The 461,373-nt window shown below is 64.1% G+C and carries 412 protein-coding genes, 9 tRNA genes, 3 rRNA genes and 1 pseudogene (1 of these 425 only partly in view); 158 read left to right on the forward strand and 267 right to left on the reverse strand.

The features are described 5' to 3' along the window. The 17 genes from CVS48_RS24785 to CVS48_RS24860 all read right to left on the reverse strand — a co-directional run. Positions 1-78: the beginning of a hypothetical protein gene (locus tag CVS48_RS24785; RefSeq protein WP_100856761.1), read on the reverse strand. It extends 1,374 nt beyond the left edge of the window; 78 of the gene's 1,452 nt are visible here — the first part of the coding sequence; it begins with the start codon at positions 76-78; its stop codon lies off the left edge, out of view. 33 nt (positions 79-111) lie between these two features. Continuing rightward, positions 112-516: a contractile injection system sheath initiator gene (locus CVS48_RS24790; RefSeq protein ID WP_100856762.1), complete on the reverse strand. Its 405-nt coding sequence runs from the start codon at positions 514-516 to the stop codon at positions 112-114. Then, on the reverse strand, positions 516-1,211 hold the full coding sequence (locus CVS48_RS24795; protein WP_100856763.1) for a Gp138 family membrane-puncturing spike protein: 696 nt from the start codon (positions 1,209-1,211) through the stop codon (positions 516-518). Before CVS48_RS24795 ends, CVS48_RS24790 begins: the two co-directional genes overlap by 1 nt. After that, positions 1,208-2,161 carry a phage protein gene (locus tag CVS48_RS24800; RefSeq protein WP_100856764.1) on the reverse strand — a complete coding sequence of 318 codons (954 nt, stop codon included), beginning with the start codon at positions 2,159-2,161 and terminating at the stop codon, positions 1,208-1,210. Before CVS48_RS24800 ends, CVS48_RS24795 begins: the two co-directional genes overlap by 4 nt. Next, positions 2,148-2,480, reverse strand: a complete 333-nt coding sequence (locus tag CVS48_RS24805; RefSeq protein ID WP_100856765.1) for a phage baseplate plug family protein — start codon at positions 2,478-2,480, stop codon at positions 2,148-2,150. Before CVS48_RS24805 ends, CVS48_RS24800 begins: the two co-directional genes overlap by 14 nt. Then, complete coding sequence (locus CVS48_RS24810; protein ID WP_100856766.1) at positions 2,477-3,064, reverse strand: phage baseplate protein; 588 nt, start codon at positions 3,062-3,064, stop codon at positions 2,477-2,479. Before CVS48_RS24810 ends, CVS48_RS24805 begins: the two co-directional genes overlap by 4 nt. Positions 3,065-3,072: 8 nt before the next feature. Further along, the gene (locus CVS48_RS24815; RefSeq protein WP_100856767.1) at positions 3,073-5,082 is read right to left on the reverse strand and encodes a tape measure protein; all 2,010 of its coding nucleotides are present in this window, start codon (positions 5,080-5,082) and stop codon (positions 3,073-3,075) included. Positions 5,083-5,084: 2 nt separating this feature from the next. Further along, the gene (locus CVS48_RS29440; RefSeq protein ID WP_164741192.1) at positions 5,085-5,234 is read right to left on the reverse strand and encodes a hypothetical protein; all 150 of its coding nucleotides are present in this window, start codon (positions 5,232-5,234) and stop codon (positions 5,085-5,087) included. Continuing rightward, the gene (locus CVS48_RS24820) at positions 5,231-5,716 is read right to left on the reverse strand and encodes a phage tail assembly chaperone (protein WP_100856768.1); all 486 of its coding nucleotides are present in this window, start codon (positions 5,714-5,716) and stop codon (positions 5,231-5,233) included. The genes CVS48_RS29440 and CVS48_RS24820 overlap by 4 nt, the downstream gene beginning before the upstream one ends. After that, the gene (locus tag CVS48_RS24825; RefSeq protein ID WP_100856769.1) at positions 5,716-6,144 is read right to left on the reverse strand and encodes a phage structural protein; all 429 of its coding nucleotides are present in this window, start codon (positions 6,142-6,144) and stop codon (positions 5,716-5,718) included. Before CVS48_RS24825 ends, CVS48_RS24820 begins: the two co-directional genes overlap by 1 nt. Positions 6,145-6,157: 13 nt before the next feature. Beyond that, positions 6,158-7,516, reverse strand: a complete 1,359-nt coding sequence (locus CVS48_RS24830; RefSeq protein WP_100856770.1) for a DUF3383 family protein — start codon at positions 7,514-7,516, stop codon at positions 6,158-6,160. Positions 7,517-7,578: 62 nt separating this feature from the next. Then, positions 7,579-8,103, reverse strand: coding sequence for a phage neck terminator protein (locus CVS48_RS24835; RefSeq protein WP_100856771.1), 525 nt, complete (start codon positions 8,101-8,103; stop codon positions 7,579-7,581). Between the two features lie 89 nt (positions 8,104-8,192). After that, the gene (locus tag CVS48_RS24840) at positions 8,193-8,474 is read right to left on the reverse strand and encodes a hypothetical protein (RefSeq protein ID WP_100856772.1); all 282 of its coding nucleotides are present in this window, start codon (positions 8,472-8,474) and stop codon (positions 8,193-8,195) included. Then, positions 8,471-8,863 (reverse strand): hypothetical protein, encoded by a 393-nt coding sequence (locus CVS48_RS24845; RefSeq protein WP_100856773.1) that lies wholly within the window; start codon positions 8,861-8,863, stop codon positions 8,471-8,473. The genes CVS48_RS24840 and CVS48_RS24845 overlap by 4 nt, the downstream gene beginning before the upstream one ends. Positions 8,864-8,985: 122 nt before the next feature. Next, a complete protein-coding gene (locus CVS48_RS24850; RefSeq protein WP_100856774.1) occupies positions 8,986-9,669 on the reverse strand; it encodes a hypothetical protein in 684 nt (227 codons plus the stop codon). Then, on the reverse strand, positions 9,656-10,504 hold the full coding sequence (locus CVS48_RS24855; RefSeq protein WP_100856775.1) for a YdaU family protein: 849 nt from the start codon (positions 10,502-10,504) through the stop codon (positions 9,656-9,658). The genes CVS48_RS24850 and CVS48_RS24855 overlap by 14 nt, the downstream gene beginning before the upstream one ends. After that, complete coding sequence (locus CVS48_RS24860) at positions 10,501-10,740, reverse strand: transcriptional regulator (protein WP_100856776.1); 240 nt, start codon at positions 10,738-10,740, stop codon at positions 10,501-10,503. The genes CVS48_RS24855 and CVS48_RS24860 overlap by 4 nt, the downstream gene beginning before the upstream one ends. 71 nt (positions 10,741-10,811) lie before the next feature. Between CVS48_RS24860 and CVS48_RS24865 the strand changes: the two genes are divergently transcribed. Continuing rightward, positions 10,812-11,885, forward strand: a complete 1,074-nt coding sequence (locus CVS48_RS24865) for a S24 family peptidase (RefSeq protein ID WP_100856777.1) — start codon at positions 10,812-10,814, stop codon at positions 11,883-11,885. 114 nt (positions 11,886-11,999) lie between these two features. Here CVS48_RS24865 and CVS48_RS24870 read toward each other — a convergent pair whose 3' ends face one another. Both CVS48_RS24870 and CVS48_RS29510 read right to left on the reverse strand, forming a co-directional pair. Beyond that, positions 12,000-12,449, reverse strand: coding sequence for a PA2169 family four-helix-bundle protein (locus CVS48_RS24870; RefSeq protein WP_100856778.1), 450 nt, complete (start codon positions 12,447-12,449; stop codon positions 12,000-12,002). A 249-nt stretch (positions 12,450-12,698) separates the two neighbouring features. Beyond that, entirely contained in the window at positions 12,699-13,244 is a 546-nt protein-coding gene (locus CVS48_RS29510; RefSeq protein ID WP_175121081.1) for a lysozyme family protein, read from the reverse strand. Positions 13,245-13,443: 199 nt separating this feature from the next. On the opposite strand from CVS48_RS29510, the gene CVS48_RS24880 reads away from it, so the two are divergent. Then, the gene (locus CVS48_RS24880) at positions 13,444-15,180 is read left to right on the forward strand and encodes a class I SAM-dependent methyltransferase (RefSeq protein WP_100856779.1); all 1,737 of its coding nucleotides are present in this window, start codon (positions 13,444-13,446) and stop codon (positions 15,178-15,180) included. Positions 15,181-15,662: 482 nt separating this feature from the next. Here the strand turns inward: CVS48_RS24880 and CVS48_RS24890 are convergent. Next, positions 15,663-15,738: transfer RNA gene (locus tag CVS48_RS24890), tRNA-His, on the reverse strand. A 223-nt stretch (positions 15,739-15,961) separates the two neighbouring features. Between CVS48_RS24890 and cls the strand changes: the two genes are divergently transcribed. Both cls and CVS48_RS24900 read left to right on the forward strand, forming a co-directional pair. Further along, the gene (gene cls, locus CVS48_RS24895; protein ID WP_100856781.1) at positions 15,962-17,419 is read left to right on the forward strand and encodes a cardiolipin synthase; all 1,458 of its coding nucleotides are present in this window, start codon (positions 15,962-15,964) and stop codon (positions 17,417-17,419) included. A gap of 32 nt (positions 17,420-17,451) precedes the next feature. After that, positions 17,452-18,366: a LysR family transcriptional regulator gene (locus tag CVS48_RS24900; protein WP_100856782.1), complete on the forward strand. Its 915-nt coding sequence runs from the start codon at positions 17,452-17,454 to the stop codon at positions 18,364-18,366. Positions 18,367-18,474: 108 nt separating this feature from the next. Here CVS48_RS24900 and CVS48_RS24905 read toward each other — a convergent pair whose 3' ends face one another. The 4 genes from CVS48_RS24905 to CVS48_RS24920 form a co-directional block, all read right to left on the reverse strand. Continuing rightward, positions 18,475-19,266, reverse strand: coding sequence for an enoyl-CoA hydratase (locus tag CVS48_RS24905; RefSeq protein WP_100856783.1), 792 nt, complete (start codon positions 19,264-19,266; stop codon positions 18,475-18,477). Between the two features lie 11 nt (positions 19,267-19,277). After that, on the reverse strand, positions 19,278-20,252 hold the full coding sequence (locus tag CVS48_RS24910; protein ID WP_100856784.1) for a Bug family tripartite tricarboxylate transporter substrate binding protein: 975 nt from the start codon (positions 20,250-20,252) through the stop codon (positions 19,278-19,280). A 20-nt stretch (positions 20,253-20,272) separates the two neighbouring features. Further along, positions 20,273-21,454, reverse strand: coding sequence for a CaiB/BaiF CoA transferase family protein (locus CVS48_RS24915; RefSeq protein WP_100856785.1), 1,182 nt, complete (start codon positions 21,452-21,454; stop codon positions 20,273-20,275). A 105-nt stretch (positions 21,455-21,559) separates the two neighbouring features. After that, positions 21,560-21,988, reverse strand: a complete 429-nt coding sequence (locus CVS48_RS24920; RefSeq protein ID WP_100856786.1) for a PaaI family thioesterase — start codon at positions 21,986-21,988, stop codon at positions 21,560-21,562. A 97-nt stretch (positions 21,989-22,085) separates the two neighbouring features. Here CVS48_RS24920 and CVS48_RS24925 point away from each other — a divergent pair, with 97 nt between their 5' ends. After that, on the forward strand, positions 22,086-22,958 hold the full coding sequence (locus CVS48_RS24925; RefSeq protein WP_100856787.1) for an NAD(P)-dependent oxidoreductase: 873 nt from the start codon (positions 22,086-22,088) through the stop codon (positions 22,956-22,958). A 62-nt stretch (positions 22,959-23,020) separates the two neighbouring features. Here the strand turns inward: CVS48_RS24925 and CVS48_RS24930 are convergent, their stop codons facing one another. Together CVS48_RS24930 and CVS48_RS24935 are read right to left on the reverse strand one after the other, a co-directional pair. After that, positions 23,021-24,310, reverse strand: a complete 1,290-nt coding sequence (locus CVS48_RS24930) for an MFS transporter (RefSeq protein ID WP_100857847.1) — start codon at positions 24,308-24,310, stop codon at positions 23,021-23,023. A 270-nt stretch (positions 24,311-24,580) separates the two neighbouring features. Then, entirely contained in the window at positions 24,581-25,237 is a 657-nt protein-coding gene (locus tag CVS48_RS24935) for a GntR family transcriptional regulator (protein WP_100856788.1), read from the reverse strand. Between the two features lie 214 nt (positions 25,238-25,451). Here CVS48_RS24935 and CVS48_RS24940 point away from each other — a divergent pair, with 214 nt between their 5' ends. Continuing rightward, complete coding sequence (locus CVS48_RS24940) at positions 25,452-26,450, forward strand: Bug family tripartite tricarboxylate transporter substrate binding protein (protein WP_100856789.1); 999 nt, start codon at positions 25,452-25,454, stop codon at positions 26,448-26,450. A gap of 24 nt (positions 26,451-26,474) precedes the next feature. Next, a complete protein-coding gene (gene ggt / locus CVS48_RS24945; RefSeq protein ID WP_100856790.1) occupies positions 26,475-28,070 on the forward strand; it encodes a gamma-glutamyltransferase in 1,596 nt (531 codons plus the stop codon). Between the two features lie 90 nt (positions 28,071-28,160). On the opposite strand, the gene CVS48_RS24950 is transcribed toward ggt, so the two are convergent. Continuing rightward, on the reverse strand, positions 28,161-28,862 hold the full coding sequence (locus CVS48_RS24950; protein ID WP_050449782.1) for a response regulator: 702 nt from the start codon (positions 28,860-28,862) through the stop codon (positions 28,161-28,163). Positions 28,863-29,175: 313 nt separating this feature from the next. On the opposite strand from CVS48_RS24950, the gene CVS48_RS24955 reads away from it, so the two are divergent. The 3 genes from CVS48_RS24955 to CVS48_RS24965 all read left to right on the forward strand — a co-directional run bounded on the left by CVS48_RS24955 (position 29,176) and on the right by CVS48_RS24965 (position 34,392). Then, positions 29,176-29,640, forward strand: coding sequence for an Hpt domain-containing protein (locus CVS48_RS24955; protein ID WP_100856791.1), 465 nt, complete (start codon positions 29,176-29,178; stop codon positions 29,638-29,640). 554 nt (positions 29,641-30,194) lie between these two features. Then, a complete protein-coding gene (locus CVS48_RS24960) occupies positions 30,195-31,652 on the forward strand; it encodes a ShlB/FhaC/HecB family hemolysin secretion/activation protein (protein WP_242001170.1) in 1,458 nt (485 codons plus the stop codon). 67 nt (positions 31,653-31,719) lie between these two features. Further along, positions 31,720-34,392, forward strand: coding sequence for a two-partner secretion domain-containing protein (locus tag CVS48_RS24965; protein WP_100857848.1), 2,673 nt, complete (start codon positions 31,720-31,722; stop codon positions 34,390-34,392). Between the two features lie 129 nt (positions 34,393-34,521). On the opposite strand, the gene CVS48_RS24970 is transcribed toward CVS48_RS24965, so the two are convergent. The 15 genes from CVS48_RS24970 to CVS48_RS25040 all read right to left on the reverse strand — a co-directional run bounded on the left by CVS48_RS24970 (position 34,522) and on the right by CVS48_RS25040 (position 51,878). Next, a complete protein-coding gene (locus CVS48_RS24970; RefSeq protein WP_126376275.1) occupies positions 34,522-35,739 on the reverse strand; it encodes a fimbrial protein in 1,218 nt (405 codons plus the stop codon). Positions 35,740-35,771: 32 nt separating this feature from the next. Beyond that, entirely contained in the window at positions 35,772-36,542 is a 771-nt protein-coding gene (locus CVS48_RS24975; protein ID WP_242001169.1) for a fimbria/pilus periplasmic chaperone, read from the reverse strand. A gap of 8 nt (positions 36,543-36,550) precedes the next feature. Beyond that, complete coding sequence (locus CVS48_RS24980; RefSeq protein ID WP_242001168.1) at positions 36,551-39,103, reverse strand: fimbria/pilus outer membrane usher protein; 2,553 nt, start codon at positions 39,101-39,103, stop codon at positions 36,551-36,553. Between the two features lie 161 nt (positions 39,104-39,264). Continuing rightward, positions 39,265-40,026, reverse strand: coding sequence for a fimbrial biogenesis chaperone (locus CVS48_RS24985; RefSeq protein ID WP_100856794.1), 762 nt, complete (start codon positions 40,024-40,026; stop codon positions 39,265-39,267). Between the two features lie 13 nt (positions 40,027-40,039). Beyond that, a complete protein-coding gene (locus tag CVS48_RS24990) occupies positions 40,040-40,627 on the reverse strand; it encodes a fimbrial protein (RefSeq protein WP_100856795.1) in 588 nt (195 codons plus the stop codon). A gap of 331 nt (positions 40,628-40,958) precedes the next feature. Beyond that, positions 40,959-42,260, reverse strand: coding sequence for an MFS transporter (locus tag CVS48_RS24995; RefSeq protein ID WP_100856796.1), 1,302 nt, complete (start codon positions 42,258-42,260; stop codon positions 40,959-40,961). Between the two features lie 74 nt (positions 42,261-42,334). After that, positions 42,335-43,447, reverse strand: a complete 1,113-nt coding sequence (locus CVS48_RS25000) for a porin (protein ID WP_157814479.1) — start codon at positions 43,445-43,447, stop codon at positions 42,335-42,337. A 114-nt stretch (positions 43,448-43,561) separates the two neighbouring features. After that, a complete protein-coding gene (locus tag CVS48_RS25005; protein ID WP_100856798.1) occupies positions 43,562-44,512 on the reverse strand; it encodes a PDR/VanB family oxidoreductase in 951 nt (316 codons plus the stop codon). A 147-nt stretch (positions 44,513-44,659) separates the two neighbouring features. Continuing rightward, positions 44,660-45,628: a VOC family protein gene (locus tag CVS48_RS25010; protein WP_242001167.1), complete on the reverse strand. Its 969-nt coding sequence runs from the start codon at positions 45,626-45,628 to the stop codon at positions 44,660-44,662. Between the two features lie 2 nt (positions 45,629-45,630). Beyond that, a complete protein-coding gene (locus tag CVS48_RS25015) occupies positions 45,631-47,136 on the reverse strand; it encodes an aldehyde dehydrogenase (protein ID WP_100856800.1) in 1,506 nt (501 codons plus the stop codon). A 41-nt stretch (positions 47,137-47,177) separates the two neighbouring features. Beyond that, positions 47,178-48,848 (reverse strand): thiamine pyrophosphate-binding protein, encoded by a 1,671-nt coding sequence (locus CVS48_RS25020; protein ID WP_100856801.1) that lies wholly within the window; start codon positions 48,846-48,848, stop codon positions 47,178-47,180. Continuing rightward, positions 48,841-49,632 (reverse strand): SDR family oxidoreductase, encoded by a 792-nt coding sequence (locus CVS48_RS25025; protein ID WP_100856802.1) that lies wholly within the window; start codon positions 49,630-49,632, stop codon positions 48,841-48,843. The genes CVS48_RS25020 and CVS48_RS25025 overlap by 8 nt, the downstream gene beginning before the upstream one ends. A gap of 24 nt (positions 49,633-49,656) precedes the next feature. Beyond that, positions 49,657-50,439 carry an SDR family oxidoreductase gene (locus CVS48_RS25030; RefSeq protein ID WP_100856803.1) on the reverse strand — a complete coding sequence of 261 codons (783 nt, stop codon included), beginning with the start codon at positions 50,437-50,439 and terminating at the stop codon, positions 49,657-49,659. After that, positions 50,432-51,490, reverse strand: coding sequence for an aromatic ring-hydroxylating dioxygenase subunit alpha (locus CVS48_RS25035; protein ID WP_100856804.1), 1,059 nt, complete (start codon positions 51,488-51,490; stop codon positions 50,432-50,434). Before CVS48_RS25035 ends, CVS48_RS25030 begins: the two co-directional genes overlap by 8 nt. A gap of 61 nt (positions 51,491-51,551) precedes the next feature. Then, on the reverse strand, positions 51,552-51,878 hold the full coding sequence (locus CVS48_RS25040) for a recombinase-like helix-turn-helix domain-containing protein (RefSeq protein ID WP_100856805.1): 327 nt from the start codon (positions 51,876-51,878) through the stop codon (positions 51,552-51,554). Between the two features lie 209 nt (positions 51,879-52,087). On the opposite strand from CVS48_RS25040, the gene CVS48_RS25045 reads away from it, so the two are divergent. Next, the gene (locus CVS48_RS25045) at positions 52,088-52,891 is read left to right on the forward strand and encodes an IclR family transcriptional regulator (RefSeq protein ID WP_242001166.1); all 804 of its coding nucleotides are present in this window, start codon (positions 52,088-52,090) and stop codon (positions 52,889-52,891) included. 71 nt (positions 52,892-52,962) lie between these two features. On the opposite strand, the gene CVS48_RS25050 is transcribed toward CVS48_RS25045, so the two are convergent. Further along, positions 52,963-53,889, reverse strand: coding sequence for a LysR substrate-binding domain-containing protein (locus tag CVS48_RS25050; RefSeq protein ID WP_100856807.1), 927 nt, complete (start codon positions 53,887-53,889; stop codon positions 52,963-52,965). Positions 53,890-54,012: 123 nt separating this feature from the next. On the opposite strand from CVS48_RS25050, the gene CVS48_RS25055 reads away from it, so the two are divergent. The 4 genes from CVS48_RS25055 to CVS48_RS25070 all read left to right on the forward strand — a co-directional run bounded on the left by CVS48_RS25055 (position 54,013) and on the right by CVS48_RS25070 (position 57,950). Continuing rightward, on the forward strand, positions 54,013-54,405 hold the full coding sequence (locus CVS48_RS25055; RefSeq protein WP_100856808.1) for a carboxymuconolactone decarboxylase family protein: 393 nt from the start codon (positions 54,013-54,015) through the stop codon (positions 54,403-54,405). A gap of 32 nt (positions 54,406-54,437) precedes the next feature. After that, a complete protein-coding gene (locus CVS48_RS25060; RefSeq protein ID WP_242001165.1) occupies positions 54,438-55,928 on the forward strand; it encodes an aldehyde dehydrogenase family protein in 1,491 nt (496 codons plus the stop codon). Positions 55,929-55,974: 46 nt separating this feature from the next. Continuing rightward, complete coding sequence (locus CVS48_RS25065; protein WP_100857851.1) at positions 55,975-56,877, forward strand: NAD(P)-dependent oxidoreductase; 903 nt, start codon at positions 55,975-55,977, stop codon at positions 56,875-56,877. A 98-nt stretch (positions 56,878-56,975) separates the two neighbouring features. Beyond that, on the forward strand, positions 56,976-57,950 hold the full coding sequence (locus tag CVS48_RS25070; RefSeq protein WP_242001164.1) for a Bug family tripartite tricarboxylate transporter substrate binding protein: 975 nt from the start codon (positions 56,976-56,978) through the stop codon (positions 57,948-57,950). 33 nt (positions 57,951-57,983) lie between these two features. Here the strand turns inward: CVS48_RS25070 and paoC are convergent, their stop codons facing one another. The 4 genes from paoC to CVS48_RS25090 are packed head-to-tail and all read right to left on the reverse strand — an operon-like array spanning position 57,984 to position 62,836. Continuing rightward, the gene (gene paoC, locus CVS48_RS25075; protein ID WP_100856810.1) at positions 57,984-60,200 is read right to left on the reverse strand and encodes an aldehyde oxidoreductase molybdenum-binding subunit PaoC; all 2,217 of its coding nucleotides are present in this window, start codon (positions 60,198-60,200) and stop codon (positions 57,984-57,986) included. Positions 60,201-60,204: 4 nt separating this feature from the next. Beyond that, positions 60,205-61,155, reverse strand: coding sequence for an FAD binding domain-containing protein (locus CVS48_RS25080; RefSeq protein ID WP_100856811.1), 951 nt, complete (start codon positions 61,153-61,155; stop codon positions 60,205-60,207). Then, positions 61,152-61,793: an aldehyde dehydrogenase iron-sulfur subunit PaoA gene (paoA, locus tag CVS48_RS25085; RefSeq protein WP_100856812.1), complete on the reverse strand. Its 642-nt coding sequence runs from the start codon at positions 61,791-61,793 to the stop codon at positions 61,152-61,154. The genes CVS48_RS25080 and paoA overlap by 4 nt, the downstream gene beginning before the upstream one ends. A 14-nt stretch (positions 61,794-61,807) precedes the next feature. Further along, the gene (locus tag CVS48_RS25090; RefSeq protein WP_167401054.1) at positions 61,808-62,836 is read right to left on the reverse strand and encodes an XdhC family protein; all 1,029 of its coding nucleotides are present in this window, start codon (positions 62,834-62,836) and stop codon (positions 61,808-61,810) included. A gap of 196 nt (positions 62,837-63,032) precedes the next feature. Between CVS48_RS25090 and CVS48_RS25095 the strand changes: the two genes are divergently transcribed. Next, the gene (locus tag CVS48_RS25095) at positions 63,033-63,746 is read left to right on the forward strand and encodes a nucleotidyltransferase family protein (protein WP_100856813.1); all 714 of its coding nucleotides are present in this window, start codon (positions 63,033-63,035) and stop codon (positions 63,744-63,746) included. A gap of 91 nt (positions 63,747-63,837) precedes the next feature. On the opposite strand, the gene CVS48_RS25100 is transcribed toward CVS48_RS25095, so the two are convergent. From CVS48_RS25100 to CVS48_RS25110, 3 genes are all read right to left on the reverse strand, one after another. Then, a complete protein-coding gene (locus CVS48_RS25100) occupies positions 63,838-64,830 on the reverse strand; it encodes a tripartite tricarboxylate transporter substrate binding protein (RefSeq protein WP_100856814.1) in 993 nt (330 codons plus the stop codon). 79 nt (positions 64,831-64,909) lie between these two features. Beyond that, complete coding sequence (locus CVS48_RS25105) at positions 64,910-67,006, reverse strand: acetate--CoA ligase family protein (protein WP_100856815.1); 2,097 nt, start codon at positions 67,004-67,006, stop codon at positions 64,910-64,912. Continuing rightward, positions 67,003-67,854 carry an enoyl-CoA hydratase/isomerase family protein gene (locus CVS48_RS25110; protein ID WP_100856816.1) on the reverse strand — a complete coding sequence of 284 codons (852 nt, stop codon included), beginning with the start codon at positions 67,852-67,854 and terminating at the stop codon, positions 67,003-67,005. Before CVS48_RS25110 ends, CVS48_RS25105 begins: the two co-directional genes overlap by 4 nt. A gap of 130 nt (positions 67,855-67,984) precedes the next feature. Between CVS48_RS25110 and CVS48_RS25115 the strand changes: the two genes are divergently transcribed. Then, on the forward strand, positions 67,985-68,824 hold the full coding sequence (locus tag CVS48_RS25115; RefSeq protein ID WP_419191425.1) for an IclR family transcriptional regulator: 840 nt from the start codon (positions 67,985-67,987) through the stop codon (positions 68,822-68,824). Between the two features lie 484 nt (positions 68,825-69,308). Here the strand turns inward: CVS48_RS25115 and CVS48_RS25120 are convergent, their stop codons facing one another. From CVS48_RS25120 to CVS48_RS25135, 4 genes are all read right to left on the reverse strand, one after another. Next, the gene (locus CVS48_RS25120) at positions 69,309-70,799 is read right to left on the reverse strand and encodes a metal-dependent hydrolase family protein (protein ID WP_197723137.1); all 1,491 of its coding nucleotides are present in this window, start codon (positions 70,797-70,799) and stop codon (positions 69,309-69,311) included. A 140-nt stretch (positions 70,800-70,939) separates the two neighbouring features. Further along, positions 70,940-71,206, reverse strand: coding sequence for a hypothetical protein (locus CVS48_RS25125; RefSeq protein ID WP_242001163.1), 267 nt, complete (start codon positions 71,204-71,206; stop codon positions 70,940-70,942). Positions 71,207-71,293: 87 nt separating this feature from the next. After that, the gene (locus CVS48_RS25130; RefSeq protein WP_100856818.1) at positions 71,294-71,965 is read right to left on the reverse strand and encodes a hypothetical protein; all 672 of its coding nucleotides are present in this window, start codon (positions 71,963-71,965) and stop codon (positions 71,294-71,296) included. A 2-nt stretch (positions 71,966-71,967) separates the two neighbouring features. Then, positions 71,968-72,999 carry a TRAP transporter substrate-binding protein gene (locus CVS48_RS25135; protein ID WP_100856819.1) on the reverse strand — a complete coding sequence of 344 codons (1,032 nt, stop codon included), beginning with the start codon at positions 72,997-72,999 and terminating at the stop codon, positions 71,968-71,970. Between the two features lie 165 nt (positions 73,000-73,164). On the opposite strand from CVS48_RS25135, the gene CVS48_RS25140 reads away from it, so the two are divergent. After that, positions 73,165-74,016 carry an IclR family transcriptional regulator gene (locus CVS48_RS25140; protein ID WP_100856820.1) on the forward strand — a complete coding sequence of 284 codons (852 nt, stop codon included), beginning with the start codon at positions 73,165-73,167 and terminating at the stop codon, positions 74,014-74,016. Between the two features lie 31 nt (positions 74,017-74,047). Here the strand turns inward: CVS48_RS25140 and CVS48_RS25145 are convergent, their stop codons facing one another. Then, positions 74,048-74,869 carry an IclR family transcriptional regulator gene (locus CVS48_RS25145; RefSeq protein WP_100856821.1) on the reverse strand — a complete coding sequence of 274 codons (822 nt, stop codon included), beginning with the start codon at positions 74,867-74,869 and terminating at the stop codon, positions 74,048-74,050. 131 nt (positions 74,870-75,000) lie between these two features. Here CVS48_RS25145 and CVS48_RS25150 point away from each other — a divergent pair, with 131 nt between their 5' ends. The 9 genes and pseudogenes from CVS48_RS25150 (at position 75,001) to CVS48_RS25185 (ending at position 81,844) form a co-directional block, all read left to right on the forward strand. Beyond that, positions 75,001-76,008 (forward strand): TRAP transporter substrate-binding protein, encoded by a 1,008-nt coding sequence (locus CVS48_RS25150; protein ID WP_100856822.1) that lies wholly within the window; start codon positions 75,001-75,003, stop codon positions 76,006-76,008. 19 nt (positions 76,009-76,027) lie between these two features. After that, a complete protein-coding gene (locus CVS48_RS25155; protein ID WP_100856823.1) occupies positions 76,028-76,471 on the forward strand; it encodes a type II 3-dehydroquinate dehydratase in 444 nt (147 codons plus the stop codon). A 40-nt stretch (positions 76,472-76,511) separates the two neighbouring features. Then, on the forward strand, positions 76,512-77,087 hold the full coding sequence (locus CVS48_RS25160) for a TRAP transporter small permease (RefSeq protein WP_100856824.1): 576 nt from the start codon (positions 76,512-76,514) through the stop codon (positions 77,085-77,087). Then, positions 77,084-78,364: a TRAP transporter large permease gene (locus CVS48_RS25165; RefSeq protein WP_100856825.1), complete on the forward strand. Its 1,281-nt coding sequence runs from the start codon at positions 77,084-77,086 to the stop codon at positions 78,362-78,364. The genes CVS48_RS25160 and CVS48_RS25165 overlap by 4 nt, the downstream gene beginning before the upstream one ends. Before the next feature lie 63 nt (positions 78,365-78,427). Beyond that, positions 78,428-79,129: a protocatechuate 3,4-dioxygenase subunit beta gene (gene pcaH / locus CVS48_RS25170; protein ID WP_100856826.1), complete on the forward strand. Its 702-nt coding sequence runs from the start codon at positions 78,428-78,430 to the stop codon at positions 79,127-79,129. Between the two features lie 3 nt (positions 79,130-79,132). Then, on the forward strand, positions 79,133-79,711 hold the full coding sequence (gene pcaG, locus CVS48_RS25175) for a protocatechuate 3,4-dioxygenase subunit alpha (protein WP_100856827.1): 579 nt from the start codon (positions 79,133-79,135) through the stop codon (positions 79,709-79,711). A 21-nt stretch (positions 79,712-79,732) separates the two neighbouring features. Next, a complete protein-coding gene (locus CVS48_RS25180) occupies positions 79,733-81,145 on the forward strand; it encodes a 3-carboxy-cis,cis-muconate cycloisomerase (protein ID WP_100856828.1) in 1,413 nt (470 codons plus the stop codon). Between the two features lie 102 nt (positions 81,146-81,247). Next, a pseudogene (locus CVS48_RS29445) lies at positions 81,248-81,431 on the forward strand (type II toxin-antitoxin system HicA family toxin). Between the two features lie 23 nt (positions 81,432-81,454). Beyond that, entirely contained in the window at positions 81,455-81,844 is a 390-nt protein-coding gene (locus CVS48_RS25185) for a type II toxin-antitoxin system HicB family antitoxin (protein WP_167401055.1), read from the forward strand. Between the two features lie 242 nt (positions 81,845-82,086). Here the strand turns inward: CVS48_RS25185 and CVS48_RS25190 are convergent, their stop codons facing one another. The 4 genes from CVS48_RS25190 to CVS48_RS25210 all read right to left on the reverse strand — a co-directional run bounded on the left by CVS48_RS25190 (position 82,087) and on the right by CVS48_RS25210 (position 84,645). Next, positions 82,087-82,290 (reverse strand): cold-shock protein, encoded by a 204-nt coding sequence (locus CVS48_RS25190; protein WP_172616244.1) that lies wholly within the window; start codon positions 82,288-82,290, stop codon positions 82,087-82,089. Between the two features lie 222 nt (positions 82,291-82,512). Next, positions 82,513-82,851: a DUF6693 family protein gene (locus CVS48_RS25195; protein ID WP_100856830.1), complete on the reverse strand. Its 339-nt coding sequence runs from the start codon at positions 82,849-82,851 to the stop codon at positions 82,513-82,515. 389 nt (positions 82,852-83,240) lie between these two features. Then, positions 83,241-84,068 (reverse strand): hypothetical protein, encoded by an 828-nt coding sequence (locus CVS48_RS25205; protein WP_100857856.1) that lies wholly within the window; start codon positions 84,066-84,068, stop codon positions 83,241-83,243. A gap of 214 nt (positions 84,069-84,282) precedes the next feature. Further along, positions 84,283-84,645 carry a hypothetical protein gene (locus tag CVS48_RS25210; protein ID WP_126376272.1) on the reverse strand — a complete coding sequence of 121 codons (363 nt, stop codon included), beginning with the start codon at positions 84,643-84,645 and terminating at the stop codon, positions 84,283-84,285. A gap of 448 nt (positions 84,646-85,093) precedes the next feature. On the opposite strand from CVS48_RS25210, the gene CVS48_RS25215 reads away from it, so the two are divergent. Then, positions 85,094-86,044 carry an NAD(P)H-dependent flavin oxidoreductase gene (locus CVS48_RS25215; RefSeq protein WP_100856833.1) on the forward strand — a complete coding sequence of 317 codons (951 nt, stop codon included), beginning with the start codon at positions 85,094-85,096 and terminating at the stop codon, positions 86,042-86,044. A gap of 159 nt (positions 86,045-86,203) precedes the next feature. Here CVS48_RS25215 and CVS48_RS25220 read toward each other — a convergent pair whose 3' ends face one another. The 13 genes from CVS48_RS25220 to CVS48_RS25280 form a co-directional block, all read right to left on the reverse strand. Continuing rightward, on the reverse strand, positions 86,204-87,184 hold the full coding sequence (locus tag CVS48_RS25220; RefSeq protein ID WP_100856834.1) for a Bug family tripartite tricarboxylate transporter substrate binding protein: 981 nt from the start codon (positions 87,182-87,184) through the stop codon (positions 86,204-86,206). 42 nt (positions 87,185-87,226) lie between these two features. Beyond that, positions 87,227-88,423 carry a CaiB/BaiF CoA transferase family protein gene (locus CVS48_RS25225; RefSeq protein WP_100856835.1) on the reverse strand — a complete coding sequence of 399 codons (1,197 nt, stop codon included), beginning with the start codon at positions 88,421-88,423 and terminating at the stop codon, positions 87,227-87,229. Beyond that, positions 88,420-89,154, reverse strand: coding sequence for an enoyl-CoA hydratase/isomerase family protein (locus CVS48_RS25230; RefSeq protein WP_100856836.1), 735 nt, complete (start codon positions 89,152-89,154; stop codon positions 88,420-88,422). The genes CVS48_RS25225 and CVS48_RS25230 overlap by 4 nt, the downstream gene beginning before the upstream one ends. A gap of 73 nt (positions 89,155-89,227) precedes the next feature. Then, positions 89,228-89,755, reverse strand: coding sequence for a MarR family winged helix-turn-helix transcriptional regulator (locus CVS48_RS25235; RefSeq protein WP_100856837.1), 528 nt, complete (start codon positions 89,753-89,755; stop codon positions 89,228-89,230). Positions 89,756-89,807: 52 nt separating this feature from the next. Then, positions 89,808-90,743 (reverse strand): hydroxymethylglutaryl-CoA lyase, encoded by a 936-nt coding sequence (locus CVS48_RS25240; protein ID WP_100856838.1) that lies wholly within the window; start codon positions 90,741-90,743, stop codon positions 89,808-89,810. After that, positions 90,740-92,359, reverse strand: a complete 1,620-nt coding sequence (locus CVS48_RS25245) for an AMP-binding protein (RefSeq protein ID WP_100856839.1) — start codon at positions 92,357-92,359, stop codon at positions 90,740-90,742. The genes CVS48_RS25240 and CVS48_RS25245 overlap by 4 nt, the downstream gene beginning before the upstream one ends. Beyond that, positions 92,356-93,117, reverse strand: a complete 762-nt coding sequence (locus tag CVS48_RS25250) for an enoyl-CoA hydratase/isomerase family protein (RefSeq protein WP_100856840.1) — start codon at positions 93,115-93,117, stop codon at positions 92,356-92,358. Before CVS48_RS25250 ends, CVS48_RS25245 begins: the two co-directional genes overlap by 4 nt. Before the next feature lie 345 nt (positions 93,118-93,462). Further along, positions 93,463-94,005, reverse strand: coding sequence for a hypothetical protein (locus tag CVS48_RS25255; RefSeq protein ID WP_100856841.1), 543 nt, complete (start codon positions 94,003-94,005; stop codon positions 93,463-93,465). A gap of 193 nt (positions 94,006-94,198) precedes the next feature. Next, positions 94,199-96,679, reverse strand: a complete 2,481-nt coding sequence (locus CVS48_RS25260; protein WP_100856842.1) for a TonB-dependent siderophore receptor — start codon at positions 96,677-96,679, stop codon at positions 94,199-94,201. Between the two features lie 118 nt (positions 96,680-96,797). Then, positions 96,798-97,802 (reverse strand): DUF4880 domain-containing protein, encoded by a 1,005-nt coding sequence (locus tag CVS48_RS25265; RefSeq protein WP_100856843.1) that lies wholly within the window; start codon positions 97,800-97,802, stop codon positions 96,798-96,800. Then, complete coding sequence (locus CVS48_RS25270) at positions 97,795-98,307, reverse strand: sigma-70 family RNA polymerase sigma factor (protein WP_242001162.1); 513 nt, start codon at positions 98,305-98,307, stop codon at positions 97,795-97,797. Before CVS48_RS25270 ends, CVS48_RS25265 begins: the two co-directional genes overlap by 8 nt. 179 nt (positions 98,308-98,486) lie before the next feature. Next, on the reverse strand, positions 98,487-98,732 hold the full coding sequence (locus CVS48_RS25275; RefSeq protein ID WP_197723136.1) for a hypothetical protein: 246 nt from the start codon (positions 98,730-98,732) through the stop codon (positions 98,487-98,489). A gap of 285 nt (positions 98,733-99,017) precedes the next feature. Beyond that, complete coding sequence (locus tag CVS48_RS25280; protein ID WP_100856846.1) at positions 99,018-99,488, reverse strand: hypothetical protein; 471 nt, start codon at positions 99,486-99,488, stop codon at positions 99,018-99,020. Between the two features lie 390 nt (positions 99,489-99,878). Here CVS48_RS25280 and CVS48_RS29310 point away from each other — a divergent pair, with 390 nt between their 5' ends. After that, positions 99,879-100,694: a hypothetical protein gene (locus tag CVS48_RS29310; RefSeq protein WP_126376269.1), complete on the forward strand. Its 816-nt coding sequence runs from the start codon at positions 99,879-99,881 to the stop codon at positions 100,692-100,694. Positions 100,695-101,914: 1,220 nt separating this feature from the next. Here the strand turns inward: CVS48_RS29310 and CVS48_RS25295 are convergent. The 7 genes from CVS48_RS25295 to CVS48_RS25325 all read right to left on the reverse strand — a co-directional run bounded on the left by CVS48_RS25295 (position 101,915) and on the right by CVS48_RS25325 (position 107,121). After that, positions 101,915-101,991, reverse strand: a tRNA-Arg gene (locus CVS48_RS25295). Between the two features lie 106 nt (positions 101,992-102,097). Continuing rightward, positions 102,098-102,682, reverse strand: a complete 585-nt coding sequence (locus CVS48_RS25300) for a helix-turn-helix domain-containing protein (RefSeq protein WP_050450275.1) — start codon at positions 102,680-102,682, stop codon at positions 102,098-102,100. A 13-nt stretch (positions 102,683-102,695) separates the two neighbouring features. Further along, a complete protein-coding gene (locus CVS48_RS25305; protein ID WP_100856849.1) occupies positions 102,696-103,988 on the reverse strand; it encodes an NAD(P)/FAD-dependent oxidoreductase in 1,293 nt (430 codons plus the stop codon). 17 nt (positions 103,989-104,005) lie between these two features. Further along, positions 104,006-104,695: an amino acid ABC transporter permease gene (locus CVS48_RS25310; protein WP_100856850.1), complete on the reverse strand. Its 690-nt coding sequence runs from the start codon at positions 104,693-104,695 to the stop codon at positions 104,006-104,008. Positions 104,696-104,697: 2 nt separating this feature from the next. Beyond that, entirely contained in the window at positions 104,698-105,390 is a 693-nt protein-coding gene (locus tag CVS48_RS25315) for an amino acid ABC transporter permease (RefSeq protein WP_100856851.1), read from the reverse strand. Between the two features lie 33 nt (positions 105,391-105,423). Beyond that, complete coding sequence (locus CVS48_RS25320) at positions 105,424-106,218, reverse strand: ABC transporter substrate-binding protein (protein ID WP_100856852.1); 795 nt, start codon at positions 106,216-106,218, stop codon at positions 105,424-105,426. A gap of 153 nt (positions 106,219-106,371) precedes the next feature. After that, a complete protein-coding gene (locus CVS48_RS25325) occupies positions 106,372-107,121 on the reverse strand; it encodes an amino acid ABC transporter ATP-binding protein (RefSeq protein ID WP_100856853.1) in 750 nt (249 codons plus the stop codon). 153 nt (positions 107,122-107,274) lie between these two features. Between CVS48_RS25325 and amaB the strand changes: the two genes are divergently transcribed. Together amaB and CVS48_RS25335 are read left to right on the forward strand one after the other, a co-directional pair. Continuing rightward, on the forward strand, positions 107,275-108,777 hold the full coding sequence (gene amaB / locus CVS48_RS25330; RefSeq protein WP_100856854.1) for an L-piperidine-6-carboxylate dehydrogenase: 1,503 nt from the start codon (positions 107,275-107,277) through the stop codon (positions 108,775-108,777). A 207-nt stretch (positions 108,778-108,984) separates the two neighbouring features. Next, entirely contained in the window at positions 108,985-110,277 is a 1,293-nt protein-coding gene (locus CVS48_RS25335; protein ID WP_100856855.1) for a phospholipase A, read from the forward strand. A 128-nt stretch (positions 110,278-110,405) separates the two neighbouring features. On the opposite strand, the gene lhpI is transcribed toward CVS48_RS25335, so the two are convergent. Then, positions 110,406-111,344 carry a bifunctional Delta(1)-pyrroline-2-carboxylate/Delta(1)-piperideine-2-carboxylate reductase gene (lhpI, locus tag CVS48_RS25340; RefSeq protein WP_100856856.1) on the reverse strand — a complete coding sequence of 313 codons (939 nt, stop codon included), beginning with the start codon at positions 111,342-111,344 and terminating at the stop codon, positions 110,406-110,408. Between the two features lie 411 nt (positions 111,345-111,755). On the opposite strand from lhpI, the gene CVS48_RS25345 reads away from it, so the two are divergent. From CVS48_RS25345 to CVS48_RS25365, 5 genes are all read left to right on the forward strand, one after another. After that, a complete protein-coding gene (locus CVS48_RS25345) occupies positions 111,756-112,694 on the forward strand; it encodes an ABC transporter permease (protein ID WP_100856857.1) in 939 nt (312 codons plus the stop codon). Further along, a complete protein-coding gene (locus tag CVS48_RS25350) occupies positions 112,691-113,596 on the forward strand; it encodes an ABC transporter permease (protein WP_242001161.1) in 906 nt (301 codons plus the stop codon). The genes CVS48_RS25345 and CVS48_RS25350 overlap by 4 nt, the downstream gene beginning before the upstream one ends. A gap of 50 nt (positions 113,597-113,646) precedes the next feature. After that, a complete protein-coding gene (locus CVS48_RS25355) occupies positions 113,647-115,224 on the forward strand; it encodes an ABC transporter substrate-binding protein (protein WP_100856859.1) in 1,578 nt (525 codons plus the stop codon). A gap of 83 nt (positions 115,225-115,307) precedes the next feature. Continuing rightward, positions 115,308-116,762 carry an amidohydrolase family protein gene (locus CVS48_RS25360; protein WP_100856860.1) on the forward strand — a complete coding sequence of 485 codons (1,455 nt, stop codon included), beginning with the start codon at positions 115,308-115,310 and terminating at the stop codon, positions 116,760-116,762. A 12-nt stretch (positions 116,763-116,774) separates the two neighbouring features. Beyond that, on the forward strand, positions 116,775-118,535 hold the full coding sequence (locus CVS48_RS25365) for an ABC transporter ATP-binding protein (RefSeq protein ID WP_100856861.1): 1,761 nt from the start codon (positions 116,775-116,777) through the stop codon (positions 118,533-118,535). Between the two features lie 217 nt (positions 118,536-118,752). Here the strand turns inward: CVS48_RS25365 and CVS48_RS25370 are convergent, their stop codons facing one another. After that, positions 118,753-119,406: an aspartate/glutamate racemase family protein gene (locus CVS48_RS25370; protein WP_100856862.1), complete on the reverse strand. Its 654-nt coding sequence runs from the start codon at positions 119,404-119,406 to the stop codon at positions 118,753-118,755. Positions 119,407-119,482: 76 nt separating this feature from the next. On the opposite strand from CVS48_RS25370, the gene CVS48_RS25375 reads away from it, so the two are divergent. Further along, positions 119,483-120,430 (forward strand): LysR family transcriptional regulator, encoded by a 948-nt coding sequence (locus CVS48_RS25375; RefSeq protein ID WP_100856863.1) that lies wholly within the window; start codon positions 119,483-119,485, stop codon positions 120,428-120,430. Here CVS48_RS25375 and CVS48_RS25380 read toward each other — a convergent pair. Both CVS48_RS25380 and hydA read right to left on the reverse strand, forming a co-directional pair. Continuing rightward, positions 120,427-121,359: an N-carbamoyl-D-amino-acid hydrolase gene (locus CVS48_RS25380; protein WP_172616243.1), complete on the reverse strand. Its 933-nt coding sequence runs from the start codon at positions 121,357-121,359 to the stop codon at positions 120,427-120,429. The genes CVS48_RS25375 and CVS48_RS25380 overlap by 4 nt on opposite strands. 95 nt (positions 121,360-121,454) lie before the next feature. After that, positions 121,455-122,924, reverse strand: coding sequence for a dihydropyrimidinase (gene hydA, locus CVS48_RS25385; RefSeq protein WP_100856865.1), 1,470 nt, complete (start codon positions 122,922-122,924; stop codon positions 121,455-121,457). Positions 122,925-123,837: 913 nt separating this feature from the next. Here hydA and CVS48_RS25390 point away from each other — a divergent pair. The 6 genes from CVS48_RS25390 (at position 123,838) to cynS (ending at position 129,234) form a co-directional block, all read left to right on the forward strand. Then, on the forward strand, positions 123,838-124,980 hold the full coding sequence (locus tag CVS48_RS25390) for a sensor histidine kinase (RefSeq protein ID WP_100856866.1): 1,143 nt from the start codon (positions 123,838-123,840) through the stop codon (positions 124,978-124,980). 36 nt (positions 124,981-125,016) lie between these two features. Then, positions 125,017-125,655, forward strand: a complete 639-nt coding sequence (locus CVS48_RS25395; RefSeq protein ID WP_050450344.1) for a response regulator — start codon at positions 125,017-125,019, stop codon at positions 125,653-125,655. 136 nt (positions 125,656-125,791) lie between these two features. Next, positions 125,792-127,138 (forward strand): CmpA/NrtA family ABC transporter substrate-binding protein, encoded by a 1,347-nt coding sequence (locus CVS48_RS25400; RefSeq protein WP_100856867.1) that lies wholly within the window; start codon positions 125,792-125,794, stop codon positions 127,136-127,138. Then, complete coding sequence (gene ntrB / locus CVS48_RS25405; RefSeq protein WP_100856868.1) at positions 127,138-127,980, forward strand: nitrate ABC transporter permease; 843 nt, start codon at positions 127,138-127,140, stop codon at positions 127,978-127,980. Before CVS48_RS25400 ends, ntrB begins: the two co-directional genes overlap by 1 nt. A gap of 4 nt (positions 127,981-127,984) precedes the next feature. Then, the gene (locus tag CVS48_RS25410; RefSeq protein ID WP_100856869.1) at positions 127,985-128,779 is read left to right on the forward strand and encodes an ABC transporter ATP-binding protein; all 795 of its coding nucleotides are present in this window, start codon (positions 127,985-127,987) and stop codon (positions 128,777-128,779) included. Between the two features lie 11 nt (positions 128,780-128,790). Next, a complete protein-coding gene (gene cynS, locus CVS48_RS25415) occupies positions 128,791-129,234 on the forward strand; it encodes a cyanase (protein ID WP_100857857.1) in 444 nt (147 codons plus the stop codon). A 71-nt stretch (positions 129,235-129,305) separates the two neighbouring features. Here the strand turns inward: cynS and pdxK are convergent, their stop codons facing one another. From pdxK to CVS48_RS25490, 15 genes are all read right to left on the reverse strand, one after another. Beyond that, positions 129,306-130,169, reverse strand: a complete 864-nt coding sequence (gene pdxK, locus CVS48_RS25420; RefSeq protein WP_100856870.1) for a pyridoxine/pyridoxal/pyridoxamine kinase — start codon at positions 130,167-130,169, stop codon at positions 129,306-129,308. A 62-nt stretch (positions 130,170-130,231) separates the two neighbouring features. Continuing rightward, on the reverse strand, positions 130,232-130,729 hold the full coding sequence (locus tag CVS48_RS25425) for an RES family NAD+ phosphorylase (RefSeq protein WP_100856871.1): 498 nt from the start codon (positions 130,727-130,729) through the stop codon (positions 130,232-130,234). Continuing rightward, entirely contained in the window at positions 130,726-131,184 is a 459-nt protein-coding gene (locus CVS48_RS25430) for an MbcA/ParS/Xre antitoxin family protein (RefSeq protein ID WP_242001160.1), read from the reverse strand. The genes CVS48_RS25425 and CVS48_RS25430 overlap by 4 nt, the downstream gene beginning before the upstream one ends. After that, positions 131,168-132,277, reverse strand: a complete 1,110-nt coding sequence (locus CVS48_RS25435; RefSeq protein WP_100856873.1) for a peptidylprolyl isomerase — start codon at positions 132,275-132,277, stop codon at positions 131,168-131,170. The genes CVS48_RS25430 and CVS48_RS25435 overlap by 17 nt, the downstream gene beginning before the upstream one ends. 29 nt (positions 132,278-132,306) lie before the next feature. Continuing rightward, positions 132,307-132,837, reverse strand: coding sequence for a YbjN domain-containing protein (locus tag CVS48_RS25440; protein WP_100856874.1), 531 nt, complete (start codon positions 132,835-132,837; stop codon positions 132,307-132,309). Between the two features lie 40 nt (positions 132,838-132,877). Beyond that, on the reverse strand, positions 132,878-133,615 hold the full coding sequence (locus CVS48_RS25445) for a DNA repair protein (protein ID WP_242001159.1): 738 nt from the start codon (positions 133,613-133,615) through the stop codon (positions 132,878-132,880). Positions 133,616-133,625: 10 nt separating this feature from the next. Beyond that, positions 133,626-135,323, reverse strand: a complete 1,698-nt coding sequence (locus CVS48_RS25450) for a putative porin (protein ID WP_100856875.1) — start codon at positions 135,321-135,323, stop codon at positions 133,626-133,628. Between the two features lie 36 nt (positions 135,324-135,359). Then, complete coding sequence (locus tag CVS48_RS25455) at positions 135,360-136,073, reverse strand: TonB C-terminal domain-containing protein (RefSeq protein WP_100856876.1); 714 nt, start codon at positions 136,071-136,073, stop codon at positions 135,360-135,362. A gap of 17 nt (positions 136,074-136,090) precedes the next feature. Continuing rightward, a complete protein-coding gene (locus CVS48_RS25460; protein ID WP_100856877.1) occupies positions 136,091-136,510 on the reverse strand; it encodes an ExbD/TolR family protein in 420 nt (139 codons plus the stop codon). A gap of 9 nt (positions 136,511-136,519) precedes the next feature. Beyond that, entirely contained in the window at positions 136,520-138,436 is a 1,917-nt protein-coding gene (locus tag CVS48_RS25465; protein WP_100856878.1) for a DUF2341 domain-containing protein, read from the reverse strand. Between the two features lie 39 nt (positions 138,437-138,475). After that, on the reverse strand, positions 138,476-140,098 hold the full coding sequence (locus CVS48_RS25470; RefSeq protein WP_100856879.1) for a ShlB/FhaC/HecB family hemolysin secretion/activation protein: 1,623 nt from the start codon (positions 140,096-140,098) through the stop codon (positions 138,476-138,478). Positions 140,099-140,555: 457 nt separating this feature from the next. Further along, a complete protein-coding gene (locus CVS48_RS25475; RefSeq protein WP_100856880.1) occupies positions 140,556-153,263 on the reverse strand; it encodes a filamentous haemagglutinin family protein in 12,708 nt (4,235 codons plus the stop codon). 110 nt (positions 153,264-153,373) lie between these two features. Next, positions 153,374-154,327, reverse strand: coding sequence for a FecR family protein (locus CVS48_RS25480; protein ID WP_242001157.1), 954 nt, complete (start codon positions 154,325-154,327; stop codon positions 153,374-153,376). A gap of 8 nt (positions 154,328-154,335) precedes the next feature. Then, positions 154,336-154,875: an RNA polymerase sigma factor gene (locus CVS48_RS25485; RefSeq protein ID WP_419191465.1), complete on the reverse strand. Its 540-nt coding sequence runs from the start codon at positions 154,873-154,875 to the stop codon at positions 154,336-154,338. 25 nt (positions 154,876-154,900) lie between these two features. Beyond that, positions 154,901-155,572 carry an STN domain-containing protein gene (locus CVS48_RS25490; protein ID WP_100856883.1) on the reverse strand — a complete coding sequence of 224 codons (672 nt, stop codon included), beginning with the start codon at positions 155,570-155,572 and terminating at the stop codon, positions 154,901-154,903. A gap of 228 nt (positions 155,573-155,800) precedes the next feature. Between CVS48_RS25490 and CVS48_RS25495 the strand changes: the two genes are divergently transcribed. Then, complete coding sequence (locus CVS48_RS25495; RefSeq protein WP_100856884.1) at positions 155,801-156,169, forward strand: hypothetical protein; 369 nt, start codon at positions 155,801-155,803, stop codon at positions 156,167-156,169. A 19-nt stretch (positions 156,170-156,188) separates the two neighbouring features. On the opposite strand, the gene CVS48_RS25500 is transcribed toward CVS48_RS25495, so the two are convergent. The 4 genes from CVS48_RS25500 to CVS48_RS25515 form a co-directional block, all read right to left on the reverse strand. Then, positions 156,189-156,554, reverse strand: a complete 366-nt coding sequence (locus tag CVS48_RS25500; protein WP_100856885.1) for a cupin domain-containing protein — start codon at positions 156,552-156,554, stop codon at positions 156,189-156,191. A gap of 14 nt (positions 156,555-156,568) precedes the next feature. Next, positions 156,569-157,123, reverse strand: a complete 555-nt coding sequence (locus CVS48_RS25505) for a helix-turn-helix domain-containing protein (protein WP_100856886.1) — start codon at positions 157,121-157,123, stop codon at positions 156,569-156,571. 146 nt (positions 157,124-157,269) lie between these two features. Further along, positions 157,270-158,052 carry an aldolase gene (locus CVS48_RS25510; RefSeq protein ID WP_100856887.1) on the reverse strand — a complete coding sequence of 261 codons (783 nt, stop codon included), beginning with the start codon at positions 158,050-158,052 and terminating at the stop codon, positions 157,270-157,272. A 102-nt stretch (positions 158,053-158,154) separates the two neighbouring features. Beyond that, positions 158,155-159,117 carry a Bug family tripartite tricarboxylate transporter substrate binding protein gene (locus CVS48_RS25515; RefSeq protein WP_100856888.1) on the reverse strand — a complete coding sequence of 321 codons (963 nt, stop codon included), beginning with the start codon at positions 159,115-159,117 and terminating at the stop codon, positions 158,155-158,157. Between the two features lie 340 nt (positions 159,118-159,457). Here CVS48_RS25515 and CVS48_RS25520 point away from each other — a divergent pair, with 340 nt between their 5' ends. After that, a complete protein-coding gene (locus tag CVS48_RS25520) occupies positions 159,458-159,868 on the forward strand; it encodes a hypothetical protein (protein ID WP_100856889.1) in 411 nt (136 codons plus the stop codon). A 183-nt stretch (positions 159,869-160,051) separates the two neighbouring features. Here CVS48_RS25520 and CVS48_RS25525 read toward each other — a convergent pair whose 3' ends face one another. Beyond that, entirely contained in the window at positions 160,052-161,497 is a 1,446-nt protein-coding gene (locus tag CVS48_RS25525) for an IS1182 family transposase (protein WP_100856890.1), read from the reverse strand. 330 nt (positions 161,498-161,827) lie between these two features. Next, positions 161,828-163,072 (reverse strand): NERD domain-containing protein, encoded by a 1,245-nt coding sequence (locus CVS48_RS25530; RefSeq protein ID WP_157814480.1) that lies wholly within the window; start codon positions 163,070-163,072, stop codon positions 161,828-161,830. Positions 163,073-163,522: 450 nt separating this feature from the next. Between CVS48_RS25530 and CVS48_RS25535 the strand changes: the two genes are divergently transcribed. After that, positions 163,523-164,473: a hypothetical protein gene (locus tag CVS48_RS25535; RefSeq protein WP_100856892.1), complete on the forward strand. Its 951-nt coding sequence runs from the start codon at positions 163,523-163,525 to the stop codon at positions 164,471-164,473. A gap of 188 nt (positions 164,474-164,661) precedes the next feature. Here CVS48_RS25535 and CVS48_RS25540 read toward each other — a convergent pair whose 3' ends face one another. The 3 genes from CVS48_RS25540 to CVS48_RS25550 are packed head-to-tail and all read right to left on the reverse strand — an operon-like array spanning position 164,662 to position 171,523. Continuing rightward, complete coding sequence (locus tag CVS48_RS25540; RefSeq protein WP_100856893.1) at positions 164,662-165,669, reverse strand: Bug family tripartite tricarboxylate transporter substrate binding protein; 1,008 nt, start codon at positions 165,667-165,669, stop codon at positions 164,662-164,664. Positions 165,670-165,724: 55 nt separating this feature from the next. Continuing rightward, complete coding sequence (locus tag CVS48_RS25545) at positions 165,725-168,172, reverse strand: CaiB/BaiF CoA-transferase family protein (protein ID WP_100856894.1); 2,448 nt, start codon at positions 168,170-168,172, stop codon at positions 165,725-165,727. A gap of 33 nt (positions 168,173-168,205) precedes the next feature. After that, positions 168,206-171,523 (reverse strand): acetyl-CoA carboxylase family protein, encoded by a 3,318-nt coding sequence (locus tag CVS48_RS25550; RefSeq protein WP_100856895.1) that lies wholly within the window; start codon positions 171,521-171,523, stop codon positions 168,206-168,208. 272 nt (positions 171,524-171,795) lie between these two features. On the opposite strand from CVS48_RS25550, the gene CVS48_RS25555 reads away from it, so the two are divergent. The 10 genes from CVS48_RS25555 (at position 171,796) to CVS48_RS25595 (ending at position 181,768) form a co-directional block, all read left to right on the forward strand. Beyond that, positions 171,796-172,725 (forward strand): LysR family transcriptional regulator, encoded by a 930-nt coding sequence (locus CVS48_RS25555; protein WP_100856896.1) that lies wholly within the window; start codon positions 171,796-171,798, stop codon positions 172,723-172,725. Positions 172,726-172,963: 238 nt separating this feature from the next. Then, positions 172,964-173,371, forward strand: coding sequence for a Zn-ribbon domain-containing OB-fold protein (locus tag CVS48_RS25560; RefSeq protein WP_242001156.1), 408 nt, complete (start codon positions 172,964-172,966; stop codon positions 173,369-173,371). A 60-nt stretch (positions 173,372-173,431) separates the two neighbouring features. Next, a complete protein-coding gene (locus tag CVS48_RS25565; RefSeq protein ID WP_100857858.1) occupies positions 173,432-174,583 on the forward strand; it encodes an acetyl-CoA acetyltransferase in 1,152 nt (383 codons plus the stop codon). Between the two features lie 23 nt (positions 174,584-174,606). Next, positions 174,607-175,920, forward strand: coding sequence for a 3-hydroxyacyl-CoA dehydrogenase (locus tag CVS48_RS25570; RefSeq protein ID WP_100856898.1), 1,314 nt, complete (start codon positions 174,607-174,609; stop codon positions 175,918-175,920). A gap of 77 nt (positions 175,921-175,997) precedes the next feature. Further along, positions 175,998-177,002 (forward strand): Bug family tripartite tricarboxylate transporter substrate binding protein, encoded by a 1,005-nt coding sequence (locus CVS48_RS25575; protein ID WP_242001155.1) that lies wholly within the window; start codon positions 175,998-176,000, stop codon positions 177,000-177,002. A 368-nt stretch (positions 177,003-177,370) separates the two neighbouring features. Further along, on the forward strand, positions 177,371-178,471 hold the full coding sequence (locus CVS48_RS25580; RefSeq protein ID WP_100856900.1) for an NAD(P)-dependent alcohol dehydrogenase: 1,101 nt from the start codon (positions 177,371-177,373) through the stop codon (positions 178,469-178,471). Next, positions 178,471-179,328, forward strand: coding sequence for a murein L,D-transpeptidase (locus CVS48_RS25585; protein ID WP_175121093.1), 858 nt, complete (start codon positions 178,471-178,473; stop codon positions 179,326-179,328). Before CVS48_RS25580 ends, CVS48_RS25585 begins: the two co-directional genes overlap by 1 nt. Before the next feature lie 198 nt (positions 179,329-179,526). Further along, positions 179,527-179,934, forward strand: a complete 408-nt coding sequence (locus CVS48_RS25590; RefSeq protein ID WP_100856901.1) for a hypothetical protein — start codon at positions 179,527-179,529, stop codon at positions 179,932-179,934. Positions 179,935-179,996: 62 nt separating this feature from the next. Next, complete coding sequence (locus tag CVS48_RS29735) at positions 179,997-180,482, forward strand: poly-beta-hydroxybutyrate polymerase N-terminal domain-containing protein (RefSeq protein ID WP_242001154.1); 486 nt, start codon at positions 179,997-179,999, stop codon at positions 180,480-180,482. Beyond that, positions 180,479-181,768 (forward strand): PHA/PHB synthase family protein, encoded by a 1,290-nt coding sequence (locus tag CVS48_RS25595; RefSeq protein WP_242001432.1) that lies wholly within the window; start codon positions 180,479-180,481, stop codon positions 181,766-181,768. Before CVS48_RS29735 ends, CVS48_RS25595 begins: the two co-directional genes overlap by 4 nt. Before the next feature lie 57 nt (positions 181,769-181,825). Here CVS48_RS25595 and CVS48_RS25600 read toward each other — a convergent pair whose 3' ends face one another. Continuing rightward, positions 181,826-182,251 (reverse strand): Hsp20/alpha crystallin family protein, encoded by a 426-nt coding sequence (locus tag CVS48_RS25600; RefSeq protein ID WP_100856902.1) that lies wholly within the window; start codon positions 182,249-182,251, stop codon positions 181,826-181,828. A gap of 267 nt (positions 182,252-182,518) precedes the next feature. Here CVS48_RS25600 and CVS48_RS25605 point away from each other — a divergent pair, with 267 nt between their 5' ends. Then, positions 182,519-182,878: a VOC family protein gene (locus CVS48_RS25605; protein ID WP_100856903.1), complete on the forward strand. Its 360-nt coding sequence runs from the start codon at positions 182,519-182,521 to the stop codon at positions 182,876-182,878. Positions 182,879-182,932: 54 nt separating this feature from the next. Here CVS48_RS25605 and CVS48_RS25610 read toward each other — a convergent pair whose 3' ends face one another. Next, a complete protein-coding gene (locus CVS48_RS25610; RefSeq protein ID WP_100856904.1) occupies positions 182,933-183,556 on the reverse strand; it encodes a LysE family translocator in 624 nt (207 codons plus the stop codon). Positions 183,557-183,707: 151 nt separating this feature from the next. Between CVS48_RS25610 and CVS48_RS25615 the strand changes: the two genes are divergently transcribed. From CVS48_RS25615 to CVS48_RS25635, 5 genes are all read left to right on the forward strand, one after another. Next, a complete protein-coding gene (locus CVS48_RS25615) occupies positions 183,708-184,208 on the forward strand; it encodes an RNA polymerase sigma factor (protein WP_100856905.1) in 501 nt (166 codons plus the stop codon). Positions 184,209-184,251: 43 nt separating this feature from the next. Then, positions 184,252-185,277: a FecR family protein gene (locus tag CVS48_RS25620; RefSeq protein ID WP_167401056.1), complete on the forward strand. Its 1,026-nt coding sequence runs from the start codon at positions 184,252-184,254 to the stop codon at positions 185,275-185,277. Positions 185,278-185,528: 251 nt separating this feature from the next. Next, positions 185,529-187,856: a TonB-dependent receptor gene (locus tag CVS48_RS25625; protein ID WP_242001153.1), complete on the forward strand. Its 2,328-nt coding sequence runs from the start codon at positions 185,529-185,531 to the stop codon at positions 187,854-187,856. Between the two features lie 161 nt (positions 187,857-188,017). Beyond that, positions 188,018-188,701 (forward strand): LuxR C-terminal-related transcriptional regulator, encoded by a 684-nt coding sequence (locus tag CVS48_RS25630; RefSeq protein ID WP_100856908.1) that lies wholly within the window; start codon positions 188,018-188,020, stop codon positions 188,699-188,701. A 98-nt stretch (positions 188,702-188,799) separates the two neighbouring features. Further along, complete coding sequence (locus CVS48_RS25635; protein ID WP_242001152.1) at positions 188,800-190,626, forward strand: sensor histidine kinase; 1,827 nt, start codon at positions 188,800-188,802, stop codon at positions 190,624-190,626. Here CVS48_RS25635 and CVS48_RS25640 read toward each other — a convergent pair. Then, positions 190,525-190,932: a VOC family protein gene (locus CVS48_RS25640; RefSeq protein ID WP_172616222.1), complete on the reverse strand. Its 408-nt coding sequence runs from the start codon at positions 190,930-190,932 to the stop codon at positions 190,525-190,527. The genes CVS48_RS25635 and CVS48_RS25640 overlap by 102 nt on opposite strands. 92 nt (positions 190,933-191,024) lie before the next feature. On the opposite strand from CVS48_RS25640, the gene CVS48_RS25645 reads away from it, so the two are divergent. Further along, entirely contained in the window at positions 191,025-191,288 is a 264-nt protein-coding gene (locus tag CVS48_RS25645; RefSeq protein ID WP_126376266.1) for a hypothetical protein, read from the forward strand. A gap of 17 nt (positions 191,289-191,305) precedes the next feature. Here CVS48_RS25645 and CVS48_RS25650 read toward each other — a convergent pair whose 3' ends face one another. From CVS48_RS25650 to CVS48_RS25720, 15 genes are all read right to left on the reverse strand, one after another. After that, the gene (locus CVS48_RS25650) at positions 191,306-192,514 is read right to left on the reverse strand and encodes a zinc-dependent alcohol dehydrogenase (protein WP_100856911.1); all 1,209 of its coding nucleotides are present in this window, start codon (positions 192,512-192,514) and stop codon (positions 191,306-191,308) included. Beyond that, a complete protein-coding gene (locus CVS48_RS25655) occupies positions 192,514-192,741 on the reverse strand; it encodes a hypothetical protein (protein WP_100856912.1) in 228 nt (75 codons plus the stop codon). The genes CVS48_RS25650 and CVS48_RS25655 overlap by 1 nt, the downstream gene beginning before the upstream one ends. A 65-nt stretch (positions 192,742-192,806) precedes the next feature. Next, a complete protein-coding gene (locus tag CVS48_RS25660; RefSeq protein WP_100857860.1) occupies positions 192,807-193,826 on the reverse strand; it encodes a UDP-glucuronic acid decarboxylase family protein in 1,020 nt (339 codons plus the stop codon). After that, complete coding sequence (locus CVS48_RS25665; RefSeq protein ID WP_100856913.1) at positions 193,826-194,797, reverse strand: glycosyltransferase; 972 nt, start codon at positions 194,795-194,797, stop codon at positions 193,826-193,828. The genes CVS48_RS25660 and CVS48_RS25665 overlap by 1 nt, the downstream gene beginning before the upstream one ends. Continuing rightward, positions 194,794-195,855 carry a glycosyltransferase family 9 protein gene (locus CVS48_RS25670; RefSeq protein ID WP_100856914.1) on the reverse strand — a complete coding sequence of 354 codons (1,062 nt, stop codon included), beginning with the start codon at positions 195,853-195,855 and terminating at the stop codon, positions 194,794-194,796. Before CVS48_RS25670 ends, CVS48_RS25665 begins: the two co-directional genes overlap by 4 nt. Continuing rightward, positions 195,852-196,838 (reverse strand): glycosyltransferase family 2 protein, encoded by a 987-nt coding sequence (locus CVS48_RS25675; RefSeq protein WP_100856915.1) that lies wholly within the window; start codon positions 196,836-196,838, stop codon positions 195,852-195,854. The genes CVS48_RS25670 and CVS48_RS25675 overlap by 4 nt, the downstream gene beginning before the upstream one ends. Next, positions 196,835-198,574 (reverse strand): carbamoyltransferase family protein, encoded by a 1,740-nt coding sequence (locus CVS48_RS25680; protein WP_100856916.1) that lies wholly within the window; start codon positions 198,572-198,574, stop codon positions 196,835-196,837. Before CVS48_RS25680 ends, CVS48_RS25675 begins: the two co-directional genes overlap by 4 nt. Next, a complete protein-coding gene (locus CVS48_RS25685) occupies positions 198,562-199,680 on the reverse strand; it encodes a glycosyltransferase family 9 protein (protein ID WP_100856917.1) in 1,119 nt (372 codons plus the stop codon). Before CVS48_RS25685 ends, CVS48_RS25680 begins: the two co-directional genes overlap by 13 nt. Before the next feature lie 2 nt (positions 199,681-199,682). Further along, positions 199,683-200,273, reverse strand: a complete 591-nt coding sequence (locus tag CVS48_RS25690) for a D-glycero-alpha-D-manno-heptose-1,7-bisphosphate 7-phosphatase (RefSeq protein WP_100856918.1) — start codon at positions 200,271-200,273, stop codon at positions 199,683-199,685. Then, positions 200,264-201,007: an SDR family oxidoreductase gene (locus CVS48_RS25695; protein ID WP_100856919.1), complete on the reverse strand. Its 744-nt coding sequence runs from the start codon at positions 201,005-201,007 to the stop codon at positions 200,264-200,266. Before CVS48_RS25695 ends, CVS48_RS25690 begins: the two co-directional genes overlap by 10 nt. 23 nt (positions 201,008-201,030) lie before the next feature. Then, positions 201,031-202,302, reverse strand: coding sequence for a glycosyltransferase family 4 protein (locus tag CVS48_RS25700; RefSeq protein ID WP_100856920.1), 1,272 nt, complete (start codon positions 202,300-202,302; stop codon positions 201,031-201,033). 159 nt (positions 202,303-202,461) lie between these two features. Then, positions 202,462-205,182, reverse strand: coding sequence for an ATP-binding cassette domain-containing protein (locus tag CVS48_RS25705; RefSeq protein WP_100856921.1), 2,721 nt, complete (start codon positions 205,180-205,182; stop codon positions 202,462-202,464). Between the two features lie 79 nt (positions 205,183-205,261). Then, positions 205,262-205,732 carry a hypothetical protein gene (locus CVS48_RS25710; protein ID WP_100856922.1) on the reverse strand — a complete coding sequence of 157 codons (471 nt, stop codon included), beginning with the start codon at positions 205,730-205,732 and terminating at the stop codon, positions 205,262-205,264. Then, the gene (locus CVS48_RS25715; protein ID WP_100856923.1) at positions 205,729-206,652 is read right to left on the reverse strand and encodes a glycosyltransferase family 2 protein; all 924 of its coding nucleotides are present in this window, start codon (positions 206,650-206,652) and stop codon (positions 205,729-205,731) included. Before CVS48_RS25715 ends, CVS48_RS25710 begins: the two co-directional genes overlap by 4 nt. After that, positions 206,649-207,515 carry a PIG-L deacetylase family protein gene (locus CVS48_RS25720; protein WP_100856924.1) on the reverse strand — a complete coding sequence of 289 codons (867 nt, stop codon included), beginning with the start codon at positions 207,513-207,515 and terminating at the stop codon, positions 206,649-206,651. The genes CVS48_RS25715 and CVS48_RS25720 overlap by 4 nt, the downstream gene beginning before the upstream one ends. Positions 207,516-207,525: 10 nt before the next feature. Here CVS48_RS25720 and CVS48_RS25725 point away from each other — a divergent pair, with 10 nt between their 5' ends. Then, complete coding sequence (locus CVS48_RS25725; RefSeq protein WP_100856925.1) at positions 207,526-211,653, forward strand: CheR family methyltransferase; 4,128 nt, start codon at positions 207,526-207,528, stop codon at positions 211,651-211,653. 28 nt (positions 211,654-211,681) lie between these two features. Here CVS48_RS25725 and CVS48_RS25730 read toward each other — a convergent pair whose 3' ends face one another. Together CVS48_RS25730 and CVS48_RS29315 are read right to left on the reverse strand one after the other, a co-directional pair. Beyond that, positions 211,682-211,873 (reverse strand): hypothetical protein, encoded by a 192-nt coding sequence (locus tag CVS48_RS25730; protein ID WP_100856926.1) that lies wholly within the window; start codon positions 211,871-211,873, stop codon positions 211,682-211,684. 28 nt (positions 211,874-211,901) lie between these two features. Continuing rightward, the gene (locus CVS48_RS29315; RefSeq protein WP_157814482.1) at positions 211,902-212,072 is read right to left on the reverse strand and encodes a hypothetical protein; all 171 of its coding nucleotides are present in this window, start codon (positions 212,070-212,072) and stop codon (positions 211,902-211,904) included. A 177-nt stretch (positions 212,073-212,249) separates the two neighbouring features. Here CVS48_RS29315 and CVS48_RS25735 point away from each other — a divergent pair, with 177 nt between their 5' ends. After that, complete coding sequence (locus CVS48_RS25735) at positions 212,250-212,483, forward strand: CrpP-related protein (protein ID WP_100856927.1); 234 nt, start codon at positions 212,250-212,252, stop codon at positions 212,481-212,483. Between the two features lie 139 nt (positions 212,484-212,622). After that, entirely contained in the window at positions 212,623-213,483 is an 861-nt protein-coding gene (gene nadE / locus CVS48_RS25740; protein WP_100856928.1) for an ammonia-dependent NAD(+) synthetase, read from the forward strand. Positions 213,484-213,557: 74 nt separating this feature from the next. On the opposite strand, the gene galU is transcribed toward nadE, so the two are convergent. Continuing rightward, positions 213,558-214,391 carry a UTP--glucose-1-phosphate uridylyltransferase GalU gene (gene galU / locus CVS48_RS25745; RefSeq protein WP_100856929.1) on the reverse strand — a complete coding sequence of 278 codons (834 nt, stop codon included), beginning with the start codon at positions 214,389-214,391 and terminating at the stop codon, positions 213,558-213,560. Between the two features lie 101 nt (positions 214,392-214,492). Beyond that, positions 214,493-215,383, reverse strand: coding sequence for a manganese catalase family protein (locus CVS48_RS25750; RefSeq protein ID WP_100856930.1), 891 nt, complete (start codon positions 215,381-215,383; stop codon positions 214,493-214,495). A 168-nt stretch (positions 215,384-215,551) separates the two neighbouring features. Here CVS48_RS25750 and CVS48_RS25755 point away from each other — a divergent pair, with 168 nt between their 5' ends. The 4 genes from CVS48_RS25755 (at position 215,552) to CVS48_RS29320 (ending at position 217,504) form a co-directional block, all read left to right on the forward strand. Next, positions 215,552-215,827, forward strand: a complete 276-nt coding sequence (locus tag CVS48_RS25755; RefSeq protein ID WP_100856931.1) for a hypothetical protein — start codon at positions 215,552-215,554, stop codon at positions 215,825-215,827. Then, positions 215,824-216,309 (forward strand): hypothetical protein, encoded by a 486-nt coding sequence (locus CVS48_RS25760; RefSeq protein WP_100856932.1) that lies wholly within the window; start codon positions 215,824-215,826, stop codon positions 216,307-216,309. Before CVS48_RS25755 ends, CVS48_RS25760 begins: the two co-directional genes overlap by 4 nt. Next, on the forward strand, positions 216,309-217,247 hold the full coding sequence (locus CVS48_RS25765; RefSeq protein ID WP_100856933.1) for a DUF2243 domain-containing protein: 939 nt from the start codon (positions 216,309-216,311) through the stop codon (positions 217,245-217,247). Before CVS48_RS25760 ends, CVS48_RS25765 begins: the two co-directional genes overlap by 1 nt. Before the next feature lie 86 nt (positions 217,248-217,333). Beyond that, positions 217,334-217,504: a hypothetical protein gene (locus CVS48_RS29320; RefSeq protein ID WP_157814483.1), complete on the forward strand. Its 171-nt coding sequence runs from the start codon at positions 217,334-217,336 to the stop codon at positions 217,502-217,504. A 116-nt stretch (positions 217,505-217,620) separates the two neighbouring features. On the opposite strand, the gene CVS48_RS25770 is transcribed toward CVS48_RS29320, so the two are convergent. The 4 genes from CVS48_RS25770 to CVS48_RS25785 form a co-directional block, all read right to left on the reverse strand. Continuing rightward, the gene (locus CVS48_RS25770; protein WP_100856934.1) at positions 217,621-217,953 is read right to left on the reverse strand and encodes a four-helix bundle copper-binding protein; all 333 of its coding nucleotides are present in this window, start codon (positions 217,951-217,953) and stop codon (positions 217,621-217,623) included. Positions 217,954-218,028: 75 nt separating this feature from the next. After that, entirely contained in the window at positions 218,029-219,042 is a 1,014-nt protein-coding gene (locus CVS48_RS25775; RefSeq protein ID WP_100856935.1) for a chemotaxis protein CheB, read from the reverse strand. 81 nt (positions 219,043-219,123) lie between these two features. After that, on the reverse strand, positions 219,124-219,507 hold the full coding sequence (locus tag CVS48_RS25780; protein WP_126376263.1) for a hypothetical protein: 384 nt from the start codon (positions 219,505-219,507) through the stop codon (positions 219,124-219,126). Between the two features lie 59 nt (positions 219,508-219,566). Continuing rightward, the gene (locus CVS48_RS25785; protein WP_100857861.1) at positions 219,567-219,746 is read right to left on the reverse strand and encodes a hypothetical protein; all 180 of its coding nucleotides are present in this window, start codon (positions 219,744-219,746) and stop codon (positions 219,567-219,569) included. Between the two features lie 202 nt (positions 219,747-219,948). Here CVS48_RS25785 and CVS48_RS25790 point away from each other — a divergent pair, with 202 nt between their 5' ends. The 5 genes from CVS48_RS25790 to CVS48_RS25810 all read left to right on the forward strand — a co-directional run bounded on the left by CVS48_RS25790 (position 219,949) and on the right by CVS48_RS25810 (position 226,348). After that, the gene (locus CVS48_RS25790) at positions 219,949-220,641 is read left to right on the forward strand and encodes a chemotaxis protein CheB (RefSeq protein ID WP_100856937.1); all 693 of its coding nucleotides are present in this window, start codon (positions 219,949-219,951) and stop codon (positions 220,639-220,641) included. 63 nt (positions 220,642-220,704) lie between these two features. Next, a complete protein-coding gene (locus tag CVS48_RS25795; protein ID WP_100856890.1) occupies positions 220,705-222,150 on the forward strand; it encodes an IS1182 family transposase in 1,446 nt (481 codons plus the stop codon). 143 nt (positions 222,151-222,293) lie between these two features. Beyond that, complete coding sequence (locus tag CVS48_RS25800; RefSeq protein ID WP_242001151.1) at positions 222,294-224,792, forward strand: CheR family methyltransferase; 2,499 nt, start codon at positions 222,294-222,296, stop codon at positions 224,790-224,792. Beyond that, positions 224,785-225,162, forward strand: a complete 378-nt coding sequence (locus CVS48_RS25805; RefSeq protein ID WP_100856938.1) for a response regulator — start codon at positions 224,785-224,787, stop codon at positions 225,160-225,162. Before CVS48_RS25800 ends, CVS48_RS25805 begins: the two co-directional genes overlap by 8 nt. Positions 225,163-225,250: 88 nt before the next feature. Continuing rightward, on the forward strand, positions 225,251-226,348 hold the full coding sequence (locus CVS48_RS25810) for a mechanosensitive ion channel family protein (protein ID WP_100856939.1): 1,098 nt from the start codon (positions 225,251-225,253) through the stop codon (positions 226,346-226,348). A gap of 80 nt (positions 226,349-226,428) precedes the next feature. Here CVS48_RS25810 and CVS48_RS25815 read toward each other — a convergent pair whose 3' ends face one another. Next, positions 226,429-226,683, reverse strand: coding sequence for a hypothetical protein (locus CVS48_RS25815; protein ID WP_100856940.1), 255 nt, complete (start codon positions 226,681-226,683; stop codon positions 226,429-226,431). Positions 226,684-226,804: 121 nt separating this feature from the next. Here CVS48_RS25815 and CVS48_RS25820 point away from each other — a divergent pair, with 121 nt between their 5' ends. The 3 genes from CVS48_RS25820 to CVS48_RS25830 all read left to right on the forward strand — a co-directional run bounded on the left by CVS48_RS25820 (position 226,805) and on the right by CVS48_RS25830 (position 229,172). Next, positions 226,805-227,317 carry a CinA family protein gene (locus CVS48_RS25820; RefSeq protein WP_100856941.1) on the forward strand — a complete coding sequence of 171 codons (513 nt, stop codon included), beginning with the start codon at positions 226,805-226,807 and terminating at the stop codon, positions 227,315-227,317. A 200-nt stretch (positions 227,318-227,517) separates the two neighbouring features. After that, entirely contained in the window at positions 227,518-228,354 is an 837-nt protein-coding gene (locus tag CVS48_RS25825) for an alpha/beta fold hydrolase (RefSeq protein ID WP_100856942.1), read from the forward strand. Between the two features lie 395 nt (positions 228,355-228,749). Continuing rightward, positions 228,750-229,172, forward strand: coding sequence for a GreA/GreB family elongation factor (locus CVS48_RS25830; protein ID WP_100856943.1), 423 nt, complete (start codon positions 228,750-228,752; stop codon positions 229,170-229,172). A gap of 116 nt (positions 229,173-229,288) precedes the next feature. Here the strand turns inward: CVS48_RS25830 and pcaG (CVS48_RS25835) are convergent, their stop codons facing one another. From pcaG (CVS48_RS25835) to mdlC, 7 genes are read right to left on the reverse strand one after another with little or no spacing between them, the layout of a single operon-like run. After that, the gene (gene pcaG / locus CVS48_RS25835) at positions 229,289-229,894 is read right to left on the reverse strand and encodes a protocatechuate 3,4-dioxygenase subunit alpha (protein ID WP_100856944.1); all 606 of its coding nucleotides are present in this window, start codon (positions 229,892-229,894) and stop codon (positions 229,289-229,291) included. A gap of 13 nt (positions 229,895-229,907) precedes the next feature. Continuing rightward, positions 229,908-230,630 (reverse strand): protocatechuate 3,4-dioxygenase subunit beta, encoded by a 723-nt coding sequence (gene pcaH, locus CVS48_RS25840; RefSeq protein ID WP_100856945.1) that lies wholly within the window; start codon positions 230,628-230,630, stop codon positions 229,908-229,910. Positions 230,631-230,643: 13 nt separating this feature from the next. Continuing rightward, the gene (locus CVS48_RS25845; protein ID WP_100856946.1) at positions 230,644-231,588 is read right to left on the reverse strand and encodes a ketopantoate reductase family protein; all 945 of its coding nucleotides are present in this window, start codon (positions 231,586-231,588) and stop codon (positions 230,644-230,646) included. Beyond that, on the reverse strand, positions 231,585-233,036 hold the full coding sequence (locus CVS48_RS25850; RefSeq protein WP_100856947.1) for an MFS transporter: 1,452 nt from the start codon (positions 233,034-233,036) through the stop codon (positions 231,585-231,587). The genes CVS48_RS25845 and CVS48_RS25850 overlap by 4 nt, the downstream gene beginning before the upstream one ends. A 28-nt stretch (positions 233,037-233,064) precedes the next feature. Continuing rightward, entirely contained in the window at positions 233,065-234,264 is a 1,200-nt protein-coding gene (locus CVS48_RS25855; protein WP_100856948.1) for a 4-hydroxybenzoate 3-monooxygenase, read from the reverse strand. A 40-nt stretch (positions 234,265-234,304) separates the two neighbouring features. Beyond that, complete coding sequence (locus tag CVS48_RS25860; protein ID WP_242001150.1) at positions 234,305-235,768, reverse strand: aldehyde dehydrogenase family protein; 1,464 nt, start codon at positions 235,766-235,768, stop codon at positions 234,305-234,307. A gap of 35 nt (positions 235,769-235,803) precedes the next feature. Then, positions 235,804-237,450, reverse strand: coding sequence for a benzoylformate decarboxylase (gene mdlC / locus CVS48_RS25865; RefSeq protein WP_100856950.1), 1,647 nt, complete (start codon positions 237,448-237,450; stop codon positions 235,804-235,806). Between the two features lie 186 nt (positions 237,451-237,636). On the opposite strand from mdlC, the gene CVS48_RS25870 reads away from it, so the two are divergent. Continuing rightward, positions 237,637-238,548 carry a LysR family transcriptional regulator gene (locus CVS48_RS25870; protein WP_100856951.1) on the forward strand — a complete coding sequence of 304 codons (912 nt, stop codon included), beginning with the start codon at positions 237,637-237,639 and terminating at the stop codon, positions 238,546-238,548. Here the strand turns inward: CVS48_RS25870 and CVS48_RS25875 are convergent. The 5 genes from CVS48_RS25875 to CVS48_RS25895 form a co-directional block, all read right to left on the reverse strand. Beyond that, on the reverse strand, positions 238,545-240,272 hold the full coding sequence (locus CVS48_RS25875; RefSeq protein ID WP_100856952.1) for a long-chain-fatty-acid--CoA ligase: 1,728 nt from the start codon (positions 240,270-240,272) through the stop codon (positions 238,545-238,547). The genes CVS48_RS25870 and CVS48_RS25875 overlap by 4 nt on opposite strands. A 37-nt stretch (positions 240,273-240,309) precedes the next feature. Next, positions 240,310-241,461: an acyl-CoA dehydrogenase family protein gene (locus tag CVS48_RS25880; protein ID WP_242001149.1), complete on the reverse strand. Its 1,152-nt coding sequence runs from the start codon at positions 241,459-241,461 to the stop codon at positions 240,310-240,312. 26 nt (positions 241,462-241,487) lie between these two features. Continuing rightward, positions 241,488-242,312, reverse strand: a complete 825-nt coding sequence (locus CVS48_RS25885) for an SDR family NAD(P)-dependent oxidoreductase (RefSeq protein ID WP_100856953.1) — start codon at positions 242,310-242,312, stop codon at positions 241,488-241,490. A 17-nt stretch (positions 242,313-242,329) separates the two neighbouring features. Continuing rightward, complete coding sequence (locus tag CVS48_RS25890; protein WP_100856954.1) at positions 242,330-243,514, reverse strand: lipid-transfer protein; 1,185 nt, start codon at positions 243,512-243,514, stop codon at positions 242,330-242,332. 123 nt (positions 243,515-243,637) lie between these two features. Then, complete coding sequence (locus tag CVS48_RS25895; protein WP_100856955.1) at positions 243,638-244,672, reverse strand: AraC family transcriptional regulator; 1,035 nt, start codon at positions 244,670-244,672, stop codon at positions 243,638-243,640. A 198-nt stretch (positions 244,673-244,870) separates the two neighbouring features. On the opposite strand from CVS48_RS25895, the gene CVS48_RS25900 reads away from it, so the two are divergent. Both CVS48_RS25900 and CVS48_RS25905 read left to right on the forward strand, forming a co-directional pair. Beyond that, on the forward strand, positions 244,871-246,034 hold the full coding sequence (locus CVS48_RS25900) for a CaiB/BaiF CoA transferase family protein (protein ID WP_100856956.1): 1,164 nt from the start codon (positions 244,871-244,873) through the stop codon (positions 246,032-246,034). Positions 246,035-246,087: 53 nt separating this feature from the next. Further along, entirely contained in the window at positions 246,088-247,095 is a 1,008-nt protein-coding gene (locus CVS48_RS25905) for a tripartite tricarboxylate transporter substrate binding protein (RefSeq protein WP_100856957.1), read from the forward strand. A gap of 107 nt (positions 247,096-247,202) precedes the next feature. On the opposite strand, the gene CVS48_RS25910 is transcribed toward CVS48_RS25905, so the two are convergent. The 5 genes from CVS48_RS25910 to CVS48_RS25930 form a co-directional block, all read right to left on the reverse strand. After that, entirely contained in the window at positions 247,203-247,577 is a 375-nt protein-coding gene (locus CVS48_RS25910) for a tautomerase family protein (protein ID WP_100856958.1), read from the reverse strand. Positions 247,578-247,748: 171 nt separating this feature from the next. Beyond that, on the reverse strand, positions 247,749-248,999 hold the full coding sequence (locus CVS48_RS25915) for a quaternary amine ABC transporter ATP-binding protein (protein ID WP_100856959.1): 1,251 nt from the start codon (positions 248,997-248,999) through the stop codon (positions 247,749-247,751). Next, on the reverse strand, positions 248,996-249,853 hold the full coding sequence (locus tag CVS48_RS25920) for an ABC transporter permease (protein ID WP_100856960.1): 858 nt from the start codon (positions 249,851-249,853) through the stop codon (positions 248,996-248,998). Before CVS48_RS25920 ends, CVS48_RS25915 begins: the two co-directional genes overlap by 4 nt. A 319-nt stretch (positions 249,854-250,172) precedes the next feature. Beyond that, a complete protein-coding gene (locus tag CVS48_RS25925; protein WP_100856961.1) occupies positions 250,173-251,174 on the reverse strand; it encodes an ABC transporter substrate-binding protein in 1,002 nt (333 codons plus the stop codon). A gap of 506 nt (positions 251,175-251,680) precedes the next feature. Beyond that, positions 251,681-252,967 carry a class I SAM-dependent methyltransferase gene (locus tag CVS48_RS25930; protein WP_100856962.1) on the reverse strand — a complete coding sequence of 429 codons (1,287 nt, stop codon included), beginning with the start codon at positions 252,965-252,967 and terminating at the stop codon, positions 251,681-251,683. Between the two features lie 207 nt (positions 252,968-253,174). On the opposite strand from CVS48_RS25930, the gene CVS48_RS25935 reads away from it, so the two are divergent. From CVS48_RS25935 to CVS48_RS25960, 6 genes are all read left to right on the forward strand, one after another. After that, positions 253,175-254,329 carry a Bcr/CflA family multidrug efflux MFS transporter gene (locus CVS48_RS25935; protein WP_100856963.1) on the forward strand — a complete coding sequence of 385 codons (1,155 nt, stop codon included), beginning with the start codon at positions 253,175-253,177 and terminating at the stop codon, positions 254,327-254,329. 327 nt (positions 254,330-254,656) lie between these two features. Beyond that, on the forward strand, positions 254,657-254,893 hold the full coding sequence (rpmB, locus tag CVS48_RS25940) for a 50S ribosomal protein L28 (protein ID WP_050447723.1): 237 nt from the start codon (positions 254,657-254,659) through the stop codon (positions 254,891-254,893). 37 nt (positions 254,894-254,930) lie between these two features. After that, entirely contained in the window at positions 254,931-255,098 is a 168-nt protein-coding gene (gene rpmG / locus CVS48_RS25945; RefSeq protein WP_003810296.1) for a 50S ribosomal protein L33, read from the forward strand. Positions 255,099-255,251: 153 nt separating this feature from the next. Continuing rightward, a complete protein-coding gene (locus CVS48_RS25950) occupies positions 255,252-256,481 on the forward strand; it encodes an ABC transporter substrate-binding protein (RefSeq protein WP_100856964.1) in 1,230 nt (409 codons plus the stop codon). Next, positions 256,481-258,358: an ABC transporter permease gene (locus CVS48_RS25955; protein ID WP_100856965.1), complete on the forward strand. Its 1,878-nt coding sequence runs from the start codon at positions 256,481-256,483 to the stop codon at positions 258,356-258,358. Before CVS48_RS25950 ends, CVS48_RS25955 begins: the two co-directional genes overlap by 1 nt. Beyond that, complete coding sequence (locus CVS48_RS25960; RefSeq protein ID WP_100856966.1) at positions 258,355-259,113, forward strand: ABC transporter ATP-binding protein; 759 nt, start codon at positions 258,355-258,357, stop codon at positions 259,111-259,113. The genes CVS48_RS25955 and CVS48_RS25960 overlap by 4 nt, the downstream gene beginning before the upstream one ends. 21 nt (positions 259,114-259,134) lie before the next feature. Here the strand turns inward: CVS48_RS25960 and CVS48_RS25965 are convergent, their stop codons facing one another. The 3 genes from CVS48_RS25965 to CVS48_RS25975 all read right to left on the reverse strand — a co-directional run bounded on the left by CVS48_RS25965 (position 259,135) and on the right by CVS48_RS25975 (position 262,870). Further along, positions 259,135-260,958, reverse strand: coding sequence for a SulP family inorganic anion transporter (locus CVS48_RS25965; RefSeq protein WP_100856967.1), 1,824 nt, complete (start codon positions 260,956-260,958; stop codon positions 259,135-259,137). Positions 260,959-261,075: 117 nt separating this feature from the next. Continuing rightward, positions 261,076-261,624: a hemerythrin domain-containing protein gene (locus CVS48_RS25970; RefSeq protein WP_100856968.1), complete on the reverse strand. Its 549-nt coding sequence runs from the start codon at positions 261,622-261,624 to the stop codon at positions 261,076-261,078. Between the two features lie 85 nt (positions 261,625-261,709). After that, on the reverse strand, positions 261,710-262,870 hold the full coding sequence (locus tag CVS48_RS25975; protein ID WP_100856969.1) for a D-alanyl-D-alanine carboxypeptidase family protein: 1,161 nt from the start codon (positions 262,868-262,870) through the stop codon (positions 261,710-261,712). Between the two features lie 287 nt (positions 262,871-263,157). Between CVS48_RS25975 and CVS48_RS25980 the strand changes: the two genes are divergently transcribed. The 9 genes from CVS48_RS25980 (at position 263,158) to CVS48_RS26020 (ending at position 272,869) form a co-directional block, all read left to right on the forward strand. Next, positions 263,158-263,616, forward strand: a complete 459-nt coding sequence (locus CVS48_RS25980) for an HU family DNA-binding protein (RefSeq protein WP_100856970.1) — start codon at positions 263,158-263,160, stop codon at positions 263,614-263,616. 145 nt (positions 263,617-263,761) lie between these two features. Further along, entirely contained in the window at positions 263,762-264,280 is a 519-nt protein-coding gene (locus tag CVS48_RS25985; RefSeq protein WP_100856971.1) for a MarR family winged helix-turn-helix transcriptional regulator, read from the forward strand. Positions 264,281-264,283: 3 nt separating this feature from the next. Beyond that, positions 264,284-265,522, forward strand: a complete 1,239-nt coding sequence (locus tag CVS48_RS25990) for an MFS transporter (RefSeq protein WP_100856972.1) — start codon at positions 264,284-264,286, stop codon at positions 265,520-265,522. A 99-nt stretch (positions 265,523-265,621) separates the two neighbouring features. Then, positions 265,622-268,279 (forward strand): leucine--tRNA ligase, encoded by a 2,658-nt coding sequence (gene leuS / locus CVS48_RS25995; protein ID WP_100857863.1) that lies wholly within the window; start codon positions 265,622-265,624, stop codon positions 268,277-268,279. 11 nt (positions 268,280-268,290) lie between these two features. Then, the gene (locus CVS48_RS26000) at positions 268,291-268,953 is read left to right on the forward strand and encodes an LPS-assembly lipoprotein LptE (protein ID WP_100856973.1); all 663 of its coding nucleotides are present in this window, start codon (positions 268,291-268,293) and stop codon (positions 268,951-268,953) included. 3 nt (positions 268,954-268,956) lie between these two features. Beyond that, entirely contained in the window at positions 268,957-270,012 is a 1,056-nt protein-coding gene (holA, locus tag CVS48_RS26005; protein WP_100856974.1) for a DNA polymerase III subunit delta, read from the forward strand. A gap of 200 nt (positions 270,013-270,212) precedes the next feature. Continuing rightward, a complete protein-coding gene (locus CVS48_RS26010; RefSeq protein ID WP_100856975.1) occupies positions 270,213-271,493 on the forward strand; it encodes a glutamate-5-semialdehyde dehydrogenase in 1,281 nt (426 codons plus the stop codon). A 205-nt stretch (positions 271,494-271,698) separates the two neighbouring features. Then, positions 271,699-272,079 (forward strand): hypothetical protein, encoded by a 381-nt coding sequence (locus CVS48_RS26015; RefSeq protein WP_172616221.1) that lies wholly within the window; start codon positions 271,699-271,701, stop codon positions 272,077-272,079. A 4-nt stretch (positions 272,080-272,083) separates the two neighbouring features. Continuing rightward, on the forward strand, positions 272,084-272,869 hold the full coding sequence (locus tag CVS48_RS26020) for a 2-keto-4-pentenoate hydratase (RefSeq protein ID WP_100856977.1): 786 nt from the start codon (positions 272,084-272,086) through the stop codon (positions 272,867-272,869). A gap of 76 nt (positions 272,870-272,945) precedes the next feature. Here the strand turns inward: CVS48_RS26020 and CVS48_RS26025 are convergent, their stop codons facing one another. Together CVS48_RS26025 and CVS48_RS26030 are read right to left on the reverse strand one after the other, a co-directional pair. Beyond that, a complete protein-coding gene (locus CVS48_RS26025; RefSeq protein WP_100856978.1) occupies positions 272,946-274,361 on the reverse strand; it encodes an amidase family protein in 1,416 nt (471 codons plus the stop codon). A gap of 92 nt (positions 274,362-274,453) precedes the next feature. Beyond that, the gene (locus tag CVS48_RS26030; RefSeq protein ID WP_100856979.1) at positions 274,454-275,323 is read right to left on the reverse strand and encodes a LysR family transcriptional regulator; all 870 of its coding nucleotides are present in this window, start codon (positions 275,321-275,323) and stop codon (positions 274,454-274,456) included. Between the two features lie 134 nt (positions 275,324-275,457). Between CVS48_RS26030 and CVS48_RS26035 the strand changes: the two genes are divergently transcribed. From CVS48_RS26035 to CVS48_RS26050, 4 genes are all read left to right on the forward strand, one after another. After that, the gene (locus CVS48_RS26035; RefSeq protein WP_100856980.1) at positions 275,458-276,870 is read left to right on the forward strand and encodes an MFS transporter; all 1,413 of its coding nucleotides are present in this window, start codon (positions 275,458-275,460) and stop codon (positions 276,868-276,870) included. Positions 276,871-276,937: 67 nt separating this feature from the next. Beyond that, on the forward strand, positions 276,938-277,885 hold the full coding sequence (locus tag CVS48_RS26040; RefSeq protein ID WP_100856981.1) for a 3-hydroxyacyl-CoA dehydrogenase NAD-binding domain-containing protein: 948 nt from the start codon (positions 276,938-276,940) through the stop codon (positions 277,883-277,885). A gap of 96 nt (positions 277,886-277,981) precedes the next feature. Beyond that, positions 277,982-278,254 (forward strand): GNAT family N-acetyltransferase, encoded by a 273-nt coding sequence (locus CVS48_RS26045; RefSeq protein WP_100856982.1) that lies wholly within the window; start codon positions 277,982-277,984, stop codon positions 278,252-278,254. A gap of 20 nt (positions 278,255-278,274) precedes the next feature. Then, the gene (locus CVS48_RS26050; RefSeq protein ID WP_100856983.1) at positions 278,275-278,676 is read left to right on the forward strand and encodes a YchJ family protein; all 402 of its coding nucleotides are present in this window, start codon (positions 278,275-278,277) and stop codon (positions 278,674-278,676) included. A gap of 13 nt (positions 278,677-278,689) precedes the next feature. Here the strand turns inward: CVS48_RS26050 and CVS48_RS26055 are convergent, their stop codons facing one another. After that, positions 278,690-279,562 (reverse strand): LysR substrate-binding domain-containing protein, encoded by an 873-nt coding sequence (locus CVS48_RS26055; protein WP_100856984.1) that lies wholly within the window; start codon positions 279,560-279,562, stop codon positions 278,690-278,692. A gap of 124 nt (positions 279,563-279,686) precedes the next feature. Between CVS48_RS26055 and CVS48_RS26060 the strand changes: the two genes are divergently transcribed. After that, positions 279,687-280,400 carry a haloacid dehalogenase type II gene (locus CVS48_RS26060; protein WP_100856985.1) on the forward strand — a complete coding sequence of 238 codons (714 nt, stop codon included), beginning with the start codon at positions 279,687-279,689 and terminating at the stop codon, positions 280,398-280,400. A gap of 71 nt (positions 280,401-280,471) precedes the next feature. After that, a complete protein-coding gene (locus tag CVS48_RS26065) occupies positions 280,472-281,212 on the forward strand; it encodes an aldolase (RefSeq protein WP_100856986.1) in 741 nt (246 codons plus the stop codon). A gap of 205 nt (positions 281,213-281,417) precedes the next feature. Here CVS48_RS26065 and rrf read toward each other — a convergent pair. The 6 genes from rrf to CVS48_RS29325 all read right to left on the reverse strand — a co-directional run bounded on the left by rrf (position 281,418) and on the right by CVS48_RS29325 (position 287,615). Then, positions 281,418-281,530: ribosomal RNA gene (gene rrf / locus CVS48_RS26070) — 5S ribosomal RNA — on the reverse strand. Between the two features lie 203 nt (positions 281,531-281,733). Beyond that, a 23S ribosomal RNA gene (locus CVS48_RS26075) occupies positions 281,734-284,618 on the reverse strand. A 293-nt stretch (positions 284,619-284,911) separates the two neighbouring features. After that, positions 284,912-284,987, reverse strand: a tRNA-Ala gene (locus tag CVS48_RS26080). 22 nt (positions 284,988-285,009) lie between these two features. Then, a tRNA-Ile gene (locus CVS48_RS26085) sits at positions 285,010-285,086 on the reverse strand. A gap of 132 nt (positions 285,087-285,218) precedes the next feature. Continuing rightward, positions 285,219-286,749, reverse strand: a 16S ribosomal RNA gene (locus CVS48_RS26090). The 16S, 23S and 5S rRNA genes sit together here with 2 tRNA genes alongside, the layout of an rRNA operon. A gap of 686 nt (positions 286,750-287,435) precedes the next feature. After that, positions 287,436-287,615 carry a hypothetical protein gene (locus tag CVS48_RS29325; RefSeq protein ID WP_126376175.1) on the reverse strand — a complete coding sequence of 60 codons (180 nt, stop codon included), beginning with the start codon at positions 287,613-287,615 and terminating at the stop codon, positions 287,436-287,438. A 242-nt stretch (positions 287,616-287,857) separates the two neighbouring features. Between CVS48_RS29325 and rng the strand changes: the two genes are divergently transcribed. Continuing rightward, entirely contained in the window at positions 287,858-289,339 is a 1,482-nt protein-coding gene (gene rng, locus CVS48_RS26095; RefSeq protein ID WP_100856987.1) for a ribonuclease G, read from the forward strand. 188 nt (positions 289,340-289,527) lie between these two features. Next, positions 289,528-290,229, forward strand: coding sequence for a DUF3053 domain-containing protein (locus tag CVS48_RS26100; protein ID WP_100856988.1), 702 nt, complete (start codon positions 289,528-289,530; stop codon positions 290,227-290,229). A 12-nt stretch (positions 290,230-290,241) separates the two neighbouring features. Here the strand turns inward: CVS48_RS26100 and CVS48_RS26105 are convergent, their stop codons facing one another. The 4 genes from CVS48_RS26105 to msbA form a co-directional block, all read right to left on the reverse strand. Continuing rightward, complete coding sequence (locus CVS48_RS26105; RefSeq protein WP_100856989.1) at positions 290,242-291,708, reverse strand: sensor domain-containing diguanylate cyclase; 1,467 nt, start codon at positions 291,706-291,708, stop codon at positions 290,242-290,244. A 179-nt stretch (positions 291,709-291,887) separates the two neighbouring features. Continuing rightward, the gene (locus CVS48_RS29810) at positions 291,888-292,016 is read right to left on the reverse strand and encodes a hypothetical protein (RefSeq protein ID WP_272868270.1); all 129 of its coding nucleotides are present in this window, start codon (positions 292,014-292,016) and stop codon (positions 291,888-291,890) included. 223 nt (positions 292,017-292,239) lie between these two features. Beyond that, positions 292,240-294,048, reverse strand: a complete 1,809-nt coding sequence (locus tag CVS48_RS26115) for a monovalent cation:proton antiporter-2 (CPA2) family protein (protein WP_100856990.1) — start codon at positions 294,046-294,048, stop codon at positions 292,240-292,242. 66 nt (positions 294,049-294,114) lie between these two features. Then, the gene (gene msbA / locus CVS48_RS26120) at positions 294,115-295,890 is read right to left on the reverse strand and encodes a lipid A export permease/ATP-binding protein MsbA (protein ID WP_100856991.1); all 1,776 of its coding nucleotides are present in this window, start codon (positions 295,888-295,890) and stop codon (positions 294,115-294,117) included. 107 nt (positions 295,891-295,997) lie between these two features. Here msbA and CVS48_RS26125 point away from each other — a divergent pair, with 107 nt between their 5' ends. Genes CVS48_RS26125 through CVS48_RS26135 form a run of 3 tightly spaced genes read left to right on the forward strand, consistent with a single transcriptional unit; the run spans position 295,998 to position 298,028 of the window. Beyond that, entirely contained in the window at positions 295,998-296,969 is a 972-nt protein-coding gene (locus CVS48_RS26125) for a glycosyltransferase family 9 protein (protein ID WP_100856992.1), read from the forward strand. 16 nt (positions 296,970-296,985) lie between these two features. Further along, positions 296,986-297,750, forward strand: coding sequence for a YdcF family protein (locus tag CVS48_RS26130; RefSeq protein ID WP_100856993.1), 765 nt, complete (start codon positions 296,986-296,988; stop codon positions 297,748-297,750). Next, positions 297,747-298,028 carry a YkgJ family cysteine cluster protein gene (locus tag CVS48_RS26135; RefSeq protein ID WP_419191424.1) on the forward strand — a complete coding sequence of 94 codons (282 nt, stop codon included), beginning with the start codon at positions 297,747-297,749 and terminating at the stop codon, positions 298,026-298,028. Before CVS48_RS26130 ends, CVS48_RS26135 begins: the two co-directional genes overlap by 4 nt. A 45-nt stretch (positions 298,029-298,073) precedes the next feature. On the opposite strand, the gene CVS48_RS26140 is transcribed toward CVS48_RS26135, so the two are convergent. Genes CVS48_RS26140 through dnaE form a run of 7 tightly spaced genes read right to left on the reverse strand, consistent with a single transcriptional unit; the run spans position 298,074 to position 307,244 of the window. Beyond that, entirely contained in the window at positions 298,074-299,228 is a 1,155-nt protein-coding gene (locus CVS48_RS26140; RefSeq protein ID WP_100856995.1) for a glycosyltransferase family 4 protein, read from the reverse strand. Then, positions 299,203-299,928: a polysaccharide deacetylase family protein gene (locus tag CVS48_RS26145; RefSeq protein WP_100856996.1), complete on the reverse strand. Its 726-nt coding sequence runs from the start codon at positions 299,926-299,928 to the stop codon at positions 299,203-299,205. Before CVS48_RS26145 ends, CVS48_RS26140 begins: the two co-directional genes overlap by 26 nt. Positions 299,929-299,937: 9 nt before the next feature. Next, complete coding sequence (locus CVS48_RS26150; protein ID WP_100856997.1) at positions 299,938-301,062, reverse strand: glycosyltransferase; 1,125 nt, start codon at positions 301,060-301,062, stop codon at positions 299,938-299,940. Beyond that, positions 301,059-301,811 carry a glycosyltransferase family 2 protein gene (locus CVS48_RS26155; protein ID WP_100856998.1) on the reverse strand — a complete coding sequence of 251 codons (753 nt, stop codon included), beginning with the start codon at positions 301,809-301,811 and terminating at the stop codon, positions 301,059-301,061. Before CVS48_RS26155 ends, CVS48_RS26150 begins: the two co-directional genes overlap by 4 nt. Further along, positions 301,808-302,656 (reverse strand): polysaccharide deacetylase family protein, encoded by an 849-nt coding sequence (locus CVS48_RS26160; protein WP_100856999.1) that lies wholly within the window; start codon positions 302,654-302,656, stop codon positions 301,808-301,810. The genes CVS48_RS26155 and CVS48_RS26160 overlap by 4 nt, the downstream gene beginning before the upstream one ends. Next, positions 302,653-303,753, reverse strand: coding sequence for a glycosyltransferase family 4 protein (locus CVS48_RS26165; protein WP_100857000.1), 1,101 nt, complete (start codon positions 303,751-303,753; stop codon positions 302,653-302,655). The genes CVS48_RS26160 and CVS48_RS26165 overlap by 4 nt, the downstream gene beginning before the upstream one ends. Beyond that, positions 303,753-307,244 carry a DNA polymerase III subunit alpha gene (dnaE, locus tag CVS48_RS26170; RefSeq protein WP_100857001.1) on the reverse strand — a complete coding sequence of 1,164 codons (3,492 nt, stop codon included), beginning with the start codon at positions 307,242-307,244 and terminating at the stop codon, positions 303,753-303,755. The genes CVS48_RS26165 and dnaE overlap by 1 nt, the downstream gene beginning before the upstream one ends. A 161-nt stretch (positions 307,245-307,405) precedes the next feature. On the opposite strand from dnaE, the gene lpxO reads away from it, so the two are divergent. Further along, complete coding sequence (gene lpxO / locus CVS48_RS26175) at positions 307,406-308,305, forward strand: lipid A hydroxylase LpxO (RefSeq protein WP_100857002.1); 900 nt, start codon at positions 307,406-307,408, stop codon at positions 308,303-308,305. A 57-nt stretch (positions 308,306-308,362) separates the two neighbouring features. Here lpxO and hrpA read toward each other — a convergent pair whose 3' ends face one another. After that, entirely contained in the window at positions 308,363-312,397 is a 4,035-nt protein-coding gene (gene hrpA, locus CVS48_RS26180; RefSeq protein WP_100857003.1) for an ATP-dependent RNA helicase HrpA, read from the reverse strand. 217 nt (positions 312,398-312,614) lie between these two features. Between hrpA and argA the strand changes: the two genes are divergently transcribed. From argA to CVS48_RS26195, 3 genes are all read left to right on the forward strand, one after another. Beyond that, positions 312,615-313,973, forward strand: a complete 1,359-nt coding sequence (gene argA / locus CVS48_RS26185) for an amino-acid N-acetyltransferase (RefSeq protein WP_100857004.1) — start codon at positions 312,615-312,617, stop codon at positions 313,971-313,973. A gap of 163 nt (positions 313,974-314,136) precedes the next feature. Next, positions 314,137-314,409 carry an oxidative damage protection protein gene (locus CVS48_RS26190; RefSeq protein WP_100857005.1) on the forward strand — a complete coding sequence of 91 codons (273 nt, stop codon included), beginning with the start codon at positions 314,137-314,139 and terminating at the stop codon, positions 314,407-314,409. 177 nt (positions 314,410-314,586) lie between these two features. Beyond that, on the forward strand, positions 314,587-316,536 hold the full coding sequence (locus tag CVS48_RS26195; protein ID WP_100857006.1) for a phosphocholine-specific phospholipase C: 1,950 nt from the start codon (positions 314,587-314,589) through the stop codon (positions 316,534-316,536). A 171-nt stretch (positions 316,537-316,707) separates the two neighbouring features. Here CVS48_RS26195 and phoU read toward each other — a convergent pair whose 3' ends face one another. The 5 genes from phoU to CVS48_RS26220 all read right to left on the reverse strand — a co-directional run bounded on the left by phoU (position 316,708) and on the right by CVS48_RS26220 (position 323,275). Then, the gene (gene phoU, locus CVS48_RS26200; protein ID WP_100857007.1) at positions 316,708-317,430 is read right to left on the reverse strand and encodes a phosphate signaling complex protein PhoU; all 723 of its coding nucleotides are present in this window, start codon (positions 317,428-317,430) and stop codon (positions 316,708-316,710) included. A gap of 175 nt (positions 317,431-317,605) precedes the next feature. Continuing rightward, positions 317,606-318,286: a ribose-5-phosphate isomerase RpiA gene (gene rpiA / locus CVS48_RS26205; protein ID WP_100857008.1), complete on the reverse strand. Its 681-nt coding sequence runs from the start codon at positions 318,284-318,286 to the stop codon at positions 317,606-317,608. A gap of 39 nt (positions 318,287-318,325) precedes the next feature. Continuing rightward, positions 318,326-320,014, reverse strand: a complete 1,689-nt coding sequence (locus tag CVS48_RS26210) for an isovaleryl-CoA dehydrogenase (RefSeq protein ID WP_100857009.1) — start codon at positions 320,012-320,014, stop codon at positions 318,326-318,328. A gap of 83 nt (positions 320,015-320,097) precedes the next feature. Continuing rightward, positions 320,098-321,624, reverse strand: coding sequence for an amidase (locus CVS48_RS26215; protein ID WP_100857010.1), 1,527 nt, complete (start codon positions 321,622-321,624; stop codon positions 320,098-320,100). Between the two features lie 211 nt (positions 321,625-321,835). Then, positions 321,836-323,275, reverse strand: coding sequence for a DNA recombination protein RmuC (locus tag CVS48_RS26220; RefSeq protein ID WP_242001147.1), 1,440 nt, complete (start codon positions 323,273-323,275; stop codon positions 321,836-321,838). A 133-nt stretch (positions 323,276-323,408) separates the two neighbouring features. On the opposite strand from CVS48_RS26220, the gene CVS48_RS26225 reads away from it, so the two are divergent. Next, complete coding sequence (locus CVS48_RS26225) at positions 323,409-324,110, forward strand: PhoP regulatory network YrbL family protein (RefSeq protein WP_100857011.1); 702 nt, start codon at positions 323,409-323,411, stop codon at positions 324,108-324,110. A 50-nt stretch (positions 324,111-324,160) separates the two neighbouring features. Here CVS48_RS26225 and CVS48_RS26230 read toward each other — a convergent pair whose 3' ends face one another. From CVS48_RS26230 to CVS48_RS26270, 9 genes are all read right to left on the reverse strand, one after another. Next, positions 324,161-324,904: a DNA-3-methyladenine glycosylase gene (locus CVS48_RS26230; RefSeq protein WP_100857012.1), complete on the reverse strand. Its 744-nt coding sequence runs from the start codon at positions 324,902-324,904 to the stop codon at positions 324,161-324,163. A gap of 15 nt (positions 324,905-324,919) precedes the next feature. Beyond that, a complete protein-coding gene (locus tag CVS48_RS26235; RefSeq protein WP_050450406.1) occupies positions 324,920-325,276 on the reverse strand; it encodes a Spx/MgsR family RNA polymerase-binding regulatory protein in 357 nt (118 codons plus the stop codon). Continuing rightward, the gene (locus CVS48_RS26240) at positions 325,273-326,082 is read right to left on the reverse strand and encodes an ABC transporter permease subunit (RefSeq protein WP_100857013.1); all 810 of its coding nucleotides are present in this window, start codon (positions 326,080-326,082) and stop codon (positions 325,273-325,275) included. The genes CVS48_RS26235 and CVS48_RS26240 overlap by 4 nt, the downstream gene beginning before the upstream one ends. Next, the gene (locus CVS48_RS26245) at positions 326,079-326,999 is read right to left on the reverse strand and encodes an ABC transporter permease subunit (protein WP_100857014.1); all 921 of its coding nucleotides are present in this window, start codon (positions 326,997-326,999) and stop codon (positions 326,079-326,081) included. The genes CVS48_RS26240 and CVS48_RS26245 overlap by 4 nt, the downstream gene beginning before the upstream one ends. Further along, on the reverse strand, positions 326,996-328,123 hold the full coding sequence (locus CVS48_RS26250) for an ABC transporter ATP-binding protein (RefSeq protein ID WP_100857015.1): 1,128 nt from the start codon (positions 328,121-328,123) through the stop codon (positions 326,996-326,998). Before CVS48_RS26250 ends, CVS48_RS26245 begins: the two co-directional genes overlap by 4 nt. Positions 328,124-328,129: 6 nt before the next feature. Then, the gene (locus tag CVS48_RS26255) at positions 328,130-329,233 is read right to left on the reverse strand and encodes a polyamine ABC transporter substrate-binding protein (RefSeq protein ID WP_100857016.1); all 1,104 of its coding nucleotides are present in this window, start codon (positions 329,231-329,233) and stop codon (positions 328,130-328,132) included. Between the two features lie 145 nt (positions 329,234-329,378). Continuing rightward, positions 329,379-330,047 (reverse strand): 3-deoxy-D-manno-octulosonic acid kinase, encoded by a 669-nt coding sequence (locus CVS48_RS26260; RefSeq protein ID WP_242001430.1) that lies wholly within the window; start codon positions 330,045-330,047, stop codon positions 329,379-329,381. A gap of 85 nt (positions 330,048-330,132) precedes the next feature. Then, entirely contained in the window at positions 330,133-330,555 is a 423-nt protein-coding gene (locus tag CVS48_RS26265) for a group II truncated hemoglobin (RefSeq protein WP_167401057.1), read from the reverse strand. Beyond that, on the reverse strand, positions 330,555-333,092 hold the full coding sequence (locus CVS48_RS26270) for an ABC transporter permease (protein WP_100857017.1): 2,538 nt from the start codon (positions 333,090-333,092) through the stop codon (positions 330,555-330,557). The genes CVS48_RS26265 and CVS48_RS26270 overlap by 1 nt, the downstream gene beginning before the upstream one ends. A gap of 101 nt (positions 333,093-333,193) precedes the next feature. Here CVS48_RS26270 and CVS48_RS26275 point away from each other — a divergent pair, with 101 nt between their 5' ends. The 3 genes from CVS48_RS26275 to CVS48_RS26285 all read left to right on the forward strand — a co-directional run bounded on the left by CVS48_RS26275 (position 333,194) and on the right by CVS48_RS26285 (position 336,084). After that, the gene (locus CVS48_RS26275) at positions 333,194-334,168 is read left to right on the forward strand and encodes a TRAP transporter substrate-binding protein (RefSeq protein ID WP_100857018.1); all 975 of its coding nucleotides are present in this window, start codon (positions 333,194-333,196) and stop codon (positions 334,166-334,168) included. 102 nt (positions 334,169-334,270) lie between these two features. After that, positions 334,271-334,771 carry a TRAP transporter small permease gene (locus CVS48_RS26280; RefSeq protein WP_100857867.1) on the forward strand — a complete coding sequence of 167 codons (501 nt, stop codon included), beginning with the start codon at positions 334,271-334,273 and terminating at the stop codon, positions 334,769-334,771. A 35-nt stretch (positions 334,772-334,806) separates the two neighbouring features. Then, positions 334,807-336,084: a TRAP transporter large permease gene (locus CVS48_RS26285; RefSeq protein ID WP_100857019.1), complete on the forward strand. Its 1,278-nt coding sequence runs from the start codon at positions 334,807-334,809 to the stop codon at positions 336,082-336,084. Between the two features lie 42 nt (positions 336,085-336,126). Here the strand turns inward: CVS48_RS26285 and CVS48_RS26290 are convergent, their stop codons facing one another. The 8 genes from CVS48_RS26290 to CVS48_RS26325 form a co-directional block, all read right to left on the reverse strand. Beyond that, complete coding sequence (locus CVS48_RS26290) at positions 336,127-337,110, reverse strand: ABC transporter ATP-binding protein (protein ID WP_100857020.1); 984 nt, start codon at positions 337,108-337,110, stop codon at positions 336,127-336,129. Further along, positions 337,100-338,125 (reverse strand): ABC transporter ATP-binding protein, encoded by a 1,026-nt coding sequence (locus CVS48_RS26295; protein ID WP_100857021.1) that lies wholly within the window; start codon positions 338,123-338,125, stop codon positions 337,100-337,102. The genes CVS48_RS26290 and CVS48_RS26295 overlap by 11 nt, the downstream gene beginning before the upstream one ends. Further along, positions 338,122-339,621 (reverse strand): amidohydrolase family protein, encoded by a 1,500-nt coding sequence (locus CVS48_RS26300; RefSeq protein WP_100857022.1) that lies wholly within the window; start codon positions 339,619-339,621, stop codon positions 338,122-338,124. The genes CVS48_RS26295 and CVS48_RS26300 overlap by 4 nt, the downstream gene beginning before the upstream one ends. Further along, complete coding sequence (locus CVS48_RS26305; RefSeq protein ID WP_100857023.1) at positions 339,621-340,814, reverse strand: amidohydrolase family protein; 1,194 nt, start codon at positions 340,812-340,814, stop codon at positions 339,621-339,623. Before CVS48_RS26305 ends, CVS48_RS26300 begins: the two co-directional genes overlap by 1 nt. Before the next feature lie 26 nt (positions 340,815-340,840). Next, a complete protein-coding gene (locus CVS48_RS26310) occupies positions 340,841-341,782 on the reverse strand; it encodes an ABC transporter permease (protein ID WP_100857024.1) in 942 nt (313 codons plus the stop codon). After that, entirely contained in the window at positions 341,772-342,764 is a 993-nt protein-coding gene (locus tag CVS48_RS26315; RefSeq protein WP_100857025.1) for an ABC transporter permease, read from the reverse strand. Before CVS48_RS26315 ends, CVS48_RS26310 begins: the two co-directional genes overlap by 11 nt. Before the next feature lie 80 nt (positions 342,765-342,844). Continuing rightward, positions 342,845-344,422, reverse strand: a complete 1,578-nt coding sequence (locus tag CVS48_RS26320) for an ABC transporter substrate-binding protein (protein ID WP_100857026.1) — start codon at positions 344,420-344,422, stop codon at positions 342,845-342,847. 112 nt (positions 344,423-344,534) lie between these two features. Beyond that, complete coding sequence (locus tag CVS48_RS26325; RefSeq protein WP_100857027.1) at positions 344,535-345,272, reverse strand: aspartate/glutamate racemase family protein; 738 nt, start codon at positions 345,270-345,272, stop codon at positions 344,535-344,537. A gap of 248 nt (positions 345,273-345,520) precedes the next feature. Here CVS48_RS26325 and CVS48_RS26330 point away from each other — a divergent pair, with 248 nt between their 5' ends. After that, positions 345,521-346,240 (forward strand): GntR family transcriptional regulator, encoded by a 720-nt coding sequence (locus tag CVS48_RS26330; protein ID WP_100857028.1) that lies wholly within the window; start codon positions 345,521-345,523, stop codon positions 346,238-346,240. A gap of 100 nt (positions 346,241-346,340) precedes the next feature. Here the strand turns inward: CVS48_RS26330 and CVS48_RS26335 are convergent, their stop codons facing one another. Continuing rightward, complete coding sequence (locus CVS48_RS26335) at positions 346,341-346,631, reverse strand: DUF3579 domain-containing protein (RefSeq protein ID WP_100857029.1); 291 nt, start codon at positions 346,629-346,631, stop codon at positions 346,341-346,343. A gap of 188 nt (positions 346,632-346,819) precedes the next feature. Between CVS48_RS26335 and CVS48_RS26340 the strand changes: the two genes are divergently transcribed. Then, positions 346,820-348,043 carry an aspartate aminotransferase family protein gene (locus CVS48_RS26340; protein ID WP_100857030.1) on the forward strand — a complete coding sequence of 408 codons (1,224 nt, stop codon included), beginning with the start codon at positions 346,820-346,822 and terminating at the stop codon, positions 348,041-348,043. Positions 348,044-348,057: 14 nt separating this feature from the next. Then, entirely contained in the window at positions 348,058-348,996 is a 939-nt protein-coding gene (argF, locus tag CVS48_RS26345; RefSeq protein WP_100857868.1) for an ornithine carbamoyltransferase, read from the forward strand. Between the two features lie 200 nt (positions 348,997-349,196). Here argF and CVS48_RS26350 read toward each other — a convergent pair whose 3' ends face one another. The 5 genes from CVS48_RS26350 to CVS48_RS26370 all read right to left on the reverse strand — a co-directional run bounded on the left by CVS48_RS26350 (position 349,197) and on the right by CVS48_RS26370 (position 353,139). After that, entirely contained in the window at positions 349,197-350,048 is an 852-nt protein-coding gene (locus tag CVS48_RS26350; protein ID WP_100857031.1) for an alpha/beta fold hydrolase, read from the reverse strand. A 48-nt stretch (positions 350,049-350,096) separates the two neighbouring features. Further along, complete coding sequence (locus CVS48_RS26355) at positions 350,097-350,660, reverse strand: DUF4286 family protein (protein ID WP_100857869.1); 564 nt, start codon at positions 350,658-350,660, stop codon at positions 350,097-350,099. Positions 350,661-350,699: 39 nt separating this feature from the next. Beyond that, the gene (locus CVS48_RS26360; protein ID WP_100857032.1) at positions 350,700-351,230 is read right to left on the reverse strand and encodes a carboxymuconolactone decarboxylase family protein; all 531 of its coding nucleotides are present in this window, start codon (positions 351,228-351,230) and stop codon (positions 350,700-350,702) included. Between the two features lie 2 nt (positions 351,231-351,232). Next, positions 351,233-352,186 carry a Bug family tripartite tricarboxylate transporter substrate binding protein gene (locus tag CVS48_RS26365; protein ID WP_100857033.1) on the reverse strand — a complete coding sequence of 318 codons (954 nt, stop codon included), beginning with the start codon at positions 352,184-352,186 and terminating at the stop codon, positions 351,233-351,235. Positions 352,187-352,272: 86 nt separating this feature from the next. Continuing rightward, positions 352,273-353,139, reverse strand: a complete 867-nt coding sequence (locus CVS48_RS26370) for an amidohydrolase family protein (protein WP_172616220.1) — start codon at positions 353,137-353,139, stop codon at positions 352,273-352,275. 96 nt (positions 353,140-353,235) lie between these two features. Between CVS48_RS26370 and CVS48_RS26375 the strand changes: the two genes are divergently transcribed. After that, positions 353,236-354,144, forward strand: coding sequence for a LysR family transcriptional regulator (locus CVS48_RS26375; RefSeq protein WP_100857034.1), 909 nt, complete (start codon positions 353,236-353,238; stop codon positions 354,142-354,144). A gap of 152 nt (positions 354,145-354,296) precedes the next feature. Beyond that, positions 354,297-355,637 (forward strand): argininosuccinate synthase, encoded by a 1,341-nt coding sequence (gene argG, locus CVS48_RS26380; RefSeq protein WP_100857035.1) that lies wholly within the window; start codon positions 354,297-354,299, stop codon positions 355,635-355,637. Between the two features lie 103 nt (positions 355,638-355,740). On the opposite strand, the gene CVS48_RS26385 is transcribed toward argG, so the two are convergent. From CVS48_RS26385 to rnr, 12 genes are all read right to left on the reverse strand, one after another. Beyond that, a complete protein-coding gene (locus tag CVS48_RS26385) occupies positions 355,741-357,669 on the reverse strand; it encodes a potassium transporter Kup (protein ID WP_100857036.1) in 1,929 nt (642 codons plus the stop codon). Next, on the reverse strand, positions 357,666-358,781 hold the full coding sequence (locus tag CVS48_RS26390; RefSeq protein ID WP_242001146.1) for a sensor histidine kinase: 1,116 nt from the start codon (positions 358,779-358,781) through the stop codon (positions 357,666-357,668). The genes CVS48_RS26385 and CVS48_RS26390 overlap by 4 nt, the downstream gene beginning before the upstream one ends. Positions 358,782-358,847: 66 nt before the next feature. Then, a complete protein-coding gene (locus tag CVS48_RS26395; protein WP_006218435.1) occupies positions 358,848-359,519 on the reverse strand; it encodes a response regulator transcription factor in 672 nt (223 codons plus the stop codon). A gap of 63 nt (positions 359,520-359,582) precedes the next feature. Next, entirely contained in the window at positions 359,583-360,086 is a 504-nt protein-coding gene (locus tag CVS48_RS26400; protein WP_100857038.1) for an ExbD/TolR family protein, read from the reverse strand. After that, a complete protein-coding gene (locus CVS48_RS26405; RefSeq protein ID WP_100857039.1) occupies positions 360,086-361,033 on the reverse strand; it encodes a MotA/TolQ/ExbB proton channel family protein in 948 nt (315 codons plus the stop codon). Before CVS48_RS26405 ends, CVS48_RS26400 begins: the two co-directional genes overlap by 1 nt. Before the next feature lies 1 nt (position 361,034). Then, positions 361,035-361,844: an energy transducer TonB gene (locus CVS48_RS26410; RefSeq protein WP_100857040.1), complete on the reverse strand. Its 810-nt coding sequence runs from the start codon at positions 361,842-361,844 to the stop codon at positions 361,035-361,037. A 329-nt stretch (positions 361,845-362,173) separates the two neighbouring features. Further along, positions 362,174-362,249 (reverse strand) — tRNA-Val (locus CVS48_RS26415). A gap of 169 nt (positions 362,250-362,418) precedes the next feature. Beyond that, entirely contained in the window at positions 362,419-362,691 is a 273-nt protein-coding gene (locus tag CVS48_RS26420) for an HU family DNA-binding protein (RefSeq protein WP_003812968.1), read from the reverse strand. Between the two features lie 357 nt (positions 362,692-363,048). Then, positions 363,049-363,729 carry a Fe2+-dependent dioxygenase gene (locus tag CVS48_RS26425; RefSeq protein WP_100857041.1) on the reverse strand — a complete coding sequence of 227 codons (681 nt, stop codon included), beginning with the start codon at positions 363,727-363,729 and terminating at the stop codon, positions 363,049-363,051. Positions 363,730-363,786: 57 nt separating this feature from the next. After that, the gene (locus CVS48_RS26430) at positions 363,787-365,031 is read right to left on the reverse strand and encodes a cystathionine gamma-synthase family protein (protein WP_100857042.1); all 1,245 of its coding nucleotides are present in this window, start codon (positions 365,029-365,031) and stop codon (positions 363,787-363,789) included. Positions 365,032-365,092: 61 nt separating this feature from the next. Further along, the gene (gene rlmB / locus CVS48_RS26435; RefSeq protein WP_100857043.1) at positions 365,093-365,830 is read right to left on the reverse strand and encodes a 23S rRNA (guanosine(2251)-2'-O)-methyltransferase RlmB; all 738 of its coding nucleotides are present in this window, start codon (positions 365,828-365,830) and stop codon (positions 365,093-365,095) included. 142 nt (positions 365,831-365,972) lie between these two features. Beyond that, positions 365,973-368,438, reverse strand: coding sequence for a ribonuclease R (gene rnr, locus CVS48_RS26440; RefSeq protein WP_100857044.1), 2,466 nt, complete (start codon positions 368,436-368,438; stop codon positions 365,973-365,975). A gap of 279 nt (positions 368,439-368,717) precedes the next feature. Between rnr and CVS48_RS26445 the strand changes: the two genes are divergently transcribed. Both CVS48_RS26445 and CVS48_RS26450 read left to right on the forward strand, forming a co-directional pair. Beyond that, positions 368,718-368,802 (forward strand) — tRNA-Leu (locus CVS48_RS26445). Positions 368,803-368,904: 102 nt separating this feature from the next. Next, positions 368,905-368,989, forward strand: a tRNA-Leu gene (locus CVS48_RS26450). Between the two features lie 264 nt (positions 368,990-369,253). Here the strand turns inward: CVS48_RS26450 and CVS48_RS26455 are convergent. Continuing rightward, positions 369,254-369,865 carry a tRNA-uridine aminocarboxypropyltransferase gene (locus CVS48_RS26455; protein ID WP_100857045.1) on the reverse strand — a complete coding sequence of 204 codons (612 nt, stop codon included), beginning with the start codon at positions 369,863-369,865 and terminating at the stop codon, positions 369,254-369,256. 140 nt (positions 369,866-370,005) lie between these two features. Here CVS48_RS26455 and CVS48_RS26460 point away from each other — a divergent pair. Continuing rightward, positions 370,006-370,090 (forward strand) — tRNA-Leu (locus CVS48_RS26460). Between the two features lie 116 nt (positions 370,091-370,206). Here the strand turns inward: CVS48_RS26460 and CVS48_RS26465 are convergent. Beyond that, positions 370,207-370,656, reverse strand: coding sequence for a GNAT family N-acetyltransferase (locus CVS48_RS26465; RefSeq protein WP_404976432.1), 450 nt, complete (start codon positions 370,654-370,656; stop codon positions 370,207-370,209). A gap of 112 nt (positions 370,657-370,768) precedes the next feature. Here CVS48_RS26465 and CVS48_RS26470 point away from each other — a divergent pair, with 112 nt between their 5' ends. The 5 genes from CVS48_RS26470 (at position 370,769) to CVS48_RS26490 (ending at position 377,089) form a co-directional block, all read left to right on the forward strand. Further along, positions 370,769-371,671 (forward strand): DMT family transporter, encoded by a 903-nt coding sequence (locus tag CVS48_RS26470; RefSeq protein ID WP_100857047.1) that lies wholly within the window; start codon positions 370,769-370,771, stop codon positions 371,669-371,671. A gap of 33 nt (positions 371,672-371,704) precedes the next feature. Continuing rightward, positions 371,705-372,649, forward strand: coding sequence for an AEC family transporter (locus CVS48_RS26475; protein WP_100857048.1), 945 nt, complete (start codon positions 371,705-371,707; stop codon positions 372,647-372,649). Positions 372,650-372,658: 9 nt separating this feature from the next. Next, the gene (locus CVS48_RS26480; RefSeq protein WP_100857049.1) at positions 372,659-373,939 is read left to right on the forward strand and encodes an arsenic transporter; all 1,281 of its coding nucleotides are present in this window, start codon (positions 372,659-372,661) and stop codon (positions 373,937-373,939) included. Positions 373,940-374,107: 168 nt separating this feature from the next. Beyond that, positions 374,108-375,331: a YeeE/YedE family protein gene (locus tag CVS48_RS26485; protein ID WP_100857050.1), complete on the forward strand. Its 1,224-nt coding sequence runs from the start codon at positions 374,108-374,110 to the stop codon at positions 375,329-375,331. Positions 375,332-375,448: 117 nt separating this feature from the next. Continuing rightward, positions 375,449-377,089, forward strand: coding sequence for an FMN-binding glutamate synthase family protein (locus CVS48_RS26490; protein ID WP_100857051.1), 1,641 nt, complete (start codon positions 375,449-375,451; stop codon positions 377,087-377,089). Between the two features lie 36 nt (positions 377,090-377,125). On the opposite strand, the gene CVS48_RS26495 is transcribed toward CVS48_RS26490, so the two are convergent. Together CVS48_RS26495 and CVS48_RS26500 are read right to left on the reverse strand one after the other, a co-directional pair. Then, positions 377,126-378,565 (reverse strand): phospholipase D-like domain-containing protein, encoded by a 1,440-nt coding sequence (locus CVS48_RS26495; protein ID WP_419191464.1) that lies wholly within the window; start codon positions 378,563-378,565, stop codon positions 377,126-377,128. A gap of 71 nt (positions 378,566-378,636) precedes the next feature. Next, positions 378,637-378,969, reverse strand: coding sequence for an ElaB/YgaM/YqjD family protein (locus tag CVS48_RS26500; protein ID WP_050445943.1), 333 nt, complete (start codon positions 378,967-378,969; stop codon positions 378,637-378,639). Positions 378,970-379,303: 334 nt separating this feature from the next. On the opposite strand from CVS48_RS26500, the gene egtD reads away from it, so the two are divergent. From egtD to CVS48_RS26515, 3 genes are all read left to right on the forward strand, one after another. Continuing rightward, positions 379,304-380,281, forward strand: a complete 978-nt coding sequence (gene egtD, locus CVS48_RS26505; RefSeq protein ID WP_100857052.1) for an L-histidine N(alpha)-methyltransferase — start codon at positions 379,304-379,306, stop codon at positions 380,279-380,281. A 36-nt stretch (positions 380,282-380,317) separates the two neighbouring features. Then, entirely contained in the window at positions 380,318-381,634 is a 1,317-nt protein-coding gene (egtB, locus tag CVS48_RS26510; protein WP_100857053.1) for an ergothioneine biosynthesis protein EgtB, read from the forward strand. 127 nt (positions 381,635-381,761) lie between these two features. After that, a tRNA-Met gene (locus tag CVS48_RS26515) sits at positions 381,762-381,838 on the forward strand. 119 nt (positions 381,839-381,957) lie between these two features. Here the strand turns inward: CVS48_RS26515 and CVS48_RS26520 are convergent. The 3 genes from CVS48_RS26520 to CVS48_RS26530 form a co-directional block, all read right to left on the reverse strand. Beyond that, entirely contained in the window at positions 381,958-382,878 is a 921-nt protein-coding gene (locus CVS48_RS26520; protein ID WP_100857054.1) for a hypothetical protein, read from the reverse strand. Between the two features lie 220 nt (positions 382,879-383,098). Then, positions 383,099-383,290, reverse strand: coding sequence for a hypothetical protein (locus CVS48_RS26525; RefSeq protein ID WP_100857055.1), 192 nt, complete (start codon positions 383,288-383,290; stop codon positions 383,099-383,101). 172 nt (positions 383,291-383,462) lie between these two features. Continuing rightward, positions 383,463-383,825 (reverse strand): hypothetical protein, encoded by a 363-nt coding sequence (locus tag CVS48_RS26530; protein ID WP_242001145.1) that lies wholly within the window; start codon positions 383,823-383,825, stop codon positions 383,463-383,465. Between the two features lie 161 nt (positions 383,826-383,986). Between CVS48_RS26530 and CVS48_RS26535 the strand changes: the two genes are divergently transcribed. Then, the gene (locus CVS48_RS26535; protein WP_100857057.1) at positions 383,987-384,178 is read left to right on the forward strand and encodes a hypothetical protein; all 192 of its coding nucleotides are present in this window, start codon (positions 383,987-383,989) and stop codon (positions 384,176-384,178) included. A 32-nt stretch (positions 384,179-384,210) separates the two neighbouring features. Here CVS48_RS26535 and yddG read toward each other — a convergent pair whose 3' ends face one another. Continuing rightward, positions 384,211-385,116, reverse strand: a complete 906-nt coding sequence (gene yddG / locus CVS48_RS26540) for an aromatic amino acid DMT transporter YddG (RefSeq protein WP_100857058.1) — start codon at positions 385,114-385,116, stop codon at positions 384,211-384,213. 174 nt (positions 385,117-385,290) lie between these two features. Here yddG and CVS48_RS26545 point away from each other — a divergent pair, with 174 nt between their 5' ends. Further along, positions 385,291-385,545 carry a 6-phosphofructokinase gene (locus CVS48_RS26545; protein ID WP_100857059.1) on the forward strand — a complete coding sequence of 85 codons (255 nt, stop codon included), beginning with the start codon at positions 385,291-385,293 and terminating at the stop codon, positions 385,543-385,545. A 25-nt stretch (positions 385,546-385,570) separates the two neighbouring features. On the opposite strand, the gene CVS48_RS26550 is transcribed toward CVS48_RS26545, so the two are convergent. Further along, positions 385,571-387,145 carry a sensor domain-containing diguanylate cyclase gene (locus CVS48_RS26550; RefSeq protein WP_100857060.1) on the reverse strand — a complete coding sequence of 525 codons (1,575 nt, stop codon included), beginning with the start codon at positions 387,143-387,145 and terminating at the stop codon, positions 385,571-385,573. 260 nt (positions 387,146-387,405) lie between these two features. On the opposite strand from CVS48_RS26550, the gene CVS48_RS26555 reads away from it, so the two are divergent. Beyond that, the gene (locus CVS48_RS26555; protein ID WP_100857872.1) at positions 387,406-389,256 is read left to right on the forward strand and encodes a DUF4153 domain-containing protein; all 1,851 of its coding nucleotides are present in this window, start codon (positions 387,406-387,408) and stop codon (positions 389,254-389,256) included. Between the two features lie 31 nt (positions 389,257-389,287). On the opposite strand, the gene CVS48_RS26560 is transcribed toward CVS48_RS26555, so the two are convergent. Beyond that, positions 389,288-390,379, reverse strand: coding sequence for an AI-2E family transporter (locus CVS48_RS26560; protein ID WP_100857061.1), 1,092 nt, complete (start codon positions 390,377-390,379; stop codon positions 389,288-389,290). Between the two features lie 67 nt (positions 390,380-390,446). Next, positions 390,447-391,151, reverse strand: coding sequence for a DUF3053 family protein (locus CVS48_RS26565; protein WP_100857062.1), 705 nt, complete (start codon positions 391,149-391,151; stop codon positions 390,447-390,449). A gap of 241 nt (positions 391,152-391,392) precedes the next feature. On the opposite strand from CVS48_RS26565, the gene CVS48_RS26570 reads away from it, so the two are divergent. The 3 genes from CVS48_RS26570 to CVS48_RS26580 all read left to right on the forward strand — a co-directional run bounded on the left by CVS48_RS26570 (position 391,393) and on the right by CVS48_RS26580 (position 393,622). Further along, positions 391,393-391,752, forward strand: a complete 360-nt coding sequence (locus CVS48_RS26570; protein ID WP_100857873.1) for a hypothetical protein — start codon at positions 391,393-391,395, stop codon at positions 391,750-391,752. A gap of 766 nt (positions 391,753-392,518) precedes the next feature. Next, positions 392,519-392,800, forward strand: coding sequence for a hypothetical protein (locus CVS48_RS26575; RefSeq protein ID WP_100857063.1), 282 nt, complete (start codon positions 392,519-392,521; stop codon positions 392,798-392,800). 129 nt (positions 392,801-392,929) lie between these two features. After that, the gene (locus tag CVS48_RS26580) at positions 392,930-393,622 is read left to right on the forward strand and encodes a cytochrome b/b6 domain-containing protein (RefSeq protein ID WP_100857064.1); all 693 of its coding nucleotides are present in this window, start codon (positions 392,930-392,932) and stop codon (positions 393,620-393,622) included. A 102-nt stretch (positions 393,623-393,724) separates the two neighbouring features. Here CVS48_RS26580 and CVS48_RS26585 read toward each other — a convergent pair whose 3' ends face one another. Both CVS48_RS26585 and purB read right to left on the reverse strand, forming a co-directional pair. Next, positions 393,725-394,183 carry a c-type cytochrome gene (locus tag CVS48_RS26585; RefSeq protein WP_100857065.1) on the reverse strand — a complete coding sequence of 153 codons (459 nt, stop codon included), beginning with the start codon at positions 394,181-394,183 and terminating at the stop codon, positions 393,725-393,727. 58 nt (positions 394,184-394,241) lie between these two features. Continuing rightward, positions 394,242-395,618, reverse strand: a complete 1,377-nt coding sequence (gene purB / locus CVS48_RS26590; protein ID WP_100857066.1) for an adenylosuccinate lyase — start codon at positions 395,616-395,618, stop codon at positions 394,242-394,244. Positions 395,619-395,779: 161 nt separating this feature from the next. Between purB and CVS48_RS26595 the strand changes: the two genes are divergently transcribed. Then, complete coding sequence (locus CVS48_RS26595; RefSeq protein WP_100857067.1) at positions 395,780-396,391, forward strand: glutathione S-transferase; 612 nt, start codon at positions 395,780-395,782, stop codon at positions 396,389-396,391. 130 nt (positions 396,392-396,521) lie between these two features. Here the strand turns inward: CVS48_RS26595 and CVS48_RS26600 are convergent, their stop codons facing one another. The 3 genes from CVS48_RS26600 to CVS48_RS26610 all read right to left on the reverse strand — a co-directional run bounded on the left by CVS48_RS26600 (position 396,522) and on the right by CVS48_RS26610 (position 399,500). Continuing rightward, positions 396,522-397,343, reverse strand: a complete 822-nt coding sequence (locus CVS48_RS26600; protein WP_100857068.1) for a sulfite exporter TauE/SafE family protein — start codon at positions 397,341-397,343, stop codon at positions 396,522-396,524. A 104-nt stretch (positions 397,344-397,447) separates the two neighbouring features. Next, complete coding sequence (mnmA, locus tag CVS48_RS26605) at positions 397,448-398,566, reverse strand: tRNA 2-thiouridine(34) synthase MnmA (RefSeq protein ID WP_100857069.1); 1,119 nt, start codon at positions 398,564-398,566, stop codon at positions 397,448-397,450. 7 nt (positions 398,567-398,573) lie between these two features. Beyond that, entirely contained in the window at positions 398,574-399,500 is a 927-nt protein-coding gene (locus CVS48_RS26610) for a LysR substrate-binding domain-containing protein (protein WP_100857070.1), read from the reverse strand. A gap of 258 nt (positions 399,501-399,758) precedes the next feature. Between CVS48_RS26610 and CVS48_RS26615 the strand changes: the two genes are divergently transcribed. From CVS48_RS26615 to CVS48_RS26635, 5 genes are all read left to right on the forward strand, one after another. After that, the gene (locus tag CVS48_RS26615) at positions 399,759-400,748 is read left to right on the forward strand and encodes a Bug family tripartite tricarboxylate transporter substrate binding protein (RefSeq protein WP_100857874.1); all 990 of its coding nucleotides are present in this window, start codon (positions 399,759-399,761) and stop codon (positions 400,746-400,748) included. Positions 400,749-400,818: 70 nt separating this feature from the next. Further along, complete coding sequence (locus CVS48_RS26620; protein ID WP_100857071.1) at positions 400,819-401,694, forward strand: N-formylglutamate amidohydrolase; 876 nt, start codon at positions 400,819-400,821, stop codon at positions 401,692-401,694. A 480-nt stretch (positions 401,695-402,174) separates the two neighbouring features. Continuing rightward, a complete protein-coding gene (locus CVS48_RS26625) occupies positions 402,175-403,293 on the forward strand; it encodes a Re/Si-specific NAD(P)(+) transhydrogenase subunit alpha (protein ID WP_100857072.1) in 1,119 nt (372 codons plus the stop codon). 2 nt (positions 403,294-403,295) lie between these two features. Beyond that, positions 403,296-403,613, forward strand: a complete 318-nt coding sequence (locus tag CVS48_RS26630) for an NAD(P) transhydrogenase subunit alpha part 2 (protein ID WP_006224972.1) — start codon at positions 403,296-403,298, stop codon at positions 403,611-403,613. Next, complete coding sequence (locus CVS48_RS26635; protein WP_100857073.1) at positions 403,610-405,049, forward strand: NAD(P)(+) transhydrogenase (Re/Si-specific) subunit beta; 1,440 nt, start codon at positions 403,610-403,612, stop codon at positions 405,047-405,049. The genes CVS48_RS26630 and CVS48_RS26635 overlap by 4 nt, the downstream gene beginning before the upstream one ends. 77 nt (positions 405,050-405,126) lie before the next feature. On the opposite strand, the gene glcF is transcribed toward CVS48_RS26635, so the two are convergent. From glcF to tldD, 6 genes are all read right to left on the reverse strand, one after another. Next, a complete protein-coding gene (gene glcF, locus CVS48_RS26640) occupies positions 405,127-406,362 on the reverse strand; it encodes a glycolate oxidase subunit GlcF (RefSeq protein ID WP_100857074.1) in 1,236 nt (411 codons plus the stop codon). 6 nt (positions 406,363-406,368) lie between these two features. Further along, the gene (gene glcE, locus CVS48_RS26645; RefSeq protein ID WP_100857075.1) at positions 406,369-407,475 is read right to left on the reverse strand and encodes a glycolate oxidase subunit GlcE; all 1,107 of its coding nucleotides are present in this window, start codon (positions 407,473-407,475) and stop codon (positions 406,369-406,371) included. Positions 407,476-407,486: 11 nt separating this feature from the next. Then, positions 407,487-408,986: an FAD-linked oxidase C-terminal domain-containing protein gene (locus CVS48_RS26650; protein WP_100857076.1), complete on the reverse strand. Its 1,500-nt coding sequence runs from the start codon at positions 408,984-408,986 to the stop codon at positions 407,487-407,489. Positions 408,987-409,148: 162 nt separating this feature from the next. Further along, positions 409,149-410,558, reverse strand: coding sequence for an FAD-binding oxidoreductase (locus CVS48_RS26655; RefSeq protein ID WP_100857875.1), 1,410 nt, complete (start codon positions 410,556-410,558; stop codon positions 409,149-409,151). 139 nt (positions 410,559-410,697) lie between these two features. Next, positions 410,698-411,771, reverse strand: a complete 1,074-nt coding sequence (gene aroG, locus CVS48_RS26660; RefSeq protein ID WP_100857077.1) for a 3-deoxy-7-phosphoheptulonate synthase AroG — start codon at positions 411,769-411,771, stop codon at positions 410,698-410,700. Positions 411,772-412,048: 277 nt separating this feature from the next. After that, a complete protein-coding gene (tldD, locus tag CVS48_RS26665) occupies positions 412,049-413,509 on the reverse strand; it encodes a metalloprotease TldD (RefSeq protein ID WP_050445979.1) in 1,461 nt (486 codons plus the stop codon). 816 nt (positions 413,510-414,325) lie between these two features. Here tldD and CVS48_RS26670 point away from each other — a divergent pair. Next, a complete protein-coding gene (locus CVS48_RS26670; protein WP_100857078.1) occupies positions 414,326-414,709 on the forward strand; it encodes an H-NS histone family protein in 384 nt (127 codons plus the stop codon). Positions 414,710-414,796: 87 nt separating this feature from the next. Here the strand turns inward: CVS48_RS26670 and CVS48_RS26675 are convergent, their stop codons facing one another. Beyond that, positions 414,797-415,444, reverse strand: a complete 648-nt coding sequence (locus CVS48_RS26675; RefSeq protein WP_100857079.1) for a DUF4136 domain-containing protein — start codon at positions 415,442-415,444, stop codon at positions 414,797-414,799. 150 nt (positions 415,445-415,594) lie between these two features. On the opposite strand from CVS48_RS26675, the gene pepN reads away from it, so the two are divergent. Beyond that, positions 415,595-418,300, forward strand: a complete 2,706-nt coding sequence (gene pepN, locus CVS48_RS26680) for an aminopeptidase N (protein ID WP_100857080.1) — start codon at positions 415,595-415,597, stop codon at positions 418,298-418,300. Positions 418,301-418,310: 10 nt separating this feature from the next. Beyond that, positions 418,311-419,330 (forward strand): class 1 fructose-bisphosphatase, encoded by a 1,020-nt coding sequence (locus CVS48_RS26685; RefSeq protein ID WP_100857081.1) that lies wholly within the window; start codon positions 418,311-418,313, stop codon positions 419,328-419,330. A 73-nt stretch (positions 419,331-419,403) separates the two neighbouring features. Here the strand turns inward: CVS48_RS26685 and CVS48_RS26690 are convergent, their stop codons facing one another. The 4 genes from CVS48_RS26690 to alaC form a co-directional block, all read right to left on the reverse strand. Continuing rightward, positions 419,404-419,625, reverse strand: a complete 222-nt coding sequence (locus tag CVS48_RS26690; RefSeq protein ID WP_050445986.1) for a YgdI/YgdR family lipoprotein — start codon at positions 419,623-419,625, stop codon at positions 419,404-419,406. 183 nt (positions 419,626-419,808) lie between these two features. Next, entirely contained in the window at positions 419,809-421,218 is a 1,410-nt protein-coding gene (thrC, locus tag CVS48_RS26695; protein ID WP_100857082.1) for a threonine synthase, read from the reverse strand. After that, positions 421,215-422,519, reverse strand: coding sequence for a homoserine dehydrogenase (locus CVS48_RS26700; RefSeq protein WP_100857876.1), 1,305 nt, complete (start codon positions 422,517-422,519; stop codon positions 421,215-421,217). The genes thrC and CVS48_RS26700 overlap by 4 nt, the downstream gene beginning before the upstream one ends. 47 nt (positions 422,520-422,566) lie before the next feature. Continuing rightward, positions 422,567-423,754 (reverse strand): alanine transaminase, encoded by a 1,188-nt coding sequence (alaC, locus tag CVS48_RS26705; RefSeq protein WP_006218372.1) that lies wholly within the window; start codon positions 423,752-423,754, stop codon positions 422,567-422,569. Positions 423,755-424,082: 328 nt separating this feature from the next. Here alaC and CVS48_RS26710 point away from each other — a divergent pair, with 328 nt between their 5' ends. Genes CVS48_RS26710 through CVS48_RS26720 form a run of 3 tightly spaced genes read left to right on the forward strand, consistent with a single transcriptional unit; the run spans position 424,083 to position 426,763 of the window. After that, the gene (locus CVS48_RS26710; protein WP_050445990.1) at positions 424,083-424,544 is read left to right on the forward strand and encodes an Mth938-like domain-containing protein; all 462 of its coding nucleotides are present in this window, start codon (positions 424,083-424,085) and stop codon (positions 424,542-424,544) included. Then, positions 424,541-425,005 (forward strand): peroxiredoxin, encoded by a 465-nt coding sequence (locus CVS48_RS26715; protein ID WP_100857083.1) that lies wholly within the window; start codon positions 424,541-424,543, stop codon positions 425,003-425,005. The genes CVS48_RS26710 and CVS48_RS26715 overlap by 4 nt, the downstream gene beginning before the upstream one ends. Positions 425,006-425,062: 57 nt before the next feature. Then, a complete protein-coding gene (locus tag CVS48_RS26720) occupies positions 425,063-426,763 on the forward strand; it encodes a PhoH family protein (RefSeq protein ID WP_100857084.1) in 1,701 nt (566 codons plus the stop codon). Positions 426,764-426,848: 85 nt separating this feature from the next. On the opposite strand, the gene CVS48_RS26725 is transcribed toward CVS48_RS26720, so the two are convergent. From CVS48_RS26725 to CVS48_RS26755, 7 genes are all read right to left on the reverse strand, one after another. Further along, complete coding sequence (locus CVS48_RS26725) at positions 426,849-426,980, reverse strand: entericidin A/B family lipoprotein (RefSeq protein WP_006218367.1); 132 nt, start codon at positions 426,978-426,980, stop codon at positions 426,849-426,851. A gap of 39 nt (positions 426,981-427,019) precedes the next feature. Next, positions 427,020-427,715, reverse strand: a complete 696-nt coding sequence (locus CVS48_RS26730) for a fumarylacetoacetate hydrolase family protein (RefSeq protein ID WP_050445993.1) — start codon at positions 427,713-427,715, stop codon at positions 427,020-427,022. Between the two features lie 151 nt (positions 427,716-427,866). Next, positions 427,867-428,169, reverse strand: a complete 303-nt coding sequence (locus CVS48_RS26735) for a Dabb family protein (RefSeq protein WP_100857085.1) — start codon at positions 428,167-428,169, stop codon at positions 427,867-427,869. After that, positions 428,169-430,046: an ABC transporter permease gene (locus tag CVS48_RS26740; RefSeq protein ID WP_100857086.1), complete on the reverse strand. Its 1,878-nt coding sequence runs from the start codon at positions 430,044-430,046 to the stop codon at positions 428,169-428,171. Before CVS48_RS26740 ends, CVS48_RS26735 begins: the two co-directional genes overlap by 1 nt. Positions 430,047-430,059: 13 nt before the next feature. Further along, positions 430,060-430,752, reverse strand: a complete 693-nt coding sequence (locus CVS48_RS26745) for an ABC transporter ATP-binding protein (RefSeq protein WP_100857087.1) — start codon at positions 430,750-430,752, stop codon at positions 430,060-430,062. Position 430,753: 1 nt separating this feature from the next. Further along, on the reverse strand, positions 430,754-431,524 hold the full coding sequence (locus CVS48_RS26750) for an ABC transporter ATP-binding protein (RefSeq protein ID WP_100857088.1): 771 nt from the start codon (positions 431,522-431,524) through the stop codon (positions 430,754-430,756). Positions 431,525-431,534: 10 nt separating this feature from the next. Continuing rightward, entirely contained in the window at positions 431,535-432,314 is a 780-nt protein-coding gene (locus tag CVS48_RS26755; protein WP_100857089.1) for an SDR family NAD(P)-dependent oxidoreductase, read from the reverse strand. A 173-nt stretch (positions 432,315-432,487) separates the two neighbouring features. On the opposite strand from CVS48_RS26755, the gene CVS48_RS26760 reads away from it, so the two are divergent. From CVS48_RS26760 to CVS48_RS26775, 4 genes are all read left to right on the forward strand, one after another. After that, positions 432,488-432,886, forward strand: a complete 399-nt coding sequence (locus CVS48_RS26760) for a cupin domain-containing protein (protein WP_100857090.1) — start codon at positions 432,488-432,490, stop codon at positions 432,884-432,886. Positions 432,887-432,985: 99 nt separating this feature from the next. Continuing rightward, positions 432,986-434,197 carry an ABC transporter substrate-binding protein gene (locus tag CVS48_RS26765; protein ID WP_100857091.1) on the forward strand — a complete coding sequence of 404 codons (1,212 nt, stop codon included), beginning with the start codon at positions 432,986-432,988 and terminating at the stop codon, positions 434,195-434,197. Continuing rightward, positions 434,197-434,958: an SDR family oxidoreductase gene (locus CVS48_RS26770; RefSeq protein WP_100857092.1), complete on the forward strand. Its 762-nt coding sequence runs from the start codon at positions 434,197-434,199 to the stop codon at positions 434,956-434,958. The genes CVS48_RS26765 and CVS48_RS26770 overlap by 1 nt, the downstream gene beginning before the upstream one ends. 15 nt (positions 434,959-434,973) lie before the next feature. Then, complete coding sequence (locus tag CVS48_RS26775) at positions 434,974-435,810, forward strand: IclR family transcriptional regulator (protein WP_100857093.1); 837 nt, start codon at positions 434,974-434,976, stop codon at positions 435,808-435,810. On the opposite strand, the gene ppa is transcribed toward CVS48_RS26775, so the two are convergent. The 11 genes from ppa to metE form a co-directional block, all read right to left on the reverse strand. Beyond that, positions 435,811-436,341 carry an inorganic diphosphatase gene (gene ppa, locus CVS48_RS26780; RefSeq protein ID WP_050446009.1) on the reverse strand — a complete coding sequence of 177 codons (531 nt, stop codon included), beginning with the start codon at positions 436,339-436,341 and terminating at the stop codon, positions 435,811-435,813. A 32-nt stretch (positions 436,342-436,373) separates the two neighbouring features. After that, positions 436,374-438,005 carry a heme biosynthesis HemY N-terminal domain-containing protein gene (locus CVS48_RS26785; RefSeq protein ID WP_100857094.1) on the reverse strand — a complete coding sequence of 544 codons (1,632 nt, stop codon included), beginning with the start codon at positions 438,003-438,005 and terminating at the stop codon, positions 436,374-436,376. 5 nt (positions 438,006-438,010) lie between these two features. Beyond that, on the reverse strand, positions 438,011-439,204 hold the full coding sequence (locus CVS48_RS26790) for a uroporphyrinogen-III C-methyltransferase (RefSeq protein WP_100857877.1): 1,194 nt from the start codon (positions 439,202-439,204) through the stop codon (positions 438,011-438,013). Positions 439,205-439,241: 37 nt separating this feature from the next. Further along, a complete protein-coding gene (locus CVS48_RS26795) occupies positions 439,242-440,042 on the reverse strand; it encodes a uroporphyrinogen-III synthase (protein WP_100857095.1) in 801 nt (266 codons plus the stop codon). After that, positions 440,042-440,989 carry a hydroxymethylbilane synthase gene (gene hemC, locus CVS48_RS26800; RefSeq protein WP_100857096.1) on the reverse strand — a complete coding sequence of 316 codons (948 nt, stop codon included), beginning with the start codon at positions 440,987-440,989 and terminating at the stop codon, positions 440,042-440,044. Before hemC ends, CVS48_RS26795 begins: the two co-directional genes overlap by 1 nt. A 118-nt stretch (positions 440,990-441,107) precedes the next feature. Further along, positions 441,108-441,827, reverse strand: coding sequence for a TerC family protein (locus tag CVS48_RS26805; RefSeq protein ID WP_100857878.1), 720 nt, complete (start codon positions 441,825-441,827; stop codon positions 441,108-441,110). A gap of 117 nt (positions 441,828-441,944) precedes the next feature. Then, positions 441,945-442,643, reverse strand: a complete 699-nt coding sequence (locus CVS48_RS26810; protein ID WP_050446013.1) for a TerC family protein — start codon at positions 442,641-442,643, stop codon at positions 441,945-441,947. Between the two features lie 284 nt (positions 442,644-442,927). Beyond that, positions 442,928-443,809, reverse strand: coding sequence for a succinate--CoA ligase subunit alpha (gene sucD, locus CVS48_RS26815; protein ID WP_006218345.1), 882 nt, complete (start codon positions 443,807-443,809; stop codon positions 442,928-442,930). Between the two features lie 103 nt (positions 443,810-443,912). Next, positions 443,913-445,073, reverse strand: coding sequence for an ADP-forming succinate--CoA ligase subunit beta (gene sucC / locus CVS48_RS26820; protein WP_100857097.1), 1,161 nt, complete (start codon positions 445,071-445,073; stop codon positions 443,913-443,915). Between the two features lie 10 nt (positions 445,074-445,083). Then, entirely contained in the window at positions 445,084-445,686 is a 603-nt protein-coding gene (locus CVS48_RS26825) for a DUF2889 domain-containing protein (RefSeq protein ID WP_100857098.1), read from the reverse strand. Between the two features lie 230 nt (positions 445,687-445,916). Continuing rightward, complete coding sequence (gene metE / locus CVS48_RS26830) at positions 445,917-448,214, reverse strand: 5-methyltetrahydropteroyltriglutamate--homocysteine S-methyltransferase (RefSeq protein ID WP_100857099.1); 2,298 nt, start codon at positions 448,212-448,214, stop codon at positions 445,917-445,919. A gap of 141 nt (positions 448,215-448,355) precedes the next feature. On the opposite strand from metE, the gene CVS48_RS26835 reads away from it, so the two are divergent. After that, a complete protein-coding gene (locus CVS48_RS26835; protein WP_100857100.1) occupies positions 448,356-449,276 on the forward strand; it encodes a LysR family transcriptional regulator in 921 nt (306 codons plus the stop codon). Positions 449,277-449,410: 134 nt separating this feature from the next. On the opposite strand, the gene recX is transcribed toward CVS48_RS26835, so the two are convergent. Together recX and recA are read right to left on the reverse strand one after the other, a co-directional pair. Further along, on the reverse strand, positions 449,411-450,175 hold the full coding sequence (gene recX / locus CVS48_RS26840; RefSeq protein WP_100857101.1) for a recombination regulator RecX: 765 nt from the start codon (positions 450,173-450,175) through the stop codon (positions 449,411-449,413). 179 nt (positions 450,176-450,354) lie between these two features. Then, positions 450,355-451,416, reverse strand: coding sequence for a recombinase RecA (gene recA / locus CVS48_RS26845; protein WP_100857102.1), 1,062 nt, complete (start codon positions 451,414-451,416; stop codon positions 450,355-450,357). 289 nt (positions 451,417-451,705) lie between these two features. Between recA and CVS48_RS26850 the strand changes: the two genes are divergently transcribed. The 3 genes from CVS48_RS26850 to CVS48_RS26860 all read left to right on the forward strand — a co-directional run bounded on the left by CVS48_RS26850 (position 451,706) and on the right by CVS48_RS26860 (position 455,766). Then, on the forward strand, positions 451,706-452,395 hold the full coding sequence (locus CVS48_RS26850; RefSeq protein WP_006218337.1) for a response regulator transcription factor: 690 nt from the start codon (positions 451,706-451,708) through the stop codon (positions 452,393-452,395). Between the two features lie 112 nt (positions 452,396-452,507). Further along, positions 452,508-453,923, forward strand: coding sequence for a sensor histidine kinase (locus tag CVS48_RS26855; RefSeq protein ID WP_242001429.1), 1,416 nt, complete (start codon positions 452,508-452,510; stop codon positions 453,921-453,923). Positions 453,924-454,104: 181 nt separating this feature from the next. Then, positions 454,105-455,766 (forward strand): MFS transporter, encoded by a 1,662-nt coding sequence (locus CVS48_RS26860; RefSeq protein ID WP_167401151.1) that lies wholly within the window; start codon positions 454,105-454,107, stop codon positions 455,764-455,766. Between the two features lie 314 nt (positions 455,767-456,080). Here CVS48_RS26860 and CVS48_RS26865 read toward each other — a convergent pair whose 3' ends face one another. Continuing rightward, entirely contained in the window at positions 456,081-456,290 is a 210-nt protein-coding gene (locus CVS48_RS26865) for a hypothetical protein (protein ID WP_100857105.1), read from the reverse strand. A gap of 151 nt (positions 456,291-456,441) precedes the next feature. Here CVS48_RS26865 and CVS48_RS26870 point away from each other — a divergent pair, with 151 nt between their 5' ends. After that, positions 456,442-457,341, forward strand: a complete 900-nt coding sequence (locus tag CVS48_RS26870; RefSeq protein WP_050446026.1) for a recombination-associated protein RdgC — start codon at positions 456,442-456,444, stop codon at positions 457,339-457,341. Between the two features lie 228 nt (positions 457,342-457,569). Here CVS48_RS26870 and CVS48_RS26875 read toward each other — a convergent pair whose 3' ends face one another. The 4 genes from CVS48_RS26875 to CVS48_RS26890 form a co-directional block, all read right to left on the reverse strand. Next, entirely contained in the window at positions 457,570-458,991 is a 1,422-nt protein-coding gene (locus CVS48_RS26875) for a diguanylate cyclase (protein ID WP_100857106.1), read from the reverse strand. Between the two features lie 126 nt (positions 458,992-459,117). Further along, positions 459,118-460,410 (reverse strand): aspartate carbamoyltransferase, encoded by a 1,293-nt coding sequence (locus CVS48_RS26880; RefSeq protein ID WP_046802818.1) that lies wholly within the window; start codon positions 460,408-460,410, stop codon positions 459,118-459,120. A 116-nt stretch (positions 460,411-460,526) separates the two neighbouring features. After that, positions 460,527-460,937 (reverse strand): hypothetical protein, encoded by a 411-nt coding sequence (locus tag CVS48_RS26885; RefSeq protein WP_100857107.1) that lies wholly within the window; start codon positions 460,935-460,937, stop codon positions 460,527-460,529. A 3-nt stretch (positions 460,938-460,940) separates the two neighbouring features. After that, positions 460,941-461,372 (reverse strand): BPTD_2524 family lipoprotein, encoded by a 432-nt coding sequence (locus tag CVS48_RS26890; RefSeq protein ID WP_100857108.1) that lies wholly within the window; start codon positions 461,370-461,372, stop codon positions 460,941-460,943. Between the last annotated feature and the right edge of the window lies 1 nt (position 461,373).

Consider the following 461,373-nt stretch of genomic DNA (forward strand, 5'->3'; position numbering starts at 1 on the left):
CAGGTCCGCCACGATCTCCTGGCGAATTTCGGGCAGGCGCGGGCGTACGAACCCGTCCGGTGTGACACCGTAGGCCATAGGTACCTCAACAAAAATAAGGAAAAGGTGGGACTAGGACGTGCTGGATGACGTGGGCGAAGATATGTCCGAAGACGCGCCCAACAGCACCACGCGATCCAGCCGCCCAAAGGACGTGTCGGCTTGGTACGTAACCCGCAGCACACGCAGCTGGCGTTCCATCTGCAACTGCATCGCCTGCACCTGGGTCACCCCCGGCACCGCACGGATCCGGGCGCGGAAGATGGCTTCGATGCTGGCGCGGTCGGGCGACTTCACCAGCACGTCCTCGAAGTACGGAACACCAAACGTGGTGTCCAGAAACCACTCGCCCATGAAGGCGAGCAAGGTTGTTTTGATCTGCTGCGCGATACGGTCGGCGCCATCCACGAATGACGCGCGCCCAAGCAGATCCAGGTCCAAATCGTGGTCAGCGGACAAGGCAAGATCCAGGGTCATCAGATTGGCCCCTCGGTCGTGCCGCCCGCGTGGGCGTGGCGATGCGTGTCGCCGATGCTCTTGCCGTTATGGGTGACCACGCCGCCTTCATAGGCCACGCCGCCGCGGATGCGCATCGACGCGCCGCCCTGGCCGCCCTCGCCCGACATGCCTTGCGTATAGGTCAGCGGCCCGTGGATCGTGACCGGTGTGTTGAAGGTGGTTTGTTCCGCTTGCACCGTCCAGGTTTTGACTTGAAAAGTCAGGTCTCCGGCCGGCGACAGTTTCAACGTACCCGGCCCGTACTGGATGCTGACATTCTGCGTATCGGCCGCCATTGTGCCCGGCCGCAGCAGCGGCGAGGCAAATGCATCCGACAAATCAAACTGGCGCGGGTCGTCAGGCGGGCCGTTATCGCCCGCCAGCCAGTTCTCCAGCGCACGGGCGGAGAACGACAGCTTGATCGCGTCGCCCGGCGCCAGCGGCACCGAGATCAGCGCCTGCGCGCCGTGCACATCGCCCACCGGCCAGCACACCGGCACGCGCACCACCTGCGGCGGCGGCAAGACGTCGCCATTGGCCAGCCGCTTGGCCAGCGCGGGGCGGGCCGTGACGAACGTGCCGTCGTAAGCAACGACTTCGCCCGGCAGCGTCGTGTAGACGTCCGCCAGCTCCGTCGCGATAAGACGGCGCATGAGGGTTACCGCGTTGTTCATGACTGCTCCTTTTTTGTGGAGGGCGGGTGGGGATCGACCAGGCTCAATTCCGTTTGCCAATCCCCGCCTTCACTATCGCCCGTATGGCGCACGGTTTCCGCGCGTTGAAACGCCACTACCGAGCGGCTTTCCAGCTTGACGAGATCCCCCGGGCTGATGGTCGGCAACAACAGCGACTTGACCTTCCAGCCGTCGCGCTGCTGCTGGCCGCTGGCGGGCGTGGCGGATTTGGCGGTTTTGGCGGCTACGGCCGGCGCAGCGGTAGCCGCCTGCCCCGGCGCCTTTGCCTTCGCCTTCTCGCTGGCGGCCGCCCGTGTGCGTTCGGGTTGGCCCAACAGGCCGGTGTCCACGGCCAGCACAACGGCTTGGCGCCGCGTGGTGCCCAGCCGCTGCACAACCTGCAACTGCTGATTCTGGATCGACCATTCCAGCCCAGTACCCTGCGTGACCTTGTGCAGCGCCGTGCGTGCCGCGCCGTAAAAAGAAAAGCCCTGCTCCCACCGACGATCGGGCGCATCGTCGGCCATGAGCAGCGGCAGGCCCATTTGCCGCGCGATGTCGCGGATGATGTCGCTGGCGCGCGCGCCAGGCCCCAAGCCGATCGAGACCGCCGTGTCGCGCACTTCGATATAGCCGTCCTTGACGGTCAATTCCGTCACCACGTCCGGCTGGTCATAGCGGGTATACGCATACACGATGCTGCCGGACGCCATCAGCAAGGGGCCGCCCTCTTCGGCATAGCCCGCATACAGCACGCAACGCAGGCCGGGCTCTTCCAACGTGCGGCGGGTGTGCGCGGCCAGGTTGTACACGGTGATCTTGGCGTCGTTGGGCTCTTCGGCGGTGGTCTTTGCGATGTCGAATGTGATGCGGATCGGGGGCACGATTTCCAGTCCCTGCCCGCCGTCCTTGCCGACAAGCAGCCTGTAAACGCGATCAAACCTGGCCATTGGCCACCTCGTCTGCATTGATGTAAAGCAACGCCACTTCGCCGGACGGCAGCGCGGATCGGTTGATGCTGTCTCGGCGGTCCGGGGCCAAGGCCACCAGTTCGCCCTCGGGCACGGCCAGATGCCGATACCCCGCCAACAAAGGCGTATCCGGCACCACCGCAATGCCCGCCACGATCAGTTCGTTGTAGGCGTTCTCGATAGCCAGCACCCATTGCAGCGCCTCGCTGTTCCAGGACAGGCGCAAGAAATAAGTCATGCCGTCCAGCTCCATTTCCGTAAGGCTGTCGTTGGCGTCCGGTACGAGTATCTGGATCATGCGTTCAGAACTCCTGACGAGTTGAAAATGTCGCGTTGCTTCTGGCTGGCGGGTACGCCGTTTTGCTTGCCCGCGTTGGCCTTGGTGGTGCCGGCCTTGCCGGTTGCGCTGCCTGATGTTTTTTCCGGAGGAATATCCGCTTGACGCAACGTCACCTTGCGCAGGCGCTTGAAACTGGCGGATAGTTCGAAGCGGTCGCCGGCGCCGTTGGTACGTCCGATGGAGCAGCTTTCCATCACGAAGTCGGCGTAGACATCAAGCCCGGTTGTGATGGTGATGGGCAGGCGGTCCGCATGGATCTTGCGCAGTGCGTCCTTGGCGCCGATCAGCTTTGACCGGCCGGCGCCCAAGGCCGCACCGCGCAGGCCGCCCAGCAAGCTGATGTCAGCCGCCGTCACCCAGCCATCCAGCGTCAATTGCTCGGAATCCGCCACCACGTGGTCGGTGACCGGCGGGCCGTCTTCCACGGCAAACGACGTCACGCGGCTGGTGAGCGTGGTCTTCTCGTTGACCAGCGCGTCCAAGGGCAAGGTGCCGATGCTGCTGCCGCCATGCCATCCGAAGATCATGGAAACAAAGTTCATTGCGACTCCTATGGGGGGCTCTCGACGCCGGGCGTCACGTCATACGTTTGCGACAGGCTCTGATAACTGCGTTGGTGGCCCTGACTCACGCCATCGGCCACCGCCCCACGCACGACCGCGGGATCTCCGCCCGGAACATTGACGACGATGTCGTTGCGGGTCTGGTACATGAATTGCGAACGCCCGGGCAGCGGCTTGTGGCCGAACACATTGGCCGGCGGCACGAGCGGAAGCGAAACGCCGCTAGCCACGGCCCACCATGCAGCTTGGTCGCTCGGCAACGCGCCCGACTGCAAGCCCTGCTGCCTGCCCTGTTTCCCTTCCGACTTCCAACCGTCCATCACCGACGCCTGCGCGTCCGGTTCGGATTTCCACCGGTCCGGCACCAATCTCATGAACCAGTCCTTGGCCACCTTGAGCTTGTCCAGCACCCAGGTCTGGATGGCACCGCCGATCTCTTTGATCGTAGCCATCATCCGTCCGCCCATGTTCGAGAAGAACGTCCATAAACCACTGAACGCCCCCGCCCAATGCGCGATGGCGCCGTCCCAGTCGCCCTTGAAGGCGGCCACGACGCCGTTGACAAGCTCGGTCCAGAACTGCCAGATAGCCGCGATGTACTCGATGACCGGCCCCAGGAACGAATCGTGGGCCATCGCCATCAGCGCATCCCAGGACGCCGAGATATACGCCTTGATCACATCCCAGTTTTCCCAGACCTGCCACAGCGCGACCGCCAGCATGCCGATCAACGAAATGACCCGGCCGATCGGCGTCATGGCAAACGCGTTCCACAGCATCGGCACGACGACTCTTGCCAGGTTCAGCAAGAACCCGCCGACCGGCGACAGGATCTGCCACAAACCATAGGCCATCACGCCGGCACGCCGTAGCCAGTTGCCCAGCGATACCAGCCCGATGCTGGCGCCCGTCAGTGCCAGCAGTTTGGCGACCGCGTCGATGTTGTCGGCCATGAACAGAATCGACGTCGTCACCCCGTTCAACACACTGCGGCCTGCCGGCAAAGCCTGGCCGACATAGCGCTGCAAGGCGTCGTTGAACACCGTCATCGCTGCCGTGAGGGACGCGGGCGCGGCCTCGGCTTCCGTGCGCATGGCGGGCAACTGCGATTGCAGCGCGGGCAATGCGCGGTCGGCCGAAACCTGGCCGCCTTGCACCTGCTGGCGCAACTGGCCACGGTCCAGGTTCAGACCGGCAGCCAACGCGTCTTGCATGCGCCGGGGCAGCGCGTTGTATTCCTCAAGGCCCAGCCTGCCCTGTTCCACCATCTTCAACAGCGCCGCCACGACACCGCCCCGGTCCTCGGCTGGGGTCTGCGACAAGCGCATGGCCAAGGCGACGGCCTCGGTGATGCCGGCCGCGTCACGCGGTGAGCGCCCGTGGTCTTGCAGCGTCTGCGCGGACCGGGCATAGGTGTCGACGTTGTCGGCATATGCCGTGCGGCTGGCGCGCGACACCCGCGCCAGGTCGCGGTCGGCCTCGGCCGCTAGCGCGCTCGATCCCGCCGCTTGCCGCAGGCGTTCCTGGATCTGCACCCAGGCGTCGATGTCGCTCAGGATGCGCTTGAGCGGCGATGCGCCAAGCGTCAGTTCAACAACGCCGCGCCAGCCGCCCAGCGCGGCGGCGTGCTGGCGCGGCGCCGCGCTGCCGCCTTGCGGCCGGGCTACGGCACTTGTTGCCTGCCTGCTTGTTGCCTGCCTGCTTGTTGCCTGCCTGCTTGTTGCCTGCCTGCCAGTGGCCTGTCCGCTTGTGACCTGCCCGCCTGTTGCCAACCCCATCGTGGCCTGCGCGCTTATCGTCAAACCGCGTATCGCCTGCTGCGTGCTCACCACGCTGGGCAACACGCCCGCAAGCGCGCGGCGCATGGCGGCGCTGGCCTGCACGGTTGCGTCAACCATGGATTGCAGCATGGCTTCAAACGCCTGCTGGTAAGCCTGCAAGCCGCTTGTGTCCACGTGGTGGCGCAGCAGCGTCACCCCCTCTCGTACCACGATCATCGTTACCTCGCCTTGTTATCTGCCGCAGCCTGCGCGGCCTGCTGGGCATCCATCAGCGCATTGAGCTTCAGGATGTCCAGCAGATCGATGTCGCCGCGCTTGGCGGCGTCCAGGCTGACATGGCGGGCCAGGATGGGCCGCCAGATGATCAACTCTCTTTCGAAGCCTGCGTCGAACCGCCCGACAGGCTCGCCAGCTTCGCGCGGGCCGGACCAAAGCGGCCGGCCCAACGCGCCAAAGGGCCGGCGAAGTTGTGCTCAAGAATGTGGAACAACAGCTCCAGGATTTCGGCGTAGTCGACAAACGCCAGGCCGCGATGGGCCGAGGTCAGCTTCTGCGGCTCGCGGCCGGCCAGCTCGAAACTGACCAGCTCCGGGTCGACCAGACGCTCGGCCCAACCGCCCAGGGCGTCGCCGCCCAGCTTGGCGGACAGTTCCCGGAACGCGTTCAGCATCGCGCTTTCATCGCGGCCTTCGCCGGCGCCTTCCAGGTTGAACACCGAGCTCAGCATCGAGCCGGCGGCCGGCAGCACTTCCTTTTGCAGATCGCCCAGCAGCTTCAACTGGCGGAACGGATCAAACCGAGAGATCCGGAAGATGGTCGTGCCGATGGTCACTTCCTTGACGGCGCTCATCAGGTGTTGCCCCCGATCACGTTGATGGCCGGGCCGGTCTCGATCGTCCATTCGCGGCTGCCCACCTTGGCGCCGTAGCCGGCGTCGGGCATCTTGACGATCCACGCCGAATCCGAGGCGTGCAGCGACGTGCCGCGCAGGTCGGTCACCGACACCGGCACGGCGCCGTTGCCGTCGGTGGCGCGGTCGGCCTGGTGCAGCGCGGTCAGCGCGGCGTTGCTGGCGCTGGTCTGCATCAGCGTCAGCGTGATGCGCAAGCGCGAATCGCGCGACATCGAGCGCGCCACCTCGCCGTCGACCCCGACGACAGAGGCGATGCCTTCGCCGATCTCGGTGACGGTGACAAAGGTGTCTTCGGCAAGACCCGAGATGGGCAGCGCGCCCATCACGATCTTCACCTGGTTGGGTGCATAGGTTTTGACAGACATGGATAGGCCCCGATTACAGTTGTTGGTAGGTGAGGTTGCCCTTGATTTCGGCAACATGGATGGCGCCGGCAAGGCGGGCGCTGAAGCTCAGGTCGCGCAGGATGCGGTTGGCTTTGTCGTTCGTCGACACGCTCGCCGCGCGCGGCACGTTGATGACAAAGCCGGGAATCTTGCGGCCCGCGTCATCGATTTCATCGGGCGCGACCAGGCCCCGGCTCTGGCCCAGCAGCAGCGCCTGGCGGATACCGTTGACCAGCACCTGGATGCCGGCGTCGGTGTACGGCACCTTGCCGTTGGCGTTGATCAGTTGCGACGCAACGTTGATCTTCACTTGCTCGGCCAACCAGTCACGGCCACGAATCACATCGATCCACTCGCCCGCCGCGACCTTGCCGTTCTGCGTCACGGCAAAGTTGCGCATCTGCTCGAAGGTGTTGGCGTTCTTGGCGTGCGCGGCCAGTGCCTGGCCTTCGGTCAGGCTGTCATAGCTGACGCCCGAGAGCCGCGTGTTGGCCCACGTCTCGCCACCCGGATAGAAGGTGAAGCGGTTGGCGGCGACGGCGGCGTCCAGCGCTTCGCTGGCGGCCTGGCCGTGGTACCAGACATGGGTGCGGAAGAACTGCTTCTGCTGGCACTGGGATGCGATGTCGTTGGACGTGGCGGCATCGATGATGCCGGCCTGGGCGCTGGACACGCCGAACAGGCGCTCGTTCGATTCCACCCACTCGGCGGCGTCCAGCACGTCGGCTTCGGCACGGCTGGCCAAGGACACGCCGTACCAGTCGCCGTTTTCGCGCAAGCAGGCGTTCAACGCGTCCGACGGGGTTTCCGTGCTGACCGGCGCAGCCAGTTGCAGGTTGCCCTTCACGGCGATGGCTACGGCTTGGCCGGTCTCAGCAGCGGTTACCGTGACATCGGCGCCCGTGGCGGCTGCCGTCACGGGTGCGTCGGTGTCGGCGATGGCGGCGGCCAAGGCGGTGGCAAGGGTCTGAGGCGTGCTGTCGGCCAGGCCCGAAGCCACCGCGTCAACCTTCTGCACCACGCCTTGCGCATCGCGCCACGACAGCGAAACCAGGTAATCCGACACGGCGGCGCGCGTGACGGTCACGCGGGAGACATCCACCTGACGGCGGCCCACGAAAATGCGCGCCACCGTCGGAATCTGCTTGAACGCATCGCGCACGGCGATGTAAAGCGGATCGGTCGGCGCCATGCCCATGTCCAACAGCTCGCCCGGCTCGGTCAACGCCAGAATGCGGTTGACGGCCAGGGCGTGCGCGCCAAGGATCAGGAGGTCAGAGAAGTTCTGCTCCTTGATCGCCGTGGTGTTCAGCGAGATCGCCACATTGACGATCCGGTCGATTTTTGCCATTTGCGGCTCCAAAAAAAAACCGCCCAAAGGCGGCGGGGACTACGTTAAGAAGGCCTGCGGCGCTACTGCGCCGGGTCGGTCTTCGCGGAGAAAGAAGTTTCCAGGGCAGGCGTGGCGCCGCCCGTGGTCGAGATCGTGCCGGTCACCGTTTCAATGACGCCGACAAAATCGGTATAGGTCTGCGCGTAGCGGATGCCCAGTTCAAGCACGCCCAGCCGCTCGCTTGCCGCGCCGGCGCTGTCGGGCGCCACGCGCTGTATGCGGCCAGCCTGAAACAAGGCCAGGCCCAGCGCTTCGGCTTGTTCTTCATAAGCGGGATGGCGCAAGACCAGGCCCATCTTGTCCAACGCGCGATAGGCATCCACGCCCACGCTGCGCAGTTCGACGGTGGCATCGCGATGGTCGTGCACCGGCTGGTTGCCGTCGTCATCGACGCGGCCCGTCTCGGCAGGCCCCGCCTCTACCCAGCGCACAGCCATGGCGATATAGGGCGACGGCGGGAACGCTTCAGCGTCGTCGGAAAGCACCACCGGCACGCCGCCGGCAGCGGCGCTTAGCAGCGTAAGGATTGCGTTGTCGGGCGTCATGTCGGCTATTGAAGGGTTCGGAAAAAACAAAGCCCGCGAACCGTTGAAGGTTGGCGGGCTGCGTTTCGTGTGGGCGCAATGTCCCGCGGCTATTGTCTCAAATCCGGTCCCAAATGCGCAGGGTTTTTATGAAGTGCGTGTCCCAATTCCGACCACGCATAGGTGGCGGATTTTGTATTGCCGCCGCAACGATGCACGTGGCCGGCATCCAGCAAATGGTCCAGCACCCGGCGTGCGCCGCGCCGCATGGCCTCTTGCGAAGCGGGCGTCAACGGCATGCCCCGACTGACGTGCCGCAATATCTCGGCCATTCTGAATTCACGGCCCGGGTACGCCGCCAGCAGATCAATGACCTCGTGTGCGTACTTCATTTGAATTCCCTCCAGACCTGTTGCTTGAAACTGCCCAGCGCCACCTTGTAGTAAGGCAGCGTGACGCCGATGGCGCGGCAGGCTTTTTCCTGGCGCAGATGCGCGGGCAGGTCCCCGTAGTCGGCGCGACGCGTGGTTTCCGCCTGCACCACGCGCCGCTCGACCAGCGGCAACGCTTCATACAGGGCATGCACACGGCGCGCGCGTTCGTGATTCACCGGAATGCGCAGCGGCTCATCGTCATCATCGTGACCCGGCAGCGGCGGAAACGCGCACAGGTCGGGCGCTTCTTGCGCCATGCGGCGCGGGCCCGGCCAGTCGCCTTCCCATTGTGATCTTGCCCAATTGCGGATTTCGTCTTCCACCCAACGCGGTAAGCCTGCTTGCATGCTTGCCCTTGCTTCCATTGTCTTGTTGCCTCGTGCTTGTTTGCAGATGGCGTAACCGCCTGGCTGTCCCGCTTCGTGTCCGGGTAGGTGTCCGGATTGGTGTCTCGGTTCGTGTACCCGTGTCATGCGCCCTCCGGCTTGGTGGTGTGCCTGGCGTGCGTCAGCATCTCGGCGATGGCCTTGGTGGGGTGACCGCCCAGCGCGATGCGCGCCTCCCATCGATCAATCCATTCGCGATGCGACCGGCTGCGCGGCTCCAACAGCTTTCCCGCCCCCATCTTTTTCAGCGCGGCTTCTGCTTGTGCGCGCGTGGCCAGCGTCTGGCCTGGCGCGGGCAGTGCCGCGCGCGGTGGCGGAATGTCGGGCCACGCGCCTCGGCTCAGCTCCTCGGTCAAGGTCCTTTCCCAGCGCGTTTTGATGGCGCCGTAGTTGCTGTTGAGCAAATCCACCGTGCTGACGCCAACTGCTGCCCAGTACACCGCGGGGTGTGACCAATCGCCGGTCTCTCCACGCCGCCGCGCCGACACGCCGCGCACGGCTTCGTGATAGGCCAGCTCGGGAATCAGCCAGGGGCAACACAGCTTCAGAAACTCGGGCAGCGTGGGCGGCCACTCTCGCGTCAGGCACGCCGTCAGCCCCCGCCTGACTTGCGCCTCGGTCAGGCCCGACAACTTTTGATTCCAGGAATCCTTCAACTCGCGCGGCGTCAGGCCTTCCCATTGCTGCGCGAACTTGGCGCCATACAGCAGGTGCATTTCATTGACGACCAGCGCGCCCAGGCTGGCGGATGATTCAGCGACTTGCATCGATCACCCCCATGTCGATCTCGCCACGCCCCCGGCCTTCGGCCAACACGCTGCGCAGTTCAGATGACCAGTCGGCGCGTTGCCGTACGCGGCTGCTTGCGGTGGCGCGCGGTATGTGACGCGGTGGATACAGGCCGAGATAGCCGCTGGCGATGCTGTGGGCGATGACCTCGCACGCGGCAATGCCCTCGGCGCGGTAGCCCGCAAGCTGTTGCAATTGCCGCCGCGCGCCCTCTTCCGTGATCGGCTTCTTGCGGGCCTTGCGATCCGCTACCCAACTGGTCCAATCGGCGCGGTCCAGCCATTCAGGCAATGCAATGGCGGTAGCGTCAAAGCCTGGAGTGCGCTGGCACGACCGGGGTTCCTTTTCTTTCTGGCTTTGGGTTCCTGGTTCTGGTTCTGGTTCATGGTTAGTTGCACGGGTGTTCAACGGCTGTTGGCCCGCCCCGCCTTCCACCGTCGCCTTCACTGCCGCTTTCTCTGCTGCTTCCACTTGCCGGCAAGCCTGCCGCGCCCGTTTCGCCGCGCTGGCCTTGCCGGCCGCGGACTTCGCTTCCTTGTTGCCGTGGTAACGGGCAATCTCGGCATCGCAACGCGCATGCCGCCAGCCTTGCTCGGTGTCCACGAAGAATTCGCCCAGCACCTGCACCACCGCGGCCTGCTCTTCGTCCGACCGCGCAATCAACAGGCGGCAGAGTTTGTCGACGTCCCCGCACAAGGGGGCTTCGGTGTCGTAATAGAGTTCGATCAGATCGCGATAGACGCTGCGTTCGATGCGCGTCAGGTGCCGCGTGGCGCTATTGAAATCGCCAATGTGATGGGGGTAGTAGTTCATTGCGCCTTCAGCCCTTCGGCCAGCTCCGGCCAGATTCGAATGCAATCCGTGGGACGCAAATCGCGCCGGGTGACCCAGCCGCATGTGGCCAGCTCGATCAGAGCGCAGTGCTTGACCGGCACCGGCCGGCGCCCGGTGCGCCACTGGTAGACCAGCGCGGGCGATACCCCCACGCGCCGAGCCAGCGCCGCAGCGCTAATGGCCCCCTCACAATTGAAATAGTCATGTAGGTTCATCACCAAAACTATAGCTACGCTACAGCTTATTAGCAAGCCATGCTATAGTTTAATTTGCATAGCATTGCTATATGAAAATGTGGACTATCGAAGAGGAAGCCGCCGCGCTGCGCGCACGCTTTGAAGGCGTGAACCGCGCGGCCTTTGCTCGTGACCACCACGTGAAGGGCGGCCAGGCGATGATTTATCAGCACATCACCGGCCGCCGTCCCATTGGGATTGAAGCGGCCATGGCTTACGCCGAAGGGTTTGGCTGCACACTGGCTGCGATCAGCCCGCGATTGGCGGCCGAAGCTAAGAAGGCCGCATCGCTATCGGCGGCGGCGCCCCTTGCCGCCCCGGCGACTGACGTGGCATGGCCCTTCGCATCGGTACCACAGTCGCTTATCAAAGGCTTGGCCGACGATCAGCTCAAGCGCCTGGAAGGCGCGCTGCTGTTGGCGCTGGGCCAGATGGGCGTCAAGACCAAAGCGGCGGCCGCGCAATCCAAGTCCCCGCAATCCAAACGCGGCACCCTTTTGAATATCGACGCCATCGCAGACGAATTTCCCATGGCGCCGGTGTCCGCAGCACCCTGGGATCCGGACGGCATCACGACGCATCAAGCCGAACGCATGCAGGCGCTGCGCATCAGCACCGCGGCCAATGTCGGCCACGTCGCCCATGCGGGCTATTCCGCCAACGACCAGGAATTCATGCCCATCCCCGAGCTGGATGTGCGCCTGGCCGCCGGCCGGCTCGGCATCGAGAACTATCACGAGACCGAGATCGGCGAAATCCTGCTGCGCCGTTCCTTTCTGGAATCGTTCAAGCTGCCGATCAACCGCATGAAGATCGTGTATGCGCAAGGCGACAGCATGGAACCCGTGATACGCAACGGCGGGCCCATGCTGTTTTTTGAAGACCCCATCACCGACCCGCGCGAGATCGACCCGCGCACGGTCTACGCCATCAACCATGGCGGCAAGATGATCGTGAAGTGCATCGCGCGCGAACGCGAAGGCGGCTGGCTGGCCAAGTCCTTGAACCCGGCCTATGCGCCTTTTGCGCTTGAGAAAGAAGACGGATGCGAGGTTCGCATCGTCGGGCGGATCTTGTGGTCGCCTTATGACTTGCGCAATGGGGTGGATGAGCGCTTGCTGTAGGAGTACGCTGCGGGGCGCCCTGCTCACCATTCCGCGTTTATCGCCGCGCCAAGCGAGCGGGCTGCGCCGAGGCTACACCGTCAGGGGGCTCGTAGGTGTAGCCTCGGCCATTCCTTACTTCGCGGCCTTGTAGCGATTCCGCAGGTCGCGGATCTGATCGTGATTTCGCACAACGCCGGCATTCTGCCGTTCCACGATCACGCGAATTTCTTCCGGCAGCGGTTCCTTCAGCGCGTCAGCATAGGCCGCCTTCGCCACGTCCTCACCCCGCTCGCACTCTTCCAAAATGGCCAGATCGGTGCGACCGGCCACGGCGGCCTTCAAGTTGGTCCACCCGCGATGCACCGCGCCCGCAACCGTGCCGCTGTCTTCAGGCACGCCGCCCAACTGCGCAATCACGGTTTGCAACTCCGCGGCCCCCGCGGCGCAATCTTGCGCCCGGTTCCTGAATAGCTGCTGCAGCTCAGGGTTTTTCGTGTCATCGGCCGCGGCTTCAAAGCCCTTCTGTCCGTTCTTCGAGGTTTCGATGAGGTGGTTCAGTGTCTTGATGACGTTGTCAGCCATGTCCGGTCTCCTAGGATCTATCAAGCCGCGTGGGCGGCTTGGGAAACATGACGACAGCAAGTTCCGTTCCCGGAATTGACGGGAACGGGGGTTATCAAAAGCGCCGGCTCGACCGAGTAACTTGGAAAGCTCGGGATTTCGGATGTTGTTGGAAACTCCAAAAACAAAAACAAGGCGCTTCGCTTTCGCGTAAGTGCCTTTTTCACAAAATTCTTTGGGGTGGCTGATGGGGCTCGAACCCAATTTCGGTCATGCGCCGCTCAAGTATCTCGCGCGCTTGGCGCTACGACTCTGCGACTCGGGCCGACTCATCGGACTTAGCCTCAGCAATCTCGGCACCGTACCGCCAGCCCTTAGCCTTCCACGCCCCGCCCGATCGGCAATGGCCAAATCGGCGTCGCGCGTTGCATCGCACTCGGCATCCATATAGATCCGCTTGGGGTTGATGTCTGTGCCCGTGTGACCATCGCACACGGTCAGAACGCCCGCCGGGCCGATGTACGGCTTGCCGCGCACCCTGCCCGGCTCGAAGTGCGTGACCAGCACGCTCACAATGGCGACCGATCCAGCGCCAGCCGCCACAAGCAACTTACGCTTGACCGCCGCCATCGCAGCTAGCGGGGCCGCGATCGCCGTAGCGATGTATTCGATCGGGCGCGCAAGCCGGCCCAGCCCCTGCCAGACCATGAACCCGCCGACCAGCGCCGCGAAGCTATCGAAGATATCCCCCGTGTTCTGCCAGAGCGTCTCGATAGAGTCGGTGTTCCGGGCGGTGGCTTCCGCGTTGTTGACCATGTCTTGCTCCATTTGCACGACGCGCGCGTGCAGTGACTTGATAGGCATCGGACAGATGTTCGTCAGCCATGGCCTTTCCTTTGAAGCGACAACATCGCGCGTCCCCTATAGACGCAAAATAAAGATCTATTCAGCACCCTGTAAGGAATCGAGTATCATCCCGCAACGAGATGACCCATATTTCCCATAAGAGGCAAAAGTGGTTCAAGGCGACAAATTCACCCTGCATTTCCGCTCCCCGGTCGACCGCTCAGCGCTGCGCCTCGAGGGCGATGCACTATTCGATCGCGCCGGGAACAGATTTCCCATCTGTAGCGGCGTGCCTGTGCTTATTCCGAACCTTGAACAACTATTTCAAGAGCACTATCGAATCTCCAAAGAAGCCGGCTGTGCGATTGATGGCATCGGCTGCACACCGTTTACGGCATATGTGTTGGGTTTTCGAATCACGATCAAGTCTTTGGGAAGCCCAGTCAAGTCCGATCACGCCATCGGAACTCTGTTCGACATCGACGGAAAGCCAGCAATAGTCCTTGATGAAGGCACCTGGCTGGTAGAGTCGCTGACTCTGCATACCCAGCCCATCGAAACTGACTGGGCGGCCATACAAGCGAAGCTGACGGGCGGCGCGCCATATTTGCTTCTCGACAAGCCCTTTCCCAACCCTGTCTTCCCCACCTACTACGAACTCATCGGGTACGGCGTAGGGGCCATCTTGGGCACGCACGAGGATGGTCCGAAGCTAAGGGGTAAGACAGATGCAGGGGCTGACTATTACGACCACCTCGAATTACAAAATGCGGCGTACTTCTCAGCCGTCAGCCGCGGCTTCAATTTGCCGCTCTCAAAACACCCCGTACTCGATATTGGATGCGATACCGGATTCCTAACGCGCGCCATGGTGCGTGCTGGTGCAACTGAAGCCGTTGGAACAGACCTTCGCATCTCGTCTTTCTCTGACAGCCGATGGCTGTCGGAATCCGTGGCCCCGGGATTGGCCAACATGTTTCAGTGGTGCTATCCAGAAGACCACTTCAGCGTGATCGCCGTTCGCAACAACAGTGCATTTGCATTTGCCACAGAGCTTGACGACACTTTCGCAGCGTTCGTTCAAAACTGTCTGGCATCGTTGAAAACAGACGGCGCGATGTACCTTTCATTCCTGACAAACGGCTCGGGGATCGTGGGAGACGATGGCTTCGCCAATAAGACCGTCGCGGAAATAGCCCGTTGGATAAGCGGACAAGGCGCGACGATCTTGAAAATGATGCGCCTAGGAACCATGCTCGGCTTCTGGTTGGCCAAGGGCGATGCTCGTGTCTCCAACGTGCAGCATCACACCAACAACGAGCGCGTGGGCGCTTTTGTTAGGTACGCCGAAAACGTCGGTGCTCGCCATGATCAAGCCCTAGCCATTGCAGACTTCGCCTCTGAAATCGCTTTGCATTGCTATCTTAAAGGCACCTGCAAAGCCGCCCTTTGGGGGAACGGCATTCTGAGTTACCAAACATGGCGCATGCTAAATATCCTGTACCCCGATATCACAGTGGAATATGTGGTGCGCGGCGATAAGATGGGGCAGTCGGTATTCCAGATTTTCAGTCCAAGCAATGCATCGCCCGATGCCGTTCACGTTCTTGTGGACGATGCCCATTATGAGAACCGGTCCTATGGACTTATAGACCGATGGAAGCAGCGCCGCTTTTTGGCCCAATTCCCAAACGGGCTGCGTTTTTTTTCGCCATCGTCTTGCCCATCACCTGGACCGTTTCCATTTTTGTCAGGCGATCATGACCTCGCAATTGCTCCTAACTTGGCCAGGATCTACTTCCGTGGAGGGCTGCGTCCAACGGCATCCAACACTGAAGAGCAAGAGGAGGAAAATTTCGAGCGGGATATGAGATATCAGTTCCCTGTCGGATTTGCGGGCGTCTAGGGCGCATCGCCTACTAGGCAATTGAGCTTACTTCCTCGACAGTCTTGGCTTGGTGAGTTGAGAATCGCCGCCTCTCGTTCAAAGGCCGAATCCATATACACGAGCCTTTGCGCCTTGACGGCGAGTCGGCCATCCCTGAGTCCATGTTTGTGTTCACGAACCGCAACGGGCAGCCGTGCACTAAACAGTGCTTCAAGGCGTTATGTCGAAGATTATGGTGGATTGGGTCAAGGTCCCTGGCCGAGAGCGGTTTACCTTCCAAGATCTCCGCGCCTATTACGTCACTGTGCTGGTGCGGCGGGAAGAGAACCCGGAAACGCACGCCAACCCGGCGACTACCCGACGCGTTTACAACCGCCTGCGCGTGGGGAAGATCAAGAGCAGTGCCTGACCGATGCCACCAATCGCTGTTCATGCCACCATTACAGAAACGACAGGCAAGAAAAAAGCCGCTATAAGCGGCTGATTTCCAACAAATTCTTTGGGGTGGCTGATGGGGCTCGAACCCACGACAACTGGAATCACAATCCAGGACTCTACCAACTGAGCTACAGCCACCTCTGGGGTACTACTGGTGTATTGCTTTTCAGCACTACTTTTCAGTACTACTTTTTCCCCGCCGCCGCGCTTCAAACTGAAGCTCAGCAACGAAGAGGCCGAACTATAGCATATTTTTTGGGGCCGTCAAAAGCCCCTTATTTTCCTCCCCATTGCCAACGCCACGCACCTTGCTATCCTTCCGCATGGCTCAACCCCGGAGGCTGACTTTTACGTCATCGCTATGGATCGCATACACGCAATTTTGATCGATTACTGGCCCCATCTGGTGTTTGCCGTCAGCATCGTGGCGGGGACGGGCGCGGCGGTGCATGCCGCGATGACCAAGCAGGACGTCCGGGCGGCCATCGGCTGGGTGGGGGTGGCGCTGTTTTCTCCCTTGTTCGGCGCCCTGTTCTATTTCGTGGCGGGCATCAACCGCATTCGCAAGACGCGGGTATCGCAACTGCGGGACGAAACCATGGTGGTGGACGCCGAGCAGGTCGACACCTTGCCCGTGGACGTGGCGGCGGTGTCCGGCCCGCAGTTTGCCTCGCTGAAGATACTGGGCGACCGCGTCAGCCGGTTCCGGCTGTTGGGCGGCAATGCGGTGCAGCCGCTGGCGGGCGGCGATGAAGCGTATCCGGCCATGATGCAAGCCATCCGCGACGCGCAGCACGCCATCGCGATGCAAAGCTACATTTTCGACAACGACGAGATCGGCCGCGAAATGGCGCAGGCACTGATCGAGGCGCAGGCGCGGGGCGTGCAGGTGCGGGTGTTGATCGACGCCATCGGCTCCAAGTATTCGCGTCCGCCCATCGTGCGCATGCTGGCGCGCGGCGGCGTGCCCGTGGCGCGCTTCATGACGAATCCGCTGGGGGTGTTGCGCATGCCCTACGCCAACCTGCGCAGCCACCGCAAGGTGCTGGTGATAGACGGGCGCGTGGGTTTTACCGGCGGCATGAACGTGCGGGCGGCGTTTGTGACCGCGCTGGCGGGCGACGCCGTCAACCACGACACGCACTTCCGGGTGGAAGGGCCGATCGTGACGCAGCTGATGTCGGTGTTTGCGCACGATTGGAATTTCACGACACATGAATCGCTGCCGGCGCGCCCCTGGTTCGATCCGCACGCGCTGCCGCCCACCGGCAACGTGCCGATGCGTTGCGTGCCGTCGGGGCCGGACCGTGCACTGGGCAGTTCGCACAACATTTTGCTGGGTGCGTTGGCCGTGGCGCAGCGCCACGTCCGCATCCAGTCGCCCTACTTTCTGCCTGACCAGACGCTGATCGGCGCGCTGGCCACCGCCGCGCGGCGCGGCATTCAGGTGGATATCGTCATCCCCAACAAGAACAACCTGCGCTTGGTGGACTACGCCATGTCCGCGCAACTGGACCAGGTGGTGCGCACCGGCTGCCGCGTGTGGCGCGCGCTGGGCACGTTTGACCATTCCAAGCTGATGACGGTGGACGACGCCTGGGCCTACGTGGGTTCCTCGAACCTGGACCCGCGCAGCCTGCGCTTGAATTTTGAGCTGGACAGCGAGATCTATGACCCGACCGTGGCGCGCTGGATTGGCAACCGGATCGACGGGCTGATCGCGAATTCCAAAGCGGAAACCCTGGAAACCCTGACCAGCACGCCATTCGCCAAGCGGCTGCGCAACAAGGTCATCTGGCTGGCCACGCCGTATCTCTGACGCAGCAAAAGCGGCCACGGTAATCTTGCAAGATGCGCTACGAACTCACCGACCTCCGCCTGTTCCTTGCCATCGCCGAGGCGCAAAGCTTGTCGGGCGGCGCCAATACGGTCCACCTGACCGCCTCGTCCGCCAGCTACCGGCTGAAGAACCTGGAATTGGCGATGGGCGTGCCGCTGTTCAAGCGCGAGGCGCGCGGCATGGAGCTGACGGCGGAAGGCGCGTTTGTGCTCAAACACGTGCGCTCGCTGCTGGCCGGCGTGGAGCGCATGCACGGTGAAGTCAGCGGCTTTGCCAGCGGGCTGAAAGGCAGCGTCAAGCTGTTCGCCAACAGCAGTTCGTTGAACGGGTTCATCGTGCCCAGCCTGAGCCGCTTTCTGTCGGCCAACCCCAATGTGAACATCCTGCTGGAAGAGCGCTCCAGCAACACGATCGAGGCCGCCATCGCGGGGCAGGAAGCGGATATCGGCATCTTCGCCGGCCATGCCGAATCCGCCGGGGTGCAAGCCGTCCGCTATGCGATCGATGAACTGATCATCGCGGCGCCGCTGAATCATCCTGTGGTGCAGCATTCACCGATTCGCTTCCCGGCGGTGCTGGACCTGGATTTCGTCTGCATGAGCCGCGCAAGCAGCAACTACATCTTCTTGCGCGACATGGCCAAGCTGGCGGGCAAGACGCCCAAGGTGCGCATCCACGTGCACACCTTCGACGCCGTGCTGGCGATGGTTGAGGCAGGAGTGGGCGTGTCGCTGGTGCCACGCAGCATCGCCGCCACCGCGTTGCGCGAACAGCGCATTGCGGCGGTGGCCATCAGCGAACCTTGGGCGCTGCGTGAGTTGACGCTGGTGACGCAAGCCGACGGACCGCTGTCACCGTTCGTAGAGCAGGTGGCCGAGTACCTGCTGGACGACCCGATCGTTGCCGCGACGCGCGGCGCGGATTGATCGCCCCCTCGCGCCTGGATCAACGCATTAATCAATGCCTGATCAATGCCTGATCAATGCCTGATCAATGCCTGGTCAACGCCTGATCATCGCCTGATCACCTTCTGATCAGCCCTTCCCGCCGCGCTTGCTGGCCAGGAATTCGTTCATGAACTTCTGCGGTTCGCCGGTGTTGAAGGCCGCGCCGAATTCCGCGACGCTGTCCTCGATCGCCGCGTCCACCGACATCGTTTCCCAGCGGCGCAGCAACTTCTTCTGCTGACGCAACGCCGCCGGCCCCAACGCGGCAAAGCCTTGCGCCAGCTTGTTCACCTCGTCGTCCAACTGCGCTGCCGGCACGGCGGCATTCACCAGCCCCCAGTCCTGCGCACGGCGCGCGTCGATCAATTCCCCTGTCAGCAGCAGCCAGGCGCTGTTGGCCGCGCCGATCAACCTTGGCATCAGCGCCGCATGGATCACCGACGGGATGCCGACCTTGACCTCGGGCATGCCGAACTTTGCCTCGTCGGTGCTGATGCGCAAGTCGCACGCCAGGGCGAACTCCAACCCTCCGCCCAGGCACCAGCCAGGGATGCGGGCAATCACCGGTACGGGAAAGTGCCGGACGGCGTTGCACAGGTCACGCAAGTTCGAGATGAAGCGCTGGGCGCTGGATTCGTCCAGCGCTGCCATTTCGGCGATGTCCGCGCCGGCCACGAAGGCGCGGTCGCCAGCGCCACGCAGCACCAGCACGCGCACCGATTCGTCGTCGCGCAAGTGCGTGAGCGCTAGACGCAGGCCATCGATAACGGGCGTGCTCAAGATGTTCAGCACCCCGGCTTCCTGCATGGTCAGGGTGGCGATGCCGGCCGCGTCGATCTGGACGCCGGCATGGGGAAAGGACAGATTCTTGGTATTCACAAGCGCTCCTCTTACTGCATTTTTTCGAATTTAATGTCTTCAACCACCGACTGCCAGTGCTTGTTCGACTGCGCGATCAACGCGCCGAAGTCCTCCCGCGACATCGGGCTGGGCACCGCGCCCTGCCGTTCGATGGCGTCCACCGTGGCCGGGTCCGCCAAGGCCTGGCGCACCGCCGCGTTCAGCTTGTCCAGCACCGGCGCGGGCGTGCCGGCCGGCGCGGCCAGGCCGAACCACGACGGGTTGCTCATGGCGGGCAGCCCGGCCTCGGCATAGGTGGGCACGTCCGGCAACACCTTCAGCCGCTGCTTGGCCGCCACCGCCAAGGGGCGGATGCGTTGCGCCTGGATCAAGGGGTAGGACGACGGAATATTGTCGAACACCACCTGCACCTGTCCGGCAACCAGGTCATTCAGCGCGGGGCCCAACCCTTTGTAGGGAACGTGCAGCATGCGCGTGCCGGTGGTCTTCATGAACAGTTCGCCATTCATGTGGCTCAAGCCGCCATTGCCGGAAGAGCCGAAGGCGTATTTGTTGGGATCGGCCTTCAGCAACGCCAGAAACCCCGCCAGGTCCCGCGCGGGCAACGCCGGGTTCACCACCAGCACGTTGGGCACGTCGGCCAGGTTGCTGATGGGAGCAAAGTCGCGAACGGGGTCGTAGGCGCTCTTGGCATAGACGTTGGGGTTGACGGCGTGCGAGCTTTCTACCGCCATCACCAAGGTGTAGCCGTCGGCGGGTTGCTTGGCGGCGTAGGCCGATCCGATGCTGCCGCCCGCGCCCGGCTTGTTTTCAATGATGACCGACTGGCCCAACTGCGCGCCCAGCTTGTTGCCCACGACGCGCGCGATGATGTCGGTGGTGCCGCCCACGGCATACGGCACGACAAGGCGGATGGGCTTGTCGGGGTACTCGGCGGAGGCCAGCGCAGGGATGGTCAGGCAAGCCAGCAGCACCGCAAGCGGCAGTTTTTTAATGGATGTCATTGTTGTCTCCTCGGGGTAGTTCAAATCGTGGCCGGACTGCCCAGCACAGCGTCGGTGTGTTCGCCCAGCAATGGCGGCGCCGCACCCAGCGCATCGGCCGGCGTGCCGGCCAACAGCGGGTTGCGCACCAGCCGCATGTCGCCCAGCACGGGGTGGGTAGCGGTCTGGACCAGTTGCCGATGCAGGACTTGCGGATGCGCATAGACTTCGTCCAGCGTGTGGATCGGCCCCCATGGCACGCCCGCGCCGTCGAAGGCGTCGGTCCAGTGTCGGCGCGGCGCGGCCGCCAAGGCCTGCGCAACCTGCGTGCGCAAGCAGTCCATGTGGGACAGGCGCGCGCTATTGGTTGCGTAGCGCGCATCAAGCGCCCATTCGGGATGCCCGACCACGGTGCAAAAGCGTGCAAACTGGGCGTCGTTGCCAATCGCCAGGATCAAATGGCCATCGGCGCATGCGAACACTTCGTAGGGCGCACAGTTGGGATGCGCGTTGCCGCTGCGCTTGGGCGCCACGCCGGACACCAGGCAGTTGGCGCCCTGGTTGGCGTTAAGGGCCACGGCTACATCCAGCAGGCAGATATCCAATGGCATGCCCTGCCCCGTCTGGTCGCGCTGACGCAGGGCGGCCAAGACCGCGGACGTGGCGTACATGCCCGTCATCAGGTCAACCACGGCAACCCCGGTGCGCAGCGGGCCGGCGCCGGGCGTGCCGTCAGGCTGGCCGGTGTAGCTCATCAGCCCGCCCATGCCTTGGAACACGTAGTCATAGCCGGGCTTGTCGGCCATGGGGCCGGACTGGCCGTAGCCGGTAATGGACAGGTAGATCAGGCGCGGGTTGATGCGTGCAAGCGAGTCATAGTCCAAGCCGTATTTGCGCAGCCCGCCTGCCTTGTAGTTTTCGACCAGGATGTCGGCCTGCGCAACCAATTCACGCACGCGCGCCGCGCCCGCTTCCGAGGCGAAGTCGATGGCAACCGATTGCTTGCCCCGGTTGCACGCCATGAAATAGGCGGACATGGCCGCGGCGCCGTCGTCGGATCGCAGGTCGGGCGGGCCCCACCCGCGCGTATCGTCGCCGCGCGCCGGGTGTTCAATCTTGATGACCTCGGCGCCAAGATCAGCCAGGTTCTGGGTGCACCAGGGGCCGGCAAGAATGCGCGACAAGTCCACGACTTGGATGCCGCGCAAGGCGTTGTGAAGCATAGCGTCTCCGTTTCAACTGCTTTCGGAGAAGTATGTTCGCGGCCTTAAACCCTGAGAAGTTGAATGTTTCGAACGCTGCGTTCGTGGCGTTTCAAAGCTGTGCCATCAACCGTCCGACGCGGGCGTGGGCGCCGGGCGCACGGCGAATACCGCATTGGCTTTGAGCATGACACGCCCTTCTACCTGCAAGAGGCAGTTGGCGTAGATCAAGCGCCGGCCTTGCTTGTCGATGCGCACGTGCGCTTGCAGCCAGTCGCCCGGCTTGACCGCGTTCAGGTATTCCACGGACATCTGCACCGTTACGACGGACACCTGCAATTGCTGGGCAATGGTGTGCCCCAGAGCGCTATCGGCCAGCGTGGCAAGCAGGCCGCCATGGGCCATGCCGTGCATGTTCGTATGCGCCTCGTTCACGCGCAGGGCCAGCACGCTGTCGGCATCGCGCCGGTACAGGGTGCCCAGGTCGGCCAGATGCGTCATGAACCGGCTGCTGGGGCGCCACAGTGCAAAACCCTCGGGGATGGAATCAGTCATGGTGTGGAATCGTAAGCGCTGGAATGAGATGGCTGAAAGTAATCTAAGAGTAAGATTTACGCCACAACACACCTACACATGGCAGGAGCAGTGGAAGATGGCGAAAGTCGGCATGGTTGGAATCGGCCTCATGGGCCACGGCATTGCAAGCAATCTGGTCAAGCATGGTCATACGCTGACCGTACTTGAGCATCCGGGCAATCAGCCCCTGGATGCGCTGAAAGCCGCTGGCGCGACCAGCGTGGAAAGCGGCGCCGCGTTGGCGGCCCAGTCGGATGTGATCATTCTGTGCGTGACCGGCAGCCCGCAGGTGGAAGCCGTGCTGCTGTCCGAAGGCGGCGTGCTGCAAGGTTTGCGCGCGGGCACCGTCATCATTGATTGCTCGACGGCCATTCCGTCGTCCACCGTGAAAGTGGCCCAAGCCGTGACCGATTCCGGCGGCCGCTTCCTGGACGCTCCGATGACGCGCACGCCCAAGGAAGCCGCCGAAGGCCGGTTGAATCTGCTGGTGGGTGGCGACGCGGCGCTGTTCGAAGAGTGCAAGCCCATCCTGGCCTGCTTTGCCGAAAACATCACGCACGCCGGCCCCATTGGCGCCGGGCATCGCATGAAGCTGCTGCACAACTATGTGTCGCTGGGGGTGGTTGCCCTGCTGTCGGAAGCGGCGGCGTGCGCGCTGCGTTCGGACATCGACCCGGCCGTGTTCGCGGAAGTCTTGAGCAAGGGCGGCGGCGGTGGCGTGGCGTTGGAACGCATCAAGCCGTATCTGCTGGAGCAGGACCCGTCGTCGCTGCGCTTTTTCATGTCGAACGCGCAGAAGGACCTGTCCTACTACAACACCATGGCGGCCGAAGCCGGTGCCGTGCGTGAAATCGGCGCAGCCGTGCAGCACACGTTCGACCAGGCCGTCACGCAAGGCGGCGGCGAACGCTATGTGCCTGAGCTGGTGACGCTGCTGAAAGACCGCTAAGCGGAAAAACCGGCGGGTAAAAAACCGCCGGTTTAAAGACCGCAGGGTTAAAGACCACTGCGTCAGCGCCCCACGGTTGCCGGCACGCGCGCCAGGTCGCGTCCCGGCAACCGCAATGAAATCGCCGCCGCCAGCAGCAACAGCACGCCCGCCGATCCGAAGGCGACCCAGTGCGTGTGGAACGTATCGAAGGCCCAGCCGCCCAGCCAGGAACTGATCATGCCGCCAACCTGGTGGCCCAGATAGGTCAGCCCGTACAGCACGCCCACCAGCCGGATTCCGTAGACGTCTGCCAGAATGGCCGACGACAAGGCGATGCTGCCCGCCCACACGATGCCGCCGATCGTGGCCGCGGCGTAGAGCTCCCAGTGCGCGCCCACCATGACCAACGCAAAGAACCCCAAGCCACGCACCAGATAGATGGCGGCCAGGATGTTGCGCCGTTCAACCCGGTCCGACATGCGGCCCAGCACCAGCGTGCTGAAGATGGCGACCAGGCCGATCAGGCCGATGCCCAGCGAACTGGTGGTGGCGTCAAAGCCGTGGTCCATCAACATCGGCATGCCGTGCGTGCCCAGCAGGTTCATGCTGTAGCCACAGGCGAACAGGCCCAGCGCCACCTGCCAGAACGGCAGCGTGCGCAGGGCGTTGCGCACGTTGGGAGCGGGGGCTTTGATAGCGGCGGCGGCGGTGGCGGTGCCTTTGGTCGCATTCGCGGGCGCTTTGTCTTTAACGATCTGATGCGGCAACAGGTCGGTGTGCTCGGGCGCCACATCACGCATCACGAACAGCGCGACCGGCACCGTCAGCAAGGCGAACAGCACGGAAAACGCCAGCAACGTTTCCTGCCAGCCCACGGCCGAGATCGCGAACGTTAGCGTCGGCGTCATCAGGGCGATACCCGCCATGGAACCGGTGGACAGGAAGAACAGCGCCATGCCGCGCTGGCGCGTGAACCAGCGGCTGATGATCGGCGTCAGCGCAACCGGGCTGGTGAAGGCCAGGCCGACCGACAGCGCCACGCCGAAGGACAGCAGGAATTCAATGGGGCCGCGCGCAAACACCGTCCACAGCGACGACGCCACCACAATGGCCGTGCCCGTCAGCAGCACGAAGCGCGTGCCGCGCACGCTGACCAGATACCCCGCCAGCGGCATGGCCAGGCCATAGCAAAGCATGCCTACCGCCACGATGCCCGACAACAGGCTGCGCGAAAATCCCAAGCCGTCCGCCATCGGCAGGAAAAACGGGCCGATGCCCATGCGCAGGCCCACCGTCAACAGGGTAAGCACCGCGGCGGCGCCGACGATGTTCCAGCCGAAATACCAGCCGCCCGACTCTTGCTTGTCCAACATGCCTCTCCTCGATGTCACTTTTTTGGCCGCACGCGCGCGCCAGGGCTTACAGACACCGCAGGGGAGGCGCGGACGAATATCCGCTGTCGACACGGGGGTGGAGAAGGACGGAGCGCGAATGGGCGTGTTCTTGCCGGCGGCCATAGGCCGGCCGGACGCGACATATTACTCCCGGCTATAAGCGGGAATGACGCGCGGCCAGAAAAACGGTTCGGTGAGCGGGCAGCGTCGTGCCCGATGGATGCGAGTTTCGCGCCGACCGCGCGATCACGCCTTCTTTTCCAAAAACGCCTGCAAGGCCGGCACGGTATTCAACACGTGCTGGCGCATCGCCGCCTCGCAACGCGCCGGGTCGCGCGTTTGCAAGGCATCGATCAGTTCTTGATGCGATTCACGCACTCGCAGCACACGCCCCGGTTGCGCCGTCCACAGGCGCATATAGGGTTCCACCACGGAGTGCAACTCCGAGATCTGCCCCAGTAAACGCGGCTGCTGACAGAAGCTGCACAGGTATTCGTGGAATTCCCGGTGGGCGGTGGTCCAGTCCAGATAGTCGCCGGACCCTTGGTCCAGTTGTTCCAGCATATTGGTCAGGCGGCGCACGTGTTCGGCGTTCATGTGCAGCACGGCGTTGCGCATGGCCAGCCCTTCAAGCACCGAGCGCATTTCAAACACTTCCAGCATTTCCTGCTGGTTCAGCCCGCGCACCACCGCGCCGCGATTGGCGCGGATTTCAACCAGGCCTTCAGAGGCCAGCCGCCGCAACGCACCGCGAACCGGCATGCGGCTTGTACCGATTTCAGTGGCGACGACATCAGGCACCAGGCGCTGGCCAGGCGCGTAACGGCCCAGGCGGATCTCGCGCTGCAAATGCAGGTACGCCTCGTCTTCGGCGCTGATCGCTGTCTTCTGAAACTGCAGCATCGTCGTCCCCGGGCTTGGAAAGCCGCCATGATAGATAAACGCAAAAATAACACAAACTGGATCCAGTGATCCATGGATGCAAACACTAATGGTCCATGCGCGCCGGCTCCCGTCTAATTGCCTCCGGACGGCATCGTTACGGGCTGTCCGCGCCGGAACGGGCACAGACCCGCCCGGCGGCATGTCACTTTCAACACGCGATCAAGGGGAATCCATGAAATTTCGTCTCATCCGGACGCTGGCCGGCTTGGCCGCCGCGGCGGTTACCGCCCAAGCCGGTGCACAAGCCGCGGCACCCGCCGCCGCTCCGGCCACTGATTGGCCGCAACACCCCGTGCGCATCGTCGTGCCTTTCCAGGCCGGCTCCGCCACGGACCTGATCACGCGCCAACTGGGCGCCGCGTTGTCCAATGAACTGGGCCAACCCTTCGTCGTGGAAGCCCGCCCGGGCGCCGCGGCGGCCATCGGCAGCGCCTCGGTGGCACGCTCGGCGCCCGACGGCTACACCTTGCTGATGGGCGGCCCGGCCGCCGTCGTCACCAACCGCTTCCTGCAAAAGCGCCTGGCCTATGACCCGGACGCTTTCGAACTGGTGTCCCTGGTGGCCTACACCCCGAACATCCTGCTGGCCAATCCGCAACAGCCGTTCAAGACCCTGCCGGAAATGGTCGCCTATGCGCGCGCCAATCCGGGCAAGCTGACCTATGCGTCGTTTGGCACCGGCACCACCTCGCACCTGGCGGGTGAGATGCTGAAGTCCGTTGCCGGCATCGATATCCTGCACGTGCCCTACAAGGGCGCGGGCGAAGCCATCCCCGCCCTGCTCTCGGGCCAGGTGTCCATGTACTTCGACACCATCATGACGGGCCTGCCCCAAGCCAAGAGCGGCGCACTGCTGGCGCTGGGCATGTCGAATTCGCAGCGTTCAGCGCTGGCGCCGGACATTCCCACCATCGCGGAACAAGGGTATGCCGGCTACGACATCGCCCCCTGGTATGGCCTGGTGGCGCCCGAAGGCACGCCCGCGCCCATCCTCGACAAGCTCAACCGCGCCGTGAACAAGGTGCTGGCCGACCCGGCATTGCGCGGTAAGCTGGCGGAAGCCGGCGCGGAGCCGCGTGGCGGCAGCCGCGAGGAATTCGCGGCCTTCATCAAGGCCGAGATCCCGCGCACCAAGCAGTTGATCGACCAAGCCGGCATCACCGCGCAGTAATCCTTTCCACGAGTCCCAGCATCCATGTCCCCCTCCTTCGATTGGTCTTTTCCGTACGCTTCCCGAAAAATGCCGGTCCTGGCCGCCAACGCGGTCGCGACCAGCCAACCGCTGGCCGCGCAGGCGGGGCTACGCATGCTGCTGGCCGGTGGCAATGCCGTTGACAGCGCCATTGCCACCGCCATTGCCTTGACCGTTGTCGAACCCGTCATGAACGGCATCGGCGGCGACATGTTCGCGCTGGTCTGGCACGACGGGCGCCTGCATGGCTTGAACTCCAGCGGCTGCGCGCCGGCCGCCTGGACGCCCGAGTACTTCAATGGCCGCGACGCCATGCCCGGCACAGGCTGGGGCACGGTGACCGTGCCCGGCCAGGTGGCCGGCTGGAAAGCGCTGTCCGAACGCTTTGGCAAGCTGCCCTTCGCCAAGCTGTTCGAACCCGCCATTGCCTATGCCGAAGAAGGCTTCCCCGTATCGCCCACCATCGCACGGCAATGGGCGACGCAAGCGCCCAAGCTGGCGCACGAGCCCGGCTTTGCCGAGGCATTCCTACCGGAAGGCCGCGCGCCTCAAGCGGGCGAATGGTGGCGTTTTCCCGCTCAGGGCAAGACCCTGCGCGACATTGCCGAAAGCGGCGGCGACAGCTTCTACCTGGGCGAGCTCGCGCGCAAGATCACCGACTTCGCCAGCCAGACGGGCGGCGCGCTCAGCGCTGCCGACCTGGCCGAACACCGCCCCGAATGGGTCGCGCCCATTTCGCAATCGTTCCGCGACGTTGAATTGCACGAGATCCCGCCGAATGGCCAGGGCATTTCGGCACTGATGGCGCTGGGCATGCTGGAACAGTTTGATCTGGAAGGCATGGGCGTGGACAGCGCCGACTACTACCACGTCAGCATCGAAGCGATGAAGCTGGCGTTCGCCGACCTGCATCATCATGTGGCCGACCCGCGCCACATGCGCACGGACGCGAAAGCGCTGCTGGACCGCGCCTATCTGGCAGAGCGCGCGCGCCTGATTTCCATGGACCGCGCCAGCATCCCCACGGCCGGCACGCCCGCCACCGGCGGCACCGTCTATCTGACCACAGCCGATGCCAACGGCACCATGGTGTCGTTCATCCAATCCAACTACCACGGCTTCGGCTCCGGCGTGGTGGTGCCCGGCACGGGTATCAGCCTGCACAACCGCGGCCTGAACTTCGTGCTGACGCCGGGTCACGCCAACCAGGTGGCGCCGCGCAAGAAGCCCATGCATACGATCATTCCCGCGTTCGTCACGCGCGGTGGACAGCCCTTGATGTCGTTCGGAGTGATGGGCGGTTCCATGCAGGCGCAAGGGCATCTGCAGATGGTCACGCGCCTGGCCGCGTTCGGCCAGAATCCGCAGGCCATGAGCGACGCGCCCCGCTTCCGTGTGGAGAAGGGCCCGGTGGTGAATGTGGAATCGCACCTGCCGGAAGACGTGGTGCAAACGCTGCGCGATCGCGGCCACAACGTGGCCGTGGCACCCGCCGACAGCCTGGAATTCGGCTCGGCGCAATTGATATGCCGCCTGCCCCAGGGTGGGTACGTGGCGGCATCGGATTCACGGCGCGACGGTCAGGCCGTGGGGTTTTAAGCCGGGGTGGCGGCAGGCCCGAAGTCCGGGTCTGAAGTCCGGTTCTGAAGTCCGGGTCTGAGATTCAGACCCGGGGTTCAGGTCAACGTTTCAGGCCAAGCTCCAGGCAGTCTTGTCCGGCCGCTGAAGTGCCGGGAAGCCGCCTTCGCCCAATTGGCTTTGCACCGCGTCGGCGCCGTACTTGATCAAGTCGGCGTCGCGTTCAATGCCCAGCTTTCTCATGGCGCTGCGTTTCTGCGAGCTGACCGTCTGGACGCTGCGGTGCGACATCTGGGATATTTCGGTCACTGTGGCGCCTGCACAGAACAAGCGCACGATTTCCGCTTCACGCTTGGTCAGCCGGCCACGCCCCAGCACGAACGCCTGGTTGACGATCATGTCCTTGATGGTGGGCGAGTAGTAAGTCTTGCCCTGGTACATGGCGTGCACGGCGTTGATGATGTGGCTGGTTGAATCCGACTTGCTGAGCACGCACAGGTTTTCGTAAGCCAGCAAGGCGCGGATCAGCGTGGGGTTGTCGATCATGGTCAACACCGCGACGCGCAACGCGGGATACCGCCGCCGCAACAGCGCGATCAGCCCCAGGCCGTCTCCGTACTTACCGCCGGGCATGGTGTAGTCGGACACCACGACGTCGCAGTGCTGGGTTTCCAGCCGCGCGACCAAGTCAGTGGAGTTCTCCGCGCATCCGATCACATCGATGGCGGGGTCCAGCCCTAGTTCATAGCTGACCCCAAGCGCCACGGCGGGGTGGTCGTCCGCGACGATCACGCGGATGTATCGTGATGACATTGTTGCATTTCCCTCTTCCACATCGGGACCCACCGGGCAACACGTTGCCTCGCATGCCGGAGATAGCGCCCGCTGCAAGCAAGTTGTTTTGTTCATCGGATGGGTTGCATGGGCATTTCGCTATTATGAAGCCACTATATCGATAGACCGATATAGTGCTGCGCCAGGGCCAATAAGAGAATAGGAATACTACGAAAGTACCCCATGCGCAACTTTCGCAGGCGCGAGTCAGACGTATCCCTCTCACGCCCAGCCTGCTTTCGCGACTATCGTCAACACACGCGTACCCGCAACAGGCCATGTCAGCAAGCCCATGAAGAAAAAAGCCCCCGAAGAAACCGCCCATGGCGCCCCCCAGCGCAGCGCTTTCCTCCGTGATAACGAAGTCCCCGCACTTGCCGCTCTCAATACCCCCGTCCTGCGACACGAACGCCGCACACGCACCGTTACCGAGTTGACCGGCGCGGACCCCGCACGCATCCGTACCTTGGCCAACGCCTTCATCAAGGCCAATGACGTCGACCTGCAACGCCTGCGCCTGCTTCATGCCCACGACGACCGTGCCGCCCTGCGCCACTTGGCACACCGCATCAAAGGGGCGGCCCAGATGACGGGCGATGCGCAATTGAGCAGACTCTGCTCGGTGTTGAGCGGCGCCTGCATGGACCCGGACAACCACGACTTGTCGTTGGACGCCATCGTGGCGCAGCTAGACCTGGCGCTGCAAGAGTTCGGCGATTCCTGCCGGCAGATGGCTGACGACGTAGGTTCGCCATAGCAGCATCGGCGGCACTGCCGTGCCCAGGTGCCACGACGATGCGCGATTCGTAATCGTCATATAGGACTTTCAGAGTCCTCATAGAGCTTGCCCACTTTGCGCTCCGTATAGTCGTTCGATTATGCCCGTGACCGGCCAGAAGCTAGTGCCTGCGCCAGTCGTGTCGGGCAACAACACACCGGCAACATCGAATGATAAGAATGAATACGCGGCAACCCGATACGCGCGGGTGCTTTGCGGCGCTTGCAATTTCTCGTTTCTTTCTCGCACCCCGAATCGCTCACCGGACTGCTCGCCACTTTTCCGTTTGCGCGCTATTGCTTTGCGCTCAGCCAGCCTGGGCGCAAATCCCTAACGCGAATCGCCATGACGCGGGCCGCCCTGACGCGGGCCGCCCTAACGCGGGGCGCCCTGACGCGGGCCGCTTCTTTCGCGACCTGGAATCGACGATCCCTGCGCCGCCCCCCGCTCCAGAGGCGCCGGCGCTGAACGTTCCGGCCCAACGCGCCCCTGCGGACACCCCGGAAACCGATGCCGCCAGAAACAGCCGGGTCTTGGTCAACGGCTTTCTATTGCACGGCAACCAGGTTTACGACGAGGCCACGCTACAGGCCCTGTTGGCCGATCTGCTTGGGTCGGAGCAAGACCTGAACGGCTTGCGCGCCGCCGCGCAACGACTATCGGAACACTATCGGCATGACGGCTACCTGCTGGCGCGTGCATACCTGCCCGCGCAGGAAATCCAGGGCGGCCTGGTTCGCATCCGCATCGTGGAAGGGGCATACGGCCAGGTCGTGCTGAACAACACATCGCGCGCGCGCGATGGCGTGCTTGCGCCCGTGCTCGAACCCTTGCATCCGGGTGATGCGGTACACGGCCGTAGCCTGGACCAGGCGTTGCTGCTGCTGAACGACTTGCCCGGCGTGGTCGCGACCGGTACGTTACGGGCGGGCGCCGAGGCGGGCACAACCGACCTGGTCGTCAACGCCGAGCCCGGGCCCTGGATTGCCGGCAGCATCGACGCCGACAACTTTGGCGGGGCCTACACGGGCGAATACCGCCTGAGCCTGGCGGCCAGCCTCAACAGCCCCTTGGCCCTGGGCGACCAACTGGACGCGCGCCTGCTGTCCAGCGACCGCGAACAGCGCTATTACCAGTTGGACTACCAGCTTCCCCTTGGCTTATGGTCGACCCGCGTCGGCATGGGTGCGTCCAACATGCGCTATGAATTGGGCCGCGAGTTTGCCGTGCTGCAAGCCCACGGCAGCGCGCAGACCTCGCACCTTTATGTACGGCAAAACCTGCTGCGCAGCCGCGACATCAATGTCCAGGCCTCGTTGCAGTACGAACACAAGCGCCTGCGGGATAGCTACGACTACTTCAACCTGACACGTGCCCAACGTATCGGCCTATGGACCGCCGCGATCAACGCCAGCGCCCGCGACTCGCTGTGGGGCGGGGCCAGCAACAGCGTTTACCTGGGGGTTTCGCGGGGCAATCTGCGCTTTGGCGACGAAACGCAGCGGAGCGACGACAAGTTTGCCAAGCAGGCGGCCGGCGGCTTCGGCGTGGTCAACCTCAGTTTGAGCCGCTTGCAGCGCGTGGCCGGCCCCGTGCAGCTTTACGGACGGGTGCGCTCGCAATGGGCCAACAAGAACCTGGACAGCGCTGAAAAGTTCAGCCTGGGCGGCCCCTATGGCGTGCGCGCCTACGCATCGGGCGCCGCCAGTGGCGACCAAGGCTGGCAAGCCACGGGCGAACTGCGTTACCTGCCGCTGCCCGGCCTGCAATTCTCGGCCTTCGTCGATACGGGGTCCGTGCAGGTGAACAAACGCGCCTGGACATCCGAACGCAACCACCAATCCTTAAGCGCATTCGGCGTGGGCATCGCGCATGGCGGTGCCCAACACGTGGTCAACGTCAGCGCTGCCTGGCCCTTGCGCCAAGGCAAAGAGACCGCGAAGAACGACAGACAACCCCAGTTCTGGGTGCAGGCCACCCGCTACTTCTGAGTCTTACCCACCCGCTGCGCCCGCGCCCGGTAAGCGTGCGGGCGCGGCATTTTCCCAGGAGGAAAGCATGAACAAGACTTTTGCATTGGTTTGGAGCGAAGCACGGGGCGGCTGGGTTGCCGCCAGCGAATGCGCGCGTCGACGCGGAAAATCGTCGGGGGGGCTACGGATGACCGTTGTTGCGCTGGCGTTGATGGGGGGTGTTGGCGCGGCCCATGCACAGGATTTTCCGAAGGAAGGGGTGATCAAGCATGGAACCGGTGATATCGCTATCGACGCGGACCAGAAAACCATGCGGGTCAACCAGAAGACGGACAAGCTGATCATCGACTGGCAACGGTTTGACGTCGGCGCGGGTAAGCAGGTGATCTTCAACCAACCCGGGCGAACCTCCGCGGTGCTTAACAAGGTACTTGGGCAACACTACAGCGACATCCGAGGCGACATCACCGCCAACGGCCGTGTATTCCTGATCAACCCGAACGGCATTTCGTTTGGGACGTCGTCTCGCGTAAGCGTGGGCAGCTTGGTCGCCTCGACCAAGCAGGTCAATCAGGACGGTTTTCTGGACGGGGAGACGATGCGCTTCAGCGGTCCATCGAATGCAGGTATCGTCAATGAAGGAGTGATCAGCGCCGATGGCGGCAGTGTCGCCCTGCTAAGCAAAAATTTAATCAACGCCGGCGTCATCCAGGCGGACAGAGGTAGCGTCGCGATGGCATCCGGCGGGGCGTTCACCCTGACTCTGGACGGCAATACGCTGTTGCACCTGCAGATTGACCGGGCCGAGTTGGAGTCCATTCTGGAAAATGACGGAACGCTGCGCGCCCATGGCGGAACAGTCATGATGAAGGGACGTTCCACGAACGTCATGCCGTCCCTGGTCGTCAACAACCGTGGCATTATCGAGGCCAATTCGCTTGACGGCAAAACGGGCTCCATCATTCTGGACGGCGGCGACTTCGCCAGCATCAACGCCGGCGGAAAGCTGACCGCCACAGGAGGGGCCACGATGGCCGGCGGCACGGTGACCTTAAAGGGCAAAGCCGTGTTCATCCAGCCCGATATCGACATCGACACGCGCGGCGCGGCGGGGCAAACCGGCACGTGGTCGATCACCGCGCATCACATCAAAATTTCCCCAGACGCCATCACGAACGACGTTACGCTGGCCGCGAGCACGCTTGGCAAGAGCCTTGCAACCACCAACGTCTCGCTCGTCAGCACGGTCGGCCACATCGCGGTCAACGCCCCGGTCGAATGGGATGCAAGCACGTCACTGACCTTGCAGGCCGCGCGGCACGTGGACTTCAACGCCCCGATAACCGCCCACGGCAATGGCGCGGCCATCGCGGTGAAGGCGCTGGACGGAGACCTGCGCATCAATGCCCGCATGACCCTGGCGGGCGACAACGCGGCGCTGGCCTTGATCGCAAAGTCCGACTTTGAACTACGCCATGGCGTGTCCATTGAACTGAGCGGCAAGGGCAGCACCTACGAAACCCGCGATGGCCGCTATACGGTCATCAACGACGTCAGCCAGTGGGAAACCATGAACAAGGACCTGAACGGCCGGTATGCGCTGGGCAAGAGCCTTCAGGCGGGCCGGGTCGCCACGATCGGCAATGACAGCGCCATCTTCACCGGCGAATTCGAGGGCCTGGGCAACACCCTGAGCAAGTTCGAGGTCACCGGCGGCAACCATGCGGGTCTGTTTGCCCAGTCATCGGGCAATATCCGCAACCTGAACCTGTCCTCTACCTCGGTCACAACCGCTCAACACGCGCGATCGGCGGACAAAGCCGCCGGCGCGCTGGTAGGCACCAATTCCGGAACCATCACCAACGTCCATGCGACGGACACGCGCATGAACGACCTGGCGGGGGGCATGGGCGCGGTGGGGGGCCTGGTGGGTCGTGGCAACGGGGGGGTGATCGAGCGTTCAAGCGTCACCAACTCCACGCTGCAAGCCCGGGGCGGGCGTGTTGGCGGCCTGATCGGCGACAACAACGGGGGCTTTGTCAGCGACTCGCTATCCGAGGCCACCGTGCAAGTATCCGGCAACGTCCACGCTGGCGGCTTTGCCGGCTATAACCGCGCGGGCGGCACGCTATACAACGTCAAGGCACGAGGCTCGGTCACACACAAAGGTGAATCCGGCAACGGCCATTTCGGCGGCCTGGTCGGCGCAAACGAGGCCATCATCGCGAAGTCCGCCGCCTATGGCCGGGTGCAGGTGAGCAGCGGCTCGGCCTTCTCCGTGGGCGGGGTGGCCGGTTACAACGGCGGGGTGATCGACCAAACCGCCGCTAGCGGCCACGTCAGCGGGGGCCATCACAGCGCGGTCGGTGGGCTGGTGGGTTACAACAACGGCAGGCTTACCAACACCGAGGCCAACGGCAACGTTTCCGGCCGGGATCGGGGCGACGTGGGGGGCCTGGTGGGCGTGAACCGCGGGACGATCCACCAAGCCGTGTCGCGCGGCACTGTTCGCGGTGAATACAAGAGCCGCATCGGCGGTCTGGTCGGCAGAAACCTGGTCACCGCGGAAATCCAGGGCGGCACCGCACAGGGCAACATCAGTGGCGGACTGCACACGACGATGGGCGGGCTGGTGGGCGTGAACGAAGGGCTGATCCATCAGTCGCATGCGCGTAATAGCGTCAATTACTGGTGGGGCCAGTGGCTGCTGCAAACCCGCGGCGCCGTCGTGGGGCGCAACACAGGCACCGTCTGGTAAGGCGCTGTGGCGACATAACGCCCTGACATCAAGACAAAGGTGGCGCAGTCCGTTCGGATTGCGCCACCTTCGCGTGGGCGGCCGATGCGGAGTTGCCGACGCGGCGTCGCCGATGTCGCGTCGCAGCGCCTAGGGAAACTCGAACGTGAACTCCGCGGCGGCATTGGCCACGCCGCCTTCCAGGTCGTCGCGACCCACTGCCGTGCGGATATAACGAGCCGCCAAGGACAATTGCGCGCCGCCGTCCAGCGGGGTCATCGCATAATTGGGCCCATAGGCGCCACCCACGGGTCCGAAGCGCACGCGCTGGTCCTGCTCGTCAACCACGATGACGCCGATTCCCCGGGCCGGGATTTCGCCGTTGGCATTCCGGCCATACAAGGCCAGGACAGTGTCCGTGCCGGCAACCAGGCCACTCTTGGCCCTGAACTTGACCTGCGGCCGCGCAAGCGCGCTGCATTGGTTCAATCGGATGTTGAAGGGCCTGGGTGCTGACATCGCGCCCTCAGCGGGAAAATCCGCGACAAAGGCCGGCAGCATGTGCACCGGAATATTCTGGTGCGCGCCGGCATCGCACTGGTGCTTGATGGTGATACTTTGCGCGCCCGAGTTGGTTCCCATGCTGAAGATCTTGCTACCCTGATAGACAGAAGTCATACCGCAGAGCTTCGCCCCCGGCGGGTCCGTCAGCGGTGGATTCTGCCAGGATGGAATGCCAATGCCAATCTGCCCCGGCGCCGTTAATCCGGCGCGTTCGGTGAAAAACCCAAGCACCATCGCCGTGTTGGGCGGTACCCCCGTCACGTTCAGATTGCGCGGAAGATCTTCGGGCTTTGCCATCAAAACCAACTGCTGCACGTAGGCAAAGTACGCAAACTGCATCAACGCGCCAGGCCGAGGAATAATGTCTTGCGCATCCATGACCAGATTCGACGAAGGCGAGGAAACCTCGGCATCCTGAAACAGGATTTTCAAGCCTATGCCATCGACGTTGGTGTTGACGATGTTGTTCACCATGTTGACGGGATTGCGCCACGCGGCCGTGCCAAATAATTTGTGCTTCTCTTGCGCACCTGGCAGCTTCACCGGCTTGAACCGGATCGTGATCGGCGCCTGCCTTTCGAACAGCACCTGCCCCACTTGAGACTGCGTTGTCAAAGGTTCGACCTCGGACCATCCAGAGCCTGCCAACGCTGGAAACTCCTCACAATCGGCCGCCGCGAAGACATCATCCGCGGCCGACGCCCATTGCGGCGCCGCCAGCATCACCAGCATCACCACGCCAGCCCCCCATCCCTTTGGATGACGCATTCGTCTCTTGCCCATATTGATCTCCTTGGCCGACATGCCACGCGCAGTACTAGTCGTGTTGTCCGCCTTCAGTGCTTGTGATGGAAGCGTAGTGACGCCCGGCCTTCGATGATGTCGCCGTCGTCGTTGGCGGCTTGATACCGCAGTGCATCCTTGCCCCAGCGAGGCGCCGGCCCGCTGGGAAGCTGGAACCGCGTGCGGCCCAGCGGCGCGACGGTCAGCCCGCTTAAGGTGATGAACGAGCCAGTGATGAACTTGCCGGCAGCGCGCTCCCCCTCCAACTCCACCCGAGCCAACGACACAACATACGGCGTCTCGTTATGCGCCTCGATTTCGCCTTCGGCCGCGTGATACGTCCATGTCACCTTCCCAATGGCCTCACTGGCGGAACCCGGCAGGCCTTCGGGCCGATACAGCACTTTCATCCGCAACCGATACGCAAGCTGCAGCAAGTTCTTCTGCGACGGATCGCGCGCCGGCACTTCAAGGAAGTTGATCCAGAACACGGATTCCCGATCTTTCGGCATGGCTTCCCCCGTATGCCGCAGCAGCAGGCTCATGCGCCCTGCCGGGTCCAGCCGAAACACGGGTGGCGTCAGCAGGAATGGCACGGTTTCGCGGCTGGGGTCGGCGGTGAAATCGCCGGAATCCAGCCAGCTTTGCACCAGGATGGGATGCTGCCCGACGTTACCGGTGCGTAGCGTCAGCGACTTTTGCCCCGCCGGATAGATGAAACGCGTGCCGGTCACGACCAAATCCGCCTGCGCGGAGCGAACGGGCGCAATCACGCACCCCGCCGCCATCGCCAGCATCAACACCCCACGCCACCCGGCAAGCACGCCCGCGCTCATCGCAGGGACAGCGGCCCGACGCCGCCTTGCTGTGCCGGGGCTGGCTGGTCTTGAACGCATTCCAGTTCCAGGATGTCGTAGGCGCTGTCGCCGCGCGTGTGGCGAGCGGGCAATTCGTAGTCGATGTGACAGCTTTCGCCCTGGCCAGGCCCCCATTCAATACGCACGCTTCCTTGGTCGCTTTCGGCGCGCATGACGATACGGCTGCCCTGCCCCACCGCGCCCACGGCCATGCTGGTTCGTGGGTCGATGGCTTCGGCGCCGAATGGCAAGGGCGACCCATCGGCCAACTTGCTAAGGATCAACACCTGGCGCGCGCGCAGCGTAGGGTAGACCAGCTTGATGATGGCGCCCGCGCGGGGCGCGATATTCAACGAGCTGGTCTTGAGCTCAATGTCCACGGGCAGGTCGGCCGGGTCCACGTCAACCGAGTTCAAGCGGTAGGGGCTCAGGCTGCCCACCACCGCGTAGCCGCTGCCGTCCACGCGGTTGCCCCCATAGCCCACGCGCATGCCCTCTGCGTCCTTGGCCTGGACCAGCGCCACCGTTTCACCCATGGTCTGCGCCAGCGTTACGCCGCCGCCATGCACGAGCATGGCGCCGTTTGCGCTCAGGGACGCTTGCCGATACCCCCGGCCCTGCCCCACGCTGGCCGACACCGAGCCCTGCGGGAAGTTGTAGCCCACGCCAGCGTCCGCGGAATTGGCGTTGCTGCGGCCATTGTGGGCGGCCGAGACGGAATACGTACCGGCGCCGCGATCGTCCAACGCGCCGCTGACGCTGGACGACAAGCGCGCGCCGTCACGGCTGTCACCGGTGTAGACCGCGCTCAGGCGTGGCGCGCGGGAAGTCATGTCCCGGCGACCCAGCGGGATGGCGACGCTAAGCGTCACCTGCGTGCTTTTCGCGCTGCCCCCTCCGCCCCAATAGCTACCCATGCCAGCGCTATGGACCCGTTGCAGCGCGATGGAATACGACACGTCTCTCCAATCGTTGTTGTAGCCAACCGAGTAGTTGACGTCGCTGCCGGCCCGCGACCAGTAGTTGGCGGTGGACGCCGACGCATACATGCTGCCCAGGCTTGCGCCCAGGTTCTGGCTGACGTTCAGATCGAAACGGCTGCGCATGCGGCCATCGCCCTGGTAGCGGTAGTTGCGCGACACATTGCCCAGCGCCACCGCGTCGCGCAGGCCCAGGTAGCCGCTGGTGGAATAGCGGTAGGCCAGGAGCGAGAAGTTCGTACCGCTGTTGGGCAGGTCTTTGCTGTAGGTAAGCCGGTAGCTGGCGCCGGCGCGCTTGCCTTCAAGCGGCACCTCCGCGCGGGCGGCCGTCACGTCGGCGGCAAAGGCGCCCAGGGTGGTGCTCATCGCCGCGCCCAGCAACACCGAGCCATAGTGGTCGGTGAACGCCAGGCCACCGTAGCCGGTAACGGAATCGCCCATGCCACGTTTGAGCGTGCCTTGCAGCACATACGGCGAGGGGCCGCGCAGGCCCCGGTCAGCAGCCCGGCCGGCCGTCAGGCTGTACTGGGTTACGCCGGGCCGCAGCAGTTGCACGATGGTCGCGAACGGCACGACGAAGCTGCGCGTGCTGCCGTCGGCTTCCGTCACCTGCACGTCCAGGTCGCCGCCATAGCTGGCGGCGCGCACGTCCTCAATGGCGAAAGGGCCGGGGGCAACGGTGGTTTCATAGATGAGAAACCCACGTTGATAGACCGAGACCTTGGCATTGCTGTTGGCCGTGCCCCGGACGATGGGCGCGTAGTAGCGCAGGGTTTCGGGCAGCATGCGGTCGTCGCTGGATAACCGCACACCCCTGAACGACACGGCGTCGAACAGTTCACCGCTGGTGGAGCTTTCGCCCAGCAGCAACTGCGATTGCCAGGTGGGGATGTCGGTCTGCAGGTAATAGGAACTGGCTTGGTACTGCGCGCCGTTGGTTTGCGACCAGAACGCCGAACCGGTATGGCGCAGCCGCAGCGCGCCCAGGTTCACGCCCGCGTTGATGCCCGCATAGCCGCGCGTCATGCGCCGGCCCTGGCTTTCGGTCGTGAAGATGTTCGAGTTGTAGTTCAGCCGCGCGGCGGTGATGCCGCTATCCCATTGCGAGGGGTCCACCCAGCGGTTCGACACCGCCAAGCGTTGCAGGTATTCCGGGTACGTCACGTACAAACCAAGCTGAGCCATGTCGACGCGGATTTTCGCACCAGGTACGTAGCGCGACAGGTCATCACAGGACAGCTCGCGGGGCAAGGGTTCGACGCCGTCGGCGCGCGACACCTTGCCCAGGTCCAGCCCGCCACGTTCGAGCATGGCGGCGTCGTAGCAAGGCACGGCGCTGTCCTGGCCGGGCACGTTGCGAAATTCAATGTCGTCAGCGCCGCGCCATTGCCCGTTGAAGTAGAGGTCCAGCCGGTGCATGCCCGGATCGGCGAAGTTCGCGCGTTGAAAGCGGCGGGTGTCGATGGTGGGGCCACCGACTTCCTGCATCAGCATGTAGGAGTCGAAAATAGCGACCTCGTCTTGCGCCCACGCGTTGGCGGCGGCCATGGCGCAGGCAGCCGCCAGCAGGCAGCTCCCGGCGCGGGCGGTCACCCGGACACGGCGCCGCGTTCGAAAACGCGCGCAAGCGGAATGGCGAACCGAAGTCCGCGCAAGTCTAATGTTCATCAAACCGGAAAAGCTCCACCGACTAGGGCCCAGAGGAAGGCTCAATCAAGCAAGCCCATGTTGAGGGTGCGCCGTCCGCCGAAGTCGTTGATGGCTTCGTACTGGACGGTGGGTTGAGCTGCTTGCAAGCCGGCCGCATCCGAGACCAGCGCGAAGTTCGAGGTTCCAAACGGGGCGACCATGCCGTTGTCCGCCGCGATGCTTCGTTTGCCCGACACCAGTGCGATACGCGCGAACGACACATGAAACGGCGTGGGGTTGGTGACTTCAAGCTGACGCTTTCCGCCGGTCGTGCGCACCAGTTTCCAGGTCAGCTTGTCGGGCGCGGTGGCCGCCTCGTCCGGTATGGATGCGGGCCGGAAGAAAATCTTGATACGTGTGTGAAACGAAAACAGCAGCACATTCACGGCGGACGGATCGCGCGGCGGCGTTTCAACGACGTTCAAATAAAAAAGGCTTTCCCGGTCAGAGGGAAGCGACTCTTTGGTGTAGGTGATGCGAATATTGGAGGCGCTGTTCGGTTCAATCCGCATGATGGGCGGCGTCAGCACGAACGGCACACGGATCTCGGCGGGCTGCGCGCCTTCCTTGCCGTCGTCAATCCAGTTTTGCGCAAGCACGGGCGTGCTGCCGTTGTTGCGGATGATCATGATGGAATCGCGTGCGTCGGACTTGATGACCAGGCGCGTGCCTTGCAGCACCAGTGCAGCCTGGGCGGGAACCACCCAGGCGCACAGGACCAAGGCGAGCGATAGCACGTGCGCGAACGCATGACGGGCAAATGCCCCGGTGATCGTCGTCATGGCAGTGTCGCGCTTAGTTGTAGCGCAGCGTGTAGGTCACGTACGAATTGCCGTCACCGGTGCCCACCGTGGTGGCGGTCGGATCTTCAGGTACGTACTTCGCCGCGTAGTACAGCACCGCCTGGTTGTTCTGGACTACGGCCACTTGCGGGTTGGTATCGGTGATGCCCAGGCGGATGGGATCGGTGTTGGCGGGAGCTTCGGTGCGGTTGTTGCGGATCTGGATCTGCACGCCGGCGGCTGGGTCGCCGCCGCCCACTAGTTTCAGGTTACCCGTGACCTTATCGATGTTCTGATGGTGGGCATCGAACTGCAACCGTACCTTGGTGTCGTTCACGCAATCAGCCGAGCCATGCACCTTGATTTCGAAGTTTCGTTCAGGCGCCGATCCGCTCACGATGTCTTCAGGGTTGACGGTGCCAAACGAAGGCACATCGGGGTTACCGGCGGCGCCGCCCGAGCTGCCAGCAACGTCGCAGGTCACGTCGCTGATTGTGCCGGAGAAGTAGACGGTACCACCCGCGGCGAAACTCGCCCCCGGGGCCAACACTGCCACTAGCAAGCCGGAGGCGGCCAGGGATGTCAGGATACTGCGCTTCATGCGATTTCCTCTTTCAGGGATAAGAATGGCGATGGCACTTCCGTGCCTTGCTAAGCGTGCTCGAATGACCCGAAAAACGACATGCGTTTGGATCATTGCGAGCCCCTGAACGATACGATTTGCGCGCGAAGAATTAACTAGGAGGATGCTTAATTGGCGCTCTTATAAATCTGATATTTCGCGCCAAAGACGAGTCTTCGGCACTAACTGTATTGCTGCATTGCAAACCGCACTTAACACGTGCTGAGCAGCACTTTTCGAGAATATTGCTGCGACGCGCAAGCATCGCAGCACCCTTGTCTAACTGCGACAAGCACATGTCGGATGCAGGCTAGTTAAGGCCCCCCGCCGGCACTGCGCTTACCCCGGCCTGCGGGCGCACACGCAGCCACAACAACAGGCCGCACGCCAGGGTCATCAACTGCGATCCCACCAAGAGATAAAAGCCCGCCGAGTATGCAGCCGACCCCGGCGTGCTTTGGCTGGCCGACATCGATATGGCCGCGCCCATCATCGCCGGCATCATCCCGCCCACGATGCTGCCCACGCCGTTGACCACGCCAAAAGCGCTGCCGATGTGTTCAGGCCGCGCGTAGAACTGCATGGTGCTGGGGATGGCCGGGCTTTGCAGGCCCCAGAAAAACCCCGCCGCGGTCAGGCAGTAGATGGCGTGGTAGCGATCGTCGACGACCAGCGCCAGCGATACCGCCAGCACCACACCCAGGCTGCCGCCCACGAAAATCAGCGGCACCCGTTCGCGGCTGATGCGGTCGATGAGCAGCCCGCCCAGCAGCACCGCCGCAATGGTTGACCATTGCGGCATCGACGCCAGCCAGCCCATGGCGCGCAGGTCAAAGCCGCGCGCTTCTTTCAGGTAGCCGGGCAGCCAGTTGCCCACGCCCCACATATAAGCCAGAAAGCTGGAGGTCAGCACGGTGATCAGGATCACGTGGCGCGTCTGCATCGCGCCGCGCACCATGGCGGGCACGCGTCGCCCCAACACCTCGCGCAGCGACAGCCTGGCGGCGCCGCGCTGCGGCTCGCTGCCCACGGGCATATGGATGCACAGCAACACCACGGGAATGCCGACCAGCAGGTTGACCAGGCCCAGCACATAGAACGACGCCTGCCAGTCCAGATGCAGCACCAGCATCGCCACAAAGGGATAGCCCAGCGCAAAGCCCATGCCCGTGCCGCTGTTGACCAGCGAATTCGGCTTGCCGTTTTCATGGCCCTCGAACCTGGCCTTGATGTAGCAAGACGCCAGGGCAAACAGCGGCCCTTCGGACAAGCCCAGCATCAGGCGCGAGAACAGCAGCAGCCCATAGCTTTGATACAGCGGCGAGGTCATCGTGATGACACCCCACAGACACAAGCCATAGATCAGGCTACGCCGCACGCCCAGCATCGCCACGCAGAACGGCGTCAGAATGATGGACGACAGGCCGTAGCCCACCATGAACACGGTTGCCAACATGCCTTGCGCGCCTTTGTCGACGGCGGTCAGGCCTATCTGCTTCAGAAAGTCTGGTTGCGTGATCAACACGGACAGGTTGATCCGGTCCACATAAGAGATGGTCACGATCAGGAAGATCGCGACAACGCCCAACCATCGATTGGAAGTGGTTTGCATGGTGACCTCGGAGATGTCAGGAATTCAGGCCGAGCGGAGGCAGGCGCGCGACGCCTGGCCCCGCCCTGCCCGCCTTAGAAGGAGTGATGGATGCCGCTGGTCAGCACCGTCTGATTGCGCGTGGAAGACACACCCACGCCATTGATCGCCGCGTGTGCCAGGCCGCTACCGGCGCGCTGGTATACGGCCAGCGCGAACCACTCGGTGCGCTTTGAAAACTGGTGCACGTGGCTCAGGCTGAACAGGTCCCAATGGCCACCCGCGAACGCGCTGCGCGAATAGCCCAGGTTCAGCACCTTGCTGGGCCGATAGGTCCAGGCGGCGCCCAGGTCGGCGCTGCGCATGGCTTCGTCGCGCCCCCGATATTCCAGTTGCACACCGGTGTACGTGGCGTTTACGCGTAATGGCAGGCTGTCGAAGCGATAGCCGGCGCCCGCCCCCCAGATGCGCTGGCGGTCCAGCACGATGGGCAGGCCCGACGTCAATGTCTGCCCGAACAGCTGGGCCACGCCGGTGCGGCGCGGCAGATCTACATGCGCGCGGTCCTTGATCAGGGTGAAGGCCAGCGCGCCCGAGAAGCCGTCTTCCTGATAGCGCGTGAAGGTGCTGAGCGTGGTGGTGCTGCGCCCCCCCCCTGCCTTCGGGGTCATCGACGCAAATCCATATTGCACGCCCACTTGCCAGGGCCGCGCTGCCGGACTCATCAGCTTGATGGCGTTGTTTGCCTGGAACGTGTTGGCCAGGTTGTCGAGGTTGCCAGGATGGAACAGGAAAAAATTGGTCAGTTGAAAGCCATTGCTGTACTTGCCGATGACGTCAAACATGAAGTCCGGCTGATGACCCAGCTGAACGCTGCCCCAGCCGTCGCTCAAGCCGAGCCAGGCATTGCGGTTGAACAGCACGCCCGGCACGATGGACGCACCGGTCTGCGTGGAAAACCCGCTTTCCAGCAGGAAGTTGGCCCGCAGCCCGTCGCCCAGGTCTTCGGAGCCGCGCAGCCCGAAGCGGTCTGGTTGCATGGTTCCCGGGTCGATACGCGCCGAACTGCCGCCCGCAATGTTGCTGACATAGCTCACGCCTTGGGTCAGGCTGCCGTACAGATGGAGGTTGCTTGCCGCGGCGGGGGCCGACGCCGTGGCGCCCAGGCTCAAGCCCAAACCCAAGCACGCGGCCACCCTGGCAGACATCCTCGCCTTCCTGGCTGCCGCGATGCGCCATGACGGCTGACGCCGATTGATCGTTTTCATGTCTCTCCCCTATCCCCGCGTGGCGGGTTGTTATGAACTGATATCGATGAAGCGCTACAAATCCAACACAAGCTCCCCGCTCAGGCACCCCGACACGCACACCATCATGCAGCGGTTGGCGGCCTGTTCGCTTTGGCTCAATACCGAATCGCGATGCTCGGGCGTGCCGCTGAGCACGCGCGTTTCGCAACTGCCGCACACGCCCTCGCGACAGCTATGGGGTACGTCGACGCCCGCCTCCAGCAGGCAGTCCAGCAACGCGGCGCCCGACGCCACCTCAAGCGTCTTGCCCGTCTTGGCCAGCGTCACCTGATACGCCCCGCCCAAGGCCGGCGCGACGTCTTTCGCGCCAAAGCGTTCGACGTGGCAATGCGGCAGGTTCAGTAAGCCAGCAGCCGCTTCAAAGGCGTCGATCATCGGCCTCGGACCGCAGCAATAGAAATGGGCCGACGCGGGCATCGCGGCCAGAAAGCGATGCAGGTCCGGCGCGCCGCCATGGTCTTCGTCGAAATGCAGATGCGTTCGAACCCCTGGCGGCAAGCGCGCAAGAAAGGCCGCTTCGGCGCGTGACCGCGAGGCGTAGAACAATTCGACGTGTTTGCCCTGACGCAGCAGGTCTAGAAGCATGCAGAGGATGGGCGTGATGCCGATACCGCCGGCGATCAGCACGGACTGCTCGGCCGATGGGTCCAGTTCAAAGTGGTTGCGGGGCGGATCGATCAGCAACTGCTGCCCGGGCCGCAATTGCTGATGGATGTAGGCCGAGCCGCCCCGGCTGTTGCGGTCATGCAGCACGCCGACCACATAGCGGTCGCGCTGCTCGGGCGAACTACAGATTGAGTAGCTGCGCTTGATGCCGTTCGCCAGGTGCAGGTCGATATGTGCGCCGGGCGTGAAGGCTGGCAAGGCCTCGTCGTCCAACGGCGCCAGTTCCAGACTCAGGATCTGGCGCGCTTCGACCCGCATGCACAGCACGCGAACGGGGATGGGAACAGAAGGTGACATCGAGCAAGGCTTCCAGGTCAGATCGGTGCCGAAAAAACGGCTGGCGGGCGATGAGTGATGGGTGATGGGCGACGGACAACGGAGGTCGGACGACAGGCGGTCGAAAGCGGGCTGCCAGCCGCTGCGCAGCCGACGTGGCCGCCCGGGTTAATCGGCGGGCCGGTCCGTCAGGAACTTGCCGCCTGCGCTTTCCACGTTTTTCTGGCGCCGGGTGTTGCCGTCCAGCCCGCCGTCTATCGCCCATTCGGCGAACACGGTCGGGCCGGGTTCAAATTCGCGGGGCTGCCAGCGTTCGTCCAGGTGGTCTTCGTCGGCGTAGTACTCGATGAGTCCGCCCGCGGGGTTCTTGAAGTACCAGAAGTACGCGGACGACACGGGATGCCGGCCGGGACCCAGTTGGGTGTCCCAACCACGGCGCGCCATATGCAGGCCGCCACCAAAGACTTCATGGATGTCGCGCACCGTGAAAGCCACATGGTTCAGGCCCGCGCGCGGTTGCGGCGGCTGCAGCAGAAACAGGTCGTGGTGCCCGCCGCTGGCGTCGCAACGCAGGAACATGCCGCGCCGGGGATAACTATCGGACACGACAAAGCCGCAATGCTCGGTGTAGAAACGCGCGGTGGCTTCCACGTCGGTGACGAAGAACACCACATGGCCGATGTCGATCGGGGTGGCCCGCTCGTAGATGGGCGCCGCCTGGTTCACGCGCGGCTTGCTGGCCCAGGTGTTCATCGCCCCGCACTCAAGCTGCACCGGCTGCCGGCGCGTGCGTGCAAAACGGATGGCCATGCCGTTGGGGTCCGTGCATGCCACCCCGTCCGGGGCGCTGCTGTAGCCGGGAGCATGCTTGAGGCGTTCGGCCAGCGTGGCCAGCATCGCGTCCGACCCCACGCCCCACACGACTTCGCGCAGCGTCGGCCCGGGTTCGATCGCGGGTGGCAAGTCCGCCGATGGTGCTTGAACCACGACGCGGCAACCATTCAAGGTGTCGAACGCCAGGCGCGACGGCGAGGCTTCCCGCAGGGCAAGCCCCCAGTCAGTAAAGAATGCACGGCAAGCGTCCAGGTCATCGACGCTATAGGTGATCTGGTCGATTCCGACGATTTTCTGGTCCATGTTCATCTCTGCCCTTCATCAGGCCCGCTTCCGTGATCCGCCCAGGGCAAGGGCTGCGCGTTCATTCCCCAGTAAATGCTCTTCTGCTCCATGTACTGTTGGATGCCCAGCCTGCCCTTCTCGCGGCCCAGGCCGCTGTCGCGCCAACCGCCAAACGGCGTCGATATCGAAAACTGCTTGTAGGTGTTGATCCAGACCGTGCCCGCCTGCACCTGCCGACCGATGCGCCAGGCCTTCTTGTAGTCACGGGTCCAGATGCCCGCGGCCAGCGCATACACGCTGTCGTTGGCCTGCGCAATCAGCGCGTCCTCATCGTCGAACGGCATGGCAACCAGCACCGGGCCGAAGATCTCTTCCTGGCAGGTACGGCTGCTGTTGCCCAGGTTTTCGATAATGGTCGGCGTGTAGAAATAGCCCTGGTCAACGCCGCGGCCCTCGGGGCGCTTGCCGCCGGTGCGGATCGTGCCGCCTTCGCTTAAGGCCAGCGCCACGTAGCGTTCTACCGTTGCGCGGTGCGCCTCGCTGATCAGCGGGCCCATTTGCGTGGCCGGGTCCGCCGGGTCGCCCACGCGCAGGCGTAGTGTGGCGTGCGTCAGCCGGTCCAGGAATTCCGCGTATAGCGGGCGCGCCACGAACAGGCGCGACCCCGCAATGCAGGACTCGCCCGACGAACTGAAAATGCCGTACAGCACCCCGTTGACGGCATGCTCGATGTCGGCATCGGCCAGCACCATCGTGGGTGACTTGCCGCCCAGTTCCATCGACACCGGCATCATCTTGTCGGCAGCCAGGCGGGCGATCTGCTTGCCCGTGGTGGTGCCGCCCGTGAAAGACACGCGCTTGACCAGGGGATGCCGGACCAGGGCGTCGCCCAGCACCGAACCCTTGCCCGGCAACACGCTGACCATGCCGGCCGGCACGCCCGCCTGTTCACAGATGGCCGCCAGCTCCAGCGCCATCAGCGGCGTTATCTCGGCGGGCTTGATGATGACGGCGTTGCCCGCCGCCAGCGCGGGGGCCAGCTTCTGCGCCTCGCTGGCGATGGGGGAATTCCATGGCGTGATCGCGGCGATCACACCCATGGGTTCGTGCACGCTCATCGTCAGGCAGTCGCCGCGCATCGGTGTCAGGCCGTCTTCCAGCGTCTCGCACGCAGCCGCGTAGAACTGGAACGTGGCCGCGGCGCTGGCGACCAGGGCGCGCGTTTCGGTGATGGGCTTGCCGTTATCCAGGCGCTGCGTTTGCGCCAATTCTTCCGCCCGTTCACGAATGATTTGCGCCACGCGGTACAGCACTTGCGCGCGCTCGTGCGGATGTTTTTGTGCCCAGCCGCTGTGGCGGAAAGCATGGTCGGCGGTGTTTACCGCTTCGTCGACATCGTCCAGGTTGGCGGCGCGCAAGTGTGCGATGGCTTGCCCGGTGGCCGGGTACAGGCTGGCGTACGCCTCGCCCCGCCCGGCGCGCCAGACGCCGCCGACGCAGATGTCCAGGATGTTCTTGTCTGTCATGGCTGGGGTCCGAATGGGGGTTCCAGATAAGAGATTGCGCATCACGCCCCCACCGGCGTCTTGACTGGCGGGCCGGCGAAGACGGTCTTGAATGCGCCGATGGACAGCATGTCGACCTCGATCAGGCACGGCCCCGACTCGCGCACGGCGGTCGCCAACGCCGCGTCCATGTCCGCCACGCGCGACACGCGCACGTGCCGCAGCGCCAACGATGCCGCCAGCGCCGCGTAATCCGGCGTATGCAGGTCCACGTAGTGGCGACGGCCGCCGTACTGGCTGTCCTGGATGTTCTTGATCACGCCATAGCCACGGTCGTTCATCAGCACGAACATCACGTCGGCCCGCTCTTGCACGGCGGTGGCCAGTTCACCCAGGTTCAGGATGAAGCCGCCATCGCCCGACAGGCAGAACGTTTTCTTGCCCGAGCCCGTGGCGGCCGCGCCAACTGCCGCGCCGATGCTCATGGCCAGCCCCTGGCCGATGCCGCCGCCCAGCGCGTGCACGCCGGCCAAGGGGTCGAATACACGCAGGTAGCGGTTGCCCCAGGTGCTGTTGGACACGGTGACGTCGCGCACCCAATTGAAATCGCGCCCCACCTGGCGCTGCAGGCTGTCAACCAATTCACCGTAGGCGCCCAGGCCTTCGCGCAGTGCCGCGCTGGCTTGCGAGCGCGCCGTTTGCAGGTCGGACAGAAAGCCGTCTTGCACGCGCATGCGGCCTTCCAGGCGATCGGCCAGGCCTTCCAGCGCCAGCGCGGCGTCGCCCTGCACGAAGCGCGTGTTGGCGTAGCAGCGGCCATCGGCGGCGGGGTCGGCGTCGATGCGGTAAAGGGCGCGCGGCAGGTTCAGCCGGTATTGCAGCGTTTCATTGCCGCGCAGGCGCGAGCCCACCACCAGCATGGCGTCGCAGGTTTGATAGAAGGTTTCGACAGGCGCTTGCAGGTTGAAGGCGCCCAACGAGCCGGCGTCGTCCTCGGGCAGCACACCACGGCCTTGCGTGCTGGTGACGACGCCGAACCCCATGTCGCGCAGGCGCTTCACCGCCGTGGCCGCGCCCCGCGCCCCGCCCCCCAACCACAGCATCGGCCGGCGCGCCTGGGCCAGGTCGTCGGCCAGGCGGTTCAGCGCGTCGACGTCGGGCGTCACAGGCGCGACCGGCAAGGGTTGCAGATCGTGCGGCATGGGGATCAACGCCGACTGGATATCGATAGGAATCTCGACGCTGACGGGCCCGCGCGGTGCGCACATGGCCACCTGTACGGCCTGGCGGATGACGCTTAGCGCCGTGTCGGCGTTGCGCACGCGGAACGCCGCCTTGGATATGGCCTTCAGCATCGACAACTGGTCCGGCGCTTCGTGGATGTAGGACATGCCCCGATCCAGGAATGGCGTTTCAATCTGTCCGGTCAGGTGCAGCAGCGGCGTGCCGGCGGTCCAGGCTTCAACAAGCGCGCCCGCCGCATTGCCGGCCGCGGTGCCGGTGCTGGTCAGGCACACGCCCAGCCCTCCCGTGGTACGCGCATAGGCGTCGGCCATATTGGTGGCCCCCGCTTCGCCGCGTGCCGGCACGAAGCGGATGTTGCCGCGTTCGCCCAGGGCGTCCAGGATGGGCATGTTGTGTATGGAGATGACGCCGAACGCGGCTTTGATTCCGCATTGTTCAAGAAAGGCGGCAATGGCGTGGCCGACGGTGATACGGGGCACTTCAGGCATGACGGGACAATCCTCCAGAAACATCGATGTGGCCGCCGGTGGTGTATGCCGCCAAGGGCGAGGCCAGGAAACAGATTGCGTTGGCGGCCTCAACCGGGTCGCCCAGGCGCGCAAGGGGGATGCCCTTGTCAGCCGCCAGCCGGGCGGTCCATGCCGCCCAGTCCAGGGACTTGTCGTCGCGCGCGTCGAAGCGGCGACGCCATTGGCCTGAATCCACCAGGCCCAACAGCACCGCGTTGACGCGGACGCCAAAAGGCGCGAACTCGGTCGCCAGGGAACGGACCAGGTTGTGCACCCCGGCACGCGCGGCCGACGTGGCCACCATGTGCGGTTCAGGCTGCAGCGCCAGCAAAGAATTCACGCAGACGATGGCGGGCGCGGGCGCTGCCTTCAACTGCGGTAAAAAGGCGCGCGTGGGGTGGATGACCGAGAAGAACTTCAAGCGCAGTTCTTCGTGCCAGGCGCCGTCGTCGGTGGTGGCGAAGGTAGACACCCTGCCCTGGCCGGCGTTATTGACCAGCACGCTGGCGGGGCCCCACCGCGCCTGGACCTCGTTCGCGAAAGTGGCCATCTGGCTGGGGTCCAGCACATCGCATTGCACGGCCAGCAGCCGTGCGTCGGGCCATTGTTCCGTTAGCCGCGCGCGCGCGTCGGCCAGGCGTTGTGCGTCACGCCCGCAGAAGGCGACAGCCGCGCCCGCGTCCAGCAGGCGCCGCACGGTTGCCAGGCCAATGCCCGACGAGCCGCCCGTCACCACCGCCACCTTGTTTTTCAACTGCCACATAAGTCGTTCCGTCTTTTTTTAAGGTCAGTGCATTACCATGCCGCCGTTCACGGCCAGCAACTGCCCGGTCATGAAGCGCGACAGGTCCGACAGGCAAAAGGCCACCGTGCCGCACAAGTCAGCGGGCACCTGCTCGCGTGCAATGGCGCGCTGATTGCGGTAGAGCTCATGGCGCGCGGCCGGCACGTAGTCGGTGGCTTCCACGCGCGTCAGGCCCGGGGCGATCGTGTTGACCGTGATGTTGTCCGCGCCCAGTTCGCGCGCCAGCGAGCGGCTCATGCTGATCAACGCGCCCTTGCTGGCCACGTAGGCCAGCAGCTTGGGCGCGCCCCATAGCGCCGTGTCGGACGCAATGTTGACGATGCTGCCCCGGCCGCTGACGCGCAACGCCGGCAGGCAGGCCGTGGTCATCAACCAGGTGCCGCGCACATTGACTTCCATGACGCTGTCCCACAGCGCCACGTCCAGCTCTTCGGCCAGGCGTCCGCCGGAATGGGTGATGGATGCGTTGTTCACCAGGCCGTCCAAGCCGCCCAAGGCGCGCACCGCGTCGTGGGCGCAGCGCAGGCAGGAGTCGGGGTCGCGCAGATCCGCCAGGAACGCATCCACGCGCAGGCCGGCGCTGCGCAGGCGGGTAGCCTGCTGGTCCAGTTCCCGGCCCAATACGTCAACCATCGCGATCTGCGCGCCGGCTTGCGCCAGATATTCCGTAAACGCCAGGCCCAGCCCGCGAGCCGCGCCCGTCACTAGAATGCGGCGGCCGTCCAACGAGAGCGGGGGCAAGCTGTGAGTGTTGGCCTCAGACATGTGCGGCCTGCGCGTTTGCTTGAGCGTTTGGCAGACCTTCGACCTGCGCTTCGGCCTGCGCTTCCGCCTGCACTTCGGCCTCGGCGCGCCGCTGCAGGATGCGCCGCACGCGCGTGATGCCGACGTCATGCTGATAAAGAGTCTCGTGCTTGCGCGCGTCGGGCGCCATGCTTTCCAGCACGAGGCGGTCTTGCTCCAGCACTTCCCAATGCAGGCCTTCAAGCCGATTGCGGTACAGAAAGCGCCACACGTCGCGCTGCCAACCCTGCACGCGCCGCGTGCGCCAGAAGAAGACCTGGCAGTGGTTCTCGTCCACGGGGGTGGCGTAACCCACGATGCCGAACTCACCGCCCGGGCCAAATCGCTTCTTGTAGGGGATGGACAGGCGCAGCCACATCGAATCGGTTTCGCCGAACTCGACCCAGTCGAAGTTCACGCCCGACTGATTGCTCTTTTCGAAGATCAGGCCCGTGTCGGTTTCGCGGATGGCCATCTGCGCCTGCTTGTCGCCTTCGGCCATCGAATGCGACGCCGCGTGCAGGTAGGCGCCGTGCATCGGGTCCATGACGTTGTCGATGGCATAGCGGTAATTGCAGGCCCATTGCGCGGTACACAAAAAGTGCGCGTGCTCGGGGCAGTCCAGTTCGTCCGGCAGGCTGAGCGCCGGCGCCGGCCCCTGGCCGAACCACAGGAATACCGCCCCCGCCGCCACGCGCACGGGGTAGGACTTCACACAGCTACGGCCTTCCAGCGGGCACTGGCTGACGGCCGGCACGCTTTTGACCTGGCCATCGCCCCCCACTTCCACGCCGTGATACCAGCACGCCACGCGGTCACCCAGGTTCCAGCCCATGGACAGGCGTGCGCCACGGTGCGGGCAGCGGTCTTCCAGCGCGCGGACGTTGCCTTGCGTGTCGCGCCACAGCACGATGTTCTGGCCCAGGCGCGTGATGCCCAGCGGCGCGCCGCCCACGGCCCATTGCGCGGCGACCGGATACCAGTAATTGCGCAGGCCCTGATTCAGGCGGTTTTCTATCCGTTGCGATGTCATGGTCAACAACCCCTTAAATAGGAGGGATGGCGGCGGAGCGAGCCCTGCCCGCGAAGTGAGGTCAAGCGCCAAGCCGGCGCATTTCTTCCAGAAAGCCCGCTTCGGTCCAGGGCTCGCCGTCCGGCGCGCGCAGGGCCAGGGCATTGAGGCTTGCGACGACGTCCGCGGGCGTCTCGGCGCCACCGTCGAAGGCCGCTTCCAGGGCGTCTCCCAGCGCGTTTTCGTAGGCGGTCGGTGCCAGGGCGCGGGTTTGCCATATCTGGTTCGGCGCGGAGCCCGGACGCTCAATCTCGCCCTTGCCGGCGGCATGCTCGATATCCGGCGGCGCCCAGGGCTTGAGGTGCGGATTGAAGGACAGCGGAGCGGCGAGCGGCGGGGGCAATGACATGGCGTTCTCCGATGACAATAAGGTTATTTTGTCTCATATATAAAACAACGTTTTCTATATGGACGAATTATCGCCACCAATGCCCGACCCGGCATCCGGGATATCCCTAGACGCGATGCTTTTCAGACATGTACGAGTCGACCCCGTTTGCGCATGAGCTGCGGTACTCTGTCGTCGCCAATTTTTGGAATACCGCCCTGGAGCACGAATTGACCGACCTCGACACCAGCGAGACCCCGTCCGACCGCTATGCCGTTCCCGCGCTGGAGCGCGGCCTGCTGCTGCTTTGCGAGTTCAGCAGGAACGACAGAACGTTGACGGCGCCCGAACTGGCCCGGCGGCTGTCGATTCCGCGTTCCACCGTGTTTCGCCTGCTGACCACGCTGGAGCGCATGGGTTTCGTGCGCAAGGTGGAATCGGGCACCGCGTACCGGCTGGACATGGGCGTGTTGCGCCTGGGCTTCGAATATCTGGCGTCGCTGGAACTGACCGAGCTGGGCGGTCCGCTGCTGGAGAAGCTGCGCGATGCAACCGGCCTGCCGTCCAACCTGGTGGTGCGCGACGGGCAGTCGGTGGTAGTGGTGGCCAAGTCTTCCGCGCCCACGCCGTTTGTCAGCACGGTGTACGTGGGCACGCGCCTGCCCGCGCATTCCACGTCATTGGGACGCGCGCTGCTCTGTGATCTGACGCTGGACGAACTGCGCGCTCTGTATCCGGAAACACCGCTCCAGGGCTTTACGCCGCGCACCCCGGCCACGGTGGAAGCGCTGCATGACATGCTGCGGCAGGACGCCGCGCGGGGTTATGTGCAAGACACCGGGTTCTTTGAAGCCGCCATCGCGAGCGTGGTCGCACCTGTGCGCGATCAGAGCGGCCGCATTGCCGCCGCCATCGGCGTGACGATTCCCGCCGCGCAGTTGGAAAGCGGCAGCCTGGACCAGGACGCCATCGTGGCCGCCGTGCGGCAAAGCGCGGCGGCCTTGTCGGGCTTGCTGGATCACGCGCCGGGCTGATCGGCGACCCGCAGGTTCACGGATCGGCGACCGGGCGCCTGCTTCATGCCCTGCTCGTGACCCGGCGTGGCTTACACGGCCGGTGCGCGGGCCTTCTCCGACATCCGACCGTACGAAATCAACATCGAGGCCAGTGCCTGCGCGGCCGGCGCCAAGGGCACCGCCGCGCGCTGCACCACGCACAGATCGGAATACGGAATCGGCTCGGCGATGTCCAGGGCCGATAACTTGTATTCGAAGCCGCTTTGCTGCAAGACGAATTCGGGCCCCAGGAACAGGAAGTCCGAACTCGTGATCAGGTTCAGCGTGTCCAGCAAGGACTCCACCGAGATCGCGATGTTTGGCTCGGGCAAGCCGTTCAGCTTGAACCAGTCGCCCAGGCGGTTCGACGGCGTGCCTTCCTCGCCCAAGCGGGCGGTATTCACCCAGTCGCTGCCCACCAGTTCCCGAATCGACGTTGCCGGCCTGAGCGGGTGCCCCTTGCGGCACAGGATGCGCGGCCGGGAGGCGGTGAGCCGATCACTGCGCAAGTCCGTCATGTCGCTGCGCTTGGACACCAAGGTCACGGCGAAGTCCAGCCTGCCTTCGCGTATGCCCGACAGCAAGGTTGTGGACGGCCCGCTGGCCACATGCACGCTGACGGCGGGATGCTGGTCACGCAACTGCGCAATGCACTGGGGCAGGAAGCGCGCGAACGCCTCGGATGACGCGCCGACATTCAGGCGCCCGCTCAACTGTCCTCGCAAGGACTGAAAGTCCTGCTCTGCGCGCTCGCATTCGCCCAGGATGATGCGGGCGCGCGCCAGCAAGGTATTGCCGTGATTGGTCAGCACGATGCCGCTATTGGCGCGCACGAACAGCGACGCGCCCAGGCTTTGCTCCAGCCGGCGAACCTGTTTGGTCAGCCCGCTTTGCGCTACATCCAGCGAACGGGCTCCCGCCCGAATGCTGCCGTGCTCGACGACGGCCAGGAAGGCCTTGAGTTGGTCCAGAGTCATAGCGTTTACGCCGAAAACCTTTGGTTATCGTGATGGCTTTTTTTGCATCTTACGCCATCCCCCTCGGCTTCCTACACTGGCCTCACCGATTCTTGATCACGACCCTAATCTGGTGAGACGACCTTGAGCAAAGACCTATTTTCGCGCGGCGAAGAAATCCGTAACGAAGTCCTGGGCGCAGCCTATGTGAGCAATTCTGCTGCCGCCACCGATGCATTCAGCGAACCGATGCGCGCCTTCGCCATCCGCAACCTGTGGGGCGACATCTGGGACCGCCCGGGCCTTGACCGCCGCGCCCGCAGCCTGGTCAACCTGGGCATGCTGGCCGCGCTGAACCGCCCAAACGAACTGAAGATCCATATCCGAGGCGCGCTGAACAACGGCCTGACCCGTGAGGAAATCGGCGAAGTCTTCCTGCAATCCGCGCTGTACTGCGGCGTGCCCACCGGCAGCGAATGCACACGCATCGCCAAGCAGTTGTTCGCCGAACTCGACGCCGAAGCGGCCAAGCCGTGACCCGCGTGTCCGCTATTCCAAAGGTGGCGACCGTGAAGCCTTATTCAGAAATCGTCCAACAACTGCTGGCGCAGTTGCTCGGCCCGGATCCGAAGATCGGGTCGTATGTCCATGGCGCCCTGCTGGCGGGCGATGGCGAGCCCATCATCATCACCAACCCCGCCGACGAAACCACGCTGTTCCGCTACGCCGACGCCAGCCCGCCGCAGGTGGACGCGGCCTTGCAAAGCAGCCAGTCGGGCTTTCTGGCCTGGGCCGCGCTATCCGCCCAGCGTCGTGGCGAACTGCTGATGGCGCTGTCGCAGGCAGCGAACCAGGTTGCCGACCCGCTGGCGCGTCTGGAAGCCGCCAGCACCGGCAAAGCCATCAAGGGTTGCCGGGCGCAATTGACGGCCGTTGCCGAGACGTTTCGCTATTACGCGGGCTGGACCGACAAGTTCGGCGGCAATGTGGTGCCGGTGCCGGGCGGCCAGTTGAACTACACGCTGCGCGAACCGCTGGGCGTGGTGTTTGCCATCATGCCGTGGAATTCGCCCCTGTACCTGGCTGCATGGAACATTGCGCCGGCCCTGGCAACGGGCAACGCCGTCCTGATCAAGCCCTCGGAGCTGACACCCTTGTCGTCGCTGGTGCTGGCCCATCTGGCGGTGCAGGTCGGCTTTCCGCCCGGGGTGATCAATGTGCTCAACGGGCTGGGGCAAACGATAGGCGAGCCCGTCATTGCGCATGACCACATCAAGAAGATCGTCTTCGTAGGGTCGGCGGGCACGGGCCGCAAGGTCAACACGCAAGCCGCCAAGCGGCCGATTTCCTGCCTGCTGGAGCTGGGCGGTAAATCGGCAAACATCGTGTTCCAGGACGCCGACCGCAAGGCGGCGGTGAACGCCGCCGTGGTGGCGGCTTTTGCGAACACCGGGCAAAACTGCGCGGCCGGCTCGCGCTTGCTGGTGCAACGGCCGATCTACGACGACGTCGTGGCCGAACTCGCGCAGGCCGCCAGGCAATACAAGATTGGCGCGCCCCTGGATGAATCCGCCGACAGCGGCCCGATCAACAACCTGGCGCAACTGAACCGCATTGAATCCCTGATTGCCGTGGGCCTGGCTGAAGGCGCGCAATGCGTGGCGGGCGGCAAGGTGGCGGCGCGCGGCCAAGGCTACTACGTTGAACCCACGGTGTTGAAGGGCGTGGCCAACACCATGCGTATCGCGCGCGAAGAAATATTTGGCCCCGTAGTCGTCGCCATCCCCTTCGACACCGAAGAAGAAGCCATCGCCATCGCCAACGACAGCGAGTTCGGCCTGGCGGGCGCCGTGTGGACCCGCGACATCGCCCGCGCCCATCGCGTCGCGGCGGGCGTCAGGGCTGGCATTTTCTGGATCAACATGTACCGCGACATGCATGTCTCGACGCCCTTCGGCGGCTATGGCAGCAGCGGCTACGGGCGTGGAAGCGGCGTCGAGGCCTTGTACGAATACACCCAGACAAAAAGCGTCTGGATCCCCATCGGCGCGGGCGCTTGAGCAGCCTGGCCGACCCCTTACTCAGAGAACTCGCATCATGTCGGACATCAAAGCAATTGGCGTTATCGGATTAGGAAAAATGGGGCGCGGCATGGCTGCGTCGCTCAAGCGCGCGGGCTTTCAGGTCACGGGGCTGGACGCCAACCCCGAGCAGGCCGCCCACGTGGCCCGCGAAGAAGGCATCAACGCCGCCGGCACGCTGGCGCAACTGCTGGCGGACGTGCAAGCCGTGGTGCTGTCCCTGCCCAACTCGGCCATCGTGCGCAGCCTGGTCGAAGGCGAGCACGGCATCGCCGCCCTGGCGCCCGCCGGCCTGCTGTTGATCGACACCACCACGGCCGACCCCACCGTCACCCAGGCGTTGGCTGTCGCCCTGCGGGCGCGCGGCGTCAGGTTCGTGGACGCGCCGGTCAGTGGCGGCCCGCGTGGGGCGCAAAGCGGCGAGCTGACGATGTTCATCGGCGGCGCGCCCGCGGACATCAGCGCCGCCGAACCGGTGCTGTCCGCGCTCGGAACCAAACGGTATGTGATTGGCCAGGTGGGCGCGGGGCATATCGCCAAGCTCATCAACAACCTGCTGGTCGCGTCGCACCTGCTGACCGCCAGCGAGGCCTTCAAGATTGCCGAAGCCGCCGGGGTGAACACCACGCAATTGATCGAAGCCGTCAACGCGGGCTCGGGCCGTAGCGGCGTCACGCTCTACAACTATCCCAGCCGCATTCTGAACAAGGGCTTTGATTCCGGCTTCACCATGCAACTGATGCGCAAGGATGTGCGACTGGCCATCGACATGATGGCGCAGGCGGGCCTGACCCTGCCCATCAGCAGCGAAGTCGGCGCGGTGTGGGCCGCCAGCGCCGCCAGCATCGACGACGCCGAAGATTTCAACCGCATCGTCGAACTGGACACGAACAACGTGGACACCAAAAACGCCATCGCCTACGGCTGACACCTATCCTGCCGACCGGACCGAAGGTGCAAAGACGCCTCGGTCCGGGCGTCATTGTCATCACCAGCAGCAACCTATCAAGGTATCAAGGGGAAAACATGAAGATCAAAGCATTGGCATTGAGCCTGGGGCTGGCGCTATCCACGGGGCTGTGCCTGAACCCGGCCCAGGCCGCCTATCCGGAAAAGCCCATTCGGCTGGTCGTGCCCTTTCCAGCAGGCGGCACGGTCGACACCGTCGCCCGCATCCTGGTGCAGGGGCTGGGAGAAAGACTGGGTCAGCAGGTCGTTGTGGATTACAAGGCGGGCGCGGCCACCATCATCGGCGCGGAATCCGTGGCCAAGTCCGAGCCGGACGGCTACACACTGCTGCTGGGCACGGCGACCACGTTTTCCGTGAACCCGATCCTGTACAAGAAGCTGCCCTATAACGAGGAAACCAGTTTCACGCCCTTGGGCATCATCGGTTCCACGGGTCTGGTGCTGCTGGCCAATGAAAAGGAAAAGGCCTCGACCCTGCCCCAACTGATCAAGAACATCCAGGCCGCCCCCGGCACGTATTCCTATGGATCGCACGGCAACGGCACCACCGTTCATTTTGCCGGCGAAATGTTGTGGTCCACGGCAGGCGTCAACGTCATGCATGTGCCCTACAAAGGCAGCGCGCCGGCCATCACCGACTTGATGGGCGGCCAGATTCCGCTAAGTTTCGACGCCATTCCCGCCGCTGCGTCCGCCTTGAAAAGCGGCCGCATCAAAGCCATTGCGGTCACCACCGAAAAGCGCTCTCCGATGATGCCTGACGTGCCGACCATCGCGGAAAGTGGCTACCCCGGGTTCAAGATGGACTCCTGGTTCGCCGTGGTCGGCCCCAAGGGGTTGCCCGCCGATGTACAGAAAAAGCTGGAGCAGGCCTTGGCGGATACGTTGGCCGACAAGACGACCTCGGACAAACTGCTGGCCGCCGGTATCCAACCCGGCTTCGAGTCCAGCAGCTACTACGCACAGCGGGTCAAGGCAGACATCGCGAAGCTGCGCCCGATCGCCACCGCCAACAACATCCAGCAAAACTGAACCTGCGCCCGGGCCATCGCAGCACCCTGGCCGTCACGCCAGATCTGGCAACCCGGGCAGCAGCTTGTCCAGCGTGATGGGATAGTCGCGCACGCGCACGCCGGTGGCGTTGTAGACCGCGTTGGCGATGGCTGCGCCCACGCCGCACAGGCCCAGCTCGCCGACCCCCTTGGCCTTCATCGGCGACGAGATCGGGTCGGTTTCGTCCAGGAATATGACTTCCTGACTGGGGATGTCGGCATGCACGGGGACCTCGTAGCTGGCAAGGTCATGGTTCACGAAATAGCCGACGCGATCATCCACCGCCAATTCCTCCATCAGCGCCGCGCCCACGCCCATCGTCATGGCGCCTATCACCTGGCTGCGCGCGGTCTTGGGGTTCAGGATGCGCCCCGCCGCGCACACGGCCAACATACGGCGGATGCGCGTTTCGCCGGTGGCGGCGTCCACCGCCACTTCGACAAAGTGCGCGCCGAAGGTGGACTGCTGGAACTTCTTGTCCAGGTCGCCAAATTCAAGGACGTCTTCGGCCACCAGCTCGCCGCCCGACGCCGCATCGCGCAGCGTGGCGGTGCGGCCGGAGGCCTCGGTCACCGACCCGCCCGCGAACACCGCACCGTCGATGGCAAACCCCAGCCGTTGCAGGATGGCGGCGCGCAGCTTGTCGCAGGCCGCGTACACGCCGGCCGTGGAACTGTTGGCGCCCCACTGGCCGCCCGAGCCCGCCGACACGGGGAACGATGAATCCCCCAGCCGCACGATGACTTTCGCCAGCGGCACGCCCAGCATTTCCGCGGCGGTCTGCGCAATGACGGTGTAGCTGCCGGTGCCGATGTCGGTCATGTCGGTTTCCACGATGACCTGGCCAGCTGCGTCCAGCCGCACGCGCGCGGCCGATTTCATCACCAGGTTATTGCGAAACGCCGCCGCCACGCCCATGCCCACCAGCCAGCGGCCTTCACGCCGCGCGCCCGGCCGCTCGCTTCGGTCGGCCCACCCGAAGTGGTCCGCCCCCACACGCAGGCATTCAATCAGGCGCCGTTGCGAGAACGGGCGTTCGGGCTTGGCGGGGTCCACCTGCGTGTCGTTGCGCACACGAAATTCCACCGGGTCCACGCCCGCGGCCTCGGCCATTTCGTCCACCGCGATCTCCAGCACCATCAGGCCTGGCGCTTCGCCAGGGGCGCGCATCGCGTTGCCTTCGGGCAGGTCCAGCTCCATCAGGTTCAGCGCGGTCAGCCGGTTGGCGCCGGCATAGAGCAGGCGCGTCTGCTGCACGGCTTCTTCGGGACCGCCGCCGGGCAAATCGCCTGACCAGCTTTCATGGCCGATGGCCGTGATCTTGCCGTCTTGGGTGGTGCCGATGCGCACCCGTTGGATCGTTGCCGGGCGGTGCGTGGTGTTGTTGGCGATCAAGGGTCGCTGCAATGCCACCTTCACCGGCCGCCGCGCCGCGCGCGCGCCCAACGCCGCCAGCAAGGCGTCCGCCCGCACGAACAGCTTGCCGCCAAAGCCGCCGCCAATGTAGGGCGAGATCAGCCGCACTTTTTCGCGCGGGATTCCCAGCGTGCGGGCCACGTCGCTGCGCCCCCAGTCGATCATCTGATTCGACGTCCACAAGGTCAGCGAATCGCCCTCCCAAGCCGCCATGGACGCATGCGGTTCCATCATGCAGTGGGATTGATCCGGCGTGGTGTAAAGGTGGTCGATCTTCACCGGGGCTTGTGCAAAGGCGCTTTCAAAATCGCCGACGCGGTCTTCGCGCGGGTTTTTCTTGCCGTCGGTATTGCCGGCCTTGCCGCCCGATTCCTTTTCCGCCGCCAGGTCGAACGCGCCGGGCGCACGTTCATACTGCACCCGAATCAAGCGACTGGCGGCGCGCGCCTGCTCCAGGTTGTCGGCCACGACCAGAGCGATGGCCTGGTGATAGTGCTGGATGTCAGGCCCGCCCAACAACACGGCGGTGTTCATCTTGCCCTTGCCCAGCTTGCCGGCGTTTTGCGCGGTAACCACCGCCAGCACACCGGGCGCGCGACGCGCGGCCTCGATGTCCATGCTGCTGATGCGGCCCTTCGCAATGGCCGCCCCCAGCACGTAGCCCACGGCTGCCTGCGGCGCGGCCTCATGCTGTTCATAGGCGTAGGGCGCCTTGCCCGTGGTCTTCAAGGGGCCGTCGATGCGGTCGACGGCATGGCCCACGACCTTCAATTGATCGATGGGATTTTGGGTGGCGGGAGTATCGAATTTCATCGCGTCAGGCCCTCGCTTGCGCCAACACTGCACTTAGGGTTCTTGCCGCCAGCGTCAGCTTGAACGCGTTCTCGGCGGTGGGCCGGGCGTCGGCCAGCAGGCGGTCGGCCACCGCGCGGGCGCCTTGCGGCATGGCCGCGTCGGCCGCGTTCACGCGCCACGGTTGTGGCGCCACGCCGCCCATCGCCACGCGGCCGCTGCCGTCTTCCTGCACCACCGCAGCGACGGACACCAGCGCGAAGGCGAACGAGGCCCGATCGCGCACCTTGCGGTACACATGGACGCCGCCCACCGGCTTGGGCAGGTTCACCGAAGTGATCAGTTCGCCGGGTTCCAGGTTGTTCTCGATGTGCGGCGTGTTCCCGGGCAGGCGATAAAAATCCGCGATTGGAATCACGCGCGTGGCGCCGTCGGGGCGCACCGTTTCCACCTGCGCGTCCAACAAGCGCATTGCCACCGCCATGTCGCTGGGATGCGTGGCGATACAGGCCTCGCTGGCGCCGATCACGGCCAACTGGCGCGTCACGCCGCCCATGGCCGAACAACCGGTGCCGGGTGCGCGCTTATTACAGGGCATGTTGGTGTCGTAGAAGTACGGGCAGCGCGTGCGTTGCAGCAGATTGCCGGCGGTGGTGGCGCGGTTGCGGATCTGTCCGGAAGCGCCCGCCAGAATGGCGCGCGACAGCACCGCGTAATCGCGCCGCACCCGCTCGTCCGCAGCCAGGTCGGTGTTGCGCACCAGGCTGCCCACGCGCAAGCCGCCGTCCGGCGTTTCTGAAATCTGGTCCAGGCCCAAGCCGTTCACGTCGATCAGATGCGTGGGGGTTTCCACTTCCAGTTTCATCAGGTCCAGCAGGTTCGTGCCGCCCGCAATGAAGCGTGCGCCGCGCACCTGGGCGGCGCTGGCGGCGGCGTCGGCGGGGGTGCGGGCGCGCTCGTAGGTAAAGGGCCTCATGCTTTGCTCCCCGCCACCTCGGTGATGGCATCGACGATGTTCGAATATGCGCCGCAGCGGCAGATATTGCCGCTCATGCGTTCGCGGATTTCCTCAGCGCTCAGGAGCGGGCGCTCGGTCAGGCTGGCGCTGACGTGGCTGGGCACGCCTTGCGATACCTCTTCCAGCATGGCCACCGCCGAACAGATCTGGCCGGGCGTACAGTAACCACACTGGTAGCCGTCATGCTTGACGAAGGCGGCCTGCAGCGGGTGCAGCGCGGTGGGCGTGCCCAGCCCTTCGATGGTGGTGATCTCGGCCCCGTCATGCATGACGGCCAGCGTCAAACAGGAATTGACGCGCCGCCCGTCCAGCATCACCGTACAGGCGCCGCACTGGCCGTGGTCACAGCCCTTCTTGGTGCCGGTCAGGTGCAGGTGTTCGCGCAGCGCGTCCAGCAGCGTCGTGCGCATGTCCAGCGACACCTCGCGCGCCGCGCCATTGACGCGCAAGGTCACGGTAGCGGACATGGCTTGCATGCCGGCCTGCGTGGCCTGCTGGGCGGCGGCCAAAGATGGCGTGGCCATCGCGGTGGCAGAGACGGCGCCTGCCTTGAGCAGGTTGCGCCGGGTGATCTTGATGGCAAGCGAATTTTCCAAGGCAGCCTCTTTGTCTAGTCGGCAACGCGGACCACGCCGCGCTCCAGGTCGTCGGCCAGCAATCCGCATTCCTGTAGCGCATGGGTGCTGGGCGGGGTGGTGTGCCGGATGCGCTCTTGCGTCAATTCGGCCAGGATGGATACCGCGATTTCCGGTGGCGTGCGGCTGCCGATGGGCAGGCCCACCGGCCCGCGCAGGCGCGCCACCTGCGTTTCTGTAAAGCCAAAATGTTCAAGCAGTCGCTGGCGGCGCTGCTCGTTGGTGCGCCGCGAACCCAGCGCGCCCACGAAGAATGCTTGCGACGGCAGCGCTTCCAGCAGCGCCATATCGTCCAGCTTGGGGTCATGCGCCAGCACGATGATCGCCGTGCGTATGTCCGGGGTGATGGCCGTGACGGTATCGTCGGGCATCGTCGTCAACAGCCGCGTGCCTGGCACATTCCACGACGCGGCGTACTCCTCGCGCGGGTCGCACACGATCACTTCAAAACCCAAGGCCATCGCCATGGGCGCGATGTAGCGCGCGATGTCGCCCGCGCCCACCAGCAACAGACGCCATTGCGGTCCGTGCAGCGTGGTCAGCGTTTTGCCGTCCCAGTGGAATTGATCGCCCGGCCGGGCAGGCGCCAAGGCCGCCGCTCCGGCATCCAGGCTGAGGGTTCGCTTGACCAGTTCACCCTTGCCCAACTGTGCGGCCAGGCCTTGCAGCAGCGCAGCCTCGGGGTTCGGTTCGATCAGCAATTCCAGGATGCCGCCACAAGGCAGGCCGAAGTTCAACGCTTCGTCGCGAGTGGCGCCGTAGGTCAGGGCGTAAGGGAGTGGCCGCCAGAGTTCGCCGCGCCGCATCTTGTCGATCAGGTCGTCTTCGATACAGCCGCCCGAGACTGACCCCGCGATGCGACCATCGTCACGCACCGCCAGCCAGGATCCGCGCGGCCGGGGCGAGGCGCCCCAGGTGTTGGCAACGGTGGCCAGGATGAATCGGTGGCCCTGATGACGCCAGCGCTCGATTGCGGCTAAAACCTGCAAATCCAGGCTTTCCATGATCATGCCCTCCAGATATCGAACTCACTGTAGCAGCGCGCCACCCGACAAGAAAAGAGGCAAAATCCGCATACTCTGATGAGTAATACTCACCAACGGATCGGTGCGCCGATGCGCCGGTGCGCCGATGCGCTGGTGCGCTGGTGCGCGATGCTTCAATACACCAACCCGCCAAGGCGCAAACCCAGCAAGTCCCATGCCCAGCCCCGTACCCCACAGCCCCCCTTCACTGCCCCCTTCCCCTGCCTCGCCCCACTGCGTGGGCGTGCTGCTGGCGGCGGGCCACGGGCGGCGCTATGCCGCCGCCGCGCCGGGCCAGGACAAGCTGTTGGTGCTGCTGAGCGATGGCACACCCGTTGCCGTGGCATGCGCCCGTGCCCTGCGGCAAGCCACGGCGCGCACCATTGCGGTGCTACGCGCAGACCAAACGGCGCTGCGGGCCTTGCTGGAATCGGAGGGATGCGAACTTGTGGTGGTGAAGGCAGACGCAAATGGCATGGGCGACAGCCTGGCCACGGCCGCTCGCCACTTGATGCAAGAGGCGCAAGGGGAGCAAGGCGCGCAGGGGGTTCAAGGGGCGCAATCAACGCAAGACATGCAAGCCCAGCACCACCCGGCCGAGTCCGCCTGCCTGATCGCCTTGGCTGACATGCCGTGGTTGCGCGCCGATACCTGTTTGCAGGTGGCTGCCGCAACACGGCGGCACCTCATCGTGGCGCCCACGTGGCAGGGGCGCCGTGGGCATCCCGTTGCGTTCGCCCGCGACCTGTGGCCGGAGCTTGCCGCGCTATCGGGCGATGTGGGCGCGCGCAACGTGCTGATGCGCCATCCGGTTCACGAACTGGCGGTGGACGACCCGGGCGTGCTGGCGGATGTGGACGCGCCAGGGGACTTGGCGTCCAAGCCTTGACGCGCGGCTTGGATTGCGTGTCAGGCACGCCTTACTGCATCCGTCACCGCATCCTCCATCGCTTCCCTGATTGCGTCTGCCATGTCGACCGCTACGGCTTGTCCGCAATCCCCGCGTCACGGATGATTTTCGTCCAGCGCGTTTCTTCCTGCTGCACGTATTCACCCAGCGCCGCTGGCGTGCCCACGTCGGCGACCAGCCCTTCCAGTTCCAGCGCCGCCTGGAAATCTGCTTTGCCCGACACCTTCTTGATCGCCGCGTTGAGCTGGTCGATGACAGCCTGCGGCGTGCCCTGCGGCACGAAGACGCCGTACCAGCTATCCACGAAGTAACCGGCTTCGCCCGCTTCCGCCACGCTGGGCACACCCGGATACGCGGGCGATCGGTCTTTGGTGGTGACCGCAAGCGCGCGCAATTGCCCATTCTTGATCTGGCCGCTGACGCTGGCGGAAGTTGAGAAGATCATGTCGATCTGCCCGCCTATCAGGTCATTGATGGCCGGCCCCGCGCCCTTGTAGGGCACGTGCAGGATGTCGACCTTGCCCAGGCTCTTGAACAATTCCCCCGCCAGGTGCGCCGACGTGCCGTTGCCGTAGGAGCCGAACGTCAGCTTGCCCGGATGGGCGCGCGCGTAGGTCAAGAGGTCCTGCACGCTTTTGAATGGGGACTTGGGCGACACCACCAGCACATTGGGCGACTTGCCGATCATCGCCACCGGCGCGAACGCGGCCTCGGTATCGTAGGGCAGTTTCTTGTGGATGGCCGGGTTGACCGCATGGGCGAACGTCGCCATCAACAGCGAGTAGCCATCGGGCGGGCTCTTGGCCACGTTTTCCGTGCCGATGATGGTGCTGCCGCCCGGCCGGTTTTCCACGATGACGGATTCGCCTAGCTCGTCGGTCAAGCCCTTGGCGAGCTGGCGCGCAACGATGTCGGTGCCGCCGCCCGGGGTGAACGGCACCACGATGCGCAGCGGCCGATCCGGAAACGCCGCGTGCGCCTGCGGTGCGCAAAGGCTAGCCATCGTCAGCGCGGTGGCCGCCAGGGCCTTGGCGGAAAGCCATGCAAATTGCTGGGTCTTCATTCTGGTCTCCTGATATTGTCTTGCGCCGATCTGATGCGGCGCCTCTGCAAAAAATGGGCGGCCGGATGGCCATGCCCGGTCAGTCCTTCAACACCACCACGCCGTCGGCCGCGCAGACGCCCTGCCCCAAGGGCTTGACGAACAAGGGGTTGATCTCGGCTTCGATCAAGTGCGCCTGCAAGGCGGTGGCCATGCGCGCGAACGCCAGCACCGCCTGAATCAACGCGGGCACATCGGCTTTGGGGCGGCCGCGATAGCCGTCCAGCAAGGGCCAGGTCTTCAGGCGTTGCAAGGCGGCAAGCACCGCGTCTTCCGTCAAGGCCGCGCCATCTTCCGGCAGCAGCAGCAAGGTCGTGTCGCGCACCAACTCGGCCACCACCCCGCCCATGCCCAACAGCAACGCTGTACCGACCGTGTCGTGATGCAGGCCGACGATGACCTCGGCGGCGCCCGTCACCATCTCTTGCACCAGGAAGGCCTGGGGCGGTTGCCCGGTGTGCCGCTGCACGTCTTGCGTCATCTGCCGCAGGCGCTCTGCGATGTCTTCGGGCGCCACGTTGACCGCCACGCCGCCCACATCGCTTTTGTGGGTGATGTCGCGCGACAGCAGCTTGAGCACGACGCGCGGCCCCAAGGTGTCGGCGGCGCTGCTTGCCTGGGCGTCGGACGTGACCGTGATTTCGCGCACGCCGGGAATGCCGAAGCGGGCGAACAGCGCCTTGGCCTGGGCCTCGTCCAGCGAACCCCGCTCCGCGCAGGGGATCGATTCAGTCGCCGTGGATGGCACGTGCACCGGCGAGTAACGTTTCTTTCCCTCCTGCACGCGCCACATGGCCGAGAGCGCCGCGCCGATGCTCTCGGGCGCAGGGAACGCGGGGATGCCGTAGTGGCTAAGCACTTCGGCCGCGCGCGGCGCGTGCGGGCTGATGAAGGCCATCAAGGGCTTGCTGCTCAGCGCAAGCGAATCGCGCAGCGCGTTGGCCATCAGTTCAGGCTGCGCCACGCCTGACGAACCCACCACCACCACCAGCGCATCGTATTGATCGCTTTCCAGCACGATGCGGATGGCGTTGCGCAGCAGGTCCGGCTGCAAGCCGGCCAGGGTCACGTCGATGGGGTTGCGGTCCAGCGCGGCGTGGTCGCCGGTTTGCAGCGCCCGCAAAGCGGCGCCGGTGGGCGCGTCGGGCGCGGGCAGTTCAAAGCCCGCCACGCCCAGGCTGTCGGCCACCAGCGTGCCCGCTCCGCCCGTTGACGTCAGCACCGCCACGCGCCGACCACCCAGCTTGCGTTCGCTGGCCAGCGCGGCGGGAATATCCAGCAGGTCTGCAAACGTCTGCGCGCGGATGATGCCCGCGTCGTCGAACAGCGCGTCGTACATGGCGTCCGCGCCCGCCAGCGCACCCGTGTGCGACGCGGCGGCCTGGGCGCCGGATTCCGAGCGGCCGATCTTGAACGCCACGATCGGCTTGCCCGCCGCGGCGGCCTTGCGCGCGGCGGCGCGGAAGGTCTTGGGGTTGCGGATGCTTTCCACATACAGCGCGATGACGCGCGTGGCGGGGTCGTCCACCAGCGCGTCGACAAAATCGGCCAGGTCCAGGTCGACCTCGTTGCTGGTGGAGATCAGCTTGGACAAGCCGATGCCGCGCGCTGCCGCACGCGACAGCAGCGCGCCCAGGATGCCGCCGCTTTGCGACACCAGGCCGACCACGCCGCTGTGCAGATGATCCAGTTCCAACGCGCCGCTGGCCGACAGCGTAATGCGGTCAGTCAGGTTGACCAGGCCTATCGTGTTGGGTCCCAGGATGCGCATGCTGCCCGCCGCTTCACGCAGTTCGCGCTGACGGCGCGCGCCCTCTTCGTCCGTCTCGGCATAGCCGCTGGCCAGCACGATGGCGGCGCCCGTGCCGATATCGGCCAGGTCCCGCACGGCTTGCTGCGTGTGCTGGGCGCTTAGCAGCACGATGGCCACGTCCGGCGCTTCCGGCAAGGCGCGCACATCGGGGTAGCAACGCAGCCCGGCAATCTCGGACGCCTTGGGATTGACGGGATAGATGCGGCCCTGGAAGCCGTGCTTCTGCAAATAGGCCACGGGCCGGCCCGAGGTCTTGGCCGGGTCCGCCGACGCTCCCACCACCGCGACGCTGCGCGGCCGCAGCAGCTTTTGCAGGCCGTTCATTGGCCTTCTCCCGGGGCTTTGTTTGTCTTGGCCTGGGCCGTCTTGGCCCGCGCCGTCTTGGCCTCAGCCATCTTCGCCAGAAACGCCGCCACCGACTCGCGGTGTTCGGTGCTGGTGTAGCAAATGCCCTGCGCCTGGCTGCCCATCGCGAACACTTGGTCCGCCGTCAGCTCGGAACTCTGGTCCAGAATCGACTTGCTGAGCGCCAGCGCCGTGGCCGAGCCTTGCGCCAGTTCGGCCGCCCAAGCCTGCGCCGCGCGCACCTCGTCCCCGGCCGGTGCCAGGCGGTCGGCGATCCCCAAGGCCAAGGCTTCATCGGCCAGCACTTTGCGGCCGGAGTAGATCAGGTCCTTGGCGCGGGCCAGCCCCACGCGGCGCGGCAAAAAGTACATGCCGCCGCCATCCGGAATCAGCCCGCGCGCAATGTAGCTCCAGGTGAATGACGCGGCTTCCGAGGCCACGATGAAGTCGCAGCTTAGGGCCGTGTCAGCGCCCAGCCCGGCGGCCGCGCCGTTGACCGCCGCGATGGTGGGCTTGGGCATGCGATACAGCAGGCTGACCGCATGGTGCACGCGCTGCTGCCGCGACCAGCCATTGAAGGCGACCTCACCCGAGGGCGCGTCCATGCGGCGCTGCATGCCCGAGATGTCGCCGCCCGCGCAGAAGCCCTTGCCTTCGCCGGTCAGCACCAATGCCTTCGTGCCCCGGTCGGCGCTCACCGCCTCCAGCGCGTGGATCAATTCGGCGCGCATGGCGTCGCTGATCGCGTTGCGCTTTTCCGGCCGGTTCAGCGTCAGCGTCGCCACCCCGCCGTCCAATTGCAGTGTGATGAATTCGTAGTCTGCCATCTTGCTTGCTCCGTCCTGGTCGATGGACCAGCCAGTCCCGGTATCGGGTTTTTCTTGGCTGGCGATATCGACACGGTAGGCGCTACAGTTGGCGAAAACACTCACCTATTTCCACCTGGTGGAATTGCTTATGACGACCCGTACATCCAACATTAAGGCCAACATGTCGGCCGACGTTTCAACCGCCGCCCCGCAGCGTTTCGATGGCATCAGCCAGAACCGCTCGCTGGCCCGTGGCCTGGACATCCTGCGCGCGTTCAAGCCCGGCACCGACCTCCTGGGCAATGGCGAGCTAGCCGAACGCACCGGCTTATCGGCGGCAACCGTCAGCCGCTTGACGCAAACCTTGGTGACCAGCGGTTTTCTGGAATACGAACGGGGTGCGCGCGCCTATCGGCTGGCCGCGCCCGTGCTCAGCCTGGGACACGCGATGCGCGCCGCCTCGCCTGTCTTGAAAGCGGCCACGCCGTTCATGCAGGACGTGTCCAACAAGCTCAAGGTCAATATCGGCCTGGCCTGCGCGGACCGCGCGGAAATGGTTTATCTGGAATCCATCCGCTATAACCGCAAGGCCTCGTTGCGCACCATCGTGGCGGGCCAGCGTGTTCCGATTGAACTGACGTCATTGGGCCGCGCTTATCTGGCCACGCTGGATGCCGGGGCGCGCCAGGCGCTGCTTGAAAAAATAATGCAGGGCTATCGCAGCGCGTCGTGGAAACCGATAGGCGCCGAGATCAACAAAGCCATTGAGAAAGTGGCCGCGACGGGGGTTTGCCTGGCGTCCTGGCAACCGGGGGTAGTCGCCATGTCCACGCCCTTGGCCGTGCCGGGGGGGCAAACGCTGGCCTTGAACCTGAGCCTGATTACGGATGACACGGCATCAACGATAGAACGGCAGTATGGCGCGGCGCTGCTGGCCTTGAAAAACAAGATCGTTCATGAGCTGGAATGGCGTGCGCCGGCTGGCTAGCGGATGCTTGATCAAACCCGGCTTGATCAAACCCGGCTTGATCAACTCCGGGTCGATCAACCCCGCACACCGGTCACGGACTTGATGCGGCGGATGCTGGGTAATGGTTCGTCGGTACAGCCGCCTTCAGGGCCACCATGCGGGCCACCCCGACCCGGAATATTCCATTTCAGGAAAACATCTTTTCTGATCAGCACGATTATTCGTGGATGGGCGGGATATTCCACGCAGATTATTTCTTCTCGTATTTTTTGCGATGGCCAGAGCACCAGTAACGAAGCCACATGCACAAGCACTGCCCTATTCAGCATTCCGGATTTACACCTCTACAGGAACGGCGCAGTGTAGAGAGTGATGCGACCCCGGTCTTTAAGAAAGGCAATCAAACCAGACAGAAAGTATCTAACCCATTAAGTATGTCAATTTATTCTGCAATAAACGCGGAAATATAATATGCAAAGATAATGCATCTTAATAAAATCGACTAGCCTGCCGCCGCGCCGAGGGTATTTTTATAGACCTTTCCGTCTTTCATGATCAGCCGCAAATTCTTGGCCGGGTCGCCCAGAAAATCCAGATTGCGTGAGGGGTCCCCATCGGCCACCAGCATATCGGCCAGGGCCCCCGGCGCGATGCGACCCAGCGCGCGCGGATACGGGTTGCGTTCACCGGACAGCCCCAGCAGTTCGCCGTTCACGCCCGTGGCTTGGGCAAGCAGCGTCAGCGGGTCGTAAAAGCGCACCATCTTGGCCAGTTGCCGCCCTTGGCTGGGCGTGTTCTTGGCGTTGAACAAAATGTCCGTGCCCCAGCCTGTCTTGATGCCGTATTTCTGCGCAAGCTCATACGCGTTGACCGTGCCTTCAGAAACACGCTGCTGGCTTGCGCGCCGTTCGGCATCCGGATAGGTGTTGGCGTCTTCGTCTTGCAGAAACGGTTGCAGGCTCCACCACACACCCTCGTCACGCATCATGCGCACGCTGGCGTCGTCGGCCAATTGGCCGTGTTCAATACATTTGACGCCGGACTTGATCGTGCGCTGAATACCCTTGGGTGTGTAGACGTGGGCCATCACATAGGTGTTCCAATCCGCCGCTGCGTCGACCGCGGCGCGCAGTTCAACCTCGGAAAACTGCGTGCTGTCCAAGGGATCGTAAAGCGACGCCACGCCGCCGCCCGCCATGACCTTGATCTGCGAAGCGCCCAACATCAGTTGTTCACGCACCCGGCGCAAGACTTCGTCGGCACCGTCGGCAATCATCGCAACGCCCACGCTTTCCACCAGGCTCAGCGGCGCGTTGGCGGCGCGCGGCACTTCGCTGCGCAAGCGGAAATCACCATGCCCCGCAGTTTGGGAAATCATGGCGCCGCTGGGGTAGATGCGCGGCCCGGGCACCATGCTTTCGTCGATGGCGCGCTTCAAGGCGAATGCGGGGCCACCTGCGTCGCGTATCGTGGTGAAGCCGCGCATCAGCGTGCGTTCGGCTTCTTCGGCGGCCGCGATGTACAGGTAGCCCAAGTCAGCCGTCATCGCCGTGGTTTGCGCAATGGCCGCCAGCATGGAATGCCAATGCACGTCGATCAGCCCGGGCATGACCAGCTTGCCCTGGCAGTCGATGACCCGCGCATCGGCAACGGAGACGCCAGCGGCCGGCAAGTCGGTAATCACATTGCCCTTGATCAACACCTGCACGCCCTCTTGCACCGCCTTGCCCGAGCCATCGAACAGGCGCAGGTTGGTCAGCAGCAAGGGGCGATCCGGCGTGACCGGGTGGCGGTAGATATCCGTCGCGGCACGCGCGCCCATGAACGGCATCGCCATGGCCGCCACGCCGCCCAGGAACTTGCGGCGCGACATGTCCGCCATCACACGCTGGTAGATCAAGCGGCACGCCACGCTGCCGCAATGGCAGGGGCGTCGGCGGTTGAACAAATAAGTCTGGGGGATGTCGCGCTGGACTGCGGTGGAACGGGCCATCGGGTTCTCCTGACATTGAGTGCGCGGCCAAAGGTGGTCCGATGCTACTCAATAAACAGGGGCTTGGCGACAGGATGCAAGCGGCCGATATATGAAGTGAAATAGGAAGGCCTGATGCAATGCCTTCTTGGCCTTGGCGCTTACTGCGCCATCCGGCGCAACCGTTGCAGTTCCGCCTGATTCAAGCGCCGCGCCTCCAGCTCGGCATAGTCGCGTTCGCCGGCATCGTAAGAGCCTTCATGAATGCAGCGGCTGCGCAAGAATTTGCAGTTGTCGCTGACCACCCGTTCGGACGCGGCAGCGGAGGCCGGGGCGGGTTTTGATGACCCGGGAAGTATCGATGAACAACCGGAAACAAGCGTGGCAAGCCCAAGCGCCACGGCAGCCACAGCGGGGCGGCCCAGCATTTGAATCAACATTTTCCTCATCCTTGAATCGCTGCGGTAGCCCCCTTTATAGCAAGCTCGCGCGAGGAAGGTTGTTCCAAATTGCCCCTATGACTCCAAGGTGTGGGACAAACAATAGATAGCCGACCACGCGGCAGCCATGTCCCCCACGCCGCGCAGTTCCTCGGCGTTGAGCACTTCGCCCTCGCAGAGCGTCACGGGGTGGATTTCGTAGCCGTGGACCACATAGATCCAATCCGCGACCCTGTCCATCCCGCCTCGTATCGCTTGCTCGGTGGTCGCGGAAAGGGGCGGCGTCTGCGTCATGAGCAGGTGGGCGCCGGACAACCCGGGGCGCGAGCAGGCCAAGGCCGCATGCGCCGTCAGGTACTCCCTTAACTCGTCTTGCCTGCCTGGGCGCGGCGACAAGCGTATGGTCAGCGCATACCGCGCCAGGCCGCCCCCGGTGCTATCCAGCACCTTGCATTGGCTGCGGATCATGTTGCGGTGCTGCGGCATCAGCTTGGTGGACCAGGGCGTGGGGCGATTGAGCCTGTCCAGGTAGGCGGGAGAACTCAGCGTCTCGTAGGCGTCCAGCTCGTACATGACGAAGAACCCTTCCCCGCCATGCGCGCTGACCCAACGCGACCCGCGCAGGAACCCGGGCACGCGCATGCGCTCCGGGAAGTGCTCGTGCGAGTGCCAGTCCTCGAATTCCGAACGCCAGGCCGGCGCCATGTCCCACCACATCGCGATGGCGGCTTTTCCCAGAAGCGCCATGATCAGCGCTTGGCCCGCAGGGTGGCCAATTCCGTGGTCACTTGCTGCATCACATCGGGGCCTATCTCACCCGCGAATTTTTCCACCACGGGCTTGACCGCTGCGCGCAGTTGGCTGACCTGTTCCGGGGTCAAGCCATTAACCTGCATCCGCTTCTTCAAGTCGTCGATGGCCACGGCTTCCTTGGCCTGCGAGATCTTACGTTCCTGCGCCTTGGCCTCGGCGGCGGCGTCCAGGATGATCTGGCGTTCCGCCTGCGACATGCCGTCCCACGTCTTCTTGCTCATCAGGAAGGGCATGCCGGTATAGATATGGCGCGTCAGCGACAGGTACTTTTGCACCTCGGCGAACTTGGCGGATTGAATGACGCCGACGGGGTTGTCCTGCCCATCGATCGCCTTGGATTCCAGCGCGCCATAGACCTCGCCAAAGGTCATGGGAACCGGATTGGCGCCCAGGGTCTTGAACATGTCGATATACACCGGCGCCGCGATCACCCGGATCTTCAGGCCTTGAAAGTCTTGCACCGTGGCGATCGGGCGCTTGCTGTTGGTCATGTTGCGAAAGCCAAGATCCCAGATGCCCAGCCCGATCAAGCCGTGGTCCGCCAGCCCGCCCAACAGGCGCTGGGCCACGGGGCCATCCGACACCGCATAGGCTTCGCTGGCATCGTTGAACAGGAACGGCAGGTCGAACACCATGAAGCGCTTGTCGATGCCAGCCAGCAGGCCCGTCGCCATCGAGGTGAAGTCCAGCGTGCCGCCCCGCACGGCCGACAGGTTCTGCGGGTCTCCGCCCAGCACGGCGTTCGCGTAGATCGACACCTTCATCTTGCCGCCGCTTTTCTCGGCGACCAGATCCGCGAATTTCTGCGCGCCCTGGCCTAGCGGATGGTCCTGCGCCAGGCTGAATGCGAATTTCAAGGTGCGCGCCTTGATCTCCTGCGCGGCCACGGTGGCGCTCATCGACAGGCACGCCAGCAGCGACGCGGCGGCGGTTACGGCAAAGCGGAACAACGGTTTCCTGGTCTCCATCACAAACCCCTTTATTTGTTGATGTGGGTAACGGGTATTCAGTTGCGGGACATTCGGCTGCGGGGTATTCGGCTGCGAGCATAGGGCATAATTTTGAATGCCGTTCAAAAATTGGCCGAATTCAAATTTTGAATTTGTGGCGCGGCGAACCTCTGGGAGCAAGCGATGAGCGGGGCAATCGAAAAGACACTGGCGTTGCTTGAATACCTGGCGGATCACCCCGACGGCGTGGCCTTGGCCACTGTTGCCGACGACCTGAATCAGTTGCGCAGCGGCTGCCATCGCACCCTGCATGAATTGATCAAGTACGGCTATGTGCGGCAGACGCCGGTGCGGGGGGAATATGCCCTGACGACCAAGCTGGCCTCGATGGGGCTTAGCTTTCTGGGCCGCTCGGGCGTGGTCGATATCGCGCAGCCGGTCATTGACCGCTTGGCCTTGGCCACCGGAGAACTGGTGCGGCTGGCGATCGTGGACGGCAAGCGGCTCACCTTGGTGGCCAAGGCCCAGGGCGCGAAATCCGGGCTGCTCTACGATCCCGACATGGGCATCGACCTGCGCCTGTCTTGCAGCGCCGCAGGCCATGCGTGGCTGATGACGCTGCCGGAAGACCAGGCCATTGCGTATGTCACCGAGCAAGGGCTGGGCAAGCCGCGCGACTTCGGGCCGAATGCGCCGACGTCGATACGTGCCTTGCTGGCCAGCCTGGACGGGCATCGTCGGCGCGGGTACAGCATGCTTCAAGACGTTTATGCGGCAGGGATGAGCGCGATGGCCGCGCCCGTGCGCCGCCCGGGGCATGCCAGCACCGGCATCCTGATTGTGGCCGGCCCGTCGCAGCGGCTGACGCTGAAGGCGATGGAGAAATTCGGGCCTGCCTTGTTGCGCGCCGCCAGCGAGCTGGCGCAGGCCGGAGAGGCGTCGCCGTTGCTTCGCTCGGCCCGCGTGGGCACGTGGGGCAATGGCCCGGTGGGTGACAACGGCAGCGATGACAAGGACGCCGGCCGCGCGCGGTGACTCGTTTCCCCAAGACTGCTTTACCGGTGACTCACTTCCCCGCGTCGTCGCCGGCGTTGCGGCCCTGCATGGGAAAGCGCTTGCGAAACATCGGTGAAGCCAGGCTGGCCAACGCCAGTTCCTCGGTGGCGGCCAACAGGTCGGGGCCCAGTTCCACCATGCGCGCTTCGGTCAGGCGCATGGCGGGGCCGGCAATACTCAGCACGCCGATGGCGTCTTCGCCCTTGCGCTGCACGGGCGCCGCCATGGCGGTCATGCCGGGCGCGAACACTTCATTGATCATCGCGTAGCCGCGCTTGCGCGCCGCGTGCAACATCTTGGTCAGGGCGGCAATCGTGGTGGGCGCATTCGGGCCGTATTCCTCCGGCGACCCGAAACCTTGCCGCGACACCAGATCCAGCGCCCGTTCATCCGACATCGTCAGCATCCAGGCATGCCCCGACGCGCTGCACGACAGCCTGGCGTCCGATCCCATTTCCGGGTCATAGCGCAAGCCATGGCGCGCGCCTTGCGCTTTGGCAACCCAGGTCAGCCGTTCGTTATCAACGATAGCCAGGCGCACCAGTTCGCCTGAGATATCCGCCAAGCGGTCAACCAGCGGCTGGGCGATATCAACAATGCCCGTCGCGGCCAGATAGCTCAGGCCGATCGAGGCCACACGCGCGGTCAGCGCGTAGTCGCCATGATCGCGAATCTGCCGGACGTAGCCGCAGCGGCAAAGGTCGGTCAGCAGGCGATGGGCCGCGCTTTGGGGGATCTCAAGTTGCTGCGCCAGCGAGGCTAGCGGCACGCCTTCGGGTCTGGAGGATAGGTACTCCATGACGGCAAGCGCGCGTTCGAGGACTCCGGCCATGTCATCTCAACAAGTAATGGGGTGATGGATGATAACCCTAGGTGGAAAACTATTCCACTCGGAATTACATTCCACTACCGAGTCCTGCAAGACATCGAGAACATTCCAATAAAACCAGGAAGGAGACAACGATGAAGAACCCCCTATTCCGTTTGGGCCTGATGGCTGTCCTGTGCACGGCCACCATGACGGCTACCGCGCAAGACATCCAGGAACGAACGATCCGCTTCGGCCACCTGAACAATACCGACCACCCCGTCAGCGCCGGCGTGCAGAAGTTTGCAGAACTGCTTGCCGCCAAAAGCGGCGGCAAGATGAAGGTCAAGGAATTCCCGGCCTCGCAGCTTGGCAATGAAATGCAGCAGCAGTCCGGCCTGCAAGGCGGCGTGCAGGAAATGGCGGCCCCCGCGTCGACGTCGCTGGCGGGCATCGTCAAGGAATTCGGCTTGGTTGACCTGCCCTTCTCGGTCACCGACTTCGGCCAGGCCGACGCGCTGCTGGACGGCCCCTTGGGCAGTGCCCTGATCGCCAAACTGCCCGAGAAAGGCCTGGTTGCGCTGGGCTTCTGGGACTTGGGCTTTCGCAACGTCACCAACTCCAAGCACGCCATTACCAAGCCGGAAGACTTGGCGGGGCTGAAGATCCGCGTCATTCCCAACCCGGTGTTCCTGGACACGTTCAAAGCCTTCAACGCCAACCCGGTGCCCATGCCGTTTGCCGAACTGTACGGCGCGCTGGAAGCCCGGGCGGTGGACGGCCAGGAAAATCCGTACTCGGTGATCCTGTCGAACAAGTTCTACGAAGTGCAGAAGTTCGTCAGCGCGACCAACCACGTCTACGCCGCGAATATCGTGCTGGTCAGCAAGAAGTTCTGGGACAAGCTGTCGCCCACCGAGCAGCGCCTCATGCAAGAGGCCGCCAACGAGGCGCGCAGCTATCAGCGCAAGGTCAGCCGCGAAGCCGCGCAAAAGGCCGTGGCGGAATTGCAGGCCAAGGGCATCCAATACAACACGATCGAGCCAGCGCAAAAGGTCCGCATGCAGCAGGTCGTGAAACCGGTTGTGGCGCACTTCACCGGCAGCTATGACCCCGCCATCGTCAAGCTCTACAACGACGAACTCGCCCGCATCCGCAAGTAAACGCACCGGCTTATCCATCATGAAGATTCTTGTTCTGCACGGCCGGAACCTCAACCTGTTCGGGCGCCGCGAGCCGCACATCTATGGCACCACCACCCTGGCGGAAATCAACCAGCGCCTGAGCGTGCTGGCCGGTGAACTGGGCGTTGAACTGGCCACGCTGCAATCCAACCACGAGGGCGCGCTGATTGACTTCCTGCACGAGAACATCGACGCGGCGCAAGGCGCGTTGGTGAACCCGGCCGGCCTGACCCAACACGGCGTACCGCTGCACGACGCCATCAAGGCCATGCCCTTTCCCACGCTGGAAGTGCATATGTCGAACATCGCGGCGCGCGAGGTGTGGCGGGCGCATTCGATCATCTCGCCCGCCGTGCGCGGCACGGTGCAAGGGTTGGGGCCGCATTCCTACCTGACGGCGCTGCGCGGCCTGGTCGATATCGTTCGGGACGCCAAGGCATGACGCGGTGTGACCCAACTCCGATTCGCGCAGGGGCCGGACCATGGCTTTCATAGACCGATTCATCGGCGCCGTCTGCCGCGTGCTGGAACTGGCCATCGCCCTGCTGCTGGCGGCGATGGTGGTGCTGGTCTTCGGCAACGTGGTCGCGCGCTACGGCTTTAATTCCGGCATCACGCTGTCGGAAGAACTCTCGCGCTGGATGTTCATCTGGCTGACCTTCCTGGGCGCCGTCATCGCCCTGAAGGAACGCGGCCACCTGGGCATGGACATGATCGTGGCCAAGCTGCCCACGGCGGGCAAGAAGATCTGCCTGGTGGTCGGGCAGATCATCATGCTTTACATCGTGGGGCTGATGTTCGAAGGCAGCTGGAAGCAAGCGGTGATCAACGCCGACGTCAGCGCGCCCGTCAGCGGTTTGCCGATGGCGATCGTGTATGCGGCGGGCCTGGTGTTCTCGGCCCTGGCCGGCTTGATCATCGCGGTGGATCTCTACCGTGTCTTGACGGGCAAGCTGCGCAACCAGGACCTGATCATGGTCCAGGAATCCGAAGAGGCCGTGCAGCTAAAGCAGATTCTGGACGACGCCAAGCATGGCGCCACCGGGAGAAGCGCATGACCATCGCCATTTTTATCGGCTCGCTATTGGGTGTCATGGCCTTGGGCGTGCCCATCGCGTTTGCGCTGCTGGCCAGCGGCGTTGCGCTGATGTGGCACCTGGATATTTTCGATTCGCAGATCCTGGCGCAAAACGTCATTGGTGGCGCGGATAGCTTTCCGCTGCTGGCCGTGCCGTTCTTCATGCTGGCCGGCGAAATCATGAACGTGGGCGGGCTGTCGCGGCGCATCGTGGATCTGGCGCTGGCGCTGGTCGGGCACGTCAAGGGCGGGCTGGGCTACGTCACCATCATGGCGGGTTGCCTGCTGTCCGCCTTGTCAGGTTCGGCCGTGGCCGACGCCGCAGCGTTGACCGCGTTGCTGCTGCCCATGATGGTCAGCGCCGGCCACAAGAAGCCCACGGCGGGCGGCTTGATCGCGGCCACGGGGGTGATCGGCCCGGTGATACCACCCAGCATCGGCCTGGTCATCTTCGGGGTGGCGGCCAATGTGTCGATTGCCAAGCTGTTCATGGCGGCCATCGTGCCCGGCCTGTTGATCGGCGGCGCCTTGTGGGTGACCTGGGCGTGGCTCGTGCGGCGCGAAAAGCTGGTCCCGCCGCCGCGCAAATCGGCACAGGAAATCGGTACGGCGTTTCGCAAGGCGCTGTGGGCGCTGATGCTGCCCGTCATCATCCTGGTGGGTTTGCGGATGGGGGTATTCACGCCGACCGAAGCCGCCGTGGTCGCCGCCACGTATGCCCTGCTGGTGTCGACCCTGGTCTACCGCGAACTGAAGCTGAACCAGTTGTACGCGGTATTCGTTGGCGCCGCGAAAACCAGCGCCATCGTCATGTTCCTGATTGCGGCCGCGATGGTGAGCGCCTGGCTGATCACCGTGGCCGAGCTGCCCGCCAGCATCGTTGAAATGCTGCAACCGTTCATCGACAACAAGATCCTGCTGATGGCGGCCATCATGGTGCTGGTCATGGTGGTAGGCACCGCCATGGACATGACGCCCACCATCTTGATCCTGACGCCTGTGCTGATGCCCGTGGTGCGCGCGGCCGAGATCGACCCGGTGTATTTCGGCGTGATGTTCATCATCAACTGCTCGATCGGATTGGTGACGCCACCCGTGGGCGCCGTGCTCAACGTGGTGGCGGGGGTCGGCAAGATGAAGCTGGGTGATGTCATGCGCGGCGTGGTGCCGTTCATGATCGCGGAGTTCCTGGTCATGTTCCTGATGATCACCTTCCCCGCCCTGGTCATGGTTCCCGCGCGCTGGTTCGGCGGGTAGCGGATCCAACAGGATTGCGCCGCCGGGCCCGCCCCGGCGGCACTTAATAGGAGAGTTTCTGCAATGTCCAACCTTGCCCAGTACCGGCGCGCCTTCTGGAACACCCAGCCCGCGTACCGCTTCGACCCTTACGGTTCGACCCAACTGCGCTCGCCGAATGAGCCCTTGATCGTCGTTCCGCAGACCTTGTCCGAAGTTACCGGACCCACCTTCGGCGCGGACTTCGTTGGCCAGGGCGACAACGACTTGACACGCATCGCCCTGGCCGACGCCATCGGCGAACGCATCATCGTGTCGGGCCGCGTGCTGGATGAGAACGGTCGGCCGGTTCCCGATGCCTTGATTGAAATCTGGCAGGCCAACGCCGCCGGCCGCTACCTGCATAAACGCGATCAGCACGATGCGCCGCTGGACCCGAACTTCAGCGGCGAAGGCCGCACCGTCACCGACGCGCAGGGCCGTTATCAGTTCAAGACCATCAAGCCGGGCGCCTACCCGTGGGGCAACCATTACAACGGCTGGCGACCGCAGCATATCCACTTTTCCTTGTTCGGCCGCGCCTACGCCACGCGCCTGGTCACGCAGATGTACTTCCCCGGCGATCCGCTGCTGGAATTCGACCCGATCTTCCAATGCATTCCGGACGCCAAGGCCCGCAACCGGCTGGTCGCCACGCTAGACTGGGAAACCACCGTGCCTGAATACGCGCTAGGCTACCGTTTCGATATCGTGCTGCGCGGCCGCAACGCCACCCCGATGGAGTAATGCATGCTCTACCCCACCACTTCGCAAACCGTCGGCCCCTATTTGCATATCGGCCTGTCTGGACTGAACTGCGCGGACCTGACTGCCGGCCTGCCCTCGCTTGACACGCCCCCGGTCATCATTGAAGGGCGTGTCACGGATGGGCAAGGCAACCCCGTGCCTGACGGCATGATCGAAATCTGGCAAGCCGACGCGCAAGGCGTGTACCAGCATCCGGATGATCCGCGCTATTCCGGCACAGACAAAAAGGGCAACGGCTTCACCGGCTTTGGCCGCGTGCCGACCGAGCCGGACGGTTCGTTTCGCATCACCACCATCAAGCCGGGGCGCGTCGCCGGCCCCGACGACACCCTCCAGGCCCCGCACCTGGTGGTGTCGCTGTTCATGCGCGGCCTGCTCAAGCATCTGTCGACGCGGATGTACTTTCCGGACGAAGCCGTCGCCAACGAACAGGACTGGATTCTGCGGCAAGTTCCCGCCGCGCGGCGAGCCACGCTGGTTGCGCAAGCGGGAGACAACGGCATAATGCGCTGGAACGTCAACCTGCAAGGCGCGGGCGAAACCGTTTTCTTTGACATCTGACGTGTTCTCAATCGACGCACCATGACGACTCTTTCCAGCCTGACCGAACAGATCTACTGCGATCGCGACATCATGGCGTGCTTCTCGGGCGCGGCGACGATCAGGCGGATGCTGGCGGTTGAAGCGGCCTTGGCCCGCGCCCAGGCACGCTGCGGCGTCATTCCCGCCAGCGCCGCGCGCGGCATCGATGGGGTCTGCCAAGACCTCCGCCATGCCGACGACATCGGTGCCGTCGTCGACCTGGACGCCATCGCCACGGCGTCGATCCTGGCCGGCAACATCGCCATTCCGTTCGTCAAGCAACTGACCGCCGCCGTGCATCGTGTCGATCCCGAGGCGGCGCGTTATGTGCATTGGGGCGCCACCAGCCAGGACATCCTGGATACCGCGCTGGTACTGCAACTGCGGCAAGCCGTTGCCCAGATCGACCAAGACCTGAGCGCGGCGCAAGCGGCGTGCGCCACATTGACAGAGGCGCATCGCAACACGATCCTGGTCGGCCGGACGTGGATGCAACACGCGCTGCCCACCACCTTTGGTCTCAAGACGGCGGGCTGGCTGCAAGCCCTGGCACGGGCGCAGCATCGCTTACGGCAGGACGCGGAGCACATGGCGCTGCTGCAATTCGGCGGCGCTGCCGGCACGCTGGCCAGCCTGGGCGCGGCGGCACCCGCCGTGGCCCAGGCTTTTGCCGAAGAACTGGGCTTGGCCTTGCCCGACATGCCTTGGCACACGCATCGCGACCGGCTCGCCGATTTAGCCGCAACGCTGGGCGTGCTGACCGGCACGCTAGGCAAGATCGGCCGCGATATCTCGCTGATGGCGCAAACCGAAATCGCGGAACTGGCCGAACCCGCCGGCCCGGCACGCGGCGGCTCCAGCACCATGCCGCACAAGCGCAACCCCGTCGCCAGCGCCGCCATCCTGGCCGCCGCGACCCGCGTACCGCCCCTGGTGTCGACCATGCTGTCCGCGATGGTTCAAGAGCACGAGCGCGCGCTGGGCGGATGGCAGGCCGAATGGGACGTGCTGCCCAAAATCTGCGCCTTGGCAGGCGGCGCGCTGCGCCATCTGGTGGGCATGCTGAACGGCCTGGAAGTCAGCCCCGCGAACATGACGCGCAATCTCGACGCCACCCACGGCTTGATTCTTGCCGAGGCATACGCCTTGGCGCTAGGCGCTCGCATCGGCCGCTTGCAGGCGCACGAACTGATCGAACAGGCATCCAAGGAAGCCGTCCACAGAAACTGTTCGCTGAAAGTCGCGGTGCGGGACACGCTGGCATCGCACGAGGCGACGCGGGATTTGCTGGGTGAGGAAGAACTGGATCGCTTGAGTGATCCGGTGAATTACCTGGGGCAAGCGCCTGCGATGTGCGATGAAGTGCTGGCGGCGTGGAAAGCGCGCGAGCAAAAGGGGATGCGGGGAGGCTGACGGGGAGTCTGCGGTGGGAGGGGCCAAGGGAATTGGTCTGATATCCGAGCCCTTTCGCGGAAAGTGCGTTGTGTATTATTGTGTAGTCCATAACATGGGCTCATGAACAGCGCCGACATCATCAAACGACTTAAAGCGGATGGCTGGTATCTCGTGCACAGCGTCGGATCGCACCACCAGTTCAAACATCCAACCAAGCGCGGCAAGGTGACCGTGCCTCACCCGCGCAAAGATCTTCCAGCGGCCGACAGCGCACAGCATTTTCAAGCAAGCCGGCTTGAGATAGGCGCGAGCCGTCAGGAGAACCTAGTGCTTTACCCCATTTACGTACACAAGGAAAAGGGCAGTGCCTACGGAGCTTGTTTTCCGGATTTTCCTGGCTGCCATGCGGCTGCGGCCACGCTGCAAGAGTTGCCGTCCGCAGCGCAGGAAGCGGTTGAAGCCCATTTTTTCGGTGAAACCCAGCCCATCCCCTCACCCAGTGCGCCGGATGTATGGATGCAAAAGAAGGCTTTTCAGGGCGGCTTCTGGATGCTCGTCGATATTGACCTGTCCAAAGTCAACACCAAGGCGGTCCGGCTCAATATCAGCCTGCCCGAAAACCTTGTGCATAGGATTGACGCAGTGGCCAGAGCGCGGCGGTTGTCGCGCTCTGCCTTCCTCGCCCTGGCAGCGGAACATGAGATGGAAGCGGCGTAGCAGCGCTATCTCGCCATTGCGTCGCAGACTGCCGTTTCCGAACCGCCACACTGTCGTCAAACTCCAGCTACCAAACGGACAGTACCCATGCGTACCTAGTTCGTGAACGGTGCGGATCTGACGATCTAAACGGCGATGGGCGGGACGTAGCGATCAGAAAGCAAAAAGCCGAATCCCATGTTTCAAAGGATTCGGCCCTATCACTGCATCCCGTCTGCCTGCTTGCGCAAGCAGCTCAGGAATTAGATCGCTTTGATCATCGTCGCCTGGGGACCTTTCTGTCCTTGGCCGGCGACAAACGACACGCGTTGGTTCTCTTCAAGAGACTTGTGTCCGTCACCCTGGATTTCAGAGTAGTGCGCGAACAGATCTTTACCGCCCAGTTCCGGGGAAATAAAGCCGTAGCCCTTGTCGTTGTTGAACCACTTCACGATGCCAGTTTCTATCTTCAATGTATGTCCTAGATGTACAGGGAAAAAATATTCCCGCGGCCACTATGGGTGATTACCAGGAACAAAGATATCCCTGTTTCGAAATGACACAATTACGCGAGTGAGCTTTCTGCCCTGCTGCGGCCGAAGCGGCGCCTATAGGGCTGTCCGCGCCAAGTCCCTCTGTCATAAAAAAAGCCCGCCTACAGAGGCGGGCTGATTCGCACGGGTTGATCGTCAGATAGTGACGTCCACCACTTTGGTGTGGTTCATGCAATGAGCATTGATCTTGTACAGGAAGATGAGGTAGCCGATGCCAAGCGTGACGATCGAGATGATCGCCCAAATGACGATATTGCCGATGATGCTGGCCAAATCAATCGTGCATTCCAGCCGCCCCACGCGGCGGCCGGAATCGTCAAGCACCGACGTCCGGCTGATGATGAACCGCTGCATGTAGTACGGGAAGACAAACAGCGCCAGGCCGAGCGTGACGATGCTCAAGAGGATCCAGATAATCCCGTGGCCGATGATATCGCCGACGGTGAGATCCGATTTCAACTTCAATTGCTTCATGGTGTGCCCAGGCCTTTGATGTAAGTTAACGCCGGACGTTTTACCATTTTTTTATAAATGTATCAAAACGCACCAACCGACATCGTGCTGCATGCCTGGGCAACTTTCGGCCTTTCGTTAACCGCCGCTCAGCAATTTCCCTTCTTGGCCTGTCCAGGCGGGCAGAATCCGCCACCGCCACCACCACCGCCATGCGGGTCCACGATCACGGCGCCGTCGGGCGTATAGACAGCGCATCCACCAAGCAGGCATGCAACGACGGCCAGGGCACAGAACATCTTCATCTTGAGATCCAGAGGGTTAAGGTCGGCGAAAGTGTATTTCGTGACCTTGCAACCATGCCCCTACTTTTGTAACGATCCGCCCATGCTCCCTGCTTAAGCGAACCGTTACGCCGCAACGTTCTGATTCTGCTCAAGCATCAAACTCAAGGTATTGAGGAACAGGTCAAGGCCAAGAATGCCCAAGCCGATGGTCGACAGCACGGTATTGCCCGCCGCGTCCTTGATGACGACCTTCTCGGTCCAGGCGTTCAGGTCGACGTTGCGCAGGCTGGATACCGGCACCTTCTGCCCTTGCACTTCCAGCGCGTCGCGGGTGACGACGATGGGCTGGGTGGTGATGCTCAGGAACTTGCCGCTCATGCGCTTGCGCCAGACCTGCCCCGTGCTGATGTAGTTGAAGGTCACCGCCCCGCCCGACGCCAGGGTCTCCAGGACGACAGGCTGGCGCTCGCGCAGGTAGAGCTCGCGGAACAACTGCTGAAAATCCATGAAGCCCGACAGGTGCATGCTGATCCAGTTGAAGGATTCTTGCGCGTTGCGGCGATAGGCCAGGTTGGTGGCCAGGCCGCTCATCGCGGTCTGCCCGGAACTGAACAGGTACAGATCTTCGATCTCGGCAAAAGGCGTGTACGTCTTCTGCGCGCCGACGATACGGGTCACGCCCTTTTCATAGATCTCATAGCTAGGCTGACGCAACTTCTTCTGCCACACGCTGGCCGCAAGGGCGCCAAGACCGCAGAAGGCCAGGAAACCGGCGGTGCCAAAGAAAAGCGGGGGATTCTTCTGCGGCACGATGGTGCTCAGGTAGACGACAAAACCGGCCAGTGCAAGGCACGCGATGCCCAGTATCACCAGGAAATAGACAAAGAACCTGCCATGCCGAAACGTCTTGATCAGTTCGCCTGTCGAGGGCTGAGAGTGCTGCGTTGCCATGTACTGCCACATCCTATTGTTGAGAGAGGTCCGCCATAAGGCGCGGGCGAAATGCCCGCCGAGTACCGGGCCGGATTGTAAAAGAACCGGCTCACGTGCGTGGGATGTGCTCAAAGACTGGAGTGGCGGGCAGCCTGTGCTGGCAGGCGAACCAGAGGATTGCTGCCCAAGATGAAGCGGCTGGCGTATATGCGGCGTGGGAGCGTATACCGCCCTATCTTGGCCGCTTAAAGAAGGCTTGATACCACTTTTGCGTGGTGTAGTCTCCCACGCCGTTGGCGAGGTGACACATCTCGTCTTCGTCCCAATCCGGAGTCAAACGTGTCCCGACCACCGTCCATGACGGCCGCTGCGGATTGACGTATATCTCCATCTTCCAGTCAGCGGACTGCGCCCGTTCGCCGCGTGAGAATTGCTTATGCATCATTTCCAGCGCCACCGTTAAGGTGTAGCTGCAGATGGGATCCTTCTCCAGCCCGTGCTCGTCAAACACAGGCACATGTGGGGGAGCGCCAGAGACTGGCAGCGAGATCGCCGCGGCCACAAGGAGGCCGCCGATTCGGCAATAAGTACTCATAGGACCGCCCGTCTAGGCCGGGCACCGTGCCCATGCGTCCATCTAACCAACGGATCCTGCCTGGTGGCGATGTATTGGGCCGCAACCGGACCAGTCAGCGGGATCCCCATGATGCCGGACCCGGATAGCCATCCCTTCATGACGATTCCCCCGCTTCTATTTCAAACAAATAGAGTAGTCGCTGAAGCGGTCTAAGTAACTCCACCGAAAATGGTAATCCCTGCCGCTTCACAGTCATCGGAAGCGGTCTGGCCAGACATTTTGGATAGACGGACGGCAAGTACCCTCTCGCGTCTCCCAGCCCATCTAACGGGTGCGAGTTTCGGCACGCCCGTTTCGCTAACACGACGTATCGAGCACGAGTGCGCCGCCATAGCAACGCAAGCAATTTAGTTGATTAAATCAACCAATTGCACGAGAATGGTTGCTTTCCGACCGAGATGCCATCATGACTTTGCAGACCCCGCTGACCCGCCTTCTGGGTATCCGCTATCCCATCATTCAAGCCGGCATGAGCTGGGCATCCTCCAACGCGGAACTGGCGGCGGCTGTTTCGGCCGCTGGCGGCCTGGGCGTGGTGGCCTCCGGACCGATGTACCCGGAGGCGCTGCAAGCTGCACTGCGCAAGCTTCGCAGCCTGACCGATGCCCCCTACGCGGTGAACATCCCGCTCTACAACAAGCGCGCGCGCGAACATTTGGACATCGCGATCGCGGAAGGCGCACCCATCATCATCGCCTCGCAAGGCGGGCCGCGAGAGCACCTGGGCCGCGTGCACGATGCCGGGATGAAATGGCTACAGGTCATTGCCAGCCCGGTCCATGCCGAGAAAGCCCAGGCCGCCGGTGTTGATGGCGTGATCGCGGTCGGGTTGGAGGCTGGCGGGCACCCCGGCCCTGAAGAGATCACCACCCAAGTGCTGCTGCGAGCGACGGTGCAGCGCGTGGACCTTCCGGTGGTTGCCGCTGGCGGCATCGCGGATGGCGCCGGAATTGCAGCCGCACTTTGCCTGGGTGCGGCCGGCGCGCAACTGGGAACGCGCTTTTTGCTGACCCCAGAAGCGGGCGTGCACGCGGCCTATAAAGCGGCCGTGATGGGCGCAAACATCAGCGACACCACCCTGGTTGGCCGCGGGCGCTCGCCGGTGCGCATGCTGCGTAACGCCTTTGCTCAGCAGTACCTGAGCGCCGAACGCAGCGGCAGCGATGAACAGCTGAACGCGCTGTTCGCGCAAAGCACCTTGAAGCAAGCGGCGTTGGAAGGCAATGTCGAGCAGGGCAAGGTCGAAGCCGGGCAAAGCGCGGGATTGATTGACGACCTGGTGCCGGCCGGCGAATTAATGCAACGTCTGGTCGACGAAACCTTGGTGGCAATCCGGCGTCTTTCCGCGTTGGGCTGAGCCCCGACCGTGGCAAGGTCCAGCGCAGTTGAACTGGGCAAGCAGCGACGTCATGCGCCACGCCGACTCCCGAAGATTGGCTTTATCCAACCATCGGGAGCCCGTTCATTTCACGTCTGAAGTCGTGAACCACCCGACTTCTTCGCCAAGCCTACTTCTTCAACCACCCTGCTTCTTCAACAAGCCCGCGGCTTCGACCAGCTTGCGCATGGCGACCTGATCCTTCTCCACGAACTGGGTCGCTTCTTGCGGCGTCATGGTCCAGAGCTCGACACCCTGCGCGTCCATCAGCTTGCGATATTCCGCCGACTGGTTCACGGCCTGCACGGCTTTGTTCAATGTCTCCAGCACCTGGGGCGGCGTACCTTTGGGCGCGGCCAAGCTGTACCACGACGCCGATTCCGCCCCGCTTACCCCCGCTTCCGCCAAGGTAGGCACATCGGGAAACAAGGCCGACCGCTTGGGGTTGGCATAGGCCAGCGCCTTGAGTTTTCCGCTACGAATGAACTGCACGCTGGCAGCCAGATTCAACACCGCCATGTCGACCTGCCCGCCCACCAGATCATTGATGGCGGGAGCGGCGCCGCTATACGGAATATGCATGATGTCGACCTTGGCCTGCTGGCGGAACAGCTCGCCTCCCAGGTGCGGCGAACTGCCCGGGCCCGCCGAAGCGTAGTTGATCTTGCCCGGTTCCTTGCGCGCCAGGGCGATCAGCTCCGGCAAGGTCGACACCGGCATGGATGAACGCACCACCAGCATATTGGGCTGGTTGGCCACGATGCCTACGAAGGCAAAGTCCTTGATGCCGTCGTACGCCGTCTGCTGCATCAGGGGCGTCACCACATGCGCGGCCGACGTGCCCAGCAACAAGGTATAGCCATCCGGCTTTGCCCGCGCCACGAAGTTGGCGCCTATGGCAGCCCCACCCCCAGCCTTGTTTTCCACGATAACCGTCTTGCCCAGCTGCTTTTCCAGCTCGCGCGCCAGCGCCCGCCCCAGCACATCGGCGGGGCCGCCCGCCGCATAAGGATTGACCAGCGTGATCGGCTGACTGGGATAGCTGTCCGCCGCCAGGCTTGCACCGCTGCACAACGCGCTGACGGCCAAGCCGCACAGCAATCGCTTCAAGGTATTCATCTTTGTCTCCTGATCCTCATCGGGATGCTTTTTGTTGTATTGCTAGATGGCGCCAAGCTGCCTTAGCGCCGTGATTTCCTCGTGCGACAGCCCCAGCCTGGCGCGCAACACCTCGTCGGTATGCTCGCCCAGCAAAGGAGGCCGTTCGACCTGAGGATCTTCATAACCCTCGAACTTGAAGGGCACCGGCACCGCGCCAAAGCGGCCGATGCGAGGATGCTCATAGCTTGCGACCATGCCACGCGCGAGCACGTGCTCGTTATTGAGAATTTCGCCAACATCAAGAATCGGCCCGGCCGGCACACCGGCCGCATCGCAACGGCGGCAAAGCTCATCGCGGTCCAGCTTGGCCACCGCGCCCTGCAATCCGGCCATGACTTCCTCACGCCGGGCCACGCGCACCGCGTTGCGGGCCAGCTCCTCATCGGCGCTCCATTGAGGGAGGTCGAGCAGGTCGCACAGCGGTTTCCAGTGTTGATCGCTGCCGGTGATCTGCACCCATTTGCCATCGCGGCATTCAAACGCGGCCGACGGCACGCGCCCGGGATGTTCCGTGCCCATGCGCGGCGGTACTTCACCCAAGGCGAAATAGCGCGCGGCGGCCAGCGACAGCAGGCCGACCTGACCGTCCAGCATGGAGAAATCGACATGGCAGCCGCGCCCGCTACGCTCACGGCCGACCAGGGCCGACAAAATGCCTATCGCCGCCCACAGGCCCGAGGTCAGGTCAGCCACCGGCAACCCGGGCTTCACCGGTCCGCGACCGCGCTCGCCGGTCAAACTCATGATGCCGCCCATGGCCTGGAAAACGGTGTCATAGCCCTTACGCGCCGCATACGGCCCGGTCATGCCAAAGCCGGTGCACGAGAAGTAAATCAGCTCGTTGTTCTCGGGCGCGATGTGCGCTTTGTCCAGGCCATAGCGCGCCAGAGTGCCCACCGGAAAATTCTCGACCACCACATCGACGTCCTGCGCCAGCCGGCGTATCAAGTCCTGACCCTCGGGCTTGCGGAAATTGACCGTGATGGATTGCTTGCTGCGATTGAAGGCAAGGTAATAGGCCGACTCATCGCCGCCCTCGCCATGCACCTTCGGTTCAAATCCGCGCGTCTCGTCGCCGCCTTCGGGTTGCTCGACCTTGATCACCGTGGCGCCCAGTTCGGCCAATATCATCGATGCGAAGGGGCAGGCCAGCACCCGCGAAAGGTCCAGGATGGTGACGCCATCAAGCGGCTTCATCGCGCCGCCCCTTGTCGAAAGCCGCGCATGATGACGTTCGCATCGCGTCCCACGCCCAGCGCCTCTTCCAGCGCAAGATCCGCGCAGCGATGGAAGGCGCGCTTGGTGAGACCCATGGCGGCCGGATCCCAGCCGGCGACACGCTCGGCCAGCTCCAGCGCTTGCGGCAAGACGTCGGCGGCCGGCACGGCCCGATTCGCCAAGCCCAAGGCCAGCGCGCGATGGCCGTCGATGGCCTCGGCCATGGCGACCAGCTCGAACGCCTGCTTGCGGCCCAATTGCCTGACCAAATTGGCCATCACCACTGCGGCCACGATGCCGTGACGCAATTCTGGATAGCCAAAGCGCGCATCCTCGGCCATGACCACCATGTCACACGCCAGCGCCAGGCCGGCGCCGCCGCCCAGCGCATTGCCATGCACCGCGCCGATCACAGGCTTGCTCATGCGCGAGAAAACCAGATGCAGGTCGGTAGTCAGGCTGGCGCGTGCCAGCACGGCCTCGGGATGTTCAGGCGTCAGCGCCGAAAATTCTGTCGTATCCGCGCCAGCGCAGAACGACTTGCCATTGCCGGTCAGCACCACGGCGCGCACCGACGGGTCTTGATCAGCCTCGCGCAGACTGGCCAGCAAGCCGGTCGTCAAGGCGGTGTTCAAGGCATTGTGCTTTTCCGGGCGGTTCAGCCGCAGCACGCGCACCGCGCCCTGATTTTCAATCATCAATTCAACCATGTCTTGACCTCTATTTAATTGATTTAATCAACTGTATGAGCAAAAGAAAGCCTGTCACCGACAGGCTGTCGCCTTAGCGCGGCTGCACGCCGCGGCCGCGGCGTGTCGGCACTTCGGCCTTCAAGTCATTAAGCATATCCAGCATGTGCGATGTCATCTTGTCCAAGGCGCGTTCCAGCACCTCGCGCTCGTCTTCGCTCAGCACGGCCAACATCTCCTCGTTACGCTCAACGGCGGCCGGAAATATCTCTTGGTAGAGTTTTTTTCCAGCGCGCGTCAGGTCCAGGCTGACGCCGCGCGCATCCTGGGCGTCGGCGCTGCGCTTGATCAAGCCGCGCTCGATCAGGTCGGACACCGTACGGCTGGCCTGGCTTTTGTCGATATTGGCTTCACGTGCCAGCGCGTTCAAAGACATATCGGGCGCCGCACCCAGCAAGGCCAGGATCCGCCACTCACGCGGGCCCACGCCGTAGCGGCTTTCGTTCAGACCCGCGGCAATGCGGCTGGACACATAGGCCAGCCGGTTCAAGCGGTAGGAGAACAGCTCCTTGAGCGTGGCGGGCGGGGCGCGGCGGGGGGAAAGCTTGCTTCTGGTTGCCATGGAATTCTCTTGGAGCGGTTGCGGTGACGAGGGCATGATATACAAACGCCGCTCAGGCGCCGGCCCTGATCAGCGGATGGAAGCCGCTGTCAGCCACGCGGCTGTGCAGATCGCGCCCCAACACCTCGCGGCAGCGCTGCGATACGGCGGCCAGCCCGTCCAGGTCCAGACCGGTGCGCACGCCCATGGATTCAAACAGACTGACCAGGTCTTCGGTTGCCACATTGCCGGTATGGCCGCCGCCATACTTGACCTTGGCCGGATGGCCGCCCACGCCGCCGACGGCGCAGTCAAACCAGCGCACACCGGCGTCCAAGGCGGCCACATAATTCACCAGGCCGGTTGCGCGGGTGTCATGAAAATGGGCCACCAGCGTGAGCTGCGGCAATTCACGTTGCAACGCGCCATACAGCTCGCGCACCGCCTGCGGCGTGGCCATGCCGGTGGTGTCGCCCAAGGTGACGATGTCCACACCCAGCGCCGCATAGCGCTCGGCGTCGCGCAGCACGCTATCGGCCGATACCGCGCCCTCGAAGGGGCAACCAAACGCCACCGAAATCGTGCCTATCATGCGGAAATGGTCACGGCCCAGGCTGGCCATCTCGGCGATGTTGCCCCATTGATCAGCGCGACTGCGCTTCAGATTGCGCTCGGAGTGCGACTCGCTGGCCGAGACCAGCAGGCTGATCTCATTGGCGCCGTGGCCTTGCTCCAGATCAGCCAGCGCCCGCTGCACGGCGCGCGCATTGGCGCAGGTTGCCTTGTACCAGACGCCGTCCCGACGCGGTAGCGCCGCCAGCATGTCGCTCGCATCGGCAAACTGCGGCACCACCTTGGGATTGGAATACGAGGTGGCCTCCACCCGCTCAAAACCCAGCGCCGCAAACGCGTCGACCAGTTCGATCTTGATGTCGGTCGCAATGAAGTCCGGCTCATGCTGCAAGCCGTCACGCGCAAAACATTCGCACAGCACCACATCGCGCGTCATGCTTTTTCCTCCAGGCCAAACAGGCGGATCGCATGGGCGCGCAACTTGATCTTCTGCACCTTGGAGCTACCCGTCATGCCTATGTTCTCGAAGGTATCGACGATTTCCATATAGCGCGGCACCTTGAAATTGGCGCAACGGCCTTTGCACCAGGCGATCAACTCGGCAGTCTCGGCCTGCTGGTCTTCTCGCAAGAGCACAAAGGCGGCCGGCACTTCGCCCAGACGGGCATCGGGCACCCCCACCACCTGGGCCATGCGCACGGCCGGATGACCATGCAAGACCTCTTCAACCTCGGCCGGCGCCACGTTCTCTCCACCGACCCGGAACATATCCTTCAGGCGGCCCACCATGCGCAAACGGCCCTCGGCATTCATCTCGCCCAGGTCGCCCGTGCTGAGCCAGCCATCCTCGCTCAAGGCGCGCGCAGTGGCCTCGGGCATCTTGTAGTAGCCCTTCATCACGCTCCAGCCACGGGCCTGGATCTCGCCCTGCCCGCCCGGTGCGACCACCGCGCCGGTGGCCGGATCGACCAGGCGGATTTCCATGCCGGGATGGGGCAAGGCCCAACCGTGGGCGCGCAATGAAAACTCATCGTTCCAGGACGACATGACGATATTGGGCGAGGCTTCGGATTGCCCATAGGCATTGCACACCGAGGGCACGCCCATCACATCGCGGATCTTCTGCATCACCTCGGGGCCAGCGGCAGCCCAACCGCCTCGCAAATGAATCCGCTGGCGGTCAAAATCGGGATGGCCCATCAGCATCAAAAAGATCGTGTCGTTGCCCGAGGTCAGCGTGCAGCGCTCTTCATCCAACATGCGCAAGGTCTGGCCCACATCGAAATTCGGCAAGGTCAGCAGGCAGCACCCCGTCACCAGACTGACCAGAATGGACAGCGTGGTGCCCGCCACGTGGAAATAAGGCCGGATACTGAAATAGCGGTCTTCCGGCTGCACGCCCATGCGCTGCGCCACGGCTGCGGCATTGCCCAGCATATTGGCGTGGCTGAGCATGACGCCCTTGGGGAACGAAGTCGTGCCCGAGGTGTATTGGATCAGGAGCACATCATCGCTTGCGACGGCTTGCAGGGCTGCATCAAAGCCTGCCGCGTCGGCACGATCCGCGCCTTCGATAAAGTCTGCCCACGAGGTCGTGCCCGGCAGGCTGCGATCACCCAGCACCACTACTTTTTCCAATACCGGCAGCGCCGCGCCGGGCAGACGCTGAGTCAGGGCCGGCTCTACCCGTTGCAGCAGATCCAGAAAGTCTATGCCCAGAAAGGTGTCGGCCGTCAGCAGCAGCTTGACGTCAGCCTGTTGCAGGCAAAAGGCCAGCTCTTCCGTCTTGAACCGGGTATTGACCGGCACCGTCACCGCGCCGATCAAGGCGCAGGCGTAGAACAACTGCAACCAGTCGCCGCCATTGCCAAGAAAGATGCCGACATGGTCATCACGGCGCACACCGGCCGCATACAGCGCCCGCGCGCGTAGCCGGGCGCCGGCCGCAAGCTCATTCCAGCTCAAACGTTCCCCCGGGGCGACAAAGGCCTCTTCAGGGCCACGTGCCGCCACCGTCTGCGCCAAACCGGCAGCCAGAGTCATCGCCTTCATGCCTGGGGCTCCTTGCCAAAGCCGGCGATGGCGCCTTGCCAATCCGTGCCACGCAGGTTTTCTTCGATGGCCAACAGTTCAATGGCCATCGCGCCTTCGCGCGTGGTGGCCAGGCCTTGATCGATGCTGCGTTTGGTCAGACGCATGGTCAAAGGCTGGGCACGGGCCATCGCGGCCGCCATGGCTTGCGCCTCCTGGCGCAGCGCATCGGGCGCATACACATGGTTGACCAGACCGATCTCGCGCGCCTCGGCGGCGTCGAAGCGGCGGCCGGTAAACAACAGCTCTTTGGCCATGCGAGCGCCAGCAATACGCGGCAAACGCTGCGTTGCGCCGACCGTGCCCCACCCCACTTCGGGATAGCAGAACACGGCCTCGGTGGAGGCCAGCACGAAGTCGCAGGCGCCGGCGATTTCGCAACCAGACCCAAAGGCCGGACCATGCACCACCGCCACCACGGGTTGCGGCAGGCGCTCAATGGCGGCATAGGCGGCAAAGCCCTGAACCCGGCGCGCCGTCAGCTCCTGATGGTTCATGGTTTTGCGTTCCTTGAGATCGGCGCCAGCGCAAAAGGCGGGGCCGTTGCCCATGATCAGCGCCACGTGCACGCCGGGGTCGGCCGCAATCGCCTCCATGACCTGCACCAACTCCGCGCACATCTGCGAACTGAGCGCGTTACGGCTCTCGGGCCGATTCAACGTCACCGTGGCAACACGGTCCTGCACCTCAAACAGAATCGTGTGATAAGTCCGGGTCATGCCTGCTCCTGAATGTTCGGTTCTTGTCACCGCGAGAAGCTGCGGCCGTGGATCGACTATATGCCTTTTAGTTGATTTAATCCACTATTTATTCGAGCGCTGTGACGGCCTCGGATTGAGCGGATGTATCGTTCTTTTTCTGCGGTGTTGGGGCTGGAGAGCCTGGCCCCGAATGCGCCCGTGGCTTCAGGCGGTCAGCGCAACATGTCGTCCAGCCCTCCGCTGGAGTCTTGAACCCCAACGTCTTTCTGAGGCGGGCGTTCAGCTTGGCGATGGCTTCGTCCAGGTTGCGAGGCGCATAGATTGCCAGCCTGGGAATGGCGGAACGTTCGCTGGGTTATCAGCTCATTTCGTCTTCGCGCGCACGGCGTTGCAATCGAGTTCCAGCACCACCTTTCCCGTTCCTTTTTCTGTCACCTTGGACGCCAACTGGAGGTCTTTAGGGTTGCCGCGATCTTTGCAGGCTTCGTAGGCGTAGCCTTCCGCCAACGCGAGATTTGCCCCAGGATCGGAACCGTGCCCGTGCATCCATCTACCGAAGGGATCCTTCCTGGAAACCTCGTAGGTCGTAGCACTGGAAGATGCGACTGCCTGAGGCTGGCCCTTCTTTTTCTTGGCGCGCTCCGCCTCGCAGTCCAGATCCACAATCACCTTTCCCGTCGCCTTTTCCGTCACTTTCGCCGCACGGTTCCAAAGTTTGGGGTTGCCGCGATCCAGGCAAGCGCGTTGCGCGGCTCCTTCAGCAGCGTAAAGCTCCGTACCCGGTTGATTCGCCGCAGGGCCCTTCCACACGCCCGCAGGATCCTGCCAGGTGGCGATGTATTGGGCTGAGACCGGACCCGTCAGCATCATCCCCATGATGCCCGCACCGCATAGCCATCTCTTCATGACGATCCCCTCGGTTCTTTTTCGAACAAATAGGGTAGTCGCGGAAGCGGTCTAAGTAACTCCACCGAAAAGGGTAATCCCTGCCGCTTCGTGGGTATCGGGAGGGGGCAGGCTGAACAATGCGCCATGGCAAGCAGGACTTTGAAAAGCCACACCAAGGGGACTCCCCTTGGATGCGGCGGGTGATAACGGCTTAGAAGCGGCCGCGCAAGGTCAATGCCGCGCTGCGCGGCGTCCCGTAGAAGTTGCCGTAGTCCAGGTACCCGACCGTGCTGTAGTAGGTCTTGTCGAACAGATTGTTCACGTTGACCTGCGCCGACCAGTTGTCGCTGATCTGGTATTGGGCAAATGCATTCCAGATCGCGTAGCCGGGCTGCGTGAACTTGTAAGGCGTGCTTTGCTTGCTGAGGCTGCCGTCGGCATTGCGCAAGTACGCGCTGCCGCTGACATAGGTGCTGCTTTGGATGCTGACGCCGCCGCCCACTTTCCAGCGATGCAGTTCGCCCGGCAACTGGTAGGTCGCAAAGATCTTGGCCATGTGCTTGGGCGTCAGGGGCTGATAGCTGCCTCCCGACGCATTGCGGTCGCGATTCTGGTTGTAGTTGTAGCTGGCTGTCAGTTGCACGCCCGGCGCTACTTCCCCGCTCAGCTCCGCGTCAAAGCCCTTGCTGACGATGTTCCCGTTGGGCAGGAAGCAGCACGTCGCGCCGTTGCCCGCCCTGCTGGACGGATAGGCCGTATCGCGCACGGCGGCATTTTTGCGCTCGATCTGATAAATGGCGAACGCGCTGTGCAGCTTGCCGTCCAGATGCTCGCCCTTCAGGCCGATCTCGTAGTTGCGGCCGGTTACCGGGTCCAGCGGGTTACCGGGCGCCGGGCCTTGCAGGCTGTTGGCTTGCGATTTGAAGGTTTCGGCCACGCTGGCGTAGGTGGTCCAGGTGTCGTTCAGATCAACCGTCGCGGCCAGATAGGGCGTAAAGACATTGTCGTCCTGGTACTGGGTCACCGAGGTTGCAGTGACCTCTCTTGCCGCATTCAAGGTCTGGTTCGTGAATGTGTAGTCGTACCGGCTCAGGCGGCCGCCCACAATGACATGCAGCGGATCCGCCAGATGCATGTTCAGCGACCCGTACACGCCGGCCTGCCGCGTGTCGGTGGTCTGATTCCACATCGGCGTGAAGTCCGTGTCGCGCGGGTAATCGTAAGGGTCGAACTCAAAGATGTCCGGCACCGCCTGGCCGCGATTGGCCGGTTTGGAACCATACGTGCTGGGCCGGAAACGTTCCCAACTGGCGCCCACCACCACCTGGTGGCGGCGGCCCCACAGGCCAAACGAACCATTGGCGGATAAGTCGATGGACGTGTTCTTGAAGTGCTCGTTCTGGTCGCTGGCGGTGTCGAACAACCCGCTGCCCGTCAAGGGGTCGATCGCGCCGGAGAAATAGTGATCGAAGCGGTCCTGGTGCGAGTTTTCATGGTTGATGTCCAGGTTGGCGCTCCAATCGCCTCCAAGCTGCTGCGTCACATGCCCGAAGAGATTGACGATGGTCCGGGTCGCCTGATCGTCGGCGCCGCTAAGGTAGGTATTGCGGGGAAGCTTCAGGTCTTCGCCGGTGGCATAGCGCGGCAAACCGTAGCCCTGATAGGACGAATCCCGCTTTTGATAAGAGGCCCCGACAAAGGCCGTGGTGGTGCTGGTCAGATCCGCTTCAAGAATCCCGTAGCCCAGCGTGCGGCGGCTGTGCGCCACATCGTAGAAGAAGTTCTTGTCTTCATAGGCCAGCACGCCGCGCCCACGCAATTTGCCGTTTTCCGTCAGCGGGCCACTCACGTCCAGATCCGTACGCTTATAGGCCCAACTGCCTACCTCGGCCTGCGCGATAACCTGCAATTCCGGGGTGGGTTTCTTGCGTACCAGGTTGATCGTGCCGCCGGCTTCGTTGGCGCCGCCAAACAGGCCGTCAGCACCGCGCAGCACTTCGACGTGGTCATAGAACGCCATGTCATCGTCCGCACCGAACGAGCGGTACATCGACGCCCCACCATCCACGCGCATATTGCCGATTGCGAATCCGCGCGACAGGTAGTTGCTGCTGAGCATCGCCCCCTGGAACATCGAGATGCCCGGGGTGGCGCTCATCACATCGTTCAGGCTGACCAGACGCCGGTCTTCGATTTCTTGCCGAGTGATCACCGACACGCTTTGCGGCACCTCGCGCAGCGCTTGCGCCGTCTTGCCCCCTACCGTGGCCGAACTGGCGGTGAAAGAACCCGTGTTTTCGGTCACGCCCACGCGGCCCAGCACGGTGACGGGCTCAAGCTGAGTCACACCGGGCGGCGGCACGCGAACCAGGCGATACCCGTCACGCTCGGGCAGCGCCTCCAGACCCGTGCCGCGCAGCAGCGCCACCAGCCCTTCCCTGACGCTCATCACCCCGTCCACGCCCGGACTCTGCAAACCCGACGTGACGGCGGGATCGCTTGCGATCAACACCCCGGCCTGAGCGCCAAATCTCAACAAGGCGGCGTTCAAGCCACCCGCGTCAATGCGATAGGCGCGACGCTGATCGTCGGCTGCCGCCTGCGCCCAGGCAGAAGACGGCAGATGAGGAAGGATTGCGCCAAGCAATACCGACGCAAGAAGGGTGTGGCGGGCGGCTCGGGGAAAGGCCATGACTCAGGGTTCCTAGACTGGGATGGAAAACAGATACGCCGGTGTGTTGGCGCCGTTCTCTATCTCTTTCGCTCGAACGCTGAATTTCCGCCTTTCCTGTAACAACTTCACCGCGCGATCAGTGGGCGGCGCTCAGGGTCACCCAATATCGCGTGCGGTAATGCACGCGCACGGGCAACACCCGGGGCAGCATCGTCAGGATGCTGTCGGTGTCCGTCAACGGATACGTGCCCACCACTTCCAGCCGCGCGATGGCGGGATCACAACGCAGCACGCCCGTCCGGTAGCGGGCCAGTTGCGCCACGAAGTCGCCCAACGGCATCCGGTCGGCCAACAACATGCCATGCGTCCAGGCGTCCGCGCCCGGCGCCAGCGGCAGCACCGGACCGGCGCCCGACGCTTGCAGCGCCGTATGCTGGCCTGCCAGCACCCGTGTCACCCGCCCATCGGCGCGCGCGACGATATCCACCGCCCCTACAAAAACGGCGATCTCATAGCCTCGGTCATCCCCGTTGTCGCGCACGGAATAGCGCGTACCCACCGGCGTCAGCACGCCGTCGCGCGTCATCACCGACAGCGGGCCCAAGTCGTTGGAACTGCCACTGGTGATCAAGATTTCACCCGAACGCAGCACCAGGGAGCGAGGCCGCTGGTGCAGGCGCAGGTCCAGCGCGGTGCCCGGCCCCATGACGATGCGCGTGCCGTCATCCAACGTCAGGCTGCGCAGCTCGCCCGTGCCCGTGCGCTGATCCGCCAGCAGGACGGGCACGCGCTCCCACGGTTCGGCGGCCCATGCCAGCCCGGCCACGGCACCGCCCGTCACCATCCACTTGAGCGCGTCGCGGCGCGCGCGGCGCATCGCGGCCCGCTCGATCAATTCGACCGCGACCGCCGGCGGCGCCACGGCACAGCGCGCTGCAAGATCGCCGCGCATGGCGCACATCCGCTGCCAGATGGTTTCGTTGTCGGGATGCGCCTGACGCCAGCGCAGACAGGCGGCCACCGTCGCGTCGCTGGGCTCGCCTTGCAGCCGGGCCATCCAGTCGGCCGCCTGCGCCAGGCGCTTGCGATCGACCGGCGGGCCGTCCGGTGCACGCTTGCTCAGCATCGCGGCGTCAGCCATAGATCGCCAGATAGCAATGCTGCAAGGCCTTGGACAAGGCTTTCTGTACGGCGTTGGTGGAAATGCCGAGTTCGCGGGCGATGTCGGACTGCGACAGGCCTTGCACCTGCGCCAGCATGAACACCCGGTGCACATGCACCGACAAGCCATCCAACACGGCGCACACCGCCGTCACCGCCTCGACCACCAGCGCCTGCTCTTCCGGCGAAGGGGCCACGTCGACGGGCTGGCGCGCCAGCACCTCGCAATAGGCCGCCTCGACGGCCGCCCGGCGGAAATGGCCGATGGTCAGCGTGCGTGCGATGTTGGTCAGGCAGGCGCGCGGCGCCGCGATGATGGCGCGGATGTCGTCACGCAAGACCCGTTCGAAGGTGTCGTGCGCCAAGTCAGCCGCCTGGTCGACGTTACCCGTCTTGCGCCGCAGTAGTGTCACCAGCCAGCGGTGATGGACGCGATAAAGGTCCTCGACCGCCTGGCCTTTCATAACATCGGATGAGGAAGACACGGCTGCGCCCGCATAAAAATGGAACAATAACGATTCGCATTATAGACACAGCGCGTACCGCCGTCCGGCAGCGGAAATCCAGCTATGCCGGAAACAGGCATTGCTTGGGGTCAGCTTGCTTGGGGTGCTTACGATTGCATCCCGCGTCTTGCAGGACGACAACGCCTGACAGCCCCAGCTCATGCCCCGCGTGCGGCGATGAATTGAAGAGCAACCATCTGATCGTCACTCGATAAGAACGAGTTCACCTGCTTGGCAGCATCGGGCCAAAGATCTGGATACTCTTCGCGCAGAAATTCAATGACCTCTTCGGCGGGCCAAGGCCCCAGGGAGGACATGTAATCAGCAACCTCGTCTTGAATTTTTTGCCACGACTCGTACTCTCGCCTCGACAAGAGCACCAGGTCGCTCCGGGTGTAGATCACATGCAGCCTCACAAGCGTCTCGCAATGGCGTCCGAAGCCGGCATTCTCTCATTCATCCTTACGCGGGGTATCGGCAGGCGCTGTCCTGCCCCCCTTCCCCCCAACCCAACGGAGCCACCACATGGCCGCCATGATCGTCCGTTTCATTGAAGAACTGATCGACGTTCTAAACTTCGGCAGCACCATCGGCAAGTAGCAATACGGCAGTTTCGTTCCGGCAGCGGCTGCCGAGAGTCGCAGCGCCAGAGAGGGTCCGCAAACTGGATCCGGCCAATCTCTGTGCACTTACGCACGCGCCGCAGCCAAAGAACTCACCACGCCAGCAATCCGATCCGTGATTTTCGGCACTTCCTCTTCCAGATAGGGGACGGCCTCTTTAATTTGCTGGGAGACATCGTTGAGTTGCGCCCTCACCTTTTCTAGCTGACGACGTAGGGCCTCATACGGTGAGAGACCAATCGTTAACACATCCTCCACGACTAGTATGTCATCCAAGTCGAGGGGCGAGGCTTCCGCTTTGCGCGTAGAGGCGCAGGCCATCCTAAACAGAAGTTCATCCTGCTCATTTATCAAGGTGTTGTGCAGACTGAGCTTCAGCAAGAGCGCGTTGGCAAAGGAATAGATTTTGAGGATGGACACTCGAAGAGCCTGATCTGGAACTATCGCTATCCGGGGCACCAAAGCCCGATACACGGGAAAGCTACTTTCAGAGGATGAAAATCTCCAGCCGGCGGAAAGTGGGACGTCGTCAGTCATGCGACTCGAAATTTGATCCAGGTTTCATCTCCACGACCAAGCTCTCACCGGGTCGCCTGACCAATTGCTCGATTAACTCTCTGCTGACTTCAGCCATGTTTGCCTTGGACGTCCACGCCTATGCGTATTAGTTGGCACATGCATCTCGCCCCACGAAGAAGTATTTGATATCATATGGAAAACATCAGTAGCTTTTGACATATTTCTGTGACAAAGGGAGGGCACTTGACTGCTCAGTCTGACAATTGGCCGATCGAACGTATTCGAAGCTTGTCTAAGCCTGAAGTACATAACCTTCGCCAAAATGCACTTTGCCTCGGACATGACGTCGTGGTGGAGCGCTGCGACCAAATTCTAAATGCAGGACCCGCATCAAGGTCAGGAAGTAGAGTGAAAAAGAGAATTGCGATGATCATTCCAGATACTGCCGCAGAAGAAATTGCGGAGCTATTTGTAAATTTGCCGCCCGTTACCGTTGTACCTAACGCGCATGCACGTCTTAGACGACTTGCCGACCCCGTAAAGACTTTCTCTGAGCTGTGGCGGCAGTACATCAATTGCGGATTCTCAAGCCTGGAAAAGAGTGACCCCGATACCCCTCTTGGTCGGTTCGCCGAGGGGGAATCGCCACTTATGCATCTGCCGTCCGTTATTGCCAATGGCGAGAATCCGGATTGGATTGCCGCTGAACTTGCCGCAGCAGGTTTGAACCGCATGACGGGGAAGAAAAGGGATCTGGTCCTAGCAGCTCGACGCGCTTTCGTAACCACAAGAGGACTTGACGATCTGCTAGTCAATGGGAGATCTGGGGGCGCACTATCTGTCTTCCTCGATTTAGCACGCGGCCTCACGAACGATCGCGAAATTGCCACTTCGGCGACGTTTAGCAGGAGCCTTGACGCCGACGAACTATATGGAATCAGCCACAAGCAGATTCGCAACATCCTCGTAAATACTGGCCTCGCCCATAATGTCATCCCTCTTGATTCCCGCTGGAAAGGGTACATCGGCCACAGGATGCATTTCGACCCAGCCGATCTCGGTCGCCGTAACGCTTACCTTGAAATCGAAGATGTGATTCGTAAGGCGCTGATGATCGCGCAAATCCATCGAAATGACATTCCAAACCTTGCCGTACTGGACTCAGTCGTTTTCGCTGTCCAATCTTCTAAAGGACATACCGGCGGAGGCTGGACGGGAGCGTGACCGTGGTGATGATCCGCCGGGCACGAGGCTTCAGGCATAACGGGGCACAATTTAGAGACCGTAGCGTGCACTTCCTACTCCGATTAATACTTTGCATGAATATTGCCCGCCAGCCATCCGACTGAATATCCACAAAAGCCAATGAATTTCACGGAATCACCTGGAAATATCGACCCTACCCGAGCGCTTATATATCTATGGGAAATTCTTGATTCCCATGAAAATATTGTCTGTAGATACGTCGGCAAAGCCTCCGGGGGAGCGCACCGACCTCGCACTCAGTACAAACGCAATGTTATTAATTTGTTAACCGGCCAGCCATATCGAAAGAGCAAACCGACAAAGTTCAGGCCAATACATAGACGGATGGCGCAAGCTGTTAAAGCTGGCGAGACGATACGACTATCGTTCATTTGCAATGTATCTCCAGATGAGGACATAAATCAGCTAGAACGCTATTGGCAAAATTTCTTTGGATTAAAAAACCGCTAAGTGCGCTGAGGCATAAAGCCGGTCGAGGAAAATCTCTATAGCTCTGCCCCCCATAGTCCTTAAGAGTCAGTGGCTGTGGCCATGTTATCGAAGCTCGATAGCACATGAAGATGGTGGCTTGACTTTAATATTTCTTATTTCCCGTATATGAATGCGGGATCGAACTTCACTTCTGAGTAGAGAGAAAAATGGGTTTTTGGGACGTAGTAAAAAGCGTTGCGCTTTCTGCCAAGTGTGCGACCGGATGGCATGCAGGAGATTGGCAAAAAACTGTCGGCGGCCCAGAATGCTCAATGGGAAAGACATGCCCCGATTGCCATACTTACGTGACAACAAACAAACACTCTTACACCGAGTGGAAAAAAATTAACTATTCAAATTGCAATTCCGTCCGAGAGTGCAAACATTGCGGAAGCACTGAGGAAAAAATAGTTCACGAATACGAAAACAATGGAAAGGACGACAATTGCAGATTAATTAGCAAATGCCGTGACTGCGGGTCCATTGAAACAGGACGAGAAGATCATGAATGGGTAAAATTTCTTGACCACGAAGTGAAGGTTGGTGGCAAAAAAAAATGCAGACGATGCGGCACTACAGGCTGATTATTATTAATAATAACTATTAACAAAATCCACGCCCGCCCCAATTGAAAAATTGAATGCGCGTTTACAACGGCGGCTTAGAAAAATTGTTTGATACCAAGCCGTTGATTTAACGAATTCCTATGGCGCGGCAGGAGGGGCTCGAACCCCCGACCCCGGGCTTAGAAGGCCCGTGCTCTATCCAGCTGAGCTACTGCCGCGCAGTCTTTTGATGACCCGGAAGATGTCCGGGCGCCGCATTTTACCTTGTTGCGGAAAAACTTGGGACGCGGCTCACCGCAGCGGCCTCTAAGCCCCCAACGCCCCCTACTCGTCCTCGATATCCGCGTGCGTGGACACCCACAGCACCATCGCATCCGCCTCGCTCAGGCTGATCACCCGGTGGCCCATGCGGCTGTCTATATAGAAGCTTTCGCCCGCCTTCAAACGCGCCGGTTCGTAGAACTCGGTGTACAGCATGACCTCCCCTTCCAGCACGTAGACGAATTCTTCGCCGCGGTGGCGGCTCCAGTCTTGGAATTCGTCGAACGAGCGCGCCTTGACGCGGGTGTGAAACGGCATCATGCGCTTGTGCGACAGCGCGGTGCACAGCAGGCGGTGGTCGTAGTACGGGGTTTCGTATTGGCGGCCTTCGCCTTCGCGGCTGAGGCTGCGACGGCCGGTGCCCATGTGGGCGTCGGACGCGGTGAAGAGTTCGGCTACGTCCAGGTCCAGGCCCGCGGCGATCTTGATCAGGTTGTCGTAGGTGGGCGACAGGAGGCTGTTTTCGATTTTCGAGAGCGTGGACGCGGCGACGCCGGTGGCTGCCGCCGCCTGCTTCAGGGTCCAATTGCGCGCTTGGCGCAGGGCCCGCAGCCGTTGCGCCAATGCGCTTTGTTTGTTGCCGTGCATCCTGTGTACCTTGTCATGCCCGCGATAAGCGCTCCCGCCACCAGTCGCGCGCCTGGTAAGACCAATAAGTCAGTTGAACCGCCGCGGTGCCCAGCCCGCCGCCGTTCCACGCCAGCCCAAAGGGTTCGAACAGCTTGTAGCGCTGCGTGTCGCCGGAGATCCCTTCGGCCACGACGCGCCCGCCGATAGACGTGGTGTTCATGCCGTGCCCGCCGAACGCGGTGCAATACCAGACGTCTGGCGCCAACTGGCCGATCTGCGGCATCAAGTGCCGGGCGTAGGCCATGCGACCCGACCAGGCGGTTTCCACGCGCAGCCCCTGCAATTGCGGGTAAACGGACAGCAATTCGCGGCGCAGGGACTCGGCCAGATCGGGTGGGTCGTCGACACGGGTGGTGATTCTACTGCCCCAGCCAATGCGGCCGCCATCCAGCACGCGGTAATAGTTGCCGGCGCGGCGGTCGTCGCCGATGGCGGCGGTGCTGCGAATGGCTTCAAGCACCCGGTCGCCCAGCGGTTCGGTCAGCATGATGTAGGTGGCGATGGGCAACATGGCCCGGCGCAGCGCGGGCACCACGTCGCCGGTATAGCCGCCGGTAGCCAGCACCACGGTGCGCGCGTCGATCTGGCCCTGCGCCGTCTTCAGGTGCTTGATGGCGCCGACCAGCGTGACGCCGGTGACGGGGGAATCTTCATGGATGCGCACGCCCAGGCGCACGCATTCGCGGGCCAGCGCGCGGGCGTAGTTCAAGGGATGAAAGTGAAACGAGGCCGGGTCTTCGACGCCTTGGTGATAGACGTCGGACACCAGGCGTTCACGCACCTGGCTGCGCGTCAGGAAGCGCACGTCGCGGCCGAAGTCGCGGCGCTGGGCGTCGCACCACTGATTAAGCGCGTCGGTGGCTTCGTAGCGCACCACGCGCAGCCGGCCATCGACCTTGTGCGCGTCGGTGATGGCTAGGGTGCGGATGTTGTCGCGGATGATCTCCACGCCTTCCATCGACAGCCGGTAAAGCTGGCGGTAGTGGTCTTCGTCCACATGCCGCTTGATGGCATCGGCGCCGGCCGAAAACGCGGGCGATACCGAGCCGCCGTTGCGCCCCGATGCCCCCCAGGCGATGCGCCGCCCTTCCAGCAAGGTGACGCTGCGCCCGCGTCGGGCCAGTTCCAGCGCGGTCGACAAGCCGGCCAAGCCGCCGCCCACCACGCAGACGTCGGTGCTGGCCACGCCCGCCAACGGCGGGTAGTAGGTATCGCCGTCGGACAGCGTGCGCTTGTAATAGGTGTCGATGTACTCGGAGGCCATGCCGGTGCGGGTCCGTATCAGTGCAGGCTTGCGCCTTGCAGGCCGCCCGTGAGGCGCTTTTCCAGCCAGTTGGCCAGACGCAGCAACGGGTAGCAGTAGATGAAGTAGATGGCGGCGATCATGCCGTAGATGAACAGCGATTTCGCCGGAAAGGTAATGATGAACACCTCGCCCTGGCGCGTCAGTTCGGTAATGCCGACCACCGACAGGATGGCGGTGCTTTTGATCAGCATGACGTAGACGCCGCTCATGGGCTGCACGATCAGGCGCATGGCTTGCGGCAGGACGACCAGCCGCAGGATCTGCAAGGGCCGCAGGCCGAGTGTCATGGCGCCTTCGGTCTGGCCGCGCGGCACGGACTGGATGGCGCCCATGACGATTTCCGCCACATAGCAAGACGTGTACACCGACAGCGACACGAAGGCGGCGGTGGCGGAATCCCAATGCAGCAGTGCGATGCCGGTGCTGGGCAACACAAAGTAGAAGATATAAAGCTGCACCAGGAACGGCGTGCCGCGCAGGATGTGGATGTACAGGCCCAGCAATTGGTGGATACCACGGATGTGGTAGCTGCGTATCACACCTATCACAAAGCCCAGCAGCGACCCGGCGATGATGGCCACGAACGATATCTTCAGCGTCTCCCAGAAGCCCTTCAGCAGGAAGGGCAGCACGACGCCGGCGGTGGAAAGATAGGAATCCAGCATGCTTACCTCGCGTTCCAGGCCGGGCCGGCCAACCAGAGGCTGACGCCTCGCGACAGCATCAGCATGACGCCGTAGATCAGCAGGTATCCCGCGGCGATGGTCAGGAAACTTTCGCTGGGCACGATGCGGTCGCTGTTCATCTGCACGCCGGCCGCGACCAATTCGAAGACCGTAATCAGCGACAGCAGCGAGGTGTCCTTGATCAGCACAGCGGTCTGCCCCAGCAGCGGCGGCAGCGTGTTGACGAAGGCCTGCGGCAGCACCACGTAGCGCAGCCGCTGTTGATAGTTCATGCCGCAAGCCTTGGCGCCTTCGATCTGGCCGCGCGGCACGGATTCAATGCCCACGCGGATGATCTCGCTCATGTAGGCGGCGTGGTGCAGCGTCATGGCCATGATGCCCAGCACCATTTCGCTCCAGCGCCCCGCGCCCGGTATCACCATGGGCACGGCGTAATAAACCAGGTAGATCTGCACCAGCAAGGGGGTGGACCGGATGAACTGCACATAGGCCGCCACCGGGCGCCAGATGGCGCCACGGCGCGACATGTGCAGCAAGGCCAGCGGCACACCCAGCAACACGGACAGCACCAGGCTGGCGCCCGCCGCGATCAGCGTGTTGGTCAGGCCCGTGGCGAATTCGCCCGCGTACTGGCTGACGATGCGCCAGTTGTAGTAGTCGATCAGCCAATCCATGGGCGCTCCGGTCTCCTGGTTGTGTGGCGCGGTTTATTGGTGGTCTTTCTTCCAGTCGGTGGAGTACCAGTACTGCACCTGCTCGGGCAGCGTGTTGTCGGCGGTCTTCAGCGTTTGCCAGTTATCCAGCCAGAACTTCAGGCGGAAGGCGTTGGGGCCGACGGCGAACGCCAGCGGCTCGCGCACCATCACGCCGTCCAGCACGCGCAGGTTGCCGAAGTCCACCAGGAATTGGTTGGCGGTGGACATGGACATGATGCCGGCGTCCAGGCGGCCGCTGGACAGGGCCTGGCCGACCGGGGCGCTGCCGCCGGAGAACTCTTTCATGGTGGCCTTGGGCAGCATCTTCTTGCCCGCTTCGGCGTAGGTGCTGGCGCCCAGCACGCCGACGTTGACGCCGTCCTTGTTCAATTCCTGGTACGACTTGTAGGGCGAGTCTTTCGGCACCACGGCAACCGTTTCGGCATAGAACATGGGCGCCGAGAACAGCACTTGGGCCGCGCGCTGCGGGGTGGGCGTCATGTCGGCGGCCACCATGTCGGCCTTGCCGGACAACAGCGCGGGAAGCAGGCCCTTCCATTCATAGTCTTGCAGGACCAGCTTCACGCCCAGGTCGTCGGCCATGCGCTTGGCCACTTCCACGGCCAGGCCGGTGCGCTTGCCGGATTTGTCCATGAAGCTCATCAAGGGGCCCGAGGTCTGCACGGCCACGCGCAGTTCGCCGCGCTTGATGATGTCGCTTAGTTCGTCGGCTTGCGCGGGCAGCGCCACGGTGGCGCTGGCGACGGCGATGCTGGCCAGGCCCAGCCATTGTTTGATTTTCAGCATGTCGATATTCCCTTGTGGTGGATGACGTCGTTCCGGGCTTGGCATAGGGTGCTGCCGCATGGCCGGCAGCGCCCGGAGTTGCCGGACCGGCCTGTGCTTGGACTGCTTGGACTGCTATCGAACTGTCTTGGGACTGCCTTGGGACTGCCTTGACTACAGAATCTTGTCCAGGAAAGCGCGCGTGCGCGGCTCCTTGGGATGAACGAACACCTCGTCGGGCGTACCGATTTCCACGATGCGTCCGGCGTCCATGAAGAGCGCGCGGTCGCCGACGTCGCGCGCGAATCCCATTTCGTGGGTCACCACCGCCATCGTCATGCCATCGCGCGCCAGTTGCCGCATCAGTTCCAGGATGCCGCCCACGGTTTCGGGGTCGAGCGCGGACGTGGCTTCGTCGAACAGCATCAGCTTCGGGTCCATGGCCAGCGCGCGGGCGATGGCCACGCGCTGCTGCTGGCCGCCCGACAGCTGGCTGGGATAGCGCTCGCCGAAGTCAGCCATGCCCACGCGGCCCAGCAGGTCGCGGGCGTAGCGTTCGGCGTCGGCGCGGCTGCGCCCGCGCACCACGCGCTGGGGTAGCGCCACGTTGTCCAGCGCAGTACGGTGTTGGAACAGGTTGAAGTGCTGGAACACCATGCCGACATTGGTGCGCCAGCGGTTGACGTCGGTGGCGGGGTCCGTCAAGGACACGCCGTCCACGCGGATGGTGCCGCTATCAATGGTTTCCAGGCCGTTCAGCGTGCGCAGCAAGGTGCTTTTTCCGGAGCCCGACGGCCCCACCACCACCATGACTTCACCCTTGTTCAGCTGGCAATCGACGCCGTCCAGCGCCAGATGCGGCGGCTGCCCGTCGCGATGGAACGTTTTGGTGACTGCTTGGACATCCAGTAAAGCGTCTGCCACTGATGCACCTCGAAAACCGCGCTTAAGCGGGTTAAGCAAAAAAGTTTCGCAATTCACGCTGGAGTTTCGTATAGTAAATTTTTTTCCCGAATCGCCACTTAGGCATAACCCTTAAGCGAAGCCATGACTTCGCTGGCAATCCAAGGAACCGGCATGGACACCCCCCAAGACATCCTGCGCGCGCTCGGCCTGAATCCCGACGCGCTCACCGGCGGCACGCTGACCGCGCGCAGCCCGATCGATGGCGCTGAACTGGCGCAGGTGCATGAACACACGGTGGCCCAGGCCCATTCGGCCATCACTCGCGCCCGCCAGGCCAGCCTGGCCTGGCGCGACGTGCCGGCCCCGCGCCGGGGCGAACTGATCCGCCTGCTGGGCGAAACCCTGCGCGAGAACAAGACGGCGCTGGGCCGCCTGGTCAGCCTGGAAGCCGGCAAGATCGTGGCCGAAGGCGAAGGCGAAGTGCAGGAAATGATCGACATCTGCGACTTCGCCGTCGGCCTGTCGCGCCAGTTGTACGGCCTGACCATCGCGTCCGAACGCCCCGGCCACCGCATGATGGAAACCTGGCATCCGCTGGGCGTCATCGGCGTGATCAGCGCGTTCAATTTCCCGGTGGCAGTGTGGTCGTGGAACGCGGCGCTTGCCATCGTCTGCGGCAACGCCGTGGTGTGGAAGCCCTCTGAAAAAACCCCGCTGACCGCCCTGGCCTGCCAAGCGCTCTTCGCGCAAGCCATGCAGCGTTTCGGCGACGCGCCCGCCGGCTTGTCCGAAGTGCTGATCGGCGGCCGTGACGTGGGCGAAGCGCTGGTGGATTCGCATACGGTGGCACTGGTGTCGGCCACCGGCTCCACCCGCATGGGCCGCCAGGTGGGCCCGCGCGTGGCGCAACGCTTTGGCCGCGTGCTGCTGGAACTGGGCGGCAACAACGCCATCATCGTCGGCCCCACCGCCGACCTGGACATGGCCGCGCGCGGCATCGTGTTCGGCGCCATCGGCACGGCCGGCCAACGCTGCACCACCACCCGCCGCCTGATCGTGCACGAAAGCGTGGCCGACGCCCTGGTCCAACGCCTGCACAAGGCCTACGCCAGCGCCCCCATCGGCAATCCGCTGGACAGCGGCAACCTGGTCGGCCCGCTGATCGACCGAGGGTCGTTTGACGCCATGCAAGACGCCTTGCGCGCCGCGCGCGAGCAAGGCGGCAAGGTCACGGGCGGCGAGCGCGTGCTGGCCGATGACTACCCCAACGCCTGGTACGTGCGCCCGGCCATCGCCGAAATGCCCGGCCAGACCGACGTGGTCTGCCACGAAACCTTCGCCCCCATCCTGTACGTGATGCGCTACCAGGAATTCGCCGACGCGCTGGCCTTGCAGAACGGCGTGCCGCAAGGCCTGTCGTCGGCCATCTTCACCAATGACCTGCGCGAAGCCGAGACCTTCCTGTCGGCGTCCGGTTCCGACTGCGGCATCGCCAACGTCAACATCGGCACGTCCGGTGCGGAAATCGGCGGTGCGTTCGGTGGCGAAAAGGAGACGGGCGGCGGCCGCGAGTCGGGTTCCGACGCCTGGCGCAATTACATGCGCCGCGCCACCAACACCATCAACTACTCGCGCAACCTGCCGTTGGCGCAAGGCATCAAGTTCGGCGAGTAGGCCGACTGGAAAGCCTTGAATCGCAAGGCTTGAAACGCAAAGGCCCCGCGCGGTTGAATCCGCGCGGGGCCTTGTTGCCTGGGTCATCGCACGACATCCTGCGTAACACCTGTTTATTACACGGCCTACATCCGATAAGCCTGGCTTACAAACAGTTGCGGCAGGCGATGCTACATTTCTTCGTCACAAGAAAAGCACACCGTCCCCATGCCCCTACGCCGACCTGCCCCCCCCTACTTCGCCCTGCGCACCCTGACCGCCGCCGTCGCCCTGAGCGCCGCCGGCTCGGCCGCGGCAGGCGTGTCGTACCGGATGGACCGCCCGTCCGCCGCCCCCGGCGAGACCGTCACCATCGAAGCCGTGTACTTCAACGAAGGCAGCGCACGCGCCAACTGGCAAGCGCCGCCTGAACTGGTGCTGCAATGGCGCAGCCAGGACGGCCAGATCGTGCGCAGCCTGGCCAAGCTGGCCGGCGACCGCGCCAGCTATAGCGTGCCCGTGAACAACTTTGCCCGCATGGCATGGACCGCCGTCGTGCCCAGCACCGCGCGCGGCCTGCAAGCCGTGTCCATTGAAGGCGAACCGTCCTTGATGGCGCTGGACGCCACCGGCCGCGAAAGCGGCACGCTGGCCAGCACGCCAGCTCAAGGCCCGGTGGTGGATGCACGCAGCGGCGAGCCCGTGCCCGTGGCTGCCGTCACCGCGGCGGGCGCTTCGCCCGATGCCGGCCCCGCGCCCGACGCCACCGTTGCGTCTACGGTACAGCCGCAAACCGCGTTCGACCGCTTCCGCAGCTCGGTATCGGAATACAAGCCCGTCTACTTCGACATCGGCACCCGCGGCCGCACCACGGCGCGCTTTCAGATCAGCGCCAAGTACCGCCTCTTCAGCCCGACGGGCGACCGCCCGGCAACCTGGGGCGAGAACTTCTACCTGGCCTACACCCAGACCTCGCTGTGGGATTTGCAGGGCGATTCCATGCCCTTCATCGACACCACCTTCAACCCCAGCGCCTTCTGGCTGTCGGACAGCATCTGGCAATCCGCCAACCAGAACTGGCGCTTCGGCATGAACACCGGCGTGGAGCACAGTTCCAACGGCAAGGACGGCGACGAATCGCGCTCGGTCAACGACGGCTATATCGAACCGCGCTTCCACTACCGCTTCGACGGCGGCAGCACGCTGACCTTCGCGCCCAAGGTCAAGGCTTACTTCGGCGTGGCGGACGAGAACCGGGACTACGCCGATTACGCCGGGCATGTGGATTGGCAATTGCGCTGGGCGCAGGACAACGGCGCGGTGGTGTCGGCGATGTACCGCCAAGGCGATCAGAAGCGCCGCACGACGCAGCTGGACTTTGCCTGGCCGCTGCAACGCACGTGGCTGAACATGAACGGGTATCTGCACTTGCAGTATTTCAACGGGTATGGGGAGACGTTGCTTGGGTATAACCAGCGCAATGAATCGCAGTTCCGGGTGGGGTTGTCTTTGGTGCCTTGAGGGTGATGGCTGGTGCGTGGGTTAAGGGGATGGGTGTTTGCGTGCGGTGTGGTGATGGGTTGCGCGCGTTGGGGGGCGGGGTTCTTTTGTCGTTTTTCCCGCGCTTCACCCATCCTACGATGCCAGCTTCAGCTCGGGTTCAGGGATTCGTAGACGAGGGTGGCCAGCGTCAGGTCTTCCAGGGCGCTGCCGACGGCCTTGAAGACCGTGATTTCCTGGTCATTTTTCCGACCTGGGCGGGCGCCGGTAGTGAGCTGGTGCAAGTTGCCCTGGATGGCGTCGCGGGTCAGTACGCCGGCGTCGAAGGCTGACAGCAGGTCGCCGGATTTGGTGGGGGCTTCGTCGGTATCCACGTAAACCGTCGTGCCGTCAAAGCAGGCCGGGTCCGTCTCACGCATCTCGGGCGTGAAGCTGCCGATCAGGTCCAGGTGCGTGCCGGGGCGCAACCAGGCGCCCTGGATCAGCGGCACGGTGGACAGGGTGGCGCAACTGATGATGTCGGCCGCACGCGCGGCGCCTTCCAGGTCGGTCGTGGCCTGAGCATCAAAGCCCTGCGCACGCAGGCTTTCCGCCAATGCCTGGGCGCCGGCCTCGCGCACATTCCACACCATCACACGCTGGATAGGACGCACGGTACGCATGGCTTGCGCGACCAGGCCCGCGATGCGGCCCGAGCCCACGATCAGCAGCGTGCTCGCCTCCTTGCGCGCCAGATAATCCGCGCCCAGCGCGGCCGCGCCCGCCGTGCGGTAGACGGTGACGATGTCGCCATCCACCTGCGCGATCGGCACGCCGGTTGTGGCGCTGTACAGGTTGTACGTGGCGTGCAGGCCGGGCAGGCCCTGGTGCGTGTTCTCGGGAAATATGTTGATGATCTTCACGCCGAAGTAACCCCGGTCGCTCCAGGCCGGCATGATCAGCGTGGTGCCGTGGGCCGTGCCCGACTGAATGGCGTGGACGTGCCGCGTGGGCACGGTCGCGCCTTGGCGAAAGGCCTCGCGCAGGGCGGGAATGACGGCGTCGAATGACAGAGCGCCGCGAGTCTGTTCGGTGTCGATAAAGCGCATGGGATCAGTGCCTGAAGAGGGTCAATCAATCAAAGAGCCGCAGGCAGTCTAGCAGCGCGGGCCTTGGGGCGTCCCGCAGGGGTGACGGGCAGGCCATCAAGGGCTATCAATCTTTGCGCAGGCGTCATAACACCCCGTTATCGGGTGCGGCGCACGGCACGCGACGAAATTCAATAAAGCCTAGTCATATCAAGCGCTTGCACCGACGCAAGCAGCTTTCATTGCGATGCCCACATAGTGGATTTCCCTGGGTCCACGCGGCCTGAGCGCACTGGCATTCTTCGACCACCCCAAGCCCACGGGCGCACCAAGAGAGGTCGTTATGCCAAGTTCCGTTCACCCCGCTCCAGCCGCAACCACGACGGGTTGCCGTGCAAGCGGGCCGAAGCCCGCGACCGGAGCCGCCCGCGCATGATTCGGCAACTGCTTAACCGCCTCTATATCTCGCTGCCTGTCCTGCTGGGCGTGATCGTGGTGTGCTTCGTGCTGCTGCAGGTAGCGCCCGCGGATCCCGCCGCGGTCATCGCCGGCCCCACCGCCACCGCCGAGGAACTGGCCGAGGTGCGGCAGGAACTGGGCCTGGACAAGCCGCTGCTGGTGCAACTGACGGGTTATATGTGGCGCCTGGCGCACCTGGATCTGGGCCGGTCCATGATTTCCAACGTGCCGGTGATCGACGAAATCGGCAGCACCATCGGCGCCACGGTCGAGCTGATGCTGGCCAGCGTGATCTGGTCGATTCCGCTGGCGATCTTGCTGGGCACCCTGGCCGCCTACCGCCGCGGCAAATTGATCGACCGCTTTGTCATGACCTTGTCCGTCATCGGTGTGTCGCTGCCGGTGTTCTGGGTAGGGCTGCTGCTGGTGCAGCACGTGGGCGGCGCGGGCATCCTGCCTTACATCGGCCGCAATGGTCCGCTGTGGACCCTGGCCGGGCTGGAATCCATCGCCCTGCCCGCGCTGACGCTGGGTTCGGTATTGATCGGGCCGGTGGCCCGCATCACGCGCACCGCCGTGATTGAAACGCTTAGCGGCGACTACGTGCGCACCGCGCGCGCCAAGGGCGCGGGCGAACGCCGCGTGGTGCTGCGCCATGCGCTGCGCAATGCGCTGCTGCCTATCGTGACGCTGGTGGGCCTGCAAGTGGGCAACCTGCTGGGCGGCGCGGTGGTAACCGAGCAAATCTATTCCTGGCCCGGCGTGGGCCGCATGGCGGTCGGCGCCATCTTTGCCGGCGACTTCCCCTTGGCCCAGGGCGCGATTCTGGTGACAGCGCTGGGCTTCATCATCATCAACCTGATCGTGGACCTGCTGTACGGCTATCTGGATCCGCGAGGACAAAAATCATGAGCGCAGGTTCCACTTCTTCCATGGGCGCCTTGCCGCCCCAGGCCATGGCCACGCCGCTTGCGCGCATTGCCGACCGGCTGCGCCGCGACCCCATTCTGCTGTTGTCGCTGCTGGCGGTGATCGCGATTGTGCTGACCGCGCTGTTCGCGCCGTGGCTGGCGCCGCACGACCCGTATTCCACCAACATGTCGATAGCGCGCAAGACGCCGGGCTGGGTGTCGTCCGACGGCATCACCTATCTGCTGGGCACCGACGTGCAGGGCCGCGATATCCTGTCGCGCATCATCTACGGCATCCGCGCCACCCTGCTGCTGAGCGTGCTGGCGGTGATCGGCGGATCGGGCATCGGCGCCGTGCTGGGAATCCTCGCGGCCTACTACCGGCCTATGGAAGGCGTGATCATGCGCGTCGTGGACGTGCTGCTGTCGTTTCCCGCCATCCTGTTCGGCCTGAGCCTGTCGGCGCTGCTGGGCCCCGGCACCTTGGCGATGGTGCTGGCGCTGGGCGTGTCCGCCATCCCCGGCATGGCGCGCATCGCACGGGGTTCGGCCATGGTGGTGATGAAGCAGGAATACATGGAAGCCGGCCATGCCATGGGCTTTGGCAATTTCTACCTGATCACGCGCTACCTGCTGCCGAACTGCTCGTCCATGCTGATGATCTACGCGACGCTGCAATTGGGCCACACAATCCTGCTGGGCTCGGTGCTGTCGTTCCTGGGCCTGGGCCCGCAGCCGCCCTTCGCCGAGCTGGGCAGCATGGCCGCCGACGGCCGCAAGTTCCTGCAGATCTTCCCGCACATTTCCACCATTCCCACGATGACGATCTTCTTCATCGTGCTGGCCTTCAATCTGCTGGGCGACAGCCTGCGCGACGCGCTGGATCCCAAGCTGCGCTTCTGAATCGCGCCTGACCACACAACACACCACATCACAACGGGGAAACCACCACCATGAAGCTCATCAAAAGCCTGGCCGTCGCGCCCTTGGCGCTGACCTGCCTGCTGGCCGCGCCCACGCACGCCGTCGCACAATCCGACAAGACGGTGCTGATCCTGCGCGAACTCGACACCGACAAGTACGACCCGCACCGCACCACGGCGCGCGGCGCGGCGGAAGTGCTGTTCATGGCCGCCGACACCATGGTGGGCCTGGACTACGACATGAAGACGCCGGTGCCTGCGCTGGCCAAGAGCTGGACGGTATCTCCCGACGGCCTGACCTACACCTTCGCGCTGCGTGACAACGTGACGTTCTGCAGTGGCCGGAAGATGACGGCCAAAGACGTGGTGGCCAGCTACGAACGTTGGCTGAACCCTGAAACCAAGGGCCTGGAGCGCTGGCGCGCCGGCCCGGTGGACAGCATCACGGCGCCCGACGACGTCACCGTGGTCTACAAGCTGAAGAAGCCCTACAACGAGCTGCTGCAGCAGATGGCGCATTACATGCACTCGGTCATCAATATCGACCAAGTCAAGGAACTGGGTCCGGACTACGGGGTCAAGGCCTTCGATGGCACCGGCCCGTACTGCTTCCAAAGCTGGTCGCCGCGCAACGAAGTGGTGCTGACCAAGCACGCCGGCTACAACTGGGGCCCGTCGATCTACAAAGACCCGACGCCCAAGGTCGACAAGATCATCTGGAAGATCGTGCCCGAGGAAAGCACGCGCCTGACCGCCCTGCAAAGCGGCCAGGCAGACTTGTCGCGCTATCTGCCGCAATGGGCCATCAAGGACCTGAAGGCCGACAAGCGTCTGTTCGTGAGCCGCGCCGATCCGTTCTACTGGACGTTCTTCCTGGGCTTCAAGATCGACAAGCCCATGCTGACCGACGTGAACGTGCGCCGCGCCATCAATCTGTCCATCAACCGCAAGGCGCTGACCGAAGCCATTACCTTCGGCGAAGCACAGCCCGCCACCAGCATGCTGGCCACCAACACGCCCGCCGGCAGCAACGACGCCTACCGCTACGACCCCGCCGCCGCCAACAAGCTGCTGGATGAAGCCGGCTGGAAAAAGCAGTCCGACGGTTTCCGCTACAAGGACGGCCAGAAGCTGTCGCTGCTGCACTACGGCATCACCGGCTACTGGAAAGACATCATGGAAGCCGTGCAAGGCGACATGAAAAAGGTTGGCGTGGACCTGCGCGTGCAGTTGTTTGATTCGACGTCCGCCTGGGGCAAGCTGGCCACGCAGGAATTCGATGAATTCAGCATGAGCTTTGGCTACATGAGCACGGGTGAAGCGCTGAACAGCTACTTCCTGTCCACGAGCATCCCCACGCCCAACCGCATGAACTGGAAGGACGCCGACACCGACAAATGGCTGGCCGACGGCAGCGCGGCGCTGGACCCCAAGGAAGGCGACGCCATCCTGTCCAAGGCCTTGACCAAGATCTCGGACGGCGCCGCGTGGATCCCGCTGTACCACGACTCGCTCTACCTGGTGGGCGGCGTGCGCATGAAGCCGATGCGCGCGCACGGCATCTTTGGCGCCGCGGCCTATAAGGGCCTGGACATCGCGTTCAAGTAAGCCTGCCGGCGGCGCGCCAATCAGCGTGCCGCCTTCCCTGCCATTTCCGCTTCATTTCTTTCATGCCGTACAGAGAGCCTGCCGTGAGCGACACCCCTCAAGCCCGTATTACCCATTTCAAGAATCTGTCCACCCTGGTGGCCTGGGACGCGGACCTGGGTTCGCACGTCTATATCGAAAACGCCGATCTGGTGATGCGCGGCAACACCGTCATCCACGCCGGCACCGGCTATACGGGCCCGGCCGACAGCGTCGTGCCGGGTAGCGGCCTGATGGCCATGCCGGGCCTGGTCAACGTCCACACCCATCCGTCATCCGAACCCGGCAACCGCGGCCTGCTGGAAGAGTTGGGCAGCGACAAGCTCGGCCAAAGCTCGCTGTACGAATACATGCCCGTGTTCCGCATGGGTATTGAAACCGCGCAATATTCCAACCAGGTCGCCGTGTCCGAGATGCTGCTGTCGGGCGTGACCACCTTTGTCGATATGTCGCTGCCGCGTCCGGGCTGGGCCGACGTGGTGGCGGGCACCGGCATCCGGGGCGTGCTGGGCCCGATGTTCCGCTCGGCCGCCTGGCGCACCACCGACGGCCACTCGGTGGAATACACCTGGGACGAGGCCGCCGCCGTCAAATCCTTTGAAGCCGCGCTGGACGTGGTGGACAGCGCCGTCAAGCACCCCAGCGGCCGCCTGTCCGCCATGCTGTGCCCGTCGCAGGTGGATACCTGCTCGCCCGAACTCTTGAAAGAGGCGCACGCCGCCGCGCGGCGCCTGGGCATACCCATGCAGATCCACGCCGCGCAAAGCGTGGTGGAATTTTCCGAGATGACGCGCCGCCACGGCCGCACGCCCATCGAATGGCTGGACGACCAGGGCCTGCTTGACCCGGACCTGATCATCGGCCACGGCATTTTCCTGAACGACCATCGCACGCTGTACTGGCCGCATGCCGATGACTTCGGCCTGCTGCAACGCTCGGGCGCGCATGTGGCGCACTGTCCCACCGTGTTCGTGCGCCGTGGCATCGCGCTGACATTCCTGGGCCGTTACCTGCGTGCCGGCATCAACGTGGGCCTGGGCACCGACACCTTCCCGCACAACATGCTGGATGAGATGCGCCTGGCCTGCTATGTGGCTCGCCTGCAAGCCGGCCATTTCCGCGCGGCGTCCACCGAAGAGGTGTTCAACGCCGCCACGGTGAATGGCGCCAAGATGCTGGGCCGCGACGACATCGGTCGCATCGCGGTGGGCGGCAAAGCCGACTTTTCGCTGGTCGACCTGTCGCACCCCTACATGCGCCCCGGCCGCGAGCCGCTGCGCAGCCTGATCTATTCGGCCGGTGACCGCGCCATTCGCGATGTGTATGTGGACGGCGAACAAGTGGTCAAGAACGGCCAACTGCTGACCATCGATATCGAACACTGCATGCAGGAAGTGGAACGCGCCCAGGCGCAGACCATTGCAACAGTGTCGCAGCGCGACTATGCGGGCCGCGACATCGACGCCATGTCGCCGCGCGTGTTCCCCAGCCGCGCCTAACGGAGAGTTTTGATGAGCGAAACACTACTGGCCGTGCAGGGCTTGAGCGTGGAGTTCGGCGCCCGCGCCAAGCCGTACCGCGCCGTGAAGGCCTTGGACTTCACCATAGGCCGCGGTGAAACGGTGGCGCTGGTGGGCGAGTCGGGGTCCGGAAAATCGGTCACGGCGCTGTCCCTGCTGCGCCTGATCGAACGCGCCGGGGGCCGCATCGCGTCGGGCGCGGCGCGTTTCGTGCCGCGTGACGGCCAGGAAGTGGATCTGTTCAAGCTGCCGGAATCGGCGTTGCGGCGCATCCGGGGCAACGAGATATCGATGATCTTCCAGGAGCCCATGACATCGCTGAACCCGGTGATGACGGTGGGTGACCAGTTGGCCGAGGTCTATCTGCTGCACCAGGACATTTCGCGCGAGCAAGCCTGGACCAAGGCAGAGGCGATGCTGGTGGCGGTGAAGATGTCTGAGCCGCAACGCCGCATGACGCAATACCCCGGCGACCTGTCCGGCGGCATGCGCCAGCGCGTGATGATCGCGATGGCGCTGGCCTGCCGGCCGCAACTGTTGATTGCCGATGAACCAACCACCGCGCTGGACGTCACCGTGCAGGCCGAGATCATCGACCTGATCCGTGACCTGCAACGCGATGTGGGCATGGCTGTGCTGTTCATCACGCACGACATGGGTGTGGTGGCCGAGATTGCCGACCGCGTGGTGGTGATGCGCCACGGCGACAAGGTTGAGGAAAACATCACGGAAGCGTTGTTCGACGCGCCGCAGCAACCCTATACGCGGGATCTGCTGGCCGCTGTGCCGAAGCTGGGAGATGGTTCACCCGACGAGGCCGTTCTGCAAGACCGTCCGACCGTGCTGGAAGTCTCGGGGCTGGCCAAGCGCTTTCCCGTGAAGTCGGGCGCATTCGGCAAGGTGGTGGCCAACGTGCATGCGGTGGAAGGCGTGTCGTTCACGCTGCGCGCGGGCGAGACCCTGGCGCTGGTGGGTGAGTCCGGCTCGGGCAAGTCGACCACGGGGCGCTTGCTGATGAAGCTGGTACAGCCGACCGAAGGCGTGATCCGGCTGGTGGGCCAGGACGTCACGCAATTGACGCCCGACAAGATGCGCGACATGCGGCGTCATATCCAGATGATTTTCCAGGACCCCTATGCGTCGCTGAACCCGCGCCTGCACGCCTGGGATCTGGTCAGCGAACCCTTGAAAGTACATGGCGGCTACACACGCGAACAACGCCGCGAACGCGCCGCGCAACTGCTGGAACGGGTCAACCTGCCGCGGGAATTCCTCGACCGGTATGCGCACCAGTTTTCAGGCGGGCAGCGCCAGCGCCTGTGCATTGCGCGCGCGCTATCGGTGAACCCGAAGATCATCGTGGCCGATGAACCGGTATCAGCGCTGGACGTGTCAGTGCAGGCGCGCGTGCTTGATCTGATGAAGGAATTGCAGGCCGAGATGGGCTTGTCGTATCTGTTCATCTCGCACGATATGGCCGTGGTGGAGAAAGTCAGCCACCGCGTGGCCGTGATGGTCATGGGGCAGATTGTCGAGATAGGACCTACGCAGGAAGTGCTGCATCGCCCGCGCCATCCGTACACGCAGAGCCTGTTGTCGGCGGTGCCGATTCCCGATCCGGCGCGCCGTCATCAACGCACGATGCGCGCCGCGCGGGAAATTCCGAGTCCTATCCGCAAGGTCGGCAACAACCCCCACGTTGCGCAATTGGTGCAAGTTGCCCCGGGGCATTTTGTGCAGCAGGCGGCGTGATGGTTGCGCGCGATAGAAGGCGTGGTTCTTGTCATCGCCTTGCCGCGCTACACCCATCCTACAAAGCGTAGGATGGGTGTAGCGCGAGAAACCCTTCAAAAGGACGAGCCCCCCAACGCGCAAACCCATCACCCACCCCCCGTAGGATGGGTGAAGCGCGCACGATTCGGCATCCGTAAACCGCCCGCCAATCGCGCGTAACCCATCACCCCCCCAATCACACCAAAACCCGCCCCGCCGCCATTCCCACCGCCGCCTGCGTCGGCTCCACCACCGGCAACCGGCAAGCGTCTTCCAGCCGGCCACGCAGGTCGGCCATGCCGGCGCAGCCCATGATCAGCACCTCGGCGCCGTGCGCATCGCGCAGCGTCTTGCCCACTGTCACCATGCGCGCAAAGGCCAGCTCGGCGTCGGCCAACTCGCTGACTTTCATATCCAGCGACAACTCCGCGCAAATGCGATCCGCCACCCCCATCGACCTGAAATACCGAAGATGCCTGGGAATCGACGCCCTCGCAATCGCAATAACTCCGATGCGGGTCGCCATGCTCATGGCCGTCAGCACCGAACACTCACCAATACCCAGCACCGGCGCCGGCACCAGATCCCGCAGTCCATGCAGGCCGGGGTCGCTGAAGCACGCGACGATGAATGCGTCGGTGGCAGCCGCCTCTTGCACAAACAACCGCGCCATCGGCGCAATGCAGGCGTCGGCTTCGGCCTGCGTCTGGATGCCGGCCGGGCCGCCCGTGGAAGTCAGGCAGCGAAACGCCAACGGCAGGCGTTGGAACGGTGCGACCGCGCGTTCGATAGCTTCCGTCACACCGGTCAAGGAGTTCGGGTTAACGAGAGTGATGCGAGCGTTGGACATGATTGAGTAGAATCCCTGCAAAGAAGCGGACACGCGCTGTGCGCGCACCGCTCAGGTCAAGAGGAAAGAAAGCAGCATGTCGGAATTACCCCGGAATGTCCGGTCTGGCCCACTAAACCTGCGGCAGATCGAGGTGTTTCACGCCATCATGATCACGGGATCGCTCAGCGCCGCGGGGCGGCTGCTGCATGTGACGCAACCCGCCATCAGCCGAGTACTGGCGTCGATAGAACTGCGTCTGGGATACGCGCTGTTTGAACGGTTCAAAGGCCGTCTGCATCCCACCAAGGAAGCGCGCAAACTTTTCCAGGAAGTGGAATCCATTCAGGCTGGCGTCAACCGCTTGAACGACATGGCCGCCGGTTTGGCGGGCCATGGCGGTGGCCTGGTCAGCGTGGTGTCCAGCCCCAGCTTCGGCGAATGGCTGATTCCAGCGGCCACCGCAAAGTTCTGCGCCCGCAATCCCGGCGTGCGCATCCGCTACCGGCCGCTGGGCATGGACGCGCTGCTGCCCCAACTGCTGCTGGGGCATGCGGACATTGCCATCTCCACGTTCAAGCCCGAACACCCCAACCTGATCACCAGCGAACTCGCGCAAGGCGAAATCGTCTGCGTGCTGCGCGCCGGCCATCGGCTGGCGCGAGAAAGCGTCATCAAGCCGGCAATGCTGGCGGGCGAGATGCTGGTGGGCTACGGCCGCGACACGCCACTGGGCGAAACCCTGCACAACTACCTGGGTCCGCAAATCACCCCGGCCATCGAGGTGCGCTCGTCCCAGACGGCGTGCTCGTTCGTGCGCCAGGGCGTCGGCGTGGCCCTGGTGGATTCTTACGGCCTCACGGATACGCTGATGCACGGCATCGTGGTGCGTCGTATCGAGCCAGCGATTTCGCTCTCGGTGCACGTGTCCCATTCCCGGATTGAACCTCCGCCATCCATTGCCAAGGCCTTCCTGGCGCAGTTTTCCCAGATCGTAAAAAAAGAATTGCCTGCAATGACGCAGGCAATCATCAACCGGGCTTAAACCACTTCCGGCACGGGCAGCGGGTCGCCCGCGCCCGTGCGCTCGGTGATCAGCTTGTAGTGATGCGGGCTGCGATGCTTGGCGAAATTGAAGACGTGTTCGCGGAAGGTCTGGCCCATGCCCAGATCGATCTTCGCGGTAATGACTTCGTCTTCCTCGCCGCTGGAACGTGCCACGATCTCACCGGACGGCGCCACGATCATCGAACTGCCGATCATGTGGTGACCGTCTTCATGGCCGCATTTGGCGGCGGCGCCGACCCACACCGCATTCTGATAGGCGCTGGCCTGCAACACGATCTCGTGCGTGGTGGTGCGCCAGTGCGCGGGTTCGTCCCAGTGGATATTCAGCGACGGCGTGTTGTAGCCCAGCACGATCAGCTCGGCGCTTTGCAGCGACATCACGCGGTACGTCTCGGGCCAGCGGCGGTCATTGCACAAGCACATGCCGATCTTGACGTCGTTGGTCTCCCACACGCCAAAGCCCAGATCCCCCACTTCAAAGAACTTCTTCTCCAGATGCTGGAACGGCGCATCCACCTTGTGGTCCGAATGGCCCGGCAGATGGATCTTGCGGTACTTGCCGATGATCTTCGCGCTGCGGTCCACCAGGATGGCGGTGTTGAACTGACGGCCTTCCGGCGTCACTTCCGCATAGCCCAGGTAGAAGCCGATGCCCAGCTCGCGCGCCGTGTCGAACAGCGGCTGCACATCGGCATTGGGCATGGACTTTTCAAAATAGCGGTCCACGGCTTCGGCGTCTTCCATCCAGTAGCGCGGGAAGAAGGTCGTCAGCGCCAATTCCGGGAACACGACAAATTCCGCCTTGCGACCAGCGGCCTCGCGCATCATCTCGACCAGGCGGCGCACGACCACCGCGCGGGTGTCGGCAAGGTTCACGGCGCCCATCTGGGCGACCGCCAGGCCCATCTTGCGGGCGGGGGATGCGTTACTCACGATGTCAATCTCCAGGAGTTCTTATCGAATGGTGTTCAAGTGCAATGCGCCGGGGATCACAGCTCGATCTACGGCTCAACCATGTTGGGAAAAATCTTGCGCAGCAAGGCGGCGCGCGGCGAGATCTCACGCGCTTTTTGCAGCGGGGCAGGCAAGCCGCGCGCAATGAAACGCCCGCGTCCACGTTCGGCGTGCAGCACGCCGTCGTCCACAATCACTTCGCCCCGGCTGATCACGGTGGTGGGCCAACCGGTCACCGTGCGCCCTTCATACGGCGTATAGCCCACGTTGTCGTGCAGACCATCAGCGGTCAACGCGACAACACGCTCGGGGTCCCAGATGGCGATGTCGGCATCCGCGCCGACGGAAATCGTGCCCTTCTTCGGATACAGACCGTACATGCGGGCGTGGTTGGTAGATGTCAGTTGCACGAATTGCTGCAAGCTCAGCCGGCCGCTGCGCACGCCTTCGGAAAACAGCAACGGCATGCGCACTTCCAACCCCGGCAGGCCGTTGGCGATCTGCTTGAAGGTGGTGGCGTCGCCGGCGGGCAGCTTGCCCGACTCGTCGTAGCGGTACGGCGCATGGTCGGACGACAACAGCGCCAGCGTGCCGCTGTCCAGGCTTTGCCACAGCGCCTGCTGCGACACCGGATCGCGCGGCGGCGGACTGCAGCAGAACTTGGCGCCTTCGACGCCGGGAATATCAATATCTTCCGCCGTCAGCAGCAGGTAGTGCGGGCAAGTCTCGCCGTACACCGGCGCACCCAGCGTCTGCGCGGCATGGATCGCCTGCGCCCCGCCCTGGGTCGACACGTGCACGATCAGCACCGGCACTTCCAGCACGGACGCCAGGCTGATGGCGCGCTGCGTGGCTTCGTTCTCGGCAATAGGGTCGTGACTGACCGCGTGGTACTTCGGCGCCGTGTGGCCCGCGGCCAGCAGATGACGCGCAATCCAGCTGATCACGTCATTGTTCTCGGCGTGCACCATCGGCAAGGCGCCTTCGCGCGCGGCGATGGCGAACACATCCAGCAACTGCTTGTCGTCCAGCTTCAGCTTGTCGTAGGTCATGAAGACCTTGAACGACGTGATGCCGGCGCGGATGAGTTCGGGCAGATCGTGGTTGAGCGTCTGCGGCGTGGGGTCGGAGATGATCAGGTGATAGCTGAAGTCGATGACCGACTTCGCGGCGGCCGAGGCGGCATAGTCATCCGCCACCTGGCGCAGCGACTGGCCCCGGTGCTGGGCAGCGAACGGAACGATAGTGGTGTTGCCACCATGGGCCGCGGACACGGATGCGCTGTACCAGTCATCGGCGCACAGCACGCCCATGCTGGACAGTTGTTCAACGTGGCAGTGGCTATCGATGCCACCGGGCATGACCAGTCGACCGGCGACGTCGATGGCGCGTTTGCCTGGCGGCAGCGTCGTGGAAATCGCGGTGATAACGCCGTCGACAATGCCGATATCACCCATGAAATCGGCTTCCGCCGTGATGATGCGGCCGTTGTGCAGAGTCAGATCGAAGTCGGTCATGTGGGGAAGGGACACAAGGATTGCATGCCGTGACGCGCCGGATGGCGGGCACGGCTTAAGGTAGGAAGCATGCATGCGTCCGGAAAAATCCGATACCGCAAGGAAACGCTGCGCGTTGGGCGCCGGCGGGGGTGGGCGTTGTGGCTAAGGGGTTGATTGGATTGATGTTTCGAGGGTGGGCGGGGATGGCGACAGCGGCCACGCATAACCGTGGATCATGGGCGCTGTGCAAAGTTTTATATCGGGTTTCCCCTCGATATCGGGGCATGTGCCGTTCGACCGGCGCGTCGTAGTGGCGTTGGTGTTGGTGTTGGGGGGATGGTGATGGGTTGCGCGCGTTGCGCAGCCGATTTCGCGTGGCGGGTGTGCCGCGCTTCACCCATCCTACAAAGTACCGTCGGACGCGATGCCAAAAGAGGCCGCCCGCGCGGCCGGCTTTGGCGGCCCTGCACACTCTTCCAATCCAACACCAGCCCCCAGAAGCATGCCAAGCACACCACCCGCCCCAGCGACCGACAAGTTTCCGTGGCGCAGCTCGGGGTGGTGGCGGCCTGGTGGCGCGGGGAGTCGATAAGCCCGAGGGAATCCGAAGGCAGCCGCCGCAGGCGGCAACGAGGATGACAAGGGGGCAGTCCGGAGCGAAGGCTCCGGACCGCAATCGTTGACCCGCGCCGCCAGGACGCCGCCGCCCCGGGCGTCTAAAGAACCACGCCCAGGCATATCAAGAACCACGCCGCGTGCATCTCTAGAATCACACCCCGGGCGTCTCAAGAACCACACCCCCGTGCGCCCCAAGAACCACGTCCCAAGCATTTCAAGCCCCCCGCACACCAAGGGCATTCCCTCACGCCCTCCACACCAAGCCTCCCGTACACTCCCCAAAAATCCGCCCCGCGCCGCAATAAACCCCACCATGTTCGCCGACCTGAACCATCTATCCCATCACGCCGCCTGGCGTCGCCAGTTGGAAATGCTGCTGGAATCCGCTGGCGAAGGCATTTACGGGATTGATCTGCGTGGCCGTTGCATCTTCATCAACGGCGCCGGCGCCACCTTGCTGGGCTACACCCCCGACGAAGTCGTTGGCCGCAACATGCACTACCTCATCCATCACTCCCACGCCAACCGCGCCCTGATGCCCGTGCATGACTGCCGCATCTTCCAGGCCTTTCGCGAAGGCCGCGGCGTGCGCGTGGACGACGAAGTGCTCTGGCGCCGCGACGGTTCCTGCTTTGATGCCCAATACGCCTCCTACCCCATCCGCAACGAACAGGAAGTTGTCGGCGCCGTCGTCACGTTTTCAGACATCACCGACCGCAAGCGCATCGAACGTGAACTGCACAGCACCCAGGCCCTGCTGGAACGCCGCGTCGGCGAACGCACCGCCGAACTCAGCAACGCCCATGATTCCCTGCGGCGCCTGTCCTCCCACCTATCCACCCTGCGCGAAGAAGAACGCACCCACATCGCCCGCAACATCCATGACGACCTGGGCGCCTCCTTCACCGCCCTGCAACTGGACCTGAACTGGCTGCGCCGCCAACTCGGCGCCACGCCCGCCCTGCAAACCCACGTCGACCGCATGCTGGAAGTCACCCAGACCGCCATGGGCGCCACCCGCCGCATCCTCAGCGACCTGCGCCCCGTCGTCCTTGACCATCTGGGCCTGTGGGCCGCCCTGGAAACCCTGCTGCAAGACCTGCAAACCCGCACCGGCCTGCAATGCCGCTACCTGTGCCCGCCCGACACCGAACGCCGCCGCCTTGACCGCAACGCCGAGATCGCCGTCTACCGCATCGTCCAGGAACTGCTGACCAACGTGCAGCGTCACGCCTGCGCCCGCAGCGTCAGCGTCAGCGCCGTCTGGAGCGACGACGGCCTGCTGCTTACCGTGGAAGACGACGGCATCGGCATGCAACTGCCCGAAGCCCGCCACACCTTCGGCATCCTTGGCATGCGCGAACGTGCCCGCGGCATCGGCGGAGACCTTGCCCTGGACAGCGCCCCCGGCGCCGGCATGCGCGCCCGCCTGCGCCTGAATCCTACCCGCGCCTGAATCCCGCCTGCGCCTGAACCCTACTTGTCCCGCCCCATGGCCCTGAACCTGCTCATCGTCGACGACCACCTCATCATCCGCCGTGGCCTGGCCCGCATCCTGGAAGAAGACCCGCGCGTCGCCCTCGTACACGAAGCCGCCGACGCCCCTTCCGCCCTGCGCGCCCTGCGCCAGACCCGTTACGACGCCATGGTGCTGGACGTGGCCCTGGGCGAACGCGACGGGCTCGACGTCCTGAAAACCGTGCGCGCCGACTACCCCGCCCTGGGCGTCGTCATGCTGTCCGTCTACCCCGAAACCCAGTTCGCCGTGCGCGCCCTGCGCACCGGCGCCCACGCCTACCTGAACAAAGGCTGCGACCCCGACGAACTGCTGTCCGCCCTGATCAACGCCGCCGCCGGCAAGCTCTACGTCACCCCCACCGTGGCCGAACTGCTGGCCCACACCGTGCGCCAAGACAGCACCCGCCCCCCGCACGAACAACTGTCCAACCGCGAATTCCAGGTCTTGCAATTGCTGGTGGCCGGCCGTTCGGTATCCGCCATCGGCGAACAGCTGGCCCTGTCGGTCAACACCATCTCCACCTACCGCAGCCGCATCTTCGAAAAGCTCGGCGTGCGCACGCTCGTGGAACTGGTGGCCTACGCCAACACGCACCACCTGGGTGCGCTGTAGCCACCTTGCGCACCAGCACGGCGCAGCGTCGCACCGCGTAGTAGACCCCCTACACGCATATCGTCGAACCGGGGATACCGGCCCCGCGCACCCGGCCCCATGATGGCTCCAATCCCCCTCTGGCCGGAGCCATCCCATGTCCCTATTCAGCAATCCGTTCGACGCCAACAGCCGTCTTGCCTGCGGCTGCGGTCGCCACGCCTCGCAAGCCGAACACGAACGCGCCGTGCAATCCGTCACGGACAACGCCGTCGACCAGGCGGTGATGCGCGCCCTGTTCCCGGAAGACGGCCTGCGCCGCCGCTTCCTGCGCGCGGTGGGCGGCGGCACCGCCATGGCCGCCATTGCGTCGATCTTTCCGCTGGCCGCCGCCCGCGAAGCCTTCGCGCAATCCACCGGCCCGCTGGAAAAACAAAAGCTGAAGGTCGGCTTCATTCCCATCACCTGCGCCACGCCCATCATCATGGCGCACCCCATGGGCTTCTACGCCAAGCAAGGGCTTGACGTGGAAGTGGTCAAGACCGCCGGCTGGGCGCTGGTGCGTGACAAGGCCATGTCCGGCGAATACGACGCCGCCCACATGTTGTCCCCCATGCCGCTGGCCATCTCGCTGGGCGTCGGCGCCAGCCGCGCCGTGCCGTGGACCATGCCCGCCGTGGAAAACATCAACGGCCAGGCCATCACGCTGTCCATGAAACACAAGGACCGCCGCGACCCCAAGGACTGGAAGGGCTTCAAGTTTGCCGTGCCGTTCGACTATTCCATGCACAACTACCTGTTGCGCTACTACCTGGCCGAACACGGCCTGGACCCCGACACCGACGTGCAGATCCGTTCCGTGCCGCCCCCTGAAATGGTGGCCAACCTGCGCGCCGACAACATCGACGGCTTCCTGGCTCCTGACCCGGTCAACCAGCGCGCGGTCTACGACGGCGTGGGCTTCATCCACACCCTGTCCAAGAACATCTGGGACGGTCACCCCTGCTGCGCCTTCGCCGCCAGCCAGGAATTCGTGAAGACCATGCCCAACACCTACCAGGCCTTGTTGAAGTCCATCATCGAAGCCACCGCCTACGCCCGCAACCCAGCGCATCGCAAGGAAATCGCCGCCGCCATCGCCGCGCCCAACTACCTGAACCAGCCCGTCACCGTGGTCGAACAAGTGCTGACCGGCACCTACGCCGACGGCCTGGGCAAAGTGCTGACCGACCCCAACCGCATCGACTTCGATCCCATGCCGTGGCAGTCGTTCGCCGTGTGGATCCTGACGCAGATGAAGCGCTGGGGCCAGGTCAAGGGTGACATCGACTACCAGAAGGTCGCCAGCGAGGTCTTCCTGGCGACCGACGCCGTGCGCCTGATGCGCGAGGCCGGCCTGACCCCGCCCGCCGAAACAGCCAAGACCTTCAGCGTCATGGGCAAGCCGTTTGACCCCGCCCAGCCCGAGGCCTACCTGGCCAGCTTCAAGATCCGGAGAGCCTGATGCGGTCAGTGCAATATTGGCGGGCGACGTTCCTGTCCGTCGCGCTGTTCCTGGCGTTCCTGCTGCTGTGGCACGCCGCCACGCGCCCCGATGCGGGCGACGTGACGGTGGACCCGGCCTACGCCGCGCTGGTCGGCAATGCCGCGGCCAGCGGCTCCAAGACGCCGTTTCCCGGCCCGGCCGACGTTGGCGAAAAACTGTGGCAACACCTGAAAGACCCGTTCTACGACCGTGGCCCCAACGACAAGGGCATCGGCGTGCAACTGGGCTATTCGATAGCGCGCGTGCTGGCCGGCTTCAGCCTGGCCGCGCTGGTGGCGATACCGCTGGGCTTTCTGATCGGCATGTCCAAGACCGTCTACCGCGCCTTTGACCCCTTCATCCAGGTGCTCAAACCAATTTCACCGCTGGCCTGGATGCCGCTGGCGCTCTACACCATCAAGGACGCCGACACGTCCGCCATCTTCGTGATCTTCATCTGCTCGCTGTGGCCGATGCTGGTGAATACCGCCTTCGGCGTAGGCGCCGTGCGGCAAGATTGGCTGAACGTGGCGCGCACGCTGGAAGTGTCACGCCTGCGCACCGCCTTGCAGGTGATCTTGCCCGCCGCCGCGCCCACCATCATGACCGGCATGCGCATATCCGTAGGCATCGCCTGGCTGGTGATCGTGGCCGCCGAAATGCTGATCGGCGGCACGGGCATCGGCTACTTCGTGTGGAATGAATGGAACAACCTGTCGATTGCCAACATCATCTGCGCCATCTTTTTCATCGGCCTGATCGGCATGCTGCTGGACACCGCGCTGGCTCGCGTCGCGCGGCTGGTCAGCTATCGGGAGTAACGCCATGAGCCATGCATTCCTGCAAGTCCAAGGCCTTGGCAAACGCTACCCGGGGCGCAACGGCCAGCCCCAGCCGCCCGTCTTCGAGAACGTTGACTTCGACATCGAGCAAGGCCAGTTCGTCTGCGTGATCGGCCATTCCGGCTGCGGCAAGACCACCATCCTGAACGTGCTGGCCGGCATCGACGACACCAACGAAGGCGTCGTCATCATGGACGGCCGCCAGATCTCGGGCCCGTCGCTCGAACGCGGCGTGGTGTTCCAGGCGCATGCGCTGCTGCCCTGGCTGACCGCGCTGCAAAACGTGGAATTCGGCGTGCGTTCGCGCTGGCCCGCCTATACCCTCGAGCAAGTGCGCGAACACAGCCTGCGCTACCTGGACATGGTGGGCCTGGCGCAGGCGGCGGGCAAGAAGCCCAGCGAACTGTCGGGCGGCATGAAGCAGCGCGTGGGTATTGCACGCGCCTTCGCCATCCAGCCCAAAATGCTGTTGCTGGACGAGCCTTTCGGCGCGCTGGACGCGTTGACGCGCGGCACCATCCAGGACGAGCTGCGCGGCATCGTGCAGCAAACCCGCCAGACCGTATTCATGATCACGCACGACGTGGACGAAGCCATTCTGCTGTCGGACCGCATCCTGCTCATGAGCGCGGGCCCATACGCCCGCATTGCCGAGTCCGTCAGCGTCGATCTGCCGCGCGACCGGACCCGCGCCAGCCTGCATCACGAACCCCGCTATTACGATATCCGCAACCATCTCGTCGACTTCCTGGTCGACAAGGCATCCCACAAGGAGTGACACCCATCATGATGTCCCGCGCTGAAGTGACCGAACTGGTCGTTACCCGCAAACTGGAAAAAAAGCTGTCCTGGAGCGCCATCGCTGAAGCCGTTGGCCAAAGCAAGGAATGGACCACCGCCGCGCTGCTGGGCCAGATGACGCTGACCGAGGAACAAGCCCTGGCCGCCGCCCGCATCCTGGACCTGCCCGACGACGCCGTGGTGCAGTTGCAAGTGGTGCCCTACAAGGGCTCGCTGCCCACCACGGTGCCCACCGACCCGCTGATCTACCGCTTCTATGAGCTGATCAACGTCTACGGCACCACGTTCAAGGCCTTGATCAATGAAGAATTCGGCGACGGCATCATGAGCGCCATCGATTTCAAGATGGACTTGCAGCGCGAAGCCGACCCCAAGGGCGATCGCGTGCAGATCGTGATGAGCGGCAAGTTCCTGCCGTACAAGATGTATTGATGCGTTGAGCTGGCACGCCCCGCGTCAAGACCGGGGCGCGCTTGGGTTGCTGATTTTGGCTGAGAGCTGGCCTAGCCTTCCACCGCCAGCTCTTCCCAGCCCAGCTCGCGCGTGCGCTGCAAGGTGGCCGTGACTTGCGCCGCCGCCTCGCGCGCAGCCTCAAGCAGGTCCTGCCCGGTCAACAGCCTGGCCGTCAGGCTGGCCATGAACACGTCGCCGGTGCCATGCACCGACGGCGGGATGGCGATTTCCGGATGCGTCACAACGTTGAGCGTGTCGCGCGTGACCACCGCCAACTGCAAGGCGCCCGGTTCCGCTGCCATCGGCGCGGCGCTGGTCACCACAATCCATTGCGGCCCCAGCGCGATCAGTTCACGCGCCGCCGCCGCCACCTCGTCCATCGTCGCCAATGGCCGGCCCACCAGCATTTCAAGTTCAAAGTGGTTTGGCGTCATGCCGTCGGCCAGCGGCACCAGCAAGCTGCGGTATTGCGCGACCAGGCCCGCGTCCACATACAAGCCGTCGTTGCGGTCGCCCATCACGGGGTCGATATGCACGCGCACGTCAGGCCGCGCGGCGCGCAAGGCCGGCAGCCAGCTTGCCAGCAGGTCCGCCTGCCCCGGCTGCCCCAGATACCCGCAGACCACGGCGCGCGCCACGCGGGTCACGCCGCGCTCGTCCAACCCCTTCAACAAACCGGCGAACCAGTCCAAGGGCACCGCGCCGCCATGCAGCGTGGGATAGTGCGGCGTGTTGCTCAGCACCACCGTGGGCACGGCGATGGCGCGCAGGCCCGCGCGGCGGAAGATCGGCATGGCGGCGTTGTTGCCGACATAGCCGTAGACGACTTGGGATTGGATGGAAATGACGTCCACCTGCGCGGTGAAGGCGGGCAACGCTGCGCCGGGCGTGGGGGCAGCGGAAATGGCGGTCATACGGCGGGCTCCTGACAGGAACTTAAGGTTGCATGCCGGCAAGCGGCCGGCTGCGCCACATTCTAGTCCGCCGTGGCGCCCTCGCATGCCGCGGCCAGCCAGGCGGCGCCGTCCCGCACCGCGCGGACAACGCCGCCGAGGTGCGGCGCGTAGGGATAGGCCACCGATGACACGACCGTGCATTGCCCCATTTGTGGATGCGTAGTGTTCATCAAGTACTGGACGCCGCCCGTGGCGGTCGGCACGCGCAGCAGCAGGGTGTCACCGCCCGCCAGCCAGGCGTCGCCCACGGCCCGCGTGGCGCGCAGATCGGTCTGCCAATGCAGCGGTGGCTCGGCCACGCCCACCGCGCGGCCGGGCGCCCGTACCTCCAGCAGCCGGTAATCGCGTGGCAAGGCGCCTGGATGCGCCACCTCGGCCAACGCCAGTCGCGCGAGCACCGCGGCGGCCGGGCTTGCGTCCAACACGGTCACCGGGGCGCCCGCCTCGTGCCAACGGCCCGCCGGCCGCGCGCGCGGCTGCAGGTCCTGGGCATTGCTCAAGCGCCACAGCGCAATCATGGGCCGTTTCCTTCGTCAATATCCACTAGCCATTCTTCGATCAGGGCGGCATAGCGCCCGTGCTGGCACACCCGCAACGGTACCCGTCCAAGCAGCCGCCGCTTGGGTGTGCCAAGCCAGCGAACCGCCTGTTCACGGTCGCCGAACACCAGCTCGGCCAACCACACCACGCGGATCGCGCGATGCAACACCCGCAGGTCGGCCAGGTCCAGCCCCCACGCGGGCGGTGACTGCGCGGCCGCGGATTCTGGAATTCCCGGCATTCCCTGTGGCATGCCCGCAGGCATCAACGGAAACCAGCGCGCAAGATCATCCGGGAACGCCTGGCGCAGCGCCTGCAATAACACCGCCGCGCCTCGCAAGCTGGCGGGCGGCTGCGCGTGGCCCAGCACCCGCGTCAGGCGTTCGTCCAGCGCCAGCGTGACGGCGCTTGCCGCGTCACGGGGCGCGGGCAACGGACGGCGCGCTGGCCTGGGTAACCGCGTTTTGTTCAAACGCGGCATTGAGGGCAGCGCCATCGATGCTGACGGTTCCGGCATTCAGCAAACCCTCCATATAGGCCCGCGCGGCCAGTTCCTGACGTTGGTTACGCAGGGCGGCACGCAGCGCCGGCCTGACTTGGTCGAACGGTGTCACGCTGGCCGGCCGCTGCGCCGCCAGCTTCAGGATGTGGAAACCGGCGGCAGACTGCACCGGGGCGGACACGTCGCCCGCTTTCATCTGCTGCACCACCGGACGCATTTCCGGCGTCAACTGCGTCAACGGCACATAGCCGATATCGCCGCCCTGCGCGCGCGTGGTCTCGTCGCGTGAATTGGCCTGCGCCAGCGCCGCGAAGTCGGCCTTGGGCGCCTGCGCCCGCTTGGCCAGGTCCAGCGCCTGCTTACGCGCCGCCGCCACCGCATCGGCATCACCCAACGGCGCGGGCAGGAAAATCTGGCTGACGCGGTACTGCGCCGGCTCGGTCAGTTGCGGTTTGGCGCGTTCGTAAGCCGCTTGCAGCTCCGCGTCGCCGGGATAATCGTCCGGTGCGCGGCTGACGGATTCCAGATAGCTTTGCACCACGATGCGTTCCTGCGCAGCCTGGACTGCCTGTTTGATCTCGGGCTTGTCCTGCCAGCCCTGCGCGCGCGCCTGCTCGATCAGCGCCTTCTCGGCCAGACGCCCGCGCAGCCACTGGTCCAGGCCCGCGCGGTTGTCCTGCAATTGCTGACGCGCCTGCGGCGGCAAGGCCTGCAATTGGCGCATCAGTTCATCGCGTTCGACACGCACGGCGCCCAAGGTGGCGATGGCCGGCACTTGGGGAGCCGGAGCCGCCGCCGCGACCTTGGTCGCCGTGGCGCCGGGCGGTGAAGTAACGGGCGGTGAAGCAACGGGCGGTGAGGCGACGGGCGCGGCGGACGGCACGGCTTTGGCCAGTGCCGGAGCGGGCTCGCTGCTTTGGGCATCGTTGCCGCGCATCAACGCCACCGCGCCCGCCAGCACGGCGATAAGCAGCACGGCAGCCGTCACGCGCAGTTGCTTGTTGGAAGTCAGAGTCTTGGTCATGGATCGCACCCTTTGCCAGGCAAGCCGCGTTACGCCGCCGCCGTTGTCTCGGCTGCGTCGGCCTCGTCGGCTTGCTGCTGGGCTTGCTGTTCGGTGTGCTGTTCGGCCTGCGCCTCAGCTTGCGCCGCCTCGCCGTGCTCGGCCGACGCATTCGCGCGCAAGAACAACAGAAACTCTTGCAGCAAGCGGTCCCACAGTTCGGTCGTGGCGCGCAAGTAAGATTCCGACACGCCGCCGGCCACGATCACGTCCAGTTCCAGCACCAGGAACACACCCTGCACCGACAGGCGGGCAAAGCGCTTTTCCACGTTCCATCGGTCGGCCAGACCGGCCGGCAGGTCCCCTTGCACACGCAACGCGCAGCTCAGCGTGTAGTCCAGATAATGGCCTTCCTGCTGGGCCGGGTTGCCCATGCGGGCGGCAAAGCCCACGCCCTGGCTGGCGCTCAACAGTTGCACCATGCCGTTCTGCTCGGACAGCGTCACGCGGTAGCCAACGGATTGCAGCAGGGCTTGCAGGCGTTCGGCGTTCACATCAAGAATCAGGTTCGATTCGGTCATTTCATATTTCCAGGAATAAGGAGGGGGCAATCGGGGAAGGCTACGGCCTGGACGTTGCAGCGGCTTGACTCTGGGGCGCTTGACTTTGGGGCGCTTGACTTTGGGGCGCTTGACTCTGGGGCGCTTGCGCGTCGTAGAGCTTGTCGCCGTAGGCCTGCGCCTGCTCTTCGAACTGCACGCGCGCCTTGCCCGCGAACGGTTGTTTGAGCGCCAGAATGTCGCCCGTGCTGATGCGTTCATAGGCATTCAGAATGTCTTTGCCGGCCTGGTACATCTCGCGGTTCTTCGCCAGGCACACCTTGACCTCTTCCTCGCGCTGCGCCAGGTTGCGGGCCAGCGCCACGCGCTCCGTTTCCTTGGTGCGCGCCAGGGTCAACAGTTCGTCGTAGGCGCCCTTGAACTTGCCCAGTTGCGCATGGCTGGCGGCCACTTGGGCCTGGGCGCTTTCCGTCAGCGCGTCTTGCTGCGCCGCCAGCTTTTCGGCCTGCCCACGGCTCTTGGCCAACTGCGCGCGCAGCGACTCCAGCTCCTTCTGCGCGGCGTCAAGCTGCGCTTGGGTGGCCGCCTTGGCCGCGTTGATCTGCGCCTGCTCGCTTTGCAGCTGCTGCAACTGCTGCGTGGTGCTGCGCAACTGGGCGCGCAGGCGCTCTTCCATGGTTTCGGCCTGGGCGCCGCCAGACAGGCTGAGGCCTGCCGCGCACAGCGCCACGGCGGCGGCCAGGCGCCGGCCGCGCCCGGCCGTGGGGAAATGGCGGGATGCATCCCATACGATGTGCATGTCCATGGCCTTAGAACCTGGCATTGATTTCGAACTGCATGGTGTCGATGGCCAGGGGTTCACCATAGATCTCCTTGGTGCTCATCCAGCGGAACACGCCATACACGTTCTTCTCGAAGGCATAGCCCGCGCCGATGTAGTAGCCGCGCGCGTTGGTGCCGCCCTGGTGGAACGACGAATCGTTGAAGGCATCGGGCAGCGCATCCGGCTGGATGTACTTGTAGCCAACGAAGGCCAGCCAGTCGCCCTTCTCTTTCAGGTCATACGAACGGCCCAACGTGGCTTGCAGCATCCAGGCGTTGGGGCCGCTTTCGACGTTGCCGTTGTCGTCGAAGTTGTTGACGATATAGCCCTGCGAGCGGCTCGCCATCTTGCCCTTGCTGTAGGCCAGGTTGTGGATGAAGTTGCCGTTCACGCGCAGGCCCAGCCCATCGAACACGCGGGTATCCCAACGCAGGTTCAAGTCCAGCAAGTCAAACTTCGAAGCCAGGCCCACGTATTGCGGCTGCGGCGTGTTGGCCGGGTCGAGCGGGTTGGGGGCAATGTTACGCAAGAGGAACAGCGTGTTGCCCTTTTGCATGAAGGCGGGCCGCGACCAGTCGGTGTCGCAGTTTTCGTCGCCCGCCCACGGCGAGCACGCGCTTGAGCGCTTGCCGGCGATGTTGTCGAAGTGGTAGTACGCCAGCGCGCCGCGCAGGCTGTTCTGGTTATTGACCTTCCAGTCGGCGCCCACCTGCGCGCCCAGCAGCCACTTGTTTTCGCTTGCGCCTTCCGTCATGGAAGACGCATTCCAGCCGTTGTTCGCGTACTCGGTCGCAAACGCGCCCAGCGTGCCGAACAAGGTCACATCGCGGCCTTGCAGAGGCTGCTTGAAAATGGCCGCGATACCGTCGAAATTCAGATCGTTGGAGAACAGCGTATCGGTGGATTCGAACGGGTTGGCGATGCGGCCGCCGGTTACCGTGGCCCACGTGGCGGGACGATAGGTCAGGTAGGCCTGGTCAAGCCAGATTTCCTTCTTGCCCATGCCGCCGCCCAGCGTCTGCGAGGTGGATACCGGGCTGTCGTCGCTGCCGGTGGCCAGCCGAATGCCCGCCGTCCAGGCTTCGGAAATATCGGCGCGCACCCCAAGACGGGCACGGATGCGCAACTGGTTGCGGCGGTCTTCGCGCGTGTTCAGCATGGGCGGATAGCCGCCGTTGGTGTTCTGGTTGACGTCGTACGGCCCGTTGGCGTTGAGCTTGGCGAAATTGACAATCTCGTTGCTGTTGCCGCCGTTGTAGAAGCGCGATTCGTCGCGCACGCGAACGTCGCCTTCCACGGTGATGCGCGACACCCAATCCGGGAAGGTATTGGGCTGCGCCCAGTTCTCTTCCTTGGCCTGCACCATGACTTCAGCCTTGACCTCGTCGCGAATCTGGTCACGCACGGTCTGCGGAATGTAGGGCACGCGCACGTCGCCCGCTTGCGCCACGGCGGCGCCGCGGTCGGCGGGCGGAGCGTTGCGCGCGGCCTGGGCTTCGGCCTCGGCCTGCGCCACCAGCGCGTTGGCCTGTTCGGGCTTGAGCACGCCTTGCTGCACCAGCAGGCGGATCAGGTTGATGGTGGCGTTCTCGGACGGCGCGGGCGCGCTGTGCGCCGGCAGCGAGGCGGCGCCCGCCACGGCCAGCGCCAGCGATGCCGCCAACCGGTTCAATGGGAACTTCATGCTCTTGTCACTCCAGGATCAATTCAATGTGAGACATCAAGACGGGCGGCGGCCAGTCAGCGAGGCACGGATGGGCATGCTGGCCGAGGCCGGCGGGCGTTCGTCCAGGCCCGGCACGGCGCGCAGCGCGGCGATCACGCGGGCGTCGACGTCGGCGTCGCCGCTGCCACGGGTCAATTCAACGCGGGTGACCTGGCCCGACGCCGTGAGCCAGATGTTGGCTTGCAGGCGGAAAGTCAGATTGCGAGTGCGTTCGTCTTCGCGCAGGATCTTCTGCAGCGCATAGGCCAGGTATTGGCTATAGGTGGCGTTGCCCGCGCGGCCCCCTCCCCCGCCCGACATGCCCTTGCCCTGCCCCGCGCCGATGTTGAAGGCGTCGCCGCCGGCTTGGGCGTCGCCGTCGATCTGCATCGGGTTGGCCAGGTCGTCGGCCGGGCGCGGCGGCGCCTCGTCCTGCGGCTTGGGCGGTTCGGGCGTGGGCTGCGGTTCGGGCTCGGGCGTGGCCACGGGCTCTTCCTTGGGCTGCTCGGGTTCCGGCGGCTTCTCGGGCTCGGGTGGCGGCGGCGGAGGCGGCGGCAGCGGGATGATGGCCGTGACCTTGGGCGCATCGCGCCGGACGCCGGACATATCGTTGGCCCAGCGCCAAAGCGCGTAGGCCGCCACGATCGCCGCCACCACCACGGCCGCCAGCTTCAGCCAGCGGCGCGCCGGATGCGGATCGCGCGAAGAATCGGATGCATGTTGCGGCATGACGTCGGTTCCGGCCTCTATTGCGGCTTGCCGGTAACCAGGCCGACCTGTGCAAGTTCCAGGCGGCGCAACAGATCCAGCACTTCCACGACCTTCTGGTACTGCACGGCGGCGTCGCCGCGCACAATGACCGGGAAGTCGGGGTTCAGTGCCTTCTCCGTGCGCAGCCGGTCTTCCAGCTCGGGCAAGGTAACCGGGTAAGCGTCCAGGAAAACCTGGCCGGCGTCGTTGACGGAGATCGCCTTGGTTTTCGGCTGCGACAAGGCCACGGTGGAACTGGCCTTGGGCAGGTTGACCTTGATGCCGGCGATCTGTGCGGTGGCCGTCAGAATGAACATGACCAGCACGACCATCAGCACGTCGACCAGCGGCGTGATGTTGATGCCGTCGACGGGCGCGTCGTCATCATCGTCCTGGGAGGTGGATACGGAAGCCATGGCTGCTCCTTACGCTTCGGCGGACGCGGGTTGCACGTCGCGCACGGCCGGGCGGCTGGCCGCCGGGGCGCGCACTGCCTGCTGATGGGCGGCTTCCTGCGCTTGCGTTTCGCCGTGCACTTCGGCCAGGCGCGTGACGAACTCATCGACGAACACGCGCATGTCGGCGCTGACTTCCTTGTTGCGCGACACCAGACGGTTGTAGCCAAACAGCGCGGGGATCGCGACAAACAGGCCCATCGCGGTGGCCAGCAAGGCGGCCGCCATGCCGGGCGCGATGGCGTTGATGTTGACGTCACCCGCCATGGCCGTGCCCAGGAACACCACCATGATGCCCAGCACCGTGCCCAGCAGGCCGATGTAGGGGCCGCCCGCAATGGCGTTTGACAGCGAACCCAGCTTCGAACCCAGCGCCAGGTTTTCCTTGGTGCGCACGGCATCCATCGACGCGCGTATGGCTTCGATGGTGGCCGTGGAAATCGACGTGGTGTCGGCGCCCTGCGCGCGGCGCGTGCGGATCTCGTTGATGGCGACGCGGTACAGGCGCCACAGCGAGGCCTGCTCAACGCGCGTGGCCAGCGCCTTGTCGTCCGCCAGCAATTCCAGGCGCTGGCCGACCGTGGCGAAGGCCTCGCGGAACGATTCGTTGGCGCGCGCCACGCGAGCCACGTTGCGGCTCTTCTTGAACATGATGATCCAGGACTGCACCATCATCAGCACCAGCACGCCAATGATGATCCAGGCGTCGATCGGCACGGCGTTAAGCAGAAAGCCCAGTCCGCCAAAGCCAAAACCGGATTGCTCTTCATCGGCGCCGTAGGCCACCAGGCGCGACTCGGCGCCTTGCGAGGCCGCGTCGGCGTAGATCAGCGCGGCGGGACGCGCAACCTTGGACAGGCGCACTTCGTCAATCGCACCCACGAACGGCGCGTACGTCGGCTGCGGCGCCGGAGCGGCTTCGACGGGCGTCGTGCCGTCCGCCGCGGGGGGCGCGGGGGTTGCGGCGGACACCGGCGGCGTCGGCACGTCGCCGCCCAGCGCGGCGGTAGTGCCAAGCGGCGGCAGGCTGGCCGCCAAGGATGCGGTAGCGCGGCCATTCACATACAGGTGAACCTGGCTGCCATCGGCCGTTACGGCAAGGTGCTGCCAGGCGGCGGGCGTCAGCGGTTGGCCGGGCTGGCTGCGCTGGCCGTTCACTTCCACAAAGGGCACGCCCTGGTTGATGCCGATCAGCAAGGCGTTGCCGGCGTCGCGACGCGCGTAGATCAGTTGTTCGCCGGCCGGTTGGTCGGCACGCACCCAGGCGCTGAACGTGAAGGCGCCCGCGGCGGGAATGGCCAATGAGGGGCTGGCCGGCAGCATCAGCGGCGCGGCGCCCGTGAACTGCGCGGCGCGGCCGATGACGCCGTCCACCATCGCAGCGGTCGGCGTCTGGCCGTGGTTGCTGTAGGCCGTGGTGTCGCGGGGCGGCGCGCCGGCCGCGCCGTCAAAGTGGTAGACCAGGGTGTAGTTGGGGTCGAAACTCAGTTGGCCGTTGGCCGAGGCGGGCGCCTTCTGGTTGCCGTAGTACATCCAGATGTCCTGACGCTGGCCGTCGGCCACTTCCGGCACATCCACCCACACCAGCGCCATCCCCAGCAAGGGGTCGAACGATTCCAACTGGTGGTTCAGCACGGTCTGGTCGTCGGCCGCCACAAAACGGATGTCGGCGCCCTTCTCGTTGATGCCATCGAAGGTGAAGTTGCCCGTATGCAGGCGCACCAGCAGCGGCGTGCGGCCGGCGGGGCCGCCCAGCGGCATGCCTTGCGCGGTGCTGTCGACGGTGATTTGCTTGCGGTACTGCCAGTCTGGTTGCCACCAGGCGTTGGCGGCGGACGGCAGTACGCCGGCCAGCACGGTTAGCAGGAGCATCAATAGGCGTTGCATGAGTAAGACTCCGGGGGTGAATGGGGTAAGCGCGTGCGCTCAGAAGTTGGCGCGGACGCTGAAGTTCAGACGGGGATCGTGTTTGCGGGTATTGGGGCCGTCCTTGAGCGGGTAGCCCCAGTCCAGCGAGCCGGACAACCAATCCAGCACTTGCAGGCGGGTGCCCAGGCCCAGGCTGGCCAGTGAATAGCTGGCGTCCTGCTCGGGCAGCGGGTCACGCAAGCGCAAAGTGGCGGCGTCGGCAAAGGCGTAGAAGCGCCATTCATTGACGTTCGCGCCCAGCCAGCGAGCCAATGACGGCGTGCGCCATTCGACCGAAGCCAGCACGCCGTCGTCGCCCGTGCGTTCGGCGGCCAGGTAGCCGCGCACACTGGTCGCGCCGCCGGCCGAGAATTGCTCGTTGGACACCAGCGCGCCCGAGGCCAGCTGGAACGAGCCGCGCAGGCCCAATTGCCAGTCGCCGAAAAGGTTCTGCGTGTGCGTGCCGTCGCCGCGCAGCAAGGCAAAGCTGGGGCTGGCCTGATAGCGCTTGTCGTCAAACTCCTGCCAGTCGCTGCCCTGGTTGAAGAAGGAGCCGCTGGCGCCCACCACCGACAAGCCCAGGCTGCTTTGCGATGACTCGGAATAGCGGTAGCCGTTGTAGGCCAGCGTGAACGGCAGGTACTTGATGGGGATCTGGTCTTCGTTGTCGCCGAAGCGGGTCGACTCATCGAACTTCTTGTAGTCCAGGCCGATGGACAACGAATTGCTCCAGTCGCCTTGCGGGTCCATCGTGTAGATGGCGGAAAGCCCGAAAGAATAGCCCTTGCCCAGCACGTTGGTGCCGCCGATGGTGGCGACGTTGCTGTCGCTCTTGTAGCCCGAGAATTGCAGGCCCCAGCGCGGCGTCAGCGGCATGGAGTACGAGCCCGACCACACCTTGGCGTTGTCGGTTTCCTGCGGGGCGGTGAAGAAGGTCAGGCTGACGGAATGGCCCAGTTGCCACAGGTTGTCATAGCCCAGCGATGCCGTGCTGCGCAGGCGCGAGGTGTCGGCGCTGTAATCATTGTTCAGGCCCAGGCTGGCGTGCCAGGGGCTCTTGTCTTCCACCTTCAGGTCCACATCCATCGTGCCGGGGATGCGCCCTTCCTTCACCAGCGGCACCACCTGGCGGCTGGCGCCCTTGTTCAGTTGCGTCAGCTCGGCCTGCGCGCGATTGAAGTTGGGCACCTGCCCTTCCTGCAACGCGGGCACATCGTCGCGGATCGCCAGGGGCGAATAGTGCTGCGCCCCCACCACTCGCACGCGGCCGACCTTGGTTTCCGACACCTGCAGGAAGACGATGCCGTCGGCCACCTGCTGTTCGGGCAAGTCCACGTAGACCGACTGGTAGCCCTTGTCCTGATAGATCGTCTGCAAGGCTTCGCGCGCCGATTCAATGTCGGCCAGGGAGCGGTCCGGTCCCAGATAGGGATAGACGGCGCGCTCGATGTCACGGGCTTCAAGCACGGTGTTGCCGCGCACGATGTACTCATTGATATTCACGCGGCGGCCGGAGGTGGCGTCAGCCCCGGCCGCGCCCTGCGCCCAGGCCGCGTTCATCGCGACGATCAGCACAAGCGCCTGCGGCGCGCGGCGCAAGATGGCGCGCAACGCGCGGCCCCTACTTTCGAAATCATGCATAGCGATGCACTCAGTTCCTTGTGTGAAAACCGGTCTGGTACCGGCCGCTACCGTGCAGCGCGCATCGCGACAATCCCGTTACGGTTTTCGCCCACAACCCCGCGTCTACAACTTCTGCTTGTTACTAGACGTACTGGCAGGCCCAAGACCGCGCGTTGTAAGAAAAACTTCACGAAAAAAAACCGGGCGTCGACCGGGCCGAACGGTCTCGCGGGGATTCTGGCGACGCCACATGACGGCGCCAGCGGCGCAACAAAAAAAAAGCGGCCAGTAGCAACTGGCCGCCCATACGCAGGATGGGTAAAGCGCATGCGTAGGATGGGTGAAGCGCGCAAACCCCACGGCAAGAACCCCGGCGCCGAACGCGCGCAACCCATCAACCGCCGCCTGCACGTCTCCGCCCCGGTTCAAAACCATCGCGTTCCTCACGCCCCGGTTCCGCCCCCGCCCCCCCTCTTCACAGCATCAGCTTGCGCCGCTCCTCCGCCGTCAACGATGCCGTCTCGCCGGCGTCCAACGCCCCCGCCCCCAACACCTGCACCGCGCTGGCCGCGTCATACTTCGGCGCAACCGAAGCCGCACCCGCCGACGGCACAACCGGCGTGGCGCCCGCCACCGGCTCTTCCCCATACCCCAGGATCTGCACGTTGATCACCGAAGGTTGGTTCTGACGCGCCTCGGCCTGCGCGCGCTGGGCGGAATCCTGCGCCGCATTGACTGCCGAGCTTGCCGCCGCGCTGGCCGACGACAGCGCACCGGTGTTGACCCCGGCCGTTACCGGCACGCCCGCGCTATCGCCCTGCGCCTGGATGTTGGCCGCGTTCACCACTTGCAAGGCCGCGATGTTCACGTTGCCCGATACGCGGATGCCGGCCTCGCCCGCGTCAATCGTGCCCAGCGGCGCGTACAGGTCCACATCGCCCGCCGGCACTTCCGGCAGCGGCGCCAGCGTGGCGATGCCCGCGCCGGTGCTGGGCGCGTTGGGCGACAGGGTCACGTTGCCGACGGCGTCGTAGACGCGCTTGGGCGGCGTGTACAGCACGGTCGTCTTCGAGCCCCGGCCCGCGTTGATATCGCCTTGCGCCGACCACGCGGTAATCCCCCCGCCGAAGGTCGTCATCACTCGGCTCTGACCCAGCAGGATGCTGCCCTGTGCGTACAACTGGATGTTGCCCTCGCCCTGCGTGATGATGCCGGCGGTGGCGGGCGGCGCCACGCCTTCCACGCCGAACACCTGCTGCCCGCCCGGCGTCAGCAACTGGATGTCGCCGCCGAAGGTGCTGCGGATGCCCGCCGCGCCGTACAGCGTGATGTCCCCCTCGTAGGCGCCCGGCGCGGTTTCCGGGAACAGCGCGGCGATTGCCTGGCGGCCACGCAGATAGCTGCCGTTGCGCGGGCTGGCCAGGTCGTTGTATTCGCGTCCGCCGGAACGCAGCTCGGCAAAATAAACCTGCCGCGCAAAGATCCGTTGCTGTTCGGCGGGCAAGGCGGCAAAGGCCGCGCGCGCGTCGTCCGTGCTGCCGGCAAAGCCATAGCGTTGCGTCATCCACAACAGCAATTCGGCTTCGTAGGTCTTGAAGGCCAGGCCCTGGTCCACCAACGGGCGGCTGGGGTCGGCCGCCATGGCCGGGTCCAGATAGCGCGCCAGGAACGCCGCGTAGTCCGGCCCCTTGGCGCCCACGCCCGCCAACACGGCGATCGACGCGCCAGGACGTTGGTCGCCCGGCATCACCGCGCCCAGGCTCGTGATGGAAGCCTTGTCCGCCATCAGCACGTGACGGCCGGCCGACACTTCCAGTGCGCCGGGGCCCGCCACCTGGAACGAGCTGTACAGGATGTCGCGACCCGCCGACACCCGCGACACATCCAGCGCGTCGCGATGCAGGAACAGGTTGCCGGTCGAGGTCACCGACGTCCCGCTTGCGCCAAAGTTCATGCCATTGGTTGAGGGTACGTCGGTCGACGTCCCCGTGTTCGTGCCCGAGGCCACGATGTCGCGGCCCGCCAGCATCCAGACGGGGCCCGATGCCTCATACCAGGTTTGGCCCAGGTTCGGGCCCTGCGTGATGGACAGCGCCTCGCCCGTGCGCAGCCCGACGATGTCGCCATTGCGGGCATAAAAGCGCGTCACGTCATTGGAACCCGCCGTGCTGGCGGTCAGCGCGTTGAAGTAGAACAAGGGGAAATGGGTGTACCGGTCGCCGGCCAGGCCATTGGCCCCCTGGTTGCTCAAGGCCACATTCGTATTGGCCTCGGACAAGTAACCAGCAAAGGCCGGCGCCAACACGTTGGCGACGCTGGCCGGGTCGGCTCCCGAGCGGTTGATGGCGTAGCCGCCCGCGTAGATGGAATCCCCCGCCAGCATTTCCAGTTGCCCGCGCGCACCCGGCGCCAGCGTCAGCGAATACGGCAGGCCCGTTGCTTCGTTGTTCAGGTATCCCGCCGACACGCCCGCATAAATACTGCCGTCATAGGCCGTGGCGCGCAGAATCGACGGGTACAGATAGCGCCCGTCGGACGGCGAGGTGTTGCGCCCCGCCTGCACCGCCAGACCCTGCGCGCTATGCGAGGTCTGCCGGCTGGGCGTCAGGTTGCCGCCCGCGCTGGACAGCTCAATGGCCGTATTCTCCGTCCACATCGAGAACCAGCTATAGCCGCCGCCCGTGCGCATAGTGCCGTCCGGCATGCGATAAGGCGTGCTGTTGGGCAAGACGACACGACCCGGATCGCTGGCGCCGCTTACCACGAGGTCTCCGCGCGTATCCAGGCGGATCACCGCGTCGCCCGGAATCAGCACCAGGCCGCCCGTGGCGCTGGCCATCGTGGACACGTAGGGGTCGTAGCCACGGCTTTCCTTCACGTCTTGCTCGCGGGCTTCGTTGCCGTATTGCAGATCCAGCCCGCCCACCGCGCCGCCCGCCAATTGGGCATGGCCGCGCAGGTTGATCAGCGCGCCCTGCAAGTCCAGCGCGGGTTCGCCGTAATAGGGGGTTGGCCCCACGGTCGAGGACACCAGACCGCGCGCGCTTTGCGTCGGGTTCAAGCCGCCTCCGACACGGATGTCGATATCGCCGCCCCCCGTCAACGTCATGCCTCCGTCGCCCGCAATGCGGCCGGTGCTGCCCACGGCCACGATCAGGCCCTGGCTGCGCGGATTGTTGATGGATCCGCGCGACTCGATGTTGCCCGCGTCGCCGTCCACGCGCAGGCTGACGTTGCCGCCGCCCAATGCCCCGAAGCCGGTGAAGCCCACTAACAGCGGCGTGTTGTCCTTGAACGCCGAGGGCGCGCGCGTGTAGCTGCCGAAGTTGATCCACCACGCAGTAGGCGTATCGCCGCCATTGGCGCTGCCGGTACCTTGGCGCCACAACCAGTTGCCGATACCCACGCTGGGATCTATGACGCGCGCCTCGAAATTGCCGCCCGTGGTCTTGCCCCACACATCGCCGCGCAAGGCGCCACCCGTGTACAGGCTCAGGTTGCCGCCTGCTTCCGGGTACCACGCCTGATACCCGGCGCCGGCGGACACGAAGGGTTCATACGTGGTCGAGTGAGCGTCGCCCAGCACCGTGGTCTCGTAACGGCCACGGGGCAATTGGAAGGCGGCATCCACGTTTGCCGCTTGCGTGCCGGCCGTGTAGACGCCATAGGCCGACATCAGGCTGAAGTCGCCGCCCGCCGCCAGATCCAGGTCGCCCGTACCCGTGCGCAACACGCTGAAATTCTGCGTATGCGTCACCACCGACGTCGATGCCTTGTTCTCGATGCACTGATCGGCCGACAGCTCGCATAGTCCGATATCCGCCTCGGCCACCGGCGTGCCGGCGGGATATCCGAACCAGTTGTCCGGCCCCCACGTAAAGCGCGGAGGCGGCATGCACAAGCCTTCGACCGCGTCGCACAGCCACAGCAGATCTTCCGGCACCGGTGTGCCGGGTTCAAAGCCGGACGGGCCGGCGTCAGGCCCCCAGACCAGGCTTGCGCCCTTGACCAGGCTGGCGTTGTAGTGGGTATCGGCCAGCGTCAGCTTGCCCGCGTCCGGTCCGCGTACGACGCGCAGCGGATCCGCCGCGTCCAGGTCCGCGCCCGCCACCAACTGCATCGACCACGACTGACTACCGGCCGGCAGCATCTGGGCCACCGCCCAGTTGCGCCGCTGATCCGCCGCCGTGCCCGGGCGCAGCTCAACATAGTCGACCCCTTCAGGGAACACCAGCTTGGTCTGCGACGGGATCAGCGCGCCCTGCTTGAGCGTGATGGTGCCCGCCATCAACAACACGTTGCGCTCATAGCCTTGCGTCGTGTAGAGATTGGGCAGGGCCACGTTGGCCGGCCACGTGAACGCCTGCAGCGCCGTGCCGGCCGTGAGCATCGTGCCCGCGCCCAAGCGCGTGCCGACGGGCAAGTTCACCGCTTGGTCAAGAATGCTGCCGGCGGCGTACAGCAACTGCCCGGAGGCATCGCGCACGTCGCCCGACAGCACCATGCCGGCGGCCAGCGACAGTTCCTGGTTCAGCGCGGCCTCGACCGGCAGGCGGGTGCCCGCGGCCAGCGTGGTGGCTTGCAAGGGCAAGGCGTAGTTCAGCGTCTTGCCGCCCGGAAATTCCGTGCCCTCGGCCAGTTCCACACCGCCACGCGGCAACACCACATCGCCCCCGAACGCTTGCGCGCCCGGCGTCAGGATCCAGCCATTCTCGTCATCCGGCGTGGCCGAGGGCGGCGCAAAGCCGTCGTTGATACTGCCGTAGACGTCCAGGTTGCCCTTGGCGCGCAGCGTCAGCGCGCCCGCTTCGCCCGAGCCATAGACGGAAGTCATGGCCGAGTGCGGATTCAGGCTGGCGTAGCGATAGCGGGACAGGTCCAGGTCACCTTGCACGACCAGATCGCCATCGCCCGTCTTGCTGACGATTTCCACGCCAGGCCGCAGATGGAAGACATCGCGGTAGGTGGCGTTGTTCAAGCCGGCCAGCTTGGTATTCAAGAGATAGCCGTTGGCCAGCGCGTGGCCGATGAACGTTGCGCTGTCGCCGTGCAGCGTGTCCAGGTACGCCTGGTCAATGATCTGATATTCGCGGCCGCTCGTGCGATCGGCGGCAACGCCATCCCGGGCGTCGTCATAGCGTTGGGTGGCGATCAGCGAGATGGCCTTGGCGCCGGCTATCGTGACCGGGCCGCGCGCCTCGATGGCGATGTCGCCATAAGTGGCGGCGGAACCCACCACCCCGCTGCCGTTGTTGGCCGCATTGCCGGCGGCGTCTATGCGCGGCGCAAACAGGTCCAGGGTGCCGCGCGACACACCGTCGTGCTGCCCCGCGCCCGTTCCACGCGTGGCCGCCGTGCCGTGGCGCAAATCCATGCGCGCGCCACTGGCAAGCGTCAGCACGCCGCGACCCGAATTCAGTTGCACCACCGCGCGATTGGGCGCGTCAATGATCTTGCCGTAGCTATCCACGCGCAGCACGGTTCCATGCGCGTCCAGCACCGCATTCGACGCCAGGGTCAGGCCATCACGCGCGGCCAGGCGGATTCGGCCCACGCGCTCGCCGCTGGCGTCCACCCGGCCGGCCACGGTCAGGCTGCCGCCGTCGATCGACAGGTTGATGTCGTTGGCGCGCAGCGTATCGCCCAGCGTCAGGCTGCCTTGCTTGATCTGGAAACTGCGCGCGCCGGTGACGCCGCCGTCGTTCAGGCGCTGATTCAGCGTGTCGAAATCCGCGTTCAAGGCACCCGGCGCGCCCAGACGCTGCGCGCTGATATCGATGCTGCCCGCGCGGTAGGGCACGGCCGTGCCGCCCGCATCATAGGCGCCCGAACTTGTGCCCAGGATGCGGCCTTGCAGGTCCACCACGCCGGCCGAGGCCGACAGCGCGTCGGCCCGCAGATTGCCCGCATTGTTCTGCTGCGCCGACAGATCGATCAGCGATCCGCCTTCCTGCCGGATGCTGCCCTGGCTGCTTGCCAGAATGACGTCGCCGCCCCAGCTATAGCGCAGCACGTCGTTGAAGGCGATGGCCCGGCCCGACACGTCCAACTGCGAGGCCGACGTCAGCAACACGCTGTCGCGGCCTTCCAATGTCAGCTTGCCGCTGGGCAGCACGATCCGGCCATCGACCCGAACATTCGCCCCGGCCAGGCTGATTTCCGCGCCCAGGTCCTGCACCGCCGCGGCTTGCAACGCCGGCAAACCCGGCGCGCCCGTCACCCGCACATCGCCACCCGCCGTCATGCGGTTGACGGAACCCGCCCCGCCGGTCAGCAACGGCGCGTTCAAGTTGAGGTTGCCGCCCACGTAGGCGTAGCGGCCCGTGGCGCTGTCGAACGCGCCCTGCGATTCGTACACCGACAAGCTGCCCCGGTGGTTGGCGGTGATGCGGTCACTGGCATTCAGATTGACGCTGGAAAAGCCCAGCGCCAGCCTGGCGTTGTCTTCCAGCCCGTTGGGTTGCGCCCCTTGCCCATAACCGAACTCAATCCGTTCGGCATCGATGCGCAGCGTGCCCTGGCCCGTTCCGGCCCCGCCCGCCGCCACCGCGCCAGGCGCTTGGGTTGCCCCATTCCAGACCAGATTCTGCGTGCGGATGCTGGCCTCGTCGCCCGCGTCGCCGTAGCCATAGATGGCCGGCGTGCCCAGCGCCAGCGTGGCCAGACTGTACTTGCCGGTCAGGGGATCGCGCGTGTCCAGCGCCACCGTGCCATAGAAGTTAAGGGCATCGCGCGCGGTCAGCGTCAGGGTTTCCAGCGCCGGTGCGCCCATGCTGGTGTCACCGCGCAGCAGGCGGCCCAGGATGTCCTGGTTCAGCGTCAGGCCGTTGGGCAAGACGCCGCGCGCGGCGGCTTGCGTCAGCGCCTCGGTCGTACCGACATTCACCGCGCCCACTGCCAGGGCCAGGTTGCGGGTGCCGTAGCGCACCTGTTCGCCCAGATCGAATACGCCATTGGTGGCGGCGGCGATGGTGCCCTCGGAATACAGGCGGGTCACGCCCTGGCAGGGCTGCGCCGCGCAGGTGCCGATGCGGATGGCGCCCGCGCCCAGCGCGTCCGGCGCCAGCACATCCAGACGGCCATTGGACACCGCAAGCAAACTGGCGGTGCGTGGCTGGAAGGCATAGCCGTTGCTGGAATCCACCGACGGCGCGCCAGCGCCCAGCGTGGATATGCCCGCGCCGGCTTCAAGTTCGATCGTGCGCGACGAGATCAGCACTTCCGGCCCCGTCAATTGCGCGCCCGCGCGCAGCACAACCTGATTGGCGGACGCCTGGAAGGTATAGAAGCGGCCGCCCGACCCGTACCACACTACCGGCAGCGCGCCGACGACCAAACGGCTGGCGCCCAGCGCGTTCAAGGCATCCGCCTGCACCGACGAGCCCTCGAACCCTGCCGTGGGGGCCTGGCCCGCCGCCAGTATCTCTACCGTCGAGCTGCCGCCATTGAGCGCCACGGCGCCGCCGAAGCCGCCCTTCGCGGCAGTGAAATTCGCCAGCCCTTCAACACTCAGCGCCTGCCCGTCCGTGGAACCCGGATGGATCGCCAGCCGCAAGGTGCGGGCGTCGGCCGGCAGCATCGCACGCGGCACGCCGCGCGTCACGGCGTCCGCGGCGACAAAGCTGGCGTAGCTCATTTCGTTGTACTGCGACAGCGTGCGCAGCACCTTGCCCGGCGTCAGGATCACCGCGCTGGCCAGGCTGTTCACCACGTTCGTGCCCGCGGTCGACAAGGTGCCGCTGGCCGCCCAGGATTGATTGCGCATCTGCATCGGCGCAAGCGCCGCGCCTGCTGAAGCGCCGCCGTTGATCTCGACCCGGAACGCGCCGGGTAGCAAGGCATAGGTGGACGGCATCAAGGTATAGGTGCCGGCCGGCAGGCCCGGCACACCCGCGCCCAGCGTGATCTGCTGGCCAACGCCGGGCGTGGAGGCCCCCGCCTCGCCGCCCACCGGCGCCACCACCGGCTGCGCGCCGGGCACGATGGCGTAGACCGGGTTGTTGGCCAGCCCCGGCAGGGTGAAGCCGCCATCGGGATTCATGCGGACCAACGGCGCATAGCGCGCATCGGTGGAGCCGCCTCGGCCCGACACAAAACCCGCGCCCGTGAGTTCGCCGCCCCCCGATAGATCCAATACGGACCCCGGCTGCGCGTCCACGTCGCGGAACCCCAAGGTGATGCCGGTGCGCAGCATGGCGCCGCCATCCAAGCCTGACGCGCCGCCCACCCCGACCAAGGACACATCCGCGCCGTTGAACTTGTACGACACGCCATCCGTCGTGCCGCCATAAGGCATGACCAGGCCGGCACCGCTGACCGAGGTAACGCTGCCCGGCAACAAGCTCAGGCCCTGCGTGTCCATCCGCTCGCTCAGGTCGCCCAGCGTGATCGCGCCCAGCGGTGCGCGCAACACGCCGCCCTGTTCCACGGTTGCCGCCGCCAAACGCAAGGAGCCGAATGCCGAATAGGGCATAGCGGGCAAGGCGCCCGTCGTGCCTTCATGGCGCGCAATCCGCAAGCTGCGGTCCGGGTCGAACACCTGCGTACCGTCTGGCCGACGCGTAAAGCCCGCCAGCACCTCGGCCTCAACGCCCGTGCCCGGGTAGATCTGCGCGGCGATCAGGTCCAGATCGCCGCGCGTCCACAGGCGTGTGCGCGGTTCGTTGTCGTTGTGGGCCAGAAAGCGCAGATCACCCGCGCTGTCCAGCGTCACCCGGTCAAAGCCGCTACGCGCCACCGACAGCACGCCACCCACGCTGCGGTTGATCGTGCCTTGCGTGCCGAAGGACAGGCTGTTGCCCACTTCCAGCAAGCGGCCCGCGCGCACCGTGAACGTGCCCTCACCCACGTCCTGCGCGTCGCCGAACAGGACGCGCGGCCGGATCATGCCATTGGAGGCTGCGTATTCTCCCGGACCCGACAGCCGTACATAGGACGCTGCCAGGTTGACCTGGGCCGGTGCGTGGGTTTGCATACCGGCCAGCGCATCCCCCTGCGGCGCCAGCGAAAATGCGCCTGCGTACAAGCGCAGGCTTTGTCCCACCGCCACGTTGACGTCACCGTCAAACGACATCAGGCCGTTGGACAACAGCCCCAGGTGATCGAAGCCCCCGCCGGCCAACAGCCGCGACGGATCCAGACGCGCCTGGCCGTAACGCAAGCCGTCGTCGGCTTCGCCCGGCGTCAGGCCTGCGGCAAGCGGCTTTCCCGCGCCCGCCGCCAGCACCATTTCGCGTGGCACCTGCACGGCCTCGCCCGCCAGGCCCTCGCCCCAGGTGCGGTACAGCGGCGTCTCAAGCGCGATATCCAGCGCGCCGCCCGCCGCGCTCGCGCCACCCGCGCGTGCGATGAACGTGCCGTCCAGATGCAGCCCGTTGTAGGAACTGAGCGAGATTCGCCCACCGTCGCGGTCCAGCCGCACCGGGCCTACACCATTCACATCCACGGTCGTGCTTGCCCCGGAGGCGTCCAAGACGGCGCCCGGACGCACGATGACATACAGGTCGGATGAGGTCGCCGTCGCGCGGTCATGGTCGATCTCGCCGCCCAGCACGATGACGCCGCCCGCGTCCGCCACGCCGAAGAGGCGGCCCTGCGCATCCACGCCCGTTTCCGAGCGGCCGGCCACGTTCAGCACGGCCTGCTCGCCGATCCAGATAGAGCGGTCGTGGACCTCGCCTTGCACGACTTCCAGGGACTCGGCCACATCCACGTCACCCACGCGCAGTTGGCGGATATCGATCTTGCCGCCCGCCGCCGTCAAGGCGCCCAGCACGGTAATCTGCCCCGCCCCGCGCATCTGGATCGATTGTCCCGGGTCCACGTTCAGTTGCGCGCCTTGCCCGACGATCAGCGCGGCGTCCACATTCGCGCCGGTCGCGGCAAGGTTGCGGCCGCTTTGCAGCGACAGGCTGGCGCCCTTGCGCTGCGTTACCGTTGCCGCGACCACGTCATGCTGATAGACGGGCGGCAACCACGTTTGCAGCGCCGACGCGGGGTCCGCGCCCGTCGGCAGGCCGGCCGCGCCGTCGACCGGGCGGTACACCGGCATCAGCACATCGATACGCGCGCCGTCGGCCACCGTCACGCCGTTGGCGCCTGTGAGCTCGTAGCGCGAATAGCCTTGCTGAAAGAACGGCGCGTCCAGCGTCAGCACGCGCTCGTCGGCATCGCCGGACGCGCGCCCCAGCACGATCTTGTCTCCCGTCACGGCCAGGGTGCCGCCGCCTTCCACGCCATAGCCGCGCAGCTCGGCGCCCAGGCTCAGTCGGCCCTCTTGCGTGCCGCCGGCCACCAGCTCCACGGTGGTATTGCCGCCCTTGCCGCCCGTCACGCGCCCGTTTTTGCGCAGCACCGCGCCCGAACTCACGTCGATGACGCTGCCGGCGTCCAGCAGTATGTCGCCGCTGCTACGCAGCGCGACCGTGCCGCCGTTCAAGTAAGGCATGGCGCCGATCTGCTCGGGCGACATGGCCAGGTTGCTGAATTGCCCCCTGGCGTCCAGCCGCGCGCTCAGCGCCAGCGTGGGCTGGGCGCCGTCCGCACTGGCTCCGGTGGTGGTGTCGGCCATGCCCGTGGGCGAGGCCTGGTTCAGCACATTGCCCAGGCGGATGCTGCCCGCGCGTGCAGTCAGCGTGGCATCCACGGATACCTTGTTCGCGAACAAGGTGATGTCGCCCCCCGCCGCCACGCCCAGATCGGATTGCACGGCGATGTCGTTGGCGGCGATCTTGATGGCGCCCAGGTTGGACGCATTCAAGCGCGTGGTATCCAGATGCAGGATGCCCGCCCGGTCTTCAGGCAGCGCGGTGTTCAGGTCCAGCCCATCCGCAATGGCGTCCACCCGCTCAGACAGCAGCACCTGCTGAATGGTGTTTTCGGACTTCCCCAGCGCGTACGACATCGAGCCGGTGGCCTTGTTGTAGTAAGGCGTATAGGTGCCCACCACCAACTGCGCACCGCGCGCCGCCGCGCGTTGCGATTGCTGGTAGCCGTCCAGCGCCGGCTGCGGCGCCGCGTTCTGGCGCTCGCCCTGATAGGTCTGCCCGATCAGGTCGCCTTCCAGCACCGCGCTTTTCGTGCCGATAAGCAGCCTGCCCGCGTCACGCCCCACCGTGTAGCCGGTTTCAAAGCGTTCCTTCGGGGCAAGCAGGGGGTTGTAGAAATAGCGGGTCTGGCCCCAGCGTTCGGATTTCGCCTCGTAGCCCCTGTACAAGCCCGTGTACGCCAGATCGCCCGGCGCGCGCGACACCTCGTAGAGCCGTCCGTCCACGCCGCGCAGCCAGCTCTGTCTGACCATGCCGTCCTGCACATCCAGCGTGCCGCCCGATACATTGATCTGTGACCCGGCGCGCGTGACCACTTCACCGCCCGTGAACTCGACGTTGCCGCCCTGCGCCATCCACTCGTTGACGGCGTGGCCCTGGGTGCCCAGATAGCCGCTGACTTCCAGCAGGCCACCTGCCGTGTACCAGCGGTCGGTGGCGTAGCCGTTGGTGCCTGCCGGCACCAGGACCAGTTCGCGCGCATCCACCCAGATGTCGCTGTTATTCAGCTTGCCGCTGTCGCGGTTGACCGCCGCGTCGCGCTGCTCATTGCCCTGTACGTTGATCTTGACGCTGTTGTTCTCCATGGCCACGGGCACGCCCACCGCGCCCGCCACGTCCAGCACCGCGCCGTCACGCAGCAGGCTGCGTTGGGCTGCCTGCACGGCGATCTGCCCGCCGGTCGCCAAGGTGATGGAGCCCGACGCAAAATCCACCGTGCCCGAACTGTTGATCTCCACGCGCGACAACTCGCGCCGGTCGCTACCGCCCGGCGCCCATGTCGACTCCGACGCGGCGATGACCGGCGCCCGCAGGCCGTCGCGCTGACTGTCCAGCGCCAGCGCGCCGCTGCGGTCCAGCAGAATGGCCGTCGTGCTCGCTTCCGCCAGGGTGATCTTGCCGCTCCCGCCCGTGGCGTTCAGATGCACGGTGCCGCGCGTATCGACCGAGGTGCTGGACAGCGCCACGCCGCCCTGCACCACGTCGCCGCCGGTCAACGTCACATCCCCCAGCGACGCCTGGATCAAGCCCGTATTCACCACGCGGCCGGGCGTGCCGGCAACGCTGACTTCATTGCCCTTCGTGGTAGACGTGAGATTGCCCGACGTGCCCATCCCGCGCTTGATCACGAAATTGTCGCCGGCGGCCAGCAGCGCCTGGCCCGAGGGCGTGTCGATAGTGCCCGCGTTGGCGGTTTCCTTGCCCAGCAACAGCACATAGCCGCCGCTGGTGGTGGACGTGCCGGGCGCGGCGGTCCGGATCATTGCGCCCGCTTGCACGTCGACCTTGCCCAGCGCGTCCTGGAACGTCGGCTGCGCGCCGTTGTCGGCGTACAGGCCCTTGTCGCGGAATTGCGCGTCGGTGATTGTGGCGGCGGCGGCCACCAGGTTGCGCGCATTCACCTGACTGGTGCCGGTGAAGATGACCCCGTTCTGGTTCACCACCATCACGGTGCCGTCGGCCTTGATCGCGCCCTGGATCTGGCTGGGCTTGACCGATGCGCCCACCACCCGGTTCAGCACCGCGTCGTCCGCGCCCTGCTTGAACTGCACCGTGGTGTTGCGCCCGACGTTGAAGCTGTCCCAGTTCAGGATCGCCCGCGACTGCGTCTGTTCAATGGTGACGATCTGGCGGCCGTTCTCGACGCTGGGCTTGGCAGCCTTGGCGCCTTCCCATTTGGCCTTCTCGCCCGTCGCGGCCCACAGCCCGCCTTCAACCAGCCCGTCCGGCACGTTGCCACCGTTGGCGGCTGCCGCGGCCGCGCGCGCCGCCGCCTGGGCGGCCTGTTGCGCCGCGACGGCGGCAGCCGTTCGGTTCAGGTTTTCCAGCGACCGCTGCAACTGCTGCCGCGACTGCGCCTGTTGGCGCGCGCTGCTGCCGATGCCGGCCAAGCTGCCGTCGGGCATGCGGCCCGTACGCTGCGCCGTCGATTGCACCGCGTTCTTGTCGGAGAACCAGCCCGGGCTGAACGCCCGTTGCTGCGCCTGCGCCGCCCCGCTGGCGCTGCCTGCGATCAACAGCGCCGTCACGGCCTGGGACAATGGCGTCGGACGCCAATTCGGGCGCACTCGTGCCGGCACGGTCCCCATGTTTCGCTTGCCACCCAACCCCGACATCCGTGCCTGCATGATCGCCATCCCTTGTTCCAATCGCGCGTGTTCGTCACCTAGAACAAGACAGACGGATTGAAAAATGCAGACCAGAACCCTGTCATAAATAATTCATCGAGCGACGGGTCGCCACGTGCTTATGACAACAGGACGACGCCGGCGGGAAGGTGTGTCACACGCGCGCCATACGCATCGCGGATCAGGCGTTCGGCATCGGCCACCTGCGCCAATGAAAAGCGGGCTTGCACCAAACGCTTGCCCAGTTGCTCATTCATCAGCACCAGGCGGCCGCGCCGGTAACGGTTCAATTCTTCGACCACCTGCGCCAGCGGCTGCTGGTTGAACACCAGCCAGCCCTGACGCCACGCCGTCACCACGGCGGGATCGACCTGCACGGGCGGCATCACGCGCGTATCGTCATAGCGCAGCTCACGGTTGGCCACCACGTCGAACACGCCTTGCGCGTGCACCAGACGCAGCGACCCGGACAGGCAGCAAAGCCGCGCCTGCCCGCCGATGTAACGCAGGTTGAAGGTGGCGTCCCGCGCGGTGATGCGACCCTTGCCGGCCACCACCACCGCAGCCGTCGCGCCGCTGCGGATTTCCGCTTCGCCATCGGCCAATTCAATGACCGGGCCACTGGCGTCTTGATCAACGTTGATGCGCGTCAGCGTGTTCATGTCCACGTCCAGCGCATTGCCCAGCGACACCCGGCGTTGCTCGCCCGCCGCCGTGCGGTAGTCCGCCCCCAAGGTATCCACGCCGGGCCACAGGCCCAACGGCGGCTTGAATGCCAGATAGGCCGCCGACGCAGCCAGCGCGCCACCCAGAAATGCACGACGGCCCGTGAAAGCCGCTTTGCGCGCACGGCCGCGCGCACCCTGCGCAGCCACGTCCTGGATGGCCGGCCCCAGGCCTTCCCACAACTGCTTCTGATCAGCGAAGGCCGCTTGGTGCCGGGAGTCGGCGCGTAGCCAATCGCGAAACGCTTGTGCGTCGTGCTCGGTGGCGCGGCCAGAGGTCAGCGCCAACAGCCAGTCCCGCGCCTCGCGGGTGGCGGCGTCATCTTTGTTCTGGTTTCTTCCGGGCATGCTCATCGTCAGCGCCATGGTTCTTCGTCCCGGCACGCGGCACGGGAGGCCGGGGCCGACCCACCCTTTCCACTCCCCGCCACGAGCAGTTCGCGCGCGCAATGTTCCAGCGCGCGCTTGAGTTCTTTGGATACGATGCGTTCCGACACGCCGTAGCGTCGTGCGATCTCGGCATGCGGCAGATCGTGTACGCGCGCGGCCAGCACCATCTGCTGCGTGCGCTCGGGCAATTGGCGCAACGCGCGCTGGAAGGCGTCGATCTGGTCGCGGCCTTGCGCAATGCGCGCCGGGTCCGCGGCCTCGTCCGCCAGGTGGATCAGTTCGCTGATCTCAACCCCGGTCAGCAGCCGGGAGTCGCGCCGCCGCTGATCTTCCGCGATGTTCAACGCCACCCGAAACAGATAGGCCGCGGGCTGCTGAATCGACGAACTGGCTGGCAGGTCATTGACCTTCAAGAACGCTTCCTGCATCGCGTCATGCGCAAGGTCATCCGAACCCAAGCGACGCTTGAGCTGACTGCGAAAGTCGTTGTAGCGCTCCAGAAACAAGGCTCGCAACGAGTTTTCCGGCTTGTTATCCCGCACTGCCGCCCCCCTGCTCTTTGTCGCATTCCGCCGCGCTGCGCGGCTGCAACAACACCGTCAGCGGTTGCGGCGTGCCCGCCGGCATGGGGCCGATCACCACGCCGCGCAACGCCGCTTCCAGGCGACCATCCAGACTGGCCTGGCCGGTGCTTGCCACCCACCCGACGCGGCTGACGCGCCAGGCCTTGTCGAACCACAATTGCACCAGCGCGCGATAACTGCCCGGCTGCGTGCCGGCCGCCTTGCACAAGGCGCGTTTCAACGCGGTTTGCACCACGGCGGCGTAGGGCGTGTCGCGCAAGCGCCTGCCATAGGCGGACGCTGCGTCATCGTCCTTGGAAACCAACGTGAACGACTGCGCGCTGGCATAGCGGATGGACAAGGGGGAACCTGCCAGCAGCTTGCGCAACGCCTCGCTGGGTGTGTAGACGCCCACCACCGCCGGGGCCTGCCTGCCGGCCGTCAACGTGCTGTCCACCAACACCGTCAGGCCGCTGGCCAGGCTGTATTCAACGAGCGCCTGAGCAAGCGGCTGCGCCGCGATCTCGAATCGAATGGATGGGGCGGACGGCGCCGCCTGGCCTGCCTGCGCCAGCGCCAACAGGCCACAGGCCAGACAGGCGCGCAGCACTCCGCCGCGCCCCTTGAAGGCGCCGCTCATAAACGTGACCGCAAAGGGAAGGTGCCTGACATGGCCGCAACAGAGGACACCGGAATGTCCGCCCTGACAAAAGCCGCCATGCTAGAGCCGCTGAATGACGCATTCGTGACACAACATGCGCGCGAGCCGCGCCGTCGCCACGCAACGGTCACCTGAGCGCCTGTTGCCGTCCCTATACTTCCTGGATTGCTCCGGCCGTATCTGGCCGGGCGTCTTCAAGGAGCGCGCATGCGCACGGTACCCCGGGCCCTTGGCCGGCTGCTTTTATTGTTGTTGGCCGCCATGCTGATGCATGCGCCCGTGTCGGCCAACGACACCCAAGTCGCGCCCGCCGCCAAGCCGTCCGCCAAGCCAGCAAGCGCCGCCGACGGTGCCTGCATCGACACCGAGGTCAATGGTTATCGGGCCTTGTCCTACGACTGCCTGAACCAGAAGATGGCGCCGGCCACCACGCCCAGGCCCGCGCCGCAGTTGGAATCCGAGGCCATCACGCAGCGCCCGCCCAATCAGATGGGCCTGCCCACGCCGGCCACCATCGGCAACCGCATGGGCAATACGTTCGGCACGTCAGCGTACCCGCAACGGCCGCCGCGATAGCCGCCATCGCGGCTTACCTTCACGCCGTGCGGCTGATGAAGTAAATCTTCTTCACGAACTGGTCCACTTCCCAGCGGCCCGTATAGCCTTCGGGCATGACAAAAGCCTGGCCCACCGTCAGTTCATGCACCGTGCCGTCGGGGTCCACCAGCCGGGCCGCGCCTTCGATGATGGTGCCGAATTCGATGTAGCCGGTGGTGTTGGCCTGGAACACGCCTGCGGTGCTTTCCCAGACGCCGGCTTCGGCCTTGCCGGCGTTGCCCTCGAAGAAGGTCTCCGACAGAAAGGCCGTGTCGCCCGAGATCGGGCGGCGAGGCTTGCCCGGCACCGGGTTCTTCATCGGGCCGGCATCAATGCGGACTAGCCGCGAGGGGGCGTGTGTCATGGCTTGCCTTGGGTTCAATGCGCCGCCACCACCAGCACTTCAGCCATGGCGCGGCTGACCGTGCGCATGCGGTGCGGCAGTTCGGAATCAAAGTAGAGGGAATCGCCGGTCTCCAGGCGCAACTGGCGTTCGCCCACATGGACCTCGATGGCGCCCTTGAGCACCAGCAGGAATTCTTCGCCCGGGTGCGGAAACACCGCCGTGGCGTCGGGAAACTCGCGCGGCGGATGCACCACGAAGGGCTCCATCGCCTTGACCTTGCGACGTCCGGCCAGCGACTCGTAATGGTATTGAGAGCCCAGCCCCCCGCGTTGCAGGGCCTCGCGATCGGCCACGCGCACCACGCTGACCACTTCGTCCTGCGCGGCATCATCCGCGCCCACCAGTTGCGACACGCCCACGCCATAGGCTTCGGCCAGGCGCAGCACCGTCGAAATCGACGGTTCGCTCAAGCCACGCTCAAGTTTGGACAAATAGCTTTTGGTCAGCCCGGTGCGCTGCGCAAGCTGTTCCAGGGACAAAGCTTGCTGACGGCGCAGGGTGCGTAGGCGGTGGGGCAGATCGATCATGGGCGGGAGGGCAAAAATCCAGCCGGTAAGCATGCCCGAAAGCGGCGCCGCCGTCGAGCGCTCTGGGCCTGCACGGTGCTTGCCTTCCCGCGCTTCACCTGGACGTCCTACGCCTGATCGGCCTTCTCCCCCCCTGCCCCTGTGGCTTACGCCAGCACGTCCGGATGCGAACGCAACGCGCGGCGCGCGTAGTAAGAAAACCCGACCTGCGACCGTTTCGGCGTCAAGATCCAGTCGTGCGCCTCGCGGCCCAGCTCGGGCGGAATGGGTTGGATCTTGCCAGCCGACATAGCCAACAGCTGCATGCGCGCCGCACGTTCAAACTGCAAGGCCAGCACGCAAGCCTCTTCCACCGAGCCCGCCGCAATCAGCATGCCGTGATGCGACAGCAGAATGGCGCGCTTGTCGCCCAACGCGGCCGAGATGATCTCGCCCTCTTCATTGCCCACCGGCACGCCCGGCCAGTCCTTCAAGAACGCCACATCGTCGTACAGCGTGCAGTTGTCCATGTGCGACACCTCCAGCGGCACCTCCAGCATCGACAACGACGCCACGTGCAACGGGTGCGTATGGATGATGCAATTCACATCGGGCCGCGCGCGGTAAATCCACGAATGAAAACGGTTGGCCGGGTTGGGCATGCCGCCGCCCTCTTGCACGCGCAGGTCCTCGTCCACCACCAACAGATTGCTGGCCGTGATCTCGTCAAAGCCCAGGCCCAGGCGTTGCGTGTAATAGCGGCCCGGCTCCTGCGTGCGCGCGGTGATCTGCCCGGCCAGGCCCGAGTCGTGCCCGCCATCGAACAGAATGCGGCACGTCAGCGCCAGCCGTTCACGCAGGCTCCATTGCGGGGTGTCGAACTGGCGCTGCATCTCGGCTTGCGCCCGCGCGATCAGTTCGTCTTTTCCCAGGTGCATCGTATCGTTCATCATGTCTCCGTGATGCCGTGTTCAACCACGGCGTAAGTCCTGAATTTCTTGCTGAATTGCCTACGCAATGGCATCCCGGATTGCAGCCCGGGATGCATGCCATCAATCCATCTTGATATCGGCGCGCTTCACAATGTCGGCCCATTTTGACTTCTCGGCCGTGATGAAGCGTTGGTATTCGTCAGCCGACCCGGTATACAACTGCGTGCCCTGGGACGCCAAACGGTCTTTCAGTTGCGGGGACGCCAGCGTCTTTTGCAAGGCGGCGTTCAAGGCGGCTAATACGTCGGGCGGCGTACCCGCCGGGGCATAAAACGCATTCCAGGAACTGATCTGCAAGGCCGCGTCGCCCACTTCAGCGCTGGAGGGCACAGCCGGCGCCGCCGCTAAACGCTCGCCCGACGCCACCGCCAGGGCATGCAGCTTGCCCGAGGCCACATGCGGCATGATGACCGAACTGGCGTCCATCACCACATCCACCTGCTCGCCCACCGCGGCGTTGACCGCTTCGCTACCGCTCTTGAACGGCACATGCACAATGTCCACGCCGGCTGTCAGCTTCAGCAGCTCCAGGCCCAGATGCGGCGAACTGGCGTTGCCCGCCGACCCGAAGTTCAAGCGTCCGGGATTGGCCTTTGCGTAGGTCACGAAAGCGTCGAACGTGGAGGCGGGCACCCCCGCCCGCACCGCCAGCACAAACGGCGAGCCAGACACCAGGCCCACCGGCGCGAACGCATTCGCGTCGTAGCTGAGCTTGCTGTAGATCAACGGGTTCACCACCTGCGTGCCCACCGTTCCCATGAAGATCGTATAGCCGTCAGGCGCCGCCGTGGCTGCTACCTGAGCAGCGATTACACCACCCGCGCCGGGTCGGTTTTCGATGACAAACGTTTGGCCCAAGGCATCGCCCATGCCCTTGCCCACCTGCCGCGCGACGATATCGGTAATGCCACCCGCGCCAAACGGCACGATCAGCCGGATGGTGCGTTCCGGATACGCGGCCTGCGCGCCGCCCGTCAAACCCAGCGCTATGGTCAGCGCTGCCACCATGCGAAAAACTTTCATGCCATTCCCCTTGATTGCGCCGTGTCGGCTCTAATGACACAAAGTGTCCTATAGGGGATTGAGTTTCCGCAAGGAAAATGTGATTGGGGGATACCCTGAGGGGCGGGAATCAAGTTCGCCTTTTGCGCTGAAGCTCGCCTTTTGGCTTTGGTGGGCAACACCATTCATTGGGGGGGCATCCGCCCCCCCTCGTGTCGCGCGAATAGCGCCCGTCGCTTGCCGGATGCTATCTTGCCCTCTAAACGTAGACGCCATTCAGGCACAGTCAGCGTGCGCGCACATCGCACTCCGGGTCGAATGCGATGGCACTACCATCCGGACAAATTAGGGTTCACCGAACATGCTTACAGATATCCTGGTTGCCTCGACTGAAGACATCCCCGCGATTCTCTCTGGCGAGTCGGCCAACTGGCCAATCTTGAAGTTCAAAGCTTTGGACAACATGGTGCTGGCCGGACTATGGTCCGCGCTCGGCGGAACGACCGCGACAGAATTTGAAGGCGAAAAGCACCCTCGTGCGCACACGCAAGAGCGATGGGTCTTTGAGTTCCCAGAGGACTTTGTGCGCAGGCTTTCAACCGCGCAGTCAGAAGCCATTCCAGGCATATCGGCTGTCTGGGCCCAACACGACGAAATGGTGCACATGGGCGCCGATGGTCCGGCCATCGAGCCGGTTGTTGAAGCTTTGACTAAGTTTGCTCGGGAAGCGACGAGCCAAGGGAAGCGTCTCTTCCTTTCGATGAGCCTCTAATCGAATAACTGCTGAGGGTCGAGGCTGTGTGGAAACTCATCTCGCCCTAACGACCACAGCGAATTCACCTGGACCGCATCAACTTGAGCGGTCTTCACTTCGATTTTTCGACGCGAGACTCCCTGAAGGCCGTTTGAGCGGCGCGGATACGATATGAAGTGCGTCATTGGTCACATGAAGGGCTCAGCCCCCCATCGACAGTATCGCTTTCATCGTTTGCTGGAAGCCTAGGATGCGCATCACCCGCTTGAGGTTATAGGCCAGTACATTCAAGCTCATTTCCGTGCCCACATTGCCCAAGCGACGAGTTAGGAAGTGTGTATAGCCCATCCAATGCTTGAACGTGCCGAACACATGTTCCACTGTGCGCCGCCGCACCTTCATCGCTTCTGGCATTCGGTCGAGACGGCGCTGCGCCGCCTCAAGCACGGCCTCATGTTCCCATCGACTGATGCGCCGATACGCGCTAGGAGTGCATCGCTCCTTCATAGCGCATTGTGGGCAGGCACTACTCCAGTAGCGCCGCAATTGAAGACCATTCTCCTCTCGCGTAAACCGGTGGATGGCGCGCTGGCCCGCAGGGCACTGATACTCGTCGTCCTTCGCGATGTACATGAAGTCCGAACGGTCGAAGCGGCCTTCTGCCTTGGCATTGGAAGTGGTCGGCTTGGGCAAGATCGCATCAATACCTGTCTCTGCACATGCCTTGATCTGAGGCGCGCTGTAGTAGCCGCGATCGGCAATCGCGCGCAGTCGCTTCTTGCCCATCGCCTCCCGCGCGGCTTGTGTCATCGATGCCAATGAGTCCCTGTCGTGTCCTCGGTTCGTCACTTCGTGCGCGACGATCAGATGGTGCTTGGCTTCGACAACCATCTGCACGTTGTAGCCGACCATCCCCGAGCCCCGGCCACTGGTAGCCATCGAGCGGGCATCCGGGTCAGTCACCGACAACTGACCGTCTGGACTATCTTTGAGCCTTTCCTTGACGCCATCCAGCGCGCGCATTTGCTTGCGCAGACGTTCGATCTTGTCGTTGAGCCGATCGGTGCGGGCCTCGATCTCGACAGGTTGCGTTCGGTCCGCAGTGTCGAGCGCCGCCAGATAGCGATGGATGCTCTCCTCAATCTGGTGCTGACGTTTATCAATCTTGGCAGCCGTGAAGTTCTTGTCGCGCGTGTTGACTGCCTTGAACTTGCTTCCATCAACGGCAACCAGGGCTTGGCTGAATAGCTTGAGATCTCGGCATACGGCAAGAAACCGCCGGCAAACGTTGCGAATGCCCGAGCCATTGTCACGGCGAAAATCCGCGATGGTCTTGAAGTCTGGCGCCAGACGGCCGACCAACCACATCAGTTCGACATTGCGTTGGCACTCTCGCTCGAGTCGACGACTGGACTGGACCCGATTTAAGTAGCCGTAGATGTAGATCTTCAGCAGCACGGCCGGGTGGTACGACGGGCGGCCGGTAGCTGCTGGCGCCGACTTCTCAAATCCGAGCACTGCCAGGTTGAGCTCTTCGACGAATGCGTCGATTATGCGCACCGGGTTGTCGTCGGCGATGAAGTCATCCAGGCATTCCGGGATCAACGCTACCTGATGCCGGTCCTGACCTTCGATGAAGCGGGGCATGTCGACTCCCGGGATCGAGATACCAAACTCTATCTACATCACCGTAGCGGCGTCAAAGAGTTTTCACACAGCCTCGGTCGAAAGCGGCCAGTCGTCGACGACCGCTAGCCCCTCGTTCACTCAGCGCCCAGTCCCTAAAACCGGCGGGACAGTGCACGGTGCGCACCGAGCTAATCTGCTGCGCCAAAATTGGGACTCGGAGCGACGCTCCACACTCTAACGACAATGGAATTAACTTAGCCACTCAATCGGCGACGATAAAGTGCGTTCGACTTGTGACCGACTTTATTTCTGGTTTTCAGGGTGGGCTCCGCCTAACCATCAGCATATTCAAGCCAGTCGTGGCTCCAGGATTTCAATCGAAACGAGCTTTCTGTCGTCGAGCAGACGAGTGATGCGTGCAAGAACGCGCTGACCAAGAGCAAGGGTACCCGGCTTAGGCAAGCGGGCACGGGCCGCGCGCGGCCTCCCCGCTGACTCGCGGTAACCGATGTCGATGAAGAGGCCTTTGTCATTGATGGAGGTGACGCGACCAACTACGGTCATACCGACGTGGAAATCCTCGTATCTATATGCAGTCTTCGGCCTGACTTGGTAGCCGAATTGGATCGACTCCATGTTCCGGATTTCATAGTCGGTCGGAGCTTTATCGCCCGCGCGGTGAAATTTTAGTTCTGCAGCAGTGGGGACGTTCCAGGTTTTAATGGAAGCATCTCGCCCTTTACCCGTTGCTGAGGCGAAAGGGGAAGGTGTCTGGAAGATCGACCTAACGATGCTTCGGTCTACGTCGAATTCCACGCTATCCAGTGTCGCGCGATCGAAACTGCTGTCCTCGAGTTGGTCTGGCCGCTTGCCGCTAATGCTCAGAATGTCTCCGCAAAGGGTCAGGCCGCCATGTAATCGGATCACGTCCCAACCACCCAGTTCTGCCAGCGACTGGCGAAATGCGACGATGTCGACCGAGGGAAGAGGGTGCTTTTCTGTCTCAACCTTGAACCCGAAGAAACGCATTAGTGCATGAAGGAGTCGAAGTAGGAATGGCTCAGGCCCGTTGGGCATGACGTTGCGCAATTCATCAAAGCGGAGCACGTCCGCGCGGGCGACGATCTCATCATTGAGGCGGAGATTGCCATATGGGTCGTAAAAAACAACCAGATGCCGCATCCGCACGGGCGCACGCGCTTTACTCAAATGGTGGAGTCGAAGGATCTCCGCGCGCTCTGCGAGGTCTTCAAACAAGCGGCCGTGGTTGACCAGTTCACCCTTGCGGTTAACCTGGATCACACCACCGCTTTCGTCCAACGTGACGTCACCGGTCCAGTTCTTCAGCTCTACGACGATTGCTTCGGTAGGGCTGGTGAGAACGAAGTCTAGCTCCCGGCGGCGGCGCGCGGTCGGGTCTGGTACTCGAACCCCGTTGGTCAACTCCCATCCAGTCCCTATCAACCGAGGTGCCAAAATATTGCACACCTCGTGTTCGGCTTCATGCCCTCGCAGTGATGTGTCGCTCGAATCGTAGGAAAACTCTTCGGCGTTCTTGCTCGCTTCGCTGATGCGTTTGAACAGATCGATCATAGAGGGTGGGTTGATGAGAAGGAGCCCGAATCGTAGCACTGAGTGGATTGCGAAACGGTGTCGCGCTTCTTGGCGCATGTAGGCCGGCGAAGCCTGGCGCCGTCATCGTGCCCGCTTTCGGCTAGCAACTGCCATTCGTCAGCGGCTGGTTTCGGGTCGTCTACCGCCGATGAGCGCTCCCGCTGTCGCTGCGGAACCCCCTACGCTGGTGGAACTTGATGGGTTCCCTCCGTCGCCTATCGAACGGACAAGCCGCATCGGTTATCCCTGCTGCGATGCTGCAAGTATTTTCTACCTGGCATGCGTCTACAGCACCCGGATGAACTGTTATATTCTTCGCGAAAATTCAAAACTGGCAAACCTGAAGATGGCTGGCTTAGCGAACGCGAATTTTCCATCGGGAGTGTCAGGCCCGAAGTCACCTCTGTGCAAAATGCAGTTTGAGGCCCAATGAGTACTTCGAATCTGAAACCCTCGAAATACCAACTCGAGTCGAATCTTGACCAGTACCGAGTAGGCGCCGGCGCGCATCAGAGCGATCTCGAGTTCGAGGTCCTTCAGACGATCTGCAAGGCGGCTGATAAGGCTATGCGCTTGGCTGCACGCACGGCCCTCGTTCACGTTCCCGAGCATTTGAAAGATAATCTGTTCCCTACGCTGACGGCTGGCAACAGCCCGCTACCGATGGCGACTCAGGTAGGCAATGGTGCGGCATATCGAATCTCGATTCCAATCTCCTTCGTCGACAAGCTACTTTCGATCACACCAACTCGAGGTGGGCGGCCGCCGAGAGAAGCTTCTGACTACTTTATCTCGTCGGCCATCGTCGCAGTGCTAGCCGCGTACGGGCATGAGATGAATCACGTCTTTGCTGGACATCTGGGGATGCCATCGTCGAAAGGACAGGAGACGCACTCGGACTACATTGGTGGGGGTCTGCTCTGGGCATGGCTTCACGATGAAGAGATTGCTGCGTTATGCCGAATTCCAAATGGCAAACAAGTCTCAATGTGTGCATATGGGTTCTTGCATCTGATCTCTGTCTTGGGCGATTCGGATCACGACCGGAGTCTGTACCTTCCTCGTTGCCTGCGGCTCAATGTTTTCTTTGGCGGTGCCGGGTTCTGTGCTGAGCAAAGAGGAGGAAGAGCCCAGGGCGATCTGGTTGGAGACGCCTTTCAGGCTATGCCAGCATGCCCAGATAGTGACTTTGAGTCGTCGGCAATCCGAAGCCAACACGTCAGCCTGATGGTACAGATGAAGCAACCTCAGATGATGACCAGGCTGCAGACAGCCCTTCAAGATATGCGCCAAGAAAAGAGCGACTGGTACACCTCGTCAAAACACTTGAGTCCGATTAAGAAGGATCTTCGCCGCGCTCTCAAACGAGACTCATCATGAAGCGGTTCCAAGGGCACATAAGGCAGAGCACAATGAGGCAGATCGCAGACGATGTGAGGCCGATTTCCAACCGACCGCTCATGGCCGAAAGGCGAACTCTATCCCGGCTACTCACACCCTGTGAGATCGCGGAATATACTTCGCCCACGGCAAGACGCCTCCCCGACGTCCGCCGCCCCGGCCTCGCCTCAATCGATGACAATATTCTCCCGCTTCACCACAAGAGAAAGTTGATCGACCTCATGCCCGATGCGCGTGGACAATTCCTTCGGATTGCTCATGACGACGCTACCCTGCGCACTGAGTGAGGTCTTGGCGGCGGGTTGCTCCATCGCGCGCTTGGACTGCTCGTACAAGGTGTCGACGATCTGGGCAGGCGTGCCTGCCGGGGCGAACAGGCCCAGCCAGAAAGTGACATCGATGTTCGGATAGCCTGCCTCGGCCATCGTGGGGATATCCGGCATTTGGGAAATTCGTTGCTTCTGCGTGACGGCCAGGGCTTTCAACTTGCCGGCCGCCACTTGCGGTGCGCTGGCCAGCGTATCGAAAGACGTGTTCACCTCGCCCGCCATGACCGCCATGCTTGCTTGCGAGGCCGACTTGTAGGGGATATGGGTTGCCTTGAACTGGGTGTCATTGCTCAGTTGTGCAAACGCCAGATGGGCCAGGTTGCCTTGGCCTCCCGAGCCATAAGTGAGCTCGCCCGGATTCTTCCTGGCGTACTCAACCAGATCCTTGACCGACTTGATGGCGTGCTTCTTGGCCCATTCGGGGTTGACGTTCAGAATGAACGGCGCGTCCAGAACCAGGGCGATGGGAGCGAAATCCTTGGTCTTGTACTGGGAGTTCTTGTAGATCAAGGGGTTGACCGTGATGCTGCTGCTGTTGGTGGCCAGCAGCGTGTAGCCATCCGGCGCCGAACGGGCCACCTCGGCCGCCCCGATCGACCCATTGGCGCCGCCCTTGTTCTCCACGATGACGGGCTGCTTGAGCGTCTTGGACAACGAATCCGACAGCAGGCGAGCCATCGTGTCCGTGATCGAACCGGCCGGGAACGGCACGATGATCTTGATGGCTTTAGTGGGCCATGCGTTGTCCTGCGCGAACGCGGCAGGTGCCCCCAACCCCAATGCCGAAGCCACGGCAAGGTGCGCGGAAGTGATGAGGAAGTTACGGCGGGAATGGGATGTAGTCATTGTTTGTCTCCACGAAAGTTAGATCTTGTGTATTGCATCGTGCTTGCGCGGCTTGTCAGGCCGCCTTCCTGGTTGCGGTGTTTCCTATGATTCCGTCTCGTTCCAGTGTCTGTTGCTGATCCGCGCTCATGCCCAGCACGCGCGAAAACACTTCGCTGTTGTGCTGCCCGAGCGTAGGCGCCGGACGCACCGCCGCGACCGTCGCGCCCGGCTCCCTGAACCAGGGCGTGGTTGCCAGAAACTCGCCGATATAAGGGCGGGTAGTCGCCTTGAAAAACTCGCGGGCCCTGAGATGCGGGTCATCGAGTACCGTCCAGATCGGCTTGACTTCTCCTGCGCTGATACCGGCCTGCTGCAATTCGGCCATGGCGCTTTGCGCGGAGCGCGCGCGCGCCCATGCGTTGATCCTGCGGTCTATCTCTTCCTGTCGGGCCCGTCGGCCTGCCGCCTTATCCAGAGCAGAGTCCAGGGCAAGATCCGCCGCCTGCATGACCGTCAGCAATGCCTGCCATTGCGCATCGCTCGTGATGCTCACCACCACCCAGGCGTCATCGCCCGCGCACTGGTATATCCCCTGCGGGGCATGGAGAGGATGCGCATTGCCGCTGCGGGGCGTGGTCATGCCGTGCACGGACTGCTCAATCAGGAACGGCGCTGTCATGGGCAGCATGCATTCCACCTGAGACAGGTTGACGTGGCGCCCCTTGCCCGAGCGTTGCTGCACGAACAGCGCCAGCAACGCCGCCGCCCCCCCGTTGAAGCCACCCACCGGATCACCATAAGCGTAGGAGGTCAGCGCGGGAGGGTCCTGCGGGAAACCGGTGTGTTGCGGCAGGCCGCTAGCCTGCTCCAGCGTGCCGCCGTAGGCCCTGATCGTGCTCCACTCATTGCCCGACCCGAATGCCGGCATGGATACCATGACCAAGCGCGGATTGACCTGGGACAGCACGGCATAGTCCAGCCCGAGTTTGGGCAACACCTCGGTCGAGTAGTTCTCGATGACGATATCGGCCTTGGCCACCAGATCGAACAGGACCGCACGCCCTTCCGCACGGGTCAGATCAAGCGTGATGCCCAACTTGTTGCGGTTCATCAGCGCAAAGTTCGAGTTCTTTTCGTATAGCTTTTCCTGATAGAACTCATCGGTGTAATGCGTGCCCCGCCACCAGTCCGGATAGCCCGTGCTTTCCACCTTGATGACTTCCGCGCCAAAGTCCGCCAGCGTCCTTGCCGCCAATGGCCCGGCCCACCCCATCGTCAGATCCACCACCCGAATTTTTTGCAAGGGCGGCGCGTCCGGCGCGGCCCTGGCCAAGCCGGCGGCCGGCGTCAGGCTCTGCGCTTCACGGTAGCGGGGGCCGTCAGCATCCAGAAGCGCTGCCTTACCGCCCGGCAAAGGCCCCGCATCGCCCATAGGCAGCGGAACGACCGGCCCCTCGAATTCGGCTGCCCCCGCCTTGACGGGAACAAAGGCGCCGCGTTCGCGATGCACGCCTTGTTGAAGCAGTTCTGCCATGGTCGGCACGATGACAGCGGGAAATTTCTGCTTGCGCAGCACATCGAACCATTCCTCGGCTGTCCTGGCGCGCAGGCTGGGAATCAGGAACGCATCGATTTCGTCCGCATGGACCATACGGGTCGGCCCGCTCGCAAAACGCGGGTCCGCGGCCAGGTCCGGGTGGCCGATGGCAGCGCACAGCGCTGCCCACTGCGGGCCGGTATGGGCGAACAGCCCAATCCAGCCCTGCTTTGTCTCGTAGATGCCGGCGGGATGCGCTGTGCAGAACCGGTTGACACCCAGCCGGGCCATGGGATGCCGGCCATCCTGCACCATGCCGGCTTCCATCTCCACCAGCGAAAACGCAACCTCATGGATGCTCAGCAGATAACGCCGGCTGCCGTCGGATCGTCCTAGCAACGCAGCGGTCGCGCTTGAGAATGCCGCGACACCGGCGGCAATGGCGGTCTGAATGTCGTGCGGCAGATGGGGCGGGCCCTGCTTCGCGCCACTGCAATACACCGCGCCGGCCAGGGCGCGGCACACGGCTTCGGTGCCTGCGAAACCGCTGTAGGGCCCGGACTCGCCGAACCAGGTCAGACATACCTCGATAGGCGCCTTGCCCTGGCCGTCATTCCCATCGCCAGCGTACGCGGGGCGCTTCAGAACCTCCAAGCCTTCGTCCAGGGCCCGGGCGTCAAGAATCACATCGCATGTCCGGGCGAGCCCCGACAGCCACGCGGGTTCCGCGCCTGTCTTTCCGCGAAGGGCCACGCTGCGCTTGTTGGTATTAAGCCAGGCATGCAAGGCGCTTGCGGGCTCGCCATTGGCCTCGTTCAAAAGGGGCGGCAGGCGGCGCAACGTGTCGCCGTCGGCGTCCTCCAGCTTGATGACCTCGGCGCCAAAATCCGCAAAGAGCTTCCCGGCATAAGCCACTGCCGCTCCGCAGCCGATTTCCAGCACGCGCAACCCGGAGAAGGCGAGCCGGCTTTCAGATGTATGCATAGTCGCAACCTGTTCCAACAGACTTCACCTTGATCACCAGGTATCGACAAAGGCGCGGCGGGCACGGCCGGCGCGCAAAGGTGCCGACGCGATGCCTTGGCGTATCCACGTGCGGGTCTGCGCGGGATCGATGACTGCGTCGATCTCCGTCGTGGACGCGACATTGATGGCATGCCCGCGCTCGTAAGCGCGAGCCACCAACTGGTCGTAAAGCGCCTGGCGCTCAGGCCCCTCGGGGACGTTCTCGAGTTCCTTCTTGAAGCCCAGCCGGATGGACCCTTCCAGGCCCATGGGGCCGAATTCGCCCGTTGGCCACGACACCGCGCAACTGGCCGAGCGAAAGCCCCCGCCGGCCATGGCCATGGCGCCCAGGCCGTAGCCCTTGCGCAAGGCAATTGCCAAGATGGCGACCCGCAGCTTGGCCGCGACCACGAACATGCGCGACACATGCCGGACTTGCGCCTTGGCCTCTTGCTCTGGCCCGACCATGAATCCCGGCGTATCGATCAACGAAATGATGGGCAGGCCGTGGATATCGCAAAGATTCATGAAGCGTGCCGCCTTGTCGGCCGCATCGGCATCGATGGCGCCTCCCAGGTGATGCGGATTGTTGGCGATGATCCCCACAGGCTGCCCTTCCACGCGAGCCAGGGCGGTGTGCATTCCCAGTCCGAACCCCGAGCGCAGCATCAATACGCTGCCTACGTCTGCAATACCTTCGATGACCTTGCGGCTGTCGTAGACACGCAAGCGATTCTCCGGCACCACATGACGAAGGTGGCGCGGGTCGGGCGCCACCCAGTCCTTGGTGCGGCCCTGGAACATGGACAGATAGTGCTTGGCCGCCACGACGGCCTGCGCCTCGTTGTCGACCAGGATGTCGATGACGCCGTTGGCGAACTGCACCGGCGCGGGGCCGACGTCCTCCGGCCGGAAGATGCCCAGCCCTCCGCCTTCGATCATCGCCGGGCCGGCCATGCCGATGTTGGCGCTCTTGTCCGCGATGATGACATCGCAGACCCCCAGAAAGGCGGCGTTGCCCGCGAAACAGCGTCCGGAAACAATGCCCAGCAAAGGCACTTCGCCACTGAGTTCGGCCAGCGCGGCGAACGACGGCTGATACAGCCCGGATACGAACGGAAAATCGACATCGCCCGGCCGACCGCCTCCGCCTTCGGCGAACAACACCATCGGCATTTCGTCGCGGCGAGCACGTTCCACCAGCCTGTCGGTCTTGATGTGGTTGCGTTTGCCCTGCGTGCCCGCCAGCACCGTCGCGTCATAGGCCATCACGGCGGTCAGCGACCCGTCGTAGCCGAATGCGTCGCCGTTGATGTTGCCAATGCCGGTGACAATGCCGTCCGCGGGCGTGTTGGCGATCAGGTCTTCCTTGCTGCGGCGGCTAGCCTGCGCGGCAATGACCAATGCGCCAAACTCCACGAACGAGCCTTCATCGCACAGATCGTCCACGTTCTCCCGTGCGGTGCGCTGCCCTCGCGAACGGCGCTTTGCCACGGCCTGCGGGCGCGCGTCATCATAAAGCGACGCATGGCGGTCGAGCACGGCTTGCAGGTCAGGGCGCACGGCATCCAGATCGATCTCGTCTGTCACGACCTCGGTGTCGACACCGCTCGATTCCTGTTCCAGCAAGACCAGGATCTCGCCTTCGAGCACATTGCCGCCACTGGCGGCCGGCACCTCGACGACCCTGCCATTGAAATCGGCGACGACGCTGTACTCCATTTTCATCGCTTCGATCACGGCAATGGGTTGGCCCTTGAGCACAAGATCGCCAGCGCTTACGGACACCTCGACCAGGCGGCCGCTCAACGGCGCGCGCGATGCCGAAATCCCTTCCGGCACCTCGGCCTGCGCTGCCTGCGGCAGCTTGGCCGCCGACGCGCCGCGCCCCCCCGAATCCCCGATCAGGCTGTCCTTGGCCTGCTGCGCTTGCGCGTACTGCTCGGCCGCTGCAAGCAGTTCCCCAAGGATGGACTCGATGTAGCGCGTATGGTTGCGCTGCAACAGGAAGTCCTCCCGAGCCACAAGCGCCTGCAAAAGATGGATGTTCGTGGCTACGCCGGCAATCCGGAACTCGGCCAGGCAGCGGCGCAACCGCCGCACCACTCCCGCGAAATCGTCACTGCCGCTGAACACGATCAGCTTGGCCAGCAGCGTATCGAACGCCGGGGCGGGCGAGTACCCGCCGTAGGCATGGGTGTCGACGCGCACTTCGGGGCCGGCGGGCGGCTCGAAACGCTCCAGCCTGCCGTGTGCCGGGCGCGCCATGCCCGTGGCATCGGTCGATTCTGCATTGATGCGGACCTGAATGGCATAACCGTTCAGCCCCGGCGGGTTGCTCGGGTCCACGCCCAGTTCGGCCAGGCGCTTTCCCTGCGCAACACCGATCTGCAAGGCCACCAGATCCACACCCGTGACCTGCTCGGTAATCGTATGTTCAACCTGTAGCCGGGGGTTGGCTTCGATAAATACAAAGTCCGTCTGCACCCCGTGCTCGTTTTCTTCGACCAGGAATTCAAAGGTTCCCAGGCTGCGGTACTCCACCCTGGCCGCCATTTTCTTTGCCGCGGCAAGAATGGCGGCGCGCAGCGTGGCGCTCAGCACCGGGCTGGGCGCGATCTCGACCACTTTCTGAAAGCGGCGCTGCAGCGTGCAATCCCGATCGCCAAGCGCGACCACCGACGCCCCATCGCCGGCGATCTGCACTTCGATATGACGCGCGCGATTGACCAGACGCTCCGCGTACAGCGCGTCCACGCCAAAGGCCGACATGGCTTCCGACCGGCAGCGGGCATAGAGCTCGGCGATATCGGCTTTGGACTTGACGACGCGCATCCCGCGTCCGCCGCCTCCGCCAACCGCCTTGATGACAATCCCGACCCCGCCCTGCTCGTCGAAGAACTGTTCGACGTCCGCAAGTGTTGCACCGCCCGGCGTGGCGGGCATGACGGGCACGCCGCATTCGCGGGCCAGTTGCAACGCGCGGCCTTTGTCTCCGAACAGAGCCAGGTGATCGGCGTTCGGGCCGATGAACGTGATTCCCGCCGCATCGCAAGCCAGGGCGAAATCCGCCCTTTCACTCAAGAAGCCATACCCCGGATGGATGGCATCGCAATGCTCGGCCGTGGCGGCGGCAACGATGGCGTCGATATCGATATAAGCCGCCGGACCGGAGCCGGTCAGCGCAACCGAGGTATCCGCCAGAATTCGATGCCTTGAGTTTGAATCGTCCTGGGAATACACCGCGACGCTTTCCAACCCCAGGTCGCGCACGGCGCGCATGACTCGCACGGCGATTTCGCCACGATTGGCAACCAACACTCTCTTCATGGTGATCCTATGTCTCTGCTCTGACTCTTATGCTCAAGTTCTTAAGCTGCTGCCCGTAGCCCTTGCATGTTCCTGCCAGACGAGGCGCGCCCGCGGGCAGGCGCCGAAAAGCACTAACATGCAAACGGATACGCGCAATCGCAGCCCAGCTTGATCCGGCGGTTGTCGTTAACTTGGTGAGGATGGTAGGAGTCGTGCCACAGCCGCACAATTCACATTTTTCTCTGACCCCTATAGCCGTTCGGCATGTGTCTCGATAAAAGCAGGCGGAAATGGAACTCAGGCAGTTAAGAACGGTTCTGGCGATCGCGGAAACCGGCAGCCTCACCAAGGCGGCGGAACTGCTGCACGTTGTGCAGCCCGCCCTGTCCCGACAACTGAAACAACTGGAAGACGAACTGGGCACGCCGCTTTTCGAGCGCAACCGGCTCGGGATGGTGCTGACCGTGCCAGGCCGCCGGTTTGTCGATCAGGTGCGGCTTTCCCTTAAGGGGCTTAATGAAGCCCGGGCCGACATCGGCGCCGCAAAAACGGATCTGCTTGGCACGGTGTCCATCGGCATGCTGCCCAGCCTTGCGGCCGCGCTTGCCGGCCCGCTCGTCATCGCGCTGCAGCAGCAGTATCCCAATCTGCGCGTGCGCATCGCCACCGGCTTCTCGGATTTCCTGCAAGAGGGCCTGGAGGGCGGCAAGCTTGATATCTGCCTCATGGGCGACTATCTGCAATCCGAACTCCTGCAGACCTCGCCCGTTTATTCCGAGCCCATATACGTCTTTGGCATGCCGGGATCCGGATTGTCCGAAGACACCCCAATGACGCTCGAGGCCGTCTCCAGAATGCCCATGGTGGTTCCGGAAGCGCGCAGCTTGCGCAACGTGATAGACCGGGCCTGCACCATCCTCGGCGTCAACCTGAATCTGGTTGCCGAGTCGGACAGCACTACGGTCATTCTGGATCTGGTGTTACGCGGCGTCGGCTACACCATCCTGCCAGCCATGCCCATCATGACGATGCTGGCCGAAAAGCGCATCGAAGGCGCTCCCATCATCAGCCCCACGCTGCAACGCACCGTGATCATCGGCACCGCCGTCCTGAACCGCAACCCCCGCCTCGTCAATGCGCTGCATGCCGAGCTGATCCGCCTGCTCGAGCCCTACATCAAACAGTTCGACCACGTCGGCGCACGCTGGCTGGCTGACTGACTAAGTACACCCTCTGCGTGCCCCCTCCGCGCGCGAACCCGGCACGCAACGAGCCACGGCCCAGCTATGCTCAATCGCTATGCCCCTCGTCAAAATTAGTTAATTGTCCCGAGACGGATCGCCCCCCTAACATCATTCAAGCGTCGCGGCATCGCCAGCAGACAAGCCATGCACCCAACGGGTGTGTGTCCCGTCCGCCTGCCGGCCGGCCGCGGCCAACGAATCTTGGGAGGCGAATGTGCAGAATTCCTCTAACAGCACAAACATAGCGGGCGACGAGGCAGTCGGCCCGGAGCAGTACTTCCAGCGCATGCTCGAACAAGGGCAGTTCATGATTCAGCGCTGCGAAACAACCGGCCGCGCCGTTTTCTATCCTCGAGCCATCTCCCCTTATGGCGGCGGACGCTTGCGCTGGGAAGCCGCCAGTGGCGACGGCACTATCTATTCGACCACCGTCGTGCGCCAACGCCCCGAACGGGGTGGGGACTATTGCGTCGTCCTGGTGGACCTTGAAGAAGGACCGCGCCTGATGAGCACCGTTGTCGATATGGAGCCCCTGGCGGTGACGATCGGCATGCGAGTCCGTGCAGAAGTGCGCCGCCAGCCCTCTGGCTTGCCGCGCGTGGTGTTTGTGCGCGCGGACTGACCGCGTGTGGTGTTTGTGCGCGCGGACTATCGCGCGACCCATGATTATTGGAACGATTTGATGGCTACTAGTACTAGAGGGGCCTCGGCGATTGTCGGGATCGGCACCACGCCTGGCTGGAACAGCCCCGGGTTCTCGGCGTTGGATCAACTTGGCATCGCCGTTCAGGTGGCTGCGGCCGATGCCGGCATCGGCGTTGACCAGATCGACGGCTTGTTCACGTCCACCCTGACGCATTTCATGCCCGCCCTGTCCGTGGCGGAGTATCTCGGCATTCATCCGACCTATATGGATGGCACCAACATCGGCGGATCCTCATTTCTGGGCCACCTGTTGTCGGCCACGCTTGCCCTGCAAGCCGGGCTGTGCAAAGTGGCCTGCATTTGCTATGGGTCGAACCAACTGTCGGCGGGCGGCAAGCTCACCACCCTGACCGAACCCGCGCCATGGGAGGCGATGTATTCGCCGCGCAACCCCATCAGTGGCTACGCCTTGGCTACCGCGCGCCACATGCACCAGTACGGAACCACGCGCGAGCAGTTGGCCAGCGTCGCAGTCGCCGCGCGCCAGTGGGCGCGGCTCAATCCTGCCGCGCACGAGCGCGGCCCCCTGAGCATCGCCGAGGTTCTGGATTCCCGGCCCATATCCGATCCGCTCACGCTGCGGGACTGCTGCCTGGTGACCGACGGCGGCGGAGCGATGATTCTCGTCGCGGCGCAGCGCGTGCCGGAATTTGCCAACACGCCGGCCTATGTTCTGGGTGTCGGCGAGGCCACCACGCATCGCCAGATTTCGAGCATGGAAGACCTTACGGTTACCGGGGCCGTGCAATCCGGCCAACGCGCCTTCGAGATGGCGCGCGTCGCGCCACAAGAGATCGACGTCTTGCAGCTCTATGACGCATTCACCATCAACCCGATTCTGTTTCTTGAGGACCTGGGTTACTGCGCCAAGGGCGAAGGTGGCGCGTTCGTGGCCTCAGGCGTGACCGCGCCCGGTGGCGCACTGCCGGTCAACACCAACGGCGGCGGCCTGTCCTGCAATCACCCGGGCATGTATGGCATTTTCGCGGCCATCGAGGCGGTGCACCAGATCCGCCGCTCCGCAGGCGCCAGACAGGTTGACGGCGTCGATCTGGCCCTGGCCCACGGCAATGGCGGCCAGTTGGCCAGCCAGGTCACGGCGATTCTCGGATCGCGCACCACCCTGTAAACGCTACAACCGCGGACACCATCATGAGCAGCACCACCAGCACGCCAGTCGTCACCTACCATCCCTTCGTGGCCGAGCCTCAATTGCACAAGCTGCCGTTGGCGGCCAAGGCCAGGTCCGTCAACCGGGCGGCGGTGATAGGCGCCGGCACGATGGGCGGCGGCATTGCGATGTGTTTCGCCAATGCAGGCATACCCGTGGTGCTGCTGGAGAAAGGCGCCGAGCACCTCAGCCAGGGCATGGCGCGCATCGAAGAAAACTACGCCAACTCCGCGCGGCGCGGCCGGCTCAGCGCAGGCGACGTCGCGCAGCGTCTCGCATGCATACAGGGCAGCACACGCTTCGAGGATCTGGCCGACGTAGATCTGGTCATTGAGGCGGTGTTCGAGGAAATCGGGCTCAAACACGAGATCTTCAAGACGCTTGATCGGGTCTGCAAACCCGGCGCCATCCTGGCCTCAAACACCTCTTTCCTGGACATCGACAATATCGCGAGCGCCACCCGGCGGCCCCAGGACGTGGTCGGGATGCACTTTTTCAGTCCTGCCAACGTCATGCAGTTGCTGGAGAACGTGCGCGGCTCCGCCACATCTGATGACGTGTGCGCCACCGTCATGGACGTGGGCCGCCGCCTGGGCAAGGTCGCCGTGCTGGTGCGGTCCTGCGACGGATTCGTCGGCAACCGCATGTTGGCCAAGCGCACGCGCGAAAGCCATTTCCTGCTTCAGGAAGGCGCCTCGCCCTTTCAGATCGACCGTGTCCTGCGCGACTTCGGCCTGCCGATGGGGCCGTTCGCCATGGCGGATCTGGCAGGTTTGGACGTGGGCTGGCGCAATCGCCAGAGCCGCCTGCCGAACCTGACACCGCGCGAGCGCGAGTGCGACATGCTGGACCGCATGGTCGCTGCGGGTCGGCTGGGCCAGAAGACCCAGGGCGGCTTCTACGACTATGACAGTGACCGCAAGGCCACCCCGTCACCGGCTGCCGAAGCACTGGTCGCGGCACACCGCGCCGCCTCCGGCCGACAAGCGCGGCAGATCTCGGACCAGGAAATTCTGGAGCGCTGCCTGTACTCCATGATCAACGAAGCCGCCTATATCCTGGAAGAGAACATCGTCGAACGCGCGTCCGACATCGACGTCGTCTGGCTCAAAGGTTATGGCTTTCCCGCCTATCGGGGCGGCCCGCTGTGCTACGCGGACCAGATCGGCCTGCCTGCCATCCTGGCGGGGCTGCGCAAGTACGAAGCCGAGCACGGCTCCCAATACTGGAAGCCGGCCGATCTCATCGTCAAGCTCGCTCGGGAGGGGCGAGGTTTTCACGATGGTCCTGCCTGAAGCGCGCACACGCAATAAGAAGCAGCGGAGCTGGCGAATAAAGAGGTTTTGATAACTACAACAAACTGGAGACAAGCGTGTCTGACAAGCAACTGCATCACACAACTTTGGGCCGCCATCTGGCCGCCATCATCATCTGCGGCAGCAGCGCCCTGCTCGCGCCTGGCGTCGCGGCAGCCGCCGATTGGCCCGACGGCAAACCCATCACCATCGTCGTCCCGTTTTCGCCTGGCGGTTTCACGGATCTGGTTGCGCGCCGCTTCGCTCAGGACCTGGGCAATGAGCTGAAGACGACCATCGTGGTTCAGAACAAGCCCGGCGCCAGCGGCCAGATCGGCACCGCGCTCGTCGCGCGCGAGAAACCGGATGGCTACAACCTGCTTGTCACGGCCACGCAGCACGTGATCTATCCCGGCCTGCAGCCCAACCTGCCCTACGACCCGAAGAAAAGCTTCTCCAACGTGGCCATTCTGGCTTACGCGCCTAACGTCCTGCTGGTTCCCGCCAAATCTCCCATCTCCAACGCCAAGGAATTCACGGCCTACGCCAACAAACAGCCTGGCGGTCTGGCTTTCGGCTCCAGCAGCGTGGGCGGTTCGGCGCACATGTCCGGCGAACTCTACAAAATGGTCACCGGCGCCAATCTGCGCCATATCCCTTACAAGGGCGCCGCGCCCGCCGTCACCGACCTGATAGGCGCGCAGATCCCGGCGGCATTCCTGGACGCAACATCGGCAGCCGCCTTCATCCGCTCGGGCGACGTCAAAGCCCTGGCCGTCACGTCAAAAAGCCGCCTGCCCAGCTTGCCCGATGTTCCCACCGTCGCCGAATCCGGCTATCCGAGCTATGAATCGCAGGCATGGATAGGCCTCTTCGGCCCCGCCGGCATGCCGACAGCCATCGTGCAGAAAATGAACCAGATCGCCATCGACAGCGCCAACACCGAAGCCAACATCAAATGGCTCAACGACAACAATGCCACGCCGGCCAAGCTCTCGCCGACACAGGTCACGGGCTTCGTCGACGCCGAGCTCAACAAATGGAAGACCGTCATCGACCAGGCGCACGTCACGGTCCAATAGCACGGTGAGGCGCTCGCAAACGGGCGCCGTAACCCCGAAGCGGCCCGGGGCCGGCCGCAAGGGCCGGCCCTTCTGACCTGCCCCCACCCCGATTTAGAACGGGACGAAAAACCAGGGTAGAGTCAACCGTGCAAGCCACGTTCGATTGCGATGGTCCCCAGTCGTCAGGGCGCTTGCATCAGCTGGTGCGTCCAATGCGCAATTCCTTCGTCCAGCTCTTCACGGGACGGCTGCGGCCCTGAAGCCCGGTAGTTGACTTTGATCAATTGGCGGGCGCCCTGAAGGACTAAGCTGCCAGAAGTTCCCTATGCCATGCGGTGCTGGTTGTGGACGTACACGCCATCGGCGCCGCCTCCGTGGAGACCAGTATGCCTGCCATGATGAAAGCCGCCGTATTCGCGGGCCCCAACCGTGTCGAGATACGTGAAAAGCCCATTCCCGACGTGGGGCCGAACGACGCCTTGATGCGGATTACCACCACCACCATCTGCGGCACAGATATTCACATCGTCAAGGGTGAATATCCGGTGAATAACGGTCTGACGATTGGTCACGAGCCCGTCGGCGTCATCGAAAAGCTCGGGACCGCGGTACGAGGCTACACCGAAGGCCAGCGCGTGATTGCCGGCGCGATCTGCCCAAGCTTCAATTCCTATGCGGCTCAAGACGGCGCGCCCTCGCAGGACGGCACCTACCTGGTCGGTATGGGCATGTGCGGATGCCACGGGTACCGCGCCACTGCGGGATGGCGATTTGGCAACATGATAGATGGCGCCCAGGCGGAGTACCTGTTGGTTCCGGATGCGGAAGCCAACCTTGCACCGGTGCCGGATGCACTGAGCGACGAGCAGGTGCTCATGTGTCCGGACATCATGTCCACGGGCTTCAAAGGCGCCGAGAACGCCAACATCCGAATCGGCGATACGGTGGCGGTGTTTGCGCAGGGGCCGATAGGACTCTGCGCCACGGCCGGCGCCAGGTTGTTGGGCGCCACCACCATCATTGGGGTCGATGGAAACCCGCAGCGCTTGGCGATGGCGCAGGCCTGGGGCGCCGATGTCGTGCTGAATTTTCACGAGTGCGATGTGGTTGAGGAAATCTTGCGGCTGACAGGCGGCAAGGGCGTCGACTCCGCGATTGAAGCCCTGGGGCAGCAGAGCACATTCGAATCGGCGTTGCGTATCCTGAAACCCGGGGGCACCTTGTCCAGCCTCGGCGTCTATTCAAGCGACCTGACGATACCGGTTTCGGCTTTCGCCGCGGGCTTGGGCGATCACAAGATAAACACGGCGCTTTGCCCTGGCGGCAAGGAGCGCATGCGACGCCTGATGAATGTTCTGCAGTCGGGACGGCTGGACCTGACGAAGATGGTCACGCACCGCTACAGCCTGGACGACATCGCGCAGGCCTACGACCTGTTCGCGAACCAGCGAGACAACGTATTGAAAGTGGCCATCCGGCCGTTCTGATGCAACGTGGCCGAACGTTTTTCTCCGGCGTTGCGGCTCTTCCCAGACGGCAGCGCAAACATCACGCCATCTTCACGATGGCCTGGCTTTTCCTTGCCGCGCTGGCGCACGGCCAGGGGGCACTGCAACCGGCCGACGTAGCGTCCGCGTACAGCCGCGAAGTGTCCCCAAGGCTTGCGTTGCCGGATGACGAACGCGTCCGTTACGGTGACCTGGCCAGCCATGCGCTGGTATCCGCCGGTATCTCCTTATTGGCGCCTCAGTATGTCGTCATCGCCGACCGAAACATCTACGTGCAGGCGGTATTCGTCTATTGGTTGCACCCCGTTGCGCCGCCCCTGTATATCGGGGCATCCCCGGCCTCTACCGGGCAAGTCGGCACGTTCGACCATTTTGAGACGCCGACCGGCGTGTTTCCCCATACCTTGGCTAACCCGGACTACCGCGCCGAGGGCATAAAAAATGCGAACGGAATCCTCGGCTATGGCGTGAAGGGCATGCGTGTCTACGACTTCGGTTGGCAGAACGCCCGCCAAGGCTGGGGCACGGAACGCATCGCCACCATGCGTTTGCAAATGCACGCGACCGACCCCTATTTGCTCGAGCCAAGGCTGGGCACCCCGCAGTCCAAGGGCTGCCTTCGTATTCCGGCGACGCTAAATGAATTTATTGACCGTCTCGGCTTGCTGGATGCTGAGTACGAACTCGCCGCCGATTTAGGCTTCCAGCCCTGGGTATTGCGCTCTCAAAGGACACCGGCATATGGCGCGGGACGGTATCTGATCGTCGTCGACACGGAGCGCCGCGCCCGACCAGGCTGGTCGCCTCAACCTTGGATCAATCCGAAGAATCCATGACATCCCTGCTACCGCATGACGAGTTGGATCGAAGGCCGGCTTCATACACATCCTGCGCGTGATGAAGGCGCCCGGGCAGGCAGACGCCAGAACGTTGAGTTTTGTCAATTCGCCACGTTCAGATAAGCCTACGCTCGTTCTACGAGCCTGGTCCGGACCAGCGTCAGCGTAGCCTTAATCGCTTGGAGGTATCCCGTCATGCAGCCCGTCTACGAACCCTATACGGCACTGTACAAATACGGTCTTGATGTCGCGCTATCGGCAGCATCAAACTACTTTGAATATGTGAGGGAGCTGAGAACCTTGCAACTCAAGGTCGACAAAGAGATGGTGACCTGGATGCAAAATGCACATACCGAGATCGACGCTGAATCGTCGATCGCAGGCATATGCGCCCTGCAACAGAAGCACATGACCGATCTGATTGATCGCGAACTGAGGTACTTCAAGGAACTGGAAAGAATTTCCCGAGAGGCGTCGGCATCAACCTCACAAGCACTACGGAATGGTCGCAATCCTTGGCAGGAGCGTTTTTCCCAAATTGCAGAAGACGTTGCGCAGGTTGTCGCTCATGGCAGCGCGGCGGAAAAAATTAAAAGCCCCTGAGTGAGTGCGCATCACGCTCAAACCTGCCGGCCCACCGCGGATCGCAACGTCAGGACTGCACTATGAACGCCCCTTCTGTCAGTGCGAGCAGCGCCCTGCTGGCTGCCGAGGATGCATCCGACGAGGTTTTCCAAGCGCTGAACTACAGCAAAGAAGCCCTGCTGGCGCAGTTGACTGGTGGCATTTCGCCCGCTGCCTCCACGCTTGCAATGCTGGACTGGTGGATCCATCTTTATGCGGCACCCGGAACGCGGCTGAAGCTTGCCATGCGCTACGCCGATGCCATCGCAAGGCTGAGCCAACATGCGGCAATGTGCGCGACAGGCGGCACTTACACTGACGCTGATATTCCCGACTCTCCGCGTAGCTCGGCCGAGGCTTGGCGGCGCGAACCGTATCAGTTGTGGATGCACGCTTTTTCCCTGACACGCCAATGGTGGGATCAGGCGACAAAGCAAGTGCCTGGCGTGGATGCGCACCACGTTGACTGGTTTCCTTCTGTGCCCGGCAGTGGTGCGATCTCTTTTCGCCGGCAAACTTCCTGCTGACCAATCCTGAAGCCCTGCAACGCACCGTGGACCAAGGTGGGGGCAATCTTGTCGCCGGTTTCAGGAACTTCATGGCTGACCTGCAAGACCTGGCAGGCAGCCCCGCCGATAGCGGAACGGACCGCTTCCAAGTGGGCAAGACCATCGCAATAACGCCAGGGGCCGTCGTATTCCGCAACCATCTTCTCGAGCTTATCCAGTATGCGCCGTCGACGGCCACCGTCCGGCCTGAGCCGATTTTCATCACGCCGGCCTGGATCATGAAGTACTACGTTTTGGACCTGTCTCCCCAGAATTCGCTTATCCGCTATCTGGTCGCGCAGGGTTATACCGTCTTCTGCATTTCATGGCGCAATGTCGGCGCCAAAGACCGCAACCTCTCTTTAGAGGACTACCGCGAATCAGGCTTCATGGCGGCGCTTGACGCCGTCACGCGGGTTGTTCCGAATCAGCGCGTTCATGCTGTGGGGTACTGCCTGGGGGGAACGCTGCTGTCCATCGCCGCGGCCGCGATGGCGGGGCAAGGTGACGATCGGCTCGCAACGTTGACCCTGCTGGCGGCGCAAACGGATTTCACCGAGCCTGGCGGCCTGGGCTTATTCATCGGTGAAAGCGAGGTCAACTTCCTGGAAAGCATGATGTGGGCGCAAGGCTACCTGTCCGCGCAGCAGATGGCCGCTGCATTTCAAGCGTTGCGGCCCATGGACGAGGCCTGCGGGCGAGCAACGCGCGCTTATTTATTTGGTGAACGTTCGACTTCCAATGACTTGGTCGCCTGGAATGCCGATTCCACGCATATGCCATATCGGATGCACTCGGAATACCTGCGCAAACTATTCCTGAACAATGAACTTGCGGCTGGCCGCTATCAAGCCGGCGGTCGGGTCATTGCGCTTCGCAATATCAGAACGCCAGTATTTTCGCTGGGCACGGATGCCGACCGCATATCCCCCTGGCGCTCCGTCTACAAGGTGCACTACCAGACAGATGCCGACGTCCGCTTCGTACTGACCAGCGGTGGCCACAATGCCGGCGTCGTCAGCGAACCGGGGCACATTGGACGCTGGTACAGAACCCGCGATACGCCGGCGAGCGGCTTTCGGTGCGGCCCAGATGAATGGCTGCAAGACAGCGCGCTGCACCAGGGCTCTTGGTGGCCCGAGTGGAGCGAATGGCTGGCTCAGCGCTCAAGCGCGCCAAGGCCTGCAAACCAGGAACTTGGCGTTGCAGGGAGCAATCAGTCGGCGTTCACGCCTGCGCCCGGGCGATATGTTTTTCAGAGATAGTCGCGTTACCCGCCCCCGGCGCAGGCGGATGCGTATCGCGCGCCTGGGCGGTGCGCATCATTCGATTTTCAGCGTCTTGTTCTGGTTCCCGGCGAGCTTGGGAAGCGTCAGCGTCAGCACGCCGTTTTCACACACGGCTTTGGCGGCGGCTTGATCGATAGGACTGGCGAGCGACACGGTACGTTGAACGCGTCCCCAGAATCGTTCCTGCCGGATCACGTTTCCGCCTTCCTTCACTTCACTGTTCTGTTCCTTGTTAGCTGAAATCATTACGGTGTTCCCGTCGATTTCCACCGATATGTCCTTTTTATCGATGCCAGGGATTTCAGCCTTCAACACGTACTTGTCACCGGCCTCTGTAATGTCGATGTCCAGCCTGGGGGATCGTTCATCTGCCTGCGAACGAATCGGTCGCAGAAAGGCCTGGAACACATCAGCGACCGGGTCTGAAGAAAACGGACTGTATTGCGTCAAACGGGTCATGTTTATCTCCATTGCTTCACGTGGTGAGCGGCTACCCACCCAGATGTAATGATGATCCGAGCGACAGGTTCAATGTTGACCTATGTCAACTGCAAAGTGCGGAATCCCCGGGCTTGGTGCTGGTCCGCGATTGCGTGCGCGAGTGCTCTTCGACTCGCAAGATTCGCGTGATTGAATCGCTGCGAAAACGCCGCATTACACTGATTTGGTTTCACCGGCCAAACATTCTGCTTAGGTACGGTGAGCGCCATCCCCTCGGAGACCCCCATGTTCGATCACATCGGTTTCGGCGTCAGCGACATCAATCAAAGTCGCGACTTTTTCCTGCAAGCGCTGGCGCCGCTCGGCGTGCGCCTGGCCATGGAAGGACCCAACAGCATCGGCTTGGGCAAGGACGGCAAACCGTCCTTATGGCTATACGCGACCTCGTCAGTCACGGCTCCATTGCACATCGCCATTGCGGCGGCGACGCGGGCGGACGTGGACGCCTTCTATCAAGCCGCGCTGGCGGCAGGTGGCCGGGACAACGGGGCTCCGGGCGTTCGGCCGCATTACCATCCCAACTATTACGCCGCGTTTGTATTCAGCCCTGACGGCCACAACGTGGAAGCCGTCTGCCACCGCTAACCAGGCCGCCCGCCTTGACGAGCGTGAACAAGCCTTAAGTTGTCTCGACAAGCCTTAACGACTGCTGGCCAGGCGTATCCCCAAGCCCACCAGCGCGACGCCCATCAAGGCATCAACCACGCGGCTCATGCGCGCATAGACGGATCGAACGCGGCCCACGGAAAAGAACGCCGCCAGCGCGCCGAGCCACGCGGCCGTTATCAGGCCGACCAGCGCAACCACGCTGACATACACCCAGGTGGGTGCGCCAACCGGCAGCACGGTCACAAACAGCGTGGCGAAAAACGTTGCCGTTTTCGGATTGGTGATGCCGACCATGAAGCCCTGGCGCCAGGCTTGCAGCGCCCCGACTCGCGCAACACCGTGAATGCTCGGCTCGCCGCTCTTGGCCTTGAAAGCCGCCATCAGCATCCGCGCGCCCAGGTAGATCAAGTACGCCGCGCCGGCCAGGCGGATGGCCTCGTAGAGCCAGAAGAGTTCCTTGATCAGCAGGCCAAACCCCAGGATGGCCAAGGTGGCCCAAAGGACTACCGCGCAAGCGATGCCCAGACCGACGAGCATGCCGGATCGCCGGTCATTCAAGGCGTTGGACGTCACGGCAACGAAGTCTGGGCCGGGGCTGGCGCAGGCCAGAAGAACGATGCCGGAAAGCGTGAGCAACTGAGGCAGGTAGTCCATGTATCCAAGTCCTGGGGGGATTGATCGGGGGTACGGCAAGGCATCAACCGGTGAGGCTGGCACTTTAGCACCGCGATAAATCCGCCTCGCCGAAAGACGCAAATGCATATTAGAATCAATAACTTTTTGTTATTTGTCCAAGCGCTTCCTCATGTCCCACCCTCCCAAGGCCAGGAAAGACTGGCTCGCCCATTACGCGGAGATGATCGGCAAATGGCGCGGGCGGGGGCACGAGGATGGCGAAGACGCCATGCACGACACCGTGCTTGGCATGCTGGAAGGCGACGTCGCGGCTATCTATGACCCACGCGCGTACCTGTCCCGTGGCACCTCCAACCGCCTGGTCAGCCGGCATCGGCACGTCAACACGCTGGACATCACGTCGCTGGATGACGTGCCCGGCGGCGATCACCCCGCCACGCCTCCGGCCGACGACGGCGTCCGGTTCCAGCAACTGGCCGACGAGCTGACCCGTGCGTTGGAAGACCTGCCGCCCAAGTGCCGGCAGGTTTATCTGTGGTGCCGTCTGGAAGGATGGACGCACACCGAGATCGCCCAGGAAATGGGCATCTCGCGCAGCATGGTGGAAAAATACATGACTCGCTCCGTGCGTCACATCAACGATCGGCTGCAACACCATGCCCCTCTCTGACTCTCGCCCCCCCGCTTCTCGTCCTATCCACGAGCGCCCGCCCGTGCACGAAGACGCGCACGGCGACGACGTGCTGGAGCATCCGAGCGACGCGGCGCATTGGTTCTCACGGATGCATTCCGGCGAGATCACGGAAACCGATCGGCAGGCGTTTGCCGCCTGGTGCAGCGCCAACCCGGCGCACGAACGCGAATACCAAAAACTGACCGCGCAATGGGACGCCGTGCTGTCCCTGCCTGAAGCGCGGCTGCGCGGCCTGATGCAAGCCACGAACGCCACGCAAGCCTCGCAGTTTGCGCCCCCGCCGCCCGCGATGTCGCGGCGGCGTTTCGGCTTGAGGATGGTGGCGGCCTGTGCGCTGCCCGTTGCAGCGGGCCTGCTGGCCGCGCCCTACGTCGCGCCCTACCTCTTCGACCGCGACGAAAAGCGGCTGAACTACGCCACCCGCAAGGGCGAGCGGCGGCAGGTCACCTTGCCGGACGGATCCATCCTGCACCTGAACGGCGACACCCGCCTGGCCGCCCGCTTCGGCGCCAACGAACGCCGGGTGGAACTGGCGCAAGGCGAGGCCTTCTTTGAAGTGCAACACGACACGTCCCGGCCTTTCGTGGTGGAGGGCGGCGTGGGGCAAGTCACCGTGACAGGCACCCGTTTCAACGTGCGGCGCGACAGCGAGAGCTTGCAGGTCAGCGTTGAATCGGGGTCCGTGCGGCTGGAATCCGGCCCCTGGTGGCGGCATAGCGAACACCGCCTGGGCGCGGGTCAACAGGCCATTGCCTACGCGGGCGGCCCGCTTGGCGAAGTCACCCAGGTCAATGTCGACAACCTGACCGCCTGGCAGCGCGGCAAGATCATCTTCAACAATGTGCCGCTAGCCACGGTCATCAACGAGATGAACCGCTACCTGATGCAGCCCGCCAGCCTGGACGCGCCCGCGCTTGGGGCCTACCGCATCTCGGGCGTCTTCAGCGTGGACGACCCGCTGGCCATGATCGACGCGCTGCCCGCCATTGCCCCGGTGTCGCTCGACCGCTTGCCGGACGGCAGGGTCCGAGTGCTGGCGCGCTGACGATTTGTAACAATTCAATTACAAAATAATAGCGATTCCCATTCCGGTTTCAAGCCAGCTCATGCGTCTAGAGAGGAAGGGGCGGATTCATCCACGCCGCCCGCCTACCTCCTTTAGAACCGGTGCGCCCCCATGGCGTGCCTCTCACCGAGCTACCGATCTTGAATACCGTCTCTGCCCGACCTGCTCTGCGCGTCCCGCCGCGTGTGGTTCTCAGCGCGCTTGCCTTTTCACTATCGCTTGTCTTTGGCATGGCGCCCGCCGTCCAGGCCCAGGAAGCGCCCGTCAGCGTCAACATTCCCGCGCAGCCCTTGGGCGATGCGCTGTTGCAGTTGGGCTCGCAGACGTCCTTGCAGATTTTTTATTCGCAGGATGTGCTGGCTGGCCAGAATGCGCGCGCCATCTCGGGCAATCTGTCGCCTGAAGAGGCACTGCGCCAACTGCTGCAAGGCACGGGCATCACGTACACGCGCAATGGCAACAACGTGACCTTGTCGCGCACCGAGCCCGTAGGCGGCACGGTGCAACTGGAAGCCGTGACGGTCACCGCCGGCATTCTGGGCGAACTTGCCCCGCCCTACACGGGCGGGCAGATTGCCACGGGCGGCAGCCTGGGCCTGCTGGGTTCTGAAGACGTGATGGACTCGCCGTTCAGCACGGTCAACTACACCTCTGAACTGCTGTATGACCAGCAGGCCCGCACGCTGGCCGACGTGGTCGTCAACGACGCCTCGGTCCGCACGCTGACGTCCGCCGGCGGCTTTGGGGAAGACTTCCAGATCCGCGGCTTTGCCGTGGGCAGCGGCGACGTCAGCGTCAACGGCCTGTATGGCCTGGTGTCGTCCAGCCGCGTGCCGGTGCAGATCCTGGAACGGGTGGAAGTGCTGAAAGGCCCCGGCGCCTTCATGCGCGGCATTCCGCCCAACGGCAGCATCGGCGGCGCCATCAACGTGGTGACCAAGCGCGCCGACGACGAACCGCTGGCGCGCGCCACGCTGGGCTATGCCAGCAAGGCCAACTTCACCGGCCAGCTTGACCTGGGCCGCCGCTTTGGCGAAGACAATGCCTGGGGCCTGCGCTTCAATGGCGTCAAGCGCGGCGGAGAATCCACGTTGAAGGACGGCAAGCAGGGCCTGGACATGGGCGCCTTGGGTATCGACTATCGCGGCACGCGCCTGCGCTGGTCGGCCGACGCCATCCACCAGGAAGACGTGATCGAGAACTTCCGCTCGCAGATCGGCTGGCAGGCCAACGTGACGGAGCTACCCTCGCCGCCGGATGGCGACATCAACTTCTACCCCGGCACCCGCCTGTCGCAACGCGACAGCACGATCATGTCGCGCCTGGAATATGACTTCACCGACAACCTCACCGGCCACATCGCGGCGGGGTATCGCGACGGCAAGGTACGGCAGGTGTTCCCGGTTACCGTCAGCCCGTCCGGCGTGCGCCAGTCGGTCGACCAGGACGGCAACTTCAACGTCATGACGACGTACTACGACTCGTATTCCAAGACAAGCAGCGGCGACGCCGGCTTGACGGCCCGCTTCAGCACCGGCGGCATCAAGCACCGCCTGGCACTGGGCGCCACCTACCTGAAGCAGGAAGCGGGCAACGCCTATTCGACCGGGTCGGCCATTGTGGCCTCCAATATTTATGATCCGGTCGACATCCCCGACGGCCCCGCCGTGCGCCTCACCCCGCAAAAGGCGTCGGACACCACGCTGACCAGCTTCGCCATTGTCGACACGCTATCTTTCATCGACGATCGCATTCTGCTGACGGCGGGCGTTCGCCACCAACGGGTTGAAGTCGACAGCTTCAACACCACCACGGGCGCGCGCACCAGCGGCTACCGCTCCAGCGCCAACTCGCCCGTCGGCGGCATCGTCATCAAGCCGCTGCACAACGTATCGGTCTACGCCAACCTGGCCCAAGGCCTGACGCGCGGCACGATCGTGGGCGATACCTACGAAAACCGCGGCGCCGTGCTGGCGCCGTACAAGTCCAAGCAGTACGAAACCGGCGTCAAGGTGGACTGGGACGGCAACATCACCACCACGCTTGCGCTCTTTCAGATTGCGCGCCCGGCCGGCCAGGCCGACGACAACAACGTCTACGGCTACTTTGGTGAACAGCGCAACCGTGGCCTGGAACTGACGGGCTACGGCGAAGTCGTCCCCGGCCTGCGCCTGATGGCAAGCGCGGCCTTCATCAACAGCGAACTCACCAAGACCCCGGGCGGCGTCAGCCAGGGCAACCGGCCCGCCGGCGTACCGGCCAGCACCTATAACCTGGGCCTGGATTGGGACACGCCGTGGGTGCAGGGGCTGAGCTTGAACGGCCGCGCCATCCGCACCTCGTCCGTCTACCTCAACAACACCAATACGCTGCGCCTGCCGGGCTACACCCGCTTTGACCTGGGCGCCCGCTACGCCACCACCATCGCCGGCAAGGACGTCGTGTTCCGCGCCAACGTCGAGAACGTGGCGGACAAGAAGTACTGGCTGGCGTCCGGCTCGTTCGTGACGAACGCGGCAGGACGCACGTACATGTTGTCGGCCTCGATCAATTACTGATCGGACGGCGCGCGGGAAGCGAACTACGGAAGCGAACTACGGAAGGCAAGCGCGGAAGGGAAATACAAAGGCAGGAATACCCAGTTCAAGGGATGGCCGGACACACACCGAGCCATCACAATCTAGAATCGGGCGATTCTGCCTTTTTCCCCTTCCCGCCTATGTCCGCCACTTCGCTTGCCCCCGAACTCACGCTGCCCGCCCCCGTGCTGCTGGTGGAGGACGAACCGCTGGTCTGCCGGCGGATCGAGGGCCTGTTGCTGCAACTGGGCTATCAGCCCGACGCGCTGATCTTCGCGGGCTCCCTGGCCGAGGCCCGTGCCTGCCTGGCCAGCCAGCCCGTTGCGCTGGCGCTGGTGGACCTGGGCTTGCCCGACGGCAGCGGCATCGACCTGATTGCCGAGATGCACGCCGCCGACCCCGGCCTGGCCATCCTGGTCATCTCGGCGTGGTGTACCGAAGACGCGATTCTGGCGGCCTTGCGTGCCGGCGCCACGGGCTATGTACTGAAAGAACGGGACGACATGGAAGTGGCGCTGTCGCTGCGCAGCGTGCTGCGGGGTGGCGCGCCGATCGACCCGTTCGTGGCACGGCGCATCATCGACGAATTGCGGCCCCGGCCCACGGAGCAGACCGGCACGGCAAGCGGTGAGATACTTAGCCCCCGCGAAAGCCAGATCCTGCGTCTGGTGGCCGAAGGCCTGGCCAACCGCGAAATCGCCGAACAACTGTTCCTGTCGCGCTACACCGTTGAATGCCATATCAAGCACATCTACCGCAAGCTGGCCGTTTCCTCGCGCACGCGCGCGGTACACGCCGCGCGCTCGCGTGGCTTGCTGGACTGAGATGGCTGCTTGCCTGCTGGCTGGCGCTGTGCGCGGCGCCTGCCTTGGCCGTAGAGGCAAGCGCGGCAACCGACCCTGCGGCATGCGCGGTGCGGGTAATGTCCATCACGGCCGCGCAGGCCGCCGCCGACGGCAGCCGGCCTGACACGGCCGAGTGGATTCCGGTCACGCTGCCCGACGACTGGAACAAGCGCTGGCCCGGCTACAGCGGATCTGTCTGGTATCGCATCGACTGGCAGCGGCCCTGCCCCGGCCCCGTGAGCTTGATGGTGGAATCCGTGGTGATGGCCGGCGAGTTCTACGTCAATGACGAACTGATCTGGAGCGACCCGCAACTGACCGAACCGCTGTCGCGCAGTTGGAACCTGCCGCGCACCTGGCGCCTGCCCGAGGCCATCGTGCGCGACGGCGTGAACACCCTGTCGGTGCGCGGCGTCGGCGTGGCGCAGCAGACGCCCGGGCTGGGCAAGTTGCAATTGGGCACCCCGCAAGCGATGCAGGCCAGGCAGGAATCCATCTGGTGGCTCAACCGCTCGCTATACACGGTGAACCTGGTGATTACCGCCGTGCTGGGCGGCCTGTTCTTCTGCATCTGGGTGGTGCGGCGTGAACAGACCACCTATGGCTGGTATGCCCTGATGTCGCTGTTCTGGGTGCTGTTCATCAGCAATGTGCTGCTGACCAACCCCTGGCCGCTGCCCGACACCTTGTCACTGGCGCGCGCCAACGCCATGGCGCTGGTGCTGTATGTGGCCTGCTTCTGCCTGTTCACCTGGCGCTTTGGCAAACAATCGCTGCCGCGCATCGAACGCGCGCTGGGGATACTGAGCGCCGCGCTGTTGGCCATGCTGGCCTTCACGCCAGACAGCGCGCTGGCGACCGCGCTCTCGGTCGGCACGCTGATTCCCGCCGCCATTTTCGTCATCAACTGCCTGCAGTTTCCGGTACACGCCTGGCGCACCCGCCGTCCAGAGCACCTCATGCTGGCCACCTGCCTGCTGATTTTTTGCGTGGTCATGGTGCATGACCTGCTGGTGATGATGAAGCTCATCCCGTCCGGCCAGACCTATACGGCGTACACCAGCGTGGTGGTCACGCTGTGCATGTCCGCCATCCTGGGCTTGCGCCATGCGCGCAACGTGCGGCAGATAGAACGCTTCAACCAGGAACTGGCCGACGGCATCTTTCAGGCGCGCAGCGAACTGGCCACCACACTGGAACGCGAACACACCCTGGCGGTGGCCAACACCCGCCTGCACGAGCGCTTGCAGATTGCGCACGATCTGCATGACGGGCTGGGCGGCTCGCTGGTGCGGATGATGGCCATGGTGGAACAGGGCGACAAGCCCTTGCAGGGCCAACAGTTTCTGTCCATGTTGAAGCTGCTGCGCGACGACTTGCGCCAGACCATCGACAGCGGATCCAGCAGCGGCGTCACCGTGCCCGCGACCCCGCTGGAATGGGCCGCGCCGCTGCGTCATCGCTTCGTGCAGGTGTTCGACGAATTGGGCCTGGATTCCCACTGGCAGTTTCCGCCGCAATGGCGCACGCCGCCCTCTTCCCTGGAATGCCTGGCGCTGACGCGTCTGCTGGAAGAAGCGTTGACCAATGTCGTCAAACACAGTCGCGCCCGCCGCGTGCAGGTACAACTGCTGCTGCCTGACCCTGAGCGCCTGGAACTGCGGGTTGAAGACGACGGTGCAGGCTTCGATGTAGCGGCGGTGCGGCAAGCCGGCGTCAGTGTGGGCATGCGCAGCATGCATGCCCGCATCGCTCGGGTGCATGGCAGCTTGGACATTGTGTCCGAGCCCGGCCGCACCGTGCTAAGCGCCGTACTGCCTTTGCGCGCAGACAAAGGCCAGCTTGTTGCCCTCGGGGTCGCGGCAATAGGCGGCGTAGAAGTCGGGCGCGTATCGGGCTCGTAAGCCCGGAGCCCCTTCGTCGATGCCGCCCCGCGCCAGGGCTTCGGTCCAACATTGGCGCACCACCGCTTCGTCTGGCGCTTCAAAGCTGACCTGGCAGCCGTTGCCCCAGGTGGCGGGCAAGCCGTTGAACGGCGGCGCCACCACGAACGTGGGCCAACGCTGCTCGCCCACGCCCCAGATCACGCCCTCGGGGCCGGCGTTTTCGATGGTGTTGCGCCGGCGCAGGCCCAGCGGGGCCAGCACGGCGTCGTAAAACGCCACCAGCCGCGGCCACTGGCGTGCGCCGATTTGAATATGCGTATACATGCGTGCATCCTCCCGAATCAGGCATGGCAGTTGCTGCACGGCGGGCGAAGCCGCGCATGTCGCGCGGCGCCAACCAACAAGGGTCGCCAATCATGAACGAATCCAAGCCCGCTCCCGCCCCGAACCCGCCGTCCTCGCCGCATGTGGACCGTGCCGAAGTCGGGGCCACCGGCCAGCCCGTGGCTGATGGCCCGCCGCAAGGGGACGTGAACCCCGACCCCGCCACGAATTCCGGTTATCCGGCCGGAGGTGAGCAAGCGCCGCAAGGCAGGGACGCTTTCGGCCGAACGGAAAAGCAGGTGAAGGAACAGGTCGAAGATCGCCCGGATAAGCCATCCGGCAAACCTGGCCCCTGAGCCCTGCCGCATTGTGCTCAAGCCGCCGGCTCCAGTTGGACCTTCAACCATCCGGGCTGGCGGGTATCAAACGCCTTGAATGCATCCACCGCCTGCGTCAACGGTTCCTGGCGGGTCAGGATGGTCGCCGGGTCCACCGCGCCGGTGCGTACCAGTTCCATCAGCAACGGTACGTACTTGCGATGGTTGCAATTGCCCATGCGCAAGGTCAGGTTTTTGTTCATGGCTTCGCCGATCGGAAAGGTGCGGTCGTTGGGGGGATACACGCCAATGATCGCGAGCGTGCCCGCCTTGGCCAGGGCCTGCACCGCCCATTGCAGCGCCTGCGATGGGGCGCTGCCGGGTTGCCAGTGCTTGCCGTCGGGATTGGCGTGGGGCGCCGCCTTGCGGGCCTCTTCCTTCATGGCGGCGATACCGTCCGCCTTGGCCGCCGGCCCGGCATGCGCATGCTCGGCGTCCACCCCCACAGCATCGATGGCGCAGTCAGCGCCGATGCCGCCCGTCAAGCCCTTGATGCATGCCACCGGGTCTTCCGCGTTGAAGTCGATCACCTCCGCGCCCTGCGCGCGCGCCATGGCCAGGCGGTCGGGCACGGTATCGACGGCAAAGATGCGGCCCGCGTTCATCAGCTTGGCTGACGCAATGGCGAACTGCCCCACCGGCCCGCAGCCGAACACGGCCACCGTGTGGCCGGGCTTGATGCTGGCCAGGTCAGCGCCGAAATACCCGGTGGGAAAAATATCCGACAACATCAAGGCCTGCTCGTCGGTGACGCTGTCCGGCACTTTCACCAGGTTCACGTTGGCGAACGGCACGCGCGCCAGCTCGGCCTGCAAGCCGTGGAAGGGTCCGGTGGATTGCGGCCCGCCATAGAACGCGGTGCCGGCATCGCGGCCGTTCGGGTTGGCCACGTCACACTGCGCGAAGTACCCCGCGCGGCAGTACGAGCAATAGCCGCAGGCAATGGTGGACGGAATGACCACGCGGTCGCCCACGTTCAGGTTGCGCACCCCGGGCCCCAACTGCTCCACCACGCCCACGCCTTCGTGGCCGAGTATGGTGCCGGGCTTCATGGATTCCATGGTGCCGCGTACAAAGTGCAGGTCGGTGCCGCAGATGGCGCTGGCGGTCAGCCGCACGATGGCGTCATTGTCTTCCTGCAAGACGGGGTCGGGGACGGTGTCCAAGCGGATATCGCCAATACCGTGAAATACAACAGCTTTCATCATTTGCTCCTTGAGGTGCCGGATCGGTTGTCGACCGGCTTGGCGTCCGGCGTGGAACGGCCCGGGTCCCACACATCCTTCGGGTCCATGCCGGGCGGGAACTGCCGGCCCGCGCCGGTACGGTTGGGGTCGGCCGGGCGGCCGGCCAGCGTGCGCTCATCCTCCGGCACCGGCTTGTACTCGGCCTCGGCGGGGTCATCCTGGTGCGAATGCGGTTTGGTGCTCATCATGGGCTCCTGTGGACGATCACGGGCGCGAGGGTCGCGCCGCATGTCTGTACCCGCAGCAAACCCTATGCCTGCGCGGCGGGCGCCATCGCGGGCGCCAGGGAAACCGCCACATCAACCGGCCGGGTACGGGCGGCTTCGGCGGCAAAGTACGCCACCGTGCGCGCAATGCCGTCCGCCGGACTCACGCGCGGACTCCACCCCAGGCGGCTGCGCGCCAGCGAGATGTCGGGACAGCGGTGAGTCGGGTCGTCCACGGGCAGCTCGCGGTGAACCAGCGGCACGCGCGTGCCCGTCAGCGCCCGCACCATGTCGGCCATGTCCAGCATCGACAGTTCGGCGGGGTTGCCCAGGTTGACGGGCTGCGTCAGGTCTTCAGGGCTTTCCATCAGACGCACCAGACCGTCTATCAGATCATCCACATAACAGAACGAGCGCGTCTGCGTACCGTCGCCATAAATCGTCAGGGGCTGGCCCGCCAGGGCCTGCACGATGAAGTTCGACACCACGCGCCCATCGTCGGGCGCCATGCGCGGCCCGTAGGTATTGAAGATGCGTGCAATCTTTACCACCACGCCTTCGCGCCGCGCATATTCCATGAAAATCGTTTCCGCGCAGCGCTTGCCCTCGTCATAGCAGGATCGTGGCCCCACCGGATTCACATGGCCCCAATAGCCTTCGGCCTGCGGATGTTCCAGAGGGTCGCCATACACCTCGCTGGTGGACGCCTGCAGCACGCGCGCGCCAACGTCGCGGGCAAGCTCCAGAAGCTGCATCGCGCCCAGCACGCAGGTGCGCAGGGTCTTCAGCGGATCGGCCTGATAGTGCACGGGCGACGCGGGGCAAGCCAGGTTGTAGATGCGGTCGACGCCCAGGCGCGGCAGGCGGTCAACCACGTCGTGGCGCATCACCGTAAAGCGCGGGTGCGCGGCAAGCGGTGCCACATTGCACGCCCTGCCCGTCTGGAAGTTGTCGACGCAGATCACTTCCCATCCGTCGTTCAACAACCGGGAGCAAAGGTGCGAACCCAAAAAGCCCGCACCGCCCGCGACCAGTGCCCGGCCGCTACGTGGAATATCGTTCATCATGCTGCCTCCAGGATCGTGTCGAACACGTCTATCCAATCAGAAATAAAGCGGCCCATACCGAAGCGTTCAAGCGCGGTGTCGCGTCCGGCCGCGCCCCAGGCGCGCGCCAGGTCGGGCTCGGCAACCAGTTGCCGCGCCACGGCCAGCAGCCGGTCCGGCCGTGTGTCCACGTAGCCGTTTTCACCGTTCCGGATGACCGTGGGCAATTCCGTGGTGGCAAAGCCCACCACGGGAACGCCGCACAGCATGGCTTCCACCAGGGACAGGCCCAGGCTGGCGTAGCGGATGGGGCTGAAGAAATAGCGGTAGCGCGCCAGCACGGCGCCCACTTCCATGTTCGGCACTTCGCCCAGGCCGCCCAACTCCGCTGAACCCATGCCGATCAGGTCCATGGGCGTTTGCACCCGCAGGGTTTCGAACAGGTCGCGTCCCAAGCGCCGCCCTCGCCTGGACAGATGGTTGATGACGACGATGCCCTTGGGCGTGCCGCCGTCATAGGCCACGGCGGGCGGCGGCACGCCATGCTCCACCACCCGCATGGGCATGCCGCCCGCGTCCCACATCGCCGCATTGAACGCCGTGACGTGCACGAGCAAGCCGCGCTCATGCCGGAACGGATGCACCGTATCGGTGGGGTGCGGCTCGGGCGGGTTGTGTTCCAGGTAGACGCTGGGCAGCGCGCGTTGCGCGTCGTCCAGCCACAGGCGCGCGTCCTCGACGTTCTGCCGCGACTGATACAGGACGCAGTCGAACGGCATGCGCCGCAACGTATCGGCCGGCACCTGCACCACATTGGCGGGCCACGGAATCTTGCGGCCCAGCGCGCCATAGCCCGGCGGATTGCCGGGCAAGGACGGCACCACGAAATCATGCGGCACATGGCTCAGCGCATAAAGATAGTTGCCATGCACATGCCACGTCAGGATACGCAGGGGTCGGCCCGGCCGCGCCACTTCTGGATGCGTCATTGCAGCGCCCCCTGTAATTGGCTTTGCACCCGCCGCAGCACGTCGGGCACGGTCACCGCCAGCGCACAGGGGTGGCCGATGGGACAGTCCTCGAACGCGCAGGGCCGGCAAGGCATGTCGGCGGCCAGCACCACGTGGCGGGCGCTATCCAGCGGCGCCCAACGCCGCTGATCGCTGCCGCAGGCAATCACCACGCTCATCGCGCCCACGCCCGCCGCCACATGCGACACGCCGGTGTCGTTGCAAATCAGCAGGCGGGCAACCTTCAACAAGGCCGCCAGGCTGCCCAGGTGGGTTTGGCCGCACAGATCGGTAAGCGGCACGCCAGCCTGTTCCCGCAGCGAACGCGCCAGGGGCGCTTCGCTGCGCATCCCCGTCAGGGCCACCTGCCAGCCCAGGCGCACCAACTCTTGCGCCAGCGCCGCGTAGCGTTCCAACGGCCAGCGGCGCGACGGCAGCCTTGCGCCCACATGCATCAAGATCAATTTTTCCGGGTTCAGCGCGTGCCGGCCCAGCAACTGCTTCGCGTCGCCGTGGTCCGCGAGGGACACCGGGAATTCCAGCGCGTCGTCGTCCGCGTCGATGCCCAGGTAGCGCAGCAGAGCCTGATAACGGCGTGGCTCCGGCAGATCATCCGGCCATGGCATCCGGCAGCCGGGTATCTCGCCCGCCGCCTCGTCCACGAAGCCGCCCCAGCGCTCGGCGCCCAACTGCGCCACGATAGGGTTGGACTGCCTGCCGCTGCCGTGCATCTGCAACGCCACGTCAACATGCAGCCCACGCACGCGGCGGAAAAAAGCGGGAAGCTCGTTCGCCCTGGGTGCTTGTTCGGGAAAGGCCGGAATACCGGGAAAGTCGATCAGCTCATCCACATAGGCGTGAAACCGGTTCACGAATTCGCCCGCGTTCGGCAGGCCGATCAACAGAATCCGGGTCTGCGGAAAGGCGCGCCTCAGTGCGCGCAAGGCGGGCACCGCGCACAGCATGTCACCCAATTGCAGCGCACGGAATACGGCGATGCTGGCCGGGGGACGCGACACATCGAACAGGGGCTTCATGCGCGGCTCCTGCCAAAGCGCAACATGCCCACCAGCCGCCAGAGGACGGACAGCAGCGGGATGCAGGCGGACGTGATTGCCAGATCAGCCATGTTCTGCAGCGAGCGGCGCGTACCGCGCAGGCGCCGCAGAAAGAAGAGCACACTCAAGCCCAACCATGCGCCAGCGGCCGCCAACGCCGCGCCGAAGTATCCCGACAAGGCCAAGGCCACCGCCGCCACGGCGGCAAGCGTCACGCCCAAGTAGAAGCGCGGCGGATGCGCGCGGATGCGGCTGCGATACAGCAGCGGGTACTTCTTGCGCAGCAGCATGTCGAACATCACTTTCTTCTGCATGCCCAGGCCAGCCGCGAAGCGCACGGGCCGCACCGGATGCAGCACCCGCGCATCGGGTGCGCGCTGCACCGAAAATCCATGGTCCAGCAAGGCGAAATGCAGGTCGGAGTCTTCGCGCCACGCCATCGTGTAGCGCGGGTCGAAACCGCCCACCACCATCAACGCCGTGCGTCGTACAAAACAGTTGGCGGTAATGAACTCGGACCGCGTCAGCCCGGCTGCATCCCGCTCGTAGTCGCTGGGCGGGTCAGGCAGCGGCATCTCGGTCACGCCCGTTACCGCCGCCAGATTCGGCCGCATCGCCAGCACGCCATGCCCCAGCCATTCGGGTTGCGCAATGGTGTCATCGTCCGTAAAGGCAATGATTTCGCCACGTGCGTTGCGCCACCCCAGGTTGCGCGCGCCCGCCGGTCCGCGGCTGCCCACCACGGGCAGATAACGCAAGGCGGGCCGGCCGCCCCATTGCGCTTGCAGCGCCTCGACCTGGCGCCGCGTGGCGGGCGACGCAGCGTCGTCACACACCAGCACTTCGTACTGGTCCTTGGGAAAGCGCTGGTTCGCCAAGGCCTCCAGGCAGCGCGACAGCAACTCCGGGCGCTTGTAGGTGGGCACGACGACGGACACCAGAGGGAAATTTCCCGTGCTCATCTTGGCTTCTCGACCAGGTAAGAGCCGATCACCAGCGCGTCCAGCGGCGATGTCCAGAAGCACTCCAGGGCGTCCCTGGGTGTACACACCACCGGTTCGCCGCGCGTGTTGAACGACGTATTGACCAGCACGGGCACGCCGGTCAGCCGTTCAAATGCCACCAGCAAGTCGTGATAGCGCGGGTTCTGGTCGCGCCGGATCGTTTGCACCCGCGCCGTGCCGTCGATGTGCCGCACGGCCGGGATCTGCTGTGCGCGTTGCGGCAACACGTCATAGACGAACAACATGAAGGGCGCGCAGATGGATGCCGCGCCACGGCCATCGAACCATTCCGCCGCGCGCTCTTCCAGCACCACGGGGGCCACGGGCCGGAAGTCTTCGCGGTCCTTCAAGCCGTTCAACCGTGCCTGCATGCCGCTATCCAGCGGCGAGGCCAGGATGGAACGGGCGCCCAGGGCGCGCGGGCCGAACTCCATGCGCCCCTGAAACCATCCCAGGATTTTTTCCTGGGCCAGCAACGCGGCCGCTTCGCCCGCCACGTCGTCCAGCCGCCGGAAGTCCAGCCGCGAGCTGTACAGAAAGCGTTCGATCTCTTCGTCGGGGTAGGACGGCCCCAGGTAAGCATGTTCCATCGACCATTCGCGCTTGCCGCCGCGCCGGTGATAGTCCACGTACAGCGCCGCGCCCAGCGATGTTCCCGAATCGCCAGCAGCCGGCTGCACCCACACCGATTCAAAGGGACCATCTTTCGCAATGCGCGCATTCATGACGCAGTTCAGCGCCACGCCGCCCGCCATGCACAGGTCCTTGGCGCCCGTCTTTTCGTGCAGCCACTGGACCATGTGCAGCGCCGTCTCTTCCAGCACGTACTGCAAGGAGCTGGCAATGTCCTTGTGCTTGTCCTCGAACGGCGCGCCCCGGGTGCGTGGCGGACCGAAGCGTTCGGCCAGCCGCGCCGGCTGCAAGGAATATCCGCCCTCTTCCTCCAGCCGAAGAATGTCGCGGAACTCGGCCCGGTACTTGGGCTTGCCGAAGGAAGCCAGGGCCATCACCTTGTATTCGTCGGACGAATGCAAAAAGCCCAGGTAGCGCGTGACGTCTTCATACAGCAGGCCCAGCGAGTGCGGCAGGTCAATCTGCTTCAAACGGGCATATTCGCCGCCCGTGAAGTGGCCGTAGCTGGTGGTGGTTTTCTCGCCGCGCCCGTCCATGGTCAAGACCGCCGCTTCGGCGCAGGGAGCCGCCAGGAACGCGCTGGCTTCATGCGACAGGTGATGGTCCAGATAGACCCAGCGGTCAAGCACGTCCTCAAGCGTCAGGTCGTCAAAGCGGGGCGACTTCAAGTGGTGCGGCGCGCCGTCCACCAGTTGGCGCGGTGCGTTCACCAGGTACGACAGGAACAACGGGTCCCAAGGTGACTCGCCGTTCGGCCCGTGCCCCGCGCGCGACGGCTCCAGCGGCAGCGCAATGTCCAGCGGCCGGGGCTGCCCATCGGCCAACAGCGCCGGGTCGTAGGAATAGACGATATGGTCCACGTCGCGCAGGCGGATGTCCGCCACCGACAGGCAGTAGTCAATGGCGTAATACGGAAGCTGCCAGGTAGTGAACGGAACCGGACGCTTGCCATGCTTGACCCGTGTGAAGCGCTCTTCTTCGGCCGCTGCCAGCACAATGCCATCGCGCACAAGCGTGGCCGAGCAGTCGTGGTAGGCCGCATTGATGCCTAGTGTGTACATGGAATGGTCTCCTTGGCCGCGCGCGGACCGCCCGGGTCCACACGAATCTGGTTCAACAAATCACGCGCCGCCGTGGCGACACGGGTGGGGGCAACGCCGGCCAGGCAGGCCTGGTGGCCCTCGGGGCATACGCTGCGATAGCAGTACTTGCAAGGCACGTCGTGGTTCAACACGCGCGCGGCGGTTTGCCAGGGCGTGTGCTGCGGATTGGTCAGCGCGTACAGGTCCACCACCGGCACGCCGAGCGCGGCGGCGATATGCGCCGGCCCGCTGTTGTTGCAGATCATCAGGGCCGACGCCTCCAGCGCCGCGCCCAGCTCGCCCAGCGTCAAGCCTTGCGACAGATCAATCAGCCCGGGCAACCATTGGCGCGCCTCGGCCAGGGCCGGCGCCAGGTCGGCGTCCTCATGCCCGCCCAACAGCAGGATGCGGCGGCCGTCGCCACGCAGCTCCACCAGCGCCTGCACCATCTGCCTGGCCGGATAGCGCCGCGACGATGCGGTGGCGCCCGCATGGGCGCATATCCATCCACCGGCTTCGGTGACGCCGGCGTGATGCAGCTTGGTCCGCAGCGCAAAGCGGTCGTTGTCGGTAACGCGGAAGGACATGCGCTCGTCCTCGCAATGCGCGCCCACACTGGCCACCAGGTCCAACTGACGCTGCACCTCGTGGCGGATACCGGCTTGTGGCTCGGTGTCGCGGACCCAATCGGAAATCAGCCGGTACGGGTTCTCGTGGCAGTGGGCCAACACGCGCGGCACGCCGGCCAGATGGCAGAGCAGCGCGGCAGGCAGCGGGCTTTGGCTGTACGCCGTGAAGATGACCGCGGCGTCGGGCCGCAAGGCGCGCACGCGCGCGACGGCCTCAACATCCTGATCACGCCCCTGCGAGCCGTTCTTCACCCAGGCGGGGTCGTAGGCCAACACGGTATCCACCTCGGGAATATGCGGGGCCACCTTCGCGCCCGACGTGGACGTCAGCAGCGACAGACGTCGCGCTCCCGCCCGCCGCAGCGCCCGGAACGCCGGACTGCACATCAGCACGTCGCCCATATTGTCCAGGCGGATGCACAGCACGTGCGCGCATTGCTGCCAGTCCCAGGCCATGCTCACCCCCTGTCCCTTTGGGCCGCGGGCGCCAGGCTGGCCAGCACGATGCGGGCGGCGGCATCCAGGTCCGGCGCGCGGCTATGCGGCAACCGCTGGGGGCCTTCGCGCCATTCGGTCTCATTGCCCACGTCCAGCAAAATGCTGCGGCAGCCGGCTCGGTTACCAGCTTCGATATCGTCGAGAATGTCGCCGATGAACCAGGACGCGCCGGCGTCCAGGCCCAGCTCCTGCGCGGCGCGCAAGATCAGGCCGGGCTTGGGCTTGCGGCAGTCGCATTCAACCGCGTAGCCCTCGACCACGCCGTCGGGATGGTGCGGACACCAGTAAAAGCCGTCCAGCCGCGCGCCCGCCGCCATGAACATCGACGCCAGCTTGACGTGGACGGCGTCAAGCGCGGCGGCGGCGAACATGCCGCGTGCCACGCCCGACTGATTGCTGATCACCACCAGCGGCAAGCCGGCCGCGCCCAGGCGCGACAGCCCCGCCAACGCCATGGGCGCATAGGCCATGCGCGCCGGGTCGACGTTGTAGGGTTCGTCGGCCAGCACCGTGCCGTCCTTGTCGAGAAATACCGCCGGCCTCAAGGCCATGACGTCTCCTTCATCGGCAGCACCATGACTTCGGGCACCACCGTCTCGGCCGGCTGTGTCAGCACGAAGCGCACCGCGCGCGCCACATTGGCGGGGTCTTGCAAGGTGTCGGTGTCGATGTCCGGAAAGCGGTCAAGCAGGAAGGGGGTGCGCATGCCGCCCGCGATCACGGCGCTGACCTTGATGCCCGCTCCGCGCAGTTCCGCGTGCAAGGCATGCGACAAGCCCATCAAGCCCCACTTGCTGGCGTGGTACGCGCTGGCGTTGGGCCACGCGCGACGCGCGGCGGTCGAGGCCACGTTGACGATGTGGCCGCCGGCGCTGAGCTTGCTTTTGCCCAGCTTGGCCATCAGGAACGGTCCTGTCAGATTGGTGCGCAGCACGCGTTCCCAGACATCGGCGTCCAGGTCGTCGATGGGCGCCGTCACGTCCACGCCGGCGCTGTTGACAATGGCGTCCAGCCTGCCGAACTGGCGGACAACCGCGTCCAGCCCTTCGCGCACATCGTCCACCACGCCCACGTCCATGACGCACGCCATCACGTTGGCGCCTTGTTCCGCCAAGCGGCGCGCCAGCGCGGTGGCGCGCTGCTCGTCCACATCGGCCACGGCCACGCTGGCGCCTTCGGCCGCCAGCATCTCGCACAGCGCCGCGCCCAGGCCGCTGCCGCCGCCCGTGACCAAAACGCAGCGCCCTTTCAGGCTGTCAAAGTCATTCGTCGATTGCTCAGTCATCGTTCGCTCCACGTCTAGTCCGGTTAAGCCGCAATGCGCGCGGCCTGGCGATCGGCACGAGCCGCGCCGGCCGCCATGTGTCCATACACGGACAACAGGTCCTGCCCCACGCGCTTCCAGGTGTACAGACGCCGCGCGCGCAACCTGCCGGCCTCGCCCATGCGCGCGCGCAGTTCGGCATCCGCCGCCAGTTCGGCCAGGCGCTCGGCCAGACGATCGGGGTCGCGCGGGGGCACCAGAAAACCGGTCTTGCCATGCACCACGGTGCTGCGGATGCCGCCCGTGTCCGAGCCCACCACCGGCTTGCCGCAAGCCATGGCCTCTACCGGCGTGATGCCGAAGGGCTCGTACCACGGGGTGGTCACGAACACGTCGCTGGCGCTGTAGTACGTGGCAAGCTGGTCGCGATGGCGGCGCCCGGTGAATTCCACCCACGGCGCCACGCCCTCTTCTTCGGCGATGCCGCGCAGGCGGCCGATTTCAGGCGTGGAGGCGACGTCGGCATCGTCGCTGTTGCCGCCCACGATGCACAGCCTGGCGTTCACGCCATGCCTCGCCCGCAGGCGCGCCAACGCGCGGATGACGTTGTCCACGCCCTTGCGCGGCACCATGCGGCCAAGCTGCAGCAACGTGAAGGCGGAGTCATCCCAGCCCAATGCCGCGCGCGCGGCGGCGACGGGTTGCGGCGACATTTCGGCGCCGTCATAACCGCAAGGCACGATCTCGATGCGGCGCGGGTCGGCGCCATAGAGCTCAATCAGGTCGTGCCGGTCTTGCGGGCATTCCGCCACGATGCGGTCGGCGCGCCGCGTGATCTCGTCTTCGATATCGAAACGGATATCCGGAAACAGATCCGCCTCTTGCTGGTGTTGGCGACGTACCTTGCCCAAGGCGTGGAACGTCACCGCGAGCGGAATGCCGAAGTGCTGCGCAACCGGCAGCGCCGCCATCGCCGACATGAAAAAGTTGGCGTGGATGACGTCGTAGCCCGGGCCTTGCCGCCCAAAGTAGCGCAGCAGGTAGGCCGAGAACTCGTCCATGTAGGGCAGCATTTTTTCTTTGGGCAGGTAGCTGCTAGGACCCGCCGGCACATGCACGACGCGCACCCCGCGCATCATGGCCTGCTCGGGTGCCAGCGCGGCGTTGTCCTTGCGGGTAAACACGTCGACCTGCATGCCGGCGCGTGCCAGCTCGCGCGCCACATGCGCGACATAAACATTCTGGCCGCCGCTGTCCACGCTGCCGGCAAGCGCCAGTGGCGAGGCATGCTCACTGATGATGGCGATTCTTTTCATGGTGCAACTCCGTTGTTCGTGCCTGTTTGCAGACCAGCATTGAGCAAGTGATGTGCCAAAGGACGAGCAACGAGGTGAACATGTCGTACGGAATTTTTTCGCCCGGGGGAGGTGACATGGCACTTCTTACATCTGCGGTAAGAAGTGCCATATGCCCGCTTATGCGTCGACGTTTTTCGCGGGTGGCGGCGGCAGCATCGCGCCTACCGTGGCCAGCAGTTCGTTCGGGTCAACGGGCTTGGCAAGATGCACCTGGAAGCCTGCCAGCAAGCTGCGCAAGCGGTATTCGGGGCTGACGTGGCCGGACAGCGCAATGGCCGGCAGGCGATGCGCCAGCGACGCGCCGCGCTGCGCTTCCATGGCGCGGATGCGTCCCACGACTTCATAGCCGTCCATGTCACCCAGCGCCAGGTCGCAGATCAGCACGCGCGGCCAGCGTTCGGGGGGCAGCTCCGCAAAGGCCTTCAAGGCCTCTTGCCCCGTGGCGCATTGCGAGACGGTGGCGCCGTTGTCCTTCAGGATCTCCGCCACCATATCTCCGGCTTCGGGCTGGTCGTCCACCACCATCACGGACGCGCCACGCAGATCGGGCAGCCCCACGTCGGCGCGCAGCGGCGTGGCTTCCACCGCGCGCACGGGGAAGTCGGCGCAATAGGTCAGGCCCCCTGACTCGGCCGTGGCGCTGTGGAACTGGCCGCCCTGGCGCTGCACCTGCGCCGCGAACTGCGCGGGGTCCAGCGCGGCGGCGGCACGCAGTGGCTCAGGTATGTTCAGCAAACTGTCAGCAGCCGGCGCGTCATCCGCATCCGCACTCGTGGCGACGGATGTCCTGCCGTCGGTCACCGCCAGGCGCGTCATGGGACCTTCACGCTGCAAGCGGATCTCGATGCGTCCGCCGTGCGGCGTGACCGCGATGGCGTGCAGACACAGGTCCCACACCAACTGCTGCAACGAGCTAGGGTCGCCGGTAATGCGCGCGGCCTCATTGCCGATGGTGGTGTACAGGTTCACGCCCTTGTCTTGCGCCAGCTCGCGCGCCGCGTCCAGCACGCCGGCCACCACCGCCACCAGGTTGACCGGTTGCCGCGTTTCGCGCCCCATCGCCTCTTCCAGCGCGGACTGCTGGCGCTGCAATGCCCACATCTGCGCGTACATGCCCTGGCGTTTGAGCAGGTCATCATGGCGGCCCTGTTCGATGACGCGCCCGCGGTCCAGCACCAGGATGTTGTGGGCGTGCACGATGGTGGACAGCCGATGCGCAATGATCAAGGTGCTGCGCCCGCGTGAAATGCGCTCAAGCTCGGCCTGGATGGCGCGCTCGGTGCGCGTGTCCAGCGCCGAGGTGGCTTCGTCGAACACCACAATCGACGGGTTCTTCAAGATGGTCCGCGCGATGGCGATACGCTGGCGCTCGCCCCCCGACAGCATCACCCCGCGCTCGCCCACTGCCGTCTCATAGCCGTCGGGCAAGCTTTCGATGAATTCATGGACCCGCGCCCCGCGCGCAGCCTGCACCACCTGCTCGCGCGTGGCATCCGGCCGGCTGTAGGCAATGTTGTAGGCAATGGTTTCGTTGAACAGCATGGTGTCTTGCGGGACGATGCCCAGCGCCTTGCGCACGCTGCGCACATTGACCGTGCGCAGGTCCTGTCCGTTGATCAGGATGCGGCCGGCGTCGGGGTCATAGAAGCGGAACAGCAGCCGCGCCAGCGTCGACTTGCCCGAGCCGCTGCCGCCCACCACGGCCAGCGTGGTGCCCGCGGGCACCGTGAAATCGATATCCCACAAGATCTGCCGGCCGGCGTCGTAGCCGAAGCTGACGCCTTCGAAACGGATTTCCCCCGCCCCGGCATCCAGGGCGGGCAAGTCGGGATCGTCGCCGGTTTCCGGCGGATGCCGCAGCAGGTCGCACACGCGCTCGGCGTTGACGAAGGCTTCCTTTGCCTGCCTGAATATCAGCCCCAGCGTGTTCAGCGGCAGGCATATCTGGATGATGTAGGCATTGACCAGCACCAGGTCGCCAACCGTCATCTGCGCGCTGACCACCTGTTGCCCCGCCAGCAGCATCACCGCCGCCACGCCACACGCAATGATGCCGCTTTGCCCCACGTGCAGCCGCGACAACGAGCGTTGGTTGCGGATGCCGACCTCGGTCCAATCGCCCAGGACGCGGCCCAGCCGCGACGACTCCATGGCCTCGTTCGCGTTCAGCTTCACCGCTTCGTAGTTCAAGAGGCTGTCGACCATCTGGCCGCTGGCGCGCGAGTCCAGCTCGTTCAAGCGCCGTTGGTACTTCATGCGCTTACGCACCAGCACCGTGGTGTACGAGAAATACGCAACAAAGGTCAGCGTGACGATCAGCGCGAACCACGCGCTGTAACCCATCACCAGGATCAGCACCACGGACACGATCTCCACCAGGGTGGGCAGCAGCGTGAACAAGCCCGTTCCCAGCAAGAAGCCCAAGCCGGCCGTGCCGCGCTCCACGTCGCGCGCCAGGCCGCCGGTGTTGCGGGCGCCATGAAAGCGCGCGCCCAACTGCTGTAGTTGCGCAAACACCCTGACGGTGAACTCCGCCACCGTGCGTTGCGCCACCTTGACGAAGACCACGTCGCGCAACTCGGTAAAGACGCTGCCGCCAAACCGGATCAACGCATAGCCCAGCAGCAGGAAAACGGGCAGCAGCAGCGTGCCGGGCGCGCTCAGCGTATCGACGATGGTCTTCAGAATGACGGGCACCAGCACCATCAACAGCTTGGCCACTATCAGCAGCGCCACGGCGGCCGCTGTGCGTCGCCGATATTTCCACAGCGCGCGCAAAATGGTCCGGTTGACTTCCTTGCGGGCGAAGTCGTTGGCGGTGGCGTCCGGTTCTTTCATGGGAAGGCCCTCAAGACGATGAGGGTCCGGCCAGCAAATGCCGTTCCGCCACAGAACGACATTTGCGCGCTCTGCCTGCCTAGGCCGGCGCGGATTGTGCCTGCACGCAAGCCTTGAACAAGTGCGCGATGGCGCCCGCGAACGCTTCGTCAAACCAGGGGTTGGCGCCGCTGACGGCGACCACGATGCCGTCCACCACCGCACTGCCCCACACCGTCACGTCGTCGGCCCGCAGCAGATGCGGGGACAAGGCCAGCACCGAGTGGCTGGCCCGCCCGGTGCGCCAGCTTAGTTGCGCCTTGGCACGCGCGTAGGCGCCATAGTCGGCATCCCACTTGGCCGTGTCGCCGAAGCTCTCCTCGTACAGGACCGCGGCGTCGAAGTCGCACTCGGTGGGCCGCGCCAAAGGGTGCATGACCACGACGTGCAGAAAACCGCTTTCGCCTACGTGTTGATTCGTGCGCGCGGCCTCCAGCATCGGCGCCGCCAGGAGCACGGCCTGCGCCGCCGCCTCGCGCGCGTGATAGGGAGTGGGGGGAATGGATGTCATGCTTGTCCTCCTGTTGGGCGTCTGCCTTGGACGCGCTGGGTTGTTTGCCTGCCGGCAGCCTCGGCCTGCCAGACGGTGTTGAGCTTCGCGCAAGTGGCCGGATCCAGCTTGCGACGATGCTGGCGGATCAAGTCCCATCCGCCCATTGCATCCCGGCAGGCGCGAAGGCGCGCGCCCCATCCCGACAGGTCACGCAACACCGCGATGCTGCGACGCGCGGCCATGCCGAGCGGCAGGCGCAGCCAGGCGGTCCATAGGGCGTTGCGCGCCAGCATGCGTCGGCGCAACGGCGCATCGCGCGCTTGGGATGGCCAGTGACGGGTCTTGAGCTCCGGGGCGTAAACGATCCGCCCGCCATCGGCCATGATGTCCAGCCCTAGCAAGGTCTCTTCGCCACCAATGAAAAATGGCTCCCAATAGCCGCCCGCGTCCATGAAAGCCCGTGTGCGCATGACGTTCGCGCCCGCCATGAATCCGATCAATTCCCGCCCCACGCCACCCACGGACGGCAAGGGGCTGTGCGCCATCCGCGCGCACGCGGGGTCCGGGCGCGCATCAGGGCCCACCACGATGCGGGCGTTCAGCACCGCGATGTCTGCATTGGCATCCAAGAGGTCGGCGGCGCGGTCCAAGGCGCCGGGCGCCCAGCAGGTATCGTCGTCGCAGAAGGCAACGTAGGGCGTCATCACCTGCGCCACGCCCAGGTTGCGCCCAGCCGCGCCCAGGTTCTTGCTGGCGCGCACCGCGATGACGTCGGGAAACGCTTGCCGCAAGTGCTCCGCCGTGCCGTCCGTGCTGCCGTTGTCCACCACGATGACGGGATACCCGTGACACTGCGTGTGCAGCCTTTCCAGCGTGCCGCGTAGTTCGGGCCAGCGGTTGTAGGTCAACACCACGATGGATACGCGCTTGCCGCTCATGGGCAATCTCCTTTGCTGGACAGCCGCCAGTAGCGTTCGGGTCGGGACAGGTCTTCGGGCAAGCCGTTGAAGCCCTTGAGCTGCGAGGCATAGGCGACGATGGCATCCGCCTTGTCGGCCGGGTCGCTGGATAAGCCCGCGGGCGTCAGCACCAGCCCGCGCGCATGCAGTTGCACCAGGCGTTGTTGCACCGCGCCGGGCTGCGCGCGATACGGCGCGTCCTCGTACAGGAACCAGCGCACGCCCGGCCAGGTCTCCCATATCAGCAGGGCCGCATCACTGACGCGAATGTGGTCGCCATGAAATAGCCCCAGGGGAATCGCGACCGCGCCGGGGGCCAGATCGTGCAAGGTGGCCAGCAGGGTTTCGGTCAGCCGGGGCATGGCGGCCTCGGGACACGCCAGGTACTGGCAGTCCACCAGGTCCAACGACCGCCCTTCGCAGCCTATGGCGGCAAGCGCGCGGCGATTTTCGTGGGTGCGCTCGCGCAGGGCGGCGGCGGCATCTGCAAAGCCGCAGGCGCGGTCCCACTCCGTCAACGTGTCGGGGTCGTCGGGCACGCCCGTGTAGACGGTCACGACGGTGCTTCCGGCGCAGCGCGACAGCAGGCTGCCGCAACTGAACACCGCATCGTCCAGGTGCGGCGATATGACAATCAGTGGCAGATTCGGACCTAAGGGACAGGATGCGGAACAAGACGTGGCAAAGGATGCAGCGCTTGCGGAGTCAAGAGCGTCTGGCATGGGATCGTGGAATTCAAGCGGGACAGGCACGCGATGCAGCAAGTCACATACCCGCGACGCGGCCCCCTCCCGGCACGCTTTTTCCGGTTGTATCATCCTAGGCAACAGCCTATCGCGCATTCAGAATCCCATGTCCAACACTCCCTTCGTGCCCGACAACAAACCGGGCGTCGCCATCAGTGATTTGCACTTTCCCGTTGTGGGGCTGGGCGCCTCGGCGGGAGGCATCGAAGCGTTGCGGGATTTCTTTTCCCATACCTCCAGCAACCCGATGATGGCGTTCGTGGTCATCGTGCATTTATCGCCCGACCACGAAAGCGTGCTGGACAGGATCCTGCAAGCCGCGACCGGCATGCCGGTGGTGCAGGTGACGCACCCGCAGCGCATCCAGTGCAACCACGTTTATGTCATTCCGCCCGCCTCGGTGCTGGCCATGAATGACGGCTATTTAAGCGTCAAGCCGACGCAACCCTCGCAGGGCAGTCGTGTTGCCATCGACGAGTTCTTCCGCACGCTGGCCGATGTACACACCACGCGGGCGGTCGGCATCGTGCTGACGGGTGGCGGGTCGGACGGGTCGCTGGGGCTGGCGCGCATCAAGGAGCAAGGCGGCGTCACGTTCGCCCAGCAGCCCGACGACGCCGAGCACGACGCCATGCCGCGCAGCGCCATCGCCACGGGCATGGTCGACATCATCCTGCCGATAGCGGCCATGCCCGAGCGGCTCAAGCAGATTGCCGACAATATGTCGGCGATGCACGTGCCGCGCCTGGCGAAGGACAACGCGGAAGCGGCGGGTGCATCCACCCCGGGCGCGGACCCCGACAAAGAAGACCGCATCGCGCTACGCGACATCCTCACCGTGCTGCGCGCCCGCACGGCGCATGACTTTCGCCACTACAAGACCGCGACGGTCTTGCGGCGCATCGAACGCCGCATGCAGGTGACGGGCGTGTCTACCCTGAGGGCGTATTGGCAACTGCTGCAAGACCGGGCAGAGGAAACGCCCCTGCTGCTGTCCGACATGCTGATCGGCGTGACGCAGTTCTTTCGCGACAAGGACGCCTTCTCGTCGCTGGAGAATTTTGCCCTGGGCAAGCTGTTCGAGCGGCATCAGAAGAACCCCGGCAGCCCCCTGCGTGCCTGGGTGGCGGGCTGCTCCACGGGCGAAGAGGCTTATTCGCTGGCCGTGCTGCTGAGCGCTCGCGCCGACGCGCTGAAGGTGAACCAGAAAATACAGGTGTTCGCCACGGATATCGACGAAGCGGCGCTGGCCGTGGGCCGCGCCGGCAGCTACCCCACGGCGATCGAAACCGATGTTCCGAAGCCCCTGCTGGAAGGTTATTTCTCGCGGCAAGACAACGAATACCGCATCAAGAAGGAAGTGCGCGAGCGCGTGCTGTTCGCCGTCCACAACATCTTGCGCGACCCGCCCTTTTCGAAGCTGGACCTGGTCAGTTGCCGCAACCTGTTGATCTACCTGGATCGTGACGTCCAGCAAGACGTGCTGAAGATGTTCCACTTTGCCCTCAAGCCGGGCGGCTACCTGTTCCTGGGCAGTTCGGAATCGGCCGACGCCTGCCCGCGCCTGTTCCAGGTGGTGGACAAGCGCAATCGCATCTATGTGGCCAAGGAAACGCCCACCCAGCTTCGCAATGTGCCCGCGTTGCCGGCCGCCCATGCCTTTGAACGCCCCAGCGCCGCCCCGGCCAATATGGCGCGCAACCGCCACAACAAGATTTCATACGCCGAGGTCCATCAGCGCGCGCTGGAAATGTACGCGCCGCCCAGCGTCATCGTGGACGCGGAAAGCGACATCGTGCACATGTCCGAACGCGCGGGCCGGTTCCTGCGCCACGCGGGCGGCGAACCCTCGCGCAACCTGCCGTCGCTGGTCCACCCCGAGCTGCGCATGGAATTGCGCACCGCGATGTTCCAGGCGCTGCATACCCGCAAGAGCGTCGAGGCGCGCCGCGTGAAGATGAAGATCGGCGAGCGCCAGACCTACGTCAACATGGTGGTGCGGCCGTTCCGCCACGAGGAAACGTCCAACGACTACATGCTGGTGCTGTTCGACGAAGTGGAAGACGTGATGAGCCCCGAAGGCGTGGCGCCCACCGTGGGCGCCTCGGCTGTAATGACGCAATTGGAAGCCGAGCTGCAAGGCACGAAGGACCAGTTGCAAACGACCATCGAGCAGTCGCAAACGTCCACCGAAGAACTGAAGGCGTCCAACGAAGAGTTGCAGGCCATCAATGAAGAGCTGCGCTCGGCCACGGAAGAGCTGGAAACGGGCAAGGAAGAATTGCAGTCGGTGAATGAAGAACTGATCACCGTGAATGCCGAGCTCAAGGCCAAGGTGGACGAAACGGCCAAGATCAATGACGACCTGCAAAACCTGATTGCGTCCACCGACATCGCCACGCTGTTTGTCGACCGCAAGATGCACATCCAATGGTTCACGCCGCGCGCGGCCGACGTGTTCAACGTCATTACCAGCGACGCGGGCCGGTCCTTGCTGGACATCACGCACCGGCTTGACTACCCCGACATGGCGCGCGACGCGGCCGGCGTGTTTGAATCGCTGCGCGCCGTGGAGCGCGAGGTACGCAGCGATGCCGACCGCTGGTACCTGGCGCGGCTTCTGCCCTACCGTAGCGCCGAGCACCGCATCGAAGGCGCGGTGCTGACCTTCATCGACATCACCGACCGGCGCAAGGCGGAAGACCGCGTCCGCCTGGGCGAAGCGCACCTGAAGCTGATGACCGAAAGCGCGCGCGACTTCGGCATCCTGACGCTGGACCCCGATGGCGTGATCACCAACTGGAACATCGGCGCCGAGACCATGTTTGGCTATTCCCGCGCCGAAGCGGTCGGCAAGTCGTTCTCCATCATCTTCACCGACGCCGACATCCAGGCGGGCCGGCCGCAGCTGGAACTGGAACGCGCCAGGCAGATCGGCTATGCCCCCGACGAGCGCTGGCATCGGCGCAAGGACGGCGGCCTGATCTTCTGCACGGGCGGCGTCAACCGCATGGACGACCCGACCATACGCGGGTTCGCGAAGATCGTGCGCGACGTCACCGACCTGAAGCTGCGCGACGCGGAACAAGAGTCACGCCTGGACCGCGCCCGCGCAGACAACGTGCTGAAAGACGAGTTCTTCGCCATGGTCTCGCACGAACTGAAGCACCCGCTCAACCTGATCCAACTGAATGCCGAACTGCTGGCGCGCACCCCGGCCGTGCGCAATTCGCCGGCCGCCGCGCGCTCGGCTGACCTGATCCAACGATCCGTCAAAGGCCAGGCGCGCATCATCGACGACCTGTTGGATCTGTCGCGCGTGCGTACCGGCAAGCTGGCGCTGAGCCAGTCTATTTTTGACGTCACCGCCATCACCACCAATATTCTTGACGTGCTGCGCCCCGTGGCCAGCGCGGCCGGCCTGACGCTGCACAGCGAGTTTGACGCCAACCAGGCCATCCACCTGAACGCCGACCCGCTGCGGGTTGAACAGATCATCTGGAACCTGCTGAACAACGGCATCAAGTTCACGCCGCCCGGCGGCTCGGTCACGCTGAAGCTGGCGGTGGAAGACTCGCGCATGCGGCTGGATGTGATCGACACCGGCCATGGCATCGACCCCTCGTTCCTGGGCAAGGTGTTCGACATGTTCAGCCAGGCGGACGTGCGCCAGCGCAACCTGGCCAGCCCCGGCCTGGGCATCGGCCTGGCGGTTGCAAGCGAACTGGTCAAGGCCCACGGCGGCACCATCCAAGCCCATTCCGATGGCCAGGGCCACGGCGCGCGCTTCACCGTGCGCATGGCCTTGGCGCACGCGCAGCAGGAGGAACAGCAGTTGCCGCTGCCGGGCGAAAGCCCGTTGAAGGGCATGAAAGTGCTGATCGTCGACGACTCGGAAGACATTCTTCACATCATGCGCGAGCTGCTCGACATGGAAGAGGCCTGCGTCACCGCGGTGGGCAGCGGTCGGGAAGCGCTGGATGCGCTTGAGGCTTCCGCGTTCGATCTGCTGCTGTCCGATATCGGCATGCCCGGCATGGATGGCTATGCGCTGATTCGCGCCGTGCGCGAAAAGTATCCCGACCTGGCCATGCCCGCCATCGCGCTGACCGGCTTCGGGTCGAAGGACGACATGAACCAGGCGCTACAGGCCGGCTACACGGCGCACATCAGCAAGCCGGTGTCGCTGGACAACCTGCTGGACATCGTGCGGCGGCTGCGCGAACAGGCTTGAGGGTCAAAAAAAGGCCGGCCCACTGCCCTCAACCCGCCTGACGGTGGCCGGCCAGCACCTGGAAGGCCCGCGCCACATCGTCCGGTATTTCGCGTGACAAAAGCTCTTGTTGCCAGTCGGCCTTGGGTGGCCAAGCCACGCCCAGCAACGCCAACTGCTTCTGGTTATAGCCGCCGCCCGCGGTCTGCCATCGCTGCAACCATTCGTTGGTGACTCGCATACGGCTCACCCTCAGAAAGAATGGGCCGCTATCGCAGCCAGATGGCTACCACCCACACGACGAACAAAATGGCCACCAGCACCGCGATAAACGTGGCGAACTGGCGCCACGGGCCGCGCCCGGTGGTGGACTTGCGCGCGGCGTGGGCCTGGGCCTGTGCGTCGTCCGAGGATGGCCGCGAGGGGGTAGACGATTTCATATCAGCTCCGATCCGCCCGATGGCGGGGATGCCTGGCGCAGGGTGTTCAGCACGTGCCGTGCCCAGACTCTGCCCCAGGGGGTTCCGCCACGCTAGCTCCCGTAGTATTGACACACTATTGCACGCAGCTGGCACCGAGTTCATACTTTTTGCTCATACCAATCGGGGGAGTCCGAGATGAATAATGACATCCAGGATCAGGGTGCACAGGCCGCCCGGAACGGATGGAGCCTGTTCGATTGCCCCTACCTGCGGGCCCATCAGATGCCAGGCCATACCGGCGAACCCATCGCGCAATGGCGCGCCAAGGTGGCGGCTTGGGAAGCCGGATGGAAAGCCGAAGTGGAAAGTTGGCTGGGTCGCTCGAACCCTCCCTCCATGCAGCGTGACGACAGCCAGGTCGTCCACTGACGCTTCCGCATCAAACGCCGCGACTTTCGCGGCGTCAATCGCAGGTCGCCAGTGATCAGGCCCGGAAATTGCTACGCACGCCTCTAAGTGCGTGGCGACTGTTTTCGCTGCATTCGGAACAGTGGAGGGAGATCTGATCATGGCTCGGAATACCAACACACAAGATCGGCAAGCTGCCATTGCGTGTGATCTAGGCGTTCAACAAGATTTTGACTCGGCGCTTGAAGTTGAATGCCGGGTGAAATTTCTGGAAGACTATTTATCGGGGACGGGAAAGTCCGGATACGTGCTGGGCATCAGCGGCGGTGTGGATTCCACGGTGGCGGGAAGAATGGCGCAGCTTGCCACTGAGCGGCTGCGCCTGAAAGGGCACCGCGCTTTTTTCGTGGCGGTGCGCCTGCCCTACGGGCAGCAGCATGACGAAGAAGACGCCGCCCGCGCGCTGGAATTCATCCGCGCCGACCACGTGATGGAAGTGGATATCAAGCCGGCGGTGGACGCCCAGCGCGACGCGCTGGCGGCGGCGGGCCTGGTCTTCAGCGACAAGGCAGCGGAAGACTTCGTGGCCGGCAACATCAAGGCACGCCAGCGCATGGTGTCGCAATACGCGATCGCGGGTGCGATGGACTGCCTGGTCATCGGCACGGATCAGGCGGCGGAAGCCTTGATGGGATTTTTTACCAAGCATGGTGACGGCGCGGCCGACCTGCTGCCGCTACGCGGCTTGACCAAGCGTCGGGTGCGCGCCCTTGGCGTCGTGCTGGGCGTACCGGCCAAGCTGATCACCAAGGCGCCCACCGCCGACCTGGAATCGCTACGCCCCGGCCTGCCTGACGAGGTGGCGTTGGGAGTCAGCTATGACGAGATTGACGACTTCCTGGAAGGCCGTCCGGTGCGCGAAGACGCGATGCAAACCGTGCTGGACCAATATCACACCACCGCGCACAAACGCGAGCCGCCCGCGGCCCCGAACGGCTCGAATGGCTGCGGCGGCGACTAGCGCCTGAAGCAATCGGACCCGCCGTCGGACGGGTCCCGTCGGATCCCGGCGAATGCGCGCCGTCGGACCCAGGACTACTTCATCCCGTGATACTTGCGCCCGATCTCCATCGTGGCGCGGTAAAAGCCTTCCTTGCTGCCGCAGTCATAGCGCACGCCGTCGTACTCGTAGCCGAATACCTTCCTGCCGTCCAACAGCGCGGCGATTGCGTCGGTCAATTGGATTTCGCCCCCGACGCCAGGCTGCGTGGCCTGTAGCGCGTTGAAAATCTCGGGCTCAAGAATGTAGCGCCCGACGACGGCCAGGTCGCTAGGCGCGTCGGCCGGATCCGGCTTTTCAACCATGCCGGACACCCGCAGCACCCCTTGCGAAACGTGCTTGCCCGACACAATGCCGTACTGATTGGTCTGGCTGCGCGGCACTTGCTGCACGGCCAGCACGCTGCCTTCGAACTCACGCGCCACCTTCATCATTTCGCCGATCACGGGCGTGTCCGCGTCGATCATGTCGTCGGCCAACAGCACGGCAAACGGCTCATCGCCAACGAGTGCCGCGGCGCACAGCACCGCATGTCCCAAGCCCAGCGCGGCAGGCTGGCGGGTGTACACGCATTGCACCGAGTCGGGGATGACGTTGCGCACGCTGTCCAGCAGCGCCCCCTTGTTCTTCAATTCCAGGTCGCGCTCCAGCTCCGGAACGCGGTCGAAATGGTCTTCAATGGCGCGCTTGTTGCGCCCGGTGACGAAGATCAGTTCCGTAATGCCGGCCGCCACGGCTTCCTCAACGGCATATTGAATCAAGGGCCGGTCCACGATCGGGAGCATCTCTTTCGGCATGGCCTTCGTGGCCGGGAGGAAACGGGTGCCCAGGCCGGCAACGGGAAATACCGCTTTGCGTATGGGAAGCATGGTTTGGCTCTTATGGATGAAGACAACCCGGGACGGATGTCGTGCTTGCACAGGAGCAAGCCCCGTGCCCGGCCCCGGGCTGCCGTGCCGCCGCCGAGCACCTAGGCGGGACCGTCGGTCGCGGACCGCCCTTGTCCCAATTCCGCACCCGTGGCCGGGTCGACGGACGGGTCCGAGGCGGTACGCGACGCCATGGCCTGCAGCGCCAGGGTCTCCTGCTCGGTCAGGCCCACGCTTGCCATGCCGTCGCCGTCGATGGCGCACTGATCTTCGCGGGCGGTTACGTAGGTGAAGTTTTCGTCGCTGTTCCACGATCCGCGCATGTCGCCCTCGCCTTGAGACATATTGAAGTAGACGTTGGCAAATCGCGGATCGCCCGGCAGCTTTCCAGGCGGGAAGTTAGGCTCCATGGAATACAGCGCTTTCTCAAAGGACCGCTGATGGGCCACTTCGCGCGTCATCAAGAAACCCAGTGCTTCTTTGACCCCCGGGTCGTCAGTGGCGTTGATCAAGCGTTCATAGATGATCTTGGCACGTGCCTCGGCGGCGATATTCGAGCGCAGGTCGGCGGAAGGGTCGCCAATGGTGTCGATGTAGCCCGCGTTCCAAAGCTGCCCTCCCGAATTGGTCAGCGCGGGTCCACCGCCATACAGCACCTGCGTCACGTGCGAATCGTTGCCCGGCCCGTTCAGCCGGCGGTAGATCTCGGCTTCGGACTCCGTGGCCTCGGCCAGCGCACCCTTGGCCCCCTTGTTCAGCATGGCGACCAGCGTGCCGATCACTTCCAGATGGCTCAGCTCTTCGGTTGCGATATCCAGCAGCATGTCTTTGCGGCCGGGGTCGTCTTCGGCCACGGCCTGAGTGAAGTATCTACATGCGGCGGCCAATTCTCCTTGTGGACCGCCAAACTGCTCCAGCAGAAGGTTGGCCAGGCCAGGGTTGGTCTGGGCGACGCGAACGGTGTATTGCAGTCGTTTGTTGTGAGCAAACATGGTCATCTCCGGTAATGCCGGCCCTGTAGTGGCCCGGCTGGCACGGCCTACGCAACCGCCATGCCACGGCGCAGATGCGTGAACCATGCGGCCGCCGCGCGGGAACGTGAGTTGCTCGGTTTGGAAGCCCGGCGCATCTGTGCCGCCCACCACGCCAGGAGTCTCCTCATGCCGCAATCCCCCACCCATGGTTCGCGCAAATCCATCCCCGGCCAGCCCGATGTCAACGCGGGCGCACTCCGGCCGGCTTCCAAGCCCCAGCCGTCATCCAAGGCCCAAGACGGCCGCGCGCTGCCTGATGTTGACCACCCGCCTTCGGCGCACAGCCACGGCACGGGCTTTGATCGCGCCGTGGCGCAAGAAGAGGCCGAGGCCCGCGACGGCACGCTGCCCGGTTCCAACGACACGCGGCCGGCGCCCTCGACCAAGGAATCCAAACCATGATCATCGAAGCATTTGAGCGCCCAGACGGCATGTGGAGCTTTCGCCGGATTGCGATGCTGGGCGTGCAGCAGGATGACCGCGCGTATCCCTCATGCGAGGCGGCGGTCAAGGCGGCCAACGCGGAATATCCGAACGAGGCGGTCTCGATCATTGCGTTTCAATCTCAGGAGCAGGACATGAAGCCAGATCAAACAGCGAAGCCCGAGGGCAAGGACCCCACCGCCACCAATCCCGCGACGGCGGGAAGCGGCGCGGTGGAGCCTTCCACCGAAGACCAGGTGGATATCGCCAACCAGGTACAGGACGGCATCAAGCAGGCCGACGCGCGTGAGGACAAGAGTTCTTCACCGCCCACGCGCGTGGGCGGGGCTAAGCCGTTGGACGGCAACCCCAACCCGGAACGCGACACCGAAGGCGGCGTCTTCACACCCGCCGACGACACCCCGGCGGTGTTGCGCAAACGCGCCGGCCCGAGATCGTAATGACCGCCGCGTCCGCGAGCGCGACCGCCGTCTTGCCCCGCCGCCGGCCGTGGGCGGGCTTGCTGCTGGGTTTTGGCATGGGCGGCTTCTTTGACGGCATTTTGCTGCATCAGATTTTGCAATGGCATCACCTGCTTTCCGGTTTCGGTGCGGGCGGAGGGTCGTCCGCGCTTGCCGACCTGCGCGTACAGGTTGTGGCCGACGGCGTGTTTCATGCGCTGATGTACGCGGTGGCGGCAGCAGGCCTGTGGAGCCTGTACCGGTCGCGCGGCGCGTCGGCGCCGCCGCGCAGGGCGCTGCTGGCCAGTTTTCTGGTGGGATTCGGCGCGTGGCATGTCATTGACGCCGTGCTTTCGCACTGGCTGATCGGCCTGCACCGGCTGCGCATGGACGTGCCGGACCCCTTGCCGTGGGAGCTGGGCTGGCTGGGTGTGTTCGGCGTGCTGCCGCTGGCGGCCGGCCTGTTGCTGGGTCGGCGAGATCCGCCGGGCGCGGGTGGCGCGGGGCATGGCCCGGGCGGTGGCTCGGGCGGTGGCTCGGGTAGCGGCCCGGGTGGAGGATCGGGCAGCGCTTCCGGCCTCGGTGCGCAGAAGCCCGCCGGCCGGCTTGCCGCCGTGCTGGCCGTGACCATCACGACAGCGGCGGCGCTGAACATCTACCCGCTGTCGGCGCCGGCGCAGGACACGTCGGTGGTGGTACTGCGCCCCGGCGCCAGCGCCTCCCATCTGCTGGCGGCGTTGGACGGAACGCCAGCCCGGATCATGTGGAGCGACGCATCAGGCGGCGTCTGGGTGCTGGCGGACGCGCCAGGCGCCACGCTGTTGTCGCTGTTCAACGCGGGGGCGCTGTATGTCAGCGGCGCCAGCGCACCCGCCGGATGCTCGGCATGGGTGGCCGCACCAAGCTCTCCGCGCGCTCAGGAACGGCGTTTGCTGTAAGAAGCCGCGGCTTGCGCCGCCACAGGCATCACCCGCACGGCGTGGGCGGGCTCCGTCAACACACGTCTTCGGATACAGGATCAGCCATGGCCTCCCTTACCACCCCTCCCGCTTCCCAAGCTGCGCGGCTGCCGTTGACGCCCGGCGCGACAATCTCATCCCGGCTATCGCTGGGCCTGCTGTTGGCTGCCCTCTTCTGGGCGGTGGCCGGCGGCCTGCTGCTCACCCTGTGGTTAGCGTCGCAGTTGCTGGCATAGCCCGCACGCGGCAAGCAGCGAACAGAGGCGCCCGGGGAGCCCCGGGCCCATACACGCAGACGGCGAAAAGGGCTGCAACGGGGCTGCAACGGGGCTGCAACGGGGCTGCAATTCACCTACGCAGCCATCTTGCGGCAGCTCTCCGCGCAGCGCCGGCATGTCGCGGCGCAATCTTCCATGCCGTCCATGCCTTCGCAACTGTCCGCGCAGGCCGCGCATAGGTCCGCGCACGCGCCGCAGACGCGGGTGTGCTGCGGTACGCCGATCATCATCGTGTGCGCCGCCGTTCGGCAAATTTCGGCGCAGGCCATCATCAGTTTGAAATGCGCTGGGGCAACGTGCTCACCCCCCGCCTCCAGGCAGTGGTTCGCTGCCGTCTGCAGGCAACGGCGATAGCAGGCCAGGCAGCTATCAATGCAGGTTTCCATGTCTTGGTTGACGGCGGTCATGGTCGATCTCCTTGTAAGCGTGTCCCGGAATGGGCCGGCAAGGCCCGCAATCCGCATGCCCGCCGCCGCAGCCGGCTACACCGTATCGGTGTCCGCCAAGGGGCTGTCCGTCAAGACGGCCAGGCCGCGCAGTTGCTGATAGGCCGCCTCCCACTGGCCCACGGCCGCGCGCAGCCGCCCGGTTTCCTCTGGTGACGCGCCACCGGTCGCGATTTCGTCGCCCGCCAGGATGATGCGCTCGCGCAGCAGGCGCGCGGCGGACCACAAGGCGTCGTCGACGGCTTCCGCGTGCGCGGCGTGCAAGGATTGGGACGAAAACGCGTGTCCGGTATGGCAGCGGTAGCGCACCGGCAAGCCCGAATCCACCCGCCACACTGCGCCTCCGCATTCGGGGCAGGTCAGCCCTGCCTGGCGCCCGATGCGTTCCAGCACGGAGGCGGACGACTGCCCGGTTTCCGTCATGCGGGATTCGGCGCGCAAGACCTCCGGCGGACCGGACTGCGTGGCGGAACGCGGGCCGACCGTGGTCTTCACCGCCGCCGCCATCGCTTCGCCAATCTGCTGCAAGGGCAACACCTGCGCCGACGGTACCGCCGCGATCGCGTTGGCGGGCATGTCCTCGGCGACGCTGTCAGCCGGGTCTTGCACGATGGCGACCCCGCCGCACGCCTTCACGGATTTCAGTCCGGCCGCGCCGTCATCCAGTCGGCCGGTCAGCACAATACCCACCACGCGCGGCCCGTAGTGCACGGCCGCGGATCGAAACAGCGGATCCGCCGCCGGCCGTGTAAAGTTCTCCTTCGGCCCGCGCGTCAACACCGTGCTGTCATGCTGCAGGATCAGGTGCCTGTCGGGCGGCGCCACGTAGACGACACCCTGAGCAAAGGGTTCACCGTCATTCGCATGCTGCACCCGCCAACGGGTACGGCGTTGCAACAGGGTCGGCAACACGCTGCGGTAGCCGTCCACATGCATGGCCACGAATATGGACGCCGGCAAGGAAGGATCCAGATCGCCCAGCATCACCTCCAGCGCGGCCAGGCCGCCCGTGGATACCGCCACGACCACCACGTCTCGGTTCTGCATCATGTGCCCCTGAATGTGACCCGGAATGTGCCTGACGAATGTGCCTGACGAATGTGCCTGACGGATGTGCGCGACATGCGCGCGCTAGCGTCCGAACTCATTGGTCTTGTGTCCACCAGAGCCCGCCTTGCCGCCCGGAATCTGGCCGTCCGGCGCGGGGTTGGCGGACGATCCTTTGACGGTGCCCTGGCCTTGCACCGGCTGAGACGGCTTTTCTCCTTGCGGCGCTTGCGGAACGGTGGGCGGCGGACCGGAGGGATCGCCTCGGGAGGGCGCGGGCGCCCCGCTGTCCGGCGCCGGTCCCTTGGGTGCGGGTGTGCCGGAAGGCGGGGGACCGCCCTGCCCGGCCGGCCCGGCGGGGCCACCGGCCGATTGCGCGAAGCCGACGCTGCTCCACGCCAGGCCAGCAGCCAAGGTCACGGCCAACAGCGGCGCCGCGCAAGACAAACCATGCCGAGGATGTCTCATGTTTATCTCCTGACCAAAAGGTTGTGTTCCGCGCGAGGGCCGACGGCCCTCGCCCGCTGTCATGGTTTGCTGCGCGAACCCGCACCCCGATTGCGCTGGCTCTGCTGGTCTTGGCCCGTGCCGATCTGCGTGACGTGCCCTTCTTTCTTGGTCCGGTTCTGCGTGTCGCCGTGGCTGGCTTGCGCCTCGCGGGGCGTGTCGCCGGACGAAGGGTTGGGTTTGGTGTCTTTGGGTTTCATCGCAATGCTCCCTTTAACGGTTTGGACCTTGGCAAGCAGCAAGCGGCATTCCTGGAAATAGTCCGGTATAGCGAGCGCGGACAGCACCATTCATGGCTACAGCGCCACACAAGTATGTAGATTTTTCCGTCAGGGACACAGCGCGTTTCAGCATGCTAAGGTCGTCGAATATCATCACGGCTTTCCACCAATTCGGATAAACATGTCCCCAGCCAGCACCGCGTTTGTCGTAGGAATCGGCGCCTCCGCCGGAGGCGTTGAAGCGCTGGAGCATTTTTTTGCCGGCATTCCGCCTTCTCCAAACATGAGCTTCATCGTCGTGACTCATTTGGGAAGCGGGCGTACCAGCCATATGCCGGACATCATCGGGCGCCATACGGCCCTGCCGGTACACAGCGCGCAAGACGACATGCTGGTCGAGAACAACCAGATCTACGTGCTGGCCGCGGATGCCGATATTTCGCTCAGCCAGGGCCGGATCAAGGTTGCAGCCACGGCAGGCGCCCGCAAGGGACGGCGGCCTATCGATCAGTTCTTTACCTCGCTTGCCAAGGATTACGGCGCACGCGCCGTGGGCGTTGTGCTGTCCGGCAGCGACTCCGATGGCACCCTGGGGCTGAAAGCCATCAAGGAGTACGGTGGTATCACCATGGCGCAGACGTCCAATGGAAACGGGCCCGCCTATGAAGAGATGTCGGGCAGCGCCATCAGTGCGGGCATCATCGACTTTGCCCTGCCCGCCGAAGAGATGGGCGCGCGCCTGCACCAGCTTGATGCCGACTTCGACCTGCCCTTCGGCCCCATGGCCGAGGATGAAGACAGCGGCGCCGTAGCGCCCGAAATGGAAAACATCAAGTCGGAAATCTACGAACTGCTGCTGACCGAGGCTGTGTGAAAACTCTTTGACGCCGCTACGGTGATGTAGATAGAGTTTGGTATCTCGATCCCGGGAGTCGACATGCCCCGCTTCATCGAAGGTCAGGACCGGCATCAGGTAGCGTTGATCCCGGAATGCCTGGATGACTTCATCGCCGACGACAACCCGGTGCGCATAATCGACGCATTCGTCGAAGAGCTCAACCTGGCAGTGCTCGGATTTGAGAAGTCGGCGCCAGCAGCTACCGGCCGCCCGTCGTACCACCCGGCCGTGCTGCTGAAGATCTACATCTACGGCTACTTAAATCGGGTCCAGTCCAGTCGTCGACTCGAGCGAGAGTGCCAACGCAATGTCGAACTGATGTGGTTGGTCGGCCGTCTGGCGCCAGACTTCAAGACCATCGCGGATTTTCGCCGTGACAATGGCTCGGGCATTCGCAACGTTTGCCGGCGGTTTCTTGCCGTATGCCGAGATCTCAAGCTATTCAGCCAAGCCCTGGTTGCCGTTGATGGAAGCAAGTTCAAGGCAGTCAACACGCGCGACAAGAACTTCACGGCTGCCAAGATTGATAAACGTCAGCACCAGATTGAGGAGAGCATCCATCGCTATCTGGCGGCGCTCGACACTGCGGACCGAACGCAACCTGTCGAGATCGAGGCCCGCACCGATCGGCTCAACGACAAGATCGAACGTCTGCGCAAGCAAATGCGCGCGCTGGATGGCGTCAAGGAAAGGCTCAAAGATAGTCCAGACGGTCAGTTGTCGGTGACTGACCCGGATGCCCGCTCGATGGCTACCAGTGGCCGGGGCTCGGGGATGGTCGGCTACAACGTGCAGATGGTTGTCGAAGCCAAGCACCATCTGATCGTCGCGCACGAAGTGACGAACCGAGGACACGACAGGGACTCATTGGCATCGATGACACAAGCCGCGCGGGAGGCGATGGGCAAGAAGCGACTGCGCGCGATTGCCGATCGCGGCTACTACAGCGCGCCTCAGATCAAGGCATGTGCAGAGACAGGTATTGATGCGATCTTGCCCAAGCCGACCACTTCCAATGCCAAGGCAGAAGGCCGCTTCGACCGTTCGGACTTCATGTACATCGCGAAGGACGACGAGTATCAGTGCCCTGCGGGCCAGCGCGCCATCCACCGGTTTACGCGAGAGGAGAATGGTCTTCAATTGCGGCGCTACTGGAGTAGTGCCTGCCCACAATGCGCTATGAAGGAGCGATGCACTCCTAGCGCGTATCGGCGCATCAGTCGATGGGAACATGAGGCCGTGCTTGAGGCGGCGCAGCGCCGTCTCGACCGAATGCCAGAAGCGATGAAGGTGCGGCGGCGCACAGTGGAACATGTGTTCGGCACGTTCAAGCATTGGATGGGCTATACACACTTCCTAACTCGTCGCTTGGGCAATGTGGGCACGGAAATGAGCTTGAATGTACTGGCCTATAACCTCAAGCGGGTGATGCGCATCCTAGGCTTCCAGCAAACGATGAAAGCGATACTGTCGATGGGGGGCTGAGCCCTTCATGTGACCAATGACGCACTTCATATCGTATCCGCGCCGCTCAAACGGCCTTCAGGGAGTCTCGCGTCGAAAAATCGAAGTGAAGACCGCTCAAGTTGATGCGGTCCAGGTGAATTCGCTGTGGTCGTTAGGGCGAGATGAGTTTCCACACAGCCTCGACCCGGACCGGCCACGATTTCAGCGGCTATAAAAGCAAGACCTTCATGCGCCGCGTGCATCGCCGCATGAAGGTCAACCAGTCCGAAACGCTGGAGGGCTATCTTGAATTCCTGCGCCAGACGCCGCAGGAAGCGGGCGCCCTGTTCCGCGATCTGCTGATCAGCGTGACGGATTTCTTTCGCGATCCCGATGCCTTCGAGGCCCTTTCGCAGCAAGTCATCCCGCAGTTGCTTGAAGGCCGTGGCGTGGCGGATACGGTCAGGGTGTGGGTGCCCGGTTGCGCCACCGGCGAAGAGGTCTATTCGCTGGCTATCCTGCTGCGCGAGCAGATGGACAAGATGGACCTGCCGCCGCGCGTGCAGTTGTTCGCCACCGATATCGACGAACGCGCGCTCAGCGTCGCGCGGGCCGCGCGCTATCCCGCCGCATTGCTCGATAGCGTGACACCCGAACGACGCGAGCGCTTCTTCATCGCCGACGGCGAAAGCTATATCGTCAGCAAACAGGTGCGGGAACTCTGCATTTTTTCGCCGCACAACGTGCTGCGCGATCCGCCCTTTTCCCGTATTGACCTGGTGTCCTGCCGCAACCTGCTGATCTATTTCGGCGGCAACATCCAAAAGCAGGTGATCCCGACGTTCCACTATGCGCTGCGCAGCGGCGGCTATCTGTTCCTGGGCATGTCGGAAAACACCACGCAGTTTTCCGACATGTTCGGCTCCGTCGATAAAAAGCATCGCATCTTCCAGCGCCGCAGCGACATCGGCGTTCGGCCTCGCCCCCATTTCAGTTTGCCCTCCACCGGCATCCCGAACGCCCAGGACTTGCTGCAACGCCGTGTGCCGCCAAGCTCAGCAGGGCTGCGCCAATCCATCGACTCGCAAGTGCTGGGACAGCATGCGCCGCCGCACGTGCTCGTCAACAAGGACGGCGACGTGGTGTATTACTCCGGCCGCACCGGCAAGTACCTGGAAGCGGCCGCGGGCGTGCCCACGCGGCAGATCCTGGCGCTGGCCCGCAAAGACCTGCGCCTGGACCTGCGTGCCTTGCTCAGCGACGCCATGGCCAGCGGAGCGGCCGCCACGCGCCGCAACGTGGCAATAGAGGGCGACGACGGGCGCGTCCAGCTGCTGCGCCTGACGGTCGACCCGCTGCTCGACAACCGCGAAGGCGAACCCCTGTACCTGGTGCTGTTCGCAGATGACGGCCCGCCGGTCAGCCGTGAAGAAGCAAACACCTATCTGCATGCCAAACAGTCGGGCATGACCGAGCAGATCGAAAGCGAACTGCGCGAAACTCGCGACCGCCTGCAATCGACCATCGAAGAATACGAAACCGCGCTCGAGGAATTGAAGTCGTCGAATGAAGAACTGGTGTCGGTGAACGAAGAGTTGCAGTCGTCCAACGAAGAATTGGAAGCATCCAAGGAAGAACTGGTGTCGCTCAATGAAGAGCTGCACACCGTGAATGCAGAACTGCAAGGCAAGGTGGATGAGCTTGATCGCAGCAACAGCGACCTGCACAACCTGTTTGATAGCACCGCCTTCGCGACGCTGTTCCTGGACGGCAACCTGGTCATCCGCAGCTTCACGCCACCGGTCTGTGAAGTCTTCCGGATCTTGCCCAGCGACCGCGGCCGCCCCATCACTGACCTGGCCAGCCGGGTGCCACTACCCTCGTTCGCGCAAGACATCCAAGAGGTGTTCCGCGCGCAGACCATCATTGAACGCCGCATCGACGCCAGTGGCGATGCCAAGCAGTATCTGCTGCGCCTGGCGCCCTACCGCGATTCCAACAACCGCGTGGATGGCGTCGTGGTCACCTTCATCGACATCACGCAGATCACGCAGGCTGAAAAACGGCACCGCATCCTGATCGCCGAACTTCAGCATCGCACCCGCAATTTGCTGGCGCTGGTGCAGAGCATTGCGTTTCGCACGCTGGGCCGTGGCGAACCGTTTGATCGTCTGAACAGCCGGCTGTCGGCACTGAGCCGCGTGCAGGGTTTGTTAAGCGACGTTTCGCCCGAGGCCATCGATTTCGCGGAAATCGTACGCCGCGAACTTGACGCGGTGGGACACGGGCAGCATGTCTCGGTGCAAGGCGAAACCACCTTCATCAGCGCGGAATGCAGCCAGTCGCTTGCCTTGGCGTTGCATGAACTAGGCACCAACGCCGTCAAGCATGGCGCCTTGAAACACGCGGGTGGCGAACTTGCCGTGCACTGGCACACGCAAACGCAGGACGACGAGAAAACGCTGGTCATCGACTGGCGGGAATCCGGCCTGCCCACGCCCCCGGACGCAGACCGCAGGGGCTATGGACGCGAACTGATCGAACAGGCCCTGGGTTTCACCCTGCAAGCACGCACCACCATGGACTTCCAGCCGGACGGCCTTCGTTGCCGCATCGAAGTGCCGCTACGCGGATCATTCAAAACCAACGCGGCACTGAATACGAGGGACCAAGATGGCTGAATCTCTGCCTCTGTCTTCGTGTCGATTATTGATCATCGAAGACGAATACGTCATTGCCGAAACACTGGCCGAGGCGCTGCGTGAAGCAGGCGCCAACATCGTCGGCGTGATCGGATGGCTGGATGAAGCAACGCGCTTTGCCAGCAGCCATGCCGACGAGTTCAACTGCGCGGTGGTGGACATCAACCTGCACGGCGCGCTGTCGTACCCGCTGATCGACATGCTGTCCTCGCAAGGAGTACACGTCGTACTGTTGACGGGCTTTGGCGTGGAGGCGCTGGAAGCGGCTTACCGCGAACTTCCGCGTTGTGAAAAGCCATTCAATCAGGACAGGCTTATCGGCATGCTCTGCTCCAAATTCGGCGCATAGCAGCATTCAATCCGGTATACCCAATCCGGTATAGCCCACTCGGCACAACATTTGCTGCCCGTCCCCAGTCCAACCCTGCGGAGGCGGTATGTTGAGTTACTGGATTGCGCAGATGCGCGCGCTGTCGGACCACCCCATTGCGCTATGGCTGATTGCCGCAGCGGTGGCTGCGGCTGTTTTTCTCTTGCTGATGGTGGCCTTCCGCTTGGTGCGCACGCGCCTGGAACGGCGGGCCGACATGCCCGGCCAGACCTGGGCGGCGTCCACGCTCCGGGTCATGCAGCGCACCAGCTGGATCCTGCTGGCCATATTCTCTTTGCTGATCGGCATCGATGTGGCGGGCGCGCCCTTCCCCTGGAGCGAAGGCGGCGCGCAGCATCTCTGGTTCGTGCTGATCGCCCTGCAACTGGCGCTGTGGCTGGACCGCGCCGTGGACGTGGGTTTAAGCCGCGCGATGCCGGCGCGGGGCACGGTGACGGCCACCTTGCTCAGCTTCCTGCTGCGCGCCCTGGTGTGGGTCATAGCCCTTTTGGCCATGCTGGACAACCTGGGCGTGAACATCACCGCGCTGGTCGCCAGCCTGGGGATCGGCGGCGTGGCGGTCGCGCTGGCCGTGCAGACCATTCTTAGCGATCTATTCGCCTCGATATCCATCGGGCTGGACAAGCCCTTCGAGGCGGGGGACTTCATTGTGTTCGGGCAGGTCGCCGGCAGCATTGAGCACGTGGGCTTGAAGACCACGCGCATCCGCAGCCTGGGCGGCGAGCAGATTGTCTGCTCGAACACCGAGCTCCTCAAGCAGACCATCCAAAACTACAAACGCATGCAACAACGGCGCATCGTTTTTTCAGTGCGGGTGACGTACCACACTGATGTCGAGCAGGTGGCGGCGGTGCCGGGAATTATCCGCGCTCAGATCGAAAGCCAGGCCGACACGCGCTTCGACCGGGCGCATCTGGCCCGGTTCGGCGAAGGCGCGCTGGAGTTCGAAGCGGTGTATTACGTGCTGACGGCCGACTACAACCACTACATGGATATCCAGCAGGCCATCAACCTGGGCATCATGCGCGCCTTGCAGGCGGCGGGAATTTCGCTGGCGCTGCCCGAGCAGATCCTGCATTTTCGGCGGGACGCCGCGGCCGACAAGGAGCAAACCGGGGACGCCGCCGCGCCCGCCGGGGCTTGAGTGGCGCGCCGGAAAGCGCCGGACGAACGCCGTCATACAGAGCTGGCGTTTGTCCCTTGCGTTCCGCCTTTGGCCTTGGCTTACAGGCCGCGCGTGCTGCGCAGCCATTCCTGGTCGGCCGCGTTGGCATCGCCCAAGCGGTCGATGCCCGGGGTTTGCTGGGGATCCACCCCGGGCATCGGGTTGGGCAGCGCATCCGGCGGCCAGCGCCCGTTCTGGTCACGTTCCTGCCCTGGCGCGCGGCGGTCGGGATTTTCGGCGGGCGATTGCTCGGGCTGCCCCCGGCCACGCTCCGGGGAAGAATGATCTTGCTGCTTTTTGGAAGGGGTGCTCATCGCAAGCTCCTGGTTTGTGAAGGGACATCGCGGATATGGCATGCGGAGCAACTGGCGTGCCCGCGCGGCCGGCAGGCACGCCAGTTGCTCCTTTCCTGACCTTCCCCGCAGGAGCCCAGTCATGAACGATATCGAACGAGTTGCCGCCTTCATGCAGGAAAACGGTCTGACGCTGGTGACCGCCGAGTCATGCACGGCGGGCCTCATCGCGGCCACCCTGGCCGATATCCCGGGCGCGGGCCAACTGCTGGATTGCGCCTTCGTGGTGTATTCGGTAGAAGCCAAGCAGCGCTGCCTGGGCGTGCCCCAATCGACCCTGGCCTCGCACAATCTCACCAGTGAGGCGGTCGCGCGCGACATGGCATTGGGGGCGGCGCGCAAAAGCCCGGCCAATGTGGCTGTGGCGAACACCGGGGTCACGGACGCCACGGACGACCGCATTCCCAGCGGCACGCAGTGCTACGCCTGGGTATTCAAGACCGGCAAGGCGGACGCCAGGCCCGTGGTCTACACCGCCACCCGGCGATTCTCCGGAGACCGCAACCGCATCCGCCAAGCAAGTGCCGAATTTGCGCTGGTGGGCGTGATGGAGCACTTTCTGGCGATGCGCCAAGGGACGGATCGGTCTCGATGACACCGTCCCCATCCGGCCTGATCCTGCCCCCTCGGCCTCATCCGGCCCCAAGATGATTTTGTTCAAAGCTGCTTGATAACGTACAAGCGCGGGTGCCTCGACAGCGCTACGCTCAGGGTTTGGCGGCACCGGGACTTGCCCGAGTCCGTGCCCGTTCCGGCGCCCGCCCCACCTGTGGCACCTACCCGGAGTCGACACTCATGAGCACCATCACCACCTCTGACGGCGTGCAGATTTTCTTCAAGGACTGGGGTCCTAAATCGGCCCAGCCCCTGATGTTCCACCACGGCTGGCCCCTGTCCAGCGACGACTGGGACGCCCAGATGCTGTACTTCGTCAACAAGGGCTTTCGCGTCATCGCGCACGACCGCCGTGGCCATGGCCGCTCCAGCCAGGTCAGCGAAGGCCACGACATGGACCATTACGCCGCCGACGCATCGGCCGTGGCCGAACACCTGGACCTGCGTAATGCCGTCCACATCGGCCATTCCACCGGTGGCGGCGAAGTGGCCCGCTACGTGGCCAAGTTCGGCCAACCGCAGGGCCGCGTCGCCAAGGCCGTGCTGGTCAGCGCCGTGCCGCCGCTGATGGTCAAGACCGAGGCCAACCCGGGCGGCCTGCCCATCGAAGTGTTCGACGGTTTCCGCGAGACGCTGGCCGCCAACCGCGCGCAGTTCTACGTGGACGTGGCCGCCGGCCCCTTCTACGGCTTCAACCGCTCGGGCGCGAAGGTGTCGCAAGGTGTGATCGACAACTGGTGGCGCCAAGGCATGGCGGGCGGCGCCCTGGCGCATTACCAGGGCATCAAGGCCTTTTCGGAAACCGACCAGACCGAAGACCTGAAGGCCATCACCGTGCCCACACTGCTCATGCACGGTGACGACGACCAGATCGTGCCGATTGACGATGCCTCGCGCCTGGCAATCAAACTGCTGAAGAACGGCACCTTGAAGGTATATGAGGGCTTTCCGCACGGCATGCTGACGACGCACGGCGACATCATCAATCCGGACCTGCTGGCGTTCATCAAAGGCTGACTGCCTAGCTGCTACAACTAAGCGGCGAAACCAAGCGGCGAAAAGCAAGGGGCGAAGCAATTTCGCCCCTTTTTCGGAATATTCCGACACTACGACCCGGCTTTGTTCTATATACTCGCCTATTGCCGACAGCAGATTGGGCGCCAAACGCGCAAAACCTGCTCGCTTCGACGCTTGAATCAGCCCCATAGGGCACGCTTCGGGTCCATAACCGGCTTCACAGCCGGTCATCAGCCACCAAGGTGGCGCACCCCGACACGATTCGCACCGTACGCTTCGTCGCGGCACCGCTTGAATATTCTCTTCCCAAAGCGCTGTCATCTCCTCCATTGCCTCGTCCCGCGCAGCCCGCAAGGCCTACGCCTAGCGAGGCCTTTCGTCCAAGAAGAACCGACATGAACGCCGTGCCGCAAGACAAACTGATTACCGCCCTGGACCACGCCCGCCTGCTGGGCATGATCACGCGCCCCGCCACCGCCGCCACCTTGCCGCGCGATGCGGTCGACGCGGCGCAAGAACTGCTGGATTCGGCGCCCATCATCGCCATCGAGGAAGTCACGCCTGACATCATTACGATGCGTTCACGCGTGCGCTTGCTGAACGACAAGGGCGATGAAATGGTGGTCACGCTGTGCTATCCGGCGGACGCCAACCTGGCCCAGGGCCAGGTATCGGTCATGTCGCCGCTGGGCTTGAGCCTGATTGGTTCCCGCACGGGCCAGCGCGTCACCTGGACCGCGCCCAACCAGACCGAACACTCCGCCACCATTGAAGAAATTCTGTACCAGCCCGAAGCGGCGGGCGATACCACGGCCTGAAGCATCGGGCTAAAGTATTGGCCTGAAATGCAGGCCTGAAGCATCGGTCTAAAACCCAGCCAGAAATTCCGGGCGCCCCGTGCCAGCACGCGGCGCCCGGCGCACGTATACGGCCACTACAAATCAAAAAACACGGTTTCGTACGGCCCCTGCATGTGTACGTCAAAGCGGTAAATCACGTTGCCGCCGCGCACGTCCCGGCGAGCCACCAGCGAGTGGCGCCTTGCCGCGGGCACCGAATTCAACACCGCATCGCGCGCATTCGCGTCGCTCTCATCGTCGAAGTACACGCGCGTGAACACGTGCAGCAACAGCCCGCGCATGCTGAGAATCATATCGATGTGCGGCGCTTCGCCTTCGGCTTGCGGCCCGGGCTTGACCGTATCGAACGTATAGCGGCTGCCGGGGTCCGTACCGGTGCCGCAGCGTCCAAATCCTAGAAAGCCCATTGCCGATGCCTCGTATATGTTGCGCGGACAGCGGCCCTGCCCATCTGCCTGCGAGATCTCGACCAGCGCGTCCGGGATCGGTACGCCCTCGCCGTCCAGCACGCGGCCTTGCAAGCGGATGCGGGCGCCGCGCGCGTCGTCGCCGGCCAGCACGCTGTCAAACGGTTGGTCGAAATCGTAGCCATATTGCACGGCCGTCAGGCCATAGGCGAAATACGGCCCCACCGTTTGCGACGGCGTCTGCCCAAAGTTGTCTTGCTGTCCCTGCATCATGTCGCCTTTCCTTTTAGCGATGTTCAAGCGGCGTCTGGGCCGCCCCGCGCAGCACGATGTCGAACTGGTATCCCAGCGCAATGCCTGCTTGCGTCAGGTCCAGGCTGAAATCCGCAACCAGCCTGCTACGCGCCTCTGCGGGGGTGCCCAGGTAGATGGGGTCATAGGCAAGCAGCGGGTCGCCCGGAAAGTACATCTGGGTGACAAGCCGGCTGGCGAAGTGATGGCCGAACAGCGACAGATGAATGTGCTGGGGCCGCCATGCGTTGGGGTGGTTACCCCAGGGATAGGCGCCCGGCTTGATGGTCACGAATCGGTAGCGCCCCTCGGCGTCCGTCAGGCAGCGGCCCGCGCCCAGAAAGTTGGGATCCAGCGGCGCATTGTGCCGATCGGCCTTGTGTACATAGCGTCCCGCCGCGTTGGCCTGCCAGATTTCAATCAGCGTGTGCGGCACGGGCCGGCCGTGGTCATCCAGCACGCGCCCGGCCAGCACCATGCGTTCGCCGATGGGTTCCCCGTTGCGGCGCGCGTTGCGCGTGAGGTCGTGGTCGCGCTTGCCGACGCAATCGTGGCCATACACAGGCTGGCGCATTTCGCCAAGCGCCGCCGCCAGCGGCACCAAGGGCAGCACCGGGCTGCGCCAGGCAGTCGATTGATAGCCGTCGCAGCGGTACGGCGGGTGGCTTTTCCAATCACGCGGGGACAAAGCCGTGACGGTGTCCGGAGAACTTTCCATGGTTGTGACCTTTTCAGCGGGAATCCAATTGACGCGCCTGAATCAAGCGAACCAGGCCCAGCAACATGGTGGTGTTCGGCACGGCCACACCGGCCTGCCGCGCACGCGACACGACTTCGCCATTGATCGCTTCGATCTCGGTGGGACGTTTCGCCAAGACGTCTTGCAACATCGACGGCTGATGCGCGCGATGATGCGCGATGGCGTACGCGACGCTGGCCTGGCAGGCGGCTTCGTCGGCGTCGATGCCTGCCGCGCGTGCCACGGCGATAACTTCCGCCACCACCGCCCGCGCCAGCGCCGGGCCATCGCTGGCGTGGGCCAACTGCCCCACCGCGCAACCGGTCACGGCGCACAAGCCGTTCAACGCCGCGTTGAACGCCACCTTTTCCCAGATTGCCGCCCAAACATTGGCGTCGACTTCGCAGTGCAAGCCAGCGGCGTCCAGCGCGCCGGCAATGCGCCGCGCCTGGGCATCCGCTTCACCGCTTGCCGGCAACAGGCGGATCTTGCCCGCGCCGTGCGATCTGACATGCGCGAGGCCAGCCAGGTCGGCCGGCCACGTCGTCATGCCGACCAGCAAACGTGCCGGGTCCACGTGGCGCGACGCGGCCTCCAGGTTGCCCAGTCCATTCTGCAAGGTCAGCACCCGCAACGGTGCGTCAGCGGACGCCGCGTTCAGCAGCGCCGCCACGCTACGCAGAGCGGCGTCGGTATGCAGGCTTTTGGTGAACAGGATGAGCAGGTCGGGCACGTCGCGGTAGTGCTCGGGCCGCAGCACCGTCAGGCCATGAACGCGCCGATCGCCGCCATCGGTTTCCAGCCGCAGGCCCTGGGCGCGTATGGCGTCCAGGTGCGCGTCATTCACGTCCAGCAAGGTGACGTCCTGGCCGCTTTCACTCAGCAAGCCCCCAAACAGGCACCCCATGGCGCCCGCGCCCAGCATGGCGATCTTCATCGTGAGACTCCCGCCGCGGCAACGCCGCCCACCGGTGCGGCCATGCGCTGGCCGGGGAAATGGCGGCGCACCGACAGCAAGGCAATCAAGGCAAACACCATGACCGTGCCCAACATCGTCAGGTAGCCCTGCGCGCCCCACAGCGTGATGACCGTGGCGCCCACGAACGCGCTGAGAATGGCGCCCAGGCGGCCGAAGGCCAGCGCCCCCGCGGTGCCGGTGGCGCGCACGCCCGTGGAATACACATAGGCGCAGAGCGCATACATGGTGGACTGCACGGCGTTGACGAACAGCCCATGCACGCCAAACCCGAACACCAGCAGCGATGAACTCTGCCGCACATCCACCAACAACATCAGGAAGGCGCTGCCCAGCGCACCCACGCAGCAGATGGCAAGCGGCACGCGCGAGCCCCAGCGCGTCATGGCCACCGCGCACACCAAGGCGCCGATCACGCCACCCAGGTTGTAGGCGGTCAGCCCCGACCCCGCCACCGACAGCGGCAAGCCTTCCGAGCTGAGCATCGTAGGCAGCCAACTGAATGCGCTGTACACCGCCGTCAGGCACATGAAGAACGCCACCCAGATGGCAATGGTGTCGAAGCGATAGGTGCTCGTGAACAAGGCCCGCACACCGCCCTGCTGCTTTGACGTCTGCTTTTCAATGGCCTGCTCGACCGCGTCCGTGTAGCGCACGCCTTTCGGCATGGGACGCCCCATGCGGCCCAGCAGCTTGCTCAGTTCGTTCCAGCGCTCGGGTCGGCGCGCCAGGAAGCGCGGTGATTCCGGCAGTGCGGCCATCAACGCAAACCCCAGCACGATGGCCAAGGCGCCGCCGATGAAGAACGACGCGCGCCAGCCGTACAGTGGCAATACATGGCCCGAGAAAAACCCCGCCAACATGCCGCCCAGCGGCACGCACACGATGGTGGCGGTTACCGCCAGCGTACGTCGGCGCGCCGGGGTGAATTCAGCGGTCATGGTGGTGGAACTGGGTAGCGCGCCGCCGATGCCCAGCCCGGCGACGAAGCGCAGCACGGCCACAGTCAGCGCGTCCGGCGCCAGCCCGATCGCGCAAGTGGCGGTGCCGAATACGAATACGCTGACAATCACCGCCATGCGGCGTCCGTAGCGGTCGGCGAAGAGGCCGGCAGACGCGCTGCCGATACCCATTCCGATCAGGCCGGACGCCACCGCCGGCGCGAAGGCTTCGCGCGTGATGCCCCATTCCTGGATCATCATCGGAATGGCAAAGCCAATCAGTTGACCGTCAAAGCCGTCCATGACGATCGACAGGGCAGCCAGCATCACCACCCATTTCTGCATGCTGGTGAAAGGGCCATCGTCCAGCAAGGCGCCCACGTCGGCACTGCCACGCAAGGGCGCCGCCGCGGGTGCCGATGCATGTGCCGCTGTCGGTGCCGCCTCATTCGGGGAAATCCAGGTCATGTCATTCATCTCCGTTATCTTTCACGCTTCAATCCCAGAGCGGCCCGACGGGCAGCCCCACATAGTTCTCCGCCAGCGCGGTGCAAGCCGCGCGCGAACGGGTCAGGTAATCAAGTTCGGCGTCTTGCAGCTTGCGTTCAAAGGCATCAGCGCCCGGCGCGCGGTGCAGCAATGACGTCATCCACCAGGAAAACCGCTGCGCACGCCAGACGCGGCGCAGGGCTGTGTCGCTATAGGCGTCAAGCAGGTCTTCGCGGTCTTGTCGGTAGAACCGGGCCAAGGCGCGCGACAGCAAGCGCACATCGGACATCGCCAGGTTCAGGCCCTTGGCCCCCGTGGGCGGCACCACGTGCGCCGCGTCGCCTGCCAGGAACAGCCGGCCGTGCCGCATCGGTTCGGTAACGCTGCTGCGCATGCCGACGACGGTCTTGTCAAAGATGACGCCCTCTTTTGGCTGCCATCCATCGCGGGTTGCCAGCCGGGCGCGCAGCGTGGACCAGATGCGGTCATCGGACCAGTCTTCGGGTTGATCGCGGGGGTCGCATTGCAGATACATGCGCTGTACCTGAAGCGATCGTGTGCTGACCAGCGCGAAGCCATCGTCGCCCAAGGCGTAGATCAGTTCGTCGGATGACGGCGGGGCCTTGCACAACATGCCCAGCCACCCGTAGGGATAGCGGTGTTCAACCGTTTGCAGCGACTGCGGGGCGATGGCGGCGCGGCTGACGCCATGCGTGCCGTCGCAGCCAACGACGAAATCCGCCTGCACGGTTTGACGCTCGCCGCTTTCATCGCCGCTTCCGCCATAGCGCACGGTGGGCCGCGACGACGCCAGGTCATGCAGGGTCACGTTGGCCACCTCAAAGCGCAGGTCCCCGCCCGTGGCCAGCCGCGCGTCCACCAGGTCCTTGATGACTTCGTGCTGCGCATAGACCATCACCGCGCGGCCGCCCGTCAGTTCAACAAAATCAATGCGCCGGTCCACGCCGCCCACGCGCAACACGGTCCCTTCGTGCCGGAAGCCTTCGCGACGCATCCGGTCGCCCAAGCCTGCTTCGGACATCAGGTCCACCGTGCCCTGCTCCAGCACCCCCGCGCGGATGGTGGCGCAGATGGCATCGCGGCTGCGGCGTTCCAGCACCACGGATTCAATGCCCTGCAAGTACAGCAAGTGCGACAACATCAGCCCTGCCGGGCCGGCCCCTATGATCGCTACCTGAGTGCGCATGGTCCGCCTCTACTCTTGAAAGATACCCAGCGCCATAACGTCAAAACGGGAAGTCGCGCGCGGTGGTCTGCACCGTGATCCAGCGCAGGTCGGTAAAGGCGTCGATACCGGCCTTGCCATCGAAGCGGCCAATGCCGCTGTCCTTGACACCGCCAAACGGCATCCGCGCCTCGTGGTGTACGGTGGGGCCATTGACATGACAGATGCCAGCTTCGATGCGGCCCGCCACCGCGATAGCCCGCCCGACGTCGCGGCCGAACACCGCCGCGGACAAGCCGTATTCGTTGTCGTTGGCGCAGGCCACGGCTTCGTCCACCCCGCTTACGCGCACAATGCCCTTGACCGGCCCGAAGGCCTCTTCGCGATAAAGCCGCATGCTGGGCGTGACGTGGTCGATCAAGGTGGCGGGCATCAGCACGCCGTCGGCCTTGCCGCCCGTGACCAGACGACCGCCTTGCGCAAGCGCGTCGTCAATCAGGGCGTTGCAGCGTTCAACGATGCTCATGTCGGCAACCGCCCGCAACACGGCCGGCTCCTGGTGGAAATCGTTCACCGACAGCGCCGCCGTGCGCTCGGCCAGCAGGGCTACGAAGTCGTCCGCCACGGCCTGGTCCACGATGATGCGTTCGGTGGCCGTGCAGCTTTGCCCGGCATTCGTGTAGGCGCCAAACACCGCCGCGCGCGTGGCGGCGTCCAGGTCGGCGTCGTCCAGCACGACGAACGGCGTCTTGCCGCTTAGCCCAAGCACGACCGGCTTCAAGTGGTGGGCGCAGGCGGCGGCAATACGCCTGCCAACTTGCGTGGACCCGGTGAAGCTGACCCGGCGCACGGCCCGATGCGCCACCATGGCTTCGACGACGGTGGCCGCGTCGGCGGGTGCATTCGTAATGAAGTTGACAACGCCCGGGGGGAAGCCGACCTCTTGCAGGGTGCGAATGATGAGTCCATGCGTGGCCGGGCACATGCCGCTGCCCTTGAACACCACGGTATTGCCGCAAGCCAGCGGCGTGGCGATGGCGCGCACGGCCAACACCACCGCGGCGTTCCAGGGTGCAATACCCAGCACCACGCCGGCGGGCCGCCGCAGGGCCTTCGCCGTATTGCCCGGCACGTCGGAAGCAATGACCTCGCCATTGATCTGCGTGGTCATGGCGGCGGCCTCAAGCAGCATGTCCGAGGCGAGCCGCACATTGAATTCCGCCCAGCCGGCCGACGCACCGGTCTCGGCCGTCATGGCCTCAGCAAACACCGGGGCCTTGTCCTGCAACGCCCGCGATGCCTGTATCAGCAGCGCGCGGCGTGCTTCGGGGTCGGTCGCCGACCACGCGGTGAAGGCCGCCGCTGCCGCATCCACCGCGGCCAAGGCATCCTGCACGCTGGCGGCGGGAGCCACCGACGCAACGCTTCCATCCAGCGGATTGCGTCGTTCGAACGTGGCGCCGTCCCGCGCGCCCAGCGGTTCTCCGTTGATCAGCAGCGATACCTGCATGGGAGATACGTGCATGATGTTGTCTCCTTTGGAATGCGTCGCCCCGTGCGTCAGGCCACCCGCACTTCAACCAGGTTGGGGCCGCCGCTGGTCAAGGCCTCGGTCAGCACCGCGTCCAGGCGGGTGGGGTCGGATACGCGCACGCCGGGGCAACCCAGCCCCGTGGCAAGCGCCACGAAATCGATGCCGGGCAGATCGGTACCCATGACCTTGTCGTGCGGACCAAAGCCGAACGCTGGCGCGAAGTCTTGCAGGGCGGCGTAGCGGCGGTTATTCAAGATGACGAAGGTGATAGGCAGCTTGTGCTGGCTGGCGCTCCATAGCGCCTGGATCGAATACAGGCTGGAACCGTCGCCGATCAACCCGATGACACGCCGGCCGGGCTTGCCCAGCGCCACACCCACGGCCGCCGGCATGCCATAGCCCAGCCCGCCGCTGTCCATGGTGTAGAAGGTTTCGCTGCGCACGTGGGGCAGATAGTCCTGCATGACCGGGCGCGCGCTGGGGGCTTCTTCCACCACGATGTCGGCGGGGTCGCGCAGGCTGGCCAGGGTTTGCAGCACGAACGCGACGGACATCGGCGACGATGCCTCGACCGGGGCGCAGGGTTCGCGCCGCGCCGGCAAGGGGCGCATGCAGGGCGCCGGCCGCGTCAGCAAGTCTTGCAGGCAAAGCTTGATGCTGCCTACCGCCGCCAAGCCCGCGGGCGCCCAGGCGGCGGTATCCGGATCATCCGTCAACAGACAAAGCTCGGCGCCGTCCGGCACGTGCGGCCCGGCCCCGTCAACGTGATAGGTGAACGCCGGGGCTCCCACGACCAGGATCAGATCATGCCCGGCCAGCCGGCTGACGATACCTTCGCGCGCGGCGGGCAGGAAGCCGGCGAACAGGCGATGGCGTTCCGGAAAGCTGCAGCGTCCCGACATGGGGGCGGCCCAGACACGCGCGCTATGCGATTCCGCAAGCGCAACGATTTCGTTCCAGGCGCCATCGCGGTCCACCGCGGCGCCCACCACCAACACCGGCCGCCGGCTGGCGTCCAGCAAGGCGCCGATGCGCCCGATGGCTTCGGGTTGCGGGCGTAGCGCGGTGCTGACACAGCGCCGTGCAAGCGGTGGCGAAGGCGCGTCCCAATCATCAACCGGCACCGAGACCAGCACCGGACCGCGCGGCGGCATCATCGCGACGTAATAAGCGCGCGCGATGGCCAAGGGCACGTCTTGGGCACGCGCGGGTTCGGTGCTCCATTTGACGTAAGGCCTGGGCATATCGGCCGCGTGGCTTGATGACAAAAAGGGATCGAACGGCAGAATGCCACGCGCCTGCTGGCCGGCCACCACCACCAGGGGCGTGCGGTTCTTGAAGGCGGTGAAGAGGTTGCCCATGGCGTTGCCGACGCCCGCCGCGGAATGCAGGTTGACCAACGAGGCGTTGCGCGTGGCTTGCGCATAGCCGTCCGCCATGCCCACCACGCTGGCTTCCTGCAAGCCGAGCACATAGCGGAAATCGTCCGGAAAACCGCGAAACATGGGCAGTTCGGTGGATCCGGGGTTGGCGAAAACCGACGTCATGCCGACGCGGCGCATCAGGTCGTAGACGGCGTCGCGGACGGTCAGCGCCGGTGCCGGCAGCGACGCGGCGGCCAGGCCGTCGGCTGCGTCCAGCGGGTCCAGTAAACCAAAGGCGGATCCGGTCATTGCTAAGGTCCTTGCGGTGAAGCGCATTGAAACTGCAGGGGAATTGCCGTGAAATTTCGGTGACGTTGCGAGCTGCCGGCACGCGCTATGGCGAGCCTGCCGCGCGGTCAACGAGGACGGCAGAGTGTCGCCCCCCCTAGCAGACTTGAGAATTGAAATATCGAGACAAAGTCATTACGCTTTGGCATGCCATTCGATCTTCATCAATTGGCGGCATTCAACGCGGTCGTTGCGGCTGGCAGCCTTGGCCGCGCGGCCGACGCCATGCACGTCACGCAGTCCGCGCTAAGCCGCATCGTCCGCCGGCTTGAAGTTCACGTTGGCGCGCCCTTGTTCGAACGGCATTCCAAAGGCATGCAACTGACCGACGTTGGCCTGGCCCTGCTGCCGCATGCCACCGCGTTGCTGCGCGATGCCGAAGGCGCCAAAGAGGAAATCCGCGCGCTGCTGGGGCTGGCCAAAGGCACGATCCGCGTGGGTGCCGTGGGCAGCATCGCCTGTCAGATCCTGCCCACCGCCCTGACCCGCACCTGCCAGCGGTGGCCGATGCTGCAGGTGGAAGTGGTGGAAGGGGTTTGGGACCGACTGGCCGGCGCCTTGCTGTCGCGCGAGATCGACTTGGCGCTGGGCGCCCACACCCACGACACCGACGAGATCATCTCCGTGCCGGACTGCTGTTGGGAAGACACCAGCTACGTGGTGGCGGGCACCGCCCACCCGCTGCGCGCGCGCCGGGCGCTCAGCCTGGCCGACACGCTGACGCAAAAGTGGGCCATCATGCCGCGCGGCACCGGCCCGTACGAACACATGAAAGCGCTGTTCACGCGGCATCGGCTGCCCACGCCCGAAGTCACGGTTGAAACGCGGTCCATCACCGTGTTGAAGAGTCTGATCGCGCACTCGGAATTTTTGGGATGGATGCCCGAACCCATGTATTACGCCGAGCAGCGCGCGGGCCTGCTCGACCGCCTTCCCATCCCCGGTGCGTGCGATACCCGCACGCTGACGGCGTTCCGGCGCAGCCATGGCTTGCTGCCCCTGCCGGCCGCGAAACTGCTGAACGAATTGCGGCGGCTGGCCACCAACCCGCCGCCTTAGACCGTCGCGCGTTGCATCTCCTGCAACTGGCGCCACAGGATTTTCCCGGTGCTCGACTTGGGCAGCGCATCCACAAACTCCACGATGCGCGGCGCCTTGTAGGCCGCCATGCGCGCGCGGGCCCAGGCAATCACCTCGTCTTCGCGGGCGCTCTCGCGCGCTTCGGGCCGCAGCACCAGCAAGGCCTTCACCGTTTCGCCACGGCAGGCGTCGGGCACGCCCACCACGCACGCCTCGTGCACGGCGGGATGTTCGTACAAGGCGTTCTCGACTTCCGCCGGCCAGACCTTGTAGCCCGAGGCATTGATCATGCGCTTGAGCCGATCGGTGATGAAGAAATAGCCGTCTTCATCCATGCGTCCCAGGTCGCCGGTGCGAAAGTAGCGCTCGCCGTCCAGCATGAAGAAAGCCTCGTCATCGGCGGCCGGGTTATTCCAATAGCCCTGCATGACTTGCGCGCCGCGCGTCACCAGTTCTCCCACTTCGCCGGGCGGCAAGGCTTGCAAGGTGGCGGGGTCGACCACCCGCGTATCGACGCCAAAGGTCGGCACGCCGATGCACTGGCGCTTGTTGCGGTGCATGGGGTTGCAGTGCAGGAACGAAGCGGTCTCGGTCAGGCCGTAGGCTTCGTTGAAGATGATGCCGTAGCGGTCGGCCAGCATCGCCGCCACCGCCTCGGGCATGGGCGCGCCGCCGCCGCACAACAAGGCAAGGCGCGACAGGTCGAATGATTCAATCTCCGGCTGCGCGAAGAAGTCGACAACCATCGCGGGCGGCGCGGCCCAGACGCTGACGCGGTGCCGCGCCATCAATTGCGCGGCCACCTGACGGTCCCAGCGCGGCAACAGCACGACGGTGGCGCCCAACAGAATCGGCAGGTTCATGCAGTTCTGCATGCCCAGCAGATGGAACAGCGGCGCCACGCCCATGATGACGGCTTCCGAGGTCAGGCCGCGCCACAGCTGCGACCCCGTTACCGCCGCGCCCAAGGTGCCGTGCGTGTGACGGCAGCCCTTGGGGCGGCCGGTGGTGCCGGACGTGTAGGGCAAGAGGCACAGGTCCTGGGCACGGCTTTTGTGCGGCGCGGGCGGGGCGTTGACGGCCAGCGCGCCATACCAGGGCACAGACCCGGGCACAGCCCCGGGAACAGACACCGCCCCTGGCACGGCACCACGCACGCCACCCGACGCAGCGGCGTTGTGGCGCGGTGCGGCGACCCAGTCGGGCGGCGTCACCCGGTCATCGCCATCCCCCGCGCCCAGGTAGTCGGAATAGGTGTGAACGATGATGCGGTCCAGGCGCCCATCCTCGACAAAGCGTGCCAGCCGTGGCGCCAGTTCCTGCGCGGCAAACGCCACCTGAGCGCCACTGTCTTGCAGGTAATGCGCCAGCTCGTCTTCGGTGCTCATCGCGTTCACCGGCACCACCACCGCATCGGCGCGCAGCACCGCGTAGTAGGCAATGATGAATTGCGGACAGTTCTGGCTCAGCAACAACACCCGGTCGCCCGCCTTGACGCCCGCGCCGTGCTGCAAATAGCCGGCCATGGCGTCGACCTCGCGCTTCAGGCGCGCGTAGTCCAGCACCATGTCGTAGAACACAATGGCGGGCTTGTCGGGATAGCGCGTGGCCGCGGCCTCCAGGTTGAAATACAGGCTGGACCGAGGCTGGCTGATGTGCGTCGGCAGCCCCTTGGGCCAATACCGCAAATGCGCTTGCTGCATCCGTGTCTCCGGGTTCCCGCGCAAGGTGCTGTCCGCGCTAGGCGGTCATGCCCCGCGCGATGATTTCTTTCATGATTTCGTTTGAACCGCCGTAGATCTTTCCCACGCGCGCATCCGCATACATGCGTGCGATGGGCGTTTCCAACATGTAGCCGTAGCCACCGTGCAATTGCAGGCATTCATCGATGACTTGGCAGTTCATTTGCGTGGTCCACCACTTGGCCATGGCGGCGGTGGACAGGTCCAGCGTGCCCTGCAGTTGCCGCGTAATGCAGTCGTCGACAAAACGCGCGGCGATGGTGGCTACCGTTTCGCATTCGGCCAACTTGAAGCGCGTGTTCTGCATGTCGATGAGCGCTTGCCCGAACACCTGGCGCGTGCGGGTGTAGGCCAGCGTGTCGTCGATGGCGCGCCGCATCGTGGCCACCGCCCCCACCGCGATCAGCAGGCGTTCGCGCGGCAGTTGCTGCATCAGTTGCACAAAGCCGCGCCCTTCCACGTCGCCCAGCAGGTTGCCGGCCGGCACGCGCACGTCGTCGAAAAACAGTTCGGTGGTGTCCAGGCTTTTCTGGCCCAGTTTTTCAAGCAGCTTGCCACGCCGAAACCCTGGCAGGTCCTGTGTCTCCACCATGATCAACGAGACCCCGCGCGATCCGGCTGCAGGGTCCGTCTTGGCCACCACGCAGATCAGGTCCGCATGCAAGCCATTGGTGATGAAGGTCTTGGACCCGTTGATGACATAGGCGTCGCCGTCGCGCCTGGCGGTGGTGCGCACGCTTTTCAGGTCGGACCCCGCGCCGGGCTCGCTCATGGCGATGGCGCCGACAAGTTCACCCGTGGCCATGCGGGGAAGCCAGCGCTGCTTTTGCGGCTCGGTGCCGTAGTTCAGGATGTAGTGCGCCAGGATGGCGCTGTGCACGTTGTTGCTGAAGCCGTAGACCATGGCGCGCGCCTGTTCGGCCGCCACGATGGCCTCGTGCGCGAAGCTGCCGCCCGCGCCGCCATAGGTCTCGGGCATGCTGACGCAAAGCAGCCCCATGCGGCCGGCCTTGTGCCAGATGTCGCGATCGGCGTGCTGCTGCTTGCGCCACTTTTCCTCATCGGGCGCGAATTCTTTTTCGAACAGACGGCGCGTGGAATCCTGGAACAGCGTCAGGTCGGCGTCCATCCAGCCGGGGCGAGGTTCCATGGGGGTATCCATCGACATATCCCCGATCAAGGACGGCCACCGCCCACGACCAGCACCTGTCCGCTGACGTAGTTGGATTCGGGCAGGCAGAACAGATACACGGCGCCCGCCGCTTCGGCAGGCGTGCCCGCGCGGCCAAGCGGGATCAGGCTTTCGGCATTTTTCAGCACCTGCGGGTTCACGCCCACCTTGATCTGCCGCCCCTCGATGTCCAACGTGGCGTCGCCATCGGCGGCGGCTTCAGTCAGGCGCGTCTTGATCAGGCCGAACGCCACGCTGTTCACATTCACTTTGTAGCGGCCCCACTCTTTGGCCATGGCGCGCGTCAGGCCATTGATGCCGGCCTTGGCCGCCGCGTAGTTGGCCTGCCCCGCGTTGCCCATCACGCCCGAGGTGGACGATATGTTCACCACCTTGCGGAACACTTCGCGTCCGTCGGCGGCCTCGGCCTTGGCCGCTTCGCGGATGAAGCCGGACGCGGCGCGCAGGATGCGGAACGGGGCCGACAGATGGACGGCCAGGATCTCGTCCCATTGCTCGTCGGTCATTTTCTGGATGACGTTGTCCCAGGTGTAGCCGGCGTTGTTCACAATGATGTCCAGCCCGCCGTAGGTGTCGACGGCCGCGCCCACGAAGCGCTCGGCAAAGCCGGGCGCGGTAACGCTGCCGGGGCACGCCTGCGCCTGCCCGCCCGCCTGGCGGATCATGGCGACCGTATCGTTGGCGGGCGCCGGGTCCAGGTCGTTGACCACGACTTTCGCGCCTTCACGCGCCAGCTTCAGCGCAATTTCCTGTCCAATGCCGCGTCCGGATCCGGACACCAGCGCCACCTTGCCGTCTAGCGTACCCATCGTCTTTGTCTCCTGTTTCATGCCGCCTGGTACAGCGTGACAACGCAAGCGCCGCCCAGCCCCAGGTTGTGCTGCAAGGCCAGCCGCGCGCCTTCCACTTGCCGCAAGTCCGCTTGGCCGCGCAGTTGCCAGACCAGTTCAGCGCATTGCGCCAAGCCGGTTGCACCCAGCGGATGGCCCTTGGACAACAGGCCCCCCGACGGATTCGTCACGACGCGCCCGCCGTAGGTGTTGTCGCCATCCAGGATGAATTTTTCGGCGCTGCCCTCGGGCGTCAGGCGCAGCCCTTCGTAGGTGATCAGTTCATTGGCCGTGAAGCAGTCGTGCAGTTCCACCACGTCGAGATCGGCGGGATCCACGCCCGCGGCCTCGTAGACCTGGTCGGCGGCGGCCCGGGTCATGTCATAGCCGACCAGGCAGCGCATGTCGCCGGAGTCGAAGGTGGAGGGCGTGTCGGTGGTCATGGCCTGCGCCGCGATGCTGACGGCGGGCGTCAAGCCATGCCGACGCGCGAAGTCGTCCGAGCACAGGATGGCGGCCGCCGCGCCGCAGGTGGGCGGGCAGCATTGCAAGCGCGTCAAGGGCTCGGAGATCATCGGTGCATCCATCACGTCGGCCAAGGTAACGGTCTGGCGAAAGACGGCGTAGGGATTGCGCGCCGCATGCTGGCGCGCCTTGACGGAGATGCGCGCGAAGGTGTCGGCGCGAATATCGTGCTGCTGCATGTAGCGGCGCGCGGCGCCACCGAAGAACTGCGCGGCGCGTGGCTTGCCGGTGTCATAGCCTTGCGCGTCGGTCATCGCCTCGATGAATCCGGTCAATGGCGACGGCCGGTCTTCATAAACGCTTTTCAACGCGCCCGGCACCATCTGTTCAAAGCCCACGGCCAGTGCACATTCCACCGCGCCGCTTTCCACGGCCTGACGGGCCAGGAACAAGGCGGACGAGCCGCTGGCGCAGTTGTTGTTGACGTTGAAGACGGGAATGCCGGTCAGGCCCACGCCATACACCACCGCCTGGCCCGACGTGGAATCGCCGTAGACGTAGCCCGCGTAGGCTTGCTGCACGGCGTCGTACGGCACGCCCGCGTCTTGCAGGGCTTCCCGCGCGGCGCGCATGCCCATCACGGAATAAGGCTCGCTTGCACCGGGTTTGCTGAAGGGGATCATGCCCACGCCGGCCACCCAAACTTTTCTGTTCATGCCTGTTTCTCCTGGAGTGCTTTGCGCACCCCCGTTGCCTGGCCCATAGCTTCCCGCCGGGCGCGCAACGCGGCAATGGCCGCAGGCATCAAATGGATTGGCGGAAAGTGTCAGCGCCCGGCATCACGCGGGCGGGGCCGGGGTCGGGGTGGGGCCGCACGCCAGTTGATTACGGCGATACTCGCCCGGCGACACACCGGTCCATTTCTTGAAGGCGCGATGAAACGTGCTGGGTTCGGAAAAGCCCAGACGCTCGGCAATCTCCATCAGGGACAAATCATGCCGGCCCAGGTATTCAACGGCGGCGTCGCGCCGCAAGTCATCCTTCAGCACCTGGAAGCCCTGCCCTTCTTCGCGCAGATGGCGTCTGAGTGTTTGCGGCGTCATCGACAACTGCGCGCTGACCTGTGCCAAGGACGGCAATTCGGCAGACAGGTCGTTGCGCAGCAGGCGGCGAATGCGGTCGGTCAGCGTGGCGCGGTCTTGATACTTCACCAGCAGGTCAAACGGGGCGTTGGCCAGGAAAGCGTGCAGCGCCTGGGCGTCCTGCACCACGGGCAAGGCCAGCCAACGCGATTCGAGCCACAGGCCCGTGACCGGCTGCCCGTAACGCACCGGTGCGTGAAAGACCCGTTGCGCATCCGCGCTGCGCGCGCCCGCGTGGTAGTCCACGCCCAGGATGGGGATGCGGCGGCCCGCCAACCAGTTGGCCACACCCAAGGTGAAGAACAGGAAGGTGCGTTCTCCATACCACTGCGTGCAGCCGGGTTCGCCTCGCGCGTCCAGCACGATGCGCGCGCTGTCGCCCGCGACGCAAAGCCGCGCGGTGAAGTCGCGCAGCACGCCGTGGTAGTAGCGAAACGCCACGCGCAGCGCGTGGCCCACCGTGCTTTCCTGCACCGCCAAACGGCAGGCCTGGGCGAAGGCGCCCAACGGCACCGGGCGCTGTCCCATGCCCAGGAAATCGTCGCGCGTGGCGCGCCGCAGCATCCGCAAAATTTGTGCGAACTGCGCCTGCGACACGCGCGCCATCGGCGCCTGCAACAAGGCAGGCGGCACGTCCGCGCGCCGCAACACGCGATCAACGTCCACGCCGCGCGTGCGGGCGCCTTGCAGGATCTGGGCGATGTGCCCCACGGCAATGGTGTGATGCGTCATGGCGGATTCCTACGGCTGGGGCGTGAACCGTCTGCGTCGATGGTAGCGAAAGGCATGCGGGCACGGAACGCCCGGCGTGAGCATTCCCGCCAAGCCGAATCAGCGATTTCGCCATTGGTTCGCCGCAAAGCCCCGCCTAGACTGGCTTTTGCCTTAGTCCGGCCGCCTCTTCGTATTTACCGGAGTCCCTCTTTGGATATGCCGAACACCGCTCCGCTTGCGGGTATCAAAGTCCTGGATCTGTCGCGCTTGCTGCCCGGCCCGCTGGGGGCGCAGTACCTGGCCGACCTGGGCGCCGACGTCATCAAGATCGAAGACACGCAGGCGGGGGACTACGCGCCCCCCGCGCTGCGCGCCGTGTGCAACCGCAACAAGCGGGGCTTGCGGCTGGACCTGAAACACCCCGACGGGCAGGCCGTGCTGGCGGCGCTGGCGCGCGAGGCCGACGTGCTGATCGAGAGCTTTCGCCCCGGCGTGGCCGCGCGCCTGAAGGCCGACTACCCGACCTTGTCGCGGCACAACCCGCGCTTGGTGGTTTGCAGCATCACCGGCTACGGCCAGAACGGCCCGCTGAGCGATGCGGCGGGCCACGACCTGAATTATTCGGCCTACGCGGGCGTGGCAGATCAGATGGGATGCGGGCCGCATCAACCCGCGCTGTCCAACCTGCCGATGGCGGACATTCTGGGCGGCTCGCTGACGGCGGTGATGGGTATTCTGGCGGCGTTGGTGGACGCGCAACGCACGGGGCAAGGGCGCTATGTGGACATCGCCATCGCCGACGGCCTGCTGGCGGGCGCGGTGGTGCCCCTGGCCACGCTGAACGCGCATGGCGACACCCGCCCGGCGGGCGGCGACACGCTGTCGGGCGCGCTGGCCTGCTACGGGCAGTACCGCGCGCAAGACGGGCGCTACCTGGCCGTGGCGGTGCTGGAACCAAAATTCTGGGACACGCTGTGCAAGCGGATTGAACGGCCCGACCTGCTGCCGCTGCACCGTGATGGCGACCCCGCGCGACAGGCATGGCTGCGGTCTGAACTGCAAGCACTGTTTGCCTCGCGGCCGCTGGCGCATTGGCTGGATCTGCTGGAGGGCGCGGACTGCTGCGTGTCGCCCGTGCTGAAACTATCTGAAAGCCTGGCGCATCCGCAGTTCACCGCGCGCGGCATGGTACAGGCGTCCCGGCACCCGGCCTACGGGTCGGCCGCGCAGATCGCCAGCCCCGTGAAGATGTCCGGCTTTCAGTTCGCCATCCACCGCCAGGCGCCATTGCCGGGCGAACACACCGCCCAGGTCCTGCGTGAAGCCGGCTATGACGACGCCGCCATCGCCAGCCTGGCCGAGCGTGGCATCGCGCTGTAAGGCCTAGGCCCGCCCCACTTGCTGTGCCCATAACAATCAGGACGGAGACAACCATGACGGATCATCCTTGCAGCATCGCCTTGCCCAGACGCCGCAGCCTGCTCAAGTTGGGGCTTGGGTTGGGGCTTGCCCTGCCCACCGCGCTGGCGCTCAGCCCGGCCGCGCGCGCGGCCACCTTTCCGACGCGGCCCATTACCTTGATCGTGCCCTTTCCCGCCGGCGGCGCCACCGATACGCAAATGCGCGCGCTGGCGGTGGCGGCCTCGCGCGAACTGGGCCAGAGCGTGGTCATTGCCAACCGGCCAGGCGCGGGCGGCACGCTGGGGCCGGCCGCCATGGCGCACAGCGCCGCGCCGGACGGCTACACGGTGTCGGTGGTGGTGGGCACGCTGTTTCGCTACCCGTTCCTGCAACAGGTGAACTACGACCCCGTGCAGGACTTCACTTACATCGCCTGCATGACGGCGTATTCCTACGGCATCGTGGTGCGCCAGGATGCGCCCTGGAAGACGCTGGACGAACTGATCGCCCATGCGCGTGCCCATCCGGAGAAGATCAGCTACGGCGCCACGGGCGCGGGCGGGTCGGGCCGCATTGCCATCGAACGCCTGTCCAGGCTGACCGGCACGACGTTCAATTTCATTCCGTACAAGGGCGCGGCGGAAGAAACCACGGCGCTATTGGGCGGCCACATCCAGATGGTGGCGGACGCGGGCTGGGGCCCGATGATCGACACGGGACGCGCGCGCCTGTTGGCCATCATCGGCGATGCGCGCGCCAAGCGCGTGCCCGAGGTGCCCACCATGACCGAACTGGGTTACCCCATCGTGGCGACCAACCCCGTGGGCATCGCCGGCCCCAAGGGCATGGACCCGAAGACGGTGGCCGTGCTGCAAAAGGCCTTCCACCGCGCGGCACGCGACCCCGAGTACAACCGCGCCCTGGAAACGGCGGACCAGCCGCACATGCTGATGGACAGCGCGGCCTATACGGAATTCGCCGTCAGGCAAGTGGCGGAGGAAAAGCGCTTCGTGGCGGAACTGGGGCTGAAGACGCAGTAGCGCGCGGGGGATGTTGCCGCGCGACAGCGCTACTGCGCTGCCGCGCTGTTGCGCTGTTGCGCGCGAGCGTGCTGCGTGGCTGCTTGGCGGGTGGCTGGGTGGCTACCTTAGCGGCCGGCTGCCTTGGCGCTGATGCCGTTGGCCACGCCCATGTCCACCTTGGGCACGTCGCGGATCAGCACCCGCACGTCGTCGCCCGAGATGTCGATACTGGTGCACACGGCCTGGTTCAGCGCGGCGATGAGCGCGGCCTTCTTGGCTTCGTCGCGCCCTTCAATCAGCGCCACGTCCACCCGCACCATGCGCTTGCCGATCTCACCCGCCACGATCACATTTTCGGCGGGCACTTCCTGCAACACGATACGCACGCTGGGCAGCGGCGCGGCAATGCTTTCAACCACCGCGTTGGACGCGGCCGTGAGCAAGGCGGCCTTCTGGGCGGCCGAATGGCCTTGCAGGATCTGGACATTCAAAATGGGCATGGCGCTTTCCGATTATGCGAATGGGGATCGCCGGGCTTGTGACCGGCCAGCCATCATAAAACGACTTTGCCCGCGTGCAAGCGATTGCACGCGGGCAAAGTTCAAGCGTCGGACGCTGCCGGAAACAGGCAGCGCCACGGGTAGCACGCCATGAGCGGCGCGCCCCGTTGATCAGGCCGCTTCGCCCCGATGCTCGGGAGCGGGTTGGCCTTCAAGTTCGGCGGTGGCCGGTTCCGGCGTGGTTTCCGCAAGCGCCGGGGTCACCAGCTCCACGACCTTCTTGCGCGACAGCATGCCCAGGAATTCGTCGTCCTCGCCTGTGACGGCCACCGGCTGGTCGCTATGCACCAACTGCGCCAGCACTTCGCCCAGGCCCGCCGTGGCGGGCACCGAGGCCAGGTCTTCAACAAAGCGCGACACGTCGCGCGCGCCTTCCTGGATGGCTTGCTCGGCCGCCTTCGCGGTCAACACACCGGCCAGGCGCTTGCCGTCCAGCACCGGCGCGTATTCGTAGTCCATGGCGCGCATGCGGTCCAGCGCGTGCGCCGGACGCGAACGCATCGTGAGGGTCAGGCGCGCCGGGTTCACGGCGTGCGTGGCGTTGAGCACCTTGGTGCGGTTCACGTCTTGCAGGAACGACTGCACGTAATCGTTGGCCGGGTTCAACAGAATGTCTTCCGGCGTGCCTTCCTGCACCAGTTCGCCGTCCTTCAGGATGGCGATCCGGTTGCCCAGGCGCAGCGCTTCGTCCAGATCGTGCGTGATGAACACGATGGTCTTGTTCAGCTTGGCCTGCAATTGCAGCAACTGGTCTTGCATTTCGCGGCGGATAAGCGGGTCCAGCGCCGAGAACGCTTCGTCCATCAGCAGGATTTCGGCATCGGTGGCCAGCGCGCGCGCCAGGCCCACGCGCTGCTGCATGCCGCCGGACAGTTGGTGCGGATACTGGTTTTCGAAACCGGCCAGGCCCACTTGTTCCAGCCAGTCGCGCGCCCGCTTTTCGCGTTCGGCGCGGCCCACGCCCTGCACGGTCAGGCCGTAGGCGGCGTTGTCCAGCACGGTGCGGTGCGGAAACAGGCCAAAGCGCTGGAACACCATGCTCATCTTCTTTTGACGGAAGACTTCAAGGTCGCGCTTGTTCAGGCTGACGACATCCACGCCATCGACCAGAATATGGCCGGCGCTGGGCTCGATCAGGCGGTTGAAGTGGCGGATCAAGGTCGACTTGCCGGAGCCCGACAGCCCCATGATGACGTAGATGCTGCCTTCTTCAATCGACAGGCTGATGTCGCGCAGGCCCAGCGTGTGGCCGCTTTCGGCCAGCAGTTGTTCCTTGCTCATGCCGCCCTGGGCGGCTTCCAGCCACTTCTTCGGATGCGATCCAAAGACCTTGTAGATGTTCTTGACTTCGATCTTGCTCATCGCTGGCCTCCCATGCGCATGCGCTGTCCATACGATTGCGTGATCCGGTCGAACAGCACGGCCAGCACCACGATACCCAGGCCCGCCAACAGGCCACGCCCCACTTCCAGGCGGTTGATGCCCAGCAACACTTCATAGCCCAGGCCGCGCGCGCCGATCATCGAGGCGATCACCACCATGGACAGCGCCATCATCGTCGTCTGGTTGATGCCCGCCATGATGTTGGGCAGCGCCAGCGGCAACTGCACGCCAAAGAGCTGCTGGCGCGGGTTGGCGCCAAAGGCGCGCGACGCTTCCAGCACTTCGCGGTCAACCAGGCGGATGCCCAGGTCGGTCAGGCGGATCAGCGGCGGCACGGCGTAGATCACGGTGGCGATGATGGCGGGAATCTTGCCCAGGCCAAACAGCATCACGACCGGAATCAGGTACACGAAGCTGGGCATGGTCTGCATCACGTCCAGCACCGGCAGCATGATGGAACGCAGCCAGTTTACGCGGGCCATCAGCACGCCCAGCGGAATGCCGATCAGCACCGACAGGCCAGCGGCCATGATCATCAGCGCCAAGGTCTGCATGCCGGCGTCCCACAGGCCCAGCACGCCGATCATGCACAGCAGCGCGCCCATGGCCAGGCTCAGGCCGATGCGGCGGCTGACGCCCCAGGCGATCGCCACGGTAACGCCAACCACGGCCCACCAGGGCGAACTGCGCAGCAATTGCTCCAACCACACCAGAGCGTGCAGCACCGGCTGAGACAGAGTCTCTAGCGTGTCGGCGTAGTTGGTGACCAGGTGATCGACGAACCCGTCGATCGCCGCCCTGACCTGGCGGGCGGGAATAATTTCAGGAAACATAGTTTCGACTCCATTCTTGGGCGCTTTCCGGCGGCAGGGGCCGCCACGCATTCCGGATTCCGGATGGGCACGCGGCCAGAGGGCTTTCTTGACGAAAGCAGGCTGCATGCGGTGCAACGCCTATTGCTGGCGGCCGGGCGCAAGCGCCCTGCCAGCGGCCATCTCAGGGGAAAAGACCCTGGGCTCAGTCGCCGTGGGGTGTTTTCCCTTAAGGGCTTTTCCTTAAAGACTATTTACCTGGCGGTGTCCCGGCCTGCCGACGCTGTCGGCAAACCGGGCCGGCCCGCGCCATGACGGCGCGCGGCCGATACCGGATACGTTACAGCGCGCTCTGGACGCGAGTGGCGACCTCGGCGGGAACCCACTTGGTCCAGACGTCGGGCTTGTTCTTCAGGAACCACTTGGCCACGGCGTTGGAGTCATCGCCGGACTCTTCCATGTGGGCCAGGGTCTCGTTGATGACCGGCAGCGGCACCGATACCTTGGACAGGAACGCGGTCAGCGTCGGCGCTTCTTCCGAGAACTTGGTGTTCACGGCGGTGAAGACGGGGTTGTCGGGGTAGGCGCTGGGTTCGGGATTGGCGCACTTGGTCGACGTCAGGCACTTGTGCTTTTCGGCGTCATAGGGCGGCATATCCAACTTGACCAGGTCCATCGCGCCAACCAGCGGCGTGGGCGACCAGTAGTAGAAAACCACGTTCTGCTTGCGCTTGTAGGCCGACATCAGCGCGGCTTTCTGCGCGGCGCCCGTGCCGGGCGAGTACAGCGTGTAGGTGTCGTCCAGCTTCAAGGCGTGGAACAGGTTGTTGCTGGTGACTTCGCAACCCCAGCCCGCCGGGCAGCCATAGAAACGGCCCTTGCCGGGCTCTTCCGGGTCCTTGAATTCGTCCTTGAACTTCGGCAAGTCGGCGGCGGACTTCAGTTCGGGCAGGCGTTCCGCCGTGTAGCGCGGGATGTACCAGCCTTCGGCGCCCATGTAGAGGTCGCCAATGCGCTTGACCTTGCCGGTCTTTTGCGCGCGATCCCAGGGGTCGGCGACGCTGTTCAGCCAGATCTCGGTATTGATATCCAGGTCGCCGCGCTCAAGCGCGGCCAAGGCGGGCAGGGTTTCCGTCGGCAGGGTTTCGGTTTTGCAACCGTAGCCCTTTTCCATGATGAAACGTTCGACATCAACCAGAACCAGGTTGGATTCCCAGTTCATGGCGCCGAAATTGACCGGGCGCTTGATCTCGCATTCGGGGGCGTCAGCGGCTTGGGCCACGCCAGCAAAGGCAAACATGACGGCCGCGGCGGCCAGGGTCTTGACAGGGGTAAAACGCATTGGCTTTTTGCCTCCATAGGTTCAAGGACACACGCCAGGCCTGGCCTGGAAGTGCCGTGGAGCTAAGGGGGTTGTGCGGAAGACGGGCAGAACCGCCAATACAAACCGACACTAGCGACAAGAGGAACCGCAAAGGCGCGGATTCTTGCAAGACAGGAGTTTCAAAAACACGATTTTTGAAAACCCACAGAAATTGAACAAAACTGAACGAAGAAGGCAGCATCTTAAACGAAATTGCTGCGCACCCCAACCCCAGGGCTGAAGTGAACCGATACATTTCGGTCGAGAAATATCCGGGATTACCCTGAAACTTCCGAGATGAAACCGTGAATTCCCCTGGGGAATATTGGTTTCAAATGCCAGATGCATTCAGTAAATATTTTTCTCGTATTAGTACATTCCAGGGGTTTCAGACCGGCCAAAAATCGAAATCGGGCCACCTTGAATACATGCCGCCCGTCAAATTTCATCAAATATTCAGCGAATATTCAGTTTATATTCAGGAGTTATTCAGTTTTTGGGGCCCCGGGCGCCCCGCCGTCCGCGTACATGTAGTCGCGCCGCCACGGGTAAGACAAATCCGACGCGTTATCCAGTTCGTCCGGCCTTCCCACGGCAGGCGTCTGGCCCAGGATCTGGTGCAGGGCAATCCAGCCGTGCTCGAACGCCATGGCGCAGCCCGCCAGGTACAAGCGATACGCGCGCAAGGACCGCGCGCCCTGGTCGCCGCTCAGTATTTGCGCCGCTTCGGGCAGGCGGGCTTCCAATGCGTCACTCCAGGCCCACAGCGTGCGCGCGTAATGCGGCCGCAGGTTTTCAACGTCCACCTCTTCCAGCCCGCCGTTGGTCATGGCCTGCATGACCACGCTGATATGCGTCAATTCGCCGCCGGGGAAGATGTATTTTTCAATGAATTCGCCCATGCCGTTGCCCAGCTCGGGGTTGTAGACGCCCGCCGCCGTAATGCCATGGTTCATGATCAGCCCGCCCGGTTTAAGCAGGCGGCGCAGCTTGGCGAAGTAGCCTTCCAACTGTGCCCGGCCCACATGCTCGAACATGCCCACCGAGGCAATCTTGTCGTAGGGCATGGACTCATCGAGCTTGCGGTAATCCAGCAGTTCCATGCGAACCCGCCCGGCCAGGCCCTTTTCCTGGATCAGCTTCGTCACGTGCGCGTGCTGGTTGCGCGACAGCGTGATGCCGGTGGCATCCACGCCATAGTGCTCGGCGGCCCACAGCAGCAGGCCGCCCCAACCCGCGCCCACATCCAGAAAGCGCTCGCCTGCGCGCAGGCGCAGCTTGCGGCAAATGAGATCAAGCTTGGCTTCCTGGGCTTGTGCCAGCGTCATGTCCGGCGTGCGGAAGTACGCGCAGGAATAGACCCGGCGCGGGTCCAGCCACAGCGCGTAGAAATCGTCGGACAGGTCGTAATGGAACTCGATCTGCTTGGCATCGCGCTCTATGGAGTGACGCCACACCGACATCACGCGGCGCACCAATTCGGTCAGCCACCCGCTGCGCGCCGCCTCCACCGGCGAGCCCGGCAACAACGCCGATGCCGCCGCCATCACGTCGCGCATATTGCCTTCGATATCGATGCGCCCTTCCACGTAGTCCTGCCCCAGCACGCCCACGCCGCCTTCGGCCAGATGGACAAGCGCCGCCTTGTCATGCGTTACGAAGCGCACGCGCGGGTCAGGCGGCCCCAGCACCGCGCCATCAGGCAGCACCAGTTGGACGGGCACAGGCAGGGCTTCAAGTTTGCGTTGCACGACAGACAGCAAAGGATTCACGGTTTCTCCTCTGAACATGAGCGGGTCGTCGGCGACTTTATCGGATAGTTCCCGACATTTTGCTGTAAGGCGGCCCGTGATACAGTCGCTGGCTTGGCGCACGGCTGGCGGGTAACTGTCGGCGCGCCCTGTCCCCTGCGTTTTACCGCGATCACCATGTCCCCATCATCTGTTTCCCGTAGCGGCCTGCCCGGCTGGCTCATCCTCATGGGCGCGCTGACTGCGATCGGCCCGTTCGCCATCGACATGTATCTGCCCGCATTCCCGACCATTGCGGCGAATCTGGGCGTGTCCCGAGGCGATGTCGAACGCACGCTGGCCGCCTACCTGATCGGCCTGGCGCTGGCGCAGGTGTTCTATGGGCCGATGGCCGACCGCTTTGGCCGCAAGCCGCCGCTGATGGTCGGCCTGGCGCTTTTCATGGTGGCCTCGTTGGGGTGTGCGCTGTCCAGCTCCGTTGAAGCGTTGACCGGCTGGCGCGTGGTGCAAGCCATGGGCGGCGCGGCGGGCATCGTGATCCCACGGGCGGTCATCCGCGACCACTATGAAACCCATGAAGCGGCGCGCGCCATGTCGCTGCTGATGCTGATCATGGGCCTGGCTCCCATCCTGGCGCCGTTGCTGGGCGGGCAATTGCTGGCCATTACGTCCTGGCGCAGCCTGTTCTGGATCATGCTGGCTGGCGGCGCGATGCTGATGTTCGCCGTGGCCAAGATCATGAAGGAATCCCTGGTGCCCGAGCGCGTCGTGCCGCTGCGCTGGAGCACCATCCTGCGCAACTACCGTGATCTGTTCGCGCATCGCGGCTTCATGGCGCACAGCCTGGCAGGCGGATTCGGCCAGGCCGGTATGTTCGCCTACATCATTGGTTCGCCGCGCGTGTTTATCGAACTGTATGGTGTGGCGCCCCAGTATTACGGCCTGCTGTTCGGCACCAACGCGCTGTCGCTCATCATTTGCTCGCAAATCAGCGCCCGCCTGCTGCGCACCTACACGCCTCGCCAGTTGCAGCGCAAGGCGCTGATCTCGCTGGCCACGGCCAGCCTGGTGGCGGTGGCCCTGACATTGGCCGGTTGGATGACGCTGCCTCTCTTGATGGTGTGCCTGATCGGCTACATGGGCAGCCAGGGCTTCGTGAACCCGAACTCGGCGGCGCTGGCGCTGTCGGAGCAAGGCAAGCGCCTGGGCGCGGCGTCCGCCTTATTGGGGACACTGCAATTGTCCTGCGGCGCACTGGCCGGATTCGCCGTCAGCGCCTGGCAAACGGATAGCGCCCTGCCCCTGACCACCACCCTGGCGACCTGCGCCTGCCTGTCGTGGATTTCGGGGCGTGTCGCGCAAACGCACACCGCGCAAGCTTGACCGCTTGATCTGCAAGCAATATTCGTATTAGAATCTTGGTCTTCACATGAAGTTTCCCGTGCGGGACTACTATGCTTTGTAGTTCAGCACTCTGACCCCAACCGCGCATTTCGGTACTTTGGTAGATACCTCAAGTACAAGGCGGATGGCAGGCAGCGGGTATAAGCACGGGGCAGGTTTCACTTGCCCCTCATCCACTAAGACTGGGTGGCCGGCAACGCAGCGCAACACAACGCGCACCAAATGCGAAATACAAGCCGGCGGCTAAAACCCTGTCTACCTCCCCCCAAGCGATGCGCGACAAGAACGACATAAAGAGGTGCATCCATGGCACGCGTATGCCAAGTGACCGGCAAAGGCCCGATGGTGGGCAACAATGTTTCGCACGCGAACAACAAGACCAAGCGTCGCTTCCTGCCGAACCTGCAATCGCGCCGGTTCTGGGTTGAAAGCGAAAACCGCTGGGTTCGCCTGCGTGTTTCGGCTAAGGCCATCCGCACGATCGACAAGAACGGCATCGAAGCCGTGCTGGCCGAAATGCGTGCCCGCGGCGAAATGGCCTAATCGGCCTCCCCGCCAATCTACATACTAGGAGCACGACATGGCCAAAGGTATCCGCGAAAAGATCAAGCTCGAGTCGACTGCCGGCACGGGTCATTTCTACACGACCACCAAGAACAAGCGCAACATGCCCGAGAAGATGCTGATCAAGAAATTTGATCCGGTCGCTCGCAAGCACGTTGACTACAAGGAAACCAAGCTGAAGTAATTCAGCCGGTTTCTGGTGAGTCGAAAAAGGCCCTGCCGCAACGCAGGGCCTTTTTCATTGCAGGATCATAAAAGAGCATGTTTCAATTGGCCGCTACCGGCTGCGCGCCGCGCGCCTGGCCCCGCTTGAAACCCCTACGCCTGCGATACCGCCATGCTCCCCTCCTGCCTTACTTTGCTGCGCCGCGCGCTTGCGCCCGCACTCCTGGCCCTGGCGCTGACGCCTGTCGGCGTTGCCGTCGCCAAGGACAAGGAACCGCCGATACGCATCGGCGAAATCAACAGCTACAAGGCCATTCCCGCCTTCCTGGGCCCCTACAAGAAGGGTTGGCAGTTGGCGGTGGAACAGGTCAATGCCGAAGGCGGCGTGCTGGGCAGGAAGCTGGAAGTCATCTCGCGCGACGACAACGGCAACCCGGGCGATTCGGTACGCGCCGCGCAAGAGCTGATTGCCCGCGAGAAAGTGGAACTGCTGTTCGGCGGTTTCCTCTCCAACACCGGCCTGGCGCTGACCGACTTCGCCAAACAGCAAAAGGTGTTCTTCCTGGCCGCCGAGCCGCTTACCGACAAGATCACCTGGCAAGAGGGCAACCGGTACACCTACCGCTTGCGCCCCTCCACCTGGATGCACGTGGCGGCGCTTGCGCCCAAGGCGCTGGCCTTGCGCAAGAAGCGTTGGGCCATCGTCTACCCCAATTACGAATACGGGCAATCCGCCGTGGCCACCTTCAAGGCCATGATGAAGTCGTTCCAGTCCGATGTGGAATTCGTGGCCGAGCAGGCCGTGCCGCTGGGCAAGGTGGACGCCGGCGCGGTGGTGCAGGCCTTGGCCGACGCCAAGCCCGACGCCATTTTCAACGTGCTGTTCGCCGCCGACCTGACCCGATTTGTCCGTGAAGGCAATACCCGTGGCCTGTTCGAAAACATGCCCGTCGTGTCCGTGCTGTCGGGCGAGCCGGAATACCTGGAACCGCTGGGCGCCGACACCCCCACCGGCTGGATCGTGACCGGCTACCCCTGGTATGCCATCGACACGCCCGCCAACACCGCCTTCGTCGAGGCCTACAAGAAGCGCTACAACGAAACGCCCAAAGTGGGGTCCGTGGTGGGCTATGCGTCACTGATGTCCATCGCCCAGGGCTTGAAAGCCGCCGGCGCCGTGGACACCGAGAAACTGGTGGACGCCTTTGCCGGCCTGAAGGTGGACACGCCCTACGGCCAGATCCAATACCGCAAGATCGACCATCAATCGACGATGGGCGTCTACGTTGGGGTGACGGCCGTGGAAGACGGCAAGGGCATCATGAAAGACTTCGCTTATATCGACGGCGCCCGCCTGCAACCGCCGGATGAGCAAGTGCGCAAGATGCGTCCCGCGCACTGATGAGCCTGTCGGGGCTGCTCTCGCAGCTGCTTAACGGCCTGGCGGACGCCAGCGCCTTGTTCCTGGTGTCCGCGGGTCTGTCGCTGATTTTCGGCGTGACCCGCGTGGTGAATTTCGCCCACGGCTCGTTCTACATGCTGGGCGTCTACCTGGCCTGGACCTTCACCACCTGGTTCGGCGACGGCCCCGCGTATTGGGCGGGCCTGTTGCTGGCCGCGCTGGCCACCGGCCTGATCGGCGCCGCGGCCGAATGGCTGGTGCTCAAGCGCCTGTACCGGGCGCCCGAACTGTTCCAGTTGCTGGCCACCTTTGCGCTCGTGCTTATCATCGGCGACGCCGCGTTGGCCATCTGGGGACCCGAGGATTTATTCGCCGCGCGCGCCCCCGGCCTGTCCGGCGCGGTCCAGATCCTGGGCCGCCGCTTTCCGCAATACGACCTGCTGTTGATCGCCGCCGGACCCATCGTACTGGGCCTGTTGTGGCTGCTCTTGATGCGCACGCGCTGGGGCCGCCTGCTGCGCGCCGCGGCGGAAAACCGCAGCATGCTGGCCGCACTCGGCGTGAACCAGGCCTGGCTTTTCACCTCCGCCTTTACCTTGGGCGCGTTCCTGGCCGGGCTGGGCGGCGCGCTTGCCGCCCCCCGTGTCCCCGCCACCTTGGGGCTGGACCTGGAGATCATCGCCAGCGCGTTCGTGGTGGTGGTGGTGGGCGGCCTGGGGTCGATACCCGGCGCCTTCCTGGCGGCGCTGCTGATCTGTTCCGTCAAGGCCGTGTTCGTCTTCCTGGGGCAAGTGCACATCGGCCCCTGGGTGTTCAACCTGTCGAAACTGACCCTGTTGGCCGAGTTTGCCGTGATGGCGGTGGTGCTGGTGGTGCGCCCCTGGGGCTTGCTGGGCAAAGCGCCCGCCCCAAGCTCCCACGCCAGCGCGCCCGAACGCCCCATTGCCCCGGCCGGCCGCCGCCTGCGGCTGGCCTATGGTCTGCTGCTGCTTCTGCTGGCGCTGGTGCCCGTCGCAACGTTGCAGTGGCCGTATCTGGGCATCTTGATGACCGAGATCCTCATTGCCGCGCTGTTCGCGGCCAGCCTGCACTTTTTGACCGGCTTGGCGGGCATGACCTCTTTTGGCCACGCCGCCTGGTTTGGCCTGGGCGCATACGGCGCGGCGCTGCTGCTCAAGCTGGCGGCCGTGCCCATGGAAGCCGCCCTGTTGCTAGGCCCCTTCGCCGCTGCGTTCGGCGCGCTGCTGTTCGGCTGGTTCTGCGTGCGCCTGTCCGGCGTGTATCTGGCCATGCTGACGCTGGCCGTTGCGCAAATACTCTGGGCGCTTGCTTACCAATGGGATGAGGTCACGGGCGGCAGCAATGGCCTGATCGGGCTGTGGCCCTCGCCGTGGCTGACGCAAGGACCTTGGTTCTATTACCTGACGCTGGCCGTGTGCGCGGCGGGCATCCTCTGGCTGCGCCGCCTGGCTTTTTCACCGCTGGGTTATACGCTGCGCGGCGTGCGCGATTCGCCCTTGCGCGCCGAGGCGCTGGGCATGGAGGCCCGGCGCGTACAGTGGGCAGGGTTTGTCGCGGCGTCCTTCGCCGCGGGCATGGCGGGGTCGCTCTATGCATTTTCCAAAGGCAGCATCGCGCCCGACGTGATGGCGGTAAGCCGCTCGGTTGACGGGCTGATGATGGTCTTGCTGGGTGGTTTGCAGACGCTGGCGGGGCCGCTGGTGGGCGCGGCCGCCTACACCTGGCTGCAAGACACCGCCGCGCGCAGCACCGAGTACTGGCACGCCGTGCTGGGCCTGGCCATCCTGGCGCTGGTCATGCTCTTTCCGGACGGTTTGGCGGGCGCGGCCGCGCGGCTACGTGGGAGGCGCGCATGACGACTACCGGCGCCCTGCTGCAAGTGGAAGGCTTGCGCAAATCCTTCGGCGGAATCGACGCACTGGCGGGCGTGTCCTTCACGCTTGAAGCGGGCCGGATGCTGGCCTTGATCGGCCCAAACGGCGCGGGCAAGTCCACCTGCTTCAACGTGCTGGGCGGCCAGCTACGGCCTGACGCCGGATCCGTGCGGCTGGATGGCCGAGAACTGGTGGGCCTGTCGGCCGGCAAGATCTGCCGGCTAGGCGTGGGCCGCACCTTTCAGACCGCCGCCACGTTCCGGTCGATGACGGTGCGCGAAAACGTGCAGACGGCACTGCTGGCGCGCGACCGCCTGCTGTTTCGCCCCTGGCGCCGCGCCGACCAGCACGCCGCCGACGAAGCCATGGCCTTGTTGTCGCAAGTACAAATGGCGGACAAGGGCGAGTCGCCCTGCGGCACCCTGGCCTATGGCGACGTCAAGCGGGTGGAGCTTGCCATGGCGCTGGCCCACCAGCCGCGCCTGCTGTTGATGGACGAGCCCACGGCCGGCATGGCCACCAACGAACGGCACGCACTGATGCGGCTGACGCGCCAGTTGGCCGACACCCAGCGCATCGCCGTGCTGTTCACGGAACACAGCCTGGACGTGGTGTTCAAGCACGCCGACCACATCGCGGTACTGGTGCGCGGCGCGCTGCTGGCCGAAGGCGCCCCCGCCGTCATCGCGGCGGACGAACGGGTGCGCGCCGCCTATCTGGGCACCGAAGCGCCCTGAAACCCGTGCGGCAATGCGGCGTCAAACCGCGCTTTGACCCGTGCGGCCTGACCCGTGCGGATCAACCATGTTCTGGGGATTGGGCGGCGGGCATTCCCAGAAGATCCTGGCTTGGCAGCCGGCGCAGATATCGGGGTCCAGCCGGGCGTAGATCGAACGCAGCGCCGTTGCCTTATCGGGGTAGATATGGTCGGCGCCCAGCCGATCCAGAAAACCCGTGCGCCGCCACATGTCCAGCACTTCAGGCCGGGGACGATGGAAATACAGGTCGCCCCCCATCGCGCGGCGCGCGGCAAGTTCGTCTTCCCAGACCTGTGCCCCGGCCAGGTCAATGAAGTTCATGCTCTTGGCCATGACCAGCAGGTGGCGCGGCGCATTGGGCACGGCGCGCAGCTCGTGCAAGCGTTGCGCCACGTGGGCCGCCGCGCCGAAGTAGATAGACCCTTCCATGCGCAAGAGCTTCAGTTGCGGGCATTCGGGCAAGGCGTCGGGCTGGTGCTCAAGCACCACGAAACGCCGATCCGGTGCGCGTGAATCAAACCCCATCGTGCGCATCGCCGGGCGTGAAGTGCGATGCAGATACGCCATCAACGACAGCACGGTGCCCAGCAGAATTGCCACTTCCATGCGGATGGTGACGGTGGCGGCCAGCGTGGCGGCAGCAATCGCGCACTCGCCGGGCTGCATGCGGATCAATTGCCGCCAGCGCGGAATATCCAGCAGCGTCCATGCCACCAGCAACAGCAACCCGGAAATGGCGGCGTTCGGAATCATGGCCAGCAACGGGGCGGACAAAGCCACCAGCACCACCAGCAGCACGGCGGAGAAAACCGCCGCCAGCGGCGTCCTGGCGCCCGCTTCAAAATTGGGAATAGACCGGTTCAACGACCCGCAAGACAAATAGCAGGAAAAGAAGCCGCCCACGATGTTCGATAGCCCCTGCCCCACGAATTCCCGATTGGCGTCGATGCGCTGGCCAGACCGGGTGGACACCGCCTTGGCGATGGAAATGGATTGCGCCAAGGCCACGATGGTCAGCGCGAACGCCAGGCTTAGCAGGTCGGGCAAGGCGCGCCAATCCACGCTCGGCACATGAAACGGCGGCCAAGGTTGCGCGATGGCGCCCACCACCGACACAGGACTCCCGCCCTGCGTGGCGACCCAGGCGTTGAATGCCGCGGCCGCCAACGCGCCGGCCACCAGACCAAACAGCATGTAGGGCTTGCGCTTATCCCACCGGCGCGCCAGCAAGGCCACGCCCAAGGTCACAAGCGTCACCATCACCGCGCCCGGGTGTATCTGGTCCAGATGCGTGCCCACGCTGACCAGCAACGCGCCCGCACCATGAGAGTCCGGCGACGGCACGCCCAGCCCGTCCTTCAAGGCATGCACCGCGATCAGGATGGCCGCGCCGCTGGTAAAGCCGAACAGGGCCGACGGTGAAATGAAGTGCGCCAGCGACCCCAGGCGCAGCGCGCCCACGAGCCACTGCATGAGTCCGACCAGCACGGTAACCGCCAGCGCCAGTTCGATGTAGCCAGGGCTGCCGGCAACGGCCAGCGGTGTCAGCACCGCGAACAAGGCCAGCGAATTGGCATTCGTCGGGCCCGACATGACATGGCGGCTGGACCCGAACAGCGCCGCGACAATACAGGGAATGATCGCGGAATACAGGCCGTATTCCGCGGGCAGCCCGGCCAGCGTGGCAAAGGCCACGCCCTGCGGCAGCACCAGCAAGGCCCCTAGCAGGCCCGCGGACAAATCCGCACGCAAGGTCACGCGGCTGACGTCTTCCACCCATGAACCGAATAGGCGGGTCGCCAGTTTGCTTGCCCCTTGCGTCATCTTGTCGCCTGCTCCATCTTGTTGCCCGCGCCGTGCCGGCGGCGGCTTGATGTGTGGAAAGCCGTCTAGCGTAATCCCTCGCGGTGACACGCGCAACGCAAGCGGGCTGAGGACGGCTCAGGCCGCTCCGCCGCCGCGCCGCGCCCGCATGGCGTGCCCCATGGCCGTCAGCGCGTCGTCGGACACCAGCCGCGCCGCCATCGGCAAGAGTTCGTCTTCTTCGCGCTGGATGTGGGCGGCATAGGCCTGCGTGAACTCCTGGACTTGCTCGGCAGGCAAAACCGCCGGCCTGCCCGCCGCCACCTCGGCAAGCGCCGCGCGCAACGGCGCCCACAAGCTTTCCAAGCGGCGATGTTCGTCCATCAGCCCCTGCACCAGCGCGTGCAGGCAACCCGCATCCGAGCCCGCCATGGATTCAATCAAGGCGGGAAACAGATCTTGTTCTTCGTCCTCGTGATGGTGCGTGGCCGCGGTATCGAAATAACGCGACACGCTGGCGGCGGCCGTTTGCGCGGCATCGTCGCTGCCGTGCAGGGAAAGATGCGCGGCCAGTCGCGTCAGCGTTGCGCACTGGCGCGCGATGCGCCCGTGGCACGCCGACAGCAGCGCCAACGGGTCATCCGCCCCCGGCGCAGGCGCCGGACCTCCAGGAAAGCTCACCGCCATCGCACACCTCCGGGCAAGCGCGCCGTCGTGACAAGCGCGCCTGTACTCGCGCCCCTGAACAAGCGCCCACTTAGCCGGCGCTCCCTTAACCAGAATGGCCACGCCACCACAATCGGACCGAGTCCCAGGCGCGTCCCGCGAATCCCGCTTCGGCCACGGGCTCCAGCGCCACCACCGGAAACTGCATCGCCGGCTTGCCGTCCACCATCACGCGCAAGGCCCCCACCGTTTGCTGCGCCGCGATGGGCGCCACCAGCGGCTGCTGCAGCGCCCACACCGGTTCGACCTTGGCGCCGGCCGGCACGGTCACATAGGCATCCCGCGCGAAGCCGGCCTTCAGGCTGTCGCTTGCGCCTTTCCAGACTTCGGGCGATGCCACCGCCTGGCCGCGCGCGTACAGCTTGATGGTATTGAAACCCTGGAAGCCCCACTCCAGCAACTGCCGGCTTTCCTGCGTGCGCAGTTTGTCGGACGCCGTGCCCACCACCACCGTGATCAAGCGCCGCTGGTCGGCGCCATTGGGCCGGCGCGCGCTGGCGATGATGCAATAGCCGGCGGAATCGGTATGCCCCGTCTTCAACCCGTCCACGCTGGGGTCCAGCCACAGCAGGCGGTTGCGGTTGGGTTGTGTGATCTTGTTGAACGTGAACTGCTTGGCCGAGTCGTAGGTCTTGTACAACTGCGGGAAATCGCGGATGAAACGCGTCGCCAGGATGGACAGGTCGCTGGCCGTGGAATACGTCCCCGGATCAGGCAGACCGTGCGGGCTGGCAAAGTGCGTGGCATGCAGGCCCAGCCTTGCCGCCGTGTCGTTCATGCGCGCCACGAAGGCTTCCACGCTGCCGGACACGGCTTCAGCCAGCGCAATGGCCGCATCGTTGCCGGACTGGATCATCAAGCCGCGCAGCAGGTCATCCACGGTCACTTTCGAGCCGGGCTCCAGGAACATCTTCGAGCTGCCCGCGGGCACTTTCCAGGCCCGCGTCGATATGACCACCATTTGCCCCGGCGTCACTTCCTTATTGTTCAAGGCCTCGAACACAACGTAGGCCGTCATGATCTTCGTGAGCGATGCCGGTTCGATCCGGGTAGTGGCCGCGTGCGACGCGATCACTTGGCCGCTGGTCTCATCCAGCAACAGCCAGGCCTTGGCCGACAACACCGGTTCGGGCATCGGCTGCGCCATTGCGCTGGACAGGCATGCGGTCGCGACGAGCAAGCTCGCCGCCAGTTTCTTCATCAGCATATAAGTACGTTGAATCCATGCATTTTGGTTTTTCGCACGCAATTGGAACACGGCGGGCTTGCTTGGTTCAGTGCGGCGCCACGCCGCAAAAACAGGGCTTTGCGCGGCGTCATTTCAGACAGAACCCTTGCAGCAAGCACTTTTCTGCGTCGAAAACAACAAACAGTGGCTTAAATGCCGGAGGAAAGCCGCTAGAACCGCGAGTCTTCCGCTATCATCGGGCGCGTAGCGTTAATTGCCGATACCCGGCGCGCGCTGCCCCATGTCCTCAACTACGGATTTTGACCATGGCCACGAAAGCAAAAGCTCCTGCCAAGAAAGTCACCAAGCCCGCCGTCAAGGCGCCCGCAAAGAAGGCAACCGCCACCAAGGCCGCTGTGAAGCCCGCAGCAAAGAAGGTCGTCGCCGCCAAGAAGGTCGCTGCTGCACCCAAGGCCATCAAGGCTGCCCTGAACAAGACCCAACTGGTCGCTTACATCGTTGAGCAATCGGGCGTTGAAGCCAAGGCCGTCAAGGCCGTTCTGGCCAGCCTGGAAACCTCGGTGCTGGGTTCCGTGGACAAGAAGGGCGCTGGCGAATTCACGCTGCCCGGCCTGTTCAAGGTTGCCGTGCAGAAGGTTCCCGCCAAGGCCAAGCGCTTCGGCAAGGACCCGTTCACGGGTGAAGAGCGTTGGTTCCCCGCCAAGCCGGCTTCGGTCAAGGTGAAGGTTCGCCCGCTCAAGAAGCTGAAGGACGCCGCGCAGTAATTCGCGCGACCATCCGGTCAAGCCGGAAAGGCCCGCCTCGAAAGAGGCGGGCCTTTCTTTTTTTGCCGGCCATTTTGCGTGGCGCCCGATCGGCGGTTAGAATTTATCTTAATGTTAAGAAACTTCATATCAAAATATTACTGCCATGCCTACCTCTGATCTGGTCGATCTGGTGATCTCGCAATGGAGCACGGAATGTCCCACGCAGGACTTTGCCGCCATGGCCGTCATCACCCGCGTGTTCCGCTTGAACGCCTTCGCCACCCGCAACGTGAACCGCAGCTTTCGCCGCCACAACCTGCACCAGGGTGAATTCGATGTGCTGGCCACGCTCTACCGCACGGGCGCGCCGCACGCCATGAATCCGCAAAAGCTGGTCGACGCCCTGCTGCTGACCTCGGGTGCCATGACCAACCGGCTGGACCGCCTGGAGCAAGCCGGCCTGCTGGTGCGCAACCCCAACCCGGACGACCGCCGCGGCATCATCGTGTCGCTCACCGCCGAAGGCTTGCGCGTGATCAAGCTGGTGCTGAAGGACTATTTGAAGGACCTGGGCGAACTGCTGGACCCGCTATCGGTGGCCGAGCGCAAACAATTGGCCGGCCTGCTGAAAAAGCTCTTGCTCAAACACGACCAGGAAACCCCCGGCGGCATCGGGGTCTGACTGATGAATGCATCTTCTTCCACCTCCCCCTCTTCCACGCCAACACCAACGCCCACGCTGACCGCGCCGATCGTCTTGCTGATGTCCGTGGCCACCGGCTTGGCCGTTGCCAGCAATTACTACGCGCAGCCCCTGCTGCACACCATTGGCCAGCAGTTTTCGCTGTCCAACGCCATGGCGGGCGCCATCGTCACCACCGCGCAACTGAGCTACGCGCTGGGGCTGATGCTGCTGGTTCCGCTGGGCGACCTGTTCGAACGCCGCCGCCTGATCGTGCTGATGACGCTGCTGTCGGCCGGCGGGCTGTTGATCTCCTCGTTCGCCCACAACATCGTCTTGCTGCTGCTGGGCACAGCGCTCACGGGAATGCTGTCGGTGGTGGCCCAGATCCTGGTGCCGTTCGCCGCCACCCTTGCCGCGCCGCACGAACGCGGCAAGGCGGTGGGCACGGTCATGAGCGGGCTGTTGCTGGGCATCCTGCTGGCCCGCACCGTGGCCGGCGCGCTGGCGGACGTGGGCAGTTGGCGCACGGTGTACTGGGTGGCCGCCCTGCTGATGCTGGGCATGTCCGCCGCCTTGTGGCGCGTGCTGCCCCGCTATCAAAGCCCCACCACGATGAGCTACCCGCGCCTGCTGGGCTCCATCTTGCGCATGTTTGTTGAAGAGCCGCTGTTCCGCGCGCGGTCGCTGCTGGGCTTTTTGCTGTTCGCCGCGTTCAGCATGCTGTGGACGCCGCTGACCTTCCTGTTGGCCAGCCCGCCCTATGAATACAGCAACACCACCATCGGGCTGTTCGGCCTGGCCGGGGCGGCGGGCGCCTACGCCGCCAACCGCTTCGGCCGCCTGGCCGACCGGGGCCTGGGCAACCTGGCGACCCGCGTGGGCCTGCTGCTGTTGCTGGGGTCGTGGGGGCTGATGGCCTTCGGCCAGGCATCGGTGATCGCCCTGCTGGCGGGCATTCTGGTGCAGGACCTGGCCATCCAGGGCGTGCATGTCACCAATACCAGTTCGCTCTATCGGCTGCGCCCCGAAGCACGCAGCCGCCTGACCGCCGGCTACATGACCAGCTACTTCCTCGGCGGCGCCTCCGGTTCACTGGTATCGTCCTGGCTTTACGCCCATTTCGGCTGGCCCGGCGTGGTCATCGCGGGCGCTGTTCTGGGCGTGGTTACATTGGCCTATGGCACATTGGCGCCAAGTGCGCGCATCCCCGAAACAGCCCCGCCCCCTCGTCGCGTCTAGCACCTCCTATAATCAGGGGTTTTGACCGCCACCGCGTCAGGCCGCCCCCGCGTCCACGCGGGGGGCGGCTCACCCTTTTTTGCCACCGTGCCCGAGCCCATGCAGGAACGTTACCTCCCCACTACCGTCGAAGCGGCCGCCCACCAAGACTGGCAGGCCCGCGACGCCTATCTGGTCCACGAACACGCGAAGAACGCCGACGGCTCCGAAAAGCCGAAGTTCTACGCCTGCTCGATGCTGCCCTACCCCAGCGGCAAGCTGCACATGGGCCACGTGCGCAACTACACCATCAACGACATGATGGCGCGTCAGTTGCGCATGCGTGGCTATAACGTCCTGATGCCCATGGGCTGGGACGCCTTCGGCATGCCGGCGGAAAACGCCGCCATCAAGTCCAAGGTGCCGCCTGCCAAATGGACCTACGACAACATCGCCTACATGAAGAAGCAGATGAAGGCGATGGGTCTGGCAATCGACTGGACGCGCGAAATGTGCGCCTGCGATCCCCAGTACTACAAGTGGAACCAGTGGCTGTTCCTGAAGATGTTGGAAAAGGGCGTGGCCTATCGCAAGACCCAGGTCGTCAACTGGGATCCGGTCGACCAGACCGTGCTGGCCAACGAACAAGTCATCGACGGCCGTGGCTGGCGGTCGGGCGCGCTGGTTGAAAAGCGCGAAATCCCCGGCTACTACCTGCGTATCACCGACTACGCCGACGAACTGCTGGGCGCCGTCCAGAACGACCTGCCCGGCTGGCCCGAGCGCGTGCGCCTGATGCAGGAAAACTGGATCGGCAAGTCCGAAGGCCTGCGTTTCGCCTTCCCGCACAAGATCGCCGGCCAGGACGGCCAGTTGATCCAGGACGGCAAGCTGTACGTCTTCACCACCCGCGCCGACACCATCATGGGCGTGACGTTCTGCGCCGTGGCGCCTGAACACCCGCTGGCCACGCACGCCGCGCGCAACAACCCGCAATTGTCCGCCTTCATTGAACAGTGCAAGCTGGGCGGCACGACCGAGGCCGAAATGGCCACGCGCGAAAAGGAAGGCATGCGCACGGGTCTTACGGTCACGCACCCGATCACGGGCGCTGACGTCGAGGTCTGGGTCGGCAACTACGTGCTGATGACCTACGGCGACGGCGCCGTCATGGGCGTGCCCGCGCACGACGAACGCGATTTCGCCTTCGCCAAGAAATATGACCTTCCCATCGTGCAGGTCGTGGACGTGGCCGGCAAGGAATACTCCACCGCCGCCTGGCAGGAATGGTATGGCGACAAGCAGTCGGGCCGCACCATCAATTCGGGCAAATACGACGGCCTGTCGCACAAGGAAGCCGTGGACGCCATCGCGGTTGACCTGGGCGCGCAAGGCCTGGGCGAAAAGCAGACCACCTGGCGCCTGCGCGACTGGGGCATCTCGCGCCAGCGCTACTGGGGCACGCCGATCCCGATCATCCACTGCGCCGACTGCGGCCCGGTGCCGGTTCCCGAAAAAGACTTGCCCGTCGTCCTGCCCGACGACCTGATCCCCGATGGCAGCGGCAACCCGCTGGCCAAGAACGAAGCCTTCCTGTCCTGCGCCTGCCCCAGCTGCGGCAAGCCCGCGCGCCGCGAAACGGACACGATGGACACGTTCGTGGACTCGTCCTGGTACTTCATGCGCTACACCTCGCCGGGCAACGACAACGCCATGGTCGACTCGCGCAATGACTACTGGATGCCGATGGACCAGTACATCGGCGGCATCGAACACGCCGTGTTGCACTTGCTCTACGCGCGCTTCTGGACCAAGGTCATGCGCGACATGGGCCTGCTCAATTTCGACGAGCCCTTCACCAAGCTGCTGTGCCAGGGCATGGTGCTGAACCACATCTATTCGCGCAAGACGCCCCAGGGCGGCATCGAATACTTCTGGCCCGAAGACGTCGAAAACGTCTACGACGACCGCGGCGCCATCACCGGCGCCAAGCTGAAGTCGGACGGCTCGGCCATCAACTATGGCGGCGTGGGCACGATGTCCAAGTCCAAGAACAACGGCGTCGATCCGCAATCGCTGATCGACACGCTGGGCGCCGACACGGCACGCCTGTTCGTCATGTTCGCCAGCCCGCCCGAGCAGACCCTTGAGTGGTCCGATTCCGGCGTCGAAGGCTCCAACCGCTTCCTGCGCAGGCTGTGGTCCATCAGCTACGCGCGCCGTGACGCCGTGGCGCGTGGCCTGGCCAATGGCGCCGACTGGTCGCAAGCCACTGCCCCCGTCAAGGACCTGCGCCGCGAGGTCTATACGCTGCTCAAGCAGGCCGACTACGACTACCAGCGCATCCAGTACAACACCGTCGTGTCCGCCTGCATGAAGATGCTGAACGCCATCGACGACGCCAAGCTGCCCGAAGACGCCGCCGCCGACGCTGCCTATGCCGAAACTCTGGGCGTGCTGCTGCGCGTGCTGTACCCGGTGGTGCCGCACATCACCTGGCACCTGTGGCAAGACCTGGGCTACGCCAAAGAACTGGGCGACCTGCTGGATGCCCCATGGCCGCATGTGGACGAAGCCGCGCTGATCGCGGACGAAATCGAGCTGATGCTCCAGGTCAACGGCAAGCTGCGCGGCTCAATCCGCGTGGCCGCCGGCGCCGCCAAGGAAGACATCGAAAAGCTCGCAGCCAGCCAGGAAGAGGTCGCCCGCTTCCTGGAAGGTCGTCCGCCCAAGCGCGTGATCGTGGTGCCGGGCAAACTGGTCAACGTCGTAGGCTGATGAGGTCAAGCATGTACATCGCCGGGCAACTCTCGCACTCCCCCCGCCAATCCTGGCTGCTGCGCGGCGCCTGCCTGGCGCTGTTCATGCTGCTCTCCGCCTGCGGCTTCGCGCTGCGCGGCGTCACCCCGATGCCGTTCGACACGATGTACATCGGCATGCCGGACAACACGCAGTTCGGCGCCGACGTGCGCCGCGCGTTGCGGGCGGCCTCGCCCAAGACCAAGCTGGTGGACACGCCCAAGGAAGCGCAGGCCATCCTGCAGCAAGTGAGCGATACCCGCACGCTGCGCGAAGTCTCCTTGAACGCGCAAGGCCGGGTCGAGGAATACGAACTGGGCATCAACTACACGTTCCGCCTGATCGATAACCAGGGCCGCGCGCTGATCCCGGACACCACCTTGTCCATCTACCGCGAAATGCCGTATGACGATCAGGTCGTGCAGGCCAAGCAAGGCCAGATCGACACCTTGTACAAAGCCATGCAGCGCGACCTGGTGTCGCGCCTGCTGCGCCGCTTGACCGCGCCCGAAGTGCACCGCGCCTACGAAGAGGCAGCTGAGCGCGGTGAAAGCGGCGAGATCCCGCTGTATGACCCGAACGCGCCGCAGCAAAAGAGTACGCCCACGCCTTGGCAAACGCCGTCCACCACGGACCCGGCGATCCTGCGCTAGGCCATGGCACAGTCTTTGGACGCGGACCGGCTTGCCGAGCACCTGCAGCGGCCCGGCAACCGGCTGGCCCCGCTGTATACGGTGTCGGGCGACGAGCCTTTGCTGGTGACGGAAGCCGTTGACACGTTGCGCGCCTCGGCGCGCAACGCTGGCTATTCCGAGCGGCTTTCCATGGTGATGGACGCCCGCAGCGACTGGAGCAGCGTCCTTGCCGCCACCCAGAGCGTGTCGCTGTTCGGCGACCGCCGCATCCTTGAAATCAAGATCCCCACCGGCAAGCCCGGCAAGTCAGGCGCAGACACGCTGACCAAGCTGGCCGAGCAAGCCGAAAAGCAGGCCGATGCCGACACGCTGATCCTGATCGCGCTGCCCCGGCTGGACAAAGCCACCCGCGAAAGCCGCTGGGTCCAGGCGCTTGCCCGCGCCGGCATGATGGTAGACATCGCCAATATCGAACGTGGCCGGCTGCCCGCCTGGGTCGGCATGCGGCTGGCGCGCCAGAACCAGCGTGCCGACGGCGCCACCCTGCAATGGATGGCCGACAAGGTCGAAGGCAACCTGCTGGCCGCGCACCAGGAAATCCAGAAGCTGGGCCTGCTGTATCCGGAAGGCCAATTGGCGGCGGAAGACGTGGAACGCGCGGTGCTGAATGTGGCGCGCTACGACGTCTTCGGCCTGCGTGACGCCATGCTCGCCGGCGACATCGCGCGCACCATCCGCATGATCGATGGCCTGCGCGCCGAAGGCGAAGCCCTGCCCCTGGTGTTGTGGGCCGTCGGCGAAGAAATCCGCCTGCTTGCCCGCGTGGCCGAGGCGCGCGCCCTGGGCCAGGACGTCAATGGCCTGATGCGCCGGCTGCGTATCTTCGGCGCGCACGAGCGTCTGGCGCTACAGGCGCTGAACCGGGTGCAGCCCGGCGTCTGGCCCGCCGCGGTGCAGCACGCCCATGACGTCGACCGCCTGATCAAGGGCTTGTCCGTCGCCGGCCGGCTGTCCGACCCCTGGGAAGAAATGACCCGCCTGGCCCTGCGTGTTGCCGCCGCCGGCGGACGACCGTGAAGGCGGCACAGCCGCCGCCTTCACCTTGCTGCCCCCTTGTCTTCCCGACGCCTCCGGCCTTGCCGCCGGAGATACACTGAATCCACTGGCCCCAGGCAATAGACCTAGACCCTAGACCCTAGACGCTAGACTCTAGCGCCCAGGCCCCAGACCTTAAGGCGGCCGATAAACCGCCGCCTCAAGCCGCCCCCAAAACCTCCATGATTGACGCCGCCATGTCCTCGTCCTCCATCGAACACGCCATGCTCACCTTGGGCGAAAACGCCCGGCACGCCTCGCGCGCCATGATGCGCGCCAATAGCGCCGCGAAAAACAAGGCGCTGCTGGCAATGGCCGACGCCTTGGCCGCCAGCCACGACGAGCTCAAGGCCGCCAACGAGCAAGACGTCTCAGCCGCCCGTGCCAACGGCCTGGAACCCGCGTTGCTTGACCGCCTGACGCTGTCCGACAAAACGCTGGCCCACATGGCCGAAGGCCTGCGCCAGATCGCGGCGCTACCCGACCCCATCGGCAGCATCACCGCCACCACCGTGCGCCCCAACGGCATGCGCGTGGCCCAGATGCGGGTGCCGCTGGGCGTCATCGGCATCATTTACGAATCGCGCCCCAACGTCACGATCGACGCGGCCGCGCTGTGCCTGAAGTCGGGCAATGCCGCCATCTTGCGCGGCGGCAGCGAAGCGCTGCACTCCAACATCGCCTTGGGCCGCGTGGTCCAGACCGGCCTGGCCGCTGCCGGCTTGCCGCCGGAAGCCGTGCAGGTCGTGGCCACCGCCGACCGCGCCGCCGTGGGCAAACTCATCACCATGACCGAGCATATCGACGTCATCGTGCCCCGGGGCGGCAAGGGCCTGATCGCGCGCCTGTCGCAGGAAGCCCGTGTGCCCCTGATCAAGCATCTGGATGGCAATTGTCACGTCTACATCGACGCAGCGGCCGACCCGGACAAAGCGCACAGCATCGCGTTCAACGCCAAGACCTACCGCTATGGCATTTGCGGCGCCATGGAAACGCTGTTGGTCGATGCGGTCGCGGCCGTGTCCATTTTGCCCACGCTGGCGGCGGCGTTTGTCGAACACGGCGTCGAGCTGCGCGGCTGCCCGCGCACGCTGGCGTTGCTGCCCCACATCACGCCGGCTACCGAAGCAGACTGGGGCACGGAATACCTGGGTCCCATCCTGGCGGTGCGCATCGTTGACACCCTGGATGACGCCATCGAACACATTGCACGCTGGGGCTCCGGCCACACGGATTCGATCGTCACCGAAGATCTGTCGGCGGCGCAACGTTTCCAGCGCGAAGTGGATTCCAGCTCGGTCTATGTCAACCTGCCGACCTGCTTCGCGGACGGCTTCGAATACGGGCTGGGCGCCGAAATCGGTATCTCCACGAACCGCTTGCACGCGCGCGGCCCCGTCGGCCTGGAAGGCCTGACCACCCTGAAGTGGGTGTTGAGCGGCGAAGGCCAGGTACGCGGCTGAACCCGCGTGGCGCTCGGCCAGCCCCGCTCGCCACGGCTGACGCAGCCCTGAACACGCGGCATCGCCAAGCCTTCTACAATACGGCCAGAAAATTCTAGGTCAGCACACTGAGTCTGTTTTCTTAGTCCAGCTTTCTTAATTCTGCTTTCCTCGTTCTGCTTTCTTTTCATCCAACGCGGCGCGCCGCGCAATCTTGAGATCCCCCATGCATTCACCTGTCATGGCCATGGCCTTCAGCCTATTCGTGCTTTGCTTCATCACTTGTACGCTCAGCGGCATCGTGTTGTTCTTCTTCAAGTGCAAGGAGATCAACGCCCGAATGAAGCATCCGTATTTGCAGCATCGCCCTTGGGCCCAGTACCCGCTGTCGATCCAGGCCGCCATCATGCTGGACTATTTTTTCCGCCTGATGTTTCCCGGCACACGATTCTGGCTGATCGGCAACGCCAACGACCTGCTGGGCCACGTCGACCCGAAAAAAACGCCGCTGTCGCTGAAGTGGCCCATTGTGGGCTTCTGGGGTTCGTGCTGGTTGGGGCTGATTGCGATGATCGTCCTGTGGGTCATGCTGTTCCTGGGGCGCTGATCCCATGCAGATCCGCATTGAAGACTATCCCGGTAGCGAAGACGCCGCCCGCATCCTGATCGCCGCGCGCGATGCGGGTGTGGCGGGCCCACGCTTGCCCGCTGACTGCCGTCCGCAATCGCTGGGACAGGCCTTTGCCGTTCAGCAGCGCACTGCGCAATTACTGCAAGACACGCGGCAGGACCGCATCGCGGCCTGGAAGAGCGCGTTGCCGTCCCCCGAGAAGACCGTGGTGGCGCCCATTTATGCATCAGGCACCGCCTACGCCGACGCGGGGCCTGTCGCGACGCGCACCGGCGTCGTGCGCGTCGAACCTGAAATTGCGTTCGAGCTTGCCCACGACCTGCCCGCCCGTGACACGCCTTACACCGAAGCCGAGATAGACGCCGCCGTGGGCAGCGCCCGCCTGGCGCTTGAAGTGCTGGGCTGCCGCTACGCGGCGCCGGAACACGCCAGCCTGCCCGAGCTGCTTGCCGACCATATGTTCAACAACGGCCTGGTCCTGGGCCCCCGCATTGCTTCGCCCGACGCCGCCCCGGCCAGCATGACGCTGACCTTGTCGGTGAACGGAAACGAAGTGGAGCAACATCCCGGCTTCCATCCCAACGAACACCCCAAGGCCGGTCTGTACTGGTTGGCCAACTTCCTGAGGGAACAAGGGCTGGGCTTGTATGCAGGCCAGCACGTCATCACCGGTTCTTACGCCGGGTTCCTGGACGTGCCTGTGCATCAGGACATCGAGCTGGTCTACGGCGATCTCGGCGTGCTGCGCGTGCGCTTTGGAAACTAGCTGACTGGCGCCGCAGCGCGTCGTTGCCACCCGCGCCTTGCCGCGCCCACGAGCGCGCGGCAAGGCGCTTGGGGAATCAACGCGATTGGGGTTCGGCGATGGTGACGGCGTCGCCGCCCGCTTCAATGATTTCGCCAGCGGCCAGGCATAAATCCTCGCGATAACGGCCCGCCACGATCTGCACGCCGACCGGGCTTTGCCCCACGCTGCTCATGGCCTGGCCCATCGCCACCGACAAGCCGGGCAAGCCCATGAAGGGCACGCCGATCTGGGTCATTTGCGCCCGCCACACACGGGCATAAGCGGCATCGCCTTGTAGATCCAGCTTGTCGGGGAACGGCAGCTCAGCCGACACCGGCAGCAACAGGATGGGGTAATCGGCCAAGAACATTTCCCACATGCGGGTCAACGTTGCCCGACGCGTCAGCACGGCGGAAAAATTGTTCAGGTTGGCTTCGGCCGCCTTGTCACGCTGGCCGCGCAATGCCACCAGCGCGCCCTGGTCGCCCTCTTTTTCCGCCGCCGCCACCATGGCGTCATAGCCGTCGGCCATCCACATCCGCACCTGAAGATCGGCCGCCTCTTGCATGGGCGGCACGGCATCCAGCGTATCCACCGTCCATCCGGCTTCGGTCAGGCGTCGCGCGGCTTCCTGCAATGCCTTGACGACCGCGGGTTCGGTATCCATGCCATCGGGGTTCACGCACAGCGCGGCACGGCGCGGCACATCCGGCCCTACCAGCGGAGCGGGCACCCACCATGGGTCGCGCGGGTCTGGCGCGGCCAAGACGGCAAGCCCCAGACGCACGTCTGCAATGGTGCGACCCAAGGGCCCGGACACCGCCGTGAGTTGTCCGCCAATAGAGCGTTCGGGCAAGGCCGCGTTGTAAGCCGCCACGCGGCCTAGCGATGGGCGCAAGCCGTGTACGCCGCAGGCGTAGGCGGGGTAGCGGATGGACCCGGCGATGTCGGTCCCGTGAGCCAGATGGCCGATGCCTGCCGCCACTGCTGACGCCGCGCCGCCCGACGACCCGCCCGGGGTCAGTGCTGCATTTCGCGGATTGCGGGTATCGCCATGCAGCGCATTGCCCGTAAACCAGCGCAAAGAGAACGCCGGGGTGTTGGTGCGGCCCAGAATGACCGCACCGGCCCGCAAGAGGTTGTCGACGACGGGGCTGTTCGTTGCGGCGATCAGGTCTTTTTGCAGCTTGACCCCGTTGGTGGTGGCGTAGCCCGCCTGATCGACGTTGACCTTGACCGTGACGGGTACGCCGGCCAAGACTCCAGGATCTTCCCCGCGCGCAAGCTGCGCGTCCACGGCGGCAGCCCGCGCCATGACCTCGTCAGGACGATGATCCACGACCGCATTCAGCGCGAGATTCACGGCGTTGAGCCGTTCCAGCGCGCTTTGCGCGGCCTCGACGGCGGACACTTCACGGTTACGGATACGGGAGGCAAGCTCAACTGCGGACAAACGCCAAAGATCAGACACGCGTCACTCCTGAGGTCGTGGTTTTTTCGGGCCAAGCAAACCTTAGCGCCTGTCGCGCCCGCCCACAAGCCACGGTTCACCGCAGGTGTGCGCTATTTGTCCGCTTCGAACACCGCGACGATCGCATCCGCCACGGCACGCACGCGCGCGGTGCGGTTCAGGTCGCCATGCATGACCAGCCACAAATCGTAAGGCTCACTACGGCTGGGCCAGATGCGCACCAGGTCTGGATAATCCGGCGCCATGTGCGTGGGCAATTCGCCGATTCCCAGCCCAGCCACCACGGCTTCAAGAATCATCAGCCCGGAATTCAGCTCGATGGCGATACGGCCGTTGCCCGTGGGTTCGCCGCAGAAGGTGTCGGACCATCCCGGCAGCACCGCCTGCTGATACGTCACCAGCGTATGGCCAGCGAACGCGGTGCCCGGCCGCGGCTCGCCATGCGCGGCAAGGTAAGCGCGCGACGCATACAGCCCGACTTCCTTGCGGGCCAGGTGGCGCTGGATCAGTTCGGGGTTGTCGGGTTTGATGTTGCGGATCGCCAGGTCCGCCTCGCGCCGCGTCAGGTTGCTGATCTGGATTGATGCCGACAGCACCACACGGATGTCCGGATGCTGGGCCTGCACCCGCCGCACGGCCTCCATGATGAAATAACTGGCCACGGTTTCAGACGCCGCCACGCGCACCACGCCGGACAAACGGTGATCCATCCCCTGCATCTGCCGCTGCAGTTGATCGGCCGCCTGCTCCATGCGTTGCGCCGCCGCAAAAGCCAGTTCCCCCGCCGCGGTGGGGACGTATCCGCCCGGCGTGCGCAGGAACAACCGGGCGTCCAGCGACGTCTCCAGCGCGGCCAGGCGCCTGCCCGCCGTTGCCTGGTCGATCTGCAACAACGCCGCCGCGCCGCGCAGCGTGCCAATTCGATAAATCGCCAGGAATATTCTGGCGTTGTCCCAATCCATAGCGCGCTTCCTTTTCACCGCCAGCCTTGAATCGTGATGCATTTTCGCATCACGATAAAGCAATTCTTCGTATTTTTTGCAGCAAGGAAAGGGCCTAAGCTTCATCCCTCGAAAAGCCGCATTCGTGACGTTCCATGACCACCGCCTGCCCGCAAGCCCCCACCCCACCCGCCCAGCTTCCCGCCGCTGACGACAAGCCCCTTACGGGCTGGTTGCCGCTTGTCACCCTGGCGATCGGCTTTGTCATGGCGATGCTGGACGTCACGGTCGTCAACGTCGCGCTGCCCAGCATCGCCGTGCAGTTCGTCGTCCCGCTGACGGATTTGGTCTGGATTGTGGACGGCTATACGCTGACCTTCGCCGCCTTGTTGTTGGTGGCCGGCGCGCTGGCTGACCGGTACGGCGCCAAGACCATCTATCTGGCGGGGCTGGCCGTATTCACCCTGGCCTCATTGCTATGCGGCCTGGCGCCAGACGCTACCACGCTGATCGCCGCCCGCATGCTGCAGGGTCTGGGCGCCGCCCTGTTCATGCCCAGCTCGTTAAGCTTGCTCACGCACGCCTATGACGACGAACAGGTGCGTACCCGGATGCTGGCCGCCTGGTCTGCCATCGTGGCCGTGGCGGGCGCGGCCGGCCCCTTGATGGGCGGCGTGCTCATCCATCAATTCGGCTGGCGCGGCATTTTCCTCATCAACATCCCGCTTGGCCTGGCTGGCCTGTGGCTTGCCCGTCGGCGTATCCAGAGCGCGCCGCGCCGGCCTCGCGCGCTTAACCCCTTGAGCCACCTGCTCGGCGTGATTGCACTGTCGTCGCTGTGCTTCGTACTGATCCAAGGCAATGCCTACGGCTGGACGTCCAGCCGCATTGCCGGCGTCACTGCGCTGTGCGCTGCCGCTGCCGTGCTGCTGGTGCGCCGCGAACGCCGCCATGCCGAACCAATCCTGCCGCGCGTGCTGTTCACCACCGCCCATTTCGCCGCCGCCAATGGCGTGGGGTTCCTGATCAATCTGGCCTCCTACGGCCAACTGTTTCTGCTTAGCCTGTTCCTGCAGCACGCCCGGGGAACCGACGCGCTTCAGACCGGCATCCAACTGGTGCCGATGCTGGCGGTGTTCTCGATCGGCAATATGATTTCGGGGCGTGTTTCCGCCCGCTGGAACGTGTCGGCCTCGCTGTTGGGAGGGTTGTCTCTGGCTGCGACCATGAGCGCCGCCGGCATCATTGCGTTCTCGCCCGGCATGGCCTATTGGCCTTTTGCAATCATGGTGGCGCTGGCCAACCTGGGCGTGGGCATCGCCGTGCCCGCGATGACCAGCGTCGTCATGCAGGTCTCGGGCAAGCACCACGCCAATAGCGCGGCGGCGGCGTTGAACGCGAACCGTCAGTCCGGCGCGTTGGTGGGCGTGGCCTTGATGGGCACCATCCTGCACGCCTTGCCTGACTGGAACGCCAGCCTGCCCGTGGCCTATGGCGTGATCGCGGCAAGCTACGTGGGCGCGGTGGTGTTGGTGTGGCGGTACCTGCGCAGCGCGCGCAATGTGTGATCCGCGGTAGGCATCGGCCCGGCGTTTGCTTCACAATGTGGCCAAACCCGATAACCAGGAGAGCCGCATGTCCCGCACCGCCGAGCCCCAGCCGTCCATCCGCCGTATCGCCGTCGTTGGCGCCGGCACCATCGGAGCCAGTTGGGCGGCGCTGTTTTTGGCTCGCGGGATGGACGTGGTGGTCTGCGACCCCGCTGGCGATGCCGAAGCGCAAACACGGGCCCGCGTCCAAGCCGCGTGGCCCGTGCTGACTGAATTGGGACACGTCATTGAAGGCGCCTCGCCGCAATCCCTGCGATTTGAACCGGACTTGGCGCTGGCGCTGGCCGGCGTGGACTTCGTGCAGGAAAACGCGCCCGAACGCGAAGACTTCAAGATCGACCTCTTTGCCCGCATGGATGCAATGCTGCCTGCCCATGTCATCGTCGCGTCCAGTTCGTCGGGCCTCATCATGAGCCGCCTGCAATCCCGTTGCCGGCACCCCGAGCGCTTTGTCATTGGCCACCCTTTCAACCCGCCGCATCTGATTCCACTGGTGGAAGTGGTGGGGGGCGACAAGACCTCGGCAGCGGTCATCGACCAGAGCATCGCGTTCTACAAAGCCATGGGCAAGTATCCCATCCGGCTGAACAAGGAAGTGCCGGGGCATATCGCCAACCGGCTGCAAGCGGCAATCTGGCGTGAAGCCATCCACCTTGCCGCGGAAAATGTCGCCAGCGTCGCGGATATCGACGCGGCCGTCTCACAAGGCCCTGGCTTGCGATGGGCATTGTTTGGTCCGCATATGACATTCAATCTGGGCGGTGGCGCGGGCGGGCTGGCGAACTTCATGGACCACCTTCTGGGCCCCGTGCAAACCTGGTGGGATGACCTGGGCGCGCCCGAGGTCACGCCGGCCCTGCAGCGCAAGCTGATCGACGGCGTCAACGCCGAGGCCGGCCAACGCAGCATTGCCGATCTGGTGGAAACGCGCGACGCCCAGCTCACCGCGCTGATCAAGGCCTTGCGCCGATAGACGCCGACCAGACGCCGACCGTTAGACATCCCCAGGGATTAATCTGTCCACTTGAACGCCGGGGCCGTGTCCCGGCACATCCAAGGAGCCCGTCGAATGACTGTTGTCACCCAAGACCCCGGACAATCCCGCTTCACCGCTACAGTCGATGGCGTGCTGTGCGTACTGGACTACCAGTTGCAGGACGGCACCATGGTCATCGTTCATACCGGCGTCCCAAGCCCGGTCGGCGGGCGCGGCATCGCCGCAGAATTGACCAGATTCGCGCTTGATACCGCTCGCGCCCAGGGTTGGAAAGTGCGCCCGGTGTGCTCGTATGCCGAGGTCTACATGCGCCGCCATCCCGAATACAACGACCTTCGGGCCTGATCCCCGCCACCTCGCACGCCGTGACCAAGAAATCCTCACCCTCAATCGCGCCCTGCCCCTGCGGCGGCGCGGCCTATTCCAATTGCTGCGGCCGCTGGCATGACGGCCCGCTCGTAATGCAGGCACCCACCGCCGAAGCGCTCATGCGGTCGCGCTACAGCGCTTTCGTGCTCGACAAGCTGCCCTATCTTTTGGCCACTTGGCATCCCACGACCCGCCCCGCAACGCTGGAACCCAATCCGCCAGATTTGAAATGGCTTGGGCTCTCCATCAAACAGGCGCGCGACCAGGACGCCAACCACGCCACCGTCGAATTCGTCGCGCGCAGCCGCCAAGCCGGGCGCGCGCATCGCCTGCACGAAGTCAGCCGCTTTGTTCGCGAGGGTGGACAGTGGTATTACGTGGATGGCGACCTGAGCTGAGGGCCGGCACCGTTCATGCGGCTATCGGACTCTGGGTATCGGCTTCCACGGCCTGAGTCACCGCCGCCACCAATTGCCGTTCAAGATCACCCGGCGCGCGCTGATTGCTGACGATCGCCAGCTCGGTCGGGGGTACCGAGGCGTAACCATCCTCGGCACCCAGCACATCGTGTGACGCCAACTTGGCAAACGCTGGCAGCAGGCTAACGCCCAGACCGGCGGCCACGGCCGCTTGCACGCCGGCCAGACTATGGCTGTGATACGCCGCGTGCCAGGATCGGCCCGCCGTTTCCAGCGCATAGATCATGCGCTTGCGATAGATGCAGCCATGCGGAAACATCACCAATGGCACCGCTGCAAGATCCTTCAAACGGTCTTTACTTCCCACCCAGACCAAGCGCTCCGGCCACGCCGCCAGACAAGGGCCATCCCCCGGCTCGCGCTTGATCAACGCCACATCCAGATCGCCTGACGCCAGGCGCTCGCGCAATTCGGCGCTCATGCCACTGGCCGTTTCCAGGCGGACCTCGGGGTGGCTGGCGGCAAATCCCGCCAGCAGCACCGTCAGCCGGACGACATCGAAGTCCTCCGGAACGCCCAAGCGCAATACACGCGCCGCACGCGGCGCCGTCAACGCCAATTCGGCCTCGTCGGCCATCGCCAGCAAGCGGCGCGCGTACGCCAACATCAGCTCGCCGTCCTCCGTCGCCACCACATTGCTGCCCGCCCGATCCCGTAACAACAGTGTCTTGCCCACGGTCTGCTCAAGCTTGCGTACCTGCTGGCTCACCGTGGACTGCGTGCGATGCACGCGGCTGGCGGCTCGCGTAAAACTGCCTTCGTCGGCTACGCACACCAGCGTTTTCAGGAGTTCCAGATCAAGCATGGGGTGGGTTTTGATATTTGACTATCAACTAAGAAGAGTTCGATTATTAATTTTACGACTTTATGTGCTCGGTTCTAAGCTGACCCAATCAAAGCCCCTGCTCACTATCGACAAGGACATCGAAATGCCGCTGAACCAGCTGCCTCGCCCGCAATGGCTTACCTTTGACTGCTACGGCACCCTCATCCAATGGGACGAAGGACTGCATGCAGCGGTCGCCCGCATCCTGGCCGCCAATCCGCAGGAGCGGGCATTGCCCACCCCTTCAGAGTTCCTGCATGTTTACGACGAGCATGAACATCGCCTGGAACGCACGCCGCCGCATCGCAATTTTGCCGATATCTCTCGAGAGGCTCTGCGCTTGACCATGCAGGACCTGGGCCCGGTCTATCGCCCTGAAGACGCCGAGATGCTGATCAACAGCATCTCGGCCATGCCCCCTTTCCCCGAAGTCGTGGACACGCTGTCCGTGTTGAAACAAGCAGGCTTTCGCCTGTGCATCATCTCGAATACCGACGACCAGATCATTGCGGGCAACGTCGCGCAACTGGGCGGGCATGTCGATCGCGTCATCACCGCCGAACAAGCGGGTGCCTATAAACCCTCCCGCAGGATCTTCGCCCACGCCTACAACAGCTTGGGCGTAACCCCTGAGGAAGTCGTGCATATTTGCGCCAGTCCGCATCTGGATCATGCCGCCGCGCGCGACATCGGATTTCGATGCATCTGGATCGACCGCGGTACAGGTCGTCAATGCTTGCCGGACTATCGTCCTGACGCTACCGTACCGACATTGGACCGCGTACCCGATCTTTTCCGAGCCGCTGGCTGGCTATGAATGTGCTTCATGGCAAGGGCCGGTCAACATAGATAGCCGTTTCCTCTTACCCACAAACCCCGAAGGTAGACATGAATCCAGACCCCCAATTCGCCAACGCACTCTTTCACGCGGAACCGGTGGCGGCGCTTCGCGCTGATTTGGCGCTAGCACTGCGCGCTGCGGCTGCCCATGGTTTGGGAGAAGGGGTCTGCAACCATTTCAGCGTGGCGCTACCAGGCGACCCCGACCATTTCCTGCTCAATCCGCGTGGCCTGATGTGGAACGAGGTCCAGGCTGATGACATCGTATTGATCGACGCCCATGGCAACAAGCTTGCCGGCCGGCACGCAGTCGAACCCACGGCCATGTTCATCCACGCCGCCATTCACCGTGTTGCGGGAAAAGCCTGTGTCCTGCATACGCACATGCCTTACGCCACGGCGCTAACACTCACTAGCGATCGCGGCCTGGACACCACGCTGTCGCAGAACGCCATGCGCTTCCATGGTCGCCTGGCCATCGACGAAAACTACAACGGCCTCGCGCTGGACGTTAGCGAAGGCGAACGCATCGCGCATGCCATGCAAGGCGCCGACATCGTTTTTCTTGGCAATCACGGCGTCGTAGTGTGCGGGGAACGGCTGGACTACGCCTACGACGATCTCTTTTTCCTGGAACGCGCCTGTGCTGCACAGGTGCTGGCGCAATCGACTGGGTGCCCGCTCAAGCCCGTAAATACCGATCTGGCAGCCAAAGTCGCAGCGCAGATTCAAAGCGAGCGCTTGCAATCCGAATTGTTCTTCCAGGCGCTACGCCGCCAATTACCCTAACGGAAATACTCAGGCCGTGGCTAAAACAAAAACGCCTCGCGGCATGAGCCGCGAGGCGTTTTCAATTAATCAGTATCGCAAAGATCAAATTTTGGGTCTCAATCTAAAATTCCAAACCTAATATCAAGACCCAAAAATAAAACCCAAAAACAAAACCCAAAAACAAAACCCCACAGGATCACCTGTGGGGTTTTGCGCAATAAAAGCCTGACGATGACCTACTTTCACAGACGTCCGTCCACTATCATCGGCGCGAAGGCGTTTCACTGTCCTGTTCGGGATGGGAAGGAGTGGTACCACCTTGCTATGGTCGTCAGGCGTAACGGGTTGAGCGGCTGCGGGTTAGCGCAACGGCTCCAATCTTGGAAGAAACACAACGTGTGGATGATCAGAGGCAAACTCGATGATCACGCACAAGGGGTATGTAATTGGTGTTGGCTGGCTGCTGACGGTGCAGCCAGATTTTGTATTGAACGACACTTGGAACGCTATATCACCAGGTCAATAACCATCAGTGTTATAGGATCAAGCCTCACGAGCAATTAGTATCGGTTAGCTTAACGCATTACTGCGCTTCCACACCCGACCTATCAACGTCCTGGTCTCGAACGACTCTTTAGGGGGATCAAGTCCCCGGGATACCTAATCTTCAGACGAGTTTCCCGCTTAGATGCCTTCAGCGGTTATCTCTTCCGTACTTAGCTACCCGGCAATGCCATTGGCATGACAACCGGTACACCAGAGGTACGTCCACTCCGGTCCTCTCGTACTAGGAGCAGGCTCCGTCAAGTATCCAACGCCCACGGCAGATAGGGACCAAACTGTCTCACGACGTTTTAAACCCAGCTCACGTACCTCTTTAAATGGCGAACAGCCATACCCTTGGGACCGGCTACAGCCCCAGGATGAGATGAGCCGACATCGAGGTGCCAAACACCGCCGTCGATATGAACTCTTGGGCGGTATCAGCCTGTTATCCCCAGAGTACCTTTTATCCGTTGAGCGATGGCCCTTCCATTCAGAACCACCGGATCACTATGTCCTGCTTTCGCACCTGTTCGACTTGTCAGTCTCACAGTCAAGCACGCTTATGCCATTGCACTATCAGCACGATTTCCGACCGTACCTAGCGTACCTTCGAACTCCTCCGTTACACTTTGGGAGGAGACCGCCCCAGTCAAACTGCCCACCATGCACTGTCCCCGATCCGGATAACGGACCAAGGTTAGAACCGCAAACAAACCAGGGTGGTATTTCAAGGATGGCTCCACGTGATCTAGCGACCACGCTTCAAAGCCTCCCACCTATCCTACACAGGCCGGTTCACAGATCAATGCAAAGCTACAGTAAAGGTTCATGGGGTCTTTCCGTCTAGCCGCGGGTAGATTGCATCATCACAAACACTTCAACTTCGCTGAGTCTCAGGAGGAGACAGTGTGGCCATCGTTACGCCATTCGTGCAGGTCGGAACTTACCCGACAAGGAATTTCGCTACCTTAGGACCGTTATAGTTACGGCCGCCGTTTACCGGGGCTTCGATCAAGAGCTTGCACCCCATCACTTAACCTTCCGGCACCGGGCAGGCGTCACACCCTATACGTCGACTTTCGTCTTTGCAGAGTGCTGTGTTTTTAATAAACAGTCGCAGCCACCGATTCTCTGCGACCCCATCATGCTAAGCGCGCAGGCGCTTCACACTACCGGGGTATACCTTCTCCCGAAGTTACGGTATCAATTTGCCGAGTTCCTTCTCCTGAGTTCTCTCAAGCGCCTTGGAATATTCATCCCGTCCACCTGTGTCGGTTTGCGGTACGGTCTCGCACAGCTGAAGCTTAGAGGCTTTTCTTGGAACCACTTCCAATCACTTCGCAAGCAATGCTCGCTCGTGCCATACCCTTGATTTACGCGCCCGGATTTGCCTAAGCGCCATCTTCGATACAGCAACAGGGACATCCAACACCCTGATGATCTTCCGCGATCCGTCCCCCCATCGCACTGTACGACGGTACTGGAATATTAACCAGTTTCCCATCAGCTACGCATCTCTGCCTCGCCTTAGGGGCCGACTCACCCTGCGCCGATGAACGTTGCGCAGGAAACCTTGGACTTACGGCGAGGGGGCTTTTCACCCCCTTTATCGCTACTCATGTCAGCATTCGCACTTCTGATACCTCCAGCAGCCTTTACAAGCCACCTTCGCAGGCTTACAGAACGCTCTCCTACCGCGTGCACTAAAAGTGCACACCCGCAGCTTCGGTTTATCGCTTAGCCCCGTTACATCTTCCGCGCAGGACGACTCGATCAGTGAGCTATTACGCTTTCTTTAAAGGATGGCTGCTTCTAAGCCAACCTCCTGACTGTCTATGCCTTCCCACTTCGTTTCCCACTTAGCGATAATTCGGGACCTTAGCTGGCGGTCTGGGTTGTTTCCCTCTTGAGTCCGGACGTTAGCACCCGGTGCTCTGTCTCCCAAGCTGTACTTGCGGGTATTCGGAGTTTGCCATAGTTTGGTAAGTCGCCATGACCCCCTAGCTATAACAGTGCTCTACCCCCCGCAGTAATACTTGAGGCACTACCTAAATAGTTTTCGGAGAGAACCAGCTATTTCCAGATTTGTTTAGCCTTTCACCCCTATCCACAGCTCATCCCCTAATTTTTCAACATTAGTGGGTTCGGTCCTCCAGCACGTGTTACCGTGCCTTCAACCTGGCCATGGATAGATCATCTGGTTTCGGGTCTACACCCAGCGACTGAATCGCCCTATTCGGACTCGCTTTCGCTACGGCTTCCCTATTCGGTTAACCTTGCCACTGAATGTAAGTCGCTGACCCATTATACAAAAGGTACGCAGTCACCCCACAAGGAGGCTCCTACTGTTTGTATGCATACGGTTTCAGGATCTATTTCACTCCCCTTCCGGGGTTCTTTTCGCCTTTCCCTCACGGTACTGGTTCACTATCGGTCGATCACGAGTATTTAGCCTTGGAGGATGGTCCCCCCATCTTCAAACAGGATTTCACGTGTCCCGCCCTACTTGTCTTACGCTTAGTTCCACACACAAGATTTCATCTACAGGGCTATCACCTGCTACGGCCGGACTTTCCATTCCGTTCGACTATCTTGCGTGCTAAAACGTAAAGGCTCTTCCGATTTCGCTCGCCACTACTTTCGGAATCTCGGTTGATTTCTTTTCCTCGAGCTACTGAGATGTTTCAGTTCACCCGGTTCGCTTCCACTAGCCTATGTATTCAGCTAGGGATACCGCATTGCTGCGGTGGGTTTCCCCATTCGGACATCTACGGATCAAAGCTTGTTTGCCAGCTCCCCGTAGCTTTTCGCAGGCTACTACGTCCTTCATCGCCTGTGATCGCCAAGGCATCCACCATATGCACTTAGTCGCTTGATCCTATAACGCTGTAGGCTATAGGACCTGAGTATTAGCGTTTGTGCCGTTCATAAGTTTCAAAGCAGTCTGAGGTTATTCACCTCAGTCTTGAGAACTTGGAACAAAATAATGCAATCACAACCCGTACTTATTTTCTTCAGCTTGCGCCGAGTACTTAATAAGTACATTTCGTTGTGCTTCTTCCAGATTGTTAAAGAACGAATATAGCTGTTAGGTAAAACCTAACTCATAACGCTGACAACAGCGCTATGAGTTAGCCTCTACATCACCACCAGGGCGATTATGAGAATCAATGGTGGAGGTGAACGGGATCGAACCGATGACATCCTGCTTGCAAAGCAGGCGCTCTCCCAGCTGAGCTACACCCCCATATCCTGCATCGCAGAATACTTGGTGGGTCTGGTTGGATTCGAACCAACGACCCCCGCCTTATCAAGACGGTGCTCTAACCAACTGAGCTACAGACCCAAAACCTTCTCGGATCAGTAGTCAGGAAGCTGAAGCCCCAGGGAAGATTCCCTCGACCCAAGCCTACAACTGATCCCAGCTATATCAAACAACCGATAAGAGTGGACGCTTAACACGAGCACTTAAGCTCTGAAAGGAGGTGATCCAGCCGCACCTTCCGATACGGCTACCTTGTTACGACTTCACCCCAGTCATGAATCCTACCGTGGTAATCGCCCCCCTTACGGTTAGGCTAACTACTTCTGGTAAAACCCACTCCCATGGTGTGACGGGCGGTGTGTACAAGACCCGGGAACGTATTCACCGCGACATGCTGATCCGCGATTACTAGCGATTCCGACTTCACGCAGTCGAGTTGCAGACTGCGATCCGGACTACGATCGGGTTTCTGGGATTGGCTCCCCCTCGCGGGTTGGCGACCCTCTGTCCCGACCATTGTATGACGTGTGAAGCCCTACCCATAAGGGCCATGAGGACTTGACGTCATCCCCACCTTCCTCCGGTTTGTCACCGGCAGTCTCATTAGAGTGCCCTTTCGTAGCAACTAATGACAAGGGTTGCGCTCGTTGCGGGACTTAACCCAACATCTCACGACACGAGCTGACGACAGCCATGCAGCACCTGTGTTCCGGTTCTCTTGCGAGCACTTCCAAATCTCTTCGGAATTCCAGACATGTCAAGGGTAGGTAAGGTTTTTCGCGTTGCATCGAATTAATCCACATCATCCACCGCTTGTGCGGGTCCCCGTCAATTCCTTTGAGTTTTAATCTTGCGACCGTACTCCCCAGGCGGTCAACTTCACGCGTTAGCTGCGCTACCAAGGCCCGAAGGCCCCAACAGCTAGTTGACATCGTTTAGGGCGTGGACTACCAGGGTATCTAATCCTGTTTGCTCCCCACGCTTTCGTGCATGAGCGTCAGTGTTATCCCAGGAGGCTGCCTTCGCCATCGGTGTTCCTCCGCATATCTACGCATTTCACTGCTACACGCGGAATTCCACCTCCCTCTGACACACTCTAGCTCGGTAGTTAAAAATGCAGTTCCAAAGTTAAGCTCTGGGATTTCACATCTTTCTTTCCGAACCGCCTGCGCACGCTTTACGCCCAGTAATTCCGATTAACGCTTGCACCCTACGTATTACCGCGGCTGCTGGCACGTAGTTAGCCGGTGCTTATTCTGCAGGTACCGTCAGTTTCACGGGGTATTAGCCCATGACGTTTCTTTCCTGCCAAAAGTGCTTTACAACCCGAAGGCCTTCATCGCACACGCGGGATGGCTGGATCAGGGTTTCCCCCATTGTCCAAAATTCCCCACTGCTGCCTCCCGTAGGAGTCTGGGCCGTGTCTCAGTCCCAGTGTGGCTGGTCGTCCTCTCAAACCAGCTACGGATCGTCGCCTTGGTGAGCCGTTACCCCACCAACTAGCTAATCCGATATCGGCCGCTCTAATAGTGCAAGGTCTTGCGATCCCCTGCTTTCCCCCGTAGGGCGTATGCGGTATTAGCTACGCTTTCGCGTAGTTATCCCCCGCTACTAGGCACGTTCCGATACATTACTCACCCGTTCGCCACTCGCCACCAGACCGAAGTCCGTGCTGCCGTTCGACTTGCATGTGTAAGGCATCCCGCTAGCGTTCAATCTGAGCCAGGATCAAACTCTTCAGTTTAATCTCTGTATTTGTTTCGTATTCTTGGTCCGAATAAATCCGAACCAGGTCATACGTCGCTACTCAAAGGAAGTGAGGTATGTTCTTAAACTTGACGTCTAAGGTACTTCACTTCTAGTGAGCACTTGATTTCATTGTGCTTGTGATAAAGCCAGGATTTAACTCCCAACTTGATCACAGTGCATCGCATCAAGCGCCCACACTTATCGGTTGTTTAATTGTTAAAGAGCGGTACTGCTAAATTCTGTACTACCAACTTCTTGCTACCTACTGAACCCGCCAGCTTCGCTGCGGCTTTCGCCTTGCGTCGCTTGCTGTTTTCAGCAGCAGAGAGGCGAGATTATGAAGAAGTTTTTATCGCTTGTCAAGTCAGCTTCGTTCGCTTTCGCGCCACCGCTTTCTTGCTTGCGACCTCTTCAGGTCACCCTCCCTTAGCAGCTATCGAAACATCAGAACACCCATTCGGGTTAACCCTAAGTTTTCGGCAACTGCCAAGCCTGAAACTATAACACAACTTTTGCAGATTATGCAACCGGCTCTTGCCTAATTTGCATCCTATCTTGCAACCCCGCCGCTCGCTTGCGCTTTGCGTTGGCTCTGGAATCCAGAGGTTGGTTACTGAACCAGGTGGCTCGCAATATTTATCCGGGTAAACCCTGAATCAACATCACCAGCCAAGCCCAAGACTATAGCACGATTTTTGCAGATTGCGCAACTGGCTTTTGCCTGATTTGCTGCAATCCTTGCAATAACCGCTTGGCTGCCGGCATAACTATCTGCTGGCTGCTTTGCGGCAGGCCGGGGAAGGTTTCCTTGCGGATCGCTTGCCGGTTGACCTGTTGCGCTTGCTTGGCTTCGCGATTCAAAAACTGCCTGAACTGCGAAGGAGCGAGACTATAGCACAGGTTTTCGGGCTGTCCCGCCAGCTCTGCAAGAAAGTTGTGTGAATCCTCAAAGACGGCCCGCCCTGCGGGAAGACAAGCCCCGATATCGGCAGGCGCATCACGCCAGCTCTCTATATATAGATAGTCTTCCGCCGGACTTGCCTAGCGTTGGGGTACGTTTACTATTCGCCTGTACGCCGCACCTACTTGGAGACGAGCACGCTATGCCACCAGCCATCGCCCAGAGCGAAGATATCCTGATCAATGTGACCCCGTTTGAAACCCGCGTTGCGCTGGTGGAACAGGGGTCAGTACAGGAGCTGCATGTGGAACGCAGCATCCAGCGGGGCCATGTTGGCAATATCTACCTGGGCCGCGTGGTTCGCGTGCTGCCGGGCATGCAAAGCGCGTTCATTGATATTGGGCTTGAGCGCGCCGCCTTCATCCATATTGCGGACCTGCGCGAAAACCGGGGCGAGCGTAGTCAGGGATTGACCCCCACGCCTATCGAGAAGCTGCTGTTCGAGGGACAGACCCTCATGGTTCAGGTGGTCAAGGATCCGCTGGGTACCAAGGGCGCGCGCCTGTCGACGCAGATCAGCATGGCTGGGCGCATGCTGGTTTACCTGCCGCACGACCCGCATATTGGTATTTCACAGAAGATCGACACCGAGTCTGAACGCATCCAACTGCGCGAACGGCTTCAGGCGCTGATGCCGCCTGAAGAAAAAGGCGGTTTCATTGTGCGGACCCAGGCGGAAGGCGCCAACAATGAAGAGCTGACCGCGGATCTGGAATACTTGCGCAAGCTGTGGACGAGTGTGCAGGCAGCCGCGCGCACCCAGCCCGCACCCGCCCTTCTGCATCAGGACTTGACGCTGGCGCAACGTGTCTTGCGCGACATGGTCGGGCCCCACACCGGTACGATTCTGGTGGATTCGCGCACGACGAGTTCGGCGATGTTGGAATGGGCGCGCATCTACACACCATCCGTAGTGGACCGCATCCAACATTACAGCGGCGAGCGCCCTTTGTTCGATACCGCCAATGTGGACGACGAGATCGCACGTGCGCTGTCTCGTCGGGTGGACTTGAAATCGGGCGGCTACCTGATCATCGACCAAACCGAAGCGCTGACCACGGTGGACGTGAACACCGGGGGCTTTGTAGGCGGCCGCAATTTCGACGACACCATATTCAAGACGAATCTGGAAGCGGCCCAGGCCATTGCCCGGCAACTGCGTTTACGCAACCTGGGGGGCATCGTCATCCTGGACTTCATTGACATGGAAGAACAAGAACACCGCGAGACCGTGCTGGCTGAACTGAAAAAGGCGCTGTCGCGTGACCGCACGCGCATGACGGTCAATGGCTTCACACAACTGGGCTTGGTGGAAATGACGCGCAAGCGCACGCGGGATTCGCTTGCGCATCAGTTGTGCGAACCCTGCCCCATGTGTGAATCGCGGGGCAATGTGCGCACGCCGCGCACCGTGTGCTACGAGATCCTGCGCGAAATACTGCGCGAGGCGCGGCAATTCAATCCGAAGGAATTTCGCATCCTGGCCTCGCAGGATGTCGTGGATTTGTTCCTGGAAGAAGAGAGCCAGCACCTGGCGATGCTGGGTGATTTTGTGGGCAAGCGCGTGTCGCTGGAAGTCGAGAGCACATATTCGCAGGAAAAATACGACATCATTTTGGTCTGATGCCTCGCGCGTTTAACAGATAATCAGCGGGCATTCACTTCAATGTGCGCAGATTGTGTGTCTTAACGATTCGTTTGAAAACAAGTTTGAAACGAATGGCGGTGGGGAAAAGTAGCCGATAATCTCGCGGGCGCTTTAACAGGGTTTACCCTGAAGCGCCCTTTTTCATGCTTTCGGAGGTTCATGCAATGAAGTCCCTATTCCGTCCGTTCCTGCTGCTGGTTGCGGCGTTGCCGCTGGTGCTGGCCGCTTGCGGCGACAAGGAGCCCGAGCAACGTGCCGCGTTCACGCAGTACTTGCAGACCCGCATCGTCGACAAGCCCGGCGTGCGCGTGCCGAAGCTGACGGATGAGGAAGCGAAGTCGTTTGGCGATTACACGTCGCACTACGCCGTGATCACCGACTTCAACGCCGGCATGGAAGCATCGATCAAGCCTTTGTCGAGCGTCATGCAGAAAGGCTCGATGCGTTCTTTGAACGACATCGTGGCGCGCCGCGACGACCTGAAGAGCGTTCAACAGTCGCTGACTGACATGGGCGCGGCCTTGAAAGAACAGCAAGCCAAGGCCGACGCCGCGCATGCGCAGCTCAAGCAGCCCGCGGAGCTGAAGGCCGTGTACGACAAGGCCTACGAAAAGACGGTGAGCCTGCCCGCCGATACCTTGCGCGACGTGCTGCCGGAACTGAACGCCACCTTTGACAGCGGCTTGAAGGTTGCCGACTACGTTGAAGCCCACAAGGCGCAGATTGAAATCTCGGGCGCGACCATCAAGGTGAAGGACCCCGCCGTGCAGGCCGAGCTGAACAAGTTGCTGCAAGACCTGAATGATCAGGCGAAAAACATGCAGCAGGCGCAGACGCGCATGCAGGCCTTGATGCTGGGCCGATAAGCCTGCGCGCCATCACGCCGCGGCGACTTGGTTGCGCCCGGCTTTCTTGGCCCGATAGACCGCGCCATCAGCGGCTTCGACCAAGCGCGAAGAAGCCTGGTCCGCGGTGGGCATCGCGGTGGCAACCCCGATGCTGACCGTGACAACGCCACCGTCGTTACCCTCATGCGGGACGCGCAACGCCTCGATGGTGCTGCGTATGGCTTCCGCGATGGCCGTTGCCTGCCGGTTATCGGTGCCGGGCAACAACACGACGAACTCTTCGCCCCCATAGCGCGCTGCCAGGTCGCGCGGGCGGCGGGCCTTTTGCATCTGCGTCTGGGCCAGCAACTTCAACAGTTCGTCGCCTTCTTGATGGCCATAGCGGTCGTTGTAGCGTTTGAAGTGGTCCGCATCCAGGAACAGTAGCGAGAGCGGCGCGGCCTCCCGTGCCGCCGCCGCCCACTCGCGTTCGAGCGCCTCGTCGAAGGTGCGCCGGTTGGCAATACCGGTCAATCCATCCGTTTGCGCGCGCGCTTCCAGTTGCTGTTCAAAGGCCTCGCGCAAGCGCATTTCGCGTCGGAAAAGCACGATCTGCGCCATCACCGACAAGAACAGCGCCAAGGTAACCGGCACAACCAATACCGCGCGCCGCACCCACGGCGCCAGCACGTCGTCGACGTCCTGCGCCACGTCGATCACCAGCGGCGTCCTATCGATGCTGTCAAAGGTGTGAAGGCGGTTGAAGCCATCAGACGACCATGCGCCCACGAACGTGCTCTCGCGGCGGATCAGGAATTGCTGGAACGCCAGCGAGCCCTCGGCATTGCGCTGAAAGTCGTCCACCGAATACGGAATGCGCGCGATTACCACGCCATCATTGCGGTAGATCGTGATCGCGTCGTGCTTGCCGATAGACAGTTCGGCAAAGCGATCGCGGAAATAAGCCAGCCGCAATGAACCATTGACCACGCCTGCAAAGCTGCCGTCCGGATGAAAGATGCGGCGACTGATCGCGATGCTTTCATCACCCGGGCGCAGCACGCTGACATAGGGGCGGCTGACGTATAGGCCGACATCAGGCGCGTCGCGATGGACCTGGAAAAAATCGCGGTCGGAAAAATTTACGGCCGGAGGATCGATCGAGGTCGAGTCATATCGAATGTTTCCCGCCTCATCCAATACCAGGATGGAACCCAGGTATCCCGCCGTGGACGAGCGGTCGAAAAGAAAGCGTTGCAGCGTGGGGCGATTGACATGGTCGATGCCCGGCTCGCGCAGCCGCTCCACCACGCCTTGCAGGGATAAGTCGTACACATGCAGCGTGCGGCCGATATCGGCTGCCAGCACCCCGGTGATATTACGTGCTGACTTGTGGGCCGCTACCCAGGTCGCCTGGCGATCGATCCACAGTAATGCGACCGCCGCCAGACAGATGCCAATGGCCACGAGTCCGGCCAGCGCGTACAGGGCGCGATGCACAAACCTGCGAGACGTCAAACCGGCGCTCCTTGGCGATGCCGTTCGGGGTGTCGGGGCTTACATCCGGATGGTATCCAGCGAGATAATGCCGCTGCCTGGCGCGCGGCGCAAGGTTGCGCGCGCGCACGGGAAGATACCGGAAATGCAAAGCGTGGACGATCCGTTGGCATGCCGGGCGCGCCGGCCCGGCGAGGCGGCTAAGGCGCTGCCGTGGCGCCGATGCGGAAAGGAAAGGCGCGCACGCCCCGAACCTTGTCCGTTTCGCGCTGGGCGCTGATTGCCCAGGCAGGCGCCGCGCTGCCCGCCAGGGACAGCAACTGACGCATGACGTCAGCTGAAAAACCGCACCGCAACGCCAAAGCCTGGCGTCGGGCAAGCTCAACTCCTACAGCGTGCGGTGTCGTGAAACTCCGGTCCGAATGCAGCATGGCAGCCCCCTGGCAAAAGCCCTTCATGGACGAAGGGTCAGTGCGATCCAATCTACCGCAGTCCGTTGATTCCGCGCGTGAAATGATACGTAAAGTAATGCAAATATAGAGATATACAGCGTTACACGAGCGGGGTCAGATCAGCCGGGGCGGCTTCGCGGTCGGGTTTGTCGTTTTTACCGTCTGCCGGACCGGTCATATTGCCGTACATGAGTGACCGGCCGGCAAACAGCCCGCCGGCGACTTCCAGGTCGAAACGCTCGGCGTCGCGCCGGCGCACGTCCTCTACCACCTCTTCCGCTTCGTCCGCGGGCACGCCGATGGCGCGCAACGCGGCTCCGCCGAACAGCAGGGCGGACTCCAACGTTTCCCGGATTTGATAATCGACCCCTTCCTTGGCGAGCGCCAGCGAATGGATCCGGTCATAGGCCCGCACAACGACCCGGACCAGCGGGAATTCAGACTTGATCAGCTTGACCATGTGGTTCACGGCCTGAGGGTCGTCGATACAGATCAGGATGGCGCAGGCATGTTCGGCGCCTGCCGTGCGCAGCATGTCGATGCGGGTGCCGTCGCCGTAGTACACCTTCACGCCCCATTTGGCGGCGGCCCGAATGGCGTCGGTATCGGTATCCAGGATGGACACCGTCAAACCCCGGGCCAGCATCGCCTGGCTGACGATCTGGCCGAAACGGCCGAATCCGACGATCAGGGCGCATCCGTCCAGATCCTGGGCGACATCCACGCCGTCCATCGATTGCTCGGGTTTGGGCAGGAGCCACCGCAGCGACAGCACGCCCAAGGGAGTCAGCGCCATCGAAATAATGACGACAGCCGTCAGGACGGCGCCCGTGTGTGCGTCGAAAATGCCCGCCGTGGCCGCCGCGCCATAAAGCACGAAAGCGAATTCGCCGCCCTGCACCAGCAACGCGGCCCGCGTCACGGCTTCAGCGTGCGAGGCGCGCAGCAAGCGCGCCACCGCATACACGCCCACGGCCTTCACGAGCATGAATGCGACCACGGCCGCCAGGATCAAGGGCCATTCGCGAACCACCGCCGACACGTCCAGCGACATGCCCACGCCCAGGAAAAACAGACCCAGCAATATCCCGCGAAACGGCTCGACTTCGGCTTCCAACTGATGGCGGAAGGTGGATTCAGACAACAGCACGCCGGCCAGGAATGCCCCCATGGCCATGGACAGGCCGCCCAGTTCCATCAGCAAGGCCGCCCCCAGCACCACCAACAGCGCGGCGGCGGTCATGACCTCGCGGGCGTGCGCGGCGGCCAGCAGGCGGAACAAGGGGTTCAGCAACCAGCGTCCGGCTGCCAGCAAGGCCAGGATGCATCCCACGGCAATGGCCGACTGCATCCAGGGGTTGCCATGTTCGGCGCCGCCGCCCGCGGGCGCCAGCAAGGCGACCAGGGCCAGCAAGGGCACGATGGCCAGGTCTTCCAGCAGCAGGATGGAGACAATCCGCTGGCCTTGCGCGCTGGTGCTGTCGTCGCGTTCGCCCAGGATTTGCATCACGATGGCCGTGGACGACAACACAAACCCCATCGCCGCCATGAAGGCCGCCGGCCCCGACAGGCCCGCCAACAGGCCGACTACCGTCAACAAGCCGCCGCAGACCGCCACCTGCGCCAGGCCCAGCCCGAAGATTTCGCCCCGCAGCTTCCACAGCCGCGACGGCTGCATTTCAAGCCCGATGATGAAGAGAAACATGACGACGCCCAGCTCGGCGACGTGCAAGATGGATTTGGGATCGGAAAAGAAGCCGATGCCGAATGGGCCGATCGCCAAGCCGGCCGCCAGGTAGCCCAATACCGACCCCAGCCCCAAGCGCTTGAAGATGGGAACGGCGATAACCGCCGCACCCAACAAGACCACCACGTTGACGAGTTGATTGCCTTCCATAGGCAGAGCCATAGGGCGCTCCTGGTTACACGGCGGGCCTGGCGCCCTGGCTGCGGCAAAAGCCGATGGCGTCCTGGATCAGTCGTCGCGGAACTGCATTTTGTACAACGAGGCGTACAGGCCATTGGCGGCCAGCAGCTCGGAATGAGGGCCCTGTTCGACGATCTTGCCGGCATCCAGCACGATGATGCGGTCGGCGTTCTGGACCGTGGACAGACGGTGGGCGATGACAAGCGTGGTGCGGCCTTTCATCAAGCGTTCCAGCGAGGCCTGCACCTGGCGCTCGGACTCGTTGTCCAGCGCGGAGGTGGCTTCGTCCAGAATCAGGATGGGCGCGTTCTTGATCAGCGCGCGCGCGATCGCCAGGCGTTGGCGTTGCCCCCCCGACAGGCGGGCGGCATTCTCGCCCACCGGGGTATTGATGCCTTGCGGCAAGCCTTCCACGAATTCCAGCAGGTTAGCCGCCGCCAGGGCGTCGCGCACCTTTTGTTCGCTGGACTTGCCCAGCGCGCCGTAGCCCACGTTGGCCGCGATGGTGTCGTCGAACAGCACCACGTCCTGGCTGACCAGGGACAAATGCGAACGCAGGCTGCGCAGCGTGAGGTCGTTGACGGGCGTGTCGTCCACCAGGATGGTCCCGCTATCGGCCAGCACAAAGCGCGGCAGCATGTTGACCAGCGTGGTCTTGCCGCTGCCCGATCGGCCTACCAGGGCAACCGTCTGGCCCGGCTCCACGGTGAACGAAATGTCGTTGACGGTATCGCGGTCGGCATCGGGAAAGCGATGTTTGACGTTGCGGAATTCCACCTTGCCGCGTACCGGCTCGGCCAGTTCCTTGGTGCCGGTGTCGATTTCGGGTGTCTGGTCGATCAACGTGAAAACGCTTTCCGCGGACACCAGCATTTTCTGCATGCGGGCCGCCACGTTGGTCAGGCGCTTGATGGGGTCGAAAATTTGCGCCAGCGCGGCCATGAACGAGGCAAAGCTGCCCACCGTCAACGACCCGCTATTGGCCTGGCTGAGAGCGACGGCGATGACCGCGCCCACAGAAATCGAGATGCAGACCTGGGTCAGCGGCGTCAGGGCCGCGTCCGCCGTGGCGGTACGCATGGCGAACCGGCGCAGGCGGCGGCTGACGAAATCGAAGCGGCCGCGTTCGACTTCATAGCCGTCGAACAGCTTGATGACGCGCTGGCCGTCGATGCCTTCACCGACCACGCGGGTCAGCTCGGCGTTCATGTTGACGGTGTCGCGGTTGATGCGACGCAGGCGCTTGATGAAAAAGCGCGAGATCAGCACCGACACGGGCAGCATGATCAGGATGATCAGCGTCAGCACCCATGACATATAGAGCAGCACGCAGATCAGCGCGATGACGACCAGGGTTTCGCGCACCAGCACCGTGATGACATCGGTGGCGTAGCCGGTGACGTTGCCGGCGTCGATGGTGAAGCGGTTGAGCAGGCGGCCGGTGTCGCCGCGCTTGAAGTCCTCATCGGGCAAGCCCAGCAGGCGCTCGAACATGTCGCGGCGCATGCCCAGCAGGACGTTGTTGGCCACCCAAGCCAGCAAGTAGTCGCTGAAGAAGTTACAAATGCCGCGCAGCAGGATCAGGCCCACCACCGCCAACGGCAAGGCCCAGACATAATAGGGTTTGGCCCCGGAAAAGCCGCCGTCCAGCAAGGGCTTCATAATGACGGCCAGAACAGGTTGCGTTGCCGCCGCGCCCGCCATCAGCAGGACGGCCAGCAACAAGCCCTTCCAATAGGCGCCCACCCGGCTGTAGATCCGGTTCCAGAGTTCGGACTTGACGGGAGTGGAATCCGCGGGTGTGTTGCGTGCGGCAGAATTCAAAGGGAGCACTCGCTTTTATACAATTGTGCCCAGGATTGTACTGGCTACGCGCCGCCGCGCTGAGCCGCCCCACCCCTAATAAGACTAATTTGCCTCTTCACCCACCCATGTCCGATATCCGCTGTATCTACGTCCGGTTACCCAATTGGGTGGGCGATGTTTGCATGAGCCTGCCCAGCCTGCGGGCGTTGGAAGCCAGCGGCCTGCCCTTGGTAATCTGCGCAAGGCCCTGGGCCCGCGACCTGCTGGACGGGGTCCCCAAGCATGATTTCGTCCCCATGCGCGGCAAGGTCGGCCCCGATCGGGCCGCCGTCAGCTCCCACCGCCGCGGCCTGGGCGCGCTGGGCCGCCGCGCCCGAGGCCTGTTGCTGCCGGACTCGCTGTCCAGCGCGCTGGTTTTCCGGCTGGCGGGCCTGCCCTGCGCCGGTTATCGGGACGACGGCCGCAGCTTCCTGCTGCGCTGGCCCGTGGCCAAACCGGACGAGACCTTGCACGCCGTGCAGTCCTGGCACCATCTGACTCGCGAGGCCCTGACCCGCTGGGGCCTGCCCAGCGGCCCGGCGCAGCCCGGCCCCACGCTTGACCTGCCACTGACGGCGGCGCACCAGGATGCCGCCGACCAGGCGCTGCAGGCTGCCGGCCTGAGCGCGCAGCGGTTTGTACTGATTGCCCCCACCGCCACCGGGCTGCACAAGGGCAAGATCAAGGTCTGGCCAGGATTCGATACACTGACGCGCGCCTTGCAGGCCCGTGGCCATACCGTGGTAATGTGCCCCCCTCCGGCCGAAACCGACGAGGCGCGGCGCAATGCACCCACGGCGCAATTGCTACCCCCTTTGCCGCTGGGCGCGTTTGCCGCGCTGACGGCACGGGCGGCGTTGGTGGTGTGCAACGATTCCGGGGTATCCCACGTTGCCGCGGCGGCATCGGCCCGCGAACTGGCGCTGTTTGGCGTGACCCGGCCGGGTCGGACCGGCCCGTGGTCGCCTCGGGCCGTCTGCGTCGGATCCGAGCACGCATGGCCCACCGTCGAAGAAGTTGAACAGCAGGCGACAACCCTGCTGGACGGGACGAAGTAATCAGGACTGTTTTCACATGACCTTTTCCAGCTATCTCGCAAATCTGATCATTCCTTTCAACTTGTGCGTGACTTTGGTCGTTATCGGCCTGGTGCTGGGCCTGTTCAGGTTGCGCAAGACGGGCGGTGCCCTCATCGCTGCTGGCCTGCTCTGGGCCTTGGCGTGGTCGCTGCCGGTGACGTCCCTGTGGTTGGGCGGCGCGCTGGAAACCCGCTATCCGCACCTGCCGCCCGCGGATTCGCCCACAGCCGACGCCATTGTGGTACTGGGCGGCAACACCGCCAATGGCCGCGCCAACTGGTTCCTGCCTTATGACAAGGAGACCGCCGTCGTCCGCATCGACACGGCGGCCCAGCTCTACCTGGCCGGACGCGCGCCCAAGGTGCTGCTGTCGGGCGGCGCACTGGAAGGCGATGTGTCCGAAGCCCGTGGCATGGCGCACGCCATCCGCCAGCAAGGGGTGCCCGAAAGCGCGCTGATCCTGGAAAACTCCAGCCGCACGACCTATGAAAATGCGGCCTTGACCGAAGACAAGCTCAAGGCGCGCGGCATCGGCAAAGTGCTGCTGGTGACCTCAGCGCTGCACATGCCGCGCGCCATGGCGGCCTTTTCCAAGCAAGGCGTGGAAGCCATCGCCGCGCCTGCCCCGCCGCAGATCGTGGCACCGGCGGATGGGTCATTGCAGCTTTGGCTGCCAGACCAGCGTACGTTTGACGCCAGCCGCTCCATCATCAAGGAATACGCCGGCCTGTTCGTGTACTGGCTGCGCGGATGGGTATGAGCCTGACGGCCTTGGCGCTGGATTGCCGGGCGGGTTGCGGCGCCTGCTGCATTGCCCCGTCCATCACCCAGCCCATTCCCGGCATGCCGCAAGGCAAGCCCGCGGGCGTGCCCTGTATCCAGCTGCTTCCCGACATGCGCTGCGCCATCTTCGGCCAGCCTTCCCGCCCGGCCTTCTGCGGCGGACTGCAACCCCAGCAAGAGATGTGCGGCCAAAACCGGGAACATGCGATCCAGTGGCTGGGCGATTTAGAGCGCGCGACGGCGCCGGCGCATTGAGGCCAGCGCGGCTGGGGCCGGGGCCGGTCACCCTACACAACCCACTTACCCGCCTTGCCGCGCTTGAAGCACCCTTTCATACAGCGCTTCGTACCGTGAAGCCACCGTTTCCCAGCTTTGGTCGCGAGCAATCTCAAGCCCTCGCGCAATCAGCGCCGCCCGCAGTTCCGGGTCAGAGCCCAGCCGCTCCAGCGCCTGGGCCAGTTGAGCGCCATCGCGCGGGTCTTGCAGGATCAGCGCGTCTTTACCCGCCGACAGGTATTGCGCAAAGCCGCAGTAAGCGGGCGAGCTGACCACCACCGGCAGGCCGTGCGACATCGCTTCAAGCGGCGCCATGCCGTAGCTGTCATTCAGCGTGGGGTGCGCGTAGATGTCCGCCGCGCTGAAATACGGGGCCACGTCCGGCGTCGGATCGACCAGCGTGACGCGGTGCGCGACGCCATCCGCCGCGCGGACCCGGTCCCGAGTGGGCTCGTCGGCCCCCACGACCAGCAACTTGTAATGGACGGGCAGTTGCGCCAGGGCGTCCAGCAGCGCGGGCAGCCCTTTGCGCAGCGGGTTGCGCGCCACCAGCAGGCAGCCGATCGTGCCAGCATCCCAGCCCAGGCGGGCACGGATCGCATCACGCCTTGTGGCCACGTCGGCCGAGGGCAGTTTGACCCCCGGCGCGATGATATCCACCTGCAAGTCCGGACCATAGCTGCGATGCAACTGGTCCATGATCAGGCCGGACACGGCCACGACGCGGCGGGCGGGCGCACGCCGCACGCGCAGTTTTTCCAGCAGCAGATAGGTGGCCAGGCGCGGACTCAGCCACGAATTGATGCGCTGTAGCAGGTTGACGCGCGCAACGCGGTTGTAACGCACCGGCGTCACGTGCATGACTTGAATTTCGCCCGCCCAGCCGTTCATGTGCGAATGCACGATGTCGAAGCGGCCGCGTGTCAGGCGGTCGGCGCGCCAGGCGAAAAACAGCACGCGCATCCAGCTTGGCAGCCAAGCGGGAAAGCGAACGGGCAGAAAGCGAAACGGCAGATCGCTATCGAAGTCACGCGCAACGACGGACACATCGTGGCGCTGGCCCAGCACCCGCATCAGTTCCACGCCGTAGGCTTCGGCGCCGCCGAAGCGGTTACCGAAGCGGTCCACCAGCAACGCGATGCGGAGCCGCCGCTCAACGGCGCCGGCGGGTGTCTTCATACCGGGTCAGGCACTTCTGCAGAAATCGGATGATGTTGGTGGAACGCGCCACCGTCACCCGAGGCAGGCCGAAGGGATCGTCGGACGCGGCGGCCAGGCCGCGCTGCGTCAGCGTGGCGTTGTCATAGCCCGCTTCGCGCGCCATCACGCGGTGCTCCGGGCCGTGATCGCCGTAGGGATAACAAAATGCGGTAACCGGCGCGCCCAGCACCTGTTCCAGTTCGTTCTTGGATTCCACTATCTGGCGACGCGCTTCGTCGGGCGACATTTCGGGCAAATGGACGTGGTCCAGCGTGTGCGAACCGACTTCGTTGCCGGCCTGCGCCCATTCGCGCATTTCGCCCACCGTCATCAAGGCGGAAAACGGAATGCCTTTGTGCGTGTCCCAGACGTTGCCGCCGTCGAATTGGCGCGCAACGAAATAGTTGGTGGCGGTGAATCCAAGCTCGCTCAGAACGGGCATCGCGTTGTGATGCACGTTGCGATACCCGTCGTCAAAAGTCAGGCCGAACACCTTGCCTTGCCGTTCGCCACGCACATACGGCATGACGTCACGCATCGACAGGCCGCGATAGCCCAGCCGGCGCATCCAGCGCATCTGCCGGGCAAAGCTGTCGGGGTGCACGGTCAGCCCACGAAAAGGCGTGCCCTTGGGATTGGGTTCGCCGATCTGGTGGTACATGAGAATTGGAATAGACATAAGGCGGGATTATAGAGCCCGACGTCCATCCAGCGTACGCTGATAGACATCCAATGTGGCGGCCGCGAAACGCGCCAGATTGAAATCGCGCAGGCTGGTTTCACGCGCACGCGCGCCCATCTCGCGAACCGCGTCGGGATGGTCCAGCATGAAACGCAGCTTGTCCGTCATGGCGGCCACGTCCCGCACCGGCACGATCCAGCCGTCCACGCCGTCCGTCACGTTTTCCGGCAGGCCGCCCGCATTGGTCACCAGCGCCGGCAAGCCCAGGGCCATGATTTCACGGCAGGCAAACGACAGGGCTTCACGGTACGACAGCACGAAGCCTGCGTGACAGGACGCAAGCGACGCGCGCACATCATCAAGCAGCCCGGGAAAGCGAACCTGGTCGATCATGCCCAGTTCGCGCACGCGCGCCAGCTTGGCCTCGGAGGGCGGGTCGCCCGCCACCATCAGCAGCACGCGCGCCTTGTCGGCCGGCGGCAAGGCCGCCACGGCAGCCACCAGGTCCAGCCAGCCTTTGTCGAAGTCGGTGCCGCCCGCGCTGCCCAGCAGCAGCTTGCCTTGCCAGTCCGCGCCAAAGATCAGCGCGCGCAGCTTGTCCAGGCTTTCCGGCGGCGGCGGCGCGAAGAAGTTGGTGTCGATGCCGTGGCGGATGGTGGTGATGGGGCGCTTGCGGTACGGCGAACGCTGCATCAGACCATGGATGTAATCGCTGACCGCGATGCCGTGGTCGGTGGCCAGCGCCACCCGCAGCTTGTGGCCAAAGCTCGTAAGCGGATGATCGTTGTGCTTGGTGAACACAATGCGCGGGCGCCGCGCCATGCCCAGCGTGGCCAGCATCACCTGCTTGTGGTCGGCCGAGCCGTTGGCGTGGATGATGTCGAAGCCGCCGGTCTTGATCAGACGGTTTAACTGGGCGCGGTCCTTGAACCAGGATGACGGGCGCGTCGTGTAGCGCATGTCGACCACCGTCACGCCGGGAATCGCGCGCGCGTAGCGGTGCAGCCGGCTGGTGGCGGGCGCGGCCACGGTGATGTCGTGGTCGGGCGACAGGGCGCGGGCCAGGTTGATGATGTAGGTGACGTGCCCCCCACCATTGCCGCCGTGAAAGTTCGTGTAGAGGATCTTCACTTCTGCTTCTCGGCCAGGAACATCAGCTTGGAATAGCGGAAAAAACTGCCCGCGGCGGCGGTCACGGCCAGCACCAGGCCATGCCTGCCATCGAGAAACCCGCGCCGGATCAGGTAGATGCGCACAAACGTCCAGAACCCGTGGCCCAGCGCGCCAAACACCGACGTGCGGCGCCCCTTGGCGTACATCATGGCCGCCGCGTCCGAGGAATAGCGATTGACCTTGTTGATCAGCGCGTCCAGGTTGTCGTAGGGATAGTGGTTGAAATAGCCCTGCAATTTCAGCGGCTGGCCCTGGGCGGGCACGACCCGCTCATGCACGGCGGCGTCGGTGAACCGCGCGGTGCCGCGCTTGAACAAGCGCAGCACGTAGTCGGGCCACCAGCCGCTGTGGCGGATGTCCTTGCCGCAGAAATTCGACAGACGGGCGATTTCGTACGCGTCGGCGCGCGGGTTGGCCAGGACGTCCTGGATTTCACGCGCCAGTTCGGGCGTGACGCGCTCGTCGGCGTCGATGGACAACACCCAGTCGCCCGTCGCCAGGTTCAATGCGCGATTTTTCTGCGGGCCGAAACCGGGCCAGTCGGCCGTGACCTCGACGCGCGCGCCCAAGGCCTGGGCCAATTCGACGGTGCCGTCGGTGCTGCCAGAATCCACCACGATGAATTCGTCGGCGAAGGATACGGACTTCAGGCAGGCGGCGATGTTCGCCGCTTCGTTCTTGGTGATGATGATGACTGATAGCTTCATCCGCGATTCCTAAGACGCTTTTTCCAGGCTTTCCAGGCATGGTAGCGAGGCCCCCAGAAGGGGTCGCGCGACAACCAGATGCGCCGGTTGAGCCAGCTTCCGCCCTGATTGCGCACGGCGAAACGATAGATGTGTTGGGGGTCCGCGCCGGGCGTGTTCTGGCCGAAAGGGTCGGTCGTGTACAGGTGCGCAAAACCGGCTTGCCGGGCGGCCGCCACGTAGTCGGCGTCGAAGTAGCCCTGCGGCCAGCAGAGGTGGTCGCTGACCGAACCCAGGCGCTGCACCAGGGCCTGGCGGGAATCGTGCAGTTCCTGCGCGATGTGGGCGCGCTTGGCATCCACGTCGCGGCCGCAGACCTTGTCCCAGCGGGTGTGGGTGTGGGTGTGCGAATGGAATTCGAAGGTGCCCGCGGCCTGCATGGCCTCGATCTCGCTCCAGCGCAGCATGGCCTCGTCGCTGCGGCCCGACGCCACCAACTGCTTGCAGGCGTCGTGGTCGGGCGTGGCTGGCAACACGCCGCCCTGCCCCGCGTGCGGCCGCACCGGGCCATCGCCGATCCAGCCCGTGATGGTGAACAGCACCGCGCGCATGCCATGGCGCGCCAGGGCCGGATGCGCGTGCACCCAGTTATTCAAGTAGCCGTCGTCGAAGGTGATCAGCACGGAACGCTCGGGCACGGGCTGGCCGGCCAGATAGCCGGCAAACTGGGTGGCCGTCAGCGACTGGTAGCCCGCGCGTGCCAGACGCGCAAGCTGGGCGTCGAAGACCCCGGGCGTCGCCGCGATCATGCCGCCCGCGGGGGTGACATGGTGGTACATCAGCACGGGGACGTTGGGCGCGTTCATGCGGCGCGTTCCGCCAGCCACTTCAGGTAGATGGCTTCGGTGGTTTCGGCCAGGCGGGCAGGCGAAAACACGGCTTCTTCCCAGACCATCCTGCGGCCGGCTTCGCCCATGCGGCGGCGCAGCGCCGGGTCGTCGATCAGGCGTTGCAGCGCATCGGTCAGCGCCTGGGGGGTCTTCGGCGGCACCAAGATGCCCGTGTCGCCGTTGCGGAACATTTCGGATACGCCCCCCACGTCGGTGCCCACCACAGGCAGGCCGCTGGCCTGGGCTTCAACATAGACCGTGCCCGACGCTTCTTGCTGTGTGGCCAGCGCAAACACGTCGAACCCAGACAACAGATTGGGCACATCGCGGCGCATGCCCATCAAGTGGATGCGCTGTTGCAGCCCCAGCGTGGCCACGTATTCCTGCGTTTGCTCAAAGACCGGCGAGCCGCCCCCCACAAACACCAGATGCAGCTTCGGCCGACTAGCCATCAGCGGCACCATCGCATCGATCAGGTCCTTGTGACCCTTGGTGGCGCGCATGACGGCCACACAGCCCACCACGACATCGTCATCGGTCAGGCCGAGTTCGTCGCGCAGGGTCGACCGTTCGACGGGCGCCGGCAGCACGATCGGCGAATAGACCGTGGCCACCTTGTCGGCGGGCACCCCGCGCTGGATCAGGTATTTGCGCACATGCTCGCTGACGGCCGTGACGCGATGCGGCAGCCAGGTGTAGGACCACATCGAACCGACCTTGTTCGACAGATGACGAGTCCGCACGATCAGCGGCGTGCCGGCCAGGCGGCCGCTCATGCCCGCGATGACCGTGTCGCGCCGGCTATGCGTGTTAAGCACGTCAAAGCGCCCTTCCCGCAATATCCGGCGGACGGTGGCCACGCCCTTGAAGTAATTCACCGGGCCGTCCATGTCGACCTTGTGCACCGTGAAGCCGGCGTCTGTCAGGCGCTCGACCAGCAAGGCCCGCGATTGGCAGATGGCTTCAACATGGTGGCCTCGCGCACGCATGGCCGTCATTTCCTTGAAGATCCGCCCCTCTTGGCCCCCGAAACTGGTGGCCGCTTCCGAATGGACGATACGCAGGCTTCGCATCAATAGGTCACCTCAACTCCGTCGGGTTTGGTCCAGGCATTCAGGTTTTCCAGCAGCGTGTCGGCCATGCGTACGCGCCACTCTTCGCCCAGCCGGACGGTGCAATGGTAATTATTCTTGGTGTAGACGATATCGACGGGCACGCCCGGAATGCCGTTCTCGGGTTCAGCCCGGAACGGGTTCAGCATCTGGCGCAAACGGGCGGCGTCGGCCGAGCCATTGAGCTTGACGCGCAACGACTTGGCGCGCGCTTCGCGGGCCAGTTGCAGGTCGTACAGTTGCTCGGCCACGATGCGCATGCCGCCGGAGTAGTCGTCATTGCTGACCTTGCCCTGCACGATGACGAGTTGGTCTTCGCGCAACCGGTTGCGATGCTTTTCGTAGAGCTCGTTGAACACCGAGATCTCGACCTGCGCGGTGCCGTCATCCAGCACGGCAAACACCATCTTGCCGCGCCGCGTCATCATGACGCGCACGCTGGCCAGCACGCCGCACATCCATTGCAGATCGCGCTGCGGTTCCACGCGCGCCAACTGCATCGGCACGATGCGGCGCACTTCGTCGCGCCAGGCGTCGAACAGGTGGCCGCTGTAGTAGTAGCCCAGCGCGGATTTTTCTTCCGTCAGCTTCTTGTGCAGGTCCCAGGGCGCCACCTTGGCCAGTTCGCCCGCGACGACGTCACCACTGTCGTCACCGAACAGCGAAGCCTGGTTGGCGCTGCGCGCGGCCTGTTCCGCAGCTTCCATGGCGGTGGGCACCGACGCCAGCATCGCGGCGCGGTTGGGCTCGATGGTGTCGAACGCGCCCGCCTTGATCAGCGCCTCGATGGTGCGGCGGTTCACCGCCTGCTTGCCCACGCGGCGGCAGAAGTCGAACAGGTTCAGGAACGGGCCGCCTTCCTTGCGGGCGCGCAGAATGTCTTCGACCGCGCCCTGCCCCGTGCCCTTGACGGCGCCCAGGCCATAACGCATGGTGCGCGGCGGCTTGCCTTTTTCGGTGTACTTGTCCTTGACCGGTTCGAAGCGGTAGCCCGAAAAATTGACATCGGGCGGCAACACTTCAACGCCGTTGTCCTGGGCATCGCGGCAGAAAATCTGCACCTTGTCCGTGTCGTCCATATCGGACGACATGGTGGCGGCCAGGAATTCGGTGGGGTGATAGGCCTTGAGCCAGGCGGTCTGGTACGAAATCAGCGCGTAGGCGGCCGAGTGCGACTTGTTGAAGCCGTAGCCCGCGAACTTTTCCATCAGGTCGAACAGCTTGACCGCCAGGTCCGGGTCGTGGCCCTTTTCCTTGGCGCCCTGTTCGAACAACTCGCGGTGCTTGGCCATTTCTTCGGGCTTTTTCTTGCCCATGGCGCGGCGCAACAGGTCGGCGCCACCCAGCGAATAGCCCCCGATGATCTGCGAGATCAGCATCACCTGTTCTTGGTAGACGATGACCCCGTAGGTGCTCTTCAGCGTGCTTTCCAGGTCGTTGTGGAAATAGTCCACCGCGGCGCGGCCGTGCTTGCGGTTGACGAAGTCGTCCACCATGCCTGATTCCAGCGGCCCCGGACGATACAGGGCCAGCATGGCGATGATGTCTTCGAACGTGTTCGGCCGCAGCTTCTTCAGCAGCTCTTTCATGCCGCGCGATTCCAGCTGGAACACGGCAGTGGTGTTGGCGTCGCACAGGATCTTGTAGGCGGCCGGGTCGTCCAGTTCAAGCGCCATGACATCGAAGTCGCGCTTGTCCTCGTTGAACTGGCGCACGTAGCGCACGGCCCAGTCCAGGATGGTCAGGTTGCGCAGGCCCAGGAAGTCGAACTTGACCAGGCCGGCGGCTTCGACGTCGTCCTTGTCGAACTGCGACACCGCGCTGTTTTCCTGACCCGGCTGGCAATACAGCGGGCAGAAATCCGTCAGCTTGCCGGGCGCGATCAGCACGCCGCCCGCGTGCATGCCGATGTTGCGGGTCAGGCCTTCCAGCGGCTTGGCCAGGTCGACCAGCGCGCGCACTTCTTCTTCCTGTTCGTAGCGGTCCTTGAAGGCGGGTTCGTCCTTCAGGGTGCGTTCCAGCGTCCAGGGGTCCATCGGGTTGAACGGGATCAGCTTGGACAGGCCGTCGCAGAACATATAGGGCATGTCCAGCACGCGGCCGGCGTCACGCACCACGGCCTTGGCGCCCAGCGTGCCGAAGGTGGCGATCTGGCTCACGGCGGCGCGGCCGTACTTTTCCTTGACGTAGTCGATGACCCGTTCGCGGTTGTCCTGGCAGAAATCGATATCGAAGTCGGGCATGGAGACCCGTTCTGGGTTCAGGAAGCGCTCGAACAGCAAGTCATAGCGGATGGGGTCCAGGTCGGTGATGCCCAGCGCGTAGGCCACCAGCGACCCCGCGCCCGAGCCCCGGCCCGGGCCCACGGGCACGCCGTTGTTCTTGCCCCAGTTGATGAAGTCCTGAACGATCAGGAAGTAGCCCGGGAAGCCCATCTGGATGATGGTCTTGCATTCCCAGCGCAGGCGCTCGTAGTACTGCTCGCGCTTGGATTCGCGTTCGGCAGCGTCCGGGAACAGGAACGCCATGCGCTTTTCCAGGCCCTCTTCCGACAACTGGACCAGGTAGTCGTCCAGCGTTACGCCGTCGGGCGTGGGGAAGTTGGGCAGGCGCGGCTTGCCCAGCACCAGGCTCAGGTTGCAGCGCTTGGCGATTTCAACCGTGTTGGCCAGCGCCGAGGGCACGTCGGCGAAGCGGCGCGCCATTTCCTCGGAACTGAGCAGGTACTGCTCTTTGGTGAAGCGGCGCACGCGGCGCGGGTTGGCCAGGATTTCGCCTTCGGCGATGCAGACGCGGGCCTCGTGCGCCTGAAATTCGTATTCGTCCAGGAATTGAACGGGGTGCGTGGCCACCACCGGCAGGCCGGCTTCGCCCGCCAGCCGCATGGCGGCCTGCGTGTAGGCTTCGTCGCCGTCCATGCCGGCGCGCTGCAATTCAATGTAGTAGCTGCCTGGGAACAGATGCGCCCATTGGCGCGCCAACGCCAGCGCCGACACCGCGTTGCCCGCGTCCAGGGCCTGGCCGACGTCGCCCATGCGGCCGCCCGACAGTGCGATCAGGCCCTGCTGGCCTTGCAGCCATTCCCGACGGACCTCCGCGCGGCCCTTGCCCTGGTTCGTCAGGAACGCCTTGGACAGCAGCTCGCACAGGTTCAGATAGCCCTGATGGTTGCGCACCAGCAACAGCAAGCGGAACGGCTTGGACGGGTCATCATCATTGCTCAACCAGACATCACAGCCGGCAATGGGTTTGACCCCCGCGCCGCGTGCGCCTTTGTAGAACTTGATCAGGCCGAAAAGGTTGGACAGGTCGGTCAGCGCCACGGCGGGCTGGCCCAGCTTGGCCACGCGCTTGATCAGGTCGGGAATGCGCACAATACCGTCCACCACCGAAAACTCGGAGTGGACACGCAGATGCACAAAGGGGGTCGGGTTTGTTACGGCTTCGGACATAGCGGGAATTGTACCCAGGGATCACGGTCCAAGCCCCTGCGTCCGTAATTTTGAAATCGGCGCCACACGGAAGCTGAAGGGGATCGTAAGGCGAACTTCAGGGACGTTGTGTAACAATACAGGGTCGATCTGACCCATCTGTCGCAGGACGACGTTTACGTATGAAATGGTTAATACCCGGGATATGGCTGGCCGCCATCCTGTTTGCGCACTTCCGAGGCCGAGTCAAACTGCCGCTGGGCCGGCAACTGCTGGACCACTCGGTACTGCTTGCCCCCGTCAACGCCTTCATGGTGTTGGCCTCGCGGGTGCCGTCCACCCCCTACCTGACGACCAGCGAAATCGCCGAACTCAAGGTGCTGGACGACAACTGGGAGACGATCCGCGAAGAAGCCGTTCAAATGGCGGAAATGCAGCGGATCCGAGCCGCCGACGCCCATAACGACATCGGCTTCAATTCTTTCTTCAAATATGGCTGGAAGCGGTTCTACCTGAAGTGGTATGACGCCCGCCACCCCTCCGCCGAAGAACTCTGCCCCAAGACCGTCGCCATTCTGAAGACGCTGCCCAAGGTCAAGGCCGCGATGTTCGCCGAACTCCCCCCGGGCGGCCAGTTGAATCCTCACCGCGACCCGTTTGCCGGATCGCTGCGCTACCACCTGGGCCTGGTGACGCCCAACGATGACCGCTGCCACATCATCGTCGACGGCGAATCCTATAGCTGGCGTGATGGCGAAAGCGTGGTGTTCGACGAAACCTACGTGCACGAGGCCTACAACCACTCGGAGCAGAACCGCATCATCCTGTTCTGCGACGTGGAGCGTCCGCTGAAATGGCGTTGGGCCGAAGCGTTCAACCGCTGGTTCGGGCGCGTGGTGATGTCGGCGGCCAGTTCGCCCAACGACGGCGGCGACCAAACCGGCGCCATCAACCGGCTGACGCACGCGCACTGGGTCATCGACCAGAAGCGCAAGGCGTTCAAGACGTGGAACCGCACGGCCTACAAGGTGACCAAGTTCGCCCTGATTGCGCTGGTGGTCGTGGGCTTCATCGCCATCTGAACGGTAGACATCGTGATTGGGCGGATGGCACGTGCCACCCGCCCGTTCAAGCCACCTTCAGCGCTTGATCGATTCCCAGCTTTTCATCAGCCGCTTCACCGAAACTGGCATCGGCGTGCGCAGTTCTTGCGCAAACAACGCCACCCTCAGTTCTTCAAGCAGCCACCGGAATTCGTCCAGACGCGGGTCCGGCGCGCCCTTCAATGCCGATCTGGCGCGCTGGTACTGCGTCAGCAGCGGCGCCATCTCGGCCACCAGCTTGGCGTCGCGCGCCGGGTCGGCGCGCAGTTTATCGATGCGGGCAATGGCCGCCTTCAAGTAGCGCGGGTAATGGGACAACTGCGCATACGGCGTGTCGCGGATGAACCATTTGGGCATCAGCGCGCTTAACTGCTGCTGCAGATCGGCATAGGCCGAGGCATGCGGCTTGGCTTGCGGCAGCTTGCGTTGCACGGCCGCGTACTCGGTCAGCACCGCGCCTGCCAGCCGGGCCACTTCCTGCGCCAACAGCCCCAGCCGCCCCTTGCCTTCGGCGCGGCGGGCGTCGAACTGCTGCTCGTTCACCGGCCACGGTTCGGCCAGGCACGCCTGGCCCAGCGCGCAATCGATGATCTGGTCGCGCAGTTCTTCCTGCGTACCCAGCGTCATGTACAGCATGCTGATCTTGGTCAGGTCCGTCAGGTTCTTTTCCAGGAACTTGACCTGCTCGCGCAGCCCCAGGCGGAACAGCTTGAGCAGACCCGCCCGATGATGCTTGCGCGCCTCGTCCGGGTCGTCGAACACGTCCAGGTCGCAATGCGCGCCCCGGTCCACCAAAGCGGGATAGCCGATGACCGATTGGCCGCGCCGCTTGATTTCCATGATTTCGGGCAAGGGGCCGAACGACCACGTCGTCAGGTTTTCGTGCGCCAGCGCCTGGGCCACCTGCGTATCGCTGGCGGCCAGTTGCTGGAAGGTGGCCTGCGCCTGCTTGCCGAATTCCGCACGCAATTGCGCCAGGTTGCGCCCGGCGGCCAGCATGCGGCCGTGCTCGTCCACCACGCGGAAGTTCATGAACAGGTGGGCGGGCAAGGTCTCAAGCTTGAAGTCACCCACGGCGGGGCGCACCTGCACCTGGTCCCACATGTCGGCGATGATCGCGTCAACCAGGCCTTGTTGCGGATCGGCCTGCCGTTCAAACCAGCGGTCGTAAAAACCGGCCGCGTAGTCGGGCAGCGGCACGCAATGGCGGCGCAGCTTTTGCGGCAGCGACTTCAACAGCAAGTGCACTTTTTCCTTCAGCATCCCGGGCACCAGCCACTCGCAGCGGTCCGGGTCAATCTGGTTCAGCGCAAACAGCGGCACCGACAGGGTCACGCCGTCGCGCGGGGAACCGGGCTCGAAGTGGTAGTCCAGCGCCATCGTCACGCCTTGCCATTCCACCTTTTTTGGAAAGACATCGGTGGTGACGCCGGCGGCTTCGTGGCGCATCAGCTCGTCGCGCGTCAGCATCAGCTTGGCGGCCGCGGCCTTGTCCAGGCCGGACACCCACTTTTCCAGCGAGGTCGTCTGCGAGATATCGGCCGGAAGCTGGCGGTCGTAGAAGGCGAAGATCAGTTCGTCGTCCACCAGGATGTCGGGGCGGCGCGTCTGATGCTCCAGCTTTTCGATGCCGGCAATCAGCTTGCGGTTGTGCGCCACGAACGGCAGGCGCGTGTCGATCTCGCCCGGCACAAGCGCCTGGCGGATGAAGAGTTCGCGCGCTTGCGTCGGGTTGACGCGGCCGTAATGGATGCGCCGTCCTGTGTAGATCGTCAGCCCATACAGCGTGGCGCGCTCGTTGGCCACGACCTGCCCGGCCTTCTTTTCCCAACGCGGGTCCGACCAGTTCTTGCGGATCAGGTGCGCGCCCACTTTTTCCAGCCACACGGGGTCGATGCGCGCCACGCAGCGGGCATACAGGCGCGTGGTGTCGACCAGTTCGGCCGCCATGATCCAGCGGCCCGCCTTCTTCACCAGGCGCGAGCCCGGATGGATGTGGAAACGGATTTCGCGCGCGCCCTGGTAATGGCCGCCTTCGTCGCTCTTGAAACCGATATTGCCCAAGAGGCCCGACAGCAGCGCCAGGTGCAGTTGCTCGTACGTGGCTTCCGCCTGGTTGACGCGCCAGCCCTGCTCGCCCACCAGCGCCGCCAGTTGCGTGTGCACGTCGTGCCATTCGCGTAGCCGGATGGGCGACAGGAAATTCTGCCGCAAGAGGTTCACCAGCTTGCGCTGCGACGCCTTGTGCTGAACCTGTTCGCCATACCAGCGCCACAGCTTCAGGAAGGAAATGAATTCCGATTTTTCGTCGGCGAACTTGGCGTGCGCGGCTTCGGCAGCTTCGCGCTCTTGCATGGGGCGGTCGCGCGCATCCTGCACCGACAGGGCCGAGGCGATGATCAGCATCTCGGCCAGGCATTGATGTTCACGCGCGGCCAGGATCATGCGGCCGATGCGCGGGTCCACCGGCAGCTTGGCCAGTTCGTGGCCCGTTTCGGTCAGGATGAACGACGCGCCGGTGCGCGAGGCTTCGGCCTCGTCTTCGGAGGCGGACGCCAGCTCGATCGCGCCCAGTTCTTGCAGCAGGTGATAACCGTCGGCCACCGCGCGACCCGGCGGAGCCTCGACGAAGGGGAACTGCTCGATGTCGTCCAGCTTCAGCGACTTCATCCGCAGGATGACGGACGCCAGCGACGAACGCAGCACTTCGGGGTCGGTGAACGCCGCGCGGTTGTTGAAGTCGAGTTCGTCGTAGAGCCGGATGCACACGCCCGGGCCCACGCGGCCGCAACGGCCCGCGCGCTGGTTGGCCGACGCACGGCTGATCGGCTCGATGCGCAGTTGCTCGACCTTGTTGCGCCACGAATAGCGCTTGATGCGCGCCAACCCGCTATCGACCACGAAGCGGATGCCGGGCACCGTCAGCGAGGTTTCGGCCACGTTGGTGGCCAGCACGATGCGCCGCGCATTGGTGCGCGGGTGGAAGATCTGTTCCTGCTCGGCCTGCGACAGGCGCGCGTACAGCGGCAGCACTTCGGTGCCGGCCGGATGACGCTTGCGCAGCGCTTCGGCGGACTCGCGGATTTCGCGTTCGCCGGGCAGGAACACCAGCACGTCGCCGGGGCCATGGCGGGCGCACTCATCCACGGCGTCGACGATGGCGTCGATCAGGTCGCGTTCTTCGTCGCCCGACATGCGTTCGCGGTCGCGGCCCGGCTTGGCGGCGGGCGCGGCGGCGTCCTCGGCCAGTTCTTCGCGCACGGGGCGGTAGCGCACTTCCACGGGATAAAGGCGGCCCGACACCTCGATGACCGGCGCGGGCTTGTCTTCCGATGCCGCGAAGTGCTTGGCAAAACGGTCCGCGTCGATGGTGGCCGACGTGATGATCAGTTTCAGGTCCGGGCGACGCGGCAGCAATTGCTTCAGGTAGCCCAGCAGGAAATCGATGTTCAGGCTGCGCTCGTGCGCCTCGTCGATGATGATGGTGTCGTAGCGGCGCAAGAGCGGGTCGCGCTGCGACTCGGCCAGCAGAATGCCGTCGGTCATCAGCTTGATGGACGCATTGGGGCCGGTGCGGTCGTTAAAGCGCACCTGGTAGCCCACCACTTCGCCCATCGGCGTGTTCAGCTCTTCGGCGATGCGCTTGGCCACCGAGGTGGCGGCCAGGCGGCGCGGCTGGGTATGGCCGATCATCTTCTGGCGGCCACGGCCCAGTTCCAGGCAGATCTTGGGCAACTGCGTGGTTTTGCCCGAACCCGTTTCCCCGCTGACGATCACCACCTGATGGCCGGCGATGGCACGCGCGATTTCCTGCCGCCGCGCGCTGACGGGCAGGTCTTCGGGATAGGCCACGACGGGAATCGGGCGCTCGGGGCGCTCTGCACGCGGCGGGCGCTCGGTGCGCTCGGGGCGGTCAGCACGCTCAGGCCGCTCCGGGCGGTCGGGGCGTTCGGCTTGCGCCGGGCGCGCGGGCCGGCGGGGCGCGCGAGTGGCCTCGGCCGGGGCGGCCGACGCGTCGTTGGCCCCCGGGGAAGCCGCTTTGGGCGCCCGCGGGCGGGATGATTCAGGCATGTACGATAGTCCGGTTAGCCGGGCATTATAAATTTCTATGGCCTCCCTGCCTGAGCCCCCCCGCGAGCGCATTGAAATCCGGCACGAAATTAGCGCTGATTTCCCGCCTGTGCATCGCCCCGTCGGCCATATAATTTCGCCACGCCGTCATGCGACGGCGCTATGACGCGGCAAGGCGCCGCGTTTTTACCGACTCTCAGGAATCCCTCCGCCCATCATGCCCGACCTGGAACCAGACACCGTCTCCGCCCTTGAAGCCCCGGAATTCGCAGCCGCGCAGTTCGTCCGATGGTTTCGCGACGTCGCGCCCTATGTGCATGCGTTCCGAGGCAAGACCTTCGTGGTGGCGTTCGGCGGCGAACTGGTTCAGGCCGGTGCGCTGAATACGCTGGTGCAGGACTTGTCGCTGCTGTCGTCCCTGGGCATCCGGCTGGTGCTGGTGCACGGCTCGCGTCCACAGGTCAATGAGCAACTGCGTTTGAAGGGCTATACCCAGCAGTTCGACCGCGGTCTGGCGCCCACCGACGCCGCCGCGCTGGAATGCGCCAAGGAAGCCGCGGGCGAAATCCGCCTGGACATCGAAGCGGCGTTCAGCCAGGGCTTGCCCAACACCCCGATGTCGCACGCGCACATCCGCGTCATTTCCGGCAACTTCGTCACGGCCCGGCCCACCGGGGTACTGGAAGGAATCGATTACAAGCACACCGGCCAGGTCCGCAAGATCGACGTCGAGGCGCTGAAGTTCGCCATCGAGAAAGGTTCGTCGGTGGTGCTGCTGTCGCCGCTGGGCTTCTCGCCGACGGGCGACGCCTTCAACCTGGCCATGGAAGACCTGGCCACCAGCGTGGCCGTTGCGCTGCGCGCTGAAAAGCTGATCTTTCTGTCCAGCTCGCAAGGCGTGCTGAACGATGACGGCACGCTGGACACCGAACTGGCCCGCGTGGATGCCGATGCCCTGCTGGCGGGCGGCGAACTCGACGAGGAAACCCACGCCTTCCTGCAATACGCATCGCTGGCGGTCAAGCGCGGCGTGGCCCGCGCCCACCTGCTGCCGTTCGCGCTGGATGGCAGCGTGCTGCTGGAAATCTTTACCCACGACGGCGTGGGCACCATGGTGGTGGAAGACACGCTGGACGATCTGCGCGCCGCCACGATCGACGACGTGGGCGCCATTCTGAGCCTGATCGAACCCTTGGAAGCAGACGGCACCCTGGTGCCGCGCCCGCGCAGCGTGATCGAGCGCGACGTGGAAAACTTCACGGTGCTGGAGCACGACGGCGTGATCTACGGCTGCGCCGCGCTGCATACCTTCGCCGACGAGCAGATGGCCGAAATGGCCTGCCTGATCGTGCACCCGGAATGGCAGGGCTCCGGCGAAGGCGAAATCCTGCTGCGCCACATGGAATCACGCGCCCGCGCCACCGGCGCCAAGCGGCTGTTCGTGCTGACCACGCGCACGTCGCACTGGTTCATCAAACGCGGCTTCGTGCAAGGCGGCATTACCGACCTGCCGCGCGAAAAGCAAAACAACTACAACCGGTCGCGCAACAGCCTGGTGTTCATCAAGAAGCTGTAATGCCGGCTGAAGTCGTTGGCAGCACCGGCTGACCGCAGCATCGGCTGACCGCAGCGACGGCTGACCGCAGCACCGGCTGACCGCAGCATCTGAAGGGGCTTGGCGCCTGTGCGGCGCCAAGCCCGCTAAAATACGGCGTTATTCCTATTTTCGGCAGCGAACCATGTCCCGTATCGTCAACTGTGTGAAATTGAAGCGTGAAGCCGAAGGGCTGGACTTCCCCCCCTATCCCGGCGAGCTCGGCACCAAGATCTGGCAGAGCATTTCCAAGGAAGCCTGGGAAGAATGGAAAGCCATCCAGACGCGCCTGGTCAATGAAAACCGCTTGAACCTGGCCGACGCCCGCGCGCGCAAGTACCTGAAGGAACAGATGGAGCGTTTCCTGTTCGAAGACGGCACCGTCGAAGCCAACGGCTACGTTCCGCCTTCGGCCTGAGCCGGCAACCGGCGGCGCCGCTTGCCCTGGGCCCCAAACGGCGGGCCCCTCACGAAGCCCCTCGCGCGCGAGGGGCTTCGCTTTTCGTGGCGCCGACGCGGCTCCGACGCGCTATCGCCGGCACGTGACCTGACATTGCCCTTAAGATCGAAGTTTGCAGGCCGTATTAATGTTGTCATGAAAGAAGAATCGCGCTTGCCTCTCCCCGCCGACCCACCGTCGTCCATCCAGCGCGCCATGGCGATCCCGCCTGATCGCAAGACGGGCACCCTCTACGACGTGCGGCACGTTGTCATCCTGATGCAGGAAAACCGGTCCTTCGACCACTATTTCGGCACGATGCCCGGCGTGCGCGGGTTTGCCGATCCGCATCTTGTGCCCACCCTGGCCGGCAACGTGCTGACGCAATCGGACGGCGCCACGCAATGCCGTCCCTATGCCCTACAGGAAGAGCTGGCCAGCGACACACCGGCCGGCTTCATCACGCCGCACACGTGGGTCGATGCGCAATGGGCCTGGAACGACGGCCGCATGGACCAGTGGCTGCCCGCCAAAGGCCGCTTGGGGCTGGGCGCCTATACCTGCGCCGACGTGCCCTTCCAGGCCGCCTTGGCCAACGCGTTCACCGTGTGCGACGCCTATCACTGTTCCCTGCACGCCGGCACCAATCCGAACCGCCTGTTCCTGTGGACCGGCACGAACGATCCCACCGGCGTGGCGGGTGGCCCGGCGTTGGTGAACCACTACGACCGGCTGGGCGCGGCAAACGAAGGTTATGCCTGGACCACCTACCCCGAGCGCCTGCAGGACGCGGGCGTGGACTGGCGCATCTACCAGGACATGGCGGACAACTTTCACGACAACCCGCTGGCCGGCTTTCGTCAGTACCGCCAGGCGCATGCCAGCACCGCGGTATCGGCCCCCTTGCGTGACCGCGCCCTGTCGACCCATACGCTGGATGATCTGGCGCGCGACGTCGCCTCGGGCCAGTTGCCGGCGGTGTCGTGGATCATCGCCCCCACCGCCGACTCGGAACATCCCGAAGTCTCGTCGCCGCGCCAGGGCGGCGCGTATACCGAGCGCGTGCTGGATATCCTGACCAGCAACCCCGAATCCTGGAGCCGCTGCGTTTTTCTTGTCACCTATGACGAGAACGACTGCTTCTTTGACCACGCGCCTCCGCCCGCCCCGCCCGCGCGCCACGCCGATGGCCAGTCGGGCGGGCTGTCCACCGTGGAGCTCGACGGCGAATACCACGACGCCCGGCTCGGACACAGCACTGCGCATGAAGACCCCGCCCACCTGCATGGGCGCGGTTTCGGGCTGGGGCCGCGCGTGCCGATGCTGGTGGTATCGCCCTGGAGCCGTGGCGGCTGGGTCAATTCACAAGTGTTCGACCACACCTCGGTGATCCGCTTTCTGGAAGCCCGCTTCGGCGTTTCTGAGCCGAACATCAGCGCGTGGCGGCGCGCGGTAAGCGGCGACCTGACCTCGGCTTTTGATTTCAGCGGCGATCGCGGCCCGCACCATCCCGACAGCAACCGCCACGCCTGCGCGCTGCCCTACGCGCTGGAAGCGGTGGGCCGCATGACGGCCGATGGCGAACACTACCGGCTGACGCTGCGCAACCCGGGCAGCGCCGCCGCCGTACTGCATGTGTACGACCGCCACGACCTGGCGCGCGCGCCCCGACGCTACACCATCGGCGCCGGCGCGCGCTTGGACGATGGTTGGCGGCTGAGCCAGGGCGGCGCCTACGACCTCTGGCTGCTGGGCCCGGATGGCTTTCATCGTCACTTCCAGGGCGACTCCCAGGACGGCGGCACGCTGGAAGCGCAACTGGTCCCCGTCACGTCGGGGCTGCGCGTGCGGCTCATCAATCACAGCGACATGCCACGGCCGGTGAAGCTGGAGTCCCGCATGGGCGACAACTGGCGCGCCATGGCGCACGTGCCGGCGGGCGGCGCGATGGAATTGAAGTACACCGGTTGCGAAGGCTGGTACGACCTAGAAGTCAGCGTCACCGACCTGCCCGCCTTCGGGCGCCGGCTTGCCGGGCGCATCGATGCCGGTAAACCCGGCGTCCCGGACCCCCGGCTCTGCCAAGGCGCGGTGCTGCCGCTGTAGTGCTGCCGCTGTAGTGCTGCCGCTGTAGTGCTGCCGCTGTAACGCCGCCCCCAAGCAAAAGCCCCGACGCGATGACCGTGTCGGGGCTTTTTTGTTGGCCTGCTGGCCTGCTGGCCTATTGGCTTATGGCTTACTGGCCCGTTGGCCGTCGGCCAAAAAAGCCTGGCATGATCAGGCGTCGTCTTCCGACTCTTCCTCGCCGCGCGCCAGGCGCTCGGTGTTCTTCACGCCGGTGTGGCGCACGTCGGCGCCCTTGACCATGTAGATGACACGTTCGGACATGTTCTTGGCATGGTCGCCAATGCGTTCCAGCGCGCGCGCGATGAAGATCATGTCGATGGCGCGCGAGATGGTGCGCGGGTCTTCGATCATGTAGGTGATCAGGTGGCGCAGCGCGCCCTTCCATTCCTTGTCCACTTCCTTGTCGCTGCGCACGACGGCGGCGGCCTGGATGGGGTCAAGGCGGGCGAAGGCGTCCAGTGCCTGGTGCAACATGGTGCGCACGTTGGCGGCCATGTGACGCAGTTCGATCACCGGGATGTGGCGCATTTCGGCTTCATGGATGCGACGCGCAACGGTAGCGACCTTTTCGGCCTCGTCGCCGGAACGCTCCATGTCGGTCAGCATCTTCGACACGGCCATCAGCATGCGCAAGTCGATGGCGGTGGGCTGGTGACGGGCCAGGATGCGGCTGATGCTTTCGTCGATTTCGACTTCGTGGCGGTTGACTTCCTTTTCCCGCTCACGGACTTTCTCCACCAGCGACAGGTCGCCCGTGGCCAACGCGTCGATCGCTTCCTGGATCATGGCTTCCACCAAGCCGCCCATTTGCAAGAATTGCGAACGGACGCTTTCCAGGTCGGCGTCGAACTGCTTGTTTGTATGCTCCGTCATCCGGGCTCCCTGCGTGGTTGGTCTCATTGCATTGCCCCGAAATAAGAGAGTTACGAGATGGGCCTGCACAACCGGCAAGGTTATGACCCAAGTGTGACAGGATTATGAATCGACGCCCCGCCCCCCGCAAGGCGGGGCGGCAAGGGCAACACCCGGGCCGCGCGAAGCTGGCTGCTTACGCTGCGCGGTCCAGCCGGCGGATACCGTTTTGCGTGGCCAGCAGCGCCACATCGGCCCCCGCCAGCGCGAACAGGCCGCAGGTGACCACGCCGGGCAGGTTGTTGACCAGCGCTTCGAACGCGCGCGCGTCCGAGATCGCCAGGCCCGACACATCCAGGATGATGTTGCCGTTGTCGGTGATGAAGCCCTCGCGCAGACGCGGCTGGCCGCCCAGGGCCGTCAGGGCACGCGCCACCGATTCGCGCGCCATCGGAATCACTTCCAGCGGCAGCGGAAACTTGCCCAGCGTCTGGACCAGCTTGGATTCGTCGGCGATGCAGATAAAGCGTTCCGCCACCGAGGCCACGATTTTCTCGCGCGTCAGCGCGCCGCCGCCGCCCTTGATCATGGACAGGTTCGCGTCGATCTCGTCGGCGCCGTCCACGTAGATCGGCATGGTCGACACATCGTTCAGGTCCAGCACCTTCAGGCCGTGGCCGGCCAAGCGGGCAGCACTGCGCTCCGAACTGGCGACGGTGCCGCCGATGCGACCCTTGAAACGCGCCAGGCCATCGATGAACAGGTCGGCCGTGGAGCCCGTGCCCACCCCGATGATGACGTCCGGGCCGGCGACCTGTTCAACGAATTCCAGGGCGGCGTCGGCGGCTTGTTGCTTGAGTTCTTGCTGGGAGAGCATGGCGGGAAGAATGCGGAAAGGTTGGTCAAGCCGGGAAATTTAGCATGCGGCGGCGGGCGGCCAGGCGCGCGCCAGGATCGCCCCGGCATCCACGCCTGCCGCCAGCTCGCCAAAAACGCCGCCATCGGCGTGCAGGCGGCTGGCCACAAAGGCTTGCGCCACGGCGGCAGGCGCATGCTGGATCAGCAAGGCGGCCTGCCACAGCCGCGCCAGGCCGCAGGCGATGCGGCGTGCCTGGAATTCGGCTTCGGGAGTATCGGCCAGCAACGCGCACCAAGCTGCCAGCGCCGCGTCGAACGCCTGATACTGGCCCGCCGCGTGCGCGAATTCCTGTTCCAGCGCGGGCAAGGCGTCGGGTTCGCGCTGCAAGGCGCGCAGCACGTCCAGCGCCATCACGTTGCCCGACCCTTCCCATATGGAATTGACCGGTGTTTCCCGGTAGAGGCGCGGCATCGGCCCTTCTTCCACATACCCGTTGCCGCCCCAGACCTCCATGCACTCCGCCACGGCATCGATGGCGCGTTTGCAGATCCAGAGCTTGGCGGCGGGCGTGCCCACGCGCACCAGCGCGCGCGCCTGGGTATCGACGCGGGTAGCCGCATGGGTAGCAGCGCACGCATCAACCGCGCGCGCCAGACGCAGCGCCAGCACCATCGCTGCCTCGCTCTCCAGCGCCAGGTCGGCCAGCACGTTGCGCATCAGCGGCTGCGCGATCAGCGGCTTGCCGAAGGCGTGGCGATGCTGCGCGTGATGCAGGGACTGCACCAGCGCCTGGCGCAGCAGCGCGGCGCTGCCCAGCACGCAGTCCAGCCGCGTGGTGGCCGCCATTTCCAGCAGCACGGCCAGCCCGCGCCCCGGTTCGCCCACCATCACGCCCCAGGCATCCTCGAATTCGACTTCGGCACTGGCGTTGCTGCGGTTGCCCAGCTTGTCTTTCAAGCGGCGCACGCGGATGGCGTTGCGCGGGCCGTCGGGAATCCAGCGCGGCACGAACAAGCAGCTGAGCCCTTCGTCCGTGTGCGCCAACACCAGGTGCGCGTCCGCCTGCGGCACAGAAAAGAACCACTTGTGTCCCACCAACTGATAGGCGTTGCCGCGACCCGCCGCGCCCAGGGGCACCGCGCGGGTATTGACGGCGCGCAGATCGGAGCCGCCCTGCTTTTCGGTCAACCCCATGCCCACCAGCGCGCTGCGCTTGGCGGCCAGGGGCGCGTCGGCCCCATCGAATTCGCGCGAATACAGCGCGGGCAGCCATTGCCCGGCAAAGTCCACGGCGCCGGACGGTTCACGCTGCAACAGCGGCACGGCGGCAAACGTCATCGCGGTGGGGCACAGCGTGCCGGCCTCAACCTGCCCTTGCATCAAATAGGCGGCGGCGCGCGCCACTTGCGCGCCGGGCACCGCTTGCGCCCAGGCGCGGCTGTGCAGCCCGCGCGCCATGATGCCGGTCATCAACAGGTTCCAGGCCGGGTGGAATTCCACGTGGTCGATGCGGTGCCCGGTGCGGTCATAGCTCATCAACCGGGGGGGACAGCGGTTGGCTTCGGCGCCGGCGGCCAGCGTCTGCGCGCGGCCCAGCCAGGCGCCGTGCGCGGCCAGGTCGCCTTCCCAGGCCTGCGCGCCCTCGCGCCGCACCGCCTCGCGCAAGGCGGGGTCGGTGTCGTACAGCGAATAGTCTTCCAGCGGAGGCACCTGGTTTTGCACGGTGTGCGTGGCAAACGACGACATGGCTGCTCCTGGTAAGGCCGGCTCTCGGTAAAAGCCGCTCTCGATAAAGCCCGCTGCGGTAACGCCCGCCGCGGTAAAGCCCGCTATCTGGCCATGGGCGCCACCAACGCCCAGGGCCGCAAGGCCTCGACCTGCGCCGCCAGTTCCAGCAGCAGCGCTTCGCTACCCAACGGCCCCATCACCTGGATGCCGATCGGCAGCCCATCGGATGACATGCCGAACGGGATGGAGATGGCCGGCATGCCGGTCAGGTTGGCCAGGGGGGCAAAGGGCGAATAGCCGATCACGCCCTTCTTGCCCAGACGGTAGGCCAGGTAATCGGCGTTGTCCATGGCGTACCGGCCCAGGGGCGCGGGCGGTTGCGCCAGGACGGGGCTCAGGAAAAGGTCATGGCCGTGGGCGCCGTCGCGGTGCAGGAAGCGGCCGATGCGCCGGGTGATTTCGTGGCAGCTGTCCACGCAGGCCACGTATTGGGCACCGGATATCGCCCGTGCATATTCACGCGCGCCCAGCGTGGTGGGTTGCAGCTCGTCGGCGGCCAGGCGGCGCCCGCGCTCGGCGACAAAGCTGTCGATGGCATTGGCGGCGGCGCTGGCAATCAGCGGCAGCATGGGCGACAGCACTTCCTCGGACCCCACCGGCGGCAGGGCCGGCACCATTTCATGGCCGAGCGATGCGAAAAGGCGCGCCGCCTCGTCCACGGTGGCGGCGACTTCGGGGTGGATCGCCCCGCCTTCATAGGTGGTGTTGATGAAGGCAATGCGGCGACGCGGCGCACCATGCGGGTCGGCGGCAACACGCGCCACCACTGTCCGGTACGACTCGGGTTGCGCCGGGGCCGCGTAGGGCGCGCCCACGTCCGCCCCCGCGCTGATGTCCAGCGACGCGGCGCAGTCGCGCACCGACAGGGTCATCATGTGTTCGGTGGCCAGGCCGCCCCACCCTTCGCCCTTCAAGGGGCCCAGCGGCATCAGCCCGCGCGACGGCTTCAGGCCCAGCACCCCGCAGCACGAGGACGGGATGCGGATGGACCCGCCGCCGTCGCTGCCGTGCGCGATGCGCACCATGCCACTGGCCAGGGCCGCGCCCGCGCCACCGCTGGACCCGCCCGCGCTGTGGCCGGCCTTCCAGGGGTTTTGGGTAGGCGGCCCGTAGGCGGGCGATTCGGTGGTGGGGCTCAGGCCGAGTTCGCCGCTGGTGGTGCGGCCAAACGGAATCAGTCCGGCGCGGCGGTAGCGTTTGACGATTTCGGCATCCACATCCCATTCAACATGCCCATACAGTACCGACCCCATGGCGCTGGGCAAGCCCAGGGCCGCCGTGCCCAGGTCTTTCAGCAAGGTGGGCACGCCCAGGAAGGGCCGGGCGTCCAGTTGCGCCAGCCGCTGTTCAGGCGTCAGCCCGGCCAGTTCATCGTCCAGCGCCTGGGCCAGGCGCAGCCCGGCGTCGGCTTCGATGCCGCAGGCGGCGTTGATGGCGGGATTGCGCGCCGCCACCCGGTCCACCGCCTGCTGCATCGCGGCTAGCGCGGTGGTAACGCCCTGGGCGATATCGGCGCCCAGCGCCGTCGCGTCGAGGGGTGAGGAATCATGGCGGTCAGCGGTGCTCATGCTTACGATGCTCCAGGGTCGACGGCGAAATGCCGCACATGCCAGGATATCGACAGTCCGCGTGGGCAACAAGCCGGCCCGTCGCGCTTGCCGCGCGCGATGCCGGTTCGGTGGCTGGCAGGCCGAGCCGGGATTCGCCGAGCGGTCCAGGCTGAACCGGATCAGAGCGCGCCGGATCAGGCCGGATCAGGCCGGGCCGGGCCGGGCCGCGTCAGGCCGCGTCAGGTCCGGCCGAACCCGAAGACGTCGTGTTGGGCGGCGTAGCCAGGGGTTGCGCGGCGTCGTCATCATTGACGCCATTGGCCTCATCCGCATCGCCCACCGCGTCGGCATCGCCCAATAGCCTTAAGGCTTCCGCGTCGGGCAAGGCTTCGACATTCTTCAGGTTTTTCAGCATCGCGCGAGTGCGAACCTCGGTCTGGCCGATCTTGTTACTGGCGGTGTCCAGCGACTTCTTGACGCTGGCCAGCGCGTCGCCGAACTTGCCGAATTCGGTTTTGACAGCCCGCAGCACCTGCCACACTTCCGATGAACGCTGCTCGATCGCCAAAGTGCGAAAGCCCATCTGCAAGCTGTTCAGCAAGGCCGCCAGGTTGCTGGGGCCGGCCACGTTGATGCGCAGGTCGTGCAGCTTGTCCAGCAAGCCCGGGCGCCGCAGCACCTCGGCGTAAAGGCTTTCGGTGGGCAGGAACATGATGGCGAAGTCGGTCGTGTGCGGCGGCGACACATATTTGCTGGCGATCAGCCGCGCCTGCACCTCAACCGCGCGGCCCAGCGCGGCGCCGGCGGTTTTCACGCCGTCCACGTCGGCGGCGTCCTGGGCGTCCATCAGCCGTTCGTATTCTTCCTTGGGGAATTTGGCGTCGATCGGTAGCCACACAGGCGCGCCACCGTCTCCCCGCCCAGGCAAGCGGATGGCGAACTCGACCACCGCATCGCTGCCCGGCACGGGCTTGATGTTGCTGGCGTACTGGTCGGGCGTCATGTTGTCTTCAATCAGGCGGGCCAGTTGCACCTCGCCCCAGGTGCCGCGCGACTTCACGTTGGTCAACACGCGCTTCAGGTCGCCCACGCCCGCCGCCAGCGCCTGCATCTCGCCCAGGCCTTTGTGCACGGCTTCCAGGCGGTCCGACACCAGCTTGAACGATTCGCCCAGGCGCTGTTCCAGCGTGGCATGCAGCTTTTCATCCACGGTGCGGCGCATCTCATCGAGCTTGGCGCTGTTATCCGCCTGCAAGGATTGCAGCCGCTGGTCCACCGTGGCGCGCACTTCCATCAGGCGGCGCTCGTTGATCTGGATCAGGCCCTGCAATTGTTCGCCGAAACCCGCCGCAAAGCGGGCCAGCGACTCGGCCGATTCGGCGCGCGCGGCCTGGGCATCGCGCGCCAGGCCGGTGCGCAAGTCGCCATGCGATTGCGCCAGCTCTACCCGCAGCGCGCGCGTGGATTCTGAAAATTCGCTGCGCAGGCCGCGTTGCCCTTCAGCGATATCGGCGCGCAATGCACGCTCGGTGCGCTCCAGGCCTTCCAGCAGTGCATCCAGCCGCGCATCTGGCGCGGCCGGACGCAACCAGGCCAGCATGGCCGCCAAACACGCCAGACCCGCACCGCCCGCGGCTACCCAAAGCAGAATGTCATTCAAAAGAGGCATCTCCAAAGCCGGAATTGTAGGACGCATCATCGCCACGTTGTAAGCAAACGACATCCCTTGATGCAAGCCGAGCCGCCGCGCCCGCGCAACAGGATTAAACTTCCCGCACTTTGAATACAACGTTCGGCCCAACTTGAATTCAACCGATCTTTCTTCCTCTCGATCCAGCGTCTCTTTCCAATCGGTGTTCGGTCCCCTGGACCTGGACGGCGCAACCCCGCTCGCGACCGGCGGCGACCGCCACATTTTCCAGCATCCGCATTCCCCCGACCTGCTCGTCAAGGTCATGGACATGCGCGCCCGCGCGATCTATCTGGAGGCGCGGCCGTTCAAGCGTTGGTACAAGCAGTACCAGCGTGAAAGCGCCTACCGCGTCTATCTGAACGAGATATCGGAATACGTCACCACCACCACCCGCCCGTCGGGCGTGTGGCAAGTGCCCATGGCGCGCATCCTGGGCGTGGCGCAAACCTCGCTGGGCCTGGGCCTGGTGGTGGAAAAGATCACGGACGCCGACGGCAACATTGCGCCCACCGTGGCTGACCTGGCCGCGCAGGGCAAGGTGGACGCGCAGTTCTTCGAACAGTTGGACGAGTTCTTCAACGACCTGGCCGACGCGCATGTCGTGCTGCACGACATCTCCGCCAGCAATATCGCCTGTGGCCAGAACGCCGAGGGCAAGCAGGGCATGTACCTGATCGACGGGTTCGGGGTCTTGCCGCTGATTCCGCTTTACGCCTGGAGCAAGCGCCTGAACCGCAAGCGCATTGCGCGCAAATACCAGGAAATGCGCCAGTCCCTGCAAGCGCGCATCGACGCCGCAAAGGCCGCCTAGCGCGCCGGACGTTGGGGCGCCGGGCATCCGGGCGCCGGGCATCCGGGCTCCTAGCGTTCGGGCGATTGAATTTCAGGCGCCTCGGGCAGCACGACGCCCTGGCGGTCCACCCACACGTAGTCATGGCCGGCACGTTGCCCGCGCCGCAACGGGTTGCGTGTGCAGAACGCGGCGTAGGCCGGATCCACGAAGCGGTAGTGCAGATGCTCGTCGCGCCCTGGCGGGATGCCCAGGCGCGTGGTGCAGACCAGGGCTTGCGGTGAGCCACCCACGTCCTCCACATACAGCGCGCCGGGATCGAAGCGGCGCGCGTCCCACTGCGGCACCTTCAGCCCCAACGAACGGCACAGCAGCGTCTGCCCCGCGCACAGACGCGACGGTGGACGCGGCAGACCCCGCGCATCCGGGTTCAACTGCTGCATGCGGGCCAGCGCCTCGGGGCCGGACAGCGCGTCCGTCCACGGATACCCGGACTTGATCAGCACGGCATTACCCGGCCCGGCGGCGCTGAAATTCAGCGAATCGCCGCCCCGCGCGTAATACATGTAGATGACGCCGCCATCCATGAAGAGCGCGCGGCGCTTGTGGGTGTAGCCCAGCGAGGCGTGGCTGCCCTTTTCTTCCAGGTAGTAGGCCTCGGTTTCGATGATGCGCGCCGACAGCCACAGCCCGTCCACGCAATGGCGGATGACCTTGCCCAACAAGTCGCGCGCCAGCGTGCAGGCATCGCGATCAAAAAAGGCATCGGGCAGCGCCTGGCCGGCGCCGCGCGATGCCTGGATGGGGGACGCCATCGCAGCCGGGTGGCGTCAGGCGAAACGTTCGCCGTAGCGCTTTTCGCTAAAGCCCACGGTGACCTCGCCATCGGGCGTCACGGTGACCGGGCGGCGCACCAAGGCCGGGTATTCGGCAATCAGGTCGCTCCATTGCTTGTCCGTCGCGGCCGACTTGCGGTCTTCCGGCAGGTTGCGCCAGGTCATCGATGAGCGGTTGACCAGCTTTTCCCAACCGCCGACCTTGTCGGACCACGATTTCAGCGTGGCCGCCTCAACCGGGTGATCGCGGTAATCCACGAACACATGGTCGACGCCGTGTTCTGACAGCCAGTCGCGCGCCTTGACGCAGGTGCTGCACTTGGTCAGGCCATACAGGGTGGTTTGCTTCATTTGGATTCAGATTCCTTGCGCCATTGCAGGCGGTTGGCCAGGATCACGCACGTGCCCACGGCCAGGATGAACAAGGTGGCCAGCGCGTTGATCTCGGGTTTGAGCCCCAGGCGCACCCGCGAAAACACTTCCATCGGCAGCGTGCTGGAGCTGGGGCCGGACAGGAACGACGCCAGCACCACGTCGTCCAGCGACAGCGTGAACGACAACAACCAGGCCGACGCCAGCGCCGGCGCGATCAGCGGCAGCGTGATCTTGAAGAACACGGTGATGGGGGTTGCGCCCAGGTCCAGCGCGGCCTCTTCCAGCGAGCGGTCCAGGTCGCGGATGCGGGTCTGGATGACGACGGCCACAAACGCCATGCATAGCGTCACGTGCCCCACCCAGATGGTGAACACGCCATTTTCAGAGGGCCAGCCCAGGCTGCCGCGCAGTTCCACGAACATCAGCAGCAAGGAAATTCCCAGCACCACTTCCGGAATAACCAGCGGCGCGCTCAGCATGCCCACGTACAGCGAAAAGCCACGGAAGCGTCCCATGCGCCCCAGCACATAGCCGGCCCACGTACCGATGATGACGGCGGCCGTGGCCGTCAGCGCCGCGATGCGAAACGACAGCCACGCGGCCCGCAAGAGCGCGTCGTCGTTGACCAGCGCGTGATACCAGCGAAACGAGAAGCCCGCCCACGACGTGACGGTGGGCGACTCGTTGAACGAGAACACCATCAGGCTGATAATGGGCACATACAGGAAGAAGTACCCCAGGCCCAGCACCACGGCGCGCAATGTCTTGTTGGGACCCTTCATTTGCGGCCTCCGTTGGCTTGTTCCTGCTGTTTGACCTGGTTGTACTGGAAGTAAACCAAGGGCACGAGCAGCAGCAGTACCATCACGCAGGTCACCGCCGACGCCATGGGCCAGTCCGCGTTATTGAAGAACTCGTTCCACATGACGCGGCCCATCATCAGCGTGTTGGCGCCGCCCAGCATTTCGGGGATGACGTATTCGCCCACGGCCGGAATGAATACCAGCATGGCGCCCGCTATCACGCCCTGGCGCGATAGCGGCACGGTGATCTGCCAGAACGCCTGCCAGGGCTTGGCGCCCAGGTCGTAAGCCGCTTCCAGCAAGCGCAGATCCATCTTCACCAGCGTGGCGTACAGCGGCAGGATGAAGAACGGCAGGTACGCATAGACCATGCCGATGTAGACCGCCACGTCGGTGCGATAGATTTCCAGCGGGCTGGAAATAATGCCCAGGCTTTGCAGCAGGTTGTTCAACAGGCCATCGTTACGCAGGATGCCCACCCACGCATAGACGCGCAGCAGCAGCGACGTCCAGAACGGCAGGATCACGCCCAGCAGCAGCAGGTTGCGCACCCGTGGCGACGAGCGCGCGATGTAATACGCAATGGGATAACCGATCAGCACGCAGATCAGCGTGGTGATGCCGGCGATCTTCACTGAACTGAGGTAGGTCTTGAAGTACAGGCTGTCGGTAAACAGCAGGATGTAGCCGCGCAGGTGCAGGCTGAACTGCACCGCTTCGTCCTGGAATTGCGCCAGCGGCGTATACGGCGGAATGCCGAATTCCACTTCGGCAAAGCTGATCTTCAATACCAGCAGGAAGGGCAGCAGCAGGAACAGCACCAGCCAGGCAAACGGCGGCACCACCGCCAGCGCCCGGCCGGAAGGCAACCAGTCGCGGGGCGAAAAGCGGATCATGACGCCAGCACCGTCGCGCTGTCTTCGCCCCAGCTGACGAAGATTTCTTCGTCGATGCCCGGCGCGTCCATCTGCGCCAGCAGCAGGCTGGGCACGCTGGCTTCCACCGTCTTGCCGGAATCCAGGCGGATCTGATAGAGCGCGTAGCTGCCCATCCACGCCATGTGGCTGACCATGCCGTGCGCCCAGTTGTATTCACCCGGCGGTTGCTCGCGCGACACCACCAGGCGCTCGGGCCGGATGGAGACGTGCACTTCCATGCCCAGCGGCTCGCTCACGCCGTGGTTCACGAACAAAGGCCGCGTCAATTCGCCGCATTCGATGGCGACGTGGTCGGGCTCGTCCACCACGATGGTGCCGGTGAACATATTGGTCGACCCGATGAAGCTGGCCACGAAGCGCGAGTTCGGAAAGGCATAGACGTCTTGCGGCGTGCCGCACTGGACGATCTGGCCTTCGGTCATGACGGCTAGGCGGTGCGCCATGGTCATGGCCTCTTCCTGGTCGTGCGTCACCATGATGCAGGTCACGCCGACCTGTTCAAGAATCTTCACCAGTTCAATCTGCGTCTTCTGGCGAATCTGCTTGTCCAGCGCGGACATCGGTTCGTCCAGCAACAGCAGCTTGGGTCGCTTGACCAGGCTGCGCGCCAGCGCCACGCGCTGCTGCTGGCCGCCCGACAGCTGGTTCGGCTTGCGGCGCGAATAACCGGCCATCTGGACCAAGTCCAGCGCTTCGAACACGCGGTCGTGAATTTCGGCGCGGTCCACGCCTTCCTGCTTCAGGCCGAACGCCACATTGGCTTCAACCGTCATGTGCGGGAACAGGGCGTAGGACTGGAACATCATGTTCACGGGCCGGCGGTACGGCGGCACGGCAGTGATGTCCTCTCCGTCCAGCAGGATTTGCCCGGAGGTTGCGTCCTCAAAGCCCGCCAGCATGCGCAGCAAGGTGGATTTGCCGCTGCCGGAGCTTCCCAGCAGCGCAAAGATCTCGTTGCGCTTGACGGACAGGTTGACGGAACGCACGGCGACCACATCGCCAAAGATCTTGACCACATCGGACACCCGGACGAATTCGTCCGGGTCGGCCGTATGCGGCGCCGAGTAACGGCTATCGCTCATGATGACTTATCTTCCAGACTTCAGCTCGGACCACATCCGGTTTTGCAGGCGTTGAATGTTCAAGGGCAGCGCCTTGATCACATACAGGGTCTTGGAGACCTCCGCCGGCGGATAGATCATGGGGTTGTCGGCCACGTCCTTCACCACGTATTTCCGCGCCTCTTTGTTGGCGTTGGGATAGAACATGGTGTTGGTGATGGCGGCGTGCACCTGCGGCGTTTCGATGTAGTTGATGAACGCCAGGGCTTCCTCGGGATGCGGCGCATCCTTCGGAATGACCATCAGGTCGAACCACGCGGGCGCGCCGCCCTTCGGAATGAAGTAGTTCACTTCATACGACTTCTTGGCCTCTTGCGCGCGCTTGCGGGCGATCATCACGTCGCCCGAAAAACCGTAGACCATGCACAGGTCGCCCACGGCCAGCTCATCGATATAGCCCGACGAACTGAACTGGCGGATGTACGGGCGGATCTGCTTCAAGACATCCAGCGCGGCCTTGTAGTCGTCGGCGTTGGTGCTGTTGGGATCCTTGCCCAGGTACTTCAGCACGGCCGGGAACACCTGCGCAGCTTCGTCCAGCATCGAGATGCCGCACTCTTTCAGCTTGGCGGCATTCTCGGGCTTGAAGATCATGTCCCAGTTGGCCAGGTCTACGTTGTCGCCCATGATCTGCTTGACCTTGGTGACGTTGTAGCCCAGGCCGTTGGTGCCGTAGCCCCACGGAATGGCGTGCTCGTTGCCCGGGTCGACCGAGGCGACCAGCGCCATCAGTTCCGGGTCCAGGTACTTCCAGTTGGGAATCTTGGACTTGTCCAGCTTCTGGAACAGCCCGGCCTGGATCTGGCGCGAGGCGTAATGGGTGGAGGGGACAACAACGTCGTACCCCGACTTGCCGGCAAGCAGCTTGGCTTGCAGCGTGTCGTTGCTGTCATAGACGTCATAGCGGACCTTGATGCCGGTTTCCTTTTCGAAACCCGGAATCGTGTCCGGCGCCGTGTATTCGGCCCAGTTGTAGACGTTGACGACCTTGTCCTGCGCGACCGCCGACGATGCCGATGCCGCGACCAACACCGCGCCAAGCGCCCAGCGCATTCCCGCCCTTAGTTCCATTACAAGCCCCCTTGCCGTATGCCGTGTATGTCAGGACTACCAAAAGGCGAAATGATAAAGCCTTTTAGCGATGGCCTGCCCAACTTTAGCGGCGAATTGGCGCATTTGAAGGCTGATCGCGACGGCAACGCCCCTTTGCGGTGGTTCAGGGTTGGACGCCCACGCCCCAGGCGGTCCAGTAGCTGTCGCGCAGCTTCATCCAGAAGCGGTCGCCCTCGTCGCCCGCCACCTTGACGAGCGAGCGGCGCAACCGGTCCAGATTGCTCTGGCGCTGGCGTTCGGACAGCGCCCCCAGCGTGCCGCGGTCGAAATCGATCAGCCAGACCCGGTTGTCGCCACCGATCAGGATATTGAAGGCGTTCAAGTCGGCGTGCCAGACGCCGGCACGGTGCATGCGGACAATGGCCTGCGCCACCGCGCCCCAGAGCGGCTCGGCCAGCGCGTGGGCCAGCGGCCGCACGCCCGGAATGCGTTCCACCACGATGGCCGCGCGGTAGATCGGGCCTTGGCGCCAGTAGGCGGCGGCCAAAGGCGCCGGCACGTCCAGCCCCTGCGCGCGCATCTCGGCCAGCAAGCGGAATTCGCGGAAGCTGCGAGTGCGGTCCTCGCCGTTCCAAAGATAGGCGTCGCGGCTGATGCGGGCGATCATGCCGCCGCGCCGGTAGCGCCTCAACACGCCCTGCCAGCCCGCGCCCTGCACGAACCAGGCGGCTTGGCGGCCACCGGCGTCCACCGGGCGGGCGCGGTCGCCGTAATGGGACGGGTTGAAAATGTCGGGGCCGGCGTCCGCCAAGCGCGATGCATCGCTCAACATGGCGCCCGCAAGCGGACCCGCCCAGGATTGGCGCAGCGCGCCGGATCGCGCGTCGACAGCGCGCGCGCCGTCAGCCTTCACGCCGTCAACCTTCACGATTGCGCATCCAGTCGGCCACGCCGTAGAAAGATTCCAGCAGCCGCTCCGCGAGCGCCGGGTCGATGCCCTGGTCTTCCATGGCCCGCCCGATGCAGATCACCCACTGGTCGCGCTCGACCTGGCCGATGGAAAACGGCAGGTGCCGCGCGCGCAGCCGGGGGTGGCCGAAGCGTTCGATGTAGTGGTCCGGCCCGCCAAAATAGCCGCACAGGAACCAGAACAGCTTGTTGCGCGCCTCGTCCAGGCTGGGGCCGTGGGCGGCGCGCAGTTCTTTCAGGTCGGGCTCCATGTCCATCAGGTCATAGAAGCGGTCGACCAGCGCGCGCACGCCGGGCTCGCCGCCAAGAAGGTCAAAAATGCTGCTGGAATTTTCCACAGGTTCGCTAATGGTATGGACGCGGGTCGTCATCAGGTTTCTCGAAGGGTGACCAGGGGCGGCGTGCGCAACACGCCGCGCAGGGCCAGGGCGCCGCCCGCCCAGGCGCCCAGCATGCCCGCGCCGATGCCGGTCAGCCACGGCCACAGGCTCAGGGTAATGGTGAAGTCAAACACCTGGGTTGACAGGACCCAGGCAATGGCGGTGGCCCCGGCTGCCGCCAACAGGCCGGCCAGCCCCCCCACCGCCCACAGTTCAATCCGCTGCGAGCGCGCCAATTGCGTGCGCGTGGCGCCCAGCGCTCGCAGCACCGCCGCTTCGCGCATGCGCTCGTCGCGGGTGGCCGTCAGCGCCGCCGACAGCACCAGCACGCCGGCAGCCAGCGTGAACAGGAACAGCAACTGGACCGCCTTGCCCACTTCGTTCAGCACCGACTGCAATTGCTGCAGGATGGCGCTGACGTCGAACACGGTCAGGTTCGGAAATTCGCGCACCAGCGCGGGCAGCACCGCCCCTTTTTCGGGCGGCAGGTAAAAGGATGTGATCCAGCTTTGGGGCATGTCGGCCAGCGCGGCGGGGCTCAGGATGGCAAAAAAGTTGACGCGCATCGTATCCCAATCCACCCGCCGGGTGCTGGTGACGGTCGCTTCCACCTGCTGGCCGGCCACATCGAAGGTCATCTTGTCGCCCAGGTTCAGGCCCAGCGACTTGGCTAGACCCGACTCCAGCGATACCTCGGGCGCCGTTGCGTTTGGGGACAGCCAACGGCCCTGCTCGATCTTGTTGGACGACGGCATCTCGTCGTCATAGGACAGGTTGAACTCGCGGTCCACCAGGCGCTTGGCGCGGGGTTCTTCGTAGTCGTCCGGGCCCACCGGCTTGCCGTTAATGGCGATCAAGCGCCCGCGCACCATCGGCGACAGCGTGATGCCGCCCAAGCCCTCGCGGGCCAGCGCGTCGCTGACGGGTTGGCGCTGGTCGGGCTGCACATTGATCAGGAATCGGTTGGGCGCGTCTGCCGGCATGGTGCGCTGCCAGCCCTGGATCAGGTCGGTGCGCGTCATGGTCAAGAGCAGCAGCGCCATCAGCCCGACGGCCAGCGCGCAGACCTGGGTGATGGTGGCGGCGCGGCGGCGCACCACGCCCGCCAGCGCGAAACGCAGCGCGGGAAACCCCGAGGCCAGCCCGCGCACCCGCGCCAGGCCCAGCACGCACAACCACGCCACCAGCGCGAACACGGCGAAGGCGCCCAGAAAGCCCCCCGCCACCACCGCACCCAGCTTGGCGTCGCCCGCGAACCACCAGATCAGCAGCGCAAAGCCCGTGGCGCCCACCACGTAGCCGAACGCGCTGCGGGCGCTCAGCGTGTCGGCATCCCGCCGCAGCACGCGGGCGGGCGGCACGTGGCGCAGTTGCGCCAGCGCGGGCAAGGCAAAGCCCAGCAACAGCAACAAGCCGGTCAACACGCCTTGCAAGGCGGGAATGGCGGACGGCGCGGGCAGGCTGGTGTCGATCAAGGAACCCAGCAGCATCACCAGCACCTGGTGCACGGCAAAGCCCAGCAGGCAGCCCGCAGCCGATGAAAACAGGCCCACCAGGGCAAACTCCAGCGTCAGCATGCGCGAGATCTGCGATTGCACCGCCCCCAGGCAACGCATGACGGCAATGCCGTCGCGATGCCGGGTCATGTAGCGGCCCGCCGCCAGCGCCACCGCCACGGCGGATATCAGCACCGCCAGCAAGGCAACCAGCGACAGGAAGCGCTGCGCGCGATCCAGCGTACGGCGCACCTCCGGCCGGCCCGACTCCAGGGTGGCCACTTTTTGCCCGCGCTTTAAGTTTTGATTCAGCCACGTGGCGTAGCCCGCCACGGCGTCCGGTTGGCCCGCAACCAGCATGGCGTAGCCGATGCGGCTGCCGGGCGCGATCAGGCCGGTAGCCGGCAAGTCGCTGGCGCGGAACAGCACGCGCGGCGCCACGTTGACGAACTGCATCCCGCGATCGGGCTCGTACGTAATGACGCGGTCCACGCGCAGGTGGGCGTCGCCCACGTTCAGCGTGTCGCCCACTTTCAGGTTCAGCAGCGACAGCAGTTGGGCATCCACCCACACCGCGCCCTCGGGCGGGATGTCACGGGTGACGGCGTCAGGGGCGAACGGGGCCTCGGCCACGCGCAAGGCGCCGCGCAGCGGGTAGCCCGGCTCCACCGCTTTCAACGCGGCCAGTTGCGCGCCATCGCCGGCGCCGACCATGGACGGAAATTGCATCGTGCTGGACAGGGTCAGGCCGCGTTCGCGGGCCTGATCCAGAAATGGCGCGGGCACCGGTTCGTCGGCATCCAGCACGAGATCAGCGCCCAGCATCTGACCGGCGTCGCGTTCCAGCGCCCGGCTGACGCGGTCGGCCAGAAAGCCCACGCTGGTCACCGCGGCCACCGCCACCACCAGCGCCAGCACCAACAAGCGCAGCTCGCCCGCCCGGGCGTCGCGCATCATCATCCTGGCGCCCAGGCGCAGGGTGGACCAGAAACCGGGGCGCTTGGCCTGTGACATATCAGGGAAATCCATCATTCATCAATGTTAAAAACCGCCTAAACGGCGTCCGAATCCCGATATCATCCCGGGGCGGGAGGCAACGCCGCCCCTAAAGATACCTAATACCGGAGAAGACAATGCGTAAATCCTGGCTTGCGGCCACGGTTCTGGCCGCCTGCGCGGCCGCCACATCCCTGCCCTCGGCAGCCCAGACCACCCTGAAAATGGCTTACGCCCTGTCGACCTCGTCGCACTATGGCGCCGGCGCCGACGCCTTGGCCAAGTCCATCGAGGCCTCCTCGGGCGGGAAGTACAAAGTACAGCAATTCGCCAACAGCGCGCTGGGCGGCGAACGCGAAGTGATCGAAGGCCTGCAGATCGGCACGATCGACCTGGCCATCGTTTCGACAGGCGCCACCCTGAATTTTGTTCCCGAGACGGGGGTTTTCGATATCCCCTTCCTGCTGCGCGACCTGCCGCACGCCCGTGCCGTGCTGGACAGCAAGATCGGCCAGGACATGCTGGCCAAGTTTCCCAGCCGCGGCATCATCGCCCTGGCCTGGGGCGAACAGGGCTTTCGCCACCTGACCAACAACGTGCGTCCGGTCAAGACCCCGGCTGACGCCAAGGGCCTGAAGATCCGCACCACGGAAAACCCCATCCACATCACGGCTTTCCGCCAGATCGGCATTCTGCCCACACCCATGGCCTGGCCCGAAGTGGCCACCGCCCTGCAGCAAGGCACCATCGACGGCCAGGAAAACCCGCTGTCGGTGATCACGTCGGCCAAGCTGTCGCAAATGCAGAAGTACCTGTCCTTGACCGGCCACGTGTACGGCCCGGCGCTGGTGCTGATGTCGGCCAACGTGTATGAAGGCCTGTCGGCCGCCGACAAGGCCAACTTCGACAAGGCCGGCAAGGAATCGGCCATGGCCATGCGCGCCTACGTCGACAACATCGAGAAGACCGGTGTCGAGCAGTTGAAGAAGGAAGGCATGCAGGTCACCGAAGTGGACCGCGCCGCGTTCGCCGCCGCTGTCGAGCCCGCCTACCCCGAGTACTACAAGAAGTTCGACAAGAAGCTGATCGACTCGATCCGCGACACCAAGTAAGCCGGCGTTGCCCCCACGGGGCATACCGCCTTGAGCGGCGGGATCCTGATCCCGCCGCTTGCCGTTTTTCATCCTATGCGCCCATCGCTATCGGGATTCATCATGCGTTTGCTTTGCGCTTTCGACCGCGGCCTGTTCAAGCTGGTCTCGGTTCTTGCCCAACTCTTGATGGTGGCCGCCGCGGCCGCCGCCTTCTACCAGGTCATCGCCCGCTTCGTGCTGCAATCGCCCGCCGACTGGAGCGAGGTGCTGACCCGCGCCCTCCTGATCTGGACCGTGCTGTTGGGCGTGGCGCTGGCCTTTCGCCATGGCGCGATGATCAGCGTGGAGCTGCTGCGCAACCTGTTGGGCGGAAAGAAGCGGCGCGTGCTTGAAGCCGTGATCGGGCTGATCTGCGCCAGCTTCCTGGGCTTTTTGGCCTGGATTGGCGGCAACATGACCTACCGGGTGCGCTTCCAGAACGTGCCCAGCCTGGATATTTCGATTTCGTGGATCTATCTGGCGATCCCCGTTGGCGCGACGCTTGCCGCCATCGCCGTGCTGGCCCGCTGGTGCGCGGGCGAAGAAGACGACGTGCCGGTGCGCAACGACGCGCAAGGCTAAGCCGCCCCCAACGAACCTACGCAGCAGAACTCGCCATGTCTCAATTAATGATTGTCTCGATGCTGATCTTCTTCGGGCTGTCGGTACCGGTCGCCGTGTCGATCGGCCTGGCCAGCCTGGCGGGAGTCGGCAGTTCCGGCCTGCCCTGGGTGGTGGTGGCGCAGCAGTTGTACGCCGCGCTGGACAAGTACCCGCTGGTCGCCATTCCCTTCTTCATCCTGGCCGGCAACCTGATGGAAGCCGGCGGCATTTCCGAACGCATGGTGGAATTCGCCAAGAGCGTGGTGGGCGGCATCCAGGGCGGCCTGGCCTGCACCTGCGTGCTGACCTGCATGATCTTCGCGGCGGTGGCCGGTTCCAGCGTGGCGACCACGTTCGCCGTGGGCGCCATCCTGATTCCCGCGATGATCCGCCATGGCTACCCTGCCCCCTTCGCCGCGTCGCTACAGGCCAGCGCGGCCGAACTCGGCGTGATCATCCCGCCGTCGATCCCGATGATTCTGTACGCCGTGTCCACCGACACGTCGACCGGTGAGCTCTTCATTGCCGGCGTGATGCCCGGCATCCTGATCGGCGTTGCGCTGATGTTCTACGTGTGGTTCTACGCCAAGCGCAACAACCTGGGCAAGCGCGACGGCGAAGGCCGCCTGCCGCTGTGGCCGGCCTTCAAGAACGCCTGGCTGGCACTGATGATGCCCGTCATCATTCTGGGCGGCATCTACGGCGGCGTGTTCACGCCCACCGAAGCCTCGGTGGTGGCGGTGATGTACGCGGTGGTGGTGGGCAAGTTCATCTACCGCCGTCTGAGCTTCAAGCAACTGTCCGTGACGCTGCACAAGTCCGTGGTGTCCACCGCCGTGATCATGTTCGTGATCGCGAATGCCGGCGTGTTCAGCTTCCTGCTCAACCGCGCCGGCGTACCCGATGCGCTGGGCACGTGGCTGTCGCACATCTTCGAAACGAAGTTCACGTTCCTGATGGGCATGAACGTGGCGCTGTTCCTGATCGGGATGTTCATCGAAACGTCGGCGTCCATTGTGGTGCTGGCGCCCTTGCTGCTACCGGTGGCCTTGAAGTTCGGCGTGGAGCCGGTGCACTTCGGCATCATCATGGTGGTCAACCTGGCGCTGGGCATGATCACGCCGCCGTTTGGGGTCAACCTGTTCGCGGCGTCGGCGGTGGCCAAGCTGCCACTTGAACGCTTGATCAAACCGCTGATTCCGTTTGTGGGGGTGGTGATCGTCTGCCTGCTGGTGATCACGTATTGGCCCGGCTTGTCGTTGGGCCTGCGAGATATGGTCTACGCGAAATAGTCGGTATCGGGGTGGACATGGCTCCCACCCCAATACTCGTCTCTAGGCCGCCACCGCCCGTTCCCACCGCACCGCGTGGCAGCGCAGTTGGCGTCCCGCCACCCGGCTGACTTCGGGCACATCCACCCGGCATTCGTCCCGAGCCTCCGGACAGCGCGGGTGAAACGTACACCCCGAAGGCGGTTGGATCGGGTTGGGCACTTCGCCACCCATGGGCTCCCGATCGCGCCGGGGGTCTTCCAGGTCGGGAATCGTGTCCAGCAGCATGCGCGTGTACGGATGCCGTGGGGATTCAAACAACTGATCCGCCGCGGCCTGTTCCACGATCCTGCCCAGATACATCACCGCCACGCTATCGGACACGTGGCGCACCACCGACAGGTTGTGGCTGATGAACACATACGTCAGCCCGAATTCCTTTTGCAGATCGCCCATCAAGTTCAGGATCTGCGCCTGCACCGACACGTCCAGCGCGGAGGTCGGCTCGTCGCACACCAGGAATTCCGCCTCGGTCGCAAGCGCGCGGGCGATGGAAATGCGTTGCCGCTGCCCGCCCGAAAACTCATGCGGAAAACGGCCTGCGTCGCTGGCGGACAGGCCCACCAGTTCCAGCAATTCATCCACGCGGCGGCGCGTGTCCGCTGGCGTCTGGCGCAGGCCTAGCGTGATGATGGGTTCGGCCACGATGTTGCCCACGCGCCAGCGCGGGTTCAGGCTGGCATAGGGATCCTGGAAGATCATTTGCGGATGCAGCACGCCGCCCGATCGGTTGCGGCCATATTCCAGCTTGCCGCGCGTGGGCGCGACCAGGCCCACCAACAGCTTGGCCAGCGTGGACTTGCCGCAGCCGGATTCGCCCACGATGCTCAAGGTGGTGCCTCGTGGCACCGCCAGCGACACCCCGTCCACCGCCTTCAGCGTTTGCTCGGGTTGGCGCGACAGCGTGCGTTCCAGCCAGGGCGGCGACACATCGAACCAGCAGGCCAGGTCGTCCGCCCGCAGCAGCACATCGTCATTACGCGGCATGGGCCACTCCTTCCTGATGCAGCCAGCAAGCGCTGACCGTGGCGCCCGAAGGCGATGCCGCCAGGGGCGGGCGAGTCTGGGTGCAGCGCGGCCCCGCGTGCGCGCAACGCGGGTGGAACGCGCAGCCGGTGGGCATGGCGTGCAGACGCGGCATAGCGCCGTCGATCTGGTTCAAGCGCGCCGCGCGGTGGCGCAGGCCGGGAATGGCGTTCATCAAGCCCTGCGTGTACGGGTGGCCGGGGCGGCGCAACACGTCCAGCACCGGTCCGATCTCTACAATGCGGCCCGCGTACATCACCGCCACGCGATCCGCGGTTTCGGCAATCACGCCCATGTCGTGCGTGACCAGCAGCACGGCCGTGCCCTGCTCGCGGCACAGCCTGCGCAGCAGCGCGGTGATCTGCGCCTGCACCGACACGTCCAGGGCCGTCGTGGGTTCGTCGGCGATGATCAGCGCGGGGCGCGCCGCCAAGGCCAGGGCAATCACCACCCGTTGCCGCATGCCGCCGGAAAACTGATGCGGATAGTGGTCGATGCGCTTGTCGGCCGCGGGGATGCCCACGGCCTGCAAGAGTTCCAGCGCGCGGGCACGGGCGGCCGTGGCGGAGCCCTTGTCGTGGTGGCGGATGGTTTCGACCAACTGGTCCCCCACGGTGAACAGCGGGTGCAGGCTGGTCAGCGGGTCCTGGAAAATCGCGCCGATCTCCTTGCCGCGCAAACGCTGGCGCGCCTTGGGCGGCAGGTTGTCGATGCGCTTGCCGGCCAGATGGATTTCGCCCGCGCCCAAGCGCCCGGGCGGCTCCAGCAAGCCGATCACCGCCATGCCGGTCAGGGACTTGCCCGCGCCGGACTCGCCCACCATGCCCAGGATTTCGCCGGGCTGGATGTCGAAACTGATGTCGCGCGTGGCCACCAGCGTGCCGTGGCGCGTGGGGAATTCAACCGACAGGCCACGCACCGACAAGGTCGGAATGGCGGCGGGCGGCGGCGCGGTGTTGGGTACGACTGCCATCATGACGGGCTCCTTGCGGGACGCGGATAGCTGGAAGAAAAAATCTGTTCGACCGGAGGATGGCCCCAGGTGCGGTCGGGGTAGCGCGCCACCAGGCCGTCAAACTGCGACTGCGCCTGCTCTTGCGCCAGGCGGGCGTCAAAGCCGGGAATGCGGCCATCCACCATGACGAAGCGCCCATCGATGATGACCTGCGACACATCGCGACCACTGCCGCTGATCATCAAGGTCTGGATCGGGTCGATCATCTGGCCGTTGCGATCGTGCGAAAAATCAAAGACGACGATGTCGGCCTTGGCGCCCACGGCCAGGCGGCCCAGGTCCGGGCGGCCCAGCGCATCGGCGCCGCCGACCGTGGCCGCGTCGTAATAGTCTTCGGCGCGCACCGCCTCGGTGGCCCCTTCCGCCACCCGGCACAGCATCATGCCCACCTGCATGTTCTGCACCATGTCGGGCGGCCAGGTGTCGGTGCCCATGCCGATGTTGATGCCCAGCTTGCGATAGCTTGCGAACGAGGCCAGCGCGGCGCCATGCCGCGCGGACACCAGCGGGCAATGCACGATGCTGGCGCCCGCGTCGCGGATGATTTCAAGGTCGCGGCCCGGGCGCGAAATATGGCGCGAGCCGGACACATACGTGCCGTGCGGCAGCAAGGCGCGTGGCGATAGAAAGTCCAGGCTTTGCAACCATTCCGGCGGGCTCATGCCGTGCTGTTCCAACACCAGGTCGTATTCCAGGCGCGACTGGCAGCAATGCAGCCGGATCGGAATTTCGCGTTCGCGCGCGGCGGTGGCCGATGCGCGCAGCAGGTCCGGCGTACAGGTTTCGATGCGGTCGGGCGCCAGCATCGCGCGGATGCGGCCGTTGTAGCGGCCGTTATAGCGGCCGTCGATGTCGTCGCAAAATGCCAGCGCCTCGGCCAGTCCGGCCATGCCGCGCGCTTCGTCGTAATGGCAGCGGATCTTGCCCTCGGCGTCCACGTAGGTGTGCCCGCTGCGGTAAGCCGGCCCCAGGTAGACACGCAGGCCCAGTTCCCCCGCCGCGTTCGCGGCCGACAGGAACTCGTCGCGGGTTTCGCCCCAGACCCGGTAGAACAGCGAGGCGATCGGCAAGGCCGTGGTGATGCCGTTGCGGATCAACTGCGCGAAGGCATAGCGCTTCTGGAACGCCAGCTCGGCGGCCGAGACCATCTCGTACGGCCCCTGCTTCATATAGGTCTCGGGCCAGATGCGGCCCTTTTGCCAAGCGGGGGAATTGTCGAAACCCAGGATGGTCGTGTCCAGGTCCGACAAGGCGTCCAAGTCCACGAAGCCTGGCCCGATCACCGCGCGGCCGTAGTCATGGCGGCGCGCGACGGACCCGGGATACCGGTGACCCACATACAGGATGCGATCGCCTTCAAAGACGAGCTCGCCGTTTTCGTACAGGCAGTGCCGCCCGTTTTCGTGGCCCACCACCCAGCGGGCGGTGAGCAGGATGGGGCCTTCGGCGGCGGGCATCACGGCGCGCTCACCAAGGCGTGCCCATCGCGCGCCACCACGCGGCCGCGCTTGACGACCAGCTTGCGCACCGGCCGCGCCACAATGGCTTCGGCCACGGTTTCGGCGTCCACCAACACGAAGTCGGCGTGGCAGCCCGGGGCCAGGCCATAGTCCGCCAGCTTCATCACGCGCGCGTTGCCGTAGGTGGCCACGTCCAACGCCATCGCCAGTTCGTCGTCGCGGCGGAAGTTGTTGCGCAGGCCCACCAGCATGGTGCGTTCCAGCATGTCGGGCTTGCCGTAGGGCCCCCAGGTGTCGCGCATGCCGTCGTTGCCGGTACAGACGGTGACGCCGGCCGCGCGCAGCCGCGCCACATTGGGCACGGGGCGCGAGGCCGAACCCGTCGTCATGATGTGTACGCCGGCAGCCAGCAGCCCATCCGTCAGCGCCTGGACCGCCTGCGTGTCGGGCATGCCCAGGCAGAACGAGTGCGACAAGGTAACCTTGCCCTGCATGCCCAGCGCCAGCACGCGGTCGATGGTCATCTGCATCGAGAACGCGCCCAGCTCGCCCGCTTCGTGCAGGTGGATGTCGATGGGCTTGCCGTGCTTGTCGGCCAGCGCAAAGATGGCGTCCAGATGGCCCTTGGGATCGCGGTCCATGCCGGCGGGGTCCAGCCCCCCCACCACCTCCGCCCCCATGCGCAGGGCTTCGTCCATGAGTTCCAGCGTGCCCGGCCGGATCAGCAGGCCGCTTTGCGGGAACGCCACGAGTTCCACATCGATCTGGTCGCGGTACTGCTCGCGGGCGCGCATCACGCCTTCAATGGCGGCCAGACCGATGTCGGTATCCACGTCCACATGGCTGCGGATGTGGCTGGTGCCATCGGCAATTGACATCACGATCTGCCGCGCCGATTGCCGGTACGGGTCAATGCCCAGGCGCCTTTTCTCGGCGCGTTCGTTCTCGATCTTGTCGATGAGCCTCGGGCCGACTTCATTGCGGTACCAGGGCATGCCGTACATCGTCTTGTCCAGATGCGCGTGGGCGTCGATCAGCCCCGGCAGCATCAGCGCGCCGCCCCCGTCCACCACCGCAGCGCCCTCGGGCGCCGCGCCTCCCAGCGCCTGGATGCGGCCATCGCGCACCAGCACCGTGGTGAGTTCCCCGCCGGCGGGGCGGACCTGGGTGTACAGCGTTGCATTTTCCATGCTTGACCTCTATTGAAGATGCGCCTTCAGCGCAGACGGGGGTTGAGCGCATCGCGCAGCCAATCGCCCAGCAGGTTCACCACCAGCACGATCAGACTCAAATACAGCGCGGGGAAAACCACCACCCACCACTGCCCCGAAAAAAGAAACTGGTTGCCCAGGCGGATCAGCGTGCCCAGCGACGGCTCGGTCGGCGGCATGCCCACGCCCAGAAAGCTCAGCGTGGCCTCGATCAGCACCGCCAGCCCCAGGTTCAGCGTGGCCGTCACCATCACCGGCGTCAGCGTGTTGGGCAGGATGTGCGTCAGCATGATGCGCAACGGGCTCACCCGGATCAGCCGCGCCGCCTGCACGTATTCCTTGCCGCGTTCCACCAGCGCCGACGCGCGCACCGTGCGGGCGTACTGCACCCAGTTGGTCATGGAGATGGCCAGGATGAGGATCACCGCCGACAGCGTTTCGCGCAGGCCGGGGGGCAGCAATTGGCGGAACACCGCCGTCACCAGAATGGCGACAAGAATCGTGGGAATGCTGAGCAGCGTGTCGCCCACCCGCATCAGCGCGTTGTCGATCCAGCCGCCGAAATAGCCGGCCGCCAGCCCCACCAGCAGGCCGATTGCCAAGGACAGCACCACCGTGGCCAGCCCGATGGCGAGCGACATGCGCGAGCCATACAGAATGGCCGACCACACGTCGCGGCCCTGCGTATCGGTGCCCAGCAGGAATTGCGGGTCGGCGCCTTCCACCCAGAACGGCGGCAGTTCGGCGTTCAACAGGTCCAGCTGCGCCAGGTCGTAGGGGTTCTGCGGCGCGATCCAGGGCGCAAACACCGCCAGCAGCACCACGACCAACAGCACGATGCCCGCGCCCATCGCCACGTAATCGTTGCGCAGGCTCCACCATAAGTCGCTCTGCAAGAAGCGCGACATCCGGCTCTGCGCGCCGCCCGAAAAGGGGTTAGTGAGCATTGCCGCCTCCTTTGACGTGCTGGCTGCGAAGGCGGGGGTCAACCACGCCATACATCATGTCCACCAACGTGTTCAGGGTCACGAAGATGAAAGACACGATCACCAGATAGGCGGCCATGACGGGAATGTCCACGAACATGACCGATTGAATGAACAGCAGCCCCATGCCGGGCCACTGGAACACGGTTTCCGTGATCAGCGCGAAGGCGATCAGGTTGCCGATCTGCATGCCCGTGACCGTGATGACGGGCATCAGGCAGTTGCGCAGCGCCAGCCGAAAGTGCACCACGCGGTCGGGCAGCCCACGGGCGCGGGCGAACTTGATGAATTCCGTGCGCAGCGTTTCCAGCATCTCGGCTCGCACCAGCCGCATGATCAGCGTGATCTGGAACAGCGCCAAGGTGATGGACGGCAGCACCAGCGCCGCGCGGCCCGACGGCGTCAACAAGCCGGTGGACCACCAGCCGATCTTCACCGTCTCGCCCCGTCCAAAGCCGGGCAGCCAGCCCAACTGCACCGAGAAGATCAGGATCAGCATGATGCCCACTACGAAACTGGGCAGCGAAATACCCAGGATGGACACGAACTGCAAGGCCTGCGCCAGGCGCGACTTGCGGTAGATGGCCGTCAGCACGCCTAGCGGCACGCCGATCACAAGCGACAGCAGCGTGGCCATCATCACCAGCTCGAACGTGGCGGGAAAGCGTTCGGCCACCAGCGCGAACACGTCTTGCTGGTTGCGGTACGAAATACCGAATTCGCCCTGCACCGCGTTGGTGACGAAGTTGACGTACTGCATGCCCATCGAGGCGTTCAGCCCCAGGCGCTCGCGCAGCTCGTCGCGCTGTGTCTGCGAGGCCTGCTCGTTGAGCATCATGTCGACGGGGTCGCCGACAAAACGGAAGATCACGAAGGCCAGCAACGCCACCGCCAGCATCACGCCAGCCGCGTTGAAGACCCGTCTAACAATGAATGCCAGCATGTGCGGCCTCCTTCAGACCTGATGTCGGACTTTGGAACGCCACGCCCATCGCGGCGCGCGGCGTTCCCCCTGAACGCGTGCTACTGCATGCGCACGGTCCACAGACGCGCCTTGTTGTCCGGCATTTGCAGCACGTCGCCCACCTTGTCGCCCACGGCCCAGGCCATGGGCTGCTGGTGCAGCGGCAGGAAGCGCACATCGTCATGCAGGGTCTGCAAGGCCTCGGCCATCATCTGGATGCGCTTGGCGCGGTCCATCTCGGCCGCGGCCGCGTCAATCTTGGCGTCCAGCGCGGCGTCGCCCCACTGCCCCCAGTTGAAGACGCCGGCGGGGCCGGTGCGGCTATGCATCACTTGCAGCAGGATCGACAACGCATCGATCTGCGGCTCGTTGGCCCAGCCGTGGATGGTGATGTCGAACTCGCCGCGCGAGCGTTTGGGGTTCTGCAACGAACGGGGGCCGCTGGCCAGCGAGGCCTTCACGCCGATCCGCGCCCACATCGACGCCGCCGCCTGGCACAGCTCTTCCTCGTTCACGAACATGTCGTTGGAACACAGCAGCGACAAGGTGAAGCCGTTGGGATAGCCCGCTTCGGCCAGCAATGCCTTCGCCTTGGCCGCGTCAAACGGCAAGCGCGTTTCCTGCTTGGCCTCGTAGCCAGGAATGGACGGGGCCACCAGCGCACCCGTGGTGCGCGACAGGCCGCGCATCACGCGCTTTTGCAGCAGGTCGGGCGACAGGGCCATGTACAGCGCCTGGCGTACGCGCACGTCTTTCAGCGGATTCTTGTCGGTGATGTTCGACCCGACGAGCTTGTCGCCCAGGTTGAAGCCGAAGTACAGCGTGCGCAGTTCGGTGGCCGCCAGCACCTTCACGTTGGACGCGGCGCGCAGGCGGTCCAGATCCTGCAGGGGCGCGTTTTCGGTGAAGTTGATGTCGCCCGACAGCAGCGCCGCCACGCGCGTCGGCGCGGACGCGATGGGCGTGAATTCGATGCGGTCGAGGTTGTGGCGGGGCTTGTCCCACCAGTCTTTGTTCACGACCAGCACGGTGCGCGTATCGGGCCGGTACGACTCCACCTTGAAGGGGCCGGTGCCATTGGCGTGGTGCGTGGCGTAGCCTTCGATGTTCTTGGCGGCGTCGGTCGGCTTGGTGCTGTTGTTGTCCACCAGCCACTGGCGGTTGAAGATGAAGATGTTGGTCAGGTCGTTCAGCATCAGCGGGTACGGATGCGTCATTTCGATGTCGACGGTGTAGTCATCCACCTTCTTCACGGCCTTGAAGGCCGGCAGGTTGCCCTTCAGCGGCGAGGCATCGTCGGACACGCGGGTCATCGAGGCCACGACGTCGTCCGCCGTGAACGACGCGCCGTTGTGGAACTTCACGCCCTGGCGCAGCTTGAAGCGCAGCACGGTGGGCGACGTGGCTTCCCAGGATTCGGCCAGCGCCGGGGTGATGTTGAACTTGTCGTCGTAGCGGATCAGCGCTTCGTACACATGGTTCAGAAACGCCAGATTGAAGGTGCTGCCGTACGAATACGGGTCCAGCGAATCCAGGTCGCGCGCGGCGCCCCACTTCAGCGTGTTGGCGGCCGAAGCCCCGGTAATTGCCGACAGCGCGATCACGGCGCCGGCGGTCCACTTAAGCAACGTCTTCATGGCTGCAACTCTCCCTTGTCTATCGGTCTGTGGTTTGTGGTTTGCGGTTTGCTTGCTTGCCCCCGGGCCTGGCCTGGCGCCATGGGCATGGCGGCTGTGCCAGGAAAGCGGATCAGGTCCACGCGCACTGGCGTTGCACCCGATCCAGCGATGCCAGGGCCAGCACCTGCGCCAGCGCGGCGCGGTAGGAATCGATGACCGGCACGGCGGGCCGGCGCGTCAGCACCGGCAGATAGCCCGCCAGCGCGGCGCCCGCCACGATGATGACGTCGGCGCCTTGCGCCACGGCGGCGTCCAGCGCCAGGCTGACCTGGGCAGCCGACTCCGGCGTTTGCGACACATAGTCCAGCGCATTGCCGGGCAAGGCGATGATGGCGGCGCAGCGGGATTCCAGCCCAAGCTGGCGGATCTGTTCGCGCAGCATGCCCGGCCAGCGCTGACCGACCGTGACGATGGCGTAGCGGTCGCCGCGCTGCATGGCGGCCATGATGGATGCCTCGGCCATGCCGACGACCGGCACGGTCAGGCATTCGCGCACCGCGCCGATTCCGGGTTCGCCAAAACAGGCCAGCAGGCAGGCGTCAAAGGGCGCGTCGGCCAGGGCCACTTCGCGCTCCACGGTTTCCAGCACCGCATGGGCGGCCACCGCGGCCTCGACCCGGCTGGCGATATAGGGCGGCCCGAACACGGCGGTCACGGCGTGTATGTGCGCTGCGCCACCCAGAAAGCTGTGCGCTTGCGCGGCAAGGCGGTCCGTCAGGCTGGACGTGGTGTTGCCGTTGACCACCAGCAGGCGGTACGGCGTGAAGGCGGGCCGGTCCGGGGACACGGCGTCGGGCATGGCTGGCATGAAACAAACCTCGGCAAGTTTGTATACGAAACAGATCAACAGCTCACCGAGTAGCCGGAGATTTTGTATAAATGTTTGTATACGATTTATGCCGACAATGTACGCGCCTGAGGCCAGGCTTCAAGCTATCGCTAACCCTTAGCGGCGTTGTACTATGCTTGCTTACGTCCCGCGCAACGCGGCGCCACGGGTTCCGTGGCCCTATGCATTACAAAAAAAACGCGCAGGTCCAGGAGCCAAGGAAGAAGATGAAACCTCTCGCGCCATCGGCCAACGAGCCCCCGAAAAAAGACGTAAATCGCAGCGAAATCGTATACATAAATTTGCGCCGCGCCATCATCGAACAGGCCTTGCTGCCCGGCGACAAGCTGCCCGAAGACATCATCGGTGAACGCTTCGGCGTCAGCCGCACCATCGTCCGCAGTGTATTGACGCGCTTGTTCAGTGAAGGTTTGGTAGACCTGCGCCCCAATCGCGGCGCGGCGGTGGCGCGCCCCAGCCTGGAAGAAGCGCACGACATCTTCGAAGCGCGCCGCTGCCTGGAACGCGACGTCGCCCGGCGGCTGTTGCAACACATCACCGAAGCCGGGCTGACACGCCTGGCACGGCATGTGGAAGAAGAGGAAGCGGCCCGCAAACGCAACAGCACGAATGAATCCATCCGGCTGTCGGGCGAATTCCACATCTTGATGGCCGAACTATCGGGCAACGCGGTCTATGCCCGCTACGTGAACGAAATCGTGTCGCGCTGCTCGCTGATCCTGGCGCTTTACGGACGGCCGCATTCCAGCGAATGCGCGGTCAGCGAACATATGGAAATTGTGGAAGGCCTGCGCGCGCGTGACGAAAAGCACGTGCTGCATCTGCTTGAACACCATCTGGAATCCGTCACCGCGCGGGCGCTGCTGAGCACCGACGGAACGGGCGTGCGCGATATCCGCAAGATTCTGGATCGCTACGGCACTTGAGCACGGATGCGCAGCGTAGCCTCAGGCCCGCCCGATGGGCGCGCCGCTTTCCCCACGAAAAAGAAAAGCGCCCGGTTGGGGCGCTTTTTCGTTCTGGGGCTTAGATTTCGCGTTCTTCCGTCTTGAGGTTGTTGTCGCGAGCGAAATCCACCACGAACTTGTACGCCAGCGGTTCCAGGTCGCGCAAACGCAAGTCGACCACGATTCCGCGCACGCCGTCGATGACGACAGGCAGCACATAAGGCGAATAAGTGAGGTGGTTACCGGCACAGCCGGCGGGCCGGAACTGAGCCATTACGCCAGCGAGCCGCTCCGCCCAATCGCTGGGGCGGAATCGGCTACCGCTTTCGGTAACGCCATGAATTACGAATTGTCTGACGCTAGTTGCCATGAGTTCTTCACTACAGCGCGCCTTTCACGAAAGCCGGATCTTCGGCGTGATCAAACATGCGCCCTGCGCCGCGAATTGTATATGATTGATCCTTTGCTCTCTTCCAAAAGCCGATTCCGCCCCGCTTTCGCCTGGGGATTCATCGAATCAAGGACCGGCTTTTTGGTCATCCCCCAGGAGGATCCGCAATGACCTCGCCTCTGGCCAATATTTACGCTCGCCTGCCGGTTGCGTTCTCGCACGGCCAGGGCGTATGGCTGTGGGATGCAAACGGGCGCAAATACCTGGACGCGCTGGCCGGCATTGGCGTTTCCTGCCTGGGCCACGCGCATCCGAAGCTGGTGGCCGCCATCAGCGAACAAGCGGCGCGCGTCATCCACACGTCCAACATCTACGACATTCCCCAGCAAGAGGCGCTGGCCGCCCGCTTGACGGCCTTGTCCGGCATGCGGGAAGTGGCGTTCTGCAATAGCGGATCGGAAGCGAACGAAGCCGCCATCAAGCTGGCGCGCTATTACGCCTACCAGCAAGGCAACAAGCACGCCCACATCATCACCATGGATTCGTCCTGGCATGGCCGCACGCTGGCCACGCTGGCGGCCACCGGCAGCGAGAAGGCGCGCAAAGGCTTCGAACCGCTGCCCACCGGCTTTATCCAGGTGCCCTACAACGACCTTGCCGCCGTGCGCGCGGCCGGCGACGCCGAACCGCGCACCACGGCGGTGCTGCTTGAAGTGCTGCAGGGCGAAGGCGGCGTCCGCCCGTCCGACATCACGTACCTGCAAGCGCTGCGCCAACTTTGCACCGAACGCGGCTGGCTGCTGATGATCGACGAAGTGCAATCCGGCATCGGGCGCACCGGCAAATGGTTCGCCCACCAATGGGCCGACATCAAGCCCGACGTCATGACGTTGGCCAAAGGCCTGGCGGGCGGCGTGCCCATCGGCGCGATGCTGGCGGCCGGCCCCGCGGCGGGCGTCTTCACGCCGGGCAGCCACGGCACCACGTTCGGCGGCGGGCCCTTGGTCTGCGCAGCCGGCCTGGCCGTGCTGGACACGCTGGAATCCGACAAGCTGCTGGACAACGCCCACACCGTGGGCAGCTATCTGCAGGACGCGCTTGCCGCCGCTTTGGCGAGCACCGCCGGCGTGACCGAGGTGCGTGGCCGTGGCCTGATGCTGGGCATTGAGCTGGCGCGCCCCTGCGGCGTGCTGGCGCTGCGCGCCCTGGAAGCGGGCCTGCTCATCAACGTCACCCGCGACCGCGTGGTGCGCCTGCTGCCCCCGCTGATCCTGAACAAGCAAGAGGCGGACCAGATCGTCGCCACCCTGGTCCCGCTCATCCAACAGTTTCTGGCTGAAAATTCATCATCCCTGTCCCGACCTGGCCATGAGCCGGGCCGGACCCAATGACCTGCGACAACACCATGACTCCTCCCACGACTCAAAACGGCCCGTTGCGGCATTTTCTTCAGTTCAAGGACTTCTCGCCCGCGGAAATCGCCTACGTGCTGGACCGCGCTCGCATCATCAAGGAAAAGTTCAAGCGCTACGAACCCCACATGCCGCTGCACGACCGCACGCTGGCGATGGTGTTCGAAAAAGCCAGCACCCGCACCCGCGTCTCGTTCGAAGCGGGCATGTACCAAATGGGCGGCTCGGTCATCAACCTGACCTCGAATGACTCGCAACTGGGCCGCTCTGAGCCCATCGAAGACACGGCGCGCGTTATCTCGCGCATGGTCGACATCGTCATGATCCGCACGTTCGAGCAGACCCGCATCGAGCGCTTCGCGTCGCATTCGCGCGTGCCCGTCATCAACGGCCTGACCAACGAATTCCACCCCTGCCAGATCCTGGCCGACATCTTCACCTACATCGAACATCGCGGCCCCATCGCGGGCAAGACGGTGGCCTGGGTGGGCGACGCCAACAACATGGCCTACACCTGGCTGCACGCGGCCGAGATGCTGGGCTTTACGCTGCATGTGTCCACGCCGGCCGGCTACGAGCTTGAAGCCTCGCGCATCGGCACGCCTTCCGCCAAGGTGCTGCGCCAGTTCAAGGACCCCATGGAGGCCTGCCAGGGCGCGCACCTGGTCACGACCGACGTCTGGACCAGCATGGGCTACGAAGCCGAGAACGACGAGCGCCGCGCGGCGTTTGCCGACTGGTGCGTGGACGCCGAAATGATGGCCGCCGCCGACCCGCAAGCCGTCTTCATGCACTGCCTGCCGGCCCACCGTGGCGAAGAAGTCACTGGTGAAGTCATCGACGGCCCGCAAAGCGTGGTCTGGGACGAAGCCGAAAACCGCCTGCACGTGCAAAAAGCACTGATGGAATTCCTGCTACTCGGTCAAGTGTGACCCGCGCGGCGGTTCACACGTTGGATAGGTGAACCGCGCACCGGCAACCCGTTGAACGGGTGACCCGCGCACCGGCAACCCGTTGGACGGGTGACCCGCGCACCGGTGGCCCGTAGGATGGGTGAAGCGCGCACCGGTGCATGCCATAAAACCACCCCCGATCGCGCGCAACCCATCACCCCGCGCAACTACCCGCCCACTCACCGCAACCCACGCTCCCACCCCGCAATAGCGTCCACCACCTCTTGCGGCTTCTCCGGCACCAACGCGTGCCCAGCCCCCCCGATCACCACGACCGACACGCGACGACCAAATTCATCGCGAATCTCATCACGCGTCGCAGGCGGCTTGAACAGATCAAGTTCAGCCTGCAAATCCAGCAAGGGCTTATCCCCACCCGACCACCAATCAGACTGACGCGTGGCCTTGCCCGCCATGCGCTGGCTATCACTGACCTGGGGATACCAACCCCCAAGCCAAACACGCGCATCATTACCCGGCGCAAAAAACGCATGCTGGATGGACGTCAAGCGCTCGGCATCCGGCAGCGACAAATCCGCGCTGCGATCCACGTGTTCGCTCAAGCCCTTGGGATAATGCTTGGCCGCGGCCGCCACGATCACCACGCCGCGCACCAGTTCAGGGTGATCCACCCCCGTGGTACGCGCCACCCAATTACCAAAAGCGTGGCCCACCATCACCACCGGCTGGCGCGCCACGTTACGGATCACCGCGGCCTGGTCATCGGCCAGGTCATGCAGCGTGATGCCCGACATCGGCCCCGTGCTGCCGCCGATACCACGCGGCTGCGGACGCAGCACGCGATAGCCGGCCTGCACGAAGCGTTCGGCAATCTCGTCGAAATCCTGCGCGCCGCGCCCGCGCGATGGCAACAGCACCAGCGCGGGTCCCTGCCCTTGGTCCAGCACTTCGATGGTGGCGCCGTTACCCACCAGCACATTCACGCGCTTGGGCGCATCGGCCAGCGCCGGCGACACCGTGGCGAACGCGCAGGTGATCGTCAGGCCGGTCAGCAATTGCTTCATCATCATGTCTCCTTGCCGGCTCCGCGGCGGGCAACTACAGGATTTTCTTGAACCTCACAGGATTTTCTTGAACATCGTGCGGCGCGTATTGCGAAACGATGGCCGCACGCGGCTGCTCCAGTCGGTTGCGCGCACGGCCAGCCATGGCGGGCTGCCGAAGGTTTCGCGGGTGTGCAGGTCGTAGCAGGCCAGGTAACGCGGCGACTCATCACGGCATTCGTAGCGCATCGCGCGTACCGTGCCCGGCACCGACGCCAGGCCGGGCAAATGTTCCTGGTCGTACCAGGCGTTCAAGTCCGCTTCGGCCTCGGGCAGCACATCCGTTTCAACGATGTAGTGCCACGGCGCATCCTGGCCGGCGGAGGCGCCGGCCAAGTCCAAAGTCTGATGCAACACACGCGCCCGGGCGCCTGGAAAGTGCTCGGCCAGCCGCGCCTGGATTTCCGGCAGCGCGGCTGCCGCGCCACGCAGGTACACGTAGGTGTTTTCTTCTTCCAGCGCGGCGAACACATTGACGCGTACACCGTCCAGCCCCGTCGTCAGACGCTGCGCCAGGTCGGCCGCACGCGTGTCGTCAAAGCGCTCACCCAGCGACACCAGCAATATCCCTTGCTGCATTTCCTGCCCTTCCAGCATTTCCTGCACAGTCTTCTCCATTCAATGCCCGACGCGCAACGCCACCAGAAAGCGCGACACCATGTTGTACGCGCCCACCGTGGCCGCCAGCTCTACCAATTGCGCGTCATCGTAGCGGGCGCGCACCGGTGCGAACACCGCGTCAGGCACCTCGATGTCGCGCGTCATGGCGTCGGTCAGCGCCAGCACGTCGGCCTCGCCGGGCGCCAGCCCCTGCACGTCGCCAGGCGCCGGGTTGGCGCGCAAGGCGTCGATCACGTCCTGCGGCATGCCGCCCGCCAAGGCATGCGGCACATGCGCGTCAAACTCGTACGGCGCATTGTTCAAGGTGGCCACGCGCAAGATGATCAGTTCGCGCAGACGCGGCGACAAAGACGTCTTCTGGCGGATCGCGGTCAGCATGGCTTCCCAGCCTTCCACCACGGCGGGGCTGTTCAGCAGCACCTGGTACAGCGGCGATATGCGACCACGCGCGGCGCTGATGCGCGCCTCCAGCGTGGCCAGTTCCGCGCGGGTGCCCGGTACAACGGGCTTCACTCGGCTGGCGCTCATGCTTACTCCGGACGGATGTTCTTGCGCTGGATCAGCGCGGTCCACTTGGCGCGATCGGACGCGATCAGATCGGCCAGTTCCTGCGGCGAGCTCGGCGCCGCTTGCGCACCGAATTTTTCCAGCTTGCTGCGCACCGCTTCATTGCCCAGCGCCGCGCGCACGGCCTGATTCAGCTTGTCGACAGTAGCGGCCGGCGTGGACGCGGGCGCCACGATGCCATACCAGTTGTTGGATTCCACGCCGGCAATGCCTTGTTCGGCCAGTGTCTTCACGTCCGGCAGCAGCGGATGACGAGTGGGCGCCGCAATACCCAGCGGCTTCAGCTTGCCGCCCTGAATGTGGCCGATCAGGCCCGGCACGTCGCCGAAGAAACCGGCCACCTGATTGCCCATCACGTCGTTGATGACGGGCGCCGCGCCCTTGTACGGCACGTGCAGCACGTTGGCCTTGCTGGCGTCTTCGAACATTTCCAAGGTCAGGTGCGGAATGCTGCCGATGCCCGACGAGCCAATCGCCACCGACTGCGACGCCGCCTGCGAGCGCTTGACGAAGTCCGCCGCGTCCGTCGCCGGGTTGGACGGGTTCACCACGAACACCGTGGCGTTGTTCACCACCCGCGAGACCGGGGCGAAATCGCGCGCGGGGTCATAGGGCATGTCTTTGTACAGCGCCGGGCTGATCGCCACCGCGCCCACGCTGGTCAGGAACAGCACCGAACCATCGCCCGGCGCCTTGGCCACATAGGCCGCGGCAATATTGCCATTGGCGCCCGCCTTGTTTTCGACGATGACCTGCTGCTTGAGCTCTTTGCCCAGTTGCTCGGCCAGCACGCGGCCCACCAGGTCCACCGGCCCGCCGGGCGGGAACGCGATGATCAGGCGGACGGGGCCGTCGGCATGCGCCGCGCCAAAGGCGGCGAAACTCAGCACGGCGGCCGAAAGTACTTTCTTGAACATGGTGTCTCCTCGTTGAGTCGAATTTTTATGGCTCGAAATTTTTACTGCTCGCCAAGCGATCGCGCTGATGCGCAGCCGCCTGCCGTCTACGCGAATCCGTACAGTCTTGCGGGGTTGTCCACCAGCACCCGCTGGCGCAATCCGGCATCCGGGCACGCTTCAAAGAACGTGTCCACCAGTTCGCCGTCATCGGGCATGTCGCCCGCCACGTTGGGATGCGGCCAGTCGGTGCCCCACAGGCTGCGGTCCGGCATGGCCAGGGTCAGCGCGCGCACAAACGGGATGCCTTCGGCGAACGGGCGCTTGCCCGACGCGATACGGTCAATGCCCGACACCTTGACCCAGGCCTGGGGTACATCAGCCAGGCTCAGCAAGGCCCGCATTGCGGGCGACTCCAGCCCGTCGGCAGCCTTCAGGCGCCCCATGTGGTCCACGACAAACGGCACGGGCAGCGCCAGCAGGCGCGGCAACAGTTCGGGCAACATCGCCCCATCCACGTGCAGGCACAGGTGCCAGCCCAGCGGCGCAATCAAGGCGACCACGTGGTCGAACACGGCGGGCTCCGGCGCGCCGCCCAAGTGCGGCACGAAGTTGAAGCGCGCGGCGCGCACGCCGCCATCATGCAGATGCTTGACGCTGGTCGCCGTAGCATCCGCCCCCAGCAAGGCCACGCCGCGATAGCGCCCGCCGCTTTGCGCCAGCGCGTCCAGCAAGGCGCTGTGGTCCGAGCCGTGGCAGTTGGCCTGCACCACCACCGCGCGCTCAACGCCCAGGTGCGCGTGCAGCGCGGCCATGGCGGAGTACGGCGCATCGGGCGGCGTGTACGACCGGCCCTCGGCATACGGGAACACATCGCCTGGCCCGAACACGTGGCAATGCGTGTCGCAAGCGCCCGGCGGCAGCGTGTGGCAAGGACGGGACGGAGACGCAAGCGGAGGACGGCAATCGGGCACAGTGGTTTCCTACTGGGAAAACGCCATCGTCGCGGATTGCTGCGCGCTGAACAATGCTATATCTTTGATTTCAGATATAGATAATTTAAATATCCCATGGATCTGAAGCAGATCGAATACTTCGTCAGGGTGGCGGAACGGCGCAGTTTCTCGCGCGCCGCCGAAATGCTGGACGTCGCCCAGCCCACCTTGAGCCGCCAGGTGCGCCTGCTGGAGCTGGAGCTTGGCCAGCACCTGCTCTACCGCAACGGCCGCGGGGCCGAACCCACCGAAGCCGGCTTGCGCTTCCTGGAGCATGCGCGCGCCCTGCTGACCCTGGCCGAGCGCGCCAAGGAAGATCTGCAAACGCTGCGCGCCACGCCCACTGGCAAAGTCGTGGTGGGCTTGCCCCCGCGTATCGCCCGCGTGCTGACGCCGCCGCTCGTGCAGGCGTTTCGCCGCGGCTTCCCAGAGGCCTCCATCGCGGTCGCCGAAGGCCTTAGCGCCCAGGTGCGCGAATGGCTGCTGGCCGGGCGGGTTGATCTGGCGCTGCTGTATGACCCCGCGCCCTCGCCCCAGCTTGCCTACGAATCGCTGTTCCGCGAAGACCTGGTGCTGGCCGCCGCCGCCGGCCACCAGCCGCCGCTGCCGGCCCGCGTTGCCGTGGCGCAGTTGGGCGACTATCCGCTGGTGCTGCCCAGCCTGCCCAACGCCATCCGCACCCTGGTCGAAAGCGTGTGCCGCGCGCAGGGCGTGCGCCTGAAGGTGGCTGCCGAGGTGGACGCCGTGCAGACCATCGTGGAACTGGCCGCGCAAGGCGACGCTTACGCCATTCTTCCGCGCTCGGCCGCGCGCGGCCCGGCCGCCGAACATGCCTTGTCGCTTTGCGATATCGGCTCACCCACCATCACCAACAATCTAGTCCTGGCCAGCGCCCGCCACCGGCCCGCCACCCGCCTGGCGACGGCCACCGGGCAACTGATCCGGCAACTGGATTTATCCAAGCTGTTCGCGCCGGGGGCCTGAGCGCTCGCGTGGGGCGCCACGGAATGGGGAATACCGGTGCGGATCTGGTCGCCCCAGGCAAAAGAGTTAAAATGCCCGCACCCTTTCTTGTTTGGCGGCTTGCTGCTGTCAAAGCCTTTTGTCAAAGTCCTGTTGGCGTCTCACCTCAAACAATGACCACTATCCTCCCGAACCTTCCTACCGGCCAGAAGGTCGGCATCGCCTTTTCCGGCGGTCTCGACACCAGCGCGGCCCTGCTGTGGATGCGCAACAACGGCGCCATCCCCTACGCCTACACGGCCAACCTGGGTCAGCCTGACGAATCCGACTACGACGAAATCCCCCGCAAGGCCTTGGCCTACGGCGCTGAAAATGCCCGCCTGATCGACTGCCGCGCGCAGTTGGTGGCCGAAGGCATTGCCGCCCTGCAAGCGGGCGCGTTCCATATCTCGACCGCCGGCATCACCTACTTCAACACGACGCCCATCGGCCGCGCCGTCACCGGCACGATGCTGGTGGCCGCCATGAAGGAAGACGACGTCAACATCTGGGGCGACGGCAGCACGTTCAAGGGCAACGACATCGAGCGCTTCTACCGCTACGGCCTGTTGACCAACCCGGACCTGAAGATCTACAAGCCCTGGCTCGACCAGCGCTTCATCGACGAACTGGGCGGCCGTTCGGAAATGTCCGAATACATGCGCCAAGCCGGCTTCGACTACAAGATGTCGGCCGAAAAAGCCTACTCGACCGACTCCAACCTGCTGGGCGCCACCCACGAAGCCAAGGACCTGGAACAACTGAATTCCGGCATCCGCATCGTCAAGCCCATCATGGGCGTGGCGTTCTGGCGCGATGACGTGGCCGTGAAGGCCGAAGAAGTCACGGTGCGCTTCGAGGAAGGCCAACCGGTCGCCCTGAACGGCGTGGAATACAGCGACCCGGTCGAACTGCTGCTGGAAGCCAACCGCATCGGCGGCCGTCACGGCCTGGGCATGAGCGACCAGATCGAAAACCGCATCATCGAGGCCAAGAGCCGCGGCATCTACGAGGCACCGGGCCTGGCGCTGCTGTTCATCGCCTACGAACGCCTGGTCACCGGCATCCACAACGAAGACACTATCGAGCAGTACCGCGAAAACGGCCGCAAGCTGGGCCGCCTGCTGTACCAAGGCCGCTGGTTCGACCCGCAAGCCATCATGCTGCGCGAAACGGCCCAGCGCTGGGTTGCCCGCGCCATCACCGGCGAAGTCACCATCGAACTGCGTCGCGGCAATGACTATTCGCTGCTGAACACCGAATCGGCCAACCTGACGTACGCGCCGGAACGCCTGTCGATGGAAAAGGTTGAAAACGCCCCGTTCACGCCGGCCGACCGCATCGGCCAACTGACCATGCGCAACCTCGACATCGTCGACACCCGCGAAAAGCTCTTCACCTACGTGAAGACCGGTTTGCTGGCGTCCAGTGGCACGTCGCTGCCGCAACTGAAAGACGTGGCCAAGAAGAAGTAATTCTTCAGCGCCAACGAAAAACCCCTCGATGATTCTCATCGAGGGGTTTTTTATTGCGCCGGCACCGCCATGGAAGCCGACGCGCCATGAACTGATCGGGCCGCTACAGCTCTACCTGCATGCCCATTTCCACCACGCGGTTGGCGGGAATCTTGAAGAACTTCGTGCTGCGCGTCGAGTTCCGCGCCATGAAGGAAAACACGGCGCGCCTCCATCGCAACAGCGCGGGCTTGCGTGCGGCCACCACCGTTTGGCGCGACAGGAAATACGAGGTGCGCATCGGCTCCAGATCCAGCTCGGGATACGCTTCGGCCACCAGGCGCAACGCCTCCGGCACATCCGGATCTTCCTTGAAGCCGTAATTCACTGTTGCCGTCCAGCTCGACGACGAAAGCTTGTTCACCACGAAACGCTCTTCGGGCGAGATGTACGGCACGTCGGCCACCAGGATTGTCAGGAACAGCACGTGGTCGTGCAGCACCTTGTTGTGCTTCAGGTTATGCAGCAGCGCCGGCGGCACGTTGCCCGAATTCATCGTCATGAAGATCGCGGTGCCCGGCACGCGCGATGGCGGGTATTGCTCCAGTTGCTCCATGAATTCCTTCAGCGGCTGCCGGTCACGTTGCTGCATGTCCGACAGCAGGCGGCGTCCGCGACGCCACGTCATCATCAGCGTGAACACCACAATGGCCACCAGCAGCGGCAACCAGCCGCCTTCGTGAATCTTGAACACGTTGGCCGAAAACAGCAGCACGTCAAACAGCAGCAAGAAGCCCAGGACAGCGAACCACGCCATGCGCTTGATGCCCGTCGTACCGCGCGGCAGCACGGCGAAAGCCAGCACCGACGTGGTCAGCATCGTGCCCGTTACCGCAAACCCATAGGCCGCGGCCAGATTATCGGAATTGCGGAACAGCAGCACCAGCACCAGCACCGCGCACAGCAGCAGCGCGTTGACCTGCGGCAGATAGATCTGGCCCTTTTCCACGGCGGACGTATGCAGGATCTGCATGCGCGGCCAAAAGCCCAGTTGGACCGCCTGGCGCGTGACGGAGTACGCGCCGGAAATCACGGCTTGCGACGCCACGATGGTGGCGATGGTGGCCAGCGCCACCAAGGGCACGAGACCCCAGTCCGGCGCCATCAGGAAGAACGGGTTGCGGATGGCTTCCGGGTTGCGCAGCAACAGCGCGCCCTGGCCGAAATAACACAGCGTCAAGGCCGGCAACACCATGCTGAACCAGGCGCCGCGAATGGCGGGCCGGCCGAAGTGGCCCATGTCGGCGTACAAGGCCTCGGCGCCCGTCAGCGCCAGCACGACGGCGCCCAGCAGCACGAAACTGATCAGCGGAAATTCGACGACAAAGCGCAGGCCCCACATGGGGTTCAAGGCCGCCAGCACTTCCGGGGTCTGCCAGATTTGCCAGCCGCCCAAGGCGGCCAGCGTGCCGAACCACACCAGCATCACCGGGCCGAACAGCTTGCCCATCAAGCCCGTGCCATGCGATTGAATCGCGAACAAGGCCACCAGCACCACCAGCGCTATCGGCACCACCCAGCGATCCAGGGTGTGCGACACGATGCCGATGCCTTCCAGCGCGGACAACACCGAAATGGCGGGCGTAATCATGCTGTCGCCATAGAACAGCGCCGCGCCGAATATCCCCAGCACGATCAGCACCCAGCGCAATTTGCCTTCGCGCGACCGCACCGCCAATTCCAGCAGCGCCAGCGTGCCGCCTTCACCGCGGTTGTCGGCGCGCAGCACCAGCGTGACGTACTTCAGGGACACCACCAGCATCAGCATCCAGAACAGGATGGACAGCACGCCCAGCAAATGCGCGGGCTCCAGATCGGTGTGCACGCTCAGGCCGGTCAGGCAGGCCCGCAGCGTATACAGCGGACTGGTGCCGATGTCGCCATACACAACGCCCAAGGCCCCCAGGATCAGCGCCGCGCGCGACGACGGCGCATGCACGCCGCCCGCATGGGCGCCAGTCGGGGAAGGGACACCAGCCGGGGCTTGGCTCATGATCGGAGTTCTTGACGAGTAAGTTGAGCCCCTTTGCGGGGGCCGGGGAACACGACGGACAGCCGTGTTCCAGAGAAGTCGGGGCGGCTGGTCAGTTTCCACCAGGCGCCATGGGCGTGCGCGATCTCGCGCACGATGGCCAACCCCAGGCCCGAGCCGCCGGCCGTGGCGGTGGGCGAACGGTAAAAAGCTTCAAACACGCGGTCGCGTTCTTCGGGCGGAATGCCGGGCCCGTCATCCTCGACCGTCAGCGACGGCGGGTTGGCGCCCACGATCAGCGTGATGCGGCCGGTTTCGTTGCCATAGCGCAAGGCGTTGTCGATCAGGTTGCTGAGCAGTTCGGCCAGCAGCAAGGGATCGGCATCGATCCAGATCGGAGCGTCCGGCGCCACCAGGTCCAGTTCGTAGCGCGCCTCGCGCACGCGCGGAAACCACTCGGCGCCATGCACCCGCACCCATTCGCACAGGTCGATGCGCACAAAGCTGTCTTGCGGACGGGCATTGGGGTCGGCGCGCGCCAGCACCAGCAATTGCTGGCCCAGGCGGATCATCCGGTCGCTCACGGCCTTGATGCGCTCGGCACGCGCCCGAACATCGTCGGGCAAGGGGCGCGCCAGCATCAGTTCGGATTCCAGCCTCAGGCCGGACAAGGGGGTGCGCAGTTGGTGCGCGGCATGGCCGATAAAGCGGCGCTGCGCCGCCAGCGAGGCATCCAGCCGCAGCAGCATGTCGTTGGTGTGCGTGACCAGGGGCTCGATCTCGACCGGCACGCCGGCCACTTCCAAAGGCTGCATGTCGTCAATGGAGCGCTGCCGGATTTCCTCGGACAAGAGGTTCACCGAGCGCAGCCCGGAACGCACGCCCTGCACCACCACCCAGGTAAACAACGCAATCAGCGCAATCTGCCCCACCACCATCAGCCAGAAGAAATCCTCGAGCATCCAGAGCGACATGTCGATCTTGTGCGTGATCACCCATGTGGCCGCCAGGTCCAGCAGGACAAGCAGCAGAATCGGGGGCATCAAGCGAATGACAAGATGCCGGGCAAGCGAGCGGGAAGGGAGCAAGGGGCGAGTGGGCGTGGGAGCAGAAGGAGTGCGTTCGTGCGTCATGACGCGATACCCTCGCTTGGGCGGATGGAAGGGCGCAGCCGGAACCTGCCGGCGGCGCCAGGCCCGTCAGGCCGTTTCCACATCCAGCATGTAGCCGAAGCCGCGCACCGTCTGGATGCTGGCGCCGGTGCCTTCCAGGCGTTTGCGCAGGCGGTAGACGTAGACTTCGACCGCGTTTTCGCTGAAATCGGCATCCCAGGCGGACAGGGAGTTCACTATCTGGCGCTTGGTGACGACACGGCCCACGCGGGCCATCAGCATTTCCAGCACGGAGAGCTCGCGCACCGACAAGGACAGGCGTTGGCCATTGGCGCGTACTTCGCGGCCGACCGTGTCGAACACCAGCGGGCCGACTTCGATCAGGGGTTGCGCCTGGCCCGCGCGCCGCCGGCCAAAGGCACGCACGCGCGCCGCCAGCTCGGGCAGTTCAAAGGGTTTGGTGACGTAATCGTCGGCGCCGGCGTCCAGGCCCGCGACGCGGTCTTCGATGCCGTCGCGCGCGGTGAGGATAAGGACGGGGACTTGATTGCCGTCCTGGCGCAACTGCCGCAGCACATCAAGCCCGCTCATGCCGGGCAAATTTAGGTCGAGCAGCATGAGGTCGTAAGGCTGACCAGCCAAGGCGCCCAGCACTCGGTCGCCTTCAGTCAGCCAGTCGACCGCATAACCCTGGTCGGCCAGGAATTCCTGGAGCGCATGGCCCAGGGTGGTGTCGTCTTCGATTACCAGAACTCGCATGCCGCGATTCTAGCGCGATCCGAAAAAAAAGGGGCGCGAAATGCGCCCCTTCCCTGGATTCGTTCACCCGCCGGACGGCGCCCCAGCGGGAGCCGGGGTGGCGCTGCCCGGGGTTGCCCCAGCCGGCGCTTCGCCAGTCGCGGTGCCGCTGGAAGGCGGCGTCGTGATGAACCCGATGCGCGACATGCCCGAACGGCGCGCCGCGGCCATCACCTTGGCCAGCGTTTCGTAGCGCGTGTTCTGATCGGCGCGAATGCGGATCTCGGGTTGCGGCTTGGTGCCGGCGATCGACTTGAAGCGATTGGGCAGGTCGTCAATATTGACCGGCTTTTCGTCCCAGAACAGCGCGCCGCTGGCATCAATGGCCAGGTCGACCGTCTTGGGTTCTTCCTCGATCTGCTCGGCGGCCACCTGGGGCATGTTGATCTTGATCGAATGCGCCAGCAGCGGGGCCGTGATGATGAAGATCACCAGCAGCACCAGCATGACGTCAATCAGGGGCACCATGTTGATCTCGGAAACCGTATGGCTTCCGGACCCTTTTCCCTCGAAGCTGCCAAAGGCCATTATTCGCTCCCGCGTTGAACCGCGGCGCCGTTACCGTTCTGGCGGCGCAGGGCGCGCACCTTGCCGTCGGACAGCATCACTTGCTGGCCGGTGGTCAGGAACGCGAACAGGTCATGGGCAAAGGCGTCCAGGCGCGACAGGAACACGCGGTTGTTGCGCACGAAGGTGTTGTACGCCAGCACCGCGGGAATGGCCACGGCCAGACCCAGGCCCGTCATGATCAGGGCTTCGCCCACCGGACCGGCGATGCGGTTGATGGTCACGCCGTCGGACAGGCCGATACCGACCAGAGCGTGATACACGCCCCACACCGTGCCGAACAGGCCGACGAACGGCGCGGTGGAACCCACCGAGGCCAGCACCGTCAGGCCGTTCTCCAGCTTGGCGGTTTCTTCGTCGATCACCTTGCGCATGGTGCGCGTCACGAAATCGGAGTTGCTGCCCGACTCTTCCAGCTTGGTGGCGCCGAACTTGTTATGGTGCGCCTGCGCGTGCATCGCGTGGCTGGCCAGGTGCGAGAACGGATCGCGCGCGCCGTGCGTGCTGATTTCGTGCTCGACCTGTTCAAGCGAGCTGGCGTTCCAGAACTTGTTCAGGAAGTCCGCCGAACGCTTGCGCATGCTGACATTGCTGGCGGCCTTGACCAGGATCAGGTACCAAGTCACCAGCGACATCAGGATCAGGATGACGAACAGGCTCTTGCCCACGAAGTCGCTCTGGGCGACAAAGTGCAGGAAGCCCATGTCGGGGGTGGCGACCGGGGCGGGCGCGGGCAGCGACGGCAGCGTGGCGGCGGCGCTTTGCAGCGCATCAGCCGATTGCTGAACGACGCCGGCGCCGGCCGTGGCGGCTTGTTGGGCTGCGGGCGCAGCGGCGGCGGCAGCCGGTGCGGCCGGGCTGGTCGTCGCCTGCGCCACCAGGGTGGCGCCATGCAGTGCGTTGGACATCTCAGTTCCTCATTACGAAATCGAACGGAATTTTGGCTTTGGCGGGATAGGCCACGCCGTTACGGGTATAGGGCTTGAACTTGGCCTTGCGAGCCGCGGTCAGCGCGGATTCATCCAGCCTCGAAAAGCCCGATGACGTGTCGATCGTTGCGCGTTCCACCAGGCCCTGCGTATTGATCTCCACCAGCACCAGCACCCGCCCCTCTTCCCGCATGCGGCGCGATGCCATCGGGTAGGTAGGCATGGGCCGCGCGCCCTGGAATTCGATGCTCGACACCAGCACGGGCTGATCGGGCGGCGGACCCTGCTGCGGGCTTGCCGAAGCCTGGGCGCCATCGACCGCGCCCGTGGGCGGTGTCTGTGGCGGCGGCGTCTCCGGCTTGGGCTCGGGTTTGACTTCCTGCTTGGGTTGCGGCTTGGGTTTGGGCTTTGGTTTGGGTTTGGGCTTCGGCGCCGGCATCGGCGGCTTTTCAACCACCGGCTCGGGCTCGGGTTCCGGTTCGGGCTTCAATTCAGGCTCGGGTTCGGGCTCGGGTTCCGGCTCGATTTCGGGCTGCGGCTCGGGCGGAGGCTCAACCACCGGCTGCGGCGGTTCGGGCGTGGGTTCAGCCTTGGCGACCTGCGGAATGGGCGCATCGACCAAGCTGACCATGACGGCCTCGGGTTCCTCAAGCTCAGGACGAGTCGTGGGCGCCATGAAAATGGCTCCGATTACAGCCGCGTGAAGTGCGACAACCGCCAGTCCGGCGCCAGCGCGTATACCAAATGAAGACGGCGAAGAAGAATTCGAACCGCGTTGAAAACTAGGCATGAATCAGCCAGGGTGCATTGACTTATCCGGCCAGCTAGACGAAGACGCCGCCCAAAAAAAAGCGGCATCTGCCAGCCGGTACAAGCCGATCATAATATCTTAAATGCGAATGATTCGCACGTCCTATTTCGTCTGGAATAGCGTAACACTGCCCTACCGGGTCAAACCAGAAAGCTCAAAACGTGTACAAGAAAGCTTGCGAAAGCGCAAAAGAAGGCGGGCGGAGCGAGCGGCGCCCAAAGCAAAAAACCCGCCACGTTAAGGTGTGCGGGTTTCGCTGGAAGAATCGGCAAAAATGCGAATGTTGCGAATGTTGCGGATGTTGCTTTTGGTGGGTGCTACAGGGGTCGAACCTGTGACCTACGCCTTGTAAGGGCGCCGCTCTACCAACTGAGCTAAGCACCCGATCCTGACACTTTCAGTGCTGCTTGAACTCGATGATTCGTTCAAGGCAGTGACCAATTCGCAGCCAACTCGGGGTACTCAAAAGCAATACGCGGGCCGGAGTATACCGGACCGCGTCATTGTCGGCAAATCGCGTGGGGCCGGTGCCCTGCGATTGCCTTGCCGTCCATTAGTTGACGGCGTCCTTCAGGGCCTTGCCCGGACGGAACTTCGGCACCTTGGCCTTCTTGATCTTGATGGTTTCGCCCGTACGCGGGTTACGGCCGGTGCGAGCAGCGCGAGCCGACACGGCAAACGTGCCAAAGCCAACCAACGTTACCGTGCCGCCTTTCTTCAGCGTGGTCTTGACGGCACCGATCAGGGCGTCGAGCGAACGGCCGGCGGCAGCCTTGGAGATATCGGCCTTGCTGGCGATGTGATCGATGAGTTCAGTTTTGTTCATTCAGGTGTACCCCTCACAAGGTATGGAGTCTGGCGAGACCGTGGGGTTCATGGCTGTCATGAGGGGACGCCACCAACTAATCGCAAGGTCCGACAAACGACGAACAGACAGTGGATAGACTTTTCTTGCGCTGCAAAAGCACAACTTTTAAACTGCTGCGCCGCTTAGGATTTGATGGCATAAATGCCTTCAAACCGTCAGCGACGCAGAGGTGTATTAGGCCTTGGCGCAGAGCCGCTGTCAAGCAAAAACCTCACCACAACCCGCGCCAATACTAGCTTTTAGCCGCTTTCGCAATAAACACAAACGCGCATTTCGGGGTTTGCGCGACACCAAAGAAAACACTTCAAGCCTGAATCAAACATCCGCCCAGCGGCGCAGCAAATTGTGATAAATGCCGGTCAGTTGCACGATCGATGCATGCCCCGCCACGTCTTGATTCAGCCGCTGGATGGCCACGTCCATGTCCAGCAGCAATGCGCGCTGGCTATCTTCGCGCACCAGGCTTTGCATCCAGAAAAACGAACTGACGCGCGCACCGCGCGTCACCGGATTCACCTTGTGCAGGCTGGTACCCGGGTACAACACCATGTGCCCCGCGGGCAACTTCACCGCGCGCGGTCCGTAGGTGTCATCGATGACGAGTTCGCCGCCGTCATAGGAATCAGGTTCCGAGAAAAACAGCGTGGCGGACAAGTCCGTGCGCACGCGTTCGGCCGTACCCGTGATGCCCCGCACCGCGTTATCCACGTGGTAGCCAAAGGCCTCGCCGCTCTCATAACGGTTGAACAGGGGCGGGAAGATCTTGCGCGGCAAGGCCGCTGACATGAACAGGTTGTTCGTGGCCAGCCGCTGCAGGATCAGGTTGCCCAGTTCCTGCGCCAACGGATGCTGTTCGGGCAACTGACGGTTGCGCTTGACCTCGGCGGACTGGTAGCCCGCCGTGACCTTGCCGTCCACCCATTCGGAGGCATCCAGCCGCTGGCGGATATCAGCCGCCTCGTCGGGCGTGAAAACGTCTGCAATCTGTATAAGCATGAGCCGGAGTCCTTGAAGCGTGCCAGTCGCAAAGACGTCCGGCACGCCGTTGCCGAATTATCCCTTCAGGCAAGCATTGAGCGCCTGATCGAAATCAAACAGCAGATCGGCCTCGTCTTCGATGCCGACCGACACACGGATCAGGCTGTCCGCGATGCCCATTTGCTTGCGGCGTTCGGCGCCCATCTCGTAATAGATGGTGTGCGCGGCAGGCAGAGCCAGGCTGCGGGTGTCGCCCAGGTGCGTTGCCATCAGCACAATGCGCAGGCGGTTCAGGAAATCAAAGCAGTCCACCCCATCGGCCAGCTCCACGCCCAGCAAGCCACCAAAGCGCGAGCCGAACAAGGCGGCGGCGCGCGCATGCTGCGCGTGACCCGCCAGGCCGGGGTAATGCACCTTGGCCACGCCAGGGTGCTCGTTCAGAAAGCGGGCCAGCGCCAGCGCGTTGGCGCAGTGCTTGGCCATGCGCAACGCCAGCGTCTCGGCGCCCACCGCGATGCGGTGCGCGGGCTCGGCCGCCAGCGTGCCGCCCATGTCGCGCAAGCCCTTCTTCTTGATCTGGGTCAGACCCCAACTGGTGGACGGACCCTTGCGGTAGGCGTCGTAGATGTTGGAGTAATCGGCCCAGTCATACAGGCCCGTGTCCGTCACCGCGCCACCCAGCGCGTTGCCATGGCCGCCGATGTATTTCGACAGCGAATTCATCACCAGCGACGCCCCCACGGCTGACGGGCGGAACATCCAGGGCGACGTCAAGGTGTTGTCCACGACGTAGACCAGATTCTTTTCGCGGCAGATCTCGCCGATCACGGCCAGGTCAGCCACTTGCGTGCCCGGGTTGGCGATGGTTTCCGTGAAGACCATGCGCGTGTTCGGTTGAATGGCCGCGCGCACTTGCGCCGCGTCCGTGGCGTCAACAAAGGTGATCTCGACGCCCAACTCAAGCAGCGTGCCCAGCAGGCTGTTGGTATTGCCGAACACGAACTGGCTGGACACCATGTGGTCGCCGCGGCGTAGCAGGGTCGTGAAGATGGCCGACAGCGCCGCCATGCCCGTGGCGAAGCTGACGGTGCCCTTGCCGCCTTCCATGTGATTGATCTTGGCTTCCAGCGCCGTGGTGGTGGGCGTGCCTTGGCGTGCGTACGTAAAGCCCGCCTTGCCCTGGAACACCGCGGCCAGCTCGCGCGCGTCGTCGTAGGCGAATTCCGATGACGGATGCATCGGCTTGTGCACCGCTCCGTGCTCGACGGATTGCTGGCGGTCGGAATGGAGGATCGTGGTGGTAAAGCCGTTCTGGTGCATGATGGGCTGAATAAAGAAAGATCTGGAAAAAAAGCTCAGGCTAAAAAGTCGGCCGAACCGGTCAGGCTTTGCGCTGACGCACGGTTTCGTACAGGCAGACGGCGCTGGCGACGCTGACGTTCAGGCTTTCCACCGAACCCAGCATCGGAATATTCACCAACTGGTCGCAGGTTTCGCGGGTCAGGCGTCGCATGCCCTCGCCTTCGGCCCCCATCACCCACGCCATGGGCTGGCGCGCGTCGATCTGGTGCATGCTCTCGGTGGCCTGGTCATCAGTGCCCACCAGCCACACGCCGCGGTCCTTCAGGCTGCGCATGGTGCGCGCCAGATTGGTCACCATCAGATAGGGGACGGTATCGGCCGCGCCGCAAGCCACGCGCTGCACGGTGGCGTTCAACCCCACCGCGCGGTCACGCGGGGCGATCACGGCGTGCACGCCGGCCGCATCAGCCGTACGCAGGCAGGCGCCCAGATTGTGCGGGTCCGTCACGCCGTCCAGAATCAACAGCAGCGGCGGCCCTTCGATCACGTCGAGCACTTCGTCCACGTCCACCGCCAACTGGCGCTCGTCGGCCAGGGCAACCACGCCTTGGTGGCGCGTGCCGCGCGACAGCCCGTCCAGTCGCTCCATCGGAACCGGATGCACGCGGCAGCCCGCCTTCTCGGCTTGTTCGATGAACGTCTGCATGCGCTTGTCGCGGCGCGAGGCCTCGACATAGATTTCCTTGATCGACTCGGGCGCGTGGCGCAGCCGCGCGACAACCGCGTGAAACCCGGCTAGAACTTGGGTCGACGCCATAAATGCAATACCTTTAGATAAACGAATACCCGCCCCAAAGGGGGCGGGCTACCGGACCAAGCCGGCCATCAACGCAATGTTACCCCTTATGGCCGTACCGCCCTACGGCGGGGCGGCCATGAAGGCACCATCAACCTGAAGGTCAATGGCGCTTGTGCGTCGCCTTTTTTGCCGGGGCGGCGCGCTTGGCCGCCCGAGGCGGCTTGCCCGCTTTCTTGGCGTCCGCGCGGCGTTCCTTGGCGGTCTGGCCTTTCAGCGCGGCCGGTTTCGGCGCCGCCGCCTTCTTCACGCGGCGCACCGGCTCGTCAGGACCCCGGGCAGATGCCTTGCGCAAGGCGTCGAAACTCGTGCCCTGCACCAGACGGAACTCGATACGGCGCGCTTCCAGATCAACTCGCGCCACCTGCACCTGCACCTTGTCGGTCAGGCGGTAGCGCATGCCCGTGCGCTCGCCGCGCAGTTCATGCAGCCCATCGTTGAATTGGAAGTACTCGCCGCCCAGTTCGGACACGTGCACCAGCCCTTCAACGTGCAGCGTATCCAGCGTGACGAAGATGCCAAAGCTGGCCACGCCAGTCACGGTGCCGCTGAAGTCCTCGCCCACACGTTCCTTGACGAACCAGCACTTGAGCCAGGCCTCGACGTCGCGAGACGCCTCATCGGCGCGGCGTTCGGTGGCCGACAGCACCAGGCCCATCTTTTCCCAGATGGCCTGTTCATGTTCTTTCTGCGTGCGACCGATGACCACCGCATGGTCGTCCAGGCTGGGCACATAGCGCTGCCCGGCCAACAGCGCCTTGATGACACGGTGCGTCAGCAAGTCGGGGTAGCGGCGAATGGGGGACGTGAAGTGGCTGTAGCCCGGGTAAGCCAAGCCAAAGTGGCCCATGTTGTCGGGGCTGTAGACGGCCTGCTGCATGGATCGCAGGCACATCGACTGCAGCAACTGGTAATCGGGACGGCCGCGCACGGTATCGAGGAAATCGCCGTAGTCCTTGGCCGTGGGCATGTCGCCCCCGCCCAGTGACAAGCCCATCGTACGCAGGAATTCGCGCAGCGACTGCAGGCGTTCCGGCGTGGGGCCTTCGTGGATGCGGTACAGGCCGGGATGCTTGCTGCGCGTCATGAAGTCGGCCGCGCAGGTGTTGGCGGCCAGCATGCATTCTTCAATCAGCTTGTGGGCATCGTTGCGCACCGACGGCACGATTTGTTCAATGCGGCCCAGCTCGTTGCAGACGATCTTGGTTTCAACGGTGTCGAAATCAATGGCGCCCCGCTTCTTGCGGCCCTGCACCAGCAGTTGGAAAAGCTCGTACAGGTGCTGGACATGCGGCAACACGTTGCGCATCGCGGCGGCGGCGGGGCCACCGGGCTGCTGCAACGCGGCCCAGATGTTCGTGTACGTGGTGCGGGCCTGCGAGTGCATCACCGCGTTATAGAACTGGTAGGCCGTGACCGTGCCGGCCTTGGCGCCCGTCGCGGGGATCACCATGTCGCACACCAGCACCAGGCGGTCTACGTCGGGGTTCAGCGAACACAGCCCGTTGGACAGGGATTCCGGCAACATCGGAATGACGCGGCGCGGGAAGTACACGCTGGTGCCGCGTTCGATGGCGTCGTCGTCCAGCGCATCGCCGGGACGCACGTAATGGCTGACGTCGGCAATGGCCACCAGCAGGCGCCAGCCAGGACGCTTGCGTTGGCCCGTGCCGAGCTCGACGGGTTCGCAATACACGGCGTCGTCGAAGTCGCGCGCGTCTTCGCCATCGATGGTGATCAACGGCACGTCGCGCAAATCAACGCGGTCTTTCAGGTCGCTCTTGCGCACCACGTCAGGCAGGCGGGCTGCCTGCTTGCGGGCGGCTTCCGAGAATTCGACCGGCACGTCGAACTTGCGCACGGCAATTTCGATTTCCATGCCGGGGTCGTCGATTTCGCCCAACACTTCGGCCACACGGCCCAACGGCTGCGTGTGGCGAGTGGGCTGCTCAATGATTTCAACCGCGACCACCTGCCCATGCTGGGCGCCATTGGTATCGCTGGGAGGAATCAGGATGTCGTGTTTGATGCGCTGATCTTCCGGCACAACGATGGACAAGCCATGCTCGTGCAAGAAGCGGCCCACCAGCTTATTGGTGCGGCGCTCAATGACTTCAACGATGGTGCCTTCCGGCTTGCCCCGGTATTCGCCGGTGGGCTTGACCAGCACGCGGTCGCCATGCAGCACCTTGAGCATTTCGCGCGGGGACAGGAACAAGTCCGGCCCGCCATCATCGCGCAGCAGAAAACCGAAGCCGTCGCGGTGACCCAGCACCTTGCCGGCAACGAAGTCCAATTTGGTGGCCAACAGCAAGACGCCCTTGCGGTTGGGCATAAGCTGGCCGTCGCGCTCCATGGCGCCCAGGCGGCGTTCAAATCCGACCATCGTCGCCGCGCGCTCGACGCCCATGCGTTCGGCCAATTCCACCGGAGACAACGGCGAACCTGCGGAACGCAGCGCGGTCAGAATGGCTTCACGGGACGGGACGTCAGGGTCGAAGTCCGGCGGCGCTTCGGGCAAGGATGTTGATCTGTTGTTTTTCGATTCGTTATTCGATCGTTTTGCCAAAGCTGAAATTTCCGTATATAATGCGCAGCTTCTGTGGTTCGCCCAAGGCTGAACACTGAAGCAGAAATGGTCAGAAGGGTTGCAAATCAGGTGTCAAAACCAAGCTTGCCACCCTAGGTCGAAAGACCACATTGTAAAACCAAGTGCGCTCAGGACGCATGTTTTAGTTAAGTCAGTATGTTGAAAACAACGCAAGTTGAAATTCACATACAGCGCTTAATAAAAACAATGCAACTAGGGCCGCAGCGTATCACATAGTTCTGACAAGTATCTCTCAGTGCCCAGGTGGCGGAATTGGTAGACGCGCACGGTTCAGGTCCGTGTGCCGCAAGGTGTGGAGGTTCGAGTCCTCTCCTGGGCACCACGGAATTTAAATCGAATCCGTTTTCAAACGGGTTGGATAGCAAGAAGCAGCATTACAAGCAGTACCAGCAGCAAACCTGCTAGAGCAAATAGCTCTTCCAGTGCCCAGGTGGCGGAATTGGTAGACGCGCACGGTTCAGGTCCGTGTGCCGAAAGGTGTGGAGGTTCGAGTCCTCTCCTGGGCACCACCCGCATATAAGTCAGAACAGCGTCAGCGCTGGGTTGATAGCAAGGCTGAAGGCCCCGAATATCGAAAGATGCTCGGGGCTTTTGCTTTATGCGCGCCGATAAGCGCAAGCGGCTGACATTCGGGGCTGACATTCGGGGCTGACATTCGGGGCTGACATTCGGGGCTGACAATCGATACATCGGGCGCATTATCCGATGCACCCGATTTGCGCCCAGCCGATTTGATTATTCGCCCTCTTCCCACCTAGCCATGGGTGAAGACATTAACGCCACGGCACCTTGCGCTGCAAATGATGGCGCGCATAAAGATCCTCACCCATCCCTTCGATCTGCCCGTCGATCAGCGCTTCGAACGGCCGCAACAACGCGTCGACATTCATCGGGGATTCGATTGCGTTCAAGGCGTGCGTCACGGCTTCAACGGTGGATAGCGCGCCCGGAATGTCGGCATGGCGAACGCGATAGCGTGTCGTCAGCCCCGCCGGCAGCATCACGCGCGGCAGCGCCGCCAGCTCCGGGTTGATATGCAGCAGCTTGCGCGCGTGCCCCCAGGTACCGTCCGGCACAATCAATTGAATCGGCTGACCTAGATCCCGGCCATAACCGGGCGTCAAGACGTCGGCGGCAGGCCCTGGAAACAGCAGACGGTGCGCGTAGCCCGGCTTTTCCCACACATCCGGCGTGAAGGTTTCGCCCACCACGCGCCGCGCGCCGGCCAAACCCAGCACCGCCAACCTGGCCGTGTTCAAGGCATGGCGCGCTTCACTGGGATGCTGCAGCACCAACAGACGGGTGCGGCATGACAAGGCGGGGATAAGCGCGCACAGGCAGTGGGATTCGGGGCGCAGGCAACGCGTGCATAGGGCTCGAGACATGGGGCGACACTATAAACGCTGGCCAATAAACTCTTGCTTGCGCACGCCAAAAAAAATGTGCATAATCTCGCTTCTCTGCTGCTGAACAAGAAACGCCGCGCAAGCGACGAAACATGTGAAGCATAGGGAAGAGCAACATAGCCCAGGTGGCGGAATTGGTAGACGCGCACGGTTCAGGTCCGTGTGCCGCAAGGTGTGGAGGTTCGAGTCCTCTCCTGGGCACCAATTATTACATCACGAGGTACCTGTCGTGATGCGCCAAGAAAAACCCCGTTCGTGAAAGCGACCGGGGTTTTTTCTTTTCTTGCCGCGCCCGACGTGGCGGGGCGGCGCGTAGTGCCCTACTTCAGTTCGCGCGTCATCACGACGTGCGGAATGCCGGCTTCGATGAACTCTTCGCCCTCGACGGTGAAGCCGTGCGCCTCATAGAAACCGGCGGCATGCTTTTGCGCGTGCAGCACCAGCATGCGGTGCCCGTCGCCATGGCCCTGTTCGATCAGGGCGTTAAGCAACTGACCGCCCACCCCCATGCCACGCGCCCGCTTGTGAACGGCCATGCGGCCGATATGCCCATCGGGCAAGAGGCGCCCCGTGCCCATCGGCGTGCCGTCGGGGCCATAGGCCACCGCATGCACCGACACGGCGTCGTCATCATCCAGCTCTACCTCCGGCGGCACCTTCTGTTCAACCACGAACACCTCGTGGCGGACCGAATAGGCATCGTCGCGCAGGCGGTCCCAGGTACCGAGGGCAATACGCACCGCTGATTGCTTGTTGGTCGACATCTCCATTTCCTCGCGTGCGGCAGATCAACAATAAATATCCTACGCCGCATTCTCGCAGGGATGACAACGAGACGAAAAGGGGTACGATCGCGGCTTGCCCACGTTGCCCTCACCCAACATGACGCCCGCCGCGCCCCCGACCTGGTTGAAAGCCGCCCCCGCGCTTTTCCTGTTGTTGTGGTCCAGCGGCTTCGTTGTGCTGAAGATCGGCTTGGCTTACGCCGATCCGCTGACTTTCCTGGCCGTGCGTTACGCCTGCGTCGTGCTCATCCTGGCGCCGTTCATGCTGATCATGCGCCCGCCTCTGCCCCAAGGCGCGCGGGCATGGGGCCATCTGGCCATGGTCGGCGTGCTGTTGCAGGCCGGTTATTTCTGCTGCACCTACCTGTCACTCAAACTAGGCATGTCCGCCGCCGGGCTTGCGTTGATTGCTTCGCTGCAACCCATTCTGATCGGCCTGTTGGCGCCCATGATCGCGCATGAAAGGGTCGACGCCCGGCGCTGGGCGGGGCTGGGCCTGGGCGTTGCGGGTGCCGCGCTCGTCATCGTGGCCAAGGCGTCCATCGATGTGCTGGCGCCGCTAGGGCTGCTGTTTGCCGTGGGCGCCTTGCTTTGCATCACCAGCGGCACACTCTACGAAAAGCGCTACGGCGCGGCCACGCATCCCGTCACGTCCAACCTGGTGCAGTACGCCGTCGGGCTCGCCGTGACCGCGCCACTGGCGTTCGCGCTTGAGCCCATGCACATTGAATGGACCGGCCCGTTGCTGGCCGCGCTGGCGTACCTTGTCGTGGGAAATTCGCTGGTCGCCATCACCTTGCTGCTGACCATGATCCGGCACGGCGAAGCCTCTCGCGTGTCCGCCCTCTTCTTCATGGTGCCACCCTGCGCCGCCATTTTTGCGCTGTTGGCGCTGGACGAACCCATCCCGGCGCTGGCGTGGCCAGGCATGGCATTGGCCGCGGCGGGCATTCTGCTGGTTAGCCGCAGCGCGCGCCGGAATCCACAGCCATCCAAGTAGAATGAGCGCCTTCCCGCGCCCACGCCCCTATCCATGAACGCCGTCATCACTGCCGCCCTGCCGGTCTTCGCGCTGATCCTGACCGGCTGGCTGGCTGCCCGGGGCAAGGTGCTGGGACCCGGCGCCACAGACGCCTTGAACCGCTACGTGGTCTACCTGTCCTTGCCGGCGCTGCTGTTTCGCGCCATGACGCAGGTGGATCTGGCGCATATGGCGCACTGGGGCTTTGTGGCCGCCTTCGCGGGCGGCATCGCCGTCACCTTCCTGGTGTCTTTCCTGCCTGGCCGGGGTGGACGGCGCCCACTCACCGACCGCAGCATCGAAGGCCTGGCGGCGTCCTATGCCAATGCGGGCTACATGGGCATCCCGCTGTGCGTGGCGCTGTTTGGCGCGGAAAGCCTGGCGCCCGCCGCGTTCACCACCTTGCTGACCGCCAGCGTCCTGTTTGGCTTTGCCATCGCCCTGATCGAGTTCGACCGGCAACAAGCCCCCAACGTCGGCGTCACACTGCTCAAGGTGGGCCGCGCGTTGATGCGCAACCCCTTGCTGGCCGCGCCGGTGCTCGGCCTGGCCTGGGCGGCTACCGGCCTGACGCTGCCCGAAGGTATCGACCGCTACGTCGCCCTGCTAGGCGCGTCGGCCAGCCCTTGCGCACTGGTCACCATCGGCTTGTTCCTGGCGCAGACGGAGACCGCCACCGCGGGCCCCGGCGTGCTGCGCCTGGTGGTCGGCAAACTACTGCTGCAGCCCGCCGTTACCGCGGTGCTGGCGTTCTATGTGTTTTCGATGCCGCCGTTGTGGGCCTGGACCGCCGTGCTGATGAGCGCGCTTCCCATTGGCACGGGCCCCTTCATGCTGGCGAAGATGTACGGGCGCGACGCCCGCGTGACCTCGCGCGCCATTCTCGTTTCCACCGTCGCGTCCGTGCTCACCGTCAGCTTGCTGGTGGCCTGGATCAGCGCCCACCCCATTTCCTGATTGCCTGTCATGCTGCTTGCCGCCGCCATCTTCATCCTGACCATCACGCTCGTCATCTGGCAGCCACGGGGCCTGTCCATCGGCTGGAGCGCGGTCATCGGCGCCGGCCTGGCGTTGGCCACCGGCGTGGTCCACGTGGCCGACATCGCGGATGTCTGGCGCATCGTCTGGAACGCCACCGCCACCTTTATCGCCATCATCGTCACCAGCTTGATCCTGGATGAAGCCGGCTTCTTCGAATGGTCCGCGCTGCACGTGGCGCGTTGGGGCGGCGGACGCGGGCGGCTGTTGTTCGTGCTGATCGTGCTGTTGGGCGCCGCCGTGTCGGCGCTGTTCGCCAATGACGGCGCGGCCTTGATCCTGACGCCCATCGTCATGGAAATGCTGCTGGCGCTGGGCTTTGGGCCGGGCGCGTCGCTGGCCTTCGTGATGGCGGCGGGCTTCATCGCCGATACCGGCAGCATTGCGCTGATCGTCTCGAACCTGGTGAACATCGTGTCGGCCGACTTCTTCGGCATCGGCTTTGGGGAGTACGCCTCGGTGATGCTGCCGGTGAACCTGATGGCGGTGGGCTCCACGCTGGTGGTGCTGCTGCTGTTCTTTCGCAAGAGCATTCCGCCGCGTTATGACGTCAGCCAACTGCCCGCGCCCGCCTCGGCCATTCGCGACCCGGTCACCTTTCGGGCCGGCTGGATCGTGCTGGGCTTGCTGCTGACCGGATTCTTCGTGCTGGAACCGATGGGCATTCCGGTCAGCGCCATCGCGGCGGCCGGGGCGCTGGGCCTGCTCTTGATCGCGGGACGCCAGCACATCGTGGGCACGCGCAAGATCATGCGCGAAGCGCCCTGGCACATCGTGATCTTCTCGCTGGGCATGTACCTGGTTGTCTACGGCCTGCGCAACGCCGGCCTGACCGCGCATCTGGCGCGGGTGCTGGACTGGTGCGCCGAGTATGGGCTGTGGGGCGCGGCGATGGGCACGGGACTCATCACGGCATTCCTGTCGTCCATCATGAACAACCTGCCCACCGTGCTGGTGGGCGCGCTGTCGATCGCCGACACCAGCGCCACCGGCCCGCTGAAAGACGCGATGATCTACGCCAACATCATCGGCAGCGACCTGGGTCCGAAGATCACGCCCATCGGCAGCCTGGCTACCCTGCTTTGGCTGCACGTGCTTGCGCGCAAAGGGCTGCGCATCACCTGGGGCTATTACTTCAAGGTGGGTATCGTGCTGACGCTGCCCGTGTTGCTCTTGACCCTGGCGGCGCTGGTGTGGCGCTTGCAGTAAATCTGGGGAATCCCCTTGGCGCCGCCCTCTAATAACTTTTAGTTATTAGGCAAGCATTAATTGATGGTATGAGCAATTAAACAGCCGCCGTAAACTCTCATGCATATCCACGGGCGCCATTTCTTGCGCCCGTTTGCTTTGACGAATCCGATCCCACCGGGATACCCCATGAGCTCCAACGCCTCGACCCTGCCCCTGCCCGCGGCCCTGCCGCCCATCCACATCAACCGCAAGCCGCTCTGGATTGCCCTGCTGCTGCTGTTGGCCGGCGCGCTGTATCTGCTTCAGACCGTCAGTTGGCGCCAGGGTGCGCTATGGGTCATCGGCGCGCTGTTGGGCGTCACGCTGTACCACGCCTCTTTCGGCTTCACGCAAGCCTGGCGCGTGTTTGTGTCTGACCGCCGCAGCGCGGGCCTGCGCGCGCAGATGCTCATGCTGGGCGTGGGCGTGCTGCTGTTCTTCCCCTTCCTGGCAGCGGGCACGCTGTTTGGCCAACCGGTCACGGGCTTTGTGTCGCCGCCGGGCGTGTCGGTGCTGTTGGGTGCGTTTCTCTTTGGCGTCGGCATGCAGCTGGGCGGCGGCTGCGCCTCTGGCACCCTGTTCGCCGTGGGCGGGGGCAATACCCGCATGCTGGTCACGCTGCTGTTCTTCATTGTGGGTTCGGTCGTTGCCACCGCCAACTTCGAATGGTGGTCCGCCCTGCCCGCCTTGGCGCCCACCTCGCTGATCAAGACCTGGGGCCTGGCGCCCGCGTTGATCGCCAACCTGGCCGTGTTCGCGCTGATCGCCTGGGGCGCGACCGCGCTTGAAAAGCGCCGCCACGGGCACGTGATTTCCTTCGCATCGCGCACGTCGCGCCCCGTGTCCTTGCTGCAAGGCCCCTGGCCGCTGATCTGGGGCGGCGTGGCGCTGGTGGTGCTGAACTTCGCCACGCTGGCCTTGGCCGGCCGCCCCTGGGGCATCACGTCGGCCTTCGCCCTGTGGGGCGCCAAGACCTTGAACGCCGTCGGTGGTGACGTTGCAAGCTGGGCCTACTGGGCCAAGCAGCCGTCGCTGGGCGCTCCCCTGCGCCAGGACGTCACCACCGTCATGGACATCGGTTTGATGCTGGGCGCACTGGCGGCGGCCAGCGCCGCGGGCAAGTTCGCCCCCGTCTGGAAGGTACCCGCGCGTTCGCTGGCGGGTGCGGTCATCGGCGGTCTGTTGCTGGGCTATGGCTCGCGCCTGGCGTTCGGCTGCAATATCGGCGCCTACTTCAGCGGCATCCTGTCGGGCAGCCTGCACGCCTGGCTGTGGCTGCCGGCCGCCTTCGCAGGCAGCGCTCTGGGCGTGCACCTGCGCCCCGCTTTCGGCCTGGCGGTGGAAAAAACCTCGCAAGCCTCCAGTTGCTGATGCCCCGCTGTTGAAAAACAGTGTTCCACGCACGGCCCCCTGTTTTCAGGGGGCTTTCTTTTTGGGGCGCTGCCGGCTGGTGTATGGTTGCTGCAATTCCGCATCACGGAGAGGAACATGAGTTGGATGCTTGGCCGTTACACGGCCTTTTTGTTGACCCTGGCCGGCGCTGCCGTCACCGCCGTCCTGGCTTTCACCAGTTCGCTCTGGTGGCTGTGGGCCGCCGTTCCTCTGGCAATGCTGGGCGCACTGGGCGTGTACGACCTGATCCAGACCCGCCATGCCATCCGTCGCAACTACCCCGTCATTGGCAATCTGCGCTTCCTGTTCGAGTTCATTCGGCCCGAGATCCGCCAGTATTTCCTGGAAGACGATACGCATGCTGCGCCGTTCTCGCGCGCGCAACGCTCCATCGTTTACCAGCGCGCCAAGCGCGAAGTCGACAAGCGCCCGTTCGGCACGCAGGAAGACGTCTACGGCGACCGCTATGAATGGATCAACCATTCCATGTCGCCCTCGCACATCAACGACACGGATTTTCGCGTAACGGTGGGCGGGCCCGATTGCACGCAACCTTATTCCATGTCGGCCTTCAACGTGTCGGCCATGAGCTTCGGCGCACTGTCGGCCAACGCCGTGCTGGCGCTGAATGAAGGCGCGCGCCAGGGCAACTTCGCGCACGACACCGGCGAAGGCGGCATCAGCCGCTACCATCGCCAACCTGGCGGCAGCCTGGTGTGGAACATCGGCTCGGGCTATTTCGGATGCCGCGACGAACACGGCGCGTTTTCGGAAGAAGCCTTCATCAAGAACGCCTGTACGCCGCAGGTGAAGATGATTGAAATCAAGCTGTCCCAAGGCGCCAAGCCCGGCCATGGCGGCATCTTGCCCGCGAGCAAAGTCACGATCGAAATCGCGGAAGCGCGCGGCGTCGTCGCGTGGCAGGACTGCAATTCCCCGGCCAGCCACTCGGCCTTCGACACGCCCATCGGGCTGCTGAAATTCGTGGCGCGCCTGCGGGAATTGTCGGGCGGCAAGCCGGTGGGCTTCAAGTTCTGCGTGGGTCACCCGTGGGAATGGTTTGCCATCGTCAAGGCCATGCTTGAAACCAACATCACGCCGGACTTCATCGTGGTCGATGGCGCGGAAGGCGGCACGGGTGCCGCGCCCGTGGAATTCGTGGATCACGTGGGCACGCCCTTGCGCGAAGCGCTGCGCCTGGTGCACAACACGCTGATCGGTGTGAACCTGCGTGACCGCATCAAGCTGGGCGCATCGGGCAAGATCATCACCGCGTTCGACATGGCGCGCGTGATGGCCATGGGCGCCGACTGGTGCAATGCCGCGCGCGGCTTCATGTTTGCCATCGGCTGCATCCAGGCCCAAGCCTGCCATACCGGCAAATGCCCCACCGGTGTCACCACGCAAGACCCCTTGCGGCAACGCGCGCTGGTGGTGCCGGACAAGGCGCAGCGCGTGGCTGACTTTCAGCGCAATACACTGCACGCACTGGCCGAACTTCTGGCCGCAGCGGGCTTGACCCACCCGAACCAGTTGCGCCCGCATCACATCGCGCGCCGCATCTCGCCCAGCGAAATCCGTCTGCTGTCCGCGCTGTTTCCCGAGTTGGCGCCGGGTGAACTGCTGCGTGGCGAATTCCGCCACCAGGTCTTCCGCGTGGGTTGGGCGATGGCGCAAGCGGCGTCGTTCCAGCCCACCCAGGACATCACCACGGCGATGGCCGAACACCGCGCATAGGGTTTTTGCCCTTTTCGCGGATGGGCGATGCGCGGGCTACAGCCAGCGCTCGAACATCCGCGAAAAGGTTTCCATGAAGCGGTCGTCGACACCGCGCTGGCCCCACGCCTCTGGGGTAATGCGCACCGAGTCGGCAACATCACGCTGGAACAGCGCTTCCATTTCAGTGGCGAATTCCGGCCCCAGCACCACCGCGTTGATTTCGTAGTTCAAGGCGAAGCTACGCCAGTCCATATTGCTGGACCCCACCGTGGACCAGACCCCGTCAACCACCGCCGTCTTGGCATGCAGCAAGGCGTCGCGCCGCTCATAGAGTTTCACGCCCGCATCGAGCAAGTCGGTGTAGTGCGAGCGCCCCGCATGGAACACCAGCGACGAATCGCTGAAACCCGGCAACACCAACACCACATCCACGCCCCGCCGCGCGGCCGCCGACAGCACGTCGATGAAGGCCGGGTCGGGCACGAAGTACGCCATGGTGATGTGGATGGACTTCTGCGCGCTTTCAAACGCGGACATCAGCGTCAGGTAAACGGTATAGCCGTCGCTGCGATCGGGCTGATTGGCCAGGATGCGCACGGTTGTCGACCCCACGGGCGCGGCGACTTGGGTACCGCCCCCCTTGATCGGCTCGTCTGACTGCGACGCCCACCCCGCCTGTATCACCTGTTCCAGTTGCTCGACCGCCGGCCCTTCGATGCGCAGATGCGTGTCGCGCCAGGGTGAGGCCTTGGCATCACCCTTGCCCTTCGTCGCCTTGGGATCATCTTGCTTCGCGCCGGCCCCGCCGCCCGAGCCCGGGCCGGAGCCCGAGGCCGCGCCTGGCGACGACTCGTACACACTGCTGACATTGATGCCACCCACGTAGCCGACCTTGCTGTCCACCACCAGCACCTTGCGGTGATTGCGCTGGTTGGGAGACCAGCCGGCACGCGCGCTGGCGGGATTGACGGGGTTGAACACCGCGACTTGCACGCCCGCGTCGCGCATGCGCTGGAACAAGGCGTCGGGGGTCTTGATGGTGCCGACGGCATCCACCATCAGCGCCACCTCGGCGCCCCGGTTGCGCGCGGCGATCAAGGCCTCGGCGAAGCGGGCGCCTTCCGCGTCGTCCTCAAAAATGTACGTTTCCATGTGCACGTAGCGGCGGGCCTGCGCGATGGATTGCAGCATGGCCCGATACGTACTGGGCCCGTCCGCCAGCAGCTTGACCCGGTTGCCGGCTGACAGCGGCGCGCCGCTGACGGCTTGCTCCACCGCCAGGTGCCGCGCAAGGAAATCGTCTTTGGGCGTGTCGGGATCCGCCGCAATGCCATGCCCGCGGCGGTAACTGTCGCGGGCCGCGTCAGCGGACAGGCCGGCCTGCGCCTTGCGCGCCTGGCGTTCCTGCGCATCGGGCACGCTGGCGCAACCCGCCGCCACCGTGGCGGCACAGATCAGCAACAGCGCACGTGCCCAACGGCGCGCGCCGGGCAGCCATCCAGGCTTGCCCGGCGCGGATTCAATCCGGCCCTGGGCCGGAGGCGGCTTCACGAGAGAAGCCCGGTTTAACGCCGGCCGCTTGCCACCAGGCACCCCAGCACCGCGCCCAGCAGCGCTGCCACGCCCACCGACTTCCAGGCGTTTTCATGCACGTACTCATCGGCATAAGCTTTGGCGCGATACGCACGTTCGCGCGCCGCACCTTCCCAATCACCCGCGTGGTGGCGGGCTTCGGCCAGTTGCTGCTTCAAGCGCGCGCGCGCGGATTCAATTTCGGAGCCCGTGTAGGAAGCCGTCGAGCGCAAGAGATCTTCAGTTCCGGCGACCAGGTCGCGGAAGCTGTCATTGACCCGATCGCGATGCAGAGCCATCTCGGCGCGTTGGTGCTTTCGATTCATAGTCGCTCCTTGAAAATATTGAGTCCTTGGGACGCCGCCCGCCGCGTGCTTCGACGCACATGGCAACGTCATCCCGTTGACCAGAACTTCATTGTGCCGATCATTCGCCGCCGCCGCTCCAGCTTTCGCAACCAGCCGTAATTCGATATTTCAGCGGACCGAAACTTGCTGGTGCGGTCACAAGGACCCGGGCGCGCGTTTTCCGCCCCCGTTTTCCGATTTCGTAAAAGTCCATTGCATTCAGCGGCTTGGCGCTTGACACCGGAACCCCCCTGGCCGCCACAATAACCCCCTTGCAATGCGCTTCAACTGCCTCAGAAAAAGGAATGAACGCATGGTTTCCCCTTCCGCAGTGCTTGCCCACGCCGCCTCCGACTTCTTCGAGCGCGCATCGTCGGCCCCCAGCCCTGAACAAGCCGAACTGCGGGACGGCCTGCTGGACGATCCCGCCCATATCGACCCCAAGTACCTTTACGACGCGCTGGGCTCATCGCTGTTCACCGCAATCACCCAATTGCCCGAGTACTACCCCACGCGGTGCGAAGCGGAGATTTTCCAGCGTCATGGCCAGGACATCGCGCGCCATGTCGGGCCGGTGCAATCCATGATCGACCTGGGCGCCGGCGATTGCGTGAAAGCCGAACGACTGTTTGCTCGGCTTCGACCCAAGCATTACATTCCGATCGATATTTCTGCCGACTACCTGCAGACCGCAGTCGAACGACTACGGCTGTCGTACCCGGATCTGAACATCACGCCGGTCGGCCAGGATTTTTCGCAGGTGCTGGCTCTGCCTGCCGGCGTGCCTGAAGCACAGCGGCTGTTCTTCTACCCCGGTTCCAGCATCGGCAACCTTAGCCCCGAAGACGCGCACGCCATGCTGCAACGTATCCGCACGCAATGTGAAGGCGGTGGCTTGTTGCTTGGTGTGGACCGCGTCAAGCCCAAGCAGGTGCTTGAACCCGCCTACGACGACGCCCTGCACCTTACCGCCGCCTTCAATCTGAATCTGCTGCGGCACGTCAACACCGTGCTGGACACCGATTTCGATGTGGCGGACTGGCGTCACGTCGCGCTCTTCAACAGCGCTCGCTCGCGCGTCGAAATGCATCTGGAAGCCCTTCGCGCGGTGCGCGTGTGCTGGCCGGGCGGCGAGCGCGAGTTCCGCCCTGGCGAACGCATTCATACCGAAAATTCCTACAAGTTCACCCCGCAAGCCTTCTCCGATCTGCTGCAAAGCGCGGGCTTTCACGACATTGCCCACTGGTCGGATTCGCGCGGCTGGTTTTCGGTTTTCAGCGCCCGCGCATAACGTGGGCTTTCCCCTTAACGCCACTGGAGGATCGCCATGGACCCTGCCTGCCTGCTGACTCATCCCGCCACCGGTCCCTACGCGGGCGGACAGGCCGGCCAGCACGATCGCTACGACGCCGTGCGGTCCACCAGCACCGCGCTCGCCGCGCCGTTGAGCCCTGAAGATTGCCAAGTGCAATCCATGCCGGACTGTAGCCCCGTCAAATGGCATCTGGCGCACACCACCTGGTTCTTCGAAACGTTTTTGCTGACGCACTTCCACCCTGCCTACAGCGCCTTCCACCCGCAGTACCGCATGCTGTTCAACTCCTACTACAACGCCATCGGCGCCAAGCATCCACGCCCCCAGCGCGGCCTGCTGTCGAGGCCCACACTCGCCGACGTGCAGCAGTACCGCCAACATGTCGACACCGCCATGCACGACCTGATCTCGCGTCTGGGCGGCAACGATCCGGCCTTCGACGCCTTGCTGGAGCTGGGCCTGAACCACGAACAGCAACATCAGGAACTGATTCTTACCGACGTGAAGCACATGCTGTCCTTCAACCCGCTCAAGCCCGCCTACGTGGCATCGGGTTCGCCGGCATTACCGCCCGCGACGCCGGCTGGCTGGACGCGCTACGGCGGCGGCATCACGCGCATCGGACACGACGGCCGAGGCTTTGGCTTCGACAACGAAGGCCCTGCCCACGAGGTGCTGCTGGCGCCGTTCCATCTGGCCGACCGGCTTGTCACGCAACACGAATTCCTGGCGTTCATCCAGGACGGCGGCTACAAGCGGCCCGAACTCTGGTTGTCGGCAGGCTGGGACCGCGTATGCGCCGAAGGTTGGCGCGCGCCGCTTTACTGGGAAGGCCAACGCGACGACTGGCGCGTCTTCACCTTACGCGGCATGCATGAACTGGAACTACAGGCTCCCGTCACGCACGTGAGCTACTTCGAAGCCGACGCGTACGCGCGCTGGGCACGCGTACGCTTGCCGCGCGAAGCGGAATGGGAACACGCCGCCCGGCAACTGGCCGACCCTGCTTTTCCCGGCCGCGCCAACATGCTTGAAAACGGACACCTGGATCCGCGCCCGGCCCCGGCCCGCAACGGCTCGGGCGGCCCGGTCCAATTGTTTGGCGATACCTGGGAATGGACCTCAAGCGCCTACGACGCCTACCCCGGCTACAAGCCCGACGCCGGCGCCGTGGGCGAATACAACGGCAAGTTCATGTGCAACCAGTACGTGCTGCGCGGCGGCTCCTGCGCCACGCCACGCGACCACGTCCGCGCAAGCTACCGCAATTTCTTTCCGCCTGAAGCCCGCTGGCAGTTTTCGGGGATCCGCCTGGCTAGGGATGTTTGAATCACTTCCTATTTTTTTGCCGCGAGCCCGCTTGCAAACAAAAAAAGTTTCATGCTAGAATTTCGTTCTTCGTTGATCAGCGCTACGGAACAGATGCCGCAGCAACACTGAATAACGAACAAGGATTGGCGCATTAGCTCAGCCGGTTAGAGCGACGGAATCATAATCCGCAGGTCCCCTGTTCGAATCAGGGATGCGCCACCAAGAATTAAAAAGGCCCTCACTTCGGTGAGGGCCTTTTGCGTTTACGGCGTATGCAAACTACAACGCAAAACTACAACACAGCCGGAACGCAACCAGTGCAACCAGTGCAACCAGCCCAACTACAGCGTCCGCAACGTATCGCGGCGCTTGCCGCCCCAGGTTGCGGCCAGGCTTGCCACGAAGGCGCCGATCAGCATTGATGCGAAGCCCCACAGCGCGAACGCGGCGGCGGCCTTGCGGGCCTGGTCGGCAGCTTCCTTGGCTTTTTGCTTGGCGTCTTCCGCCGCCTTCTTGGCGTTGGCGATGGTCTGCTCAACGCGGCGCTGCGCAACGGCAGGATCCTGGCCGGTTTGCGCGGCTACCACCTTGACCACGTAGTCGCGGTCTTCGGGCGTCATATCGCCGCGCGCCAGGCTCATGGCCACGATACGGCCCACTTCCGCGCGGGCAGTGCCACGGTCACCAGTTGCGTCAGGCCGATCAGAGCGCATCAGCGTATCGGTGAAATATTCGGTCGCGCGGTCCATGCCGCCACCACCCGCCCCCGCCGCGCCTGCTGCCGCCGTTGCCGTGACCGCCGTGCTCGCCCCTGACGCAACCGCTGCGCCCGCTTTGGCTGCGCCTGACGCAAGCGTTGCAAGCGCCGAACCCAGCAGCGCCGCGCTGACGACCGCGCTCAGGGCCCACACCAGAAAGCCATGCGCGGTATCGCGGAAGTAGATTTCATCCGAATGCACATCGACCCACTTGGTGCGCAAACGTCCGGCCACGTACCCACCAATGCCGTACGAAATGATCTGCGTGAACAGCATCCACGCAATGATGCCGATACCCACGGCGGGCGCCGACATGCCCTCGTCGCCCCACGGGGAAACGGAAAGGAAGCCCAGCCCCGTTCCGCCGGCAAACAATGCCAGCGACAGCGCCGCCGCGATGACGGCGCCAGCGAACACCGCTGCCCAGGACACCCCCGATATTGCCGACTCACGCGGTGGAACGGCGCCGCCGTAGGCCAGGCTTGAAGATGATGCGTTTTCCATGGTGATTCCTTGTTCATTGTTTTGTGGCGCCGGCCGTGCGTAATACTCATCGGCACATCCGCACGAAAATACCGAACGGCGCCGCTACGCAAGCCGCCCGGCGTCAATGCCAGAAAAGTGCCAGCAGGATGATGATGGGAATAGGCACGCCAAGCAGCCACAGCAAAATGGAACGCATGACAGTCTCCTTTTAAGTTCTTCGATTAGCGCGGCCTGGCATTCAGGCCAGGTCGATCGCGCCCGGCAGGCGCGGATCCGGCGCCGGTGGGGTCGGATCAACGAGCGGCGGATCATCGGGCGGCTGATTCGGATCCGGCAGCGGGTCGTCCGGCGGCAGGTTGCCGGGCAAGGACGGATCATCCGGCGGCAGGTCGTCCGGCAAGCCGGGCTCGCGATGCGGAATTTGGGACATGGCTTGTTCTCCTCTGGCGGCGCCAAGCGCGCCACCAGCCCTTCAGCAAATACCGTTCCCACATGCTGCCCCGCCGTGGTCCTGCTTCGTTTGGTTCACGCCCAGCAAAAAGCCCTCTTGCGAGGGCTTCCATAAGCGATTCACCAATCAGCGGTTCACGAATCCGGCTTGCTCAGGGCTTGGGCTTGCCGTCCGGCTTGTTGTCCTTTATCCCCGCCAAGCCATTTTTTGCCCCCGCGCCCAGAAATTCCACGACGGCGGCTTTGCCCGCGGCCGACGCTTCATCCTGGCTGCCGTAGCGCTTTTCTGAATAATTGGTGCTGTGCACATTGCCGCTTTCGGGATCAAGCAAGGTAATGATCCACGCAAACTCTCCCGGCAAGAGTTGCCTGACCTGAAGCGTGGCGCGCGTGCCGGGGCGCAATTTCTGCGTCATTTTCTGGATTTTCCGTGGGGGTTGTGCAGCCATCGTAGCGCAATCGGCCCACGCATCAACGCGCTTTCGCACACTGTTTGAAATGTTGCGCGCGCACATGGATTCATGCTGCAGAGCCCGCGGCGAAAACGCCACACTGGCGCAATCGTGCCAGGAAAACCCTAGGGCCAAGTCCGCTGATACAGGCGCACAATCAGTACAAACATCTAGACCGCGCAACGCGGCGCCGAATCCCTTAATCAGGCGAGGACGGAGACAACATGACTTACGTAGCAGTGGTAATGAGCTGTTTGATGGTTATGGGTATCGTCGGATTGGTGATTCAAACGATTCGAAGCGCGGGGCCTGAGCCCTGGCTGAAGATATCGGCGGCGATAGTCAGTTCAACCTTCGCGTCGTTGTTATTGATTCCGCTGGGGTATGCGGTCGCACAATCGATGTTGATCGACTGACTGCCCCGCCTAAGCGTTTTAGCCGCCCCGGGCTAATCGCCCCGGGCGGATTTGCTTCTTGTCGCTACCCAACACAGCAAAGAACCGGCGGTGACCATTGCCACGCCTTGCCAGAACGATGCGGTCAAGCGGGTGGACAGCCACAGGGCCGCGAAGAACGTGGAAAGCACCGGGGTGAAGTAGGAGGCAGTCGCCAGCAGAGTCAGGTTGCCCTTCAGTATTCCCACGTTCCATAGGGCATAACCGGCAGCCATCGCACCGCCGGTCATGCATAGCTCCAGCGTGGCCGGCCCGGAGAAAACCAATGGCGGCTCGGCGCTGAAAAAGTACTTCGCCCACAATGCCGCGGCGGTCAGCATGAAAAATAACGCCACGCCGTTCTTGCCGTTGGCAAAGCGCTTGGTCACATTGCAATAGACGGCCCAGATAATGGCGCCGCCGAATGCCAATCCGTAGCTGAGAGGATTACTGGATATGTTTGCGACGGTGCGCTCCCAAGACAAGCCGGAACCGCCCACGACCCAGGCAATGCCACATAGCGACAGCAAGATTCCCGGCACCACCCAGGCGTTGGCGCGCTGGCCATTGAACACGATGGCCAACAACACCGTCAGGCAAGGCCAGAGGTAATTGACGATGCCCAACTCGATTGCCTGGCCACGATCAATGGCATATCCCAGCGATAGCGACAGGCAGATTTCGTAGGCGACGAACAGCAGACTGCCCGCGATGAGATAACGACGCGGAAAATTCCGTAACGTCGGAAACCCAAGCAGACACACAAGGAATACCGAACCTACCGTATAAATAAGCGCGGCGCCGCCGACGGCACCAAAGTTCTCGCTGACGCCGCGAATCAATCCCACGACCGACCCCCACAGCAGGATCGCCAACAGACCAAAGAGAGTGGCCGCATTCCGGCCGGAAAATGATCGCATTAACGTTTTCGCTTGATTGCTTGTTGGCTTGCTTGGCGCCCCCTGGCGCGGAAGCAGGCGGGCAGTGTAGCGAAAACCTATCGTTATCGTAGTGACCTACCGGCACGAATCGCACCCGCGCCGGGAAACGCGACAGACCCACTGAAACATCAAAGAAGAGGGAGTATTAGCCGCATGGCCATTTCCATACGTAGATTGAGCGATGTGCTTGCCAGCACGGAGTCGGGCAGGCTTTACCGGATAGAGGTTTTCTTGCAGGCGGACGACCCGGGTCCTTCCAGCCCCAGACCGCAAGCGGCCTCCCGCTACATCCTCAGAACGTCGGACGGAGAAGGCGTGATCGCCCTGGGCGAACGGCGGTATCGCTTGACATCGGGTGAGGTCCTGACGGCATTGGCGCCGCCACCCGCACCGCAACCCGACACCTGAACGCACCCGCGCGCGGCGTCACACATCACACATCCGACGCCACCCGCCGCTTGCCCTCCCCCTTGGCCTTGTACAGCGCGACGTCGGCACGCTCCAGCAACTGCAGCATGGTGATGCCCGAGTCGGGATACATGGCAATCCCGACGCTTGCCGACACGGCCACGCGGATTCCCGGATAGGGTAACGACAAGCTTTCGACCAAGGCCTCGGCCACCGGCTGCGCCTGCTCTTGGCGCACGCCCATCAACAGCAGGGCGAATTCATCGCCGCCAAGCCGGGCCGCCACGTCGGATACGCGGATGGCCCGCGCCATTCGGTCGGCAGCTTCCTTCAACACCGTGTCGCCCGCGGCATGGCCGTGCAGGTCGTTGACCGCCTTGAAGCCATCCAGGTCAATCGCAAGCAGAGCAAAGGAATCGCCGCTGCGTTGAGCCACGGCCAGTTCGCGCAGGATGAGTTCTCCGAACAGCACGCGGTTGCATAGGCCGGTCAAGGGATCGTAGTGCGCCAGGTGCTGGGCATGCGCCAGCATGCGCGACGCCTGCAATAACGCGGTGCCCACTTCCTCGGCCTCTTTGACGCTGGTGCCCGCCAGTTCAACCGTACGCCCTTCCCCCAGCGCCAACGCCGGCCCCACCAGCCCTTGCACCGCCGAGGTCAGCCGATTGGCCAGGCGCAGTGCCAGCCATAGCCCCAGGCCGAAGGCGAACAGCGTGCCCAGCGCCACCCAGGCGATGGAACGGTACAGGTTCGTCGTGACCAAAGTCATGGGCGCGCCAGCGGCAACCGTCCACCCCGACAGCGACGAACGGCTGAAGGCGGTATAGACGGGCGTTCCCTCTTTGGTTACCGATTCAAACGCGCCTTCGTTTTCCTGCCGCACCGCCTGCACCAAGGCAGGCACAGCTTTCTGGCCGACGAACGTCGAGGCATCCCGTGTGCGGGCGATGATGGTTCCGGATTCGTCCAGAACCGCCGCCACCCAGCCTTCCGGCAAGGCACGTCGGCCCAGCGCGCTGCCGATGCGGTCCGGAGACAAGCCCACATTCAAGCTGTAGACCACACTATCGTCGCGCACCACCGGCACGCCCATCGCAATCGTCGGCCGCTTGGTGACCCCGCCGTTGAACAGGCCCGTCAGCACCGGCGCCCGCGTGGTGAACACCCGGCGCAGTTCTTCCGGCGCACCGCTCAAAGGCAAGCGCGCGCCGTAGGGCACCAAGGTGTTGATGATCTGCCGCCCATCCCGATCGGTCAGGACGTAGCTGTCCACGATCTGAAAACGCACCGAGTCCCGCGCACGCTGATGGAAACTGGCCAAATCGCCGCCAAGCAGGTCGGGCGAAGACGCCAGCATCTGCACGCCGGCTTCAACGCCGGTAAGTTCGCGGTCAAGAATGGAGGTGAGGTTGCGAGCCAGGAAAACGGTGTCGCGGAAGATCCGATCTTTTTGGACGATATAGCTTTCGTACACCGCCACCGACGCCACGACCAGCGCCGGCGAAATACAGGCGAACACGAGTGTCAGCAAACCGGTCCGCATGGAATACCGGTGTGGAGGACGCGCCCTCGCGCCAGCCAGGCTCTCGCCATCAGCCATCGCTTTCCCCCTTGGACCCATGCGCCTCCCGATACTTCCTGCCCGGCGATGCATCCGGGCTGGATGAAATTCAGAAATTATTGCAGACCTCCGCAACCGCACAATCCTCGCTCAGACGCCTTTGCAGGCGCTAAACGCGCCTTTTGGCAAGCTGTATCGCGTCCCCAATTTACTCCGAAATGACCAGCCAGGCGACGATTTCATCGCGCTCGAATCACCGTCAAAAGCCGCGTGGCCGCCAGGTTGCTACTATGCGCGGCATGAAGAATCCGTCCCTGAATAGAACTGCCGCAGGTCCGCTGGATGCCCCCGACCGGACCGTCCTGCTGTATGGGGCCATTGCCGCCCTGCTTGGCGTGTGCCTGCACCAACTCATGGCCCACCGAGCGTGGCCATGGGGGCATCCCTTTGCCCTGTACTTCCTGCTGCAATGGCTGGCGCTGGTGCCGATTGCCGGCGCCCTGCTGTCAGGCATGCAAAGCCCCAGGCGCTGGCTGGCCGCGCTGGCCATCTACGGTTTGCTGCTGCCTGCCGTGACGGCCTATGGCTTGACCGCCGCCTATGGCGTACTGCCCAACGAACGCGGATGGCTCAGCCGCGGCGATTCCACCATGCCGCTGTTGTTGACCGGCGTCGCGGGTTTCGTGTTGCTGCCGCTGGTGCAGGCGTTGGACCCGCGCCAGCCGCAGTGGAACTACCCGGCGGTATTCCGCGCGGCCTGGCGTAACACCGTTCATCTGGGCTTGAGCCTCTGCCTGGCGTCGTGCGTCTGCCTGTTGCTGGCGGCGGCGGGTGCCATGTTCGACATGATCGGCATCCGGCTTGTCCGCAGGCTCGTCGAAAACGCGACGTTCCGCTTCGCCGTCTGGCCGATGATCCTGGCTGCCTGCCTTGTGGGCGTGCGCCGCCGCCCCGCCCTGACGGAAACGTTGCAGCGTTCCTGGCTGACGTTGAACGCCTGGTTGCTGCCGCTGGTCACGCTGGTGGGTCTGGCCTTCACCGTTGCCCTGACTGCCAGGCTGGCATTGGGCCTGCAAGCCGTGCAGTTGTCCGCCGGCGCGTTGATCGCGTTTTCGCTGGTGTGGATCAAGCTGATCAACGCCGCCTGGCAAGATAGCCCGAATGCCGCTCCGTTCGGCCCGCGCCTGCGTCGGGCGCTGCGCTGGGCAATGGCGTGCCTGCTGCCGTTGGCGGCCGTGGCCCTGTACGGCGCGGCGGTCCGCGTGGACCAGTACGGTTGGACGGTGCTGCGCGCATGGGGCGTGGGCAGCAGCGTGATCCTGGTGCTGTACGGGGCCGGCTATGCGTGGGCCGCGATACGGAGCAAGCATGAATACGCAACGCTCGCGGCCACCAACCTGGCTGCGGCCTTCGCCACACTCGCGTTGCTGCTGGCGTTCAACACGCCGATCGCCAACCCCATGAAGCAGACCGCCGAGAGCCAGTTGCAGCGTCTGATCGACGGGCGCAAAGAGCCGCAGGACTTCAGCTTTTATGCCATGGGCAACGACTACGGCCGGTGGGGGAAAGATGCTCTGCGGCGCTTGGCGGAAGGTGCCGCCAATGCGCGAGACCCACGGATAGCCACCGCGGCGGCCGAAACCCTGAAGGGCGGCTATTTCCAATGGAACGAACCCAGGCAAGCCGCCGCCGACGCGGCGCCCATCACCGCGCCGCCGCTTACGACCTCGCCCTCGGGCCGTGACGTTCCGTCGGCGTGGTGGGAGTTTCTGCGTGCCGAGTTTGCGGAGCAGGCACAGGTGTGCGCAACGCCCATCGAGCCCCCGACAGATGATGCATCAAGCACGCAACCTTGCCAGGTGATCTACGCCGACCTGACCGGCGACGGGCAGGACGAACTCATCCTGTATGTAGCGCCGCAACAGCGCGGGGAGCGCCGCACGCGGGAATGGTTCATTGCGTTTGCGTCGAACACCGCCGGCCAATGGCGCCATCTGGGCTACCTGTACGCAGAGAGTTTCGAGCAGCCCCTGCAAGACGCAACGGGCGTTGACGACATTGCGCAGGCGCTGAAGCAGGGGCTGGTGCGAACCCAGCCCCGCGCCGACCGCGATCTGATGATCGGCGACCAGTTGCTGCGCCTGCGCTGACCCCACGAGAGGCGCAACACCCCCCGGTTCGTTATTTGCGCAACACCGGGGGTTCTTCCTTCTGACCCATCATGCCGTCGGCAGTCTGCGAGAAAAGATCCCAGCTTGCCATGAACAGCGCGGCGATCAGCGGCCCGATCACAAAGCCGTTCAGGCCGAACAGCGCCATGCCGCCCAGCGTGGAAATCAGCACCACGTAGTCGGGCATCTTGGTGTCTTTGCCCACCAGGATCGGGCGCAGCACGTTGTCGACCATGCCGATGACCAGCACGCCAAACGCAATCAGCACCGCGCCCTTGACCACGGCGCCCGTCAGCAGGAAATAGACGGCCACGGGCACCCAGATCAGGCCGGCGCCGATTGCCGGCAGCAGCGACAGGAAGCCCATGATGACGCCCCACAGCAGCGCCCCCTGGATCGACAAGATCGAAAAGATGATGCCGCCCAGCGCGCCCTGCACCGCCGCTACCGCGATGTTGCCCTTTACGGTGGCGCGCACAACAGTGGTGAACTTGCGGAACAGATGCTGCTTGTGCCCATCGCCCAGAGGAATCGCTCGCTTGATCCGAGCCGACAGCTCAGGCCCGTCACGCAACAGGAAGAACAGCAGATACAGCATGATGCCGAAGCTGATCACGAACTGGAACGTGTCTTGGCCGATGCTTAACGCCTGGGTTGCCAGGAACTGGCTGGCCTGCATCGCCCCCGCGCTGAGCTTTTCCTGAAGGCTGGGAATGTCGGCCAGGTCAAAGCGAGCCAGCACGTCATGCACCGACGGCGGCAATGCGGCCATCGCCTGCTGGAAATACAGGCCGAAATTCAATTCACCCGACTTGATGCTTTGATAGAGGTTTGCACCTTCGCGTACCAGCGAACCGCTGATCGCCACCAGCGGCAGAATGACCAGCAGCAAGACGCCCAGCAAGGTGATCAGCGCCGCCAGATTACGCCGGCCGCCCATGCGCTTGACCAGGCGGCGCTGCAAGGGGCCAAAGATGATGGCAAGAATGGCGCCCCAGAAAACGGCGCCATAAAAAGGCCACAAAAGCCAGCCGAACGCGATGGAGACCACCACGAGCAAAAGCAGAAAGGTTCTGTGGTGCAAGCTGGATGATTCGCTCATGTTCCGTTCCAGGCACGGCGAACGCCGCGAGACGCGCATTGTACTAAGCCCATGCGAGCACGCCGGCTCAGGCGCCGCCGCCCGCGGCACGCAGGATGGTCTCTCGCGCTTGTGCAAGCTCGTCCGCCTGCGCATTCAGCCCCTGCAAGCGCAGGTTCAATTCCTGCTGAAGCGTGGGGGTGGCGACGCGCGTCTGTCCGTCGATCAGTTGTATTTCGTCAGCATTGGCGGCCACCAGATCCGCGATGCCCAGCGCATCGCGCGCCACTGCGTCCATCCGCGAGGCGGCCCGCATCAGTTCAACGGTGGGCCCCGTGACGGATTCGTCGTACACGCCGTCGTAGACGGGCGCCAGATCGGCCGGCAGTTGCAGATCGGCCCGCGCCTTGTCGGCCTTTTCCCGCGCCTCCTGTAGCTTGGCAGCGCTGTCCGCGAGCGTCTTGCGCGCCGTTTCGTAGCCGGACTTGCGCTCAACGATCTCGCCCACCGAGCGGATCGTCTCCAACGCAAGCACGTCGCGCATGGCCCGGGCCGATTCGGCCATCTCCTGCTGGAAGTCGGTAATGACTTCGTAAGCGTCGGCGTAGTCGCCCAGCGCCTCTTTTTCGGCCTTGCTCAAGGCGGCGATCGGCAGCAGCGCATCGCTATTCATCCGCGCCTGCAGCAACTGGATAAACGCCGCGCGCTCCTGCGGCTCTTTGTTGACGCAGGCCGTCATGACCAGCATCGAAGCCATCGCCAGCCCAGTCAGGCAGGCTCGCCACAGTGACATGCGTATCCTCCTCGCACAGCGGATTGATGAATCGATTGGCGCCCGCCCCCCCGGCAATGGCGGGCGCCTGAGCGCAGATTATCCCGAAGCGTCCGATTGCGAGCGCCCCCGGGCGGATTTTGTTGCGATCGAAGCGAGTTGACACAGGGCGGGTGGCGCCTGGGTTGCGATCCACTTCTTGCCATCCCTTAAAATGCCGGATTCCGGCCCCGGCCGCTCGCAATCCCACACGGCTCTGCCCATGACTCAACACGCCACTTCCGCCCCCTGGGGATTCACCCTGCCCGATTGCCGCGGCGCGGCCGCCCTGCTGTTCTTCATGAACGACTTGGCGCGCGTCGTGAATCAATACCTGGGACAGGGCCAATTGTCGGAAGAGGCCCTGGCGGACGCGCAAAAGGCTGTGGACGCCTTGCTTGCACGCTATGTCGAGATTGAAGCCGCGCCCGAGGCGTTCAATGACGAACGCATCGGCCTGGCGCTGGAAACCGAACGCCAGCCGGACGGATCGATGGGCGCACAGGTGGCGTTGCGTATGTCTCCCCGCCTGGAAGGCTTGATCATCGAGGCGCAGCGCCAGGCCCGCTCGACTGAGCACTGAGCGCAACGGCGGCCTTGCAAGCCGCCTTTAAAAAAGGCTTGCAGCCACCTTCTTTTTGCGATAATATCGACGACTAATGTTTTCTGCGCCCCCATATTTCCCAGAATAAATAGGCCGAAAACATCCAAGAAATTGGCTAAACCCGGGGCTAAATTTGGGGCTAACCCCCCCAAGGCTAACAACCTGGCTTGATTCTGGTGAACCAGAGTCACCGCGCCACAACAAGCGCACTTTGCCGGCAGCCTGCCAACCACCCGGAAATTCGATCCGGTTTGCGAAAACCCATAACGCGAAAACGCAAATCGTCGGCTTCCGCCTGGAAAGCACGGCAACAGCCAAGCACATCTTCACCATCCCGCCAGTCCGGTTTGGAAAGAAGTCTAAAAACAAGCAACAAGACACGTTGCAGCCCAAGTCGTAACTACGACGGCGGCCGCACAGCAACCGCCAGAGCCAACCCTCTCTGCGCGACCCCTCGGGCCTGACGGCCGCCTGCTACCGCAAGCACGCCACTTGAGCCCGAACCGATACCGTCCAGGACTGACTGATGGCATCGGCTGCACCACCCGTTACGCGCGCACGCAAAAAACATGAGAATGCGCAAACTGACGGCAACACTTATGCGTTAGTGTCATGCCTGCCCTGTCGGAAAAAACCCGGCGACAAGGCAACCGCGAGGACGCGAGGCGCTTTTGGTACGTCCGCCCTTCGCAGCATGCGCAACACGCAGCTTTTCTAATAACTAGAACTTAAGAGAACACACACCATGAATACTCGTTTCACTACCTCGGACCTGATCCGCCGCCCGGCCCACACGACGCTGGACAACACCCCGATTCACATCGGCGACATCGTTCATCTGCAACCGGCCAATGGCCCGGCCATTCGTGCAACGGTCATTTTCAACGCGCCCATCAACGGCACGACGACCTACACGACGGAAGTCGTGGCTTGCGGCAATGCCACGCAAAAGGCGCCCGGCCAACGGATCCGCTTCCGCCACGAGCATGTGCATCGCATCGAATCGGTGCGCAGCGCTTCGTACTAAACCATCGGCGCCACGGCGCCGATTTTTCTGCCCGCTCGCCGCGCCTGAGCCGCGGTGACGTCAATTTGAGCCACGGCGATTTCATTTCTTGCTAAAGTCGCTGGCAACGTAGCCTGAGTAAATTCCCCCATGCAGAACAACCGACGCGCGGTACGCATCTGGGACCTTCCCACCCGCCTCTTTCACTGGGCGCTAGTCGTCTGTATCGTCGGCGCGTTTGTCAGCGTCAAGCTGGGCGGCCTGTATATGGACTGGCATGTGCGCTTTGGCTGTACGGCGCTGGGCCTGATTATTTTCCGCCTGCTTTGGGGCATCGTCGGCCCGCGCTATGCCCGCTTTGCCACCTTCGTGCGCGGCCCCGGCGCAGTGGCCAAATACCTCAAGGGCGCGGCCGCGCCCGCCGGGCATAATCCGCTGGGCGCCCTGTCGGTACTGGCGCTGCTGCTGGTCGTCGGCTTTCAAGCCGTCAGCGGCCTGTTCACCACCGACGACATCATGACGCAAGGACCGCTGTTCGGTTACGTCAGCGCGGCCACCTCCGGCGCCCTGACGTCGTGGCACAAGCTGAACGAATGGGTCATCATCGCCCTGATCGCACTGCATCTTCTGGCGGTGGCCTGGTATGCGCTGGTGCGCCGCAAGCGCCTGGTGCGGGCCATCATCACGGGCGACGTCGACGCCAAGGACCTGCCCGCCGGCACGCCGCCCGCGCAGGACGGCTTCGCCGTGTGGTTGCGCGCCCTGGTACTGGGCGCCTGCGTAACGGGCGTGGTGTTGTGGATACGGTCGATGGAAGTTGTAGCCGACATGTCTTTTTCGTAATCCGCCACGCGCCGATCCGGCAGCCCAGAAACAAAAATCCCCTCGATACGTCGAGGGGATTTCGCTTGGCAAGTACCGATGCCGCCCGCGGACGGCAAGGCCTTACTTCTTCTTGCGGTAGGAGTCGTGACAGGACTTGCAACTGGCACCCACATCACCGAAGGCCGCGCGCAGCTTGCCAAGATCGCCCGAGTCAGCCGCTGCAGACAGCTTCACGATATTGTCCTGAAAGGCTTGCTGCTTTTGCTTGAAGCCGGCAGCGTCGCTCCAGATTTCGGGACGCGCATCGCCACCTTCCGTACCCGGCCCGAAAGCCGCCCACGGCAGCGCCGACAGGGTCTTCAAGACCTCGACGTTGGCCTTGATCTGCGCGGCGTCGTACGGTGCCTGGCCCTTGACCACCGGCGTCATGCGACCGAAGTGCGAGGCCATCAGCGTCAGCGCCGATTGGCGGTACTTGACCGCGTCTTCGGGCTTGGCGAACTGCGCCGAGGCGGTCGTCGCTAGCAACGGCGCCACGGTCATACAGGCCAACGCGACAAGCGTGGACAACTTTTGCATTGCAATCTCCCGTGAGTACATCAAGAATGCCGCGCGCATGACGCGCGCGGCATGGCGACTATACCGCCCGGGCCAACTCGGCGGCCAGCCCGATGTATGACCGGGGTGTCATTGCCAGCAAGCGGGCCTTCGGCTCTTCCGGCAGGGCCAGGCCCTGGATGAACTCGCGCAGGGCTTCTTCGGTAATGCCCTTGCCACGGGTCAAGGCCTTGAGTTGCTCGTAGGGCTGCGGCAGGCCGTAGCGGCGCATCACGGTTTGCACTGGCTCGGCCAGCACTTCCCAGCAAGCATCGATGTCGGCATCGATAGCGGCCGTATTGACTTCCAGCTTGCCCAGGCCGCGCATGCAGGCGTCCCACGCGACCAGGCAATAGCCCAGGCCCACGCCCAGGTTGCGCAGCACGGTGGAGTCGGTCAGGTCACGCTGCCAACGGGAAATTGGCAGCTTGTCGGCCAAGTGGCGCAGCACGGCGTTGGCCAGGCCCAGGTTGCCTTCGGAGTTTTCGAAGTCGATCGGGTTGACCTTGTGCGGCATGGTCGACGAACCGACCTCGCCTTCCTTCAGGCGCTGCTTGAAGTAGCCCAGCGCCACGTAGCCCCAGATGTCGCGGTCCAGGTCCAGCACGATGATGTTGGCGCGCGTGATGGCGTCGAACAGGGCCGACATCCAGTCATGCGGTTCGATCTGGATGGTGTGGCGGTTCTGGGTCAGGCCCAGGCCTGCCAGCACGCGCTGGCTGAAGGCAGGCCAATCGATTTCCGGGTAGGCCGACAGGTGGGCGTTGTAGTTGCCGGTGGCGCCGTTCAGCTTGGCCAGCGGTTCCACGGCCTCGACGGCGGCGATGGCGCGGTTCAGGCGCGCGGCCACGTTGGCGAATTCCTTGCCCAGCGTGGTGGGGCTGGCCGGCTGGCCGTGCGTGCGCGAGAGCATGGGCTGGTCAGCCTGGGCCACCGCCATGTCGTTCAGTTTGGCGGCCAATTCGCGCAGGCGCGGCACCACCACCTGATCGCGGGCGCGCGACAGCATCAGCGCGTGCGAGGTGTTGTTGATGTCTTCCGACGTGCAGGCAAAGTGGATGAATTCGGCCGCGCGGGCCAGCTCGGCGTCGTCGGCCACTTTTTCCTTCAGCCAGTACTCCACCGCTTTCACGTCATGGTTGGTGACGCGCTCGATGTCCTTGATGCGCCCGGCGTCGGATTCCGAAAAATCCTGCACCAACTGCTGCAGACGCTGGCGGGCAGCCTGGGAAAAGGCGGGCAGCTCGGGCAGGCCGGCGTCGGACAGGGCGACCAGCCAGGCTACCTCGACTTCGACGCGGTGCGCCATGAAGCCGGCTTCGGACAGCAGACCGCGCAGCGCGTCGCTCCGGGAAGCGTAACGGCCATCCAATGGCGAAAGGGCATTAAGTTGGCTCAACTGATCGGCGATTTGCATGGTCTGGGGTAGAAATGGCTACGGATGGGAAAACCCGACGATTTTATCATCCGAGGGCATGCAACATTGTGGCAAACTGGCGAAGAATCCGACCCGCGGACGGTGTGACCGTCATACGGCCTGCTATACTTCGGCCGCTTTTCGACTCCGCTTGTGACTCCATGAAACTGATCGGCTCGCTTACCAGTCCATACGTACGCAAAGTGCGTATCGTCATGGCCGAGAAAAAGCTGGACTACCGGCTTGAACTCGAAAACGTCTGGTCCGCCGACACGCAGATCCAAACGTACAACCCGCTGGGCAAAGTTCCGTGCCTGGTCATGGAAGATGGCGGCGCGCTGTTTGATTCGCGCGTCATCGTCGAGTACCTGGACACCTTGTCGCCCGTGGCCCGCCTGATTCCCCAGCAGGGGCGCGACCGCGCGGCCGTCAAATGCTGGGAGGCCATCGCCGATGGCGTCCTGGACGCCTGTGTGGCCATCGTCAAGGAAAACCAGCGCCCCGAGGCTCAGCGCAGCCCGGAATGGATCGAACGCCAATTCGGCAAGATCCACGCCAGCCTGGATGCCATGAACAAGAGCCTGGGCGACAACGCCCATTGCATGGGCATCAACTACAGCCTGGCCGACATTGCCGTCGGTTGCGCGCTGGGCTACCTGGACCTGCGCTTTGCCGCGTTGGACTGGCGCGCCAACCATCTGAACCTGGCCCGCTTGCACGACAAACTGGCTCAGCGGCAGTCGTTCATCGACACCCTGCCCCAAACAGCCTGAAGGGCGCCTGCCTGCCCATCAGGCATGCGCACTTGACGACCGGCCGCCACGCGCGGCCGGTTTGCATTGCGGCAGCGGCATGGCAAGCCGCCGCCACCGACCTCTTCCCTCTATCGCCCCTATTGCCCCCCTATTGCCCCGCGAAAGTCTGCCAGGCCTTGAACAGCATGTACGCCGCCAAGGCGAACAACAGGCAGGCGAACACGCGCTTTAACGTCTGCACCGGCAAGCGGTGCGCCATCCGCGCGCCCAGCGGCGCGGTCAGCACGCTGGTGCACACCAGCGCCAGCAAAGCCGGCCAATAGATGTAGCCCAGCATGCCGGGTCGCGACGTGCCTTCGTTCAGGCCCGACACCACATAGCCCACGCTGTTTGCCAGCGCAATCGGAAAGCCCAGCGCGGCCGAGGTCGACACCGCGTTGTGCAGGGCCACGTTGCACCAGACCATGAACGGCACCGACAGGAATCCACCGCCCGCGCCCACCAACCCGGACAGGAACCCGATGCCCGCCCCCGCCGCGCTGGTGCCCACCACGCCCGGCATCTGGCGAGCCGGCTTGGGCTTCTTGTTGCGCAGCATGCTCCAGCCCGAATAGCCGACGAACAGCGCGAAGAACAACGACAACCACAAGGTGCTGAGCGCGGCGAAGACCGCGCCACCCGACACCAGGCCGCCGATGATGATGCCCGGCGCCATGGCCCACACGATGTTCCATTTGATCGTGCCGCGCTGCTGGTGCGCCCGCACGCTGGAAACGGACGTGAACAGAATGGACGTCATCGACGTTGCAATGGCGGCATGCACCACCAATTCAGGCGGCATGCCCTGCCAGGCAAACAGCATCGTCAGGAAAGGCACCAGCAACATCCCGCCGCCTATGCCCAGCAGGCCCGCGGCAAAGCCGACCACAGCGCCCAGCACCAGCAGGCAAATCAACATCGAAACATCCACAACCGTCTCCTCTCGTTTTGAATTCTTGGGTTCATGAACAAGGCCCCGCGGGCATCACGCCCACGGGGCCCTGCTTGATTACAAACGCACCCCAGGGGCGCGCACTACAGAATGATGCCGCCACCCAGGCAAACATCGCCATCGTAAAGCACGGCCGACTGGCCAGGCGTCACGGCCCATTGCGGGTCGGTGAAATCCAGGGCGAAGGTGTCGCCATCAGCCTTATCCAGACGGCAGGCCGCATCCGCCTGGCGGTAGCGTGTCTTGGCGCCATAGCTCGCGATCTCGGGCGGATGGCCCGCCACCCAACTGGCGCCCTGCGCCTGCAATTGGCCGGACAGCAGCCACGGATGATCATGCCCCTGCACCACGTACAGGATGTTGCGTTCCAGGTCCTTGCGCGCCACGTACCAGGCCTCGGCCGTGCCATCTTCGCGCTGACGCCCTTTCACGCCGCCCACGCCCAGGCCCTTGCGCTGACCCAGCGTGTAGAACGACAGGCCTTCGTGGCGGCCCACCTGCTGGCCTTCCGACGTCAGGATAGGCCCCGGCTCGGTCGGCAGGTACCGGTTCAGGAATTCGCGGAACGGACGCTCGCCAATGAAGCAGATGCCGGTGGAGTCCTTCTTTGCGGCATTGTGCAGACCGATCTCGTGCGCAATGCGCCGCACTTCGGTCTTGTGGATTTCGCCCAGCGGGAACAGCGTGCGCGACAACTGGGCCTGGTTCAGGCGATGCAGGAAATAGCTCTGGTCCTTGGAGGCGTCCAGCGCCTTGAGCAACTGGAACTGCGTGCCGCCGCCGGCCGCCGGCACTTCGCGCACCCGGGCGTAATGGCCCGTGGCGATGTGCTCGGCGCCCAGCGCCATGGCGTGGTCAAGAAACGCCTTGAACTTGATCTCGGCATTGCACAGCACGTCAGGGTTGGGCGTGCGGCCCGCTGAATATTCGCGCAGGAATTCCGCGAACACGCGGTCTTTGTATTCGGCGGCAAAGTTCACGAATTCGAACTCAACGCCAACCAGGTCCGCGACGCTGGCGGCGTCCAACAGGTCCTGGCGGGTCGAGCAGTATTCGGAATCGTCGTCGTCTTCCCAGTTCTTCATGAACAGGCCGACGACGTCATAGCCTTGTTGCTTGAGCAGCCAGGCGGTGACCGAAGAATCGACCCCGCCCGACATGCCCACGACCACGCGGCCTTTCTTGGTGGATATTTGACTCATGATGCGGCTATTTTAGTTCGGACTCGGCGTCTTCCCGGGGCTGCGGCTCGGCCGCCCGGGAGACTTCCATCAACCAGGCGCGAAACGCCTGCAGGGTGGGCAGGTTGGCTTTCTGCTCGGGATAGCACAGGTAATAGCCCATGCGGGCGCGGATCGGCAGCGTCATGGCCACGGCCAGCTTGCCGTCGCGCAGTTCGTCTTCAATCAGGCAACGCGGGATCAGGGCCACACCGAAACCGGCGGCGGCGGCCTGGGACAGCAGCGCGTATTGATCAAAGCGCGCCCCTTCCAGGCTGCGCCGGCTGTCGCAGCCGGCCTGCTCGAACCAATCGCGCCAACCCTCCAGCGCCGACGTATGGTGCAGCAGCGGATAAGCCAGCAGCGCCTCTGGCGAGGGGCAGCCGCCCGGGATCAGGCGCGGGCTGCACACCGGCACGATTTCGCGGCCCACGATGTAGTCGGCGCCACTGCCCGGCCACAAGCCTTCGCCAAAGCGGACGGCGGCGTCCAGCTCGGGCGTGGAAAAATCATAGCCCTGGCGGTGCGGCAGGAATTCCACATGGATGTCGGGGCGCAAGCGCATGAAGGCCGTCAGGCGCGGGATCAGCCAGCGCGCGCCGAACGTGGGCATACAGGTCAGGTTGAGCGTGCCGCCCTGCCCCTGATGCGCAATCAGCTCAACGGTGGCGGCTTCGATCTGGCCCAAGCCCGCTTGAACCTTGGTCAGATAACTGCGGCCGGCCTCGGTCAGCACCAGGCCTTGCCTGATGCGCAGGAATAGTTCGACGCCGACGAACTCTTCCAGATGTTTCACCTGTTTACTGACGGCGCCCTGCGTGACACACAATTCCTGCGCCGCGCGCGTGAAGCTACTGTGTCGTGCGGCGACTTCAAACGCCTGCAGATCGGTTAATGAGGGACAGAAACGCCGCATTTAGTGCCCCCACGCAGCGTGGGGCTCCCGCCCCAGCGGGGCTTGTTCGGGGATGCAATCCCCTGCCTTCGCGATGACGCCGCGCGACGGAAAAGTTACACAAAAGTAACGCCCGATCCCTGTCGGCAAACAAGAGGCATGAAAAAAAGTCATAGCTTACGGAGAAACTTTCGTTTGCGCAAACTGCCCCGCCAGGAAAGAATCATTGCGTTTGCGTCTGCCTTTGCGCATCCGCTTTCCAATTTATTAGGGGAATCCATGCAACGCCGTAACGTAATACTGGGCCTGTGTGTCGCTGCCGCGACCCTGGCCATGCCGCTGACCTCGGGTATCGCGCACGCTGAAGACGCGTACCCGAGCAAGCCCATCCGCCTGATCGTTCCCTTCCCGCCCGGCGGCACCACCGACATCGTCGGCCGCCTGTTCGCGGACAAGCTGAGCAAGGAACTGGGTCAGACCGTGGTGGTTGAAAACCGCGGCGGCGCCGGCGGCTCGATCGGCAGCGCCTTCGTTGCCAGCAGCGCACCGGACGGCTACGTCCTGGGCATCGCCACCGTCAGCACCCACGGCATCAACCCGGCCATCTACCCGAACCTGCCGTTCGATGGCGAGAAGGACTTCACGCCCATCTCGAACCTGGCGGCCGTGCCGAACATCATGACGATCAACCCCAAGGTCAACGCCAAGAACATTGCCGACTTCATCAAGCTGGCCAAGAGCGAGCCGGGCAAGCTGACCTACGCGTCGGCCGGCAACGGTTCGGTGTCGCACATGATGGGCGAACTGTTCAAGATGTCCTCGGGCACCGACCTGATGCACGTGCCTTACCGTGGCGTGGGCCCGGCGCTGAATGACGCGCTGGCCGGCCAGGTCGACGTCATGTATGACAACCTGCCGTCCACCCTGCCGCACGTGCAATCGGGCCGCCTGATCGCCATGGCCGTCGCCGCGCCCCAGCGCGTGGCTGCCCTGCCCAACGTGCCCACGTTCGCCGAAGCCGGCCTGCCGGCCGTGAACGACTCGTCGTGGTTTGGCCTGGTTGCCCCGGCCAAGCTGCCGGAACCCATCCTGGCCAAGCTGAACGCCGCCGTGCAGAAGGTCAGCGCGGAAGCCGACGTCAAGACGCGCCTGGAAGCGCTGGGCGCCTCGCCCGCCGCCAATAGTTCGGCCGACTTCGGCAAGCAGATCGCTGCCGAAATCGCCAAGAACAAGCGCATCGCCAAAGAAGCCAACGTGAAGATCGACTAAGCGATCTTCGGCCCCCGCCGCGCCGGCTTCGGCCGCGGGGGCCTCCGATTCACGAACGCAATACCTCTATATGCGAATTACCCAACCCCTGTCTTACCGGCTCGACCTTCCGCAGCAATATCCGGATTCGGAATCCTCGGCCCCGCTTGTGCTGGACTCTCCGCACAGCGGCACCGCCTACCCTCCCGACTTCGCCGCCGCGGTGGACTTTGGCGCGCTGCGCACTGCCGAGGACACCTGGGTTGACGACCTGTGGGGCGACGCGCTCGACCTGGGCGTGCCGATGGTTGCCGCCGCGTTCCCGCGCGCCTACATCGACGCCAACCGCGCGCCCGACGAGATCGACGAATTGCTGCTGGACGAAGCCTGGCCTGACGCCATCAACGCATCGCCCAAGGTGAAGCTGGGCAAGGGCCTGATCTGGCGCATGCTGGATGACGGCACGCCCTTGTACAACCGCAAGCTGACGGTGGAAGAAGTGCGCCACCGCATCAACGCCTGCTGGAAGCCGTACCACGCCGCGCTCGGCCAGGTGCTGGATGCCGCCCACAAGAAGTTCGGCAAGGTCTGGCATATCAACTGCCACTCCATGCCCAGCGTGGCCGGCGCCTTTGCCACCGACCGCCCCGGCCTGGTCCACCCCGACTTCGTGCTGGGCGACCGCGACGGCAGCACCAGCGATCCGGCCTTCCGTGAATTCATTGCAGCCTGGCTGCGTGAACGCGGCTACAACGTGACCGTGAACGACCCCTACAAGGGCGTGGAACTGGTGCGCGCCTTCGGCCGCCCCGAAGAAGGCCGCCACAGCCTGCAGATCGAAATCAACCGCAAGTTGTACATGGACGAAGTGACGCTGCGTCCCACTGAAAACTATGGCCGCCTGAAGGCCGATCTGCGCGAGCTCACCGCCGCGCTGATCAACTGGACTCGCGCGCAAACGGCCTGACGCCGGACGTTTACGCGCAAGTGCCGGCCAGCAGCGTGGTAAGACTGGCCGGAGCAAGTGGGCTGCAAAGCCCAAGCCCCATGGTTCGCCATGGGGCTTTTTTTCGCCGTATTAAAGCCCTCAATCAAAAGAACTAACCGCCCCCCCTAACCGCGCCAAGATATGCGCAAGCAACGAGCGCGCGGGGAAGAAGCCAGCCCGCCGCCGGGCCGCCCCAAGGCGGGCTAGCCTCCTTGGGGGGCAGCAAGCGAATGCAATGAGCGCAGCGTGGGGGCACACACCCTCGGGCCGCCCCAAGGCGGGCCAGCCCCCTCGGGGGGCAGCAAGCGAATGCAATGAGCGCGGCGTGGGGGCACACACCCTCGGGCCGCCCCAAGGCGGGCCAGCCCCCTCGGGGGGCAGCAAGCGAATGCAATGAGCGCGGCGTGGGGGCAGGATTAGCGTGTATAACTACGGCGAACCTGCTGAGGAGAGGCGTCGATGCACATCGGGATACCAAAAGAGACCCGAGACGGGGAAACCCGTGTCGCAGCAACACCGGAGACCGTCAAGAAGTACCTGGGCGGCAAACACACCGTTGTCGTGGAGCGTGGGGCAGGCGCCGCCGCCCGCTATCCGGACGACGCCTATGAGGCCGCGGGCGCCACGCTCGGTTCCGCCCAGGATGCCCTGGGCGCGGAACTCGTCCTGAAGGTTCGCGCCCCCTCCCCCACCGAATTGCCCCACATGAAACCGGGCGCCGTCGTCATCGGCATGCTCGACCCGTTCGACGCCGAAGGCATTGAACACATGGCCGCCACGGGGCTTACCGGCTTCGCCCTGGAGGCAGCCCCCCGCATCACGCGCGCGCAAAGCCTTGATGTGCTGTCTTCGCAGGCCAACCTGGCCGGCTACAAGGCCGTGCTGCTGGCCGCGCACCACTACGGCCGGCTGATTCCCATGATGATGACCGCGGCCGGCACCCTGAAAGCCGCGCGCGCCGTCGTGCTGGGCACCGGGGTCGCCGGGTTGCAGGCCATCGCCACGGCCAAGCGGCTGGGCGCGGTGGTCGAAGCGTCCGACGTACGCCCCGCCGCGCGGGAACAGGTTGAGTCGCTGGGCGCCAAGTTCATCGACGTGCCTTTCGAGACCGACGAGGAACGCGAAATTGCCGAAGGCAAGGGCGGCTATGCGCGCGCCATGCCTCCCGGGTGGATGGCGCGTCAGGCAGCGCTCGTGTCTGAACGCTGCAAGCAGGCCGACATCGTCATCACCACCGCGCTGATCCCCGGCCGCCCCGCGCCGACCCTGGTGTCCGCCGACACCGTTGCCGCCATGCGGCCCGGCTCGGTGCTGGTCGACCTGGCCGTTGAGCGCGGCGGCAATTGCCCGCTGTCCGAAAAAGGCCAGATCGTTGAAAAGCATGGCGTGACGATCATCGGCCTGACCAACCTGCCGGGCCTGGTCGCCACCGACGCGTCCGCGCTCTATGCGCGCAACGTCATGGACTTCCTGAAGCTCATCATCAATGCGGACGGCGCGCTGGCGATCCAGCGCGACGATGAAATCGTGGTGGCCTGCCTGGTATGCGAAGGCGGCAATGTGGCGCGGAGGACTTGAACATGGAAGCGATCAACCCCACCCTGATGAACCTCATCATCTTCGTGTTGGCCATCTATGTCGGCTATCACGTCGTCTGGAATGTCACACCCGCCTTGCATACACCGCTGATGGCGGTCACCAACGCCATCTCGGCCATCATCATCGTGGGCGCCATGCTGGCGGCCGCGCTGACCGAAGGCGGGCTGGCGCGCGGCATGGGCGTGTTCGCGGTCGCGCTTGCCGCGGTGAACGTTTTTGGCGGCTTTCTCGTCACGCGGCGCATGCTGGAAATGTTCAAGAAAAAAGACCGCAAGCCGGGCAAGGAGGAAGCGAAATGATCTCGCTGAATCTGGTCACCCTGCTTTATCTGATCGCCTCGATCTGCTTCATCCAGGCGCTGAAGGGGCTGTCGCATCCGACCACATCGCGGCTGGGCAACGCCTTCGGCATGGCCGGCATGGCGATCGCGGTGCTGACCACGGCGGCGCTCATCATCGGCCTGGCGCGCGAGGGCACCGCCACCATCGGCCTGGGCTGGGTCGTGCTGGGCCTGCTGGTGGGCGGCTCCATCGGCACCTTGATGGCGCGCCGCGTCGAGATGACGAAGATGCCCGAACTGGTTGCCTTCATGCACAGCATGATCGGCCTGGCGGCGGTGGCCATCGCGGTGGCGGTGGTGGCCGAACCGCATGCGTTCGGCATCGTGCCGGCCGGCATGCTGATTCCCACCGGCAACCGCTTCGAGCTCTTCATCGGCACGTTCGTGGGCGCCATCACGTTCTCGGGTTCGGTCATCGCGTTCGGCAAGCTGTCGGGCAAGTACAAGTTCCGGCTGTTCCAAGGCGCGCCCGTCGTCTTTTCCGGCCAGCACATGCTGAACCTGGCGCTGGCGCTCGTGATGCTAGGCTGCGGCGTGTGGTTCATGCTGACGCAGGAATGGACGCCCTTCATCATCATGACGCTGATCGCCTTCGTGCTGGGCGTGCTGATCATCATTCCGATCGGCGGCGCCGACATGCCGGTGGTGGTGTCGATGCTGAACAGCTACTCGGGCTGGGCGGCGGCCGGCATCGGTTTTTCGCTCAACAACCCGATGCTGATCATTGCCGGCTCGCTGGTGGGGTCGTCTGGCGCCATCCTGTCCTACATCATGTGCAAGGCGATGAACCGTTCGTTCTTCAACGTGATACTGGGCGGCTTCGGCGGGCAGGCGAGCGGCGCGGCGGATGCGGGCGCGGCGCAGCAGCGCAGCGTCAAGTCGGGCAGCGCGGATGATGCGGCCTTCCTCATGAGCAACGCTGAAAGCGTCACCATCGTGCCGGGCTACGGCCTGGCCGTGGCACGCGCGCAGCACGCGCTGAAAGAACTGGCGACCAAGCTCACCGAGCGCGGCGTGACAGTCAAGTACGCGATACACCCCGTCGCCGGCCGCATGCCGGGCCACATGAACGTGCTGCTGGCCGAAGCGGAAGTACCCTACGACCAGGTCTTCGAAATGGAAGACATCAACAGCGAGTTCGCGCAGACCGACGTGGTGCTGGTGCTGGGCGCCAACGACGTGGTCAACCCCGCCGCCAAGAACGACCCCAAGTCGCCCATTGCCGGCATGCCCATTCTTGAGGCCTACAAGGCGCGCACCGTGATCGTGAACAAGCGCTCCATGGCCTCGGGATACGCCGGCCTGGACAACGAATTGTTCTACATGGACCGCACGATGATGGTGTTCGGCGACGCGAAGAAAGTGCTGGAAGACATGGTGAAAGCGGTCGAATAGACCGCTGATTGCCCCAAGCCCAAGAGGTCCACGAATGCCTGACCACAGGCATTCGTGGCAGGCAGCACGGTCCGCCCCTACGTCGCAGCCACTTGGCGCAACTGCTCGTCCACCACTTCCACCCAATGCCGCACCGGCGTGTCGGTGCCGCTTTGCAGATGGCCGATGCAGCCGATGTTGGCCGACAGGATCACGTCTGGCCCACCGGCAGCAATAGCGCCCAGTTTGCGGTCGCGCAGTTCCAGCGCGATCTCCGGGTTCAACACGGAATACGCCCCCGCCGATCCGCAGCACAGATGCGGGTCGGCGAAGGGCTGCAGGTTGAATCCCAAGTCCACCAGCAGTTGCTCGGACAAGGGCCGCAAGCCCTGCCAGTGTTGCAGCGTGCACGGCGGATGAAAGGCGGCACGCACGCCATCAGGCAAGCGCGCGCGCAGTTGCGCGGCATGCGGCGCCACGATCTCGGCCACGTCCTTGACCAGCGCGACGATATCCGCCGCCTTCTGCGCGTAGGCGGGATCATGCTTCAAGTGATGCGCGTATTCCTTCACCATCGCGCCGCAGCCGGACGCATTCATGACGATGGCTTCGACCGCGCCGTCTTGCACCAGCGGCCACCACGCGTCGATGTTGCCGCGCATCTGCGCCAGCGCCGCCTCTTGCGCATCCAGATGGAAACTGACCGCGCCGCAGCACCCCGCGCCCGGCGCAATGCGCGCACCGATACCCACTGCGTCCAGCACCCGGATGGTGGCGGCATCAATCGTGGGCATCATGGCCGGCTGCACGCAACCGGCCAGCATCAGCACTTGCCGCGCGTGCCCCGCAACCTGGGGCAACACGCCCGCATCACGGCGCTCGGGCACCTTGCGCTTGAGCGCATCGGGCAACAGTCCACGCATCGCCTGCCCCACCCGCATCGCGGGCGCGAACAGCGGCGACAACATGGCTCGGCGCAGCAGATTGCGCTTGGTCCTGTCGGCCCAGGAACGCGGTACGCGCTCGTCGACGATTTTGCGGCCGATATCAATCAAGTGCCCGTACTCCACCCCCGACGGGCAAGTGGTTTCGCAATTGCGGCAGGTCAGGCAGCGGTCCAGATGCAGTTGCGTGGATTGCGTGGGCGGCGCGCCCTCCAGCACCTGCTTGATCAAATAAATGCGCCCGCGCGGGCTGTCGAGTTCGTCGCCCAGCACCTGATACGTGGGACAGGTGGCCGTGCAGAAGCCGCAATGCACGCACCGACGCAGAATGGCGTCGGCCTCGTTGCCCAAGTCGGTGTCGCGGGCCCAGGATGCCAGGTTGGTTTGCATGACGGGCTATAGCTCCAGAACCAGGCGGCCGGGGTTGAACAGGCTGGACGGGTCAAGCTCCTGCTTGAGCCGGCGCGTGATCAGCGCAACGCCAGGCGCCAGGGGATGGAAGACGCCGTCAACCGGCGGCTTGGAGTTGCCAAGACGGAACAAGGTGGCGTGCCCGCCCATCCTCGCGGCGGTCTCGCGCAGCGTGGCCGCGTCGTGCTGGCCGGACAGCCAACGCTGCCCACCGCCCCATTCAATCAGGGTCTGGCCCAGGCCCAGCACAGCGGCGGTGGGTGGCAAGGCAAGACGCCACAAGGGGCGGTCCGGATGAAAAAATTCATGGTTCTGCTCGCGCAGGGACCGCCACCACGCATCGGCCACATCTGGCGCCAACGGGTCTCCTCCCACGACGCGCCGTGCGCTGGCGATTGCCGGCGGGGCGCCCGACAGGCGCACGTGCATGGCGCCCTCGGCATTGTCATCACCGCCTGTCCAACTGGTGGCGGAGATCGGCAAGGGCTTGCCACGCCATAACGCAAAGCTGGCCAAGGCCTGCGCCTGCGTGGCGGGCAGCACCAAGGTCAGCTCTTCCATGGGGCGGGGCACCACCTTCAACGACACATCCAGAATGGCGCCGAAGATGCCGTGCGATCCGGCCAACAGGCGCGACACATCGTAGCCCGCAACGTTCTTCATGACTTCACCGCCGAACGACAGCATCCGCCCTTCTGAATCCAGCAGCCGCGTGCCCAGTACAAAATCACGCAGCGCGCCGGCGCTCATGCGGCGCGGGCCGGACAGGCCCGACGCCACGCATCCGCCCACCGTCGCGGTATCCGCGAAGTGCGGCGGTTCAAAGGCCAGCATCTGTCCGTTCTCGGCCAGCGCCGCTTCCAGTTCGGCCAAGGGCGTTCCCGCGCGCACCGTCACCACCAGCTCGGACGGGTGATAGCTGACGATGCCGCGATACGGCGTCATATCCAACAGGCAGTGACCATCTTGCGGCGTGACCGGCCGGTAGTTGCCGTAGAACGCTTTGCTGCCGCCGCCCATCACAAACAGCGGTTTGTGGCCGGCACGGGCCGTCATGACCTGGTCGCACAATTCCGACAGGACAAAATCCATAGGGATACGTCCTAGAAACGAGCGAGATCGGGGAACCGCAACTCACCCGCATGGACGTGCATCTTGCCGTATTCGGCGCAACGGGCCAGCGTGGGAATGACTTTTTCAGGATTCAGCAGGCACGGCGGGTCGAACGCCCGCTTGACCGCCAGGAACGCGTCGAGTTCTTCGCGAGAGAATTGCACGCACATTTGATTTATTTTCTCCATACCCACACCGTGCTCTCCGGTCACGGTGCCTCCTACCTGCACGCACAGCTCAAGAATGGCCGCGCCGAATTTTTCCGCGCGCTCCACCTCGTCCGGCTTGTTCGAATCAAACAGAATCAGCGGGTGCAGATTGCCGTCGCCCGCGTGGAACACGTTGGCGCAGCGCAGGCCGAATTCGTCTTCCATCTGTTCGATGGCGCCCAGCACGCGCGCCAGATGGCGACGCGGAATCGTGCCATCCATGCAGTAGTAATCGGGCGACACGCGCCCCGCCGCCGGAAACGCATTCTTGCGGCCTGCCCAGAACTTCAGGCGTTCGGCTTCCGACGTGGACACCTGGCAACGTGTGGCGCCGGCATCGCGGAACACCGCTTCCATCCGCGCGATCTCATGCGCCACTTCGTCGGGCGTGCCGTCGGACTCGCACAGCAGAATGGCTTGCGCGTCCATGTCGTAGCCCGCGCGTACGAAGGGTTCCACCATGTGCGTGGCGCGGCGGTCCATCATTTCCAGGCCGGCGGGAATCATGCCCGCCGCGATCACCTGCGTGACGGCATTGCCCGCCGCCTCGACGCTGGAAAAACTGGCCATCACAACCTGCGCGCACGCGGGCTTGGGAATCAGCTTCACGGTCACTTCGGTGACCACGCCCAACATGCCTTCGGAACCGATGAAGACCGACAGCAGATCCAGCCCCGGCGCATCGGGCGCTTCGGAACCCAGTTCAACGATGTCGCCATCAATCGTGACGACCCGCACACGCAGCACGTTGTGCACGGTCAGGCCGTACTTCAGGCAGTGCACGCCGCCGGAGTTTTCAGCCACATTGCCGCCGATGGAACAGGCGATCTGGCTGGACGGGTCCGGCGCGTAATACAAACCATAGGGCGCCGCCGCTTCGGAAATGGCCAGGTTGCGCACGCCGGGCTGCACGACCGCCGTGGCGCTGGCCAAATCGATATGCTTGATGCGGTTGAATTTGGACAGCCCCAGCAGCACGCCCTGGCTGTGCGGCATGGCGCCGCCCGACAAACCCGTGCCCGCGCCACGCGCCACCACGGGCGCGTTCAAACGCTTGCAGATCCGCATGACGGCTTGCACGTGTTCTTCGGTTTCAGGCAGGGCAACAACGGCCGGCAGCGCGCGATACAGCGACAGGCCGTCGCATTCGTAGGGGCGAGTATCTTCCTCGCGGAACAAGACGCAGTGCGCGGGCAACGCGGCCGACAACGCCTCGATGAGCTGCTGCAAGGAATAAGGCGCCTGCACTTGTGCCAGGCCGGTTTCGACCAGTGAATTCATGAGCGCAACAATAGCGCGAGCGCACTATGAACACATTCCGGGATTTACCCGCATCCATGGGATAAGCGCCTCGCCGGATACGTAACTAGCAGTAATTTCGCGCCTATCCGGCGCAAAAAAAGCCGACGGCAAAGGCGTCGGCTTGATGGCGCGTCGAGGGGTTTACCAGGACACGATCTTGCCCGGGTTCAAGATGTTGTTCGGGTCAAACGCATGCTTCAGGCTGCGCATCAGTTCAAGCGCATCGTCGCCATGTTCTTCCGCCATGAACTGCATCTTGTGCAAGCCCACGCCGTGTTCGCCCGTGCAGGTGCCGTCAGCGGCGATGGCGCGGCGCACGAGGTTATGGTTAATCGTTTCCGACTCTTCCCATTCCTTCGGATTGTCGGCGTCCAACAACATCAGCACATGGAAATTGCCGTCGCCAACGTGGCCAACGATGGTGTACGGGAAGCTGGCGCGCTCCAACTCTTCGACGGTGTCGCGCACGCAGTCGGCCAGGCGCGAGATCGGCACGCACACGTCGGTGGTGCTGGCGCGGCAGCCGGGCCGCAATTGCAGGCCGGCAAAGTAGGCGTTGTGGCGCGCCGTCCACAGGCGGCTGCGGTCTTCGGGGCGTTCGGCCCATTCGAAGTCCATGCCGCCATGTTCGGCGGTAATGGCTTGCACGGTTTCGGCTTGCTCTTGCACGCCGGCCGGGCTGCCATGGAATTCAAACACCAGCAGCGGCGTTTCGCGCAGGCTCAGCTTGCTGTACTGGTTCACCGACCGCACGCTGGCCGCGTCCATGAACTCCACGCGCGCCACCGGCACGCCCATCTGGATGATTTCGATGACGCTTTGCACGGCGTCATCCAGCGTCTCAAAGTTGCAGACCGCGGCCGACACGGCTTCAGGCTGCGGATACAGGCGAACGGTGACTTCGGTAATGATGCCCAGCGTGCCTTCGCTACCCACGAAGATGCGCGTCAGGTCGTAGCCCGCGGACGATTTGCGCGCCCGGCCCGCCGTGCGGACGATGCGCCCATCGGCCGTCACCACGGTCAGCGACATGACGTTTTCGCGCATGGTGCCGTAGCGCACGGCATTGGTGCCCGAAGCGCGGGTGGCCGCCATGCCGCCCAAGCTGGCGTCGGCGCCCGGATCAATCGGGAAAAACAAACCGGTGCTGCGAATTTCTTCATTGAGCTGCTTGCGCAGCACGCCTGCCTGCACCGTGGCGGTCAGGTCTTCGGCGTTGATGGCCAACACCTGGTTCATCTGGGAAAGGTCCAGGCTGATGCCGCCCTGGATCGCCAGGATATGGCCTTCCAGCGACGAGCCGGCGCCATAGGGAATCAAGGGAACGCGATGTTCGTTGCACAGCTTGGCAACCGCGGCCACGTCTTCGGTGCTGTGGGCGAAGACCACGGCGTCAGGCAGCATGGCGGGATACGGCGATTCGTCGCGGCCGTGATGTTCACGGACGGCGGCGGACTCGGACAGGCGGTCGCCAAAGCGCGCGCGCAAGGCATCCAGACAGGCGGCAGGCACCGGACGGCGCAACGTTTCAGCGTGCAAGGGAGCGTTCATGATCAGCGTGTTCTCGGGGATTTCGCGGAATGCGCGAGGGTTCGCGCGGGTCGCAAGGTTCGTCAACCCAAATATTCTACGCCGCTACGCATGCTGCACCGCAAACCGCCCCAGGAAGACGGTTTGCGGCGTGTCCCGCTTACTTGCCCGACGTCAGCGCAACGCGGCGGCGCTCGCGCACGGCTTGCGCCAGGCGTTCCAGCACGGCAACCGACGCATCCCAATCAATGCAGCCATCGGTAATGCTCTGGCCGTAGACCAGGGGCTTGCCGGGCACCATGTCCTGGCGCCCGCCCAACAGGTGGCTTTCCACCATGACGCCCACCAGCCGGGCGTCGCCCGCTTCCATCTGGCGCGCCACATCGTCGATGACGCGGGGCTGGTTTTCAGGGTCTTTGCTGCTGTTGGCGTGGCTGGCGTCGACCATGATGCGTTGCGCCAGGCCCGCCTTGGACACGTCATGGCACGCTGCGTCCACGCTGGCCGCGTCGTAGTTCGGCGTCTTGCCGCCGCGCAGGATCACGTGACAGTCTTCATTGCCCGCCGTCGACACAATGGCGGAATGCCCGCCCTTGGTCACCGACAAAAAATGGTGCGGCTGCGAGGCGGCCTTGATCGCGTCAACCGCGATCTTCACATTGCCGTCCGTGCCATTCTTGAACCCCACCGGACACGACAAGCCAGATGCCAGCTCGCGGTGCACCTGGCTTTCCGTCGTGCGCGCCCCGATCGCCCCCCAGGAGACCAGATCCGCGATGTACTGCGGCGTAATCATGTCCAGGAACTCGCAGCCCGCCGGCAAGCCCATGCTGTTGATGTCCAGCAGCAGTTCGCGGGCCACGCGCACGCCCTTGTTGATGTCGAAGCTGCCGTCCAGGTCCGGATCGTTGATCAGGCCCTTCCAGCCCACCGTGGTGCGCGGCTTTTCGAAATACACGCGCATCACGATTTCAAGGTCGGCGCTCAGGCGGTCACGCACCGGCTTCAGACGCTTCGCATATTCAATGGCGGCACGGGTGTCGTGGATCGAGCACGGCCCGATCACGACGATCATGCGGTCATCCATGCCGTGCAGGATGCGGTGCATGCCCTGACGGGCGGCGAACACGGTATCGGACGCCTCCTTGGTGCACGCGAACTCACGCATCACGTGCGCGGGCGGATTCAGTTCCTTGATTTCTCGGATGCGAAGGTCGTCGGTATTGTGTGACACGGTACTGCTCCTGGGTTGCCCGCCAACGGGTTCAATCCGATCGGTCTATTCCGATCCCGGCGGCACAAAAAAAGCCGCCAGTTCGCTGGCGGCTTTTTTGGGGGGATTCTTTCCAAACTTCAGATTGAGCGCGTCCCTTCCTCCGCCAGCGGCTTCAGAAACTTATAAAAATAAAAGTAAAAGGCGGGGGACGCGAATTTCATGGGAAACGACTCTAGCACAATTTTTTTGGGCCGTCACATCGTTTTCAATCGAATGTGGCGGCCCCGTTTTACGATCAGGCGGTGCCGCCCACGGTCAGGCCTTCCATGCGCACGGTCGGCATGCCCACGCCCACCGGCACGCTTTGGCCGTCCTTGCCGCAGGTGCCCACGCCCGAATCCAGCTGCAGGTCGTTGCCGATCATGGTGACGCGGGTCATGGCGTCAGGGCCGTTGCCGATCAGCGTGGCGCCCTTGACAGGGTAGGTCACCTTGCCGTCTTCGATCATGTAGGCCTCGGATGCCGAGAACACGAACTTGCCGCTGGTGATGTCAACCTGGCCACCACCGAAATTGACGGCGTACAGGCCGCGCTTGACGGACGACACGATTTCTTCAGCAGGCTTGTCGCCGGCCAGCATGTACGTATTGGTCATGCGGGGCATCGGCAGATGCGCGAAGGATTCACGGCGGCCGTTGCCGGTCGCGGCGGTCTTCATCAGGCGGGCGTTCAACGTGTCTTGCATGTAGCCGCGCAAGATGCCGTCTTCGATCAGCACGTTGCGCTGGGTGGCGTTGCCCTCGTCGTCGATGTTGAGCGAGCCACGGCGGTCCGGCAAGGTGCCGTCGTCCACGACGGTCACGCCCTTGGAGGCGACGCGTTCACCAATGCGGCCGGAAAACACGCTGGAACCCTTGCGGTTGAAGTCGCCCTCAAGCCCGTGGCCCACCGCCTCGTGCAGCAGGATGCCCGGCCAGCCCGACCCCAGCACCACCGTCATCTCGCCGGCGGGCGCGGGACGCGCTTCCAGGTTCACCATGGCTTCGTGCACGGCGCGTTCCACATAGCCTTGCAGCATTTCGTCGGTGAAGTACGCCAGCCCCAGGCGTCCGCCGCCCCCGGCGTGACCCATCTCGCGGCGGCCATTGCGTTCGGCGATCACGGTCAGCGACAGGCGCACCAGCGGGCGCACATCCGCGGCCAGGCGGCCATCGCTGCCCGCCACCAGCACCACATCGTATTCAGCGCCCAAGCCCGCCATCACCTGAATCACGTGCGGGTCTTGCGCACGCGCCATGCGCTCGATACGTTCCAGCAGCGCCACCTTTTCCGGCGCGCTCAAGGTGGCCACGGGGTCGATGTCAGCGTACAGGCTGCGGCCCATTTCGGCCTCGACCTGCGCGGCCACCTTGACCTTGCCCGCCCCGCGCCGCGCAATGCCGCGCACGGCATGCGCCGAAGACAGCAGCGCGTCGGCGGACAGGGAATCAGAGTAGGCGAAAGCGGTTTTCTCGCCGCTCACGGCACGCACACCCACGCCCTGGCTGATCGAAAAGCTGCCGGTCTTGACGATGCCCTCTTCCAGGCTCCAGCCCTCGCTGCGCGTGTACTGGAAGTACAGATCGGCGTAATCGACCTTGTGGGTGAAGATCTCACCCAGCGCGCGAGCCATGTCCGCTTCGGTCAGGCCCCAAGGGTCCAGCAGTAGCGATTTGGCGGTGGCAAGGGAAGCAATAGCGGGATCAGTGATTTTCATAGGCTCTATTCAGGGGGCATCGGCGCGGCATGAGCGCGCGCGCTTTGCATGGATGCGCAAGACCGTATCGTACCGCCGACCGGGGTCCGGCGTCCCGCCCGCGTCACGAATCAAGCGGCGCCCGCGTGGACATTATTGGGAAGTGCAGTAGATGGCGGCGCAAGAGTGAGTATCAAGTTAAGCAATTACAACCAAATATTGTTCCGCCTCATAACAACGTGGCTCCCTCACCACCTCGATTTTTCCCTTGGCAACCTGCCTTGGCCTACAAGAAAAGCCAATTTTCGAAAGTCGTCATACAAGCACGGTTGAAAATACAAAGAGGCGATCCAGGCGCTGACTTTTGCGGCTATATCAATCCGAGAAATGCGCAATGCCAAAATGCATAGCGCCGATTCGCCAAGGCAATTCAAGAACCCGGCCCGGCTCCTGACGACGATCTGAAAAGAAGCTTGAACTCGGGCCGTTAAATGGATGCCCCACCCATCCGAAAATGGATCGGTGTGACCGGTCATACACTTGGATTTGCTCGCCATTTGAAACAAAACAGGGCCTTGGTGGGCATTGTTTGCCGCATTCGTCCGCCTTGTGAACCAACCTGCCATTTGTTTCAAACCATCCCAAATTTAGGAATATCCTTCCCAAATCTTGCTTCTGGTGCTCGGCCGCATACCCACAGGCTTTGCGGCCCTTTTGATACAAAGTAATTAGGTCGAAAATAGAGAAGTCAAGCCGTAACTTATGTATTATGCGAAGCACAACAAATAAACATAACTCCGCCGGCGATTAAAGCAGTTCCATAATCAGGAATAAACCATGGCCCGAGAAACATACGCAGCACTGCAAGCAAAGATCGAGAAGGAAATCAACAAGCTTCAAAAGAAGGCGGAAGTCCTTCAAACGAAGCGCCGCAAGCCCGTGATCAGCTCCATCATCACGTCCATGCGCGAATACGACATTACCCCGGAAGAGATCATTGCGGCTTACGGCACCGGCAAGCCCGCCCGCGTGGCTCCTGGTGGCCGACGCAAGGCTGGCGCGGCTGCCCGCCCGGCAACCGCCCCCAAGCGCGCAGTCGCGCCCAAGTACCGCCATCCGCAAACTGGCGAAACCTGGAGCGGTCGCGGTAAAGCACCGCGCTGGCTCGCAGCCGAAGAAGCTTCCGGCGCCACCCGCGACAGTTTTCTTATCAAAGAATAAAACCTATTCCGTAGTAAGAAATAAATCGGCGCACCAAATTGGTGCGCCGATTTATTTTTGAATCTTGCCTTTGGGACGGCCCCGCGCTTACCTCAGCGGGAACTCGATCTCACGTTCCGCCCCATTATTTCCCGGGAAATTGTCGAATATCGCACGCACCAGATACGGCATGGTGCGCATGAAATCATCACCCTGGCTCAGTATGAAGGCGGTGGACCGATAAACCTCGGCGCCCCCACGCTGGGTATCGCGGATCTTCAGGCTGAGCGCGTTGCGTTGCACCGCCATGGGCACATCCACCCACTCAGGGCCCCAGTAACCAAAACCTGGGCCCCATGGGCGCGCCCCATAAAAGCCCCCGTAGCCGCCATAGCCATAGCCGCCGTAGAAGTAGGGATCGTAGGCCCGGCGCACCATGACCTGCGTCTGGCTCGTGCCGTAAGTGAAGGACACATCGAAGCGCCCTTTGGCACCCGGCTGCGCTTCAACCAAGCCGGTCGCACCGATGCCGGCGCGCACCATGTCCTGGTAAGACTGATATTCCAGATTATTGAGCTGGTTGGGGTCCGCGGCCACAAACTGATAAGTCTGCCCTTCCACGCCGGTGGGCCATTGCTGAAATGAGGTGACGCGCGCCGACACGGTGGGCGCGGCGCAACCCGTCAACGTCAGCGCCCCCGCCAAAGCCAATAATCCAGTCCAACGGCCCACACTGAACAATGACATTTGGAACATTTTTGCGACTCCTGTTGCGCACGACGGCGCCATCATACTGAGCTTTGACTGGGGGCATTGCAAAAAGTTTGCCGTAGCCCGCAAGCCCCAGACGACGCATCGCGCCCACCTACTACAATAGACCCCTCGTTCAACCAGGACTGCAACTCCATGCGCACCGACACGCCCATTACCGTTTATCGCAAGGATTACCAGCCCTACCCCTACGACATTCCCGAAGTCGCTTTGGCCTTCGACCTGGCGCCTGACGCCACCGAGGTGCGCTGCACGATGCACGTGCAACGCAAACCTGGCGCCAGCGCCGACGCGGCCTTGATCCTGGATGGAGAAGACCTGGAACTCGTGTCGGTAGGCGTCAATGGGGCCGCGCTCACGGCAGACAGCTATCACCTGTCCGAGCAGAATCTGGCCATTTACGGGCTGCCGGCCGACGCCACCGTCGAGATCATCAGCCGCTGCAAGCCGTCCGCCAATTCCACGCTGATGGGCCTGTACGTATCGGGCGGCAATTTCTTCACCCAGTGCGAAGCCGAGGGCTTTCGCCGCATTACGTGGTTTGCCGACCGCCCTGACGTGATGTCGCGGTATCGCGTCACGCTGCGCGCCCAGCCGCAATACCCGGTACTGCTGTCCAACGGCAACCTCATGGCGTCACGCCAATTGCCCGACGGCCGCAATGAAGTGGAATGGGAAGACCCGTTCCCCAAGCCCTGCTATCTGTTCGCATTGGTTGCCGGCAACCTGACGCACCGTGAAACCACCGTCAAGACGGCCAGCGGCCGCGACGTGCTGCTTCAGGTCTATAGCGACCCGGGTTCCGAAACCAAGACCGAATGGGCGCTGGATTCGCTGGTCCGCGCCCTGCGCTGGGATGAAACCCGCTTCGGCCTGGAACTGGATCTGGACCGCTTCATGATCGTCGCCGTCCATGACTTCAATATGGGCGCGATGGAAAACAAGGGCTTGAACATCTTCAACGCCGCCTATGTGCTGGCCGACGCCGACAGCGCCACGGATGCCAATTACGAAGGCATCGAATCCGTGATCGGCCACGAATACTTCCACAACTGGACCGGCAACCGCGTCACCTGCCGCGACTGGTTCCAATTGAGCCTGAAGGAAGGCCTGACGGTTTTCCGCGACCAGGAATTCAGCGCCGACATGATGGCGCACGACATGGATGCCGCCGCGGCGGCCAGCGCGCGCGCGGTCAAGCGTATCGACGACGTGGTGGCGCTGCGCGCCGCCCAGTTCCCCGAAGACGCCGGCCCCATGGCCCACCCCATCCGCCCCGAGAGCTACCAGGAAATCGGCAACTTCTACACGGCAACCGTGTATGAAAAAGGCGCCGAAGTCATCCGCATGCAGCACACGCTGCTGGGCGAGGAAGGCTTCCGCGCCGGCATGGACGAGTACTTCCGCCGCCACGACGGCCAGGCCGTCACCTGCGACGACTTCGTCGACGCCATGGAATCGGTGTATGTCCGCCAACACCCCGGCCGCGACTTGTCCGTCTTCCGCCGCTGGTATCGCCAGGCCGGCACGCCGCGAGTGGCCGTCAAGCTTGAACATGACGCCGCCACGCGCCGCTGCACGGTCACGTTGACCCAGGAATGCCTGCCGGTGGGCGTCGAGAGAAAAGCCGGCGCCGATTACGTCAAGGCGCCGTACCACATCCCGTTCGCGATCGGCCTGCTGGACCAGGATGGCCGCGCCCTGCCCCTGCGCCACGACGGCGCCGTCCAGGAAACCGCGCTGCTGGAGCTGACCACACCCAGCCAGCAATGGGTGTTCGAAGACATCGGCGAGCGCCCCGTGCCGTCGTTGCTGCGCGATTTCTCGGCCCCGGTCATTGTCGACTACGACTGGACCGACGAAGAACTGGCGCTGCTGTCCGCGCACGACACCAACCCCTTCGCCCGCTGGGAAGCCGGTCAGGAATTGGCCACGCGCCAGATTCTGGCCTTGGCCGAAGCCCGCCAGGCGGGTCGTACCCTGCACGCCGACGCCGCCTTCATCAACGCCTGGCGCGCGCTGCTGACCGACCCGGCCATCGACGCCGCCTACCGCGCCCGCGCGCTGGCCCTGCCGTCCGAGAAGACGCTGGCCGAGCGCATGCACGCCGTGGACCCGCCCGCACTGGCCGTGGCCCGCGACTTCCTGCGCGCTGAACTGGGCCGCCAACTGGCCGCCGAGTTCCGCCTGGCTTTCGAACAGAACCAGACGCCGGGCGAATACAGCCCCGCGCCGGTGCCCGCCGGCATGCGCGCGCTGAAGAACCTGGCGCTTAGCCATCTGCTGGCCGCCGGCGAGCACGACGCCCAGCGCCTGGCCGAACAGCAGTACGAACGCGCCGGCAACATGACCGACAGCATGGCCGCGCTGTCCGCCCTGATCAACTACGGCCAGGGCGACTTCCCGCAGGAAGCGCTGGCGGCGTTCTACGACAAGTGGCGCGACAACCCGCTGGTGGTCGACAAGTGGTTCGCCTTGCAGGCCGCCGCGCGCTCGACCACGGTGCATACCGCGCGCGAGCTCATGACGCACCCCGCCTTCACGCTGCGCAACCCAAACCGCGCCCGCGCGCTGATTTTCCAGTTCTGCCTGAACAACGCGCGCGGCATGCACCACCCGGACGGCTCGGGCTATGCATTCTGGGCCGAGCAGGTGTTGGCGCTGGATGCGCTCAACCCCGAAATCGCGGCCCGGCTGGGGCGCGCGCTGGACAACTGGTCGCGCTTTGTGCCCGCCCTGCGCGCGCCCATGCAGGCCGCCTTGCAACAGGTACGCGCCCACGAGGGGCTGTCGCGCAACGTGCAGGAAATCGTATCCAAGGCTTTAGAATTCGCAGCATAGGGAGACCCTCTTGAAACGTAAAACACTCACTCAATACCTGGTGGAGCAACAACGCTCCGCCCAAGCCTTGGCGCCGGAAGTGCGACTGCTGATCGAAGTGGTCGCGCGGGCCTGCAAGGCCATCAGCCATGCGGTCAGCAAGGGCGCCTTGGGCGGCGTTCTGGGCAGCCTGGAAAGCGAAAACGTCCAAGGCGAAGTGCAGAAGAAGCTGGACGTGCTGTCCAACGAGATCCTGCTGGAAGCCAACGAATGGGGCGGCCACCTGGCGGCCATGGCGTCGGAAGAAATGGAAACCATCCATTTGATTCCGAATCGCTACCCCAAGGGCGAATACCTGCTGCTGTTCGATCCCCTGGACGGCTCCTCCAACATCGACGTGAACGTCTCCATCGGCACCATCTTCTCGGTGCTGCAGGCGCCGCACAACGTGTCCGGCGCGCCGGTCTGCGAAGACGACTTCCTGCAACCGGGCAATAAGCAGGTCGTGGCCGGCTATGCCGTGTACGGCCCGCAAACCATGCTGGTGCTGACCATCGGCAATGGCGTGGTGGGTTTCACGCTGGACCGCGAGATGGGTTCGTGGGTGCTGACGCACGAGAACATCCGCGTGCCCGAAGACACCAAGGAATTCGCCATCAACATGTCGAACATGCGCCACTGGGCTCCGCCCATGAAGCGCTACGTCGACGATTGCCTGGCCGGCACGACCGGCCCCCTGGGCAAGGACTACAACATGCGCTGGATCGCCTCGATGGTGGCCGACGTGCATCGCATCCTGACCCGTGGCGGCATCTTCATGTACCCCTGGGACGCCCGCGAACCCGGCAAGGCCGGCAAGCTGCGCCTGATGTATGAGGCCAACCCGATGAGCTTCCTGGTCGAACAGGCCGGCGGCGCGTCGATCAACGGCGTCCAGCGCATCATGGACATCCAGCCCGACAAACTGCACCAGCGCGTCAGCGTGATCCTGGGCTCGAAGAACGAAGTCGAGCGCGTGGGCCGCTACCACGCCGAGGAAGCGGCGAAGTAATGCCACGCTGAAAAGCAAAAGCCCCTTGATTGCTCAAGGGGCTTTTTTCATTGCGGCTCGGGCGCAACGGCGGTCACTTGACCTCTTCGATGGACTTCACGTCGTCCTTGTTGACTTTGACCTTCTTGCCGTCCTTGTCGTACTCATACATGCCGGCATCTTCATCGTAGGACGGCGCATCGGACGTCACGGTCGAGCTCCCGTCCCGTTGCTGAATGACCGAGGGCGACGAGCATCCGGCCAGTACCCCAACTCCGGTCACCACCAGGGCCAACGTCATGGTCTTCAGGTTCATGGGCGTGTTCTCCAAGTGTGAATAGGTGAATCCACTGTATCGGGAACCTGGCCCCAATAAGGTGTCGGGTTGTGGCCAAATTGCGAAAGAACGTAATACCCGCGTCCCACATTATAAAAAACCCCTTGCAGATAGACCGGCAAGGGGTTTTTGCACTTACATAAACCGCAAGCGGTTACAGGTTCAGACCTTCGCGTTTGCCTCGATGAAGCGGCGCACGTCGGCTTGCGTGCAATCCATGATTTCCACGCGCTGCGGCAGCGATTCCAGATTGGCCAGGTTGCCCGGCGGCGTGGCCGGACGGCCCAGCGCTTCTTCGATGGTTTCGGAGAACTTGGCGGGCAAGGCCGTTTCCAGCACCAGCATCGGCACACCCGGCTCGACGAATTCACGCGCCACCTTCACGCCGTCCGCCGTGTGCGGATCGACCAGCACGCCGGTCTCGTCGTAGAGCGCGCGGATGGTCGCCAGGCGGGCTTCGTGCGAGCTTTGGCCCGACACGAATCCGTAGCGCGATTCAAACTGCGGCTTCAGATCGGACAAGTCGAACGAGCCCTCTTGCGCCAGCGTTGCCCACAAGGCCTTCACCCGGGCGGCGTCTCGGCCCACCAGATCAAAGACGAAGCGCTCGAAATTCGATGCGCGCGAGATGTCCATGGACGGGCTGGACGTGGCGTAGGTCTGCTCAGCCGGACGCGGACGATAAACGCCCGTACGGAAGAACTCTTCCAGCACGTTGTTCTCGTTCGTGGCCAGCACCAGACGGCGCACCGGCAGGCCCATGCTGCGCGCGATGTGGCCCGACAGAATGTTGCCGAAGTTGCCCGACGGCACGGCAAACGACACCTGTTGGCCCGGCTTGTCGGTGGCGCGCAACCAGCCGTGGAAGTAGTACACCACCTGGGCGGCGATGCGCGCCCAGTTGATGGAGTTGACCGCGCCCAGGCGGTACTTGGTCTTGAATTCCAGGTCGCTGGCCAAGGCCTTGACGATGTCCTGGGCTTCATCGAACACGCCACGCACCGCGATGTTGTGGATGTTTTCGTCTTGCAGCGAATACATCTGCGCACGCTGGAAGGCGCTCATGCGGCCATGGGGCGACAGCATGAACACGGCCACGCCCTGCTTGCCACGCAAGGCGTATTCGGCGGCCGACCCCGTGTCGCCAGACGTGGCGCCCACGATGTTCAGCGTGGTGCCGCGCTTGGCCAGCACATATTCGAAGACCTGGCCCAGGAACTGCATGGCCATGTCCTTGAACGCCAGCGTCGGGCCTTCCGACAGGCCCAACAGCGACAGGCCGCCGTCCAGCGGGCGCAGCGGCACGATGTCTTCGCTGTTGAAGATCTCTTGCGTGTAGGCGGCGCGGGTCAGACGGCGCAGGTCGTCGGCGGGAATGTCGGTGGCGAAGAGCGACAGCACTTCAAACGCCAGATCCGCATACGACAGGCCGCGCCAGGACTCGAGCATTTGCTCGGACACTTGCGGCAGTTGTTCCGGCACGGCCAGGCCGCCGTCGGGCGCCAGGCCTTCCAGCAGGATGTCGGAAAACGGCTGGGCGGCCATGCCGCCACGGGTCGAGATGTATTTCATGTCAGGTTCTCCACGCGCAAGCGGGTGACCTTGGACCGCACGAACGGCATCGCCTCGATGCGCTCGATGGCCTGATTGATGTTGCCTTCCACGGCCTCATGCGTCAGGAAGATGATGTCGGCGCCGCCTATGTGAGAGGGCTGCTGGATCATCGAGCCAATCGAAATGGAGCGGTCGGCCAGAATGCGGGCGATGTCCGCGAGCACGCCCGGCTGGTCGTCCACGCGCAGGCGCAGGTAGTAAGACGTGCTGACGAGTTCGATCGGCAGGATCGGCGTGTCGGACATGGCGTCCGGCTGGAAGGCCAGGTGCGGCACGCGGTTGCCCGGGTCGGCGGTGTGCAGGCGCGTCACGTCGACCAGGTCCGCCACCACGGCCGATGCGGTGGGCTCTTCGCCCGCGCCTTGGCCGTAGTACAGCGTGGGGCCGACCGCGTCGCCCTTGACCAGCACGGCGTTCATCGCGCCTTCCACATTGGCCAGCAAACGCTCGGACGGCACCAAGGCCGGATGTACGCGCAGCTCGATGCCGTCGGGGCGACGCTTGGTCACGCCCAGCAGCTTGATGCGGTAGCCCAGGCGCTCGGCGTGTTCGATGTCTTCGGCGGCCAGTTGCGAGATGCCTTCGATGTAGGCGCGGTCGAACTGGACCGGCACGCCGAAAGCGAGCGAGGCCAGCAGCGTCAGCTTGTGCGCGGCGTCCACGCCTTCCACGTCGAACGTGGGGTCGGCTTCGGCGTAGCCCAGGCGCTGGGCCTCGGCCAGCACCTCGGCGAACGGCAGCCCGCGCGAGCGCATTTCGGACAGGATGAAGTTGGTGGTGCCGTTGATGATGCCGGCCACCCATTGGATGCGGTTGGCGGTCAGGCCTTCGCGGATCGCCTTGATGATGGGGATGCCACCGGCCACGGCGGCTTCGAACGTGACCATGACGCCGCGCTCGTAGGCGGCGGCGAAGATCTCGTTGCCGTGCTTGGCCAGCAACGCCTTGTTGGCGGTGACGACATGCTTGCCGTTGGCGATGGCTTCCATCACCAGTTCCAGCGCCAGCGTGTCGCCGCCGATCAATTCAACGACGATGTCGATTTCAGGGTCGCGCACCAGCGCGTGCACGTCGGTATCGACCAGGATCGAGTCGCCCACGCGAGCGCGCGCCTTGGCCACGTCGCGCACGGCGGCGCGGGTGACTTCAATGCGGCGGCCGGCGCGGCGCGCAATTTCTTCCGCGTTGCGCGACAGCACGGTCCACGTGCCGCCGCCAACCACGCCAAGACCAAGCAGGCCCACCTTCATGGGACGCATCGCGCCGCCCTCGGGGCCTTGCGCGACGGGTGAGCGTTCAGGGGTATTCATTTCAGCAATCCGTCCTTGCGGAACATATCTTTGATGCCGCGCACCGCTTGCCGGGTGCGCTGCTCGTTTTCGATAAGAGCGAAGCGTACGTAGTCGTCGCCATACTCGCCGAAGCCGATCCCGGGGGACACGGCCACTTTCGCATCCGACAGGACACGCTTGGCAAATTCCAAAGAGCCCATCGCCCGGTAGGGCTCGGGGATCTGCGCCCAGATATACATGGACGCCTTGGGAATTTCCACATTCCAACCTGCTTCATGCAGACCGCGCACGAGCACGTCGCGGCGGCTTTGGTATTGGGCCACGATCTCGCTCACGCAATCCTGCGGGCCGTCCAGGGCGGCAATCGACGCCACCTGGATCGGCGTGAACGTACCGTAGTCGTGATAGCTCTTGATGCGCGCCAGCGCGTTGACCAGCTCGCGGTTGCCGACCATGTAGCCGATGCGCCAGCCCGCCATGTTGTAGCTCTTGCTCATCGTGAAGAACTCGACGGCCACATCACGCGCGCCGGGCACTTGCATGATGGACGGCGCCACGTAGCCGTCGAACGTGATGTCGGCATAGGCCAGGTCATGCACCACCAGGATGTCGTGTTCCTTGGCCAGCGCCACGACCCGTTCAAAGAACGACAGGTCCACGCACTGCGCGGTCGGGTTGCTGGGAAAGCCCAGCACCATCATCTTGGGCTTCGGGATGGATTCGCGCACCGCGCGTTCCAGCTCTTCGAAGAAATCAACGCCGGGCGTCATGCGCACCGAGCGGATGTTGGCGCCGGCAATGACGGCACCATAAATGTGGATCGGGTAGCTGGGGTTGGGCACCAGCACCGTGTCGCCGCGATCCAGCGTCGCCAGCATCAGGTGAGCCAGGCCTTCTTTCGAGCCAATCGTGACGATGGCTTCGGAATCCGGGTCGAACTCGACCGCGTAGCGGCGCTGATACCAGTCACAGATGGCCTTGCGCAGACGCGGGATGCCCTTGGACACCGAGTAGCCGTGCGTGGTCGGGCGCGAGGTGGCCTCAACCATCTTGTCGACGATGTGCTTGGGCGTTGCGCCGTCCGGATTACCCATGGACATATCGATGATGTCCTCGCCCCGCCGACGCGCCGCCATCTTGAGCTCGCCAGTAATGTTGAAAACGTACGGGGGCAAACGCTCGATGCGAGAGAACTTCCTCATGATGGGAATCCTTAGGGGCGGAAAGGGCGAAAAAACCAGGGCGCGGTCGCGCGAAGGGGAAAAGGGCTCAAAGCCGCGCCAGCTCACGTTTGCAGCGCAGCAAAACCCTGTAATCTAGCGCAACGACGGCCATGCGGCAAATGGGGCAAAAACGGGTCCGTTTCCTCATTGAAAAGACAGGCTTTTTTTCGACTGCCCACAAGCGCCAAAAACCACGTTGTTGCAAGGCAGGGAATCCGCTTATGTCGTACAGCAACGAAGCCCCCAACACTGCAACCCATGGCGAGTCTGATGCGCTATCATCAAGCCCATCAAGCCGGAGTTTTTATTGAAGCTGCATACCGATCCTGCAACGGCCGCGCTGAACACCGTCACCGCCTACGGTGAGGGTTACATCGAGGTCAACCAAGTCCGTTTTTCTTCGTCGGTCGCATTTGGCCCCGAAGGCGAAGTTGCCGAATGGCCCGCTGCATCGCCGGCCGACATCACCTCTTCCCTGTTGCATCAGGCGGCCGGTTTGACCGAGCCCGTCCGCGACCCGATGGCCTTCCTGGATGAACCGGAAGCCAGCCCCAGCCGCCCGGCCAATGCGCCCGAAGTGCTGCTGGTGGGCACGGGCGCCCGGCAACAGTTCCTGCGTCCCGAAGTGTTGCGTCCCCTGTTGGCCATGGGAATCGGCGTCGAGATCATGGACACGCACGCCGCCTCTCGCACCTACAACATCCTGATGGCCGAGGGCCGGCGCGTGGTCGTCGCCCTTATCCCTCCCAACGGAGAATCACAGAAATGACGCCCAGCATCGGCAAGCCCGCCCCGCCATTCACCGCGGAAAGCACCATTGGTCCGATCAGCCTTGACCAATGCCAGGGCCGCGCCGTGATCCTGTATTTCTACCCCAAGGACAACACGCCTGGCTGCACCACCGAAAGCCAGGACTTCCGCGACCTGCACGCCGAATTCCTGGCGGCCAGCGCCGTGGTCATCGGTATCTCGCGCGACTCGCTGAAGTCGCATGAGAACTTCAAGGCCAAGTACGAACTTCCTTTCCCCCTCATCTCCGACGCCGACGAAACCGTGTGCAATCTGTTCGGCGTCATCAAGCAGAAGAATATGTACGGCAAGCAGGTGCGAGGCATTGAGCGCAGCACCTTTTTGATCGACGCCTATGGCGTGCTGGTGCAGGAGTGGCGCGGGGTGAAGGTCCCGGGCCACGCCAAGGAAGTCCTGCAGGCCGCAAAAAGCATCGGTTAGCCGTACAAGGAACAGCCGTCAGGCGCTATAGCTGGCCCACCCTGGAGAGTGACGCATATGCCGCTTCCGAAGTTGCCCACCCGTCCCGCAGCCATCCTGACCTTCCCCTCGGGCGAAACCGCCCGGGCGCAGGCCCGCACCACCAAGACTGCCGCTGCGCAGTCCAACGCCCAAGCCGTGCTTGCCGATGACGACGACGAGCTGCTCATGCAGCCTGAACTCGACGGCATGACGGCGCCGGCCCGCAAGGCGCAGATTCCCGCGCCTGCTCGCCAAGTGCCTCCGCCCGCCCCCGCACCCGCCGCCAGCACACCGGCGCGTCCGGCCAAGGCCGCAACCAGCCCGACCAAACGCGCGAAGCCGCGCGCCCAGAACGAACCGCGCAAGCTGTTCGTGCTGGACACCAACGTGCTGCTGCACGACCCCAGCTCGCTGTTCCGCTTTGAAGAGCACGACATCTTCCTGCCGATGATGACGCTGGAAGAGCTGGACCACCAAAAGAAAGGCATGTCTGAAGTGGCGCGCAATGCGCGTCAGGTCAGCCGCTCGCTGGACGCGCTGGTGCAAGACGCCACGCAACTGGACGAAGGGCTGGAACTGGCCAAGCTGGGCAACAAGGACGCCACGGGCCGCCTGATGTTCCAGACGACCGCCATCCACAGCACGCTGCCGTCCGACTTGCCCATGGGCAAGGCCGACAACCAGATCCTGGGCGTCGTCCGCGCCCTGCAGGAAAAATACCCGCAGCGCGAAGTGGTGCTGGTGTCCAAGGACATCAACATGCGCCTGAAGGCGCGTGCGCTGGGCATGGCCGCGGAAGACTACTTCAACGATCACGTCCTGGAAGACTCTGACCTGATGTATTCGGGCGTGATGCAGTTGCCCGAAGACTTCTGGAACAAGCACGGCAAGGACGTGGAGTCGTGGCAGCAAGGCGGCACCACCTTCTACCGCATCCACGGCCCGCTGTGCTCGCAGTTCGTCGTCAACCAGTTCGTTTACTTCGAAGGCCAGATGCCGCTCTACGCGCAGGTGCGCGAAGTCAGCGGCAAGATGGCGGTGCTGGCCACCCTGCGCGACTACACCCATGGCAAGAACAACGTCTGGGGCATCACGGCGCGCAACCGCGAGCAGAACTTCGCCATGAACCTGCTGATGAACCCGGAGTGCGACTTCGTGTCGCTGCTGGGCCAGGCGGGCACGGGCAAGACGCTGTTGGCGCTGGCGGCCGGCATTACGCAGGTACTGGAAACCAAGCGCTACACCGAGATCATCATGACGCGCGTCACGGTGCCTGTCGGCGAAGACATCGGTTTCCTGCCCGGCACGGAAGAAGAAAAGATGTTGCCTTGGATGGGCGCGTTGGAAGACAACCTGGATGTGCTCAATATGGGCGAAGGCGAAGGCAACGGGGACTGGGGGCGCGCCGCTACCATGGACCTGATCCGTTCGCGCATCAAGGTCAAGTCGCTGAACTTCATGCGCGGCCGCACGTTCCTGAACAAGTACCTGATCATCGACGAAGCGCAGAACCTGACGCCCAAGCAGATGAAGACGCTGGTGACCCGCGCGGGCCCCGGCACCAAGGTGATCTGCCTGGGCAACGTTGCCCAGATCGATACGCCGTATCTGACCGAAGGCAGCTCGGGCCTGACGTTCGTCGTCGACCGCTTCAAGGGCTGGCCGCATTCCGGCCACGTCACCTTGCAGCGCGGCGAACGTTCGCGCCTGGCCGACTACGCGGGGGATGTGCTGTAAGGCACTGTTCTCCTTCGCATAAAAAAAGCCCCTTGAAAGCGATTTCAAGGGGCTTTTTCTTGCCTGGACACCCAGGCCGACGTGCTTACTTGTCGGCCGCGTTGGTGATGGCATTGCCGGCCCTGGACATATCGCGGCCCATGCCCGCCACGGTATTGCAACCGGCGAGCACGAATCCGAATACGACAAAGGCGGTCAGCACGATCTTGCCGCGCATGCTGTCAACTCCTGAACAAAAATTATCGAAGCAAAGGCGTCAGACGATCTGCACGCGCAGTTCGCCCAGCCCTTCCACGCCACCCGTGATCACGTCGCCTTGCACCACGGCGCCCACGCCTTCGGGCGTGCCGGTGAAGATGATGTCGCCCGGTTGCAGTTCAAACAGGCCCGACAGGTAGGAAATGCTCTCCGGAATATTCCACAACATCTGCGAGATGTCGCTAGCCTGCTTGCGCTGGCCGTTCACGTCCAGCCAGATCGCGCCCTTGTCCAGCGTGCCCACGACGCTGCGCGGGTGGATCGGGCCGATCGGGGCGGACTCATCGAAGGCCTTGCCGATTTCCCAGGGGCGGCCCTGCTTTTTCATTTCGCCTTGCAGGTCGCGGCGGGTCATGTCCAGGCCCAGCGCGTAGCCCCACACGCAATCGTTGGCTTGGTCGACCGGAATGTCGCGGCCGCCCTTGCCCAGCACCACGACCAGTTCCATTTCGTAGTGCAGGTTCGAGGTCTTGGGCGGGTAGGTCATCTTGCCCGTCTCGCCGTCGGCCACCGAACGCACGGCGTCGGCGGGCTTGCAGAAGAAGAACGGGTCTTCACGGCCGGTGAAACCCATTTCCTTGGCGTGTTCGGCGTAGTTGCGGCCCACGCAGTAGACGCGGCGCACCGGGAACAGCGCGGCGCTGCCGGCAACGGGGACCGCCACGGGCGGTTGGGGAGGTAATACGTAGTCCATGAGCGATCAACCTATGACAAGTACGTGACTGTAAACCGGCCAATATCTTACCCCCGGCGACCGGGGGCATTCTCAGCCGGGGGCCGCCCGGCAATAAAAATCATCCGCGAGTTTATCCCGTTCCGGGCGGCCCGGCGCGCCCGCGTTACGTTCAGGAAAACGTAGGGATTTCGCCGTCGAAAACCACCAGGCGCTCGATGAAATCGGCCATATAGCCTTTCATTTCCTGATGCGCGGGCGACACCTGGTAGCGGTCATGCGCCCCGCTGTCCGCGAAAGCCGCCACCACGGCGTGCGTCAGGCCATCGGCGCGGCTGGCCTGGTTAGGCCGGAACGCATAGCCGGATACCCCCTCGCATTCGGCCAGGATCCGCTCGCAATAGCCTTGGACGCGGGCATGAAAATCGCCGTTGGCGGCGGGCGACAGTTGCAACATCACCACATGCAGAAACATCAGGACTCCTTTTTAGCGCCCGTCGCGGCCAACCAGGCGCGCGACACCAAGCCCATGATGCCGTCTCGAAACAGCAGCACGCATAGAACAAAGATTGCCCCCTGCACGATCAGCACCCACGAACCCAGCGGCGCCAGATAGTTCTGCAGGGACACAAACGTGAGCGCACCGACCAGCGGGCCGAACACCGTACCGATGCCGCCCAGAAGCGCCATCAGCACCACCTCGCCATTGGCGTGCCAGTGCACGTCCGTCAGCGACGCCACGCCGAACACCAGCACTTTCAGCCCGCCCGCCAAGCCCGCCACCGAGGCCGACAGCGTGAACGCCAGCAACTTGTAGCGCGACGTGGAATATCCCAATGAGCGCGCCCGCTGCTCGTTGTCGCGCACCGACCGGATCACTTCACCGAACGGGGAGTTCAGCACGCGCAGCACGAAGGCATAGCCCAGGGCAAATACGGCCAGCGTGAAGTAGTACATCGGCATCACGTTTTGCAGATCGAAAATGCCGAACAGCTTGCCGCGCGGCACGCTTTGCAAGCCGTCTTCACCACCCGTGAAGCCCGCTTGCACCGCAATGAAGTAGACCAGTTGCGACAACGCCAGGGTGATCATCGCGAAGTAGATGCCCTGGCGACGGATGGCGATGGCGCCGAACACCAGCCCCAGCAGCCCGCCCGTCACCACGCCCGCCAAGAGCCCGAGTTCCGGCGTGGCGCCCAGCAACTTCATCACGATGCCGGTTGCATACGCGGCCGCGCCAAAGAATGCCGCATGGCCGAACGACAGCAGGCCCACATAGCCCACCAGCAGATTGAATGCCGCGGCGAACAGCGCGAAGCACAACACCTTCATCAGGAACGTGGGGTAGACGAACCAGGGCGCGGCCAACGCCACCACGGCCAGCACCGCCATCGCCACGCGCATCGCGCGCCGGCTCAGTTGCACGGGTTGGCGCGTGGCTTCGGCCGCCAGCACGTTTTGCACCTGCAAGGGCTTGCCGAACAGCCCGGCCGGCTTGCACAGCAGCATCAGCACCATGATGATGAAGATCGCCAGGTTGGCGGCCTCGGGGTAGAACACCTTGGTCAGGCCTTCGATGATGCCCAGCCCGAAGCCGCTGACGATGGCGCCCATGATGGACCCCATGCCGCCAATCACCACCACCGCGAACACCACCACGACCAGGTTCGACCCCATCATCGGGCTCACCTGGTATATGGGCGCCGCGATCACGCCCGCTACCGAGGCCAGCGCCACGCCCAGCGCGTAGGTCAGCGTGATCAGCAAGGGCACGTTGATGCCGAACGAACGCACGATGGTGGGGTTCTCGGTCGCGGCGCGCAGCATGGCGCCCACGCGCGTTTTCTCGATCAGCACCCATACCGCCAGGCAAAGCACCAACGACACCACCACCGCCCAGCCGCGATACCACGGCAGGAACATGAAGCCCAGGTTCACGCCCCCCGTCAACGCCTTGGGGATGGTGTAGGGCAAGCCCGACACGCCATAGGCCTGGCGCAGTCCCCCTTCAATCAGCAGGGCAATGCCAAAGGTCAGCAGCAGCCCATACAAGTGGTCCATGCGATAGGTGCGGGAAATCAGCAAGCGTTCGACCACGACGGCGAACACCGCCATGATCAGCGGCACCAGCACCAGGGCGGCCCAGTAGTTCACGCCCAGGTAATTCAACAGCATCCAAGCCAGGAACGCGCCGGCCGTGTACTGCGCGCCATGGGCGAAGTTGATGATGTTCAACAGGCCGAAAATCACCGCCAGCCCAATCGAGAGCAAGGCGTAGAAAGAACCGTTGATCAGGCCAAGCAGAAGCTGGCCGAACAGCGCCGAGGACGGCACACCGAAAATTTCGAACACAGGGATTCTCCTTTCAGACGCCCAGGCGCGCCGCGATCCGAGCGGGATCGCTGCGCGCCTCATCCGCCGACAACTGATCCACCACGCAGCCGTGCTCCATGACGTAGTGGCGGTCGGCCACCTTGGTCGCAAAGCGGAAGTTCTGCTCGACCAGCACGATGGTGAAGCCGCGCGCTTTCAGCGTGCGGATGGCTTGCCCGATCTGTTGCACGATGACGGGCGCCAGGCCTTCGGTGGGCTCGTCCAGCAGGATCAATTGCGCGCCCGTGCGCAGGATGCGCGCGATGGCCAGCATCTGCTGCTCGCCGCCCGACAGGTTGCCGCCGGAACTGGCGCTGCGTTCACGCAGGTTTGGAAACAGCGTGTAGATCTCGTCCAGCGACATGCCGCCGTCGGCCAGTCGTGGCGGCAGCATCAGGTTTTCGGTGACGCTCAAGCTGCGAAACACCGCGCGCTCTTCGGGGCAATAGACCACGCCCAGACGCGGAATGCGGTGCGGCGCCATGCCCACGGTTTCTTGGCCGTTCAGCCGGATGGAGCCGCGCCGCTTGTCCATGATGCCCATGATGGCGCGCAAGGTGGTCGTCTTGCCCGCGCCGTTGCGGCCCAGGATGGTGACGAGTTCACCCCGATTCACGTCAATGTTCACGCCGTGCAGCACGTGCGATTCGCCGTACCAGGCGTTAAGGTCGTTGATTGCCAGCATGTCAGTGCGCCTCCTCGTCCGAACCCATGTACGCCGTGATGACGCGCTCGTCGCGCGACACCGCCGCGTAGTCGCCCTGCGCCAGCACGGCGCCGCGCGCCAGCACGGTGATGGTGTCGGACAGGTCCGCCACCACGGACAGGTTGTGCTCGACCATCAGGATGCTGCGATTGGCAGACACGCGCCGGATCAGCGCCGTGATGCGAAGCACGTCTTCCTGGCCCAGGCCGGCCATGGGTTCGTCCAGCAGCATGATCTCGGGCTCCAGCGCCAGCGTCATCGCGATCTCAAGCGCGCGCTTGCGGCCGTAGGGCAAGAGCGCCGCCGTCGCGTCCGCCAGGTTGGCCAGGCCGACTGCGTCCAGCAGTTCCATCGCGCGTTCGTTCAGATGGTCCACGCTGCGCCGGCTGCGCCAGAAGCGCATGCCGTCGCCATGCTGGCGCATCAGCGCCACGCGCATGTTCTGCAGCACCGTCAGGCCCAGGAACACCGCCGAAATCTGGAATGACCGCACGATGCCCAGGCGCGCGATCTGCTCCGGCGCCAGCGCCGTGATGTCGCGGCCACGGTAGTGAATGACGCCTTCATCGGGCGTCAGGAACTTGGTCAGGAGATTGAAGCAGGTGGTCTTGCCGGCGCCGTTGGGGCCGATCAGGGCGTGGACGGAGCCTTCGTGCAGGGCAAGGGTCACGCCGTCGACGGCATTGAAGCCGCCAAAGCGCTTGACCAGCCCCTGGGCGGACAGAACCGCTTGGGTGCTTGGGGTCGTCATGATGGGCCTCTTACATGCGGGCCAACAGGCCGCCATCGATCGCCAGGACATGCCCGTTGACGAACGAAGCGGCCTTCGAGGCCAGATACACCACGGCGGGCGCGACATCTTCCGGCGTCGCCCAACGGCCCACCGGCACCGAGGCCGACAGGAACGATTGAAACTGCGGATTGTCTTGCAGGCCCTGTGTGAAGTCGGTGCGCACGAAACCCGGCGCCAGCGCATTGCACGTTACGCCGCTGGCGCCATATTCCACGGCCAATGCGCGCGTGAAAGCGGCGATGGCGCCCTTGGCGGTGGCGTAGGCCGCAATGTTGGGCATGGTGGCCTGCCCCGCCACGGAAGACATCAGCACGATACGGCCGAAACCGCGCTTGCCCATGCCCGGCAGCACGGCGCGCGCACAATGAAAGGCGCCGTTCACGTGCACGTTCTGCAAGGCCTGCCATTCGGCGGGCGTCATCTCGACCACGGGTTTGCGATTTTGATTGCCGGCGTTGCTGACCAACACATCAATGGCCAGGCCGGCGTTTTCCAACCGCGCCACCGCATCGGCCACCGCCCCGGCGTCCGCCACGTCGAAGGGCGCGCCATGGGCATCGATACCCAGCGCCACCAGCTTCGCGACGGCGGCATCGCACGCGGCTTGCGACAGGTCGTTGACCACCACCCGCGCGCCCGCCCGGCCCAGGGCTTCGGCAATGGCGTAGCCCAGCCCCCGGGCCGCGCCCGTCACCAGCGCGACGCGCCCCGCCAGACCGAACGTCTGGTCCAGATAGTCGTGTTTCAAGCTTGTCTCCTTGTTTTATGCACCGAATCTCTAGGTCCGGCCTGTGTCGTTCCTTGCTTTCCGGCTGCAAAAACAAAGTTGACATCAATCTCAATATACGCGACTATTTTTAAACGCTCAATAACAAGATTTTTGCTTTATCTTCGATAACGAGTAATGGCTAGGAGACAATCATGGCCCTCGAAACCCCCGGCTGCCCCGCCGCCAATGCGCTGCCGCCCCTGGCATCGCGCTTTCTGAAAGTGGCCGAGCTGCCCTGGAAGCCCACGCAGGTGGAAGGCATCGACATGAAGGTGCTGATGCAGGACAAGGAAAGCGGCCTGCTCACCGCCCTGTTCCGCTGGCAGCCCGGCACCGAACTGCCGCTGCATGAACACGTGGAAGTCGAACAAACCTATGTACTGGAAGGCTCCATCGTGGATGCCGAAGGCGAGGTCTGCGCGGGCGATTACGTCTGGCGTCCGCGCGGCAACCAGCACGTGGCCCGCGCGCCCAACGGCGCGCTGGTGCTCAGCTTTTTCCTCAAGCCCAATCTGTTCATCGCCGCCTACGCCGGCCAGACGCTGGAATAGGCCGACCGGCCTTTCAACCCTGCAAGACCCCGCAATATCCCGCATGACCGCCCGGCACAGGGCGGCGCGCAAAAGAACTAGCCCCCAAGGAGACACCCCATGAAGACCCGTTTCAAGAACAGCCTTGCCGCCTGCGTGTTGGGCGCCCTGTCCGTGCCCGCCATGGCGCAGGTATCGGACGATGTCGTGAAGATCGGCGTACTGGGCGACCAGTCCGGCATGATGGCGGACCTGTCCGGCAAGTTCGGCGTCGAGGCCGTGAAGATGGCGGTTGAGGATTTCGGTGGCAAGGTGCTGGGCAAGCCCATCGAAGTGATCTCGGCCGACCATCAGAACAAGGTGGACATCGGGGTGTCGATCGCTCGCCGCTGGTACGAGAACGACAAGGTGGACCTGATCCTGGATGTGCCCAACTCGGCCATCGCCCTGGCCGTGCAGGACCTGACGCGCCAGATGAAGCGCGTAGTGATCTTCACCAGCGCCGGCTCGGCCGACTTGACCGGCAAGGCGTGTTCGCCCAACGGCATGCACTGGACCTACGACACCTATGCCTACGCCACCGGCGTGGCCAATGGCGTGATCGAAGACGGCGGCAAGAGCTGGTTCTTCATCACGTCCGACTACGCCTTCGGCCATTCGCTGGAACGCGACGCCATGGCCGTGGTGAAGGCCAAGGGCGGGCAAGTGGTGGGCAGCGTGCGACATCCCATCGCCAGTTCGGACTTCTCGTCGTTCCTGTTGCAGGCGCAGGCATCGAAAGCACAGGTCATCGGCCTGGCCAACGGCAGCGGCGACACCATCAACAGCATCAAGCAGGCGTTCGAATTCGGCATCATGGGCAGCAAGCAACGCGTGGCGGCGCTCTTCATGAGCATCGTCGACGTGCGCAGCGTGGGGCTGGAATATGCGCAGGGCCTGAACCTGGTGGAGCCCTTCTACTGGGACCAGGACGACAAGGCTCGCCAGTGGTCCGAACGCTACTTCAAGCGCACGGGCCGCATGCCGTCGATGGTTCAGGCCAGCAACTACAGCGCCACGATGCACTACCTGAACGCCATCAAGGCCGCGGGCTCGGATGCATCAGAACCCGTGCTGAAGAAGATGCACGACACGCCCATCAATGACTTCATGACCGAGAATGGCCGTATCCGCGAAGACGGGCGCATCATGCGCGACCTGTACCTGTTCCAGGTCAAGAAGCCGTCGGAGTCCAAGCGTGAGTGGGACTACTACAAGCTGGTGCGCAAGATTCCGGCCGAACAGGCGTTCCGCCCGCTCAAGGACGGCGGCTGCTCGCTGGTGAAGTCGTGATGGACGGCGCGCTGTCGCTCTTGGCCGGCAAGCGCGCCGTCGTCACGGGGGGCGCCAACCCCCGTGGCATCGGCGCGGCGGTCGTCGACCTGTTTCTTGCGCAAGGCGCCACCGTCGCGGTGCTGGACTATGCCTACCCCGAAGGCGGCGCCAGCGCGCTGAGCGATCGCCGCGTCAATCTGCACTGCGATGTCTCGCGCGGCGTCTCGTGCGAGGCCGCGATGGAACTGGCCAACGCGGCCCTGGGCGGCATCGACGTGCTGGTCAACAACGCCGGCATCGTCGCCGCCACGCGCATCTGGGATTTGCCCGAAGACGAATTTCGCCGCATGGTCGACGTCAACCTGACCGGCACCTACAACGTCACACACGCCGCCCTGCCCGCGTTGCTGGAAAGCACGCGGCAACCGGCCATCGTCAACCTGGGATCCACCGCCGCGCTGCGCGGCGGCGGGCTGCTGGGCGGATCACACTACGCGGCGTCCAAGGGCGGCGTCATCAGTTTCACCAAGGCGTTGGCGCGCGAACTGGGCCCGCGCGGCGTGCGCGCCAACTGCGTGGCGCCGGGCATTATTGAAACCGACATGACGCTGGGAAAATTCGGCGAAAATTGGGAACAAGAACTCAAACAGGGCATTCCGCTGCAACGCTTCGGCTCACCCGCCGAAGTGGCCCAAGCCATACTCTTCCTGGCCTCGGACTTGTCCTCGTATTCAACCGGCATCGTGGTCGACGTCAACGGCGGCTTCCACATTCACTAGGCACGTCCCGAAGCAATGAGCACTCCCGATCGCATGCTGTCCATCCTCGACCTTTTTCGCGACGACACCACCGCCGCGTTTCAGGAGGACGTCATGGCGCATCTGGATTGCTCGCGCGCCACGGCGTATCGGTACTTGAAGTCATTGACCGAAAGCGGGCTGCTGGCGCCCACGGCCGGCGGCGCCTATGTGCTGGGTTCGCGCATCATCGAACTGGACCGCCATCTGCGCCAGCACGATCCCTTGATGCGCGCCGCGCGCGACGTCATGCGCGCCACGGGCGACGAACTGCACGCCAACCTGATGCTGTGCAGCTATTACGGCGACAAGGTCATGTGCGTGGACCGCTACTGGACCGACAACTCCATTGAATCCAGCTACGCGCGCGGCCGGCCCTTCCCCATGTTCCGGGGCGCCACGGCCAAGCCCATCCTGGCGAACCTGCCGCCCTACCAGTTGCGCAACCTGATGCTGTGGCACGCGGCCGAAATCCGCGAGGCCGGCCTGGGTGAAGACTGGGACGAATTCCGCGCCAACCTGAAGCGGCTGCGCACGGCGGGCGTGTGCGTGTCGCACGGCGAGGTCGACCGCGGCCTGATGGGGATCGGCGCGGCTATTTTCAGCCCCGAGCAAAAAGTGGTGGGCAGCCTGGTGTTCATCGCCGCCCAGGCGCATACATCACCGCAGCGCCTGGAGGTATTGCAGGCGCGCATCCAGGTGGCGGCGGCCGAGGTGTCGCAGAACCTGCAAGCCCCACAAAGCAACGGCGCGGCGGCGATCGGCATCATGCCGTCGCGGCCGCGCCGCATCAGGGTCCCGGCCGGTGCATCACCGGCGCGGACCAAAGCCTGATCAGGCCTTGTTGTAGCGTTCGACGCTGTTCACGATTTCTTCGTGAGCGGCGTCCACGCCCTTCCAACCCTTGACCTTGACCCACTTGCCCTTTTCGAGATCTTTGTAGTGCTCGAAAAAGTGCTGGATGCGAGCGACGTCTTCGGTCGGCAGGTCTTCGTACGACTTGATGTTGCGATACGGGGGATACAGCTTTTCGATCGGCACGGCCAGCAGCTTGGCGTCGCCGCCCGACTCATCGTCCATTTCCAGCACGCCGATGGCGCGGCAGCGCACGACGGCGCCGATCTGGATGGGGAACGGGGTCAGGACCAGCACGTCGGCGGGGTCGCCGTCTTCCGACAGGGTTTGCGGGATGTAGCCGTAGTTGCACGGGTAGTGCATGGCGGTCAGCATGAAGCGGTCAACGAAAATCGCGCCCGTGTCCTTGTCGACCTCGTACTTCACCGGGTCGGCGTTCATGGGGATTTCGATGATGACGTTGAAGTCTTCCGGCAGCTTCTTGCCAGGGGAGACGCGATCAAGACTCATGATTCAACCTTGTTGTTTGTCTGAAGAAATGTTCAAAGCGAGCCGTCGTCCTTGAACGGCGGCTTGGTCGCCGGCACCGGTGCCGATGCCGGGGCCGATGCCGGGGCGGACGTGGGCTTCGGGCTGGCGGCGGGCGCTGGCGTATACGTGGGCACGGGGTCATCGAAAGCCGCCGCCGGAATCGGGGCGCTGTCGAAGTACTCGTCGATGTCGGACGTGCCGCCGGCCAGCGGCGCGTCTTCGGGCGCCAGCGCGCGATCGCGCTGATCGCGGCTGACGCGGGCATCCGGGTCCAGCACGTAGTCAGAGGCCGAGGCCGCCACCGCGGGCGGCAGCGGCGGATAGTCGCCGGAGATGTCCGCATCGCCGTCCGTGTCAGACATGCCCACCGCATAGCCGCCTTCGGCGTCCAGGTGATAGGGGTCGGAACCGGTATCCGCGGCGGGCAAGGCGGCATCTGCCGCCAACACCGGCAGCGCCATGCTGGCGGCGGTTGCCAGGCGCCAGTGGCGCATGGCGTCCGCGGGCCGGTCCAGGCGATCGTAGAGGCTGCCCAACAAGGCATGCGTCTGCGCGTCGCTGCGCCGGCTCAGGCTGCGCAAGAGATAGCGCTCGGCTTGGCCCCACAATTGGCCGTTCAGGCACAGCATGCCCAGCGCGGTGAGCAGGTCCGGGTCGGTCGGACGCTGCTGCAACCAGGTCTCGGCCTTGGCAAGACGGCGCGACACCTGGTCGGATTCGCAGCGCGCGTAAGCCGCCACCAAGGTCGGGTTGAACTTGACGGCAATGGCGGCTTCCAGCACGCGCGCCGCTTCGTTGGCTTCGCCGGCGGCATCAAAGGCGGCGGCGCCAGACAAGGCGATGTCGGGCAGCAGGCGTTCTTCGGCTTTCAGGTCTTTCCAGATGGCGCGCCAGCCGTCGCCATGGGCCGCCGCGCGCAAGCGCGCCGCGCCGGAAGCGTCGATCAGGGCGTCGGCTTCAGAGCGAGCCAGCGCGTTGCGGCGCACCAGGCCGCGAGCCAGGGTAAAGACCTGATCGTGGTGATGCAGCGCGGTGTGTGCGCGCAGCAGCAGGCGCATCGTGTGCAGGTGGCGAGCGCCGCCATCAGCCAAGGGCGCAAGCACTGCCAGCGCGCGTTCGGGGCGGCCTTGGTCCAGCAGCATATCGGCCGATACCGTTGCCGTGGCTTCAACCATGCCCGGATCCGTACCGGCCTGCTCTTGCGCGGTGGCCAACAGACGGTCGCGACGATCGAACTCGCCCAAGCCGTGCGCGGCGCGAGCCGCGGACAAGGCCGCCAGCACGCGGCGCGTCTGCACCTTGGTCTGGTCGAGCAGCTTGGTCAGGTCTTTTTCGGCGACGCCGTAGCGGCCTTCAAGCAGGCCGATCCAGCCACGTTCCAGCAATTCATGGTCGCGCGCCTGCGCACGCTTGCCGCGCCACACGCGGACGCGGTCCGGAATGGCAAGCAGCCAGGCCAACAGGCGCAGCCCCACATAAAGCACGATGAAGGTCGCCACAACCAGCAGCACCGCCAGCGTGAGCGACATGTTGATGCGCCACGGCCAGACCAGCAACAGCACGTTGCCGGAATGCGAGCGCAGCACCACCGCCAGGGCGACGGCGATGACGGCGAGCAGCAGTGTCCAGAACCAGGTACGCATAAGGCTCAGTCCTGCTCGCTAGTCTTGAAACCCGCGGCGCGCAAGGCGGCCACGGCGTTCAAGCTGTCAGCCACTTCGGGCATGCGCACGGCGATGTCGGTCTGCGCCAACTCGCGTGCCAGCGTCTGCGCGGCGACGGTGTCGGGGGAGCGGCCGTCGAAGTACTTGGACAAGGTCACGCCCACGTTGTCGAGCTCGCTTTTCCAGACGGCGGGTTGACGCATCAGCATGGCCAACTGGACGGTCAACAGGCGCTGGCGCAGCGTGCCGCGCACCTGGTCGGCCTGTTCTGGCGACAGCAGCAGCGCGGCGGGTTCGTCAACGCGCTGGATGGTGATCAAGCCGCCCAGTTCCTGGGCCAGGGCCGACCCGGCACGGCCGGGCCACGAGACAACTTCCGCGCGCCAACGTTGCCACCAGGGCGCGTCGGCGGGCAGGCCGGCTTGCGGATCAATGGCAGGCGCCGGGGCAACAGCCGGCCGGGTTTCGCCAGCGGCGGCCACGCCCGGGGCCACGGAATCGGGCACCAGCAACGGCGCCTTGCTCACCAGCGCCACCAGGCGCTCGATGCGCGCGGATTGGGCGGGAATGTCCACGGTGGACACCGCGCGCAGGCGATCCAGATCGCCGTTGATGGCTTGCTGCAAGCTGGAGAAACGCGGGCGGTCGGCGCGCGCCAAGCGCGATTGCGCCGTTTCCAGCGCAACGATGGCGTTGGAGACGTTGCCGGCCAGGCGCAATTGCTGGTTGGCAATGGTCAGAAGGCGCTCAACGTCGTTGGCCAGCAGTTCATCGCTGGCGCTGTCATTGAAGTTCTGCCACGCCAGTTGCAGCGCGTTGTATTGGCTTTGCGTTTCGCGAACGGTGTCTTCAAGCTCGCCCACGCGGCCGGCTTGCGCCTGGGCCAAGGCCAGCGCTTCGCGCGTGTCCTTGCGTGCCTGCGCCACGTCGGCGGTCAGGGTGTCGATACGGGAAGCCACCTCGCGTCCGGCGGACACAAACTGGGTGCGTTGCTTCCACAGCGCATAACCCAGGCCGACGGCCAGCAGGATGACGATTATCAGGGCGGTGACCAAGGGGCCATTGCCGCGCTTGGCCGGACGGGCCTTGACGGGATCGGCCGGGGCCGATGCGGGCGCGCTTGCGCCCGGGGCGGCCGTGTGAACGACCGGATCGGTAGCGGGAGTCTTGTCTGTCATGACGCGATTGTATTCGGTGTCAGTCCGATGCAACGAATCAAGCAGCAACAAAAGCCTGGAATATCGACTCGTCGTTGGGCAAGCAGATTTTTACCATTGCCGACGCGTCGGCGCCATGACAGGCCGGTAAGACGCGCCGCGCGAGCGACGGGTGCGTCAGCACAAAACGGCATTGCTGCCACCATGGCCCCAGGCCCGCCGCGTCCAGATTCGCGCGTATGGCATCCGCGCCCTCGCCGCTGGTGATGAGCCAGGTGGCGAAAACGCCCGCGTCCGCCCAGCGCCGCAACGCCGCCAGCGCCTCGGCATCCCAGACAGCCGGACGCCTGAGATAGGCCGCATGGCGCGTAACGGCGGCACCGTGGGCCTCAAGCTTGTCGCCCAACCAGTCACGGCCCTGCGTGCCGCGCACCAGCAGCACGCGGGACGGCAAGCTGGGCAGGCTGCAAAGTACTTCCCACAAGGCTTCGGAATCGTGGCTGGGAGCGTCGTCGCCAGGATGCAAGACTGTTGTATTCGCGCAAAAGGCGGCCGATTCGCGCAGCGCTTGCGCGCTGGCGGGGCCGACCGTGGCGGCTATCACTTCAGCGGGCCAGGCGCCTTCGCCGTGCACCGCCGAGAGTTGCCGCAGGTATTGCTTGGCCGCGTTGCCACTGACGAAAACGACCATGTCGAAGTCCGCCGGACGCGGCAACTGCGCGGCGGGCACGTCGAACGCATGAATTTCCAGCGCGGGAAGCACACAGGCGTGCCAGCCGGCGTCGATCAGACGGCCGGCCAGCGCCTCGTTGCGGCCCTCGGGCCGCGTCAGGACGGCGACTCGGGCGGGGCTGGACATCAGTCCGGCCGAGGATCGGCTTGCAGCAGTTCCTGGAGGATGGCGGCGGCGCCGGCATCCAGCAGCTCTTGTGCAGCGGCTTCGCCCAGAGTTTCAGCATCGGCCACGGGGCCGCTGCGGGCCGTGCGCACCATGCGCTCGCCATCCGGCGAAGCCACCAGCGCGCGTAGCGACAGCGTATCGCCCGAGATCTGGGCGAATGCCGCCAATGGCACCTGACAGGAACCACCCAGCTTGCGCGACACCGCCCGTTCGGCCAGCACGCACGACGTGGTGGGCGCGCTGATCAGCGGCGCCAGCCATGCACGCATGTCGTCGCGGTCGTTGCGGATTTCGATGCCGAGTGCGCCCTGCCCCGCGGCCGGCAGGCTATCGGCCGGGTCCAGCAGGCTGCGGATGCGTTCGGCCAGGCCCAGGCGTTCGAGGCCGGCCGCGGCAAGCACAATGGCGTCGTATTCGCCTTTATCCAGCTTGCCCAGGCGGGTGTCCAGATTGCCGCGCAGCGGCTTGACCACCAGTTCCGGAAAGCGCGCGCGTATCTGCGATTCGCGGCGCAGGCTGGACGTACCCACGACCGCGCCCGCCGGCAGATCTGCCAGGTTGGCATAGCGATTGGATACGAAGGCATCGCGCGGGTCCGCGCGATCAAGAATGGCGCACAGCTCGAACGGAGCTTGCAGATCCACCGGCACGTCCTTCAAGGAGTGCACGGCCAGATCAGCGCGTCCGTCGAGCAACGCGTTTTCAAGTTCCTTGACGAACAAACCTTTGCCACCGACCTTGGACAAGGTTCGGTCCAGGATCTGATCGCCTCGGGTCGTCAGGGTAAGAAGCTCAACCGCGCACGCTGGGTACAGCGTGCGCAGCCGGTCGCGCACATGCTCAGCTTGCCAAAGGGCAAGCCGGCTGGCGCGGGTCGCAATGACCAGGCGTTGCGGAAGAGACACGAGCGGTCATCAAACGAAATTGGAGACGATGACCGTCGCGACTATCCCGAGGATGGCCAGCACGAAAAGGCCCTGAAGGAGGCTCAGGCCCGATTCGGATTGCTGGGGATCGACGGATCTACGCAGACTCATGTGCTGATTCCTTGGAAGCGGTTTTGCGGCTTGCAAGCCACCGTCCAAGGACAACAACGAGCAAGGCGCCGATAATTTCTGCAGCGATTTTAACCGTAGTCGGCTGAACACCGAATTGACGTTCGACAACCACATCGGTAATCAGCATGCCACCCGCGATCCAGCCCAGCAGAGCCGCGCCAAAGGTAACCACCAGCGGATACTTGTCGATCAGCTTCAGGACCAGGGTGCTGCCCCAGATGATGATCGGCACACTGACGATCAGGCCGAAGGCAACCAGGCCGATCTGATGGTCGGCGTGGGCGTTCTGGGCCGCGCCGGCAATGGCGATCACGTTGTCCAGGCTCATCACGAAGTCAGCGATGATGATGGTCTTGATGGCGGCGGCGATGGACGTTCCGCCCTTCACGTTGCCATGCGCATCGTCTTCGGGGACCAGGAGCTTGACGCCGATCCAGACCAGCAACAAACCGCCAACGACCTTCAGGAACGGAATCGACAGAAGCGTCAACGCAAAAGCGATCAGCACGACACGCAGGATGATGGCGCCCGCGGTGCCCCAAAGAATGCCCTGCATGCGCTGCTTGGGCGCCAAATTGCGGCACGCCAACGCGATCACGACCGCGTTATCGCCGCCGAGCAGGATGTCGATGAGAATGATCTGGAATACCGCTGCCCAACTCAGCGTCTGGAAAAACTCAAGCACTATAGAACCCCCGAAGGCATTTATGAAAAGAAAGGCCGGTCCCGAGCCGGCCATCCCGCCGCGCCGCGCGCGGCGCGGCAGGATCATTCAAAACAACTGATTATTGTAATTCAGCTTTCATTCAGCTTTCTGGCGCATCAGTAAAACTTTACCAATTGCCAGCACCAGCACCGCGCCCAGCGCGCCCGTCATCAGCGCAAAGCTGTGATGGGTGATGCCCAAGGCCGCGTCAATACGCGCCACCGGTTCCTGCAAGGCGGGATCGCCGACCAGCAATTCACCAGCAATAAAGCCCAACAGTGCCGCACCCACCCAGACGATGACCGGGAAGCGCTCGATCACTTTCAACAGCAAGGTGCTGCCGAAGATAACCAGCGGGATGCTGATGGCCAAGCCCAGCACCAGCAAGGTCGTATCGCCCATTGCCGCGGCGGCAACCGCCACCACGTTGTCCAGGCTCATGACCAAATCGGCAATCATGATAGTGCGAATTGCGGTCAGAAGATTACCTTGCGTCTTGCCCGCGCCGTCCTCTTCGCCTTCCGGCAACAGCAGCGTCACGCCGATGTAGACCAGTAACAGCGCGCCGATCAGCTTCAGGTACGGCAACAGCAGCAACTTGGCCGCCACCAGGGTCAGCACGATACGCATGATGATCGCGGCGGCCGAGCCTATCGTGATCGCTTTCTTTTGTTGTGCCGGAGGCAGCGAGCGCGCCGCCAGCGCAATGACCACGGCGTTGTCGCCCGACAGCAAAATATTGACCCAAATGATCTGGAGCAGCGCTATCCAGAATGCCGCTGAACTGAGTTCCATGCCTCTCTTTCCTAGGTGTTGATCCCCCTAGGACGAACCAAATTAATGGATGAACAAAACAAGAGCCGTACTGGCCGTCTTCGTGCGAGCGCGACGGCATTCTTGCTGGGTACGAGCGAAATTTCTTTCATTATAGTTTCGTTCAGCTTGCCGAATGGTTGCACGGCCACGTTTTGGACGCGGGATTACCCTAGGAAAACACGGAAAATTTCGCCCTCACCCGAACGGCGGACGAACGAAAAAAAGCCCGCCGAAGCGGGCTTTTTGAACGCAATGCTGAAAACTTACAGCACCGACTTGAGCAGCTTGCCCATTTCGGAGGGGTTGCGCGTGGTGCGGATGCCGCAAGCTTCCATCACTTCCAGCTTGGCGTCGGCCGTGTCGGCGCCACCGGAGATCAGGGCGCCAGCGTGGCCCATGCGCTTTCCAGGAGGTGCGGTGACACCAGCGATGAAGCCGACGACCGGCTTCTTCATGTTGTCCTTCGCCCATTCCGCAGCGTTGACTTCGTCCGGACCGCCGATTTCGCCGATCATGATGACGGCGTCGGTGTCGGGATCGTCATTGAACATCTTCAGGACGTCGACGTGCTTCAGACCGTTGATGGGGTCGCCACCGATACCGACGGCGCTGGATTGACCCAGGCCCAGTTCGGTGACTTGCGCCACGGCTTCGTACGTCAGGGTGCCCGAACGGCTGACGATGCCGATACGACCCTTGCGGTGGATGTGACCGGGCATGATGCCGATCTTGATTTCGTCCGGCGTGATCAGGCCGGGGCAGTTCGGGCCCAGCAGCAGCGTCTTGCTGCCCTTGGCCTTCATGCGGTTCTTGACTTCCAGCATGTCGCGGACCGGGATGCCTTCGGTGATGCAGATCACCAGATCCAGTTCGGCTTCGACAGCTTCCCAGATGGCGGCGGCAGCGCCGGCGGGCGGCACGTAGATGACGGACACGGTTGCGCCGGTGTCAGCCTTGGCTTCCTTCACCGAAGCGAAGATCGGCACGCCTTCAAAGTCTTCACCCGCTTTCTTGGGGTTCACGCCGGCCACGAAGGCGGCTTTGCCATTGGCATACTCACGGCACATACGGGTGTGGAACTGGCCCGTCTTGCCCGTGATGCCCTGGGTGATGACTTTGGTGTCCTTGTTAATCAGAATCGACATTTGTGAATCCTTGGCAATTTCTTTTACCGCCGGGCCGTCCCAAGGTGGCAAGCTCCCCCATGGGGGGCAGCTAGCCACGAAGGGGCGCGGCGAGGGGGCATATTTACTTGACGGCGGCTACGACGCGGGTGGCCGCTTCGGCCATCGTGTCGGCGCTGATGATCGGCAGGCCGGAGTCGGCCAGCATCTTCTTGCCGAGTTCTTCGTTGGTACCCTTCATGCGCACGACCAGCGGCACGTTCAGGTTGACGGCCTTGCAAGCCGCGATCACGCCTTCGGCGATGACGTCGCAGCGCATGATGCCGCCAAAGATGTTGACCAGAATGGCCTTCACGCTCTTGTTCGCGAGCATGATCTTGAACGCTTCGGTGACCTTCTCGGCCGTAGCGCCGCCGCCGACGTCCAGGAAGTTGGCCGGCTCGCCGCCGAACAGCTTGATGGTGTCCATCGTGGCCATGGCCAGACCGGCGCCGTTCACCAGGCAGCCGATGTTGCCGTCGAGCTGGATGTAGGCCAGGTCGAACTTGCTGGCTTCGATTTCAGCGGGATCTTCTTCGTCCAGGTCGCGGTAGGCGACGATTTCCGGGTGGCGGAACAGGGCGTTGGAGTCGAAGTTGAACTTGGCGTCCAGGGCGATGATGTTGCCCTTGCCGTCGCGGTTCAGCGGGTTGATTTCAACCAGCGACGCGTCGGTGTCCATGTAGCACTGATACAGCTTCTGGAACACGTCCACGGCTTGGGCGGTGGAGTCGGCGGGCAGGCCGATCGCGTTGGCGATCTTGGTGGCTTGCTCGGCGGACAGGCCGGTCAGCGGGTCGATGTATTCGGTGATGATCTTCTCGGGAGTGGAGTGAGCCACTTCCTCGATGTCCATGCCGCCTTCGCTGGAGGCGATGAAGGCGACCTTCTGCGTGGCGCGGTCAGTGACCAGCGACACGTAGTATTCCTTTTGAATGTCGGCGCCGTCTTCGATGTACAGGCGACGAACCTTCTGGCCTTCCGGGCCGGTCTGGTGCGTGATCAGCTGCATGCCCAGGATTTCCGAGGCCAGCTTGCGCACGTCGTCCAGCGAGCGCGCCAGCTTGACGCCGCCGCCCTTGCCGCGGCCGCCCGCGTGAATTTGTGCCTTGACGACCCACACCGGTCCACCCAGCTTTTCAGCGGCAGCCACGGCCTCGTCGACGGAAAGAGCGGGGATCCCGCGCGGCACCGGGATGCCAAATTGCTTCAGCAGTTCCTTGCCTTGATACTCGTGGATTTTCATGTGTTACCTGTCAGGACGTATGAGAAAGAGAAGGTGAATCGGAGGACGAATCGGCCGATGCCTCAGCGCTACCCCCGGTGTACCACTTGGGATAGTGCTCAGCCACCACCGGGCCGCCAGTGCTGAGCGCATGACAGCCATCCAATTGGAATGGACGCCGGTTCGGGTTGGGTTCCTGCCGCCGGCGGTTGGCCATGGTCTGGACCGCCGCGGTGGGAAGCACCTGCGACAGCTCGGTCATGTGCGTACAGCCCTCTACATGCCCGAACCGCTCCTTGACCTGGCGGCGGAATCCCTTGAGCAGATTCATGCCGATCAAATCAGTGTAAGCGGCCTCGATGGCCATGCAATGACCGCCATAAGGGGCCGCATCATAGACAGCCTGCGCGTCCAAAATCGAGTATTCCTCGTCGATGGTGATGCGCAAATGCATATGGTGGATGGGCTGCCCGGCCTTGAACATCTTGCCGTCGCTCTTGGGGAAATCGTACGCCTTGACGTCGATCAGCTCGGCTTCCAGGTCCCAATTACCGTCTTCGCGCGCATACGACTGCACACGTATGGAACGCGTGTGCAGCGGTTGGCGAGGGTAATCCGGCGGTGGCAAGGGCATTCTGGGGGCCTGCGGGGCGAAGATGGCCTGCGCATGGTGCGCGGCAACAAAACCTTGAAAGTATAGCGCAGGCGGCCCCGGATCAAGCGGCCGGTTTGCTGCGCGGGCTTGTGTCCGTCGCCGTTTTTTCCCGCACCGCCCCCTGCAGAGCGCAAAAAAACCCCATGGGCGGCGCGGGTTGGCGCCCCCATGGGGTTCGGTTCACGCAGGCGGATCGGGGCGTGCCGGCGTCAGGCCGACTGGCGCAGCGCGCGGGCGGCTTGCACCATGCCGATCAGCGCGGCTTCCGTTTCGGGCCACGCGCGGGTCTTCAGGCCGCAGTCCGGGTTCACCCACAGGCGTTCCTTGGGCAAGCGGGCCGCCGCCTTTTCCATCAGGCCGACCATCCAGTCCACTTCCGGCACGTTCGGCGAGTGGATGTCATACACGCCCGGGCCGATGTCATTGGGATAGTCGAAATCTTCAAACGCCTTCAGCAGTTCCATGTTGGAGCGCGACGTTTCGATGGTGATCACGTCCGCGTCCATGGCCGCGATGGATTCGATGATGTCGTTGAACTCCGAATAGCACATGTGCGTATGGATCTGCGTCTCGTCGCGCACGCCGGCCGTCGACAGGCGGAAGCAATCCACGGCCCAGTCCAGGTAGGCCTTCCAATCGGCGCGGCGCAGCGGCAGGCCTTCGCGGATGGCCGGCTCGTCGATCTGGATGACGCTGATGCCGGCCGCTTCCAGGTCCACGACTTCGTCGCGCAGGGCCAGCGCCAGTTGGCGGCACGTCTGCTCGCGCGGCTGATCGTCACGCACGAACGACCATTGCAGGATGGTGACCGGACCGGTCAACATGCCCTTGACCGGTTTTTCGGTCAGCGACTGCGCGTACGACGACCAGCCCACCGTCATCGGCGCGGGACGGGCCACGTCGCCGAAAATGATCGGCGGCTTGACGCAGCGCGAGCCATAGCTCTGCACCCAGCCGTTCTTGGTGAAGGCAAAGCCGGCCAGTAGTTCGCCGAAGTACTCGACCATGTCGTTGCGTTCGGGTTCACCATGCACCAGCACATCCAGGCCGACCTTTTCCTGGAAGCGGATGACTTCCTCGATTTCCTTGCGGATGGCCGTTTCGTAGCCGGAATCCGTCAACGCGCCCGCCTTCCAATCACGGCGCAGCGCGCGGATTTCAGCGGTTTGCGGGAAGGAACCGATCGTGGTCGTCGGATAGGCGGGCAAGCCCAACTCTTCTTGCTGGCGGGCGATGCGGCCGGCGAACGGCGTACGGTCGCGCGACACGGCGGCGGCGCCGGCCATCCGTTGGCCCACGGCCGGGTTGTGAATGCGGGACGACGAGCGGCGGGCAGCCAGCGCGGCGCGCTGCTTGACCAGGCCGTCCTGCACGGCCGCATCCGTTGCGTTGTCCAGGACGCGGCCCAGCAGGCTCAGTTCTTGCAGCTTTTGCGCGGCGAACGACAGCCAGCGCTTGAGCTCGGCGTCCAGTTCCGTCTCATTGGACAGGTCCACCGGCACGTGCAACAGCGAGCACGACGGCGCGAGCCACAGGCGGTCGCCCAATTGCTGCTTGACCGGCACCAGGGCGGCGATGGCCGCGTCCAGATCGGTGCGCCAGATATTGCGCCCGTTTATGACACCCGCGGATAGCACCTGGTCGGCACGCAGGCCGGCTACGACGTCCGCCAGTTGTTCCGGCGCGCGCACCAGATCCACATGCAGGCCGGCCACGGGCAGGGCCTGCACGGTAGCCAGGTTGTCTTTCAGGCCGTCGAAGTAGGTGGCGACCAGCAGCTTGACCGGGCTTGCGGCCAGGGTGTCGTACACCTGCTTGAACGCATCGCGCCACGCTTGCGGCAGGTCCAGCACCAGGATGGGTTCATCGATCTGCACCCATTGCACGCCTTGCTTGGCAAAGCGGGCCAGCACTTCCCGGTACACCGGCAGCAACCCGGCCAGCAGTTGCAGCTTGCCTTTGTCAGCCGCGCCACCCGCAAAGGCGTCGCCCTTGCCTTGATACAGCCAGGTCAGCGGACCCGGGATCACCGGCTTCACGGCGTGGCCCAGCGCTTGCGCTTCCTGGATCTGCTGGAACAGGGACTCGCGGGCAATACGGAAGGTCTGGCCAGGCACCAGCTCCGGCACGATGTAGTGGTAGTTGGTATCGAACCACTTGGTCATTTCGCAAGCGGCGGCGGGCTTGCCCGACGGCGCGCGGCCACGGCCCATGCGGAACAGCGTGTCCAACGTCACCGGCTCGTTGTCCTTCTGGCCAAAGCGCGCGGGCACGGCGCCCAGCAACGTGGTCCATTCCAGGATCTGGTCATACCAGGCAAAGTCGCCCACCGGCACGAACTCCAGGCCGGCCGCTGCTTGCAGCTTCCAGTGCTTGGCGCGCAGCTCGCGGCCCGTCTCTTCCAGCGCTTCGGCAGTTTGCTTACCCGCCCAATAGGCCTCGACAGCGCGCTTGAGTTCGCGTTGGGCGCCAATACGGGGGAACCCCAAATTATGAATCGTAGTCATGACAACACCGCCGTTAGACAAAGTTTGTTCAAGTGGCAGCCATTGTGCAGGCAAACTTACATGAATCAAAATCAATGTCTACATCCATAAGATGAGTAAACCTCATACAATTCGCACTCATCTCTTTCATGCCAGATGCCCATGCTAGAAATCCGCCACCTTGAAACGCTGTCCGCCATCCGTGACGGCGGCAGCCTGCAGGAAGCCGCCGAGCGGCTGCACCTGACCCAGTCCGCCTTGTCGCATCAGTTGCGCGACCTGGAAACCCGGCTGGGCACGCCCCTCTTGAACCGCCGCACCCGCCCCGCCCGGCTGACGACCGCGGGCTTGCGCGTGCTGGCGCTGGCTGACGAGGTATTGCCCCGCATCCGCGCCACGGAACGCGATCTGCAACGGCTGGCGGCCGGCCGCACGGGCCGGCTGCATCTGGCTATCGACTGCCATTCCTGCTTTCAGTGGCTGATGCCGGCGCTGGATGCCTTCCGGGTGCAGTGGCCCGATGTTGCGCTGGACCTATCTGCGGCGTTCTCGTTCGCGCCCCTTCCCGCCCTGGTTCGTGGCGACCTGGATCTGGTCATCACGTCGGACCCGCAGCCCTTGGATTCGGTGCAGTATCTGCCGCTGTTCAAGTACGAACTGGTGCTGGCCGTGTCGGAATCGAATCCCTTGGCCGCCAACAAATTCATCATGCCCGAACAGTTGGCGGATCAGACGCTCATCACCTACCCGGTGGACAAGCAGCGGCTTGACGTGTTCACTGCCTTTCTGGACCCGGCCGACGTTGAGCCGGCGGCGGTCCGCAAGGCCGAGCTGACGCCGATCATTGCGCAACTGGTGGCCAGCAATCGGGGCGTGGCGGCACTGCCGAATTGGGCGCTGACCGAATACATGAATCAGGGATGGTTGCGGCTGTGCCGACTGGGGCCGCAGGGCGTCTGGCGCACGCTGTACGCCACGGTGCGTAGCGAAGACACGGATGCCTCGTACATTGATGAATTCCTGACCATCACGCGCGACGTCTGCTTCAAGACGCTGTCGGGTATCAAGTCGGCCAAGGCGTAAAAAAAAACCGCCTGCGCGGGCGGCTGTAGGGATTAGCGGCTGCGGGATCAGCAACTGCTGGGGGTTAGCGGCTGTAGGAATCAGCCGTTGGGGAAAATCGGCAGTTGTGCGGAATTGGCATGGAGCGAATCCGATCAGTCGTCCTCGCCTTCACCCAGAATTCGCCGGATCACATCGTGCGCAAATCCCCGGCTGGCCAAAAAGCGCGCCTGCTTGGCATAGGCGGCGCGGTCTTCCGGCTTGGCGTCGAAGCGCTTTTTCCAGACTTCCAGCGCGCGGTCGTATTCGGTTGCGCGCAGTTGCTCTCGAAGTTCAGCCACCTGCGTATCGTCCACGCCATGCTGGCGCAATTCCTGCACGATGCGCGCCGCGCCCTGGCGCGATGCGCGGCGATGCACCAGGCTTTGCGCAAACCGTTCGGTAGACAGCCAACCCTCTTTTTCCAGCGCATCCAGCACGCTTTCAATTTCATCGGCGTCTTCGGCGTAGGCGGCTAATTTGCGCGCCAATTCCTCGCGCGCGTGCTCGCGCCGTGACAGGTAGCCGACCGCCCGCATTTTCAGCGACGGCCCTTTCCGGGCTGGCTTGCCGTTGTCAGGGGCGGCGGCTTCGTCTTCAGCAGTGGAACTGTGGCCAGCGGCACGATCAGCGGCACGACCAGAGACACGATCAGAGGCTCGCCCAGATGCCGCGCCGATACGCGATCCGCCGCGCGCATTGCCCCGCTGTTCGGAACTGCGCTGCCAGGTGTCTGGCTCGACAGCGGGCGCCGCCGCATCCCGTTCGCGGCGCGCGTCTGAACTGCGCCGCAAACCTTCCGGCTTGGCGACGGTTTCAAATTCGTCATCCAACTTGGCGCGAAGACGGTCGGCTGACGCGGGGGTCGGTTTCCAGCTCATGCGCTTCCTGCTATGCAAAACGGCAGGCCCGTCATGGCGCCTGCCGCGTGTGGTCGGGTTTGCTGTCCAAGGGTAGCTACCCAACAGCTAGGTACTCGGCACAAAACTGCCAAAGCTGCCAGTGCAACCTGGCTGGCAACCCGTGGGTTCAAACCCCGCGGCTCAAACCCGTGGATGGCTTACTCGGCGGTGTCTTCCACCGTGGGCACGAACTCGGCGGCGCGGCTGACGATGCCCTGGTTCTCGCGAACGCGGTTTTCGATTTCGATGGCCATGTCGCGGTGTTCTTTCAGGTATTCGCGGACGTTGTCCTTGCCCTGGCCGATACGGTTGCCGTTGTAGCTGTACCACGCGCCGGACTTGTCGACTACGCCGGCGGCCACGCCCAAATCAATGATTTCGCCTTCGCGCGAAATGCCGGCGCCATACATGATGTCGAATTCGGCTTGCTTGAACGGCGGCGCCACCTTGTTCTTCACGACCTTGACGCGGGTTTCGTTGCCGACGACCTCGTCACCCTTCTTGATGGAGCCGATACGGCGGATGTCCAGACGCACCGAGGCGTAGAACTTCAGCGCGTTGCCGCCGGTGGTGGTTTCGGGGTTGCCGAACATGACGCCGATCTTCATGCGGATCTGGTTGATGAAGATGACCATGCAGTTGGTGCGCTTGATCGTGGCGGTCAGCTTGCGCAGCGCCTGACTCATCAGGCGGGCTTGCAGGCCCGGCAGGGAGTCGCCCATTTCGCCTTCGATTTCAGCCTTGGGCACCAGCGCCGCCACCGAGTCGATGACGATCAGATCAACCGAGCCCGAGCGCACCAGCGCGTCGGTGATTTCCAGCGCCTGTTCGCCCGTGTCCGGCTGCGAGATCAGCAGGTCGGTGAGGTTCACGCCCAGCTTGTTGGCGTATTGCACGTCAAGCGCGTGTTCGGCGTCGACGAAGGCGCAGGTGCCGCCGATTTTCTGCATTTCGGCGATGACTTGCAGCGTCAGCGTCGTTTTACCGGACGATTCCGGGCCGTAGATTTCAACCACGCGGCCGCGCGGCAGGCCGCCGACACCCAGCGCGATGTCCAGACCCAGCGAGCCCGTGGAAACCACCTGAATATCGTGCGAGACCTCGTTATCGCCGTAGCGCATGATCGAGCCCTTGCCGAACTGCTTTTCGATCTGGGAAAGCGCAGCGGCAAGCGCCTTGGCCTTTTCCGAAGCGGCGGCCTTGGTGGTTTTGTCGTCCATGTAGAGTCCTGTCTGTAACGTATCTGGTGGTTGCGGCGTCAAGAGCCTGAAACTTGAACCGCAGCGTGCTGTTTCGAATCAGGTTCAGATTATTGCATCGGATTGTACTGTACAAAAAACCAGTGTGCCAGAGTTTTCACGTATTCCCTGAGTGGGCAAGTCCCGCCCCGTATGACAGAATCGAAGCCGACCCTGGCGTTGCCCCCCGTTGCATCTTGCAGCGTTCTCTTTTGCCGCTTCCCTTGCCGCTTCCCTTGCCGCTTCCCTTGCCGCTTCCCTTTGCAGCCCCATGCGTATCCTGATCGCCGAAGACGACAGCATTCTGGCCGACGGCCTATCCCGGTCACTGCGCCACAACGGCTACGCGGTTGACGCGGTGCGCGACGGGCTTGCCGCCGATTCGGCGCTGGCGGCCCAGGCGTTCGACCTGCTTATCCTTGACCTGGGCCTGCCGCAGTTGGCCGGGCTGGAAGTATTGCGCCGCCTTCGGGCCCGCAACTCCGCCCTGCCCGTCCTGATCCTCACGGCCGCCGACAGCATCGAGCAGCGCGTGAAAGGCCTGGACCTGGGCGCGGACGACTACATGGCCAAGCCCTTTGCCCTGTCCGAACTCGAGGCGCGCGTGCGCGCCCTGACCCGGCGCGGCGCGGGCGGCGGCGCCACGATGCTCAAGCATGGCCGGCTACTGTTCGACCAGACCGGCCGCGTGGCCATCGTCGACGACCAGACGCTGGACCTGTCCGCGCGCGAAGTCAGCCTGCTGGAAATTCTGCTGACGCGCAGCGGCCGCATGGTCAGCAAGACGCAGTTGGTGGACCACCTGTGCGAATGGGGCGAGGAAGTCAGCACCAACGCGATCGAAGTCTACGTGCACCGCCTGCGCAAGAAGCTCGAACCCAGCGGCGTGAAGATCGTGACGGTGCGCGGCCTGGGCTACTGTCTGGAGCGGGACCAGGGTGCCGCGTACCTCGCCAGTTGATGCCCGGCCAGAGCCACTGAATCAGGAAGCGCTGGATATCATGCAAGCCGGGTCCAAGGGCCCAAGCTTCGCGCCGCCCCAGCGTTCCCTGCTGGGTGAAATCCTGGACTGGATGCTGGCACCGCTCTTCCTGCTGTGGCCGATGAGCGTCGCCATCACTTATGTGGTTGCCCAGAACATTGCCAACGTGCCGTATGACCGCGCGTTGGCCAACAATCTGCATGTCTTGACCCGGCAAGTCCACGTGCAGGACGGCCGCGCGGTGCTGAAGATGACGGATGCCGCGCGTGACGTGTTGCGCGCCGACGAGACCGACAGCGTGTTCTGGCTGGCGCTGGGCAGCCGCGGCGAATACCTGGGTGGCGATCGCGCCCTGCCGCTGCCGGCCACCGTGGGCCAGCCACGCCCGGGCGAAGTCCAGTACGAAGACGACACCTTGCGCGGTTTCGGCGTCCGCCTGGCTTACACCTGGGTGGACCTGAACCTGCCCAACACCCAGCCTGCGCTGCTGATCGTGGCCGAGACCGTGGAAAAGCGCACGCAGTTGGCCAACGACATCATCAAGGGCGTGATCATTCCGCAGTTCGTGGTGCTGCCGATCGCGGTGCTGCTGGTGTGGTTCGGGCTGTCGCGCGGGGTGGCGCCGCTGAACGCGCTGCAGCAACGGCTGCGCGCGCGCCGGCCCGACGACCTGTCGCCCATTGATGAACGGGCGGCGCCGTCCGAAATCGCGCCGTTGGTGGCCGCCATGAATGACCTGCTGGACCGGCTGTCGGCCAACGTCCAGGCCCAGCGCCGTTTCGTGGCGGACGCCGCGCACCAGTTGAAGACGCCGCTTGCCGGCTTGCGCACGCAGGCCGAGCTGGCCTTGCGCGACGCCAGCCCCGAAGAAATGCAGTCCAGCCTGCGGCAGTTGGTGACGGGTTCCGAACGCGCCACCCGGCTGGTCAATCAGTTGCTGCTCCTGGCCCGCGCGGAAAATCCCAGCGCCATCGGGCTGACGCTCACGGACCTCAACGCCATCGCCTATGAACAGGCCATGCATTGGGTGCCGCAGGCGCTGTCGCTCAGTACCGACCTGGGTTTCGAGGGCGCGGATGATCCCGTCAACATCAACGGCAACCCCTTGCTGCTTGCCGAGCTGCTGAACAACCTGGTGGACAACGCGCTGCGCTACACGCCGCGTGGCGGCCATATCACCGTGCGCGTGCTGCGCCGTGGCGACCAGGCGCTGCTGGAAGTGGAAGACTCGGGCCCGGGCATTCCGCCAGACGAGCGCGAACGGGTGTTCGACCGCTTCTACCGCGTGCTGGGCACGGCGTCGGACGGCAGCGGGCTGGGGCTGGCGATCGTGCGAGAGATTGCGCAAAAGCACAGCGCCAGCGTGCTGATCAACGATCACCCCAACCCGCACTCGGACCTGCCGGGCACGCGCATCAGCGTGGTGTTCCCGCTGCATACCGACGCGCCGGATTCGCACGAAAGCCAAGTCCGCCACCCCCTGCGCGCCGATAGGGACTATCCCTAGCTGCGCGCGCAGACGTTACCAACGGTTTCAATTTTAAGATTCAAGTAAGGGTTACGTCAGAACCTCGTCAGGGTTGCGCCTCAATGTTGCGTAAGGCTCGGTGTCGGTGCGTCGGCAAAGAGCTAAGCACGGCGGAAAACCGCCGGCCATAAAACGAGGAGACATCATGAGCACAACAACCATGGCAGGCCGCGGCCCTTCCGCGGAACGGCGCCCGATGACCAAGGAAGAACGCCGAGTCATCTTCGCGTCATCCTTGGGCACCGTTTTCGAGTGGTACGACTTCTACCTATACGGCTCGCTTGCAGCCATTATCGCGTTGCACTTTTTCTCGGGCGTGAACCCCACCGCGGGCTTCATCTTCGCCTTGCTGGCATTCGCCGCCGGTTTTGCCGTGCGCCCCTTTGGCGCGCTGGTGTTCGGCCGGCTGGGCGACCTGGTAGGACGTAAGTACACCTTCCTGGTCACGATCGTGATCATGGGCTTGTCCACCTTCCTCGTGGGCGTGCTGCCCAGCTACTCCAGCATCGGTCTGGCCGCTCCGGCCATCCTGATCGTGCTGCGCCTGCTGCAAGGCCTGGCGCTGGGTGGCGAATACGGTGGCGCGGCAACCTACGTTGCCGAACACGCGCCGCACGGCCGCCGCGGCTTCTACACGTCGTGGATTCAGACGACCGCTACGCTGGGCCTGTTCCTGTCGCTGCTGGTCATCCTGGGCATCCGCACGGTCATGGGCGAAGACGACTTCAAAGCCTGGGGCTGGCGCATTCCGTTCCTGATCTCGGTCGTGCTGCTGGGCATCTCGGTGTGGATCCGTCTGCAACTGAACGAATCGCCGACCTTCAAGCGCATGAAGGAAGAAGGCAAGGGTTCGAAGGCGCCGATCGCTGAATCGTTCGGCCAATGGAAGAACCTGAAGGTCGTGATCCTGGCGCTGCTGGGCCTGACCGCCGGCCAGGCCGTCGTGTGGTACACGGGCCAGTTCTACGCCCTGTTCTTCCTGACGCAAACGCTGAAGGTCGACGCCAACACCGCCAACATCATGATCGCCATCGCGCTCTTGATCGGCACACCCTTCTTCGTGGTCTTCGGCGCACTGTCCGACAAGATCGGCCGCAAGCCCATCATCATGGCGGGCTGCCTGATCGCCGCTGCAACGTACTTCCCGATCTTCCAAGGCATCACGCACTTCGCCAACCCGGCGCTGGAAAAGGCCCAGGCCACGGCGCCCGTGACCGTGATTGCCGATCCCGGCACGTGCTCGTTCCAGTTCAACCCGGTGGGTACCTCGGCATTCACCAGCTCTTGCGACGTCGTGAAGTCCTTCATGGCCCGCAACTCGGTGAACTACAAGAACGAAGCCGCGCCCGCTGGTTCGGTGGCCAAGGTCAAGATCGGCAACGACGAGTTCCAATCGTTCGACGGCAAGGGCATGGCTCCCGCGGACTTCAAGGCCCGCGCCGCTGAACTGGACAAGGCGCTGACCACGGCGATCCGCGGCCACGGCTATCCGGCCAAGGCGGACCCGGCGCAAACCAACTACGTCATGGTGGTGGTGCTGCTGGCGATCCTGGTGCTGTACGTGACCATGGTCTACGGCCCGATCGCGGCCATGCTGGTTGAGATGTTCCCGACCCGCATCCGCTACACCTCGATGAGCTTGCCGTACCACATCGGCAACGGCTGGTTCGGCGGCTTCCTGCCTCCGGTCGCCTTCGCGGTGGTGGCCGCCACGGGCAACATCTACGACGGCCTGTGGTATCCGATCATCATTGCAGTCATGACCCTGGTCATTGGCACGCTGTTCGTGCGCGAATCCAAGGACAACGACATCAACGCATAAACGACCATCCCCCGCCGGGCGGGACTGCTGCGCCTGCCCGGCCTTGAAAGCTCCTTATGGAGCTTTTTTTTTGCCCTGAGGCAGTGCGCGCTGCCGCTTTCAGGACGATGTCAGACCCTCGCGCTTAGACTGGCGCTTCAGATTACGGCCTTGCGCCAGATCGGCTGACGATTGATCCCCCTGTCAGACGATTGCAGGGCTAGTGTTCTGACACCGATACCGCGTTCCCCGCGAGCCTTTTATGACGCGGTATTGTGTGCTCCCGTACCGGCCCGGCCTTTATTGAGCCGGGCCGCTTTTTTTGTGCGCCTGGCTTAGCGGCGCATGCCCACGCCGATGATCAGCACGCCGGCCACAATCGCGGCAATGCCGGCCCACATCGGGATCGGCACCGACTTCTCGGTTTCGGCCGTGGCCTTGACCGAACCGATCTGCAAAACGGTCTCTTCGGACTTGTAGTTGAAGCCCTTGTAGGCCAACGCTGCAATGCCCAGGACGATCAGGATCGCGCCAATGATTTTCATGTTTTTCCTCTCCGGTTCCATGTCGGTGCGCGGAAGTTAACGCATCGACCGCCCCCTGTCAGTGACAGAACGTGTCGCCTGTCGCAAGCGTATTGCGCCACTTCGGCAAACCGTCCGCGTCGTATAGAATCAACCCTTTTGGCCGACGCTCATGTGGTTCAAAAACCTCAAGATTTACCGCCTTTCCTCGCCGTGGACTCTCGTTGGCGATCAGCTTGAAGAAACGCTTGCGCGCCACGCCTACCAAGCGGGTAACAACCTTGAAATGCAAAGCCTGGGCTGGGTGCCGCCGCGCGAAAACGGTGGGCTTGCCCACGTCGTGAACGGCCAGATCCTGCTTAGCCTGCGCGCTGAAAAGAAGCTGCTGCCGGGCACCGTCGTGAACCAGGTCGCCAAGGCGCGCGCCCAGGAAATCGAAGAGCAGCAAGGCTACAAGCCGGGCCGCAAGCAGATGAAGGAAATCAAGGAACGCGTCACCGACGAACTGCTGCCGCGCGCCTTCAGCGTCTACCGCGACACGCGCGTCTGGATCGACCCGCAAAACCACTGGCTGGTCATCGACGCCGCCGCGTCGGCGAAAGCGGACGAAGTCATCGGTTTGCTGGCCAAGTGCGTGGATCCGTTCCCGCTTGAAAACCTGTACGTGGCGCAGTCGCCCGCCTCCGCCATGACGGGCTGGCTGGCCGAAGACGAAGCGCCGTCGAACTTCAGCATTGATCAAGACACCGAGCTGCGTTCGTCGGGCGAAAGCGGCGCGGCCATCCGCTACGTCAAGCATTCCATCGACGCCGACGACGTGCGCCGCCACATCCAGTCGGGCAAGCAGTGCACCCGCCTGGCCATGACGTGGGCCGACCGCATCTCGTTTGTCCTTACCGAAGGCCTGGACGTCAAGCGCGTGTCGCCGCTGGACGTGCTGAAAGAAGGCAACGAAGGCGTGGCCGCCAACGACGATGAAAAGTTCGATTCCGACATGATGCTGATGACGGGTGAACTGGCCAAGATGATGGCTGAGTTGGTGGATGCGCTGGGGGGCGAGAAGAAGATTTGATGGGAGCGGTTGATTGATGGGTTGCGCGCGTTGAGGCGCTGGCGTTCTTGCATCAGGCTTCTCGCGCTTCACCCATCCTACGTTCGCCATCGTTTCCGCATCGGTGCCGCATCGGTGCCGCGTCGGTGCCGCGTCGGTGCTGCATTGTTGCCGCATTTTTTCCGATCGGTGCCGCATCGTTTTCCGCGTCGGTGCCGCGTCGTCGCGGCACCGTGCAGTACCGCTCGGTCAGGCGGCCACGCTGCGGTCGCGGCCGGCCAGTTTGGCTTGGTATAGGGCCTTGTCGGCGCGGTCGATCAGGTAGGCGTAGTCGGGATGGCCGTCGAAGGTGGCCACGCCAATGCTGGCCGTGATGCGCAGGGCGCCAACCTCCGGAATCGTGAAATCGTGGCGGCGGATCTCGGCGCCCAACTTCTGGGCGGCAGCCAGCGCGGCCTCTTGGCCCGTATCCACCAACACCACCAGAAACTCTTCGCCGCCATAGCGGAACACGAAGTCGCTGGACCGGCACGATTGGTGCACCACCTCGGCAAACTGGCGCAACACGTGGTCGCCACCGGAATGCCCATGCGCGTCGTTGATGGCCTTGAAATGGTCGATATCCAGCAACAGCACCGAAAAGCGGCTGCCCTGCCGACTGGAGATGGAAATCTCGCGCCCGATCACCGACGGTAGAAAGCGCCGGTTCAGCACATTGGTCAGCGGGTCGCTGCCGCTTTCAATCTCGGCCACCATGTCGAACAAGCCGTTGAGCAGATGTTTGATGCGCGCCACCAGTTCCTGCAGTTCGCGCACCTGGTCGGGCAAGGAAAGCTGCCGCTCGCGGTCGTCCAGCATCAGGCTCGGCAGCACCACGTCGTCCAGCCGCATGACGGCCTCGGTAATCTGGCCCAGCGCGGGCGCGCTCTCGAACAACACGCCGCCCTTGTGCTGCAGCCACAAGCCGAACTCCGATGCCGCCAGCCTGGGCAAGGCCTGCTCGGGTGCGCGGTAATGCAGCCCGATCAACACCGCCTGGCTCCATTCCAGCAGCGCCGCGCGTTGGCGTTCACGCTCGGTGGAAATGTTCTGCCCCAGCGCGAACAGGCGGTAAGCCTCATCGTTGCGCGCGCCGCGATTGATGTCGCGCATGAAGGCGCGGCTCATCTGCTCGATGGCCAGGTCAAAGAGATTACAGACGTACTGCGTGGCGATGGACGCGGCCGTGCCGTCCAGATCGCTTGCGCGCAGGCGCTCGGCGATTTCATTCTTCAGTACGCGCGCGCCCGCCATCACCAGATGAATCGGGATATGGACGCGGGCGTGCACCTCGCCCACCTTTTTCTGCGTGGCCATCAAGGCCACGATGTCGCCCTGGTCGCGCACGCAAAGCAAACCAAGAAGCCAGTGCTTCATGCCCTTGTGCAGCCGCGTCGAAACGATGTCATGCGACAGGCGCGGCCCGGCTTCAACATCCGCCAGCAAGGTGGAATAAAAGGCATCCACCAATTCCTTGGCGCTGTCGCCCACCACGGCGGCCACTTGGCCGCGCGTATAAGCGTCCACCGATTGATAGACCGCTTCCCAGGCCTGCGCGTTCGACGCGCTCAGGTAGCACGCCTGATCGGCGCTGCTTGCCCACGCTGGCAATGCGCTCTTGCTTGAAGACATAAGATCATCCGCCCCAAAAACGCCGCGCGTGTCTCGGAACGACACGCGACGGAAAAACCAGCGCGGATTATGCGCCAAAAGAAAGTGGGCCCCTGCCGGGGCCCACGCGCATGGAGCAAGTGCCGCTTATTCCAGGCCGTGGAAGACGGAATCGTCCGGGCCGACGTGCGACGGATGCTGCCAGGTCACATCACGCAGCGAATGCTGCACCAGGCCTTCAACACCCAGCAGCACCGCGAAGATCGCCATGCGAATGGGGATGCCGTTGTCGGTCTGGCGGAAGATGGCCAGGCGCGGATCGTGGTTCAGGTCCACGCTCAGGTCGTTGGCGCCCGGGCGGCTATCGCGCGGCAGCGGGTGCATCACGATGGTTTCGGGGCTGCAATACGCATCGATGATGGCGCGGTTGATCTGGAAGTCGGGCGTGTAGCCTTCGTTCTCTTCGTTGGCGAAGCGCTCTTTCTGCACGCGCGTCGCATAGATCACGTCCGCGCCCGCCAGGCCTTCCGCCAGCGAAGTCTTCTGTTCGATGATGTTGCCGTTGCGGCTTGCCTGCTCAATGATGTAGCTGGGCATCTCCAGCCCCTTGGGCGACACGAGCGAGAACTTCACGTTCTTGTACAGCGCCATCAGCTTGATCAGCGAGTGCACGGTACGGCCGTATTTCAGGTCGCCGACCATGGCGATATGCGCGCCGTCCAGCAACTTGCCCAGGCGCGAGAACTCGGTCAGGATTGTGTACAGGTCCAGCAGTGCCTGGCTGGGGTGTTCACCCGGGCCGTCGCCGCCGTTGACCACCGGAATATTGGTGGCGCGCGCGAATTCCGCAACCGAACCCTGCTCGGGATGGCGGATCACCATGGCATCCACATAGCCGCTCATGACGCGGCTGGTGTCATAGATGGATTCGCCCTTGGCCATGGAAGAAAACGTGAAGCCCGTCGTGTCGCACACCGAGCCGCCCAGGCGGCAGAACGCCGACCCGAAGCTGACTCGCGTACGAGTGCTGGCTTCGAAGAACAGGTTGCCCAGCACGGCGCCTTCCAGCACCCGCGAGACCTTCTGGCGGCGCGCAATGGGTTGCATCATGTCGGCAACGCGGAACAGGTCTTCGACCGATTCGCGGGTGAACTGATCCACCGACAACAGTTGATTCTTGCCTTCCACCGCGATGCGCTCACGCAGCGGGCCGTCTTGTACGCTTTGCGTATATTTTTCCAGCAGCACCCCGTTTTGCACGATTTCGCTGACGAAACGCTGCACCACTTCCGGCATGGCGCGGAATTCCTGCGAGCCTTCAGGCAACAACCAGGTGTCCAACGCCCTACGTTTAACACCGATCCGCGTGGCGAACACATCGCGCGTCAGGTTCAGGCGGCGCATGGCGTCGCGCAGGAAAGCTTGCTGGGAAATGGTCATGACGGAGCCTCAAGGCAAGAGGATTGATATACGCACCGCGCATATTATTCCCAGCGCAAGTGCAAGTCCAACACTTTTGCGCACAAGGGTTTACCCTTGAACTCTACTGCTAACCGTTAGCGGCTGGCGTAAGACGTGGTCTGCTGCGCTTCGGGTGCCACCTGCCCCAGCGCGAACCAGCACGCGGCACTGAACGCCAAGGCACTGAACAGAAAGCAGACCATGGCTAGCAACTGCGTGGGCCAATGGCCGCGCGTCAGATGGCCCGTGTAGCCTTGCCGCAACAAACTGACCTGCGCCAGATAGCCAAACAGCAAGCCCAGGCACGACGACAATAATCCAGCCAGGAAAAGTGCCAGCGGCAATTGCAGGTCGGGCGCGGCGATGTCACCGCCCACGATGCCCAGCGAGAAGGCCACCAAGGCCAAGGCGGCGCCGCCGTTCAGCCAGGCCAGAAACCGGAACCCGCCCGCCAGCAACGAAAAAGACATCCCCGATGAACGGATCTGCTGAGCGCGCGGGTCCATATATCAGTTGCCGTCGGCGGCGCGGCAGGCCGGCGTCGCGGTCTGGATCGAGGTACGCACGGCGGCAATCTCGGCCTTGTCCCAGCGCCCCTCGCCCAGCACCGTCACGGTGACCTTGGACTTGGCCGGGCCATCGGCCTCGGCGGAAATCAATTCAAGCACCGTGGCGGGCTCGCCCACCTTGTAAACCTGGATTTCGTCTGGCGCGCCCTTCTCGCCCAAGACGTGACGCCATTCGTAGGCGACACCATAGGGATGCTTCACGTTCATGTGGCAGGTGCGCACATATTCACCACCACGGCGAAAGGCGGCTTGATAGTTGGTGTCTACGCTGAAGGTCTCTTTCTGCACGGTGTCGGCTTCGTAAACCCCCTTGCTCGCGCAGCCGGCCAACAACACCGCCAGCGTTACACCCACCCATACTGACTTGCGCATG

Origin of the sequence: Achromobacter spanius (assembly GCF_002812705.1) — a bacterium.
In the GTDB taxonomy this organism is placed as follows: Bacteria; Pseudomonadota; Gammaproteobacteria; order Burkholderiales; family Burkholderiaceae_B; genus Achromobacter; species Achromobacter spanius.

Bases quoted from the DNA above. Each gene is read 5' to 3' on its own strand.
- CVS48_RS26045 (WP_100856982.1), top strand. From the start codon at position 277,982: ATGACTGTTGTCACCCAAGACCCCGGACAATCCCGCTTCACCGCTACA.
- CVS48_RS25690 (WP_100856918.1), bottom strand. From the start codon at position 200,273: ATGGCCTTGAGGCCGGCGGTATTTCTCGACAAGGACGGCACGGTGCTG.
- CVS48_RS26785 (WP_100857094.1), bottom strand. From the start codon at position 438,005: ATGCGTACCTGGTTCTGGACACTGCTGCTCGCCGTCATCGCCGTCGCC.
- CVS48_RS25010 (WP_242001167.1), bottom strand. From the start codon at position 45,628: ATGGACCAGAAAATCGTCGGAATCGACCAGATCACCTATAGCGTCGAT.
- CVS48_RS25590 (WP_100856901.1), top strand. From the start codon at position 179,527: ATGCAGCCCGTCTACGAACCCTATACGGCACTGTACAAATACGGTCTT.
- CVS48_RS26145 (WP_100856996.1), bottom strand. From the start codon at position 299,928: ATGTCTATTCCAATTCTCATGTACCACCAGATCGGCGAACCCAATCCC.
- lhpI (WP_100856856.1), bottom strand. From the start codon at position 111,344: ATGCGCTTTATCGACACCGAACAGACTCGCGGCGCTCTGTCATTCGAC.
- CVS48_RS25700 (WP_100856920.1), bottom strand. From the start codon at position 202,302: ATGAAAAGAATCGCCATCATCAGTGAGCATGCCTCGCCACTGGCGCTT.
- CVS48_RS26770 (WP_100857092.1), top strand. From the start codon at position 434,197: ATGGACGGCGCGCTGTCGCTCTTGGCCGGCAAGCGCGCCGTCGTCACG.
- CVS48_RS26155 (WP_100856998.1), bottom strand. From the start codon at position 301,811: ATGAAGCTATCAGTCATCATCATCACCAAGAACGAAGCGGCGAACATC.
- CVS48_RS26835 (WP_100857100.1), top strand. From the start codon at position 448,356: ATGCTAGAAATCCGCCACCTTGAAACGCTGTCCGCCATCCGTGACGGC.
- ntrB (WP_100856868.1), top strand. From the start codon at position 127,138: ATGCGGTCAGTGCAATATTGGCGGGCGACGTTCCTGTCCGTCGCGCTG.
- CVS48_RS26160 (WP_100856999.1), bottom strand. From the start codon at position 302,656: ATGAACGCGCCCAACGTCCCCGTGCTGATGTACCACCATGTCACCCCC.
- CVS48_RS26365 (WP_100857033.1), bottom strand. From the start codon at position 352,186: ATGTTCAAGAAAGTACTTTCGGCCGCCGTGCTGAGTTTCGCCGCCTTT.
- CVS48_RS25685 (WP_100856917.1), bottom strand. From the start codon at position 199,680: ATGGCCTGGGACTGGCAGCAATGCGCGCACGTGCTGTGCATCCGCCTG.
- CVS48_RS25735 (WP_100856927.1), top strand. From the start codon at position 212,250: ATGAATAATGACATCCAGGATCAGGGTGCACAGGCCGCCCGGAACGGA.
- CVS48_RS25600 (WP_100856902.1), bottom strand. From the start codon at position 182,251: ATGACCCGTTTGACGCAATACAGTCCGTTTTCTTCAGACCCGGTCGCT.
- CVS48_RS26565 (WP_100857062.1), bottom strand. From the start codon at position 391,151: ATGTCACTGTGGCGAGCCTGCCTGACTGGGCTGGCGATGGCTTCGATG.
- ppa (WP_050446009.1), bottom strand. From the start codon at position 436,341: ATGAGTCTTGATCGCGTCTCCCCTGGCAAGAAGCTGCCGGAAGACTTC.
- CVS48_RS26850 (WP_006218337.1), top strand. From the start codon at position 451,706: ATGCGTATCCTGATCGCCGAAGACGACAGCATTCTGGCCGACGGCCTA.
- CVS48_RS26535 (WP_100857057.1), top strand. From the start codon at position 383,987: ATGACTTACGTAGCAGTGGTAATGAGCTGTTTGATGGTTATGGGTATC.
- CVS48_RS25915 (WP_100856959.1), bottom strand. From the start codon at position 248,999: ATGAGCAAGATCGAAGTCAAGAACATCTACAAGGTCTTTGGATCGCAT.
- CVS48_RS26320 (WP_100857026.1), bottom strand. From the start codon at position 344,422: ATGAAGACGTTGCTTAAGTGGACCGCCGGCGCCGTGATCGCGCTGTCG.
- CVS48_RS25645 (WP_126376266.1), top strand. From the start codon at position 191,025: ATGAACGAATCCAAGCCCGCTCCCGCCCCGAACCCGCCGTCCTCGCCG.
- CVS48_RS26250 (WP_100857015.1), bottom strand. From the start codon at position 328,123: ATGAGCGATAGCCGTTACTCGGCGCCGCATACGGCCGACCCGGACGAA.
- CVS48_RS26455 (WP_100857045.1), bottom strand. From the start codon at position 369,865: ATGTCTCGAGCCCTATGCACGCGTTGCCTGCGCCCCGAATCCCACTGC.
- CVS48_RS25950 (WP_100856964.1), top strand. From the start codon at position 255,252: ATGCTCCCCTCCTGCCTTACTTTGCTGCGCCGCGCGCTTGCGCCCGCA.
- CVS48_RS25980 (WP_100856970.1), top strand. From the start codon at position 263,158: ATGGCCACGAAAGCAAAAGCTCCTGCCAAGAAAGTCACCAAGCCCGCC.
- nadE (WP_100856928.1), top strand. From the start codon at position 212,623: ATGGCTCGGAATACCAACACACAAGATCGGCAAGCTGCCATTGCGTGT.
- CVS48_RS26215 (WP_100857010.1), bottom strand. From the start codon at position 321,624: ATGAGCACCGCTGACCGCCATGATTCCTCACCCCTCGACGCGACGGCG.
- CVS48_RS25080 (WP_100856811.1), bottom strand. From the start codon at position 61,155: ATGAGGCCCTTTACCTACGAGCGCGCCCGCACCCCCGCCGACGCCGCC.
- CVS48_RS25345 (WP_100856857.1), top strand. From the start codon at position 111,756: ATGATTCGGCAACTGCTTAACCGCCTCTATATCTCGCTGCCTGTCCTG.
- CVS48_RS24910 (WP_100856784.1), bottom strand. From the start codon at position 20,252: ATGACATCCATTAAAAAACTGCCGCTTGCGGTGCTGCTGGCTTGCCTG.
- CVS48_RS25475 (WP_100856880.1), bottom strand. From the start codon at position 153,263: ATGGCGATCATGCAGGCACGGATGTCGGGGTTGGGTGGCAAGCGAAAC.
- CVS48_RS25855 (WP_100856948.1), bottom strand. From the start codon at position 234,264: ATGCGCACTCAGGTAGCGATCATAGGGGCCGGCCCGGCAGGGCTGATG.
- CVS48_RS25885 (WP_100856953.1), bottom strand. From the start codon at position 242,312: ATGGGTACGCTAGACGGCAAGGTGGCGCTGGTGTCCGGATCCGGACGC.
- CVS48_RS25935 (WP_100856963.1), top strand. From the start codon at position 253,175: ATGGGCGCGCTGACTGCGATCGGCCCGTTCGCCATCGACATGTATCTG.
- CVS48_RS25155 (WP_100856823.1), top strand. From the start codon at position 76,028: ATGAAGATTCTTGTTCTGCACGGCCGGAACCTCAACCTGTTCGGGCGC.
- CVS48_RS25160 (WP_100856824.1), top strand. From the start codon at position 76,512: ATGGCTTTCATAGACCGATTCATCGGCGCCGTCTGCCGCGTGCTGGAA.
- CVS48_RS24815 (WP_100856767.1), bottom strand. From the start codon at position 5,082: ATGATCGTGGTACGAGAGGGGGTGACGCTGCTGCGCCACCACGTGGAC.
- CVS48_RS24790 (WP_100856762.1), bottom strand. From the start codon at position 516: ATGACCCTGGATCTTGCCTTGTCCGCTGACCACGATTTGGACCTGGAT.
- CVS48_RS26350 (WP_100857031.1), bottom strand. From the start codon at position 350,048: ATGATGATGAAGCAATTGCTGACCGGCCTGACGATCACCTGCGCGTTC.
- CVS48_RS26675 (WP_100857079.1), bottom strand. From the start codon at position 415,444: ATGTTCCAAATGTCATTGTTCAGTGTGGGCCGTTGGACTGGATTATTG.
- CVS48_RS25310 (WP_100856850.1), bottom strand. From the start codon at position 104,695: ATGCTGGATTCCTATCTTTCCACCGCCGGCGTCGTGCTGCCCTTCCTG.
- holA (WP_100856974.1), top strand. From the start codon at position 268,957: ATGGCACAGTCTTTGGACGCGGACCGGCTTGCCGAGCACCTGCAGCGG.
- cls (WP_100856781.1), top strand. From the start codon at position 15,962: ATGGATCGCATACACGCAATTTTGATCGATTACTGGCCCCATCTGGTG.
- CVS48_RS25655 (WP_100856912.1), bottom strand. From the start codon at position 192,741: ATGAGCACCAAACCGCATTCGCACCAGGATGACCCCGCCGAGGCCGAG.
- CVS48_RS26885 (WP_100857107.1), bottom strand. From the start codon at position 460,937: ATGGACCCGCGCGCTCAGCAGATCCGTTCATCGGGGATGTCTTTTTCG.
- CVS48_RS25505 (WP_100856886.1), bottom strand. From the start codon at position 157,123: ATGATCGATCTGCCCCACCGCCTACGCACCCTGCGCCGTCAGCAAGCT.
- CVS48_RS26245 (WP_100857014.1), bottom strand. From the start codon at position 326,999: ATGATCCGCTTTTCGCCCCGCGACTGGTTGCCTTCCGGCCGGGCGCTG.
- CVS48_RS25710 (WP_100856922.1), bottom strand. From the start codon at position 205,732: ATGACATCCATTCCCCCCACTCCCTATCACGCGCGCGAGGCGGCGGCG.
- CVS48_RS25230 (WP_100856836.1), bottom strand. From the start codon at position 89,154: ATGGTTGAATTGATGATTGAAAATCAGGGCGCGGTGCGCGTGCTGCGG.
- CVS48_RS24990 (WP_100856795.1), bottom strand. From the start codon at position 40,627: ATGAAGCGCAGTATCCTGACATCCCTGGCCGCCTCCGGCTTGCTAGTG.
- CVS48_RS26635 (WP_100857073.1), top strand. From the start codon at position 403,610: ATGATCTCGCTGAATCTGGTCACCCTGCTTTATCTGATCGCCTCGATC.
- CVS48_RS25020 (WP_100856801.1), bottom strand. From the start codon at position 48,848: ATGCCTGAAGTGCCCCGTATCACCGTCGGCCACGCCATTGCCGCCTTT.
- CVS48_RS25545 (WP_100856894.1), bottom strand. From the start codon at position 168,172: ATGCATACATCTGAAAGCCGGCTCGCCTTCTCCGGGTTGCGCGTGCTG.
- thrC (WP_100857082.1), bottom strand. From the start codon at position 421,218: ATGAAATACATCTCGACCCGTGGCGGCATGGCCGCCCAGCCGTTTTCC.
- CVS48_RS25550 (WP_100856895.1), bottom strand. From the start codon at position 171,523: ATGAAGAGAGTGTTGGTTGCCAATCGTGGCGAAATCGCCGTGCGAGTC.
- CVS48_RS26595 (WP_100857067.1), top strand. From the start codon at position 395,780: ATGAAACTGATCGGCTCGCTTACCAGTCCATACGTACGCAAAGTGCGT.
- CVS48_RS25110 (WP_100856816.1), bottom strand. From the start codon at position 67,854: ATGGCAGACTACGAATTCATCACACTGCAATTGGACGGCGGGGTGGCG.
- leuS (WP_100857863.1), top strand. From the start codon at position 265,622: ATGCAGGAACGTTACCTCCCCACTACCGTCGAAGCGGCCGCCCACCAA.
- CVS48_RS26465 (WP_404976432.1), bottom strand. From the start codon at position 370,656: ATGGAGATGTCGACCAACAAGCAATCAGCGGTGCGTATTGCCCTCGGT.
- CVS48_RS25860 (WP_242001150.1), bottom strand. From the start codon at position 235,768: ATGCACGTATCTCCCATGCAGGTATCGCTGCTGATCAACGGAGAACCG.
- CVS48_RS25120 (WP_197723137.1), bottom strand. From the start codon at position 70,799: ATGGCCCGTTCCACCGCAGTCCAGCGCGACATCCCCCAGACTTATTTG.
- CVS48_RS25320 (WP_100856852.1), bottom strand. From the start codon at position 106,218: ATGCTGAAAATCAAACAATGGCTGGGCCTGGCCAGCATCGCCGTCGCC.
- rpiA (WP_100857008.1), bottom strand. From the start codon at position 318,286: ATGCTCTCCCAGCAAGAACTCAAGCAACAAGCCGCCGACGCCGCCCTG.
- CVS48_RS25510 (WP_100856887.1), bottom strand. From the start codon at position 158,052: ATGAACGATACGATGCACCTGGGAAAAGACGAACTGATCGCGCGGGCG.
- CVS48_RS25665 (WP_100856913.1), bottom strand. From the start codon at position 194,797: ATGACGCATCCAGAAGTGGCGCGGCCGGGCCGACCCCTGCGTATCCTG.
- CVS48_RS25015 (WP_100856800.1), bottom strand. From the start codon at position 47,136: ATGACAGACAAGAACATCCTGGACATCTGCGTCGGCGGCGTCTGGCGC.
- CVS48_RS26750 (WP_100857088.1), bottom strand. From the start codon at position 431,524: ATGACGACCCCAAGCACCCAAGCGGTTCTGTCCGCCCAGGGGCTGGTC.
- CVS48_RS25990 (WP_100856972.1), top strand. From the start codon at position 264,284: ATGAATGCATCTTCTTCCACCTCCCCCTCTTCCACGCCAACACCAACG.
- CVS48_RS25450 (WP_100856875.1), bottom strand. From the start codon at position 135,323: ATGAAGTTCCCATTGAACCGGTTGGCGGCATCGCTGGCGCTGGCCGTG.
- CVS48_RS25240 (WP_100856838.1), bottom strand. From the start codon at position 90,743: ATGACGCGCGATGTGGTGCTGTGCGAATGTTTTGCGCGTGACGGCTTG.
- CVS48_RS26765 (WP_100857091.1), top strand. From the start codon at position 432,986: ATGAAGACCCGTTTCAAGAACAGCCTTGCCGCCTGCGTGTTGGGCGCC.
- CVS48_RS24855 (WP_100856775.1), bottom strand. From the start codon at position 10,504: ATGAACTACTACCCCCATCACATTGGCGATTTCAATAGCGCCACGCGG.
- rpmB (WP_050447723.1), top strand. From the start codon at position 254,657: ATGGCACGCGTATGCCAAGTGACCGGCAAAGGCCCGATGGTGGGCAAC.
- recX (WP_100857101.1), bottom strand. From the start codon at position 450,175: ATGAGCTGGAAACCGACCCCCGCGTCAGCCGACCGTCTTCGCGCCAAG.
- CVS48_RS26310 (WP_100857024.1), bottom strand. From the start codon at position 341,782: ATGCTCACTAACCCCTTTTCGGGCGGCGCGCAGAGCCGGATGTCGCGC.
- CVS48_RS26860 (WP_167401151.1), top strand. From the start codon at position 454,105: ATGGCAGGCCGCGGCCCTTCCGCGGAACGGCGCCCGATGACCAAGGAA.
- CVS48_RS26130 (WP_100856993.1), top strand. From the start codon at position 296,986: ATGACCTTTTCCAGCTATCTCGCAAATCTGATCATTCCTTTCAACTTG.
- CVS48_RS26795 (WP_100857095.1), bottom strand. From the start codon at position 440,042: ATGTCCAGCCCCGCCCGAGTCGCCGTCCTGACGCGGCCCGAGGGCCGC.
- CVS48_RS24985 (WP_100856794.1), bottom strand. From the start codon at position 40,026: ATGACGACGATCACCGGGGCATTTGCCCGTCATGCGTTCGCGCACGTG.
- CVS48_RS25910 (WP_100856958.1), bottom strand. From the start codon at position 247,577: ATGCCCATTTTGAATGTCCAGATCCTGCAAGGCCATTCGGCCGCCCAG.
- CVS48_RS26210 (WP_100857009.1), bottom strand. From the start codon at position 320,014: ATGTCGTCGTTTGCCACGCACACCGTGCAAAACCAGGTGCCTCCGCTG.
- CVS48_RS25895 (WP_100856955.1), bottom strand. From the start codon at position 244,672: ATGACGCATCACACCATTGCCGTGGGGCACATCGCCCAGATCCTGCAA.
- CVS48_RS26135 (WP_419191424.1), top strand. From the start codon at position 297,747: ATGAGCCTGACGGCCTTGGCGCTGGATTGCCGGGCGGGTTGCGGCGCC.
- CVS48_RS26020 (WP_100856977.1), top strand. From the start codon at position 272,084: ATGCAGATCCGCATTGAAGACTATCCCGGTAGCGAAGACGCCGCCCGC.
- CVS48_RS25070 (WP_242001164.1), top strand. From the start codon at position 56,976: ATGAAGATCAAAGCATTGGCATTGAGCCTGGGGCTGGCGCTATCCACG.
- CVS48_RS26775 (WP_100857093.1), top strand. From the start codon at position 434,974: ATGAGCACTCCCGATCGCATGCTGTCCATCCTCGACCTTTTTCGCGAC.
- CVS48_RS26690 (WP_050445986.1), bottom strand. From the start codon at position 419,625: ATGAACCTGAAGACCATGACGTTGGCCCTGGTGGTGACCGGAGTTGGG.
- CVS48_RS26470 (WP_100857047.1), top strand. From the start codon at position 370,769: ATGACGCCCGCCGCGCCCCCGACCTGGTTGAAAGCCGCCCCCGCGCTT.
- CVS48_RS25460 (WP_100856877.1), bottom strand. From the start codon at position 136,510: ATGGCTTCCGTATCCACCTCCCAGGACGATGATGACGACGCGCCCGTC.
- CVS48_RS26880 (WP_046802818.1), bottom strand. From the start codon at position 460,410: ATGACCATTTCCCAGCAAGCTTTCCTGCGCGACGCCATGCGCCGCCTG.
- CVS48_RS25585 (WP_175121093.1), top strand. From the start codon at position 178,471: ATGCAACGTGGCCGAACGTTTTTCTCCGGCGTTGCGGCTCTTCCCAGA.
- CVS48_RS25765 (WP_100856933.1), top strand. From the start codon at position 216,309: ATGACCGCCGCGTCCGCGAGCGCGACCGCCGTCTTGCCCCGCCGCCGG.
- CVS48_RS26875 (WP_100857106.1), bottom strand. From the start codon at position 458,991: ATGTCTTCAAGCAAGAGCGCATTGCCAGCGTGGGCAAGCAGCGCCGAT.
- sucD (WP_006218345.1), bottom strand. From the start codon at position 443,809: ATGTCGATTCTGATTAACAAGGACACCAAAGTCATCACCCAGGGCATC.
- CVS48_RS24940 (WP_100856789.1), top strand. From the start codon at position 25,452: ATGAAATTTCGTCTCATCCGGACGCTGGCCGGCTTGGCCGCCGCGGCG.
- CVS48_RS25680 (WP_100856916.1), bottom strand. From the start codon at position 198,574: ATGTACACACTAGGCATCAATGCGGCCTACCACGACTGCTCGGCCACG.
- CVS48_RS24805 (WP_100856765.1), bottom strand. From the start codon at position 2,480: ATGATCCAGATACTCGTACCGGACGCCAACGACAGCCTTACGGAAATG.
- galU (WP_100856929.1), bottom strand. From the start codon at position 214,391: ATGCTTCCCATACGCAAAGCGGTATTTCCCGTTGCCGGCCTGGGCACC.
- CVS48_RS25130 (WP_100856818.1), bottom strand. From the start codon at position 71,965: ATGGCGCTTCTGGGAAAAGCCGCCATCGCGATGTGGTGGGACATGGCG.
- CVS48_RS24915 (WP_100856785.1), bottom strand. From the start codon at position 21,454: ATGCTTCACAACGCCTTGCGCGGCATCCAAGTCGTGGACTTGTCGCGC.
- CVS48_RS25050 (WP_100856807.1), bottom strand. From the start codon at position 53,889: ATGACTCTGGACCAACTCAAGGCCTTCCTGGCCGTCGTCGAGCACGGC.
- CVS48_RS24840 (WP_100856772.1), bottom strand. From the start codon at position 8,474: ATGAAGTACGCACACGAGGTCATTGATCTGCTGGCGGCGTACCCGGGC.
- CVS48_RS25920 (WP_100856960.1), bottom strand. From the start codon at position 249,853: ATGTTTCCTGAAATTATTCCCGCCCGCCAGGTCAGGGCGGCGATCGAC.
- CVS48_RS25480 (WP_242001157.1), bottom strand. From the start codon at position 154,327: ATGCCCGGAAGAAACCAGAACAAAGATGACGCCGCCACCCGCGAGGCG.
- CVS48_RS24835 (WP_100856771.1), bottom strand. From the start codon at position 8,103: ATGACGCCCGACAACGCAATCCTTACGCTGCTAAGCGCCGCTGCCGGC.
- pcaH (WP_100856945.1), bottom strand. From the start codon at position 230,630: ATGGAAAGTTCTCCGGACACCGTCACGGCTTTGTCCCCGCGTGATTGG.
- CVS48_RS25635 (WP_242001152.1), top strand. From the start codon at position 188,800: ATGTCCATCACGGCCGCGCAGGCCGCCGCCGACGGCAGCCGGCCTGAC.
- CVS48_RS25780 (WP_126376263.1), bottom strand. From the start codon at position 219,507: ATGAGACATCCTCGGCATGGTTTGTCTTGCGCGGCGCCGCTGTTGGCC.
- CVS48_RS25890 (WP_100856954.1), bottom strand. From the start codon at position 243,514: ATGAACAGAAAAGTTTGGGTGGCCGGCGTGGGCATGATCCCCTTCAGC.
- CVS48_RS26220 (WP_242001147.1), bottom strand. From the start codon at position 323,275: ATGCCTCTTTTGAATGACATTCTGCTTTGGGTAGCCGCGGGCGGTGCG.
- recA (WP_100857102.1), bottom strand. From the start codon at position 451,416: ATGGACGACAAAACCACCAAGGCCGCCGCTTCGGAAAAGGCCAAGGCG.
- CVS48_RS26385 (WP_100857036.1), bottom strand. From the start codon at position 357,669: ATGAGCCAAGCCCCGGCTGGTGTCCCTTCCCCGACTGGCGCCCATGCG.
- CVS48_RS24965 (WP_100857848.1), top strand. From the start codon at position 31,720: ATGAACAAGACTTTTGCATTGGTTTGGAGCGAAGCACGGGGCGGCTGG.
- CVS48_RS26390 (WP_242001146.1), bottom strand. From the start codon at position 358,781: ATGACGCACGAACGCACTCCTTCTGCTCCCACGCCCACTCGCCCCTTG.
- CVS48_RS25925 (WP_100856961.1), bottom strand. From the start codon at position 251,174: ATGCGTTTTACCCCTGTCAAGACCCTGGCCGCCGCGGCCGTCATGTTT.
- CVS48_RS26270 (WP_100857017.1), bottom strand. From the start codon at position 333,092: ATGATGGATTTCCCTGATATGTCACAGGCCAAGCGCCCCGGTTTCTGG.
- CVS48_RS26865 (WP_100857105.1), bottom strand. From the start codon at position 456,290: ATGAAAATCATTGGCGCGATCCTGATCGTCCTGGGCATTGCAGCGTTG.
- CVS48_RS25260 (WP_100856842.1), bottom strand. From the start codon at position 96,679: ATGGCCTTTCCCCGAGCCGCCCGCCACACCCTTCTTGCGTCGGTATTG.
- CVS48_RS24830 (WP_100856770.1), bottom strand. From the start codon at position 7,516: ATGGCAAAAATCGACCGGATCGTCAATGTGGCGATCTCGCTGAACACC.
- CVS48_RS25965 (WP_100856967.1), bottom strand. From the start codon at position 260,958: ATGACGCAAGGGGCAAGCAAACTGGCGACCCGCCTATTCGGTTCATGG.
- CVS48_RS25165 (WP_100856825.1), top strand. From the start codon at position 77,084: ATGACCATCGCCATTTTTATCGGCTCGCTATTGGGTGTCATGGCCTTG.
- hydA (WP_100856865.1), bottom strand. From the start codon at position 122,924: ATGACCGACTTCGATCTGACTCTGCACAACGGCCGCATCATCACGGCG.
- CVS48_RS26395 (WP_006218435.1), bottom strand. From the start codon at position 359,519: ATGCGAGTTCTGGTAATCGAAGACGACACCACCCTGGGCCATGCGCTC.
- CVS48_RS26585 (WP_100857065.1), bottom strand. From the start codon at position 394,183: ATGCAAAAGTTGTCCACGCTTGTCGCGTTGGCCTGTATGACCGTGGCG.
- CVS48_RS26525 (WP_100857055.1), bottom strand. From the start codon at position 383,290: ATGTCCCAAATTCCGCATCGCGAGCCCGGCTTGCCGGACGACCTGCCG.
- CVS48_RS26405 (WP_100857039.1), bottom strand. From the start codon at position 361,033: ATGTCCAACGCACTGCATGGCGCCACCCTGGTGGCGCAGGCGACGACC.
- CVS48_RS25195 (WP_100856830.1), bottom strand. From the start codon at position 82,851: ATGAAGCAATTGAAGTTGAAATCGGATCTCACCGTCGGCGATATCATC.
- cynS (WP_100857857.1), top strand. From the start codon at position 128,791: ATGTCCCGCGCTGAAGTGACCGAACTGGTCGTTACCCGCAAACTGGAA.
- CVS48_RS26360 (WP_100857032.1), bottom strand. From the start codon at position 351,230: ATGAGCGCCAGCCGAGTGAAGCCCGTTGTACCGGGCACCCGCGCGGAA.
- CVS48_RS25650 (WP_100856911.1), bottom strand. From the start codon at position 192,514: ATGAAAGCTGTTGTATTTCACGGTATTGGCGATATCCGCTTGGACACC.
- CVS48_RS26240 (WP_100857013.1), bottom strand. From the start codon at position 326,082: ATGAAGGGTCCCAACAAGACATTGCGCGCCGTGGTGCTGGGCCTGGGG.
- CVS48_RS25255 (WP_100856841.1), bottom strand. From the start codon at position 94,005: ATGAAGAGATGGCTATGCGGTGCGGGCATCATGGGGATGATGCTGACG.
- CVS48_RS25465 (WP_100856878.1), bottom strand. From the start codon at position 138,436: ATGCAACGCCTATTGATGCTCCTGCTAACCGTGCTGGCCGGCGTACTG.
- egtB (WP_100857053.1), top strand. From the start codon at position 380,318: ATGGACCCTGCCTGCCTGCTGACTCATCCCGCCACCGGTCCCTACGCG.
- CVS48_RS25025 (WP_100856802.1), bottom strand. From the start codon at position 49,632: ATGTGGCAGTTGAAAAACAAGGTGGCGGTGGTGACGGGCGGCTCGTCG.
- CVS48_RS25705 (WP_100856921.1), bottom strand. From the start codon at position 205,182: ATGAAAGAACCGGACGCCACCGCCAACGACTTCGCCCGCAAGGAAGTC.
- mdlC (WP_100856950.1), bottom strand. From the start codon at position 237,450: ATGACCGGATCCGCCTTTGGTTTACTGGACCCGCTGGACGCAGCCGAC.
- CVS48_RS25805 (WP_100856938.1), top strand. From the start codon at position 224,785: ATGGCTGAATCTCTGCCTCTGTCTTCGTGTCGATTATTGATCATCGAA.
- CVS48_RS25210 (WP_126376272.1), bottom strand. From the start codon at position 84,645: ATGAGTACTTATTGCCGAATCGGCGGCCTCCTTGTGGCCGCGGCGATC.
- CVS48_RS26555 (WP_100857872.1), top strand. From the start codon at position 387,406: ATGAAGAATCCGTCCCTGAATAGAACTGCCGCAGGTCCGCTGGATGCC.
- phoU (WP_100857007.1), bottom strand. From the start codon at position 317,430: ATGACGGAGCATACAAACAAGCAGTTCGACGCCGACCTGGAAAGCGTC.
- CVS48_RS25265 (WP_100856843.1), bottom strand. From the start codon at position 97,802: ATGGCTGACGCCGCGATGCTGAGCAAGCGTGCACCGGACGGCCCGCCG.
- metE (WP_100857099.1), bottom strand. From the start codon at position 448,214: ATGACTACGATTCATAATTTGGGGTTCCCCCGTATTGGCGCCCAACGC.
- CVS48_RS25960 (WP_100856966.1), top strand. From the start codon at position 258,355: ATGACGACTACCGGCGCCCTGCTGCAAGTGGAAGGCTTGCGCAAATCC.
- CVS48_RS25470 (WP_100856879.1), bottom strand. From the start codon at position 140,098: ATGCATGATTTCGAAAGTAGGGGCCGCGCGTTGCGCGCCATCTTGCGC.
- CVS48_RS25830 (WP_100856943.1), top strand. From the start codon at position 228,750: ATGAACGCCGTGCCGCAAGACAAACTGATTACCGCCCTGGACCACGCC.
- CVS48_RS26400 (WP_100857038.1), bottom strand. From the start codon at position 360,086: ATGGCCTTTGGCAGCTTCGAGGGAAAAGGGTCCGGAAGCCATACGGTT.
- CVS48_RS24995 (WP_100856796.1), bottom strand. From the start codon at position 42,260: ATGCAAACCACTTCCAATCGATGGTTGGGCGTTGTCGCGATCTTCCTG.
- yddG (WP_100857058.1), bottom strand. From the start codon at position 385,116: ATGCGATCATTTTCCGGCCGGAATGCGGCCACTCTCTTTGGTCTGTTG.
- pcaG (WP_100856827.1), top strand. From the start codon at position 79,133: ATGCTCTACCCCACCACTTCGCAAACCGTCGGCCCCTATTTGCATATC.
- CVS48_RS26825 (WP_100857098.1), bottom strand. From the start codon at position 445,686: ATGCCCTTGCCACCGCCGGATTACCCTCGCCAACCGCTGCACACGCGT.
- CVS48_RS25660 (WP_100857860.1), bottom strand. From the start codon at position 193,826: ATGAACGATATTCCACGTAGCGGCCGGGCACTGGTCGCGGGCGGTGCG.
- rlmB (WP_100857043.1), bottom strand. From the start codon at position 365,830: ATGGCGTCGACCCAAGTTCTAGCCGGGTTTCACGCGGTTGTCGCGCGG.
- CVS48_RS25640 (WP_172616222.1), bottom strand. From the start codon at position 190,932: ATGTATACGCATATTCAAATCGGCGCACGCCAGTGGCCGCGGCTGGTG.
- alaC (WP_006218372.1), bottom strand. From the start codon at position 423,754: ATGAGGAAGTTCTCTCGCATCGAGCGTTTGCCCCCGTACGTTTTCAAC.
- CVS48_RS29810 (WP_272868270.1), bottom strand. From the start codon at position 292,016: ATGCGTCAGTTGCTGTCCCTGGCGGGCAGCGCGGCGCCTGCCTGGGCA.
- CVS48_RS26165 (WP_100857000.1), bottom strand. From the start codon at position 303,753: ATGCGAAGCCTGCGTATCGTCCATTCGGAAGCGGCCACCAGTTTCGGG.
- CVS48_RS25820 (WP_100856941.1), top strand. From the start codon at position 226,805: ATGAACGATATCGAACGAGTTGCCGCCTTCATGCAGGAAAACGGTCTG.
- CVS48_RS26735 (WP_100857085.1), bottom strand. From the start codon at position 428,169: ATGTTTCTGCATGTGGTGATGTTGCAACTGTCGCCCGCCGCCAACGGC.
- CVS48_RS24955 (WP_100856791.1), top strand. From the start codon at position 29,176: ATGAAGAAAAAAGCCCCCGAAGAAACCGCCCATGGCGCCCCCCAGCGC.
- CVS48_RS25455 (WP_100856876.1), bottom strand. From the start codon at position 136,073: ATGCCGCAACATGCATCCGATTCTTCGCGCGATCCGCATCCGGCGCGC.
- CVS48_RS25005 (WP_100856798.1), bottom strand. From the start codon at position 44,512: ATGTCACCTTCTGTTCCCATCCCCGTTCGCGTGCTGTGCATGCGGGTC.
- CVS48_RS25795 (WP_100856890.1), top strand. From the start codon at position 220,705: ATGCCCCGCTTCATCGAAGGTCAGGACCGGCATCAGGTAGCGTTGATC.
- CVS48_RS25145 (WP_100856821.1), bottom strand. From the start codon at position 74,869: ATGGCCGGAGTCCTCGAACGCGCGCTTGCCGTCATGGAGTACCTATCC.
- CVS48_RS24810 (WP_100856766.1), bottom strand. From the start codon at position 3,064: ATGAACTTTGTTTCCATGATCTTCGGATGGCATGGCGGCAGCAGCATC.
- CVS48_RS26570 (WP_100857873.1), top strand. From the start codon at position 391,393: ATGACTCAACACGCCACTTCCGCCCCCTGGGGATTCACCCTGCCCGAT.
- CVS48_RS25610 (WP_100856904.1), bottom strand. From the start codon at position 183,556: ATGGACTACCTGCCTCAGTTGCTCACGCTTTCCGGCATCGTTCTTCTG.
- CVS48_RS24870 (WP_100856778.1), bottom strand. From the start codon at position 12,449: ATGGCTGACAACGTCATCAAGACACTGAACCACCTCATCGAAACCTCG.
- CVS48_RS26195 (WP_100857006.1), top strand. From the start codon at position 314,587: ATGAAAGAAGAATCGCGCTTGCCTCTCCCCGCCGACCCACCGTCGTCC.
- CVS48_RS26760 (WP_100857090.1), top strand. From the start codon at position 432,488: ATGGCCCTCGAAACCCCCGGCTGCCCCGCCGCCAATGCGCTGCCGCCC.
- CVS48_RS25490 (WP_100856883.1), bottom strand. From the start codon at position 155,572: ATGAGCGGCGCCTTCAAGGGGCGCGGCGGAGTGCTGCGCGCCTGTCTG.
- CVS48_RS25495 (WP_100856884.1), top strand. From the start codon at position 155,801: ATGCGCACGGTACCCCGGGCCCTTGGCCGGCTGCTTTTATTGTTGTTG.
- pcaH (WP_100856826.1), top strand. From the start codon at position 78,428: ATGTCCAACCTTGCCCAGTACCGGCGCGCCTTCTGGAACACCCAGCCC.
- ggt (WP_100856790.1), top strand. From the start codon at position 26,475: ATGTCCCCCTCCTTCGATTGGTCTTTTCCGTACGCTTCCCGAAAAATG.
- CVS48_RS26520 (WP_100857054.1), bottom strand. From the start codon at position 382,878: ATGGAAAACGCATCATCTTCAAGCCTGGCCTACGGCGGCGCCGTTCCA.
- CVS48_RS25215 (WP_100856833.1), top strand. From the start codon at position 85,094: ATGACTTTGCAGACCCCGCTGACCCGCCTTCTGGGTATCCGCTATCCC.
- purB (WP_100857066.1), bottom strand. From the start codon at position 395,618: ATGCAAATCGCCGATCAGTTGAGCCAACTTAATGCCCTTTCGCCATTG.
- CVS48_RS26010 (WP_100856975.1), top strand. From the start codon at position 270,213: ATGATTGACGCCGCCATGTCCTCGTCCTCCATCGAACACGCCATGCTC.
- CVS48_RS26870 (WP_050446026.1), top strand. From the start codon at position 456,442: ATGTGGTTCAAAAACCTCAAGATTTACCGCCTTTCCTCGCCGTGGACT.
- CVS48_RS26720 (WP_100857084.1), top strand. From the start codon at position 425,063: ATGCCGCTTCCGAAGTTGCCCACCCGTCCCGCAGCCATCCTGACCTTC.
- CVS48_RS29315 (WP_157814482.1), bottom strand. From the start codon at position 212,072: ATGAAATCGTCTACCCCCTCGCGGCCATCCTCGGACGACGCACAGGCC.
- CVS48_RS26300 (WP_100857022.1), bottom strand. From the start codon at position 339,621: ATGCCCGCCGCCGAAGGCCCCATCCTGCTCACCGCCCGCTGGGTGGTG.
- CVS48_RS26375 (WP_100857034.1), top strand. From the start codon at position 353,236: ATGGATCTGAAGCAGATCGAATACTTCGTCAGGGTGGCGGAACGGCGC.
- rng (WP_100856987.1), top strand. From the start codon at position 287,858: ATGCCACCAGCCATCGCCCAGAGCGAAGATATCCTGATCAATGTGACC.
- CVS48_RS26420 (WP_003812968.1), bottom strand. From the start codon at position 362,691: ATGAACAAAACTGAACTCATCGATCACATCGCCAGCAAGGCCGATATC.
- CVS48_RS25985 (WP_100856971.1), top strand. From the start codon at position 263,762: ATGCCTACCTCTGATCTGGTCGATCTGGTGATCTCGCAATGGAGCACG.
- CVS48_RS25750 (WP_100856930.1), bottom strand. From the start codon at position 215,383: ATGTTTGCTCACAACAAACGACTGCAATACACCGTTCGCGTCGCCCAG.
- CVS48_RS25905 (WP_100856957.1), top strand. From the start codon at position 246,088: ATGACGGATCATCCTTGCAGCATCGCCTTGCCCAGACGCCGCAGCCTG.
- CVS48_RS26625 (WP_100857072.1), top strand. From the start codon at position 402,175: ATGCACATCGGGATACCAAAAGAGACCCGAGACGGGGAAACCCGTGTC.
- CVS48_RS26890 (WP_100857108.1), bottom strand. From the start codon at position 461,372: ATGCGCAAGTCAGTATGGGTGGGTGTAACGCTGGCGGTGTTGTTGGCC.
- CVS48_RS26275 (WP_100857018.1), top strand. From the start codon at position 333,194: ATGCGTAAATCCTGGCTTGCGGCCACGGTTCTGGCCGCCTGCGCGGCC.
- CVS48_RS24845 (WP_100856773.1), bottom strand. From the start codon at position 8,863: ATGCAAGCAGGCTTACCGCGTTGGGTGGAAGACGAAATCCGCAATTGG.
- CVS48_RS26500 (WP_050445943.1), bottom strand. From the start codon at position 378,969: ATGAATCGAAAGCACCAACGCGCCGAGATGGCTCTGCATCGCGATCGG.
- CVS48_RS26285 (WP_100857019.1), top strand. From the start codon at position 334,807: ATGTCTCAATTAATGATTGTCTCGATGCTGATCTTCTTCGGGCTGTCG.
- CVS48_RS26810 (WP_050446013.1), bottom strand. From the start codon at position 442,643: ATGGAACTCAGTTCAGCGGCATTCTGGATAGCGCTGCTCCAGATCATT.
- CVS48_RS24935 (WP_100856788.1), bottom strand. From the start codon at position 25,237: ATGCTGCAGTTTCAGAAGACAGCGATCAGCGCCGAAGACGAGGCGTAC.
- CVS48_RS24950 (WP_050449782.1), bottom strand. From the start codon at position 28,862: ATGTCATCACGATACATCCGCGTGATCGTCGCGGACGACCACCCCGCC.
- CVS48_RS26330 (WP_100857028.1), top strand. From the start codon at position 345,521: ATGAAACCTCTCGCGCCATCGGCCAACGAGCCCCCGAAAAAAGACGTA.
- CVS48_RS26615 (WP_100857874.1), top strand. From the start codon at position 399,759: ATGCAACGCCGTAACGTAATACTGGGCCTGTGTGTCGCTGCCGCGACC.
- CVS48_RS25315 (WP_100856851.1), bottom strand. From the start codon at position 105,390: ATGGATTGGCTGATCGACTACTACAACTGGCGCATCGTCAGCCAGTAC.
- CVS48_RS25445 (WP_242001159.1), bottom strand. From the start codon at position 133,615: ATGCACATCGTATGGGATGCATCCCGCCATTTCCCCACGGCCGGGCGC.
- CVS48_RS24820 (WP_100856768.1), bottom strand. From the start codon at position 5,716: ATGAGCGCCGTCAAGGAAGTGACCATCGGCACGACCATCTTCCGGATC.
- CVS48_RS26340 (WP_100857030.1), top strand. From the start codon at position 346,820: ATGACCTCGCCTCTGGCCAATATTTACGCTCGCCTGCCGGTTGCGTTC.
- CVS48_RS26490 (WP_100857051.1), top strand. From the start codon at position 375,449: ATGAGTTGGATGCTTGGCCGTTACACGGCCTTTTTGTTGACCCTGGCC.
- CVS48_RS25530 (WP_157814480.1), bottom strand. From the start codon at position 163,072: ATGATCGATCTGTTCAAACGCATCAGCGAAGCGAGCAAGAACGCCGAA.
- CVS48_RS24860 (WP_100856776.1), bottom strand. From the start codon at position 10,740: ATGAACCTACATGACTATTTCAATTGTGAGGGGGCCATTAGCGCTGCG.
- CVS48_RS25220 (WP_100856834.1), bottom strand. From the start codon at position 87,184: ATGAATACCTTGAAGCGATTGCTGTGCGGCTTGGCCGTCAGCGCGTTG.
- glcE (WP_100857075.1), bottom strand. From the start codon at position 407,475: ATGGATTTTGTCCTGTCGGAATTGTGCGACCAGGTCATGACGGCCCGT.
- CVS48_RS26475 (WP_100857048.1), top strand. From the start codon at position 371,705: ATGAACGCCGTCATCACTGCCGCCCTGCCGGTCTTCGCGCTGATCCTG.
- CVS48_RS25760 (WP_100856932.1), top strand. From the start codon at position 215,824: ATGATCATCGAAGCATTTGAGCGCCCAGACGGCATGTGGAGCTTTCGC.
- CVS48_RS24850 (WP_100856774.1), bottom strand. From the start codon at position 9,669: ATGCAAGTCGCTGAATCATCCGCCAGCCTGGGCGCGCTGGTCGTCAAT.
- CVS48_RS25725 (WP_100856925.1), top strand. From the start codon at position 207,526: ATGTCCAACACTCCCTTCGTGCCCGACAACAAACCGGGCGTCGCCATC.
- CVS48_RS25850 (WP_100856947.1), bottom strand. From the start codon at position 233,036: ATGACCTGGATTTCCCCGAATGAGGCGGCACCGACAGCGGCACATGCA.
- CVS48_RS24825 (WP_100856769.1), bottom strand. From the start codon at position 6,144: ATGTCTGTCAAAACCTATGCACCCAACCAGGTGAAGATCGTGATGGGC.
- CVS48_RS26700 (WP_100857876.1), bottom strand. From the start codon at position 422,519: ATGCGTCCCATGAAGGTGGGCCTGCTTGGTCTTGGCGTGGTTGGCGGC.
- CVS48_RS25035 (WP_100856804.1), bottom strand. From the start codon at position 51,490: ATGACATCGCAACGGATAGAAAACCGCCTGAATCAGGGCCTGCGCAAT.
- hrpA (WP_100857003.1), bottom strand. From the start codon at position 312,397: ATGCCTGAATCATCCCGCCCGCGGGCGCCCAAAGCGGCTTCCCCGGGG.
- CVS48_RS26580 (WP_100857064.1), top strand. From the start codon at position 392,930: ATGCAGAACAACCGACGCGCGGTACGCATCTGGGACCTTCCCACCCGC.
- CVS48_RS26040 (WP_100856981.1), top strand. From the start codon at position 276,938: ATGTCCCGCACCGCCGAGCCCCAGCCGTCCATCCGCCGTATCGCCGTC.
- CVS48_RS25095 (WP_100856813.1), top strand. From the start codon at position 63,033: ATGCCCAGCCCCGTACCCCACAGCCCCCCTTCACTGCCCCCTTCCCCT.
- CVS48_RS25770 (WP_100856934.1), bottom strand. From the start codon at position 217,953: ATGACCGCCGTCAACCAAGACATGGAAACCTGCATTGATAGCTGCCTG.
- CVS48_RS25245 (WP_100856839.1), bottom strand. From the start codon at position 92,359: ATGAAGGCGATGACTCTGGCTGCCGGTTTGGCGCAGACGGTGGCGGCA.
- CVS48_RS25815 (WP_100856940.1), bottom strand. From the start codon at position 226,683: ATGAGCACCCCTTCCAAAAAGCAGCAAGATCATTCTTCCCCGGAGCGT.
- CVS48_RS25205 (WP_100857856.1), bottom strand. From the start codon at position 84,068: ATGGCAACGCAGCACTCTCAGCCCTCGACAGGCGAACTGATCAAGACG.
- CVS48_RS25305 (WP_100856849.1), bottom strand. From the start codon at position 103,988: ATGGCCTCCGAGTACATCGACACCTATTACAAGCGCACGCTGTCCGAC.
- CVS48_RS25180 (WP_100856828.1), top strand. From the start codon at position 79,733: ATGACGACTCTTTCCAGCCTGACCGAACAGATCTACTGCGATCGCGAC.
- CVS48_RS26295 (WP_100857021.1), bottom strand. From the start codon at position 338,125: ATGATGGCAGTCGTACCCAACACCGCGCCGCCGCCCGCCGCCATTCCG.
- CVS48_RS25235 (WP_100856837.1), bottom strand. From the start codon at position 89,755: ATGGCAACCAGAAGCAAGCTTTCCCCCCGCCGCGCCCCGCCCGCCACG.
- CVS48_RS25435 (WP_100856873.1), bottom strand. From the start codon at position 132,277: ATGACCAAGACTCTGACTTCCAACAAGCAACTGCGCGTGACGGCTGCC.
- CVS48_RS25400 (WP_100856867.1), top strand. From the start codon at position 125,792: ATGTCCCTATTCAGCAATCCGTTCGACGCCAACAGCCGTCTTGCCTGC.
- CVS48_RS26265 (WP_167401057.1), bottom strand. From the start codon at position 330,555: ATGACGACCCGCGTCCATACCATTAGCGAACCTGTGGAAAATTCCAGC.
- CVS48_RS25410 (WP_100856869.1), top strand. From the start codon at position 127,985: ATGAGCCATGCATTCCTGCAAGTCCAAGGCCTTGGCAAACGCTACCCG.
- CVS48_RS25900 (WP_100856956.1), top strand. From the start codon at position 244,871: ATGCCGAACACCGCTCCGCTTGCGGGTATCAAAGTCCTGGATCTGTCG.
- CVS48_RS25670 (WP_100856914.1), bottom strand. From the start codon at position 195,855: ATGAAGCCCCTGTTCGATGTGTCGCGTCCCCCGGCCAGCATCGCCGTA.
- CVS48_RS25105 (WP_100856815.1), bottom strand. From the start codon at position 67,006: ATGAACGGCCTGCAAAAGCTGCTGCGGCCGCGCAGCGTCGCGGTGGTG.
- CVS48_RS26725 (WP_006218367.1), bottom strand. From the start codon at position 426,980: ATGCGCGGCAAGATCGTGCTGACCGCCTTTGTCGTATTCGGATTCGTG.
- CVS48_RS25975 (WP_100856969.1), bottom strand. From the start codon at position 262,870: ATGCTGATGAAGAAACTGGCGGCGAGCTTGCTCGTCGCGACCGCATGC.
- CVS48_RS24795 (WP_100856763.1), bottom strand. From the start codon at position 1,211: ATGAACAACGCGGTAACCCTCATGCGCCGTCTTATCGCGACGGAGCTG.
- CVS48_RS26410 (WP_100857040.1), bottom strand. From the start codon at position 361,844: ATGCCTAGTTTTCAACGCGGTTCGAATTCTTCTTCGCCGTCTTCATTT.
- CVS48_RS25675 (WP_100856915.1), bottom strand. From the start codon at position 196,838: ATGAGCACGGGAAATTTCCCTCTGGTGTCCGTCGTCGTGCCCACCTAC.
- CVS48_RS26745 (WP_100857087.1), bottom strand. From the start codon at position 430,752: ATGCTGGCAATCAACGACCTTAACGCCTGGTACGGCGAATCGCACGTG.
- CVS48_RS25535 (WP_100856892.1), top strand. From the start codon at position 163,523: ATGAGTACTTCGAATCTGAAACCCTCGAAATACCAACTCGAGTCGAAT.
- CVS48_RS29510 (WP_175121081.1), bottom strand. From the start codon at position 13,244: ATGGTCAACAACGCGGAAGCCACCGCCCGGAACACCGACTCTATCGAG.
- CVS48_RS25440 (WP_100856874.1), bottom strand. From the start codon at position 132,837: ATGACCGAATCGAACCTGATTCTTGATGTGAACGCCGAACGCCTGCAA.
- CVS48_RS25625 (WP_242001153.1), top strand. From the start codon at position 185,529: ATGGCGCCCGCCGTCCAGGCCCAGGAAGCGCCCGTCAGCGTCAACATT.
- dnaE (WP_100857001.1), bottom strand. From the start codon at position 307,244: ATGTCCGAAGCCGTAACAAACCCGACCCCCTTTGTGCATCTGCGTGTC.
- CVS48_RS29320 (WP_157814483.1), top strand. From the start codon at position 217,334: ATGGCCTCCCTTACCACCCCTCCCGCTTCCCAAGCTGCGCGGCTGCCG.
- CVS48_RS26065 (WP_100856986.1), top strand. From the start codon at position 280,472: ATGAATCCAGACCCCCAATTCGCCAACGCACTCTTTCACGCGGAACCG.
- CVS48_RS26630 (WP_006224972.1), top strand. From the start codon at position 403,296: ATGGAAGCGATCAACCCCACCCTGATGAACCTCATCATCTTCGTGTTG.
- CVS48_RS25845 (WP_100856946.1), bottom strand. From the start codon at position 231,588: ATGAAGATCGCCATGCTGGGCGCGGGCGCCATGGGGTGCCTGTTTGGG.
- CVS48_RS26855 (WP_242001429.1), top strand. From the start codon at position 452,508: ATGCTGGCACCGCTCTTCCTGCTGTGGCCGATGAGCGTCGCCATCACT.
- CVS48_RS26305 (WP_100857023.1), bottom strand. From the start codon at position 340,814: ATGGAAAATGCAACGCTGTACACCCAGGTCCGCCCCGCCGGCGGGGAA.
- CVS48_RS26430 (WP_100857042.1), bottom strand. From the start codon at position 365,031: ATGCACCAGAACGGCTTTACCACCACGATCCTCCATTCCGACCGCCAG.
- CVS48_RS26790 (WP_100857877.1), bottom strand. From the start codon at position 439,204: ATGACAGACAAGACTCCCGCTACCGATCCGGTCGTTCACACGGCCGCC.
- CVS48_RS26030 (WP_100856979.1), bottom strand. From the start codon at position 275,323: ATGGATTGGGACAACGCCAGAATATTCCTGGCGATTTATCGAATTGGC.
- CVS48_RS25040 (WP_100856805.1), bottom strand. From the start codon at position 51,878: ATGTCATTGCCCCCGCCGCTCGCCGCTCCGCTGTCCTTCAATCCGCAC.
- mnmA (WP_100857069.1), bottom strand. From the start codon at position 398,566: ATGAGTCAAATATCCACCAAGAAAGGCCGCGTGGTCGTGGGCATGTCG.
- CVS48_RS26620 (WP_100857071.1), top strand. From the start codon at position 400,819: ATGCGAATTACCCAACCCCTGTCTTACCGGCTCGACCTTCCGCAGCAA.
- CVS48_RS26655 (WP_100857875.1), bottom strand. From the start codon at position 410,558: ATGAACGCTCCCTTGCACGCTGAAACGTTGCGCCGTCCGGTGCCTGCC.
- CVS48_RS25395 (WP_050450344.1), top strand. From the start codon at position 125,017: ATGGCCCTGAACCTGCTCATCGTCGACGACCACCTCATCATCCGCCGT.
- CVS48_RS26280 (WP_100857867.1), top strand. From the start codon at position 334,271: ATGCGTTTGCTTTGCGCTTTCGACCGCGGCCTGTTCAAGCTGGTCTCG.
- CVS48_RS26230 (WP_100857012.1), bottom strand. From the start codon at position 324,904: ATGGCGTCCCCCATCCAGGCATCGCGCGGCGCCGGCCAGGCGCTGCCC.
- CVS48_RS26290 (WP_100857020.1), bottom strand. From the start codon at position 337,110: ATGCCGCGTAATGACGATGTGCTGCTGCGGGCGGACGACCTGGCCTGC.
- CVS48_RS26610 (WP_100857070.1), bottom strand. From the start codon at position 399,500: ATGCGGCGTTTCTGTCCCTCATTAACCGATCTGCAGGCGTTTGAAGTC.
- CVS48_RS25515 (WP_100856888.1), bottom strand. From the start codon at position 159,117: ATGAAAGTTTTTCGCATGGTGGCAGCGCTGACCATAGCGCTGGGTTTG.
- CVS48_RS24920 (WP_100856786.1), bottom strand. From the start codon at position 21,988: ATGACTGATTCCATCCCCGAGGGTTTTGCACTGTGGCGCCCCAGCAGC.
- CVS48_RS29735 (WP_242001154.1), top strand. From the start codon at position 179,997: ATGAACGCCCCTTCTGTCAGTGCGAGCAGCGCCCTGCTGGCTGCCGAG.
- CVS48_RS26235 (WP_050450406.1), bottom strand. From the start codon at position 325,276: ATGAAGCAAACCACCCTGTATGGCCTGACCAAGTGCAGCACCTGCGTC.
- CVS48_RS25605 (WP_100856903.1), top strand. From the start codon at position 182,519: ATGTTCGATCACATCGGTTTCGGCGTCAGCGACATCAATCAAAGTCGC.
- CVS48_RS25880 (WP_242001149.1), bottom strand. From the start codon at position 241,461: ATGGAACCTCGCCCCGGCTGGATGGACGCCGACCTGACGCTGTTCCAG.
- CVS48_RS25390 (WP_100856866.1), top strand. From the start codon at position 123,838: ATGTTCGCCGACCTGAACCATCTATCCCATCACGCCGCCTGGCGTCGC.
- CVS48_RS25140 (WP_100856820.1), top strand. From the start codon at position 73,165: ATGAGCGGGGCAATCGAAAAGACACTGGCGTTGCTTGAATACCTGGCG.
- CVS48_RS25380 (WP_172616243.1), bottom strand. From the start codon at position 121,359: ATGGGCCTGGCGGTCGCCCAGATGGGCGCCGTGAACCTTGCCGACACC.
- CVS48_RS25150 (WP_100856822.1), top strand. From the start codon at position 75,001: ATGAAGAACCCCCTATTCCGTTTGGGCCTGATGGCTGTCCTGTGCACG.
- CVS48_RS25730 (WP_100856926.1), bottom strand. From the start codon at position 211,873: ATGCGAGTCACCAACGAATGGTTGCAGCGATGGCAGACCGCGGGCGGC.
- CVS48_RS25100 (WP_100856814.1), bottom strand. From the start codon at position 64,830: ATGAAGACCCAGCAATTTGCATGGCTTTCCGCCAAGGCCCTGGCGGCC.
- argF (WP_100857868.1), top strand. From the start codon at position 348,058: ATGACTCCTCCCACGACTCAAAACGGCCCGTTGCGGCATTTTCTTCAG.
- CVS48_RS26100 (WP_100856988.1), top strand. From the start codon at position 289,528: ATGAAGTCCCTATTCCGTCCGTTCCTGCTGCTGGTTGCGGCGTTGCCG.
- CVS48_RS25135 (WP_100856819.1), bottom strand. From the start codon at position 72,999: ATGGAGACCAGGAAACCGTTGTTCCGCTTTGCCGTAACCGCCGCCGCG.
- egtD (WP_100857052.1), top strand. From the start codon at position 379,304: ATGGTTTCCCCTTCCGCAGTGCTTGCCCACGCCGCCTCCGACTTCTTC.
- CVS48_RS26730 (WP_050445993.1), bottom strand. From the start codon at position 427,715: ATGGACTACGTATTACCTCCCCAACCGCCCGTGGCGGTCCCCGTTGCC.
- CVS48_RS26190 (WP_100857005.1), top strand. From the start codon at position 314,137: ATGTCCCGTATCGTCAACTGTGTGAAATTGAAGCGTGAAGCCGAAGGG.
- CVS48_RS26545 (WP_100857059.1), top strand. From the start codon at position 385,291: ATGGCCATTTCCATACGTAGATTGAGCGATGTGCTTGCCAGCACGGAG.
- CVS48_RS25250 (WP_100856840.1), bottom strand. From the start codon at position 93,117: ATGACCCGGACTTATCACACGATTCTGTTTGAGGTGCAGGACCGTGTT.
- pepN (WP_100857080.1), top strand. From the start codon at position 415,595: ATGCGCACCGACACGCCCATTACCGTTTATCGCAAGGATTACCAGCCC.
- CVS48_RS26650 (WP_100857076.1), bottom strand. From the start codon at position 408,986: ATGAATTCACTGGTCGAAACCGGCCTGGCACAAGTGCAGGCGCCTTAT.
- CVS48_RS25500 (WP_100856885.1), bottom strand. From the start codon at position 156,554: ATGACACACGCCCCCTCGCGGCTAGTCCGCATTGATGCCGGCCCGATG.
- CVS48_RS26335 (WP_100857029.1), bottom strand. From the start codon at position 346,631: ATGGCAACTAGCGTCAGACAATTCGTAATTCATGGCGTTACCGAAAGC.
- sucC (WP_100857097.1), bottom strand. From the start codon at position 445,073: ATGAAAATCCACGAGTATCAAGGCAAGGAACTGCTGAAGCAATTTGGC.
- CVS48_RS26000 (WP_100856973.1), top strand. From the start codon at position 268,291: ATGTACATCGCCGGGCAACTCTCGCACTCCCCCCGCCAATCCTGGCTG.
- CVS48_RS25580 (WP_100856900.1), top strand. From the start codon at position 177,371: ATGCCTGCCATGATGAAAGCCGCCGTATTCGCGGGCCCCAACCGTGTC.
- CVS48_RS26255 (WP_100857016.1), bottom strand. From the start codon at position 329,233: ATGGAACTAAGGGCGGGAATGCGCTGGGCGCTTGGCGCGGTGTTGGTC.
- CVS48_RS25540 (WP_100856893.1), bottom strand. From the start codon at position 165,669: ATGACTACATCCCATTCCCGCCGTAACTTCCTCATCACTTCCGCGCAC.
- CVS48_RS25335 (WP_100856855.1), top strand. From the start codon at position 108,985: ATGCCCCTACGCCGACCTGCCCCCCCCTACTTCGCCCTGCGCACCCTG.
- glcF (WP_100857074.1), bottom strand. From the start codon at position 406,362: ATGCAAACCAACCTGGCATCCTGGGCCCGCGACACCGACTTGGGCAAC.
- CVS48_RS24865 (WP_100856777.1), top strand. From the start codon at position 10,812: ATGAAAATGTGGACTATCGAAGAGGAAGCCGCCGCGCTGCGCGCACGC.
- CVS48_RS25520 (WP_100856889.1), top strand. From the start codon at position 159,458: ATGCTTACAGATATCCTGGTTGCCTCGACTGAAGACATCCCCGCGATT.
- CVS48_RS26575 (WP_100857063.1), top strand. From the start codon at position 392,519: ATGAATACTCGTTTCACTACCTCGGACCTGATCCGCCGCCCGGCCCAC.
- CVS48_RS25695 (WP_100856919.1), bottom strand. From the start codon at position 201,007: ATGACTGAGCAATCGACGAATGACTTTGACAGCCTGAAAGGGCGCTGC.
- rpmG (WP_003810296.1), top strand. From the start codon at position 254,931: ATGGCCAAAGGTATCCGCGAAAAGATCAAGCTCGAGTCGACTGCCGGC.
- CVS48_RS25425 (WP_100856871.1), bottom strand. From the start codon at position 130,729: ATGATTGCGCTGTGGCGCTTGAGCAATGCCCAGGACCTGCAGCCGCGC.
- CVS48_RS26055 (WP_100856984.1), bottom strand. From the start codon at position 279,562: ATGCTTGATCTGGAACTCCTGAAAACGCTGGTGTGCGTAGCCGACGAA.
- CVS48_RS25955 (WP_100856965.1), top strand. From the start codon at position 256,481: ATGAGCCTGTCGGGGCTGCTCTCGCAGCTGCTTAACGGCCTGGCGGAC.
- CVS48_RS26015 (WP_172616221.1), top strand. From the start codon at position 271,699: ATGCATTCACCTGTCATGGCCATGGCCTTCAGCCTATTCGTGCTTTGC.
- CVS48_RS25615 (WP_100856905.1), top strand. From the start codon at position 183,708: ATGTCCCACCCTCCCAAGGCCAGGAAAGACTGGCTCGCCCATTACGCG.
- CVS48_RS25970 (WP_100856968.1), bottom strand. From the start codon at position 261,624: ATGGCGGTGAGCTTTCCTGGAGGTCCGGCGCCTGCGCCGGGGGCGGAT.
- CVS48_RS25775 (WP_100856935.1), bottom strand. From the start codon at position 219,042: ATGATGCAGAACCGAGACGTGGTGGTCGTGGCGGTATCCACGGGCGGC.
- CVS48_RS25350 (WP_242001161.1), top strand. From the start codon at position 112,691: ATGAGCGCAGGTTCCACTTCTTCCATGGGCGCCTTGCCGCCCCAGGCC.
- CVS48_RS25875 (WP_100856952.1), bottom strand. From the start codon at position 240,272: ATGCAGCAAGCGCATTTGCGGTATTGGCCCAAGGGGCTGCCGACGCAC.
- CVS48_RS26670 (WP_100857078.1), top strand. From the start codon at position 414,326: ATGGCCCGAGAAACATACGCAGCACTGCAAGCAAAGATCGAGAAGGAA.
- CVS48_RS25280 (WP_100856846.1), bottom strand. From the start codon at position 99,488: ATGACTGACGACGTCCCACTTTCCGCCGGCTGGAGATTTTCATCCTCT.
- CVS48_RS26035 (WP_100856980.1), top strand. From the start codon at position 275,458: ATGACCACCGCCTGCCCGCAAGCCCCCACCCCACCCGCCCAGCTTCCC.
- CVS48_RS26355 (WP_100857869.1), bottom strand. From the start codon at position 350,660: ATGCAGCAAGGGATATTGCTGGTGTCGCTGGGTGAGCGCTTTGACGAC.
- CVS48_RS26260 (WP_242001430.1), bottom strand. From the start codon at position 330,047: ATGTTGAGCGATGCATCGCGCTTGGCGGACGCCGGCCCCGACATTTTC.
- CVS48_RS25785 (WP_100857861.1), bottom strand. From the start codon at position 219,746: ATGAAACCCAAAGACACCAAACCCAACCCTTCGTCCGGCGACACGCCC.
- CVS48_RS25870 (WP_100856951.1), top strand. From the start codon at position 237,637: ATGCCATTCGATCTTCATCAATTGGCGGCATTCAACGCGGTCGTTGCG.
- CVS48_RS25375 (WP_100856863.1), top strand. From the start codon at position 119,483: ATGTCGGAATTACCCCGGAATGTCCGGTCTGGCCCACTAAACCTGCGG.
- CVS48_RS26060 (WP_100856985.1), top strand. From the start codon at position 279,687: ATGCCGCTGAACCAGCTGCCTCGCCCGCAATGGCTTACCTTTGACTGC.
- tldD (WP_050445979.1), bottom strand. From the start codon at position 413,509: ATGAAAATCACTGATCCCGCTATTGCTTCCCTTGCCACCGCCAAATCG.
- CVS48_RS26425 (WP_100857041.1), bottom strand. From the start codon at position 363,729: ATGCTTATACAGATTGCAGACGTTTTCACGCCCGACGAGGCGGCTGAT.
- CVS48_RS24800 (WP_100856764.1), bottom strand. From the start codon at position 2,161: ATGGCCAGGTTTGATCGCGTTTACAGGCTGCTTGTCGGCAAGGACGGC.
- CVS48_RS26315 (WP_100857025.1), bottom strand. From the start codon at position 342,764: ATGCTGGCATTCATTGTTAGACGGGTCTTCAACGCGGCTGGCGTGATG.
- argG (WP_100857035.1), top strand. From the start codon at position 354,297: ATGACCACTATCCTCCCGAACCTTCCTACCGGCCAGAAGGTCGGCATC.
- CVS48_RS25030 (WP_100856803.1), bottom strand. From the start codon at position 50,439: ATGTCTGAGGCCAACACTCACAGCTTGCCCCCGCTCTCGTTGGACGGC.
- CVS48_RS26560 (WP_100857061.1), bottom strand. From the start codon at position 390,379: ATGAGCGAATCATCCAGCTTGCACCACAGAACCTTTCTGCTTTTGCTC.
- CVS48_RS25570 (WP_100856898.1), top strand. From the start codon at position 174,607: ATGAGCAGCACCACCAGCACGCCAGTCGTCACCTACCATCCCTTCGTG.
- CVS48_RS26115 (WP_100856990.1), bottom strand. From the start codon at position 294,048: ATGGCTCTGCCTATGGAAGGCAATCAACTCGTCAACGTGGTGGTCTTG.
- CVS48_RS25090 (WP_167401054.1), bottom strand. From the start codon at position 62,836: ATGGAAAGCCTGGATTTGCAGGTTTTAGCCGCAATCGAGCGCTGGCGT.
- CVS48_RS25000 (WP_157814479.1), bottom strand. From the start codon at position 43,447: ATGTCTGCCAGGGTGGCCGCGTGCTTGGGTTTGGGCTTGAGCCTGGGC.
- CVS48_RS25125 (WP_242001163.1), bottom strand. From the start codon at position 71,206: ATGCTGGGCCGCCCCGCTGTGGCTGCCGTGGCGCTTGGGCTTGCCACG.
- CVS48_RS25565 (WP_100857858.1), top strand. From the start codon at position 173,432: ATGGCTACTAGTACTAGAGGGGCCTCGGCGATTGTCGGGATCGGCACC.
- CVS48_RS25800 (WP_242001151.1), top strand. From the start codon at position 222,294: ATGAGTTTCCACACAGCCTCGACCCGGACCGGCCACGATTTCAGCGGC.
- CVS48_RS26325 (WP_100857027.1), bottom strand. From the start codon at position 345,272: ATGCCAGCCATGCCCGACGCCGTGTCCCCGGACCGGCCCGCCTTCACG.
- CVS48_RS26485 (WP_100857050.1), top strand. From the start codon at position 374,108: ATGAGCTCCAACGCCTCGACCCTGCCCCTGCCCGCGGCCCTGCCGCCC.
- lpxO (WP_100857002.1), top strand. From the start codon at position 307,406: ATGAAATGGTTAATACCCGGGATATGGCTGGCCGCCATCCTGTTTGCG.
- CVS48_RS26715 (WP_100857083.1), top strand. From the start codon at position 424,541: ATGACGCCCAGCATCGGCAAGCCCGCCCCGCCATTCACCGCGGAAAGC.
- CVS48_RS25825 (WP_100856942.1), top strand. From the start codon at position 227,518: ATGAGCACCATCACCACCTCTGACGGCGTGCAGATTTTCTTCAAGGAC.
- paoC (WP_100856810.1), bottom strand. From the start codon at position 60,200: ATGAAATTCGATACTCCCGCCACCCAAAATCCCATCGATCAATTGAAG.
- CVS48_RS26480 (WP_100857049.1), top strand. From the start codon at position 372,659: ATGCTGCTTGCCGCCGCCATCTTCATCCTGACCATCACGCTCGTCATC.
- pcaG (WP_100856944.1), bottom strand. From the start codon at position 229,894: ATGATGCAGGGACAGCAAGACAACTTTGGGCAGACGCCGTCGCAAACG.
- CVS48_RS25525 (WP_100856890.1), bottom strand. From the start codon at position 161,497: ATGCCCCGCTTCATCGAAGGTCAGGACCGGCATCAGGTAGCGTTGATC.
- CVS48_RS24980 (WP_242001168.1), bottom strand. From the start codon at position 39,103: ATGGCCGCCGCCAACGCGTGGGCGCAAGACGAGGTCGCTATTTTCGAC.
- CVS48_RS25555 (WP_100856896.1), top strand. From the start codon at position 171,796: ATGGAACTCAGGCAGTTAAGAACGGTTCTGGCGATCGCGGAAACCGGC.
- CVS48_RS25115 (WP_419191425.1), top strand. From the start codon at position 67,985: ATGACGACCCGTACATCCAACATTAAGGCCAACATGTCGGCCGACGTT.
- CVS48_RS24900 (WP_100856782.1), top strand. From the start codon at position 17,452: ATGCGCTACGAACTCACCGACCTCCGCCTGTTCCTTGCCATCGCCGAG.
- CVS48_RS25790 (WP_100856937.1), top strand. From the start codon at position 219,949: ATGTCCCCAGCCAGCACCGCGTTTGTCGTAGGAATCGGCGCCTCCGCC.
- CVS48_RS24970 (WP_126376275.1), bottom strand. From the start codon at position 35,739: ATGTCGGCCAAGGAGATCAATATGGGCAAGAGACGAATGCGTCATCCA.
- CVS48_RS25755 (WP_100856931.1), top strand. From the start codon at position 215,552: ATGCCGCAATCCCCCACCCATGGTTCGCGCAAATCCATCCCCGGCCAG.
- CVS48_RS25715 (WP_100856923.1), bottom strand. From the start codon at position 206,652: ATGAGCGGCAAGCGCGTATCCATCGTGGTGTTGACCTACAACCGCTGG.
- CVS48_RS25720 (WP_100856924.1), bottom strand. From the start codon at position 207,515: ATGCGCGATAGGCTGTTGCCTAGGATGATACAACCGGAAAAAGCGTGC.
- CVS48_RS25370 (WP_100856862.1), bottom strand. From the start codon at position 119,406: ATGTCCAACGCTCGCATCACTCTCGTTAACCCGAACTCCTTGACCGGT.
- CVS48_RS25810 (WP_100856939.1), top strand. From the start codon at position 225,251: ATGTTGAGTTACTGGATTGCGCAGATGCGCGCGCTGTCGGACCACCCC.
- CVS48_RS26550 (WP_100857060.1), bottom strand. From the start codon at position 387,145: ATGGCTGATGGCGAGAGCCTGGCTGGCGCGAGGGCGCGTCCTCCACAC.
- pdxK (WP_100856870.1), bottom strand. From the start codon at position 130,169: ATGACCGCCATTTCCGCTGCCCCCACGCCCGGCGCAGCGTTGCCCGCC.
- amaB (WP_100856854.1), top strand. From the start codon at position 107,275: ATGGACACCCCCCAAGACATCCTGCGCGCGCTCGGCCTGAATCCCGAC.
- CVS48_RS26125 (WP_100856992.1), top strand. From the start codon at position 295,998: ATGTCCGATATCCGCTGTATCTACGTCCGGTTACCCAATTGGGTGGGC.
- CVS48_RS25225 (WP_100856835.1), bottom strand. From the start codon at position 88,423: ATGAAGCCGCTTGATGGCGTCACCATCCTGGACCTTTCGCGGGTGCTG.
- CVS48_RS25300 (WP_050450275.1), bottom strand. From the start codon at position 102,682: ATGCACGGCAACAAACAAAGCGCATTGGCGCAACGGCTGCGGGCCCTG.
- argA (WP_100857004.1), top strand. From the start codon at position 312,615: ATGCCCGACCTGGAACCAGACACCGTCTCCGCCCTTGAAGCCCCGGAA.
- CVS48_RS24925 (WP_100856787.1), top strand. From the start codon at position 22,086: ATGGCGAAAGTCGGCATGGTTGGAATCGGCCTCATGGGCCACGGCATT.
- CVS48_RS25365 (WP_100856861.1), top strand. From the start codon at position 116,775: ATGAGCGAAACACTACTGGCCGTGCAGGGCTTGAGCGTGGAGTTCGGC.
- CVS48_RS25630 (WP_100856908.1), top strand. From the start codon at position 188,018: ATGTCCGCCACTTCGCTTGCCCCCGAACTCACGCTGCCCGCCCCCGTG.
- CVS48_RS26140 (WP_100856995.1), bottom strand. From the start codon at position 299,228: ATGAAGACACCCGCCGGCGCCGTTGAGCGGCGGCTCCGCATCGCGTTG.
- CVS48_RS25355 (WP_100856859.1), top strand. From the start codon at position 113,647: ATGAAGCTCATCAAAAGCCTGGCCGTCGCGCCCTTGGCGCTGACCTGC.
- CVS48_RS26530 (WP_242001145.1), bottom strand. From the start codon at position 383,825: ATGTGCGCGCGCAACATTTCAAACAGTGTGCGAAAGCGCGTTGATGCG.